General features: G+C 27.2%; 321 protein-coding genes, 2 riboswitches and 1 other annotated feature (1 of these 324 only partly in view). Of the genes, 245 read left to right on the top strand and 76 right to left on the bottom strand.

The window, feature by feature from the left end; translation table 11 throughout:
- On the top strand, window positions 1–2,090 hold a 2,090-nt coding region (locus OIF33_RS08590), incomplete at its 5' end, for a tetratricopeptide repeat protein (RefSeq protein WP_322503821.1).
- 168 nt (window positions 2,091–2,258) lie between these two features.
- Here the strand turns inward: OIF33_RS08590 and OIF33_RS08585 are convergent.
- Entirely contained in the window at window positions 2,259–2,591 is a 333-nt protein-coding gene (locus tag OIF33_RS08585) for an ImmA/IrrE family metallo-endopeptidase (RefSeq protein WP_322503820.1), read from the bottom strand.
- Between the two features lie 127 nt (window positions 2,592–2,718).
- The gene (locus OIF33_RS08580) at window positions 2,719–3,264 is read right to left on the bottom strand and encodes a helix-turn-helix transcriptional regulator (RefSeq protein ID WP_322503819.1); all 546 of its coding nucleotides are present in this window, start codon (window positions 3,262–3,264) and stop codon (window positions 2,719–2,721) included.
- A 576-nt stretch (window positions 3,265–3,840) separates the two neighbouring features.
- Between OIF33_RS08580 and OIF33_RS08575 the strand changes: the two genes are divergently transcribed.
- Entirely contained in the window at window positions 3,841–4,434 is a 594-nt protein-coding gene (locus tag OIF33_RS08575; RefSeq protein ID WP_322503818.1) for a sigma-70 family RNA polymerase sigma factor, read from the top strand.
- A gap of 219 nt (window positions 4,435–4,653) precedes the next feature.
- Here the strand turns inward: OIF33_RS08575 and OIF33_RS08570 are convergent, their stop codons facing one another.
- Window positions 4,654–5,082, bottom strand: a complete 429-nt coding sequence (locus OIF33_RS08570; protein ID WP_322503817.1) for a DUF4829 domain-containing protein — start codon at window positions 5,080–5,082, stop codon at window positions 4,654–4,656.
- A 662-nt stretch (window positions 5,083–5,744) separates the two neighbouring features.
- Here OIF33_RS08570 and OIF33_RS08565 point away from each other — a divergent pair.
- The 5 genes from OIF33_RS08565 (at window position 5,745) to OIF33_RS08545 (ending at window position 8,278) form a co-directional block, all read left to right on the top strand.
- Window positions 5,745–5,954, top strand: coding sequence for a helix-turn-helix transcriptional regulator (locus OIF33_RS08565; protein WP_322503816.1), 210 nt, complete (start codon window positions 5,745–5,747; stop codon window positions 5,952–5,954).
- Complete coding sequence (locus OIF33_RS08560; protein WP_322503815.1) at window positions 5,947–6,453, top strand: DUF3278 domain-containing protein; 507 nt, start codon at window positions 5,947–5,949, stop codon at window positions 6,451–6,453. The genes OIF33_RS08565 and OIF33_RS08560 overlap by 8 nt, the downstream gene beginning before the upstream one ends.
- Before the next feature lie 376 nt (window positions 6,454–6,829).
- On the top strand, window positions 6,830–7,102 hold the full coding sequence (locus tag OIF33_RS08555) for a hypothetical protein (RefSeq protein ID WP_322503814.1): 273 nt from the start codon (window positions 6,830–6,832) through the stop codon (window positions 7,100–7,102).
- A gap of 76 nt (window positions 7,103–7,178) precedes the next feature.
- Window positions 7,179–7,337 carry a DUF4318 domain-containing protein gene (locus OIF33_RS08550; RefSeq protein WP_322503813.1) on the top strand — a complete coding sequence of 53 codons (159 nt, stop codon included), beginning with the start codon at window positions 7,179–7,181 and terminating at the stop codon, window positions 7,335–7,337.
- A gap of 365 nt (window positions 7,338–7,702) precedes the next feature.
- On the top strand, window positions 7,703–8,278 hold the full coding sequence (locus OIF33_RS08545; protein ID WP_322503812.1) for a helix-turn-helix transcriptional regulator: 576 nt from the start codon (window positions 7,703–7,705) through the stop codon (window positions 8,276–8,278).
- Window positions 8,279–8,458: 180 nt separating this feature from the next.
- Here OIF33_RS08545 and OIF33_RS08540 read toward each other — a convergent pair whose 3' ends face one another.
- Window positions 8,459–9,043, bottom strand: a complete 585-nt coding sequence (locus tag OIF33_RS08540) for a sugar O-acetyltransferase (RefSeq protein WP_322503811.1) — start codon at window positions 9,041–9,043, stop codon at window positions 8,459–8,461.
- A 385-nt stretch (window positions 9,044–9,428) separates the two neighbouring features.
- On the opposite strand from OIF33_RS08540, the gene OIF33_RS08535 reads away from it, so the two are divergent.
- The 3 genes from OIF33_RS08535 (at window position 9,429) to OIF33_RS17090 (ending at window position 10,993) form a co-directional block, all read left to right on the top strand.
- Window positions 9,429–10,082 carry a hypothetical protein gene (locus OIF33_RS08535; protein WP_322503810.1) on the top strand — a complete coding sequence of 218 codons (654 nt, stop codon included), beginning with the start codon at window positions 9,429–9,431 and terminating at the stop codon, window positions 10,080–10,082.
- Window positions 10,083–10,241: 159 nt separating this feature from the next.
- Window positions 10,242–10,472 carry a DUF4318 domain-containing protein gene (locus tag OIF33_RS08530; RefSeq protein ID WP_322503809.1) on the top strand — a complete coding sequence of 77 codons (231 nt, stop codon included), beginning with the start codon at window positions 10,242–10,244 and terminating at the stop codon, window positions 10,470–10,472.
- Between the two features lie 413 nt (window positions 10,473–10,885).
- Window positions 10,886–10,993 carry a DUF4318 domain-containing protein gene (locus tag OIF33_RS17090; protein WP_416173354.1) on the top strand — a complete coding sequence of 36 codons (108 nt, stop codon included), beginning with the start codon at window positions 10,886–10,888 and terminating at the stop codon, window positions 10,991–10,993.
- A gap of 291 nt (window positions 10,994–11,284) precedes the next feature.
- Here the strand turns inward: OIF33_RS17090 and OIF33_RS08525 are convergent, their stop codons facing one another.
- The gene (locus OIF33_RS08525; protein ID WP_322503808.1) at window positions 11,285–11,518 is read right to left on the bottom strand and encodes a hypothetical protein; all 234 of its coding nucleotides are present in this window, start codon (window positions 11,516–11,518) and stop codon (window positions 11,285–11,287) included.
- A gap of 310 nt (window positions 11,519–11,828) precedes the next feature.
- Here OIF33_RS08525 and OIF33_RS08520 point away from each other — a divergent pair, with 310 nt between their 5' ends.
- The 4 genes from OIF33_RS08520 to OIF33_RS08505 all read left to right on the top strand — a co-directional run bounded on the left by OIF33_RS08520 (window position 11,829) and on the right by OIF33_RS08505 (window position 15,692).
- Entirely contained in the window at window positions 11,829–12,935 is a 1,107-nt protein-coding gene (locus OIF33_RS08520) for a Gfo/Idh/MocA family oxidoreductase (protein WP_322503807.1), read from the top strand.
- Between the two features lie 107 nt (window positions 12,936–13,042).
- Entirely contained in the window at window positions 13,043–13,567 is a 525-nt protein-coding gene (locus tag OIF33_RS08515) for a hypothetical protein (protein WP_322503806.1), read from the top strand.
- A gap of 25 nt (window positions 13,568–13,592) precedes the next feature.
- Window positions 13,593–14,741 carry a GNAT family N-acetyltransferase gene (locus OIF33_RS08510; RefSeq protein ID WP_322503805.1) on the top strand — a complete coding sequence of 383 codons (1,149 nt, stop codon included), beginning with the start codon at window positions 13,593–13,595 and terminating at the stop codon, window positions 14,739–14,741.
- A gap of 219 nt (window positions 14,742–14,960) precedes the next feature.
- The gene (locus OIF33_RS08505; RefSeq protein ID WP_322503804.1) at window positions 14,961–15,692 is read left to right on the top strand and encodes a class I SAM-dependent methyltransferase; all 732 of its coding nucleotides are present in this window, start codon (window positions 14,961–14,963) and stop codon (window positions 15,690–15,692) included.
- A gap of 50 nt (window positions 15,693–15,742) precedes the next feature.
- Here OIF33_RS08505 and OIF33_RS08500 read toward each other — a convergent pair whose 3' ends face one another.
- Window positions 15,743–16,066, bottom strand: coding sequence for a DUF3784 domain-containing protein (locus OIF33_RS08500; protein WP_322503803.1), 324 nt, complete (start codon window positions 16,064–16,066; stop codon window positions 15,743–15,745).
- Window positions 16,067–16,264: 198 nt separating this feature from the next.
- On the opposite strand from OIF33_RS08500, the gene OIF33_RS08495 reads away from it, so the two are divergent.
- The 3 genes from OIF33_RS08495 to OIF33_RS08485 all read left to right on the top strand — a co-directional run bounded on the left by OIF33_RS08495 (window position 16,265) and on the right by OIF33_RS08485 (window position 18,079).
- On the top strand, window positions 16,265–16,549 hold the full coding sequence (locus OIF33_RS08495) for a bacteriocin immunity protein (protein WP_322503802.1): 285 nt from the start codon (window positions 16,265–16,267) through the stop codon (window positions 16,547–16,549).
- Between the two features lie 379 nt (window positions 16,550–16,928).
- The gene (locus OIF33_RS08490) at window positions 16,929–17,288 is read left to right on the top strand and encodes a helix-turn-helix domain-containing protein (RefSeq protein WP_322503801.1); all 360 of its coding nucleotides are present in this window, start codon (window positions 16,929–16,931) and stop codon (window positions 17,286–17,288) included.
- A 290-nt stretch (window positions 17,289–17,578) separates the two neighbouring features.
- Window positions 17,579–18,079 carry a YbhB/YbcL family Raf kinase inhibitor-like protein gene (locus OIF33_RS08485; protein ID WP_322503800.1) on the top strand — a complete coding sequence of 167 codons (501 nt, stop codon included), beginning with the start codon at window positions 17,579–17,581 and terminating at the stop codon, window positions 18,077–18,079.
- Window positions 18,080–18,141: 62 nt separating this feature from the next.
- Here OIF33_RS08485 and OIF33_RS08480 read toward each other — a convergent pair whose 3' ends face one another.
- Window positions 18,142–18,546, bottom strand: coding sequence for a hypothetical protein (locus OIF33_RS08480; protein WP_322503799.1), 405 nt, complete (start codon window positions 18,544–18,546; stop codon window positions 18,142–18,144).
- A gap of 597 nt (window positions 18,547–19,143) precedes the next feature.
- Between OIF33_RS08480 and OIF33_RS08475 the strand changes: the two genes are divergently transcribed.
- The 3 genes from OIF33_RS08475 (at window position 19,144) to OIF33_RS08465 (ending at window position 21,290) form a co-directional block, all read left to right on the top strand.
- Window positions 19,144–19,839, top strand: coding sequence for a helix-turn-helix domain-containing protein (locus OIF33_RS08475; protein ID WP_322503798.1), 696 nt, complete (start codon window positions 19,144–19,146; stop codon window positions 19,837–19,839).
- A gap of 376 nt (window positions 19,840–20,215) precedes the next feature.
- On the top strand, window positions 20,216–20,368 hold the full coding sequence (locus tag OIF33_RS08470; RefSeq protein WP_257916321.1) for a zinc-ribbon domain-containing protein: 153 nt from the start codon (window positions 20,216–20,218) through the stop codon (window positions 20,366–20,368).
- A gap of 106 nt (window positions 20,369–20,474) precedes the next feature.
- Window positions 20,475–21,290, top strand: a complete 816-nt coding sequence (locus OIF33_RS08465) for a hypothetical protein (protein ID WP_322503797.1) — start codon at window positions 20,475–20,477, stop codon at window positions 21,288–21,290.
- Between the two features lie 326 nt (window positions 21,291–21,616).
- On the opposite strand, the gene OIF33_RS08460 is transcribed toward OIF33_RS08465, so the two are convergent.
- Genes OIF33_RS08460 through OIF33_RS08450 form a run of 3 tightly spaced genes read right to left on the bottom strand, consistent with a single transcriptional unit; the run spans window position 21,617 to window position 24,178 of the window.
- The gene (locus OIF33_RS08460) at window positions 21,617–22,267 is read right to left on the bottom strand and encodes a TetR/AcrR family transcriptional regulator (protein WP_322503796.1); all 651 of its coding nucleotides are present in this window, start codon (window positions 22,265–22,267) and stop codon (window positions 21,617–21,619) included.
- A 37-nt stretch (window positions 22,268–22,304) separates the two neighbouring features.
- Entirely contained in the window at window positions 22,305–23,462 is a 1,158-nt protein-coding gene (locus OIF33_RS08455; protein WP_322503795.1) for an ABC transporter permease, read from the bottom strand.
- Window positions 23,462–24,178 carry an ABC transporter ATP-binding protein gene (locus OIF33_RS08450; RefSeq protein ID WP_322503794.1) on the bottom strand — a complete coding sequence of 239 codons (717 nt, stop codon included), beginning with the start codon at window positions 24,176–24,178 and terminating at the stop codon, window positions 23,462–23,464. The genes OIF33_RS08455 and OIF33_RS08450 overlap by 1 nt, the downstream gene beginning before the upstream one ends.
- A 185-nt stretch (window positions 24,179–24,363) precedes the next feature.
- On the opposite strand from OIF33_RS08450, the gene OIF33_RS08445 reads away from it, so the two are divergent.
- Window positions 24,364–25,104: a flavodoxin family protein gene (locus OIF33_RS08445; RefSeq protein WP_322503793.1), complete on the top strand. Its 741-nt coding sequence runs from the start codon at window positions 24,364–24,366 to the stop codon at window positions 25,102–25,104.
- A 248-nt stretch (window positions 25,105–25,352) separates the two neighbouring features.
- Here the strand turns inward: OIF33_RS08445 and OIF33_RS08440 are convergent, their stop codons facing one another.
- The gene (locus OIF33_RS08440; RefSeq protein ID WP_322503792.1) at window positions 25,353–25,673 is read right to left on the bottom strand and encodes a bacteriocin immunity protein; all 321 of its coding nucleotides are present in this window, start codon (window positions 25,671–25,673) and stop codon (window positions 25,353–25,355) included.
- A gap of 502 nt (window positions 25,674–26,175) precedes the next feature.
- Between OIF33_RS08440 and OIF33_RS08435 the strand changes: the two genes are divergently transcribed.
- From OIF33_RS08435 to OIF33_RS08375, 13 genes are all read left to right on the top strand, one after another.
- On the top strand, window positions 26,176–26,952 hold the full coding sequence (locus tag OIF33_RS08435; RefSeq protein WP_322503791.1) for an ABC transporter ATP-binding protein: 777 nt from the start codon (window positions 26,176–26,178) through the stop codon (window positions 26,950–26,952).
- Window positions 26,942–28,981 (top strand): FtsX-like permease family protein, encoded by a 2,040-nt coding sequence (locus tag OIF33_RS08430; RefSeq protein WP_322503790.1) that lies wholly within the window; start codon window positions 26,942–26,944, stop codon window positions 28,979–28,981. The genes OIF33_RS08435 and OIF33_RS08430 overlap by 11 nt, the downstream gene beginning before the upstream one ends.
- A 454-nt stretch (window positions 28,982–29,435) precedes the next feature.
- On the top strand, window positions 29,436–29,990 hold the full coding sequence (locus OIF33_RS08425; RefSeq protein WP_322503789.1) for a DUF6512 family protein: 555 nt from the start codon (window positions 29,436–29,438) through the stop codon (window positions 29,988–29,990).
- A 180-nt stretch (window positions 29,991–30,170) separates the two neighbouring features.
- Window positions 30,171–30,794 carry a sugar O-acetyltransferase gene (locus tag OIF33_RS08420; RefSeq protein ID WP_322503788.1) on the top strand — a complete coding sequence of 208 codons (624 nt, stop codon included), beginning with the start codon at window positions 30,171–30,173 and terminating at the stop codon, window positions 30,792–30,794.
- Between the two features lie 457 nt (window positions 30,795–31,251).
- A complete protein-coding gene (locus OIF33_RS08415; RefSeq protein WP_322503787.1) occupies window positions 31,252–31,698 on the top strand; it encodes an AAA family ATPase in 447 nt (148 codons plus the stop codon).
- A gap of 298 nt (window positions 31,699–31,996) precedes the next feature.
- A complete protein-coding gene (locus OIF33_RS08410; RefSeq protein WP_322503786.1) occupies window positions 31,997–32,812 on the top strand; it encodes a GNAT family N-acetyltransferase in 816 nt (271 codons plus the stop codon).
- 76 nt (window positions 32,813–32,888) lie between these two features.
- Window positions 32,889–33,419 (top strand): GNAT family N-acetyltransferase, encoded by a 531-nt coding sequence (locus tag OIF33_RS08405; protein WP_322503785.1) that lies wholly within the window; start codon window positions 32,889–32,891, stop codon window positions 33,417–33,419.
- A 34-nt stretch (window positions 33,420–33,453) separates the two neighbouring features.
- Window positions 33,454–34,020: a flavin reductase family protein gene (locus OIF33_RS08400; RefSeq protein WP_322503784.1), complete on the top strand. Its 567-nt coding sequence runs from the start codon at window positions 33,454–33,456 to the stop codon at window positions 34,018–34,020.
- A 258-nt stretch (window positions 34,021–34,278) separates the two neighbouring features.
- Window positions 34,279–35,442, top strand: coding sequence for a hypothetical protein (locus OIF33_RS08395; RefSeq protein ID WP_322503783.1), 1,164 nt, complete (start codon window positions 34,279–34,281; stop codon window positions 35,440–35,442).
- Between the two features lie 37 nt (window positions 35,443–35,479).
- Window positions 35,480–36,310 (top strand): hypothetical protein, encoded by an 831-nt coding sequence (locus tag OIF33_RS08390; RefSeq protein WP_322503782.1) that lies wholly within the window; start codon window positions 35,480–35,482, stop codon window positions 36,308–36,310.
- A gap of 14 nt (window positions 36,311–36,324) precedes the next feature.
- Window positions 36,325–37,011: a response regulator transcription factor gene (locus OIF33_RS08385; RefSeq protein WP_322503781.1), complete on the top strand. Its 687-nt coding sequence runs from the start codon at window positions 36,325–36,327 to the stop codon at window positions 37,009–37,011.
- Complete coding sequence (locus OIF33_RS08380; RefSeq protein WP_322503780.1) at window positions 37,004–38,035, top strand: sensor histidine kinase; 1,032 nt, start codon at window positions 37,004–37,006, stop codon at window positions 38,033–38,035. The genes OIF33_RS08385 and OIF33_RS08380 overlap by 8 nt, the downstream gene beginning before the upstream one ends.
- Before the next feature lie 761 nt (window positions 38,036–38,796).
- Window positions 38,797–39,318, top strand: coding sequence for a hypothetical protein (locus OIF33_RS08375; protein ID WP_322503779.1), 522 nt, complete (start codon window positions 38,797–38,799; stop codon window positions 39,316–39,318).
- Between the two features lie 885 nt (window positions 39,319–40,203).
- Here the strand turns inward: OIF33_RS08375 and OIF33_RS08370 are convergent.
- Both OIF33_RS08370 and OIF33_RS08365 read right to left on the bottom strand, forming a co-directional pair.
- Window positions 40,204–41,448, bottom strand: coding sequence for an MFS transporter (locus tag OIF33_RS08370; protein WP_322503778.1), 1,245 nt, complete (start codon window positions 41,446–41,448; stop codon window positions 40,204–40,206).
- A gap of 145 nt (window positions 41,449–41,593) precedes the next feature.
- On the bottom strand, window positions 41,594–42,067 hold the full coding sequence (locus OIF33_RS08365; protein WP_322503777.1) for a MarR family transcriptional regulator: 474 nt from the start codon (window positions 42,065–42,067) through the stop codon (window positions 41,594–41,596).
- Between the two features lie 297 nt (window positions 42,068–42,364).
- Between OIF33_RS08365 and OIF33_RS08360 the strand changes: the two genes are divergently transcribed.
- The 8 genes from OIF33_RS08360 (at window position 42,365) to OIF33_RS08325 (ending at window position 52,329) form a co-directional block, all read left to right on the top strand.
- Complete coding sequence (locus OIF33_RS08360) at window positions 42,365–42,802, top strand: hypothetical protein (RefSeq protein ID WP_322503776.1); 438 nt, start codon at window positions 42,365–42,367, stop codon at window positions 42,800–42,802.
- 270 nt (window positions 42,803–43,072) lie between these two features.
- Window positions 43,073–43,744 (top strand): response regulator transcription factor, encoded by a 672-nt coding sequence (locus OIF33_RS08355; protein WP_322503775.1) that lies wholly within the window; start codon window positions 43,073–43,075, stop codon window positions 43,742–43,744.
- Window positions 43,741–44,766: a sensor histidine kinase gene (locus tag OIF33_RS08350; RefSeq protein ID WP_322503774.1), complete on the top strand. Its 1,026-nt coding sequence runs from the start codon at window positions 43,741–43,743 to the stop codon at window positions 44,764–44,766. The genes OIF33_RS08355 and OIF33_RS08350 overlap by 4 nt, the downstream gene beginning before the upstream one ends.
- A gap of 119 nt (window positions 44,767–44,885) precedes the next feature.
- Complete coding sequence (locus OIF33_RS08345; RefSeq protein WP_322503773.1) at window positions 44,886–45,638, top strand: ABC transporter ATP-binding protein; 753 nt, start codon at window positions 44,886–44,888, stop codon at window positions 45,636–45,638.
- Complete coding sequence (locus tag OIF33_RS08340) at window positions 45,638–47,533, top strand: ABC transporter permease (RefSeq protein ID WP_322503772.1); 1,896 nt, start codon at window positions 45,638–45,640, stop codon at window positions 47,531–47,533. Before OIF33_RS08345 ends, OIF33_RS08340 begins: the two co-directional genes overlap by 1 nt.
- 497 nt (window positions 47,534–48,030) lie before the next feature.
- The gene (locus OIF33_RS08335; RefSeq protein WP_322503771.1) at window positions 48,031–48,531 is read left to right on the top strand and encodes a pentapeptide repeat-containing protein; all 501 of its coding nucleotides are present in this window, start codon (window positions 48,031–48,033) and stop codon (window positions 48,529–48,531) included.
- 833 nt (window positions 48,532–49,364) lie between these two features.
- Window positions 49,365–51,575 (top strand): catalase/peroxidase HPI, encoded by a 2,211-nt coding sequence (gene katG, locus OIF33_RS08330; protein ID WP_322503770.1) that lies wholly within the window; start codon window positions 49,365–49,367, stop codon window positions 51,573–51,575.
- 484 nt (window positions 51,576–52,059) lie between these two features.
- Window positions 52,060–52,329 carry a hypothetical protein gene (locus OIF33_RS08325; protein WP_322503769.1) on the top strand — a complete coding sequence of 90 codons (270 nt, stop codon included), beginning with the start codon at window positions 52,060–52,062 and terminating at the stop codon, window positions 52,327–52,329.
- Between the two features lie 122 nt (window positions 52,330–52,451).
- On the opposite strand, the gene OIF33_RS08320 is transcribed toward OIF33_RS08325, so the two are convergent.
- A complete protein-coding gene (locus OIF33_RS08320; RefSeq protein ID WP_322503768.1) occupies window positions 52,452–52,847 on the bottom strand; it encodes a (deoxy)nucleoside triphosphate pyrophosphohydrolase in 396 nt (131 codons plus the stop codon).
- A 545-nt stretch (window positions 52,848–53,392) separates the two neighbouring features.
- On the opposite strand from OIF33_RS08320, the gene OIF33_RS08315 reads away from it, so the two are divergent.
- A complete protein-coding gene (locus OIF33_RS08315) occupies window positions 53,393–53,767 on the top strand; it encodes a hypothetical protein (RefSeq protein ID WP_322503767.1) in 375 nt (124 codons plus the stop codon).
- A gap of 254 nt (window positions 53,768–54,021) precedes the next feature.
- Here the strand turns inward: OIF33_RS08315 and OIF33_RS08310 are convergent, their stop codons facing one another.
- Window positions 54,022–54,789 (bottom strand): class I SAM-dependent methyltransferase, encoded by a 768-nt coding sequence (locus tag OIF33_RS08310; RefSeq protein WP_322503766.1) that lies wholly within the window; start codon window positions 54,787–54,789, stop codon window positions 54,022–54,024.
- A 321-nt stretch (window positions 54,790–55,110) separates the two neighbouring features.
- On the opposite strand from OIF33_RS08310, the gene OIF33_RS08305 reads away from it, so the two are divergent.
- The 6 genes from OIF33_RS08305 to OIF33_RS08280 all read left to right on the top strand — a co-directional run bounded on the left by OIF33_RS08305 (window position 55,111) and on the right by OIF33_RS08280 (window position 61,053).
- Window positions 55,111–56,004, top strand: a complete 894-nt coding sequence (locus tag OIF33_RS08305; RefSeq protein ID WP_322503765.1) for a DUF1266 domain-containing protein — start codon at window positions 55,111–55,113, stop codon at window positions 56,002–56,004.
- A gap of 259 nt (window positions 56,005–56,263) precedes the next feature.
- Window positions 56,264–56,566 carry a ribosomal protein L7/L12 gene (locus OIF33_RS08300; protein WP_322503833.1) on the top strand — a complete coding sequence of 101 codons (303 nt, stop codon included), beginning with the start codon at window positions 56,264–56,266 and terminating at the stop codon, window positions 56,564–56,566.
- 157 nt (window positions 56,567–56,723) lie between these two features.
- Window positions 56,724–57,497 carry a potassium channel family protein gene (locus OIF33_RS08295; RefSeq protein WP_322503764.1) on the top strand — a complete coding sequence of 258 codons (774 nt, stop codon included), beginning with the start codon at window positions 56,724–56,726 and terminating at the stop codon, window positions 57,495–57,497.
- Between the two features lie 606 nt (window positions 57,498–58,103).
- Complete coding sequence (locus tag OIF33_RS08290; RefSeq protein ID WP_322503763.1) at window positions 58,104–59,723, top strand: putative ABC transporter permease subunit; 1,620 nt, start codon at window positions 58,104–58,106, stop codon at window positions 59,721–59,723.
- Between the two features lie 21 nt (window positions 59,724–59,744).
- The gene (locus OIF33_RS08285; RefSeq protein ID WP_322503762.1) at window positions 59,745–60,467 is read left to right on the top strand and encodes an ABC transporter ATP-binding protein; all 723 of its coding nucleotides are present in this window, start codon (window positions 59,745–59,747) and stop codon (window positions 60,465–60,467) included.
- A 169-nt stretch (window positions 60,468–60,636) separates the two neighbouring features.
- Window positions 60,637–61,053 carry a DUF3795 domain-containing protein gene (locus OIF33_RS08280; protein ID WP_322503761.1) on the top strand — a complete coding sequence of 139 codons (417 nt, stop codon included), beginning with the start codon at window positions 60,637–60,639 and terminating at the stop codon, window positions 61,051–61,053.
- Between the two features lie 175 nt (window positions 61,054–61,228).
- On the opposite strand, the gene OIF33_RS08275 is transcribed toward OIF33_RS08280, so the two are convergent.
- The 4 genes from OIF33_RS08275 to OIF33_RS08260 form a co-directional block, all read right to left on the bottom strand.
- Window positions 61,229–61,492 carry a hypothetical protein gene (locus tag OIF33_RS08275; RefSeq protein ID WP_322503760.1) on the bottom strand — a complete coding sequence of 88 codons (264 nt, stop codon included), beginning with the start codon at window positions 61,490–61,492 and terminating at the stop codon, window positions 61,229–61,231.
- Between the two features lie 2 nt (window positions 61,493–61,494).
- Window positions 61,495–61,692 carry a helix-turn-helix transcriptional regulator gene (locus tag OIF33_RS08270; RefSeq protein ID WP_322503759.1) on the bottom strand — a complete coding sequence of 66 codons (198 nt, stop codon included), beginning with the start codon at window positions 61,690–61,692 and terminating at the stop codon, window positions 61,495–61,497.
- A gap of 294 nt (window positions 61,693–61,986) precedes the next feature.
- Window positions 61,987–62,466 carry an NUDIX hydrolase gene (locus OIF33_RS08265; protein ID WP_322503758.1) on the bottom strand — a complete coding sequence of 160 codons (480 nt, stop codon included), beginning with the start codon at window positions 62,464–62,466 and terminating at the stop codon, window positions 61,987–61,989.
- Between the two features lie 321 nt (window positions 62,467–62,787).
- Entirely contained in the window at window positions 62,788–63,075 is a 288-nt protein-coding gene (locus OIF33_RS08260; protein WP_322503757.1) for a hypothetical protein, read from the bottom strand.
- Between the two features lie 678 nt (window positions 63,076–63,753).
- Between OIF33_RS08260 and OIF33_RS08255 the strand changes: the two genes are divergently transcribed.
- From OIF33_RS08255 to OIF33_RS08245, 3 genes are all read left to right on the top strand, one after another.
- Complete coding sequence (locus tag OIF33_RS08255; RefSeq protein ID WP_322503756.1) at window positions 63,754–64,242, top strand: helix-turn-helix domain-containing protein; 489 nt, start codon at window positions 63,754–63,756, stop codon at window positions 64,240–64,242.
- Between the two features lie 106 nt (window positions 64,243–64,348).
- Window positions 64,349–64,711, top strand: coding sequence for a DUF4180 domain-containing protein (locus OIF33_RS08250; RefSeq protein WP_322503755.1), 363 nt, complete (start codon window positions 64,349–64,351; stop codon window positions 64,709–64,711).
- Window positions 64,712–64,713: 2 nt separating this feature from the next.
- Window positions 64,714–65,577, top strand: coding sequence for an alpha/beta hydrolase (locus tag OIF33_RS08245; protein WP_322503754.1), 864 nt, complete (start codon window positions 64,714–64,716; stop codon window positions 65,575–65,577).
- Between the two features lie 88 nt (window positions 65,578–65,665).
- On the opposite strand, the gene feoB is transcribed toward OIF33_RS08245, so the two are convergent.
- Window positions 65,666–67,789, bottom strand: coding sequence for a ferrous iron transport protein B (feoB, locus tag OIF33_RS08240; protein WP_322503753.1), 2,124 nt, complete (start codon window positions 67,787–67,789; stop codon window positions 65,666–65,668).
- Between the two features lie 14 nt (window positions 67,790–67,803).
- On the bottom strand, window positions 67,804–68,025 hold the full coding sequence (locus tag OIF33_RS08235) for a FeoA family protein (RefSeq protein WP_322503752.1): 222 nt from the start codon (window positions 68,023–68,025) through the stop codon (window positions 67,804–67,806).
- Between the two features lie 563 nt (window positions 68,026–68,588).
- Here OIF33_RS08235 and OIF33_RS08230 point away from each other — a divergent pair.
- Window positions 68,589–69,374 (top strand): hypothetical protein, encoded by a 786-nt coding sequence (locus OIF33_RS08230; RefSeq protein ID WP_322503751.1) that lies wholly within the window; start codon window positions 68,589–68,591, stop codon window positions 69,372–69,374.
- 44 nt (window positions 69,375–69,418) lie between these two features.
- On the opposite strand, the gene OIF33_RS08225 is transcribed toward OIF33_RS08230, so the two are convergent.
- On the bottom strand, window positions 69,419–69,757 hold the full coding sequence (locus OIF33_RS08225) for a DUF3784 domain-containing protein (protein ID WP_322503750.1): 339 nt from the start codon (window positions 69,755–69,757) through the stop codon (window positions 69,419–69,421).
- A gap of 300 nt (window positions 69,758–70,057) precedes the next feature.
- On the opposite strand from OIF33_RS08225, the gene OIF33_RS08220 reads away from it, so the two are divergent.
- Window positions 70,058–70,408, top strand: a complete 351-nt coding sequence (locus tag OIF33_RS08220; RefSeq protein WP_322503749.1) for a PH domain-containing protein — start codon at window positions 70,058–70,060, stop codon at window positions 70,406–70,408.
- Window positions 70,409–70,634: 226 nt separating this feature from the next.
- On the opposite strand, the gene OIF33_RS08215 is transcribed toward OIF33_RS08220, so the two are convergent.
- Complete coding sequence (locus OIF33_RS08215; RefSeq protein ID WP_322503748.1) at window positions 70,635–71,189, bottom strand: hypothetical protein; 555 nt, start codon at window positions 71,187–71,189, stop codon at window positions 70,635–70,637.
- Window positions 71,190–71,561: 372 nt separating this feature from the next.
- On the opposite strand from OIF33_RS08215, the gene OIF33_RS08210 reads away from it, so the two are divergent.
- The 4 genes from OIF33_RS08210 (at window position 71,562) to OIF33_RS08195 (ending at window position 73,254) form a co-directional block, all read left to right on the top strand.
- Window positions 71,562–72,002 (top strand): hypothetical protein, encoded by a 441-nt coding sequence (locus OIF33_RS08210; protein ID WP_322503747.1) that lies wholly within the window; start codon window positions 71,562–71,564, stop codon window positions 72,000–72,002.
- Window positions 72,003–72,253: 251 nt separating this feature from the next.
- Window positions 72,254–72,427, top strand: coding sequence for a spore coat associated protein CotJA (locus OIF33_RS08205; RefSeq protein WP_322503746.1), 174 nt, complete (start codon window positions 72,254–72,256; stop codon window positions 72,425–72,427).
- The gene (locus OIF33_RS08200; protein ID WP_322503745.1) at window positions 72,424–72,675 is read left to right on the top strand and encodes a spore coat protein CotJB; all 252 of its coding nucleotides are present in this window, start codon (window positions 72,424–72,426) and stop codon (window positions 72,673–72,675) included. The genes OIF33_RS08205 and OIF33_RS08200 overlap by 4 nt, the downstream gene beginning before the upstream one ends.
- A gap of 12 nt (window positions 72,676–72,687) precedes the next feature.
- Window positions 72,688–73,254 carry a manganese catalase family protein gene (locus OIF33_RS08195; RefSeq protein ID WP_322503744.1) on the top strand — a complete coding sequence of 189 codons (567 nt, stop codon included), beginning with the start codon at window positions 72,688–72,690 and terminating at the stop codon, window positions 73,252–73,254.
- 71 nt (window positions 73,255–73,325) lie between these two features.
- Here OIF33_RS08195 and OIF33_RS08190 read toward each other — a convergent pair whose 3' ends face one another.
- Window positions 73,326–73,463 (bottom strand): hypothetical protein, encoded by a 138-nt coding sequence (locus OIF33_RS08190; protein WP_322503743.1) that lies wholly within the window; start codon window positions 73,461–73,463, stop codon window positions 73,326–73,328.
- 140 nt (window positions 73,464–73,603) lie between these two features.
- Between OIF33_RS08190 and OIF33_RS08185 the strand changes: the two genes are divergently transcribed.
- From OIF33_RS08185 to OIF33_RS08155, 7 genes are all read left to right on the top strand, one after another.
- A complete protein-coding gene (locus tag OIF33_RS08185) occupies window positions 73,604–74,224 on the top strand; it encodes a TetR/AcrR family transcriptional regulator (RefSeq protein ID WP_322503742.1) in 621 nt (206 codons plus the stop codon).
- Window positions 74,221–75,111, top strand: a complete 891-nt coding sequence (locus tag OIF33_RS08180; RefSeq protein ID WP_322503741.1) for an ABC transporter ATP-binding protein — start codon at window positions 74,221–74,223, stop codon at window positions 75,109–75,111. The genes OIF33_RS08185 and OIF33_RS08180 overlap by 4 nt, the downstream gene beginning before the upstream one ends.
- On the top strand, window positions 75,104–75,901 hold the full coding sequence (locus OIF33_RS08175; RefSeq protein WP_322503740.1) for an ABC transporter permease subunit: 798 nt from the start codon (window positions 75,104–75,106) through the stop codon (window positions 75,899–75,901). Before OIF33_RS08180 ends, OIF33_RS08175 begins: the two co-directional genes overlap by 8 nt.
- A 546-nt stretch (window positions 75,902–76,447) precedes the next feature.
- On the top strand, window positions 76,448–77,272 hold the full coding sequence (locus tag OIF33_RS08170; protein ID WP_322503739.1) for a VanW family protein: 825 nt from the start codon (window positions 76,448–76,450) through the stop codon (window positions 77,270–77,272).
- A 197-nt stretch (window positions 77,273–77,469) separates the two neighbouring features.
- Window positions 77,470–78,027 carry a hypothetical protein gene (locus OIF33_RS08165; RefSeq protein ID WP_322503738.1) on the top strand — a complete coding sequence of 186 codons (558 nt, stop codon included), beginning with the start codon at window positions 77,470–77,472 and terminating at the stop codon, window positions 78,025–78,027.
- A gap of 327 nt (window positions 78,028–78,354) precedes the next feature.
- The gene (locus OIF33_RS08160) at window positions 78,355–79,341 is read left to right on the top strand and encodes an ROK family transcriptional regulator (protein ID WP_322503737.1); all 987 of its coding nucleotides are present in this window, start codon (window positions 78,355–78,357) and stop codon (window positions 79,339–79,341) included.
- Window positions 79,342–79,356: 15 nt separating this feature from the next.
- Window positions 79,357–80,607 carry an NUDIX hydrolase gene (locus OIF33_RS08155; protein ID WP_322503736.1) on the top strand — a complete coding sequence of 417 codons (1,251 nt, stop codon included), beginning with the start codon at window positions 79,357–79,359 and terminating at the stop codon, window positions 80,605–80,607.
- A 354-nt stretch (window positions 80,608–80,961) separates the two neighbouring features.
- Here OIF33_RS08155 and deoC read toward each other — a convergent pair whose 3' ends face one another.
- Window positions 80,962–81,696, bottom strand: coding sequence for a deoxyribose-phosphate aldolase (gene deoC / locus OIF33_RS08150; protein WP_322503735.1), 735 nt, complete (start codon window positions 81,694–81,696; stop codon window positions 80,962–80,964).
- Between the two features lie 343 nt (window positions 81,697–82,039).
- Here deoC and OIF33_RS08145 point away from each other — a divergent pair, with 343 nt between their 5' ends.
- The 11 genes from OIF33_RS08145 to OIF33_RS08095 all read left to right on the top strand — a co-directional run bounded on the left by OIF33_RS08145 (window position 82,040) and on the right by OIF33_RS08095 (window position 92,053).
- Complete coding sequence (locus OIF33_RS08145; RefSeq protein ID WP_322503734.1) at window positions 82,040–82,918, top strand: MurR/RpiR family transcriptional regulator; 879 nt, start codon at window positions 82,040–82,042, stop codon at window positions 82,916–82,918.
- A 560-nt stretch (window positions 82,919–83,478) separates the two neighbouring features.
- Entirely contained in the window at window positions 83,479–83,745 is a 267-nt protein-coding gene (locus OIF33_RS08140) for a hypothetical protein (RefSeq protein ID WP_322503733.1), read from the top strand.
- 236 nt (window positions 83,746–83,981) lie between these two features.
- Complete coding sequence (locus OIF33_RS08135) at window positions 83,982–84,944, top strand: HD domain-containing protein (RefSeq protein WP_322503732.1); 963 nt, start codon at window positions 83,982–83,984, stop codon at window positions 84,942–84,944.
- A gap of 155 nt (window positions 84,945–85,099) precedes the next feature.
- Window positions 85,100–86,149, top strand: coding sequence for a helix-turn-helix domain-containing protein (locus OIF33_RS08130; RefSeq protein ID WP_322503731.1), 1,050 nt, complete (start codon window positions 85,100–85,102; stop codon window positions 86,147–86,149).
- Between the two features lie 350 nt (window positions 86,150–86,499).
- Complete coding sequence (locus OIF33_RS08125) at window positions 86,500–87,276, top strand: nitroreductase family protein (protein WP_322503730.1); 777 nt, start codon at window positions 86,500–86,502, stop codon at window positions 87,274–87,276.
- A gap of 16 nt (window positions 87,277–87,292) precedes the next feature.
- Window positions 87,293–87,658, top strand: a complete 366-nt coding sequence (locus tag OIF33_RS08120) for a metalloregulator ArsR/SmtB family transcription factor (RefSeq protein WP_322503729.1) — start codon at window positions 87,293–87,295, stop codon at window positions 87,656–87,658.
- Between the two features lie 106 nt (window positions 87,659–87,764).
- Entirely contained in the window at window positions 87,765–88,130 is a 366-nt protein-coding gene (locus tag OIF33_RS08115) for a hypothetical protein (protein ID WP_322503728.1), read from the top strand.
- Window positions 88,131–88,230: 100 nt separating this feature from the next.
- Complete coding sequence (locus OIF33_RS08110; protein WP_322503727.1) at window positions 88,231–88,773, top strand: DUF4342 domain-containing protein; 543 nt, start codon at window positions 88,231–88,233, stop codon at window positions 88,771–88,773.
- 526 nt (window positions 88,774–89,299) lie between these two features.
- Window positions 89,300–89,860 (top strand): ubiquitin, encoded by a 561-nt coding sequence (locus OIF33_RS08105; protein ID WP_322503726.1) that lies wholly within the window; start codon window positions 89,300–89,302, stop codon window positions 89,858–89,860.
- A gap of 263 nt (window positions 89,861–90,123) precedes the next feature.
- On the top strand, window positions 90,124–90,804 hold the full coding sequence (locus OIF33_RS08100; protein ID WP_322503725.1) for a response regulator transcription factor: 681 nt from the start codon (window positions 90,124–90,126) through the stop codon (window positions 90,802–90,804).
- Window positions 90,797–92,053 carry a HAMP domain-containing sensor histidine kinase gene (locus tag OIF33_RS08095; protein ID WP_322503724.1) on the top strand — a complete coding sequence of 419 codons (1,257 nt, stop codon included), beginning with the start codon at window positions 90,797–90,799 and terminating at the stop codon, window positions 92,051–92,053. The genes OIF33_RS08100 and OIF33_RS08095 overlap by 8 nt, the downstream gene beginning before the upstream one ends.
- Window positions 92,054–92,751: 698 nt before the next feature.
- Here OIF33_RS08095 and OIF33_RS08090 read toward each other — a convergent pair.
- Window positions 92,752–93,312: a GNAT family protein gene (locus OIF33_RS08090; RefSeq protein ID WP_322503723.1), complete on the bottom strand. Its 561-nt coding sequence runs from the start codon at window positions 93,310–93,312 to the stop codon at window positions 92,752–92,754.
- A gap of 387 nt (window positions 93,313–93,699) precedes the next feature.
- On the opposite strand from OIF33_RS08090, the gene OIF33_RS08085 reads away from it, so the two are divergent.
- Entirely contained in the window at window positions 93,700–94,308 is a 609-nt protein-coding gene (locus tag OIF33_RS08085; RefSeq protein WP_322503722.1) for a histidine phosphatase family protein, read from the top strand.
- A 293-nt stretch (window positions 94,309–94,601) separates the two neighbouring features.
- Window positions 94,602–94,997, top strand: coding sequence for a GNAT family N-acetyltransferase (locus OIF33_RS08080; RefSeq protein WP_322503832.1), 396 nt, complete (start codon window positions 94,602–94,604; stop codon window positions 94,995–94,997).
- Between the two features lie 129 nt (window positions 94,998–95,126).
- Here the strand turns inward: OIF33_RS08080 and OIF33_RS08075 are convergent, their stop codons facing one another.
- On the bottom strand, window positions 95,127–95,588 hold the full coding sequence (locus OIF33_RS08075; protein ID WP_322503721.1) for an NUDIX hydrolase: 462 nt from the start codon (window positions 95,586–95,588) through the stop codon (window positions 95,127–95,129).
- Window positions 95,589–95,936: 348 nt separating this feature from the next.
- Here OIF33_RS08075 and OIF33_RS08070 point away from each other — a divergent pair, with 348 nt between their 5' ends.
- The 19 genes from OIF33_RS08070 to OIF33_RS07980 all read left to right on the top strand — a co-directional run bounded on the left by OIF33_RS08070 (window position 95,937) and on the right by OIF33_RS07980 (window position 116,592).
- Window positions 95,937–96,917, top strand: a complete 981-nt coding sequence (locus tag OIF33_RS08070; protein ID WP_322503720.1) for a bile acid:sodium symporter — start codon at window positions 95,937–95,939, stop codon at window positions 96,915–96,917.
- A 219-nt stretch (window positions 96,918–97,136) separates the two neighbouring features.
- Complete coding sequence (locus OIF33_RS08065) at window positions 97,137–98,447, top strand: MATE family efflux transporter (protein ID WP_322503719.1); 1,311 nt, start codon at window positions 97,137–97,139, stop codon at window positions 98,445–98,447.
- A gap of 305 nt (window positions 98,448–98,752) precedes the next feature.
- A complete protein-coding gene (locus OIF33_RS08060; protein WP_322503718.1) occupies window positions 98,753–101,746 on the top strand; it encodes an NPCBM/NEW2 domain-containing protein in 2,994 nt (997 codons plus the stop codon).
- Window positions 101,747–102,055: 309 nt separating this feature from the next.
- The gene (locus tag OIF33_RS08055) at window positions 102,056–103,690 is read left to right on the top strand and encodes an EAL domain-containing protein (RefSeq protein ID WP_322503717.1); all 1,635 of its coding nucleotides are present in this window, start codon (window positions 102,056–102,058) and stop codon (window positions 103,688–103,690) included.
- A 463-nt stretch (window positions 103,691–104,153) separates the two neighbouring features.
- Window positions 104,154–105,035, top strand: a complete 882-nt coding sequence (locus OIF33_RS08050) for a pirin family protein (RefSeq protein WP_322503716.1) — start codon at window positions 104,154–104,156, stop codon at window positions 105,033–105,035.
- A gap of 336 nt (window positions 105,036–105,371) precedes the next feature.
- The gene (locus tag OIF33_RS08045; RefSeq protein WP_322503715.1) at window positions 105,372–106,247 is read left to right on the top strand and encodes an ABC transporter ATP-binding protein; all 876 of its coding nucleotides are present in this window, start codon (window positions 105,372–105,374) and stop codon (window positions 106,245–106,247) included.
- 288 nt (window positions 106,248–106,535) lie between these two features.
- On the top strand, window positions 106,536–107,309 hold the full coding sequence (locus OIF33_RS08040; RefSeq protein ID WP_322503714.1) for a hypothetical protein: 774 nt from the start codon (window positions 106,536–106,538) through the stop codon (window positions 107,307–107,309).
- Window positions 107,310–107,349: 40 nt separating this feature from the next.
- The gene (locus OIF33_RS08035) at window positions 107,350–108,315 is read left to right on the top strand and encodes a hypothetical protein (RefSeq protein WP_322503713.1); all 966 of its coding nucleotides are present in this window, start codon (window positions 107,350–107,352) and stop codon (window positions 108,313–108,315) included.
- A gap of 133 nt (window positions 108,316–108,448) precedes the next feature.
- The gene (locus tag OIF33_RS08030) at window positions 108,449–109,624 is read left to right on the top strand and encodes a hypothetical protein (RefSeq protein ID WP_322503712.1); all 1,176 of its coding nucleotides are present in this window, start codon (window positions 108,449–108,451) and stop codon (window positions 109,622–109,624) included.
- Between the two features lie 41 nt (window positions 109,625–109,665).
- Window positions 109,666–110,382, top strand: a complete 717-nt coding sequence (locus OIF33_RS08025; protein ID WP_322503711.1) for a response regulator transcription factor — start codon at window positions 109,666–109,668, stop codon at window positions 110,380–110,382.
- A 2-nt stretch (window positions 110,383–110,384) separates the two neighbouring features.
- Window positions 110,385–111,413 (top strand): HAMP domain-containing sensor histidine kinase, encoded by a 1,029-nt coding sequence (locus OIF33_RS08020; RefSeq protein WP_322503710.1) that lies wholly within the window; start codon window positions 110,385–110,387, stop codon window positions 111,411–111,413.
- 204 nt (window positions 111,414–111,617) lie between these two features.
- Window positions 111,618–111,977, top strand: coding sequence for a hypothetical protein (locus OIF33_RS08015; RefSeq protein WP_322503709.1), 360 nt, complete (start codon window positions 111,618–111,620; stop codon window positions 111,975–111,977).
- Window positions 111,978–112,040: 63 nt separating this feature from the next.
- A complete protein-coding gene (locus tag OIF33_RS08010) occupies window positions 112,041–112,217 on the top strand; it encodes a hypothetical protein (protein ID WP_322503708.1) in 177 nt (58 codons plus the stop codon).
- On the top strand, window positions 112,189–112,683 hold the full coding sequence (locus OIF33_RS08005) for a GNAT family N-acetyltransferase (protein WP_322503707.1): 495 nt from the start codon (window positions 112,189–112,191) through the stop codon (window positions 112,681–112,683). Before OIF33_RS08010 ends, OIF33_RS08005 begins: the two co-directional genes overlap by 29 nt.
- Window positions 112,684–113,018: 335 nt before the next feature.
- A complete protein-coding gene (locus tag OIF33_RS08000; RefSeq protein WP_322503706.1) occupies window positions 113,019–113,216 on the top strand; it encodes a helix-turn-helix transcriptional regulator in 198 nt (65 codons plus the stop codon).
- On the top strand, window positions 113,216–113,674 hold the full coding sequence (locus tag OIF33_RS07995; protein WP_322503705.1) for a DUF6773 family protein: 459 nt from the start codon (window positions 113,216–113,218) through the stop codon (window positions 113,672–113,674). The genes OIF33_RS08000 and OIF33_RS07995 overlap by 1 nt, the downstream gene beginning before the upstream one ends.
- Window positions 113,675–113,982: 308 nt before the next feature.
- A complete protein-coding gene (locus OIF33_RS07990) occupies window positions 113,983–114,645 on the top strand; it encodes a M15 family metallopeptidase (protein ID WP_322503704.1) in 663 nt (220 codons plus the stop codon).
- Window positions 114,646–114,803: 158 nt separating this feature from the next.
- Window positions 114,804–115,496, top strand: a complete 693-nt coding sequence (locus tag OIF33_RS07985; RefSeq protein ID WP_322503703.1) for a response regulator transcription factor — start codon at window positions 114,804–114,806, stop codon at window positions 115,494–115,496.
- Window positions 115,486–116,592, top strand: coding sequence for a HAMP domain-containing sensor histidine kinase (locus tag OIF33_RS07980; protein ID WP_322503702.1), 1,107 nt, complete (start codon window positions 115,486–115,488; stop codon window positions 116,590–116,592). Before OIF33_RS07985 ends, OIF33_RS07980 begins: the two co-directional genes overlap by 11 nt.
- Window positions 116,593–116,840: 248 nt before the next feature.
- On the opposite strand, the gene OIF33_RS07975 is transcribed toward OIF33_RS07980, so the two are convergent.
- Window positions 116,841–118,577: a S41 family peptidase gene (locus tag OIF33_RS07975; protein ID WP_322503701.1), complete on the bottom strand. Its 1,737-nt coding sequence runs from the start codon at window positions 118,575–118,577 to the stop codon at window positions 116,841–116,843.
- Window positions 118,578–119,179: 602 nt separating this feature from the next.
- On the opposite strand from OIF33_RS07975, the gene OIF33_RS07970 reads away from it, so the two are divergent.
- From OIF33_RS07970 to OIF33_RS07945, 6 genes are all read left to right on the top strand, one after another.
- Window positions 119,180–119,590, top strand: a complete 411-nt coding sequence (locus tag OIF33_RS07970) for a hypothetical protein (protein WP_322503700.1) — start codon at window positions 119,180–119,182, stop codon at window positions 119,588–119,590.
- Window positions 119,591–119,595: 5 nt separating this feature from the next.
- On the top strand, window positions 119,596–119,802 hold the full coding sequence (locus OIF33_RS07965) for a helix-turn-helix transcriptional regulator (RefSeq protein WP_322503699.1): 207 nt from the start codon (window positions 119,596–119,598) through the stop codon (window positions 119,800–119,802).
- A gap of 567 nt (window positions 119,803–120,369) precedes the next feature.
- Entirely contained in the window at window positions 120,370–121,824 is a 1,455-nt protein-coding gene (gene nagE, locus OIF33_RS07960) for an N-acetylglucosamine-specific PTS transporter subunit IIBC (RefSeq protein WP_322503698.1), read from the top strand.
- Between the two features lie 352 nt (window positions 121,825–122,176).
- Window positions 122,177–122,566, top strand: a complete 390-nt coding sequence (locus tag OIF33_RS07955; RefSeq protein WP_322503697.1) for a hypothetical protein — start codon at window positions 122,177–122,179, stop codon at window positions 122,564–122,566.
- Between the two features lie 392 nt (window positions 122,567–122,958).
- On the top strand, window positions 122,959–123,318 hold the full coding sequence (locus OIF33_RS07950; RefSeq protein WP_322503696.1) for a DUF3221 domain-containing protein: 360 nt from the start codon (window positions 122,959–122,961) through the stop codon (window positions 123,316–123,318).
- Between the two features lie 32 nt (window positions 123,319–123,350).
- The gene (locus OIF33_RS07945; protein WP_322503695.1) at window positions 123,351–123,500 is read left to right on the top strand and encodes a hypothetical protein; all 150 of its coding nucleotides are present in this window, start codon (window positions 123,351–123,353) and stop codon (window positions 123,498–123,500) included.
- A 30-nt stretch (window positions 123,501–123,530) separates the two neighbouring features.
- On the opposite strand, the gene OIF33_RS07940 is transcribed toward OIF33_RS07945, so the two are convergent.
- The gene (locus tag OIF33_RS07940; protein ID WP_322503694.1) at window positions 123,531–123,830 is read right to left on the bottom strand and encodes a hypothetical protein; all 300 of its coding nucleotides are present in this window, start codon (window positions 123,828–123,830) and stop codon (window positions 123,531–123,533) included.
- Window positions 123,831–123,916: 86 nt separating this feature from the next.
- Window positions 123,917–124,144, bottom strand: coding sequence for a hypothetical protein (locus OIF33_RS07935; RefSeq protein ID WP_322503693.1), 228 nt, complete (start codon window positions 124,142–124,144; stop codon window positions 123,917–123,919).
- Between the two features lie 318 nt (window positions 124,145–124,462).
- On the opposite strand from OIF33_RS07935, the gene OIF33_RS07930 reads away from it, so the two are divergent.
- From OIF33_RS07930 to OIF33_RS07910, 5 genes are all read left to right on the top strand, one after another.
- Window positions 124,463–126,466 carry a hypothetical protein gene (locus OIF33_RS07930; RefSeq protein ID WP_322503692.1) on the top strand — a complete coding sequence of 668 codons (2,004 nt, stop codon included), beginning with the start codon at window positions 124,463–124,465 and terminating at the stop codon, window positions 126,464–126,466.
- A 103-nt stretch (window positions 126,467–126,569) separates the two neighbouring features.
- A complete protein-coding gene (locus OIF33_RS07925; RefSeq protein WP_322503831.1) occupies window positions 126,570–127,145 on the top strand; it encodes a GOLPH3/VPS74 family protein in 576 nt (191 codons plus the stop codon).
- A gap of 3 nt (window positions 127,146–127,148) precedes the next feature.
- A complete protein-coding gene (locus tag OIF33_RS07920; protein ID WP_322503691.1) occupies window positions 127,149–127,409 on the top strand; it encodes a helix-turn-helix domain-containing protein in 261 nt (86 codons plus the stop codon).
- 188 nt (window positions 127,410–127,597) lie between these two features.
- Window positions 127,598–128,464 carry a Cof-type HAD-IIB family hydrolase gene (locus OIF33_RS07915; protein ID WP_322503690.1) on the top strand — a complete coding sequence of 289 codons (867 nt, stop codon included), beginning with the start codon at window positions 127,598–127,600 and terminating at the stop codon, window positions 128,462–128,464.
- Between the two features lie 261 nt (window positions 128,465–128,725).
- Window positions 128,726–131,368 (top strand): calcium-translocating P-type ATPase, PMCA-type, encoded by a 2,643-nt coding sequence (locus OIF33_RS07910; protein WP_322503689.1) that lies wholly within the window; start codon window positions 128,726–128,728, stop codon window positions 131,366–131,368.
- Window positions 131,369–131,528: 160 nt separating this feature from the next.
- On the opposite strand, the gene OIF33_RS07905 is transcribed toward OIF33_RS07910, so the two are convergent.
- Window positions 131,529–131,720 (bottom strand): hypothetical protein, encoded by a 192-nt coding sequence (locus OIF33_RS07905; protein WP_322503688.1) that lies wholly within the window; start codon window positions 131,718–131,720, stop codon window positions 131,529–131,531.
- A 90-nt stretch (window positions 131,721–131,810) separates the two neighbouring features.
- On the opposite strand from OIF33_RS07905, the gene OIF33_RS07900 reads away from it, so the two are divergent.
- From OIF33_RS07900 to rbr, 4 genes are all read left to right on the top strand, one after another.
- The gene (locus OIF33_RS07900) at window positions 131,811–132,281 is read left to right on the top strand and encodes a hypothetical protein (RefSeq protein WP_322503687.1); all 471 of its coding nucleotides are present in this window, start codon (window positions 131,811–131,813) and stop codon (window positions 132,279–132,281) included.
- Window positions 132,282–132,375: 94 nt separating this feature from the next.
- Entirely contained in the window at window positions 132,376–132,783 is a 408-nt protein-coding gene (locus tag OIF33_RS07895; protein WP_322503686.1) for a DUF5412 family protein, read from the top strand.
- 41 nt (window positions 132,784–132,824) lie between these two features.
- Window positions 132,825–133,562, top strand: coding sequence for a WecB/TagA/CpsF family glycosyltransferase (locus tag OIF33_RS07890; RefSeq protein ID WP_322503685.1), 738 nt, complete (start codon window positions 132,825–132,827; stop codon window positions 133,560–133,562).
- A 499-nt stretch (window positions 133,563–134,061) separates the two neighbouring features.
- Window positions 134,062–136,122, top strand: coding sequence for a rubrerythrin (gene rbr, locus OIF33_RS07885; RefSeq protein WP_322503684.1), 2,061 nt, complete (start codon window positions 134,062–134,064; stop codon window positions 136,120–136,122).
- A 206-nt stretch (window positions 136,123–136,328) separates the two neighbouring features.
- On the opposite strand, the gene OIF33_RS07880 is transcribed toward rbr, so the two are convergent.
- Complete coding sequence (locus OIF33_RS07880) at window positions 136,329–137,669, bottom strand: haloacid dehalogenase-like hydrolase (RefSeq protein ID WP_322503683.1); 1,341 nt, start codon at window positions 137,667–137,669, stop codon at window positions 136,329–136,331.
- 458 nt (window positions 137,670–138,127) lie between these two features.
- On the opposite strand from OIF33_RS07880, the gene OIF33_RS07875 reads away from it, so the two are divergent.
- Window positions 138,128–138,892, top strand: coding sequence for an alpha/beta hydrolase (locus OIF33_RS07875; RefSeq protein WP_322503682.1), 765 nt, complete (start codon window positions 138,128–138,130; stop codon window positions 138,890–138,892).
- 225 nt (window positions 138,893–139,117) lie between these two features.
- Here OIF33_RS07875 and OIF33_RS07870 read toward each other — a convergent pair whose 3' ends face one another.
- From OIF33_RS07870 to OIF33_RS07855, 4 genes are all read right to left on the bottom strand, one after another.
- Window positions 139,118–139,420 (bottom strand): hypothetical protein, encoded by a 303-nt coding sequence (locus tag OIF33_RS07870; RefSeq protein WP_322503681.1) that lies wholly within the window; start codon window positions 139,418–139,420, stop codon window positions 139,118–139,120.
- Between the two features lie 39 nt (window positions 139,421–139,459).
- On the bottom strand, window positions 139,460–140,161 hold the full coding sequence (locus OIF33_RS07865) for a 5'-methylthioadenosine/adenosylhomocysteine nucleosidase (RefSeq protein ID WP_322503680.1): 702 nt from the start codon (window positions 140,159–140,161) through the stop codon (window positions 139,460–139,462).
- A 371-nt stretch (window positions 140,162–140,532) separates the two neighbouring features.
- On the bottom strand, window positions 140,533–140,835 hold the full coding sequence (locus tag OIF33_RS07860) for a hypothetical protein (protein ID WP_322503679.1): 303 nt from the start codon (window positions 140,833–140,835) through the stop codon (window positions 140,533–140,535).
- A gap of 25 nt (window positions 140,836–140,860) precedes the next feature.
- Window positions 140,861–141,499 (bottom strand): hypothetical protein, encoded by a 639-nt coding sequence (locus OIF33_RS07855; protein WP_322503678.1) that lies wholly within the window; start codon window positions 141,497–141,499, stop codon window positions 140,861–140,863.
- A gap of 271 nt (window positions 141,500–141,770) precedes the next feature.
- Here OIF33_RS07855 and OIF33_RS07850 point away from each other — a divergent pair, with 271 nt between their 5' ends.
- Window positions 141,771–142,256 (top strand): GNAT family N-acetyltransferase, encoded by a 486-nt coding sequence (locus OIF33_RS07850; protein WP_322503677.1) that lies wholly within the window; start codon window positions 141,771–141,773, stop codon window positions 142,254–142,256.
- Window positions 142,257–142,393: 137 nt separating this feature from the next.
- Window positions 142,394–142,888: a hypothetical protein gene (locus tag OIF33_RS07845; RefSeq protein ID WP_322503676.1), complete on the top strand. Its 495-nt coding sequence runs from the start codon at window positions 142,394–142,396 to the stop codon at window positions 142,886–142,888.
- A 137-nt stretch (window positions 142,889–143,025) separates the two neighbouring features.
- On the opposite strand, the gene OIF33_RS07840 is transcribed toward OIF33_RS07845, so the two are convergent.
- The 3 genes from OIF33_RS07840 to OIF33_RS07830 form a co-directional block, all read right to left on the bottom strand.
- Complete coding sequence (locus OIF33_RS07840) at window positions 143,026–143,313, bottom strand: hypothetical protein (RefSeq protein ID WP_322503675.1); 288 nt, start codon at window positions 143,311–143,313, stop codon at window positions 143,026–143,028.
- Between the two features lie 22 nt (window positions 143,314–143,335).
- Window positions 143,336–143,962: a hypothetical protein gene (locus OIF33_RS07835; protein ID WP_322503674.1), complete on the bottom strand. Its 627-nt coding sequence runs from the start codon at window positions 143,960–143,962 to the stop codon at window positions 143,336–143,338.
- A gap of 469 nt (window positions 143,963–144,431) precedes the next feature.
- Complete coding sequence (locus OIF33_RS07830; RefSeq protein ID WP_322503673.1) at window positions 144,432–144,809, bottom strand: hypothetical protein; 378 nt, start codon at window positions 144,807–144,809, stop codon at window positions 144,432–144,434.
- Window positions 144,810–145,103: 294 nt separating this feature from the next.
- Between OIF33_RS07830 and OIF33_RS07825 the strand changes: the two genes are divergently transcribed.
- The 3 genes from OIF33_RS07825 (at window position 145,104) to OIF33_RS07815 (ending at window position 146,430) form a co-directional block, all read left to right on the top strand.
- Window positions 145,104–145,325 carry a hypothetical protein gene (locus OIF33_RS07825; RefSeq protein WP_322503672.1) on the top strand — a complete coding sequence of 74 codons (222 nt, stop codon included), beginning with the start codon at window positions 145,104–145,106 and terminating at the stop codon, window positions 145,323–145,325.
- 209 nt (window positions 145,326–145,534) lie between these two features.
- On the top strand, window positions 145,535–145,666 hold the full coding sequence (locus OIF33_RS07820; RefSeq protein WP_322503671.1) for a hypothetical protein: 132 nt from the start codon (window positions 145,535–145,537) through the stop codon (window positions 145,664–145,666).
- A gap of 581 nt (window positions 145,667–146,247) precedes the next feature.
- Window positions 146,248–146,430 carry a transcription initiation factor TFIIIB gene (locus tag OIF33_RS07815; protein WP_322503670.1) on the top strand — a complete coding sequence of 61 codons (183 nt, stop codon included), beginning with the start codon at window positions 146,248–146,250 and terminating at the stop codon, window positions 146,428–146,430.
- 189 nt (window positions 146,431–146,619) lie between these two features.
- Here the strand turns inward: OIF33_RS07815 and OIF33_RS07810 are convergent, their stop codons facing one another.
- Complete coding sequence (locus OIF33_RS07810) at window positions 146,620–146,901, bottom strand: hypothetical protein (protein ID WP_322503669.1); 282 nt, start codon at window positions 146,899–146,901, stop codon at window positions 146,620–146,622.
- Between the two features lie 313 nt (window positions 146,902–147,214).
- On the opposite strand from OIF33_RS07810, the gene OIF33_RS07805 reads away from it, so the two are divergent.
- Complete coding sequence (locus OIF33_RS07805) at window positions 147,215–147,436, top strand: hypothetical protein (protein ID WP_322503668.1); 222 nt, start codon at window positions 147,215–147,217, stop codon at window positions 147,434–147,436.
- Window positions 147,437–147,909: 473 nt separating this feature from the next.
- On the opposite strand, the gene OIF33_RS07800 is transcribed toward OIF33_RS07805, so the two are convergent.
- Both OIF33_RS07800 and OIF33_RS07795 read right to left on the bottom strand, forming a co-directional pair.
- Window positions 147,910–148,473 carry a hypothetical protein gene (locus OIF33_RS07800; protein WP_322503667.1) on the bottom strand — a complete coding sequence of 188 codons (564 nt, stop codon included), beginning with the start codon at window positions 148,471–148,473 and terminating at the stop codon, window positions 147,910–147,912.
- Window positions 148,460–148,585, bottom strand: a complete 126-nt coding sequence (locus OIF33_RS07795) for a hypothetical protein (RefSeq protein WP_322503666.1) — start codon at window positions 148,583–148,585, stop codon at window positions 148,460–148,462. The genes OIF33_RS07800 and OIF33_RS07795 overlap by 14 nt, the downstream gene beginning before the upstream one ends.
- Before the next feature lie 750 nt (window positions 148,586–149,335).
- Between OIF33_RS07795 and pulA the strand changes: the two genes are divergently transcribed.
- A complete protein-coding gene (gene pulA, locus OIF33_RS07790; protein ID WP_322503665.1) occupies window positions 149,336–157,510 on the top strand; it encodes a type I pullulanase in 8,175 nt (2,724 codons plus the stop codon).
- A gap of 181 nt (window positions 157,511–157,691) precedes the next feature.
- Here the strand turns inward: pulA and OIF33_RS07785 are convergent, their stop codons facing one another.
- Window positions 157,692–158,498 (bottom strand): sugar nucleotide-binding protein, encoded by an 807-nt coding sequence (locus tag OIF33_RS07785; protein WP_322503664.1) that lies wholly within the window; start codon window positions 158,496–158,498, stop codon window positions 157,692–157,694.
- Window positions 158,499–158,761: 263 nt separating this feature from the next.
- Between OIF33_RS07785 and OIF33_RS07780 the strand changes: the two genes are divergently transcribed.
- Together OIF33_RS07780 and OIF33_RS07775 are read left to right on the top strand one after the other, a co-directional pair.
- Entirely contained in the window at window positions 158,762–159,184 is a 423-nt protein-coding gene (locus OIF33_RS07780) for an NUDIX hydrolase (protein WP_322503663.1), read from the top strand.
- Window positions 159,185–159,581: 397 nt separating this feature from the next.
- A complete protein-coding gene (locus OIF33_RS07775; RefSeq protein WP_322503662.1) occupies window positions 159,582–161,231 on the top strand; it encodes an EAL domain-containing protein in 1,650 nt (549 codons plus the stop codon).
- Window positions 161,232–161,440: 209 nt separating this feature from the next.
- Here the strand turns inward: OIF33_RS07775 and OIF33_RS07770 are convergent, their stop codons facing one another.
- The 4 genes from OIF33_RS07770 to OIF33_RS07755 form a co-directional block, all read right to left on the bottom strand.
- Window positions 161,441–161,893, bottom strand: a complete 453-nt coding sequence (locus OIF33_RS07770) for a GNAT family N-acetyltransferase (RefSeq protein WP_322503661.1) — start codon at window positions 161,891–161,893, stop codon at window positions 161,441–161,443.
- A 66-nt stretch (window positions 161,894–161,959) separates the two neighbouring features.
- Window positions 161,960–162,559, bottom strand: a complete 600-nt coding sequence (locus OIF33_RS07765; RefSeq protein ID WP_416173353.1) for a YdcF family protein — start codon at window positions 162,557–162,559, stop codon at window positions 161,960–161,962.
- Between the two features lie 155 nt (window positions 162,560–162,714).
- Entirely contained in the window at window positions 162,715–162,927 is a 213-nt protein-coding gene (locus tag OIF33_RS07760) for a hypothetical protein (RefSeq protein ID WP_322503660.1), read from the bottom strand.
- A gap of 29 nt (window positions 162,928–162,956) precedes the next feature.
- A complete protein-coding gene (locus OIF33_RS07755) occupies window positions 162,957–163,256 on the bottom strand; it encodes a TIGR04104 family putative zinc finger protein (RefSeq protein ID WP_322503659.1) in 300 nt (99 codons plus the stop codon).
- A 586-nt stretch (window positions 163,257–163,842) separates the two neighbouring features.
- Here OIF33_RS07755 and OIF33_RS07750 point away from each other — a divergent pair.
- From OIF33_RS07750 to OIF33_RS07720, 7 genes are all read left to right on the top strand, one after another.
- Entirely contained in the window at window positions 163,843–164,403 is a 561-nt protein-coding gene (locus OIF33_RS07750; protein ID WP_322503658.1) for a sigma-70 family RNA polymerase sigma factor, read from the top strand.
- Window positions 164,396–165,178, top strand: a complete 783-nt coding sequence (locus OIF33_RS07745; protein ID WP_322503657.1) for a hypothetical protein — start codon at window positions 164,396–164,398, stop codon at window positions 165,176–165,178. The genes OIF33_RS07750 and OIF33_RS07745 overlap by 8 nt, the downstream gene beginning before the upstream one ends.
- Window positions 165,172–166,044 (top strand): ATP-binding cassette domain-containing protein, encoded by an 873-nt coding sequence (locus OIF33_RS07740; protein WP_322503656.1) that lies wholly within the window; start codon window positions 165,172–165,174, stop codon window positions 166,042–166,044. The genes OIF33_RS07745 and OIF33_RS07740 overlap by 7 nt, the downstream gene beginning before the upstream one ends.
- Window positions 166,045–166,047: 3 nt before the next feature.
- The gene (locus OIF33_RS07735) at window positions 166,048–167,304 is read left to right on the top strand and encodes a hypothetical protein (RefSeq protein WP_322503655.1); all 1,257 of its coding nucleotides are present in this window, start codon (window positions 166,048–166,050) and stop codon (window positions 167,302–167,304) included.
- A 203-nt stretch (window positions 167,305–167,507) separates the two neighbouring features.
- The gene (locus OIF33_RS07730; protein WP_322503654.1) at window positions 167,508–168,656 is read left to right on the top strand and encodes a hypothetical protein; all 1,149 of its coding nucleotides are present in this window, start codon (window positions 167,508–167,510) and stop codon (window positions 168,654–168,656) included.
- Window positions 168,657–169,154: 498 nt separating this feature from the next.
- Window positions 169,155–169,544 (top strand): hypothetical protein, encoded by a 390-nt coding sequence (locus OIF33_RS07725; RefSeq protein WP_322503653.1) that lies wholly within the window; start codon window positions 169,155–169,157, stop codon window positions 169,542–169,544.
- 282 nt (window positions 169,545–169,826) lie between these two features.
- On the top strand, window positions 169,827–170,258 hold the full coding sequence (locus OIF33_RS07720) for a GNAT family N-acetyltransferase (RefSeq protein WP_322503652.1): 432 nt from the start codon (window positions 169,827–169,829) through the stop codon (window positions 170,256–170,258).
- A gap of 69 nt (window positions 170,259–170,327) precedes the next feature.
- Here OIF33_RS07720 and OIF33_RS07715 read toward each other — a convergent pair whose 3' ends face one another.
- The 5 genes from OIF33_RS07715 to OIF33_RS07695 all read right to left on the bottom strand — a co-directional run bounded on the left by OIF33_RS07715 (window position 170,328) and on the right by OIF33_RS07695 (window position 174,416).
- Window positions 170,328–171,086 carry a class I SAM-dependent methyltransferase gene (locus OIF33_RS07715; protein ID WP_322503651.1) on the bottom strand — a complete coding sequence of 253 codons (759 nt, stop codon included), beginning with the start codon at window positions 171,084–171,086 and terminating at the stop codon, window positions 170,328–170,330.
- Between the two features lie 303 nt (window positions 171,087–171,389).
- The gene (locus OIF33_RS07710) at window positions 171,390–171,701 is read right to left on the bottom strand and encodes a DUF3784 domain-containing protein (protein WP_322503650.1); all 312 of its coding nucleotides are present in this window, start codon (window positions 171,699–171,701) and stop codon (window positions 171,390–171,392) included.
- 104 nt (window positions 171,702–171,805) lie between these two features.
- A complete protein-coding gene (locus OIF33_RS07705; RefSeq protein WP_322503649.1) occupies window positions 171,806–172,357 on the bottom strand; it encodes a hypothetical protein in 552 nt (183 codons plus the stop codon).
- Window positions 172,358–172,633: 276 nt separating this feature from the next.
- Window positions 172,634–172,921, bottom strand: a complete 288-nt coding sequence (locus tag OIF33_RS07700) for a hypothetical protein (protein WP_322503648.1) — start codon at window positions 172,919–172,921, stop codon at window positions 172,634–172,636.
- A gap of 172 nt (window positions 172,922–173,093) precedes the next feature.
- Window positions 173,094–173,273: riboswitch (cobalamin riboswitch) on the top strand.
- Window positions 173,274–174,110: 837 nt separating this feature from the next.
- On the bottom strand, window positions 174,111–174,416 hold the full coding sequence (locus tag OIF33_RS07695) for a hypothetical protein (protein WP_322503647.1): 306 nt from the start codon (window positions 174,414–174,416) through the stop codon (window positions 174,111–174,113).
- A 1,659-nt stretch (window positions 174,417–176,075) separates the two neighbouring features.
- On the opposite strand from OIF33_RS07695, the gene OIF33_RS07690 reads away from it, so the two are divergent.
- Window positions 176,076–177,086, top strand: coding sequence for a radical SAM protein (locus tag OIF33_RS07690; protein ID WP_322503646.1), 1,011 nt, complete (start codon window positions 176,076–176,078; stop codon window positions 177,084–177,086).
- Between the two features lie 621 nt (window positions 177,087–177,707).
- On the opposite strand, the gene tlp is transcribed toward OIF33_RS07690, so the two are convergent.
- Window positions 177,708–177,935, bottom strand: coding sequence for a small acid-soluble spore protein Tlp (gene tlp / locus OIF33_RS07685; protein ID WP_322503645.1), 228 nt, complete (start codon window positions 177,933–177,935; stop codon window positions 177,708–177,710).
- Between the two features lie 483 nt (window positions 177,936–178,418).
- Between tlp and OIF33_RS07680 the strand changes: the two genes are divergently transcribed.
- On the top strand, window positions 178,419–178,775 hold the full coding sequence (locus OIF33_RS07680; protein WP_322503644.1) for an SdpI family protein: 357 nt from the start codon (window positions 178,419–178,421) through the stop codon (window positions 178,773–178,775).
- 344 nt (window positions 178,776–179,119) lie between these two features.
- The gene (locus OIF33_RS07675) at window positions 179,120–180,583 is read left to right on the top strand and encodes a sulfatase (RefSeq protein WP_322503643.1); all 1,464 of its coding nucleotides are present in this window, start codon (window positions 179,120–179,122) and stop codon (window positions 180,581–180,583) included.
- Between the two features lie 372 nt (window positions 180,584–180,955).
- On the opposite strand, the gene OIF33_RS07670 is transcribed toward OIF33_RS07675, so the two are convergent.
- Complete coding sequence (locus OIF33_RS07670) at window positions 180,956–181,633, bottom strand: ferric reductase-like transmembrane domain-containing protein (RefSeq protein ID WP_322503642.1); 678 nt, start codon at window positions 181,631–181,633, stop codon at window positions 180,956–180,958.
- Window positions 181,634–181,907: 274 nt separating this feature from the next.
- On the opposite strand from OIF33_RS07670, the gene OIF33_RS07665 reads away from it, so the two are divergent.
- The 16 genes from OIF33_RS07665 to OIF33_RS07590 all read left to right on the top strand — a co-directional run bounded on the left by OIF33_RS07665 (window position 181,908) and on the right by OIF33_RS07590 (window position 197,609).
- Entirely contained in the window at window positions 181,908–182,177 is a 270-nt protein-coding gene (locus tag OIF33_RS07665; RefSeq protein WP_322503641.1) for a hypothetical protein, read from the top strand.
- Window positions 182,178–182,397: 220 nt separating this feature from the next.
- Window positions 182,398–184,329: a beta-N-acetylhexosaminidase gene (locus tag OIF33_RS07660; RefSeq protein WP_322503640.1), complete on the top strand. Its 1,932-nt coding sequence runs from the start codon at window positions 182,398–182,400 to the stop codon at window positions 184,327–184,329.
- 128 nt (window positions 184,330–184,457) lie between these two features.
- On the top strand, window positions 184,458–185,657 hold the full coding sequence (locus tag OIF33_RS07655; protein WP_322503639.1) for a hypothetical protein: 1,200 nt from the start codon (window positions 184,458–184,460) through the stop codon (window positions 185,655–185,657).
- A 197-nt stretch (window positions 185,658–185,854) separates the two neighbouring features.
- The gene (locus OIF33_RS07650) at window positions 185,855–186,076 is read left to right on the top strand and encodes a hypothetical protein (protein ID WP_322503638.1); all 222 of its coding nucleotides are present in this window, start codon (window positions 185,855–185,857) and stop codon (window positions 186,074–186,076) included.
- A gap of 656 nt (window positions 186,077–186,732) precedes the next feature.
- Window positions 186,733–187,371 carry a dihydrofolate reductase family protein gene (locus OIF33_RS07645; RefSeq protein WP_322503637.1) on the top strand — a complete coding sequence of 213 codons (639 nt, stop codon included), beginning with the start codon at window positions 186,733–186,735 and terminating at the stop codon, window positions 187,369–187,371.
- A gap of 279 nt (window positions 187,372–187,650) precedes the next feature.
- Complete coding sequence (locus OIF33_RS07640; protein WP_322503636.1) at window positions 187,651–188,115, top strand: hypothetical protein; 465 nt, start codon at window positions 187,651–187,653, stop codon at window positions 188,113–188,115.
- A gap of 239 nt (window positions 188,116–188,354) precedes the next feature.
- Window positions 188,355–188,777 carry a MarR family winged helix-turn-helix transcriptional regulator gene (locus tag OIF33_RS07635; protein ID WP_322503635.1) on the top strand — a complete coding sequence of 141 codons (423 nt, stop codon included), beginning with the start codon at window positions 188,355–188,357 and terminating at the stop codon, window positions 188,775–188,777.
- 214 nt (window positions 188,778–188,991) lie between these two features.
- Window positions 188,992–189,405: an EamA family transporter gene (locus tag OIF33_RS07630; RefSeq protein WP_322503634.1), complete on the top strand. Its 414-nt coding sequence runs from the start codon at window positions 188,992–188,994 to the stop codon at window positions 189,403–189,405.
- A 342-nt stretch (window positions 189,406–189,747) separates the two neighbouring features.
- Entirely contained in the window at window positions 189,748–190,425 is a 678-nt protein-coding gene (locus tag OIF33_RS07625) for a hypothetical protein (protein WP_322503633.1), read from the top strand.
- 179 nt (window positions 190,426–190,604) lie between these two features.
- Window positions 190,605–191,342 carry a hypothetical protein gene (locus OIF33_RS07620; protein WP_322503632.1) on the top strand — a complete coding sequence of 246 codons (738 nt, stop codon included), beginning with the start codon at window positions 190,605–190,607 and terminating at the stop codon, window positions 191,340–191,342.
- Window positions 191,343–191,812: 470 nt separating this feature from the next.
- On the top strand, window positions 191,813–192,364 hold the full coding sequence (locus tag OIF33_RS07615; RefSeq protein WP_322503631.1) for a hypothetical protein: 552 nt from the start codon (window positions 191,813–191,815) through the stop codon (window positions 192,362–192,364).
- Window positions 192,365–192,588: 224 nt separating this feature from the next.
- Window positions 192,589–194,148, top strand: coding sequence for a YceG family protein (locus OIF33_RS07610; RefSeq protein ID WP_322503830.1), 1,560 nt, complete (start codon window positions 192,589–192,591; stop codon window positions 194,146–194,148).
- A 168-nt stretch (window positions 194,149–194,316) separates the two neighbouring features.
- Window positions 194,317–195,438, top strand: a complete 1,122-nt coding sequence (locus OIF33_RS07605) for a toxic anion resistance protein (protein WP_322503630.1) — start codon at window positions 194,317–194,319, stop codon at window positions 195,436–195,438.
- A 182-nt stretch (window positions 195,439–195,620) separates the two neighbouring features.
- A complete protein-coding gene (locus OIF33_RS07600; RefSeq protein ID WP_322503629.1) occupies window positions 195,621–196,262 on the top strand; it encodes a TerD family protein in 642 nt (213 codons plus the stop codon).
- 311 nt (window positions 196,263–196,573) lie between these two features.
- Entirely contained in the window at window positions 196,574–197,161 is a 588-nt protein-coding gene (locus tag OIF33_RS07595; RefSeq protein WP_322503628.1) for a TerD family protein, read from the top strand.
- A gap of 178 nt (window positions 197,162–197,339) precedes the next feature.
- Window positions 197,340–197,609, top strand: coding sequence for a hypothetical protein (locus OIF33_RS07590; RefSeq protein ID WP_322503627.1), 270 nt, complete (start codon window positions 197,340–197,342; stop codon window positions 197,607–197,609).
- An 85-nt stretch (window positions 197,610–197,694) separates the two neighbouring features.
- On the opposite strand, the gene OIF33_RS07585 is transcribed toward OIF33_RS07590, so the two are convergent.
- Window positions 197,695–198,729, bottom strand: a complete 1,035-nt coding sequence (locus OIF33_RS07585) for an acyltransferase family protein (protein ID WP_322503626.1) — start codon at window positions 198,727–198,729, stop codon at window positions 197,695–197,697.
- Between the two features lie 320 nt (window positions 198,730–199,049).
- Between OIF33_RS07585 and OIF33_RS07580 the strand changes: the two genes are divergently transcribed.
- Together OIF33_RS07580 and OIF33_RS07575 are read left to right on the top strand one after the other, a co-directional pair.
- On the top strand, window positions 199,050–199,262 hold the full coding sequence (locus OIF33_RS07580; protein WP_322503625.1) for a hypothetical protein: 213 nt from the start codon (window positions 199,050–199,052) through the stop codon (window positions 199,260–199,262).
- Between the two features lie 242 nt (window positions 199,263–199,504).
- Window positions 199,505–199,963, top strand: a complete 459-nt coding sequence (locus OIF33_RS07575; RefSeq protein ID WP_322503624.1) for a hypothetical protein — start codon at window positions 199,505–199,507, stop codon at window positions 199,961–199,963.
- Window positions 199,964–200,095: 132 nt separating this feature from the next.
- Here the strand turns inward: OIF33_RS07575 and OIF33_RS07570 are convergent, their stop codons facing one another.
- Window positions 200,096–200,263 carry a hypothetical protein gene (locus OIF33_RS07570; protein ID WP_322503623.1) on the bottom strand — a complete coding sequence of 56 codons (168 nt, stop codon included), beginning with the start codon at window positions 200,261–200,263 and terminating at the stop codon, window positions 200,096–200,098.
- Window positions 200,264–200,515: 252 nt separating this feature from the next.
- Here OIF33_RS07570 and OIF33_RS07565 point away from each other — a divergent pair, with 252 nt between their 5' ends.
- The 6 genes from OIF33_RS07565 to hcp all read left to right on the top strand — a co-directional run bounded on the left by OIF33_RS07565 (window position 200,516) and on the right by hcp (window position 206,999).
- Window positions 200,516–200,971: a hypothetical protein gene (locus OIF33_RS07565; RefSeq protein ID WP_322503622.1), complete on the top strand. Its 456-nt coding sequence runs from the start codon at window positions 200,516–200,518 to the stop codon at window positions 200,969–200,971.
- Window positions 200,972–201,701: 730 nt separating this feature from the next.
- A complete protein-coding gene (locus tag OIF33_RS07560) occupies window positions 201,702–202,229 on the top strand; it encodes a hypothetical protein (protein WP_322503621.1) in 528 nt (175 codons plus the stop codon).
- Window positions 202,230–202,562: 333 nt separating this feature from the next.
- Window positions 202,563–203,027: a hypothetical protein gene (locus tag OIF33_RS07555; RefSeq protein WP_322503620.1), complete on the top strand. Its 465-nt coding sequence runs from the start codon at window positions 202,563–202,565 to the stop codon at window positions 203,025–203,027.
- Window positions 203,020–203,757, top strand: coding sequence for a hypothetical protein (locus tag OIF33_RS07550; protein ID WP_322503619.1), 738 nt, complete (start codon window positions 203,020–203,022; stop codon window positions 203,755–203,757). Before OIF33_RS07555 ends, OIF33_RS07550 begins: the two co-directional genes overlap by 8 nt.
- Before the next feature lie 492 nt (window positions 203,758–204,249).
- Window positions 204,250–204,486 (top strand): branched-chain amino acid ABC transporter substrate-binding protein, encoded by a 237-nt coding sequence (locus OIF33_RS07545; protein ID WP_322503618.1) that lies wholly within the window; start codon window positions 204,250–204,252, stop codon window positions 204,484–204,486.
- A gap of 872 nt (window positions 204,487–205,358) precedes the next feature.
- Window positions 205,359–206,999, top strand: a complete 1,641-nt coding sequence (gene hcp / locus OIF33_RS07540) for a hydroxylamine reductase (protein ID WP_322503829.1) — start codon at window positions 205,359–205,361, stop codon at window positions 206,997–206,999.
- Between the two features lie 1,007 nt (window positions 207,000–208,006).
- Here hcp and OIF33_RS07535 read toward each other — a convergent pair.
- Complete coding sequence (locus tag OIF33_RS07535) at window positions 208,007–208,510, bottom strand: GNAT family N-acetyltransferase (RefSeq protein ID WP_322503617.1); 504 nt, start codon at window positions 208,508–208,510, stop codon at window positions 208,007–208,009.
- A 317-nt stretch (window positions 208,511–208,827) separates the two neighbouring features.
- Here OIF33_RS07535 and OIF33_RS07530 point away from each other — a divergent pair, with 317 nt between their 5' ends.
- The 9 genes from OIF33_RS07530 (at window position 208,828) to OIF33_RS07490 (ending at window position 219,842) form a co-directional block, all read left to right on the top strand.
- A complete protein-coding gene (locus OIF33_RS07530) occupies window positions 208,828–209,337 on the top strand; it encodes a PepSY domain-containing protein (RefSeq protein ID WP_322503616.1) in 510 nt (169 codons plus the stop codon).
- Between the two features lie 395 nt (window positions 209,338–209,732).
- Window positions 209,733–210,401: a response regulator transcription factor gene (locus tag OIF33_RS07525; protein WP_322503615.1), complete on the top strand. Its 669-nt coding sequence runs from the start codon at window positions 209,733–209,735 to the stop codon at window positions 210,399–210,401.
- 40 nt (window positions 210,402–210,441) lie between these two features.
- The gene (locus tag OIF33_RS07520; RefSeq protein WP_322503614.1) at window positions 210,442–211,809 is read left to right on the top strand and encodes a HAMP domain-containing sensor histidine kinase; all 1,368 of its coding nucleotides are present in this window, start codon (window positions 210,442–210,444) and stop codon (window positions 211,807–211,809) included.
- A 679-nt stretch (window positions 211,810–212,488) separates the two neighbouring features.
- The gene (locus tag OIF33_RS07515; protein ID WP_322503613.1) at window positions 212,489–213,097 is read left to right on the top strand and encodes a DUF3267 domain-containing protein; all 609 of its coding nucleotides are present in this window, start codon (window positions 212,489–212,491) and stop codon (window positions 213,095–213,097) included.
- 318 nt (window positions 213,098–213,415) lie between these two features.
- Window positions 213,416–213,982 (top strand): hypothetical protein, encoded by a 567-nt coding sequence (locus tag OIF33_RS07510; RefSeq protein ID WP_322503612.1) that lies wholly within the window; start codon window positions 213,416–213,418, stop codon window positions 213,980–213,982.
- A 919-nt stretch (window positions 213,983–214,901) separates the two neighbouring features.
- Window positions 214,902–215,609, top strand: coding sequence for an ABC transporter ATP-binding protein (locus tag OIF33_RS07505; protein WP_322503611.1), 708 nt, complete (start codon window positions 214,902–214,904; stop codon window positions 215,607–215,609).
- Between the two features lie 37 nt (window positions 215,610–215,646).
- On the top strand, window positions 215,647–217,251 hold the full coding sequence (locus OIF33_RS07500) for a putative ABC transporter permease subunit (RefSeq protein ID WP_322503610.1): 1,605 nt from the start codon (window positions 215,647–215,649) through the stop codon (window positions 217,249–217,251).
- A gap of 342 nt (window positions 217,252–217,593) precedes the next feature.
- Window positions 217,594–218,604 (top strand): DUF4003 family protein, encoded by a 1,011-nt coding sequence (locus OIF33_RS07495; RefSeq protein WP_322503609.1) that lies wholly within the window; start codon window positions 217,594–217,596, stop codon window positions 218,602–218,604.
- A 260-nt stretch (window positions 218,605–218,864) separates the two neighbouring features.
- A complete protein-coding gene (locus OIF33_RS07490) occupies window positions 218,865–219,842 on the top strand; it encodes a DUF4003 family protein (RefSeq protein ID WP_322503608.1) in 978 nt (325 codons plus the stop codon).
- A gap of 270 nt (window positions 219,843–220,112) precedes the next feature.
- On the opposite strand, the gene OIF33_RS07485 is transcribed toward OIF33_RS07490, so the two are convergent.
- Window positions 220,113–220,322 carry a hypothetical protein gene (locus OIF33_RS07485; protein ID WP_322503607.1) on the bottom strand — a complete coding sequence of 70 codons (210 nt, stop codon included), beginning with the start codon at window positions 220,320–220,322 and terminating at the stop codon, window positions 220,113–220,115.
- Window positions 220,323–220,583: 261 nt separating this feature from the next.
- On the opposite strand from OIF33_RS07485, the gene OIF33_RS07480 reads away from it, so the two are divergent.
- The 3 genes from OIF33_RS07480 (at window position 220,584) to OIF33_RS07470 (ending at window position 221,901) form a co-directional block, all read left to right on the top strand.
- Window positions 220,584–220,769, top strand: coding sequence for a DUF4177 domain-containing protein (locus OIF33_RS07480; protein ID WP_322503606.1), 186 nt, complete (start codon window positions 220,584–220,586; stop codon window positions 220,767–220,769).
- Window positions 220,770–221,011: 242 nt separating this feature from the next.
- The gene (locus tag OIF33_RS07475; RefSeq protein WP_322503605.1) at window positions 221,012–221,275 is read left to right on the top strand and encodes an autorepressor SdpR family transcription factor; all 264 of its coding nucleotides are present in this window, start codon (window positions 221,012–221,014) and stop codon (window positions 221,273–221,275) included.
- Window positions 221,276–221,307: 32 nt separating this feature from the next.
- Window positions 221,308–221,901, top strand: a complete 594-nt coding sequence (locus OIF33_RS07470) for an SdpI family protein (RefSeq protein WP_322503604.1) — start codon at window positions 221,308–221,310, stop codon at window positions 221,899–221,901.
- Between the two features lie 140 nt (window positions 221,902–222,041).
- On the opposite strand, the gene OIF33_RS07465 is transcribed toward OIF33_RS07470, so the two are convergent.
- Window positions 222,042–222,860 (bottom strand): nitroreductase family protein, encoded by an 819-nt coding sequence (locus tag OIF33_RS07465; RefSeq protein ID WP_322503603.1) that lies wholly within the window; start codon window positions 222,858–222,860, stop codon window positions 222,042–222,044.
- A 362-nt stretch (window positions 222,861–223,222) separates the two neighbouring features.
- On the opposite strand from OIF33_RS07465, the gene OIF33_RS07460 reads away from it, so the two are divergent.
- The 6 genes from OIF33_RS07460 to OIF33_RS07435 all read left to right on the top strand — a co-directional run bounded on the left by OIF33_RS07460 (window position 223,223) and on the right by OIF33_RS07435 (window position 229,439).
- A complete protein-coding gene (locus OIF33_RS07460; protein WP_322503602.1) occupies window positions 223,223–223,549 on the top strand; it encodes a helix-turn-helix domain-containing protein in 327 nt (108 codons plus the stop codon).
- A 246-nt stretch (window positions 223,550–223,795) separates the two neighbouring features.
- The gene (locus OIF33_RS07455; RefSeq protein WP_322503601.1) at window positions 223,796–224,005 is read left to right on the top strand and encodes a zinc ribbon domain-containing protein; all 210 of its coding nucleotides are present in this window, start codon (window positions 223,796–223,798) and stop codon (window positions 224,003–224,005) included.
- A gap of 446 nt (window positions 224,006–224,451) precedes the next feature.
- Window positions 224,452–224,955 (top strand): transglycosylase SLT domain-containing protein, encoded by a 504-nt coding sequence (locus OIF33_RS07450; RefSeq protein ID WP_322503600.1) that lies wholly within the window; start codon window positions 224,452–224,454, stop codon window positions 224,953–224,955.
- Window positions 224,956–225,135: 180 nt separating this feature from the next.
- Window positions 225,136–226,440 (top strand): FtsX-like permease family protein, encoded by a 1,305-nt coding sequence (locus OIF33_RS07445; protein ID WP_322503599.1) that lies wholly within the window; start codon window positions 225,136–225,138, stop codon window positions 226,438–226,440.
- A 37-nt stretch (window positions 226,441–226,477) separates the two neighbouring features.
- The gene (locus tag OIF33_RS07440; RefSeq protein ID WP_322503598.1) at window positions 226,478–227,233 is read left to right on the top strand and encodes an ABC transporter ATP-binding protein; all 756 of its coding nucleotides are present in this window, start codon (window positions 226,478–226,480) and stop codon (window positions 227,231–227,233) included.
- Between the two features lie 283 nt (window positions 227,234–227,516).
- Window positions 227,517–229,439, top strand: coding sequence for an FUSC family protein (locus tag OIF33_RS07435; RefSeq protein WP_322503597.1), 1,923 nt, complete (start codon window positions 227,517–227,519; stop codon window positions 229,437–229,439).
- A gap of 214 nt (window positions 229,440–229,653) precedes the next feature.
- Here the strand turns inward: OIF33_RS07435 and OIF33_RS07430 are convergent, their stop codons facing one another.
- Window positions 229,654–231,198 carry a [FeFe] hydrogenase, group A gene (locus OIF33_RS07430; protein ID WP_322503596.1) on the bottom strand — a complete coding sequence of 515 codons (1,545 nt, stop codon included), beginning with the start codon at window positions 231,196–231,198 and terminating at the stop codon, window positions 229,654–229,656.
- 225 nt (window positions 231,199–231,423) lie between these two features.
- On the opposite strand from OIF33_RS07430, the gene OIF33_RS07425 reads away from it, so the two are divergent.
- The 9 genes from OIF33_RS07425 to OIF33_RS07385 all read left to right on the top strand — a co-directional run bounded on the left by OIF33_RS07425 (window position 231,424) and on the right by OIF33_RS07385 (window position 241,906).
- Window positions 231,424–231,843, top strand: coding sequence for a hypothetical protein (locus OIF33_RS07425; RefSeq protein ID WP_322503595.1), 420 nt, complete (start codon window positions 231,424–231,426; stop codon window positions 231,841–231,843).
- A gap of 363 nt (window positions 231,844–232,206) precedes the next feature.
- Window positions 232,207–233,097, top strand: a complete 891-nt coding sequence (locus OIF33_RS07420) for a hypothetical protein (RefSeq protein WP_322503594.1) — start codon at window positions 232,207–232,209, stop codon at window positions 233,095–233,097.
- A gap of 294 nt (window positions 233,098–233,391) precedes the next feature.
- Window positions 233,392–234,075, top strand: coding sequence for a response regulator transcription factor (locus OIF33_RS07415; RefSeq protein ID WP_322503593.1), 684 nt, complete (start codon window positions 233,392–233,394; stop codon window positions 234,073–234,075).
- A 3-nt stretch (window positions 234,076–234,078) separates the two neighbouring features.
- The gene (locus OIF33_RS07410) at window positions 234,079–235,335 is read left to right on the top strand and encodes a HAMP domain-containing sensor histidine kinase (protein WP_322503592.1); all 1,257 of its coding nucleotides are present in this window, start codon (window positions 234,079–234,081) and stop codon (window positions 235,333–235,335) included.
- A 290-nt stretch (window positions 235,336–235,625) separates the two neighbouring features.
- Complete coding sequence (locus OIF33_RS07405; protein WP_322503591.1) at window positions 235,626–236,312, top strand: polyphosphate polymerase domain-containing protein; 687 nt, start codon at window positions 235,626–235,628, stop codon at window positions 236,310–236,312.
- Between the two features lie 26 nt (window positions 236,313–236,338).
- The gene (locus OIF33_RS07400; RefSeq protein ID WP_322503590.1) at window positions 236,339–237,028 is read left to right on the top strand and encodes a DUF4956 domain-containing protein; all 690 of its coding nucleotides are present in this window, start codon (window positions 236,339–236,341) and stop codon (window positions 237,026–237,028) included.
- 100 nt (window positions 237,029–237,128) lie between these two features.
- On the top strand, window positions 237,129–239,171 hold the full coding sequence (locus OIF33_RS07395; protein ID WP_322503589.1) for a CotH kinase family protein: 2,043 nt from the start codon (window positions 237,129–237,131) through the stop codon (window positions 239,169–239,171).
- 263 nt (window positions 239,172–239,434) lie between these two features.
- Complete coding sequence (locus OIF33_RS07390) at window positions 239,435–240,304, top strand: cation diffusion facilitator family transporter (protein WP_322503588.1); 870 nt, start codon at window positions 239,435–239,437, stop codon at window positions 240,302–240,304.
- Between the two features lie 228 nt (window positions 240,305–240,532).
- Window positions 240,533–241,906 carry an FAD-dependent oxidoreductase gene (locus OIF33_RS07385; RefSeq protein WP_322503587.1) on the top strand — a complete coding sequence of 458 codons (1,374 nt, stop codon included), beginning with the start codon at window positions 240,533–240,535 and terminating at the stop codon, window positions 241,904–241,906.
- Between the two features lie 170 nt (window positions 241,907–242,076).
- Here the strand turns inward: OIF33_RS07385 and OIF33_RS07380 are convergent, their stop codons facing one another.
- Window positions 242,077–243,324: a hypothetical protein gene (locus OIF33_RS07380; RefSeq protein WP_322503586.1), complete on the bottom strand. Its 1,248-nt coding sequence runs from the start codon at window positions 243,322–243,324 to the stop codon at window positions 242,077–242,079.
- 282 nt (window positions 243,325–243,606) lie between these two features.
- Here OIF33_RS07380 and OIF33_RS07375 point away from each other — a divergent pair, with 282 nt between their 5' ends.
- From OIF33_RS07375 to OIF33_RS07335, 9 genes are all read left to right on the top strand, one after another.
- Complete coding sequence (locus tag OIF33_RS07375) at window positions 243,607–244,506, top strand: hypothetical protein (protein ID WP_322503585.1); 900 nt, start codon at window positions 243,607–243,609, stop codon at window positions 244,504–244,506.
- Between the two features lie 205 nt (window positions 244,507–244,711).
- A complete protein-coding gene (locus tag OIF33_RS07370) occupies window positions 244,712–245,683 on the top strand; it encodes a hypothetical protein (RefSeq protein WP_322503584.1) in 972 nt (323 codons plus the stop codon).
- Between the two features lie 258 nt (window positions 245,684–245,941).
- On the top strand, window positions 245,942–246,451 hold the full coding sequence (locus tag OIF33_RS07365; protein WP_322503583.1) for an RNA polymerase sigma factor: 510 nt from the start codon (window positions 245,942–245,944) through the stop codon (window positions 246,449–246,451).
- Window positions 246,452–247,657, top strand: coding sequence for a hypothetical protein (locus OIF33_RS07360; protein ID WP_322503582.1), 1,206 nt, complete (start codon window positions 246,452–246,454; stop codon window positions 247,655–247,657). It begins immediately after the preceding gene.
- Between the two features lie 306 nt (window positions 247,658–247,963).
- Window positions 247,964–251,167 (top strand): DEAD/DEAH box helicase, encoded by a 3,204-nt coding sequence (locus tag OIF33_RS07355; RefSeq protein ID WP_322503581.1) that lies wholly within the window; start codon window positions 247,964–247,966, stop codon window positions 251,165–251,167.
- A 632-nt stretch (window positions 251,168–251,799) separates the two neighbouring features.
- On the top strand, window positions 251,800–252,486 hold the full coding sequence (locus OIF33_RS07350) for a pseudouridine synthase (protein ID WP_322503580.1): 687 nt from the start codon (window positions 251,800–251,802) through the stop codon (window positions 252,484–252,486).
- A 106-nt stretch (window positions 252,487–252,592) separates the two neighbouring features.
- Window positions 252,593–252,750, top strand: a riboswitch (M-box (ykoK) riboswitch).
- 333 nt (window positions 252,751–253,083) lie between these two features.
- Window positions 253,084–255,753: a magnesium-translocating P-type ATPase gene (mgtA, locus tag OIF33_RS07345; RefSeq protein WP_322503579.1), complete on the top strand. Its 2,670-nt coding sequence runs from the start codon at window positions 253,084–253,086 to the stop codon at window positions 255,751–255,753.
- Between the two features lie 115 nt (window positions 255,754–255,868).
- Window positions 255,869–256,534, top strand: coding sequence for a hypothetical protein (locus OIF33_RS07340; protein ID WP_322503578.1), 666 nt, complete (start codon window positions 255,869–255,871; stop codon window positions 256,532–256,534).
- A 275-nt stretch (window positions 256,535–256,809) separates the two neighbouring features.
- The gene (locus OIF33_RS07335) at window positions 256,810–257,571 is read left to right on the top strand and encodes a glucose 1-dehydrogenase (RefSeq protein ID WP_322503577.1); all 762 of its coding nucleotides are present in this window, start codon (window positions 256,810–256,812) and stop codon (window positions 257,569–257,571) included.
- A 167-nt stretch (window positions 257,572–257,738) separates the two neighbouring features.
- On the opposite strand, the gene OIF33_RS07330 is transcribed toward OIF33_RS07335, so the two are convergent.
- Window positions 257,739–259,373, bottom strand: a complete 1,635-nt coding sequence (locus OIF33_RS07330; protein ID WP_322503576.1) for a DUF4838 domain-containing protein — start codon at window positions 259,371–259,373, stop codon at window positions 257,739–257,741.
- Between the two features lie 438 nt (window positions 259,374–259,811).
- Between OIF33_RS07330 and OIF33_RS07325 the strand changes: the two genes are divergently transcribed.
- The 5 genes from OIF33_RS07325 (at window position 259,812) to amrS (ending at window position 265,928) form a co-directional block, all read left to right on the top strand.
- On the top strand, window positions 259,812–261,404 hold the full coding sequence (locus OIF33_RS07325; protein WP_322503575.1) for a family 20 glycosylhydrolase: 1,593 nt from the start codon (window positions 259,812–259,814) through the stop codon (window positions 261,402–261,404).
- 380 nt (window positions 261,405–261,784) lie between these two features.
- Window positions 261,785–262,468: an MgtC/SapB family protein gene (locus OIF33_RS07320; protein WP_322503574.1), complete on the top strand. Its 684-nt coding sequence runs from the start codon at window positions 261,785–261,787 to the stop codon at window positions 262,466–262,468.
- Between the two features lie 25 nt (window positions 262,469–262,493).
- Entirely contained in the window at window positions 262,494–263,495 is a 1,002-nt protein-coding gene (locus OIF33_RS07315; protein WP_322503573.1) for a tyrosine-protein phosphatase, read from the top strand.
- A gap of 129 nt (window positions 263,496–263,624) precedes the next feature.
- The gene (amrA, locus tag OIF33_RS07310) at window positions 263,625–265,010 is read left to right on the top strand and encodes an AmmeMemoRadiSam system protein A (protein WP_322503572.1); all 1,386 of its coding nucleotides are present in this window, start codon (window positions 263,625–263,627) and stop codon (window positions 265,008–265,010) included.
- 15 nt (window positions 265,011–265,025) lie between these two features.
- Window positions 265,026–265,928, top strand: coding sequence for an AmmeMemoRadiSam system radical SAM enzyme (gene amrS / locus OIF33_RS07305; RefSeq protein ID WP_322503571.1), 903 nt, complete (start codon window positions 265,026–265,028; stop codon window positions 265,926–265,928).
- Between the two features lie 85 nt (window positions 265,929–266,013).
- Here the strand turns inward: amrS and OIF33_RS07300 are convergent, their stop codons facing one another.
- Both OIF33_RS07300 and fliB read right to left on the bottom strand, forming a co-directional pair.
- Window positions 266,014–267,141: an SLC13 family permease gene (locus OIF33_RS07300; protein ID WP_322503570.1), complete on the bottom strand. Its 1,128-nt coding sequence runs from the start codon at window positions 267,139–267,141 to the stop codon at window positions 266,014–266,016.
- A 79-nt stretch (window positions 267,142–267,220) separates the two neighbouring features.
- Window positions 267,221–268,378, bottom strand: a complete 1,158-nt coding sequence (gene fliB / locus OIF33_RS07295; RefSeq protein WP_322503569.1) for a flagellin lysine-N-methylase — start codon at window positions 268,376–268,378, stop codon at window positions 267,221–267,223.
- A 316-nt stretch (window positions 268,379–268,694) separates the two neighbouring features.
- On the opposite strand from fliB, the gene OIF33_RS07290 reads away from it, so the two are divergent.
- Together OIF33_RS07290 and OIF33_RS07285 are read left to right on the top strand one after the other, a co-directional pair.
- Window positions 268,695–269,708, top strand: coding sequence for an alpha/beta hydrolase (locus OIF33_RS07290; RefSeq protein WP_322503568.1), 1,014 nt, complete (start codon window positions 268,695–268,697; stop codon window positions 269,706–269,708).
- Window positions 269,709–269,978: 270 nt separating this feature from the next.
- Window positions 269,979–270,644, top strand: coding sequence for a biosynthetic peptidoglycan transglycosylase (locus OIF33_RS07285; protein ID WP_322503567.1), 666 nt, complete (start codon window positions 269,979–269,981; stop codon window positions 270,642–270,644).
- 518 nt (window positions 270,645–271,162) lie between these two features.
- On the opposite strand, the gene OIF33_RS07280 is transcribed toward OIF33_RS07285, so the two are convergent.
- Complete coding sequence (locus OIF33_RS07280; RefSeq protein WP_322503566.1) at window positions 271,163–272,365, bottom strand: HD-GYP domain-containing protein; 1,203 nt, start codon at window positions 272,363–272,365, stop codon at window positions 271,163–271,165.
- A gap of 430 nt (window positions 272,366–272,795) precedes the next feature.
- Window positions 272,796–273,440: a DedA family protein gene (locus tag OIF33_RS07275; protein WP_322503565.1), complete on the bottom strand. Its 645-nt coding sequence runs from the start codon at window positions 273,438–273,440 to the stop codon at window positions 272,796–272,798.
- A 260-nt stretch (window positions 273,441–273,700) separates the two neighbouring features.
- Between OIF33_RS07275 and OIF33_RS07270 the strand changes: the two genes are divergently transcribed.
- The 7 genes from OIF33_RS07270 to OIF33_RS07240 all read left to right on the top strand — a co-directional run bounded on the left by OIF33_RS07270 (window position 273,701) and on the right by OIF33_RS07240 (window position 279,672).
- On the top strand, window positions 273,701–274,420 hold the full coding sequence (locus OIF33_RS07270) for a nitrite reductase (RefSeq protein WP_322503564.1): 720 nt from the start codon (window positions 273,701–273,703) through the stop codon (window positions 274,418–274,420).
- A gap of 99 nt (window positions 274,421–274,519) precedes the next feature.
- The gene (locus OIF33_RS07265; RefSeq protein ID WP_322503563.1) at window positions 274,520–274,855 is read left to right on the top strand and encodes a hypothetical protein; all 336 of its coding nucleotides are present in this window, start codon (window positions 274,520–274,522) and stop codon (window positions 274,853–274,855) included.
- A gap of 21 nt (window positions 274,856–274,876) precedes the next feature.
- Window positions 274,877–275,155 (top strand): hypothetical protein, encoded by a 279-nt coding sequence (locus OIF33_RS07260; protein ID WP_322503562.1) that lies wholly within the window; start codon window positions 274,877–274,879, stop codon window positions 275,153–275,155.
- 172 nt (window positions 275,156–275,327) lie between these two features.
- A complete protein-coding gene (locus OIF33_RS07255; protein WP_322503561.1) occupies window positions 275,328–275,525 on the top strand; it encodes a hypothetical protein in 198 nt (65 codons plus the stop codon).
- Between the two features lie 316 nt (window positions 275,526–275,841).
- Window positions 275,842–277,653, top strand: coding sequence for a hypothetical protein (locus tag OIF33_RS07250; protein WP_322503560.1), 1,812 nt, complete (start codon window positions 275,842–275,844; stop codon window positions 277,651–277,653).
- A 198-nt stretch (window positions 277,654–277,851) separates the two neighbouring features.
- A complete protein-coding gene (locus OIF33_RS07245; protein ID WP_322503559.1) occupies window positions 277,852–279,141 on the top strand; it encodes an MFS transporter in 1,290 nt (429 codons plus the stop codon).
- A gap of 150 nt (window positions 279,142–279,291) precedes the next feature.
- Window positions 279,292–279,672, top strand: a complete 381-nt coding sequence (locus OIF33_RS07240; protein ID WP_322503558.1) for a YxeA family protein — start codon at window positions 279,292–279,294, stop codon at window positions 279,670–279,672.
- A 44-nt stretch (window positions 279,673–279,716) separates the two neighbouring features.
- Here the strand turns inward: OIF33_RS07240 and OIF33_RS07235 are convergent, their stop codons facing one another.
- On the bottom strand, window positions 279,717–280,535 hold the full coding sequence (locus OIF33_RS07235) for a nitroreductase family protein (protein WP_322503557.1): 819 nt from the start codon (window positions 280,533–280,535) through the stop codon (window positions 279,717–279,719).
- Window positions 280,536–280,977: 442 nt separating this feature from the next.
- Between OIF33_RS07235 and OIF33_RS07230 the strand changes: the two genes are divergently transcribed.
- Complete coding sequence (locus tag OIF33_RS07230; RefSeq protein ID WP_322503556.1) at window positions 280,978–281,523, top strand: nitroreductase family protein; 546 nt, start codon at window positions 280,978–280,980, stop codon at window positions 281,521–281,523.
- A gap of 64 nt (window positions 281,524–281,587) precedes the next feature.
- On the opposite strand, the gene OIF33_RS07225 is transcribed toward OIF33_RS07230, so the two are convergent.
- Window positions 281,588–283,609: a diguanylate cyclase gene (locus tag OIF33_RS07225; protein WP_322503555.1), complete on the bottom strand. Its 2,022-nt coding sequence runs from the start codon at window positions 283,607–283,609 to the stop codon at window positions 281,588–281,590.
- A gap of 208 nt (window positions 283,610–283,817) precedes the next feature.
- Between OIF33_RS07225 and OIF33_RS07220 the strand changes: the two genes are divergently transcribed.
- The 3 genes from OIF33_RS07220 to OIF33_RS07210 all read left to right on the top strand — a co-directional run bounded on the left by OIF33_RS07220 (window position 283,818) and on the right by OIF33_RS07210 (window position 286,080).
- The gene (locus OIF33_RS07220; protein WP_322503554.1) at window positions 283,818–284,450 is read left to right on the top strand and encodes a hypothetical protein; all 633 of its coding nucleotides are present in this window, start codon (window positions 283,818–283,820) and stop codon (window positions 284,448–284,450) included.
- A gap of 19 nt (window positions 284,451–284,469) precedes the next feature.
- Window positions 284,470–284,883: a hypothetical protein gene (locus OIF33_RS07215; RefSeq protein WP_322503553.1), complete on the top strand. Its 414-nt coding sequence runs from the start codon at window positions 284,470–284,472 to the stop codon at window positions 284,881–284,883.
- A gap of 375 nt (window positions 284,884–285,258) precedes the next feature.
- On the top strand, window positions 285,259–286,080 hold the full coding sequence (locus tag OIF33_RS07210; RefSeq protein ID WP_322503552.1) for an MBL fold metallo-hydrolase: 822 nt from the start codon (window positions 285,259–285,261) through the stop codon (window positions 286,078–286,080).
- A 40-nt stretch (window positions 286,081–286,120) separates the two neighbouring features.
- Here OIF33_RS07210 and OIF33_RS07205 read toward each other — a convergent pair whose 3' ends face one another.
- The gene (locus OIF33_RS07205) at window positions 286,121–287,149 is read right to left on the bottom strand and encodes a threonine aldolase family protein (protein WP_322503551.1); all 1,029 of its coding nucleotides are present in this window, start codon (window positions 287,147–287,149) and stop codon (window positions 286,121–286,123) included.
- A gap of 399 nt (window positions 287,150–287,548) precedes the next feature.
- Between OIF33_RS07205 and OIF33_RS07200 the strand changes: the two genes are divergently transcribed.
- The 15 genes from OIF33_RS07200 to OIF33_RS07130 all read left to right on the top strand — a co-directional run bounded on the left by OIF33_RS07200 (window position 287,549) and on the right by OIF33_RS07130 (window position 302,119).
- On the top strand, window positions 287,549–287,731 hold the full coding sequence (locus tag OIF33_RS07200; protein ID WP_322503550.1) for a hypothetical protein: 183 nt from the start codon (window positions 287,549–287,551) through the stop codon (window positions 287,729–287,731).
- A gap of 226 nt (window positions 287,732–287,957) precedes the next feature.
- Entirely contained in the window at window positions 287,958–288,662 is a 705-nt protein-coding gene (locus tag OIF33_RS07195) for an MIP/aquaporin family protein (protein ID WP_322503549.1), read from the top strand.
- Window positions 288,663–288,827: 165 nt separating this feature from the next.
- Complete coding sequence (locus tag OIF33_RS07190; protein ID WP_322503548.1) at window positions 288,828–290,060, top strand: PocR ligand-binding domain-containing protein; 1,233 nt, start codon at window positions 288,828–288,830, stop codon at window positions 290,058–290,060.
- A gap of 18 nt (window positions 290,061–290,078) precedes the next feature.
- Complete coding sequence (locus tag OIF33_RS07185; RefSeq protein ID WP_322503547.1) at window positions 290,079–290,831, top strand: response regulator transcription factor; 753 nt, start codon at window positions 290,079–290,081, stop codon at window positions 290,829–290,831.
- Window positions 290,832–291,163: 332 nt separating this feature from the next.
- Window positions 291,164–292,828, top strand: a complete 1,665-nt coding sequence (locus OIF33_RS07180) for a propanediol/glycerol family dehydratase large subunit (protein ID WP_322503546.1) — start codon at window positions 291,164–291,166, stop codon at window positions 292,826–292,828.
- A gap of 13 nt (window positions 292,829–292,841) precedes the next feature.
- Entirely contained in the window at window positions 292,842–293,408 is a 567-nt protein-coding gene (locus OIF33_RS07175) for a propanediol/glycerol family dehydratase medium subunit (RefSeq protein ID WP_322503545.1), read from the top strand.
- A gap of 19 nt (window positions 293,409–293,427) precedes the next feature.
- The gene (locus tag OIF33_RS07170) at window positions 293,428–293,853 is read left to right on the top strand and encodes a diol dehydratase small subunit (protein WP_322503544.1); all 426 of its coding nucleotides are present in this window, start codon (window positions 293,428–293,430) and stop codon (window positions 293,851–293,853) included.
- A gap of 18 nt (window positions 293,854–293,871) precedes the next feature.
- Window positions 293,872–295,722 (top strand): diol dehydratase reactivase subunit alpha, encoded by a 1,851-nt coding sequence (locus tag OIF33_RS07165; protein ID WP_322503543.1) that lies wholly within the window; start codon window positions 293,872–293,874, stop codon window positions 295,720–295,722.
- Entirely contained in the window at window positions 295,715–296,065 is a 351-nt protein-coding gene (locus OIF33_RS07160) for a glycerol dehydratase reactivase beta/small subunit family protein (RefSeq protein ID WP_322503542.1), read from the top strand. Before OIF33_RS07165 ends, OIF33_RS07160 begins: the two co-directional genes overlap by 8 nt.
- Window positions 296,066–296,083: 18 nt before the next feature.
- The gene (locus OIF33_RS07155) at window positions 296,084–296,599 is read left to right on the top strand and encodes a cob(I)yrinic acid a,c-diamide adenosyltransferase (protein ID WP_322503541.1); all 516 of its coding nucleotides are present in this window, start codon (window positions 296,084–296,086) and stop codon (window positions 296,597–296,599) included.
- Between the two features lie 25 nt (window positions 296,600–296,624).
- A complete protein-coding gene (locus OIF33_RS07150; RefSeq protein ID WP_322503540.1) occupies window positions 296,625–297,053 on the top strand; it encodes a heme-binding protein in 429 nt (142 codons plus the stop codon).
- A 92-nt stretch (window positions 297,054–297,145) separates the two neighbouring features.
- Window positions 297,146–298,309, top strand: coding sequence for a 1,3-propanediol dehydrogenase (dhaT, locus tag OIF33_RS07145; RefSeq protein WP_322503828.1), 1,164 nt, complete (start codon window positions 297,146–297,148; stop codon window positions 298,307–298,309).
- Between the two features lie 717 nt (window positions 298,310–299,026).
- Window positions 299,027–300,505, top strand: coding sequence for an amino acid permease (locus tag OIF33_RS07140; protein ID WP_322503539.1), 1,479 nt, complete (start codon window positions 299,027–299,029; stop codon window positions 300,503–300,505).
- A gap of 214 nt (window positions 300,506–300,719) precedes the next feature.
- On the top strand, window positions 300,720–301,394 hold the full coding sequence (locus OIF33_RS07135) for a ferric reductase-like transmembrane domain-containing protein (protein ID WP_322503538.1): 675 nt from the start codon (window positions 300,720–300,722) through the stop codon (window positions 301,392–301,394).
- Window positions 301,395–301,609: 215 nt separating this feature from the next.
- A complete protein-coding gene (locus tag OIF33_RS07130) occupies window positions 301,610–302,119 on the top strand; it encodes a GNAT family N-acetyltransferase (protein WP_322503537.1) in 510 nt (169 codons plus the stop codon).
- An 83-nt stretch (window positions 302,120–302,202) separates the two neighbouring features.
- On the opposite strand, the gene OIF33_RS07125 is transcribed toward OIF33_RS07130, so the two are convergent.
- The 4 genes from OIF33_RS07125 to OIF33_RS07110 form a co-directional block, all read right to left on the bottom strand.
- Window positions 302,203–303,093 (bottom strand): hypothetical protein, encoded by an 891-nt coding sequence (locus tag OIF33_RS07125; protein ID WP_322503536.1) that lies wholly within the window; start codon window positions 303,091–303,093, stop codon window positions 302,203–302,205.
- 112 nt (window positions 303,094–303,205) lie between these two features.
- Window positions 303,206–304,528, bottom strand: coding sequence for a hypothetical protein (locus OIF33_RS07120; RefSeq protein WP_322503535.1), 1,323 nt, complete (start codon window positions 304,526–304,528; stop codon window positions 303,206–303,208).
- A 134-nt stretch (window positions 304,529–304,662) separates the two neighbouring features.
- On the bottom strand, window positions 304,663–304,998 hold the full coding sequence (locus tag OIF33_RS07115; RefSeq protein WP_322503534.1) for a DUF1622 domain-containing protein: 336 nt from the start codon (window positions 304,996–304,998) through the stop codon (window positions 304,663–304,665).
- 31 nt (window positions 304,999–305,029) lie between these two features.
- Window positions 305,030–305,374, bottom strand: coding sequence for a DUF1622 domain-containing protein (locus tag OIF33_RS07110; protein ID WP_322503533.1), 345 nt, complete (start codon window positions 305,372–305,374; stop codon window positions 305,030–305,032).
- Between the two features lie 665 nt (window positions 305,375–306,039).
- Here OIF33_RS07110 and OIF33_RS07105 point away from each other — a divergent pair.
- Window positions 306,040–307,944 (top strand): endonuclease MutS2, encoded by a 1,905-nt coding sequence (locus OIF33_RS07105; protein ID WP_322503532.1) that lies wholly within the window; start codon window positions 306,040–306,042, stop codon window positions 307,942–307,944.
- 45 nt (window positions 307,945–307,989) lie between these two features.
- Here the strand turns inward: OIF33_RS07105 and OIF33_RS07100 are convergent, their stop codons facing one another.
- Window positions 307,990–308,646 carry a pentapeptide repeat-containing protein gene (locus OIF33_RS07100; protein ID WP_322503531.1) on the bottom strand — a complete coding sequence of 219 codons (657 nt, stop codon included), beginning with the start codon at window positions 308,644–308,646 and terminating at the stop codon, window positions 307,990–307,992.
- Window positions 308,647–308,998: 352 nt separating this feature from the next.
- Window positions 308,999–309,880 (bottom strand): hypothetical protein, encoded by an 882-nt coding sequence (locus tag OIF33_RS07095; protein ID WP_322503530.1) that lies wholly within the window; start codon window positions 309,878–309,880, stop codon window positions 308,999–309,001.
- A gap of 429 nt (window positions 309,881–310,309) precedes the next feature.
- On the opposite strand from OIF33_RS07095, the gene OIF33_RS07090 reads away from it, so the two are divergent.
- From OIF33_RS07090 to OIF33_RS07035, 12 genes are all read left to right on the top strand, one after another.
- Complete coding sequence (locus OIF33_RS07090) at window positions 310,310–312,547, top strand: EAL domain-containing protein (protein ID WP_322503529.1); 2,238 nt, start codon at window positions 310,310–310,312, stop codon at window positions 312,545–312,547.
- A gap of 98 nt (window positions 312,548–312,645) precedes the next feature.
- Window positions 312,646–312,884, top strand: a binding site (T-box leader).
- Between the two features lie 187 nt (window positions 312,885–313,071).
- Window positions 313,072–314,379 (top strand): dicarboxylate/amino acid:cation symporter, encoded by a 1,308-nt coding sequence (locus OIF33_RS07085; RefSeq protein WP_322503528.1) that lies wholly within the window; start codon window positions 313,072–313,074, stop codon window positions 314,377–314,379.
- Window positions 314,380–314,585: 206 nt separating this feature from the next.
- Window positions 314,586–317,024 (top strand): hypothetical protein, encoded by a 2,439-nt coding sequence (locus tag OIF33_RS07080; protein WP_322503527.1) that lies wholly within the window; start codon window positions 314,586–314,588, stop codon window positions 317,022–317,024.
- Window positions 317,025–317,410: 386 nt separating this feature from the next.
- Complete coding sequence (locus tag OIF33_RS07075) at window positions 317,411–318,109, top strand: response regulator transcription factor (protein ID WP_322503526.1); 699 nt, start codon at window positions 317,411–317,413, stop codon at window positions 318,107–318,109.
- Window positions 318,110–318,258: 149 nt separating this feature from the next.
- The gene (locus OIF33_RS07070) at window positions 318,259–319,179 is read left to right on the top strand and encodes an ATP-binding cassette domain-containing protein (protein ID WP_322503525.1); all 921 of its coding nucleotides are present in this window, start codon (window positions 318,259–318,261) and stop codon (window positions 319,177–319,179) included.
- Window positions 319,172–319,927, top strand: a complete 756-nt coding sequence (locus tag OIF33_RS07065) for an ABC transporter permease (RefSeq protein WP_322503524.1) — start codon at window positions 319,172–319,174, stop codon at window positions 319,925–319,927. Before OIF33_RS07070 ends, OIF33_RS07065 begins: the two co-directional genes overlap by 8 nt.
- 12 nt (window positions 319,928–319,939) lie before the next feature.
- Window positions 319,940–320,845, top strand: a complete 906-nt coding sequence (locus tag OIF33_RS07060; RefSeq protein ID WP_322503523.1) for a HAMP domain-containing sensor histidine kinase — start codon at window positions 319,940–319,942, stop codon at window positions 320,843–320,845.
- A 416-nt stretch (window positions 320,846–321,261) separates the two neighbouring features.
- Window positions 321,262–322,353, top strand: a complete 1,092-nt coding sequence (locus OIF33_RS07055; RefSeq protein ID WP_322503522.1) for a Gfo/Idh/MocA family oxidoreductase — start codon at window positions 321,262–321,264, stop codon at window positions 322,351–322,353.
- A gap of 73 nt (window positions 322,354–322,426) precedes the next feature.
- Entirely contained in the window at window positions 322,427–323,161 is a 735-nt protein-coding gene (locus OIF33_RS07050) for a sugar phosphate isomerase/epimerase (protein WP_322503521.1), read from the top strand.
- A 60-nt stretch (window positions 323,162–323,221) separates the two neighbouring features.
- Window positions 323,222–324,142, top strand: coding sequence for a sugar phosphate isomerase/epimerase (locus OIF33_RS07045; protein WP_322503520.1), 921 nt, complete (start codon window positions 323,222–323,224; stop codon window positions 324,140–324,142).
- 216 nt (window positions 324,143–324,358) lie between these two features.
- A complete protein-coding gene (locus OIF33_RS07040; protein WP_322503519.1) occupies window positions 324,359–325,387 on the top strand; it encodes a Gfo/Idh/MocA family oxidoreductase in 1,029 nt (342 codons plus the stop codon).
- Window positions 325,388–325,613: 226 nt separating this feature from the next.
- Window positions 325,614–326,465 carry an AraC family transcriptional regulator gene (locus OIF33_RS07035; RefSeq protein WP_322503518.1) on the top strand — a complete coding sequence of 284 codons (852 nt, stop codon included), beginning with the start codon at window positions 325,614–325,616 and terminating at the stop codon, window positions 326,463–326,465.
- Between the two features lie 71 nt (window positions 326,466–326,536).
- Here the strand turns inward: OIF33_RS07035 and OIF33_RS07030 are convergent, their stop codons facing one another.
- Complete coding sequence (locus OIF33_RS07030) at window positions 326,537–326,764, bottom strand: single-stranded DNA-binding protein (RefSeq protein WP_322503517.1); 228 nt, start codon at window positions 326,762–326,764, stop codon at window positions 326,537–326,539.
- 221 nt (window positions 326,765–326,985) lie between these two features.
- Here OIF33_RS07030 and OIF33_RS07025 point away from each other — a divergent pair, with 221 nt between their 5' ends.
- The 7 genes from OIF33_RS07025 to OIF33_RS06995 all read left to right on the top strand — a co-directional run.
- Window positions 326,986–327,171, top strand: coding sequence for a hypothetical protein (locus OIF33_RS07025; protein WP_322503516.1), 186 nt, complete (start codon window positions 326,986–326,988; stop codon window positions 327,169–327,171).
- A gap of 171 nt (window positions 327,172–327,342) precedes the next feature.
- Window positions 327,343–327,885, top strand: a complete 543-nt coding sequence (locus OIF33_RS07020; RefSeq protein WP_322503515.1) for a sigma-70 family RNA polymerase sigma factor — start codon at window positions 327,343–327,345, stop codon at window positions 327,883–327,885.
- A 1-nt stretch (window position 327,886) separates the two neighbouring features.
- Window positions 327,887–329,218 (top strand): DUF4179 domain-containing protein, encoded by a 1,332-nt coding sequence (locus tag OIF33_RS07015; RefSeq protein ID WP_322503514.1) that lies wholly within the window; start codon window positions 327,887–327,889, stop codon window positions 329,216–329,218.
- Window positions 329,219–329,408: 190 nt separating this feature from the next.
- Window positions 329,409–330,620 carry an NAD(P)/FAD-dependent oxidoreductase gene (locus tag OIF33_RS07010; RefSeq protein WP_322503513.1) on the top strand — a complete coding sequence of 404 codons (1,212 nt, stop codon included), beginning with the start codon at window positions 329,409–329,411 and terminating at the stop codon, window positions 330,618–330,620.
- 294 nt (window positions 330,621–330,914) lie between these two features.
- The gene (locus OIF33_RS07005; RefSeq protein ID WP_322503512.1) at window positions 330,915–331,451 is read left to right on the top strand and encodes a glutathione peroxidase; all 537 of its coding nucleotides are present in this window, start codon (window positions 330,915–330,917) and stop codon (window positions 331,449–331,451) included.
- 218 nt (window positions 331,452–331,669) lie between these two features.
- Window positions 331,670–332,341, top strand: a complete 672-nt coding sequence (locus OIF33_RS07000; protein WP_322503511.1) for an ABC transporter ATP-binding protein — start codon at window positions 331,670–331,672, stop codon at window positions 332,339–332,341.
- Window positions 332,342–332,390: 49 nt separating this feature from the next.
- A protein-coding gene (locus OIF33_RS06995; protein ID WP_322503510.1) for a hypothetical protein crosses the window boundary here: on the top strand, window positions 332,391–333,297 show its 5' portion. The gene runs 17 nt beyond the window's last position; only the first 907 of its 924 coding nucleotides appear in the window; it begins with the start codon at window positions 332,391–332,393; the stop codon falls past the right edge of the window.

The raw sequence follows: 333,297 nt of genomic DNA, 5'->3' as shown, positions 1-333,297 counted from the left end.
AATATGAAGAAGCAATAAAAGAATATGAAGAAGCATTAAATCTAAAATGTACAGATGAGTTAAGAGCAACGATTTATAATAATATTGGTAGCTCATTTTATTATAAAGGAGAATACGAAGAGGCAATAAAAAAATATGAAGAAGCATTAAATCTAAAATGTACATATGATTTAAGAATAACAATTTATGAAAATATTGGCAATTCATATTATGAAAAAGGAGAATATGAAGAAGCAATAAAAGAATATAAAGAAGTATTAAAGCTAGAATGTAATGATAAGGTGATGACAGAAATTTACAATAAAATAGGTAACTCATATAATAATAAAGGAGAATACGAAGAGGCAATAAAAGAATATAAAGAAGCATTAAAATTAGAATGTACAGATCAATTAAAAACAATAATTTATAATAATATAGGTAATTCATACTTTAATAATGAAGACTTTAAAGAAGCAATAAGAGAATATAAAGAAGCATTAAAATTAGAACTTACAGATCAATTAAAAGCAACAATTTATAATAGTATAGGTAATTCATACTTTCTTAAAGGCCAATATAAAGAAGCAATAGACGAATACCAAAAAGTATTAAAGTTAGAAAATAAAGAAGAAAAAAGAGTAGAAATTTATAATAATATAGGTAATTCATATTTCAACAATGGAGAGTATAAAGAAGCAATAAACGAATATAAAGAAGCTTTAAAGTTAAAGTGTAATGACGAGTTGAGAGCAGAAGTTTATAATAATATAGGTAATTCATACTTTCTTAAAGGAAAACATAAAGAAGCAATAGAGGTATATGAGAAATCAATAGAAATTTTTAAAAAAATATTAAAATCACAAAGTTTAGATAATAATCAAGTAGTTTATTTTAATTTAAGCCAAATATATAATTTAATATATAATATTAGAACTGATGATAAATATTTAAACGAAGCTAATAAGTATTTAGTTAAGGCTAATGATAATAAGTTTTATGAATATATAGAAAAAATGAATTTTAAAAGTGATATAAAATTAAAGATATATAAACTCTTTAATAAAGTAATAGGTTTGAGAGATAGTATGATTTATAAAGAAGATAAGGATGTTGGTCATTATACTAAAATTGGTACATTAAAACATTTAGTAAAGCCCAATATAGAAAATTCGGATATAAATGAAGCAAAGCTAAGATTAAACAATGTTGCCTATATGAATGATCCTACAGAGGGAGAGGTTTTTATTGAATTACTTTTAACAAAAGTTAGGGAAGATGAAAAGTTAAAATATGCTAAAGAATTTATAAAAAATTTATATATTACTAAAAGTGATACTAATAGAGAGATATTAAATCGTAAGAGTAGTGTCTTTTTAACAAGTTTTTCAGAGGCTATTGATACTTCACTTCCTATGTGGGTCCAGTATAGTGATGATGGACAAGGCTGTTGTATTACTATAAAGTCAAGTTTTTTTGACAAAGAAGAAAAATCTTCACTTAGTGACTCGTTTAAAGTTACTAAGATTAAAAAGTCAGAAAAATTAGTTTATACTATTAGTAAGAGTGATATAGGTGATATCAGTGGTTTAGCTAAATATTACTCTAGTAATAATTTGAAACTTTTAACAGACTTTTCTGATACGCCTTATTATGAAAAGAGTAAAGAAGATGAGTGTTATTGTTTATATAAGATACAATATCTAGAATATAATAACGATGGATATTATATAGCTGAAGATAAAGAGGAAAGGTTTAAAGATTTAGTAGAATCTTTATGTGACTTAAGAGAGGATATAGATTTCAATCCTGACCTAAAACCAATTATTCAAAATATTTTAGATCAAATAAGGTTTTTGTTTAAAGATAAAAATTATGAGCATGAAAAAGAGTTAAGATTAATTAAATTTGAGAATAATGGTAAAGTTCAATATACTGGTGAAAATGAAGGTTTTGTAGTACCACATGTTTATATTGAAATGGATAAAGAATTAGAAGTAGAAGAGGTTATTTTAGGACCTAAAGCTAAAAATCCTACGGAAATATCTACATATTTATATTATACAGATAAAGTTAAACAAGTATCAAAATCAAAAATTAAATATAAATAAAATTATTTAAAAACTCCTTGTCTTAAAATTAGTTAGTATTTTTAGGACAAGGAATTTTTAATTATTAAAGGGAATTTAAGAATCTAACATAACCTCAACCAACTCCAAAGGTGGCTCCAAGAGATTAGCCATTTTCTAAGCAATTTTCTTATTATACTTTTATACTATCTAATCTGATATAAGTAAGTGCGCTGCAAAGATTCTAGCATATTTTTCAAAGTCATCCTTTGGTTCCAATAAAGCATCAGTTACAACATGTATCTCTTCCTTCGGATGAATCAAAAGATAGCCTAGTTCATGGGCGCAGACAAGCCTTTTTGTTTTTAGCGAACAACTCTTATTTAGGTGTATAAACCTTTGTCTTTTATAGGTATGAGAATACCCATATATATCACCTAGATCTTCTTCTAGGAGCACGATTCCCATTGCTAATGTTATTTCTAATGGATCCCTTAATCCATACTTTTCTACTAATTGGTTTGCTAATTTTTTTATATTCATATATAGTGGATTGCACCAACTAAACTCCTGATTAAATTTTATGAGTTTTGATGCAAGCCATTCACCTACCTTTCAATATTTTAATGATGAAAGGATAGTGGTGTAATAGGCTTAATTGATTTTTTTATTAGCTACTTGGTTTAGAAGAAAATTTGTTTTTGGCAATTAGCTTTGCCATTTTCATTGAATGTTCTAAGCTTTCTTTAAAAGCTTTTCTTGTTTCAGCATCTAAAATTACCCCTTCAAAGGCTATGTCCTTTTCAAGATTCTCTAGGTTGTTTAGGGTTTTCTCTAAATCTGTTTTTATGTTTAGAGTTTCCTTTTTTGAAAGAGAACCAGTTGCATAAGGAACATTTGAATCATTATGAATTATATGTTTTTCAACAATTACATTTTCAGAAAGCTCTTCAATTTCTTCAAAGCTTTCTTCTTCTAATTCTTCCTTAAGAGGTTTTAGATAATAATCTTCTTCTAGTAGGGTATCATCAAAAAATGACTTTAAATCAAGCTTTAGAGAGGATGCTAATGCCTCAATAGTATCAAAGCTTGGGTTATACCTGTTATGCTCTATGTCTGAGAGATATGAGCGAGATATACCTGTCATTTCAGCCAATGCCTTTTGAGTCAATTTTCTCTTCTTTCGTAGTTTTTGTAGCCTATAACCAATAAACATAAGCCAATTCCCTCTTTTATATTAAGTTTTTATCTGATTAAGATTATCTTGATTTTGGATAGAGATACAGGACCATAAATAAGGGCTTAAGATATCTTTAAATCAAGATAAGTTAAAACAGAGATTTATTTTAAAGTTTTATTATGGTTTAACTAAATTTTGAACTTAGAATATTTAAAGCTATGAAGACTTTATTCCAAGTTTATATATTCTATTTTGGAATTTTGAAAATATTAAAATTTATGTAGCGTAATAATAGTATTTTAGAATAATTTTATGAGGTATTTTAATATAATTATGGTTTTTGGGCGGAGTTTGGCCATACTTTGGTCGTACTGGACGGACTTTTCCTATTTATATAGTATAGGAAAAAATATAAATTACAATATAGATAAAAATAATTTTTATATGTATACAATTATATAAAATAGGAAAAAGTCGGACCTTTTTAAGAAAAGTCTGCCTAAAGTGAGTTATATCAAGCTTTGAAGAGGTGGACAGATATTAAAAAGTCCGTCCAAATTATTAAAAAATCCGTCCATAATATAAAAATATAAAGTTTAGGGGATAGAGTTTATGAATAAAGAAATGGTTGATCTTTTATTAATATATAGTAAAAAAGGAAATAAAGAAGCGATGGAAAAGCTTTTTGAGATTCACAAAGGATTGATATATAAGTATTCAACTAAGTATTTCATAAAGGGTTATGACAGGAAAGATTTAGAGCAGATAGCATGGATTGAATTCATAAATGGAGTGAAAAAGTATGATGGAAAGTTTGAAATAGATTTTGTGGCATTTATAACTATACTCTTAAGAAATAAATATGGAAGTATGCTAAAGAAAAAAGAGTCCATTTTAAATTTTTCTAGTCTAGATACACCTATCGGAGAAGATATTACAATAAAAGATACCTTAGAAGATGATTTTTCAATGGGAATTCATTTTGAGAATAGAGAAGAGCATGAAGCATTAATTAATGCTATGAGCTCCTTAAGTGAAGAAGAAAGAGCCTTTATCTTATACATTAATGAGGAGAGAGGAAACATGCAAAAGTATTATGAGAAACATAAGGATAAAATGAGCTTTAATGCTGTTAGATATAAGAAGAAAAAGATTATGGACAAGCTCCAAAAGGGATTTAAGGATAGAGGAATAAAAATAATTTAGCATAGATATTTACCGTATTTAGAAAATCAAAACTATATAATAAGAAAGTCCTTGTTTATTAGCAAATGCTTATAGACAAGGACTTTTTATATTTGGCAAATGATGATTTAAAGAAAACTTACAAATAGTATGAAGAGTATGTTTAGAAATTCTTTGAGTATATTTGTAAGTTTTTATTACTTTATATATTTTTATAAGGTAACATTTTATAATAGCTTTCTAATAACCTGAATCATCAATTTTCCAATTACTTGTTTTATCTTTTCTTATTAATACCCATTGAAAATCTGTATATGTTGTATCAGGAACTAAAGTTGGATTATCACCTGAATCATCAACATAGAAGTTTGAAAATAGAACAATAACATTTTCTGCTTTAGCACCATTTACTGAACCACGTCCATATTCTAAGTAATCATTAACCCAACTATTAGATTTTTTCTCATCATACCATATTTTTTCAAGTGTACAAGCTGGAAAATCAAAACCTTTTTTCACACGATTTATAGCAGAATCTATTTCTTCTTTAGAAAATTTAGTGGACTCACTAACTTCAATTGAAAGATCCTTAGATATTTTGCTCATATTACAGGCAACTAAGGAACCAATTAACAAGACACAACAGAAACACATAATAAGTTTTTTCATATATAAATACCCCTTTATTCTATAAGTTCTAAATAATAAAAACTAGTTACTGTTATTATACTGTATGAAGTTATCCCATACTCAATAGGTTAACAATATTATAATTATATTTTAACGAATTATGATAAAATATCATTAAGATACTTAATTTTATAAAAGGATTTATAGAAATATCTTTGTTTTAAAATAGTGTTGATTTTTAGAGAAAACTTATTATTAAGTTAGGTTTTAAGGAACAGTAAAAATTAATCTTACTTAAATAAAATAACTAGGGGGAAAGTAGATTGGTAAAAAATTTTTTTGTGTAGTTACAGTATGTTTTTTTATGGAATTTTTATTTGATTCAATAGATCAAATTATGATAAATAGCGAATTTTTTAGGAATATGAATTTATACTATATTAGTACATTTTTTAATGTTTTTTTAGTTGTAATCCTTATAGGGTATTATTCATATCTTTATAAAAAATATGAAAAGTAATTATAATATTGAAAATCAATGAAATATATTAAAATAAATTTTGGTAGTAGTTTTTAAACAGGTGGGTTCAAATTCATGAATCCACCTTTTTTATATGTGTCATATATATTTGACACATATAAAGATAAATGGTATTATTTTCTTGCAGTCACATATATATGACATGAATTGGGGGGAAGAGATGAATAATATAAAAAAATATAGGCTTTTAGCTGGTATGTCTCAATTAGAACTTTCAAAAAAGGTTGGAGTTGCAAGACAAACTATAAATTTAATTGAAAACCAAAAATATAATCCATCTCTAGATTTATGTATTAAAATTGCCAAAACTTTAGGAACTGATTTAAATACATTATTTTGGGTTAATGAGGAGGAAAAAGAGGATGAGTAAATTAGCAAAAACACTTCAAAAACATTACATAGGATATACAGGTGAAAGAGATGAATATCAACAGAGAGTTATTTCTGAAATCTTAGCAACAGCAAACATATATTTATCATATCTTCTTATAATTGCTTTGGTAGGAAGTTTAATATTTGATGGAATTAATCATAGTTTATCCTTTGGAACAGTAGCCTTAACATTATTGCAGGTTATAAATTCATGTTATATTTCAGAAAAAATTAGAAAGAGTGGCGTTGATGAAACTGAATTTTATGATGATAAAAGCTATAGTATGCAAATAAAAAAATTAAAAGGACAGTGTATTATAGGATCAATTCAGTGGGGAATTTTTGTTTTTTCTGTAAGTTGTTATATTTGGCCTTGGATTTTAGGGGAAGCCATTAATATAGATTTATCTAAGGTTATCATTTGGACTGTTACTTCAATTATTTTTGGAACCGGATTATACAGTATGGGAAAATCAAAGATAAAAAGAGTTTATTAGTTTAGGGATTATTAAGTGAAGAGTTAAAGGTAATTAAATATATAGTAAGAAAAAGTACTTGTTTATTGGCAAAAGCTGATTGCAAGTACTTTTATTATTTTCAGAAAGTATATATTAATTCAGAAAGTTATACTATAAAACTTCCAAGCAGATATCCATCAACCTCTCTTTTAGTCTTGAAAAAAGATAAAATTTATACTATAGAACTTTCAAACACTATAAGAGCATCTTGTTAATTAGTAGAATTTTAATGAAGTTTAAAAGTAGTATCTACTTAAAAGAAAGTTAATAATGGGACAGAGATTTTAATTTGAATATTACCCTACATGATGTAAAATATAATCATATATACAATTTATTGTTATAGGGATTTGTGATGAGCGAAAAAATAAAAGGAGATAGCTCTGCTGCTATATTAAGAAAACTCAAACTATCAATTCTTATAATATTCATTTCAGCATTCTTTGCATTTATTACACCATTTTCTCAAACAAGTACTGCAACTGGATTTTATATGACAGGGACAGTATTAATAGGAAGCAAAGTTGGAGTGTTTATAGTGGGAATATTATTTATGGTTTCATTATATAGAGCATTAAAATTTATACTGACATCAATAGATATATTACTAGAAAAGAAAAATGACTAGTAAGTTTAGTTAATTAAAGATATTTCAAAGTAGAAAATTTTACAAAGTAATTTTATTAAAGGAGAGAGTAGATAGCATGTTTAAAAAAGGCTTTTTAATTGAATTAGACAGTATTCCTAAAACTGATGATGAGATTTGTTTAGAGGTTGCAAAATATTGTGGGAAAAATAATTTACCCTTTGAATTTATTAAAAGGACTTCACCTATAGTTGCTATGATTGAAGAGGACAAGTAAGAAATTACAAAAAAATATCAAACTTCTAGAGTGAATTGTTGGGTTTTAAGCTGTAGAGAAGTTGAGTAGATAAAGGGGATTTATCTAGGCTTAATTAAGGGGAATAGAAGTCAATAGTAGCTTAAATATACCAATATATGATGAAACTTTAGTGCTAATTAAGAGGGTATATAAGCTCTATTTAGAAATTAATCATGGTTTAAAACAGATTTAGGTATAAAAAAACTATTAAGCAAGAAGTAAGCAATATAGCAGTTTATAGCAGTGTAAAAAACTTTTGACATGGCTAAAACAGCCAATATCAAAGGCTTTTGATGGTAGGATTTCATTTCAGGTTATACACTGATTATGCAGGAGGACATTTTATGGAGATTGGAAAACAGATAAAAAAATATAGAACAGAGATGAAGCTTTCACAGGATGAATTAGCTAGAGAAATATTTGTATCTCGGCAGACTATTTCAAACTGGGAGAACAATAAAAACTATCCAGATGTGAAAAGCTTATTATTACTAAGCTCTCTTTTTGATGTATCTCTTGACATACTTATTAAAGGAGATTTTGAAGAAATGAAAGAGAAAATTAAATCAGAAGATATTGATAAGTTTAACCATGATGGTAATATTTTTGTTGTATTATTAATATGTACTATGGTATTAGTTGTTCCACTTACAGTATTCATGGGGTATATTGGATTTGGAATTTGGGGAGTTATTGCTATAGCAGCAAATTATTATGGGTTTAAGGTTGATAAGCAGAAAAAGAATTTTGATATTCAGACTTATAAAGAAATTCTTGCCTTTTCAGAGGGAAGAAGTATGGACGAGATTCAAAAGAATCAAGAGTATGGAAAAAGACCATATCAGAAAGTTTTCATAGTAACAGCTGTAGCAGTGATCACTATAGCAATATCAGCTATTATGATGTATATACTATCATAAAATTAAAGAATAAATTTAGTCGAAATCTGTTCTATATAAAAAAGATCCTTGTATATTAGTAATTTCTAGTACACAAGGACTTTTTAAGTTAATAAATATGGACTTTATAAAATAAGATAATCATAAGGTTATAAGAAAAGCTACTATTTTAAGAACTTTTATAAAACTATGAATTAAAATTTACTCATTCTCTCTAATAAATCTACAAGGATTTCCGTAGGCAATAGTGTTGCTTGGAATATCCTTTGTTACAACGCTTCCTGCGCCAATAACAACATTATCTCCAATGATGACACCTGGCATAATTATTGCTCCGCCACCAATCCATGCATTGTCTCCAATTATTACAGGAGCTGTTTGAGTCTTACAAAACTCAAATGAGCCATCTGCCTTTGGTTTACCAAATCTATCAATAGCATTTGTTGGGTGGAAAGCAGTATATATTTGTACATTAGGAGCAATTAAGGCATTATCTCCAATAACAATTTTATTATCATCTAAAAAAGTACAATTCATATTAACTTCACAGTTATTTCCAAAGTAAATATTGTTTCCATAGTCAGCATGAAAAGGTGCAGTAATCCATAAGTTTTTTCCACGCCCACCAAGTAATTCACTTAAAATGCGTTCCTTTTCCTCTAAGTTTGCAGAATCTGTATTGTTATAATCTCTCACTAAATCTTTTGCTTTATGCCATTGAGTTAATAATTCTTCATCACCACAATCATAAAGCTCGTCTGCTAGCATTTTCTCTCTTTCAGTCATATTTAAAACCCCCATATCCCAATTTATTACTTATATACGCCCACATTATACCATCCCTTTATAACCACTACAACCTAAAGGATAAAAGTTAAAAATTTCTTATTATTAATCAATACCCATAATAAAGGCTTTTTATATTCTTAAGAAAATAATCTCATAGTAAGGTGAACTTATGTAATTAATAGAATCTTTAATTTATATATAAATTTATATTTTATTAACAGTCTTTTTAAGTTGAAATAGATAATATTTACCAAATTTATGATAAAATCTATTATGTTAAAAAAATATATTAAATAAGGGGAGAGAAAGTGAAAAAGAATGGGAAAAAAGGTTATATGATAAATTATAAGGGAAAAAAGTATATATAGAGAGCAGTGAAGATGTGGATATAGATTCTCTTAAGAGATCAATGAATTTTAGCTTTACTATTAAATTAATGGTGATTACTCCAATAGTATTCTTTATATTCAACTTAATTGTACTTAACATAATATATTCTGAAATACTAAAGGAAAGTGTTTTTGGACAGAAAAACATGATATATCATGTAGTATTTGTGTTTATGATTTTATGGGCAATATATTTAGCAATAGATTTTCAAGAAAATCCAAATAGAATATATTTATTTTCAGGTGTATTTTGCTTAATTGAATCAATATTCTTTCTTGCTAATGGTGTTCATATACTTTATTTTTTACTTGGAAAAAGTGGTATAGTATATATTGCTATAGGAATAGGTGTATATTTAGCTAACTTTATATTTAATGCATTTCTTGCATATCTCTTTATAAAGAAGAAGTATTCAGAAGAGGACAAGAAGATTACTAGGGTAAGAGTCTTTAGTATTATATTGATATTTGCTAGTGCAATTATATTTAATATTAGTATAAATTCAGAATTTCATAATATCAATTTATTGTATCCTAATTTAGTGGATCCTACAGTCTTAACATATAGTACTTTAAACTTTGCATTAAGTCATTTAATTGTTATAGGTACCATAAATATATACAAATACATTAGTATAAAAAAATAAAATTTATACAATAGCTGATCTTAAAAATGGTCAGCTATTTTTTGTTAAGAGCAGAGATAAAAATAATATATAAAAATTGGAAAAAAATGTTTTTTAATAATTAAATTTAATATATAATAAAGTTATAGAAATAATTTTATTAAGGGGAGATTAGATATTATGTTCAAAAAAGGCTTTTTAATTGACTTAAATGATATGCCTAAAACAGATGATGATATTTGCTTAGAAGTAGCAAAGTATTGTGGAGAAAATAATTTGCCATTTGATTTTATTAAAAAAACTTCACCTGTAATTGCTAAGATTAAAGACAGCAAATATGAAGTTAAAAAGAAATACCAAAATGGTAGATTCATGAATTACTGGGTTTTAAGCTGTACAGCAGTAAATTAAATAGGATAAATATTTAGGGGGATTTAAGACATGTACATGTTTTAAATTTAAGTAGTAGATCAGAAAATTAAACTTTTATAGAACTAAGTAAACTTTAAAATTTATAGAGAAACTAAATCTACTTTTGTAGCGATGACAGAAATTATAAATAAACTTAATGAAAAGTTTTTGAAAGAGAAATCAATATAAATGTTTTGTATGCCATGATAAAACATTATTATTTATATAAAAGGTGAGCTTCTTTAGAGAGGCTCATTTTTAGTTTAGGCTTTGTTTGAAGTGAATGCTTAAAACAGAGTTTTTAAATTAATAAATCAAGATAGTAAAGATACTTTTACAATATGTTTATGGATAAAAATGGGATTAAGTATATAATAAAATAAAGATAAGTTTATTAAAGGGGAGTAGAGGATATGTTTAAAAAAGGATTTTTAATTGATTTAGATAGTAATCCTAAAACAGATGATGACATTTGCTTAGAAGTAGCAAAATATTGTGGAAAAAATAACTTGCCATTTTAATTTATTAAGAGGACTTCACCTGTAACTGCTATGATTGAAGGAAGTAAGTATGAAATCACAAAGAAATATCAAAGGGTTAGATTGTTTAATTGTTGGGTTTTGCATTGTAAAGAAGTAGACTAAAACTATAAAAACTAATAGACTTATGCGAGGATGCAATAATTATTAGAATAATATTAAAAATAAGGATGTTTTATATAAAAATAATGAGTTTAAAAGTTAAACTTAAATAATAAAATTATAGAAATTTAATACTAAAAGAGCAACAAATTTTTGTTGCTCTTCTAATAGTTAAGACTCTTTATTCTTAAAATTAATGCGTATCAATTTTAAGGCTGCAAATATAAAAATTATAGCACCTATAAAAGATAAAATTTTGCTTAAGAAGATTATTATTTCACCTAAATATGGAATTGGAATCTGGGCTGCAAACCATAAAGTATTATTAAATACATTAGACTGCAATAAAACAAGCATAAGTGATCCTAAAGCTAAATACATTAAATTAGTATTTTTGATTTTCATCTATATACCTCCATAATTATATTTAAATTAATAACCAAACTTCTTTTATAAAGTATTTATTTAATTTATATTGCAATTACTTACATAGAATTACTTTAATAACCTAATCTTTATTAAAGTTTGTATTTAAAGTTATAATCATAACCAAGCCTTTTATATTGAAAATTCATTAAAATATAGAGTTTTCAGTATGTTTTATCTTAAAAGATTAACCTTGCTTTTTAAATTTTAACAAGTTTTATGGTATCATTAAAACATACTAAATTTTAACAAAAATAATATAAGAAATAATAATTTAGGAGGGGCAAAAATGATAAGATTGGGGATTGCGGGAATTGGATGCATTGCTGAAGAGTATATAAAATTGATTGTTAGCAATAAAATTAAGGGGTGCCATATTTGCGCTTTATCAAGTAGAAATTTTGAACGTATGGAAAGTATTTGTTCTCAATATGATTTGAAAGATGTTTCATTGTTTACAAGTTATGAAGATATGCTTGAGTCTGGAAAGATAGATATGGTGATGATTTGCACACCACATTTTAACCATCCGTCAATGGCAATTAAGGCTATTGAATCAGGTATTCACCCATTAATTGAAAAACCAGTTGGTGTATTTTCAGATGAGGTAGAAGAACTTATGAAATGCATAGAAAGACACCCTAATATTTTAAGTGGTGTACTGTATTGTAGAAGAACTAGTCAAGCTTTTAATAAAGTAAAAGATATTATTTCTTCTGGAAAAATAGGAGAGTTAAAGAGAGCTAACTGGATAATTACAAACCTGTATCGTACTCAGGCATATCATAATGCACAATCATGGAAAGGTACATATAAGGGCGAAGGCGGTGGACTATTAATGACACAAGCTTCACACCAATTAGATTTATTAATCTGGCTTTGTGGTATGCCTAAAAATATTAATGCCTTTTGCTATTGTGGTGCTGAGCGTGAGATAGAAGTAGAAAATGATGTAATGCTGCATATGCAATATGAGAATGGTGCAACTGCTCAGTTTATAGCATCTTCAAGAGAGTTTCCAGGAAGTAACCGTTTAGAGATAATAGGAAGTAAAGGACAGATAATTCTATGTGATGATCAAAACTTGATATTCCGTGAATTAGAGCAGGATGAAAAACTTTATGCAAATACAACAAATGAACTCTATGGGAAAATTCCATTCAAGGAACAAGAATTTACATTTAATGATGCAGATAATTCAATACAACAGGCTGCTATTGTAAACAATTTTATAAGTTCTATTGAAGGTAATACAATGGTGTTGTGTCCTGTAAAAGAAGCCATAAATTCTTTATATATAATCAATGGAGCTTATTTATCATCATGGAACAATGAGGTAGTTACTTTCCCAATGGACACTAAGGAATTTAGAGTAAAATTAGAAGAAAGATTTTAAACTGATTTTAGAAAAGACAATAGATTTATAGAAGCTTGTAATGGTAATAAATATATATATTTAAAGATAGGGAAAAGGGTTATAAAAAAGAAAGCGAGTGATTGCTTATGAACAAAAAGTTGTTTGGAATGAGTATAATCCTTATAGTAGTGGTATTTTCTTGTTTTTATAATATAAGCAGAAATTTAAAGAATAATCCTTCAGTAGAGAAGCCAATACATAATCTTTTAAATGGATTTTTTAAAATTGAATATGGAAAGGATTCTTTAAATTATTCAGATTTTGTGAATAATCCAGACCTTGTGGAGATGTTAACTTTAAATAAGAAACGTTTTAAAAGTACTACCAATAAGGACTTTAAGATTAAAATAACCAGCATTCATAAAAAAGAAAATGAGAGTTATATCGTTAAGTTTAAGACTTTACAGGGACAAAAGATGGATACTTTAACTGAATACACCTGTTTAATTGAAAAAGAAAATAATAAATACTATATAAATAGATTTATTAATAATATAGCCTTAAAAGATAAAGATCCAGTTAAATTTATAGAAGATGATAATTTATATGGCAACTATATTAAAGATTTAATTATTTCTTTTAGTAAACAGAATCAAAGCACAAATAATTAAAACAGAAATAATAAGGGAGAACATTATGGGGAAAGAGTATTTAAAAGCAAATGAAAATGATTATGAGGAGTTAATTGATTTTATAAATTATGTGTTTAGTCATTCTGGTGGAAGTACTGATTTTCTAAAATTATTACCTAAATTATATAGGAATAATAATAAAATAAAGTACCATCATATAATAAAGGTGGATAATAAGATAAAAGGGGTAGTAGGTGCATTCCCACTAACTTTAAGTGTATTAGATGAAAAAATAAATGTTGTAGGAATAGGCAGTGTATCAGCTCATCCTTATTCAAAGGGAAAGGGATACATGAAAAAGCTTATGAATGAATCCATTGAAGAGATGAAAAGGGACAAGGTAGATATTAGTGTTCTTAGTGGATATAGACAAAGGTATGAATACTTTGGATATGAGCCTTGTGGTCAACAAATAACCTTTAATATCTTAGATGTAAACATAAATTATAAGTGTAATGAAGTGATTGATGAGAGAATAAGCCTTAAATTATTAGATGAAAATGATAATACTATGGTAGAAAAAGCATATGAACTTCATTCTAAGAAAAGTGTAAAAATAGTAAGAGAAAAAGGTGAGTTCTTAGATATATTAAAATCATGGAATTGCAGCATTTATTCTGTTTTTAAAAGTGAAAAATTTATTGGATATATTGCAGCAAATAATGGATTTATAGATGAAATAGTTTTAGAAAACAACAGTGATTTAAATCTTGCCATAGCTTCATACATAAAAACTTTCAAACAAAATGAAGTAAACTTAAGGCTTCCAGTCTATGAAATAGAGAAAATATCAGAACTTATGAAGATATGTGAAAATTACTCAATTACAAAAAACAATAACTTTAGAATATTTAACTATGAAAAAGTAGTTAGGATAATGCTAAAACTAAAAGCTACTTACTCAAAGTTAGAAGATGGAGAATATAACATAAGCATAATAAATTATGGAGTTTTAAAGATCAAAGTTCATAAAAATAATGTTGAAGTTAAGAAGGTTCAAGAGGAACCTAATATTGAACTAAATGAGCTAGAAGCAATTAAGTTTTTATTTTCTCCAATAAAGCCATACTTTAACTTCAATAATGAAGTTCCAAACTTTTTAAATAGCTGGCTACCATTACCTTTATATATAGAAGGTTTGGACTGTGTATAGCTAATAAATTAATACCTAGAAAACAGTGAAACTGTAAGAAAAATTAGGATTTATCAAAGTGAAAAAGAAATGACTAAGGTTATTATGAATGCTATAATATAAAAAATAAAAAGAGGTGAGAGAAGATGTGTGGTGGTATTATTGCCCAAAAGATTGCATAAACCCATGTAAATAAGAATAGTATTAACTTTTTATATATTTGCATGGGAGGAATTTAAAATGAAAGAAAATAAATATGATAAGGAAGAATTCTTTTTAAAGTATGGAGAAATGGCACGTTCTAAAAATGGTTTGCAAGGAGCTGGTGAGTGGTCTGAATTGCAAAAGATATTACCAGACTTTAATCATAAGAAAGTTTTAGACTTAGGATGTGGATATGGGTGGCATTGTAAATATGCTATAGATAATGGAGCAAGCTATGTACTTGGAACCGATATATCACATAAGATGCTTGAAGTAGCTAAAGAGAAGAATAATCATAAGAATATAGAATATCAATGTGCAGCTATGGAGGATTTGAATTTTCTAGAGGAAACATTTGATATAGTAATTAGTTCCTTAGCTTTTCATTATGTAAGAGATTTTGAGCCTTTAATATCTAAAATATCAAAATGGATAAAAAAAGGGGGAGAATTTGTTTTCTCCGTTGAACACCCTGTTTTTACATCTTATGGATCTCAAGACTGGTACTACGATGAAGATGGGAATATACTTCATTTTCCTGTAGATAATTATTATTATGAAGGCAAACGTGAAGCTGTATTTTTAGGAGAAAAAGTTACAAAATATCATAGGACACTTACAACTTATCTCAACATTTTACTTCAAAATGGATTTGAGTTTCAACATATTATTGAACCAAATCCACCAGAGGAAATGATGGATATAGAGGGCATGAAGGATGAAATGCGTCGTCCTATGATGCTACTTATTTCAGTAAAAAAGAAATAGCATATTAAAATTTTAGTCAGTAAATCATATTGAGCAAAAGCCATTATGATTTACTGCTTTTTGCATTTGAAAAAGAAGTGGTAACATGACAATAATAAGCCAAGAATTGTTATGGCAACTTGAGTAATCATTAGAGCATAATAATACTTTTCATTTAAAAATACACTAATTATTGCAATAAGTATTACCCCTAAACCTGTATAGAATATATCACTTCCAACAAATCTAGACACTGCATTCTTATCATGTTTTTCTTCATCATAGAAGTTAAGAATATCTCCTGCATTAAAAAACTTTACTATTCCTCCAATGAAAGTTAGTATTCCACCTCCTAAAAGGGCAAAGATTAATATTCCTGTTAAATCTGGTTTCATAAAAGACTCCTCCCCATATGATTCTAAAGTATTACTTATTAAATAGATTTTATTTTAAGCTAGTGATTATTTAAGATAATTCTTCAACTCTATTTAATTTCTCAAAGAATTCCTATTATCTAAAATATTATGATAAAATATAATAAAATTCAATATTTTACATATAAATGAAATAAATAATAGAAGGGTCGTAATCAAATGAATAAAAAATATTGTGAATTAATTGATGAGATACAAAAGACATTAGATGATAAAGAGGTTAAAAGCAGTGAAGAATTAACCAAGCTTTTAAGTGGATATAAAAAGGCTTTAGAGAATGGAGAAGAGTATAATTTGGCTTGTACAAAATTAACTAATGATATAACGAGTTATGTAAGATATCACAATTTTAAAGCTCCAGAAGCAGTTTTAAACCTATATAATCACTTAGCAAATGTTGCAAGCAAATATAGAGGTATACCTTCATTTATTACATGGTTTTAATTGATGATGTTGATGCAGCACAAGTTAGAAGAACAAAACGCCTTTATTTATTACAGGGTTCTAAGTATTTGAAAGTAGTATAAAATTAAAGTTGAGATTCTTAATAGAAAAAGTGTAAACAATAAAGTTTTTAATCCTATAACTACAAGTTAAATAAAGCGTTTGCTTTGCAATAGGGAGGGTAAACAATAAAGTTTTCAATCCTATAACTTGATTTTAAAAGCTTACATAGAGTAGAGTGTATTTAACTAATTAAGAAAGAAATTTTACCTAAGTTATTAAAATCCTTAACTTTTAATAGTTTAGGTAATTTAATATACATATATTAAAAATAAAATCTAACTTTAAGAAAGAATTTGATTTTTGTAAGGTGATAGTTATGAAGATAAGAAATGAATTTACATGTCCATTAGAACTTATTACAGATATGATTAAGGGTAAGTGGAAAACTATAATAATATGGAGACTTAGAATAGGTGAAACATCACTATCTAAGCTTAGAAAAGATATAAATGGAATAACAGAGAAGATGCTACTTGAAAACTTAAAAAATCTAATAGATGTTGGGATTGTTGGTAAGAATGAATATAGCGGATATCCTTTAAGAGTTGAATATTATTTAACTAAAAGAGGGAAAGACATACTAAAATCTCTAGAAATACTGCAACAAGTTGGCATTGAGTATATGATTGAACATGGAAGAGAAAGTGAACTTGCTGAAATAGGGTTAATTGATTAATACCTACAAAAAAAGTTAAGGCACGCTAACGCTCTTATCTGTGATATCACTTTGTTAATTGATTAATACTTACAAAAAAGTGGGTAATTGTCTATGTTTTATATTAAAGGTATCATAAAGTCATAAAAGAAATGAGGTAATATTGAGCTTAATTTTATACTTGTTTTGAATTATATTTTAAATTCAGTATTGATTTTAAAAGAGGTCTTTGTTTTTAGTTTGGCATTAATCCTAGCTAAGACTTAGGACTATATAATTTAAAAAAATATACTTTTTAGGAGGATGACTTTATGAGAGTAAGCAGTAAAGGAATAATTGATGGAATAATACATGATAAATATGGTAAAAGAGGAGAAGTGGATAAGCATGGAATACCAACTTGTTCATTACCTTTAAAAATAGAGAATGCACCAGAAGGAACTAAATCATTTGCTGTAGTAATTGAAGACAAGGATGCTATCCCTGTAAGTGGAGGATTTTCATGGATACATTGGGTGGCTGCCAATATAACTAAAGATGAGTTAGAAGAGAATGAAAGCAGAACAAACAATGAAATTATTCAAGGATTAAATAGCTGGATTAGCATTCAAGGAGGAGAAGTAGCAAAAGAATTTTGTATGTATTATGGTGGAATGACTCCTCCAAATGAAGCTCATATTTATGAAATACATGTTTATGCACTAGATTGTTTAATAGACTTAAAAAACGGATTTTATCTAAACGAATTACATAAAAAGATGCATGGACATATATTAGAACAAGTTACTCTAAAAGGAGAATATGATAGCTAATTAGTAAAATCTAATAAGTTAGTAAAATAACTTATTAGATTTTTATTTATAATATCTTTTATTTATCCAGTATATTTATCGCATCCTTTTACATGTTCACTGCCATATACGCATCCTGCTTTACATACAACATCACCTACTTGTAATGTTTTTTCTTGCATATTTTTTGTGTTTTTTTCAGGTAAAGCATTTTTATTATCTTTCATATTATTTTGAGTATCTTTACCTTGCTTTAAATCTTCATTATTTTTAGGCTGGTCTTTTTGTTCATTTTCATTTGGTAATGTATCATCAATGTTTTTCTCTTTTTGATCCTCTGTAGCTACTTCATTTAACTTGTTATCTTCTGTAATTGCTACTGAGTTATTATGAGTACTATCATTTATCCAATTATATGTTATTTCTACTGTTTTTACTCCTATAAATATAATACCTAATAAAATTACTATTTTCTTTGCTTTAATCATTAATCCTCCTTATACCCTAAAACTTTTTTCAATTAATTATTATTAAAATTTATATTTAGTAAAGGGCTAAATATTTATCTACATTGTATATGTAATTAAATACAATTTGAAGATACAAATTAAAAACAAAGTGTGATAAATTTCCAAACTAAATTTATGTCAACACATCGAATACAAAAATTCGAACTTATTTAGCATGATAAAAATGAAGTAACCTCTGTTAATGAAGGAATATTTGTTAATAGCAAAGAATTTGAACCAGGGAAGGTAAGAGTAGTAGTAGCTTCATTAGGAACTGAAATAGAAAAAACTTCAGACTTAGTAAATATTGTTAATATAATACTTAAACTATATACTTAGATAGATAAGGTGATGGTATATTAAAAATAAATTAGTATTGTAATGTTCAGGTATTTAATGCGTAGTTAAGTAGAGATATTATACTAAAGTAGCAGAAACTATTACACAATAACTTTATATTAGAAATTGCAACTTTAAGTTGCTAAAAATTATATAAAAGAAATCAAAGGTTGGTGTAAGGATAGGGCTACTTTCCTTTATAATAAATTTATCAGAATATAAAGGGGAAGATATAACATGAGTTTTGGACAAAATATTCAATTTTTAAGAAAAATGCATAAGGGTATGACTCAAGAAGAGTTGGCAGAGAAGATGGGAGTTTCTCGCCAAACTATTTCCAAGTGGGAACTTGATAATACATATCCTGAGATGGATAAAGTAATAGAACTATGTAAACTTTTTTCGTGCTCTATGGACAAATTAGTTAGGGAAGATATAAATATGATTAATGAAGCTTATTCCAATATTAGAATAGAAAAGGTACCCTCATTTACTTTTGTCAAATATGCAGTAATAAGTGAAGATCCGGAAGATGATGCTATGAAACACATAAAACATTGGGCTAATAGTAATGGGATTAATGAGCCAGAAATAATAGGATGGGATTTTCCAAATGTATCACAGGAACAAATTAATGTGTATAATATGCATGGCTATGAAGCAGCATGTATTTTACCTTTAAATTTTGAAATAGAGAATAATAAACTAGAAGTTATAGTTCAAAAAGAGCAATCTTATGCCATTATTACAATTAAGGAACCTTTTAGTGAACCATTTTCTCTTATTCCAAATGCATATAAGACACTTATGATGTATATGGAAGTAAACTGTTATAAACATAAGAATAGTAAAGACGTTATACATTGTTTTGAAAAGGTATATGAGAAGGATGGTATAAGTTATATGGATGTTTATATAGCTATTGAAGATTAGTTTTATAGTATCTTAAGAGAGTAAAGTGTAAAAATTATTTAGAGTATTTACAGATAACTGTATCATAAGTAAGTGATGTTATTCATATTAAGTATTAATATTACTAGGACTTATAGGGAAGATGTAGAAATATTAAAGATATTAATTCTTCTTTTATGCTGAGAAATATTAAGTTAAATACATTGTAATCAGGAAAAAACTGTATGTTTTTTTAATTATTTAAAAAAATAAATAAAAAAGGTTGCAAGTAGTTAAATACCATGTTATACTAAACTAGTAGCAAAGTAGCTAACAAAAAAGTTTCATTTAGATAAATAGTTCTCGAAATTAGAGATTATATATCCATTTAGAATCTTTAATTTTAGGAGGAATGTTTATGTCAGATAAAACATTAAAATGCAGAGATTGCGGAAGTGAATTCATATTTTCAGTAGGAGAGCAAGAATTCTACAAAGAAAAAGGATTTGAAAATGAGCCAACAAGATGTGTATCTTGTAGAAGAGCTAAAAAAGAACAAAATAGAAGATAATTTTAGATTGTTAAAGGTTGTAGTTTAAACTGCAACCTTTTTTTATTATAATAAAATAGATATTAAAATATAAATACATATAGTCATTAGATGGGGGACGAGAAGTATGCAGAAGTATAATGAAAATAATCCAATGCTTGTTAACTCTATGGTGTGTACTATAGATATGCTTGGTTTTTCTCAGATGATAATAGAGTCATGTAACAATAAATACGGAAATGATTTACTTAAAGAAATCAATTTCCTTATAAATAAGAATAAACAATGTATAATTAAAAATAAGTATAGCCAAGGGAAAATAAAAATATATACTGATAATATGATTGTGGGATATCCTATAAAAGATGATGGGGAAGAAGCCTTAAATGAAATATTAGATAATGTTTCAGAATATCAGTTTAATTTAGCTCTAGAAGGTTTTTTTGTTAGAGGTGGAGTTAGTGTAGGTGATTTTTATATTAATGAAGATATAGTTTTTGGTCCTGCTCTTTTAGATGCACATTATATTGAAAGTAATTTAGCATGTTATCCAAGGATTGTACTAGATGATAAAGCAGTAAGTAGACTTAGAAAATACATAAGTAATTATGATATAGCACCGCAGCGAAATAAAATATTAATAGATAGCGATGGACAATGGTTTTTAAATTATCTAAATACAATATTTAAATATTATACTGAATGTAATAATAAGTATGAATTTGAAAAAATGCAGATAGAGTTACTTTATAAACATAAGGTTAAAGTAGAGGAAATGTTAGAGTTAAACAAAGAAAACATAAGGGTTTGGGATAAATTTGTATGGGTAGCTAATTACCATAATTATTTTTGTAATATAAATTTTGAAAATGAAAAAGATCTAAGAATAGATAAGAATAAATTGCTTTCATGGCCAAGAGGTCTTTCAAGTAGAGATACTTAATATTTTTAGATTACTATATATCTTTGAATTGTTATAGGTTGTGGTTTAAGCTACAACCTTTTTTATGTGAAAAATTATTATAAAAATATCACTTAGCAATGATATAGAGAATTAGATCATAATATAATTTATTTAATAGATTTTGTTTTAAATTAGTGTTGATTTTTAAATAAAATTATAGCGGTAAGACGTTTTTTTTATTTAAGGAATACAATATAACTAGAATTACATTGTATAAGTTCAAAATACAAAATTTTAAATTTTGCTTTTTACTTAAAATTATGAAGAACTATTTAAAAATCAACACTCACCTAAAACATAACTTTTTATTTAGACAAACCCTTAGAAAGTAGTGTAGCTATATAATCTATTTCTTTTTCATCATCCCAAGGTTTATTTGGGAACAATGTGTACTTTGATATGCCATATGAGGCTATATTGGTCATTATAAATCTTATTATTACCTCATTAGGCCAATTTACTAACAATCCTTTTTCCTTAAAGTTATCTAAAACTTTATAAAAATTAACTTTAATTTCAGAAGGAATTAGTGTTATAAGTTTATTTCTGATATCCTCACTATACAGAATTTCATTTATGAATATTTTGCCTATCTTATGATTTTCATTTAAAAAATTAATTCTATCACTTATTATTATTTTAAAAAATGATTTTAAATCTGTATGTTCAATCTCTAAGGCAGTCTTTGAAAATTGCTTTGCAACTTCAGGAAATATATCATCTATTAAAAATGGTATTATTGTTGCTATTAAAAGATTTTCTTTGCTTCCAAAGTGTTTAAATATTGTTCCTTCAGCAGCTCCAGATAACTTAGAAATTTCACTTGTAGAAGTATTGGCAAAGCCTTTTTCTGCAAATAAATTTATACTAGCATCTAAAATTGCCTTTTGTTTAGTTGTCATTTTATCATTATCTAAAATTTTGTTTTTAAATAGAGTAACAATAGAATCTTCCATGTTCTCCTCCTAAATAGTGTATTCTATTTCTATCTTATTATATCTTACGATATCTTTTCAATCCTATAATATTTAAGAATATAAATATCACTGCAAATAATAGTAGAATTAGTAAGTCAAAGCTTATTTGTTCAAAGGACTCTCCCTTTATCATTATTCCTTGAAGGGCATCACCTACATAATACATAGGAATAAATTTCGCAATATTTTGAAGTACAGTAGACATATTGCTTATTGGTATAATTCCTGAGAAGAATATTTGAGGTATTACAACAACTGGTATGAATTGCATCATTTGAAACTCTGAGTTAGCAAAGGTTGAAAGCAATGTTCCAAAGGATAAGGCAACAAAGGCAGTTATTATATTAGTTAAGATTACTAATGGAAGACTTCCTAAAATGTTTATGTTTAAAACATATATGGAGTAAAGGACAATTACAAAGGTTTGAATTATTGCAAAAATTCCATATCCTATTAAGTAACCAAAAACTATTTCACTTCTTCTAATTGGAGAAGATAAAAGCTTGTCTAAAGTTCCGCTACTTCTTTCTTTAAGCAATGATATTCCTGAAATTAAAAACACGAAGAAGAATACAAAAAATCCTATAAGAACAGGAGTAAAGGTATCAAATAAATCTGTATTTTCATTTCCATAAATATAATTAGAAGTTATTTTGAAGCCTTCTTTAGAGGAATTATCCTTAGGTAGATTTTCATTAGCATTTTCCTTATTTATGCTATTTGGAAGTTTAGAGAGCATTTCTTGTTGCTTCAATATTATTTCCTTTTCTTCTTTAGCAACCTCTGTTAGTTTATCAATTTCAACCTTAGAAAGAGTACCTTTAAGTAAGGAGTTAACAGCCATGCTTTTACTTGGATCACTGTTTTCATAAGTTATATCTAAATTATTATCAGATAAGCTAATAAATGCAGCTAAGTTATCATCTGTTATTTTATTTTTTATACTAGAATCATCATTGTAGGTTACAACATCTACATCATTTTCTTTTAAGGTCTTTACTATTTCAGAATCTAAGTTATATGTTCCAATCTTTAATGAGGTATCATTTCCATTTTCAAATAAAAAGTTCATAAGTGTTAAAATAACTAAGGGTGCCACCATCATTAAGGCTAGAGTTCTTTTATCATGGATTATTTGGACTATTATTCTTTTTACTAAGGCTATTATTCTCATTATTTATCCCTCCTAGCTTTTAAGAAAACTTCTTCTATGCTAGAAGCATTGTATTTTTCTTTTAAATTAACAGGGCTTCCTTCTTCTATAATCTTTCCATCTCTTAAAAAAACAACCCTATCACATCTTTCAGCTTCATCCATTACATGAGTAGTAACTATTATGGCTTTATTATTTTTCTTAAGCTTGTGTAGTTCTTCCCATATACTTAATCTTAATTCAGGATCTATACCAACAGTTGGCTCATCTAAAATCAATATTTCAGGGTCTTGTATCAAGGCACTTGCTAAAGAAAGTCTTCTTTTCATACCACCTGAAAAGTTTTTAACTCTCTTTTTCTTATGATCTGTTAAATTAACAAGATCTAGAAGATAATTGATGTTCTTTTCTCTAACTTCTTTAGAAAGAGAGTAGAGAGAAGAGAAAAAAGTTAGGTTATCTAAGGCAGATAAATCTTCATAAAGAGCATCTGACTGAGCCATATAGCCTATTTTTTGTAACACCTTTCTATTAGGCATTTTCTCATCCAAAACTTTAATAGAGCCAGAATTAACTTTTTCCATACCTATTATTGATTTTACTAAAGTTGTTTTACCCGCTCCAGAAGGTCCAACAAGGCATAAAATTTCTCCTTTTTCTATTTTTATAGAAATCTTATTTAGTATATTGATATTTCCAAAGTTTTTTGTAACACCTTCAACTATTATTGCTGACATTAATATACCTCCTTATTTATATAATTCACTTAAAGTGAGTAATCACTCACTAATAATATCATATTTAAAAATGAATGTAAATTTATTAGGTGCAATTATAATTACTTTTAATATTTATAAATACTTTAACTAATAAGGTTTTACAGTTATATTATTTATATATAGTTGAAAAAATAGGGGGAGTTATGAAGAAAATTCTTTTAATTAATTCAAGCAATAGAAAGAAGAACACATATAAATTATTAACTTCAATTGAGGATATATTGAAAAACAATGGGTATGAAACAGAGCTTATAAGTTTATCCGATTATAAAATAGAGTTTTGCAAAGGCTGTGAAGTCTGTATATTAAAAGGGGAGTGTTTTCTTAAAGACGAATCTAAGGTTATAATGGAAAAAATAATTGAATGTGACGGACTTGTAATAGGTACTCCTGTTTACTTAAATAATATGAGTGGAATATTAAAATCTTTTATAGATAGAACATGTAGCTGGTTCCATAGAAGTGAGGTGGCACAAAAACCAACTTTACTTTTAGCTAATACACAGGGATCAGGATTAAAAAACACAATAAACTCCATAGAAGAGGCAATGATTCAGTGGGGAGTATCTTTAGGTGGAGCTATTACAAGAAACGGTAGAAGTTTCAATAAGCCCATAGAAGAAAAGGAAGTGGCAGACTTTATTAAGCTAGTAGAATCATCTGGAAGGTCATATTCACCTAGCTTCAAGGAAGTTTACACTTATAATATCCAAAGAACCCTAGCAACTAATGTTTTTCCAGTAGATAAAGAATACTGGATTAATAAAGGATGGATTAATAGTGCCTATTTTCCAGGAACTAAGATTAATCCAATCAAAAAGCTTTATGGAAATGGATTATATAAGTTACTAACCAAAGTAATAAAGCCAATTGAACAAGAATAATAAATTTTAAAATATAAAAATAAGGGCTTCAGAAGTTACTTTTAAGTTTTAAAGCCCTTATTAATATTTAATATTTAGCATATTTTCCATAGAATTTATTCAATTTAGCTCTAGTGAAATTGAAACAAGAAGCTTAAACTCAAAATATCTTAAGAATATTATCTTTACATAGCTAATTAACTTTACATAGCTAATTAACCTCTAATTGTTTATTAAGACAGCCCTATATTTATATCTAGAAATAAAAACTAACCTAGAATAGTACCAAGTACTGCCAAGCCACGACCTAAATTCTCTTCAAAAAATCCAGTAGTGGAAATATCCATATAAAGTTTACCAACTTCTTTGCTAAGTGTTTCTTTATTATTAAATTTCTTAAGAGATAATTGACGTAAAGATTCTGCTAATCTCATTACTTGCTTTTCAAAATCTTTTCCTTTTTCAACTGCATTCTTAAATTCAATTAATATAGAACGCTCATCATCAGGTGTTTCTACATTTAAAATTAAATCATAAACTCTTCCTAATAAATCATTTTCAGCTTCTAATCTTTTTTCTTTTTTACTCAAATTAATTACCTACTTTCTACCCTAATATTAACCTATGTAGATAGGAAATTTATATCTTTTAAAGATTCTGCTTTAAATAGTGTTGACTTTAAGGTAGGTCTTAAGGAATATCTTAAAATCAACATCTTTTTTATCAATATAAATAATTATCTACATATAATTTAAAAAGTTTATTTCCTGAATTTAGAATATTGATTTATTAGAATATAAAACTTTTAGGTTAATAATTCAAATTACTTTGATTATTATATTGATAATTAAGATTTAGTTTTAAAATATAACTTCAAGTAAGCTTCATAGTTGAGTAATTTTTTATTAAAAGTTAAATATTTGAAATGGAAAATTCATAATAAATCATAGCTTTTTAAAGAGGAAAGTAATTTATGCACATTTTTATATATAAAACCTTTCATCAACTGTAAGTTTTATGTTGCAGGGTTATTTTGTATAATTAACACAGATGAAATTAAAAAACAGTTTTTCATAAAGGGGAAGAATAGAGATGGTAGAAAAAATATTAGAAGTGCAATCATTATGCAAATGTTATGGGAAAAAAGGTAACCTTACAAAGGCTATAGATGGAATTAGTTTTCAAGTTGTAGATGGAGAGTTTGTTGGAATTATGGGAAGTAGTGGTTCTGGAAAGACAACATTACTTAATTGTATTGCAACAACTACTAGTCCAACTGAGGGAAAGATTCTTTTAAAGGGTGAGGATATAGGAAGTTTCAAGGGTAAGAAGTTAGCAAATTATAGAGGAAATCGTATAGGATATTTATTTCAAAACTTTGAGCTTATTGATAATTTAAACGGTAGAGAAAACATAATGCTACCAATTGCAATCCACAATATGCTGGGAAAAGAGGATGAAAAAAGAATTGATGAAATCATAAAGTATCTAGAGATTGAAGAAGTCATTGGCAAGTTTCCTTCTGAGATGTCTGGTGGTCAAAAACAAAGAGTAGCAGCTGCTAGAGCCTTAGTTTTAAATCCAGAAATAATACTTGCAGATGAGCCAACTGGTGCCTTAGATTCAAAAAATGCAAAGCTATTAATGGAGAAGTTTTTAGGGTTAAATGAAGAACAAAAAGCAACAATTTTAATGGTAACACATGATCCAAATGCAGCTAGTTATTGCTCAAGAATTTTGTTTATTCAAGATGGAGTTATTTTTCATGAACTTAGAAAGAGAGTTCCAGAGGAGTCACAACAGGATTTTTATAAGAGAATCATTGCAGTAATGGCTCAGTTAGGTGGAGGAAGTGCAAATGTTCTTTGATTTAGTTAAGAAAAACAGTAAGCAAAACAGAAAAGAGAATGGAATTTTCTTTGTCTCCTTAATTGTGTCAATAATAGCATTTTATATTATATTGTCCTTGAAAAATCAAGATGTAATACTATTTTTAAAAACAATGGAAAGTGATGCTATAAGCAGATTATTATTAATAACTCCAGCTTTATATGGCGCTTCACTATTTATTCTATTCTTCCTGGTGTACTTTGCAGGAAAGTATCAGCTAGAGAGAAGAAGTCATGAACTTGGAATGTATTTAATGCTAGGAATGCGTCGTAGCAAATTATTTTCAATGCTTTTATTAGAAGAACTATGGAATAGCATTATATCACTTATTATTGGGATTCCTATAGCTATTTTCCTATCAGAAATGATCAGTATGATTACTGCAAAAGTGGTTGGACTTGGAGTTATAGGACATAAATTTTCATTTTCAATTGAAGCAATATTATTAACAATAGTTGGGTATTTTCTTATTAGATTAGCAGCATTATTAATATTAAGTGGAAGTATTGCAAGAAAGGATATAACAGAGTTATTATCACCTTCTCAAGAGGAAAAACACAAGGTTTATAGTAGAATTTTTATAATAGTAAAGTTATTACTAGGAGCTTTAATATTAGTTACCGCTTATGGATTAGCAATTGAAGGCTATGCATGGGAATCACTTAAGAACATGGGAATAACCATTGCTTTAGGAATCATAGGAACATTCCTTTTCTTTAATGGAGTTGGAATCTTATTTGAAATTATTCTTAAAAAGAGAAAAAATAAAAATGGTTTAGAATTATTTACATTTAGACAGTTACAAGAAAATGTATTTTTAAAATCAAACTCTCTTGCAATCTCATCTTTACTGGTTTTATTAGCACTTTGTTGTTTTGGTTATGGGGTTTCTGTAAGTTTCAATTCAAGTTCAAAAAATCAGCATGTACTAGATTATACTTTTAAGGGAAATGGAGAAGAAATAAAAAAGGAACTAGGTAAAGAGCCAATAAAAGATTATATTAATAAGATCTGGGATGTTAAATTAGGAATGATAAAGGAAGATGGGGAGTTTTCTGCAAAGAATTTAATAAAAGCAGTAGAAAATCAAAAGGATTCTGAGGGAAAAGATGTATTATTAAACAATCTTCAGTACTTTGAATATCCATATTTAATTTCCTTATCAGGATATAATGAGATCTTAAAGACTGCAGGCAAGGAGCCAATTAAACTTGAAAAAAATCAAGTAGCTTTATTTAATGGATTAGGATTTTCTTATGGAAATACTGCAGAAATTTTAAGAAGTGTTCTTAAGGAAAATTTAAATGTAGAGATAAAAGGAGAAGAATATGAACTTGTAGGAAATCTATATCAGGATAATATAGTTACAGATAAATCTATAAACATAAGTTATGGATTGATTGTTTCAGATGAAGATTTTAATAAGCTTATAGATGGAGATTACAGCTCTTATTGGAATGCAACTTTAAATAATAATATTATAGAAGAAGAGGGCTTAATGCAAGCAATTTTAAAAGTGAATAAATTAATTGATAAAACAGGATTAGAATATGAAAGTTATCTACAAAATATGGGAAGACAGCTATTTTATAAGGTGGCAGCTAGCTATACAACAATTTATCTAGCTTTAATTTTCTTGATTATTGCTAATACAGTTATAGGAATTCAATTCTTAATGCAGCAGCAAAAGACAGGAAGACGTTATCAAACCTTAGTGCGCATTGGAGGAAGTTATAAAGAACTATGTAAATCAGCTAGAAAGCAAATAAAGTGGTATTTTTGTCTTCCAATAATAGTTTCAGCAATTGGAAGTATATTTGGTATAAGAGCATTATTCTCAGGAGTTGCTACAGCAGAGATGAAAAGTCAAATCATCTCACTAATGACAATTGCATTACCTACAATTATTATCCTTTGTATAGTAGAGTTTACTTATATTATTGCAGTAATGAGAATAAGCGACAAACAAATATCAAAGCTTATGGATACTAAAAGAGAAGATAATTAAGGTTGAGGCATCAAAACTTAGATATAAAACTTATAAATATATTCGAAGAATTACTGGATTTCACTAAGAATTTATAGCAATTACTTCGAATATTTTACTAAAGCGAAAAACTTCCTTCGGTTAAGTGAAAGTCAAAATTTTTAATTTTGCTTTTTGAACTTATACCTTTGAGCGAAGGGAAAAGGTGCTTCCTAATAATTTTTAACGTAAAATATTCTTCGTAATAGCTTAAATTCTAAAGTTCATCCAGATATTCTTTTTATATTATTTATAAGTTTTATTAATTAGTTATTTTAAGGTGCGCCCCGTTAAGTAGACACGGTATAAAAGACTGTGTCTACTTAACGGGGCGATTTTTTATTAGAAATAGTTAGGTTTACATTATATTAATTAAAGTATATTTTAAAATTATATGAGTAAATTAAATATATATAAATTAATCAGGAGGCAAAATATGAAATATAGGGATTTATCCGCTCCGGAAAAATGGATATTAAAAGGTATCCCAACCTTATTTGTTATAGGCACAATAATGCATTTTGCATATGACTTATCTAAAAATAATCCTATAGTGGGACTATTTGCTGCTGTAAATGAAAGTATATGGGAGCATTCGAAAATGGTGTTAATACCTGTAATTTTATGGTGGGTGCTTTATTACTATTTTAAAGGTAAGCAGTACTCTATTAACAAAAACAAATGGTTTCAAAGTGCACTGGTAACTCTTATTATTTCATTGATAACAATACCTATGCTTTATTATTTTTATACCCAAGCATTTGGAGTAGAGCTTTTAGTAGTAGATATTATAATTCTATTACTTGCAATTATATTTGGTCAATTACTTGGTTTGCACATTTATAAGCATGGTAAAGGTGTTAATTCAAGCATTATTATAATAGTTTTTATAGTGTTAATTGTTATGTTTATGATATTTACTTTTTATCCTCCTCATATACCATTATTCCAAGATGGTATTTCAGGTGGTTATGGTATAAATAAAATGTAAAACTTATATATATAAATTAGAGTTTGTTGAATTTTTGTTATTTAGATTAACAAGTAAAAATGTAACTTTTTTATAAACAATAATAAAAAAATATAAAGAATAATAAAGAAATGATATTATTTTAGATAAAGTAATATCATTTTTTTATATTTAAAAACATTATTTAGGGGGAGAAAATTTATGAATGAACGCGATAAAATGTTAAATGGTAAAATATATGATCCATTTACAGAAGGATTACCAGAAGAACGTGCAAAAGCACATAAACTTTGTAAGTTATACAATGATACATTTGAAACAGAAACTGAAAAACGTAAGGAAATTATCAATGAATTGATGCCTGAATGCCATGAAAGTGTTTATTTACAGGGACCAATTTACTTTGATTTTGGAAGTAATACAGTTATAGGAAAAAATAGTTATGCTAACTTTAACTTTACAGTGCTTGATATTTGTAAAGTTACAATTGGAGAATGCGTTTTTATTGGACCAAATGTTTCTTTATTGACTCCTAAGCACCCACTTTGTTATCAAGATAGAAACCCATATTATAATGAAAAAACTGGAAAAGTCACAGATATGGAATATGGTGCGCCAATAACAATTGAGGATAATTGCTGGATTGGTGGAGATGTAACTATTTGTGCTGGAGTAACTATAGGAGAAGGCTGTGTTATTGGAGCGGGATCTGTAGTAACAAGAGATATTCCAGCGGGTAGTCTTGCATTTGGAAATCCATGTCGTGTGAGTCGTGCAATTACAGAGGAAGACCGTCTTTCTGCTCATCCAGAGCTTTTTATATAATAACTATGATTTGAAATTAAAATAATAATATAAACTATAGCATAGATAAACAAAGAGAAATAGAGTAATAGATGAAAAGTAATAATCTATTTTATGTTCAAAAAACATATGTTAATTTTTATATTCTATTAAGTAATAATTAAAGTGAAGAAGATATAATATCATAAAAGATTAAAAAATATAACTTTTTAAAATATAGTTAAAATAAGACCTTAAGTTATAGAAGGTGCTAAATATGCTAGTAAACCTTTATAGGAATACATAATTTTAGGATTAAAAAGTTATTTATGAATTGAAAGAGGTTCAGTTAATGAATCTCTTTTTTTATAAGAAATAGTTGGGTTTATATTACATTAATTAAAGTATATGTTAAAATAAATAGAGTTATATTTTTATAGTACTGATTTATAAATAAGAATTTGTAGTGCAGATTTTTTATGGGTGGATAAGATATGATATGAAGATTCTGATTTTTGGAATTGTAGCAAGTGGAAAGACGACATTAGCAAAAAAAATTTCTAAAGAATTAAGTATTCCATATTTTGAAGGTGATTGTATTGCATGGGGTTTTTCAGATGGAAAGAGATACAAACATTCTGATGAGGAACAAAAAAGCATTATTGAAAAAATAGATAAAAATGAATCGTGGATAATAGAAGGAACATATCGTAAAAGTCAACAGCTGATTTATGATTTAGCAGATAAAATAATTTTCTTAGATACGCCTTTATATAAAAGAAAATTTAGAATAATAACTCGATTTATAAAGCAAAAAATTGGAGTTGAAAAAAGTAATTATAAGCCAACTTTTGAAATGCTAAAATACATGTTCAAATGGACCAATGATTTTGAGAAGAATAGACAAACATATGAAAGTAGACTTTTGAATTATGAAGTAAATTAATTTGGGTTAAGTCATCAAAAGAAGTAGACAATATATTATTACAAAAGTGATAATTTGAACGAATAGTAATGTTATACTTTAAAATATTTATATGGTAGATAAATTAAATTATCAGTAGTAACTGGAGGAATCAATGAAGTTTATAAAATTAGAATTAAAGTATATAGATGAGGCAGTTGAATTGGCAATTGAAGAATATAAAAATGAATGTGCTAGCAATAATCAATTGTTAGTGAAAAATTACAGGGAAAAATTAAAGGAATCGTTAATTGGTATTTTTAATAGCAAGTATGGATTGATGGCAATAGAGGATGAAAAGCTTGTTGGATATTTAGTATTTGTGGGTGGATTTGAAGGACAGTTTGGAGATGTAAAAGGTTCATTTTCACCATTGTTTGGAAGTGCATTTGCAAGTGAAAATAGAAAAAGAATAGCGTCGATGTTATTTGAAAATTTATCTAAATTGATGATTAAAGATGGTATATTTAGTTTTGCAATTTGTAAATATGCACATGATAAAGAAATAGCAGAATCATTGATATTCAATGGTTTTGGTATACGTTGTAGTGATGCAATCTTAAATTTGACATATATAGATGAGGTGAAGATAGATAGTGGATTTAGATATGAAGAAATTGGCTATCAAAAAGCCAGTATATTATTAGAGCTGAAAAATAGATTTTCTAATCATATGAGAGAAAGTCCTATATACATGCCGAGAGCACACTTAACAGGTGATGAGTTTGCAGCAATTTGTGAGAAAAGGAAAAGTAGGTTTTTTGTTGCATATGATGGTAACAAAGCTGTGGGATATATTGAAGTCTGTAAAGAAGCTGAAACTTTCATTTCAGAAGACCCAGAAGTACTAAATATCTGTGGAGCTTATGTTCATGAACAATATAGAAATGGATTAGTAGCAAGAGAACTTTTAATATATACTATGAAGATATTGGCAGATGAAGGTTTGAAGTATTTAGGTGTTGATTTTGAAACATTAAATCCTACTGCAATTCAATTTTGGACAAAATACTTTGAATGTTATACTTATAGTTTTGTTAGACGAGTTGATGAAAGAATTGCAGATTATTGCAAAAATGAGAGTTTTCACGAATAGCCGAAAATAAAATAGATAAGATTATAGTTAAAATAAGAGTAGTTTTAAAAAATTAATGAAAGATTGGGATGAAATTATGGAGGTTAAAGTAGTTTTAGCTACTGAAGAAAATGCAAATATTATAAAAAATATTTATCCGTTATATTTGTATGATTTATCAGAGGTTTATGGAAATGTACCTAATGAATATGGCATTTATGAAGAGGAACCTATAAAAACATTATCAGAACAATATGATGTTCAAAATATCTGGTTTCAAAAACCAGATAAATTATTTCCATTCATAATAATGGTAGATGGTAAGCCAGCTGGATTCGATTTAATAGCAACAGGTGAATTTGCTCCTAAAGAAATGGATTATTACGTTTATGAATTCTTTTTATTAAGACCATATAGAGGTAAAAATATTGCAACCATTGCAGCAAAAAAGGTGTTTGATATATTTTCAGGAAAATGGGGATTATACGTGGCACCATATGGTATGAATCCTAGAGCAGAAAAGTTTTGGAGAAAAACTATTAGTGAATATACCAAGGATAACTTCAATGAAAAAAGTGGATCAACATTTGATGGAGATAAAATAATATTCTCATTCGATAATGTATAAAAGTAGTTAAAATAATAAAAAGGCGGTGTCTAATTTGGACAAATTAAAAGTAGGAAATATACCTTTTATATATCCAATTCCAGCAATACTTGCAGGTACAATAGTTGATGGAAAAGTTAATTATACAACTCTTGGTAACTGTGGAATAATGAGCGTCAATCCAGCTGTAATATATATTTCTTCAGAAAAAACTCATTATTTAAATATTGGAATCAAAAATAATGGTTTTTTTAGTGTAAATATACCTTCAACTAATTTGGTGCAAAAAACTGATTTTTGTGGATTGTTATCAGGAAATAAAGGTGATAAATCTGAAGTTTTTGAAACATTTTATGGTGAAGTGAAGGATGTTCCTTTGATAAAAGAATGTCCAGTAAATTTGGTTTGTAAGGTTATTAATAATATAAATATTCATCAAATGGAAGTATTTGTTGGAGAAGTAGTAGAAGTTTTCATAGACAAGGACTGCTTTACAGATGGTGAGCCTGATACAGAAAAAATTGATCCATTAATATATACAATGGATAATAATTATTGGCGCATTGGAAGTAAAGTAGGAAATGCATTTTTTGATGGCAACAATTATAAAAAATTATATTAATTATGTGCAGGATAGAAAAATATTTTTATACTAATAGCACTTTTGAGGTGCAAAATTATAAACTATCATAAGGAATCACTAAAGTTCTAAATCATGTATTTGGTTTAGAACTTTTTATTATGTATATTTTAATGCTATGGGAATTTGTGGAATATAATTTGAGTTTATGTTATTATGACACTAATGGATAGGCAGAAATTTGACACTTACTTAGATAGTCACTATTTATATCATAAGATATATAATGAGGTGAGATGTATGGAAAGAGACTTACAAGAAAATATAGTTGGCTCGTACAGAGGTATAAGAAGATTGTTAGGTAAACGGTTTAAAGATAACTTTGTATTATCTAATAAACTTATAAAATACAATAATTTAGAAGAAGCTCTATTAGACTTCACTAAATATGAGAAATTATTAGATGGAAAAGATAATAATGAGTATATACTTAAAAAAGTTATTGCAACAAAATATTATCTTATGTCGTTACTAAATTATGATATTCCATATGAAGAATATGTGAAAAATACAATTGGAGTTACTGTTAAGACTACATCACAAAATATAATAGATGATATAGTGAAGGAAGTTAAAACCAAGTTAGAACAACTAAAAATAAGATATACCAAAAAAGAAATATATGAAAAATTTTATAGCTTTTCAATGAATAGAGAAGATTTAAAAGAATATTTAACAAATGAATTAAAAAGGCAAAAATCTATAGTAGAGAGCTATTTAGAATTAGAATTTAATGATGAATGTATTATAGAGTTTGTAGATGAAAAAGTTCCTTATGGATATTACTTAAATATTGGTGAAGATAATTATATATTAAAAGTCAATCTAAATATGGACAATAGTAGGTTTAATAAGGCAAATTTAAGATACGCTGTAGCACATGAGATTTTTGGACATGCAATGCAACTTTCATATTGGAATAAATGTATTAGAGAAAAAATAATCAATGAAATTTGCGGTTGTGAAGAAGACTATGGGCCTGAAATAATACAGTTAGAGGGCGTAGGAGAATCTATAGTATATTTTGTTTTTAAAGATGAAATAGATTTAGAAATGGAAGTTGAGCTTTTATTAGATAAATTACATCACCTAGTACAGAATAATTCATATGTTATGTTTAACTCTGGATATCCTTTAGAAGAATGTGTTGATTATTACTGTGATAATTACATTCTTAGTGATAGAGAGTCTGTAAGAAAACGAATATTGTTGTCAAAAGAAGATTCATTTTATAGAGCAAATTTATATTCATATGGAAGTTCATTGCTTACTTTTATAAAAATTAGTGAGGAATTAGACTTAAATAAGAGAAAAGAATTTTTTAGACAAATGTACCTACAGCCAATGACATATGATGAAATATTGAAATACTCTAAAAAGTTAAAACTAGAGATAACTTTTTAGCATGAAATAACTAGTTTTATGTTAGGAGATGGTGTTAATGAATTTTATAGATACATATGATGAGATTTTAGCTTGCTTTTCATCAAATGAATTTAATATAGAGCTTTGGGAAACTTATTCAAATATTATTTCAAGGGAATTAGCTAATAAAGTTAAAATTGATATTAAAGATTATAATTATACAAAAGATATACTTCCTGTAATTGAAAAAACTCTGACAAGTAGGGGAAAATTAAAGCAAGTCCATGAATCATTTATAGCAGTTTCAGGTAATATTAGATATAAATTTAATGAAATATTTCAAGAGGATTTTGATGTAGATATTATTTTATACTTAGGGTTATGTAGTGGAGCAGGTTGGGCAACATCACTTGATAATAGAAATGTTATTCTTCTTGGAATTGAAAAGATTATTGAACTTGATTGGTGTGATGAAGACAGTATGTTTGCTTTAATAGCTCATGAAATAGGTCATGTTTGGCATAGAACTAAGGGTGGATGTTTTGGAAAGCAAAACAATATTAGTGAAAAAGCACTTTTTCAACTTTATAGTGAGGGAGTAGCTATGTTATTTGAGCAATTACTATGTAGAGATGAAAATTACTATCATCAAAATCAAAATGGATGGATAGAGTGGTGTGAAAAAAATTTAGTTGAACTAAAGAGAGAATACTTAATAAGAATTACTAATTCTGAAAGTGTAAAAGACTTCTTTGGAGATTGGAATAGTTACAAAGGGTATTCAGATGTAGGATATTTTCTTGGGTGTAAATTTGTTAGGTTTCTTTTAGAAAAATATTCACTTACAGAAATGCTTAGTATGGAAATGGATTTAATGTTAAAGGAATATATTGATTTTTCAAAGTAAGGAAGGGGATTAAGATGAAGAGAATAGTTGTAGTTGAAGATGAATTATTTATGAGGGAAGAGCTTGTTTATATTTTGCAAAAGGCAGGATATGAGGCTTCCTGTATAAGTGATTTTTCAAATGTAGCAGAGGAAATACTTAAGGAATCTCCTGAACTTGTATTACTTGATCTTAATTTGCCAGGAATAACTGGTTTTGAGATATGCAAAGAAATTAAGATGAATAGTACAATCCCTATATTAATTTTAACTAGCAGAGATCAGTTGAAGGATGAACTTCATGCATTAGGTTTAGGTGCTGATGAGTATCTTACAAAACCATGCAATAAGGATAGATTACTAGCTAGAATTTCTAACTTGCTTCGTAGAAATGAAGATAGGAATTATTTTGTTGAGATAAGAGGAGTAAAACTTGATTTGCAGACATATACAATGTATTTTAATGAAAAATCAATTGTGTTAAGTGAGAATCAAGGAAAGATAATGGAGCTTCTTTTATCTAATCCAAATGATATTGTTACAAAAGATATGCTCTTTGAAAAGATATGGGGAACTAAGGATTATATTGATGAAAATGCATTACAAGTTAATATGACAAGATTAAAAAAGACAATTAAGAATTTAAATATGGACTATGAAATCATGACTATACGTGGGAAAGGTTATAAGCTTGTAGCTATTGAGGAAAAGAAAGATGATTAGAAAATTGATTAATATATTACTAAAATACAGGGTTTGGTTTATTGTTACTATTATTTTAAATGTTATGTTTGGAATATTTATTTGGTTAATTAATCCTGAGAGCTTTATCCATATTTTCCCAACCATGCTTATTGGCTCTATTTTAATATATAGCTTAATTGGTTTTATTCTTTACAATAAAGAGAAAAGACAATTAGAAAGAATCATGGAGTTTATAGAAAATCCAGATTTAAGTGAAGAGGAAGCTTGTCTTGAGTTTTTCTATGGTGAGGAAAAAGAGGTTATTAAGTTAATAGGTTCAAGGCTTAGAGAAAAGGAAGAGAAGATTAAAAATCAGGACTTAAACTTAAAAGAGTATGAAGAATACATAGAAACATGGGCTCATGAGATAAAAACTCCATTATCTTTAATGACCTTTATCCTTGATAATAGGAAGGAAGAACTTTCTTTTCCAATATACCAAAGGCTAGAATATTCAAGAAGTAAAATGCAAGAGGATATTGAGAAAATGCTGTATTATTCAAGGGTTAAGGCAGATCATTTAGACTATATATTCAGTGAAATATCACTTAAGGAAATTTGTAATGATGTTTTAGAGGAATATAAAAACTTAATAGAAGAGGAAAAAATTATTATTAACAATGAAGTAGGAGATAGTAAGGCAGTTTCTGATAAAAAGGGATTATCCTTTGTTTTAAGACAGATATTAAGCAATTCAATAAAATATACTGATAAAGAAAAAGGACAAGCTTTCATAACACTTTCTACCAATGTTAATAAAAATAATGGAACTATAGAACTCATAATTAGAGATAATGGGATTGGAGCTAATTCTTATGATTTACCTTTTTTATTTGATAAAGGATTTACAGGAGACACTGGCCAGGAAAGAAAAAAATCAACTGGAATGGGGCTTTATTTAGCAAATCAAGTTGCTAATAGTTTGAACTTTAAAATGGAAGTTTCAGAAGATTATAAAGAAGGCTTTGAAATATCTTTGATATTTCCCATAGTAGAATATTAGTTCAAACTTACTTGAAAAAGTAGGAAGTCTATTTGTTCTTAAGGCGATTATAAGAGCTAAACAGTTTATAATTGAAAATTAATTAAATTATTACAATAAATATAAAAGGTATAAATATATAAGAGATATAAGAGGTGAAATCAATGAGTGAATTATTAGCTACATTAACAGCTATAGGTGCTACATTATTCTTCATAGGCTTTTTTGATAAAGATAAGAAGAATAAGAAGAAGTAATAGTTTAAAATTATTCACACATAAAAGATTATGCTTAACTAATAAAAACTTACTTAAAAAGCAATATATTAAGTTAAGCATTTCTTTTCATAAAATTTATAATTCTATAAATAATAAAAAGGCTTATTATTTGTACATTATTTTATGAACTCAAAAGTAAATAAATAGGAAGACAATTTGTACAGGCAATCACATGTGAAATTACAAGAAATTCATATGTGATTTTTTTATGTTTTAGGTGAACCTTAATTTTGAGTTATCCTTTTGGAATTAACTTTATCTAAAGTGAAAATCAAAATTTTATATTGTGTACTTATCTATTTGAGTAAATGGAAAATATGTATCCTATAAGTGAAATCATCTGATTCAGACTCAAGAAATTCATTAGAATTAAATAATAAGTAGATTAATATAATAAATAAATGATGCATATTGGCTAAAAGGTATGCTAAATTAGAAATTTAAAAGGGGGGGTAACTTTAGTGGTAGTTTTGCATTTACATGTAACATATCACTAAAGGCACAATGAAAAGAAATAATAAAATAATATTAGGATTTATAGTTATTTGCTTAGCAGTAATATTATCTATTTCCATTAGAATGTATTATAAGAATAATGGAGTAGGGAGAAATTTAGGTACATTTAAAAAGGTAATATTAAATGAAAAATATAAAGATACACAGTTTTTCAGCCTAGAAGCTATGGGCATAATAGAAGAAACTGCAGAAACAGGGATATACACAAATATAAAAGGTGATACCATAAATAAAGTTATGGATATATTAAGTGATATAAAGCTTAAGGAATACGAGGGAGTAAAATACAATCAGCAAAATTTTTTGAATCTTAAATTTATTGGAGCTGATGAGGCTTATTTAGAGGTGGTAATAGTCGATAATAAAGTTATGTTAATTCAAACAAATGCCTCTAGTGATGAAAGATTTTCAGAGGGATATGAGATTGTAAATAATAATAATGATGTTATTAGAAAACTAGAAGAGATATTGAATGATTATATAAAGTTATATAAAAATAGTGATACGTAAATTAAAATTTAATATTCAATAAGAGTAGAGGAACGTAAAATCACGTTCCTTTGTTTTGTTGGATTTATGTTTTTATTATTTTAGTGAATTTGTGTTTTGATTTTATATGTGAAAGTAGTTATGATTTATAATATGAATTTAAGGATTTGCACTTCAAAAGGAAATCTGTTGTCAAAAAGGAGTTACAAAGGAATTATATTTAAGGCTCTGTTTTAAACCAATGGTGATATATGGGTATAATAAAAGTAGATAAGTTAAATTAACTTGTCCAATTTTATTATAGTTCGTAATAGTTTAATACTACGAATTTAATTTTTCTTTAAATCCTACAAAAAGCAAGCCTATCCAACCTAAAATCAAGCAAAAAATTGTTATGATTAGAAATGTAAAAGCAGTAATAATTAAATTAGGGTCCTCAAAAAAATAATATCTTATTAATAAATTTATGATAACGGAAGCAATACATGCTATAGCAATCGGTAGTTTGTTCTTACTGACAATCCTCTTTCCACAATGTTTACAAATAAAATGTCGTGCAAATAGATTTTTAGGTTTATGTTTACAAGAGTTTTCCACTATAATCACCTCATACAATTTTTTTAATTTAGTATAAAATATAAATAATCTGTTATTCGCCATAATATACAATTGTTTATTAATCATACTTTTATTATACATAACTTATGGTTTATAATTTCAGTGATAAATGCTAATTAAACAAATATTGGTTGCCTATTTTTAAAGTCCTTTATTATCGTATAATTATTAGTATAACTATAATACTTTATTTATATGGACATATCCAGTTATCAACACTCATTTAAAACAGAGCCATATTTCTTTAAATTTATATAAATAGCTTATGAACATTTAGTCCAGCAGTTTTTATATAAGTTGAGAACTTTTCTTAGTAGATTTAAATAAAACAGGTATTGCTAATCCTATAAGAATAACACCCATAAAAGCAGGAGCAGAATGTCCAAGTGATACATAGACTTGTCCTCCAATAATAGGGCCGATTATTCTTGCTAAAGATTGAAGAGCTTGGCTACCTCCTTGAATCCTTCCTTGCTCGCTGGAATCTCCAGATTTAGAAAGCATTCCATTAAATGAAGGGCCAAAAATTGAATCTCCAAAACCAAATACAAACATCCCAACTATGAAAAAAGGATAGAAGGTGAAAATAGCTGATGCTGCAATAAGAGCATAGCCTATGATTTCAGAGGCCATTCCTAGAATTGCTATCTTTGTATCACTAAGTTTCATTAAGAGTTTTGGCATTATTAAACCTTGTGAAATAATATCCTGTATTCCCATAATAGAGAACATAAGTCCTATTAATGTAGGAGACCAATTAAAAGTATCCATTGTAAATAGTGAAAAGATTGATTGTAAAGATCCGTTAGGTATCCAAATTAAGAAGGCTGAAATAAGTAACCTTTTTAATGTCTTCATTGAAAGTACACTCATAAGTTGGGTAAATGGATTAAGTCTTACAAGAGTGATTTTCTTTAGTCTATTATTTTCATGAAGACTTTCAGGCATATATAACATTCCATAAACAAAATTCAGTAAGGTGATTATTGCTCCAAAATACATTGGTACAGCATATCCAAACTTTGCTAGTAAACCGCCTAGAGTAGGGCCAATAGCTGCTCCTATACCTGCAATTGCGCTTATCCATCCAAAGTATTTAGTTCTTTGTTCCTTAGGAGTTATATCTGCAAAATATGCAAAGATGGTACTTATATTTCCACCTGTTATCCCATCTATTATGCGTCCAATAAATAGCATCCATAGAGAGCCACCTATACCAAAGATTAAGTATCCAATTGAGGAACCTAAAAGGCATATTAAAAGTAAAGGACGACGGCCATATCTATCACTTAAAGCTCCAAGTCCAGGAGCTACAAAAAATACACAAACTGCATAAATAGAGGTTAGTAGAGTAACAAAGAAGGCTTGTTCACTAGCATTGCTCACATAAGGTTCTACTAAAAATGGAACAACAGGAGCTATTATACTAAATCCCATTCCACAAAGAAAAACAGACATAAGACCAAATGTTAAAGCCTTTTTATCTACTATTTCTCCATTCTTTTCTTCATTATATGATTTAGATTTAAACATTTAAATTCTCCTTTCAAAACGTTTATTGTTTCCTTGTCAACAATAATCATAAATCAATTTTGTTTCCTTGTCAACAAAATAATGAAAATAAAAAATGCAGCCCATTCTAAATAGAACTCTGGACTGCTCATGTTATTATATAAATTTATTCAGGTTTAACATCTAAACCAACCTTCTTTATTTCTTTATCTAAATGACTTCTATATTTTTCTACGAAGCTAATCATATCATTAAATTGTTCCTCAGTTACATCTTCAAAGACAGCTTTATCACGCTCTTGAAACTCATTATGAAGATCATCATGAATTTTATTAATTGCTTTTCCTTGTTCAGTAAGTTTAAAGTAGATTTCCTTTTTGTTATCCTGCTTTTGATAGCTCTCAATAAGGCCTTTTTCTATAAGTTTCTTAGTTAATTTACTTATAGCACCCCTAGTCATGTAAAATGACTCTGCAAGTTTCGTTACGTTACAATCTACATTTTTTGCAATATATTCAATGCAATGCACTTCAGAAGGCTTATAACCTTTAAGATGGTCTTCCATCTTAGACTTATTAAGCCAAGCCATCTTGTTAAATAAGTCTCTAAAACCACTTATGACCTGCTCCTCTTTGTTCATGGTTTATCCTCCCATCTCTTCATTCATTAAGAATATTATATTAAACTTTTGTTTCTCTTTCAACAATCTTATTTATATATAAGTGTTGTGGGATTTTATGTAAAAATAAGACTATTCATGGTAATATAATATTAAACTAAACAATAAAAAATATTATTAAAGGCTAAATCATTTTGTTTATATTAAAGGGGGAGAAGGTTTATGAATTCTTTAAAAATAAAAATATTTAAGTATATAATTTGATGTAAATCAATAAATAGTTTTTATTAGTAAATCGAGTTGAATAGAGGTGATAAAATGAAAAAATTAAAGTATATTTCTGTAGTAATATGTGTGGCTTTTATCTTTTCATTTGGTTATAATATCTATCAATATAGTAGGATAAAAGAGACCAAAAAGGGGTTAGCATTTAATGTTACTAAAAATTTGCAAGAATTCGCAGGTAAATGTGGTAACACAGAAAATGAAATGATTTTTACTGAACAATATGGAAATATTGTTGCAGCTCACGAATCTTATTGTATATTAAGTGAAAATAATGGGATTCTTTCTGAGGAATGGGCTTATAGTTTACCTGGATTACTTCTTGCAATAAAAGATGTTATGATTAATGATAAAGAGAAATTTAAAGAAGTATTTGAAGGAACAGATACTCCAAATCTAATGTTCAAAATATCAAATAATTTTGAGGATAGAGAATCAATAAATAGGCTTTATAACCTATTAAAAAACTAAAAATAGTTAATAGGTTATTAATGAAAAATGTGATAGTGTAATAGGAAATAAGTATAGTTATTGAGTAGAATCATTTAATAGCTATACTTATTTTATTATAGTCAGTGAATTGCTGCCTTTTAACAATAACTTAGATAAACATATTGAAAGAACTTATCTTAGCACACTTGAATAAATTGAAAGATTTACTTAGATATTCCTATATAAAATGTATTAAATGGCAAATTTATGATAATATTTTAATGAGATAATGACTAAGAGGTGAGATGTTTGAAGAAAATATTGTTGGTTGAAGATGACTTAGATGTTGGAAGAGAGTTAGCTTTATCCTTAAGAAAATGGGCTTTTGAAGTGGAATTAATAGAGAACTTTGATAATATAGTAAAGGAATTTGTAGAGAAAAAACCAAGTCTTATATTAATGGATGTGAATTTACCTTTTTATGATGGATTTTATTGGTGCGAAAAAATAAGAGAGATTTCAAAAGTGCCAATAATATTCTTATCATCAAGAGATTCAAATATGGATATTATTATGGGAATGAATAATGGTGGAGATGATTATATTACCAAACCTTTTTCTGTGGAAGTATTAATATCAAAAATTAATGCATTACTTCGTAGAAGCTATGATTATACTAATTCAGATTCTTTAATTTATTATAATGATGCGGTTTTAGATGTTGAAAGATGTATTTTTAGATATAAGGACAATGAAATAGAGCTCACTAAAAATGAAATTAAAATACTATCAGCACTTATAAAAAATAAGGGGAAGGTAGTATCAAGAGAAAAGCTTATGATGAGCTTATGGAATGATGATGAGTTTGTTAGTGACAACACATTAACCGTAAATATTACAAGGCTTAGAGCTAAGATAAAGGAATTAGGATTATATGATGTCATTAAAACTAAAAAAGGAATAGGGTATTTAATACAATGAATTTAAAAAGGTTTATTAAAGAAAATATAAAAACTATTTTATTTAATTGCAGCATATTACTGACCATTAATATTTATTTCTTTGTATCAAACTTATTAAAAGGCAACATGGGAGAAATATATTATTTAGATGTAATATTGATAATCTTTTATGGGGTTAGTTTTTTCATTAAATATAAAAGCTGGAAAGAAAGATTCAGTACTTTATATGAAATTATGGAAGATGACAATGATATTAATATAAATGATGTTCAGGGAGAATCGCTAGAAGAAGAAATAATTACTTATATCATAAATAAAAAAGAAAAAAAGTATTTGGATTTAATAGAAAGCAAAGAACAACAAATTAAAGACATGGAAGAATATATCTCTAAGTGGGTTCATGAAATAAAGCTTCCTATAAGCGCTACATCTATTATTTTAGAGCGTATGGAGGATGAGGAAGCTAGTACTGATATTAAAAATGAAATTGAAAAGATCAACTTTCTAGTTAATTCAGTAATGTATGGAAGTAGAGCAACAGCAGCTGCAGAGGATATATTTATTTCAGAAGAAAAATTGCAAGATATAGTAAGACAAGCAATAAAAAATAATGCCTTTATGTTGATAAAAAATAATATAGAAATAAAATTGCACAATCTTGATTACTACATTTACAGTGATAAAAAGTGGGTTTTATATGTTTTAGATCAGCTCATTAATAATTCAATAAAGTATTCAAAGGGAAATGGAAGAATTGAATTTTATGGGGAAGAAACAGAGAAATATATATGCTTAAACATAAAAGATAATGGAGTTGGAATAGCAGAGGAGGATTTAGAAAGAGTATTTAATAAAGGCTTTACAGGTACTAATGGCAGAAATACTACATGTAAATCAACTGGAATGGGACTTTATTTTAGTAAAAAGATTTTAGATAAATTAGGGAGTCTTATTGAGGTTAATTCTGTAAAGGATGAATATACTCTATTTAAAATAAGGTTTAATAAAATATCTGATTATACTACCATTACAAAAATGTAACATTGAAAGTCTAAATGTAAGGTTAAGTGAAGGATTAATTATTAAAAAACCACTAAAATTAACTTATAAGCTGATTAATAGTTCAGCTAAATAAGAAATTTGATTTTGGAGGAAAAAGAATGAGCGAAATATTAAAATTAAGCAACTTATCAAAGGATTATGGCATAAAGGGCTTTAAGACTAGGGTTTTAAATAATATATCTCTATCTGTTGAAGAAGGAGAGTTTTTATCTATAATGGGGCCATCAGGAGCAGGTAAAACTACACTCTTAAATTTATTATCGACATTGGACAAACCTACTAAAGGAGAAATACTTTTAGATGGAATAGATGTTACAAAGGTAAAAAATAAGGAGTTATCCAATATTAGAAAAGAAAAAATAGGCTTTATATTTCAAGATTACAGTCTTTTAGATAACATGACATTAATGGATAACATAGCACTTCCATTAGCATTAGGAAGAAAGAAAACTAAGGAAATTGAAGAAAAAGTTATTAAAATGGCAGAGGTTTTTGGGCTAAAAGAGCACCTTAAGAAATATCCTTATGAACTGTCAGGAGGGCAAAAACAAAGAGGAGCTGCAGCTAGGGCCTTAATCACAGAGCCAAGGGTTATATTTGCTGATGAACCAACAGGAGCTTTAGATTCTAAATCTTCTATTGATTTATTAGAATGCTTAAAGAAAGTTAATGAAGAAAATAAAGCTACTATAATAATGGTTACACATGATGCCTTTTGTGCAAGTTATTCTAAAAAAGTTTATATGTTAAGTGATGGAGAATTTAAGTGCCAATTAAATAGAGGGCAGGATAGAAAAGAATTTTATGGAAAGATAATTGATTTATTAGCAACTTTAGGAGGTGCTAAATAATGAGTATATTTTCCATTGCCTTTAATAACTTTAAAAATAATATAAAGACATACAGTATGTTTTTTATATCAATGATATTTTCAGTAATTATTTTAAATAATTTTATAATACTTATAGATGGAGAGGCATTAAATATTTTAGGTGAATTTAATGCTTCCTATACAAAAATGATATTAAGAATGATAAGTTTAGTTTTAGGAATTTTTATGTTTTTCTTTATATGGTACACATCAAATGTATTTTTAAGAAATAGAAAAAAGGAAATAGGGCTATTTACTTTTATGGGAGTTGACTTAAGGACCATCGGCAAAATATATTTTACAGAAATGATGCTAATTGGACTATCTTCATGTGCAATTGGAATAGGGGCTGGGGTATTATTTTCTAAGTTTTTTCAAATGATAGTTTTTGCAGTTGCTAACTTTAATGTGGATGTTAAGTTTGAAGTTACAGTCAATTCAATAGTGGTTACATTTTTAATATTCATGTCTATATTTTTGTTAATGAGCATTAAGGGATTCGTTAATATTGCAAGTAGTAAGGTAATTGATCTTTTAAATGATAGCAAAAAGACAGAAAAAATGCCTAAAATAACTGTGTTTACTTATATTATTGCTATTGTATCCATAGGATTGATTACATATGGATATCACTTGATCTTTAGCTCTAAAATGAATGCTTTAAAAACATTGATTTTAGTTTGTATAGGTACTTATGGATTATTTTATGCTGCTATTCCAATAGTTCTTAATTCTTTAATTAACAATAAAAATATATTATATAAAGGGGAAAATATAATAACTATTAATAACTTAGCTTATAGAATAAAGAAGAATTGTACTACTTATGCTACTATAGTTATTTTAACAGCATGTACAATTACTGTCCTAGGTACATCAGTATCCATGAGAAAGCTTTATTCAATGAGCGAAGAAAATGATCAATTGTTTTCAATGTCTTTTTCTTCTTCAAATGCAATGAATAATGAAAAAATATCAGAGGAAGTTACAAAGGTTTTAGGAGAAAAGAAATTTGACTTAAACACTGATGTATTAATGGTTAAAGATAATATTCAAAATGGGGAACAAAAGTATATAGTATTACCTTATGATAAATTCACCAGTATATTAAAGAGTAATGGATATGAAAAAGACTTAGAAAAGGTTAATAAAGAAATGGTGCAAGGAGATAAGGTAATATATATTCAGCGCCCAGGAACATTATTAAGTTTAGTTAAGAAAAATAATGTTACTGTTGGTGATAAAACTTTTGAAGTAAGTGAAAGTGATATAAGATTTAAGGTTTTAGGATCATTAATTAACTATCCTGCAGTGGTTGTTAACAATAGCCAATATGAAAAGCTGAAAAATAGTGGTGAAATGATAAATTTTTATGGCATTAAAGTAAAAGATGACAAAGAATTATTAGATAAAGATATATTAAATAAATTAGGCGCTGGATTAAAGCCTTATTTAACAGATGATGTCAACTTTCAGGTAGGTATATATGAGACTGAAAATGTAGCATGGTTAAAGCTTGTCTATGCAATTGGAGCATTTCTATTTTTAGTATTTATACTTGCAGAGGCTAGTATAATTTACATTAAGATATATAGTGATGCAAATGATGATAAAGAGAAATATAAAATCCTAAAAAATATAGGAGTGTCAAAGAAGGACTTAGGAAGAGCAATCAGAAAGGAAGTTTCATTGTTTTATATACTTCCACTATCAATAGGGCTTCTTCATAGTTTCTTTGCAATACAAGCTTTAGGAAAATTCTTATCAGAAAACTTAAATCTAACATTTATTATAAGCGTATTAGTATCAATATGCATATTCTTTATAAGTGCAATTATATCTAATAAAAGCTTTAAGAGTATTGTTAAGGTATAAATTGAATATAGAAAATAATATGTAGAATATAGAGTTTCTTAACAGTAAGTTTTAATGCAGTTAAGGAACTCTTTTTTATATTTTAACTGTGATAATGTGACATCATATAAACTTGCTGAAAAATGTGGCTTTGAACTATTTGAGAAAAGAACTCCAATTAGTCATAAGCAACCTAATATGGAAGGTGAGAGTTATTTTTACTATCGTAAGTATAGATATAAATTAACTCGTATTTTTTTAGAATTTATAAAGATTATTATATATAGTTAATTATGATAGTTTATTGCTATATATATTCAATATATATTTAATATATAATTAAAAAGTTTATTTGAGAAAAACTGATTAACTAAATTATAATTGCGAATATTAGTAAAATTTATTTAGGATATGATAAAATTTTAATGTTATAGGTTATAAAGGTGTTTTTATAAAAATATTAATTGTTTTGTTAAAAAAATCTATATAATAAATTAATATTTTGAAAGGGTGATTTTATGGGAAGAGGAAAGAAAAAAAGAAAAGCTAAACTTAGAGAAAAAAGAAGTTTAAAAAGAAAAAAAGGATTAAATACTCCACTCAATTTATTTAATAATATATTAAGACCACTTAGAAGCAACTTTTATTATGATGGAACTATTCATAATAAAAGTTCATCAGAAAGTTCTTTTTACAATATACGGTTTAAAAAAGTAAATATTACTTATTGTAAGTTTAAAAAAGTAAAATTTAAGGGCATTGATTTTATTTTTTCTAACCTTAAACATAGCAGCTTTGTAAATTGTTCATTTGAGGATACTGTATTTTTTGCTACAAATATAAAATATGTTAAATTTAAAAACTGTACTTTTAAAAACGTTTATTTTTTTAATATAGATATAGCTAAATTTAGTAGTATAGATTATTTAAACTCAGAAATATCAGTAATAAATGAATATCCTAATTTGACATTAAGTCCATTATTAATTAGTTCATTAAAAAAATTTATCACAGAATGAAAGAATTTTTAAAAATAGAGTGGTTCATGTTACGAGAAATAAGCCTAATTATTGGATTATAAGTATTTTGTTAAAAGACTTTTCTCAATATGAATTGGCTAAGGGATTTAATAAACTTTCACAGAATAATAATCATAACAGCAATAAGGACTTTTTTACATACTCAAGTTTTAAAAATTTTCTTTATAAATACTTGAATAAATGTTAAGAATTTCATATAATTATAATTGTCCTGCCTCGGAATCAGGAAACTGATGAAACACTAATGGAAGTTACGGGGACTAGTAAACATATTAGTTAGTATTCAAGGAGGGATGTCTATGATAGGAAATATTTGTACTGTTTTAGGATGTTTATCATTAATTATTGGTAGTGCCGTTATTCCTTATTTTTTAAATAGTTGTCCTCCTCGATTACTCGAGGTTTAAGTTTGGTAGAGTTAATATAAGAATAATACAATATTTAATGTTTTGCTTTGAAATTATCATTAAAATCAATAAAAATAAGGAACTATATGAAAATAAATATTCATATAGTTCCTTTTAAATTTACTCTGAAAACTATAATAGTTATCCAATAATATTAAAAGATATAGATAATACAAATTACATATTCTGAAAGATTAATTAAAATAAAAGAAAGTTTTTACTGAAAATAGATTTTAATAAATAACGTATAATATGTTATTTTCCAATTTACTCATAGTACTAGTTATATATTTATATAATTTACTGTAAGAGTATTTATATGAGAAAGGTTACATTACTTATATGTATACATAAATTAAGTAGGTGTGCAGGTAGGTAAAGAAGAAGGGTAAGGAGGATAGTGTTATGGTAGAAAGAAAATGTCCAGTCACAGGAAGAACAAGTAAAGCAATGGCAGGTGGTGGAACAACTAATGAATATTGGTGGCCAAATCAGCTTAGGCTTAATGTTCTTCGTCAAAACTCAGAGCTAAGCAATCCTATGTCTAAAGATTTTAACTACGCTGAAGAATTTAAAAAGTTAGATTATTATGAACTAAAGAATGATTTATATAAATTGATGACAGATTCTAAGGAATGGTGGCCTGCTGATTATGGTCACTATGGACCATTTTTTATACGTATGGCTTGGCATAGTGCTGGAACTTATAGAATTGGTGATGGCAGAGGAGGCGGAGGTCAAGGATTGCAACGCTTTCCACCACTTAATAGCTGGCCAGATAATGTGAATTTAGACAAAGCACGTCGTTTACTTTGGCCAATTAAAAAGAAATATGGGAATAAAATATCTTGGGCTGACCTCATAATATTGACAGGTAACTGTGCATTCGAATCTATGGGATTAAAAACAATTGGTTTTGGTGGTGGCAGAGTGGATGTTTGGGAACCACAGGAGGATATTTACTGGGGTAGTGAGAAAGTATGGCTTGGAAATGAGCGTAATAAAGATGACAAAGAGGATAAAGAACTTGAAAATCCTCTTGCTGCTGTACAAATGGGCTTAATTTATGTAAATCCAGAGGGACCAAATGGAAAACCTGATCCTACGGCATCAGTTAATGATGTAAGAGAAACATTCTCTCGTATGGCAATGAATGATGAGGAAACTGTTGTTCTTATAGCAGGTGGACATACTTTTGGTAAATGTCATGGTGCTGCATCACCTTCATATGTTGGACCAGAGCCAGAAGCTGCGCCTATTGAACAGCAAGGATTGGGGTGGCAAAATAGTTATAAAACTGGTAAGGGGCCAGATACAATAGGTAGTGGAATTGAAGGTGCATGGAAAGCAGAGCCTATAAAGTGGACAATGGGTTACTTAAAAACATTATTTAAATATGAGTGGGAATTAGTTAAAAGTCCTGCAGGGGCATACCAATGGCTAGCTATAGATGTAGATGAAGAGGATATGGTAGTTGATGCCCATGATCCATTTAAAAAGCATAGACCTATGATGACTACTGCAGATTTAGCACTTATTAATGATCCTATGTATAAAGCAATAGCAAGGAATTACCTAGATAATCCAAAAAAATTTGCTGAGGATTTTGCCAAGGCTTGGTTTAAGCTAACACATAGAGATATGGGACCAATATCAAGATATCTTGGACCAGAAGTTCCAAAAGAAAGATTTATTTGGCAAGACCCAGTACCACAAGTTAACTATAGATTGATTAATAAAAAGAATATTTCAGAACTTAAGAAAAATATTTTAGATTCAGGATTGGGAATATCAGAACTTGTTACAACAGCTTGGAAATCTGCATCAACATTTCGTGGTTCAGATAAGCGTGGAGGAGCAAATGGGGCAAGAATATGCTTAAAACCACAATGCCAATGGCAAGTTAATGAGCCAGAAAGACTTAAGAAGGTTTTAAATACCTTAGAAAGAATTCAAATGCATTTTAATATGTCACATTCAAAGGGAAAGAAAGTTTCTTTAGCTGATATTATTGTATTAGGCGGATGCGTTGGTATTGAAGAAGCTGCAAAAAATGCAGGGCATAATATTACTGTTCCTTTTACTCCAGGACGAAATGATGCAATACAAGAGGAAACAGACATAAATTCATTTAGTGTTCTTGAACCTAAGGCAGATGGATTTAGAAACTATGTAAAAGATGAATATGCAGCAACATCAGATGAAATGTTAATAGATAAAGCTCAGTTATTAAACTTAACTATTCCAGAAATGACAGTGTTAATTGGTGGTATGCGCGTGCTAAACACTAATTATAAACAATCAAAGGATGGGGTGTTTACAAAGAGGGAAGAATGTCTTACAAATGATTTTTTTGTAAATCTTCTTGATATGGATACAATGTGGAAAGCCATGCCTGAAAGTAAAGAAAGATTTATAGGCTTTGATAGAGAAACAGGTAAGGAAAAATGGACAGCAACAAGAGTAGACCTTATCTTTGGCTCAAATTCACAACTTCGCGCAGTTGCTGAGGTATATGCATCTAATTGTAATGAGAAAAAGTTCATAGAAGACTTCGTAGCTGCATGGAATAAAGTAATGAATGCAGATCGCTTTGATGTTGAAGAAGAACAGTGAATTTAACTTTACTATATATTATAAAAAAATAAAAATAACTCATTTACAGTTGTGTCAGAGAACCGTACTATAAATAAATGAGGGTTATAATAATATTAACCATTGATAGTACTTGCTTAAGGCTATCTTTATAGGTTAAAATACCGTATCATAAGTAATTGAGATTTTTATTAAGCTTGGATAATTGAATATATGTAGAATATAGAGTTACTTAACAGCAAGGTTTAATGAAGTTAAGTAACTCTTCTTTATATTATTTACTGAGAATTACAGTAATATCTATAATAGTATAATTTGTTTGAATAATTTTATAGTTTAAGAAAATTATTAAAGTATTTTGTACTATCATAAAATCTAGAATTTTTTATGATTTTTTTAGTTATACATTATAAATGACAAGTTATGCATTTTGTATTGTAATTAATTTCTTATAATGTAAAATATAATCAAAAGAATATATAACTTATTGTTAGGGGGATTTAGAGTGAGTGAAAAAATAATTGGGAAGAATTCTACTACTATATTAAATAAACTTAAAACATCAATTATTATATTTTTCATTTCAGTATGTTGCATGCTTGGTGGATCATTTTCTCAAACTACATCTGAAATTGGATTCTATATATCTTGGTTAGTATTAATATTAGGAGTTATTGGCTTGTTTATAAGTAGCATATTATTTATGGTTTCTATATATAAAGCTTTAAAATTTATTTTAACTTCACTAGATATATTATTAGAAAATAAAAAATAACTAGGAAGCAAGAGGCTAGTAAAATAGCGGTTTGTAGAAGTGTAACATACTTTTGACATTCCTAAATTAGGCAATAGTTAAAACTATTTTATATTAAAAAAACAGGAGGAGACTCCTGTTTTTTAGTTTTCACTTATTAATTGTTTTACAGCAGGAATATCTGCAGGAGCCCATGAAAGAGTCTCTAAATAATCTACTGGAAGCCACATAAGTTTCGCATGCTCACTAGCCTTTGGTATTCCATTCACAAGTTTACATCTTAATGTAATTAAGTTAACTATAACTTTTTCATATTCATGAGTATTATCATTAAATGTAGATATGTATTCTATGTCACAATCTAATTCTTCTTTGATTTCTCTAACTATAGCTTGGCCTAAAGTTTCTCCTTCTTCAATCTTTCCACCTGGGAATTCCCAAAACTTAGGCATAGACATATCTTTTGATCTTAAGGCACAAAGAATTTCTTTATTTTCATTTTCAATTATAGCGCCAACTACTTTTACTATTTTCTTCATAATCTTCACCTCGAAGTTTATTTTATCATAGTTACAAATTAGATCAAATTTTATATAAATATATTTTACGTATTATTTTTAGTATTTAATACTCTTTAATAGAAGAGGTCCAGTTATACTTAAAAAGTAACCAGTTATACATAGATTATTGAAATAACTTAAATGAAGTTGTTATACTTTTGTTATCTTAGAGACATTAGCATTAGGAGTATTTACCCTAATAGTAAATGTAAAAGAAATAATAAAGAATGAATTTAAAATTGAAAAGTTAAAGAAACATTACAATAATTCTAAGGGGTAGATAAAAATGGATGGAAATCTATATGTTGATATAAATTATATGAGGGTTTTTTCAATAATTTTAAATGTGTTTTTATGGATAATAATAATTTATTTTATTACTAAATTTATTAAATCTAAAAAAGATAAGAAATAACAAGACTATTAATATCTAAGAGAGAAAGTAGTATTTACAAAGAGTTTGTTGGTTATATTTGGATAGGTAATGTAATATTAGATTATCTGAATATAAAGGGGAGAGGTTTATGTTTGCAATATTAGGGGCAAGCTTATTTTTAGTTATAGCTGTACTTTCTGTTTTAGTGGCTTTAGGTTTACCACTAGGTGAGTTTACAATGGGGGGACAACACAGAATACTGCCTAAAAAGTATAGGGTTATGGCAATAATTTCAGTGGTGATTCAGCTTTTTGCTAGTATTATTATTTTACAAGCAGGTGGCTTAATTCCACTATGGTTTTCTATTAAGGTAACGAAGTATATTTGTTTATTTTTTGCTTTTTATTTATCTTTAAACACTATTATGAATTTAATATCTAGAAGCAAAAAAGAAAAATATGTAATGACTCCATTATCCTTTGTCGCAGCAATATGTTTTTTTGTAACTGCATTTAAACTTTAGTTTTTTTAGTATAATTTTTTACTTAAGGCTTAGGATACTAATACATGTCCTAAGCCTTAAATAAATAATATTAGAGTTTGATTTCCTATTAGTAGAAATACTAAGAGTAAAGAGTTTTCTTAATTAAGTATTTTTAAACTACTAAATAAATTAAAAATTTGAATAAATTTAATTGGTTTAAAGTGTTAGATAAAATTAAGAAGGACTAAAGTGTTAGATAAAATCAACAATTATCTGAAACAAAGCCTCAGAACTTATTTTCTAGCCAAATAGAGTTCTATAGTATCATATATCTTTAATGAATTATTGTTTTCTAAAATAGCTTGCCTAATCTCTTTTTCAAATTGTTCTTTTATCTTTGGATTCATGATTCTATGATCTGAGTAGGTATTTAATAGAGATATATAATCATAGGAATTAAAGATTCTAGTTTGGTGATATAGTTTAAGTTTAACATCCTTAAATCCATATTTTTTTAGCCTTTTTAAAAGTTCTTTATAATGATTTTCATCATTTTCTATAGGTTTAGTATTTGAAGGCTTATACTTTTCATATATGTCTTGAATTCTTTGGTGCAATAAATCATCTTTACGTCCTATGAATGGCTTATTCCAAAATAATGCTAAAGTTCCATTAGGCTTTAATAGGTTAAAAGCTTTTGGATAACCTACGCTTTCATCAATCCAATGAAAAGCAGTAGCAGAATATATAAGGTCAAAGGTGTTAGAATTACACTTAAAGTCTTCAAAGGAAATATTTTTGATATTAAAGTTTTTATAGTCTTTAAATTTATTTTTTGAAAACTCTGCAAGATTTTCACCAAGTTCAATAGCTGTTAAATCACATTCAGTACTAAGAAAGGGAAGAGTAGCTTGACCAGTACCAATCCCAATTTCTAAAGTCCTTTTATTCTTATCTAGTTTTGAATAGTCAATAACATCACTAAACAACTCTTTGCAATAGGTAGGTCTCCATTTATCATAATTACTAGCATCCTCATTAAATGTAAAACGCTTATCCATAACACACCTCCTAAATTTTATATTTGTTTTATTTAATTTTATTATATTATTCCTTTATTTGAAATTAATTTAAGACAAATAAATTTCTCTAAGTTAAGTATATAAACTAAAAATACAATAAGAAAATATAGGATTATTACTTTATTAACAGTTTTACTATATAATGTTAATAAGGAGTTAAACATTTATAATAGAGATTAAGTTAGGTTTGAATGGCTATCTAAAAACTAACATTCACATAAAAGATAGCCTAAATTTAATATTTGATATACTTAGAGCATTTATAAAGGTTTAAACATAAATAGAGGAGGACGAGTTATAGTGTCAACTGCAGGTGAAAATTTAAAAAATAAGTTACATAATGATAGCACTATTCCAGATACCGTTGAGAGATTAAAGGTTTTATCAATGGGGAGTGTTTATCCATACGCACCAGAATTAAGCAAACTTATAAGAGAAGAAGAGGACAAGGAAACAGAGTGGTTAATGGTTATAAAGGCTTATTTAAGTTTAGATTCATCCATAAGGTTTACTGAAAGATATAAGAAGAGAAAACTCTTCAAAAGTGCATTAAAAAATTCTTGGGGAATAAATGATAAACATGAATTAATAGATCAGATGAATTATTTGCTTGACGGTACTAATTCTCAGTACGCCAACATCCAATTAAGTATTTATTGTGAATTAATACATAAAAATCTAGAAATTACTTCAAAAAATATAAAGAAAACAGAAACATTTAATAAGATTTATGGGTATGAGGGCAAAAGTGAAGATGGCTACGAACAAATAGTAAATTATTTAATGGGAGCATTAGAGATTATTGATTTAAATAGCCACAATCTTTTAACTAAAAGCTGGGTAAGGGGCTTTGACTTATCTAGAGTGGTTCATCTTGTAAAAATGGGATATGGTACAGGCTTAATATCTGAAAATGAAGCTTGGACAATCATTGATAACCTTTATGAGGAATTTCAAAATTTTGATACTTATTATGAATTCTTTGCAAGCAATGAATTAGGAAACCTACTATTTGAGTATGATAGAGAATTAGATTCTAGAAGGAATCTAGAAAATAGAATTAATGCCTTAGTGCCTATTTTACTAGATATACATACCCCATTTAGATATTTACAGATTTCAGAAGATAATCCAGAAGCACCAGCAATTATATACAGAAAGATTTTTAATATAGAAGAGATAAAAAAAGTTTAATATATAAACAATAATTTATTATAAAAAATTAAGGAGGAATAACCAATGCATAATTTAAAGTGGCTAAATTGGACTGTTTATATGAATATAATTATTTTAATTATGTTGGCTATCTTAGCTATTTCACTTGATAATATAAGCATTGTATTAATCTTGAACTTTATTCTTATAGGAAGTTTAAATTTTGTAATTTTGAAAAAATGTACTTTTATAATAGGGTTGAGTTAGGAATAAAATTAATTATTAAGAATTAGGGGGGATATACATGGATATTAACAGTATATGGATAATTTTTGGAGTGGGTATGCTAATGATTTTAGTTAGTGTTATTACTCAATTAAGAAGTGATCTTATGCGTATAAGGTCAACTTTAGATAGAATTGCTGAAAAGATAGGAGTACCTGATATAGTAACTAAAGAAGAAAAAGAGGAATTAATGAGACTTATTTTAGAAGATAAAAAGGTTGAAGCAATAAAAAAATATAGAATTATTACAGGGCTTGGCTTAAAGGAAGCAAAAGAATATATTGATCAGCTTAGTGATATGGAGAAAATGGAATAATTTAAGTAGACTTAAACTGTAGTAATGGATTAAATGATGAGGTGGCTAAAGAGATAGTTGATTATGTAAAAGGAATTTAAGCTTTTTTATTTAGTATAGTTGAGGAGAGAGGGTTGCGGAGTTAATAAAGGTTAATTGTAAAGAAAGGCTTGGTTAAATGCATAAAAAAGAGAAATTAAATAATTTGTTTATGGGTTTCTTATCCCTTATTGTAGCTTTGCTTTTATTTGTTGAAGCAAAGCCAGGAATATCAAAAAATACTTTAATAGCTATTTCAATTGTTAACAATATTATTTGGGCAATATTTTGTGTTGATTATTTTAAAAGACTAATCCGTAGTAAGAACAAAAAGTATTTTATATTGCATAATAAAATTGATTTAATATCTATAATCCCAATTGAGGGAGCTACTATACTTAGAATAAATAGATTCTTTAGATTACTAGGGATTCCTAAGAGAGTTAAGAAAAATTTCAATAAGTTTATAAAGACAAATAATTTACACTATATGATATATTTAGTTATAATAGTCGTTTTGGGAGGAGCTATTTCTTTATCTGTAGCAGAAAATATAAATATAGGTGACGCTATTTGGTGGAGTATAGAAACTGTAACAACGGTAGGATATGGTGATATTATTCCAAAAACCATATTAGGTAGAACAATAGCATCTATTGTAATGATGGTAGGAATCGGCTTTATAAGTATGTTTACCAGTACCATAGCAACATATTACATAAAGAAAGAGAAAGAGAAAGGTAAGAAAACTTATAAAGATTCAGTTTTAAATGATGTAAAAAACAAACTAGATCATTTTGAAAAATTATCTAAGGATGATATTAAAAATATCTATGTAGTTTTGAATGCTCTAAAGGATGAAGAGAATGGAAGTAAAGATAAAGAAACTAAAGATGAAGGAACCAAAGTGTAAATTTTAATAATGGATTAAATGATGAAATAGCTAAAGAGATAGTTGACTATATAAAAGGAATTTAAGCTTTTTTATTTAGTATAGTTGAGGAGAGAAGGTTGTGGAGCTAATAAAGGTTAATAATAATGAATTATATTTTGGGAACTTTATACGTTTGTAGCAGTTACATATATTAAAATTGTGATAGATTAAGTATAGAATTAAAAGCTAGAGTAGAAAAGTAGTTTATAGAGCTACAAAACTATTCTAGCTTTTTATAATATTTAAGAATATTTATTTTAAAGTATTTTTAGATTTTTACCTTAAAAAAACTTTATTAGTTAATCTTGAATGGGTAAGTTAATTTCTCTATAAAAACTTAGGATAAGTATGATAATTGCTTAATTCATTTACCTGAATCAAATACATAATTCATTTAAAGTAATGTTTCTTATTAAGGAAATATAAATAAATTTAAAAGTATTTTGGAATAAATAACAATAATATCCCAAAATATTGAATTTGAAAATGTATCATGGTATTATATAGTAAATAATACCGCATAATTATGTAAAATATACTGAATTATATGATTAATTTTATTGTGTTTGAGGGCGGAGGGATGTTATGAAAGAAGTTTATTTATTAACTACGTATCTATTTAAATCCTTTTTAAAAGATACTTTTAAGGAGGAGAAGAGTTTTTGGAATACAATTTTAAAAGTAATTACAGGAGCAATAATATTAATCTTATTTTTATTTTTTACAGTGAAATTGTATTTTATATTATCCACAGGGAATATTGAATACTTATTGATACCATTAATTCTAACCTTAGCATCAATTAGTTTTATGATAATAGGTATATATCTAATATTGTCTAACTTTTCTTTTGCTGATGATAATGAATTTTTGCTAAGTCTTCCATTGAGTAAAAGAACACTTTTTATATCAAAATTTTTATTTGTTGAAATTAATTTAGTGCCTATTTCAATTTGGGTGGTAATTTCACTTTTTACATATGGAATATTATCTAAAGCATCAATTATATTCTATATTTATAGTTTAATAGCATCATTACTAATATCAGTCACACCAATAGTTTATGGTATTTTTATAACCTTAATATTGAGTAGGTTATCGATAAAAAGCAAGAGTAAAGAATCAATTCAACGTATATTTACTATAGTAGCAATAATTCTGAGTATTGGAATGGTGTATTTTGCAATAAAATCTTTTATGTCTCCAGAGAGTGTACTAGCTTTAATAAGTAAAAATAATATTGAAACAAGTAATTTTATAAATATTATATTCCCATTGCAGGGATATCTTACTAAAGCTTTGACCTTTAGTAACTTACCAATAGGATTAAATTCAATAGTACTTTCAATTATATTAGGTGCATTTTTCATTACATTAAGTATTTTCATAGGCAAGAAATTGTATTATAAAATATTGCTGAATAGTTCTCATAGTAGTAACTCCAGTGATTCAAAAAAAGATAATTTTTATAAGGAAAATAAATCTATATTAAGCACATTAATAAAAAGAGATTTTTTAGCATTATTAAGAAGTAGCCAATTCTTTTTATATACAATTGGTATATTTCCAATATTTATACTGATTGTTTGTACCTTTATTCCTATACTTGAATCTTTTTTAAGCATCAATGGATTGAAAGAAAATTATATACTTGCATATATTTACCTTATGTACTTATCATCATTTTTTGCCAGTTTTAATGTTACAGCATCTACTAGCTTTTCAAGAGAGGGAAGATATTTACCACTTTTACTACAGATGCCTATTAACATAAAAACAATATTGTTTTCTAAAATAATCATTGCATTATCATTAAGTGGACCAATGATAATAGTAAACCTAGTTATGTTAGCTTTCTTGAATTTGCCTATACTAGTTTATATATTTATGGGTGCTTCAATGTTTGTATTTACACTATTTATTGTGATGATTTCAATATTAAATGATGTTAATAAGCCAAATATAAAGTGGTGTTATGAGAAAGACTTAGTAAAAGATAATATGAGCTTATATAAGTCATGTATATATCCTATTGTTTACGTTCCTTGTGTGCTTGTAATACATTTAGTGCTTAATAAAACAGCATTATCATATACAAATCAGTTTTATTTGTTAGCTACAACAATTATTGTTGGTGGAATAATACTTACTATAAAAGCTTATAAGAAAATATTTTTAAAAATCAATACTTTGTATAATCTTTAAAATGGGGTAGGGAGGATATCTATGATAACTTTTAAGAATGTTTCAAAATCATATCGTAAATTTTCAAAGGCTGTTAATAACCTTAACTTAGAAATTCCAGAGGGAAAAGTCATAGGATTACTTGGACATAATGGTGCAGGGAAAACTACTACAATTAAAATGATTGTTGGAATCTATGAACCTTCTGAAGGGGAGATTCTTATAAATGGGGAAAATATATTAAAGAATCCTATTGGGGTAAAAAAACAAATTGGCTTTGTTCCCGATAATGGATTTTTAAATAAAAACTTTACTGGATATGAACATTTAAATTTTATAGCTAATATATATGGTGTTTCTAAAGAAGATGGAGCAAAAAGAATTGAAGAATTAGGAGAGAGATTTGGCTTACTAGAGTTTTTAAATAATAAGATAAAAACTTATTCAAAGGGAATGCAACAAAAACTTGTTGTTATAGCATCTCTTCTTAATAACCCTAAAGTATGGATTTTAGATGAACCTTTAAATGGCTTAGATTCACAATCTGCTTATTTACTAAAAGATTTTATAAGAGAGTATGCAGCTAAAGGTAATACTGTTGTATTTTCAACACATGTATTAGAGGTAGCTGAGAAGTTATGTGATGAATTAATAATTTTAAAAAAATCAGAATTAATATTTAAAGGCACAATGGAGGAATTAAGAAATCAATACTCATCTGAGTCTGACTTAGAGGAGATTTTCTTAAACTCAATAAATCTTTAAAAATCTATCTATAAGGGTTAATCTAATATTTTACCTATAATAATTACTTAGTAAAGTTATACTTTAAATAGAAGTATATTCTATAAAGCATGTATAATAAAAATGGGAAGTAAGGATTAGTTATGCTAAATAGTAAAGATAATAATTACAAAAAAAGGGTGTTGAAGAAATGAATATAGAAAGTATTACTAAAAGAATTGGTTATTGTGGATTAATCTGTCCATTATGTCATGAAGCTGATAAATGCTCTGGATGTAAGTCAGAAAATAATTGTTGTGGGAGACATTTGAGCAGTGAGGGTTGTTTTCAATTCAATTGTTGTATAAAAGAAGGTATAAATGGTTGTTGGGAATGTGAAGAGGCTCCATGTGATAAAGATATGTTTAGTGAAGAACATGATATTAAAAATAGAACCTTTGTAAAAGTAGCAAAAAATGAAGGAATCGAAAAATTGGCACAATACGTTGCTGAAAATCAAAGTAAGGGAATTATCTATGGTTGGAATAAAGATTATGATAATTTAGGAAGTGAAGAGGCTATTGTTGATTTATTACATAATGGTATTAATATTAAAGTAAAAAAATAAGATTTTGTGTATGATTTTAAGATATGTATTAGTTATTTATATATTTATGAAAAGATAAGAGAGTTACTATTGATTTCAGATGGAGAAAAACTAGGGACAGTGGATAGTTTTGTGTAAAAATAAAACTATCCATTATTTTTTGCATTAATAGCTAGAAATTAATAAAGTAGACGAATTATATTTTTTTATTGTAATAGTATGAATAAATTATAGTAAGTAGAAATTTAAGAATAACAATAGCTGAAATAATTAATAAGCATGTGAAATTTTTAAAAATGCTACCGGTTATAAACAGTAAAGCAACCAGTAACCAATTCATAACTTTTGAAACTGAGTGTGAAACCTTTTCATTAATTGTTATGAATCTTTCGTCATTCAGTAATATTTTCTGTTCTTTTACTGAATTAGAGAATAAAGTTTTAGCATTATTATCTTTCAAAATTATTCCTCCTCATAAATAAAAATTTCTTCGATAGACATATTAAAGTATTTAGCAATTTTAAATGCTAAAATTATAGAGGGATTATATCTACCGTTTTCTAATGACCCAATAGTTTGCCTTGATACATTTAATGCATTTGCCAGCTCTTCTTGTTTTATTCCTTTGTTTTTTCTGATTTTTTCTAAATTATTTTTCAAAATTAACCTCCGTATTACCTAGGGAAAGTTTGCTTTACATTATTGTATAATATTTGAAATTTGATGTCAAGTTTACTTTCCATACTAATTAAAATATTTTCCGATTTTTAATTTTGGGGTAGCAAAGGTTTCTTTAAAAGAAAGAGTTATAATGAGTAATATTTAAAAATGACCTCTTAAAATTTATATGGCAACTGCTGTCTATAAAAATTATAAGAAGTCATTTTTTTTTCAGTTTTATTTTAGGATATACTTTAGATAAATATTGATTTTAGCTTGTTCTTCAGACTTATATTAATATTCATAAGTTACTATATGTTCAATTTCATTTTTAAGGTTGGTTAATTTCTCTCTGAAAAATGTAGGATAAGCAAGATAATTACTCAATTGGTTTATTGGTAACCAATGCATAGTTTCTTTAACTCCACCACTATAACTATTACTATTTAACTTACGTGTTCCTCTAGGTTTCATTAAAAAGTAAAAGCATATTTCATGACACTTTTTACCTTCCAAACTTCCATCACCCATAAAGAAGTTTTCATGTATAAAGGCTAATCTATCAACTTCATATTCTACGCCTGTCTCTTCAAGAACCTCACGCTTTACAGCTTCCTCAGCTGATTCTCCCATATGTACGCCACCACCAATAGAGTAGTAGTAATTCTCCTTTTCATTACCAGCAAAAAGAACAGCTCCATCCTCAATAATAATTGCTGCAGCACGGTAACGAAACCAGTTATTTTCTTTTGTAAAACCACAATCGTATTCCATAGTATTCAAACCCCCTCATAATATATTAATCTCATATTAGGTAACTTTTAAAAATAATTTATATAATTAAATCTTAGCAATTACCCTACATGGAAGCCCTGACATTTCAGCATAGTTCATTGGATATGTATATGCAATAAATTCACTACCATTTTCAAGTACTTTAGAAAGATTACATAAATTTTCAATTATAAAAACACCCTTATCTGCACAATACTGATCCTTTGGTGTATGTTCCTTTCCTCTGCGAACACCTGCAAAATCTATACCAATGATAGATATGTTTTTATCTAATAATGCATCTATTAATTTATCAGATAATTAAGGATGTTCCTTGAAATAGGTTTTTCCACCATAACCATGATTCTCAATAAATCCAGTATAGAATGCAACAGACATATCTTTATCTACTTTATCAATATCAATATCTCGGTCTTTTATATTCTTAACATTGAAGATAATTCCTTTTCTTTCTGTATAGTCTAAGGGAAATTCTTTATTCATTACATCAAAATGAGTTCCCAAATGGCCAACTAATGCCTTTTTTTCATTTCTTTGTGCGTCAGTGATCATTTTAGGTGTAATTTTTAAAGTAATATCAATTAACATATTTATTTTCCTCCTAATTCTTTTATCTGCCTTTCTAAAATATTTAAACCTATCTAAATTCATCTTTATTATACACAATAACTGGAATTATAATCCATAAAATATGTATAATAAGAATATAAACTATGCAACAATTGTAGCATATTGTTCATTATTTATTAAAGGAGAGGAGTGTAATATGACCTTAAAAAAGCGAAATAAAATATGGGTTTTTATATTTAGTTTATTAGGAATATTATTAGTTTTTTATCTTTTTAGTGCTTTTATTTTTATGGGAATGAAAGGTTAATCTTTAATTAAAGAACAATCTTAAAGTATTGTGATTTAAGAGTAAAGTGGACAAATTAATTTGTCCACTTTTGTACGTTCTATTATCAATATTGGTTTAAAACAGAGACTATATTTAAAATAAAAGAACATGAGTGAACTTGGGTAGTTTTTAACTTAGAAAGCTACTTTTAACTAAGATATAGCTTTTAGAGAAAGGCCAGTATATAAATAGATTTCAAAATAATTCCAAGTGCAATAGGGAACAATTTATAGATAATAGGGTGATTTGGTTAAATAAAATACAATTAAGTACAACAAAATACAATAAAGTTCAATAAAATGCGTTGACAATAAGAGTGAGATTCCATATAATGAGTTTATAAATCAAAGAGAAAGGAATTGATTAGGATGGAAGAGAAGTTTTATACAGTTGAGCAAATTGCAGAGATACTAGGTATGCATCATAAAACCATAAGAAAATTTATAAGAGAAGGTAAACTTAAGGCAAATAAGCTTGGAAAGCAATGGAGAATATCAGGACATGATTTAAGCAGTTTTATGGAAAACAATAACTTTAAAACTAGCAAAAAATCAGAAGAAGAAGGCGAAAAAATTGAATTTTCTACTAGTAATGTAGAGGGTAATAACGTAGATAGGAAAATAAGTGTGTCTACTGTTGTAGATATTAATGAGGTTTCTAGTGAGGAATATAAAAGAATATCAAATATGCTTTTAGCAGTAATGAATAGCAAGGATTCTAAAATGAGTAACTCAACTCTTAATATGAAGTATTATGAAAAAGAGGAGAACTTAAAATTAATGCTATGGGGAGATACAGAATTTGTTAAGGAGATGTTAGATTTTATATCTATACTTACACAAAAGAATGATATTTAAATAAAAGGCTCTGTTTTAGAGGAATATTGACTTTACCTAGTAGTATAGTTCTATATAAAATCAACATTAGTTTAAAGCATAGCTAAATAAAGAAGTAGGTGATGAAATGAATTATAAAATAGTTGAAAAGGGAAATATAAAATATATTGAAATAAATGAAGCAATTAATTGTGAAGCTGATGTACTAGATATCATTGGTATTTGTATTTCAAATGATATTAAATTACTAATGCTTGGAGAAGAAGTCTTTACTGAAAATTTTATTAATCTTAGAAGTGGACTTGCAGGTATAGTTCTACAAAAATTTATCAATTATCATATAAAAGCTGTTGCTACAGTGGAGGATAAAGATAAGATTCAAGGTAGATTTAAAGAACTAGTTAATGAGTTAAACAGAGGAAGAGATTTTAAAGTGTTTCATAATAATAAAGATGCTGAAAAGTGGATTTTAAACACTAAGGATGTGTGAATATGAGCAAGAAAAATAAAAATATGAAAGTAGCATTTAAATCAGAAGAGGGAAGACATAAAGTTATAAAATATTATGAATCTTTAGTTGAAGGGTGGAACTTTCTTCATGAAGAGTTTTATGTACATACAAATTACGGAAAAACCTTTATTATAGCCAGTGGAGAAAAAGACTTACCACCCCTTATATTACTTCACGGCAGTGGAATGAACTCGGTTATGTGGATACATGAGATGGAGAAGTATTCAAAGAATTATAGAGTATATGCAGTAGATATGCCTGGAGAACCAGGAAAAAGCAATGAAAATAAAATACCACTTCAGGGTGATGATTTTCCCATTTGGCTTAATGAAGTATTCAACGCTCTATCAATAGAAAAAGCTAATATTGTTGGACTTTCATTAGGTGGATGGTTAGGAACAAAGTTTTCTATGAAATATCCACAAAAGGTAGAAAAGCTAGTTTTACTTTGTCCAGCAGGTATAGGTCCTCAAAAGAAATCATTCATTTTTAAATCCTTATTTTATATGCTATTAGGAGATAAGGGAATAGATAAGTTATATTATAAAATTAACGGTGATAAACTTATACCACAGGTAATGTTAACCTACCAAAAGTTAATCGCCAAGCATTTTAACTTCAGAAAAGAAATTATTCCAATGTTTTCAGATGGTGAATTAAGGTGTTTAGAAATGCCTCTAGCTTTATTTGTAGGTGGGAAAGATATTATGATACATTCTGAAATATCAGCAAAGCGATTAGGATCTTTAGTAAAGCATGCTAATATAAACTTTCTTCCCGAGGAGGGACACACTCTTATTAACCAAGGAGATGAGATAAGAGAATTTTTAAATAAAAGTATATAATATAAAGGACCATATGAAGTTTTTATCATATAGTCCTTTTATTTTAAGCAAAAACATGTTTTAAATCAACATTCACCTAAAATAGAGCCTAAGCAAATAATCTCCATATTTGAGTTGTAACAAAACAGACAACTATACCTGCAATTGTTGGTATTAAAAAGCTTAAGGTAGTCAGTTTAAGACTCTTAGTTTCTTTTTTGATTGTCCAAAGTGTGGTTCCACAAGGGTAGTGCATTAAGCATAGTATCATAACATTAATTGCAGTTAATAGTGTCCACCCATTAGATATTAATAATTCCTTAAGCTCAACTAAGCTATCTAACTCTATCATTGTTGTAGCTCTTAAATAACTCATTATTATTATAGGCATTACGATTTCATTTGCTGGTAATCCTAATATAAATGCCATTAATATATATCCATCTACGCCTATTGCATTGGCAAATGGATTCAAAAAGTTAGCACATATTGACAGTATAGAAGAGTCTCCAATCATTATATTAGAAAATAGCCATATAACAACTCCTGCTGGAGCTGCAATAGCAATGGCTCTACCTAAAACATAAAGAGTTCTATCTAATATTGATCTTACTATGACTTTACCTATTTGAGGTTTTCTATATGGAGGTAGCTCTAGTATAAAGTTTGAAGGAACTCCCTTTAATATGGTTTTTGATAATATCTTAGAAACTAGCAATGTCATGAAAACTCCTAAAATAATAACCATAGTTACTGTAATAGCTGATATAAAACTGCCTTTTAGCCCAACAGCTATTCCGCCTATAAATATAGAGGATATGGAAATAAGCATAGGAAATCTACCATTACAAGGCATAAAGACATTAGTTAATATAGCTATTAGTCGCTCTCTAGGAGAATTGATTATTCTACATCCTATTATTCCTGCAGCATTACAGCCAAGACCCATACACATAGTAAGGGCTTGTTTACCACAGGTACAGCATTTCTTAAAGCATTTATCTAAATTAAAGGCTATTCTTGGCAGATACCCTAAGTCCTCTAAGAGAGTAAACATAGGAAAGAAAATTGCCATAGGAGGTAACATTACTGAAATTACCCAAGCTAAAGTGACATAAATACCATCAATTAATATTCCTGGTATCCAAGAGGGAAGAGACAATCCTGCAAAGAATTCTCTAAGGTAATGCTCTCCATACCCAAACATATTAGCAAGCATTTCTGATGGGTAATTTGCTAAGATTATAGTTATCCATAAAATAAATAGTAGGGTAGATATCATAATAGGTATTCCCGTTGCTTTAGATACTAGTATTTTATCTATTTTTCTTTGGGTATTATTATATTCTCCTTCAGTTGTAACAACCTTATTTCCAACTCTTTCAGCTTCTTTTATTATAGATTTTATTATTATATCTTCTATTGATTTATCTTTAAAATTTTTAATAAGACCTTTTCTTATTTTATATATTTCTTCTATATATTCTTCTTGGATATTATATTTTTTGTATAGGGAGTTCAAAATATTTTCATTTCCCTCTAAGATTCTAATAGCTATCCATCTGCTTTTTCTTTTATCTACTTCAACGGCTTGATTTATTATAACTTCTATTTCTTCTACTGCTTTTTCTATATGAAGACCATAATTTATTGCATTTTCTTTCTTCTTTGGTAGCTTAACTTCTTTAAATATAGCTTCTTTTAATTCTTCTATGCCAATTCCATTTCTAGCAGAGGCTGAAACAATAGTTGAATTTAATTCCTTTGATAGTGATTCTAAATCTATTCTTATGTTTTTTTTCTTCGCTTCATCAATTAAGTTTACACATAATATTACTTTATCTGTTATTTCAGATATTTGTATAAATAAGTTTAAGTTTCTTTCTAATGAAGTAGCATCAGCCACAATAACTACTATATCGGGCTCATTAAAACATATATAATCTCTTGCTATCTCTTCTTCTTCCGAATTTGATAACAATGAATATGTTCCAGGTAGATCTACCACCTTTATTATAGAATCTTTAAATTCATAATATCCTTCTGCATTAGCTACTGTTTTACCTGGCCAATTCCCTGTATGCTGGTTTAATCCAGTAAGAGCATTAAATACAGTACTCTTACCTACATTGGGGTTGCCAGCTAAAGCTACAACATAATCTTCTTTAATGTTTCCCTTTGTTTTATCTGATGATAATAATCTAATCCCAGTAGAATTTTTAGTTAAGCCCATGTAATGCCTCCCTACTAATTTATTACTTCTATACTTTCACTCTCCTCTTTCCTTATTGCGATTACAGCACCTCGTATTAAATATGCCTTTGGGTCCCAAAAAGGCCCATCATATAAAACCTTTATATTTGTTCCTTCTATTATTCCTAAGTCAAAAAATCTTCTTCTTAGTTCTCCTTCTGCTTTTATATCAACCACTTTAACAGTTGATAATAGCTTCGCCTCATGTAATTTCATATTTTATTCCTCCTAAAGTTTAATTCTCAGATTATTTGTCTGAGTTTTATCCAAAAAAAATTTAAAATTTAATCTATTAATGGTGCATTCTATTATAATAAGCTATGATAAAAAACGACTTAATGTGATTAGTAAATTTTAAAATTTATGGCGTAAAAAAAGAAGTAAGTTTAAGAGGATTTTGATAATAATATAAACTTTATTGCAGTAAATGATGTTGTAGATAGCAAAAAAGAAGAGAATGGCTTTACTACTTTTATGAATATAATAAATGAATGGTATGCAAAAGATAATAGTAAAAAGGCTAATAGATTAGGATCAACTGAAATATCAAAAATATTAACTATAACATACTAAAAGAGCAATTTTTTGTGGGGTTAAGGAAATAAATTATTAGAAATATTTTTAAGTTAATGATTTATTAAGCTTAATAAAGTAGAATAATTATAGAAAGTTTTAAAGAGGAGCTTTGTTTTAAATTTTAAGTTTTATGTAAAAATTAATAATAGTTTAAAACGGAGTCTAAACTTAAGAGATAGAAAACATGACTGTGAGGTGAAAAAATGGATGTTAGAATATACAAAATTGATACAGGATTAACGGGAAAGAACTTTAGTAGTGATAAAAGAACTAATTTTCCTATAGGAGGAAAGACTAATTCCTTCTATTCAGTTGGAAATTTAATGAGAGGATTAGAAGATTATTTCTTACAGGGAAATCTTTATTTTATAGATAATGAAGAGGAATTAGAGAAGTTTGAAAATCCTTTAGGGGATAGATGGATTGCTAAAAAGCAATACTACATAAATCACCCTAAGAAATTTAGAGAGAACTGGCTTATAGAATCAAACAAATTCCACGAATACATATTTAGAGAGCAGCTAGAAGAAATGGCAAATTACTTACATTCTGAGTTAAATATAAATTCTTTAAAAATAGAAGTAGAAGAGGGAAATGATTTTTCAGCATATACAAACTTATCTATTGAAGAGATGAAACTTAATGGTGAAGGAAAAGGAGTATTAAAAGATAATAAAACTTTGGAGATTAATTGGAGTGGAAATGTTGCAGAGAATGATCCAACTACTCAAGTAACTGAGAGTAATGTTAACTTAAATACTGAAGTTAAAGGGAATAAGGTTTTTGATGGTAAGTTAAATGAGTACCTTTGGATAGAGGATTTTAAAGAATTAACTCAAAAGGTTAATGAGGAGAAAGCTTCTAATAAGGAAGATTTTTCACACAACTTAAAAGTAGATAATTCTTTTGAAATGAGTGAAAAAATAGCAAAGAAGATAGGAGTTAATCCTACTTGGCTTAAGAAATGTTGCTTTAAATTAACATATTAGTATTTTCAAAACATAATGAATTAGAAAAGACTAGTTAGCTATAGCTAATTAGTCTTTTTATATTTTTCAAATGCCTTTGTTGGGCTAAGGTGAACATCTTTAAAGAAAACAATTAGCCAAATAATAAAGGCTAGGATTGCACAATACACACTTATAAAATAAGAGAAAAGTGCACCTATAAATAGTATCATTGCCCAGATAAAAAAAGAGTTTCTCATATCTATACTCATTTTCTTTTTATTATACTTTTCTCTTTCTTCTTTAGAAAATGAATTGAATCCACTAATAATTATGGCACCTTTTTCCTTTAAAAAAGCAAAGCAAAGAGAAAAGGCTAAAAAAAGTATTGAGAGTACTAAACATGCTGCTACCCCTATATTCATAATATTTACATCTCCCTAAAAGAAAAATTTAATAAGAATATTCTTTTCTTATACTCTTATTATATTCTTAACTTATTAACAGTTTTGCTATATAATGTTAATAAGTTATTAAATTAAAGGGTAACTTAAGAACAAATATCAAAGGTATTAATAGAAAAACAATTTTAACTAGTACTTTTAGTTAGATTTTGTACAAGCAATCAAGAGTGTTTAAATAAGCAAAGTTAATTCTACTATTAGTGATGTTTTAAGCTATGAAATAGTAGAATTTTTAAAATATTTTATAGAGGGTGATTGAAAATGAATAAACTTTATGATGAGGCAATTAAAAAACTTATTGATGATGAAAGACCATTAGGTTACTTACAATGTTCTATTTTAACTTTTGAATACAGAGAGGTGCATAGACCAGGAGTATTAATAGCAACAAATAAGAGAGTATTTTTCTATGGAGTAAATTCAGGATTAGAGTACACTGAAAGTTTCTTATATAAGGATATTTCATCTATTGAAGAGGAAGAGGGAATATTTAAAGAACACCTAGTTATGTGTGTAGATGGAAAGAGTATTAAGATATCTAATATACTTTCTGGTAATGTTGATGAGTTCATAAGCATTGTAAGAAATAATATTAACATAAAAAAGGACTAGAAAAACTTTGAAAGACTCAAACTAAAGGATTCTAATGAGGAGAAGGTTCTTCTAAAATTATATAAAATAGACTTGCTTGTATTTTAATTCAATAAATAGTAAGTCCATTAATAAAATATACTTGTTAGGTGTTAACCACTGAAATAACAAGAAATAAAAGGGACTATATCAAATTGATATAGTCCCTAGTTAGTTTGTTAGAATTTGTTAAACTTATAAGATTATATTACTTTTTTTCAAATCTAAGTGCTGTTAGAGTATTAGGTCCGTCTGAGATTAATCCAGCTGCATTTGATGATGCAAAAACTGTATATCTAACATCAAAAAGATCAGCATTATTAACATCTACATGTGAAAACGGTATTGCACTTATATCAGCAGCGGAAGTGACATCAATTTGAACACGTAAAGTGTAGATAGTAATAGGATTCATATTAGGTGAATCTTTAACAATACGAATGAATAGGTCTCTTACTGCTTCAACAGTATTATCAATTTGAATTACACCACTTAGCCATACTCTATCTCTTCTTTCTACTTCATCAAAGGTTACTGAAAGTAATTCTACACCTGGAACAGTAGTAGGGATAGGAAGAGCTACTGGATCTCTTTCATCAAATTCGAATTCAACCCTAGTTTCTTCTTTACAAGGTTTGTGATCCTTATCATGGCATTTATCACGGTCCTTATCATGACATTTATCACGGTCCTTATCACGGCAAGGATCACATTTAGCATTACAACAATGGTTAGGCTTTCTATTACAACTCATATCTGACATAACAAATACCTCCTAATTTATCATTTGTTACTATTCACTAATATTATATTAAATATATTAAAAAATGTTGCACGATGTTAAGAATATAAATTATTTTATTATGTCGTATAGTAAAGCATATTTTTTTATTATTTCATCCAATTAACATAATTATATGATTTCTAGAACTTATAATAATGAAATGTCAGTATATAGTTTCAAAAGTAATTTTATACAATTATTATCAGTTAATAAAATAATATTTATAAAAAATATTATTTTTTAATGAATTTCTTTGATAATTACATTTGGTGACAGAAATCACATAGTTTTCTTTTGAAAAGGTCTAACATTAAGAACATAAATTAAGTTGAATTAAAGGAGGATTGCTTTATGTGTGATTTAGCAAAAAAATTTCAAGGAGAAAAAAAATTAGAAATTCTAGAAAAACAAACAATTGAATATATTAAGGAAAGATTAGTAAGTTTAATTGGTGTTAGTAAAATTCAAAAAATAGAAGCTAATGAGCTTTTTAAGGATACTTTACATAATAGTGATGCATTTGAAGACAGAGGAGAAATTGAAGAAGTAGATGAGGAATTACCATTAGCTTATAAAAAAGAAAATCTTATTGAGCTTTTAAAAAATTTAAATGATACTACTGATTATAAAGAATCAATAAATTTAGTAAAACCTTTATTTGAAGGTATAGGAAATAATTCTATAGATTATCTTGGAATAAACAAGTTAAAAAGTAGCTTAACTAATGAATTAAAGGATTGTTGTGATAAAGATGCATTAGTGAATGAATGGATAAAATATTTATGTGAATAAATCATAAAAGATTATATAAATTTATATTTAAAGTTAGTGTTTATTAATATTTTTGCATGCTTATTCTTTTAGTTATGGAAAAATATTAGTAAATATAATTAAGTTTTAAAATAAAATGTACTCTATAAAGTAGATGGTATAAGATAAGGCTACTTTATAGAGTTTTTTTGTTTATAGTATGATTAAAATGTAACACCATTTTGGTTATTGACATAGTATATTAATATAAAAAAACAAAGGAAGGATATAATATGTCTCACTGTATGGATAAAACTATTAATTTAGAGTATGCACGTGCATATGTATTGCCTCAAAAGTATGAAAATTTATATTCGGTCTGTAAGGGATTCTGGAAAGGAACAATATTTAAAGATTTATATAGACCTTATAAAGAAAAAAGAAATGATGATGAGGTGAGTTTATGAAAGCACTTGAATTATTAGATGAAATACGAAAGTTTCAATTTTATGCAATAGAATTAAATCTTTATCTTGATAATTTCCCAGAGAATAAGGAAGCTACAGAGGATTTTAGACAAATTTCTTCAAAATTGGGTGAATTATTTGCGCAGTTTGAATCTGAATATGGACCTATAAGAAATTTTGGACAGGCTTATGTAGAAAATCCAGAGTGTTGGGTAAATCAACCTTGGCCTTGGGAAATTAAACGTTAGGAGGATTTAATTATGTGGTATTATGTAAAAACCTTAGAATATCCAATAAACTTAAAGTGTAATGATCTTAAAATGGCAAAGTTTTTAATATCTCAATATGGTGGTCCTGATGGTGAATTAAGTGCAGCACTTAGATATCTAAACCAAAGATATACAATGCCAACAAATAAATCAAAAGCTTTATTAACTGATATAGGAACAGAAGAGATGGCTCATGTAGAAATGATTGGAACTATGATTTATCAGTTAATGGAAAATGCGTCCGTTGAAGAGATAAAGAAAGCAGGACTAGGTGAGCGTTACACAGACCATGGGAAAGCATTATTTTATTCTGATGCTCAAGGAAATCCATGGACAGCAAGCTACATTCAAGCAAAAGGAGATGTTGTAGCCGATTTACATGAAGATATGGCAGCGGAGGAAAAAGCTAGAGCAACTTACCAATGGCTTATAAACTTAACCGATGATCAAGATATAAAGGAAATCTTACGTTTCTTAAGACAAAGAGAAATTGTTCACTTCCAAAGATTCGGTGAAGCATTAATGGATGTTCAAGATAAGTTAAAATGTAAAAAGTAAATAGAAGTAAAAGAATCTTATTTTGGACTGAGTCCAATTAAATATGCGTTATTAAAAAAGGTTCTTAATTTCTAATAAGCCGCACACTTAAATTCGATTGGTGTGCGGTTATTTAGTTTAGTTATTTTAGTATTTTCTAATCCCTCTAAATACATTTCTAAAGCTTTTAATTTTATTTCAATTGGATAATTCACAATTTTCCTATACATAAAAACACTTCCTTTACTACTAGAGCACCAAGATAAATCCTAAATTATCTTCATGAGGAATAAGATTATGGGTCTTCTCTAAAACGGTCAATGATAATACAATTATATTAACCGATTCGGTAAATGGGAGGAGGATAGAATTGAATCAAAAGTTTTTCAATTTAACTAAGGAAAAGCAAAAAGCCATTATTGATGCAGGATACAGAGTTTTTTCAGAGAATAAATATAATAAATCACCTATGTCAGAAATAGCAGCAGAAGCAGGTATATCTAAGTCCTTATTGTTTCATTATTTTACTAACAAAAAGGAGTTTTATTTATACTTATATGATTATGGAACAAACTTAATTTTAGAAGTTGCTAATAAAGAGAGTGTGTTTAATGAAACAGACCTTTTCAAATTATATTTACAAGGGGCAAAATGTAAGTTAGGAGTATTTAAAGAGCATCCTGATCTTTTTAATTTCATGCTACGTGCTTACTATGAAGAGGATATGCAAGTAGCTAAGGATATAGCAGAGAGAAATAGTTCTATGATGCAGTTTAGAGATAATAATTATTTTAAAAACATAGATACAAGTAAATTTAAGGATGATATAGATATTCAGGAGTTATTTAATATGATAACTTGGTGTGCAGAGGGCTACATGAAGAATAAGTGTAAGAATCAACCTCTAGATTTAAATGAACTTGAAGAAGGATATATTAAGATGTTAAATTTCTTTAAAAGAAATAGTTATAAGGAGGAGTATTTAAAGTGAATGTAATTGAGATAAAAAACCTTACAAAAGATTATGGGAATAACAAAGGTATTTTTAATGTTAATCTTTCAGTAAAAAAGGGAGAGGTCTTTGGATTTCTAGGGCCTAATGGAGCAGGGAAAACTACAACAATAAGAAACTTAATGGGATTTATTCATCCTGACAAAGGGGCATGTTCAATAAATGAAATAGATTGTAGCAAGGAAAGTTATAAGATTCAGGACAATCTAGGATATCTTCCAGGAGAGATTGCTTTTATGGATGATATGACAGGAATTGAATTTATTCGCTTTATAGCTGACATGAAAGGTTTAAAGGATTTTAGTAGAGCTAATGAGTTAATTAAGGAATTCGAGTTAGATACAAAGGGGAAGATTAAGAAGATGTCCAAAGGGATGAAGCAAAAAATAGGCATAGTATGTGCCTTTATGAGTAATCCTGACATATTAATTCTTGATGAGCCAACAAGTGGATTAGACCCACTTATGCAAAATAAATTTGTAGATCTTATTTTATCAGAAAAGGAAAAGGGAAAAACAATATTTATGTCCTCACATATTTTTGATGAAGTAGAAAAAACTTGTGATAGAACAGCCATAATTAAGGATGGCCATGTTGTGGCAGTGGAAAATATGAAGACCTTATCCAATTCAAAACATAAGTCTTATGTGATTACCTTCTTAAATGATGAAGGAGCTAAGGAATTTTCTAAGGAAAATTTTAAAATAAAAGAGGTTATAGGAAATGTTGTAACTGTGGAAGTAAAGGGTGATATAAATCCTTTCATAAAAACTTTAAGCAAATACTCAATAAAGAACCTTGATGTGAAAACTCAAAGCTTAGAGGAATTATTTATGCATTTTTATGGAGGTGAAAACAATGCTTAGTTTAACCTTATTTAAGAGAGATATAAAATCAAATTATAAACTTATAATTATATTTTTAGCAATATTAACTTTGTACTCTGTAAGCATTGTTTACATGTATGATCCTAAAACAACTAGTGCCTTTGAGGAAATGGCAAAGAGCATGCCAGAAATTATGAAAGCCTTTGGTATGGCATCAGTGGGAGCTAACCTTACTGAATATATAGCAAATTATTTATATGGATTTATAATTCTTATGTTCCCAATAATTTTTATAATAATCTTAGGAAATAAGCTAATAATATCTTATGTAGATAGAGGTTCTATGGCATATTTATTAGCCACACCAAACAAGAGAGTTAAAATAGCTCTAACTCAAGCACTATTTATGTGGGTAGCAAGTGCTATTTTACTTATATACACAACAGGACTAATAATATTTTTCTCTAATAGTCTTCATGGTGGAGAGTTAGATATTAAAACTTTTATTCTTATAAATGTAGTTTTATATTTCATCCAAATTGCAGTAAGTGGTATATGTTTCTTTGCATCATGTATAAGCAATGACACCAAGCTTTACTTCACAATTGGAGCTGGAGTACCAATACTATTTTACCTACTACAAGCCCTAGCTAATGTGGGAGATAAACTTGAAAACCTAAAGTATTTCACTCTGTTTACCTTATTTAACACAGGAGATATTATTGCTGGAAAAAGCATAGCAATGCCAATAGGAGCCTCATTACTTATAGCTTTAGCTTTCTACGGAGCAGGCATATATATTTTCTCAAAAAGAGATTTATATTTATAAAATAAAGAGTAGAGATTTATATCATTTCAAAATTAAGGGGCTGTATCAAAACTCAGATATAAAACTTATAAATATACTCAGAGAATTACTGAATTTTAAGTGAAAGTCCAAATTTTAATTTGGATTCTTGAACTTATCCAATGGAACTTTAGTTACATTGGAGTCATTATTTATAAAAATTACTCCGAAGATTTTATTAAAGCGAAAAACTCCCTTCGGTCAAACAGTTTCGCTTCTTAACGTAAAATCTTCTACGTAATAGCTTAAATTCTAAAGTTCATCCAGATATTCTCTTCATATTATTTATAAGTTTTATTAATGAGTTATTCTGATACAGCTCCTCTTTTATAATTTGATATGTAGCACTTAAATTAAACACTACTTAAGTAACTTAGATTTTTAAGTAAAATATTGAAATTAGAACAGAATAACTTGCAATATCCTATTATTGAAATGATATCCATAATATTGTAAAATGTAGAGGTCATGAATTGAAATATATTCTACATAATAGTGGTAGAGATAGTATGGTATAGGGAGATTAGAATGCAAAAGAAGTTATTAAGTCAAAGAGGACCAATATTTTATTTTTTAGCCGTCTGGTATAGACGTATACTTAGATACAAGCAGTGGTATTTTAGTTCTATTAAGTTTGCAAAGGAAAGAGATTTTAATAAACTACCATATAGAGTTAAAAAGCATCAATCAGTTTTAATCAGAAAATTAGGAGATAGTGATATACAATTACAGCTTAATAAGGTTGAGAACTTAAAGATAGCTATAAAAAAGATAGATGGAATTATAATCAGACCAGGAGAAGTTTTTTCATTTTGTAAAATAGTAGGACTTCCAACAAAAGCTAAAGGATATCTTCCAGGAATGGAGCTTTGTTTTGGTGAGGCAAGACCAGGTATTGGAGGAGGATTGTGTCAAATTGCAAATCTTTTAAATTGGCTTACAATACATAGTCCTCTCACTGTAATAGAAAGGCACCATCACAGTTTTGACCCATTTCCAGATGACGGAAGGGTACTTCCTTTTGGTAGTGGTGCTACTATATTTTATAACTATGGAGATTTTCAGGTGAAAAATAATACAAGCCATACTTTTCAAATAAATCTTTGGATGAGTGAAAAATGTTTAGAAGGGGAACTTAGGATAGATGAAGAGCTTGACTTTGGATATCATGTGTTTGAAAAGAATCATAAATTTTTAAAAATTGAAGATAATTATTATAGAAAAAATGAAATCTGGAGAAATAAGATAGCTAAGTTTGAAGGTGGTAGGATTTTAGATACTGAACTTATTACTAAAAACTGTGCTTTAGTAAAGTATATTCCAAAGGAATTCGAAGAGGAAGAGTATTCATAATATGGATACTCTTTTATTTTAGGCTCTGTTTTAGGAAAATGTTGATTTTTAGTTTTATTTCAAAATCAAAAAAATCTCAAATGTAATAATGTCTATTAATTTTAATGAGAATAAAATATTTAAAATTACTAAATATATATATATATGAAATTTATTAGAGTAGATTTAGATGTAATTACAAAGGAGTTAGAAAAACTATGGGAAGAAAAACAAAGCGTTTAGTAATTTTTTTTATGCTTATAATGATGGCAACAACTAATGTAGCATATGCACAGACTAACATATCATATGAACAAGAAAAAACAAGCACAGTGCAACCTTATGGACCTAAAGTAGAAGATTTAAAGAGTAAAGATGTTATTGTTAAAAATTTGCAAAACATAAAGAGAATAAGAGGGAACTTAACTTCTGTTAATATAACTGAGAATTCCACACCTGAAAATTTAAAAGATACCTATAAGTATTTAGATTATTATATCCAAGAGTTCAATGAAATTAAAAAAAGCTTAGAGACTAATATAACCACATATAGAGATTCTTTTTCAGATGTATTTTTCTCTGAACAAGTTTTATTTATAGCTGAAAGTTATATTATAAGTTTAAGGCAGCAGCAAAACTTAATAAATTCATTACAAGAGCAAAAAATAGATGCTAAAAAACTATTTTATTCAAGTTATCTAATACCTGTATATTATTATCTTAATTTAGGAGATCAGATGACAGCATATATTGATACTTATTTTGTAGTATCATAAGTGAATTAAGAAAGGCTTATAAAATTTAGTTTGAATTTGTAATAAATATTTAAAACTAGATGAATCACGAGGATACCTAATTTTATTTTATAATGAATTATAGTGAAGAATTTTTATGGAGAAATAAAATTAAAAGAAGTTTGAAAAATATTAAAATAAGCTAATGATATGTGTTGATATCATTAGCTTATTTTAATATTACTAAGGAAATATAAATTAATTAAAAAATAAAGATCTAATATTGACAATTAAAATAGAAACTGTTTAAATTAAATTATTAAAACACTTTTTAAAACTGTTTTAAAAAGTTTGGAGGACTTAAAATAAATGGCAAATTCAGTGACTATAAAAAGTTTAAATATTAAAACCATCTATGAAGTATTAAAAGAAAATGAATCTATGAGCAAAACAGATATAGCTAAATATACAGGATTAAGCTTTCCAACTGTTAGTACAATCATAGAACACTTAATTGAAAAAGAAGAAGTAATTGAGGTTGGATTAAAAAGCTCATTAGGTGGAAGATGTGCAAAAAAATATAGTCTTAATCCAATGTATGCAGTTTCTTTATTATTATATTTAGAAGGTAATAAAATAAATTGGATATTAAATGATTTCTGCAGAAATAAAATAGATTCTGAAACTGTAGTATTAAAAAATAGTATAGTTGAACAAATCGATGGTATAGTATCTTTAACAAAATCTAAGTATTCTCAGTTAGCAAGTATAGTAATTGGTATTGCAAGTAATGTTGTTAATGGGAAAGTAGAATCATACTTAGAATATGAAGAGCTAAAAGAGGTAGATATAATTAAATATTTTAAAGAAAAATACAATATACCTATAGAAATAGAAAATGATATGAATGTTGCAATTAATGGATACTGGGAAAGACATAATAATAAAGACAAAGAAGTAATTGTTAACATATATATGGGTGATAATGGAGTAGGTGCAGGAATGATCTTTGGCGGCAAGGTGTGGAAAGGTGCAACTAGCTTTGCTGGAGAGATACATTATCTTCCTATAGATGATAATAATTTAAGTTATTGTAAAAAGGGCTTTCATGGAATTGATATTGTTGAGTATTATGGCAAAATAATTCAATCATATATAGCCTTGGTGAATCCTAATTTAATAGTAATATACAATAATTTATTTATATCAGATAAATTAGAAGAAATAATAGATTATTGTAAGCTTAGGGTTCCGCAAGAAGTAATGCCAGAGCTTATTTTATCTGATGAATTCATAAGTGACTATGAGTATGGATTAGGCAAAATTGCAATTAACTTAATTGATAGTAAAAATTAAATTGGGGGAGATTATATGAGATATTCACATGTAGTATTTGATATTGATGGCACTTTAATAGATTCAGAGAGTGCTATTCTAAAATCATTGCAAAAAATTGTATTAGAAGAGAAAGGCATAAGAAAGAATTTAGATGATTTAAGATTTTCACTAGGTATTCCAGGCAAATATGCTTTAGAAAAGTTAGAAATTGAAGACTTTGAAGGGGTAGAGGAAAGGTGGAATAACTACTTTAATGATTATTCTGATGAAGTAGACCTTTTTGTTCAGGTAAGACAGATAGTACAAGCCTTGAAGTCAAATGGTATAAAGCTAGGAATTATAACATCTAAGACTAAAAAGGAATATGAAGATGACTTTTTAAGATTTGGGATACATCCATATTTTGATGCAGTAATTTGTGCTGATGATACTATGAAGCATAAACCAGATGGAGAGCCAATGGAAAAGTATTTAGAAATAACTAATGCTAAAAAAAGCGATGTAATTTACATTGGTGATTCAATTTATGATATGCAGTGTGCTAAAAATGCAGGTGTTGACTCTGCATTAGCATTATGGGGAGCAAATGATGCAGAAAAAATAGAAGCAACTTATAGGTTAAAAGAGCCCAAAGAAATTCTAGATATTTTAATTGAAAAATATAAAGCAAATAAAGATTGGCTAGATTGGGCTATAGAGTTACAGTACTTAGCACAAGTTGGACTAACATACTCAAAGGATTCCTTTGACTTAGAAAGATTTCAAAGGATTCGTGAGATATCATGCGAAATTGTTGCTGCAAAGACAGCATTAAACTTTGAAAAAGTAAATGATTTATTTTGCAATGAAACTGGCTTCCAAACACCTAAGTTAGACACAAGAGCAGCAATCTTTAAAGACAATAAAATATTACTAGTAAAAGAATCAAGCACAAACACTTGGTCTTTACCAGGAGGATGGGTTGACGTTAATCAATCTATTTATTCAAATACAATTAAAGAAGTAAAAGAAGAAGCAGGACTTGATGTTATTCCAAGCAAAATAATAGCTGTCCAAGATAGAAACAAACATAATATACCAAGATATGCATATGGAATATGTAAGGTCTTTGTACTTTGTAAGTTAGTAGGTGGAGAATTTAAGCTCAACATTGAAACCTCTGAAAGTAAGTTTTTTGCACTAGATGAATTACCTAATTTAGCCTTAGAGAAAAACAATGAATCTCAAATTCAAATGTGCTTTTTAGCATCCAAAGATCATAATTGGGAAACTGTGTTTGACTAAGGTATAGAAGAGAAATAAGAATGTTTTTACTTAATATAAGATAAAATATATCACAAATAGTAGAGCATTTTACTAAAATTGGACAATTGAATATATAAAATAATATGTATAATATAAAGTTCCTCAACAACAAGCTTTAATGTAGTTAAGGAACTTTTTCTTATAGTATTTGTTAAATAATTATAAAAAGATAAAATTATAATACATAAATTAATATAAGTGAAAATTAATTTATGATAAAGATAATAGTTAAATAGACATTTTTAATATAAAAGGAGTTTTAATCAATATTAAAGTACCTATTAAATCTACGAACTCTAGAAAATGAGACTCGTGGATTTATCTTTATGTTATTTAATAAATTTCATTGTTAGATACTTCTTTATTTGAGATACCTAAAACAATTGAAGTTGATTTATATCCAATTCCCATACGATCAATTCCCATATCAATTAATCTAAAAAAGTGTTCTTGTGTTCTTATTGCACCAGACCCCTTTACTTTACAACGACCTTTTGCAGTATCCATCATTACTTGGATTATTTCTGGTGTCGCTCCATTTGATTCAAAACCAGTTAGGAATCCAGTCGATGTTTTAATAAAGTCAGCACCTGCTGAAATTGCTGCTTCTGTAGCCTTTTTAACCTGCTCAACGTTTAATGCATCTGTTTCAAAAATAACCTTAACAATAACACTATATTTGTGGCATACATCTACAACTGCTTTAATATCTGATGTAACTTTATCCCAAAGTCCACTTCTAATCCATCCATAATTAGCAACTATGTCTAATTCTTCGATTCCATAAGAACAGCAATCTTCAGCTTGTCTCACTTTTGATTTTGTAGTTGATGTACCAAATGGGAAATCGCAAACTACACATATACCTGTTTTTGTTCCTTTGGTTAATTCCTTTGCTATTTCAATTGATGATGGATTTATACAAACTGTTTTACACTTGTAATCTATTCCTTCTTGAATATATTTTCTTATTTCTTCTTGAGTAAACTCAGGTTTTAAAACGGATTGATCAATATAAGCACCTAATTCTTCCATTGTCATTTCAATAGCTTTTTTTGTTGGTTTCATATCTTCTTACAGTGCTTAATTTTATACTTAGTATTCATAAAATTTTTAAATACTATTTAAGCACCCTCCTTTGATTAAAGTTTATTGTAGTTTTACTACTTTGTCAATAATAATTTGTAGTAAAACTATTTAAAAAGTGAAATAGCTACTATACAATAACAGTGACAAGGGACAAAATATTTAAGACGGATTTTTATGTTAGGAAATATTCTTATTGTTTTGCTATAGAAAATAAATTTTGTTAGATTTATATAAAAATAATAATATCAATAATTTTAGTAGTTTTACTACTGCGTTATAAGATATAATTAATAAAACTACTAAAATTGAGGATGTGTATAAATTGGAAAATAATGAATCATATGAGCAAAAAATAAAGAGTTTATATAATACCTTAAGTTCTTCAGAGAAAAAAGTTGCAGATTTTGTTTTGTCAAATGGTTATGCTATATCAACAATGTCATTAAATAAATTATCTACAGAAATAGGTGTAAGTGAACCTACTATTATTAGATTTGTGAAAAAAATAGGATGCACTGGATATAGTGAATTTAAAATGAATTTAATGAAAGATTGGGGTAGAAAATCTGTATCTGAAAAAAGTGAACCTAATTTACTGGTAGACTTACACATTAATAAAGATGAAAAATTAGAAGATATACCACAGAAAATGATAGGAATTACAATAAAAGCCTTAGAAGATACATTGAAATTAATTGATTTTGAAAAATATAGGAAGGCAATTGAGCTAATATGTAATGCTAATATTATAGATGTTTATGGTGTAGGTAACTCTGGGAGCATCGCAAGTGACATCATGAATAAATTAATTCGTATAGGACTAAATTGCAGATCATATCCAGATAATCATGTGCAACAAATTTATGCAAGTCACTTAACTGATAAAGATGTTGCTATTGCCATATCTCATTCTGGTAACACAATAGATACAGTAAATGTATTAAAAATTGCAAAAGAAGCTGGAGCTAAGACAATTGCATTAACAAACTTTAGGGCATCAGCTATTTCTGATTATGCAGATATTGTTTTTTATACTGGTGATGTAGAAACAACATTTTATAGTGAAACAATGGTTTCACGTATATCACAATTAGCAATTGTAGATATGCTTTATATGGGAATATTGTTAGAGAATTTTGAGTCATCTACAAAAAAACTAGAAAAAATAAATATGTTAGTAAAAGAAAAAAATTATCAATAGATTAGATTATATAAAAATTAAAATTAGAAAACTATATTCAACTAATATAAGTTAATATTATTATAAATTAATATATAAGACAGCTGTAACTATTGAAATTAAATAGTTAAGAAAAGTAAATAAAATTATAAATTATGATTTATTAGATTATATAAATAAAGGAGACAGAATATCTGTAAAATATACTAATTTATTATATTTAAAACTAAGAATGAAAATAAGTTGTTTTAACATAGTAATTGTATATAGTATATAGCTAAAAAATAGTTATAAATTTTTAGTAATGAGGAGAATTTATAATATGAAAAGATTTATTGCTTTTGTAGTTTGTGGAACTATAGCATTATCTATTACTTCTTGTGGAAATGGTCTAAAAAAAATCAGAAGAAAAAAGTACAAAAAGAGCTATTAGTGAAAATGTCACAGAAAACTCTAATACTCTTAAAGAGTGTAAAACACTTAAGGATGCAGAAAAAATAGTAGGGTTTAAAGCTACAATACGTAAGATTATTCCTGAGGGATATGTTCAAAATGCCATTTATACTATAGATGATAAGTGTATGGGAATAATTTATTTAAATGAAGAAAGCAAAATATTTTTCCGTCAGGCTGAAGGGAAAGATGATATTAGTGGTGACTATAATAAATATAATGAAATTAATACTATGACGATTAATGGATTAGAGGTTAGTACAAAAGGTAATAACGACAAAGTCAATGTTGCTAAATGGACAAATAAAGATTTCACATTTGCTATTAGTACTAATTCTTCGGAAGATGGTATTGAAAAAGATATAATTACTGATATGATAAATAGCATTAAATAAAGAAGTTTAAGTTTTATTACTAGTATAATGATTTTCTTAATCCAAAAAAACTGGGCAAATAATTTTAAAACTTATATAATTAAAAATATAAACTGTCTTTAATAGAAAATATAACTAAGTTTTTTTAGATTATATATTATTAAAGGCAGTTTTTATTATAGCAAAAATGGAACTGTATTAAAGGTAAATAGATTTTATAATATAATTACTAGCTGGGAATCAAGAGGAGAATAAAAATGAAACATTCAGAATGCATATTTTCATGTGTTAAATATATTGAAGATCATATTACAGAGTCTTTAACATCAGATGAAATAGCAAAAGTAATGGGATATTCCACATATCATTTTTCAAGGATATTTAAAGAGGAAATGGGAGTATCTATTATGGAATACCTTAAAGATAGAAGACTTTTAAAGGCTGTAGAAGATATTATTTTAGGAGAAAGGATACTTGATGTTGCAATAAAATACGGATATGAAACAAATAATGGCTTTACAAAAGCTTTTCGTAAAAAGTATGGATTTTCTCCAGCAGGTATTAAATTATTTGATATAAAAAAAGTTCAAATAGAGAATGGAGGAGAGTATTATATGGATAAAATTTATGAGAATGCAAATATGTTTTTAAAACATACAGAGTATTATAAAGAGCCTGAAGAACTATATAATCAGTTAGTTAAAAGTGTTGAAGAAAATAAATTGTTTAATGATTTTACTAGGTTAGAGAAAGCATACCACTTAGCTTGTCTTGCTCATAAAAATCAAAAAAGAAAATCAGATGAAGACTATGTTACTCACTCTATTAATGTAGCTATTATATTAGCTGAAATGGAAACTGATGAGGAAACAATAATAGCAGGATTATTACATGATATTATGGAGGAAAAAACTCCAGTTACATTAAAAATGGTAGAGGAGACTTTTTCACCATCATTAGCAAAAATCATAGAGAATACAACAAAAGCTTATGATCCATCTTTGGAAATAAAAGAGGAAGATGATTTTTATGATAGTGTTAGTTTAATTAGATTAGCAGATCGCCTTCATAATATGAGAACAATTCAATTTACTGAACCTGAAAAATGGAGAGAGAAAGCCAAAGAAGCAATAGAGATGTTTTCACCAATAGCAGCAAAGCTTAATAAATCAAAATTAAAAGCAGAACTAGATAATTTAGCATTGAAGTATGTTAATTAGGAATAATTGAGTCTACCCCTTAACAACTTAACTTATAGTTAAGTTATTTAATTTTAAATTAACTATTATTCAATTGTAGAGGAGTATCTCCCTTGATAAAATAGTAATATCAAAAGCTTTTGTTATTATTATCCAAACAAGGAGTAGATATTATAATGAGAATAAATCAGGTTATAAAAGAAAAGAGAAATGCTCAAGGGTTAACTCAAGAGCAAGTTGCTATGTATCTTGGAGTATCAACTCCAGCAGTGAATAAATGGGAGAAGGGGACTTGCTATCCTGATATAACCATATTACCAGCTTTAGCAAGACTTCTAAGAGTTGATTTAAATACATTACTTTCATTTAAGGAAGATTTATCGGAACAAGAAATATGTATTTTTGTAAATGAGCTAGTAAAAATAGCAAGTAATGATGGATTTGATATAGCTTTTGAAAAAGCCATAGATAAAATCTATGAGTATCCTACTTGTGATAAATTAATTTTGACAGTTGCTACAGTTTTGCAGGGAAGTATGTACATGTTTGGTACTGAGAATAGAGAAAAATACGAAAAGCAAATAGAAGAGTTTTATGTTAAGGTTACAAAAAGTGATGATATAGAGATTAGAAATCAAGCAGTTTCTATGCTTATAAATATATATTTAGGAAGAAAAGAGTATGAAAAAGCACAAGAGTGCATTGATAAATTGCCTGATATTACTTATGATAAGAAGCAATTACAAGGAAATATTTATAGTAAATCTGGTGAATTTCAAAAGGCTGCTGAGCTTTTTGAACATAAGTTACTTTCAGCTACAACTGATATATTCACTAGTTTAATGGCTATGATGGAAATAGCATTAAAAGAAGGGCGCAATGAGGATGCTAAGCACTTTGCAGAAATTTCAGAAAAGACAACAAAGTTATATGATCTATGGGAATACAATTCACATATTGGTTATTTTGAATTATATAAGTCAGAAAAAGATGTAGATAACTTTTTACCTATATTAAAGAAAACATTAGATTCAATGAGCAAGAAGTGGGATCCATCAAAATCTAAATTATATAAGCACATAAAGACTAAGGAAAATGAGGATGGATTTAATGAACAACTTCTTTCAAACTTTATAAGCATGCTAAAAAATGATAAGAGTGATGAATTAGATTTTTTAAAGGATAATGATGAATTCCATAAATTATTAAATAACGCTTTAAAGTAAAATTTTTAGGATATAGCAAAGATTCAGAGATAAAAAATTATTATATAGGGTATTTACTATAGTTAAAATTTATTAGAAACTATTGATTATATTCACAAGGTATTAGATACCTAAATGTAGGTAATAAAAAATAGTAGCCTTTCGATTACAAGATTGGGCTACTATTTTTTTATTTTTAAAAATTTTTATATAGTGATTAAGTAAAATAACAGGAAAGATTCTATATATAGTTATTGTAAAAATATATTTTCAAAATTTAATGGTAAACAAATTCTTTACCAATAAACATAAAAAAATAACTATCTGCTATAATGGTTTAAATAAATAAACCAAAGGGAGATGGATATATTATGAAAGAAGAACATATAATTGAAGTTAATAAAAATCTTTGTATTGGATGTGGTCTTTGTAAAAAGGATTGTCCAGCAAATAATATAATTATTAAAGAAAAAAAGGCAGTAATAAAAGACCAACTTTGTATAAAATGTGGTCATTGTGAAGCAATATGTCCAAAAGCAGCTATCACATTAACTGGATTTAAGGAAAAACCAATGGAATTTACGGAACAAACTACTTTAAATCCAAATGAATTGTTAATGGCTCTTAAAACAAGAAGAACAATTCGTCACTTTAAAAATAAAGAAGTTCCTTCAGAAATTGTAGAGAAAATTATTGAAGCGGGTAGATTAACACCTAGTGCTAAAAATGCACAGGATATATCATACATTGTTTTAGGTAAAGATAAAGGAAAGTATGAGGAAGTTGCAGTACAATTTTTTAAAAGAATACAACCAATTGCAAGCTTTTTTATGAAAAGTGCAAAAGAGGTTACAATTGATGATAACTTCTTTTTCAAGAAAGCTCCTATAGTAATAATGGTAGTAACAAAGGATAAAATAAGTGGTTCACTTGCAGCAGCAAACATGGCTTTAATGGCTGAGTCTTGTGGCTTGGGTGTATTATATAGTGGATTTTTTACAACTGTAGTAAAATACTCACCAAAGCTACGTAGACTTTTAAATCTAAAACATAAGGATAATGTGGTGACAACTTTAGTGCTTGGATATCCAGATGTGAAATATATACGTACTGCACCAAAAGAGGAAGCTGCGGTTAGATATTTATAAATGTTAGGAGAAGTTTATGGAAAAAGAATGTCAGGAAAGATTAAATGAAATAACATCAAAATTTAAAATATGTCGTAAAGCTATTTCTGCTATAGGCGATGAAACTAGACAATTGATTTTGCTTACACTTTTAGAGAGCGACTTTAATGGGATTAGAGTTGGAGAGATTACAGAGAAAACACATCTTTCTCGACCTGCTGTATCTCATCATCTTAAAATACTGAAAGAAGCAGAAATTGTGAATGTACGTAGAGAAGGAACAAAAAACTATTATTATCTAGATTCAAATGAATCACAGTGGACAACACTAACTGAGCTAATAAACCTTATATACATTGGAATACAACATATTGGTAAAGATGATGAAAGAAAAGAGGAGTAAACTAAGAGGATTAAAGCTTAATTTATGAAAAGTTTATGATATATAAAGAAATTTATAGTATAGTTAACTAATGTAATAAAATAAGTAGTTTCAGGAGGGGAGTCCTATGGAAAAATACACAAGAGAAGAATTGAAGGATGCACTACAAGTTGTATCTTCCACTATTAGTAGATGTGAAAAAATGCAGCCTAAGTTTGCAGAGGGTACATCACAACACACATTACTTAAGAATAGATTAAAGGCTCTATACATTTCAAAAGCATTAATAACAAATGAGGATATTATGGGCAAATATACAAAGGAAGATTTAACAAAAGCACGTCCACCTATATCTTCGATTATTAATAAATGTGAAAAAGCACAATCGAAATTTGAAGAGGGCACTTCTAATTACAATAGATTTAATAAACTAATAAAAGCCATGTATATATCAAAATCATTAATAACAGATGAAATTAATAAATTAAGTTAATTTTTAATCTAATTTTAATCTTTCTTATATTTTAGATTAATTTTCTAAAAGTATTATATAACCAAGATGAATAATGAATAAATTCGTGGAGGTAATATAGATGGAAAGAAATGAAATGATTAATACTTTAGTCAGAAAGGCTAATATAAGTCCAGAAGAGGCACAAGAAGTGCTAGAAAAATGTAATTGGGATCTTTTAGACGCTATTGTTTACTTAGAGAGAAGAGGAAAAGTAGAAAATAATGAAGTTACAGCCATCACTGTAGTGGAAGTAATGGAAGGGAAGCAAGAGGAAAAAGAAGATAAGAAAAAGCAGGATGAGAAATATGGTGGTATTGGAGAAATTGTTGGAAGAATGTTTAAATTTATAGGTAAGGTTATAAGAAAAGGAACTAAAAATTTCCTTGAGATTAGAAAAGAGGATCAAAAGCCAATAAGAATATCTTTAACAATATCAATACTTTTCTTAATATTCTTATCAGTACCAACTATAGTATTATTAATCATAGGTTTATTCTGTGGATATAAATACTCAATTTCAGGCCCTAACTTTAATTATGAGGGAGTAAACAACATTTTTGAAGAAGTATCAAAATCAGCAGATCATATCAAAAAAGATTTCAAAGAAGGATATGAAAAATAGTTTTTAGATAGTACTATTAAAGGAGCTACATCAAAACTTTTATATAAAACTTTATAAATATATTCCGAGAATTACTGAATTTTAAGTGAAAGTCTAAATTTTAATTTAGATTCTTGAACTTATACAATGGAACTTTAGTTACATTGTAGTCATTAATTATAGCCATTACTTCGAATAATTTGCTAAAGCTCAGAACTTAAGTGAAAATCCAAATTTTAATTTGGCAATTTGAACTTATGCAATGGAATATAAGTGACATTGTATTCCTATTAATACGATGCTTCGCTTCTTAACGCAAATTATTCTACGTAATAGCTTAAATTCTAAAGTTCATTCAGATATTCTCTTCATATTATTTATAAAGTTTTATTAACAAGTTATTTTGATATAGCTCCTTTATTTTTGTGGTGTGGAAATATTAAGGGGATGGTATAATTTAATTATTATGAAGAGAATTAAAATGAGGTTTTAAAGTTTGGCTACCAATATAGGAGTAGTGCGCTTCAGTAAATATGGAGGATCATTTATGGAAAAGCTTAAACTTGTAGATAAATTAAGAGATAAAGCTAATATAAGTTATGAAGAGGCAAAAAAGGCTTTAGAAAACAGTAATTGGGATATGCTAGAGGCTATGCTATATTTAGAAAAGCATGGAAAAGTGAAAAAGCCTTCAGTTAGCATATTTTATACCAATGAATCTAAAGAAAGTTACACTGAACATGGAGAAGTAGTTAATCTTAAAGAAGATAAAAAGAAGAATAATTCTGAAAGTAAAAATAATTTTGAAGGGATTTTTGAAGCCATATGTAAAGCAATAGATACCTGCAATAATATCTTCATTGAAATAATAAAAAGTAATAAGGTGCTTTTAAAGATTCCATTTACTGTATTAATTCTACTTTTATTTTTTGCATTCTGGATGATTATACCTCTAATGATTGTTGGACTATTCTTTGATGTAGAATTCTTGGTATCTTCTAAAAAGGTTAATGTAGATAAAATAAACAAAGTATTTAATGAAATATCAAAAGTAGTTAAAGACATAAAAAGAAAATTTACTGACCATACACACCATAAACATTCATAAGAGTTAAAGTATTTAATTTAGAGTTATGAACTTAAAATATTGAATTAATACCTATTTAAAATTAAAAGAGGAAACTCACTATTCACATGCGTTCATAGGAGTGCACGTTGTGTAACTTCAATTAATAAAGTAGTAAATTTAAAATTTTACTTAGTCTATATTTTGAAAGGATGTTAATTTAAAATAGAACTGTAATTAGGTTTGAAGTGCTATTTAAAATCAACACGGACCTAAAAAGAGTTTTCGCTTAAGGGGGTTAATTAATGGTTAAGATTTTAATTGTTGAAGATGAAGAAAAAATAGCAAGATTCATAGAATTAGAGCTAATTCATGAAGGATACAAAGTAATAAAAGCAAACAATGGTAGAACAGGTCTTGAAATTGCAGAAAGAGGAGAAGCTGACTTAGTTATTCTTGATGTTATGCTTCCTGAAATCAATGGACTTGAGGTATTAAGAAGAATCAGAAGAGTTTCTGAGGTTCCTATTATAATGCTTACTGCAAGGGATGCTGTAATGGATAAGGTTTCAGGCCTTGATGCTGGAGCAGATGATTATATAACAAAGCCCTTTGCCATAGAAGAATTACTTGCAAGAATAAGAACAGCTCTTAAAAAGAGAGTAGTTACAGTGAAAAAAGATGAAGATGTAATAAGCTGTGGTTTATTAACCTTAGATAAAATGAGACATAAGGTAATGTATGATGGCACAGAAATAGAATTAACTAATAGAGAGTTTACTTTGCTGCAAATATTAATGGAAAACAAAAATATAGTATTAACTAGAGACGTGCTTATAGAGAAAGTATGTGGTTATAACTATGTTGGAGAAACAAATGTAATAGATGTTTACGTAAGATATTTAAGAACAAAGATTGATGATGTCTTCAAAGTTAAAATAATAACTACAGTACGTGGTGTAGGATACGTAATAAAAGATGAGTAATAAGAATAAACCTAAAAATGTTACCTCTATTGCAATAAAGATTAATGCTATTTCTGTTAGAGATTTATTCTTTAGATTTCTTGCAATTGATATATGTTTAATGATTATTTTAGTTGGTCTTTGGTGTATTCAATCTGAAAAAGATTTCTATGGGAAATTAGTAGAAAATGCACAAAGGTCATTTAACTTTTTCCCTATAGAAACTTCAAACTATACAGTTGTTTGGAATGATGGAAAGACCATGGTTAAAGAAGCTAGCACTTTTTTATATACTCTTAGAAAAATAATAATAATTTTAGGCATAGTAGAAGGAATATTTTTATTAGAAGAAATAATATTTGGCACAGCGAAGATTAGAAAGGTCTTAAAACCACTTAATGAAATAGCAGAAACAGCAAGTAGACTTAGTAATATGGACTTTGATGAGGAAAAATTCCAAAGTCTTGAAGATGCCATATCAAAAATAAGTCCTGTAACATCTGATGAAAGAATACACATGGGTGATAGTGAGCTTCAGGGGTTAGAGGATGCAATAAACAAGCTTTTAGATAGAATGAGGGATTCCTATAGGCAGCAGGCAAGGTTTGTTTCAGATGCATCCCATGAACTTAGAACACCTATTTCTGTAATTCAAGGATATGCAAATATGCTAGATCGTTGGGGAAAAAATGATGAGAGTGTCTTGGAGGAATCTATTGCAGCAATAAAAACTGAATCTGAAAATATGAAAAATCTAGTGGAGCAGTTATTATTCTTAGCTAGAGGTATTAATGGAAAAACTCAGCTTACCATAAAGGAATTTTCACTTAATGATATGATGGATGAAGTTTTTGAAGAGTCTAAGATGATAGATAAAAACCATGTATATAACTACATTAAATCAGAGAATATAACCGTTCAGGGTGATATGACTCTCCTTAAGCAGACTGCAAGAATACTAGTTGAAAATGCAGCTAAATACACAGAAAAGGGAGAAGCAATAACACTTAGGGTAGGAAAAAATTCTAAAGGAGAAGCTTATTTTTCTATTCAGGATAATGGAATAGGTATGGATGAGAGTGATATACCACACATATTTGAACGTTTTTTTAGAGCTGATACAGCAAGAGTTAGAAAAAATGGAGGAACAGGTCTTGGACTTTCTATAGCAAAATGGATAATTGATAACCACAAAGGGTACTTTAGTGTTTTAAGCAGAAAAGGAATAGGCACAAGAATAGTTGTGTACTTACCACAAAATATGAAGTAGAAAATATAGCTATATTTTAGAGAATAATAAAAAATCAGTAGTAAAATAATACTACTGTTTTTTTGCTTTCCTTACAGCCATTAAAAAATATAATCCAAAAATAATAAATATAATAGTAATAGGTATTAGTATATTAGGATAAAGATAAAGAGAAAAAAGTACTTCAATTAAAATTAACAATGAAGCTATTAAAGGCAATTTATAAGCAATTAATACCTTTATAAATAAGCCTTTATCTAAATTTTTAACTAAAAAATTCTTTTTTACTATATCAGTTACTTTTAAAAGATTACCTATAGCTATATTCACAAACATTAATTCTACTAAGAATGGTATTAGAAAAGCTTTAAAGATAATGCAATATAGATTTAAAAGTAATAGAAAAAAAGACATCATTGAAAATATATAAGTTTTTTTCTTTATTAAAACATAGAGATTATCATTATTTCTAAAAAAATGATAATATTGAATTCCTTTTAATATTAGAATAGCAATAATTAAACTGATAATCTCAATTATAAATATTACATTATTTGGAATATAATCACCTTCTTTTCATAAATTCTATTGTATATAATTTTATCATAGAATAATTCTTGAAATTTTAACTGTATATAAACTTTATTGAAAGAAATATATTAAATAAGTTTTATATTGAAGTTTTGACACAGCTCCCTTTTATTATCAAACATTTGATTCTAAAGAGATAAATCCATTAATATTTCATCATAATAAACACCATCAATGTTAAAATAATTCTCATGAACACCTATTTTCTTAAAGCCATATTTCTCATATAGTTTAATGGCATTATTGTTAGATTCTCTAACACCAAGGCTAATAGTCTTAATTGATTTCTTATCTTTAGCAAATCTTATAAGTTCCTCCATAACAGCACTTCCAACTCCAATATTCCAATAGTCTTTTCTAACTGATATTGCTATTTCACTATTATGGCATATTCTTTTTCTATTAGAGGTACTTATTTGAGATATACTTACTATTTCATCATTAATAGTTCCTAGTAACATAAGAGAATTAGAACTTTGATTTATTTCTTCAATATAAGCTTTTTCCTGTTCCACTGTAAAATGAAACTCCCCCTTACCAAAAAGTAGATTATTACTTTCTCCACCTACAGTATTAAGATACTTAATTATGTTTTCAGCATCATCTTCTAATGGTTTTCTCAATATTAAATTTTTACCATCTTTTAAGTTTACAATGTTAAGAATATTATTATTATTTTCAATACCCATAGAAAGTCTCCTTTTTATATATAATTTTAAGTTAAAAGATAAAATCTTCTGTATAAGAATTTATTAATTCTAAAGTTATTAAAATATTTATTCATGTTATTTATAAGTATTGTGTTAGAGCTTAGATAATTCCCTACTAATCCATATACTTATACTAAAATTTTACCATAAAGATACTTTTTGAAATTTCAACTTCATGTAAACTTTATTAAAAGTATTTATTCCAAGTAAGTTTTACCTTGTGTTAATTGTTTCCAATATGCTTTTTTGATATGATTAATTAAAAGGATATAGTATTAGGAAAGTAGTGATTTATACTTAATAAAAGTAGAACTTAGATATAGAGTCTGAATAGGACAACTTTAAATAAATTTGGGAGAGTAGTAAATGAAAAATATAATAACTATCCAACATACACAGTCTATACATCACACTAATGGAATGGTTGGATCTTGGACTGATTGGGATTTATCAGAGCTAGGAATACAACAAGCAAATAATATTGGAAGAAATCTATCAAAAGAGTTAGCAAATAAAAAGTATGTAATATATTCTTCTGATTTATTAAGAGCTAAGAATACAGCAAAAATTATAGGCAAGCATTTAGAGGTTGAACCGATTTTTGTTACTGAGTTAAGAGAAAGAAATCTTGGAAAATGTGTTGGGAAATCAGTACAGTGGTTGAAAGAAAATATTGAAACACAAGAAAAATCTATTGATGATAAAATGTTTTCCGATGCAGAAAGTAGAAGAGATGAGTGGAATAGGTTATTACCTTTTTTTAATAAGTTAATGACAAATGAACATGAGAATATAATTATCGTTTCCCATGGAGATCTACTTAGCGTATTTAATACAATGTGGTTAGGAATGAATATTGAAATGCTTAATAGAAGTGAAATATTTGGGTTAGCTGGTGGAGTTACTTTTATGCAAGAAACAGTTGATGGAAAAAGATTTATTAAGCGAATGAGCGACATGTCATATATAAAGTGATAATAAGTTTAGAAGTTAGATAAATTAAAATAATATAGAATAAACTAAAAAATAAGAATTTACCAGTAATGTTATTTTACTATTTAAAGTGTTCACAAAAACATCTGTTTTAGTGGACATTTAGTTTTAGAATTTAATTTATGATATTATAATATAATTAATAAAGAAGGTAAGTGTTATCTTTTCAAATTTTATTTAATATATAATATTAAGGAGAATACTTACTTAGGAGGAATTGTTAAGTGATAAAAATTGAAGATTTAAACAGTATTAATAATAAGGATATGGAATAAATACTAGATACATGGGAATCATCAGTAAGAGCAACACATGACTTTTTAAGTAAAGAAGATATAATCTCAATAAAACCTCAAGTTATAGAAGGTGCTAAATATGTTAGTAGACTTTTATGTGTAAGAGACAAAAATGGTATTATAAAAGCTTTTATGGGGATATATGATTTTAAAATTGAAATGTTATTTGTAAGTAATGAAAGTAGAGGAAACGGAGTTGGAAAAAGACTTGTAGAATATGCAATAAAAGAGTTAAATGTAAATTATGTAGATGTAAATGAGCAAAATCCACAAGCAGTAGGCTTTTATAAATATATGAGGTTTAAAGTCTTTAAAAAATCTGAGTTAGACGAACAGGGAAATCCATTCTCTATACTGCATATGAAATTAAAATAATAATATTATAGTGTAACTAAATAAATATAAATAGAGTAATAATATTGAAATTTATTACTCTATTTTCATTCATTTGTCCACTTTTATTATATTTATATATCAATATTCATTTAAGAAATAGTCATTAAATTATTTTTCACCTAACAACTCCAAGGCTTCATTGGCCATAGTTAAAATATTCGCTTGTATGTTAGTTGAATTATTTAGCTCTTCTTTATTGTACCATTTAAGTATTTTAGATTCTTCAATTTCAGGGCATGTTTTAAAAGAGTTGGTAGTTGCATAATAAACAAAGTCTATATGTGAATGATTAGTATTTACATCACCAAAAATTGTGTGCATAGGATTTATTAGTAGCTTTTCTCCTGATAAGTCACATGATTTTTTTAGTGCTATATCTATGGGATTATACAAATTTATTTTTAATCCTGCTTCTTCTTTTGATTCACGAATACATGCCTCTTCTGGAAGCTCATTCAACTCTATATGTCCACCTAAAGGAAGTATTTTTTTAGCTTTTTTATGTAAATGTAACAACACCTTATCTTTACATACTATAAATACTGAAACTGTAAAATGTCTATCTATCATTATTTTATCTCCTTAAAAATTATTTTGTAGGAATAATTAGTTGTTGAATTATTACCTAATTATACAACAATTTCAAATTATTATAAAAACTGAATAGAAACAAGACTTCAAAGAGCAGTATATAGGTATAAATATACAGAAGTTATTAGATAAGTTAAAAGCGATTATACTTTTCTTTTATAGATTTATCATGTGAAGAGTTATTGAAAGGACATAGAGTTCATATTAATGCTAAAAATCTATTTATTACAAATGATAATCACTTTATATTGAAATTGTTTATTATTTATAGAATTGTATGATATAATTCTTTAGGTGATATACATTTTCAATTAGAAAGAGGTGAATATGATAGAAGAGGTAAATAAGTTTCAAAGTCTTGTTATTTTTGCCATGGTTTTATTAGGAATTTTACTAGGGCAAATAAATGTGGTACAAACTTATTCAGAATATTTAATAATGCCATCATTAACAATAATGCTATTTTTAGTATTTATACAAATTCCTTTAAAAGAGATAGGGAGTTCCTTTAAGAATATAAAATTTACATCAACTGCAGTTCTTATAAATTTTGTATGGACTCCAATAATAATATTTATTTTAGGTAGATTATTTTTAAGTAATTACCCAGAACTTTTAATAGGATTTATTATGCTTATGGTGACTCCTTGTACAGATTGGTACTTAATCTTTACTGGAATTGCTAAGGGGAATGTTCCTTTAGGATCTTCTATTCTTCCTTTAAACATAATATTACAATTGCTTTTATTACCAGTATACATATTATTAATAGGGGGAACTAGCGTGGAGATAGATGCTCTAAGCTTAGGCAAAGGAGTAATCTTTAGCTTAATGCTTCCATTATTATTCTCAATTGTGGCTAGAAAATTTATTATAAAAAAAGTAGGTAATGATAACTTTGAGAACAAAGTAGTTTCAAAGGCTTGTGATTATCAAGGATACTTTCTAAACATAGCTATTATAGGAATGTTTGCTTCACAAGGAAAAGTATTACTTGAAAACTATCAGATATTATTAATATTATTGGTACCAGTATTATTGTTCTTTATAATTAACTTTTTATTTGGAAGATTAGTAGAAAGAGCTATTAAACTTAACTACCAAGATAGTGTTTCTTTAAGTTTAACTATTCTTGCTAGGAACTCTCCAGTAGCATTATCAATTGCTGTTGCAGCATTTCCAGATAAACCTTTAATATCCTTGGCTCTCATAATAGGTCCATTGATAGAATTACCAGTGTTATTTTTAGTTTCTAAAATATTATTATCAATAAAAGTAAGAGAAGAATCTTCATATCAGTACAATTAATACTTTTAAAAAGATATAGTACATAAATATCTTTGATAAAGAGATATTATAGAGGTTTTATTTTCCATAAATTTGCAATAAACTTTAAGATATGGTATAATCTAATAAATTAATTTAATATGGTTATTATTCGCCACCGGGTGAATGTTAAGGTATCAAAGTATTCCAGTAGGTCTGAGAAGGAATACTCTGATACCTTTTTATTTTTAGGAGGTAATTATGAAGGAATTAAAGTTAAAGTTTATGAAGTATGTAAGCTTAAATGTTATGGGAATGATAGGGCTTTCCTGTTATATTTTAGCTGATACATTTTTCGTTGCAGAAGCTCTTGGAACTGTTGGTATTGCTGCACTGAATTTTTCAATTTCAATATTTTCTATTTTACAGGGTGTAGGACTTATGATAGGAATTGGTGGTGCAACTGATTTTTCAATTAGCAAACAAGAGAAGAGTAATTCAAATAATAAATCTTTTACACATGCTATTGTTATGGGAGCAGTGGCATCACTTATATTTGTTGTAGTGGCTATATTTTTTACTAAACAATTAGGAATATTGCTTGGAGCTGATGAAACAACCTTACCGCTTACTCAGGTCTACTTAACTACACTTTTAAGTTTTTCACCTTTTTTCATTTTGAATAATATTTTGCTTGCTTTTATTCGTAATGATAAAAATCCTAAACTATCAATGATTGCAATGCTTGTAAGCAGTTTTTCTAATATTATTTTAGATTATATATTTATGTTTCCACTTTCTATGGGGATTTTTGGAGCAGCTCTTGCAACAGGACTTTCTCCTATTATAAGTTTATGTATTTTATCTTCACATTTTATTTCTAAAAAGCAAAGTTTTCATCTCGTAAAATGTAAAATTCATTTTTCAAGAGTATTAAGAATAATTTCCTTAGGTTTTTCTTCATTTGTTGGAGAGCTTGCATCTGCAATAGCTTTAATTACATTTAATCTAATCATATTGAAGATAGAAGGAAATGTTGGTGTGGCAGCATATGGAATAGTAGCTAATGTAGCACTTATTGCTACAGCAATTTTTGTGGGAATATCTCAGGGAATGCAACCATTAGCGAGTAAATATTATAGTAAAAAAGATATGCTATCTGTGAATTTGATTCTAAAATATACAGTTATTACTTCCATAATTGCTTCAGTTCTTATTTATATAGTCATATTTTTTAATAAAAATATAATTATATCTATGTTTAACAGTGAAAATAATGATCAACTTGCTATTTTAGCATCAGTAGGAATGCAAATATATTTCATAGGTTATATATTTGCAGGTATAAATATTATTTCAGCAGCTTTTTTTAGTGCCACATCAAATGCAAAAGAAGCAATGATTGTATCTATTTTAAGAAGTTGTTTACTTCTTGTACCAATTGTTTTTATACTTAGTAGCATATTTAAGATGAATGGAGTATGGTTTTCATTTGTAATAACTGAATTTATAGTATGTATTATGACTATAATCTTTTTTTACTCTTTAAAAGGTAAGGACAAGAAAATTTAATATTGAACTTTTTATGTTAGCATATTAATATTTATTTAAAATAAATATTATTAAAAAGAGGGTATTTATGTCAGATTAAAACATAACCCAAATTAAAAAATAAGAGGATTTATATTTTTTCATACTTATAATTAGACAATTTAAAACAAGGAAGTTTTTAGATATAAAGATTTTTTTTGATATAGTTCAATATTTTAGATTTAATTCCAGTTTTGCATGAAAAATGACCAGTTATACAAAATATATTAAATTTTTATAAATAAATGTATATAATAAAGTGAAATTAATGTTAATAGGGGGACAATATGAAAAAGAAAAAAATTATTTGTAGTATTTTAACTATTTGTTTTTTAACTTCTTTATCTTCTCAAGGTGTAGTAGTACTAGCAAGTGAGAATAACAGTGAAATAACTAGTGTGCAAGCACAGGAAAAAAATAATGAGAATTATATATTCTTATCAGATTTAGAGTATATAAAAAATATGTCTAATACTTCATGGGGAAGTATAAAAATGAACCAAAACATTGATGGTGGTAAAATAACATTAAATGTTGATAGTGAAGCTCTTCAATTTGACAAGGGGATAGGAGCACATGCAACTTCAAATCTTGTATATGATATTTCTAAGTATTCTAATGATTATTCTAGATTTACTACATATGTAGGTATTGATAGAGCTCAATGGGATAGAGGAAATGGAATAAAAGTTACAGTTTCTGTTTCTAATGACGGTAAAGAGTGGAAGGATTTAAGTACAACAGAGGTTCTCAAAGGAAATAAAAATGCAGCATTTATTGATGTTAATATTAAAGGATTTAAATATTTAAAACTTTATGCAAATGATAATGGAACTAATGGTAATGATCATGCGGTTTATGGATCACCAAGAATTATGAAAGAAAATTATGATGTTAGTAGTGAATATCTAGCTGGAATTAAAAAGGTTGAACAATATGATGAGATTATTAAAAGTAAATATGAAATCAATTCACCTATTACGGGAGAATATGAAAACGTATTACTTCAAAGAACTTTTGTAAATAGAGTTGGGTTTAATACTCTTCAATCTGTTGCAAAATTAGGCAAAAAATATGAAGATACAATTAGTTGGATTATAAATAATAAAATAGCTATTAAAATGTATGTTACTGGAGGAGAGATTGAAGGGGGAGGAAGTTATACCAATTCAATTAAAGCCTTAGCAGATATTTATGAAAAACATAAGGATGATTTTAATGATTCTACAAATGGAAATTTATATTTAAAGATGGCTATTTCTACATCAATTAGCCATGCAAAAGATATAAGACTTTGGACAGGTAATGCTGAGGTTTCAGATCCATGTACAAGATATGAAATATATAAAGATCTTTATAACAATGGGTTAATGGCTCAAGGTGGAAATGTTGAATTGTTTAAAAATTTACCGGTTGAGCTTATGAGATGGGTAATGGATAACAAAATTGATGATGAAGAAATAAATTGGTTAGTAAACCATGCATTAACTAAAAAGAATCAAGGGAAAAATTATTTAGATGCTTATACATATATAAGATATACATCAGGGTTTAATTATAGTAGAGATAAATATTATGATCAATCTAAATTTGATGAATGGAATAATAAGTATAACATAGATGGATTAACTGGCTATGGAACAAAAGGTATCAATAAATTATGGATGGTATTTGAAGAAGGATCAGTATGTGGAGGTTTAGCTAAGACTTATGCAAATCTTTCTCAAGTTTTTGGAATGCCAGCAGCTGTTTTAGGACAACCTGGTCATGCAGCTACTTTAACTTATAGCCAAAATTCTCAAGGACAAGGAATATGGAGTATAAAGAATGATATTTCAGGATGGGTACAATCTGAGAAAGGTGAAAGATTACCTTTAGGATGGGGTTCAAAAGACTGGGATTCATATTATTCAGTAAGCTATATACTTTTAGCTCAGAAGGCTCTTGATGATTATGATAATTTAATACAAGCTTCATATTATAATTATCTTGCTGATGTATATAAAAATAGTCCGGAGAAACAGATAGAGATTTATAACAAAGCTCTTGAAGTTCAAAATTATAATCTTGATTCTCTTGTGGGGCTTATCAATGCATACAAAGTTTCAGGAAATAAAACAAGTAGTGACTATTTAAAACTTTCTCAAAGAGTGGCAGATGGACTTGCGTTTCATCCGTTACCATTTGTAGATGTTATGAAACTTATAGAAAACAATGTAACTGATGATTCAGATAAAGTTATTTTTGATATGCTTAAGACAAAAACACTTAAGAAAGCTACATTGGCTACAGAAAGTGATACTGTTCAACCTAATGCATGTAAAACCATGGCAAACCATCTTTTAGGACAAAATAAAATAGATCTTGCAACATTTTCATTTGATGGAGAAAATGCAGGTAAAATAAAAATTAATGATGTGTATTCAAATTCAACAATAAGATGGGAATACAGCTTAGATAGCTGGAAAACTAAAAAGGAAACTGATGCAAAGGAAGTAACTTTAGGCGAAGAAGAACTTCAAAAATTAAATAAAGAGCAAGACATTCAAATTTCACTTGTTGGAACTTCAGAAATTTATACAATTGACATAACTCAATATGAAGCACCTAAGAAGTTATATGTTAATGACCTTGAAAATCAATTTAGAGGGTTCAATGGTAATTTAGAATATAGTGAAGATGGTGGTAACACATGGAATAACTATGATATTGAAAATACTAGAATACTTGGAAATAAGAAAGTTCTTGTAAGATATATTGCTTCAGGAACAAAGATGCAAAGTGAGCCAGTAGAGTATAGCTTTACTGAGGATAACCAACCAGACACAAGAAAGTATGTTCAACTTAAAAATGTATCACTTTACAAGTATTCATCTCAACAAAATAATGGAGATGCTGCTGCTTCAAATATTATAGATGGAAACTTAAATACTGGATGGCATAATACATGGGCTGGAGAGAAAGATAAGTATTATTCAGTAGAGTTTGATAAAGCAAGATATATTACTTCTATAGAGTATAAACCAAGTGGCACTAATGGAATATTAAAAAATGTAGATATTTATACAAGTATGGATGGAGTACAATGGAAAAAATCAGGTGAAGTAAGGAACTTAAAAAACGACTATAATCTTAAGGTGTTGGATTTAAACCAACCAACAGAAGCTAAATTTGTTAAACTTCAAGCTGTTAATACCTATGGATATCCAAATGATGTTTTCTTTACAGGAAGAATGCTTAATTTCTTTGAAGATATTACTATGACAAACAGCCAGCAATAGATAGAGATAATAAATAAAAGTTTAAAATATAGATTAAAATTTTAAATAGTAATATATATGAAGAAGATGGAACTATAAAATACTTTCTAGTATAATAGTTCCATTTTTATTATATCTATTTTAAATTAAGAGCTATTGTAGAAAAATCTCCTTAAAATATATTTAGAATTGCTTTAGAGGACTTGTTTTCTAGGAGTAGCATATTTAACCCATTTTTTCTAAATATAGTTTTTTAGGGATGTTTTCAAATAAATTGTAAAATATAAAATGATTTGTTAAAATAGTTGCTAGGCATTGGAGGAAAATTTTATGAAAAAAAGAAAGAGTTTTATATTAGTAGTTATCTTAGTTTTTCTTATGGTGTTTGTTTTTTACAATATGCCAATATCAAAAAAAGAAGATAATAAAAGGATGATAAAAATAGGATTTTATGATTATTATCCATATTTTTATATTAACAAGGATTCAAAGGTATGTGGGGAGTATAATGATTTGGTCAAATCACTTTCTGAAAAATTAGATTTTAACTTTGAATATGTTAATTGTAGTATTTCAGAGTCACTAAAACAGCTAGAAAATAGAGAAATTGATTTAGTTTTTGGAATAAATAAAACACCAGAAAGAGAGAAGCTTTATGAATTTTCAGATGATTGTATAGATGAGGAACGGTACGTTATATATACAAATAAAAACATAAAGTATGGAAATATTAAAGCCTTAAATGGTTTAAAAATGGGTTATATAGAGGGTGAAACAAATAATGAGTGGGTTTTAAAATACTTAAAGAACAAAAACATAAATGTTGAATTAGTTAACATTTCATCTTATAAGGCAGCAGAATCTCTGTTAATTGAAAATAAAGTAGATTTTATCGTAGGAAATTCAGAGAGCGACATAAAAGATATGGGAAAAAATATTAGGAGTATTTTTGGATTTTCAGCTGGACCAACATATATTGTAGCTAAAAAGAATGATAAAGAATTAATAAGTGAAATCAATAAAGTTCTTAAAACAACAGATTACAAATCAAACAGAAATAATAATATATATTATAAATATTTTAGTGACTTTTTTAATAATACTAAAAATATATTAATTAGCATATCTATTTTACTTATACTTATAATTTCCGTTAAAAAAATGGGTCAGAAAATAATAATAATAACTAAACAAAAAAAGATTACGAATGATTTGAAAAAAGATAATTATACTCTTTATTATCAACCTATAGTGGATTTTAAATCTGAAAAGGTCAGGGGATTTGAAGCTTTATTACGGTTAATAAAAAATGGAGAAGTATTAACTCCATATCATTTTCTGAAAGATATTGAAGAAAGCAATATGATGCAAGAGGTAACATTGTGGATACTTAAAAGGGTAATTTCAGATTATGATATTATAAAAAAATACGATTTTGTTGATAAAGAAAACTTTTATATCTCACTAAATGTATCATTTAAAGAAATAGAAGATTTGGACTTTTTAAATGAAATAATAAAAATAGTTAAGGAAAAGAAAGTAAAAGAAAACACTATTTGTTTAGAAATTGTAGAAAAGTTTGGAGTAGAGGAAATAGAGAAAATAGAGAAAATACAAGAAAATATGAAGTTTTTAAAAGAAAATGGTATTCTTATTGCCATTGATGATTTTGGGGTGGAATATTCTAATTTAGATTTATTAAAGAAAATAGATTCCAACATTATTAAATTGGACAAGTTCTTTGTTGATGGCTTGAATGACTCCATAATCAGCATTAAAGTAATTGATTTTATATTAGAGATTTGTAAATTATCAAATAAATCTATTGTAATTGAAGGAGTAGAGGAGAAATATCAGGTTGACATAATAAAGACATTTCTTTATGAAAAAATTTATATTCAGGGATATTATTTTTCAAAACCATTAGATATTACAAGTTTAAGAAACTTAAATATAATAACTTAAAACCGTAATTTCTAAAAGTATTATATTTCAAATCTAAGCTTATAAATAAATAGTAAAATATAAGAGTATTCGCTTAAATATTAGGCGTTTTTTATTTGGTGAAAATAATTAAAAATCCAGATTTGATAATACTTAATGAGCTAATTAATTCTTTAAAAACCAAAAGTGTAGATATGGTAAGAAAGATTTTATTATTATATTAAATACATAGATTTTGAAGTAATAATATTAAATATGCAAGAAGTATATTAAGTAAAAATAACATAGTTAATATATTATTAATAAAATAGAAATAATTTATTCATAAAAATATTTTTTTCAACTTTTCTTTTATTTGGAATTTTATATTTCTTAAAATATTAAATAAAAAAATATAAAATTCAAAATATTGCTAATTTGAGAGCTAAAATAGATAAGCGTATACTTAAATGCAATAAGTTAAAAATAGAAGGGAAGTTTTAGTATGGATAAGTTTAGAACAATAGAAAAAGCTTTTAGAGGTCCTGATTTTCATATGGTTGGAGATGGCTTTAGAGTAACTCAATATTTTCCACAAGGAGAAAATTTACTTATAAGATTTTCACCATTCATATTATTAGATTATAACCCACCTTATTATTTTGAACCTTCAAAAGTTAGGTTAGGAGTAGGAGCTCACCCACATAGAGGCTTTGAAACTGTAACAATAGCATATGCAGGAAAAGTTGAACACCATGACAATAAAGGAAATCATGGAATCATAGGGCCAGGAGATGTTCAATGGATGACTGCAGGTTCAGGTGTATTACATAAAGAATATCATGAAGATGAGTTCTCAAAAACAGGTGGAGTATTACATATGGTTCAACTTTGGGTTAATCTACCAAAAAAAGATAAGATGACTCATGCGAAGTATCAATCAATAATAAAAGATGATATGGGAATATATAAGATTCCTGATGACTTTGGAGAAATAAAAATCATAGCAGGTGAAGTTAAAGGTGTTAAAGGACCAGCTAGTACTTTCTCTCCAATAAATCTATATAATGTTGATTTAAAGAACTTTGGAACAGTAACACTATCAGAACCTAGCAACTTTAATACTGGTATGTTAGTTATTGGTGGCAAAGTAAGGATTAATGATAATAAAACATTTGAAGAAAATGATTTTATTCTTTTTGATAATGTAGATGGAGATATAAAGATAGAATCAATAACTGAAACTTCTTTATGCTTAGTGTTAAGTGGAGAACCTTTAAATGAACCAGTTGTATCTTATGGACCTTTTGTAATGAATACTGAGGAAGAAATAGATAAAGCATATAATGACTTTGAAAGCGGAAAGTTTGGAACATTTGATTTCTAATTTTATTTAATAACGATAGGTTTGATATCTAAAAAGGTATCAAACCTATTTTTTTGTTTGAATTTAAAAACTTCATTAAGGCTCTGCTTTAAGTGAGTGTTGATTTCAGAGAGCCTTTCAGACCTACTTAATTTCGAAGAGAATTTTTATTGAATACTCTAACTAGCTTATTAAGATGGTCTTACAGTTCTATCTAAAATTAACATTGGTTTAAAGCAGAGACTTAATTTTAAGGTTTAGTTAAGGTTGAGGTTATTAATAGATAAGGTTAGCCCCTTAGTATATAAATTGTCAGTTTGATTAAGAAGATTAAATTTAAATAAAAGGAGAATTTAGATGAGCAAGTTAGAGATAATTAAGCTTAGAAAGGTTTATAAAGAAAAAGTTGCAAATGAGGATATAAACTTAGTACTTAATTGTGGGGTATATGGTTTGTTAGGAGCCAATGGTGCTGGAAAGACAACATTGATGAAACAGATAGTTACTCTTACAAAGCCTACAAGTGGCGAAATTTTATATAATGGCAAGAATATAGAGTCATTAGGGGATGAGTATAGAGACTTAATAGGATACTTACCACAAGATTTTGATGCCTATGAAAATTTTAAGATAATTGAGTTCATGGAGTATATAGCAGCCTTAAAGGATGTTAAGGATAGCAAAATAAAGATTAAGGAGCTATTAAATTTAGTCGGGTTATATGAAGTTAAAAATAGAAAGATGTCCAAACTATCAGGTGGTATGAAGAGAAGAGTTGGAATAGCACAGGCTTTGCTTAATGATCCTAAGATATTGGTTTTAGATGAACCAACTGCTGGCTTAGATCCACAGGAGAGAAATAGGTTTAGAAATTTAATATCTAACCTAGGAAAAGAAGCCATAGTAATATTATCAACTCACATAATTTCAGATATAGAGCAGATTTCAAAAGAGATAATAATGATAAAAAATGGGAAGGTACGTTTAAAGGCAACTAGTGAAGAATTGTTAGAAAAGATGAGAGGAAATGTATTTAGTAAGAAATTAAAGGATGAAGAGGAGATAAAAATAATTCAGAAGAAATACAAGGTGGTTAATATACAAAGGGGAGTAAACTATATAAAAGTTAGGTTTATAAGCCATTTCAAACCAGATATAGAGGGTTTAATAGAGGAAGAGCCTACTTTTGAAGATGTGTATATTGAATATTTTGAGTTAGAGGATGCCAAATAGAGTGATTTACTAGTAGATATAAAAGTTATAAGGAGATGATATTTTGAAGAATTCTAAGGTGGCAATTATTTTAGTAGTTTTACTAGCTATGTTAGTATGTGGAACATTAAGTTTATTCATTTCATTTGTATAGTAGATGGATAGTAGAATACATATCACATTAAGCTTAGTTTTAATTAAATATTAAAATTAGGTCTAAAGGTATAGATAGAAATCAATAATCATTTAAAACAGAGCCTAATAAAAAGCACATGAAATTTATGATTGAAAGTTAAAGTGGAGGAAAAAATGGGGAAAATTTTAAGTTTAGAGTTAAAGAAAATAATAACAAAGAAGCGATTATTAATAATGTGGGCAGCAACATTGTTTTTGGTGTACCAAGTTACAGGCGGAGTTACTGTAAGTGATAATTATTCAAGTATATTTCAAAAAATATATTTAATGGCTCCATTAATAGGAATATTAATGTTTATGGTATTTTCAGAAAGCTACATTATGGAATATAGGTTTAATATAGATTCAGTGATCAAAACAACAAAGAGTTATAAAAAAGTAGTATTAGCAAAGAGCATAGCTAACACCATAATTGCAAGTTTAATAAGTATTTCTATATTGCTAACTATGACTATAAAAGCTCTTATTTTAGTAGGTTTTCAAGGGATAAATATGCCTATAAAGGAGATTTGGTACTTTGGAAATAGTGGTTCTAATATAACTGTATTAGGAATGGTAATGATAATGTGTTTAACATTTATACTAGGAAGTTTTTTATTTGCTCAAATTGGTTTGTTTTTATCTAGCATAAGTAAGTCTGCTGTAAAACCTTTTTTATTAGGTGGGTTAATAATGGGTATTCCTTTCTTAGGTAACATATATGGTATATCTCAATTTTTCTCACAAAAAATGATATTATTTACTCCTTTATATGGAATGTTCAGTTGTCAACTTATAAGATATGGGGCACCAATAAGTGCAGATATATTTTTCATCCTTGTTTCATTAGCTTTTGGAATTCTATTTTATAGATTGACCCTTAGAAGTTTTACAAAGAGTAGAAACTAGCTTAAAGAGAAAATATAATTACATATAAGAGAGGAAACATATGTTAAAGTGGGAATTTAAAAAAATTTATAAGGATAGATCATTTTTGGCTATCTTAGCAATATTAATTTTCAATGTTGTAGCAATGACTTTTTTGAATCCTCATGTTAATTATGAGGAAGAGAAAAAAAGTCATTATATGAATGTTAAAAGCCTAAGTGGAATTAGTATTTTAAAAGATAATGATGATTTAGATAAGGATACTAAGGATTTATCTGAAATGGCTTATGATAAATTACAAAAGGACAGTGGAGAGGAATATAAAGATCTTGAGTTTTATAGGATGTTTTATTTTAGAATTTCTAATGCGTTATTAAACATTTCAATGTGTATTATAATTTTCATAATATTTTCAAAGATATATGTTGAGGAGAGAGAGTCAAATGTAGATAGTATATTATTATCCTCTAAAAAAAGATACAATGCACTATATTCAAAATTGGGGTTATCATTAATAATTCCAACCTTTATATACGTTACATATATAGTGGTTATTGGGGTAATAACAGCTATGCAGTATGGATTTTCTAATATGGGATATCTACAAGCTTATAGAATAGCAGATAATCCACTTTTATTAAAAGGTAGTTTCACGATAAATCAATATTTAGCTCTTACTGTGATGACAATATTAGGATTGTATATAATATTAGCTTTATTTACTAGTATGTGTTCTTTTCTTAGTAAGAATTCAGTTAGTTCAATAGCTGGTGCAACAGTAGTCTTAATACTATTTAAAGTATTATCAGAACTTAGGTTTTTACCAGAGGGAATATTAAATATTCTAAAAAATATTAATTTTATAGATTTATTTAGAAGTCCACAAATGTTTATAGGCACCTATAAAGGTAATATAATATTATTAAGTAATAATTTAGACATACTTAATTTATGTTACTTAATTCTATTCTTGTTAATTGTATTAGGGATTATGATAAACATATATATTTTTAAAAAATTGCTTTAAAAGAATATTGATTTTTAGCTAGTTATATGCAAATTTATCTAAAAATTAGTTATGGCTTAGAACATAGCTTCTTTTAGTTTTAGTAGTATAGTTTTAAATATACAAGTATACATAAGAAAAAGGAGAGGATGGTTTGAATATTTTAAAATCAAAAGGAAAAATCATAATTATTTCACTGGTGATTTTACTATTATGTATTGTTTCAGGAAATATTTTAATTAATAAATTCTATAATACAAACTATAATAATTTTAATTCAGTAGATAAGGAAATGTTTAATAAACTATCAGATATATACAAAGAATTTCATAAGAATGGAGATCAATTATGGCCTGATTATGATTTTGAGAAAATGCCATTAATTCTAATAAGAACCTATAAAGATAAGGGGATTCTTAGAAAGTATGCCTATGCTATTAATGTAGAGGGAATGAAAGAGGGGATTTTTTCTAAAGAAGTTACAATGCCAAAAGACTTAGATTTACCTAAGATTTATAGAATAAGTAGCTTAAATCCACAATTATTTAAATCTTTTATGCCAGGTAACTTTGGAGAAATAGATATAAAAGGGCAAAAAGTATTTTATTTTAAATACAATCCAAAAATGATTGAGAATCCTGATTTATACTTTGACTTTTCTTCATTTTTATTACATGAATCATTCCATACTTACAAACAAGAGAATTGGGAGTATGATAAAAATGATGGGGAATACATAGAAAATTATCCTAATAATAAGGGAAATTACGCTTTAATTGGTGTTGAGTTCTCATTGTTAGATAAAGCTTTAGAAACAAATAATAAAGAAGATATAGAAAAATATTTAAAAGATTGGACAATAATACGTACATATAGATATGAAAAATGGCCTCAATTAAAGAATGAAACTAATACTGAAGCTATAGAGGGTACTGCTAGGTATATGGAATATGAGTATAGTAAATTAACTGGTGGAAAATTGACTGTGCTTGCAAATAAAGAAGCACCATATCATGTTTCATTTATTCATGCTTTTAATTATATAGCAAATGGAGAGGCAGAATCACCAGAGTTCTTAAAGAGGCCTATGAGGTATGAGGTAGGCGCAGCTCTTGGTCTTCTAATGGATGAGTTAAATATAAACTGGAAGAGTCAGATAGAAGATAGTAAGGATAATCCAGGAGAAACTCAATACGAAATATTAAAAAAATATTTTAATATAACTGACAAGGATGTAAATGAAAAAACTATTAAGAGCATAGAAGATGAAAATAACTATAATGAGTTATTAAAACAAGGAGAAAAAATAGTTAATTTAACAAAAAACTAAACTTATATTTATATTAAATTTCTAGAAAGAAGGAATTTTTAATGGAGACATTAATAAAGGAGAAGAGAATATTAATAATAGATGATGAGGAAGAAATATTAAATATTTTAAAAACAGTTTTAAAAAAGGAAGGTTTTAAAAATATATACACAGCTCTAGATGGAGAAAGTGGTCTTAGATTATTTAACGATTTAAGACCAGATATAGTAATACTAGATATAATGTTGCCTGATAAGGAAGGATATGAAGTATGTAGGGAAATAAGACAAAAGTCTAATATACCGATTCTTTTCTTATCAGCTAAAACTGAGGAAATAGATAGAGTACTAGGCTTATCCATTGGAGCAGATGATTATATAACAAAGCCCTTCAGTCCAAAAGAGGTTGCTTTAAGAGTTAAAATAAACTTAAAGAAAAACATAATCATGGATAAAGTAAAGAAAGAAGACCCTATATTAGAGTTTGGACCATTTAAGATAGATCAACAAAAGGTTGAGGTCATGAAAAATGGAAAGGTAATTGATCTTAAACCTAAAGAGTATAAAATGTTTTTATATATGGCTAAAAACTTAAACCATATAATAAGCAAAGAACAGTTTTGCGATAAAGTGTGGGGAGAAGATTTTGTAGGTTTTGATAATACCATAATGGTACATATAAGAAAGCTAAGAGAAAAGTTAGAAGACAATCCTTCAAAACCTAAATATATTATAAATGTAAAGGGCTTAGGATATAAATTAAGCGTTAGGGATGAGTAATTATGAAATCTAATATAACCATTCAATATAGCATTATGACCATACTTATAGTTTTAATAGTAACCATAATAAATGTTGTTGGTATTTTCTTAATATTAATGCAATCAAACTTAGACTATGCATTGCTAGAAGTGTTAATAGGTATGCCTATTTTAGAATTTATTGTTGCAATTTCTTTTGGAGTTAGGTTCTCAAAAAAGGTTACAGAGCCAATGAAGGAAGTAATAAAGGGAGTAGAGAATCTTGAAGATGGCAAGTATGAAATTCTATATGAAGAGGATGGACTTTATAAAGATGTTAAAGTAAAACTCAATAACCTAGCTAACAAATTAAAACAGAATGAAGTTGAAAGAAAAAAGATTGAAGTCATGAGAAATGAGTGGATATCAAACATAACTCATGATATAAAAACACCTTTATCTTCTATTAAGGGATATGCAGAACTTTTAGAGAGCTATTCTGATTTTACTGAGGATGAGATAAAGCAATATGGATTTGTAATAAATCAAAAGTCAGAATACATAAAACAGCTTGTAGATGATTTGAATCTAACTGTTTATTTAAAAGATGATAAAAGAATACTAAATATGCAGAAAGCTAATTTAGTAACAGAAATAAAGAAATCGATAATAAGTATATTGAATGACTCCATATATTCAGAGAGAGAAATAACCTTTGAAAGTAATAAAGACGTCATAGATGAAACTTTTGATATAAAACTTTTAAAGAGACTAATAAACAACATTATATACAATGCGCTTATTCATAATGATGAAGATGTTAAGATAGATGTAGAAGTATTAAAGGCAGAGAAAACACACATCATCATAAAAGATAATGGTAAGGGAATAAGTGAAGAGGATTTAGAAAACATATTTAACAAATATTATAGAGGAACCAATACATCTTACTTACATAAAGGCTCAGGCCTAGGAATGGCCATAGTTTACAATGTAGTAAAGGCTCATGGCTGGGATATAACCATAGAAAGCAAGTTAGGTAAGGGAACTAGAATAGAGATAATTATTTAAACCTAAATATAAATTAAAGAGTCTTATATTATTAAAATCTTACCATAGAATAATTTTTAAAACTTCAACTGAATGTAACTTTATTGAAAGTAATATATTTAAGTAAGTTTTATAGAATGTAAATTGTTTCCAAAGGGCGGTTTTGTTATAATTAATTTAAATTTAGGGGTTAGAGATAATATATAAAAAGGGGGAAAAAGATCTGTGAAAAATATATGGAAATTTGGAATTGGTGCTTTAGTATTATTAGTTTTGTCATTAGGAATTATAGGTTTTAAGAAGATAGCAGAACTAGAGAAAGAAGTGAGTTTTTATTGTAAGATAGCCGCTATAAAGGAGAGTAGTCTTATAGTGAAAGGAATTCCAGAGAATGATATTAATCACAGAGGAAGCTTCCACTTTAAGGTAGATAGTAACACTAAAATATTGAATTCAAATAATGAAAAACTAAACTTTGAGGATTTACAATTATGGCAAGAAGTTGAAGTTACTTATGATGGGCAAGTCTTAGAAACTGAACCAGCTCAATTAGAGAAGGTTTATAAGATTAAAATTATTGAATAGGTGGCTCATTTTTGTTTATGAATTAAGTATCAGGTTGTCTTTAAAAATGGGGTGATGTTATTATTGATGGGTAGCGAGAATGACTTTGATTTATGTAAACAGTATATTATGTCATTACACTATACACCTAAAGATTTTAAGGTTAAATATTTTGAAGAAATGAGCATTGTTAATAGAAAGACTTATAAAAGGGATAAGGAGAAAGGGTTTTATGAAAATAAGAAAAGTTTTGCAGAGTGAAATAGAAAGTTTTTATGAGCTTATTGGTGAGGTTGAATATTCTCTTTTCAGCACAGAAAATGAAGAGCATATGAATTGGTTGAAAAAGAAGATAGATAGATTTTATTATAGTGGAGCTGAGTTTTTTGGAGCATTTAATGATAATAATGAGATTTTAGGCATTATTACTATATTAATAGATAAACCCCCACAAGGAATAAATAATGGATATAATAGTTGTGAAGTTATAGAAATGGGTATAAATAAAGAAGTTAGAAATAAAGGATATGGTTCAAAGTTATTAAATTATGCTGAAAATTATGCTAAGGAGCAAAATATTTATTGTATGTATATGCATACATATGCAGGAGATCATGATGTGATTGCCTTCTATGGTAAAAATGGATTTGTTCCAGTAGGGATAATACCAGATATATATGGACCTAAAAATGAAGGTATGTTATATATGAGAAAAGTTATAAGATAATTTTAGGTGATGAAACTATAGCAGTTAAAACTGGATTAGGCATAGAAAAAGTAAAAGTTTTAAGAGAATGAAAATAGATAGGCTAATTGGTCTATCTATTCTTAATTGACGACTTTTTTTATTTAATGAGCTTTTAAAGACTACTAGCTATTATTCTGGAATATATGATAGCAATACTTTGAGAAATTAAGTCAGGTCTGAAGAGCTAGCTAAAAATCAACATTCACCTAAAACAGAGTCAAATTATAAAATATAGAAAAATGCAATATATAAGTAACATTCAGTAATATTTATCATACTATATATCATATATATATAATATAAGGAGGATATATATGAAAAATAAAAGAATGAAAATAGCCCGTATTGAATGTGACATGAAGCAAGAAGATTTAGCAAAAGCAGTTGGTGTAACAAGACAAACCATAGGACTAATAGAGGCAGGAAATTATAATCCATCTTTAAATCTGTGCGTTGCAATATGCAGGGTATTAGGAAAAACATTAAATGATTTATTTTGGGAGGAAATGTAATGAAAAGTTTAGAGAATCTAGATGAAAGGGTTTTAATGCAAAAGAGAAAAGTACAAAGTGATACATTTCAATTATTAATTTATTTTTTATTGATATCCCTGTTAGTGCAAAAATTCTTTTTTAATGCTCCGCTTTCTCAAATTATAGTTGAACTTATAGGTGTTGTAGGTTCAGCATTTTATGTTGAAATTCGCAATTTGTTCTTAGGAAACAATGCTTATTCTTCAAATAATATAACTAAGAAAAAAATCATCAAGGACAGTGTTATTTCAAGCCTTATTTCTACTGTACTTCTTGTTGTATTAGCTGGTATTACTGATATACAAATTCTTTTGATTTTATTTTTAGCTTGTATAATTTTTTTTGGTAGTGCCTCATTTCTTTTATACTATTTAAATATTAAAAAACAGAAGAAAATTGAAGAAGAACTAAATAAGGACGAATATGATATTGAATAAGCTAAATAAATTAAACACTATATCTTTTATTGGAGATGTAGTGTTTTTAGTTTTTAGAAATTATATCTTACTTAATAAGCTAATTTACAGTATATAGGAAAGTTTATGTGATATTAGTAATTGTAGCTTTTATTTTAAGATTGGCTATGTTTTAGGTGAGTTTTGCTTTATGGTTGTTTGAAAAATTATGGGATTAAAATAATAAATTAGGTTGTATTTAAAAACTTAAGATTTTGTAAGCTTTTTTTATAAGTATCGTAAAGTTTGCTTTTTAAAATAAGAATATATTATTTTAAGGAGTAGATGAAATGGGACGAGTAATAAAAGGAATATCAATAATAATGTTAATAATTTGTGGTTTTCTATATTTTATAAAAAATAATGACTTAGATAGTATAGAAAATAAAAAAGTGAAGAGTTATAAAAATAAGGATATAATTTTAGTTAATGAGGATTATGGAATTGGAAACTATAAACCAGAACAACTAACTATACCTGATATAGAATTTACTAAGGATTCTGATCGTGAGGAAAAACAGGTTGCCTATGAAATTGTACAACCTTTAGAAAATATGGTTAATGATGCAAAAGAAGAGGGTATAGAGCTTATAGGAAATTCAGCATATAGATCTTATAAATCACAAAAAGAAGTTTATAATAATAGGATAAGAGCTGTTGGGAGAAAAAAAGCAGAAGAATATGTAGCAAAGCCTGGATTTAGTGAGCATCAAACAGGATTATGTATTGACATAACAAATAGAAGTAAATATTTTGTGAAAGGAACAGATGAAGCTGATTGGCTTGCCAAAAATTGCTATAAATACGGCTTCATAATTAGATATCCGCATGGTAAAGAAGATATAACAGGAATAGCATATGAACCTTGGCATGTTAGATATGTAGGAAAGGAAGTAGCTAAGGAAATATATTATAAAGGAATAACTCTAGAAGAATATTTGGGAGTTAAGTAATAAAAATAAGGCTCTATTTTTGTTGGATGTTGATTTTAATATATTCCCTCTTATTAAGAGGGTCTTATGGTTATATCTAAAAATAAACACTAGTTTAAAATATAGTGTAGAATAAAGAAAAAAACATATAAAAAGATTTTAGAATGGTGGAGAGAAGGATGAAAAATAATATTTTAGTAGTAGACGATGAAAAAGAAATAAGGGACTTGTTAGAAATAAACTTAAAGGTTGAGGGATATAATGTTTTTAAGGCAGAGAATGGTGAGGAAGCATTAAAAATTTTAGAGGATACAAAAATTCACTTAATAGTCTTAGATGTGATGATGCCTAAAATGGATGGGTTAGAGTTTTGTAGAAGAGTAAGAGAAAACTATAATATGCCAATATTAATGTTAAGTGCTAAAGTTGAGGATATGGATAGAATTCAGGGGATAATGACTGGAGCAGATGATTATCTTTGCAAGCCTTTTAATCATTTAGAATTAACTGTTAGAATTAGAGCTTTGATGAGAAGGGCATATTATTTAAACGAAAAAATAGATAACTCTGAAAGTGTCATAACAATTGAATCTTTAGTAATAGATAAAAAGAAGCATAGAGTAACAGTGGAAGACAAGGAAGTTAATTTAACAGCTAGAGAATTTGAAATATTATATTTATTGGCTACAAATAGAGGAAGAGTTTTTAGTGGTGAAGAAATATTTGAGAAAGTTTGGAAGGAAAAATATTATCAATCCAATAACACTGTGATGGTTCATATGAGTAGATTGAGAGATAAATTAGATAAGAGTATGGAAGGAAATAAAATAATTCATACTGTATGGGGAGTTGGATATAAAATTGAGAAATAAAAATATTAATAAATACTGGTTTTTATCTGTATTAGATATAGCTATTTCATCATTGTTGACATATATTACGATTGTAGTAATTAAAAAGACATTAATGCTTTTATACGATTATGCCTCTATAGGAATTGTTAATCTTATTTGGAGACTTTGGAATGTAATCAGATATGAAAGCTTAGGAACAATAAGTTATTTATTTATAATAATACCTTTATTTTTAATGTATTATTGGATTTTAACTCATAGAAAAATGAGCGATCTAGGTATAGTAATAGAAGAAACAAAAATAATGGCTAGTGGTGATTTGGAGCATGTTATAGATATTAAGCCAAATAACTACACAAAGAACTTAGCTGATAATATAAACAGTATTTCTAGTCAACTTAAGGAAAGAACAATTGAAGAGAAGAGAGCTCAACAAACAAAGAATGATTTAATAACTAATGTTTCACATGATTTAAGAACACCTCTTACCTCTATAATTGGATATTTGGAAGTGATGGAATCAGGTAAATATAGAGATGAAGTTGAACTTATGTATTATATAGACATAGTATATGAAAAAGCAAAAAGATTAAACTTACTTATAAATGATTTATTTGAACTTACAAAGATGAAAAATAGTAACATAGATATAAAAAAATCAAAAATAAATTTAGGAGAACTAATAGGACAGGTAACAGCTTATTTAAATTATCAGTTTGAGAAGGCTAATATGGAACCAAGGCTATATTTCTATGATGAAAATATAATAGTAAATGCTGATTCAGAAAAACTGGTTAGGGTATTTGAAAACTTGCTAACAAATGCAATTAAATATGGTAAAGATGGTCACTATGTTGACATAACTTCTAAAATAGAAGGAAACATGGCTGTTATTAAAGTAATAAATTATGGACAGTCAATTTCAGATATGGATTTACCATATATATTTGATAGATTCTATAGAGTAGAGAAGTCTAGAAATAGTAAAGTATCAGGATCAGGATTAGGGCTTGCAATAACAAAGAGTATTATAGAATTACATAATGGTAAGATAAGTGCATATAGTAGTGAGGAAAAAACAGTATTTGAAATAAAATTACCAATTGATGAATAAAAAGAATCTTATTTTAACAGCTGGTTTTGTTTTCAGTTGCGAATGTATTAAATTTCATACAAAGTCACATAGCAAATCATAATATAATTAATAACAAAAAAATGGAGAATCTAAAATTTTTAGATTCTCCATTTCTGTATCTTTGTAATATTTTAAAATTATTCTTATAAAGTCTATTTAATTTATTCTAAAAATTAGAATTTATCTATTTAATCTGTAAGAGCCATATTTAATCATATCAATTTCTTTTAGTTTTTTAACTTTGAGATTTCAATTGCCTTTTCTAAAAGCTCATCCTTTCCATCTCTTATTCCTTGAATAGTTGGTTTTACATATATATCAGGTTTAATCCCAATTCTTTGAGTTTCAAGACCTTCTGGTGTATATACTCCTATTCCTGTTATTGTGGTTATTATTCCGCCAGGTAAAGTTATGTTTGCTACATCTCCATCTGCACCTATGGAGTTTTCTCCAATTACAACAGCCTTAGGAGATTTTCTAAGAGCCATTGCAGTAAATTCAGCCTGACTTTGAGTACACTCATTAATTATTACTACAATTTTTCCTTTATAATAATCTTCATTATTTTTTCCCACTGATATATCTCCAGGAAATATAAATTCACCAGGTATTGATTTGTTAGCTATTGTGAGTTTTGAAAATACAGTTTCTTCTGATAAAAGATAATCAGACATTGTATGTGTTATTATATCTGATGGGTAGTATCTTAAATCAACAATTATTCTATCAGTATCTTTAAATTTATCCATAATACTATCTATTTCATCTTTGGCTAAAGCTCCTGGATTTATATAACCTATATTATCAGATAAAAGCTCATGGGATTCTCCATTTACTTCATCAAGATTAACTTCTCTAGCATTATAACATTTAACTTCTTCAATTAATTCTTTTCCATCTCTTTCTATTTTAAGAGATAAACTATCATCTGAAGTTCTAAATAAATAATATTTTAAACTATTTACTATAGCTTCATCACGAGAAAATGAAATATACTTAGATTTTTCCTTTATTATTTCAAATATATCTTTATTATTAATCTCTAATATCACATCTCCAACTTTTAAATTACAGGCATTTTCATATTTATTAATTATATTTGTAACAACAATTTTATTTTCAACTAAAAGAAATTTAATAGGTGCAAGATTAGTTCCCCAATAGTTATACAAAGTACCAGCAATATCATTAATCGATGCATGAGAATCATGTATTTTTGAAGTCAATTCTGATAAGGTTAGTTTATATGATAAATCATTATCACTATCTATGATTTTTGGAATAAACTCATTTAATACTTCATTCCAATCCTCACCTATAACGGTTCTATATGGATAGTAATACTCAATTATATTCCAATATCTAAATAAGCTAAGAAGCTTATACCCATCATCCTTATAGTCAAAACTGTATTGTCGTTCATTATCAAAATTTGAATAGACTGGATTATCTTTAAAATTTACATAAGCTCTATCTCTATCAGATATATAAGACTTTGACATTTTAACCAATAGGTTGCTAAGATTTTTACTTAAATATTCTTCATCACTTATCCAATTAGTATCTGCCTCTACCATAACTTCAGTATTTTCACTATATGAGTTCTCTTTAAATTTTCCAAGCTTATTAAGCCAATCGTATAAAATATTATTTACTTCATCTTGGTTTTTAGCTTCTAGAATCATTGGCATAACTCTGAATAATTCAAAATCCCAGTTCTTTGAACCATCTACTATTTTAGGATGATAATACTTAGCAAACCCCCAAACTTTACATAGCTTATTTAAGCTTTCAATTTCATTGTTATCTAAATCATCAATAGTAATATTTGAACCAACATTAAACTCAGTATCAAAATAACTCCTATTATAATAAAAGAAAATTCCCGACATGATTATAACGAGGGGGATAGTAATTAAGACTAATTTTTTTAGTGAATCAAATTCTCCCTTTTTACTATTCATTTTGACATTTTCCTCTCATATTAATATAATATACTTCTTATTAATTAAGTATTTTAAAAAGTTACTGCAAATTCTCTTATCTAGTTTGCAATAATTAGAATAAAAAATCTTATGTGAATAATAAAATAATTTTACATTAGAGTTTAACTTATACCAAAAAGATTAGGTTTGATCCCTTCATTTACCTTAGGGATAATCACAATATTTTTCATAACTTTCACCTCTATAAATATAGTGTTTTTAGAAAGATATCTTACTAAATAATCTTTATTCTTATTATACACAAATAATTGATGAAAATGAAATAAATTCCAATTGATTAATATATAACTTTTATAATTTAAAGTTATAGTTTTAAATTATGATTTAATTGAGTAATGATTTTTAGTCATTCTTTTAGATTTAGCTTAATTTTAAATGAAAATCAGAATTTATAATTTTATATTTTGAACTTATAACTTTGAATGAAATGAAAAGATGCTTTCTGATATTTGATCAAAAAAAGTTATAAATATATCATAAAACCATTTACTATTATTTGTAAATGGTATATATTTATAACATGGGAGTTAGAAATATATAACTTTAAAGGAGAGGTTAGTGTGTCAGAAACCAAGTTAAGTATTAAAAATCAACTATATTTAGGAACTGTACCATGGTTATTTGTATTTTTAATAAAAGTATTGCAAGATTCCAACTTTTTTAGTAGAGAAACAAGTAGCTTCTTAGGACTAGTGTCGTGGATTATTATAATTATTACTTTAGGGTATGAAACAAAGGAAAAGGAAAAAAATGATGAATATGCTAACAAAATTTTTGGAAAAGTAGATGGTATATGCATTAAAGCCTTGCTTTGGATTGTGGTAGCAATTATTGTTTTTATAGATTTTCCTACAAATATTTCTAGTGAGTTTATTTTGAAATTATTCAAGAATATATTGTGTTTAATTGTAATTGGAATAATGTTTTTAAGAGCTATCCTATTTAGTTACTATGAGAGAAAGGGGATTTAAATAAATTGCCTATATTAAAAACAAAAATAAAAGAATATAGAGAAAATGCACTAATGAAACAAAATGAGCTTGCAGAGTTAGTTGGTGTAAGACGGGAAACTATTGTTCATTTAGAAAGTGGTAAATACAATCCTTCTTTAAAACTAGCTATGGATATAGCAAAAATTTTTGAGGTTCCAGTTGAAGAGTTATTTAGATTTGAAGATGAATAGATAAGAAATAGGAAGTCAATTTATTAAACAGACTTCCTATTTTTGCTTTCTAGTAAATCAGAATATTATTTAATATATAGAATTTTAAAGGAATGTTTACTTAATGTATATAATATGTAAATAATATACATGTTATAATTAAAATGAAAATAAAGTTAAAATATGTATTTTTATCTTATAAATGTTAGTTGAAATATTAAGTCTAAATAAAAATTTAAACTATATTTTAATAAGTAAATACATATATAATAAACAATTAAATAAAATACATACAACTATTATAAGTGGTTTGGTGTATGAAGTTAGCTGTTTATTAAATCAAAGTTTTATTACATAGTTTTTAGGGAGGTGTATAAAAGAGATTTTTATGAGGGCTATCAAATTAATTATTAATAGTGAATTTGAATAGCGAAAGAAAACGTTTTTAAAAGCAATTATAAGCGAATGTAATTATTAAATTGTCAATCTGTTACTTTACTATGAAAATTAGTTAGCCTTTTAAGAAATAAGGGATTCTTAATTGGTTTGTTTAACAGAACGTGGACTTTATAAGGGGGAAAATTTAATATGATGAAATATTTTCAGAGATTAGGTAAATCTTTAATGCTACCAGTTGCTGCACTTCCAGTAGCAGGTATATTAATGGGAATTGGATACTGGATAGATCCAACAGGTTGGGGAGCAAATAGTGTTATATCAGCCTTCTTATTAAAATCTGGTGGAGCTATTATAGATAACATGGCAATTCTATTTGCTATTGGGGTAGCAGTTGGTATGTCAGATGATAATGATGGAGCTGCAGGCTTAGCAGGTTTAGTATCATGGCTTATGATAACTACATTATTATCTACTTCTGTTGTTGCTATGCTACAAGGTGTAGACGTTGAAGCTGTTAACCCAGCCTTCGGAAAAATACAGAACCAATTCATAGGTATTTTAGCCGGTTTAATAGGTGCTGGTTGTTATAATAGATTTAAAAATACTAAGTTACCAGATTTCTTAGGATTCTTTAGTGGAAGAAGATGTGTAGCTATAGTAACTGCACTTGCTTCAATAGTAGCTGCTTTAGTTTTATTCTTTGTATATCCTATAATCTATAGTGGATTAGTTTCATTTGGTGAATCTATGATATCTATGGGACCAATAGGAGCTGGGATATATGGATTTTTTAATAGATTATTAATACCACTTGGTTTACACCATGCTTTAAACTCAGTATTCTGGTTTGATGTTGCTGGTATAAATGATATAGCAAACTTCTGGTCAGCAACAAATGGTACTTTAGGACAAACTGGTATGTATATGTCAGGTTTCTTCCCAGTAATGATGTTTGGTTTACCTGCAGCTGCTTTTGCTATGTATACTTGTGCTAAAAAGAATAAAAAGAAAGCTGCTGCTGGTATATTATTAGCTGCTGCCTTATCTTCATTCTTCACAGGTGTTACTGAGCCATTAGAATTCGCATTCATGTTCTTAGCACCAGGATTATATGTAGTTCATGCATTATTAACAGGAATATCCATGGCTGTTGTTGCGGCTTTACCGGTAAGAGCAGGATTTAACTTCAGTGCTGGTTTCGTAGACTGGATATTAAGCTTTAAATCACCAATGGCTTTAAATCCATTATACTTAATTGCTATAGGTTTAGTAGCGGCAGTTATATACTATGTAGTATTCGTAGTTATTATAAAGAAATTTAACTTAAAGACTCCAGGTAGAGAAGATGATGATGAAGATGATTCAAATGCAGTTTTAGCAAACAATGATTACACTAATGTTGCAAAAGTTATCTTAGAGGGACTAGGAGGCGCAGGTAATATCACATCCATTGATAACTGTATAACTAGACTAAGATTAGAAGTAAAAGATCCTACATTAGTTAATGAGAAGAAGATAAAGTCTTCAGGTGTATCAGGTGTTATAAGACCTGGAAAAACAAGTGTTCAAGTTATTGTTGGAACACAAGTACAATTCGTAGCTGACGAATTCAAGAAACTTTGTAAGTCTAAAAGCTATGTATAAAATTTAGATTGATTAAAGAGGTAAAAGTCTAATTCATTAAGAGTTTAATGAAAAATATGACTTTAAAACTAAAAAATAAGTCCAGTAGAATAATTAAAGTTTCTACTGGACTTTTATTTTGGGCTTAAGTAAGTATTAATTTAAAAGTCTAAATTTAATTAGTTAATATTTTCTTTAAATTAAAGGCTTTGTTTTAAATTAGTGTTGATTTTTAGTTAGGTCTGAATGGCTAGCTAAAAATCAACACTCACCTAAAACATAACCAAATTAAAAAATAAATTTTTAAAAGTGTTAATTTTTTAGAGGTTTTACTGTATAATTAACAATATATGTATTATATGGGAGGGGTTTTATGTTTAAACTAAATTTAAATGAAGAAGAAATTCTAATGAAAATTACAGTTATGAAATCTGTAAGTAATAAAGATGTGGCTATGAATTTTATTGGAAATCTAATAACTAGAGCAGGAGGAGATGTTGCATATAAGATACATTTAATCTTAACTAGGGATTCGCTTTACTTAGAACACATAGGACATGTATCTTTAGGATATGCTGAAGAGACAAGAAACATTGACCAAATACCTTTTAAAGACTTAAAAGAGTTTTCAGTAACTACTAAGGGTGAGGAAGAAGAAGTAAAAATAATAACTACAAATAAAGAGTTTAATTTTTTTAGAGATAATTCAAAGGGTGATGATTTAGCTTTAACTATGGCTAAAGTAGTAGAGGATCTTAAATAATTATACTTTTAGGTAATCTTAAAAAATCATTAGATACAAACTTTAGTTGAGAAAAATTAATATTTACATTTAGAAATAAAGAAGATTGAAAAATGCAATCTTCTTAAAAAGCCAATAAAGGGAAGTCTTTTGACTTCCCTTTTAATTTATATTTTTAACAATGTTTTAAAATATAACATAATTATCAATAAGTAAATCAAGTGATTATAAAGAAGAAATAAATTTAATATAACATTTATTTTAAGACATAGGAAATAATCCTATAGATTATATTGAAATAGACAAGTTGAAGAGTAGATTAACTAATAATTTGCTTTTTAATTATATTATGTATTTCAATAGGATTCCAAAAGAGGTAAGTATCAAATTTTTTTAATTAAGGAGCAATAAATTTGAGAAAAAATAAAGTGGTATTTGGAGTTATAGGTTTATTATTAATCTTTATTTTTAGCACTGTTGGCTTTAGGTTTATATCAAAGTCAAAAGAGAAAGTGAATTTTTACTGTAATATAGTTGAAGTGAGAGATAATAGTATTATGGTCAAAGGAATTGCAGAAAATGATGTTAATCATAGAGGAAACTTTATACTTCATATAGATTATAATACAAAAATAATAAACTTAGATGGGGAGAGCGTGAGTCTTAAGGAATTAAAGTTAGGGGACTTAATTGAAGTTACTTATGATGGACAAGTTGCTGAATCAGAGCCTGCTCAAATATTTAATGTATATAAAATATCTATATTAAGTTAATTTGTATGTTAAGGTAAGTAGCATGGGCGTTAATGTATGAGGAAATAGATATTGAAAGAATCAATCACAATATGAACTATTATGAGTTTACAAAGGATGTTTTAGATAGATTAGACTGGGGCATTGTGACAGTACAGTTTCTACTTATTATAAATATTAAAATAAGGCTAGAAGGTAATTAATCTAACTAGCCTTTTTATTTTAAAATTAAACTATTTTAAAGGTCTTAATATATACTGTTGAAGAAATACTATGCCTAATATTACTATAAGTAAAGAAGAAACAGTATTAGCTTTAAAATATACTGTAAATAGACATAAAATTAGAATAATGAAATTTAAAAAGGTTGAAAAGAGTATCTTTTTGTATTTTTCTTCATTTAAGTTTTTATATAAAACACCATTAAATCTTATGTGAGTATCTCTAGCTAAAAATGCACAAAGTGGATGAACAATACCAGTCATCAATATAATTAAAAGTATTATTAAAGATATACAATAATATATAACCATAAATTCAATCCTTTCTAAAATTAATATTTTAATTAATAAACAACTAAAATTAAGTTATTCATTTTGAGATATATTTTAATTAAAGTCTAAAAACATTTCCAAACATCTTTATATGTAAATTCTTTTTTGCAAAATAGAGTGTAGATGAAGAAAATGGATGTAGATAGTCCAAAAACAATATCACCAAAATCTTGAGATTTGTCTAAAGGAAAATAAAATGCTAACTGTATTATTATCAAAAATAAAAATATGACCAAAAAGTAATCCGGATCTTCTTTTAGCTTTTCAATGTTAAACCACAAAAATCTTTTCATAATTTTCTCTCCTTTGCTTTAGAATTTTATTCAAGTTAAATTATACTTTTATATAAAAAAATCACAACACATTTTGCATAACTGGTCAGAAAATTTACAAAATTGGTGTGAAAGTAATAAGATATATCAACAAAAGATTTATAAAGCGTGAATTTAAGAAATGAAATGTATAAAAATTTTTAATAAATTAATTTTAATATTAAAATTAATTATTTTAAAAATTATAATATAAATTCTACCAATTTTATATTATAATAAAATAAATTAACAAATTATACATATTATTAAAATGTTATAAACATATTTAGGAGGAAATTTATGAGAAAAAAGTCAATAAGCTTATTAATAATATCAGCAATAGCATTTACGTCTTTTACATCACAGATAAGTTATGCTGATACTGTAGATAAGACACAGACAGGGGATAAGGCAGTAGTTGAGAGTAACTTAGATACTACTACAAATACTAATGTGGAGGCTAGTGAGCCAGAGAAGAAAGTGTTCGATAACTCATATATAAACTTTAAGAATATATGGGGAGGAAATTCATTAAAAATCTTATTTAACCAAAATACTATGAAGATAGAGGCAATAAGTGAGTCGGGTAATTTTGGAAACTCAGACAATAACTTTACCTTCAAATTAATCACTAAGAAAAGTGGACAAGCAGTTTTAGATGCAACTGCAAACAGCAAATATGTTAAGGACTTTGTATCTAAGATTAATGATGCATCATTCAATTATGGAGATGTTGTAGCATTAAATATAAATAAATCTTCAGGATTATCTAATCCTACTTTATACAGCAGTGGAACTTCAACAAGAACAGATTGTATTGAGAAAACTCAATATTTTGAGATAACTAAGGAAGGTCTTGTGAACTATACTCCAAGTATTGATGTTAAACCTTTGAATATTTTAGGCGAGGGAACAATAGTATCAGCTAATGTTTTAGGAACTACAGAGCCAGGTAATAAGGTTTGTGTTTCTGTAGATGACAATAAGTTCTATGGAAATGCTGATTCAAAAGGAAATTTTTCTATAACCATAACTGATGATAAGGGACTAAATGCTAATACTCCAATTTATGTTAGTATTGGTGAGTTTAATGTTTCAATATATCCTCAATTATTAAATAAGGAAAATATGAAGCAGGAGACAGTTACAGGATATAAATATATTTTAAATGCAGATTTAAATGAATTAACTAAACCTTTTGATTCAGAAGTATATTATGCCAGAACATTATTAAGTGAAGATGGACAAAGGGCTTGGGACTTAGCTTATAAAACTTTACTTAATTATGATAATAGTGATGATAAATATCCAAGAGATTCACAGGGAAATACTATAGTTTCTATAGATTATGCTTCTCAAGGAATAAACATAAATACCGATGATTCTCAAAAAATACAAAAGTATTTAGTTAGAAATTGTCCAAGGATGTTCTTATTAAAGGACTGGGGAGCATCACCTATCAACAAGGATGGAAAGGTTGTTGGACAAAAGTTTTATATAGGTAACGGGGCTCAAAATGGAGATGATTACCATAAACAACTTTTAGAAACAGAAAAATCAGTTTCAGAAATTTTAAGCAAAATTCAACCTAACATGAGTGTATATCAGATAATACAATCACTACAGTTTAATTATGAAAGTATGGTGAAGTATGCAAATACAGGGGCTTGTGGAGATATGAGAGGTTCATTTATAGATCACAAAGCTATTTGTGGAGGATATTCAAAGGGATATGAGTATTTACTTCAAAGACTTGGATTAGAAGGAATATGGGTAAATGGATATGCAGGAGGACCTCATGCTTGGAACTTTGTTAACTTATATGGAAACTGGTACTTAAGTGATACAACTTGGGGTGGTGAAAACTGGTACTTAAATGGTTGGGATAGTGATTTCACTAGAAATCATAAGGTTTATGATACATATGATGTTATGCCAGAATTAGCGAAGGATAGTATTCCTTGGAATATAGGAAATATTAATCAAAACATAGCTAACTTAACTGGAGTAGTAAGCTATAAAAATAATAGTGATGGAACAATAATAGTAACATATGATGATAGCCAAAACATAAATAAAAATGTTCAAATAAACACTAACTTAAATAACTGGAAACCAGTTAATATGAAGAATGATGGAAATGGAGTATGGAGTGTAACTCTTTCTAATGCTGGAGAAAATGAAAATATCAACTTCTTCTTTAACATAAATGATCAATATTCAACTACAGGAAATATTAAAGCAAATAACTTAAAAACAGAATTACTTCCTAATGGAATGAATAACGTTGTATTAAGCAAGTAAGAGTTTATAATGACTCCTTTCTTTTAGATGTTAAGAAAGGAGGTTTTTTATATTTAATAGATAAGCTAAAATTATGAAATACTAAGATCTATTCAATTCATCTATATTAATTGAGTTGTTTTTAGACAATAAGATAGCTTTTAATGAGAAGGATCAAATTATTGTTACTGATGCAAGATTAACTGGAATTCAATATGTTGATGAGGTTTTAAAGACTATTCATGAGTCCAAGAACTTAAAGAAACTAGATGGGTGGATAGAGCATTTTTATATACACTCTAAGTTTTGTAGCAAGGTATATAACTCTATTGTAAAAGAGATTATTGATAATGGAATTTTAGAAAAGGAAAATGGAGAAAAGTTAGTGGATTTCTCTAAAGGAACCTTTAAGGATAGCAAGGATATAGGAGAGCATATCATTCAAAAATTAAGAGCTGAATTATTGGAAGAGAGATCTATTGATGAAAATACTATGTATCTTTCACTTCTTTTAGATTCAAATAAAATGCTAATGGCTTATTTTTCAGAGTATGAGTATAAAATAATAAAAGAGAGAATAGAAGAAGTAGCTAAAAGTAATGAAACTAGAATTTTTAAATTAATTAAGAAAGAAATTACTAAGATTGAAAATTATTCAGCACTTAACTTAGTTTCAGATATAATTGCAGGATTGGTGTAGATAATGTCAATACCAAGAAGTATTAAGAGAATACAAAATTCTGATTTTGTTACAATAAGCGAATTAGTTAAGTTAACTGGCATGAGATACAGTACATTAAAATACTATACGGAGGAGGGGCTATTACCATTTGAACAGATTGATAATAGGCTCGTTAGAAGGTTTCCAAGAGAAGAGGTAATTAAGCGTATTGAAGAAATAAAAGAATTAAAAGCTAATGGGTTAACAATAGAAGGAATTAAAAAAATATTATTAGGTATTTAGAAGTTTTAAGTGATTTAGTTATGTGCTAGAAGCTAAATCACTTTTTTACGTATAGTCAAGGTGAAAACCCCTTAGCACAATATATATCCTTATTTAACTACATATAAGCTATAGAATAATTTGTTATGAAATATTTTTCCCTATATAATATTAATTGATTTTATTATTACAGTTTATGAGGTGAAAGTATGAAGAAATACAAAGTAATTGTTATGGATGTTGATGGAACATTAACAAACAATGAAAAGAAAATAAGTGAAAAAACTAAAGAAGCTTTATTAAAAGCTCAAGAAGATGGAATGATTTTAGTTATTGCATCAGGAAGACCAACATCAGGATTAATGTACTTAGCTAAAGAATTAAAAATGGACGAGCATCATGGGCTTTTAGTTTCATTTAATGGTTCAAAGGTAATTGATTGTGAGACTAATGAAGTTTTATTTAATGAAACTATGAGTGTAGAAGATGGACAAGCTGTTCTTGAGCATATGAAAAAATTTGAGGTTAAACCTATGATTTGTAAAGGTGAATACATGTATGTTAAGGATGTGTATGATAATAAGATAAATTATAAAGGAGAGCCTTTCAACATAATTAAATATGAAGCTCGTAATTGTAGATTTAAATTATGTGAAAAGGATGATTTAGTAGCTTTTGCAGATTATCCATTAAATAAGATATTAACTGCTGGTGATCCAGAATATTTACAAGCACATTACAAAGAAATGATGGAGCCATTTAAAGATACTTTAAGTTGTATGTTCACAGCAGATTTCTTCTTTGAATTCACTGCTAAAGGAATTGATAAAGCAAAGGCTTTAGATACTGTGTTCGCTCACTTAGGGATTAGTAAAGATGAGGCTATTGCCTTTGGTGATGGTCATAATGATGCATCAATGGTTAAATACGTTGGCCTAGGTGTCGCTATGGATAATGCAGTACAAGAATTAAAGGATATCTCTGATTTTGTTACTTTATCAAATGATGAAGATGGAATTGCTTATGCACTAAATAAATTCCTTAAGGAAGAAGTAAAGGAAGAAGTATTAGTTTAAAAATTTTTAGATTTTACTTTCACACAAAACAGGATGTTTTAATAGAATATCTTGTGGGGGAGTAGTTTGCACGAGAATGTGTTACAAATGCCAACATACTGACTATTTATAGTCTGGCTTTGTATTAAATAATGAGACTCACGTATAGTTTTTATGCTATGCGTGTGTCTCTTTTTGTTTTAGAGATAAAACTCATGTATGGTTTAAAAACTGTACATGAGTTTTTATTTTATATAGATGAAAATGGAGGTAGAGGATTATATGAATGCTTTTATGAAGGAAAAACAAGAAGTTATTGACTTTTTCAACTCAAATGAAAGGGAAGGGTTAAGTGAACTACAGGTAAAAGAAAATCAGAGGAAATTTGGTGAGAATAAGCTTAAGAAATATGAATCAGAATCCCTTATTAAACAAGTGATTAATGCAGCTACAGAACATATGATTCTAATGTTAATCTCAGCAGGAATAATTGCCTTAGGTGTTAATGTCATAAGAGCTTTAAATGGTGGTAATGCTGATTTTCTTGAATGTTTAGGGATATTTATAGCAATTTCTTTATCAGTTATAATCACAGTTTTTATGGAGCAAAAGAGTGCCAAAGCTTTTGAAGCCTTAAGTAAAATCAATGAAAATACCTTGGTAAAAGTTATTAGAAACAATGAAGTTCAGGTAATACCACAAAAGAATATAGTTAGTGGGGATATTGTTTTAGTTGAAACAGGAGATAAACTTCCTGTAGATGGGAGATTATTAGAGGCTGACTCCCTTATGGTGGATGAATCTGCTTTAACAGGTGAGAGTATGCCTGTAAATAAGGATTCAGAGATAATATTTCATGAGAAAAGCATCCCAGTGGCAGAACGTACGAATATGCTTTATTCAGGAAGCTTCGTTACAGAAGGAAAGGGAAAAATGATTGTAACCAATGTAGGAGAAAGTACTGAGTTTGGTAAGATAGCCAATGAGTTATCATCAACTCAAAAATCAAATACTCCATTACAGGAAAAGCTAGCTAGGTTAGGAAAGCTTATAACTGTGCTTGGAGTCATGGCTGCCTTTATAGTATTTTCAGTACAGATTATAATATTTTTCTTGAGTGGAACTATTTCTCTTGATACAGTATCTGAAGCATTTATAACAAGTATAGTACTAATAGTAGCAGCTGTGCCAGAGGGATTACCAACTATTGTTGCCGTGTCTCTATCCATAAATATTATAAAGATGTCAAAACAAAATGCCCTAGTTAAGAAGATGATTGCTTGTGAAACAATTGGATGTATAAATATGATTTGCTCAGATAAGACAGGTACTCTCACAGAGAATAAGATGAAGGTAATAGATATATATGTAGATTCTCATATAGTAAAACCTAGTGAGTTAAATAATAAGGACATAATAGAAAATTTCTGTATAAATAGTACGGCAGACTTAGAATTAAAAGATAAGGAAATTAAATTCATTGGAAGCCCTACAGAATGTGCTTTATTAGTAGCTGTTAAGGAAGCAAAGAAAGATTATAAAGAAATACGTAATTTTAATAATATGCTCTATGTATTTCCTTTTTCTTCAGATACTAAGAATATGACTACAATAGTAGGAAAAGAAGAGGAGGCATACGCTTACACAAAAGGTAGTCCAGAAAAAATTATATCTATGTGCAAAATAAATGAGGAAAATAAAAAAGAGATAGAGAAGGAAATTGAGAAATATCAAAATAAGGCTTATAGAGTAATAGCTTTTGCTCATAAAAATTTAGGGCGTATTAATAATTATGAATGGATTCGAGAGTTAGTAGAAAGTGAAATGATATTTGATGGGTTTGTTGCAATATCAGATCCACTTAGAGAGGATGTGTTTGTCTCAATCAATAAGTGTCTTAGTTCAGGAATAGATGTGAAGATACTTACAGGAGACAATTTAATAACAGCAAAGGCCATATCAAAGGAGTTAGATTTACTTCATAACAACCATATAGCGGTAGAGGCAAAGGAAATAGAAAACTTAAGTGATGAAGAATTAGAGGAGCTATTACCTAAAATCAGAGTAATAGCACGAAGCACGCCATCAATAAAGATGAGAGTTGTGAAAATCCTTAAGAGATTAGGAAACATTGTAGCAGTTACAGGTGATGGGATAAACGATGCTCCTGCAATAAAAAGTGCTGATGTGGGAATATCCATGGGTATATCAGGAACTGAGGTTTCAAAAGAGGCAAGTGATATAGTCTTATTAAATGATTCTTTTTCTACAATTATAAAAGCAGTTCAATGGGGACGTGGCATATATGAGAACTTTCAAAGATTTATACAGTTTCAGCTTACAGTTAATTTATCATCCGTAATAGTTGTACTTTTCACCATATTATTAGGTTTTAAATCTCCTTTTACAGCCTTACAATTATTATGGATAAATCTAATAATGGATGGTCCACCAGCCTTAACTTTAGGTCTTGAACCTATAAGAGAGGATTTAATGGGAAGAGAACCAACAAAGAGGAATGCTAATATTGTAACTAAAGGAATGTTAAGAAGAATAGTAATAAATGGAGTCTTTATATCCTTAGTATTTATAGGACAGAATATTTTTAATTTTATGGGTGCTACTAAAGAACAAATGCCAACAATATTATTTACAATGTTTGTTGTATTCCAATTATTCAATGCATTTAATAGCAGGGAGTTAACCAATACTAGTATTTTTAAGAATATTTCTAATAATAAGGTGATGCTAGTAGTTTTCCTAGTGACATTTACTCTACAAGTTGTTATAACTCAATTTGGTGGAGTATTCTTCAACACTATAGCTTTACCAATTAGTATGTGGATTAAAATAATCTTAGTTGGATTTTTAGTAATACTAATTTCTGAAATCAGCAAGCTAATTCAAAGAAGACTTTCTAAATAACAGCATTCAAAAGAAAATATTTAATATAAGAGTTAAAAGCTTATATCCTTAATGAATAGGGATATAAGCTTTATTTATATAATAAAAACATTTTAAGTCTTTAATGTTTATATTTTTAAAATTATTCAATATCAATTTTAACTCCACGTATATTAGCTGATTACTTAGTTAATCCTTTTCTTTTAACTAGGTCATTTAATAGTTTAAATGATTCTTCAGCTTGATCTAATAAACCAAGTTCTTTATAAGATTTTGCACGGTAATAGTGATATAAGAATAGATTGTTTTTCACATAGAAACTAGTTATATCTACTAAATCAAGAGACTCTAAGACCACATCAGATTTCTTCATTTATTATCTGTTAAATAAATTTAAAAATATTCTTAAGGTAATATCTTGGCAATATTTAAATGATAAACTTATGGAAGAGGAGGGGATAAAATGAACTTTTTAAATAAGCTTAGAAGTATAAATGAAACATTAAAACTTGTGATTATTTATATTTTTCTATATGCTTCATCTTTGGTAGTAGGCTTTAAGGTTGATAATAAATACACTCCAATGACAGAAAATGCTCATGTCATACTAATCATAAATACTATTTTGTTTATTGGTTTAGTAAAAATATTTAGTGTGAAATTTAAAAAGGTTAGAAACTTTATTATTGGATTAATGGCTTTCTTTATTGTTTTTATAATTGACAAGGACTATTTTTTATCTTGGTTTTATCAATCAACACCAAATGATAGTATCCTTTCATTTATTACCTACCCATTAAACATAATTTTATTACCTTTTGTAGGAATGTTTGAGGTTTTATATAACTTTGGATTATTTGATTTTTCTTTTATAATTGTGCCAATGTACTTCCTTTTTCTTATCTTTGTTATGAAGAAAATCTGTAAAGATTGATATTTATAATATAAGTAAGTTTTAATAATTCTAAGAGTAATTTATAATTAAGATGAGAAGAGAGTTATGAGTTCAAATATTAAGGAGAAAATTTATGGAGGATAAAGGGATTACTAAAAATTCAAAAAATAAGAGATCCAAGATTATATGGGGAGTAGTTATCTTTGTTTGTATAATCTTCTTAGGAGTATCTGTTTTTAAAATATCATCAGCAGTAAACGATATTACTGTATATTTTAAACCAAGTGAGGAACTTTTAGGAGAAACAGTATCTAGTGATGGAAAATACAAAGTTCAGGCTTATCTTGTTAACGGAGGATCAACAACAGATTGGGCAGTAAGATGCTATTTGAAAGAGGGTAATAGCAAAAAGGAAAAACTAATATATAATGATTACCATATAGAAGAGGTAGATATGACTTGGGTTGATGCTGATACTATTTCTATAAATGGACATGATATAGACTTGCCTAATGGAAAATATGACTTTAGAGATGAGTAATTAAAAGCTCATTTAACTTATTACAAAGGAGAAGATAAATTATGAAAGTTAATATATTAGATGTTCCTTTTGATAACATAAGTAGTATAGAAGCATTAGAGAGATTATTGAGTTTTTTAAAATCAGATAAAAATCATTTATTAATAACACCTAATCCAGAGATTGTAATGGAGGCTCAAAGCAATAAATTGCTTTTTAATATTATAAATGAAGCTGATTTGGTTATTCCTGATGGTATTGGAATAGTATTAGCCTCAAAATTATTAAAGGATGAAATAAAGGAAAGAGTAGCAGGATGTGATTTAATATTTGAACTTTTTGATGCTATTAAGGAAACTGATGAAACCATTTATTTATTAGGTGCTAAACCTGGTGTTGCTAAGAAGGCTCAAGTTTTAATGGAAGAGAAATATAAAAATCTAAAAATTGTTGGAGTTCATGATGGATACTTTGACAAAGAAGAGGAGCAGTTAATAATAGAAGAAATTCAGCGTTTAAAGCCAAGTGTATTATTAGTTGAATTAGGTTGTCCAAGACAAGAGGAATGGATTTATAGAAATAAAGATATATTGCCAGTTAAAATAAGTGCAGGAATTGGTGGAAGTATTGATATAATGGCTGGAACTGTAAAGAGAGCACCAATAATTTTTAGAAAGCTTAATTTAGAATGGCTTCACCGCATAATATTAGAACCTAGTCGTATATTTAGGATAAAAAAGATACCAATATTTTTAATAAGAGTTATTAGGTTTAAAGAGAAGAATACAGAACATAAGTAAGATGTCTAGAGATTAATCATAATAAAGACTTTTACAGACTTGTTTGGATACAATAAAAAGCTCTATGTTTATAGCATAGAGCTTTTCTATATTATTTATATACCATTTCACAAGTTTTTTTATTTAAATAATAAGTATTACTATCCTTATCCCAAGCTGTTATAACTTTATTGTCTTTTGTAGTGGAAGTAGCATAAGCTATAAGATTTAATTCTTCAAAAAGTATATTTAAATAAAGAAAAAATATTTATTATGTAATTTAAAACACCGTTTTTAAAATTTTTTATATAATCTTATACAAATTGAAGATTTAATCTCAAAAAGAGTAGATATTAAAGTGAGTGTTAAAAAATATATAAATTATTTAAAAAAAGTTAAATAATAAATAAAAAAACAGTGAATGTATTTAAATACATTAATTGAAAAAATATGTATTAGGGTTTAATATCACATATGTAGTTATAAAATAAAATTTAAAAATTAACAGGAGGAGAACTAAATGAGTAAGCATTTATCTACAGATATTCGTGTAGCCATTGAAAAGGACAACCCATCAATTTGTAGGGATGAAGATAAATGTATAAAGTGTGGTACGTGTAAAAATATATGTACAGATTACATAGGTGTAAATGGTCATTATTCATTAGAAAAAACTCATGATGTTGCTGTTTGTATTAATTGTGGTCAATGTGCAAATGTTTGTCCTACATCTAGTATTACAGAAGTCTTTGACTATGGTAAGGTCCAAGATGCAGTAAAGGATAAAGATAAGATAGTTATAGTTTCTACCTCTCCAGCTATTAGGGTATCTTTAGGTGAAGAATTCAACATGAAAGATGGTAGTTTTGTTGAAGGGAAAATGGTTGCCTTACTTCGTAAATTAGGAGTTGATTATGTACTTGATACTAATTTTGCTGCTGATTTAACAATAGTTGAGGAGGCAAGTGAATTAGTAGAGCGTATAGAAAAGAAAAGTAAACCTTTACCTCAATTTACTAGCTGTTGTCCTGCCTGGGTAAAATATGCAGAAACATTTCATCCAGAAATTTTAGAGCATATTTCAACTTCAAAGAGTCCTATTGGTATGCAGGGACCTACAATAAAAACTTATTTTGCAAAAAAGATGGGAATTGATCCATCTAAAATTGTGAATGTAGCATTAACTCCATGTACAGCTAAAAAGTTTGAAATCAAAAGAGAAGAAATGAATGCATCTGGTAAATACTATGGTATAGGTGACATGAGAGACATGGATTATGTTATAACAACTAGGGAAGTAGCTATTTGGGCTAAAGAAAAAGAAATAGATTTTAATTCTTTAGAAGATAGCAGCTTTGATAAATTAATGGGAGAGGCTTCGGGTGCAGGTGTCATATTTGCAAACACAGGAGGTGTTATGGAGGCTGCTCTTAGAACAGCATATAAATATATAACAAAAGAAAATCCACCAAAATTATTTTATAACTTAGAAACTGTAAGAGGTATGGAGGGAGTTCGTGAAGCAAGCTTTAAAATCAATGGATTAGATATAAATATAGCTGTTATTTATGGAACCAAAACCGCCTCAGAATTTATTTCAAAAATGAAAAATGGAAATAAAAAATATCACTTTATTGAGGTTATGACTTGTCCAGGAGGATGTATTGGCGGAGGTGGTCAGCCAAAAGATGCTGAGTTTAAAGGTGATGAGCTTATGGAAAAACGTATCAATGGACTATATAAAAGAGATTCAAGTATGAAAGTTAGATTAAGTCATGAAAATGAGGAAATCAAAAAGCTATATGAAGACTTTTATGGAAAACCTTTAAGTAATATTGCAGAGGAAATGTTGCATACAATTTATATTGATAGAAGTAAAGATTTAGGAGGAGAAAAAATGAGTACATCAGTAAAATATCGTTGTTCAGTTTGTGGATATATCCAAGAAGGAGAATTACCAGAGGGATTTACATGTCCAGTTTGTAAAAGTCCAGCTTCAGCATTTGTAAAGGTTGAAGAAAAATCAGAATCATCTAGTGAAAGTGCTAACAAATATAAAGGAACAAAAACAGAAAAGAACTTAATGGATGCATTAGCAGGAGAATCAATAGCTAGAAATAAATATACATTCTTTGCAGATGTAGCTAAAAATGAAGGATATGAACAAATCTATCAACTATTCTTAAAAACAGCTGGAAATGAAAGAGAACATTCTAAATTATGGTTTAAAGAATTAGGATACTTAGGAGATAATAAGGAAAACTTATTACATGCAGCTGAAGGAGAACACTACGAATGGTCAGACATGTATGCTAGATTTGCAAAGGATGCAGAAGAAGAAGGATTCTTTGATTTAGCAGAAAAGTTCATAGAAGTTGCTAAAATAGAAAAATCTCATGAAGATAGATATAGAAAACTTTTAAACAATATAGAAATGCAAAAAGTATTTGAAAAATCAGAAGAAACTATGTGGGAATGCTTAAATTGTGGACATCTTGTTATGGGTAAAAAAGCTCCTGAAGTTTGTCCAGTATGTAATTACGCTCAAGGATTCTTTGAAGTAAGAGCTGAAAATTATTAAATAGAATATAGGTATTAATAAGTTTAAAAAGTATAAGTAACTATATTTTATTTAAAAAGTAAAAGGTTCATTAAGTTTTATCTTAATGAACCTTTTTTAGCATAATTTATGTTCTAATAAATCTTATAGTTTAGCAATTTTACTATTTCACTAGTACACTTTTAATAATGCAAGCAATTATAATAACCTTTGTATTATTAAAAGTACTATTTAAGTAGTTGTTCTTCTGTACTTCCTAAGAATACAGTCTTTTGACTTGGTCTGAATTCTCCGGTGTTTTCATCTCTGCCTTGTAAGTAATATCTAGCATCTGGTTTGCCTATAGTATCAGCAGCTTCCTTTGAAAGTTTACCAAGTTCACCACCTTTACATCTGTTAACGATTAAACTAAATTTAGTATCTTTAAAATCAGATAACATAGCAACGTCTCCAGAACTATCTCCACCAACGATTAATGGACCTTGTCCACCATGTTTCTCAACTAAAAATCTTTCTATAGTTTTAGTTTTACCTTTGCTTTGAGTTTGATCGTAGCCTTTTTTAAATTCAGGCTTAATTACACCATTATCATCTCTTTCAAGTTCCATAGCAAATACGTTTTCTTTTGGGAGTTCATACCAATACTTAGGATTAGTAGCAAATGTTTTAACAACATCTATGAATGATGCTGAGCATATATAAACATCTATTCCATTAGCCATTAAAGTTTTATAAAGGTTTTGTTGCTCTTCTATTGTTCTTAAACCAGTGTGGAATTTAACTGAAACAACACCAGCTTTACCTGGTAATTCCTCTGGACTAGTCCAAGTTTCTTCACCAAGTTCATGACTTAACCAATAATCATTTGATTTTTCAGTTAATTCAGCAACTTCATTTTCAGTCATTCCTGCAAATAGGTAAGTTACCCATGGATAACTTACATCAGCGCTAAAAGATTCACCGATTGAATTATAAAGGTATCTAGTTTTAGCTATAAAATCTTTATATTCAGGAGTAGTTTTAATCTCATCTAAAGATTTAGTTCCTTTGAAACCGTTGTAATTTTCGTATAAGAATTTGTAGTCTGAATCAATATCAGCACCAACTAATTCAATGTTAACAGGTTTTCCTTCATTATTATTACAATCCTCTTTAAAGTTGTCCTTTGGAATATTTATTCTAATAGTCTTGCTAAATTCTTCAGGAGTCATTTTAAATTCAAGATTTTCTAATTGATATGCAAGTAATGCTTCTTCAACATCATTAATTATTGATGTGTTGTCCCAGTCAAATACAGCATAAGGTTTTTTATTTTTATCATAATCCTTGCTGTTTTTACCATATGTATCTATAAGATCTGTTAAAGCATTATAATTTTCAGGAGCCCAGTTACCTTCTTCAAGTTTAACTTCCTGTTTATTATCAGTTTGTTCTACATCTATCTGTTCTACACCAGTTTTTTCTACATTAGTTTGTTCTGTTTTAGTAGAATTGCCACATGCAACTAAAGTAAAAGACATAATGCATGCTAATGCTAATCCAAGAATTTTTCTTTTTAAATTACTCATAAATTATTTCTCTCCCCATTTATAATCTGTAAATTTAATTTTTAAGGGAAATAGTATAGATTGCTAAATAAAGATTATTTGTTAAGAAATATTAACTAATGTTAACATATCCTTACAGTTAATTTATAACGAGTACTGAAAAATGTCAATACAAAATTTATTTTATATTTTTAAATTAAATTTAATATGAAATTATAATTAAAGAAATCGATCAGTATCTTTAGAATTTAAATTATATAAAAGAGTGATATAATTGGGTTTTTAAGTTTTTTTATTTAAGGAGTATAAAGGTTATTTTGTTTAGTCAAAAACTTTATACTTAAATTCTAAGTTCAATTTGTAAAAATAATGTATAATTAGTATATAAACTAATAGATAGTTGTAAATTATTGAGAATTAATTTTCTTATTTAACTGGTATAAAAACAGGAATTTATTATGAGAAATGGAGGAGAGGGAATGTCTTATTTTACATATAAAGGTCATTCTTGCTATTATGAGGAGATTGGAAATGGTAAGCAATTATTATTGCTACATGGAAATACGGCTTCCTCAAAAATGTTTTCACTTATCGTTGAAAAGTATTCATCAGATTATAAAGTGATTTTAATTGATTTTTTAGGGCATGGTCAATCAGATAGGCTTCATAAGTTTCCAATAGATTTATGGTACGATGAAGCAGAGCAAGTTATTGAATTTTTAAAGCAGAAAAATTATAAGAATGTATATATTATTGGAAGTAGTGGTGGTGCTTTGGCAGCAATCAATGTGGCTTTAGAAGCTCCAGAATTAGTTGATAAAGTAATTGCAGACAGTTTTGAAGGAGAGGTACCTTTAAAAACATATACCCAAAATATAGCTAAAGATAGAGAAGGTTCTAAGAATGATGAAAATGCAAAAATGTTTTATCAATACATGCATGGCGATGATTGGGAAATCATAGTGGATAATGATACTAATGTAATCATAGAACATGATAAAATAATTGGGAAATTCTTTCACAACCCTTTAAATGATTTAAAAGCAAAAATTCTTATGACAGGAAGTAAGGAAGCTGAATTTATAAGCATCCTTGATAAAGATTATTTTGATTATATATATGGAAATATGATTAAAAAAATAGGTCATGGGAAATATTATCTGTTTGATAAAGGTGGACATCCTGCAATGCTTTCAAATCATGAAAAGTTTATTGAGATAAGTAAGCAATTTTTTAATGAGTAAATTTCTCTAAGTGAAAACTATATCGTGAGTTAAAAGGTAATTAATCTTTTAGCTGTTGTTAAGGGTAGAATGTATAGTTTATGAGTAGTTAGGTAATACTTATATATAATAAGACATAATCCTAATAATACACAAAAGCTCTATGATATTTATAAACATAGAGCTTTTGTGTTTTTTAATTATATTAAATTATAAAAAAATATTCAGCTATATATAATATATTTTTTACTTACAATGTTTAGGGGATAACTCAGTAGTTATATTAATACCAATACCTGCGACTATTCCAGTAAATATGCAATAGGCTAAATCAGACATTGGAATTATATATATACCTAAAAGCCCTACTAAAAGTAAAATCAAAAGTGTATATGCTATAAAAAGAGCAGCTTTATATTCATGGCTTACAGGAATAAATGGTGCTATTTTACTAGATATATTAAATTTCTTATTTATTGGTATAAAAATAATTGTAGTTAAAGCTAAAGCTAATATCATTGGAATTAAGTTGTTTAAAGATTTCATCATATGTACTCCTCCTTTGTTAAATCAGTTTGTCCTAAAATTTTATAAATTAATATCTTGTGAAATAAACTCCAATATTTTTTTCACTATCTCAATAGAGTTAAGAGATGCCATTTCGCAGTTATTCTCAAAAACTTCTATGCCACTTTCATTCTCAGTATCAGTTATTGATCTTATAGCTAGGAATGGAATCTTATTTACATAACATACATGAGCAATGCTTCCAGTTTCCATATCTACGCAAATGGGATTAAAGTTATGAATTATTTCTTCCCTTATATCATTATTTATGAAAGTTTCACCAGTAACAATTTTTCCAAAGTAGATTTTTTGAGCAAAAGTATTTTCATCTAATAATTTCTTGCATATTTCAAGAAGAGACTTGTCTCCTTTAAAGTAAACACTTCTCATCCACGGATGATATTCAGTTAGAATTCCTTCTTCAACATCGTGGTAGGCAACTTCTATTGAAATAACTGTATCTCCTATATTTAATCTTTTATCAATTCCTCCAGCCACACCAGTTACAATAATGTGGGTAACATTGAATTTGTCTATTAAAAGTTGAGCAGCAATTGCAGCATTCACCTTGCAAACTCCACAGTATAAGGATACAACATCAACACCCTTAAAATTTCCACTATAAAAATTTAACATTGCAAAGGTGCTTGTTTTTTTAGCAGAAATATTTTCAATGAATGGCATTATTTCTTCCTCAGAAGGCCCTATAATTCCTATTCTCATAATAGTCACCTCATATTTTATATTTCTTAGTAGAGATCTTATTCCTTTTTATTTTAGTTTTCACAATCAATAAGTTGAACATAGTTATAAAGAAATATCTTTAATTCTTGTAATAATTGTAAAACTATAAAAAAGTATAGTCAAATATTTTCAAAGAATATGTAATTAAAGTAGCGTAAAACTAGCCTTTATGGACAAAAAATTATTAAGGTTCACTAGGTATACTAGAATTAAAAAAGGAAATAAAGAACCAGTTAGTATACATTGCTAACTGGTTCTTTATTTAAAGGGTATATAACTAGAAATAATATTTAAATATATTGTATATGAATTTTTAAATATATATAGAAAATTATCATTTAAATAAAATCTTAATTACTATTGCTACTTTCTAGTTGATCAATAGATTCATTAGTTTTCTTTAATGAATTATTTAAATCATTTAACTGTTTTTCTAAGTCTTCTTTTTGAGCCTTAGCTTTAGAAATTTCTTCATTGGTTTTAGTTAGAGTCTTTTTAGAACTACTAATATCACTGATTAATTCAGAATGAGGAGTCGTTAAGCTTGGATCAATTTTTGGTGCTGCACCAATAAAAGAAGCTATAGAAAACACGCATATTCCTAAAAAGAATTTTAATGAACCTTTTAGCACTTTTTTTAGCTTGTTTTTCATAAGTCATAGTCCTTTCTTCTTTATATTAATAACATTTTGAACAAGGTGTATATCCTCTAGATTGAGCTTCTGATAGTGAAATACAACTTGTGTTAGCGGGATTGGTTTTACCACAATTATTAATACGATGATACTTCTTGCCAGTTGCAGTTATGTACACCATGTCACCAACTGGTTTAGAAGGTTGTTGATTATTAGAAGAGGAACTATGTGATGTGCTTGAATTACTACTACTATTATTATTATTATTAACATTATTATTGCTAGCATAGCTTTCATTAGAATTGCTTTGAGAGCTTTGATTATTATTTTCAGCCTCCTTATTAGCTAATCTATCAGCCTCTTCTTTGGCTTTAGCTTCGGCTTCTTCTTTTTTCTGTTGTTCTATCTTAGCTGTGGTATCTTTTAAAACTTCCTCACGGTTTTGTTTTTCAGTAGTGAGCTTACTAAACTCATCTTGCAAACTACTTACATCTTCATTTAGAGTAGAGAGTTCTTTTTGAGAGTTATCTACTTTTGTTAACATTGTAGCTTTTTCTACTTTTAATTTATCAATTTCTTCTGGTGTTGGATTTTTATAAAAAATAAAACCTGCAATAATACCAATTATAGCTACTATAATAAAGCCTTTCCTTTTCTTTAGAAATGATGTTAATCTGTTCATTTTGTCCTCCTTACTTTTAATATCCGTTAACTAATATAACATAAATTTAGAATATTATGTATATAATATTACTAATTTTTTAACAGTTAAGGATAATTTGTAAATAATATTTAATTTAAATTGGTTAGTAATAGCATTTTTTATAGAAAGTATATGTGAAAGAATATTTCTAATAATGGTCAAATTTTAAAAAAATATTAATCTAAGTAATATTAATATCATAAAGATACTAAGTTTAATTATATTAATGGAGTTTATTGGAGGAAATAGAGTGAGGGAATTTGATGTGAATTTTAGGAAAATGAGTAATAATGAATTTGAAAAATTTATTGAATTAAGTGTTTCAGATTATGCGCAAGATTTAATAAAGTCAGGGATGTGTAATGAAGAAGATGGATTTAAAAGTTCGAAAGAACAATTTGATGAGATTCTTCCACAAGGGAAATACACAGAAAATAATTTCTTTTATATGATTTCAAATATTAAAAATGAAGATATAGGAACTATATGGTACAGCAAATTTAATCAAGAGGTAGCATTTATTAACAACATATTAGTATATGAGAGTTTTCGCATGCAAGGCTATGGAAAACAAACTTTGCTTTTGATTGAAAATGAAGCGAAAGAAAAAGGACTTAATAAAATACTTCTTCATGTATTTAAATTTAATCATATAGCATTTGCACTATATAAAGATTTAGGATATAAAGTAGTTGAAGAGAATTCTGGTAAAATGCATATGGTAAAAAGTATTTGAGTAAAGAGATGTAATATAGTATTTTAGTAATTAAAATGTAATTTATAATAGGTTTAATTGTAATTATTAGAATATTATAGTAAGATACAATAATTATAATAAGATTAATTATTGTATGATTTAAAGAGGGGAATAAAATGAGAAGTAGGAGTCTAGGTGAGGTTTCAAAGAAAGTAGTACTAATGATGATACTTTTGATATGCACAGTATCATTTATTGGATGCGGTAGAAATAGTGAGGATAATTTAAAAATTACTGAGGCAGATAATGGTATAATTAGAGAATACATTGATAATAAGACTGGTAATAAAATTGTAGTTAATGAAGGACATGTTTATAGTGCTTTTAAAGTTTTGGGAACAGATAAAAATGAAATATATCTTTGGGTTTTAAAGGAAAACAGTGTTGGAAGTGGAGGATCTATGCCTGTACTTCTTAAAGCGAGTAGAGTAAATGGTGAATTAAGTATAACAGACTTTAAAATTCCTCGTGATGGAGAAGAATATGTAGAAGATATAAAAGAAATGTTTCCTAGATATGTTAGAAAACAAATATATGCAGATGTTAATACTTATAATGCTATGATTTATGAACTTCAAGAGCAAATAAATGAATTAAAAAAGAAAGGGTAATTTTTTTAGGTTGTCCTTTTTTATTTATTTAAGAGGTATGTTTTAGTTGAGTGGTGCTTTTTAGATATTCCATTTAAAAATATGCTTAAATAGAAAAAGATATGAAGTGTAGAGAAAATACTTCATATCTTTTTTAATTATTGCTTTAATAATTCTATTGATTCATTAGTTTTATTTAAATTCTCTTGAAGCTTAGTTATTTCCTTTTCTAAGTTTTCCTTCTGAGACTTTATATCAAATATATCTGAATTTACTTTACTTAAATTTTTTTTGTGAGTATTAATAGATGTATTTAGAGTTTCTTGACTCTTTAATAGATTTGAGTCCATTTTAATACTTTGACCAAATCCAAAACTAATAAAAAATATAAATATTCCTAGAAAAACTTTTAATACTCTTTTTAATATCTTATTATTGCTATTCATAAACTATGCTCTCCTTATAATGTTAATAACAGTTTTTACAAGCTGTAAGTCCTCTTGATTGAGCATCAGATAATGGTACAGCATTTGTTGTTGCTGGATTAGAATTACCACATTTTTGTTTGCTATGATATTTCTTACCGGTTGCTGTCACATAGACCATGTTGCTAACAGGCTTAGTTACTTCCTTACTACCTGAAGAATTACTAGATGAACCTGAAGTAGAACTATTAGAATTATTATTACTATTATTAGATGAAACTTGTCTAACCTTTTTAGCTTCCTCTTTAGCTAATCTATCAGTTTCCTCTTGTTTCTTTCTTTCGGCTTCTTCCTTTGCAAGTCTTTCAGCTTCTTCCTGATTTTGCTTTTCTATCTTAGCAGTAGTTTCTTTTAAGATTTGTTCCTTTTCTAGATTTTCATTCTTTAGGAATTCAACTTCTGTTTGAAGTTTAGAAATATCTTCGTTTAATAAGGAAAATTCTTCTTTTGAACTTTCTAGATTGCTCAGAACTGTTGTTTCTTCGACTTTTAAGCTGTTGATTACTTCAGGTGCCGGATTTGAGAAAGAACTATAACCTAAAGCAACGCTTAAGGCAGCTATGATGATAAAGCCTTTTTGTTTCTTTAAAAATGATTTGAAATTTTCCATTGTAGCCTCCTATTTCATTAGTGTCCTGAAATAATATATCATCTAAATTGGAAATTTTACATAATGTTTTCTAAAGTTAAAAAATAATGCTGTTTATTTACGAAAGAGTTAAAAAATTCAATTTAAATTCAAATAAATATAGGGGACTATATAACAATATTTATAATATTGGTTAGAGTATTATTGGATTAAAAAAGCCGAAATTATAAAGTTTATTATTAACTTTCCTTGATTAAAACACTTAAATGTATTTATTTCTATGATTATCATATAATCTGAAAATTTATATTTATTACCATATTCTAGTTTGAAAATTCTAACTATATCTGGTGTCATAGACGCTTCTTCAAAGACATAAATAGACAATACATTAAGATATGGAATCTAGACAACTTATATTGTAATAAGTGAAGTTTTACAATAGGGGTATTTATATATGTTCTATAAAAATATATTATTATTTTATTAATTACTTTTTACTCCATTTAATTTCAAAATCACCGGAATGATTTATTCCTATGGCTGTGAAACGATAATAACCATTCTGCGGAATTTCTATATTAGTTGTATCTTTTAAATCAGCAACTATGTTATCATTCTTATCCAATAATAACAAGAGAAGTTCACCTTTATTAGTAGTGCTACTAACAGTACATTCTAGAAAATCACCCTTATTGAACTTTATTTTTTTATAATACTTTCCAGTAAATTTTTCATAACTCCCATTCATTGATGTCTTAGTGGAATTTATATCACCATTCACAAGCAAGCCATTTTGTACCCTACATGAGACAAATAGAGTAAAACTAAAAATTAGAAAAACTAATATAGAAAGCCTTTTCCTCATGGTACACCTCCTAAAAGTATAATTAGGTATTAAAATTCTTTCCATTAATAAATAATAATTTAACCATATTTTTAGATTTTAATGCTTCAAGTATTATAGGTTCTCTCATAACATATCTTAATATGTACTTTTATTTTCTATAATTATCTAAAGTTAGAATTCTTTTTAAAACCATAATTACTGTATAATAAAATTTCTATATTGGAATAGGTCAAAAAAATAAGGGCAAATTAGTAATATTAAATACATTAGATTTTTTGAAGAATATTAAGCTTATAAAGGAGAAGGATAGATATGAAAGTAAAGTTAGTATGCCAAAGAGATTATGAAACGAAAGAAGTAGAGTTACCTATGGATGAAAAAGCATTATTAAAAATTCAAGGGAGGGTCCTTGATAGAGATACCTTAGGATATATAGCAGGAGCAGATGTAAAATATTATGATGAGCAGGGAAATGAAATAGAAAATGTATTTCTTCTAAATAGGAAGCTTCAAAAGGGTATCAAAAGTTACTAACTAACTTATTTTGATACCCTTTTATTATATTGTTAAATAACTAATTTTCACAAAGAGGTTTAAAGAAGATATCCTTAGAACTATTGATTCTAAGGATATCTTTTAGTTTTTATTGAATGTGAAAGTACTAAAAGAGTAATAAGGTATCTTTACATAAATATGCAAAACATGATGGAATTTTCTACTATATCAAAGGCGAAGGTTTTGGCGTGCTGGAGGATAGAGAGGTAGAATTAATAGTAGGCAAAGTTTTTATTGTTCCTTCAGGGAAAATGCATGATTTACGTTCAGATAGCAATTTATATGTTAGCTCTTTTTTTATTCCTGTTGTTGAAGAATAAAAATATATAGGGCTATCAATACTTATATATTATTTGTACAAAATAATAATAAGTTTTAAAATAGAAAGTTAAGTAGGAACTTTTTAAAAATCTTCTTTATTAGCAGTAAAAAGCTATTTGGACTTTTGCATCCTATGTCTTTGATGTCAGAAAAATAATATAATAATGAAAAATATTATGAAAAAATTTTATGAAAATTTACAATAAAAGAAGGGTTTTGTAACAAAAAACTCAAAATTATTATACAACTTTTTACTTTAAAATAATTTTACATATATTTCTAGCCTAAAGAATTTTCATGTGATAATATTTAAGATATAGACAGATACTAGTTGTTATTAGAATTTTATTTTGTTGGGGTATCTAGGGGGAGTAAAATGTTAATTAACATAGCATTTTCCTTTGAATTTTATATTGTGCAAAATAGATATAAAGAGATTTAAAAAGAAATCTATATAAAAATTATGTTTAGGGTTAATAGGGTATTTATTTTAAGAATTTATTTGTAATAAGAATTTTTAGAGCTAAGTTACTGTGTCTTTTCTTAAGGTAAAGTCACTATGGATATTGGGGGGAGCGAAGTGGATATAACTAAGTGTCCATTATGTGGATGTACAGATATAAGAGAAGGAGAACTTGAAAAGTATAAAGAGCTAATTAGTTCAAATATTATATTTCCAAAGTCAGTACCAGTCATAGTGAATGTATGTACAGAATGTGGTTATATACTGAGAATGAGAGTGGTTGAACTAAGTAAAGTTTAAAATGATGATATAACAGAAAGTTCTTAGAGGAATTAGAGAAAGTAAGTCAAACTTTGAAAATTTTATAGAAATGTAGTGAAAAGAGAGGGAAACTATGATAAACATTAAAGTATTTCCTCTCTTTTATTATTAATTATTATAAATTTAGCTTTCTCTAAGTGCTTGATTATATTTTCATAATACTTCATGCTATTTTGATTTAATGGGCTTCCCGTCCATGAATTCCTTATTATATTCTACTTCATTATCTTTATTAAGCCTTATCCATGTACCATGTTTCTTATTGTTCTTAAAATTTCCTATTTGACATAGGTGGGCAGATTTCTTATAAAACTTCCATTCACCTTCCATCTGATCATTTTCGAAAGGGCCTTCAGCTTTTATTTTTCCACTTTTATAATAGTAGGTAAGTATATTTTTAGAATAGGTATAAATATCTTGACCATTTGCGTACTTCTTTTTTTCTAACATATTTATTCTCCTTATTTCACAAAGTTAATATTAAAAATTTTAAAGCATTTTACACTTATATTTCTTTTAATTTTATAGTATTACCTTCTATTACACAATATTTTACAAGTACGTATTAAATTATAATTTCTTTATATGTTAATTATAATATGTTGCATATTCTAGCTATAAAGTTACAACACGAGATATTATAGCTAGAAATATTGACTATCTATTAACTATTACATTTTATATTATATTTTGTAAGTAAATAGTGTAAAATAGACTTAAAGCAAATAGCTAATAAATGTTTCAAAAGAAGAGGAGAATTAATATGAATAAAGGACAAGAAAATTTTTTCAATTTCATAATAGAAAGAGTAGATATAGAAAATCAAGATAAAGCTAAGGAATTATTAGCTGAAAGTTTTGGAAAACAAGCTGATGGTACATTTAATCAAGAGTACATGATGGCTTTCATTCCTAGAATGTTAGAGTTAATAAAGCCAGAGTGTGTTGAAGAAGTTAAAAACATAATGAGTAATCATAGAGCATAAAAGCTTTTAAATAAATTAGTTTAGAAATTTTATTAGAGAATTTAAAGAGTTTATAACCCTTATTTGTAATATATTTAAAGTTACAATAAGGGTTATTTTTATTTACTAACTAAATGAGCATTTCTATTTGAATAACTTTCTTTAAAATATTTACTAAGATGTTTTTTTCAAAGCTGTTAAAACTATTTTGTAAATGCTAGTGATAAATAATAAAATACTACCTGTAATTAAAAAGATATTCCTACCTGTTTTAAGCTCACTCATAAAAAATATTAGTGCAACTAAAAAACTTAATAAAGATAGTGCATAACTTATAATTGAAATATTATCATTTTTATCTATGATTCTCTCCTGGTTATTGTAATAATACCCATTTATTCATATAATTAATAAATATTGTAGAAATAAATTAAATATTAATAGATGAAAATAAAAATAGGGCGCTAAATACTAGTATCCTGTTTTTAGGTGGATTAAAAGCCAGCAATCTCTTCATCATATACAACATTATAATCACTATCTAAGCCTTTTATATAGCTCGCTTCTTTTTTTTCAGTATTTTTATACCAAGCAAAAATAAACATTTTATTTTCATCTAATTCATAACTTGAAATAGTTTCTTTATTCTTATCTTCTAATACTATAGTTTTTATTTTATGATCATTTACATAACCATATACTTTAGTTATAGGTTCAGAGTTTTCTGTAGACCTTGAAGTATAAGCATTAAAAGTTAATTGCTTAGAGTAATCTATTGGATGTCCAGCTGGATAATTAACTGGATACCATTTAATTATTTTTCTTCTAACAGTACTTTCTGAAAACCAATCCTTATATTTACATAGATAAATTTTTTCTCTACCTAAGTCCACAGTTTTAATTACATCAGAAGGTCCATAATATACTGATTTTTCTGATTGTTCATGAGTTTTTAAAGGAGTGAAGCTTCCAGGAAAGAATATTTTAGAGCAAACTAGTATAAGCAGTATTGCTAAAGACCATTCTATAATTGCACTATATTTTTTATAAGTTCTCATTAGCTTCACCTTCTTTACTAAGTGGAATTTTCATTTCACTTTTTCTATCATACCAGTCAATTTTAATAGTTAAATATTTTACATCTTCTCCTATCTTTTTATCAAGTTGCATTAACCCTTCTTCTCCCCAAAAATTTGTAGAGGCACCTCCAGCTACTTTGATATATTCTTCTCCTTTATCATCAAATATTCTAAATATACTTTTTGAGAAAGACTAACCTTGGGTAGTTCTAATTTGTCTATATCTAACATATGATTTATCTTCAGTGTTAATAATTCTTTTTATGATTAAATCATCATTATCTATTTTCATCTTTTGATTTAATTCAATTACTTCTGCTTTGCCTTCATTAACAAGTGATTTTATGCTTTCATTATAATATTTGCCTTTAGGTAAGCAGGCAAATCCTATAACACAAAGTATAAGTAAACAAATTACTATTATTGATCTTCTTAATCCCTTAATCTTATTCCCCTCCCTATAAAAATATCAATTATTATTAGCATTTATAATAAAGATAATATACCATAAAATAAATAATATGGAAATAAAACGGTTTTGAAGAAGCGTAATATTTTGAAAATATATAACTTAAAATGAGTAGGTAAAATAGAAAATAAGAAATTTATCTATGAAAAGAAAAGGGGAGACTTATGATGGTGTTAAAAAAGAAAATGAATTTTTAAAAGGAATTAAGCAAGGGTTTAGTATATTTACAAAAGGAACTATTTCAAATATTAATTTTATTTAGTTATTTTTGTATAATGTTACAAAAATACTAAAAGTATTGAAAACGTTATTATGAAAGTGTTAATATTAAAATGTATCATTAAAAATTAAATACGAAAGGGGTTTGTTATAGTGAGTAGGAGGAAAAAGATTAAGTCTATTTCTATGCTAGTTTTATTCACATTCTTATTTAGTTTTCTGCCTCATATGCCAGTAATGGCTGAAGTGGAGAACAATAATACTAAAGAAGTGGAAAAAACTTTAGTTCAGAATGAGAGTGAAGCTTTTGCTGTAGTTGTGGGAGATTTTTTAGAACAAAATGGTAACGGTTCCGATTGGGATCCCACAAATATGAAAGGAGTGCTGAAAAAGTATAAAGATGGTTTATATGAGGGTACTTTAAAGCTAAAGAGAGGCAATTATAATTACAAAATTGCCATGAATGGAACTTGGAATGAGAGCTACGGTAATAATGGAGAAAACATAGCGTTAAATTTACCAAAGGATTCAGAAGTAACATTTAGATTGGATTATAAAAATAAAAAGGTATATGATTCAATAAACAATCCAGATCAATTTAAAACTAAAGCAATCTTAACAGGTAATATAAAAAATATAATTGAAGGGGCTTCTGATTGGAATCCTGGTAACGATACCGAAAAACTTGATTATATAGGTGGAGGCATGTATAAAAAGACTTTTCCTATAAAAGAGAGTGCTCAAGGAGAAGATTTTAACCTAGAGTATAAGGTTTCCTATAATGGTGATTGGAATAATGGAGAAGTAGCAGACAATGCTAAAGTAGTAATTCCAAAGGGAACAAAAAACATAACTATTTTAAGCAATTACTTAGGGAATTATGTTACAGATTCAATTCAGAATCCAAGTCTTTCTAATACATTTTCTTTAATAGGAACAGTTAGAGAAGGAAATGGAGATTGGGATGTAGCTAATAAAGATTTTGAAATGCACAATATCGATAGAAACAAGGTTTTATATTCAAAGGTCATGAAAAAAGGAGCTTATGAGTATAAAGGACTTATAAATCATTCTTGGGATAATGGAGGAATACCAGCTCAAGGAAATGTTACTTTAAATGTGCCAGAGGACAGAAATGTTATCTTTGTAGCAGATTTAAAAGCAGATAAAATATACGATTCAATAAACAATCCTAAAGAAATAAATGAAGCACTAGGAATAAAAGATGATGGAAATACAGATGGAGATAATAATGGTGGCAATACAGGAGATGGTGAAAATAAGCCAGATGAAGTAAAGAGCCCTGTAATAAATGATGATGGAACAGTAACTTTTAATGCTAAATTTAATGGGGATAGTTTATATCTTATAGGTTCAATGGTATCTTGGGACACAAGCAAACAAGTTGAAATGAAAAAAGGTGAAGATGGTGTATTTAAAGTAACAATGCCTTTATCAGGAGGAGTTTACGAATATAAGTTTAAACCTAATAAAGATAATTGGGATAACTCTTTCACTGACCCAGCAAATAAAGCTATGGCTAATGGAAACTCAGTATTAAATATGCCAGGCTTAGAGATTGGTGGAGAATCAAGTGTAGAAGTGGGTAAGGATATGAATTTACTTGCATACATCTATGACACTGAAGGAAATAAAAAAGAAGCTAATGTTACTTGGTCTTTAGAAGAACCTGTAAGTGGAGTATCAATAGAAGGAAATACTTTAAAGGTTTCTAAGGAAGCAGATTCAAGTAAAAAAATAAAGATTAAAGCAACTGATGGAAAGTATGTAGTTATTAAAGAACTTTCTATTTTATCTCAAATGTATACCTATACAATAAATTACTATAGATTTGATGGTAACTATGATAATTGGAATTTATGGTTATGGGAAACTGGTGGAGAAGGAAAAGGATATGACTTCAATAAAAAAGATGAGGCTGAAAAAGGCTTTACAAGAGCAGTTTATAAATTCCCATCTGATAAATTGAATTTCATGGTTAGAAAAGGAAATTGGGAAGATAAAGATGTTGCACATGATAGAACAATAGAAGTTAAGAATGGAAATAACGTAGAGGTATGGTTAATACAAGGAGATGAAAACGTCTATTATGATAAGAATGATGTGGACACTTCGCCTAAATTAATATCTGCTTTAATGGATAGCAAAACAGATCTTTTAGTTACTTCAGCTGGAAAAATAGAGGATTCAGAATTAGATTCCTTTAAGCTAGTTGATAAAACTGATAATAAAGAGCTTAAAATAAGTGCAGTTAAAGTAGCTGATAATAAGGTTAAATTAACTTTAGAAAAAGGATTTTTCAGAACTCCAGAAATAGATCCAAGCCATTCTTATGAAGTAAGCAGTGATAACTTTAGAGCGACTAAGGTTACTATGAGAAAAATTTTAGATGATCCAGAGTATTTCTATAATGGAGATGACTTAGGATTAACTTATTCAAAGGATTCTTCAGCATTTAAATTATGGGCTCCAACAGCTAAGGATGTTAGCGTGGTATTATATGATAATGCAGGAACTTATGATGAAAATGGTAAGGTAACAGATAATACTGGTGGAAGAGAAATTCCTATGACTAAGGAAGATAAGGGAGTTTGGAGCTTAAAAGTTAATGAAAACTTAGATGGTAAGTACTATATGTATAAAGTAAGCTTTGCTGATGGAAAAACTAATTATGCTATAGATCCATATGCAAAGGCTGTTTCAGCTAATGGACAAAGAGGAGCTATAATTGATTTTTCAGCTACAAACCTAGAAGGATGGGGAAGCGTTAAGAAACCACCTATGTTAAATCCTACAGACTCAATTTTATATGAAATGCATGTTAGAGATTTTTCAATATCTCAAGATTCAGGCATGAAAAATAAAGGAAAGTTTGAAGGAATGGCAGAGGAAGGAACAAAGGTACCAGGAACTGATGTGAAAACAGGAGTAGATCACTTAAAAGAGTTAGGAATAACAACAGTTCACTTATTACCATCCTTTGATTATTCTTCAGTAAATGAAGTAAGTAATAAACCTCAATTTAACTGGGGATATGATCCACAAAATTACAATGCTTTAGAAGGATCATACTCAACAAACCCAGAAAATCCAACATCAAGAGTAAAAGAATTTAAAGACATGGTACAAACTCTTCACAAAAATGACATAAGAGTTGTTATGGATGTAGTCTATAACCATACTTCTGGAACAGGACAAAATTCAGCTTTTGACCCAGTTGTGCCAGGATATTTCTATAGAACTGATGATGAGGGTAAATACACTAATGGTTCAGGTTGTGGTAACGAGGTTGCAACTGAAAGACCTATGGTTAGAAAATATATAAAAGATTCTGTTAAGCATTTAGCTAAAGAATATGATGTAGATGGATTCAGATTTGACTTAATGGGATTAATAGATACAAAAACTATGAGTGAACTAACAACTGAGTTAAGAAATGAAGTTGATCCAAGTTTAATAATATATGGTGAACCATGGCAAGCAGGAGGAAGTGCTCTTCCACAAGACCAACAAACTTTAAAAGGAAGCCAAAAAGGTAAAGGGTTTGCTGTATTTAATGATAATTTTAGAGGAGCTATAAAAGGCGATAGTGATGGAGCTGGACAAGGTTTTGCTACAGGAGCTACAGGTAAAGAAGGAGATATAGTAGCAGGTGTTAAAGGAGCCGTTGACGACTTTACTGATAGTCCAAGTGAAACAATCAACTATGTAACAGCTCATGATAATTTAAATCTTTGGGATAAGATAATAAAGGCAGCAGGCAAAGAAAGTGAAGCTGGTTTCTTAGAAATGAGAGATGGAGCTTTAATAGGAGAAGATGCTAATAATTATTCTTCAGTTCAAGAAGCTGTTGAAAAGAAAGCTAAACCATATAGTGTAATAACAGAGGCTAATCCTTTAGACAATGAATATGTAAGAAGAAGTGTATTAACAACTGCTATTACAATGACTTCACAAGGAATTCCATTCTTCCAAGCAGGAGATGAATTCTTAAGAAGTAAATATGGAGATCATAATAGTTATAAGAGTCCAGATGCTATAAATCAAATAAACTGGCAAAACAAAGAGAAGTTTAGTGGAGTATTTGATTACTATCAAGGATTAATAGCTTTAAGAAAATCACATCCAGCATTTAGAATGGATACAAAGGCTGCAGTTGAAAGCAACTTAGTAGTAAGTAAGGCTAACGATAATGTAGTTGTATTCCAACTTAAAAACTTTGCTAATGGAGATTCATGGAAGAATATAGTAGTAGTTTATAATGGAAATAATGCTGAGAAGGAAGTTGGACTTCCACATCAAGGTGACTGGAATGTAGTAGTAAATGAACACAAGGCTGGAACAGAGGTATTAGAAACTCTTAAGGGAGCAAACTCAGTAAAAGTTGCACCTTTATCAGCTAAGGTTCTTTATGATGAAAGCGTAGATGGAGAAGCACAAACACCAACTTCAATAGATGTTAACCCTTCAAGCTTAAAACTAGATATAGGAGCTTCAAGTTTCTTAAAGGCAGTAGTTAAAGACCAAAATGGAAGAATAATTCCTAACTCAGAAATCAAATGGACCGTTTCAGATGACTCAGTAATAAAGGTTGATTCAAATAATGGAAAAGTAACTGCTTTAAAAGAAGGAAAAGCAATTATAACTCTAAGTTCTGGAAGTTTAACTAAGGAAGTAGATGTGGAAGTAGTTCACCTTGTTCCAACTTCTTTAGAATTAGATGGACCAAATCAAGTTTATACAGGTAAGGATATTCAAATTAACCCTACTGTTAAAGATCAATTTGGTCAAGTGATGACAGGAGCTAATATAGAGTGGACATCATCTGATGAAAGCATAGCTAAGGTATCAACTCTTGGAGTAGTTCAAGGAATAAACCAAGGTAAGGTTAAGATAACAGCTAAGAGTGGAGCTGCAAAGGCGACTAAAGAAATAGAAGTTAAAAAATACACTAAGAAATATATTGAATTCACTTATGTTAGAGATGATAAAGACTATGATGGATGGAACATTTGGACTTGGCAGACAGGAGTAAATGATGGACAACAAAACTTCACTGAGATTAAAGATGGGAAGGCAGTAGCTAAGTTTGAAATAGCGCCAGATGTAACACAGGTTGGATTTACTTTAAGAAAAGGAACTGGTTGGGATGAAAAAGACCCATATGATTCAGACAGATATATAAAAATAGATCCATCAATGAATGTAACAAAGGTGACTATTAAGAGTGGAGTGGGAGAATTCTTCCAAGTTTCAGCAATAAAGAATGCTGAAATAAAAGAAGGAAACATTGACTTTAAATATAGAGATGAAGCTTTATATGAAGAAAATAATCAATCTTCAATAGATAAGGTTCAAGTTAGGGTTACTTCTCCAGGATTATTATTTAAGGATACAAAGACTTATGGTATGACTTATGATTCACAAAATGAGTTCTTTGGTTATTCATTAAAAGATATAAAACCTGGCACTTATGAATATAGCTTTCTAGTTACAAAGGATGGAAAGACAACAGAAACTGAAAAGCAAACAATAGAATATTCTCCATTGAAGATAAATGGAGAGGTTACTTTCGCAAATAATGAGGTTAACTATGATGAAAATGCTCTTGTAAATCTTAAATTAAGCGGAAGTGATGCTAAAAAAGAAAATATAAAAGAAATTTATATGGATCTTACTAATGTAGGTGGACCTAATAAAGTTTTAATGGATTTAGATTTATTAAAGGATGGTTCACTAAGTCAAAGTATTGGAATAAATGATAGTGTACCAACTGGAGAAAAGGAAATACCAGTTATAATAGTTGATAAGAATGGAGAAAGTCATAAAGCTTCAGGAAAGTTAACTGTTAAATCAAAGGTTGGAGTTGGTCCTTTAGACTTTGGATTTGATGAGTCAAGAGTTTACTTCACAGTAACAGATAGATTCTTCAATGGAGATAAGAGTAATGATGATCCTCATGGAAATAATTATGATAAGAACAATCCATATACTTATCATGGAGGAGATTTAAAAGGATTAATAGATAAAGTTCAATACTTAAAAGAACTTGGAATAAATACAATTTGGATAACTCCTATTGTTGAGAACACTGACTTTAATCAAATGTTCTCTCAAGGAAAAACTCAATATTCATATCATGGTTACTGGGCTAAGGATTTTGAAACATTAGATCCACACTTAGGAACTATGGATGACTTAAAAACATTAATAGATACAGCTCATGATAATGGAATAAAAATAATGGTTGACGTTGTTTTAAATCATACTGGTTATGGAATGAAGAATATAGATGCTAATAGTGGAGCTAATAACTATCCAACAGATGGAGATAGAGCTAAGTTTAATGATATGCTTAGAGAAAATCCAGGAAATGACTTCATAACTCAAGAGTCAGCAGGACTTCCAGATTTCAAAACAGAGGATCCAGAGGTAAGAGAAAAGATAATAGATTGGCAAACAGGATGGATTGAAAGATCTAAGACCGAAAAAGGAAATACTATTGATTACTTCAGAGTTGATACAGTTAAGCATGTTGATAACACTACATGGAAGGCATTTAAAAATAAATTAACAGAAATAGATCCAAGCTTTAAAACTATTGGTGAATATTTTGGTGCTGATATAAATAATGATGGAGGACAACTTCAAAGTGGACAAATGGATGCTTTATTAGACTTTGGTTATAAAGGTAAAGCAAGAGATTTTGTAAATGGAAATATTGAAGGTGCTTCAGCTTATTTAGATGATAGAGCAAGCAAAATAAGTAACACTAACTTAATGGGACAATTCTTAAGTAGCCATGATGAAGATGGATTCTTAAAAACTGTAGGAGATGATCTAGGAAAGCAAATGCTTGCAGCATCTCTTCAAATAACAGATAAGGGTATTCCTGTTATATACTATGGAGAAGAACTTGGAATGTCAGGATGGAATGGCTTTGAACAAGGAGATCAAAATAGATATGATATGGACTTTAAAAGATTAAATGATCCTAAGTACAAGAAGGTTCATGACCATTATGAAAAACTTCTTAATATAAGAAAAGAATATTCTAAGGTATTTTCAAAAGGTGATAGAAAAACTATTGCTGGAAGTAATGAAGAGGGATATTCAGTTATTCTAAGAAGCTATAATGGAGGAGAAGTTACTCCTATGCGTTTAAATGCTACTAATGAAGTAACTAATATTCCAAATGGACAAAACCTATTTGTTGTATTAAACACTAAGAATGAAGGTAAAGATGTAAGCTTTAAAACAAACTTCAAAGAAGGAGATAAGGTTAAAGACTTATACAGTGGAAATGAATATTCAGTAGGTGAGGAGGGAAATGTAAACGTAAAGGCACCTTCAAAAGAAGATGGAGGAACTGCTATCTTAGCTCTTAAAGAGGATAGTGTACCACCAGCAGTTATAAATAATGCTCCAGAAATAAATGCTAAAGATGTTACTTTAACAGTTGGAGATAGCTTTGACCCAATGAAGGGAGTAACAGCAGAAGATAAGGAAGATGGAGATTTAACAAAGGATATTAAGGTTGTAGAGAATACGGTTAATACAGAAAAAGCTGGAGATTATAAAGTAGTTTACAAAGTAACTGATAGCCAAGGAGCTTCAAGCACTAAGGAAATCAATGTTAAAGTAAGTGAAAAGGAAGTTCCTCCAGTAGAAGAAAATACAGCTCCAACAATCAATGCTAAAGATGTTACATTAACAGTTGGTGATAACTTTGATCCGATGAAAGACGTAACAGCAGAGGACAAGGAAGATGGAGATTTAACAAAGGATATTAAGGTTGTAGAAAACACAGTTAATACAGAAAAGCCAGGAGACTACAAAATAGTTTACAAAGTAACAGATAGCCAAGGTGCATCAAGCACTAAGGAAATCAATGTTAAGGTAAATGAAAAGGAAGTTTCTCCTTCAGAAGCGGTTAAGGTAACTGGAGTTAAGCTAAACAAAAAGCATTTAAACCTTAAAAAAGGTGAAAGTTATACTCTAAAAGCTAAAATAAGTCCAAAGGATGCAACTAACCAAGAAGTTACTTGGTCATCAAGTAATTCTAAGGTAGTATCCGTTGATGAGAATGGAAATATAGAAGCAAAATCATCAGGGGAAGCTGAAATAACAGTAACAACTAAGGATGGTGGATTCAAAGCTACATGTAAGGTAAAAGTTAAACACTCAGGATTTTTACCTAATACAGGATCAGTAGGTGGAAGGATAGTAATTGTAATAATTGGAGTTGCAGCTATTGGTTTAGGAGTGGCTATGCTTCTATGGAAAATAAAAGGTGTTAAAAAATAATAAAAACTAGAGTTATAACTATATAAAAATAATTAAGCAGTAAAAAGTCACTTGCTTTCAAAGAGTCAAGAGTACTTTTAGAATTTTAATAAAACCTCCTTTAGCTAAATGGAAATTGGTAAAAACTTATTTCCAAAGCTAAAGGAGGTTTTTTATTATATATATCAACAATTATAATTTATTAAATCAAAGAATTTATTATATCTTGGGTAGATACTTGTAAGGCTTTAGGTAGATCTTTATTAGAGCCTAATGTAGCCCTGCAAGAATCATCTCCATATTGAACTTCATTAAATTTAACGTTGCTATAACCTAATTTATTTGTCAAATTCCTTATAAAATCAAAGTGGTTGACTTCATCAATACTACCTAAGTGAAATATTCCCTTTGAATGGCTTTGTAAAATATAATGTATTTGTTTAGCAAGTATTTCATCAGTATTATTATTTAAAAACATATTTGTAATAATCTCAATAGGCTCATTATTGTTTAAATTTTCTTTAAGCTTATTTAATCGTGGAGAATTTTTACCCCAAATCATAGGTAGTCTAAATATAACACATCTACTTTCTATGTTATTTAATAAGAAATTTTCTGCTTGTATCTTAAATTTTCCATAGTCTGTATCAGATGACATTTTATCATTTTCATAATATATTTTCTTAGGATATGCATCAAATACATTCCAAGTAGATACAAAATATACAATGGAATTATATGCTTTTGAATAATTAACTATTTCTTTTATTACATCAAATTGTTTTTCATAATCACCAGTTAAAGAAATTACTATTTTATCAGGTTGATACTTACTAAGTATATCAAGTATTAAATGAAGATTTTCTATTTCAAACTTTATCATTTCTACATGATCAATATAAACTTTATTCTTGTTATATGTACCATAAACTTTGTAGAAATCTTTTAATTCATTACATAAAGCCTTACCAACTAAGCCACTTGCCCCTAATATTAGAATCTTTTCCAAAAAAACTCCCCCTTTATGTGAATAATATAATTTATTTATTACTTTTATTTAAGTATATACAAATAAGATATAACATAAAACAATATTTACCAATTGAGTATAAATAGTACTTATTAAAAGTATAGATAAAAATTAAATTTATCGTTAATATTGTTAATTTCCAGAGGTGAAATTTATTTTTATGGTATTATATGGACATAATATTGGGTATTGTATAGAAATTATTATGGCAATTTAAATATTTAGAAATTGGAGAGGGTATTATGCTAAAAGTGAATTTTTACGAATTAAATAAGGTGGAAGAGAGTAGACCTTTATTTGCTGTTATTGTGGCGCGCTATAAACAAAAATGTTTATTTATAAAGCATAAAGAGAAAAAGACTTGGGAAATACCAGGTGGTCATAGAGAAAAAGATGAGGATATTAATACCACTGCATTAAGAGAGTTGGTTGAAGGAACAGGAGCAAAGGATTTTAAAATTACGCCAGTATGTATATATTCAGTAGATGATAAAGAAGCTAAATCTTTTGGCCAGCTATTTTATGCAGAAATAGATAAACTTGACGAATTACCTGATTCTGAAATTAGGGAGGTTAAATTATTTGATACAATACCTGTAAATTTAACACATCCCTTAATTCAGCCGTATTTATTTAATGAAGTTATTAGGCGTATATACAATTAATAGAAGTAGCAAGAGTACATGATTACATTTATTCTTAGAATATTAAAATTAATAAAGTCAGAATATGTTGAAGAAGTTAAAACATAATTCTTAATCATAAAGCCTAAATTTATTTTATATAGAATATTAAATTTTGATAGAAATTAAGATAAGTACTCTACATTGTAATAATTTAAAAGTTACAATGTAGTTTTTTTATTTATATTTCACTAAAAGGATAAATATATAATCTATCAATAAAAAACAAGCTATTTACTTAATATGTAAGTTATGATAATATTCCACTTGGAATTTTTAAACAAGAATTTAGATGAGTTTAAATTCTTGTTTAAAATTATGTAGATATTATTATAAGTATAATTAAATTTAATAGAAAGGATTATAAAGGGTGTATTGTATGAGAAAGAAAAAAGTCTTTTTTATAAGTATAGTGATTTTTTTCGTTGTTTTTACAAGTCTAATTATATATGGATTTTCTAAGAGTACAGTTAATGAAAATCACCAAAAAATAAAGGTAGGATTTTATGAGAGTTATCCATATTATTATCTTAATAAAAATTTAAAACCTACTGGATATTATAATGATTTAATGAAGTCAATTTCTAAAAGATTAAATATTGATTTTGAGTATGTTGATTGCGATGTTTCTGATGCCTTAGAAAAGCTTAAAGATGGAGAAATAGATTTACTATTTGGTGTTAATAAAACACAAAATAGAAAAAAGATATATGAGTATACAAATCATTATATTAATAATGAAAATTATGGTATATATACTGATAGGAATATTGAAAATGGTGATATAAAAGCATTAAATGGTTTAAAGATGGGATATATAAATGATGAAGTAAATAATAAATGGATTTTAAATTTTCTTAAAAGTAAGGATATTAATGTTGATTTAGTTTATGCTTCATCCTATGATGATGTAGTGCAACTTTTAAAAGAAAAAAAAGTTGATTTTATAGTACTTAACAACGATAATAATGCATTTTCAAAAAGTGATGATGTTAAATGTATATTTGATTTTTCCTCTGGACCAGCATATATAGTATCTAGAAAGGAAGACTCAGAGATTATTGATAAAATAGATAAAGTTTTAGGAGATATGGAGAATTCTAACAATTCTAGCTATAAAAAATTATATCCTAAATATTTTAATAAATATACAAAAAAAATGCAAATTACCAGTTTATTAATTATTATTTTCATGATACCTTTAAGTATAATTATTATAAGAAAAATCAAAGCAAATATAAAATTAAGAAAAAATAAAAGAAGAATTATAGAAAATTTAAATAATAATAATTTTCTTCTTTATTATCAACCAATTGTAAATGCTAGAAATAGTCAAGTGGTAGGATTTGAAGCTCTTTCAAGATTAAAATATAATGATAAGATTTTATCACCATATTATTTTATAAAAGAAGTAGAAGATAATAATATGATGCTTGAATTATCCCTATGGAACCTAAAAAAAGTAATATTAGATTATGAAATTATAAAAGATTATGATGTTGTTAAAAATAATAACTTTTATATTTCATTAAACGTATCTTTTAAAGAGATGGAAAATCAAAAATTTTTAAACTCTGCAATTAAAATAGCAAATGATTATAATATGAGAAGTAAAACCATATGTCTAGAAATTGTTGAAAAATTTGCAGTTAAAGATATAGAAAAGATACAAAGTGCTATAAAAATATTAAAAAGACATGGTTTCTTAATAGCTATTGATGATTTTGGAGTTGAGTATTCTAATTTAGATTTATTAAATAAGATAGATTCGAATATAGTAAAATTAGATAAATATTTTATTGATAATATAAATTCTACTATAAATATGAAAATAATAGATTTTATATCAGAAGTATGCAAAATTTCAGATAGAACAATTGTATTTGAAGGGGTTGAAGAAGCGTATCAAGTTGACATAATTAACTCTTTTTCTTATGAAAAGATGTATATTCAAGGGTATTTTTTCTCAAAACCATTAGATATTCAAGATTTAGAGAATTTAAAGATAAAAAGTATTTATTCTAAATAGGACATGCTATGAACTTTACATATGATTTTAATTGTTTTAGCTACAATATTTAACAGGATATCATGCTTTACAAATAAAAGAGGATTTTCTTTAACAACTGGATGTTATATTTAGTAGCAGGAGTTATAAATCAAAATAAAAAGAGATATCAAGTATTTGATATCTCTTTTTTACTTTAAATCATTAATATATTTTATTAGAGTTAGCAATTATTCTAAAATCCACTCATAGATACACTTTTGCATTTCACCATTTTTATACATGTCATTGTATGGTGGTAAGTCAACTATATCTTTAAGTTTAAGCCCTGTCTTTTCACAGGTCCTCCTTGATGGAAAATTATCTGGATTACAGGTTATTATAAGTTTATTCATTCCATGTGCTATAGCTACATTTTTTATAATTTTACAAGCTTTAGAAGCGTAGCTATTTCCTCTATAAGCTTCTTCAATCATATAGCCAATATTACCACCGTAATAAGTTCCCTCATTATGACCTATTCTAACATCAATAGCTCCTATGATGTTATTTGAGTCATGAAGAGTAATTTTATATTTATATGCAGGTACGTACCCCTTTTCTGGATCAGATGGTATTTTTTCTTCAATCTTTAAATCTATTTCTTCATCTGTTAAGTAATTAAAAGCTTTAAACTTAAACATAAATATTCCCCTTTTTTAAAAGATTTTAATTAGAAAGTTAATAAGTTTAAAAATAAGTTGTTGATTTTATACAGGTTTATTTAAATTTTTTATATATTCTTCAAAATAAGAACCACATTTCTTAAGTTCTCCAAGAACTCTATTTATTCCGTAGTCAGATTTATGCCAGTTATCCTTAGAAATCCCTTGAGTTTCTACTGGAACAACATAAAACTTAGTATTTGGATATGCCAAGGAATAAGTCATTAAAGCTCTTCTAGAATGAAAGGATTGGCAACATAAAATTGCACTTTTAACTTCTAAATCTAAATCATCTGTAACTTTCCTTGAGAAAAAGGCATTTTCATATGTATTAGTTGATTTTTCTTCACGTAAAATAGCCTCTAAGGGAACAGTATTCCTATTTAAAACTTCAGAACAAAACTGCCAATCTGATTCATAATTACCAGCATATTTTTCATTTTTTATCTTTTCATTAGGAAATCTCTCTAGCTTACAAGAAAACTTACCTGATGGTAAAATATATTTAGCGAAACCTTGCTTATACAATAAGCTGGCTTTCTCACTTAGTTCATGTTTAGAGGAACCTGGTATGAATATTAAGTCACACGGTTTTGGTTCATCTTCAACAAAAATAAACTTTGTTATATCATCTAATATTCTCATTTGGCATCTCCTTTAAATAACTTTCTATTGCTTTCATAATTTTATCTAAATCTATATGAAATTTTGACGCAAAGAATAAATTTCATAAGTTTAATTTTAATATAAGGTTTTATTTGAAAATCAATAATGTTTTAAAATAAATCCTTATATATAATTTACTTAGAAGTATTATTATCACATTTTTTCTTATTTGAACTATAAATTGCAAGGTTAGAACAAAGTATAGTGGTCATAGCAGCAAGTAATGTATATGAATTTCTTAGTGGATGACCTTTAATTATTGAATAAATTATACTTAGTAGAATTACAATCATACCAAACAAAGAAACATAGATACCAAATTTGGATATTTTTAAAGAATCTTTCATTTTCATAACCTCCGTAAATTTAGTTGTTTTCATAATTTCATATATTTCTTACTATCATTACTTTCTTTAAATCTTACCATGAATGGAGTCATAGGAATAATGATAATTAGGTATAGAATACAATATGAGAAATTAAAGGATTTAATGTAACCTTCTATAAGAAAAGGGAATACTATCAATAATGAAATGATTACTCTAGATAATGGAATAACCTTATATTCAGTGTTACAATTACTACATTTAATATAGCCATATCCAGAAAATCCCCATAATGCAACTAGTAGGTCTATATATGAAAACTTTTCTTTGCATTTAACACATTTTCGCATAATATTACCTCCTAAAATAGTTTTAAACTATCTATCAAAATCAACACTAATTGTAATTAGTTTAATTAATAAAAAATAATAAATATCATAATGGATTATATATACATTATACACTGTTTTAACCAAATGGATTATATTATCAAGAAACTTAAGATTTTAAGGTTTTTGAGAAAAAAGTAAAGAAATAAGTTCTCTAATAATTCATATAGATAATCTATATAAATAGCCCAAAAGATTTTATAGAAGAAAATATAAATATGTCTTAACTAAATATTTTAAAGAGGAAGAGATAGTTTAAAGATTATCTCTATTTTTATTTGTAGAAAAAAGTTAATATATGACTTGTAGAATTTTTTTTATAAATTTTTCTAAAAAAGTAAAACTATTTTTTTCTCTTTTACGAATAAATAGGTGTAAGAAACTTTTAAGTGAAAATCAAAACTTTTAATTTTGCACTTTGAACTTACACATTTGAGCGAAGTGAAAAGGTGTTTCTTATTAAGATAGTCTTAAAGATCTATTTGAAATTTAACGCTAAATAAGAAAATAGCCTAATATTTAGAATAAAGTTTATTAGAAATGGCAGGTGAGAGGAATTAATGAAAAGAAATTAATAACCCTTGTAAAAAAGAAAAATGATAAAAGGGCAGCTGGAGAACTTGTTAAATCTTATTATAAGGAAATCTTTGCCTATGTTTTTAGGCAAACATCAAATGAGGAGCTATCTAAGGATTTAACTCAGGAAATATTTATTTCTATGCTTAAGTCTATAGAGAGTTTCGATGAAAGAAAGGCCTCTTTTAGGACATGGCTTTATAAAATAGCTAGTAATAAGATAATTGATAATTACAGGTCTACATATTATAAATACGTTACTATTGTGGATGAAATTGATGAAGGATTAATAGGATATGAAAATGAATTAGAGGAGTCATTTCAGCTTAAGGAGGATGTTAATGAGATTTTAGAAGTGCTTAATACCTTAAATACAGATCTTCAACAAATTCTTAGATTAAAGATTTTTGGAGATATGACCTTTGGGGAAATTGCATCTTTGACTGAGATATCAGAGTCCACTGTTAAGACTAGGTATTATGCCACTATTAGAAAAATAAAGAAAGTATTGGAGGTGAAAATTGTTGAGTAGAGAAAAAGAGGATTTTAATATTCCAGACATGGACTTTGAAATAGAAGTTCCAGAATTAGATTTAGGAGAGTTAGATGAAATACTTAAGGAAGGGGTTAAACCTAAGATATCATTTTTTAGTTACTTAAAGAATGCCTTTAAAGAATTAGGTTTTAGAAATATATTTCATGATAAAAGTGAGTTAGGAGTTATATTCCTATCAGGAGCTTTCATATCATTTTTTTCCATGATGAATTTAAGCAATGGTGACATAGAAAATTTATATAAGTTTATTTTCATAGTTTCTCCAATACTTTACCTAAGTGTTGTTTTATTTTCCTTCTACAACTCAAAGGCAAGGGGAGTTTTCCAACTGGAGATGACTTGTAAATATAATCTATATCAAATTTCAGCTTTAAGAATGTTCATATTTAGTGTGGGAAGTATCCTTCTAAATACAGTGGTCATACTTTTCATGAGTATGATAAACAAAGAAGTGAATGCCTCAAGGATGATCATACTATCAATTACAGGTTTATTCTTATTTTCAATTGTGTTTTTATATTCACTAATAAAATTTAAGAGTATGTTTTCAAAAGTATTTATTATATTTGGATGGATTCTTGGAAACTTACTTCTAAGTAGTGGTAATGAGACTTATTATTTAAAGTTTTTAATGGAAGTTCCAATGTATATTCATATAATTATTTCACTTGTATGCATAGTGCTGTATGTGAAGAGTTTAAAGGAATTAATAAATTATAGGTATAAGAAAAGGAGAGAAATTTTATGTTAGTTGTTAATAATGTAAGTAAGAAATATGGAAGTTTTTGTGCTCTTAAGGAGATAAATTTAGAGTTTAGTAATGGGGTGTATGCACTTTTGGCACCTAATGGAGCTGGAAAGACAACCTTAATTAAGCTTTTAACCACATTAATTTTTCCAACTAGTGGAGAGATTCTTTATAAGGGTACAGATATTGTGTCATTAGATAGTGAGTATAGAGATATTATAGGATATTTACCTCAGGATTTTGGCTACTATAGAAACTATACACCAACAAAGTTTTTATTATACTTAGCAGCATTAAAGGGAATAAAGAGGGAAGATGCTGTAGAGAGAGTGAAAGAGCTATTAAAGATTGTATCTTTAGAAGAGGTTTCAAATAAAAAGATGAAGGGTTTTTCAGGAGGAATGATTCAAAGGGTTGGAATAGCTCAAGCCTTATTAAATGATCCAAAGATACTTATATTAGATGAACCAACAGCAGGATTAGATCCTAAGGAGAGAGTTAGATTTAGAAATCTTCTAAGTGATTTATCAAGAGAGAGAATTGTAATAATTTCAACTCACATAGTTTCAGATATTGAGTTTATTTCAAATGAGGTAATTATGATTAAGGATCATAAGGTTTTATACAAAGATTCTATCGAGAGTATATGTAGCACCTTAGATGGAATGGTTTACGAGACTTCAATGACTTTTGAGGAAAGTAAAGAGTTTAGAAAGGAATATATTCTATTATCAGAAAAACAAGATGGTGGGATGATGAAGGCTAGATTTATAAGTGATAGTCATGATGATGAAAAATGGCTTGAGGTTAATCCTAATATAGAGGATGTATTCCTTTATCAATATAGAGATGAAGAAGTGGAAGGGTAAGTTATGGGAATTAAAAGAGGTGAATGGGAAAAGCTTTTTAGAAATCCAATATTCATATTTCTTACAGGGATTTTCTTAATCTATAATATGCTCTTAATTTATAATAATTCTAATATTAAAGAGGATTTAGAGAGAACTAATGAATTAATAAGTGAATTTGGATACAAAGTTGATGAGGATATGCTTAAGGGATTAGAAAATAAGTATGATGAGAAAATGAAGCAATTAAATGAAATGACAGAAAGAAAGCTTCATAAGACTTTTTCAACTATGGATGAATTTTTAATAAGTGAAGATTACGAAAAGGGAATTTTTTCAGAGGATGATAAGGAACTAATAAGTGAATTAGGCATAATTAATCTATATAAAAATGCAACTCCAGTTTTTATTTCAGAAATTGAAAAGTTAAATGCTTCAGATTTGGCTGAGGGAACTATAAGTATGTATGGACTTAAAGGAGATGCTGCAGATTTAGTTAGAAAAAATTATGAAGAGCTTGGGCAAAGACTTCAAGAGTTAAAGAATAATGGTGAACATAAGAACTTATTCTTCTTTGGAAAAAGTTATGAAACTCAGAATTTATTATATAAGAAGGTCATTGGAGCATGTCTTATTGAAATAATGATACTTGTGGTTTTAGGAGTATCTTTCTTAGTAAATTATGAAAGCGAAAATAAAATTCTAGGATTAGTTTCTACCACAAAAAGAGGACGTAAGTTGATTTTGGATAAGCTTTCCGTTGGACTTATGTATTCGCTTTTAGTTGCAGCCATTATTTTAGGAGTTACATTAATTATATATTTCACTGTATTTGATTATAGCAAGCTTTGGAATGTGCCAATTAGTAGTGCCTTAAATTGGGAATCAGGACCGCATATATCTTGGTTGAATCTTACTGTTTTACAAAACTTAATCCTCTCTATAGGAGTAGTATTCATAATAGCTCTTATTTCAGGAGGAATAAGCTTTTGCCTATGCCTCTTCTTAAAGAGTAGCTATAAAGCATTTTTCGCTTTCTTTATACTATTTGGAGCCTTATTTATGATGACAGGATTATTCAGTATGAGTTCACCTTTAGTTATATGGTCAAACTATAACGTATTTGTACTAGCGCTAAATCCACAATTTTGGTTTGCTGAAGCAGGAGCATTTATGACTTCAAAACATTATGTCACTAGTACTTTATTAAGTAATGTAGTTATTGTGGCCATACTTAGCTTTTTCCTAATAAAAAGGTTTAAGAAAACAGATATAGTTTAATAGAAATATAAGTGGTAGTTTTAGAAGGTACATTTATATTCTTAATGAAAGTAGGATTATATAGAACCATAGCAGTTTGGTAGCCTAAATGTCTACTACATATAGGCTAAGGAATATTTATTATAATTGCCATAGTATTTTTAGCTATGGCAATTATAAAGGAGAGTAAGAGAGAAATATTAAATTAAGTGAAGAGGTAAAATATGAGAATAATAATTAATGAGATAAAAAAGCTTTTTAGCATAAAAAGCTTAATAATTTTAGGGTTAATAGTTTTTATAATATGTAATTTATTTGTGAGCTTTTGGATAGAGTATTTTCCAAATGGTTCAGAAACACCAGACTTTAATCTAACTGTAGAAATGCTTAAGGATTATGGAACTACAATGGATGAAAAGGAATTTGAGAATTTTAAAGAGAAGTCAGCCTTAAGAGAAAGAGAGGCAGATGAATATTTAAAGCAGGATGAGGATGCAAAAGAACTTGGAATTACATCATATAGAGAATTTAGAGATAGTTTAGGAAAAGGAAATTATGGTGGAAAAATTGATGAACTTCATTCAAAAGTATATTTTAATGAGAATATATATCTATTTTGGGAATTGCAATCTAGAGAGAGTTTAATAGCAAGTTATGGAAGAACTTTAGATAAAGAGTATGGACCTAATGGGATTTCACCAGATAGGCAGGAAAGATTAGAGGAGCTTGAAAAAAGTGATCAGCCACAATCAGTCTTAAGTCGTGTTACTTTTGATAATTATAATAATTTAATAACGAACTTTTCAATAATTATTGTTGTAACTGTAGCCTTTATAATATCACCAATATTTTTAAGAGATGAAAAAAATAAGGTGAATCTTCTTCAATACTCTTCTAAGACGGGAAGAAAGATAGGGAAGAAAAAAGTGATTTCAGCAATGATAACCTCATTTGGTATTGCAACCTTAGAGCTAATATTCTTATTTGCTATGTATATTCCAAATAATACTTTGCAGTTTTGGAATTGCAGCATAAATTCTAGATTTAATTACATTACATTATGGTTTGACTTAACCTTTGGGCAATATATAATGCTATCAGTTTTTCTTATATACGTAGTGACTTTTGTGGTAACTAGCATATCCTTATTTGTAAGTAGCAAGGTTAAAAATTATGTAGCTTTAATAGGAGTACAAGTACCTATTTTAGGAATGTTAATAGCTTTTCTAAAGAATATAGGATTAAATAATATGACAGTACTTGGATTTCCTAAGTATACATTGCACACTGTCTATGGAGCTCTTATTGTAATTTCTATAGTATTAATAGTAATGCTACTAAAAAAAGAAAAGAATAGAGATGTTTTAAATTAAGTAGGTGTAAAAGAAGATTTAAAATCAATTTTCACCTAAGATATGTTTAAATTAAAGACTATGTTCTAAATCAACATTGACCTAAAACATAGCCAAAGCAAAAACTTAAATATCTGATTAAAAAACATTTGTTGAATAGTATTTATTAGTAAATAACCCTTATTGTAATTTTGAATAAATTTCAATAAGGGTTAATTTTTTGAGAATAATATGTTTAAAGTTTTTAATTATAATATTTCAAGTGATAAAATAAATCTATATTGAATTTAAGCAAATTTTTATATTTAAAAGATTGGACAAGTCTTGCTTACTAAAGATATTTAATAATAAAAATTATAATATACAAGTGATAAAAGTATATTTTTTATAAATTGTTTTAGGATGGACGGAAGTGGAAAATTTATAGGAGCTTTAAGAATGAGTTCATAAAAAATATTAACCTAGTGAATAAATTCTTTAGTGGATTTAATCATGAATTAATTAAGAAAGGGGATAGAGATGAAAAAGTTACTTTCTATTATGGCAGATAGTTTATTTTTTTGTACTATTCTTATAGGATGTACAGGATCTAAAGGGTGTTTTTCACAGTATAAGTGTACAGAAGGTTTAAAGAATAATTCATGGAAGGTATCTTATGAAAAATTTGATGGTTCCAAGTATATAAATATAAAATTGAAAGAAGAGGAAGTGAAGTCTTTCAAGGTTGACGTTGAGTCTGAAAGTGGAGAGTTAGATTTAATTATTAGAGATGGAAAGAACACAGTTGTTTTTGAAGAATTCAACATTTCTACATCAAGCTTTGAGATTCCAATTGAAGAGAGTGGTAAATATACAATAAAATTTAATGGTCATGATCACAAAGGAAGCTTTAATGTTATTTGCAAATAAATTTAATTTGATTTGGCTAAAATAAAAACTCTATTTTAATTAAGTATGGAAAAAAGCAAGCATTAAGTATTCCAGTAGGTAAAGATAATGTATAAGGGGCTTTAGAGATTTTAAATAACAATAAAAATAATATTGAAAAGATAAAGGATAACAAGGATAATATTGAAAAATAATAGCTTAATTATGCTAAGAAAAATATGAGATATATGAGGAAACAAAATATAATAGGGATGGAGGTTTATGGTTTAAGGTAATATAATATTATTTTTAAACTAAAAAATTATGATTAAAATTGAAAGACTACAAAAAGAGGATATTCCACAACTTTTAGAGCTTTACAAAGAGATTGTACCATTTGAAAATAAAGTTGGGGATGCAACAAAATTATATGAAGAAATGCTTCAAGACGACAACTACTATCTTATTGCAGCTAAAAAAGGAGAGGAGCTCTTAGGTTCAATCCTTGGAGTTTGTTGTAAATCTTTAGCTTCTATGGGAGAACCATTTTTAGTTATAGAGGATGTTGTTGTTAAGGAAAACACAAGAGGCATGGGAATCGGAAAAAAACTTATGGGTGAAGCAGATAAGTTTGCCAAAGAGAAAAACTGTAATTATGCCATCATAGTTTCATCAGACTACAGAAAATCTGCTCATAAATTCTATGAGAAGGTTGGCTTTGTAGATGGGGTATTAGGCTTTAGAAAATTATATTAATAAAAATAATTAAAACAGACAAGGAATACTTGTCTGTTTTTTATAATTCTTATAAATTTAAGATTAGGATTATTTTGAGTTTCTACAAGTTAAAATATATCTATGTTGAAAACTCTCTATATAACCCTTAACATTTAATTCTTCATTTAATTTGCATAATTCTTTAAAGCAGTTATCTACAGAGAAGTTTGGAAATTCCCATTCTATTATTTTAGCGTAATATACAATTGCTCCAATATCATTAAATCTTAAATATGGAAAGTATTCATTACTATATACAATCTCAAAGGTGTTTTCAGAGAGTTCTTTTAATACATTTGCTAAAGAGTTTTCTGGAAAATTTGCTTTGAAGTCTTTTATTAGTGATTTTGATAATATTCTATTATTTTTAGAACCAACCTGTTGAGTAATAAATAGTCCATTAGGTTTTAATATTCTTTTTACCTCTTTAATATTAAAGGATGCTTGTCTATTGATAACCATATCAAAAGTGTTATCTTCAAAAGGCAATTCATTATCATCAAATACTTGTTTTACTTCAATTCCAAGTGGTTCTAAACGCTCTTTACATAACTTCACATTAGGTTCCCATTTTTCTGTAACTGCTGTATTATTATATGGGTGATTTAGTGATAACAAAAATTCTCCACCACCAGTACCCATATCAAGCAACTTGTAATCTTTATTTAAATATTTCTTCAATATATCTTTATAATTCCAAGGTAAATCTTCACTTTTCCATCTATTTCCTAGATAAGAAAAATCCCATCCCTTAAAATTTATTTTTTCTTCTTTTTGCCATAATTCTTTTAATTCACTATAATTCATAACTGTTCCTCTTTTCTTTAATTTTTTAATTATAAGAAAATTAGTGCAGTTACCTGATAGTAATATAAATTAATCTTGGTACAATCTACTATCAGTTCTTATAACTGCACCAAGTAATTAATTCGATTTTTTCCCATTTTGAGAATTCACCTGCTTTCATATTTACTTTGTACAAAATTCCATAAATAGTAGGAATATAAATTAGTAATATGTTCATTATAACATTTATGGAAATAAATCCGATAGTGTTACGGGAAATTATCTAAAGTATTTTATAGCTAACGTTTACTTTGGATATAATATTTAAAATATATGTCCAGTAAGTTTTTTATGAGAAACAAGTAGAATAGTAAGACCAATTAATAAACTTAATCCAATAAATACTTGAGTAATAATTAATTCTAAGACTCCTAAATATCCAAATGTAGAAAGAAGCAAAAAGGCAATACCTATAAAAAACACACATCTACCCATACAATTACAGTATTCATCAATATCTTTAACACTTTTTATATGATAATAATGAATAAAATCTATTCTCTTCTTAATCCAAACCAAGTAACTTAGGGTGCAAAATAGCATACCTATAGGAAATTCTATGATGAAATAAAACACATTCAATCCCTCCTACATGCTAAATACATTTAAGATACCCAATAATTTCATAATATATATTAATTATACAATATTTATGAAGAAAATAGGAATATTAATATATATTAAATAGTAAAAACTGTGTTTTCAACCTCAGGATTTCCTATATAAAGTCTCATAGCTACAAGAGGAATATAGAGTATGAATACCTGAGCCATGGAGGTTACCCCTATATATAGTGGAAGATTAAAGGTTGTATTCACGGTACTGAAAGAGTAGATTACTGATGCAGTTAAAATAACTCCCATGGAAGTTATACATAGAAAAGTAAAGTGTCTTAAGGTTTCTTTATTTCTCATAGTTTTATTTGTGTATAGTGTAACCATAAGCACGCTTAGAATTATCACTACATATAAATAAGACCATCTAAAATAAGAATCAAAGTGATAAAGTGCCCAGTTTATAACGGCATCATCAATATAATTGACTTCTTTAGCCATTACTAGTTTAACTAAGAGTACACTTTTTATTAAAATTGTAGTGATTATTCCAGTTAATATTAAGGATACAGAGGAAGCTATAAATAATTTCTGTTTTCTAAGACTTTTTCCTCTACCTAAGGAGATACTTGTTGCAATTATAATTAAAAAAGCTATAAATATAATAATAATAAACACCTCAATTCTTTGTAAATATATACTAATTATAACTTATTTTACAAAATATTACAAATAGTTAAACGATAGATCCAAAGGAGATATGAAAAAATAAACACTCACCTAAAACATAAGCTTTTCTAAAAAGGGTATAAATAAAATAGAGGAATCTTTAAGGTAAAAAGATATTAAATCACACATAGAATTACAATAAATTCATAGAAAAAAGGAGGTGTATCAAACTTTATTAAGTTATTTTGATACACATCCCTTGCTTTGATAAATAGAGTATGAAGATTATTCTGTAGAGCTATTATGTTTTTTTAGCTTTTCTTTTAAAAACAGTAATATAGTAATAAACAAATATATAAGTACAATATTTGAAAAAAGACCACCAATATTGGTTGATGTAGAAAATAGAAGTGTATTGCTATCTTGGGGGAAATCATATGTTGTAAAATATTTAAAGGGAAATCCCCAGGTTTTAAAACCACCAGAATTTAATTCAAAAGGGGTTATAAAGGTTAAGATTATAGTTATCCAAGCAGCTAAATTTAAAATTTTCAAGTTGATTTTTTCTTTCACAAATATTCTCCTTTTATATCAATTTTACTAATAATATACTAAAATATTGAAGGAAAATAGTTTCTAAGAAGTAAATTTTTTAAGAGAATCCTTTAAACTATTAGGATTTTTAAGGAAAAACATTGATAAATAGAGAATTTATTTATATAATATAAATAAGTAGATAAATACAAAATCTATTTTTGAAATAGGTGCAGAAATGTTTAATAGGGAATTTAGTGTGAAACTAAAGCTGCCCCCAGCAACTGTAAATGACTTCGACTTGGTAATATGCCACTGTGAGGATTCATGGGAAGGATCTAAGGAGATATAGTCATGAGCCAGGAGACCTGCCTAATTCAACCGTAATAGTTTATCTTTCTGGGGAAAGAGACAAGTAATTGGATTTTTATCATACTGGAAGGGTATTAACACCAAACTTAAGTAAATAAGTTTACTGAAAAGTAATGGTCTTAACTTGGTAAACATATTTAAAAGTGAGAAGTGAAGCTACAAAGAGGTGGCTTAGAGATAAGTATGATTAAAATATAGATTTATCAATTAACTTGTAGAGATTTTCCTAGATAGGTATTCAAAGAGAGTATCTATCTTTTATTTTTGAGTAACTTAAGCTAGGGTTTCTTAAAAATAATAGCAAAAAACAAATCTAAAACAGGTAAAAACTCAATGGTGAGTATGGCTCAACGGGGAGCCAAGATTCAATGGCGAATCTAAAAAAATAGATCTAAGTTGTTTTTAAAGCTAATATTAATCTAAAGTAGTTACTAACAATGGGGTTAGTGAGTAGAGAATATTCCTATAAATTTTAAACAACTTAGAAAATTTTTAAGAGTTATGTGAAATAAGCACTTAAGAAGCTTTAAAGCCTATTAGAATAAGAGGGCTAATAGCTACTTCCTAAGAGCTTTTCTATTTCATATAACTCTTTTTTAGTTATTAAGTATAGTTTAGTATTTTCATGAGTTTTTTTTAATGTAAATTTTTAAGGCTTTTATAAGCAGAATAAGAGCATAAATTCCTAAAATTAAAAGTGATACAATTAAAATTAGATAAATTATTGAGAAGATACTCATTAGTGCCAAAAAAAATTCCTCCTTACATATTAATGTATAAGTTTTAAATTTTTTATTTCTTTAACCATTTCTTATTAATAGAGACTTATTGCAGTATGGATAAATCCTTTCAAAGTTTATTCCTTATTTAATGATATATAACCAAATTTTAATGCAATTTTTTCTAAGATGTATAAGCAGATTAAATTACATAATGCGCATAATGCTGAATATAAGCCAAGGTGATTAATATTATTTAAAGATAGAATCAAAATTAGGAAAAAAATTAAAAGACTAAAGGCTAATTGCATTTCATAATATTCTGTATTTATAACCTTAAATTTATTTTTCATTGAAGTGTTTTTCTTTTGTTTAAAAGCTTTTATATTCCAAAGAATCTTTATAAATGCCAAGGAAAGAAATAAAATTTCTATTATTCTCATAAAGATTAGCTCCTTTAAAATGATTTTACTTAAATTTCTTAATATTTTCAATACTATATAAAATATGTAAATTGAGATGGGGATTATATTCCTATACTGAGCATATAATTACCATTAAATCAAAAAACTGTTTATCAATAAGAGGTATTTGATTTAAAAGAACTAAAAAATAGTAAAGCATAGTTTTTGCTATTTTAATTTTGGCTATGTTTTAAACTAGTGTTGATTTTTAGTTTGGTCTAAAGAGTGGATTAAAATTTAATTCGTATAATTTCAAGTATATGAACTAATCAAATATTTATGCTTTTACTTGAGTATGCCTAAAGTAAATTCACAAATATCTTTTATTTGTATTTTCTAATTTGAAAAAATCCAGTTAGAGGTGTCATTTACATAGGTTTTTGATATTTTGAGCGAAAAAAATCTAGAGTTACTCACTCTAGAAAAAGGTAAATAAAATTGGAGTAGGAAATATTAAGCTTTATTCTTATACTAAAGCTCAATAAGTCCATTTTTATGTCAAAACTTAAATGCATAGATTATTTATGTGTGTGAGATTTTGTCAAAACTCAAATGTTTACTGATGCCAATGCTTTTTGGAACTTGTAACTATTAAGGCTATACCACCTATAATAATTGCTACCAGGATAGCATAATTAAGATAAATGACAATATTACTTAACATATCTCTCACTCTCCTAAATCTATATTTTATTTTAAGTATTAACGATTTCATTATAAATCTGTTTGTAAACAATATCAAACTGGAAATCCTGTGGATAAAGTACAAAGTTAATTATTTTCATTCTTATTTTAAGCTGATTTTTAAAAAAAGTTAGTTTTTACTATTAATTAATGAGTTTAATGTTATTAGTTTTTAAAATATTATAATATTTAACATATTAAATTGTCCCTTGCTGGTATTAGATTTTTAACCAAATGTAAGTTTTAAAGTTCAGGTTCTATAATATCAACATAATTTCCTTTTATAGAAACTGTTTTTAATAAGTATGGAAAGGCTATTGTTATAGGGAAAATACAAATTATTGTATATAAACTAAGGCTTCCAATTAATTTAAAAAGTAAACTAAAAATTATAATACATATTGATGGTATAAGTCCTAAAATCAATTGGATTTTAAAATATTCTTTAGTTTTTACTATAACTTTATAGGGGGTATTCAGAGTAATAGACTTTCTTTTGTAGCATCTTATGTCATATAAGATATTAATAAATGACAAAATTATAAATATTATTGGCAAATAACTCAAACTAAAACCTCCTTAATTATTGAAAAATCCAGTCTTTAAAGAACTGAAAAGGATATCTTCCTATGCAAATATCTTTAAAGATACAATAGAAAATATTTCTTAAGTAGCTTTAAAAGGATAAAATCATTCAATAAAGCTTATCCCAAAAGGTTTTTTATTATACAAATAATCTTCTTCTTGGGGTTATTAAAAATATTATCTAGAAGATTATACCATATTGGTAAGTTAAGGAGGTAACATTTTTATATTAACTCGAAACTAGAAAAAACTCTGAGTAAATAATTATAAGATTTTATGTAAAAGTAGAGGATTTAAGGAATAAAAGAGAAACACTAAAGGAAAAATAATTTCTATGAGAATAAAAGATTTAAGGAAAGGATTGAGAAAATGAGAGAGTTTAGGCCAGTAAGGGTTTATTATGAACCAGGAATAATAGCATATGCTCAAGGGAGGGAGCTTCTTCAAAGATATAGAGCTTTAGGAGTTCCAATCATAGAGATAGAGTCTCATCATAGAATCAATGAGCTTAGATTTCAGCCTCATAGTGAGTTTAATAAACTTAAGAAGTACTTAGTTTTAGGTACAAGAAAGACTTTAAAGCTTACGGAAAATGACAAAAGTGCAGATTTCATAGTACCCTTTACCTCTAGTGGATGTGCTGCAAGTTGTCTTTATTGCTATTTAGTTTGCAATTTTGGAGTTACTTCTTATTTAAGAGTTTTTGTAAATAGAGATGAAATAATGAATGAAGTAAAGAAAAATATAAGGAAGATAGGGAAGATGGCAACTTATGAGTTAGGATGTAACTCAGATTTGGTTTTGGAAAATACCATAACAGGAAATTTAAGATGGGCAATTGAGGAATTTGGAAAGCTTGAAAATGCAAAAGCTACCTTTGCTACAAAGTTTCACATGATTAATGATCTCTTAGATGCTAAGCATAATGGAAATACTCAAATGAGAATTTCAGTTAATCCTGAGGAGATAATAAGGAAGGTAGAAATAGGAACAAGTTCCTTAGAGGAGAGAATAGCAGCAGCCAATAAGATGTATAAGGCAGGATATAGAATAGGATTAAATATAGCTCCAGTTATTTTAGTAGAGGGATGGGAAAATCTTTATAGAAAGATGTTTAAAACTCTAGGGGAAAAATTAAATGAAGGGTTAAAAGACCAAATTTTTATAGAGGTTATATTCATGACTTATGGTATTTCAAATGACATGATAAATAGAGCTAGTATGTTACATGCAGTCGATATTTTTCATAGAACTAAAATGAAACCAAAAGGAAGAGGAAAATATCAATACAAAAGTGAGGAAAGAGAACCAGCAGAAAAATTAATATTAGAACTGATAAAGGAATATTTCCCTAAGGGAACCTTAAGTTATATGGTTTAATAGGTGGACTATATTTTGATTAAATATTGATTTTTAGCTAGTAATAAGCATAAACCTTACTAGAGGGATTTTATGATTAATTTAAAAAGCAATAATAAGTTAAAATATATGAAAAAAAGTGAAAAATTATTCCAATTTTTTTTGTTTTTATAGCTTAAAAATATTTTATAAAAATACCTACTTTTTTGATAAATTTTAAGTTAAGAGGAGATTAAAATAGGCGATTATAAGGTGGTACGACCAATTTCAGTTATCGAAATCGAAGTAGATAATAGATAGCATAAGTAAAGTGAATATTTTAACGAAATTAAAAGTTAGGTTAGAATAATGTGATAAAATAATTTGTTACTGTAATATATGTAAGTTTTTGTTCATTTTGAGAAGTTGTTAAATACTAAAGTTAGTGATAATATTTAAGACATCAGAAAGTATTAATTTATATTGTATATGTTTATGTGCGTATATGAAAAGCTATTCAGTGGGAGGAATAGCTTTTCTTTTTTACCTTAAGCTTTGTTTTATGTGAATGTTGATTTTAAGCTAGTTCTTCAGAACTAGCTTAAAATATGTCTTACTTTAAATTATAATAAATTTAATTTTTAAAATATTACCTGAAAGTATTTATTTAGAAGAATTTTTGTTGTGGCATGCTTCTTCCTTAATTTCATCAATCATAGAATCTAGTGCTTGTTCTCTTCTTTCGTTCTTTGCTTTTAGTTCAGCTCTAGTATTAGAATTATCTGTTGAGTTAATCATAGTTTCAGCTTCATGAATATTTTTAACTGTGTTATCAATATTGTTTTGAATCTTATCTACATTATCTCTTCTATCATCTGGATTTGGTTTCATAAAGTGGTTTCCTCCTTAGTAAAAATAAATTGCTTATAGATCTAAGGTCTCTTTGAAGAGAGGCATTCTCTTTAATTAAACGAAGTGACAACAATCTTGAGAGAGTTAAAGTTGATTGACTAAATCTATTTATTACACTTTTTAATAATTGTAAGAGATAGGCTATTAAGTCTTAGACCTATAAGCTTTTAAAAAGTAAGTAGTTTTGAAAGAAGGTATTAAAAAAACCCTCTTCATAACTTAGTATTTGCTTAATTAAATTTTATATGCAAAGTTTTCATTAAGTTTTTATATTTTGAAGAGTATTGCTTTAAAGAGAAGGAATTTATAAAAAAATAGCATAGGTAAATGAATTTAAGCTTATTTGGTGAATGAATTTGGTAGAAATTAGTGGTAATATTAAATATGTATGATTTGGAAAAATATGAAATTATAGTTGGATATAAGGTAGCTTTATTCTATTAAGGAAAGGAGTAAATATTTTTGGTTATAATTTTTATGGGAACAGTTATATTTGTTGTAGGCCTTATATGTAAGAAACTACATGATGACTACAAGGAATACCCAAATCTTTTTGTAGGATATAAACGTAAGTATGCAATGAAGGATAGAGAAACTTGGGAAGAGGCAAATAATTATATCTATAAACCTTCTTTAGTATCTTTTATACTTTCTGTGATTTTTACTTTAATACTAGAGAAGTTTAGTTTAGAAATTTCTAATTTAGGATATATTTTAGTAATAGTATTGGTTTTACTTGGCCCTATAATTTGTACAGAAATCCATATAAGAAGGTTTAATAAGAAAAGGGAAAGTACGCAATTAGATTTCAAAATATAATATTTTAATAATAATGTTCATTATCAAGAATACTGCGTAGTTAAAATATAATTTTAATATTGTAGAGTACTTTAGATTACAAAACGGCTAGAAACTTAAAATAAGCACTATATATAGTGCTTATTTTTTTTATTACAATTTTATGTTTTTATTTCATCAATTTTTCCTTAGGCTTTAATATTTAAAAAATTAAGGCTTTATTTTAATTAATTATCTTTATGACATTTTACAAAGTTTATTTAATTCAATATAAATAGAATTTTCACATAGGATTTTAGAGAGTTATGTTGAAGTATATAGATAGAGAGAATTGTTAATTCATTCTATTTAAAGGAGTTGAGAAAATGAGAATATTAATGCTAGATTTAGACACCTTGAGAGCTGACCATTTAGGTTGCTATGGGTATAGTAGAAATACATCTCCAAATATAGATAGCGTATCAAAAGATGGTATAATCTTTGAAAACTATTATTGCTCAGATGCACCTTGTCTTCCTTCAAGAGCAGCACTTATGTCAGGAAGATTTGGAATACATACAGGAGTTGTTAACCATGGAGGAGTTTGTGCTGATTTTAGAATTGATGGTGAGAAGAGAGATTTTAATGATAGCATGGGCTTTAATAGTTTACCGATGTTCTTAAGAAGTGAGGGTTTTTACACAGCATCCATAAGTACCTTTGCTGAGAGACATAGTGCTTGGTGGTTTAATGCAGGGTTTAATGAACTTCATAATGTTGGAGGGTGTGGTGCAGAGTCAGCAGAGGAAGTAACTCCAACTGTTTTAAGGTGGATAGAAGATAATGGGAACAAGGATAACTGGTTTCTTCATGTAAACTATTGGGATGCACATACTCCTTATAGAACTCCAGAAGAGTATGAAAATCCTTTTGAGGGAGATGGTTTTAAGAGATGGATAAGTGAAGAGAGATTCAATGATCATCGCAAAAACAAGATTGGTCCTCATGGAGCAAGAGAAATAGGAATGTACAATAGTGATACATCTCCAAGATTTCCAAAACATATAGGTGAGATTAAAAGTTACCATGAACTTATACAGTTCTTTGATGGATATGATTCAGGTATAAACTATATGGATTCTCATATTGGACAAATACTTAAGGCTTTAAAGGATAAAGGGCTATATGATGACCTTGCCATAATAATAACTTCAGACCATGGAGAGGCAATGGGTGAGTTTGGAATTTATGCAGAGCATGGAACTGCAGATTACGCAACAACTAGGATTCCAATGATAATAAAATGGCCAGGAGCTATGAAGGAATATAGAGATAGTGGATTCCACTACAACTTAGATTTAGCGCCAACATTAGCTGAGCTATTCAGTAAGGAGAAAAAAGCTTATTGGGATGGGCAAAGTTATGCCAAAAGCATTTTAACTGGAGAAGATGCAGGAAGAGATTACTTGGTTTTAGGACAATGTGCTCATGTATGCCAAAGAGCTGTTAGGTTTAAGGATTATATCTATATAAGAACTTATCATGATGGATATCATTTATTCCCAAAAGAAATGCTTTTCAATGTGGTGGATGATCCTCATGAAATAAGAAACTTAGCAGAGGTAAGAAGAGAGTTATGCATGGAAGGAGCATACCTTCTTCAAGAATGGCATGATGAAATGATGATGACTAGTGAAAGTGATGTTGACCCACTTTGGACTGTAATAAGAGAAGGAGGTCCTTATCACGCTAAGGGTCATTTAAAAGCATATTGTGAAAGATTAGAACAAACAGGAAGAGGATGGGCAGTTCCGGAACTTAAGAGAAGATATCCAGAGGAATTTAAATAGGAGTTTATTAAAAAGCAAACAAAGGAACTTATAAATAGTTTTGATGATTAAATGAAATTATAGAGTTTTTGCTTAGTAGTTTGAATTTATATAATTAAAGCTATTAATTTGTATATTATTATTTGAATAGTATGATTTTAGCTAAAAATTTTCATATAATGTTTTAAAAATTGAAATTCATTTAAATGTGCTCTTTAACTATTTATAAGTTCTATTGTTTTAAATTTATATAAATATTTTCTTATATTAAATGTTAGATAAGTATATTATTTAATATTTAATATTAGTCAAATATTAACTTGTCCATTTTTAGTATATTAAAAGTATAAGGTCTATTTATTCCTATATGTTAATAAATTTTATAAGCTAAAATTAAGCTTTAACTTTATCTTTAAAATACTTTCTTATGCGTAGGAAATAATATGCAAAGAATATGATGCTATATAATAGTATTTCAAAAAGCTTATTGGTATACTTTGGGATGTATAAAAGCATTATATGTATATATATTAGACCATAAAATAAATAGGCTGATCTTTGAATTCTTTTCCAAGTTTTATAAGGCAATCTTTTTCTTACACATTGAAATGAAGTAATCATTAAAGGGAGCATTAAACATATCATGATTAAGCTCAATAATGTTGCAAAAAGCTTATAATAGGTTAAAGAGTGTGGGTTAGTAAAGAAAGTAGGGAAATAATATATTCCGTATAAAATATTGTGTCCTAAGGTTAAAATGCAGGCTATTATTGAAAGCTCACCTCTTATAGCCATTAGGTTTTTCTTGTATTTAAAGGAATTACTTAAAGTTCCCGTGTACATTACTATAGTAAATAAGGCTAGTGAAAAAGTACTCTTAGAGAATATGCTTATTGTATATTTACTTATGTATTTCGGTACATAGTTATGTAAATCAGTTTTCATAAATACTATGAAAAATATAGCTATTAGAGTAGCTATTACGTAGAGTATTGAAGAATATTTTTTTATTTGTTTGTAATAGACAATACTCAAGAATGTTGTTATTAATATTGAAATTATAAGTAGCATTAGTCTACCTCCTTTGTTGTTATTGATAATCAATTTCAATTAGATTATATATTCAAGTTAACTTTTAGTCAATAAAAAATTCATTTTTTATAAAAAAGAATTTTTATTTATCATAAAATAAATTTTTAAGTAGGATATTTGAGTTTTATGTGGAAGTATATAAGAAACAGATCTTAAAAATTATTTTAGGAAAAGAGAAAATTAAATAAAAACTTATTAGAGTATATGTAATTGTTTATTTGTATAAGTATATAAGTGAGAATAGGGAGAATTTATGGGATTAGATGTTATGAGATGGGGTAAACAAATAAAGGCTGTATATGGTGTTAGTTTTTGGGTACTTACAATGTTGATAGTTTTAAGTGAGTATATAAAAGACCATATTAGATGGGTTATATTTATCCCATTAGGTGTTTTTGCGGTTGCATCAATATTAAATAGTTATTTAAGGGTTAAAGAGAATAATAGTAAGTCAGATATGACTACATTAATCTTAAATATGTTAGTAATTACATTTATATTCAGTGTTTTTATAATTATATAAAAATACGGATGGAAATTATACTATGGTTTAGATGAAAGCTGATTTTTAGCAGATCTTTTAGAAATAACTTAATTTTGTAAAGCATTTCTAATAGTCAGTTTAGATTAAAAAAGTGTCACATATTTATTAAGATATAAATTTTTGTTTTGAAGTAATTTGTACTTTAAAACATAAGTTTAAATTTATATAATTTCTAGATTAGTATGAGAGGAGAATAAAGATGAGAATTAAATTAGTTGGGTTAAATGAGGAAATGTCTGAGGCTGTTAGGGGATTAGAAGGGCTAATTGATTTTCAGCTTTATAATGAGAAAGAAAATGAGGAAGTAAGTCTAGTAAACTTAGAAAAGATAGATGTTTTAAAGCTTCCTGAGAGTTCAGAAAATGTCATAGAAGTGGTTAGAGGAGTAGTTAATGAAATAAGATATAAGGAGAAGCATCACTTTTTTAGGGCTTTAAGTTTATATCTTCAATTTGCTAAAAATGGAGAAGAGAGTTTTTCAAAAAGTGAAAAAACTTGTATTTACTCAGTCGGAGCAATGATAGATGCTTCAAGAAATGCTGTTTATCGAGTTTCAGAGGTTAAAAAAATCTTAGGGTACATGGCTTTAATGGGTCACAATAGATGTATGCTTTACACTGAGGATACTTATGAGGTTGATGGATATCCATACTTTGGATATATGAGAGGAAGATATACTAAGGATGAATTAAAAGAGATTGATGATTATGGATATTCCCTAGGTATAGAGGTTGTACCATGCATACAAACTCTAGCTCATTTAAAACAAACTTTAAGATGGTCTTATGGTGAAGGTATAAAGGATACTCATGATGTGCTTTTAGTAGGAGAAGAAAAGACTTACAAGTTTATAGAGGCAATGATTTCATCCTTAAGAGAATGCTTTAGAAGTAAGAATATTCATATAGGAATGGATGAAGCTTTTGATTTAGGAAGAGGTCATTATTTAACTAAACATGGACATGTTCCTCATCAGGAACTTATGGTAGAACATTTAAATAATGTTAATGAAATAGCTAAGAAATATAACTTTAAGCCAATGATGTGGGATGATATGTTCTTAAGATGTGGAGCACCAGATGGAGGATACTATGATACTGACATAGTAATAACTCCTGAAATAGCTAATAATATTCCAGAAGAGGTTTCATTAGTTTACTGGGATTACTATAATTCTGATGAAGAAAAATACAAAAAGCTTTTAGATATTAGGGATGCATTTAAAAATAATATTATCTTTGCAGGTGGATGTTGGAGATGGAGTGGCTTTGCACCAAACTATTCAAAGACTTTTACTACAACAAATGCTGCCTTAAATCAATGTAAGGCAAAAGGAATAAAAGAGGTCTTTGCTACTGCTTGGGGAGATGATGGATCAGAAACTCCAATATACTCAATAATTGTAGGGCTTATACTTTTTGGAGAGCATGGTTACTATGAGAATGTAGATGAAGAGTGGATAGATGAAAGATGTAAGGCTTTAACAGGTTTAAGTATGAGAGACTTTACTTCTTTAGAGGAACTAGATCTTGTTCCTTCAGTTAAAACTCCAAATATGGAAGTTTGTAATCCTTCAAAATATATAGCATATCAAGATATACTTTTAGGAGCTTTTGATAAGCATTTAGAGGAATTACCTTTAGAGGATTACTATAGGAATCTTTCTAAAAAATATGAAGAAATAGGGGAGAGAAGTGGTGATTTTAAGTCAATGTTTAAGATGTACTCTAAGTTTGCTGCTTATCTTTCAGTTAAGAGTGAGATTGGATTAGAAATAAGAAAGGCTTATTTAGAAAAGGATATAGACGCCTTAAGACTTATTGCCTATAACTTCATTCCAGAAATACAAGAGAAGTTAAAGAACTTCCACAAGAGCTTTAGAGAGCTATGGTACAAGGAATGCAAGGGTCAAGGCTTTGAGGTCATAGATATAAGACTTGGAGGAGTTATGGCAAGATGTGATTCTGCTATGTACAGAATTAAAGCTTATCTTAAAGGTGATATAGAGAAATTAGAGGAGCTTGAAGAGGAAAGACTTTATTTCTCAGAACACTTTGGAGGAGAGGATTGTAAGCTTATATGTTGCAATGAGTATCAAAAAATAGCAACTCAAAGCACTTTAAGCTGGTAAATATAGAAAAATATAGCTCTAAGACTTTAGATAAATATTCTAGAGACTTAGAGCTATTAATTTATAAGGTCTATGTTTAAAGTGAGTTTTAAAACAGAATAGTTAAATATTTTTATTGGGGTGATAAAATGGATAACAAGAGAGTAAATTTATATTTCTTTGGAGAAATAGGTATTTATGATAAATATAGTCCAGAATATGTGTGTAATAAAGAATTTGCACGAGAAATTTTATATATAATAGCAAAGAATAATCCTTATACAATATCTAGAGATGAAATTATCAATACTTTAGGAATAAAGGAGAAGCTATTTGATGAATTAATAACCTCTTTTAAAGAGGTAAATTTTATTGAAAGTAAAGATAATAGATATAAGATAAATTTCCCAGTATTTTTAGAAGAAGATTTAAAAGAATTAGATAAGTACTTATGTAATATTGGTAATCAAATAGGTGATATAATAATTGAAAATAAGGCTATAATTTATAATAAAATAGAGAATTTATCAAGCTTTTCAAATTTTAGTAAAGAAAGGCTTTTATATCACATAATATGTGATGATATCTTTGATGGAACAGCTATAGATTTCTTCGGAGATAAGGATATTTTCTGTACCTCAAAAAATCAACCTGATAATAGAGATTATTTAGTTATTGGTTATGAAGAAGGAGAAGAAATCGAATCTCATAGTAATAGGTTATTATGCAGTAGTAACAATTTTAGAAGTAAGAGCTTTAATTTTAATAGTTTTGGTGATGCCAATGGAAATAGAAAAGATATGTATAGATTTTTTAGGAAAAGCCAAAAAAAGCTTGAAGATGCTACTGACTTTAAAGAGTTAAACTTAGCATATATAAAGATTATTGAGAATAAAAATAGAGAAATAGCTGAAGAGTGTGGAAATTTAATTTTAAAAATACTAAATTCTAAGGTACAGTACTTAGAGTTAGATAAAAAAGAAAAGGATTTAGTAGATTTTCTTAAAGAAATAAATTATGTTAGTTTAGATAGTAAAAATGGGATTATTAAGTGTGAAGTTCCTATTTTTACAGAAGATGATAGGGTTATAATTAAGGAAATATCATCATTAGTTCTTAATGAAACCTTAGAACTTATTAAAAATTTCTTTATTGATTTTGAAAAAGGCAATAAAAATTTAATGGCATTAAAACATAAAGTGGATATTAAGGAAGTTGCTAATGAACTTTGGCATCAAATTTTTGGTCTTACTAATGAATACCTTGTGGAAACTGGGATCGTGGAAAAACCAATAGATATAAAAGAAGAGGGAAGATATTTAAGGAGTTTAAGTTTTTCTAACCAGTAGCTATATTTTAAACTATTATTGGCTTTAGGGTTAAATAAGGAGGAATTTAAATTGGAAAGCTTTAGCGAATTGTATGGTATATTAGAGCCATTTATAATGACTATTTTATTAGTGATTTTCTTAGTTTTTGTAAATAAATATTTCAAATGGAAAATAGGGAAATAAGTAAGGTGAAAATATAGGGGGAAATTTATTGTATGGACAGTAAAAACACTAAATTGCTTTTAGTAGGTTTAGGATCTTTTATGCTTGTACTACTTCAAGTGAAAGTGTTTCAGGATTCTATAGGGTTCTTAAATTTTGTTGGTATAACTTTAGTAGGGGATATATTCTTTTATTTAAGTGGACTTTTATCCTTTGTAGGAGTAGTTGTTTTCGTAATTACAGCTTTTAAGCTTATAAGATATAATGTTAAATGAAAATAAGGAGGCTATACCCAACGTTTCTCAGAAGGGGGAAATATAAAGGTATAGCCGTCTTCAATTTAAAAAGGCATATAGAAAATTTGAGAAATTAAGACTTTTAGGAGGTGATGAACATCAATCACAAAAATGGAGTCTTAACTTCTATAAGGATACACAGTTAGGTTTCCCTTAAAGGAATCTTTTATACTACATATTTGAAAGCTTACTTATGAATTCAAGAAAAGATTTTACCAAAGAGTATTTATTCAGTTTATATGAAATTTTAATTTAATTAATTTTAGTAGTAAACTTATATATAAGAAAGGGAAAACTTTCTTATATTTTAAGAGAATATTAATTTAGGCTTTGCTTTAAACTAGTGTTGATTTTTAGCTAGATTTTCAGGGATAGATTAATTTAAATATAGTCTAAAAATAAAAATACTTACTTTAGGAGGTGAACGTTGAGGTAATATGTATCTTTAAGTACACTTTAGAAGAGTTATTTTACGTAATTATTAATTGTACTGTTGAGATTAGTAATAAGTTTAAAGGCTTATTATTTATTTGGGAGTTATATGTTTAGTATAAGAGAATTATGATTACTTAAAATAGATTTGTAGATAAAGGATACTAAAAGAAAATATACATATTATTTACAACAAATTAGATATGAGTAAAGATAGAAAAGTAATATTATATATTGCACAAAGTTTGGATGGATATATTGCAAAGGAAAATGGAGATGTTAATTGGCTTGTAGGAGAAGGAAAAGAAGAGAATATAGACCATGGATATGAAGAATTCTTAAGTGGAATAGATACTGTAATCATGGGAAGAAAAACTTATGAGCAAATAGTTAATGAATTAAGTCCAGAAGTTTGGCCATATGAAGGCAAAAAAAGCTATATATTCACAAAAAATAAAATAGATGAGGAAGCTTTACTTGAAGAGAGTTTAAGAGATAAAAGCAATGATATAATCTTTGTTAATGAGGATTTTGGAAAGCTTTATAGTAAAACAAAAACTTACAATGATGATATTAAATTTATAAATGAGGATTCAAATGAGTTTATTGAGAAGATTAAAAGTGAAGAGGGTAAAGATATTTGGATTGTAGGAGGATGTGAGTTCATCGATACTTTAATGAAGAGGAATCTAATTGATAAATACATAATAACTACAATACCAGTTGTCCTAGGAAAAGGAATTCCTCTATTTAAGGAGGGTAACCCTGAAATCAAGTTAAAACTTGATAATGTGAAAACTTTTGATGGAATGATTATGAGTGAATACTCTAGAAGAGGATAGAATTAAATAAGGCTATTAACCATATTAGAAATCTTCTGTGATTAATAGCCTAGAAAAAGAAAAGGAGTACTTTAGTATATAAAAAATATACTTTAAGTGTTCCTTTTTTAGTTTATTAGGATTGCTTAAAGCTATTATAAGTAAGCTAAAAATTTTTATTTGACAATAATAATTATTGAGAGTAAAATAGTTTGCATAAGAACAAAGAGTTCTCATGCGAACCATTTTTGAAGGTTTAGCATTTAATAGATTAAGATGATTTTAGAGGAGATGACACCTATGGAAGGAATTAAAAAATTTACTCCAAGAGTTAGTAAGAAGGTTCTACTTTTTATAGCAGGATTAGTTTGGGGATTTGCAGGATTTAGAGTATTTACTTTAGGATTTGGAGATGTTATATCCCATCACGGTAACTTGATTTTTACAACTATTTTCGCTGCTATTGTATTCTTTGTATTTTTCAAATTTATATTTAGTAAGATGTTTAAAAAACATACAACAAGAATTGTAAATAGTGAACTTGATAAACATTGTGTATTTTCATTTTTTGATTTTAAAAGTTATATCATAATGGGATTTATGATTTTCTTTGGAATTACAGTTAGAAACTTAGGAATATTTAATCCAATTTACTTAGGAACTTTCTATATTGGATTAGGAGCAGCATTATTTATGGCTGGTGTATATTTCTTCGTAGGATTTTTCACATTTAACAATTTAAAAGTTAAATATAAAATAAGCTAATATTTAGTATTAAAAAAGATGATGGTGCATAGAGTTTAATAAACTCCATGTACCATTAATTTTATAAGGTTAAGAATTTAGAATATTTTTTAAACTTATAATTTAGTTTAAAGTGATTTTAATATCTATTTAGAATTTAGGATATACATAAAAATCAAAAGTGGTTTAAAATACGTTTTAAAGATTCAATAAAAATAAATTATGAGACACAAGGTGTTTTTAAGAAAAGAGGGATTTGTATGAATTATGATTCATTTGAAATAGCTATGCTTATAAAGGAAATTTACTCAAGCACTGTGGAGAAGGTTAGTGAGGGGCTTAAGGAAAGTGGACTTACTCACCAACAAATAACAGTTATTAAACTTATCGCTCACAAAGGAAAAGTTACAGTTAAGGAGCTTTGTGATGAAATGTCTCTTTCTAAAGGTACAGTTTCTGGTATTGTTTCAAGACTTGAAAATATGGGATATATTGAAAAATTTAAGGATGAAAAAGATAAGAGAAATACTTATATAATCTTTTCTAAAAAAGGAATAGACTTTGCAAGAACTTTCAAATATGATATAAACAATAGTTTTGATAGCATATTTGAAAATTTTACTCATGAGGAGGTTAAAGAAATAAGAGATGCTCTTTTAAAATTAAGAGATAAAATAAAATAACTAGTATAACTTAATAGATATGAAAAGGTAGGGATTTCATTTTAAGAAGCTCTACCTTTTTTATTATGATTTAAACATTATTTTGCATCTAATCTTTATAATATTATATTCTCTAAAGAATATGTTAATTTTAGGATTATTTTTATTAAAAATAAAATATTTATGATAAAATATGATAGTGATAATCTATTTCAATTAATAAAGGAGAAATAATATGTGGTTTATTTACGCTATGTTATCAGCTATATTTGCAGCATTAACTTCTATTTTAGCCAAGATAGGAATTGAGAATGTAAATTCAAATTTAGCTACAGCTATTAGAACAGTAGTTGTATTAGTATTAGCTTGGGGTATTGTTTTTGTTACAGGCAGTTTTAAGGGAATAAAAAATATTTCTAATACATCAATGTTATTCCTAATACTTTCAGGATTAGCCACTGGTCTTTCTTGGCTTTTCTACTATAAAGCTATTCAGGTTGGTCAAGTAACTAAGGTTATAGCTATAGACAAGCTTAGTATCATAATAACAGTAGTAATGGCATTCTTTATTTTAAATGAGGAAGTAACCATAAAAACAATTGGAGGAGGAATATTAATTTTCATAGGGACATTACTTATGGCATTATAGTTTTATTAAATTTTTTAGATTCTTTAAATGTGCTAATTAAGTCAGTATGTGTTTAATTTTGTTCTAAAACATATACCGACTTAATTTTATAATATTTATATATTACTTATCATAAATAGAGTATTTATTTTAAAAGAGATTAGTAAGAAATAAATATTAAGGTATATATTACTATATAAAAGCAAAATAGAATATTAATTGGAATATTCTGTTTTTTTAGCACCTCTCCCCTTTTTATAGCTTTTTAGAATTATAAAATGGTTAAAATATGGTTTGTAACTATAAGTTTGTTGATATATAATAATTGAAGGTTATTTTTAAATGGAGGAGACGACTTAAGGAATGGAAAATGAATTTGATATTGAGTTTAAAAGGTATTTATATCAGGTTTTAGGAAAGGACAACCTTCAAGAGTTAGAATACAGAGAAGAAGATGAAGATTGTTATTTAGAGGTTGGCAGTAAACTTTCCATAGACCTTTCAGAGGATATGGTTAGCCTTTTGACGGACAAGGATAGTCTCCTAGTTATTCTAAGGTTTCCAAGTGAAGCGAAGAAAAGTTTTAGAGGCGTTAGTAAAGGAAAAGTTGATTTTGGATTTCAGCTTTTTAAGAAGGAAGAATTTAATATGCACTATGATTTTGTAGGTTTTACTTTATCTATTAAGGATGCTGTAGATTATAGTGACATGAGGCTAGATTTTAATTTTACTCCTGAGGATTTTGAATTTTCAGAGAGGATGAACTATGCTTTAAATATAGTAGCTATAGATGAAAAGCATACTGTAAGAGCTATGAGACACATTAGACTTCCAAGGGAACTTTGTAAGATTATTAGAGAGTACTATGTGAAGATCACAAATGAAGAATATGATAGGGAGCTTGCTTTAGATGATATTGAGAATCTTGATTCAATACTTTTTGATGGAATAACTTCAAAGCAAGTGGAGGAGAGTTTTAGTCTTTATAGCTTTACAGATGAGCCAGAAAAGTCTACTTTGGATAAGTATATAGAAGACTAAAAAATAAATAATAATTTATTGGATAAGTAAATATTAAGTTTATGGTTTTACAGAAGACTGTATTAAAATGGGTTTAATTAAGTAACCATTTTGATACAGTCTATTTAATTCTCTGTACCAATAGGACGTTTTGGTATATAATGGTTTAAAATATTATTGTAATAAATGGGGAGGTTTTTATGATGGATGAGAAGCTTAGTGATGTCAAAGATTTCGTCAGAGAACTTATTAAAACGGAAGAATTCGAAGAGGAGTTTTTCTTAAGTAACCTTGATGAGGCTAAGGAAGAGCTTAAAAAGAATTCAGAGTTAGATGAGACTTATGATGATGAGGGGGTTATTGTTGGTATAGGAGATAAGACTTATATGGATATTAAAGGAGATAGTGCAATGATTCTTCAGAGTAAGGATGAATTTAACCTTTTACTTAGATGGGATAATTCAACATTAGAAGATCAGTTTGCTATTAACTTTGGAAAGATAGAACTTGGGTTTCAAATATATCCTAAAGAAGACTTTGAGCTTTTACGAGATTTTGTGGGCTTTACTCTTACTGTAGATGGAGTATTGGAATGTAGTGCATTTCCAGTTGATTTAAATTTTGCTTCTAATGATTTTTATCTTTCAGAGGATTTAGATTATACTTTTGAAGTTCTTTTAATTGAAGGAGAAGAAGGTATAGTAAGAGCTATGAGAGAAATAAAAATGCCAAGGGAACTTTGTAAAGTTATCAGACAGTGCTATCTAAAAATAAAAAGTGATGATTATGAGGATGTAGAAGGCGTAGAGGATAGAGTGAATATTCAATGGCATGTTAGAAAGCTTGGAGGAAAAGCTGTTGAGCACAAGTATGGAGTTTATAAGATGAAAAATGAAATTCAGCTCTCTAAGTTAAATAGTTACATAAAGCTTATATAAATTTGTATAAACTCACAAAAATAAGAAAAATAAATTTTACATATATAAGGGATAATTTAGTGGTATCTAGATTATCCCTTTGGTTTAGTACTTTTAGAGGAAGTGGTATTTTGTTTTAAAATTTTTACCAATTTATTCATTAATATTTTCTTAAGTTAAGAATATTTACTTATTATTCAAAATATGCTACTATTTTACTGAGATGGAAATAGGAGTGAAAAAATTATAGAAATGCATGTTAAATTATAGAGGGTGATTTTATAAGGGGAAAAAAGTATATTATTTTTTTGTGTTACAGAGGAGTAGAATTATAGGGGAAATAAATAAAAATTGCTTTATTTATAAGGTTAAAAGTAAAGAGATATCTGTTAAATAACAGTAGAAACTTCAAAGTTGATTATGATTTTACTTGATTTACTTTGCTAGATTAAATTAAAACAATTTAGGGCAGTGAACAGGAGGTTAATTAAGTGAAAAAAAGTATTAAGTTTTTGATTTCAGGAGTATTTATTATAGCTTTAGCAGGAGGTTTTATGGGATGTAATAGTTCAGATAAAGCAGTAGCTAAAGGGAAAAAACTTATTGATGAAAAACAATATGAAAAGGCAGTTGTTTCTTTAGAATTAGCCTTAGATGATAATCCTAAGAATCAAGAAGTGAAAGAATTAAGAGATATGATAGAGAATTATTTAGAGGCAGAGAAGGCTTTTGAAAATGGAGATATTAGTAAAGCAGAAATTAAAATTGAAGCTATAGGAAATAAAGACGAAGCTTATGCAAGTTTCAAACAAAGCGTAGATAATCTTACTAAAAATATAGAGGGAAAAGATAAATATGATAAAGAAATAGATAGTGATATGAGCAAGTTAAATGAGTTTATAGATAATGGAAGCTATGCAGATGCTTTATTACTTGAAAAAAGCTTAGAGGGAAGACAAATGTCTGAAGCTCAGAGAGAAAGTTTTGATAAATTAAAAATAAAATTAACTTCAAAAGCTTATATAGAAAGCACAAGTAAGTAAATAGAGTTTGTTGATGATTATATTATAAGAGAGTATATCTTAGGATATGCTCTCTTATTTTGTATATTTAATTGGAATTTTATAGGGATAACAGAGAAGGCTAAAAGTTCATGGATTAAATTATTGTTAGTTTATGAAAAATTCCTAATATGTTGATTGTTGGATATAAAATAATATACAATAAAGTTACATAATTACAGAAGTATAAAAGAGGTGAAATTTTGGTGCATACTGATTTAGGACAGATAGTTTTTGGGATGTTTAAGGATAGAGTAAGTAGAGCATCTAAAAATGGAGAATTTAAACCTTGTTTTTATAGATTTATTGGAGTTTTTAATCGAGATAACTATGATAACATCTTAAAAACCCTTCAAGTTAAGTGTGAAGAGAATAAAGATATATCAATTATTTTTGATGGAAAAATTCCTTTAAGTGGAGAAATGGAGCTTATCCAGTATATTCTTAATGAGCTAAATAGAATGGATGTACAAAATCTTAAAAATGAGGAAATAAATATTTTTAATAATAGAGAAGTTAATTCAGTATTCCTAAGAGCTTTAGACTATGTGGTTTCAATTGCTCTTTCAAAGGAAAGCTTTTTTAATGATAATCTAAGAAATAACTTTATTACAAAACTAATTGTGTGGTCATACACTTATTTAAGAGAAATAGACTTCTACGGAGAGGTTAACCCTAAGTGTGTCTACTATGGAAATATTGAAAAGCATGAAATTTACTTTTTAATACTTCTTCATTTAATGAGTTTTGATGTGCTTTATATAAATCCTTTAAAAGAGGAATATTTCAATGAATTAGATAGGGATAAGCTGAGCCAAGAGATTCTTAGTAAAAGTATTTTACCAGTAGAAAGTTTTAAGGAGCGAGCAGCTAGAGGAAAGGTAATAGAGGATAATGAGACTATTACTAAGAAAATTCAAAGAGAGGTTGAAGAGGAACTATTTTCTAATACAGGCATGTTTAAGCCTTGGCAATTTAGAGATGGAAATACAGAAGTTATCTTATTAGACACAATTTTAGAAGATATATATATTTATTGGAATGAACCTTCAAAGCTTAGACATAACTTTGGAGTTAAAGGGAAAACAGTTAGAGTACCTTGTATTTTTATGAAGATAGATGGTGAGTATGAAGATACATATGAATATGTAAAACTTCTTAAACACTGTAAAAATTCACCTAATACCTTGTTCTTTAATACTGGAGAAATATCAGGAGATGGGACTGTTACAGAGGACATGTATCAACTTATGTTTTATCAACTAAGTGATGGAACATTTGATATTGAAAAAATAAAGGAGTTACCAGTTTACAGCTTTGGTAAGTATAGTGAAGAGGTTCAAAACCTACTTTTAAGTAAATTTAATGAAACATTATTAGATAAGGATCTTTTTGTAAAGAATTTTGATAGGGAAAGAAGCTTAAAGCTCTTAGTTTTAATCCTGTCCTTAAGTAAAGACATAATAAGACTGGTAGATAGCTTTGATTTCACATCTAATATCCCAAAGATAGTTATTGCCTTAAATGGAGAAGAGGAGATTTCAGAGGATGTGACAATGCTTCTTGGGTATTTACACAAGGTTGGTTTTGATATAGTTATCTTCAATCCATCAGGGCTTTTCAACATAAATAATGTAATTAAAACAGGAAAGGTTAATGTTATAAGATTAAATAGAATGAATTATAACTTAAACTTTAGGAAGCTTTTATCTTATAAGGGAAAGGAAACTAAGAAAAGCTTATTTTCTAAGCTTTTAGACTTTTAAGAAGATTTATAAAGTCATCTATTTAGGAAGTTTTATTTTAGTTAGATATTGTTAGTTAGGAATTTAGGTGTTCTTGGTGAAAGTTTAAAAGATAAAATCTAGCTTTAAAGGTAGTTAGATTAAGGGAAAAATACAGGGGATAAGCAAGAGTATGAGAGGAGAATTTTTATGATAAATATTAATAATAACATGGATTTGCAAAATAACAATATGGAGGCTTCAGAGGTGAATGCCATGGAACTTTTTGAAGAAACTAATGCCTATAAGGAGGCTTTAAGACAACTTCCAGAGGTTCAAAATTTAACTGGAGAAATAGAGGTTCAAAATCCTAACTCCATAATTAAGTTTGGGCAAAAGGCTAGTGAAGGGATTTCAAGAGTTTCAGATGAACTTTTAAATTCAATGAAGTCAGTTAAGGCTGAAGAAGCCAGTGAGATGCTTGTTCACTTAACTAAAATTATGGACAAGTTTGATATTAAAGAACTCGAAGGAAATGATAAGGATAAATCCTTCTTATCAAAGATATTTAAAGGAGCACAAACTACCATAGCTAAGCTTTTCCAAAAGTACGATACTATGGGATATGAGGTTGAGAAGGTGTATGTACTTTTAAAAAAATATGAAAGTGAAATTAGAGATTCAAACACTAAGCTTAAAAAGCTTTTTGACACAAACATGGAGTTTTATAAACTTCTTGAAAAATACATTGTTGCTGGTGAATTAGCTATAGAGGAAGTAGATTCTTATATAGAACAATTCTCTATGAACACTCAAATGAATATGGATGAAAGAAATATGATGATCCAAAAGTTAGAGCTTAGTAAGGAAATGCTATCACAACGTGTTTATGACTTGAGAGTGGCTGAAAATGTGGCTATTCAAGCAGCACCTATGATTCAAACAATTCAAATGTCAAACTTTAACCTTATGAGAAAGATAAACTCATCTTTCATAATAACTCTTCCAATATTTAAACAATGCTTAGCACAAGCTGTTATTTTAAAGAGACAGGATATTCAGGCTAAGTCAATGAAGCAGTTAGATGATAAGACAAATGAGCTTATTATGAGAAATGCATCAAATACTTCTAGACAGTCAGTTGAAATAGCTAAAATGGCTTCAGGAAGTTCAATTGCTGTGGAAAGCTTAGAGAAATCATATCAAACAATAATGAAAGGTATCGAGGATACTAAGGAAATTCAAAGAAAAAATAAGCAAGAAAGAGATGAGAACACTAAGAAGCTTGAAGCTATTAAGGCTGATGTTAAGAAAAATATATATAGTGTATAGTAAGTAAAAGGTTTTATGCTATGGAAATATTGATTTGTATTATCTTATAGTTTTAAAACAAATATTGAAAAAATTGCTTATTATAGATTTTTGAGGTAAAATAAATCTAATATTAAATGTATTTATAATAACATAATTTAATAGTGTTAAATAAATTAAAGAGAGAAATTGGAGGTTTTAATATGGCAATAAATTTAGGCGGAATGTTTGGTGGAAATAATGACTCATCAAATAACTCAAATCCTTTTAATAATGGAGTAAGTCCATTAAACTTACAAAAAAATGATATATTAGACTTAACTAAGAAAAATCCAGGACTTCAACAAGTTATATTAGGAGCTGGATGGGATGTAGCAGTAAGTGGACAAGACTTCGATTTAGATATAGCTGCATTTTTATTAAATGGAAATGGTAAAGTTGCTAACGTACCAGCTGATGTTATTTTCTTCAATAACCCACAAGGACAAGGTATTGCTTTAAGTAGTGATAATAGAAGTGGTGCTGGAAATGGCGATGATGAGAGAATAAATATAGATTTATCACAAATAAGAAGTGATGTACAAAAAATAGTTTTCTGTGTAACTATTCATAATGCACAAGAAAGAAGACAAACTTTTGGAATGGTTGATAACTCATATGTTAGAATACTGGACGCTAAAAATAATGAAAAAGAAGTTTGTAGATTTAACTTAAAAGAAGATGGTTCAACTGTAACATCAATAATATTTGCTGAATTATATAGAGACGGTTTTGACTGGCAGTTCAAAGCTCTTGGAGAAGGAAAAATAGCTGATTTAAACGGTCTTTTAGCTTTATATATGTAATAATTTAGATTAATGAAATAGTAAGAGAATATTAAGTAGAACATTATGATTTAAAGATAAGTTTGATTTTAGGATGAGGGTGATTTTTCTAGCCCTTTAGACAATTAAAGTTAAGTGGAAATTAAGTTGTAATTTAACTTTAAGATGAATAAAAAAAGTAGGTTGTTCCTTATTAGGGACAACCTATTGCATATAAAGGTAAATAAAAGGTATAAAGAGCTTATATAAGTAATTTATAAAATAATTTTTACATACAAAAGCAAAATATTTATGAAAATTTAAATGAATTTAAGAGGGTAAGGAGAATTGATATGTTAAATTTACAAAAGAATGATATATTAGATTTAACAAAAAAGAATCCAGGTCTTAATAATGTTATGTTAGGTGCTGGATGGGATGTTGCTAAGAAAAAAGGATTATTCGGCTTTGGTGGAGGGAAAGACTTTGATTTAGATCTTGTGGCTTTTCTTTTAGGCAAAGATGGGAAGTTAATAAAGGACAGCACAACCAATATAGTTTATTTTGGATGTAAAAAAGGTAAAGGAATTAATCTTCATGGAGATAACTTAACAGGTGCTGGTTCTGGAGATGATGAAAAAATTTCTGTTACATTAAACAATATCCCAATAGAGTGTGAAAAAATAGTATTTGCCATATGTATATATGATGGAAAAGAAAGAGGACAAACTTTCTCTCAAGTTAAAAATGCATATGTAAGATTACTTGATGTAGATAAAGGATACAGTGAAATCTGTAGATACAACTTAAGTGAAGATGGAACAAATGCAAGATCACTTATATTCTCAGAACTTATAAGAAATAATGGTGATTGGCAATTTAAAGCTGTTGGAGAATTAGTAGACGGTGCAATAGTAGACCTAAGAGCAAGATATAGATAAGTTCATAATTAAGTTTTTAAGTTATTAGATTTTAATAATAACTTAAGGTATATGATAAAAGACAGTGGGGAAGTGGTTTTTATAAACTACTTCCCTACGTTTATTAGTACACTATGAATACCTAAAGAATTATATTATATAAATATAATATCAAAGGGATATTATAGGGAGAGATTTTATGAAAAAAGTTAAGTTTTATAGAAAGTTATTATTTTTCCTAGGAATAAAAGAATTAACAGAAGATATTGATTTAGATTTTAATCCAAAGACAAGAATATCCTTTAGTATGACTTACCTAATAATACTTTATATACTAAATCAATATTTTTTAGAAATATTTATAAAAAATGTAAATATAGTTTTAAGGGTAATTATATTATTAGCTTCGTTAAGTGTATTTGTTGAATCTCTGTATATGATAACTATGAAACAGTATAATAGTAAGTAGATGTGTAAGATATTTTCTTAGATAAAAAAGTTATTAAAAATAATTAAAGCAAAAAATAAAGAGGATAAAATAAATATTTACCCTCTTAATCCTTTATAAATAATAAGTTGTTAATTTTATTTAAGAACTTAGTGAAAATTCTAGCTACTTTATCTCTAGAAAGAATAAAAGTAACTATTAAAGAGCCTAGTATCAAAGCAAAAAGCTTTCCGGAGTTACTAGACATTAAAGTTGTTAATCCTAAAATGCTACCTATAAAGTAAGTATGTAGGAAATATACTGCAAGAGTATTTTTACCTATTTTTGATAAGAATGTTGCCCTTTCAGACATTAAGTTTATGAAAACATAGACGAAAGCAAATCCTATAATATAAACTGAAATATAAAGCAGTACGGCAGTAATTAGATTCATATTAAAACTATGATATGATCTATCCGCCCAGAAAAACTCATCAGGAATATTTGTAAACCTAACAAATACAAAAGCTATTAGAATTCCCACGGCTACAATAAGCAGTGCAGGCACCTTATTTAAAAATCTAAATTTTATAAATCTCTTAAGCTTTTTTAGTCTTTCCTCACTAGAGTAATATCCAGCTAAGAAAAAAGGTGCAAAGGTAATAGTTCTAGAAAGAGCCATATAAGCTCCAAACTCACCAGATAGTTTTACAACTATACCAACAATAATACTAAGAATAAATACATTTTTAAATTTCAAAAGGTCTGGCAAGAAAATCTTCCATAAAAACATAGCGAATATATACCATAATGCCCATCCAGGAGTAAAAAAAGAAAATGCCTGTGCATTAGGAGGTTCAATAAATCTACCATGCAAAAATAATGAACCAATTAACTCAAGTATATTCCATATTATATTAAAGAGTAAAAATGGTATAAGAAAGTTCCTAACAGCATTCTTACGTCCTTTTTCCACATTCTTAGAAAGATAGCCTGAAATAAAAACAAATACAGGCATATGAAACTCATATATAAAAACATATAAAAATCTTGCTAGCTCATAATCCTTTCTAATAAATTCTAAGCTGTGTCCCAAAACAACCAAAAATATTAGAAGTCCTTTACTATTGTCAATTAAGTAATTTCTAGTCCGTGTTTCCAAGTAATCCACTTCCTTAAATAAGAATTTGAATACCTTTACTATAATATTTTAGTATAGTGAGAAGTATAAATTTTATAACAGATTAATTATATCATTAAATACTTTATATGAATTAAAAATATTCTTATAAAAGTATTAAATTTGTAGTGATAATATATCAAAAAATATAAGAGATATATTTTTATAGTATTAAATAGAAAAATACATGCAAATATAGAAATAGCCTTTAGTTAATATTAATGTAGGCTGATATAATTAATTAAAATTCACAAATTAAGCAAGGGATCATGTTAGATCAAACATGATCCCTTGCTTAATTTGTGAATAAAAATGATAATATTTTAAATGTTTTAGAGTTAAGAAAGCTTTTAGCTAATAGAGGAAGGTTTAAAGTATCTAAAAATCTAAATTATAATGGAGATAATGATGGGAATTTAGAAGAGTTAAGAACATACTTTTTAAAGAATTTATTTTATCTTCAATTTAAGGAGGTTCAAGCTTTAAATCAGAAGAGTCAGAAGAATATAGCTTAATAAGACTTGTACCAAAGGGATATGATGTTAAAAAGTCAGCCTTAGTACATATAGATTAAATGGGTGAATTCATTGAAGATAAGTAAGAGTCAGAAAACTGGAAAAATAATATATTTAAGTAGAGAAATTTTAGAGAAAACACCTATTAAACGTATTGCAAAGAATTGTAATATATAAACAAAAATGTTATAAAATATGCTATTATATATTTATAATAAACATTTCATAGAAAGGTATTTAAAATGAAGAAAACTATAGTAGCCATAGTGGTGTTATTAGTAACATTACTTGGATTTTTAGGAACAAAGTTTTCTACAAAGGATGATCTTCACTCTGATGTTTCATTAAAAGAAGCATCTATATATTCAGAGGAATCAGAAGTAATATATTCAGTTGAGGGTGACTATAAAGAGGGAAGAAGTTATGCACTAGAGCTATCTCTTAATATTCCTTTAGGAGATGGTACATATACGAAAAGAGTGTTTAAAAGAGATGAACTTAAAGCTACTAAAGATACAAAAATACTTTCAGATAGAGTATCAATTGAAGAAATAGAAGATGTTCTTTCAAGTAGTGAAATTTATAAGGGTCTTAAGGATTCAATTGGAGATTGGGGAGAGCTAGAATATACCATTGCTGTATACAATAGTGAGAATCGTGTGTTAGGAAGTAAATCAGAAATTAATAAAAAGCTTAACTAATTAAAATAAAACACAAGAATATTTCTTGTGTTTTATTTATGTATGATTTAACCTAGTATTGATTTTTAGATAAATTCTTAAGTTAGGTTTTAATGCTAGTAAAATTAACATTTATATAAAATATAACCTATTTTACAAGTTTCTAACCTTTCTATGACCACAAGCAGGGCATTTGAAAACAAGTTTATTTTCTTCATCATAGTCATAAGCAAACTTATTTTCTTCCATTTCTTCACCACAGATTTCACAAAAATCTTTTTCTATTTTTATATTAGCTTTATTTAAATCTTTTCTATTCATAATAAATTCTCCTTTAGTTTCAAATCAAGTGATTATTTCAATATAAGATTTCTTTAGTGATATAATTAACATCTTCTAAAATTTAATGATCTATTATATATATTAAAACAGTATTTTAATATTATTTCTACTTAAATTGTAAATTTTTTATAGTATCTATTTTAAATAATATATAATAAAATATATATGGTAAAATAAGGGATATATATAATTTTAACTATATATAAATCTTTCTAATAGGGGGATAGGTATTTGATTAAAGAAGAGGTAAATTTAAAACTAAAGAATCAGAGAATTATGTATATATTATTATTGATAATTGCTATATTTGTAATTTTTTATCAGAAAAATGAGATTAATAGTTATAAGAAATCTCTAACTATATCTTTAGAAGAAAATATGGATGTAATTATAAGAGAATCACTTAATTTAAGAGATGACGAGGTCTACAATAAGGTGCAAGGACATATTAAAGCAGCTGTAGTAGCTAGTAAGGGATTAGAAAAGAGTGAGTGGTTATATGGAGATGGATATGAATGGAGTTTAAGGGGCTTATTTTATGAATTTGAACATATGATGAATGATAGCAAAGAAAGAGCCTGTATATTCTTTGAGAAGGAAGAGGTACAAGAACTATTAAGTAAAATATCATGTAACTTGGAAGATAGAACTTCTATTAATAAACTTATTAAGTTAGTAGGGTATTAGTATATTTAAAAATATATTGTTTGAAAGTGTTATTAATCTAGTAAAGAATATAAGTTTATTTACTTAATAAATATGATGGAATAATAGAAAAAACAATAATATTTATTAATATTAGAAACTTTATAATGATATAATATATATATAGAATGAAATCTGTTTTTAGTTCATTTTTATTTAATTGATAGTAGGACTTGTGTAATTACCATTTCATAGGGTCAATTTATAGAGAGAGTAGCCATTTAAATAAAGTAGACTAAACTTAGAATGTTCTTTTGGTTAAGTAAATATTAAGGACTAGCTAAAAGTTAAAATTAGCTTAATTACAATAATATTTAGGAATAAATTTTATTAAAAAATTATTCAATAAATAGAGAACTTTAGTATAAAATAAATATTTAAAAGTTATAAGAACGTAGTGTTATAAAGAACTGGTAGCCTTTTACTATTTATGCTATTATATAAAATGTGATAACAAAATGTTAACAATTATTTATATAGAGAAGTATTTTTGTTATTGCATTTAAGTTTTAGATTAGATTCTTAAGTTTTTTGCTTTTGCAGAGTTCTAAATTCATATTTAAATTCGAAGCTTAACTTAAAAATTAGCCAAATTTTAATACAGTTTTTTAATATTGTGTTTATAAGCTTAAATAAGCTAGTACAAATTAATTTATAACTAAAGTTTTAATAGATTAAAAATAATAATATTTCTAGATGAAGGAGAACAGGAATGGGAGTTACTACATATAAGACAAAGAACGGAAATTTTGTAATTGATTCTAAGAAACTTAATGAGAAGGTTACTGAGGTTTATAAAACTTATGGATTTGATCTTAATTTATATGAGTTTGAAGATGAAGTGGACAAGGTTTTTTATCTTAGATATGCGGTTATGAAGTTGAAAGAAGAGTTAGTAGGAAAAAGAAAGAAATCCGAAAAGGAAAAGTTGGCTGAAAACTGGTATGATGTAATGTGTGAAAAATTTGGAGTTGATTGGGATAAGGAAAATGCTTGGTGTAAGTATATTTCTGAGAAATATATAATAGCAGAGATTACTCCAGAGGGAAAAGAGATTCCGGAAGCTTGTTATGATACAAAGGTTGAGGCAATTATGGAGTTTCTTAAAATGGGAGCTTGTGATAATCTTAAGGTTTTTAGAGGAACTACAGTGTGCAAAGATATTTGTGGAGAAGAGGTTTTAATTGCACTTAAGAGAAAAGATGATTATGTATTTCCACCTTTTCGTGAAGGCTTTTAATATATTTAAATAGTTGAGAAGTAATAAAGCTTATAAATATGTCATAGAAGAATTCTCTTTTTGTAATATTTATAAGTTTTTTATTTTGTTTTGAAAATTTAATTATTAATAGCTTAAAAAATAGAAATTTTATACTTAAAAAATTAAAAGTAGAGAAAGTGCTTTACTTTTTCTAGACGAAAAAATAATTAAGCAATATATGAAATAAAGTAAGGTAATACTTAAATATATAAAGAAAATAATTTCTAAATATAGGATTATTTTTATATTTAAGTAATATTAAGTTATTGAATTTAATATATTTACATGGGAGTAATTTTTAAGGATAGAAAAATGAATTGGATTAAAATTAAGTCTTTAGATGAGTTAAAGGAGCTTGGAACTTTTAAGACGGTTAAAAATAAAATACAAGAAGATGCTGGTCCTTTAGTTAATATGAAATGTAGAGGATGGAATGATCTTTATAATAAAGTTGTTAGTTATAAAGATGTTTTAGAGAAGGCTAAGGAACTTTTACCAAAGCCAGAACCAGAGGTTCATGAAATATCAGAAATTCCTACAACATATTTCTCAAGTTTAAGCAATGAGTATATTTTTTATCTTTTAGAACTTGATGGAGATATAAGATCTAAAAAGCTAGGAATTACTAAGGCTCATTATAGTAATAAGACTAGAGCTAGAAATTGGATGAATAAGATTGCTAAATGTATTCATCCAGATCAATGTAATCATCCAAAGGCAGATAAAGCTATGGCAAAACTAAATGCCATTTATAAGAATATGGTGAAGAATGGCTAATAAAAGCGAAAGTGATTGTAAAGCTCTAGAAATTTTTAAGTATAGTGGTAATGACTTTGATTTTAAAGAGCCTGAAAGAAATGAGGAGCTTTCTTCCAAGGTACACAAGGAAATTGATAATGCCTGGAAGGGCTCTTCTTTTTTAGATAATAAGGGATGGGTTTGGATTAGAGAGGATAGATTACATTCAATCTTAAGGACAACAAAGGGAAATGCAGCATATCTTTTAGATAAGATATATGATAAATATAAAATGAATATTGGAAATACAACCTACGTTAGAGGTTTTGAAATAGTTAAACTTATATATAAAAGAATTGAGGAGAGTGGAGCAGGAAAAACTGAGAAATATCTTGCTCTTTCTCAGAAGTATTATGATGCCATAACAAATAGTGATAAGGCTAGAATATTAAGGCTTGAATATGGAAGAGATATGGTTGAAATTAGAAAAGCCTTAAAGAAAAAAAGAAAGAATAAATATAAAATAGATGCTGATGAATTAACTCTAGAGCCTTTAAAATTTAAAACAGCTGAATTTTCACATATAAGAAGTGTTTCTTTATATCCTGAAAGTGCAGGAAACTTTGAAAATGGACTTTTAGTAAATAAGGAAACTCATAAATTAATAACTGAAAAATCCATAAATGATGAGGACGAACTTTTTGAATTATGTGAAAAAATGAAATGGAGCGTAGCATGGTATGACCCTTATAAAGAGCAATTTAATTAGACTATGATAGAATAACGGTTAAAATTTAATTTTAGGACTTTATTTTAAGTTAAAGTTGATTTTTATATGAGAAAATAGAAAGAATTATTCTTATATAAAAAATTAAAAAGAACTTAAAATATGGTCCTATTTTTTTGACATTATTTAAGTTAATTTACATAAAATTGTTTATAAAAAATTCATAGAAAATGTTTACATAATAAGGCGGTAGTAGTATAATAAAGGTGGCAAGAAAAGAGAGATTACTAGAAAAAACAAGGCTTAAGCCTTTAGTTATATAAACTTAAAAGTGGTTTATTTTTTGTGATTTTTGTAAGTGTTTCTTGATAGCCTAAAAGTTTTAGTTTTGCTTTTCCCATAGTAAACTCTTTTCTTGTTAAAGTATACTATGGTGGTATAGAATTGTGGAAACTTTATTTATTTTAAAGACTTTGTATTTTAACATGATTCACTTTGTAAGGAATTTATGATTATTATAAGGGGTGTTGCATTATGTTATACAAAAGTAATGAAAGAATAAAAATAACTTTAAATGAAGACTTTCTAAGTAGAGTTGATTTTATGAGAGCGGTTGTTAGATATTTGACTAGACATAATAAAGAGTGTAAAATTTTAGATCTTTATTATTTAAGTATTAATAATAGAAAGTATTATTTAAGAGATCAAAACCTAACACCAGAAGGTGCAAAATTTATTCGAAACGCAATTTTAATTCCTGTAGAGGAATAGAAAAGTGATTTTGTAGGTATAGTAGATATATTTGAAAGATTAAGAGTCTTCTTTTCTTAGGAGAGTCTTAATCTTTTTTTGATGTAGAAATTTAGTCGAAGTTTATATAAAAATCAAATGATAGCTTATTTAAAAAGATAATAAAAAGTGAGGAATGAATCCTCACTTTTTAATGGTGACATAATGTAAATTAAAAAGTAAGTTTTGAAATGAGGTTACTAAAATAGTCATATAGGCTAATACATAATTTAACTAAAGGAAAATTAAAGTTTAAGTAAGCTTTTTCTGTATGGAATTAAAAAACAAAGTAGACATTAATAGCTAAAACAAAAAAGTGTTTAGAAAAAACATACAATAGCAAAACAAGGAGGTGTTTATGTATAAGCCTATATAATTATTAATATGATAATTTACAATTTTGGTGAATAGATTAAAGACTTATTATTTTAATAACTTTATATTATGAAAGTGTTTTCTGTGTTAAAAGGCTTTAATTAGAAATTAAAGCCTTTTAGTGGTTTATAGAGAAAATTTAAGTTTTAAAAATTAAAAAATAAGTATAGTGTATTGGTATAAAAGGTTTTATTAAAATTTAATAGAATATTCCTGTAAACTTGAATTAAGTTTGACTTTATTTCGCATAATAATAAATAAATAAATAAATAAAGTTTTCAATTTTTATTTTAAAGATATAAAAATTATAAGTATATAGGAAAGATTTATATTAAGATTTTTTAAAGTTAATTTTTAAAATTTATCTATTTTACTGTTTTTAATAATTTATGGTTTAACTTAGATTGTTAAGGAGATAAGTATTAATTAGATTAAGGCAAATATTATTTTAAGGAGGAATTATTTTGAAAGATTCATTAATGTTTTGTTATCAGTGTGAACAAACAATGGGAGGAAAAGGGTGTACTAAGATGGGGGTCTGCGGCAAAACTCCTGAAATAGCTAATCTTCAAGATTTGATTATTTATCAACTAAAAGGTATATCTTGCTATGCAAAGGCTCTTCTTGATAAGGGAGAAGATATTGATGAAGAGGTAGTTAAATTGGTTGAAAATGGTCTTTTCACAACTCTTACTAACGTAAACTTCGATCCAGAAGCTCATGTTAAACTTCTCTTAGAATCTCAAAGAATAAAAGAAGAACTTAGAGAGAAGGCACCAGAAGGTGATTATCCAGACCATGCTACATATAATTTAAGTGAAACGAAGGAAGAAATGTTAAATGATGCTGTTAAAGCAGGAATAATGTATGATGATAGTTTAGATCAAGATATAAGATCCTTAAGATCAACAATTTTATATGGATTAAAAGGAATATCAGCTTATGGACATCAAGCTAGATTTATAAATTTTCGTGATAAAGAGGTGGATAACTTTTATTTCATAGCTTTAGAAGCCACAACTAATGATAAATTAACTGTAGATGATTTAATAGCATTAACTATGAAAACTGGAAATGCAGCAATTGCAGTTGTGAAGCTATTAGATGATGCAAATACAAGTAAATATAATCATCCAACACCTCATAAGGTAAACATAACTCTTAAAAAAGGACCTTTTATCATAATTTCAGGTCATGATTTGAGAGATTTAGAAATGTTATTAGAACAAAGTGAAGGTATGGGAGTTAATATATATACTCATGGAGAGATGCTGCCAGCTCATGGGTATGAAGGTCTTAAAAAATATAAGCATTTAGCAGGAAACTTTGGTTCAGCTTGGCAAAATCAACAAAAAGAGTTTGATAATATTCCAGGATGTATTTTAATGACAACAAACTGTTTAATGCAACCTAGAGAAAGTTATAAGGATAGAATATATAGTACCAGCGTAGTAGGATGGGAAGGAATAAAATACATAGAAGCTGATGAAGATGGATATAAAGATTTTTCAGAAATAATAAATCAAGCTATTGAACTTGGAGGGTATGATGAGGATGAAGAATGTAAAGAAATTCTAGTTGGCTTTGGCCATAAGGCAACATTAAGTCATGCCGAAGAAATCATTTCAGCTGTTAATGATGGAAAGATAAAGCATTTCTTTGTAATAGGTGGATGTGATGGAGCAAGACCAGGAAGGAATTATTATACAGACTTTGCTAAAGAGGTTCCTAAGGATTGTATAATTCTAACTCTTGCCTGTGGAAAATATAGGTTTAATAAGTTGGAATTTGGAGAAGTAGCAGGACTTCCTAGATTACTTGATATAGGTCAATGTAATGATGTATATTCAGCAGTTAAAATAGCAATAGCTTTGGCTGATGCTTTTGATACTAATGTTAATGCCTTACCTCTTAGTATAATTCTTTCATGGTATGAACAAAAGGCAGTAGCGGATTTATTAGCATTGTTAGCACTTGGAATAAAGGGAATTTATTTAGGACCATCCTTGCCAGCCTTTTTGTCACCAAATGTGCTTCAGTATTTAGTTGATAACTTTGATATTAAACCAATAAGCACTCCAGAAGATGATCTTAAAAACTGTTTGCAACAAAGAGTATAATAATAAAGATATATTTTTTCTAAGGTAAGATATACAAAAGAGAAGAGGTTTAGGCTTCTTCTTATTTTTTTAGACAAAAAATAAGAGAAAGAGGGTACTTTCTCTTATTTTAATCTTAATTTATAAAGCAAGACCTAAGTTAAATATGTAGGTTTATGCTCTATTTCTTCTTTTGATTAAGATTTAGATTAGTTTAAAGGAGATTTTAGGGTTAATCTATAGGAGTCTTTTGTTTATTATGTTTTTACCTTAGTAATTCATTTTAAAAGTAAAATAGGCTTTATTATGTACTGATTAATAAAAGGAGTATTTTACTTATAAAAGATATAATCGTTAGTTTTTTATCTTATTTAATTTGCTTATGCTATCATAAACCTTATGTAATTATGTAAAATGGATAAAATCCATGTTTTTAGCTTTTTAAGGTAGTGTGTAGCCATTTGTATAATGAAAGCATTTAGAGAGGAGAGCATCATTGTTATTTTAGCTACACACTTATTTATATTTGGTATATAAACTATTTAAATCTTGGTTCTATAATATATTTGCATATTATTAATGCAAATAAAAATATAAAACCTGAATTATTAGAGTCTTTGAAAATCATAGTAGAATTTTCAAAGACATTAAAAATACCTAAAAAATTAAGGACATATGAAATTAAGAATCCTAAGTATAAGAATAAACAAATATATTTAGTTATTAAAAACTTATACTCTTTTTGACTCATAATAGATTCCTTTTCATAGATTTCTTTAGAGTCTTTAGTAAATATGTTTTTTTGAAAGGTGATAATTTCTTTTAATTCTCTAAAAAACAGATATATAAAGATGCAAAATAATAATATTAATAGTAAATATAGTATTAGTTCTTTAATCATAACAACAACCTACCTAACTTAAAATAATACTAATATATTCTTTTTTGACACCCTTAGTAAAGATTATAGACACAGTTAAGAATTCTTATACAATTTAAATAAAAAATATATTTATTATTTAGATATTTTAGGTATTTAGTATTGGAGTTAACTCTTTTTTCAATAGACGCCTTCCATCTTCGTAGAAAATCGTACTATCTGAGAAACCATTAATTTTCCAAAAGGCCTCATTTCTCTTGTTCGTAGGAGTAAGTTCAATAGTTTTAGCACCTTCTTTTACCATTATTTCTTGAAGTTTAGTATAGGATAGTCTACCTAAGCCTTTTTTTCTAAACTCTTTATTTATACAATATTCCAAAATAATAGATTTGCCACACTGATCAACGTGAATAATATAAGTTGCAAAACCTAGTATTTTTTCTTCATCTTTAAAAAATACGATTCTTAATGGATTAAAATCTCTTTCAGAAAGCTTTATAAGGGCATCTTTATATTCTTCAGAGAGAAAATATTCAAAAGCCTTTTTGAAGTTTGGAGTTATTTCAAAAATATGATTTATATAATCATGAAACATATTCCAAAATAGATCTAAGTCCTTAAAGCTTTCAATAGGATAAATTTTAATACTCATAATACATATGTGGAGCTTGAAATAATTTTAAGCTCTCACCACATCCCCCTTTCTTATTATCAAACCAAAATTAAATATGTTAAGGAATAAATTTATTAAAAATAGGGTTCTCTTAAAAAGAAGGAGATTTTATAGGTGAGAACCCTTAAAAGAGTATGAGTTTTAATGATTATATTTATATATATGTTTTGAGTTTAGTAGATAGTAGTAAATAAGGAAAATTAAAAAATTTTAATCTATATCTAATTTTATATTCATGATGATAATAAGAATCTATTATATTATTAATTCAAGAGAAATGAGGGAGGAATTTAGAAATGAAAAATGTTTTATTAAAAGTAAATGAGATATTAAGAAAATATAGGAAGAAGATAATAATAGCAGGAACAGTAGTGGCTTTAGGAGGAGTTGGTGTTTCAGCTGCTGGTGGAGCTTTCCTTTATAATAGAATGCAATCAAATATTAAATATACACAAGGACAATGTGAAGAGGTTGCTTTAAAACAAATTCCTGGAGAAATTGTTAAGGTTAAAAAGGATATGGACTTAGAAGATGGAACTTTTGAATATGATTTTCAAATAAAAGACAAGGACAATATGCTTAAAAAAATAACCGTTGACGCAGCTTCAGGTGCTATAGTAGACATTGATCATGAAGATGATGACTTTCGTGACCATCATGATAAAAATGGCCATAGAAAAGAACATTATAATAACATAGATAGAAATAACAATGAAAATAGCATAAATAATAATTCAAATGAAGGAAATGGAGTAGTAGAAAATAATAATGAACCGTCACAAGATACACAATCACAAAGTAATTAAGTGTGAGTTATGTTCTAACTAAAATCTTAATGTTGTTTAGAGCACAGTTGAAAATAAAAATATTTGCTATTAAAACAGTTAAACTTGGTAGCTTTAATGTAAAATGATAAAATTATAGTGAGTTATATACTCACTATTTTTTTACATTAAAGTTTAAAGGTCTGTTTTAGATGAATGTTGATTTTTACATAGAACTGTAGGATTATCCTAATGAGCAATGCTTTGGGAATTAAAGTTGATATGAGGAGCTAGCTAAAAATCAATACTGGTTTAAAACATAGCTAAGTTTAAACTTATATGATAGGAGGTATAAAGTTTAAATAAGGCAATAAGTAGTAATAAAATAATAAGGATTTTACTAAAAAACCTTTTAAGATGAAAAGGAGTTAAAGTATATGAAGAAAATTTTAATGGTTGAAGATGAAGAAAATATATCAGATTTTGTTAAGATGGAACTTGAGTATGAAGGGTATGAGGTGACTGTAGAAAGTGATGGTAGAGAAGGTCTTAATAAAGCTTTAGAAAATAATTATGACTTAGTAATTTTAGATATAATGCTTCCTAATATGAATGGTTTTGAGATCTGTAGAAGATTAAAAAGAGAGAAGGATACACCAATAATAATGCTAAGTGCAAAAGACTCTGTTATGGACAAGGTTAATGGACTTCAAATAGGGGCTGAAGACTATTTGGCTAAACCTTTTGCTATAGAGGAGCTTCTAGCAAGAATAGAAGTAATATTTAGAAGAGAAAAAAGGAAAGAATCCATGATAGTAAGTTTTAAGGACCTTGTTATAAATAAGGAATCTAGAACTGTAACTAAAGAGGGAGAAGATATTCTACTTACTAATAAAGAGTATGAGCTTTTGATGTTACTTATTTCAAATAAGGATAAGGTAGTTTCAAGAGATGAAATACTAAATGAAATATGGGGTTATGATTATGAGCCTGAAACTAATGTAACAGATGTGTATATTAGATATTTAAGAACAAAACTAGACCCTAAGGATAAGGAGAAATACATAAAAACTGTGCGTTCAGTTGGATATATAATGAAGTCTTAAGGGCTTCGTATTAATTATATTAATTAAGAAGGTGGAATTTATGAAAAAAAGATTACCTATTTTTCAAGAACTTACCTTAGGATCATTAGCAATAATAATGGTGATTTTGATTGTTTATACTGGAGTGCAATTAATTAGCTTTGCTTTTTTTAGTAGAGATTATGAAAAAGACTTATTAAAAAATGAGTATAAGAATATAGTAGCTTTAGCTGAAGATGAGGAAATAAATATTTCAGAGGAGAGTTTAACAAATTATTTAGATAAAATATCTTCTCATAAAGATCATAATTCTTTAATAAGAATTTATGATTCAGAGGAAAATAAAAAATATACAAGAGATTCAGTTAAAGGAATTGATTTACATAGAGAGGATAATGAGTTTGAAATAAAAACAGAGTTTAGAGATTTTAAGCTATATGATGTTTTAAGTGGTCCTATAACTATTAAAGGGAAGACATATACAATACAAATAGTTAAGAACATAAATATTTTTAAAGACTTTATTGAAAGCTATTTTTATAGTTTTATTGGTATTGTAATTTTAGCCATAATACTTAGTGTATTAGGTGCTGTCTATGTGTCTAGGATATTCTTGAAAAGATTAAATAGGCTTACAGATACTATGGTGGAAATAAAGAAAAACGGAATTAGAGAAAGAGCTTATGTTTCAGATAAAAATGATGAATTCGATAGGGCTAATAAGGTTTTTAACTCTATGATGGATGAAGTTGAAGAGAACTTTGAGGAACAAAGGAGATTTGTTTCAGATGCTTCTCACGAGTTGAAAACACCTTTAACAGCCTTGCAGGGACATTTAAATATGCTTAAAAGATGGGGAAAAAATGATAAGGAAAGATTAGATAAATCACTAGATGTTTGTTTAAGTGAGGTTAATAGATTAAAGAAAATAGTAAATGATATGCTTGTTTTATCTAGAGTTGAAAAGGAACAAATGGACTTATCAACTTTAAAACCATATAACCCAGAAGTATTAATAAGTGAAACCTTAGAAAACTATAAAATTTTAAATGAGAGGCTTATTTACACTTTAAATATAGAAGAAGGTGCAGAAGTTAAGATTTTAGAAGAACATTTAAAACAACTTTTAATAATATTTATTGATAATGCCATAAAATATAATGATAAGGAAGAGATTAAGGTTCAGGTTACCTTATATAATAAAAATGGTAAAAACTGTATTTTAATAAGAGATAATGGTATGGGAATTCCTAAAGAAGATATAGAAAATGTTATGAATAGATTTTATAAAGTTGATAAATCAAGAGTAAATAATAATTCCTTTGGCTTAGGTTTATCAATAGCCAATAGAATAGTTAAACTTTATGGAGGAAAAATTATTATATCTAGCGAACTAGAAGTATTTACTGATATTAAAGTTAAATTGTAAGTGAAAGTCCAAATTTTAATTTGGATACTTGAACTTATGTAATGAGATTGTATTTCTTTAAAAAGAAGGCTTTGCTTCTTTTTATCATTAGGTAGAATTGTTGAAAAAGTTCTAAAATAGGGCTTTTTTAAGTGTTTTAATATTGAGAAAACTATTTAAATTATGTATTAATTCCGGTAAAATCAATTGGTATGAATTACCACAATAAAAATTCATAGCTTTATGGTATAATAAGGTTAATAGGGAATTAATTACTTTAAAAACCTTATATTATATATAAGGTTTTATTTATATGCCAACAATTTCATCATAAAAAATTATTTACAATACAAAGTAGTGATCGATCTTTAAAGGTATTAGATTGTATTTTAATTTTAATATGGGTGTACTTTGAATTTAAATGAGTATTAAAAGAAAGTTTAATAAAAAAAGTAAAGATATAAATTAAGAGCTTTAATACAATTGAGTAAATAAATTTAGTTTGTATAATTTAGAAGGGAAAATTATACTTTAGCTAGTATAGTTAAAATAAAAGGGGAGGTGAAAGTCACTAATATATTAAGCTTTTAGTTATCTTACATTTAATGTATTTTAAGAAATGCTAGGGTATGTTGTAAGGATAATTTGCTTAATTTATGATTTAATTTTTAAAGTTTTATCAAATTAGTGATTAAGTTTTTTGAAATTAATTTGGAAAGGGAAGTTTAAAGGCTTAGAAAATCTTCCAATAGGTGATTTACCTGAGAATGCTATAAGATTTGAAGAGCCAGAATCAGCTGAGGAATTAGCTAAGGAAACCAGAAGGTTTTTAATACCGGTTGTAATATTTTTACTAATAGTTATTTTTCTTAGAATAAGAGTCAGTGGATTCTTTAGACTAAGAGATGTAATAAATCCTTTTGGTATTATTTTAATACCATTTAGTATATTACCACATGAATTTTTACATGCTATTTTTTTCCCAAAGGATGCACAGGTTGAGATGTGGTATTCAATTAAACAAATGATAGCTTTAGTTACATCAACTGCTGCCATAACGAAGAAAAGATTTATATTTTTAAGTCTTTTCCCAAATATAGTATTTGGGTTTTTCCCCCTTATATTATGGATTTTTATACCAAATAACATGAGCTTTATATCTGGAATTCTGTTTACCTTTGGTTTTATAAGTTTAACTATGGGGGTAGGAGATTTCATGAATGTCTATAATACCATAAAACAGGTTCCAAAGGGTGCTATGACTCAGATTTCAGGATTTAACTCTTATTGGTTTTTTAAAGAAGATTAAAGTTTAAATATATGAAATAAATTTAGGCATATATAAATTAGACAAATTTTAAGGTGAAAAAGGCAAGTAAAATTACTTGCTTTTTTTATGCTTTTTTAGAGAAAAAATAATATGAAAGATGATATAATGTAAATGGAGAAAAATAGAGTAGATAAGCTTAAGCATTTATCTTATAGCAAAAAACTTTAAAACTCTATGGTTTATAAGGAGTTAGTTCTAGAAATAATAGATTACTAGACAACTTAGACAGGAATTTAGAGGGTAACAAAAATTTTACTAAATTAATGGATAAAAATTTAGAATTAGGAGGATTTAAAGATGAATTTTTTCAACAAAAATGAAGAAGAAAAAAGTGCTATAGAAGTTGCTGTAAATGAAGAGGGCAATTTAGAAAACGTTACTTTTGATGAAAGTGATGCTGTAGCCTTTGGAATGAAAGATGATGAGGAAGAAGTAGAAAATGAAGAAAACAAGGAAGTGGATGAGCAAGGAGAGCTTTTAAATCCAATACCAACGCCAATTAAACAAGAAGAAAATATGTTAGATTATGTTGTTACTCTTTCAGATGAGCAAAAAATTAAACTTAATGAACTTATACAAGCTAATGATTTTTCAGGAGTAAGTAGATTGCTTTCAGAACATAAAAGAATAATTTCAACTCCTAAGGAGCTTTTCAATGTAATATTAAATTTTGATGATAATAAAATAATTCCTTTTAAATCTGCCATGGTACTAGGTTTAGATGAGTTAGATGCTTTCAATGTTTTAGCTAGAAAATATCCAATAATTAAAGAAGTTGAAAGAAGCAAGATTTCAATAAAAAGAATCAATAGAGTTCAACAATCACAAATTATTCTTGTAGATGGGGAAATGAAGTTATCTTAATTAAATTAGATAGTTAAATACTTTAAGGTGATTTTTAGTAAGGTTTTAGACAAGCTATTAAAAGAACTCTTTAAATTTTAAGGATGTTTATTCTTACTAAGGTTTATTTAATATTTTTCATACATAAGGAAAAAAAGAGATTTTATGACTAATTCTAAAGTTATAAAATCTCTTTTTTATTGAAATTTATATTATATAAAGTTTGTTGAATCCTCTTATATGTTCAAATATGCTCTTTCTTTTGTATTAAAAAAACAAGTTTAAAAATTGAGGCTATTATAATAAAGCCCAAAAATATACTTAATACGCTTAAGGTATAAATATGGGTAGAAAGTAAAAAATCAAAGAATACACTCATAGATAAACCAAAGATTACGTAGGCTAGGACAAAAATTATACACTTTTTAGATTCAAAGATTTTCATAAAACAACACCTCTTATAATAAATTTAGTTAGCTTTTAATTAACTAGATAAAGCACAAATTAAAATTTATGTTTTGCTATTTATTAATGCGTATAAATATTTATAAGTGTTTAAAGTATTGTTGTATTTATTATTTTGATACTTACTAAAATTTTTTAGTACAAATAATTTGCATAATCTTTTATTATATTTTCTTCTTAAAATAAAAAATTTATTGTTCTTTATATTTTTATTATACAACAATATATACAATAATAGGATATATTTAGGGGATAGAATTAAATATATGAATATTTAAATTTCTTTTCTTTTAAATGAATATAAAAGTATTAAAGGGAGAGAAATTTTAATAGTTTTATAAAATAAAAAGCAATTCATTAAAAATAATAAATCTATTGCTTTTTATGTTATAGTTGGACTATAATTAATATAATAAAATTATGGATACAAAATGGAAAAAGATAATTTTAATAAAGAGGCATGGAGGGGTCAAGAATGCTAAGTGTTAAAAATTTTTCTAAGGCATATAAGGAAGGTAAAAAGGTTGTTGATAATATATCCTTTGTTGTTAATAGAGGTGATATTTTTGGTTTTATTGGTCATAACGGTGCAGGAAAAACGACCACAATAAAATCAATAGTTGGTATATTAGAATTTAGTGAAGGAGAAATAACTTTGGATGGATTATCAATTAAAGAAAATCCTATTGAATATAAAAAAGAAATAGCGTATATACCAGATAATCCTGATCTTTATGAGTCACTAACTGGAATACAATATTTAAGTTTTATTGCAGATATTTATGGAGTTGGAAAAGACGAAAGAGAGAAAATGATTAAAAAGTATGGAGATGCTTTTGACCTTACAAAAAGTTTAGGCGGGTTAATAAGCTCTTATTCTCATGGAATGAAGCAAAAGCTAGCAGTTATTTCTGCATTAATCCATAAACCAAAGCTTTTAATACTTGATGAACCTTTTGTTGGACTAGATCCGAAGGCGTCACATACTTTAAAGGAAATAATGAAGGAGTTATGTAATGAAGGACATGCTATTTTCTTTTCAACTCATGTATTAGAAGTGGCAGAAAAACTTTGTACTAAAATCTCTATTATAAAAGAAGGAAAGATAGTTGCAGAAGGTAAAACAGAAGAGGTAATAGGGAATAGTTCTCTAGAGGATATATTTATGGGACTTATTGAATAATAAAATTGAAAGGAATTTACTTATAAGGGTGATTTCAATGAATAACTTATTTAAACTTTTAAGGATTAATTTTATAAATAATTTTGGACTAAATGCCTTTTTTATAAGAGATGATAAAAATGAGAAAAGGAAGGCATTAAGTAAGTTAGGGATAGTTTTATTAGTTCCTATAGTGTTTTTATATATTTCATCTGTATATTCTATACTCTTAGCAGATATGCTTAAAAGTATAGGAGCTATGGAGCTTTTACTTCTTTTAGGAGTTATAGGAAGTGCTTTAGCTGTACTTTTCACCTCAGTATATAAGGCTCAAGGAACTTTGTTTTCAGCCAATGATTTTGATATGTTAATGGCTTTACCAATAAGCAATAAAGTAATTTTTACAAGTAAGCTTATAGATTTATTATCTTTAAATTGGATATTTACAGCTTGTGTAATTATACCACCTTCAATTATATATTTCATTAATATGGGGGGAAATCCTGTAATTTTCTTTTTAATGATAGTTATTTCTATATTCTTATTACCATTAATTCCTATAATAATAGGAGCAATTGGAGCATTTATAATATCCTACTTTGCATCAAAATTTAAATATAAGAATTTAATTAGCATTTTAGGAAGTACTTTAATATTTTTAGTTGTTTTCCTATTTTCTTTTAAAATGCAAGACTTATTTAAATCATTAGCAGAAAATAGTAACAATATAATGGATAGCTTAGGAGTGGCTTATCCTCCTTCAATATATTTAACTAGAGGACTTGTAAATGGAGATTTACTTGAGTTCTTAAAATTTGTAGGTATATCAGTAATACCTTTTATAATATTTGTGCTTTTATTTAGTAAACAATTTAATAAAATAAATTCAAGACTTGGAGAAAGCTTTAAGAAGGAAGAAAACTTTAAAGTTTCTAAATTAAAGAGTAACAGTCAACTTAAAGCTCTTTATTTAAAAGAACTAAGAGGGTATTTTTCTACTCCTATTTATGTATTAAACACAGCCTTTGGAATGATTCTTCTGATTATAGGAGCAGTTGCTATTTTCTTTGTTGATAAAAATACAATAGCTACACTTATAGGATTCCCAGGAATGAGCAGTAGAATAGGACTTTTAATATTGGGACTTATGATGTTTTTCATTGGTCTTTCTTCAACTACACCATCATCAATATCATTAGAAGGTAAAAATTTATGGATTGCAAAATCTTTGCCAATAGGAGAAAATAGCATATTTCTAAGTAAGATTTTGCTTTGTTTAACTATAACGGTGCCAGCAGTTATATTAGCTAATATATTATTTGCTATAGGACTTAAGTTTTCAATTATTGATATACTTTGGAATCTAGTTATATCAGTATTATATTGTTTCCTTTCAGCAACTATGGGAATAATCATAAATTTATATTTCCCTAAGTTTGAATGGTCATCACCAACTGCTGTTGTTAAACAAAGTGCTAGTGTATTTATAAATATAATATTTACTTTTATAAGTATAGGAATTCCTGTGGTAATATTTATGGTATTATCTGATATTGGAATAAATACATTTTTAGGAATTAATTTAGGGATCATCATTTTAGTAATTATAGGAGAGTTAATACTACTTAAAAGTAAAGGAAATGAGTTGTTCTCTAAGCTTTAAATAATATGTTTTCATAGTAAAATTGAATTGGTAAATAGACATTATGAGTAATTTACTTTTAATGTCTATTATTATATTAAGCTTTTTTAAATTTAAAATAAAAACTAAAAATGTAGTATTTTTGAATAATAAAATATTGTTCACTAATATATATTAAGGTATTATTTAAGTAAAGGGTAACTATTTATAAAAGGAAATTAAAATAGTAATAGAGTTAACTCTATAGTCAATTTAAAATAATAAATATAAAAATGATACTAAGAAAGAGTGAAGTAAACTTCTTTGAGCTTGGCAATAGATTTACTAAATAAGTTCATAGAGAACTTGTAGGAGGAATAAAGTATGGTTGAAATCAGTAATGGCAAGATCAATTTGCTTATTGATAACAGTGAGATTTTAGATAATGTAAGTGGAATTGGTTTCGGAACAAATATTTTTAAAAAATGCAATGCTTTAAATCTTACAATTAAAAATAAAAATGCAGATAGAGAGAGGATTGAAGAAGCCATTAGAATAATAAAGAAAAATACTTCTTTATTTTCAAATTTTAGAGGAAATAATTTAATTACTACTTCTGTAAACGTTTCTCAAGAACCTGATATGGAAGGTGCATTAGAAGATATAATGGTTATTTACAAGGAGTTAAAGGAAGTATTTTTTAGTAATGAATATTTAATATTAGCAGCACAGATAATATATTCTGCTAGGGAAAGAATTAAGATTAGTGAAGCTATTATAAATACTAGGGCTGCCTATGATTATATGAAAAAAAGTCATAGATTTTTAACAGGATATGAAGATATATGTTCAGCTGCTGTAATAGCAACAACTTCAAATAATTTAGAAAAAACTTTTGAGGATGTGGAGGAGTGCTATACTACTTTAAGTAAGTTAGGATTTTCAAAGGGAAATTATCTTCAAGGATTATGCAACATGCTTGCAGTTATAAATCTTCCAGTTAAAGAGAAGTGTGAGAAGGCTTATAAGATGAGAAAAAGTCTTAAAGAAAAAGGGGTTAATTTAAAAGGACATGCATTCCCTATTTTAGGAGTCATACCTTTTGTTTGTGATGACTATGATGATTTTGGAGAAGAAGCAAGTATAGTTTCTGAAAAAATAAGAAATGCCAAAGGCTTTGGAAATTTTAGTCTTGGAAGTCACTTAAGAAATATGATAGCAGTTTCTCTTGTTGCCTCTGAACATTCAGAATATTTAGGAGAGAAATTAAAAGAAAATATTAAAAATTTAACCAACAATGCTTCGCTTAGCATTGTAATAGCAATGCAAGTAGCGGCGGCTTCAGCGGCAGCAGCAAGTGCAGCAGCGGCTTCCTCAGCATCATCGGGAAGCTAAATTTTTAAAAAATATATATTAAAAATAAACCTCTTCAATTATTTATTTTATATTTTGAAGGGGTTTATAATAGGGCAAATATGAACAAACTTTAAATAGGTATTGAACTTTTTGTGGATAAGAGTATAATTTGTATTAATATCAGTTTGAAAGTTAATTTTTGTAATATCATACATAAGTTTATATAAGTTTAGTTATATTACAGTAGTTAATTTTCATTGATTTATAATTATTTTTTATCAAAGAAGGGAATGATTATTATGATCAACGAAAAAGTAGATTTATTAATTAAAAATGGTGAAATTTTAGATGATGTTGAGGGTACTTCAGAAAGAAATATTAATAGAAAGTATAGTGCTTTAGATCTAACATTAAAAAATGAACTTGCTAATTTAGATAAAATAGAAGATGCTATTAAACTTATAAAAGGAGAAACAGCTTTTTATTCAGAATATAGAAGAAAAAATTTATTAAATTTAGCCGTTAATTTATCTTTAGAAGATGACACATATAAGGCTTTGATGGAAATAAAAGATATATATACTAACCTTAGAGGTGAATTTTCAGCAAGTAGATATTTAATGCTAGCAGCTGAATGCATATATCTTGCAAGAAACTTTATTGATGTTGAAAAAGTTATTAAAGATACTAAAGTTGCTTATGAATGTATGAAGAAGAGTCATAGATTTGAAACTAAGAGAGAAGATATATTATCAGCAGCAGTAATTGCAATGACTTCACTAAATGTTGCAGAAACATTTCAAGAGATTAACGAATGTTATGAAGTATTACTTGAATGTGAATTTCCAGGAAGTAATAATATAGAATTATTAAGTAATGTATTAGCACTTATAAACTTACCCGTTGATGAAAAATGTGCAACAGTTAGAGATTTAGCAACAATTTTAAAAGAAAATAAAGTTGAACTTAAAAAATCAGCTCTTCCAATACTAGGAGTAACAGCTTTTGTAACTGATGATTATAATAAATTAAGTAAAGAAATCCTAGATGTTGCAGAAACACTAAAAGAAAATGAAGGCTTTAAATCAGCTACAGTAAGTGAAAAAGCTAGAAATATGATGGCATTAATATTATTAACTAAAGATTATTTACAAGGAATAGAAAAAGAAGTTAAACGTAAACTTACTAAGTATGATTCAGATAGAACTTTAGATACAATCTTTGAAATAGCTTCAGATGGTAGAGTCATCATTGGTGAAATGGAAGTAGAAGTTTAATTATATTTTAAAATAAGTACAAGCCTACTAAGTTTATTTTTTAGTAGGCTTGTACTTATTTAATCAGATTTTTTAACTTATAAAAGAAGTTAATTTTTGATGAATTCTTCTAGTAATTCTAGTTTCTTTGTATTATTTATTTTTTCAAAAATCTTCATATCTATAAATTCACATAAAATTTTATGATCTTTAGTTATTTTTTATTAGATCTTTTGAATGTCTATCTAAGTTTACAAAAATATTTTTAAGCAAGATATTATTTTATATAGGTTATTTTAAGACTTTATTTATAAATAAAAGTCCAAAGAAAAGAGTACATCCTAAACTAATTAAAGTGCTTAAAAAAGCCAAAAAGCTTATACCTATTTTTTTCTTTAAACTTTGAGGTTCTTTCCAAACAACAAAGAGTTCATAGAAAAAAGTAAATATTTCTATTAAAAGAGAGATTCCTAATAGAGTATATGCGATTTTAAGTAACATAAAAGACTCCTTTTACTTAATATAATTTTATGCTTTATATATAACTATATTTTAAAGTAGTTATTGTACTTTATATAGCACTTTAATGTGATTTTAATTTATAATTAAGAAATTGTATTAATTCATAAAGAAGAAGTTTATATAATTTACTTTATTTTAATTATATTTTTACAATAAATGGTATAATTATATTGAAGTTTATAAAAAAGATTTTTCATAATAGAAAGTCTTTTAATTTTTAGGGTTTATAAGGAGGAGAATATGTATAGATATGAGTATGTAGAAGCACAGGCTGAGGGATTAGTTTTTAGTTCAGCTAATCATAGAGAAATTATTGATGAGTATGCAGAGAGAGAGTTTAGATTTGTTACTGCAATACCTACTAGTTTTAGTGGACATGGTAATCCTAAAACCTTTGATTTGGTTTTTGAAATTAAGGTAGATTAATAATATTTAGACAGAGTTATTAAAGATATTTATGTAAATTTATAAGTCCTTCACTTTAAATAAGTGAAGGATTTTTTTACTTAGAATAAAGAAGAATTTTATTATGAATAAATTGGAAATTATTAATTGAAGTGATTGAAAATTTATGGAAAAAGAATATACTAATAATAAGATATTTAACTAATTAGCTAAATATTTAATAATTGTTCTAAAGGAGGGAGGTTGTTTTAACAACGAAAGTCATGAATAAGGTTTTTAAGGCATTAAGTGATGAAACAAGAAGAGAAATACTTAAGTTACTAAATAAAAGAGACATGAGTGCGGGAGAAATAGCAGAGAATTTTCATATGTCTAAGCCATCTATATCTAAGCACCTAGATATTTTAAGAGAGGCAAAGCTAATAACGTCAGAGAAAAAAGGACAATTTGTTATTTATTCTTTAAACACTTCAATTATTCAAGAGGTTTTAAGTGGATTTCTTGATATTTTTCAGAATAAGGATTAGAGGTTTAATTTATTAATCAGGAGGGTTATTTAATGAGAAAGTTTGATTTTATTAGAGTATTCTTTTTGGTAATTTCGCTTTTAATAATATTATTAGGTATTTCTATGAAAGAAGGAAATGGATCTGTATCTATTATTGGAGGATTAATAGTGATTGCCTTAGTTGTTTTAGATAGAAATTTACCTAGAGTAACAAAGCTATCAAAAGAAAATCCAAAGGTTAAGACCATGGAGAAAATAAATAGGGTAAGTATAGGTATTATTGTTTTACTTACAATTTATTTAACTTTGAGTCCTACGGGGTTAGAGAGTAATAGTAAAAATGTTATTTTAATTGGTTTAATATCAATATTTATGATAGGATTTGGAAATATAGCGCCTAAAATTCCTTTTAATAGATATATGGGATTGAGACTTCCTTGGACAATAAGAGATGAGGAAACTTGGAGAATTGCTCATAAGATTGTTGGTTATACAGCATTTCCTATTGCCATATTAATGTTTATATCATCATTCTATTTTGATGCAAACAAAGTAGGGGCTACAGGAGTGTTGTTATGGGTATTAATACCAGGATTATATTCTATGTGTTTTTATTATAAGAAAATGAGTTTTTTTAAAAATTAAAATAATAGAGATAACATAGAGTATCAAAATAGTTTATTAAATAAAAAAGTTGTATTAAAGCTTTATTAAAGTTACTTTTGATACAACTCTTTTTATTAAATGTAACATTCCTATCTAAAAATAAAGAGGCAAATTTAAAACTACATCCAAGTTATTTTAGCTTCTTTTCTTGGAACAGTTCTTTTATATTTAACTCTAGGATATCCAATCACCATACAGTTTACTAAAGATTCATTTTCTTTTAATCCCAAGAATTCATTTATTTTAGGATTAACGTCAGATGCCCTTTTTAAGAATCCACTAAAATAAGTTCCAAGACCTAGAGCATTAGTCATAAGTTCCATGTTTGATGCAGCAAGAGAAGCATTTACAGCAGATTCTGACTTAACAATTATAAGTGCAGGTGCTTTAAAGAATAATTTGTCTTCTCCATTTGGATCTTCTAAGAAATCATTATACATTTTAATCCACATATAACAATATCTTTTTATAGTTGCTGGAGTAGTCTCTTTGCTTATTAAATTTTCTCCTAAAGAATTCAATGTTTCTAAAACCATTTTTCTAAGTTCTTGAAGTTTATCTTTTACAACTACATAAGAAACATTTTGCATATTACTTCCTGTTTGAGTAAATCTTCCAACTTCTATTATTTTTTCAAGCTTTTCATCTTCAACATCTTTATTTTGGAAAAGTCTTGTGCTTCTTCTAAACTTAATAAAATTTAAAAGTCTATCTGAGTCAATATCAAAGTTTTCTTTGTTATATTCTTGAATTTTACTCATATCATAATTTACATCTGAAACTGCTTCCTTAGGGCAAATAGCAATACAGTGTCCACATTCTATGCAACTTTCATTCTTTATATGTGCTTTACCATCTACCATTTCAATATCACTAACTATACAATCTTGCATACAAAGAGTGCAACCTATACATTTACTAGTGTCTACTTTCATCATAATAAATCAACCTACCTATCTAATAAATATCATTTGAAATTTCTGTACGTCTAATTAGAATTATAGTAATCATTAAATCTTAAAACAAGTACGCAAAATTTGTTTAGTTACTTACAAAAAGTTAAGTGTTGAATTTATTTTTTTATCATTAATTTCAAAAATTAAGTAGAAAAAGCTCTATAAAATTTTTATATAGATTAATTTTTTATATTAATTATCTTATTTAAATTAAAGAGTTAAATGAATTATAATTAATGTGTTAAATAGAAATATTAAAGATTAGAAGTAATTTCAGAGATTATGAATTTAAATTATTATATGATATCATTACTTAATAAAGTAAGTTTTAGGATTGGTGCTATATGAAAAAGTATAATAAGAGAAAAATTAATGAAAGATATATAGAGCACGCTTTGAAAGTTTTAAGTGGAAAGTGGAAGTTGAAAGTTTTATGGGAAGTTTCTAGTTATGATAGTATAAGATTTAATCAGCTTCAAAAAAATATTGAGGGAATATCAAGTCTTATGCTAACAAGAGTTTTAAAAGATCTTATAGATAATAAACTTATATTAAGAACTCAGTTTAATGAAATTCCACCACATGTTGAATACTCTATAACTGATCTTGGGAAAAGTTTATGTCCAATAATAAAGCTTTTAGAAGATTTTGGAGAAAGTATCTTGGAGTAGGAATACAGAGTTTAATATTAAATAAAGCTTAAATATATTTAAGAATTAAGAATATTTAAAAGTTTTGTGGTAATATAATTAAAATAGCAATGATATTAATTTAATTCTAAATTACATAGTATATTCCTTACAAATTTGAAATGAAAAAGTAAGAAACGTAAATATTAAAAATTGAATCTATGGCATATACTTAATTTATAAATTAAATAAGAAAATTTCTAAGGGAAAGAAAAGGAGTTTTTATATATGGAAAAGAGAAAATTTATTTGTCCAAAATGTCAATGTGAGGAATTCGTAAGTGATCAAATACAAGCCACTGGTGGAACTATGGCTAAACTTTTTGATGTTCAAAATAAGAAGTTTATAACTATAAGCTGTAAGCAATGTGGATTCACTGAGTTCTATAAAGCTAAAACATCAACAGGAATGAATATATTGGACTTCCTAACTTCATAATTTAAAACTAACTTGTATTAATAAAAAATATTAGATTTTAAGTTTAAAAATAAAAGTTCTAAGGTTCATATATTAATTATGAACTTTAGGACTTTTTGTTTTGCTCTATTTTAAGTGAAAATCAAAATTTTAATTTGTCTACTTGAATTTATGCAATTGAACATAGTGAAATTATGTTCTTTGAAAGAAATAAGACTTAAGAGAGGATTTGAGCATTCTTAATTTAGTTGAATTTATTTGGGAGTATAGAAACTCTACATGACAGCTTAGATAGGAAGGGATTTTATTAAGAAGTATTTAGGTAAGTTAGTGTTTTCTTACAAAATTGAAATGAAAAAGTAAGATACTTAAATACCTAGATTTTAATTTAGAATTTATAATAAAATTGTCAGGTGAGAAGAAATGACTAAGACAAAAATGTATATGTAAATTTAGGAGGAAACAAAATGATAAAAAAAGTAACAAGTGGAGTATTAATAGCATTAGCAGTAACTATAGGAGCTGGATTTGTAGCAAGGGAAACTGTGTTTCCAATGAAAGATAGAGATATAATAGAGAAATATGCTAAGGAATATAATGTTAAACCAGAAAGAGTTGCAGCATTTATAAACTTTGAAACAGGATTTGATAAGGTTGAATATAAGGAACATAAAGCTTCAGGCTTAATGAAATTAACAGACGATACTGGAGCTGAAATAGCAAAAGAAATTGGTGATACAAACTTTAAGTCAGAACAAATAGCAGATGATGATAAAAATATACAGTATGGAACATATTATTTATCAAAGAGTAATGGAAAATCTTTAGAAGATACGGTTGGCGAGTGGTCTATAAGAAATGGTGAAGAAAAGAATGAAAAAATAGATATGAAGGAATATGCTAAGGAATATTATACAGATAAAATCAAGAAAAGAGAGGCCATTTATAAAATGTTATATTTTCAGTTCTAAAATTTAAATCTGTTTTAGATTGATATTGATTTTTAGCTAGTCCTTCAAACCTAGCTAAAAATCAAACACTAGTTAAAAAATTAGCTTAAAATTAAAATCTAAATGTAATGTTTAATTATTCAATTTAGAAGTATAGAATATTAAGTTTAAGCTACGAAATGAAGATGGGAGGAATTAAGTATGGGCTTAGCCATCAGAAATATAAAGAAGAATAAGATGGATTATATTATCTATGGAACAACTTTAATATTAAGTGTTTCAATACTATATACCTTCAGTTCTATAATGTTTTCTAAAGAAGTTGGTTCCATAATAGATACTTATAATAAATTAGATGGAATATTCTATATGGCAATAATAATGGTTATGTTAGTCTTATCAACTTTTGTATGGTATGCAAATAAATTTTTTATAAGAAAAAGAAAAAAAGAATTGGGTATTTTTTCATTGGTGGGTATGGAGAATAATAAAATATCTAATATGATTCTTAAAGAGCTTATGTTAGTTGGCTTAGGAGCAGCAGGAGTAGGAACACTACTAGGAGCTGTTTTATCAAAAATTACTTTTAGTATTTATACAAGTATTTTAGGACAAGCTTTTACAGGAACAATACCATTTATAAATACAAAAGCTATACTAATAACTAATGGATTATTTTTATTCTTTTTTTATTTAGTGGCTTTAAATAGTGCTAGCGTAATAGATAAATTTAAGTTAATAGATTTATTTGGTGGCGATAAAAAAAGAGAAGAGGGATTCAAAAAGCCATTAATTAAAGGAATACCAGCAGTAGTAATAATTATAATAGGATATATTACTTATCCATGGTCTTTTGCAACCTTAGGATTAACTATAATCGTGACAACTGTAATAGTTATAAAAGGTACATATAAACTTTTTTCAACTAGAATAATGAAAAATCTTATTATTAGAAAAGAAAAGTTAAATCTTGAAAATGGTATAGAAAATATAGCTTTAGCAAATGTATTATTCAGATTAAAAAGTAATTCAAGAATGCTTTCATCAATTTCTGTGTTAATTGCTTCTAATATTACTGTTATAGGAGTATGTGCTACTCTATATTTTTCAGATGAATCTATGGATGCTATGATAGGAAATATATTTTTTATTGGTATATGTATAAGTCTAGTTTTTGCTTTCTGTACCTTATCAATATTGTTGTTTAAATTAATAAGAGAAGCTTTTGATGAGAAAGAAAGATTTAAGATATTATATAAAATAGGCTTTGATCATTATGAAATTAAAAAAATAATAACTACTGAATTAAAATTTTATTTTGGAACTCCTATCAAAATAGGAATGGTACATGCATTAGTAGCACTTAGTGTAACTATTTTGGGGTTAGCAGAAAAATTTTTATTAGTTATAGGTGGAGTAATGCTTGTTTATTCAGTAATTTATTTAATTTACTTTTTAATTACTAGAGAATTATACATGAAGATAATTGAAGATGGAATTAAGTAATATGATTAAATTTTAAAATGTTAGGAGTATAAGTTATATGAAAAATGTATTGGAAATAACAAATTTAAAAAAGGTCTATGGTAAAAATGAAAATAAAACAGTAGCTTTAGATAATATAAATTTACATATTAAAGAAGGTGAGTTTATTGGTGTTATGGGACCTTCAGGATCAGGAAAGACAACCCTTTTAAATATAATAGCAACTATTGATGAAGCTAGTGAAGGCCAGGTTATTATTGATGGTAAAAACTTATGTAAGGTTTCTAAAAAGAATCTAGCAAAGTTTAGAAGAGAAAGGTTAGGATTCATATTTCAAGACTTTAATTTATTAGATACTTTAACAGTAAAAGAAAATATAGTACTTCCACTAACATTATCAAAGGAAAAAGGTAAGGATATAGAAAAAAAGGTTGAAGAAATCTCTAAAAGACTAGGAATTTATGATTTATTAAATAAATATCCATGTGAGATTTCTGGAGGGCAAAAACAAAGAACAGCAGCTTGTAGAGCTATTATAGCCAATCCTTCAATAATTTTAGCAGATGAACCAACGGGAGCTTTAGACTCAAAGAGTGCAAAGAATTTATTAGAAACATTACAAGGATTTAATGAGAAAGATAAAGCAACTATAATGATGGTAACTCATGATTCTATTAGTGCTAGTTATTGTTCAAGAGTTATATTTATAAAGGACGGTAAATTATATAGGGAGCTTTTAAAAACTAGTTCGAGGGAAGAATTTTATGATGAAATAGTTGAGGCTGTTTATAATATGGAAAGAGATTCTATATAGGTGATTAGAATTTATAAGTTATGTTTATATGTAAGCAAATGAAAAAGCTTATTTCTACATTGGTGGAAATAAGCTTTTTTTTATAAATTTTATTTTAATTTAATAAATATAATATATCATCAATTTCTGAATTAGATTTTAATCATATTTATAATTAGAATTTTATTTACATTAATTAAATCGATAATTATTTATAGATAAAATATGAACAAATTGTAACTAAATGTGGTACAATCTTTATATTAGAATATTTAAAGATTGAATTTTGAAAGAAGGAAAAAATATGGACTTAAAATCTTTAAAGAGAATTTTAAAAACAGCGTTACCGCCAACGATTTTATCAATGTTGTTACTTATCATAAATTTAAAATTCTTTGGATCTAGTAATATAATTATTGCTACTTATATGACATTAACTTTTATTAGGATGAGAACATATTTAATTATTGAAAAGAATGTGTTTAAACCGTTATTTATACACTTAGCTATTGGTGTATTTGCATCTATAGCAAGTATGGGAGGAGTAGGTGAAGTAATAATTAACTTCTTTGGAATAATTCTATTGGTTTATATTTTAACAGATGATTATAACCCTAATAGTTATTTCCCATATTTAATGGCATTTGTACTTCTTCAAATGTTTCCAGTAACTTTTAAAGAAATTCCTATTAGACTTTGTGGAATTTTTGTATCATATATAATTGTTTATTTAGCTTTGATTATTGTATCACCTAAAGGAGAGGATACAAAGATTCAGGACTTAATAAAGAATGGATTTAATAATCTCTACTTACAATTTAAGGATCTTTATAATGAAAATATAGTTGGAGTTAAAACTGGACAAGTTGAGCTTTTTGATATTTGTAGAGAGCTTAATAGGTTTGTTTATTCAGGAGAAAGAAGAAAATATTATCAAATTATGGTTGCTTTTCAACATATAAATAATTTAATTCATGATTTAGAAAGTTCAGAGGAAATGATTCGTGAGAATAAGAAGGAGTTTAAAAAATTCTATAAACTGTTTAAGTATCTTAGAGATAATTTTAAGAATTATGAATTGTGTCATAGAAAATTAGATGAATTTGAGAGGGAATTTAAGTTTCACAATAAAAATCTTACTTTCTATACGGACCTAGTTTTAAAATATTTATCAGAAGCTATAGAACATTTAAATCTTCATAGATTTAATTTAAAAAAATTCTTAGATTTTAAAGAGAATAAAGAGTATTTTCAAGTTTACAGTAAATATAACTTTAAACTTAATGAATTTAAATTTAGATTTGGCATAAGGATGGCTATAATAGTAACATTATCATTCTTTGTTGTTAGAGTATTCTCTCTTCCAAAGGGATATTGGTTGCCTATGACAGTATTTCTTTTAGCACTTCCTTTTTATGAAGATAGTAAAGCAAGGGTTTATGATAGATTCAGAGGAACTGTTTTAGGGGTTATATTAGCGTTTATATTATTTTCTATTTTCAAAGGTCATGAAATGCATTTTGTTATAATCTTAATCTCAACATTCTTTATGTATGCATTTAAGGATTATGCAACTATGAGCATTTATATAACTTGTTATGCTTTAGCCATAACTACTATTTCTATGAGAGATGGAGAGGCTGTTACATTAAGACTAGCTTATACTGTAATTGCAGCCTTAATAGTATTATTTGCTAATAAATTTATTTTACCTAATAAAAATCGTGTAGAGCTTATAAACATGATAAAAAGACTTTTTACTTTAGATCAAATAATGATTAGTAAGGTTAAAGAAGCATTAAAAGATGATTTTAATGAAATGGAGCTAAGAAGGATTATTTATTCATCTTATCTAATTAGTGGAAGAATACAGATGCATAATGATTCTAATAATAAAAGAGAATGTGAAGAACTTAAGAAGTTTATGTTAGCTAATAGTGAATTCACAACATCCATAATAAATTACGCTGTTGTTTTACATAATTCAAGAAAAGATTCGTTGGATTATGATTACATAAATGAAGGTATAAGAATTATGGAAGAACAATTATCAAGTTTTAATGAGGACTTTCTAGAGAATCATGATATAGTAGGCGAGTCATGCAGTAATATTCAATTAATAAAACATGAGAATAATTATAAGAATTATTGTTTAATAAAATGTGTAGATAGGGTTTATGGAATTGAAAATAGATTAAACACTCTAAAACCTTTAATAAATAATTAAAGGTTTTAAAGTGTTTAATATAATAGTTTTTCATATAATTGGGCAATTAAATATAGGATATTATTTATAAGTCTTATGAATGTAATTTAGAACTTATGGTTATATAAAATGCTAACCATAAGTTCTACTTATTACTTTAAAAAACTTTTACTTATATCCTTTTGTTTTGGTGATTTTAAAGAAAATCTATTAATTAAAATATTTAAAAAGAATACTAGTATTTTATATGAAGTAAATCTTCAGCTTTAGATCCACCTACCTCCCCTAGATAAGATGCATATAGTTCTTTTACATCTTTATTTTCATGAGAGTATCTTACTGGTGAGTTTTTATCAATATTTTCAAGAACCTCTCTGCGTAAATCAATATAGCTCTTTTCTAATTTTGTATTGGTACTTTTATCATAATAATCCATTGAGATGGCATTACTTCTACAAATATTACTGCAAAGAGTACAATGAACACATTTATCTCTAGATACAGAAGCAACATTCTTCGTGTTAAAATCCAAAGCGCCTACAGGACAGTTTTCTATGCAGGTTCCACAGGATATACATAGTTTTTCATTTATATTAACTTCTTTTTTTACTTTAGGAGTACCACCTCCATTTACACATCCTCCTGGACAAGTCATAACCTCAATAAATTCATAATCTTTCCATAGTCCACTATCTAAGAACTTAATAAGGTTTGAGATTCCACTAACAGCAGCAGTTTTTAGTGTTAAATTTTTTGTCTTATAATTGATCACTTTAATTCCAGGGAATTCTTCTAAATCAGTTAATTTAATATTTGACATTTTTTCTATTTCTTCAGGTGTTTCTTTTAAATAATATGATAGAGTTCTTAAGGCACTTCTCAAAAGTCCACCACTACTTCCAAAGATGGCGCCTCCTGATGTAGTTGTATCTAAAAAGTCATCCGGTTCAGTTGATGGAATATTATCTATATTAATTCCTTTTTCTTTTAGAAAGTTTGCATACTCTCTAACAGTAAACACAGCATTTATATCTGAATAATTACTTCTTCCCATGCCACTTCTTGTAGCTTCAAATTTTTTAGCGATACAAGGTTTTATTGATGTAACAAATATATTTTCTGGAGAGAGATTATTTTTTTCAGCAAAATAAGTTTTTATGGTAGTGCCTATCATTTGTTGAGGAGATTTACATGTGGATATGTGTGGTAATAAATCAGGTCTAAATCTTTCAGCCCATTTTATCCAAGCAGGGCAACATGAAGTAAACATAGGAAGAATTCCTTTATTTTTAATTCTTTCTAAGAGTTCATGCGATTCTTCAACTATGGTTAAATCTGCACCAAAGTCAGTTTCAAAAACTTTATTGAATCCAGATAATCTAGCTGAAGTTGCAAGTTTTGATGATACGTCAGTTCCAATTGGTAAATTAAATTCTTCTCCTAGAGTTGCTCTAACTGAAGGAGCAAAAATTGAAATCATATATTTATTTGCCTCTTTTGCAGCAAGAATTTTTTCTTCAGGATTATCTGAATCAATAGCACCAGTTGGACAAAATAGGGTACATTGTCCACAATAAATACAGTTACTCTTATCGAAAGTATCTTGCTTAGGAACTATAACTTTTTTATCAGGACGTGATAATCTTAGTACAGATATTTTAGTTGATTTAGCACAGGTTAAGGCACAAGCTGTACATGCTATACATCGTCTAGGCCTTATATATACAACTTCGTTATTTTGTCTCATATGTCTTTTAATTTTTTTATGTCTTTTACTCAAAACAAGGTTCCTCCTAAAAATATGTTCTTTATAAATATATAGAAAAAAACTTAGTAAAATACTTATTGATGCTAAAGAAAAGGTAATATATTTTATTAAAATAGAGAATATGTTAAAAAAGAGATTAACTTTTTTACTAAATTTAACATATTTAATCTTTTGAAAGCATATATAAATAATAGTTGCTTAAATTTTACATTTTGGCAAGGAAAAGGAGGAGTAGAGGTGAAAGAAATATTAAAGTATGATTGCACAATGACTAGATATGATTTGGATGTTGATATAAAACAAAAGAGCATAAAAAATCAATATATAGATACATTTTGCTTTAACTGTGAAAAAGGATTTAGTGTTAATGATGGGGGTTACTTCATAGTAGATGAACCGTATTGTTCTTTGGAGTGTGTTGTAGAAGCAATAATAAAAGAGATAAATAGTGAGCTAAGAATTAAAAAGTTAGATAGGGAAAGTATTAACTTAAATTATTTATATGAAAGTTCAGCTAAGAAAAGTTTACTTCATTTAAAGAATCATTATAATTTAGACTCTACTCAAAAGGAAAGAATGATAGAATTTGCTAAGGAAAAAGATGCAGAATATTTAATCGACCTTTTAGAAAAAATTTTATACAGTAATGAATCCTAAAAACAAGGAACTTATTTGTCATAACTAAACTAAATATTATTGAGAATAAATAAGATATGAAGACTAAGATTATATTAAACAAAATAAGTTGTTAGCAAAATTAATAGATTTTAATGTAAATTATGATTTAAGCTATAAAAGGAGTATCTTTTAAGGGTACTCCTTTTTCATAATCTAATTCTATATTTGGATAAAATTTTCTATAATAATTATTTAATATAATATACAACTTTTGATTACATTATAGCTATATTTTTTATTTATAATAAATCCAAAAGGGATAAAAATTACTTAGGTGAAAAATATAATTAATATAAATTTTAAGTGAAAAAATTAAGAGGTTAAGGGGATAAGAAATTAGATATGTTTAATATTTTTTCAATTCTAACAAGTATCTTTATGTTGATTAGTAGTACATTAGTGACTATCAATGAGGATGCTTATGAGTCTTTAGAAATGTTTGTAGAAGCATATGAAAGACAATTTGAAGATTTCATATACTTTGCAGATAAGGAGGAAGATGAAAATATATATAATGATTTTATTATTGAAAATAAAGTAGAAAATGAACATGAATTTCCTAAAGAAAATATAAAAAAATTTAAATCACATTATCCAGAAACTGAAGACGAAGGGTATAAAGTATCTTTAGAGGAAGAGGGATTGAAAATAGGTGAAAAGAATACAATAGTAAGAATGTCTTTACCAGATAATATGAATGAAACAATGCATCCTTTATTAGATGTAGAATTTATAACTGATTATGAGGTAGCAAAGGATTTGGAAGATGCTTATTGTTTTTTAATAGGTAAGGATCCTTTAGAAGTGGGAGATATTAATGGAGAATGGCATTTTAATACTATGGTTCTACCAGGTTTTATAGTAAGATATCCAAACTTTTTAAAAATATCAAAGGGAGACTTTAAAGCAGATGTGGCAACTATGTCTTTACTAAGTGACGATGGAGAAAGTCACATAACAATTAGCAGGTATCCATCTGCAAGCAGTATAGAAGAAATATATAATGGATATTCTAAGCAAAGCGATATATCAGAGTTAGGGGAGAATTGGGTTTTTACTTATAGTGAGGATCTATTGAATAATAGATTTAACTATACTGTTTTAGATAGAGGCATGTCAAAGGATTTCTTTGGAGCCTTTCCTAGGGAATATAAAGCTGTCTTTGATGAAGTTATTGAAGAAGGGCGAAATAGTTTAAAGGTTTGCGAAGAATTCCCAAGTTTAGTTAAATAAAATAACATATATCACATATTTTTATTTATTATCTAAGAGAGAAATACAAGAGACACTTAATTTATATTTTTATTATAAATTAAGTGTTTTTATTTTAAGAAATACTATTGTGTTACTAATTTTAAATCGTATATTTGATTAATAAAAAAAATTTTATAAATATCTAATTAAGCTTACGTAAAGAAATGAATGATATAATAAATACGATTCTTAAAGTATTAAATTTATTTGCATAAAAAGCTTTAAAACAATTAAGAATTATTTATTAGAAAAATATAATTAGAGGGAGAAATTATGATAAAAGTATTGCTTGTTGAAGATAATATAAAGATTAGTGAAAATATAGTTGAATATTTTAAAAATGATGTAGAAATAGAATGTGTTTATGATGGTTTAGATGCTATAGAATATTTAAATACATATTATTACGATATAGTTATATTAGATTTGATGCTACCAGGAGCAGGAGGAATGGAGGTATTAAACTTTATTTCAAAGAAGAGATTAAATACCGGTGTTATAGTTTTAACTGCAAGAGAAGAGCTTGGAGATAAACTTAGAGCATTTAATTTAGGAGCAAATGATTATTTAACTAAGCCATTTTATATGGAGGAGTTAAAGGCGAGAGTAAATGTTATATTGAAGAGTTTAGGAAAAATAAAGGATTCTAACATACTTCAGTTTAAAGATATGGAAATAAACATGAAGACAAAGAAAGTTTTTATAAATGACAAAGAATTAGAATTAAATGAGAAGCTATTTAATTTATTAGAATATTTAGTGATAAATAAAGGAGTTGTGCTTTTTAAAGAGCAGCTTTTTGATAATATATGTGGGTATAATAGTGATGCATCTACAGAGATTATAGAAGTTTATATGAGTAGACTCAGAAAACAGTTAAGTCCCTTTGGATATGATAAATATATAGTTACTAAAAGAGGAATGGGATATTTAATAGATGAAAGCGTAGAGGATTAGATAATGAAAAGAAAAGATATATTTTTTAAAACAAAGAGAAGTGTAACATTTATTAGTGCAGGTATAGTTTTTTTCTGCCTTTTAATCTTTGCCATTATAACAATAACTTTATATACATCAAGAGTATTTACTCATGTTGATAATAGTTTGCTTCAAGAAAAAGAAAAGGTGCAAAAAATACTAAATCTTAATCCATATGAGAAACAATTTTTTGAAAGTGGCAAAAATAAGTTGCTTCCTATTCCACCCAATATTATAGTTGTTCAATATAGAGGAGATAGGGTTTATTCAATAAATCCAAATCCTTATTTTGATGAGTATAATCTACCGAATTTGGGAAAAGAATCCTTAAATAAAGTAGAACAAATAACATCAAATGGATATAAATTTAGAGGAGTTACTATAGTAAATAGAGATATTAAAATACAGTTACTTATAAATATTGATTCGGAGGTTCAATCAATAAATCAATTAATTAAAACCATAATAATTGCCTTGATAATATTAATTGGAATTGCTTTAGTTTTATCTCATATTCTCTCCTCAAAGGTTATAAAGCCAATAAAAGAGGCTTATGATAAACAGGTTTTCTTTGTTCAAGATGCATCACATGAGATGAAAACACCTTTGGCTGTTATTAAAGGAAAGTTAGAGCTTTTAGCAAATTCTTGGGATGATACAATAGAAGAGCATTTTGAACACATATCTAAGATGATGAGTGAAGTTAGAGCTCTCGAAAAATTAAATAGTGATTTATTACTTCTATCAAAAGAAGATATAGATAACAGCATAAATGTTACATCCTTTGAATTAGAGGAATTTATAGAAGATTTAAGTGAATTTTATATAGATTTAGCAGAAATTCAAGATAAGGTTTTCCAGGTTAATAGACCTTTAGAGCCTGTAATGGTAAAGTGGGATTATAGTAAGGTAAAAAGAATGATTATTATACTTATTGAAAATGCTTTTAAATACACAGAGAGTGGAGGAAGAGTAACTTTAAGTTTTCAAGAGATAAATAAAAATATTAAAATAACAGTTGAGGACAATGGTATAGGAATAAAAGAAGAGGATAAAGGGCGTATTTTTGATCGATTCTTTAGAAGTGCAGATGTTAGAGGGAAAAATATAAATGGTAGTGGAATTGGATTAAGTTTATTAAAGTCAATTGGTAAAACATTAGGTGTTGATATAAAGTTATATTCCAAGTATGGAGTTGGAACAAAATTTGAGATTATAATACCTAAGATAGTAAATTAGAGCTTAAGTGAAAAGAATGTTTTTAGAGTTTTAATAAGGTTGTATAGTTAAACAGTTTTTGTTTAACCTATATAACCTTATTTTTATTTAATTAAAGTTTAGAAGTAAAGGAATTAATCTTGAACTTATTATTTTAAAAAAATTTGTATTTTAATAAGTTACTAAATATCACTGAAAGGTGGATAGTAGAGGAATTTATAGATAACCTTAATAATTTTCTATTTGCGTTAAGGAACTATTAAGGTTAACTCTATAAAATAGATTTTGATGAGAGATTGGAGGTGATATTAGTGGAAGAAAAAAAGTTTAGACATGAAATTAAGCATTATATAAATCATTCAGATTATATGGCTATTAAAAATAGATTGGTGCATGTTATGAAAATCGATAAAAATGCTAGCGAGAATAATGAGTATAAAATAAGAAGTCTTTATTTTGATAATTTAAAGGATAAGGTTCTTATGGAAAAAATCAATGGAATAAATCGTAGAGAAAAGTTCCGTATAAGATTTTATAATGATGATCATTCTTTTATTAAGCTTGAAAAAAAATCTAAAATAAATGGACTATGTTCAAAGGACAGTGAATTAATAACTAAGGAAGAATGTGAAAAAATTCTTAAAGGAGATATTGAGTTCTTAAGATATAGTAATAAGGCTTTATTTGTTGAATTTTATTCAAAGATTAAAGGTGATTTATTAAAACCTAAAAGTATAGTTGATTATAAAAGAGAGGCTTATATATATAGATTAGGAAATGTGCGTATAACCTTCGATAAAAACATAAGAACAGGAATATGTAGTACGAAGATATTTGATAATAACTTACCTACAATAGAAGCAATAGATAATAACATAGTTGTATTAGAAGTAAAGTTTGATGAATTCTTACCAGAATTAATACAGGATATTATCCAAACTAATGAACGTAGAGCATCAGCTATTTCTAAGTATGCAGCTTCAAGAATATATGGGTAAGCTTTTAAATTAGGAGGAGAAAATAAATGAATAATCAAGCAATTAATTTCAGCGATATATTTAAATCAAGTTTTATGGATAAAATGACATCTATATCATTTTTAGACATGTTTATAGCAATGGCACTTTCTTTTGTAGTAGGGCTATTTATAATGCAGGTTTATAAAAAAACATTTAAGGGAGTTATGTATTCATCAACCTTTGCTATGTCTCTACTTGCCCTTACTTTAATAACTACATTAATTATACTTGGAGTTACATCTAATGTGGTTCTTTCACTTGGTATGGTTGGTGCACTTTCTATAGTACGTTTTAGAAGTGCTATAAAGGAACCTATGGATATTGCATTCTTATTTTGGTCAATAAGTGAAGGGATAGTTTTAGGTGCTGGTCTTATTCCTTTAGCTATTTTAGGTGCTGTTTTTATAGGAATAGTAATGGTTCTATTTGCTAATAAGAAAATAACTGATAATCCATATATATTAGTAGTTAACTGTGAAAATGATCTTAGTGAAAATAGTGTACTTAACATATTATCAAAAAACGTGAATAAATATTGTGTTAAATCAAAAACTGTTTCACTTTCAAATGGAATTGAAATGACAATAGAGGTTAAATTAAAGAACGTTACTACATCATTTGTTAATGAAGTATCTAAGATAAAAGGAGTTTCAAATGCTGTTTTAGTTAGTTATAACGGAGATTATATGGCTTAAAACATAGGCAAAAGATAAATAGAAATAGGAGAGGGTAAGGATATTCTCTCCTATTTTTAAGTAATAATAAAGCTAACTTTGATTAGGAGGGTGAGTTTAATTGATAAATGAAAAGGTAAGCAAATATATTTCTCTAATAAGTATTTCTTTAGTTGTAATATTTATATTTGTATCAGTGTTTACTATAAAATCGATGAATTACACAGAGGCAGCCTCTACTAAGGAGCAATCTTCTAATATTCAGGATGTTTTGGATAAGAATACTGTAACTGACATAAATATAAAAATAAAAGAGAGTGATTGGAAATGGCTTATTGAAAATGCTACAGATGAGGAATATAGAAGTGCAGATATAACTATAAATGGAGAGACTTTTTATAATGTTGGGGTTAGACCTAAGGGTAATTCAAGTTTATCCTCTGTAGCAAATGATAGTACAACAGATAGATATAGCTTGAAAATTGATTTTGGACAATATGTTGATAGACAAACTTATCATGGCATAAGGAAATTAGCATTAAATAATAATATATCTGATGCAACTTATATGAAAGAAGCAATATCTTATGATATATATAATCTTTTAGGAGTACCCACTCCAGAATATTCTTATTCCAATATAAAGATTAATGGAGAGGAGTGGGGATTATATTTAGCATTAGAAGTAATTGATGAAAGATTTGTTGAAAAGAACTATGGTAAATTAGATGGAAATTTATATAAACCTGAAACTATGGGAGTAGGAGCTAAAAAAGGTGATGGTAACGATAAAAATGCCATGCCAGATATGAAAAATAATCAAGGAAAAGAAGGTGGAATGATGAACCCACCAAATATGCCTAATAATGCTGGAAATAATAATGAGGGAAATAATCCGATGAATATTCCTAATGAAAATCAAATGGCAGAGGGCGATAAAAATGAAGAGAAGGTAGGAATGGGACAAATGCCTTCTATGATGGGTGGAAAAAATAATGAAGGTGCTGATTTAAAATATATAGATGATAATGTAAGCAGTTATTCTACTTTAAGAGATAGTGCAGTATTTAAGAGTACAAAGGATAAAGACTTTGAAAATGTGATTGAAATGATGAAAAGTTTAGAGAATGGAACAGATATAGAAAGTCATTTAAATGTTGATGAAGTTCTTAAATATTTTGCTGTTAATACATTTCTAGTTAATTTAGATAGTTATTCTGGAGGAATGTATCATAATTATTACCTTTATGAAAACAATGGAGTTTGTGAAATAATTCCATGGGATTTAAATATGTCTTTTGGAGGGTTTTCTGTAAATAGTGGAAGTAGGGCAATTAATTTTCCTATTGATTCTCCTGTCACAGGTAATTTAGAAGATGCTCCTCTTATAGGAAAACTTTTAGAAAATAATGAATATAAAGAGAAGTATCATGATTATTTAGAAAAAATAGCAAATGAATATTTTAAAAGTGGAATTTTTAATACCACTGTTACAAAGAATGATAAATTAATAGGAGATTACGTAAAGAGTGATCCTACAGCATTTTATAATTACGAGGAATATAAAAATGCTATTAAAGAATTGTTGGTATTTGGAAATGATAGGACAAAGAGTGTAGAAGCTCAATTAAATGGAGAACAGGTTTCAACTGAATATGGAACCATTACTACATCATTAAATTTACAGGCATTAGGAGAGCAAAATATGGGTAGAAAAATGCCTAATGATAAGATGAATGGAGAAAATTTAGGAAATAATAATGAGAAAAATGATAATGGACAAGACATTCCGCAAGGTGGAGCAGCTTTTAATGAAGGCAATAAAGGAGAAGTCCCTGATAATATAGATAATCCTAATGGTGCTCCTAATAATGAAATTCCTAATATGGCAAAAATGCCTTCACAAGAAAATATACAAAAAGCTATGAATATATTGAATAATAGAGAGTACTCAAGTTTAAGTGAAGAGGAAAAAAATCAATTAACTGAACTTGGAATAAGCGAAGAAAACATAAATATGTTTAAGAACATGCCAAGACAGAATGAAAAAGAAGTTTATCAAACACCATTTAATAAAATTTATTTCATACTATTAGGAGTGCTTTCTTTTATATTATTAATTAGTATATTATTTGTAAGTAAGTATAAAAGAAGAAAATACTAATTTATATTGAAAGAATAACTTTTATAGGTTTTACTAATATATAGTAATATATATTTAGAGTTAAACTACACATTTATGTGTAGTTTTTTATTTTATAAAAACAATAACATATTAAAAATAAAATGCATAGTATGTTATTATAGATATTTTTAAGAAATCTTACGGTTTTAAGTTATCAATTGAAAATAACTATTTAAAAAATCAAGATTATTACTATAAAATATATTAATAGTTAATATCAATTGATAATGAAAGGAGATAATATGGAATCAAGATATACTGAAGCTAATAAAGTAACCGTATTAGCTATAATATGGAATATAATCTTAACTATTATTAAAGTAATTGCAGGTATAATAGGTAAATCTAATGCTATGATAGCAGATGGAGCACACTCAGCATCAGATATTATAACCTCTATAGGAGTACTAATAGGCAATAAGGTAGCTAGTATTCCTAAAGACAAGGGGCATAATTATGGACACGAAAAAGCTGAAACTTTAGTGTCATTTTTATTAGCTATTTTGCTGGTAATTGTGTCATTAACAATAGGATATGAGGGGGTACAATCACTTCTTCATTTAAATGAAGTTCAAGTTCCAACCATTTTCCCTTTAGTTGTTTCAGTTATATCTATTATAATAAAAGAATATCAATATAGAATTACTATAAAAGTAGCTAGAAAAATTAATTCTCCCTCACTTAAAGCTGATGCTTGGCATCATAGATCAGATGCCCTATCTTCTGTTGCGGCTTTCATAGGAATAGGTGGAGCTATATTAGGATTTAAGGCATTAGATCCAATAGCTTCAATAATGGTTGCTGTATTTATAGCTAAGGTTGGAATTGAGATTTTAATAGGAGCAACTAATGAGCTTATGGATACTTCTATTGATGAGGAAAAAGAGGCTGAAATAAAATCTATAGTTGATCAAGTTGAGGGTATTAAATCTTTAAGTGGAGTTAGAACAAGAAAATATGGCCCTATGGCTTATGTTGATTTAGAAATATGTGTTGACAAAGATTTATCTGTGTTTGAAGGACATAAAATTGCTAGTAATTTAGAAACTCTTATACTTAAGAAAATGAAATTTGTTAAAGGGGTCACAGTTCATATTGAGCCTTATATGTAAGTCATAAAAATTAAATGATGAATTAAAGTTTAAAAGGGATAGATCTTTTCTATCCTTTTTTTATTTACTTATAAGAGAGGTAACTAAAAAGTAACTAATTGTTTGAAAAAATATGAATTGATATACTTAAATCAAGTTAAGAAATATTTTTAAAAAAGCTAATTAAAAAATAATATTTAAGTGCATAAATAAGATATGAATCAATACTTATAGTTTGGAGGAATTAATATGAATAAATATGAATACATTATAATTGGATTTGGAAAAGGTGGAAAAACACTTGCTGGATATTTAGGTAAAATGGGAAAAAAGGTAGCAGTAATAGAGAAGTCAGATAAGATGCATGGTGGAACATGCATAAATATAGGATGTATTCCAACAAAAACTTTAGTACATAAAGCAAAGGTTGCCTTATATAAAGAGTTAAATACATTTGAAGAAAAAGCAAGAGAATATAGAAAAGCAATAGAAGATAAAAATGTCTTAATAGAAGCTTTAAGAAATAAAAATTACGGTATGTTAAATAACAATGAAAATATAGACATATACACTGGAACAGCTTCTTTCATATCAAACACAGAAATACTTGTTAAGAGTGAAAAAGAAGAGATAGTTTTAGAAGGAGAAAATATTTTCATAAATACAGGAGCTACTACTATAATACCCAATATACCAGGAATAAAAGATAGTTCTAAAATATATAACAGTACTACAATAATGGAATTGAAAGAACTTCCAAAAGATTTAGTTATAGTTGGTGGAGGATACATTGGTTTAGAGTTTGCATCAATTTATGCAAGTTTTGGATCAAAGGTAACAGTAATAGAGGCATTTGATAGAATCGCTGGTAGAGAAGATGAAGATATATCTGACAGTATAAAAGAAATATTAGAGAAAAAAGGAATTGAATTTTTACTAGGTTCAAAGGTTAAATCTTTTGAAGAAATAGATGAAGAGGTTGAAATTTCTTATGAAAACAACTCAGGTGATTTAAATAAAATCAAAGGAGATGCAGTTTTAATTGCTATAGGTAGAAAACCAAATACTGAAGAATTAAATTTACAAGCTGCAGGAGTTAAATTAACAGATAGAGGAGCAGTATCAGTTGATAATAGATTAAAAACAAATGTTTCTAATATTTGGGCTATTGGAGATGTTAATGGGGGACCTCAATTTACTTACATCTCTTTAGATGACTTTAGAATTATAAAGGATAACTTATTTGGAGAAGGAAAAAGAACTACTGATGACAGAGGAGCTATTCCATATTCAGTATTTATTGAACCAAACTTATCTAGAGTTGGATTAAGTGAAAAAGAAGCTTTAGAAAAAGGATTTGAAATAAAAACAGTTAAATTAGAGGCTAATGCTATTCCAAGAGCAAAAGTTATTGGAGAAACTCAAGGAATGATGAAGGCTATAGTAGATATAAATACTGATGAGATATTAGGTTGTACATTATTATGTGCAGAGTCAGCTGAAATAATAAATACAGTTAGTTTAGCTATGAAGGCTGATGAAGATTATACTTTCTTAAGAGATAATATATTTACTCATCCTACTATGAGTGAAGCTTTAAATGATTTATTTTCATTAGTATAGGATTGTAGTCTATTTTGATAAATATATTATATAAGTAGTCAATAAAATAATTTTTATATAGATTGATGCAAATAAAATCAACAAACCCAAAATGTGTTAAAATTTCTTTTATAAAGCATATAAAGAGCCAATATTTAATAAAATATTGGCTCTTTATAATTATTTTTATATTAACTTAAAGATGTTCTACCTACAGAAGTATTGTCAGACTTTCTATCTCTTAAATCTTCAATAGGATTTTCACAAGTTTCAAATCTATAATCTTGATTATTTTTTGATATGAATTCTGTTATAACCTTATGACTTGGAACACTCGCAACATCAGCATTAACTTTACTTTGGAATTCATGGAATGATGAATCAGATTTTAGTGTGCTTACATCCACATAATCATCTTTTATAGTTGTATTGTTAACAGTGTTTTTTAATATATCTCTAACATAATCTATATTTTCACCTAAAGTTAATAATTCTGGAAAATCTCCATTTGGAATAACTTCTTGCCATTCTTTTTTCTCATATTTTTTAAGAAGTTCAGCTGCGTGATGTAATTGAGAAATCTCTTGAACAAAACCTTGTTCCCATAAACCTTTTATATATGGATCAACTTCAGAATTATAACAAGAATAATATAAATATGCTTCAGTATATTTGTGCATAAGTAAGCTTTCAAGCCATGTACAATTAGGGTCTATAAGACTTCCATAGTGAGAAACATGTTGTTCTTCTATTAATCCGATTTCTTGATAGAGGCTTCTTCCAATATCACTAGTATAAAATCCAGCTATATTCATGTAATAATTCATAGTTTGTTGTTCAGCAGCTGTTATTATTGATATGTTTAATTTAGTAAGAATATCAGCTGTTTTAAAATCAACAAAATTTCTTATGTTATCAGTAGGGCATCTATGTTCAGCGATTGTTGGTCTAGCTGGCATTATTTCTGTGTAATGACCTACTAGTTTTTCGGCCTTAACTCCTTCTTCCATGAAGAGTAAATCTGAATATCTGTATAAATGGTCAAAATCTTCAAGTAGTGCAAAATCTAGTGCTTGTTTTACTTGTTTATTAGACTCTCTTTTAGCAAGCTTTGCAGTTAAATCTACTGCAAGTTGTTCATAACTTATAGTAGTTTCTAGAATAGTCTCATGTGCAGGTCTTAATGAGCCTATTAGCATTTGTTGCTGCTTATCTAACCTTCTAGAAAGTGCAATTTCTCTTCTAAGTTCATTATTTGAGCAATGTCTAGAAAATTGATGAGAAAACCAGTTTGACTCAAATTCAGCTCCGTTCATTAAAATTATTCTAGTTTTGGTGTATGGATCAACTTCACTTTTATTATAAGGCTTTGCAGCGATATTTTTCCAATCTGTAAAATGTGATTGAATTTTTGAACTTTTTTCTAAAAATGGATTCATAATAAATAGTCACTACCTTTCAAATTATAAATACCTTTTTAGTATTTGGAAATTAATACTTGATTATTCATTAAGATCTATAAGTTTTAAAGGTTAAAGTTTAAAATTGAAAATAAATATATTAATTATATTTAAAAAAATTTTTTTCTATAAATTACTTTGTTTTATGTTGAACTGTATTAATAGATAAAAATTAATACAATTTAATTACTATAATATGTTACAATAATGTTAATAAAAAGAAAGTTAGAAATTAAATGGTTTATTCAAGGGGGAGACTAGTTGAGAACAATTATAATTTTAACAAGTATAATTACACTATTTAGTAGTTTAGGTAATTTAATGTTTGGTGGAGATGACGTAAGTTTTATAACTTTTGAAAAAAGTTTAGAAGAGAATGGAGCTTATGATTATAAAAGTCTAACTAAGTTTATTTATGATAAGAATAGGGAAGTTATGGAAAACTCAAATAATATTTCTGAAGATAGTGGTAAAATTAAAAATGATTTTAAAAATTGGATGATAAATAAAGATAATAATAGTAATACTGAGTCCAAAGAAGATAAAGAAAAGATAAGTAAAGACTCAGTAGATAAAAATAATGAGAAGATATTAAGAATCATCACAGAAGAAAATCCTAAAAGATGGAATGATAAATTACGTTTAGAAGAATGGGACTATAAAGAGATAAGAGATTATGATAATACGTATGGATATTTGATGGGGAAAAATCCTACAAGTATAGGAAATTTACATGGTGAGTATGAATATGAAACTGTTATGATTTCAAGTGCTTCAGTTCAGTATCCTAATATATTTATTTTAGATAAAAGTTATGGATTAGAAGATAAGTCTGCACTTTCTTTTAGAACTGAGGATGAACTTATTAGATTTGTTTTAAATAGTAAAGAAAATATAAATGGGTGGACAGCTGAGAGCCTTTACAATGAAGAAACAAAAGGTAGAGAAGTAGTTGAGTCTAAAATAGAAGATAATAAATTTGAGTATTATATGAGATTGGGGAAAGATGGATATTATAAAGTTGCTATTCTAGAGGATGGCATGGTCACATATTTTCTATATGAATTTCCAGATGAGTATAAAAAAGCTCTTAATCCAATGATAGAACAAAGTAAAAAAAGCTTTAAAGTATTTAATGGATATCCATCAGAGATAAAATAGAGATTTATTATTAAAAATAATTAAATTATAAAATACATGATGTAATAGATAATTTAAAGATAAATAAGTTGTGAAATATATTAAATTAATAGTGAATTTTTATTATGATTCAGTAAAATTTAAAGATAGATAACATAATGATATGTTACAATAATGTCAATTAAAAGAAAAAAGTTTATTGGCTATAATTTGGAGGAGAATTTTAGTGTGGGTAATTTCAATTATAACAAGTATAGTTACGTTAATTAGTAGTATTGGGACAAGTTTAATAGGCGGAGGCAATAAGGGTATAACATATGAGTCAATTGAAACCGAGTTAAGAGAAAATGGCATAGAAAATTATAGAGACCTTAATGAGTTTATTAGTAAGAGAATAAATGAAATTATGGAAGAAGAGAATATGCCAGAAATAACTTATGACTTTGAAAATGGTATTTATAAAGATATAAATCCAGCAGAAAAAAGCGAAGATAACAATGGAAAGAAAGAAGAAAATACTGAAGAAATACCAAAGGAAAATAAGTTTAAAAATAATGAAGTTATAGAAAATGAAGAATATGGGGCCTATATAAAAGATGAACATATGAATATTGGTCCTAATAATAAGGTTTTAAGAGTAGTAATGGATGAAAAGCAATCTGGCGGAGCAAGTTTAAGTTTAGAGGTGAATGATTATAATAATTTAAAGGATAATGATAATACCTATGGATACTTAATTGGACCACAACCTATTAGTTTAGGAGATATATATGGAAATTATGAGTATGAAACGGCAATGATAAATGGGACTATGGCTCAGTATCCTAATATATTTACTTTAGATCAAAGCTATTGTTTAGAAGATAAAAGCACTCTTTCTTTTAAAAGTAAAGATAAACTTATGGAATTTTCTTTAAGTAATCGTGAAAATAGTGGAGGTTTTGATGTAAAGAGTTTATATAATAAAGAAACGGGAAATGGAGATGTAACTGAATCAGAATGTGGAGATAATTGGTTTTATATATACTTAGAAAGAAGCGGAGTTGGAAATTATAGTTTTACTGTTTTTGATGGAGATAGAATTAAGAGCTTCGCATATTCATTCCCAGTTCAGTACAAAAAAATGTTTGATCCATTTATAGAACAGAGTAGGAAAAGTTTTTATGTATTTGATGGCTTTCCAGAACTAAAATCTTAATTAAATTTTTAAACTAAGTAAAAGTGTTATGTGGGTTCATAAGTTTTAACCTTACATAGCACTTTATTTCGTTATAAGTAAGTTTTAATAAGCTATCTATTAAATTTTAATTATTGGCTAAAAATCAACATTCCTCTAAAACATAGCCTAATTATTAAAAAATAATTTGCAACCTTTTTAGGAGGAAGTTTATCTAATAAGTGAAAGAGGTCTTAAGGAAATAAATTTTAAAAGATTATTAAGGGGGAATAGCTAAAAATGCAAGAGCTTATAGAAAGGGCTTTAGGTGGAGAACAGGAAGCTTTTATAGAGATTATAAACAAATCTACAGAACAGATGTATAGAATAGGTAAATCTATATTAAAAAATGATGAAGATGTTGGGGATGCAATGCAAGAAACCATAATGATAGCTTATGAAAGGTTAAATACTTTAAAGGAGCCGAAGTTTTTTAATACATGGTTAATTAGGATTTTAATAAATCGATGTAACTATATTTTAAATAGGAACAAGAAAATTATTTCTATAGATGATATTAATGCTGTTAGTTATAAAGAAAAGGGAATAAGAAATTTAGAACTTAACGAAGCCATAAATCAGTTAAAAGAGGATTATAGAATTGTCATAACACTTTATTATATTATGGGATTTAGTGTGAAGGAGATTTCAGATATTTTAGATGATAAGGAAGGAACCATAAAGTCAAGGTTATGTAGGGCAAGAAACGACTTAAGAGATTTTTATGGAGTTAATAAGGGGGTAAAGTAGATGGATAACTTAGAAAAGAAATTATTAAATTTAAAAAATGAAAATATAGAAGTTCCAAAAGTTGTTTTAGATAAGGTTAACCTAGCTTTAAATGATATAAGAGAAAAAAATAGTGAAAAAGACCAAAGTAAGTTATCAAGTGAATATATATTTAGTAAAAAAGATAAATTAGAAAAATTAGAGTTAGACATAAAAGATAATAAAGGTTTAAATGAAGAGTGTAATATGAGTTCTGATGAAACTCATAAGAACATAATATATATGAAAAGCAAAGAGAGAAAAGGTAAATCAAATAAAAGAAAATATATAGCTGTAGCAGCAGGATTAACTCTTACTACTTTAATAGGATTATCAAGTCCAGTTAGAGCAACCATTAATAAGTTATTTTTCAATAATCCTGGAATTGAAAGTGCAATAAACAACAATTATATTCAAGAAATATCAAATGAAGGGATAGTTACTGATGATTTTAATATGAAGTTAAATAATGTTTTAGTTGATAGTAGTCATATAATTTTAGAATTTGAGTTAGATGTAAAAAATGCTAAGAATCTTTTAAAACTAGACAGTGAAAAGATTGATGTTTATAATGATATATCCTTATACACTGGAGATGGAGAAATAATTTCTGAAGATGGACAGAAGGGTGCAATTGGAAGTATTGATTATACCTTTGATAATAGTAAAGCAAGTGAAGGAAAGCTTTACTTAAGAACTTTATTTGAGTCAACAGAAGGAAAAATTCCTAAAATGGATGAGCTTAAAATAAAGTTTAATAATATAAACTTTAGAAACTTAACTACAGATAATCTCATTTATAGTTCAGAATTAAATTGGAATTTAACTGTTAATTTAGATGATAAATTTACTCAAGTTAATGAGATACAATATTCATTTGAAAATGAATTACCTAATATAGTTATTCATGAGGCTAAGGCTATACCAACAGGATTATTTTTAAATTTCGATTATTTAGCACCAGGTCATGATGAAAATATATTGTGGGCTATGAAAGTTATAGATGAAAATGGGAAAGAGTATAGGATGAATGGAGCTAATATGGAATCTCTAGAAAATGGAGGAGATAGGTTAAGTGGAACTTTTGATGGAATAAGCTCCTTTGATAATGTGGAGAAATTCACATTGGAGATTAAAAATCCAGATGGAAAGACCATAGATAAGGTTAGGTTTTTCAAAGAAAAATAAATAAATGATTTCAATTGTTTTATAATACTTATAATTAAAAATTAAGTTTAGAAAAGTATGTGTATTTAAAGAGAGAATAAAAGAAACCCAAAGGCAAGTTACTTTTTCACCTTTGGGTTTTTTGGTCTATGATTGAACTCTTTATAAGCTTTATAAAAGAAAGCATAGAAAAAAGCAAATGAATAGGAAAATATTAAAAGTATAATTGCTTTTATAAATAGTTTAAAGCTTAAGAAATAGGTTAAGTGGAGAGGAATCTATAAGTATGATAGAATAATTCTATAAAAGTTGAGGAGGGGAATGCCTTTGAATTTAGAAATTTTAATGAAAAACTTAGTAAGGCGAACTTCCAGTTTTACTAGAGAACAAGGAAAAAAATTAATTAAGGAAGCATACATAAAAGATGTTAAGGGAAAAAGCATAGATGGAGTTTATCATATTTATGGAAGAGTATTAAATGACGATAAAACCTGGGATTATGATACTCACTTAAAAATAAATATGAAAAGCAATGAGATTATTGGAGTTAACTGTAGCTGTGAAACCTTTAAGGAGAATAGTAAACAGGTAAAAAATTATGTGTGTAAACATATATCAGCAACTGGAGATGCTTTTTATTCTTTAGCTAAGAAGAAGATTAAAAGTGAAAATCCAATAGATAAGAAGGAAAACAAATTGACTAAAGAGGAAGATAAAAGTAAGGAACAACAAGAAAAGAGATTTCTTTCTTTAGATATAAGTATTAAGCACATGGTAAAAGAGGGAATTCAATTGTTTAATTGCGAGTTTAGAATAGGAGTAGCAACCTCTAACTTAATATTAGATTTAAAAGATTTCTTATATAAAAATAGCTTAAAAAAGCCTTTGAAATTTAATGAAGGTTTTACCTATGATCCTCTGAAGGATGACTTTTTGGAAAATGATAAAAGGATAATTCAGTTTATTGTGGACAACGGTAACATGATAAATGGAAGATATTTAAGGCTTAGACAAAATAACTTAAAGGACTTTCTTAAGTTAATTGATGAAAAAAAGAAAATAAATTTTAATTTTAATTCAATTAACTATGAGATTAAGGTTAAAAAGGAAAATGTTCCAGTAGCCTTAACTTTAAAAGAGGGAAAGGAAGGATTTATATTAAGTCATCATAAGAAGTTTCCTGTGATTTTAAATAATACAGGAGATGTAATGTTTTTTGATAGGAATTTATATCTTCCGAGAAAAAGACAGTTAGAACACTATATCCCAATATATAAGTTGTTTTTAAAGAATAATACAATTACATATAAGAAAACTTTAGAAAACTTAAAAAATCTTTTAGAAGAATTAAAAAATATAAGTAAGAATATAGTTCTTGATGAAAATGTTAAAAACTTTAAGGAAAAGCTTATGAAAACAACCTTTTACTTTTACAAAGATAAGGAAAAGATTTATTGTAATGTAAAGATCGACTATTGTGGCTATATAATTGATTTGATAAGAGATGAAAAGGATAAGAGTTTCTTAAGAGATTTAAAAAATGAAAAATATATAGAATTTCAACTTGAAAGATTTAAATTTATAAAGAGAGAAGAGGATTTCTATTTTATTGGTGATGAAGAGGGAATATATGAGCTTTTCTCAAAAGGATTTAAGAAATTAGGAGAGCTAGGAGAGGTCATATTATCTAAAGAACTACAGGAGTTTAAAGTGCTAGATTCATCTTTTATATCATCAGAGATTTCAGAGTTTTCAAATTTCTATAAGCTAAAATTTGATTTTGGAGATTTTGATATACAAGAATTTAGAGCAAGTATAGATGCTATGAAAAATGGTGAGAGATTTTATAAGACTAAGAAGACTTACTTAGACTTAGAAGAACCAGGTATAGTACATTTCTTAAATATCTTAGAGGATTTAGGATTAGAAAATATAAGTAATAATGAAATTAATATTGATAAAAGTAAGGTTTTATATATACAAGAAAAACTAAAAGATAGAAATCTATCTTTTATAAAAGGTGGAAATGTTCTTCAAGAAATAGTAGGTAAGCTCTTAAATAAAGAGTTTAAGAGAAAACTTGTTCCAAAAGCTTTAAATGCAGAACTTAGAACTTATCAAAAGGAAGGATTTAAGTGGATTAATGAAATTACTGATTTAGGATTTGGAGGAGTTTTAGCAGATGATATGGGGCTGGGTAAAACACTTCAAATAATAGCATTTTTATTATCTCAAAAGAAAAGTAAAAGCATAGTAGTTGTTCCAACTGCAGTTATATATAATTGGATGGACGAATTTGAAAAGTTTGCACCTAGTTTAAAGATTGGATTAGTTCATGGAAGCAAGGCAAGAAGAGATAAGGTTTTAAATGACTTTAAAAGAAGTCTTGGTATTAAATTAGATAACATGGATTTTTCATCAAAGTCTTATGAAAGATATGATGTTTTATTAACTACATATGGAACTTTAAAAAATGATGAAGAGGCTTATGAGAATTTAAGTTTCGATTACTGTATAATAGATGAGGCTCAGAATATAAAAAATCCAACAGCGCAGGCTACCGTATCTGTGAAGAAGATAAAATCAAGATGTAATATTGCCTTAACAGGAACACCAATAGAAAATAATTTAATGGAGCTTTGGTCAATATTTGATTTTGCTATGCCTGGATATTTATTTACTAAAGAAAGGTTTAGAGAGCGTTTTATCTTAGATGAAAATAATTTAGATGAATTAAAATCATTAATAACTCCATTTATACTAAGAAGACTTAAAGAAGATGTTTTAAGTGAACTTCCAGAAAAATTTGAAAAGAAATACTTAGTAGAAATGAAAGGTAAACAAAAGCAAATATATAATTCATATGTAAAAGCAATAAAAACTCAATTAAATGAAAGTAAAATAAACGGAAAGAGTGCACAAGGGAACATAAATCTATTTGGCTATTTAATAAAGTTAAGAGAAATTTGCTTGGATCCTTCAATAGTTATTCCAGAGTACACTGGAGGAAGTGGAAAACTAACTGTAGTAAAAGAAGTTGTTAAGGATGCCAGTGAGGCTGGTAAGAAAATTTTATTATTTTCTCAGTTTACTTCAGTATTAAAGAAAATAGAGGATGATTTTAAAAGAGAAGGTATCTCTTATTTATATTTAGATGGAGGAACATCGGCTAAAGAAAGGGTTGAAAGAGTAAAGAAATTTAATGAAGATGAGAATATAAAAGTATTTCTAATATCTCTAAAAGCAGGAGGGGTAGGACTAAATCTAACTTCTGCAAGTGTAGTTATACATTTTGACCCATGGTGGAATCCAGCGGTGGAAGATCAAGCTACAGATAGAGCTCATAGATTTGGACAAGAAAATAGAGTAGAAGTAATAAAGTTAGTAGCAAAGGATACTATCGAAGAAAAGATAGTATTAATGCAAGAGGATAAAAAAGAGCTTATTCAAAGTTTAATGGATGGTAAAGCGATGGATGGCAAAGGATTAAAACGTCTTACTGAAGAAGAAATAGCTAAATTATTTGAATAGAGTTTAAAATAAGAAAAAAGCTAAGGTAATTTAAATTACCTTAGCTTTTTTCTCTAATCGTACTGATTATCTGTAGTTGGTGGCAAACCAAGTTAGAGAGTTTAAAGAAATAAGTTTAAAGTATAAAATTTAAGCTTATTTATCCATAAAAATCATCCAAGTTATTTTTAAAGCAAAGAAGGTTGTTTACTCTAAAAATACAATATAAAAACAGGCTAACAGAAAATCCGAAAAATATTTTATAGTATAACCATACGTTCCTAAAGTATGTTATTAAGTTTTAAATATACTATACTTACATTATAAACTAATATTCCTAATATATAAACTATTTTTTAAATTTTGGTTAAAGTAAATATTTTTACTATTGAAAAAAAGGAGAATTTTGATAAAGAAAATATATAAGTTCCTATGATAATGAATTCTTTAGGAGAAGAGTTAGACATAATAGGTTTAAATGTTGAGGTGAATTATCAGAAATAGTTTTTAAGTAAAATTATCTTTAAAAGTTTAATTTTAAAGATATTTAATTGGTTAAAAATATTAATTGCTTCTGCTATAATTAATCAGATGAACTAAAAACATAAAGTACATAATAAATTGAATTTTGGAAAGGATGTTTATAATTAATAATGAGAATAAACAAGCTTTTTAGCAATTTTGGAATATGCTCTAGAAAAGAAACTAATAGAATTATTAAAGAAGGCAGAGTAATTGTAAATGGAAAGCCTTGTATTGAAGGACAATGGGTTGAACTAAGTGATGAAATACTTTTAGATGGGAAACCATTAGTTCCAAGAGAAAAAATTTATCTAGCACTTAATAAGCCTGTAGGCGTTGTATGCACAGCGGCAGAAGAAGTTAAGAATAATATAATAGATTATTTAGGAATAGATGATTATGTCTTTCCAATAGGAAGGCTTGATAAGGACTCACAAGGACTTATTATTTTGACTAATGATGGAGATTTGGCAAATCAAGTCTTAGCAGCGGAGAATAATCATGAAAAAGAGTACATGGTAACATTAGACCAACCTTTTTATGATGATTTTATAGAAAAGATGGAAAATGGCGTTGAAATATTAGGACAAGTAACAAAACCTTGTAAAGTTAAAAGAATAAATGAAAATACCTATTCTATAATATTAACTCAAGGATTAAATAGACAAATAAGAAGAATGAGTAAGGTTTTTGGCTTTAATGTAGTTAAGTTAGAGAGAGTTAGAATTGTTAATATAACTCTTGAGGACATAGAATATGGAAAGTGGAGATATATAAGCAAAGAAGAAATTGAAGAGCTAGAAAAGCTTATAAAGTAGTTAAGGAGACAAATATCATAGCAGATGGTATTAATAATGATTTATAAAAATAAGTTTTAGGAGTTGACATTTTAATTTTTATTGCATAGAATGAAACTAACAACGGAATATAAATCGGTAGGTGAGGTTACCACCGGGATACGGATTGCTGCCGCGGAGTAGTGGAGACACTATGAGAAGGTTAGCAGGCTATGTCGAGAAAATAAGGCATAATCTAATGCAATTTCATTGCCCGGTGAAGCTAAAGCTTGAACGATATCGTGCTTAAGCGCTTTTATTGTGCTTATGACTTTGTTTTTGCGTGAATTTAATCCTTACCTGATTTTAGGTAAGGATTTTTTATGTTTAAAACAAATCTATTTAAATTTATTTAAGAAAGAAGAGGTGGTAGTAATGGACACGGGAAGTAGTGGAGGCATAAAACCTGACGGGCGAAGTATTTTTTATGAAAAATGTTTTAAGAATATTCCTGTGGTTATTCTTACTACCATTTTTCGAGAACTTAATATAATTGAATAGAGTAAAAGGATACTTTTGTCCTGTTTAATGTCTTTACTTCCTAAAAAATTTCTTCAAAAGAATTAGGAGGTAAGAATTATGAAGAAGAGAACAGAACAAAAAGTTATAAATGAAGTTTTAATGAATGAAAGATTAATAAGAGCAAGCAAAATGAGCTCAGAAAATCTATTAAAAGAAATGGGAACCTCTCTAAGTGGTTATAGTGATAAAGAGGTTGAAAGAAGAATTGATAAGTATGGTGAAAATGTAATTTCACATGAAAAAGGTGATTCAGTATTTAAAAGACTTTTTGAATCCTTTGTTAATCCTTTTACAGTTGTACTTTTTATTCTTGCAATAATATCAACATTTACAGATATAATTTTACCAGCACCAAGTGATAGATCTTATAGTACAGTAGTAATAATAGTTACAATGGTTACTATTAGCGGGATGTTGAAATTTGTGCAAGAAAGTAGATCAAATAATTCTGCTGAGAAGTTAAAAGAAATGGTAAAAACAACAGCTACAGTTGAAAGAGTAGGTAGAAAAGAAGTTGAGCTTTCAGAAATTGTACCAGGAGATATAGTATATTTATCAGCCGGAGATATGATTCCTGCTGATGTAAGAATAATTTCATCTAAGGATTTATTTGTTAGCCAAGCTTCATTAACTGGTGAAAGTGAACCAGTTGAGAAATATGGAGAAGGAGTAACTTCTGATTTAACTAATCCCTTAGAAAGTACAAACTTAGGATTTATGGGAAGTAACGTAGTAAGTGGCTCAGCAATTTGTATTGTTTTAGCAACTGGAGATTATACTTACTTTGGATCTATGGCAAAGACAATTACAGAAAAGAAGGTTGTTACTAGTTTTGAAAAAGGAGTAAATTCAGTATCTTGGCTATTAATTAAATTCATGATGTGTATGGTGCCAGTTGTATTCTTTGCAAATGGATTAACTAAGGGAGACTGGGGTGAATCATTCTTATTTGCATTATCAGTTGCGGTAGGATTAACTCCAGAAATGTTACCTATGATTGTGACAACAAACCTTGCAAAAGGTGCTGTTAAGATGGCAAAGAAAAAGACTGTTGTGAAAAGTTTGAATTCAATACAAAACTTTGGAGCCATGGATGTACTTTGTACAGACAAGACAGGAACTTTAACTCAAGATAAAGTTGTATTAGAATACCATCTTGATATTCATGGAAATGAGGATGAAAGAGTTCTTAGACATGCATTTTTAAATAGCTTTTTCCAAACCGGACTAAAAAACCTTATGGATATAGCTATATTAAATTATGCTAATAATGCAGAATTTAGTGATTTAGAGAAAAAGTACACTAAGGTTGATGAAATACCTTTTGACTTTAATAGAAGAAGAATGAGCGTTGTAATAAAGGATAAAGAAGGAAAAACTCAGCTAATTACTAAAGGAGCAGTTGAAGAAATGTTAAAAATATCTTCACATGTAGAATATAAAGGAAAAGTTGAAGTTTTAACAGATGAAATAAGAAAAGAGATACTAGCTACAGTTGATAGATTAAATAATGAAGGAATGCGTGTAATTGCGGTTTCACAAAAAAATAATCCTTCTGTAGAAGGTGTTTTCTCTGTAAAGGATGAATCTAACATGGTTCTTATGGGATATCTTGCCTTCTTAGATCCACCAAAGGAGTCTACATTATCTGCAATTAAAGCTCTTAATGAAAATGGAGTATCAGTAAAAGTTTTAACAGGAGATAATGATGGAGTTACAAAGTGTATTTGTAGACAAGTTGGAATGGAAGTTGAAAATATTCTTCTTGGTTCTCAAATAAGTGAAATGAGTGATGAACAATTAAAGGTTGAAGTAGAAAAAACTAATGTTTTTGCAAAGCTTAGTCCACAACAAAAGGCTAGAATAGTTAGAGTGCTTCGTGAAAATGGACATACTGTTGGCTTTATGGGAGATGGAATTAATGATGCCGCAGCAATGCATGAATCAGATGTAGGGATCTCAGTTGATACAGCAGTTGATATTGCAAAGGAATCTGCAGATATAATTCTTTTAGAAAAAGACCTTATGGTATTAGAAAAAGGAGTTATTGAAGGAAGAAGAACTTTTGGAAATATAATTAAATATATTAAAATGACAGCAAGCTCTAATTTCGGAAATATGTTTTCAGTGGTTATAGCAAGTGTATTCTTACCATTTTTACCAATGCTACCTATTCAAATTTTAGCTTTAAATTTGATCTATGATATATCTTGTATTTCAATTCCATGGGATAACATGGATGAAGAGTATTTAAGAAAACCTAGAAAATGGGATGCCTCTTCAATTGGTAAGTTTATGGTTTGGATAGGACCTACAAGTTCAGTTTTTGATATAGCAACTTTTATTATTATGTTCTTCATAATTTGTCCAAGCATTGCTGGAGGATATTATGGTGAACCAGGAGTAAATAATATATTATTTATTTCAGTATTTAATGCAGGATGGTTTGTCGAAAGCTTATGGTCTCAAACACTTGTTATACACATGATACGTACACCAAAGCTTCCATTTATACAAAGTAGAGCATCACTTCCAGTGTTAGCTATTACAACTTTAGCTATTATCGTTGGAACAGTAATTCCGTATACTTTTTTAGGAACATCATTAGGGATGACTGCGTTACCATATACTTATTTCCCTTGGTTATTAGGAATAGTAATATGTTATATGGTTCTTGCAACAATAATGAAAAATGTCTTTAGAAAACATTATGGTGAATTACTTTAATTTATAATTAAACAATTAGAGCAAAAAAATATTAAAACCATATAAACTTTTTAAGTTTTATATGGTTTTTTATTATGTAAAAAAATATAATTTAAAGAGAAGGGGGTAAAAGTCAATGAGAGTAGAATTTAGACAAGAAAAAGGAAATAAAGGACTTTGGAATATTATATTTATTTGTTTTGTTATATGGTCTTTAAGTTCAGGGATTGGAAGAATATTTTATATAGAGCTTATAGGAAAAAGTAATATAGGAGAAATAGTATCTATTGATCAGAGAACGGCAAGATCAAAAGGGAGAAGTTATGAAGTTTTTACTCCAGTCGTTAGAGTAAATGATGATGGAGAATTATTTGATGTTGTAGCAGTATTCAATAGTACAAGTGGAGATTTACTTGATCCAATTGGGACAAAAGTAAAGGTTAAATATTTAGAAGACGATAAAGCAATTTTTATAATAAATGAACCAGAATATTTAATTAAAGAGGTTTTACCGGTGTTAAATTTTATTTGTTTTGCCAGTTTTGCTTATATGCTTAATTTATTAAGTTTTGATTCTACATGGAAGAAAAGACTTAATTTTAATATAAGTAAGGAGAATAAAATAAAAGTTATATTACTTGGGATACCAATTTTACTAGGAATAGTATTAAATCTATATTATCAATTTGTAGTTAAGAATTTTTCAATAATAAATTTTAATAGTGTATCATTTATTCTAAATATAATATTTTTAGTTTTTTACTTATTTGTTATTTTCAAATTTATAAGATTAAATAAATAAAATAAAAAGAGTTATGAAAGATTTAGTATTTCATAGCTCTTTTTTATTAAAAAATATATAAGTTTTATATATTTTAAGGCATTAAATGAGTAATTTTAAAATAATATATGTAAGATATCTATTAAGTTAAGTAAATAATAAAGAAAAAATATAAAGTTTTATATTATAGTCAGAATAATCTATAGTTCTATTGTATTATTATATAAATAAGATACGATTATTAAAAGCGTATATGGAGTGTATTGAAGTAATATATATTTAAGAGGTGATTCGTTATGGATATGTTATCAAGAAGTATAAATAATAAAGTAGTTATTGTAACTGGAGGAACTAGAGGAATAGGCTTTGCTACTGTTAAAAAATTTCTTGCTCATGGAGCCAAGGTTGCTTTATGTGGTTCTAAAAAGGAAACTGTTGATAAAGCTTTAAAAGAAATAAATGAAATTAATCCTAACTATGAAGTTATGGGCTTTTATCCTAATTTATTAGAAATAAGTGAAATACATGACATGGCAAATATAATTTTAGAAAAATGGGGAAGAATAGATATTCTTATAAATAATGCTGGTGTAAGTGATAATAGACCAATATATGGTCAAAGTGATGAGGATTTTTCTAAAATTATGGATATCAATGTTCAAGCTGTATTCAACTGTACAAACGTTGTAGCAAAAACAATGAAAACTCAAAAAGAAGGAGTTATTTTAAATACAAGTTCAGTAGTGAGTTTATATGGTCAAAGAACAGGAGTTGGATATCCAACTTCAAAATTCGCAGTAAATGGATTAACTAAATCTTTAGCAAGAGAGCTTGGAAAAGATGGTATAAGAGTAAATGCAGTAGCTCCTGGAATAATCGCTACAGATATGGTAGCTGCTTTAGATAAGAAGTTAATAGAAGAAATAGCTAAGAATATTCCATTAGGAAGGGTTGGAGAGTCTGAAGATATAGCAAATGCTTTTTTATTTCTAGCATCTGATATGGCTAGTTATATAAGTGGAGAGATATTATCAGTAGATGGAGCTGTGGTACTTTAATATGTATTTATAAGCTTTCTATATAAAATAAGATTTAATGTTGAATGTTATAAAACAATTAAGAGTGTTAAAGTAAAGAAATAGATACAATATAAAAAATAAAATTAAGGATGCTTGCTTTAGAGCAAGTATCCTTAATTTTTATAATCACTTAACTAAAACAAAATTTAATCTAAAGATACTAATGAATCCATTATAAACTTTTCAGTTGTTATCTTCCATTCTTCTACCATTTCTAAATTAATCTTTTTAGCTATTTTGGCAAATTCTTTAATGTTTAAAAGCTGTTCCTCTAGAGTTCCATATTTTAAAACTATACCAGCATAGTATAATGGTAGTCTTGCTTCTTGAACTCTTAAGAATAAGGTTTCATTATATTTTGTTTTTTCATATGCTTTATCAAAAAGATCATTATATTTTTTATATAAATCAAAGGAAAGATAGGTATCTTTAGCGTTTTTAGGACCATTAAATATATCTAACCTTTCATTAAATTTTTCTTGAGCATCATGAAGGAGTTTTATATATTCTAGGATAGAAGGTGACGCTTCTTTATAATATTTATCACAAAAATCCTTCATATGATAAAACTCGTCACAATTGGGATTCCAAGCAAGTTTAGCTAGCATGTATCCACGAAGTTTTGAGAATTCTCCTCCAATCTCTCTATTACACTGGCTAAATAAAAGTTTAAGATTATTTTTAACGAAGTATCGCATATTAGGTCCTAAAGTTCCTAAATTTGGAAAAGGACTAACTAAATTAGCAAATTGTATATTATAATCCCAAAGAGAGATGTTAGGGCAGATTTTTGACCAAGCTAAAAGCTCTTCTCTAACTTCTTTATTAGAGGGATCACTTTCTATAGGGAGACCTCTATTTGCTTCAATGTTACAAAGCATTATGTGAACATTAGAAGCTGGACGAGTATGCTTTGGAGGTTTTCTAGAATACCAATAGGCTAATGTTGAAATAATCTTATTAGGAAATTCATTAGCAACCTCATTTACAAAGTCTAATATTGATCCCATCTGACTTTCATCATAACCATCTTTTGCAGCACATTCTGGACAACGACAATATAGGTTATCATCATTTTGGCTCACAGACCAATACTTACATTCAGGTCTTTCCTCTATAAATCTTTTTAAATTTTTCTTTATTATTCTTCGTACATTAGGGTTGCTTAAACAGGGCTCTCCCTTAGGGGTTCTTTTACCATCTATTAATGCAAAATATTCTGGGTGTTTATCGAATAAATCATAAGGCAATAGTAACTGAAATGAATGACACCAAAAGCCCCAGCTTTCATGCATTTTACTTGTATTCATCTTCAATTTTTCTGCGAAAGTAGGGTTTTCAAAATCCTTGTAATAAACTTCACGATAGTCTATTGGAGGATTAAATGAATAGGGAGCAAAATTAATATCTAAGGTTTCTATTTTAGGTATAAATTCATAATCACAACTATAAAAACCACAACCTACTATTTGTTCTAAAAAATCATAAACGGAATATACAAAAGCTTGTTCATTTTTAGCTTTAAAATAAAGTGTGCTTTCTTCAATATTATATGAAAAGCCATTTTCATCATTTGAGTTATCTAATATAAATAAAATTTTAGGTTTACTACCACTAAAAATATCCTTTGGAATTTCTTCTAGATCAGAATTTATAGTGTATAAAGGTAATTTAACTTCTGTAATAAGCTCTAGGTAATTATTTAATATTTGTGAGGCTCGGTTACTTTCTCTTATTGAAAAAATTGATGCTAAAGGTTTTGAATTCTTAACAATTATCATAATAATCTTCTCCTAAATAAAGATGTTTTACTAATTTTACTATTAAAATTAGAGAGAGTAAATTGTGATTTCCTATCAATTTTTCATTTAATAATTTTCTAACTTAAATCTAAATTTTAATTTTGTAATATTAACTTGTAGATAGAATATGAGAGAGAACTTTCTAAAGTAATAGAAAAATATATACATCAATATTAATTAGAAGCATAAATGATGAGGAAATTAAAACATTTATAAATATTAAAAAGATATATATGTATTTATCTTTTTAATAATCTTTAAAATAAGTTTACCTCCATAAATTGGTTTATGAAATCCTAATATTATTTTGACATATAAATTCAAATTATTTTTAGATAAGTAATTTGAATCTTACATAGTATTGAGAGTTTAAGGGAATAAAAAATAAATGAAAGAATTTAAAAGGAGACTAGTGTAATGAAAAAATCAAGGTTAAATTTTACTTATGTTATGTTAACTATAGCTGTTTTACTTGCGGGATATTTGTTTTTCCCTGAAACAAAAGAAGCTATAAAGATGATAGAAGTACAAAATGTTGAAAATACTATTATTCCTAAACCTCTAAGTTATGAGAAAAAAGAAGGTGCATTCAAGATAGAGAATGGGCTACCTATTTATGTTAAAGGAAAGAATAGTGATGAGACCGAGGAACTTTATAAGATAGCTGAAGGATTTGCTAATCTTTTAAAAGGAATAAGTGGATTTGATATTAAAGTTTTGGAAGGTGAACCTACTAATGAAAAAGCTATTTTTTTCACTACTGTAGGTAATAACGAAGATTTAGGAGATGAAGGGTATAAAATAAATTCATCTGAGAATAAAGTCGAAATAATTGCTAATAAGCCTCAAGGAGTTTTTTGGGGAGTTCAAACCTTAAAACAAATGTTACCTTCTGAAATTACAAAAAAATCAATGGTAACTGGTGTGGAATGGAATATACCGGCATCTACTATAACAGATAAGCCAGAATACGGTTATAGAGGACTTATGATAGATGTAGCAAGACATTTTTTTACTATTGATGATTTAAAGCGTCAAATAGATTTAGCATCTCAATATAAAATAAACAAACTTCATCTTCATCTAACTGATGATCAAGGATGGAGAATAGAAATAAAGAAGTGGCCTAACTTAACTAAGATAGGAGGATCAACTCAAGTTGGTGGAGGAAAGGGAGGATATTACACTCAGGAAGAATTTAAGGATTTAATAAATTATGCATCAGATAGATACATAGAAATAATTCCTGAGTTTGATATGCCGGGGCATGTAAATGCAGCCTTAGCTTCTTATGGATTTTTAAATCCTGATGGAAAGAAAAAACCACTGTATACAGGAACTTCAGTAGGCTTTAGCACATTTATGACACATGATGAAAAAACTTATGAATTTATTGAAGATGTAATAAGAGAATTAGCTGCTATCTCACCTTCTAAATACCTACATATAGGAGGAGATGAAGCTGATGCTACTAAGAAAGAAGATTATGATTATTTTGTAGGAAGGGTTTCAAAAATAGCTCAAAAATATGATAAAACTCCAATAGGATGGGATCCAATAGATACTTCACCTAATATAGACTCTAATACAGTTCTTCAAAATTGGAAGGATTCTAATGAAGCTGCTAGGAAGAAAAATATGAACATGATTATTTCTATTGCTAAAAAAGCTTATTTAGATATGAAGTATAATAAAGATACTCCTTATGGGTCAGATTGGGCTGGATATATTTCAGTTGAAGATGCATATAATTGGGATCCTACAGAATTTGCTCCTAAGAATTTAATTTTAGGTATAGAAGCACCTTTATGGACAGAGAGAATTTCAACTGCGGAACAAATGGATTATATGATATACCCAAGATTAATAGGATATTCAGAGATAGGATGGACACCAAAAGAATCTAGAAATTGGGATGAATATAAGAAAAGGTTAAAAGCTCAAGAGCCTAGACTTAAGAACCTAGGAGTAAATTATTTTAATGATCCTACTATTTTTGAAAACAAGTAATTAATATGACAATTAATATATAGTTTTGCTGAGAGTTTTCAATTTAAATTAAAAAGATTATTTATAATGAACTATGGAATTTTTACTAATTCCATAGTTTTTTATTATATATACAATTGAATTAGTTAAAAAGTAAAAATAAGTTATTAAAATGAACAAATTGTTAACAGATTTTATTGGAAAAGACAATAATTTTATAATATATATTTAATATTAAAACATATGAAGTTTGATTTATATATCTAATAGTTTTAAACTTATTATAAAATAATATAAGTTTTTACAAAAGAGGAGTTCTTGGTAGAAATCTTAATCTTTATAATACAAATATACTTAAGTTTACTTTGTAATCTAGTATAAAATGAAAGGTTGGATTTAAAATGGATATTTCGCAGATAGGAGTTAGGATACTGCTATCTATAATCATAGGTGGTTTTATTGGTTACAATAGAGAATATGAAAATAGGCCAGCTGGGTTTAGAACTCATGTTTTAGTGTGTTTAGGAGCTACTATTGCAGCACTTATTCAAGTTCAATTAATTTATTTTGCCAGTGATGAACTTGCAAAAAATCCAGCATTATCTGGTATATTAAAAGTAAATGTAGGTAGGGTTATATGCCAGGTTATATCGGGAGTTGGTTTTTTAGGAGCTGGTGCAATAATACAAACCAAATGGGCTGTTAAGGGACTAACTACAGCAGCCTCTATGTGGGCTGTTGCCTGTGTTGGACTTGCTATAGGAATGGGATTTTATAAAATTAGCATTCTAAGTGGAGTTAGTATATTAATAGTTCTTACTTGCTTAAAAAAATTTGAGGATAAATTCATAGATAAAACAAAGATTGTAAATTTTAAGATTAAATGTTTAAATGACAAGGCAATAGAGGAAATAAATAGTTATTTTGAAGATTATCAAATTAAGATTGATGATGTTGAATCTAAGTGTGATGGAGAATATATCTATACTTTAGAAGTTCCACACTTTATAACTTCAAATGAGATTATAAGTGGATTAATAGGTAATAAGAATATAAATAGAATAAGAGAAATTAAAAATAAGTAAAAAAAGTATAAGGAGTGTATTATAGATGAAAAGACTAAATGGATATGTAGAAAGAGTTGACAATAATAAGATATTAATAAAATTAAATAGAGTTTGTAAAAATATTAAGGTATTTTATAGAGATGCTTTAGACAAAAAAGAAAATTTTCTTATGGACTTTAATAATACAGATAGTTTAGAATTTGAAGATCCAAAACCACTTAATAGAACTTTTTATAGAGTTGAAGCCGAGGGGGAGGAAATTATAGTTGCTGAAAGGGTTTTACCTCTTAAAAATTTCTCTAATTTCAGAGATTTAGGAGGGTATGAAACTCAGGATGGAAGAAATGTTAAATGGGGATTATTCTATAGATCAGAAGATTTATCAGATTTAAAAGGAGACGATTTAAAGTATTTTGAATCTCTAGGAATAAAATATGTTCTAGATTATAGATCAAAAGAAGAGATTGCAAATGCGCCAGATGTTCAGGTGAATTCAGTTAAAAACATAAACATATCTGGAATGAATTTAAAAGGAAATGATAATTTAGATATGACAGTATATGTTAAAAAACTATTAAGTGGAGAAAAAATGACTATTAGTCCAGAGGATTTATTAAAAAAAGGCTATGAGATGATGCCATTAGATAATCCTGCATATAAGGAATTATTCACATTGTTTAAAGATCCAAAAAATACGGCAATATTACAACATTGTACAGCAGGAAAAGATAGAACTGGTGTTGGATCAGCATTAGTTTTGCTTGCTCTTAATGTTCCAGAAGAAATAGTTATACAGGATTACTTAGAAAGTAATAATACTAGAAAAGCATTTAATGACAAAGTTATGGGAGCTATTAAAGGTTATATTAAGGATGAAAATTTAAAGTTAAATATAGAAGGAATTCTAGGAGTAAATAAATCTCTTATAAATGCAAGTTTAAATTCTATAAAAAATAAATATGTTACTTATGAAAAATATTTTGAAGAAGAATATGGATTAGATAGCAATAAACTAAAAGAATTAAGAGATGCTTATCTATATTAATATAAAAAAATTCGGCAAGCTAGTGTTTGCTGAATTTTTTATTATATCCCCTTAAATAAGATATTTTTTATTTGGAACAATATATAATATGAAAATTAATATATTTATAAAATTAGAGAGGTGTATGTTATGAAATACTTTTTAATGCCACACCCTCCTATAATTATTCCAGAGATAGGAAAAGGGAGAGAAGAGGAAGTTATAAAAACAGTTAATTCATGTAAAGAGGTAGGAGACATAATAGAGGAGTCAGAGGTAGAAACAATAATAATTATATCTCCTCATGGAACAGTCTTTAGAGATGCAATTTCATTAATTAAGACAGATTATATTTATGGTGATTTAGGCGATTTTGGAGCTCCAGAGGTTAAGTTTAATTATTATATAGATTTGGAGTTAACAGATGAGATAATTAATCTATCAGTAAATGAAGAAATACCAGTGGTATCTTTAGATGAAAAATCAAGTATAAGATACAGAGTACCTTTAGAGTTAGACCATGGAGCTATGGTTCCTCTATATTATGCTGATAAAAATAAAAAACATAAATTGGTACATATAAATTATGGATTACTAACACCAATTGAGCTTTTTAAATTTGGATTGGTAATTAAGCAAGCAGTTAATAATACAGGAAGAAAAGCTGTAATAATAGCTTCAGGAGATTTATCTCATAGATTAATAGAAAATGGACCATATCCATATACTCCTGTAGGTAAAGAGTTTGATGATGAATTAGTAAAAATACTATCATTAGGAGAGGTTGAAAAGATTTTTAAAATTGATAGAGATCTTATAAAATCTGCTGGAGAATGTGGATTACGTTCAATTTATATATTATTAGGGACTATAAATTCCTCAAAGACTAACTCCAAGCTATTTAGTTATGGAGGATCTTTAGGGGTAGGCTATGCTGTTTTTCAGTTTGAAGAGGGCAGTGGAAATCTCTATGAAGATCTTATGAATGAAAAAGAAAAAGAACACAAGAGAAAATTAGAGGAAGAAAATCCATATACAAGATTAGCAAGAAAAAATTTAGATACCTATTTTAATTCTGGTAGATTATTAACTAGAGAAGAAATTGAAGATGAGAAACTCTTAGGAGATAAAAAGGGAGTTTTTGTGTCATTAAAAATGAATGGAGAACTTAGAGGGTGTATAGGAACTATTAAACCAACAACAGATTCTGTTGGAGAAGAAATAATTAGGAATTCTTTAAGTGCTGCCTTAAATGATCCAAGATTTGCTCCTTTAAAGAAAGAAGAATTAATGGAAATAGATATATCTGTTGATTTATTATATCCACCTGAAGAGGCTGTTTTTGAAGATTTAGACCCATATAACTATGGAGTTATAGTGACCTCTGGAAATAAAAAAGGCTTACTTCTTCCAAATTTAGAGGAAGTATATAACAAAGAGGAACAGCTTGAAATAGCTATGAATAAAGGAGGAATAAGTCATTCTGATAAATATACCTTAGAGCGCTTTAAAGTAGAAAGATTTAAGGAAGTTTAATTTGGGTGATTAACTATGAAAAAAGAAGCTTTATATTATAAACATGAGGGAGAACATATAAGATGTTATTTATGTCCACATAACTGCTTAATAGGTGAGGGAAAAAGAGGAATATGCAATGTTAGAGAGGTTAGTAGAGATGAAGAGAGAACTTTAAGGCTTTATTCAATAAACTATGGAGAGATAACATCTATTTCTTTAGATCCAATAGAAAAGAAGCCATTATATCACTTTTTACCTGGAAATAATATATTATCTATTGGCTCTTTTGGATGTAATTTTAAGTGTTCCTTTTGTCAAAATTACAGCATATCTCAGTATGAAGCTAATAGTAGGTTTGTGTCTCCAGAGGATATGGCAGAAACCTCTCTTAGTATGAATCAGAGTATAGGTTTAGCCTTTACTTATAATGAGCCCTCAATATGGTATGAATATGTACTTGATGTTTCTAAAAAAATTAAGGAATTAAATCCTGCACATAAAATAGTTTTAGTTACTAATGGTTATATAAGTGAAGAGCCTTTAAAAGACTTATTACCTTATGTAGATGCCTTGAATATAGATTTAAAAGGCAATGATGAGTATTATAAAAGATTATGTTTTGGTTCTTTAGATGAAGTGGAGCGAATTATTATGATAGCTAATGAGATGGGAAAACATGTTGAGGTTACTACTCTTTTAGTAAGTGGTTCTAATACGGATAATGAAACATTAAAGCATATAGGAAAATTCTTAAATAGCATAGATAAATCAATACCTATTCATATATCAAGATATTTTCCAAGGTACAAAATGAAAGAAGAGGCTACATCTTTAGAAGAAATGAAGAATGCATATAAGTTTTTAAGTAGATATTTAGACAATATTCATTTAGGAAACTTAAGTAAAGATGAACTAGAATATTGTTTAGAAAAATAACAAAAATAAAAGAGGGTATCAAAGAGTAACTTAGTGAGAAGTTATTATTTTAAACTTTGATATCCTCTTTTCTTATAATATAAAACTATACTATTAATATAAATATAAGTGGTATGAATATAACAAGATAAATTATATTATAAACAGTAAAATTTTTTAGGTATTTAAAGTTAAGAGACGGATTCTCTTTAATAAAAAGTTTATAGGATATAACACTAGCTAATGAGGCTATCAAGGTACCTGCACCTCCTATATTAACTCCAAGAAGTAATGAATTGTTAAAAGTTGTGAATGGAGAAAGTAATATAGTTGCTGGTACATTACTTATAAATTGGCTAGCAATTATTGAAGTGAAATAGGTTGTACTATTATCACTTAGAAGAGTATTCATTAAAGTTTTAACTTTATCTAAATTTGAGATATTTCCTATGAATATAAAGAATGCTATAAAAGTTAAAAGTAATGAATAATCTATTTTTTTAAACAAGCTTTTATCAATTATAAATGTTATTAGAACAATACATATAAAAGCTAATTTATAATTTATAACTTTAAAAATTGATAATAATATTATAATAAACAAAATGCTCCAGATAATTATATGACTAGTATTTTCTAATTTAACTTTTGAAAGTTCAACATTTAGTTTCTTTCTTTTTAATATGAATAGCGTTATTATTAAGAAGAAAGCAGACAAAATAGTAAGAGGAAATGTTATTTTAAAAAATTCCATAGATGACATATTAAAATATGAATATATAAATAAATTCTGAGGATTTCCCATAGGGGTTAAAGCACTTCCTACATTGGCTGCCAAAGTTTGAAAAACAATTAAATTTAAAGTATTTAAATTTGCTTTCTTACCTAAAATTAAGCTTAAGGGAATAAAGGTTATTAAAGCCACATCATTTGTCACTAGCATAGAAGAAAAAAAGGTTAAAAATACTAAGGTAAATGAAAGTGATATGGTGGTTTTACATTTAGATAGTAAATATGTAGCAATACTATCTAAAACCTTAAGTTTTTTTAATGCTGCAACTACAATCATTAAATTAAAAAGCAAAATTAATACTTTAAAATCTATGTATTCTATTTTAGGAGAAGAAAATAATGAACTAATTAAAGCTAGGGTAGTAGCTATAACTAGAACAACCTCCTTCTTAAAAAAATCTATAATTTTTTCTCTTTTCGAAACTGGTAGTGATAAAAACAAAATTACTAAAGACTCCTTTCTGTTCTAAATTAATTCAATATGTATAATTAAATTAAAAGTTAATCTTAAAGATCTTAGATTAATTATCAATTTCTAATATGTTTTTAAATACTTTATTATGTTCTATATCCTTACTTAAGGCTTGAATTATATGTATTATTTCATATTTTGAAATTTCTTTTTTTGATGAAGTATATAAAAGTATTAAATAGCCTTTTATTAGTCTATAGGTATTTATAAGAACTTTAATACTTTTCTTTAAATTTTCTCCTTTATTAAATGGTATTATATCTTTAAATATTTGGTTTACTAAGTAATTCTCAAATATATATGAATGGTTTGTGAGAGTAATATCTAACCTTTCTAACTTGTCATCATTAAGAGATTCAGATATTAGATTTTTCTCTCTTTTTAAAGAGGTTAAAAAAGCTTTTAGCCTATCACCAATAACTTTATTTGAAAGATCTTCATTTAAAATAAGGTTAAAAAAGTTTCTATTAAAATTAAATGGAGTATAGTCTATATCTTTAATAATAGAGCTTATATTTGAAGGATCTTCATTAATTTCTTCAAGCAGTTCTTCAATTGCATAAAAGTTATCTTCTTTTTTCAAATATTCAAGCTTTTCATAGAAAGACTTTAGTATAAGCAATCTTTCTTCAATAGAATAATTTCTATTTTGCATAATATTTATGGAGCTAACCCTTATATCCCAGAAATATTGAATTAAGCTATCTGAATCAATAAAAGCATCAGTATCTATAACTCTACGTATTTCTATAGTTTCCTCATCAAGTTCTTCTTCAGCTTCTATAAATTCCATTTTCTCTTTATTTAAAAAAGCTTTATAGCAAACTTCTTCGCAGGAAGGAATACCACTTTTTTCGTATACATCATCTATAATATTAAAAACTCTAGGATATCTTTTGCATGTTATAGAAAGATTTTCTTCACCACATTTTCCGTGGATTTCACAAAGTAGGTCATTTTTTAAAAAAGGACACTTTTTATCTTGGGTTATAACCATAAAACCATAATTAAAGGAATCATCTAAGTTCTCACTTTTTATATATTTTCCTTTTACTATTTCTTTTAATTTACCATTACTATTTTCATATTTTTTTAATGTAACTTCATCTATGTTAATATCCCATCCAGCACAGCAAGTATCAGTACATTCGGGACCTATACATTTAAATATAGACATATATTTTGGCATGAAAAAATTTGCTTTCAAAAAAACACCATCTTTCGTATATAAAAATTTATTTGAGTTTAGACTCGCTTTAATATTTTATCACTTAATTCTATAAATAGTTAGAAATTTTTTTATAATAAATGAAAATAACAATTATGCATATATAGAAAGATAAAGATATTGGATACGCTCTTAAGCATAAAATCTTAATATACAAAAGAGAGTAGAAAGATTAAATATTGATTTAGCTTCATTTTTTCAATTAAATTATAACAATTGTATATCCAAATATTTGATTATCAAAATAAATGGTGCTATAATAGGATTTACCAATTTTTTTATGCAAGGAGAATAGATGAATAAAGTAGATATACAGAAAAGAGAGAAAGTTAAAAAAAAGTGGAGTAAGGTTAAAAAATGGATATGTGGAATTCTAGTTGGAATTATGATTTTAATCATTGGAGCTTTATGCTTTGGTGGAAATTACTTATATAATTTAGCCATAAATCCAGACACTCCTAAAGATATGATTTTTGCATCAACTGAGAAGAGTGAAGATGTAGTTACAGTAAATAGTACAAGTGGACCAGTAAGTATTTCTAGTGAAAACTGGCTTTTAAATCAAAGTGGTTATGAAGATTTATATATGACTTCAAGAGATGGTTTAAAGCTTCATAATTATCTTATAAAAAAGCCAAACTCTAATAAATGGGTTATTACAGTGCATGGATACACTTCTCAAGGAAAGTTAACAGCTTCTTATGCTAAGAACTTTTCTGATATGGGATATAACGTTATTATTCCAGATTTAAGAGGTCATGGCACTAGTGAAGGTGACTATATTGGTATGGGATGGGACGAGCGTTTAGATATAATAGATTTAGTAAACTATATAATAAAGGAAAATCCAAAGGCTGAAATTGTTCTATATGGCATATCAATGGGAGCTGCAACAGTTATGAATGCATCAGGTGAAGAGCTTCCAAATAACGTTAAAGCAGTAATTGCTGATTGTGGATATACGAATGTATGGGACGAGTTTTCTTATCAGTTAAATGAATTGTTTGGACTACCACAATTTCCAATGATGTATATAGCTAATATAATAACTAAAATCAGAGCAGGTTATTGGCTAAATGAAGATTCCCCAATAGATCAAGTAGCTAAATCAAAAACGCCAACTCTATTTATTCAAGGGGATAAAGACACTTTTGTTCCTGCATTTATGGTAGACGAGCTTTATAAGTCCTCTTCAGCAGAAAAGGAAAAGTTAGTAGTTGAAGGTGCAGGGCATGCTAAATCAAGTAAGGTTAACCCAAAACTTTATTGGGAGACTATAGATAATTTTTTAAATAAATATGTTAGTTAAGGATTTTAATTAGAATTATAAGAAAGAAAAAAGACTAGTTGTTAAATTTAACAGCTAGTCTTTTTCTAGTAAGAAGACTTAATAATATTATTGAATACTATGAGTTTCTTACAAAAATGAAATCTAAAAGAAAGGGAATTAAATACTAAATATATATTAGATTATTTATAATTAGCTTATAAAAAGAAAAGATCAAATAAAATATTTTATAAATTTAAATTATTTTATTTTAAAAAAATGAAATTTTATAAATAAACAGGGGGAGTAATAGTGCAAAAAATAATGAAAAATAAATCTAAATTTATAATAATGTTTTTAATAATATTTACACTTCCGATGGTTTTATTAGGATGTACTGATTTTAAAGTTAGAACTGATAGTGAAATATTAAATCAAAAGATAAATGAATTAAAGAAAAAACCTAATTATGTAAAAATAGATAATATAGATCAAAGCTTTTTAGATGCAATAGTTGCTACAGAAGATAGAAGATTTTATAAACATGGCGCTTTAGATTTTAAGGCTGTTGCCAGAGCTACAGTAAACAATATAAAAGCAGGAAAATGCATAGAAGGTGGAAGCACAATAATACAACAGACTGCGAAGAATCTTTGTTTAACTAATGAAAGAAGTTTTGAAAGAAAGTTTAAGGAGATATTTTTTAGTTTAGCTTTAGAAAAAAAGTATTCTAAAAGAGAAATATTAGAAATATATGTGAATTCAATTTATTTTGGAAATGGATATAAAGGAATAAAAGAAGCTACAAGAGGATATTTTGGCAAAAATCCTAAGAATTTGACTTACAATGAAGCAACATTACTTGCTGGAGTACCTCAGGCACCAAGCAATTATGCTCTAAATACAAAGAAAGGTTTAGAGTCAGCAAAAAAAAGACAAAAGACTGTTGAAGCTGCTTTAAAAAAGTTTAAAAATTAGCCAATATTTTAAGTGAAGATTGATTTTTAGCTAGCTCTTAATACCTATCTATAATAAACAATAGTTTAAAAGATAGTCAAAAATTAAAGTAATAAAAGACAGCATAGTTTTGCTGTCTTTTATTTTGTATATTTACTATAAAATATATTAATAAAAAGAAAATTTTGATTAGAGTACATTGACCTGACTGTTCACATTACTAAGTTTTATGGAATAGCAATAATTATAATGGGGATAAACATAGTTGCATCTATGTATTATACATCAATAAATGAACCATTGGTTTCTATAATTATAGCCTCTTCAAGAAGTCTAATAGTATTAGGTCTCTTACTTTACCACTTATATTTGGTGATAATGGATTATGGCTTTCTCTAATATTTGCATAAGTAGTTACTTTATGTATTGTAGTTTATTATTCTAAAAAGAAGCCCTATTAATATTAATTATATTTCTAGTTAAATAATAAAATTAAGGAGAAGATTTTGTAATATATATTCTTCACTATAATTTTATGGTTAAGCAAAAACCTTATCAATATCATCTAAAATCTCATCATCTAATAGGTTAGAAGAAGCCATATGTTTAAGTATTAAAATAGCTTTATTATGACTCATCCCATCTTTATAAGGTCTTTTTTCAGTTAATGCTTGGTATATATCTAAGCAAGCAAATAGTCTTTCGAATTTACCAAGTTCTGAAGCTGTCTTACCAAAGGGATAACCACTACCATCTAGTTTTTCATGGTGACAATAAGCCCAAGAAGCAACATCTTCAAGACCTTCTATATCTTTTAGTATAGTATATGTATAATAAACATGAGTTTGTATATGTTTATATTCTTCACTTGTTAATTTCCCGGGTTTCTCTAACACATCAACATCAACCGCTAATTTACCAATATCATGAACAGCTCCAGCAAAATACATTTTTGCTTTAGTATCAACACTTAGTCCATAGTATTCTCCGACCTTCACAGCTTTATTAGCAAGGCCTAAAGAATGTTTTTGTGTAAATTCAGATTTATAATCAATTATTTTAGCAAAAATTTTTGAAAAATTAATAAGGTCATTACTTGAATAGTTAAAGTTAATTTTAGGTAATGATTTGCTAAGTGAGTTATTTATATGTTCATTTCTTAAGTTAAGCAGTTTATCAAAAGTAAAAGTATTTAGAAACCATTCAATAACTTGAGAATCAAATAGTATATCTTTATTAATACTAAGGTAATATTTTATTTCCTTAAATTTTTCAAAGCTTACAAAAGTTAAGTCGAATTTAGTATCAAGAGTGTCAGCTAAATGTATTAAACGAGCATATAAAGGTACTTCATTTGACTTTTTGCCAAATGGTCCAGAACCGTTAGCATTTTCATGATGGTATAAAATACTTCCTGCTATATTATTATAAAATGGAATACTCATAACGTTCTTTTCACCTAAAATACAATGTTCATTAGGTGAGAAGTTATATTTATTATAAATTCTACTATATTCTTTATATTCAAAATAAATATATTCTGTTAATGCATTATCGTGAAGAATTGCACAAGCAGAGATATCAAATAAATTTTCATTGGTAAGACCAATTTCTTTGCATATTTCAACACAAATATAAGCTACTCTCTTTGAGTGATTTGTTTTTACACCTAATAGGTCTCTTTCAACGCAATCTAAAGCAAAAGAAAGTGCAAATAATATTTTAGTTAGATCAAATTTCATAAGATTTCCTTTCGTTTTGTATAGTATTTGCTTAAAAATATACAAATAATCTTTAATAACTAATGAACTAATAGTAAAGATTATTTATAGAGATATTAACATATATCCCTATAAATAACAATGAATTTATACAAAAAAAGATAAAGATATTGTTTGTTAATAAGGTTAAAGGTTTAATACTAGTTTTCTATAGGATTATAATATATGGTTAGATTTTTAAACTAAAATTTATGTAATAAGTATTTATAAAAAAGGAGCTATTTATATAGGTTATTTTTTGTACCTTAAATATTAGAGAAGAATTATAAATATCAATGGGAATAAAAAAGCTGACTTCGGTGCAATACCGAAATCAGCTTTTAACTTCCGATGTTCTTTTTTTATGTCCTTGAATAGATCGGCAGTTTAATTGCATTGACTTACTTATAGATTATACAGCTACTTTAGATGAGAATCTAGATTTAAGTAAACCTATTATGGCTGGTAAAATAGAAACTACTATTATTCCCATAATAACTATAGAGAAGTTGTCAGCAACAATTTTTATATTACCAAAGAAATAACCTAGGGATGATACAAGTAAAACCCATACAAATCCACCAATAGCATTATAAGTTAAAAAATTCTTATACTTCATTGTTCCTATTCCAGCAACAAAAGGAGCAAAAGTACGAATTATAGGCATAAATCTAGCTATTATTAAAGTTTTACCGCCATATTTATCATAATATGCATTAGTTTTTTCTATATATTCCTTCTTTATTATTTTAGAATTTTTTAGCAGTTTCCCTCCTAAAAATTTACCAATACTATAATTTAAAGTATCTCCAGCTATTGCTGCCACTAAAAGTAATGGTACTAATATATAAATATTAAGTAATCCTAAAGCACAAAATGTAGCTGATGCAAAAATTACTGAGTCACCTGGTAAAAATGGAGTTACCACTAATCCAGTTTCAGCAAGAATTATTAGAAATAAGACTAAGTAGGTTAAAGTACCATAATTGGTGATGAAGGCACCTAAATACTTGTCTAAGTGTAATATTAAATTTAAAAAATTACTTATTAAGTTCATATAAAATCTCCTAACTAAAAGTATTAAGTAATGTTGTTTTTTATTATAATACTAATTTTAAGATTATTCATTAAAAAAATTTAATAAACTAATAATTTTATTAATAATCATATAATTATTTTTATTAAAAATTCATATTGCATATAAGAAAATAGCTATGATTAATCTAAATAAAAACTATATTTCTTATTACTATTAAAATACTATAATAAAGATAATGGTAGTTGTTTTTAATTATATATGGTTTAAGGAGAGTAAGAATGAATAAGTTAACAGTAGAAGAAAAGCAATGTTTAAAAGAACAGGGAATATTAAATCAAAAACAAGAAGAGTTTTATGCCATAAGATATTTAAGTAAAGTTGGATATTTTAAAGCAGAAGAAATGAGAGACTTAGCAGATATTGCTAAAGATTATGGAAATGGAGAATTAAGTTTAACTAGCAGATTAACTATAGAAATACCTTATATAAAAGAAGAGGATATAAAAAAAGTAATAGAAGCTTCAAAAGAAAAAGGTCTTAGAATTTGGGGAGCAGGAAAAACTGTTAGAGCTGTAGTCACATGTAAGGGAACTGTTTGTAAGCATGGTCTTATTGATACAAGAAGAATAGGAGAAGTTTTTGAGGAAAAGTTTCTAGGAGAGAATGTTCCAGCTAAATTTAAAATAGGTGTTTTTGGATGTATAAATAGTTATGGAAAGGCTCAGAGCAATGATTTTGCAGTTATACCAACTGTAAACATAAATAGTAAGGAGACAGAATTCTTAGTTTTTATAGGAGGAAGAGCTGGAAGAAAATCTAGAAAAGCAGAGCCTATGAAGAGAAAGTTTAAAGAAAATGAATTAACAAAACTTTTAAAATGTACTATAGACTATTACAATGAAGCTGCTAATGGGAAAGAAAGATTAGCAGAAGTTATTGAAAGAATTGGAACTATAAATTTTGAGAGAAATTTAATATATAGATTTAATAGAATATAATTTATTGATATTAAGGTGGTTTTAAAGTTCTATCTAAAAACAAACACTGGTTTAAAATGGAGGCTATTTTATAAATATTTTGAAAAGAGATGAGTAAATATGGTAGAAAAGAAAATAATCATTGATGACAATGTTTATTTAAAAAAATTTTTTGAACACAATAAAAAGTATGAAGAAGATATAAGAAGTAGAATATATAACAAGACTTTAGATTTAATAAATAATAATCCTCATAAGATTAAAACTGTAAGAGGTTATAAGTATAATAATAAGACTATATATGAATATAAAATTCCTTTGGAGCCAGAGTTAGATTGTAGAGTAGCATATATTTTTCATGGAGAAGAGATAATAGTATTCTTTATATCAAATATAATAAGAAAAAATGAATTTACAAGGCTAGTATCAAAGCTAAAGGATGTAAAAAAAGTATAGTATAAAGAGGAGATGTGTAAAATGGTAAGCATAACAGATTTTTTGAATGTTGCTTTACACACATTAAAGAGAATAGAAATTAGGGATAAAGTTAATTTTAAAACCTTTAAAAAAGATAGACAAGTTGAAATAGAAAAATTAGAGCAAGGACTTTTTAATGTGAAAGAAGATGGATTTGAAAGAAAAATCTTTAGAAATCTTGATGAAAAAGAATTAAAAAGAGTTTTAAAATATCTTCAAAAGAAGGAGTTTCCCAAAAGTAATAAGCTTTGGTATAAAATAATAAGAACCAAAAAATAAAAATATAATTAGTTTTAAATTAGAAAATTATGTATTATAAATTAAGGCTATTTTGGGAAAAAGCAACTGATTAGCCTTAGTATCTAGAGTATTTTAATATGAAAAAAGTAAAAAATATTAATGTAAGAATTAAAATGTTCTTATAAATAGAAAGAATAAAGAGGTGTCTAATATGGTATCTCATCTAATTTTAGCTTTTGTAAAGAGTGTTGGAACGACATCAATAAGTGCTATTGAAAGAAATATAATGCCACATGGCTTTACAAAAGAAGAGGTACATTCAGGAATAAGGTGCTTATATTTGTTAGATTTAATAGATATAGTAGAAATTGCAAACTTGGATGGAAGACCTCAATATATTTTTTCTTAAAAAGTTTCTTTAATAGTTATAAGAATTAAGAGAATAGTTACTATAATCAATATTATAAAATTTTTGGCTTAATTCAGTTTTAAGACTATATGCTGAATTAAGTCTATTTTTATTTTTACCAAAAGATTAAAGAATATTCCAGTTTAAAATTAGTATTACTTAAAAATATTCTATTTAAAAATTATTAAATAGAATTTATAAAGATATATATAAATAATATAATAAGAATATATCAATTTAAAGAGTAAATAGATTAAACTTTTTACCTTTTTTAAAATACAATATATTGTAATTAATAATAGAAGGAAGAGTATGTATGCCTAACTCAAATAATAAAATAATTTTAGATGTTAAAGTTGGCAATATTATAAATGAATATAGTAAAGATAAAGTTGTCTTAGTTGGAACATATGATCAAAAAGGAGGAGATTTTACTAAAAATATACAAATAGTTATAATTCCAGAAGGAGGAGGAAGAGAGATAACTACCAATGTTGATTATACTGGATATGGTTTAGAGTTATTTCTAGGAGATTTTAATAATGACAGATTAGATGAAATAATGTTAAGAGGAGACTATGGAGGATCAGGCGGATATGAGATAGCTAGTATTTATCAATATAAAGATGAGAATCTAAAAGAAATTTTTAGTTCAGAAATGTTCTCTAAGAAATATAACTTCTTAGGGAAATATTTACCAGGAAATATAGTGAAAGTAAGTTCACCATCTTTAAAAGAAAATTTTATATTTTATATAGGTAGTAAGCCAAAAGTTTATTTAGATATGATATATGATAAGGATGGGAATGTAAAAGAGAATATAACTCCAACTATATCAGATATAAATAATGCCTTTCCAATAAAGAGTGTGTATATTGACACTCCATATCTTTTTATAAGACAAAGAGTAATAGGAGAATCTAATGCAGATACAATTGGGTACATTGATAGTTTTGTTAATTTAGCTGATAATAATATAATGATTTTCAATATTGGTGCATTTAGTTTTGGAGAAAAAGAAAATAAAGAAATTGAGAAGAAAATTTTGGGAAAAAGAATAAATAATTATAGGGATGAGGAAGAGGAAGAGTATAGAGACATAAGCTATTATGCTTTTAAGGAAGAAACGAAGGCATTTAATGAAGAATTAAAAGAAGATAATCTAACTAATATAAGGTGCATAAAGACTATGGATTCTATATTTATAGATTTTTATAGTCCTTATGTAAATAAGAGTTACCTAGATGACACTGAAGAATTTAAATTAAGAGTGGATTCTAATAAGGAAGAAAATATTAAAGAAGACAGCATGGAAAAAACTGATGAGTATAACAAAGAAATGGTAGATTATTATGAAAAACTTATAGAAAATAATGTGAATTCAGGGGTTAACTCATATTTTTTAGCTTTAGCCTATGAAAGAGTAGGAGAATATAAAAAGGCACTTGATGTGATTGATAAAGCTTTAGAACAAGAATCTCCATATCCATCAGTGGAAAGATTAAAGCAAATAAGAGAAAGATTACAAAAAGAAATTGTAGATTATTATGAAAAACTTATAGAAAACAATGTAAATCCAGGGATTAACTCATATCTTTTAGCTTTAGCCTATGAAAGAGTAAGAGAATATAAAAAGGCACTTGATGTAATTGATAAAGCTCTGGAACAGAAATCTCCATACCCATCAGTGGAAAGGTTAAAGGAAATAAGAGAAAGATTACAAAAAGAAATGGTAGATTACTATGAAAAACTTATAGAAAATAATGTAAATCCAGGGGTTAACTCATATCTTTTAGCTTTAGCTTATGAAAGAGTAGGAGAATATAAAAAGGCACTTGATGTGATTGATAAAGCTTTAGAACAAGAATCTCCATATCCATCAGTGGAAAGGTTAAAGGAAATAAGAGAAAGATTACAAAAAGAAATGGTAGATTATTATGAAAAACTTATAGAAAATAATGTAAATCCAGGGATTAACTCATATCTTTTAGCTTTAGCTTATGAAAGAGTAGGAGAATATAAAAAGGCACTTGATGTAATTAATAAAGCTCTGGAACAGAAATCTCCATATCCATCAGTAGAAAGATTAAATGAATTAAGAGAAAAATTACAAAAGCTAGTTAAGTAATTTATAGTAAATAAGTATTTAAGTGTATTAACTTTTTATAAGTTAATACACTTTTTATTTTATCTAAAAATAAATCTAGACTATTTAAATTTTATATAAAATTAGCAAATACATAAATTTAAAAAATATTGCTTATTATAATTTTGTATATTTTAAATGATTAATTAAATAAAAACTTTACAAAGGAGGAAATTATAAATGGATAAGTTTAAATCCATAAAAAATTATGCTTCATTTTCTAGAAATGTTCAAATAATAGTTATAAGTGAATTGATTTTAGCTGGAGCCTTTGGAATATATGGTTTTTTACAAATTTTATATCTAAATGAAATAAAAATACCTCCAGATAAAATAGGAATACTTTTCTCTATAGGAGCATTATCATCTATGGTTGGATTTTTTGTAGGACCATTTATTAATATCTTAGGAAGAAAAACTGTATTGGCAGCTGGATGTCTTTTAAGTGCATTAGGAATGGGGTTTTATGTTGTTTTTATAAGTTACTTTATGTTATTAATAGCTCAAATTTTAGTTAATATTGGCTTATGCTTTATTCAGGTTACAGAGTTACAGTTATTATATTCATATACAACACCAGATAAAGAATGTTGCGCTTATAGTTATAAATCATCAGTGAATTTTATTGCATCAACCTTGGGAGGGCTGTTAGCAGGAAATATAAATAAAATTCCGATATTTATTAATGTTGGCTATAAAACTCTTTTTTTATTAGCTACCATGATGACAATAGGAGCTTTTATAATACGATTATTCTTACTTCCAAAAGACAAGAGAATTAAGAGTGATAGTAAAGTAGTAAATAAAGCTTTAAAAAATGCATTAACATTATTTAAAACTCATAAGAGGATAAGAGTTTTTGCTATGTTTTTATTTATATTATCTATAGGAGGGAGTGCAATTTGGCCATATAATAATTTAATACTTAAGAATCAGTTTAATTTAAGCAATACAATTATTTCTATAATTAACTTTATAATAACTTCTCTAAATATGATAAGCATAACGCTAATGCCAATGGTTATAGAGAAGCTTGGTATACGTAAATTTGAACTTTTAGCTATGCTTGGAATAGTACTAAGTACATTTTGTCTTTCTTTAGGTCTTCCTACAGTTGTTTTTATTGTAGCTTTAATATGTAGAGCAGCAAGTGCATGCCTAGTAGGTTCTTCTTTAGATAGTTCTATGATGAGTCATATAGAGTTAGAGAATAGAGATATCTTTGCAGGAGTTAAATTATTAGTTAACGGATTGTCCAGTTCGATAGGGAATTTTATGGGAGGTCTTATAATAGATAAATTGAATTATAGGGGAATATATGTATATGGATTTGTTTTAATGGTTATTACAACATTAGTATTTTATTTAAAGGTAACTAAGTATTTTGATGAGGAGATACATATAAAGATGTTGAAAGAGAGACATTGTAAGTGTCACATGAGATATATTTATGTACAAAGAAAAATTTAAAATAGCTTTTAGTAAATAAAAAGTTCAGATTAACTATTATATCTTACAAAAATGTAATATTAACGAAAGATAAATCAATATAACAAATTAAAATAAAAAATTATAATTAAAACATAAAATTTTATATTTTATTTAAATGGAGGGTTTATATTGAAAATATTATCAAAAATTATTTTAGTAGCTACATTATGTTTTGTTGCAGTAGGTATTACTGGATGTGGAAGTTTAAAAGACATTGGTTCAGATAAATATTATCTACAAGTGTCAGTTGACGGAAAGAAAAAGTTTGCATTTAAAGATGGTGAGGAAGATGTTTACAGATATGAATATAGAGATATTAAAGCTTATGATGAATCTGGAAATGAAATAAAAGTAGTATTTACAGCAGATAAGAATCTAAGAAAAGGTGCCTTCTTAGAAGTACGTGTTAGAGATCCAAAAAGTAATGAATTAAATGCTATTCTTTCTTACAAAGAAGTTCAAGCAGATGAATTACCGAGTTTAGCTAAAGAAAAATTAAATGTGAAATAATAAAATATAGAAGAGCTCTACTAATTTAATTAGTAGAGCTTTTTTTAAATCCAATTTACTTCAACTTTTTTTCTAGGAGCTGTTCTTTTATATGTAATTGCTGGATAGCCTATAACCATACATGAAGCTATTTTTTTATTTTCAACTCCAAGTAGAGTTAGAATTTTTTCATTTCCTTCAGCAGCAAGTTGTAGGAAGCCACTAAAGAAGGTTCCAAGTCCTAATGCATTAGTCATAAGTTCCATATTTGAAGAGGCTAATTCGCCATCTAAGTCATGATGAGAAAAGGCAACTATAATTACTGGAGCATTAAAAAATAATCTATCATTTTTTATTGGATCAGCTTTATATGCTTTATACATTTTAGTCCATATTAAGGCGTATCTTCTTAAATGCTTATTTTCATCATTTAAATTATTAAGTATATACTCACCTTTTTCTTTTAAACTTTCATAAGCTAAATCTCTTAGTTCAGCTATTTTTTCAGTGATGACAACATAAGAAACATCTTGGCTATTAACTGCTGTTTGAGTGAATCTACCAGCTTCAAGAATTTTTTCTAGCTTTTCTTTTTCTACATCTTTATCCTTAAATCTTCTAACGCTTCTTCTAAATTTTATGAAATTTAATAAGTTTTCAGATTCTATATCAAAGGTTTCCTTATCATATTCTTTAACTTCTTCCATATTATAATCATCTGTTGAAACAGCTTTAGTTGGACAAACTGCAATACAATGGCCACATTTTATACAGTTTCTATTTTTAATATTAGCTTTTTCATCTACAAGTGATATATCATTTACAGGACAATCCTTTATACATTGAGTACATGCAATGCACTTCTCTTTATTAACTTTAAACATAAAATCTCTCCTTAATAATAAAAACATCTTAAAATAAGATGGTTTATTCTTTAGTATTTATAAAATATTTCACCAAAAACTTTAAGTGAATTTATTTGCTTATTATATCACCTATAAAGTAAGAATGTCTAATCATTAAGTATATATTTTAAAAAGTAAAAATACTAGCATTAATATTTTAAAAGCTTCTTTAAAAAATGAACTTTCTTTATATGAAATTCCAAGAATAATTGTAGTTGAAGAACTACCCATAAATAACAGTGGTAAGATAGATATTAAGAGATTAATAAATTTATTTTAGAGTGTATTATAAATTATAACATAGAAAATATTGGTAGAGAGTATGAAGGAATTAAGAGCGGAATAGGAATTAAATATACACATAATCTTTTAATAAATGATAAAATAAGTTTGTTGAATATAATTTTAGAGGAGAATATGTATGAATTTTTTTGAATTATTAAATAAAAGAGAGAGTGTAAGAGGATATTTAGATAAAGAGGTTGAAAGAGAAAAAATATTGAAAATAATTGAAGCGGCTAGGTTAGCACCATCAGCTTGTAATGCTCAACCTTGGAAATTTGTTGTGGTTGATGATAGAGAAATGGCAAAAGAAATTGCAGATAACCTATATGATCCATTAATAGGAATTAATAAATTTGTCTTAACTTCTCTAGTATTTATTGTAGTCGTTGGTGAAAAACGTAATTTTACATCTAAGATGGGAGAACTTATAAAGAAAAAGGATTATACATCAATAGATATTGGGATTGCATCAGAACATTTATGCTTAGCTGCTACAGAATTAGGACTTGGCACTTGTATGATGGGATGGTTCAAAGAAAAAAATATAAAAAATCTTCTTAAAATACCAAGTAGTAAAGAAATTCATTTAGTAATATCTTTAGGATATTATGATAATAAGAATACAAGAAAGAAAGTTAGGAAAAATATAGAGGAGATATATTCATTTAATGAGTATAAGTAAAAAAAATATATGATTACTTTAGAAAGTTTTAGTGAAAAAATAAAAACAAACTAGATTTAATAATCTAGTTTGTTTTTATCTTTGAGAAAACTTCAATTCTATTTTTACCATTGTTTTTAGCTAAATATAATGCCTCATCTGATTTTTGAATCATATCATAAATATTTTCTTTTACTCCCTTTGCCTTTGTATATATTCCTACACTTATAGTTACATATTGATCGGCTAAAGAGAATTTGTGTTCAATTGACTTTAGTCTTAAATCTGCTTGAATCTTAAATGAAATTTTTTTTGCTTCTAATTCAGATCTTTTTGGAAGTATAATTAATAATTCTTCACCACCATATCGTATAGCAAAATCCTCCTTATCAATATTAGTTAAAATAGATTGAGAAACAGACTTTATAACTTCATCTCCTTTTATATGACCATAATTATCATTGTAATTTTTAAAATAATCAATATCTATAAGTAGTATTGAAATTTCATTAAGCTCAAGAAATTTCTTGTTTTTACTAGCATATGAAGCTAAAAACTTTCTATTTAAAAGATTTGTCATTCCATCAGTACAATTAGATTTTTTTAATAACTTTATTAATCTCATCCTTGTGAAAATAATTATTAGTAAAAAACTAACAATAGTTATTAATATAATCATATAGAGTTGTTCTCTATTCTTTTGTTCTTTAAGTAATTCATTTTCATAAGCTTTTATAGCATAATCGATATAATCGTTATCTATTTCATTTTGAAATTTATCTTTTTCTTCAATTAGTTTTTTACTAAAATTTAAAGCTTTCTCAGTATCACCAAGGGCTTCATAAGTTTTCACTAATCCCTCATAGATAGGTATATTTAATATTGCACCTCTTTTATTGGATTCTTTCAAATCTTCATTATATTCAGTTAAAGCATTATAATAATCTCCTTTTTCCAACAAAAGATTTGCATATGTTAATTTAAAGGTAATATCTTTGTTAGAATATATAGAAATATTATCATTTTTTAAAAGTTCAAATCCTTTATTTATATAATCTTCGGCTTCTTTAAAGTTTTTTCTTTTTATAGCTAATAGAGCTAAACTATTTAGGTATAATATCTCAGCATCATCCTTATAAGAGGAAGATAATTTGGTAAGTAAAGGTGGTACTTTCTTGGCAGCGTCTTCAGCACTTGAAAAATAATTTAAATTAGTATATGAATCAATTATATTTATGTAAGCCTCAACTTTTGATTTAGCATCAATTTTATCATTTTTAACAGGCGTTTTAACAGCTAATTGGTAGAAATCAATAGCTGTACTAAAGTTTTTTAATTGAAGATTTATATTTCCTAAAGAAGTATATGCTTTTATTTTATAGATTTCTCCACCATTTATATTTTTTTCAGTATTTATACTATTTATAATATCTAGATAAATATAAGTGGCATTAGCATAATTAAAGTTTAATAAATAAAAATTAGCAAGATAATAATTTAAAGCTATTTTAGATTCTTCTGTAAGTCCACCTGTCTTGTCAATATAGTTATTTAGTATATTTATTGCAGCATTTCTAGTATAAGATACACTAGTAAGAGTTTTTAAGACATCATTAATTATGTAAGTATCATTCTTTAAAGAGCTATCTCCTTTTATATATTTTATTGCATCCTGTGCATTTTCAACTAATCCTGAATATCTTCCAAAACTATTATTTTCTTCGATTAAACATCTATTTAAAAAAATATAAGTATATATTCTTACAAAATCAGAAGAAGCATCATTAATAGCATTTTTGGCATTAATAAAATTTTTAATAGCACTACTATAATCCTTTGATACATAATCAAAATAACCTAGAGAAAAATAAATGTCACAATTTTTAGGTTTTGAATTTAAATATTTTCTAGCTTTATTTATGTATGAAGGAGTAATTTTAGCTTCTTTATAAGTATTTTCTATATTGTCCAATATTATTTTTTCGGTTAAATAGTTTTTATTGGGATTGTCTGAAGGCTTTCCATATACACTATATTCTTTAAATATACTAGAAAATAAGAATATAAGCATAAGAAAAACTAAGATAATGCTATATTTCTTTTTCAAAATATTCTCTCCTTATTTCTACGTCTATTAATGAGAATATCATAGTTACATAAATTTTACAATAATACTAATAGTAATGAATATTATCGACATTATAGCGCTTTTATATTTATGTAAATGTGTACAAAAAGTTAAGGGGGTGATATAATTAAATTGTAATTATTTGGCTTTGATTTTACTTTTATTCTTGATAATTAGGGGTGAGGATATGGTTTTTACAATTAATGCTTATAAAATACCTTTAGATTCAGTTTATAGACTTAAAAATAACTATGATTGGGAACCTCAAGAAAATTTTTTAAAGATTGATTTTAAAAATGATATGATATTTAATACTCATGAAGAGGCTGAAAAGTGGCTTGTTAATAATAATATTCTTCTTATAAACGGAGAAAAGGTCAATGTTGGAGGCTTTCAAATAAGTTGTTTTGGGGTTGATAATTTTAATATTGAGATAGTAGTACATAGAAAAACAAAGCCTAATATTTTTACGATTGATGATATAAGAAGAGTTCTAAAAGAAGGAGATGATAGATATAATAACTCTCTAATAATAGATTTTGAGGGAAATTTAAAGTTAATACAGAGCAATCCAGAAGATATAATATATCATTCTAATTATGCTGTTAGTAATGAGGTATATAATAGTGGGAATGGATTTGTTGGAAGAGAGTTTAATGATTTATATATAAAGTATATTTATCTAAATATGCTAGATAATTGGTTTTTACATTTAGAGTCGGGAAGAAGTATTTATGTAGCCTGTTATGAAGATAATATCGATGAGAAAAATACAATTTATAAAATCAATAAATTGTTAATGAACATGAAGTTATTATAACAAAGGAGATGTAAATAAGATGGAAAAATCAAATATATTTTCAAACAATGAAACATTAAAATGTGTTGTATGTGGTAAAGATTTAATGGATAATATAAAAATGTCTATGGTTCAAATAATAACTGATGAAAATGATCAAATAGTAAGGGTTCTTCCATGCTGTAAGGGAGAATGCGATCATAGACTACAAGACGAGATTAAAGATTATGAAGGTGATGGATTTAGAGATTTGAGTACTTTTATAAATCCATATTTGTATATAAAAAATCTTATGCAAATAATGGATAGGATGTTTGAAGGAAAAGGTTTTGCAAATCAGGAAGCTTTTGATACTTATTCAGATTTAATTTTAAATTGCTATGAATATGTTTCAAGAAATTTAAATGAAGAAGAGAAGGAAGCTGCTAAGAAAATAACCTTATTACCATTATAATTTTTTGAAGGCTTTATTATTTATGAAAAATATAATAAAGCTTTTTATATCAATATTAATAAATTGTTTTATAAGTAATCTTATAAAACAAGGTAATATTTTACATAAATAATATAAATATAGCATATCTTATTTAAGAAATAAGTGTGTTAATTATTAGGTGCTTTAAGTTTGGATTTACCTAAAAGTATTGTTTGTTTAGTGGTGATTTAGGCACTGATGTTGAAAAAGTGTTTTGTTTTTTATTAGGTATAATAATTTTATTAATATTAATAAGTACAATTTTTAAAATTAAGAATATTTAAATAAGGGTATTTTATGTATAAATTTCCAAACTATATTTAATATAAAAGAGAACTGAGAGGAGCGAGTAATTTGGTAATAACAACCTTAGTAGAAAATACAAAGTTAGCAAGTGAATATAACAACAAGCATGGGTTATCATTTCATATAAAAACAGAAAACCAAAGTATACTTTTTGATTTAGGGCCAAAGGATGTTTTTATAGAAAATGCAAAAAAATTAAATATCGATTTAGCTGATGTTGATACTGTTATAATATCTCATGGACATAGTGACCATGGTGGAGGGTTAGAATACTTCTTAAAAATAAACAATAAAGCTAAGATATATATACACAAGGATGCTTTTAATGAACACTATAGTGTGGTTGGATTGTTTAAAAAATATATAGGTTTAAACAAAGACTTAAAATTAAATCCAAGAATAATATTAACTGATGGTGATATGAAAATTGATAGCGAACTGTACTTATTTTCAACAGTTGAAAATAATCATAAGAGTTCAGGGTTTAATGGAGCATTATATAAGAGAGTGAATGGAATCTATTTAGAAGATGATTTTACTCATGAACAAAACCTTATAATAAAAGAGGGAGAAAAGTATATTTTATTTGGTGGCTGTGCTCATAATGATATAAGAAACATTCTTGATAAGGCAGAAGTAATTGTAGGAAAAGACTTAGACTATGTTATAAGTGGTTTCCATATATTTAATCCAGCAACAGGAAGAAGTGAAAGTGATACTTTTATAAATACATTAGGAGATAATCTGATTGAAAGAGACACTAATTTTTACACTTGCCACTGTACCGGTATGAAAGCTTTTAAAATGTTAGAACAGAGACTTGGAGATAAGATTAATTATATAGCTACAGGTCAAGTTTTAAGCATATAAAAATATAGGTCGTATTTATTATACGACCTATATTTTTTATTTATTTTGTAAGTTCTTTAACTTTTAATATAAAATCTTTAATTGCCTCTTCTTTGGTTGCCCAAGAGGTTATAAGTCTTATAGAAGATTTATTTTCATCGACTTTAGTCCATCTATAGAATCTATAATCTTTTTCAAGCTCTTCAATTATATTATTAGGAAGGATTGGGAAAATTTGATTAGTAGGAGATTCTATTAGAAGCTCATAACCACATTCCTTTAAACCTTCGCTTAAAAGTTTACCCATTTTATTTGAGTGAGATGCTAATTCAAAGTATAAGCCATCTCTAAATAATTCTTCAAACTGTATCCCTAAAAGTCTTCCTTTAGCTAATAGAGCACCTTTTTGCTTAATATTATGTCTGAAATTAGGTTTTAAAAGTTCATTACTTATAACTAAAGCTTCTCCTAGGAGAGCACCATTTTTTGTTCCTCCAATCGAAAATGCATCAGTATATTTACACATATCAGCTAGAGAAAGACTAGCTTCTTCAAGAGATAAGGCTGAACCAAGTCTTGCTCCATCTACATATAAAAGAAGGTTATTATTCTTACAACAATCATAAAGTGCTTTCATTTCATTTTTATCATAAACTGTACCAAGTTCTGTTGGATTAGATATGTAAACTAATTTTGGTATTAAAACATGTTCAGAATCATATTCAATTAATAAGTTTTCGATTAAATCTGGATTTAGTTTTCCTTCATTACAATCAATAGTTATGACTTTGTGACCAGTATATTCAATAGCACCACATTCATTAACAGCGATATGCCCTGTATTAGGTGATATACATGCTTCATATGGTCTTAAAAAACCATCTATTGCTATAAGGTTAGTTTGAGTTCCTCCAGAAATAAAATGGACATCTATATTTTCATTTTGAGAAAGTTCTCTTATTTTTGAAATTGCATTTTGAGTATGACTATCATAGCCATAACCTTCTTCTTGAGAAAAGTTTGATTCCATTAAAGCTTCTAATATTCTAGGATGAGCTCCTTCACTATAATCATTTTTTAAGCTATACATATTAGTATCCTCCCCAGTAAAAAATATTATATTTGCTTAAGTTTTTATCTGTAAAATATAAATTATGAATAAATATAAAATTAAAAATAAATTAAAATCCAATTAAAAATAACTATATATCAAATATAATATGGATGTCAAATGTCTTCTTAATATGCATAAATACAAGAGTTCGTCGTATAAAAACATATTGGATTAAAATATGATGGGATAATGTTTACATTTTTTTATGGCTATAAAAATATCAAAAAATCATGAAAATTTTAAATAAATTTTTCATAAAAATTAAGAAAATATACAAAAAGAATATTTGTAAATAAGTATAGAGAATTTACAAAAAAATTTGAAAGAACTGAAGCTATAAATTACAATATTAATATATTGAAAGGGGAAGATAAAATGGAATTAGATTTTTTAAGGATAATTTTTACTTTATTCAACATAGGATTAATAGTTTTAATTGTGTATTTAGTTATTAAAGCAATAAAAATGATAGTAAGTTTAATGAATAGATTAAATAGAATAGAAGACAAGTTAAATGAAATTTCAGAGGGTTTGAAAGAAAATAATAAAGAATCCTAAAATGTTGAAATTTTAACTAATTTAAAAGATTTACATGGATAAATTTGCTCTAAATGGAATGTTTTTTTAGTCAAATTAATAAATATATTAAAAATAAAAAGAAATTTTAATTATAAGCTTGACTATTTTTTAACATGTGTATTATATTATAAGTGTTGTTAAAGAAATATTAAAGTTTTATTAAAGAATATTGTATTTGTGCCATAAGTATAGAGGAGTATATTTTATGGCAACATTATTAGCGGAATTAATAGGAACGATGCTACTTATAATATTAGGTGATGGCGTTGTTGCTAACGTAGTTTTAAGGAAGACAAAGGGAAATAGCTCAGGGTGGATAGTTATAACTACTGGATGGGCATTAGCTGTAGTTATACCAGCAGCACTTTTTACTAGTGTAAGTGGAGCATTATTTAATCCAGCATTAACAATAGCTTTAGCTATTGTTGGACAATTTTCATGGGCTCAAGTTATTCCTTATATAATTGCACAACTTTTAGGAGCTTTCTTAGGAGCTGTTGTAGTTTACATAACTTACTATAATCATTTTGAAGAGACAGAAGATCAAAATTCAAAATTAGGTGTATTTTGTACTATTCCAGAAATAGAAGATCATAAGATAAACTTTTTAACAGAGTTTGTTGGAACTTTTGTTTTAGCTTTTGCTGTATTAGGAATTGGTGCTCAAAACATAGATTATGGTGTAAAAGTAATTATAATAGGATGTCTAATATGGGCTATTGGATTAAGTTTAGGTGGTCCTACAGGATATGCAATAAATCCAGCTAGAGATTTTGGTCCAAGATTAGCACATTTCTTACTGCCTATTCCAAGAAAAGGTGGTTCTAAATGGGAGTATGCTTGGATTCCAGTTGTTGCACCTATACTAGGGGCAATATGTGGAGCCTTAGTTTATGTAAATATATTTTAATAAGCTAAGTTAAAGGGATTAAAAATTATTATCTATACCTAAATATAGATAATAATTTTTTTTTGCAAATATAAAATATCAAGAATTAGTATTGTTTTTTAGAAATATTATTTTTACTATAGCACAGTATAACGTATATATTATAAAGTTCTTAAAGGAGGACATATGGCAGGCTTATTAGATATTAGGGAGATTTTAGACGTTAATTCTTTTCAAAAAATACAGGATGACATATCTAGAGCAACGGAGTTTGCAATAATTACAGTGGATTACAAAGGAATACCTGTTACAAAGCATAGTAGATGTAGTGAATTTTGTAGACTTATAAGAGAGAAAAAAGAGTTTGCTAAATTATGTGAAAAATGTGATTCAAGAGGTGGATTAGAAGCTGCTAGAGAAGGAAGTTTTTACATATATAAATGCCATAGAGGTCTTGTTGATGTTGCAGTTCCTATAATAATCGATGGTCAATACTTAGGTGCTGTTATGGTTGGACAGGTTCTTTTAGAGAATGCAGAGGATTATAACCTTGAGGAGGTTCTTACGAAAGAATTAGAATATGATTCTATGGAAAAAGAAAAAATACTTGAAGCATATGAGAAAATTCCAGTGTTAAGCTTTGATAAAATACAAGCTGTTTCTGAAATGATGTCTCATGTAAGCAATTACATTGTTGAAGAGGCGCTTTTAAAGAGAACTCAAAATGAGATTTACAAAAAAAACATAGAAATTGCAAGAGCGGAAAGAAGTAAGTTAGAACTTGAAGAAGAATATAAAGCTTGTCAGTTAAAGGCCCTTCAATCTCAAATAAATCCTCATTTTTTATTCAATGTATTAAATAGTATAGCCTCTTTAGCTATTATAGAAGATGCTCCTAAAACCCAAGAGGTAATCTATAATTTATCATATATTTTAAGATATACATTGAAAAAAGCTAATAAAATTGTAAGACTTGATGAAGAGATAAATCATGTTAAAGCTTACTTAGAGATTCAAAAGGTACGCTTTGGAGAAAGAATAAAATATAATATAGATTTTAATGAAGATGATTCTAATGTTCAAATTCCATTTATGGCTCTTCAAGTTTTTGTAGAGAATGCAGTGTTACATGGAATTGAGGAAAAAGAGCAAGGTGGAACAATTAATTTATCAATTACTAATAAAGAAGAAAGTATGCTTATTACAATAATTGATGATGGAGTTGGAATACCAGTTGAAAAACTTTGTGAAATTAGAAATGAAATAAAAAGTAGAGATAAAGTTGGATTTGATAAAGTCGGAATAAATAATGTTAATAAAAGAATGTATCATTATTATGGTGATGAGTACATTATAAATATAGAGAGTAAAGTTAAAAAAGGTACTAAAGTTGAAATTACAATACCTAAAAAACTTTAATAGAGGGAGTGCGTTTTAGTGGTTAGCATAATGGTTGCTGATGATGAGCAATTAGAAAGAAGTGTTTTAATTGCCATATTAAAGAAGAATTTAAGAGTGAAAGAAATTATTGAGGCTAAAAATGGAAAGGAAGCTTTGGAGTTAAATAGAGAGTATAACCCAGATGTAATAATCATGGATATAAAAATGCCAGGAATTAATGGTATTAAAGCTCTGGAGCTTATAAAAAAAGAAAATCCTAATAAGGAAATAATAATGCTAACTGCATATGATGATTTTGAATTTATACATAAGGTTTTAGTGCTAGGTGGATCAGATTATATACTAAAGCCAATAAAGCCAGATAAGATAACAGAAATTGTTGATGGGATTATAGATAAGGTAGAAAACAATAATGTTTTAGTAGAAAATACAAATCATAATTTTGAAAAAAAATCAGAAGGTTGTTTTGATGAAAAGGAAAATCTTGTAGGTAAGGTTTCTAAGTATATAGATGATAATATGGATAAAATGCTTAAGCTTGAAGAATTAGCATCTATTTGTAACTTAAGTCCAGGATACTTTAGTAGAATCTTTAAAAAAGAAACTGGCAAGACAGTAATTACTTATATAAATGAAAAAAAAGTAGATAAGGCAAAAAAATTACTAAAAGAGAGTAAAGAACCTATAATCAATATATCATTAGATTTAGGCTTTGATGATTGTGGTTATTTTATAAGGGTATTTAAAAAGATAACAGGATTGACGCCTAAGGCTTTTAGAGAAGAATAAATTAATTATTAAATTAACAATCCTTTTATTTTCGTGAGGATTGTTACATATGAAATTACGGCAATAAGATGAGAAATTGTTATAAAAAAATCAAGATTGATAGGAAAATATCACCTTATAGAGGTAAAAGTATTAAAAAAATGATATTTAGATAGGATTATTTTAATTTTCATATATGTGAAGTTAAAATAATCCTATTTTTTTATATAAAATACGACAAAAATTTAACATAATAGATGAGGATTTTTCGATGGAATTTAATTAAAATTATATTAAAATCTAGACATGGATAAAAAATTAACAAATGAATTTGAAAGCGAGGAGACGTTAAAGTGAAATCTAAAAGATTCCAAGTATTATCAGAACGTCCTGTAAATCAAGATGGACTTATAGGAGAGTGGGCTGATGAAGGCTTAATAGCTTTAGATAGTCCAAATGATCCAAAATCATCAATAAAAATAGAAAATGGAAAAATTACTGAATTAGATGGTAAAACAAGAGATGAATTCGATATGATAGATAAATTTATAGCTGATTATGCTATAAATATAGAAAATGCAGAAGAATCAATGGCTCTTTCATCTAAAGAGATAGCAAGAAGATTAGTTGATATAAATGTAAGTAGAGATGAAATAGTTAAAATAACAACATCAATAACTCCTATGAAATCAGTAGAAGTTATTCAAGAGATGAACGTTGTTGAAATGATGATGGCTCTTCAAAAAATGAGAGCAAGAAGAACACCAGCGAACCAATGTCATGTTACTAACGTAAAAGACAACCCGGTTCAAATAGCTGCAGATGCTGCAGAGGCTGCTTTAAGAGGATTTGCAGAGCAAGAGACTACAGTAGGTATAGTAAGATATGCACCTTTCAATGCATTAGCTATCTTAGTAGGTTCACAGGTAGGAAGAGGAGGAGTTTTAACTCAATGTGCAGTTGAGGAAGCTACTGAACTTGACCTAGGAATGAGAGGACTTACAAGTTATGCAGAAACAGTTTCAGTTTATGGAACAGAGGCAGTATTTACAGATGGAGATGATACTCCATGGTCAAAAGCGTTCTTAGCATCAGCTTATGCTTCAAGAGGACTTAAGATGAGATTTACATCAGGTTCGGGTTCAGAAGCATTAATGGGATACTCAGAAGGAAAATCAATGCTTTACTTAGAGTCAAGATGTATATACATAACTAAGGGAGCAGGGGTTCAAGGATTACAAAATGGTGCAGTTAGTTGTATAGGTATGACAGGAGCTGTTCCATCAGGAATCAGAGCTGTACTTGGAGAAAACCTAATAGCTGCAATGCTTGATATAGAGGTTGCATCAGCAAATGACCAAACATTCTCTCATTCAGATATAAGAAGAACAGCTAGAATGTTAATGCAAATGCTTCCAGGAACAGACTTTATATTCTCAGGATATAGTGCAGTTCCAAACTATGATAACATGTTTGCTGGTTCAAACTTCGATGCAGAGGACTTTGATGATTACAACATACTTCAAAGAGACTTAAAGGTTGATGGTGGAGTAAGACCAGTTACAGAAGAAGAAACTATAAAGGTTAGAAATAAAGCTGCTAAATGCATACAAATAATCTTTAGAGAATTAGGATTCCCAGAAGTAACTGATGAAGAAGTTGAAGCAGCTACTTACTGTCATGGAAGTAAAGAAATGCCAGATAGAAATATAGTTGAAGACTTAAAAGCTGCAGAGGAAATGTTAGAAAGAAGAATAACAGGACTAGATATAATAAAAGCTTTAAGTAAAAATGGCATGGAAGATATAGCAAACAATTTATTAAATATGCTTAAGCAAAGAGTTACTGGAGATTATCTTCAAACTTCAGCAATATTAGATAAAAACTTCAATGTTATAAGTGCTGTTAATGATGTAAATGACTATATGGGACCTGGAACAGGATATAGACTAGATGGCGAAAGATGGGAAGAAATTAAAAATGTTCCTACAGTAATGAAGCCAGAGGATATAAAGTAGGGGGAGAATGACAATGGAAGAAAGAACTTTTATACCAGAAATAGCAGTTGAAGAGGTTGGAGAAGCCAAAGTTGGTTTAAGATCAGATGAAGTTGTTATAGGATTAGCACCTGCCTTCTTAAAATATCAAAACAAAACAATAGTTGATGTTCCTCATAGTGAGGCATTAATAGAAATCATAGCTGGAATCGAAGAAGAAGGATTAAATGCAAGAGTAGTTAGAGTGTTAAGAACATCTGATGTATCTTTTATATCTCATGATGCAGCTTGTTTAAGTGGATCAGGAATAGGTATAGGAATACAATCAAAAGGAACAACAGTAATACATCAAAAAGATTTATTACCATTAAATAACTTAGAGTTATTTTCACAGGCTCCACTTTTAACTCCAGAAACATACAGATTAATCGGAAAAAATGCAGCTAAATATGCTAAAGGTGAGTCACCAACACCAGTACCAGTAAAAAATGATCAAATGGTTAGACCTAAATTTATGGCTAAGGCAGCTTTATTACATATAAAAGAAACTAAACATGTTGAACCAGGTAAAAAACCAGTTCAATTAGAAGTTAAGTTTTAATTTAGAAAGGATTGAAATCATGGAAAACAAGAGAATGACTGCGGCAGATTATCCTTTAACTTCTAAGAGAAAAGGAGAAATAAAAACTCCAACAGGAAAAGGCTTAGAAGATATAACTTTAGAAAAAGTTTTAAGTGGAGAAATCAATGCAGATGATATAAGAATTTCACCAGAAACTTTAGAAATGCAAGCTCAAATAGCTGAAAGTATGAATAGAGATGCTATAGCTAGAAACTTTAGAAGAGCTGCAGAGCTTATAAGAGTTCCAGACGATAGAATATTAGAGATGTATAACGCTTTAAGACCATATCGTTCAACAAAAGAGGATTTATTTAAAATAGCTGATGAACTTGAAACAAAATATGATGCTAAGGTTAATGCTGATTTTGTTAGAGAAGCGGCTGAAGTATATGAAACTAGAAATAAATTAAGAACAGAAGAGTAAAATTCAAGAGGTGAAGGCATGAAAATCATAGCAGGAATTGATATAGGAAACTCTTCTACAGAAACTGCTTTAGGGAAGGTTTATGAAAATAATGTTGAATTTCTGTCAAGTGGGATAATTCCCACTACAGGAATCAAAGGTACGGAAGAAAATATAAGTGGAGTAATAGCTTCTTTAAATCAAGCATTAAAAAAAGCTAATTTAACTCTAGATGATTTAGATTTAGTTAGAATAAACGAAGCAGCACCAGTTATAGGGGATGTTGCTATGGAGACAATTACAGAAACCATAATAACTGAATCAACAATGATAGGACATAACCCTTCAACTCCAGGAGGACTAGGATTAGGAATTGGTAAGACTATAAGTTTAGAAGCTTTAGAAACTTTAGATATTACTAATATTAAAGATGAAGAAAATGCATTTATTCCATTAATCTTAGGAAATATAAGCTTTTTAGAGGCTGTATTTAGAATAAATCAAGCAACTAGAAAAGGTATTAATATAACTGCTGCCATAGTTCAAAAGGATGATGGAGTATTAATTAACAATAGATTAGATAAAAAAATACCTATAGTTGATGAGGTTTCTTTACTAGAAAAGGTTCCTGTAGATATGAAGGCAGCTGTTGAAGTAGCACCCCAAGGATCTGTGATAAGACAATTATCAAATCCATATGGAATAGCTACCGTTTTCGATTTGAGTCCAGAGGAAACAAAAATGATTGTTCCTGTATCAAGAGCTTTAATAGGAAATAGATCAGCTGTTGTAATAAAAACTCCTCAAGGAGATGTTAAAGAGAAAAAAATACCAGCTGGAAAAATAAATATAACTGGTATAAGAAGAAAAGAATCTGTAGATGTTGAAGATGGTGCTGAAAAAATAATGGAAGCTGTTAGTCTTTGTTCTCCAATAGAGGATTTAAGAGGAGATGCAGGTTCTAATGTGGGAGGAATGCTTGAAAAAGTTAGACAGGTTATGGCTGACTTAACTAATCAAAGTATTTCGGATATAAAAATTCAGGACTTATTAGCAGTTGATACTTTTATACCTCAAAAGGTTAAAGGAGGACTTGCAAAAGAGTTTTCAATGGAGAATGCTGTTGGAATTGCAGCTATGGTTAAAGCTCATAAGCTTCAAATGCAAATAATAGCTAATAAACTTGAAGAAAAATTGGGTGTACCTGTGGAAGTTGGTGGAGTAGAAGCAGATATGGCTATAAGAGGAGCATTAACAACTCCAGGTACAAACACTCCATTAGCTATTCTTGATATGGGAGCTGGATCTACAGATGCTTCTATTATAAATAAAGAAGGAAATATAACATCAATACATTTAGCTGGTGCTGGTAACATGGTAACTATGCTTATTAAATCAGAATTGGGTATAGAGGACTTTGGTCTTGCAGAAGATATAAAGAAATATCCATTGGCTAAAGTTGAAAGTTTATTCCATATAAGACATGAAGACGGAACAGTAGAGTTTTTTGAGAAGCCTTTAGATTCTTCAGTTTTTGCTAAGATTGTAATTATTAAAGAAGGAATGCTTATTCCTATAGATGGACAAAATTCTTTAGAAAAGATTAAAAATGTTAGAAAAACTGCTAAAGAAAGAGTTTTTGTAACTAACTGTTTAAGAGCATTAAGAAGTGTTTCTCCTACAGGAAATATAAGAGATATAGAGTTCGTTGTTTTAGTTGGAGGTTCATCATTAGATTTTGAGGTGCCAGAATTAGTAACAGATGCATTATCTCATTATGGAGTAGTTGCAGGAAGAGGAAACATAAGAGGATGCGAAGGTCCAAGAAATGCAGTTGCAACTGGTCTAGTATTAGCCTTTGACAGAAAGGGTGTCAAAGAAAATGATTAAGGATTATAATCATCCAAGTATATTTGTATATTGTTCTTTAGGAATAAATGAAATGGACATAGAAGAAATTCTATGGGGAATAGAAGAAGAAGGAATTCCCTTTATATTAAAAAATAAAGATTTAAATGATGCTAAAGAACTTGCTAATTTAGCAGCTAATGATTCTAAACTTTCAGTTGGAATAGGAATTAATAATCAAGGTGACATAAGTTTAACTATTGATAAATTAAAAGAAGAAGATCCTTTATTCTTTATAAATTTAGAACAAGGATGCAAAAGTTTAAGAAGCTTAGGTGCAAATGGTGCAAGGTTAGTTAAGGGAATGCCTTTAAAAAATATTTAAATTGAAGAGGTGTTTAACATGAATATTTACACTAAAACTGGTGATAAAGGAACAACTTCTCTTTTCGGAGGAAGTAGAGTAGATAAATGTGATTTAAGAGTAGATGCTTATGGAACAATAGATGAATTAATATCTTTCATAGGACTTGCTTATGCTGAACTATCTAATGAGGAAGAGAAGAATATACTTAATAAAATACAAAAAGAATTGTTCATGTTAGGAGCCGAGCTTGCTAGTGATGAAAAAGGACTTGAGCTTTTAAAGGATAAAATTGAATTAAAACATATAGAGTATTTAGAAAAATTAATAGATAAATATATGGAAATAGCTGGTTCATTAACAGCCTTTGTTATACCAGGTAAAAATAGATCTTCAGCAACTCTTCATGTAGCTAGAACTGTAGCTAGAAGAGGAGAGAGAATAATGACTGCTTTAAATGAAGTACAGCCATTAAGAGAAGAGATTAAAAAATACATAAACAGATTATCAGATGCTTTATTTGCATTAGCAAGATATGAAGAAATAGATAAATAAAATAGCTTAAGAGGAGGGGAAAAATATGAAAAAATTAAATGATGTAAAAGAATTAAGCTTAGAGATAGTTAAGGAAATGGCTAAAGCTTCAGAAGCTAAAGCTAAAGAAATGAATGTTCCAGTTATATTTGCAGCAGTTGATGCTGGTGCTAATTTAATACTTATGCATAGAATGGAAGATGCATTTTTAACAAGTATAGACATAGCTATAAACAAAGCTTATACAGCAGCTTGTTTGAAACAAGGAAGTCATGAAATCGCAGAGTGTGTTCAACCAGGAGAAAGTCTTTATGGTCTTCAATTAACAAATAATTGTAGAATAGTACCATTTGGTGGTGGATTCCCAATTATAGTTGATGGAAAAGTTGTAGGAGCTGTTGGTGTAAGTGGTGGAACTGTTGAAGAAGACATGGCTATAGCACAAGCTGCAGTAGATTGTTTTAACAATAAATAGTAAAAAGCTAATATTATTTAATCATTATAGATTAAATATTTAAAAATATATTTAGATTTCATAATATAAATTTTTCAAGGAAAATGGAGGAAATAGAAATGAGAATGTACGATTATTTAGTACCAAGTGTAAACTTTATGGGAGCTAACTCAATATCAGTAGTTGGTGAAAGATGTAAAATATTAGGTGGAAAAAAAGCTTTAATAGTTACAGATAAATTTTTAAGAAGCTTAAAAGGTGGAGCAGTTGAATTAACTGAAAAATACCTGAAAGAAGCAGGAATAGAAGTTGCTTACTATGATGGAGTAGAACCAAATCCAAAAGATACAAACGTTAGAGATGGATTAAAAATATTCCAAGATGAAAACTGTGATATGATAGTTACAGTTGGTGGAGGAAGTTCACATGACTGTGGTAAAGGTATAGGTATAGCTGCAACTCACGAAGGAGATCTTTATGACTATGCTGGAATAGAAACATTAACAAATGCACTTCCTCCAATAGTAGCAGTAAACACTACAGCTGGAACTGCAAGTGAAGTAACAAGACACTGTGTTATAACAAACACTAAAACTAAAGTTAAATTCGTTATAGTAAGCTGGAGAAACCTACCTTTAGTTTCAATCAATGACCCACTATTAATGGTTGGAAAACCAGCAGGATTAACAGCTGCAACAGGAATGGATGCTTTAACTCACGCTGTAGAAGCATACGTATCAAAAGATGCTAACCCTGTAACAGATGCTGCTGCAATACAAGCTATAAAATTAATATCAAATAACTTAAGACAAGCTGTTGCTTTAGGAGAAAACTTAGTAGCAAGAGAAAATATGGCTTATGGTTCATTATTAGCTGGTATGGCATTCAACAATGCTAACTTAGGATATGTACATGCTATGGCTCACCAATTAGGTGGATTATATGACATGCCTCATGGAGTAGCTAATGCTATGTTATTACCACACGTATGTAAATATAACTTAATAGCTAACCCACAAAAATTCGCTGATATAGCTGAATTCATGGGAGAAAACATAGAAGGATTATCAGTAATGGATGCTGCTCAAAAAGCTATAGATGCAATGTTCAGATTATCAACTGATATAGGAATACCAGCAAGATTAAGAGATAAAGGTATAAAAGAAGAAGATTTCGAATACATGGCAGAAATGGCTCTTAAAGATGGTAATGCATTCAGTAACCCAAGAAAAGGTAATGAAAGAGACATCGTTGAAATATTTAAAGCTGCATTCTAATAAATTTTATAATTAATTTAAAAGATATAATCATAAGACTAGCTCTATTGCTAGAGCTAGTCAAAATAAAAAAATAAAAGGCATGAATACAATAGACTTTTATATAGACTTTAATAAACAAACAACACTAAAAATTAATATATGTAAAACGGATAAATGATCATACAATGAATTCAAGTTATAAATACCCAATAACTTGAATAAAATTTGTTTTGAATAGTTTCATAAGATACCCAGTGAGATTATTTTAAAATAAAAGTTATAATAGAATTTTTCATAATATATTTAAAAGACTCTTTTAATGATGGAAGAGTCTTTTATCTATTTAATTAATATGATTTACTATTTACCTAAAACAAAATATATAATAAGATCTAAAGAAAAATAATAAATTTAAAAAAATTATAAAAAGGTTATAAACATAATTAATAACTATTAATTATGTTTATAACCTTTTTTGTTGAAAAGAAATTATGCAATATATTGAATAAAATTTGCATATATAAAACATGTAAAAACTTTAAATTAGTATAATAATAGAGGTTAAGTCTTTTAAAATATCGATTACATAGATAAAAATACAAAAAATGAGAATAAATATTCATAAGAACGTGTTGTATATTTATTATTGAGGTGGTATAATTTTTACAGATAAATGAACAAATGATTAACAAAATATTAAATGTATTTAAAAGTACAAAAGAAGGGGAGTTTATAATGGGAAAGGATAAAAAGATAAAGCTTTGGGCTTTAGTAATGCTTATTTTTGTACCAACATTTGGGTTTACTAATATAGCAAGTAATGCGGTTTATTTAGGACCATCAGCGATTCCATCATGGGTAATAGTATCTATTTTCTATTTCTTACCTTTATGTGGAATAATAGCAGAAATGGCTTCTGCAAATCAGGATAAAGAAGGTGGAATATATTCATGGATAAATAAAGCTCTGGGAGAAAAATGGGCTTTTATAGGAACTTGGACATATTTTATAGGAATATTATTTTATCTACAAATGGTGTTTTCAAGAATACCAGTAGCGGCATCATGGGCAATACTTGGTAGAAATGTATTTACTGATTCTAATGCATATTTATTACCTATTTTATCAATAGTAATATGTATAGCTATGACATATATAGCAACTATAGGAGTAAGTAAGTTCTCAAAACTTGCTGATTTTGGTGGACAATTTACTTTAGCTGCAACAGTAATTTTTATATTAATGGCAGTGGTTGGATACTTTATAGGAACTCCATCTGCCACTGAATTTACAACTCAAAATGTAATACCTGATTTTAATGTAAGTTATTTTTCTACTTTTTCATGGTTATTATTTGCAGTGTCAGGCTCAGAGGTGGCGGGTACTTACATAATGCAAACAGAAAATCCTAAAAAAACATTTCCAAAGGCAATGATAATAGCAACAGCTTTAATAGCATTTTCATATATTTTAGGTTCAGTGGCTATACAACTTATAGCTTCACCAGAAGTTTTAGAAAAAGCTGGAATTCAAGATGCTGGTTATGTTGTATATTACATTTTAGCTAATAACTTTGGAATAAATGGTAAGGTGGTAGTTCAAATATATGCTGCAATTAATTTAATAACATCAATAGCAGCTTATATAATTTGGATGGAGTCACCTATAAGAGCCATGTTTGGAGAAGTTCCGAAGGGAACATTCCCAAGCTTTTTAACTAAAAAGAGAAAGGATGGTACTTTAGTTAATGCTCTTTGGACACAATGTGCAATTTTAGTAGTGTTAATATCAATACCTTTATTAGGAATAGGATCAATAGATGACTTCTTTAAGTTATTAACAGATCTATCATCATTAGCAGTTGTGGTACCTTATGTAGTATTAATATGTGCATTTATATCCTTTAGAAAGAATAATAAAGAATTAGAATTTAAATTCTTTAAATCAGATGCATTAGCATATACAGTAGCTGGTATAGCTCTAGTGCTTTCTTGTGCAGGCTTTTTCGGAGCAGGGCTTCAAGATATTGTTGGAAGTTCAGGTAAAGAAGCAGTTCTTCTAATAATAAAAACTTATGGAGGTCCATTAATACTTATGGCTTTAGGTTTAGTTTTAAGATCTATATCTGAAAAATCTTATAAAAATAAGATTGAACTTAATGAAGAGAATACTGTTGGATTTGATGAAGAGACTATATGTGATTATAGTGAGTAATAAGTTGATTAAGAAAAATTTATAGGAATCTTTGGAGCAATAGAAGGTAAGAGGATAAAAATTCTCTTACCTTCTTTATTTATTAAATGAATAATAAGTATATTATAAGGATAAAATGTTTCAAATATTACTAGATTTTTAATTGACTTTTAACAAGTTGTATAGTATTATCTAAATGAAAATGATTGTCAATAATAATTGAAGGGAGAAATCAATGGACTATTTAATTTATTCACTAATAGCAGTAATAATTTTATCATTAGGATTAAATAACATTTTAAAGAAGCAAACAAAGTATTTTTATCTTTTAGCTTCTTTAATAACAATCATAGTTACTACATATGAGTTTTTTAAAATATGGACAGGCTTAAAATTAGATGGAATTGTCTATATTTTAGAAAGAAGTTTTATGAAGGGGTATGTATCAACAGCATTATTTATATTAATAATGTTTGTAGGAGCATTAAGTAAAAAATGGGGAGTTACTAAAAAGCTTTTAAGAGTTAGAGCTGAAATGGCTATTTTAGCATCTATATTAATATTGCCTCATTTTATAGTATATACATATAAATTCTTAATAAATTTGTTTAATGGAAAGACTTTAAGTGTATCCTATTTAGTATTTGTAATAGTAGGAATTTTAGCATTTGTAATAATGATTCCTTTATTTATAACTTCCTTTAAAAAAGTGAGAATTAACATGTCACCAAGCAAATGGAAAAAGCTTCAAAGATGGGCGTATCCTTTTTACTTCTTAATATATGCTCATATAATGATTATTTTATTAAACAAAAAGCAAATTAATTGGAATACAGTAGGAACTTATACAGTAATATTTTTAGGATATTTTGTTTTAAAAGTGGTTAATAGTAAAAAAGTTGCTAAATAATATTTTATAAGCTAACAGATTTTTCTGTTAGCTTTTTAGTTTTGTTCTTTTATATCGAAAAATTAGAGGAAAATAATAGAGAATAGTTATAGGATGATATTTAAATCTATAATGTAATAATATATATCCTGATTAATATTAATTATTTTTATATAGACAAATTAAATGTTTTAATATAAAATATCATTCAAACTTAGTAGATAGGGGGAAGGAATTTGGAATTTAGAAGAGCAAAAATTTCTGATTTAGAACAAATAGTAGATATAATAGAAGAGGCTAAGAAATATCTTAAAGAAGCTAAAGTTGATCAATGGCAAAATGGCTATCCAGAAAAGAATGATTTAAGAAAAGATATAGAGGGTGGAAATAGTTATGTGCTAGTTAACGGAAATGATGTTTTGGCAACAACCGTAATATCATTAAAGGGGGAAAGTACTTATAATTCTATATTTCATGGACAATGGGTTACTGAAGAAGAGTATATGGTTATGCATAGAGTTGCAGTACATAGCAATTATAAGGGAAAAGGGCTTTTTAAAGAGTTAATCAAAGAAGTAGCAAAGATAGCTTTAAGCAATAATATCTTTAGTATAAAGATAGATACCCATAAAGATAATGTTTCAATGCAAAAGGCATTATGTAAGAATAATTTTAAAAAATGTGGATTAATATATTTAGAGGATGGAAGTGAGAGAATAGCTTTTGAGCTAGTGTTAAGTATATAATTAAAGCCAATATGAATAATTAAAACCAAAAATAAAGATTGACTAAATAGTCAATCTTTATTTTAAATAGTTAAGCCAATAAATTAATAGTGTTTCTTTTCATCACACATTTCTAATTTTTTCACTTGAAGTTGGAATATATCTATATTTAGTTTTATTGCTAATTTTTCAACAATAGTATCAAATAGATTTTCATCAGTACATTCATTCTTAGTTTTATTTATAACAGCTTCAGATATATCATATTTTTCTAATTCACAAGTAAATGGCTCTTGTAATCTAACTGATTGAGAATGTAATCTTTCGCAATCGGATTCACTAATTGTTCCTTTATCACAAGGTTTCATGCAGTCTTTTAGTATAGCAAATTCATCGTCGTCTACTTCTCCTACTAATTCAGCATTTTCAAGTCTTATAGGAACTGAGAAATTAAAGTTTATCTTAGCAGTGATGTCTTTATAATCATTTCTCATTACTAGACAGTCGTCTTCAGCTTCATCTTGACCACAACTTGGAGTAGCATATTGTATATTTTTTAGAATAAAGCCTTCTACAAATAAATGAGCATTACATTTATCTTTGTCATAGTAATCGTAATATTTAACCTTCATTTCATCAGGAACAACATAGCATTGAGTTAAGACAACTCTTCTAGCTATTTTTTTTATGCTGAAGAAACCTTCAGGTATGAATATTGTATCAGTTAAAGGTTGAGTTACTTCTACCTCAGCTACTTTAGCAAGAACTTTTGCTTTTATACAATCTTTCTCTTTATATTTATCACATTCAGGTTTTTTATCCTTCATACAATCATCTTTATCAAAATTTTTTGATTTCATACAGTCTTTATCTTTATCATAGTCATGTTTTTTCTTCTTATTACAGTCTTCTTTAGTAGTTGCAGTGAAATTTTTAACAGTTACATCGATATCATCAGCACATACTGGAAAGTTTTTTTCGCACTTTGAATTCATTTGTTTCACCTCATAATATAAATCTTTAATAATATCTTATGTTATATATTATTCCTTTTTAAAAAAAATGTTCTAAATTTCTACATTTTTTTTTAAAAATGATTGATTTTTATTATAGGAAATCATAGAGTTCTATTATATAGTTAGCAATTATTGATAGCCTAACAGTTTTATATAAGTAAATATAATTTTCTAAAATTTTTTCATCATTAAATTTTATGTCGGTAGTAAATTTACTTTCTTTTAAGGATATGTTTAGGTCATTGAAATAGAGAGTATCTCCTATAATAGGTGATTTAAATTTTACATGAATAGAACTATCAAAAGGCACCCTAATAATATAGCTATGGAATTTAGAGACAAGAGGCGTTATTTCATTTTCTGGCAAAGAATATAATACATCTATTTCTAAATGACCGCTTAGAAACAAAAAGCCTGAAGTTCTACTTTGAGCATCTAGCATAAGTGAGCTTGAACAAAACTTGAGAGTGTTTTGTATTGAGTCTATGAAAGTAATATGTTTGGGAAAGTTTATATCACCTGTAAAAGTTTCAACTATAGAAAATTCATTTAGATAAATAGGTAATTTTGAAAATTTATAATTATCTTTTAGTAATTGAATATTATAGTTGGGAGTAACAAAGTTGTTATCAATATCCTTAAAATGGGTTGAATCTTTTAGGTGGATAATTGAATTAGTTATTTTTAATGAGGAAAAGAAATTTTTATTATGATTAAAAGTTTCTTTTCCTAAATTATCAGTTATAGACCTTGAGCTTGATATGTTGTTATTGACAATTGGCTCATGTAGTATAGTTTCAATAAGTATAGGCTTTGACTTTTTCATATTCTTACTAAGATTTGGCTGGTATGGTATAGCTTTTTTAAGTATAGATTTTGGCCTTTTTATATTTTTATTAAGGGTTGGCTTATATGGTACAGCTTCATTAGATGTAGGCTTCGGCTCTTCTATATTCTTAGTAAGAGTTGGCTGATGTAGTACAGCTTTATTAAATATATGCTTTGGCCTTTTTATATATTTATTAAGGATTGGCTTATATGGTACAGTTTCATTAGAGTTAGGCTTTGGCTCTTTTATATTTTTAGTAAGAGTTAACTGATGCAGTACAGCTTTATTAAATATAGGTTTTGGTCTTTTTATATATTTATTAAGGGTTGGCTTATATGGTACAGCCTCATTAGATGTAGGCTTCGGCATTTTTATGTTCTCAGTAAGAATTGGTTGATATGGTACATATTTATTAAGTATAGACTTTGTCTTTTTTATATTAAAATTTTTATTAGATTGTGGTGGTGAAGTAATTAAAATAATAATTTGACAAAATAAAAAACAAAATAATACTTTTCTAAATTTAGTCGAAAGTAAATCCTTACAATATAAAACAAATAAAGAAAAAACATATTTCAAATTCATTTAATTTTACCTCAAAAGCTTATTTACTTAATAGATATTAATAATTATTTAAAAATATTATATTTGTACGTAATTTATATGTATTTTAACCATATATAAAAAGAAAACTCATTGAGAGTTTTCTTTTTAGAATTTTATTTAGTTTTATTTAGCTTAAGTTCTTTCTTTAAGAAATAAGAAATTACAGTTCTAAGAGCAACTGTAGATCCTAAAAGTAGTATATCATATAAGGTTGGTTTTAAAATTGATAATATAATACCTGAACAGACTAATATTTCTAAACATAATAATATATATTTGCCTAAAGAGTTTTTAGCTATAGTTAATTTTTTGGCTTTTGATATTTTATCCTCTCTTGAAAACTCTGTTTTAAAGAATTTAAAGGTAGTTAAGATAACACCATAAACAACAATCATAACAGCTATTCCTTGTAAAACAAGAATTACTCCCTCTAAAATTCTATTCACCAAAGCAATCACTTCCTTTATAGTAATTTAGAATTTAATTTGCAAGATGTTCTTTGTTAGATTCAATTTCTTTATTAAGGAAGTAAGAAATTACAGTTCTTATGACTACGATAGAGGCTAGAACTATGATATCGTGAAATGTAGGATTTAATATAGATTCAATGATATCTGCACAGATTAGAAGCTCTAGTCCAAGTAATATATAAGTTCCTAAGCAATTTTTCACAATAGTTAATTTTTTTACTGCATCAATTCTGTCTTTAGATTTTATTTCAGATATAAGAAAATCCTTTGCAGTTAAAACAACTCCCCACAAAAGAACTATTATTGATATTGTATTTATAATCCAAATTGCTCCTTCTAAAATATGTTTAAACATATAGTATTCACTCCTTATCTTTAAATTTAAAAAAGCATAGTTTTTATTTAATTTTATATAAATAGTATATCATAAAATTTTATACAGTTTATTATTGTATACTTTAGATAATTTGAAATTATTAATTTATAAATACTTTCTTTAATTTTTTTAAATTAAAGAAATTTTGAAGGTAAGTAGTATAGTAGAGTAAATAATATTAATATAAAATAAATAATTGACAATTTATTTCTTATATATTAATATGTTAATATATAACATATTAATATATAAGAGGTGTTTTATGAGTGAGGTAGTATCTAAATAGATAATTTAATATTTAAATAAGTCTTTTAAATCAAGGTATTAATTACCTTTATTTGTTGTGGATTTATTTAGATTATTCTATGAAGATACAATCTAGCTATATACCTTTTAAGTAATAAGTTAAAAATTATTACTATTCATTAATTTAAGTATAAATACTTAAATTTTACAGGTGTAATTTAAAGCTGTGGAGTATCCATGGCTTTTTTTATTTGTAAAATTAAGGACTAATTGACAAAAGTATATTTTAAAGAATTTTCTTTGAAATATTTAAAGGTAAAATATATAGATTATGTATCTTCATGGAAGAAAATAAGATTTTGCTAATTTATTAAAGTTTCTGAAATGAGGAGAATATTATGAATAAGAATACATTTGAAAAATTACAATACAATGAGCTTAAGGATATTATAAAGTCATATTGTGTTAGTGGCTTAGGAAAAGAATTAATTGATAAATTAGAGCCAAGTTCTAATTTAAAGGTAGTAAAGAAAAGATTAGATGAAACAAGTGAAGGAAGAAATATATTAAGTATTTCTAGTTACATCCCTTTAGATGGGATATCAAATATAAAGAGTTTGATTAATAATCTTGAAAAAGGACTTATACTAGAGCCTCAAGAGCTTGTGGCTGTAGGGGATTTTTTAAGAGGGTGTAGAAAAATAAAAAGTTTTATGGAAAAGAAGAGTGATTATGCAAAAACACTTAGTGAATATAGTAATTTAATAACGATTTTACCTAATATTGAAGAAGAAATAGAAAATAGCATAAAGGGATCTTTAGTAGAGTCAAATGCAAGTAAAGAGTTAAAAAGAATAAGAAGACATATGGAAAATTGTGAGGAGAAAATAAATCAAAAATTAGAGAAATTTTTAAAAAGTAGTGCTAATAAAAAGTATATACAAGAGTTTTTTATTAGTAAGAGAAATGATAGATTTACTATTCCAATAAAAGCTTCTTATAAAAATCAAGTTGAAGGAACTGTTGTTGAAGTTTCATCAAAAGGATCAACTGTATTTATAGAGCCAGCTAGTATTTCAAAACACACTTTAGAATTAGCTGTGTTAAAGTCAGAGGAATCTATTGAAGAATATAGAATACTTTCAGAGCTTACTAACTTAGTTTTTGAAAAGGTAAAAGAAATAAAAATAAACATAGATGTTATTGCAGAGTATGATATGATTTTTGCAAAGGCCAAATATAGCAAATCTATAGAGGGGATAAAGCCTAAACTTAATAATCATGGATATATAAAGATAAATAATGGAAAGCACCCATTGTTAAAAGGAAATGTAGTACCTTTAGATTTTGAGATAGGAAAAAATTATAGATCTTTAATAATAACAGGTCCTAATGCAGGAGGAAAAACAGTAGTTTTAAAGAACGTAGGATTAATTTCTTTAGCTGTTCAAAGTGGATTTCATATAAATGCTAAAGAAGGAAGTGAAATTTCAATTTTTGAAAAAATATTTGTTGATATAGGTGACAATCAAAGTATTGAAAATTCTCTTAGTACATTTTCATCTCATATGAAAAACTTATCTGAAATAATTAATAGTTGTAATAAATCAACTCTTATATTATGTGATGAAATTGGAAGTGGAACAGAACCTAATGAAGGAGCAGGTCTTGCAATAGCGATTTTAGAAGAATTTTATAAAAGAGGTTGCATAACAGTAGCAACAACTCATTATGGAGAGATAAAGAACTTTTCGGAAAATCATGAAGACTTTGAAAACTCGGCTATGCAATTTGAAAGTGATACACTAGAACCCTTATACAAATTACTTATAGGGAAAACAGGAGAAAGTAATGCTCTTTGGATATCTAGAAAGATGGGGATAAATGAAAAAATACTAGAAAGAGCTAGGGGATATATTGAAAATAGGAATTATAATTTTGAGAAATTAAATGAGAATAAGGTTAGAAAGAGTCAACTTGAATGTGAAGAGATAAAAATAGAAACAATTGATTTTAATATTGGGGATAGAGTTAGACTGTTAGATTTTAATGAAGTTGGAATAGTGTATAAGCCTAAAGACAAATATAATATATTAACTATTCTTTATAAAAATGAATTTATAGAGGTTTCAGCAAGGAGAGTTCTTTTAGAGATTAAGGCGGAAGAGTTATATCCTAAGGACTATGATATGGATTCATTATTTATAGATTTTAAGGAAAGAAAACTTGAGAAAGATATTAAAAGAGGCTCAAAAAAAGCCTTGAAAAATATTCAAAAGGAAATAAGAAAAAATAAAGCTTAATTTATTAAAAGACAGTATCAAAATAATTTTGATACTGTCTTTATTTTATAATAATCCTTCAGTTTTAAATTTTTCAATTGCTTTATTTATGTAACTTAGTGTACAGAAATCTCTATCTATTCTTTCAGCAGAAAGCTTAAGTCCTTTTATAAGAGTACTTTCTTTATGGTCTTCAAGAAGTCTCATTAAACTTATTGGGTTTATATCACCTTCTTTTGTATCTAGAACTCTAGATTTTTTTATGTATTTATTCTTCATAGCTTCTAAAACAGATGATTTAAGTTCTTCACTTATATCAAGGGAAGGCATAGATTCGAAAATTTTAACTTCATCTTCAGTAAATTTCATTCCAACTGTTTTACTTATATCTGTATCTAGAAATATAACATTTTCAAAAGTAGCACCTGAAAAATCAGCTCCATCTAGATTTACTCCTTCAAATATTACATTTTCAAATTTTGCCTTCTTAAACTTACTTTTTTTAAGATTACTTCCTATGAATTCTGATGAATCAAATTTGCATTCAAAGAAATCACAAGATTTAAAATGTGCACCTCTAAAGCTTGCATAGCTAAAATTAGAATTTGAAAAATCACAGTTGTAGCAGTTTGCTCTTCTAAAGTCCATGTACATAAAGTTTTTGTTTCTTTTTTCTGCCTTATTGTATTTAAAAATTTGAGTGTTTTTTGTAGTTGTTGTCATAATGTGACCGTTACTAATTTGCTTTATAACAAATATATGATTATTATCAGGTAGTAACGGATTTCACCACCTTTCTTAATTTTAATATCCAACTAATGAATAGAAATTATTACTTTAGAGAGTAATAATTTTTTAAGATTAAAATACTTATACATTATATAATAATTAACTTAACTTTTCTTTTCACATCTTTACATTGTATCACAGAATATTGGTATTAGAGAATATCTTTTAGAGTATATTGCAAATAGTTAAAAAGAAGAAGATATTAAAAGATAGAAAAAATAAATAAGTAAGATGTATTAAATAAAATAAAAAGGCAGCTTGAAATAAAATTCAAGTGCCTTTTTATTTAAAGTTTAAGATCTTCTTCTATCTTTCTTCTTACTTCCTCATCATAGTCATATATTCTAAGATATGATTCACTTATAGAGCTCATAAAATCTTTATATTCATCTATGCTCATAAAAGAATATTTAGAAAGTTTAAATGGTATTACTTTACTTTCAGCGATATATTCCTTTACATTTACAATCAATATTATAACTGTAAGAACATCGCTAGTACTTGCATAATCTAATAGTCTTAAAGGAATATCTTCAAAATATAATGCTTCAGAGGCGATTAATCCTAATAGATTTCTAACTTCATCTTTAAATTCTAGAGGTTTTAAATCTAGTTTTTCAAGATAGTTTTTTATATCATCTGATTTCTCATAAATTTTATCTAGGAAATTTTCAACGATTGCTTTAGTGAATGTTTCTGAAGATGGAGTTTTTTTCTTTATGCAACAATTATAAGAGGAAAGAAAAAGTAGAGATGATATAAAATTAAGTAAGTTTAAATTATATTTTAAAGTAAGCTGATAATAAGAAGATTTAAAATCTTTATAATAATCTTTACTTAAAGTTGAATTTTTAAATATAGAGCAATGTTTAAAATAGGCATAAGGATTGTTATTAAACCAATTTCTGAATTCATCTGCATTCTCAAGTATAAATTCTAAAATTAATTCACCTTCATTTAATAATCTTTTAAAAAGAGTTAATTGTTGAAGTTGAAAGGAACAGCCACTTAAGGTTGTAGATGCTACTCCAGAATAATCAGAATTCAAGGCTCCCGTTAGCATGTTACGTTCACCAATTTTTTCATAAAAAAAATCTGAAAAAGTACTGTTTGATAATCTATATAGAATATCATCTAAAGCCTCATTGTTAAACAGATTCTTTTCCATATAATTTTCAATAAGAGCATATAATCATAGGAGAATATCCACCTATTGATTAAACCTCCCTTCTTAAAGTAATAAAAATATTTATATATTATATGCATATATTTTCTAATTTGTTTATAGGATAAATTGTAGAAATTGTGAATAAATAGAAATGTATCGAATATATTTAGTAGCTCTTATTTTTATAAATGAATTTTAATCTACATAAAGAAGTAGAGCTTGGCATCCGGCGAAGGACAAACCAAGCTCTACAAATAATTAGCACTATACGTACCAACTGCTTAATAATAATATCATTTTATTTATAAAGTTGTCAATAGATAAAAACAAAAAAAGATAAATATGATGACAATTAATTGCATTAATATCTAAATATTGACATAAAATTCTAGCTTTGAGATAATATTTATATCCAAATTGGGTGAGGAGATGATTAAAATTAAAAGAAAAGTTAAATATTTTTTAATCATATCATTAGTTTTAATCACATTTTTCATATTATATTATTTTAACTGTAGAAGAATTCCTAATGTGATAAGTAGAATAGAGTATTCATATTTAGAAGGAAAATATACAAATGATTATGTTATAAGTGAGGCTGAAAAAAAAGTTTCTAATGACAAGGAAAAGAATTCAGATGATTATTTTATTTTAGGATATTATAACTTGAAAATTAGTGGAGATAAGGAATTAGCTAAAGGGTACTTTGAAAAGACAATTGAGAACAAGAACAAAAAAACATCAAAATTTGCTATTTTATATTCCTCTAGCTATTTGTGTGAAAATTCTTTAGATAATAGAGATGTTAATAAAGCTATCCAATATGATAAAGAAGGTTTTGAAAGTTTAAGTCCAGATGATTATAATAAATACCAAAAAATAATATGGGATACCTCAAGAAGGCTTCTAGATACAGAGGATGGAATACATGAAGTTTTAGGTATATATAATACAATGAATGACTATAGTTATAAGCTTAATAATAAAAATAAGTTATATGTTTATGAAAGATTAGCAATAATAAATACTATTTTAAATAAGTATGCATCTGCAATTGAAGATAATTTAAATGTTATAGATTATGCAATTAAAACTAAAAATAACGAAAGTAGATATAAAGCCATAATAGGTCTAGGGATTATAGCTAAGAAAATGGGTCAATATGATGAGGCACTTAAGACATTAAATGATATAAAGAATATAGATATAAACAACAAGGCAGTTAAGTCTGAATTAAATATATATAAATTAATAAATATGAGTGAAATAGAGGCCATGTTGGGAAATTATGATAAGTCATTATCATATATAGATGAAATTGATAAATATAATGATGATATCAATGAAAACAAATATAATTATGTTAAAATTTTAGAGAATATAATAAAAGCTGAATGTCTAAGTGGTGAAGGAAAACTTTCAGAGGCTTCAAGTCTTTTGGATACAGCAAAGGAAAATATAGCTAAGGATAAAGTTACATTTCTTTCTGATAAAGATATTATGTATTATGATGTATTGGCCAATTTATATTTTAAAGAAAAAAATTATAATGAATCCATAAAAGCATATGAAAAATTAATGGATTTATCAAAAGAAAGCTATAATTTAGAATATCTAGAAAGAGCTTTAGAAGGATTAATTAAATCTTCTAGTAGTATTGGAAATTATGAGCAAAAGGATAAATATATTGATGACTTATTATATTTAGAAAACTTTAAAAATAAAAATTTTGCAGAGAATTACTATAAAAATTCAATAAATGAATATGAAAATAATATAACTAAAAAAGAGAATAATTTAATAAAAAATATTAATTTAATTTTTAAGTTTTTAATAATTATATTGTTTTTAGTAGTTTTAAAATTAAATATTTATCCAGTTTTAAATAAGTTAATAATTAAGAAGAAAATCAAAAGATATATAAGGGAAGATAGCTATTTACTGAATTATCAACCTATAGTAGATCCTAAAAAAGAGAAGATTGTTGGTTTCGAAGCACTTTTAAGGCTAAAATTAAAAGATAAGATAATTATGCCTAACATAATAATAAATGATATAGAAAAGGCTGATATGATGAGTGCAGTATCAATATGGATACTGAATAGAATAATAATTGATTATGAAGAATTAAGCAAAATAAAGAGCTTATCAGATAAGTTTTATGTCTCTATGAATATATCATTAAAAGAAATTGAAAATACAGATTTTGTAGAAAATTTAATAATTATACTACATAATTCAGGATTGAGTGATCAAAGAGTTGGTATAGAAATCACTGAAAACAATAAATGTAAAAATCAAGAAAATGCTAAGAATAATATTGAATATCTTAGAGAAAATGGATTTTTTATTGCTTTAGATGACTTTGGAGTAGAATATTCTAATCTTTCAATGTTAGAAAAGTTCAATTTTGATGTTATAAAATTGGATAAGTGTTTTATAGACAATATTGAAGAGTCAGATGTGAATAAATCTATTATAGAAACTTCAGATTATTTATCTTGTACAAGAAATAAGACAATAATTGTTGAAGGGGTAGAATCGAAAAATCAAGTTGATTTTATAAAAGATACAAAATCAAATAAAATTTATATTCAAGGATATTTTTACAGCAAACCTTTGTGTTTAGCTGATTTGAAGAAACTCAATTTGTTTAATAGAAAGTAATCTATATAAAATTATTTATTAAAATTTTAATTATTTTAAAAAAAATGTTGACTTTAAAAAACAAATAATATATTATTTAAAACAAGAAAAATATTCTTTCAAATGCGTTGAAGAGGGAAAGTAAATATTATAAGTTACTACAGAGAAAGGTTAGTTTGCTGAGATAACCTGTAATAAGTATTATTGAAGTGCCCCTTGGAGCTGAAATGCCGAATTAAGTAGGTGTTTATGGGAACTCCCATTATAGAGTTAGGGTATGTATGTACCTAAATAGAGATGGATATATTTTATATCTAATCAGAGTGGAACCGTGGAAGTATAGCCTTCTGCCTCTGTAATTTACAGGGGTAGAGGGCTTTTTTTATTATATATTTTGCTGGCCAGCATATAGAGATAAAATTATACTTTTTACTTATATGATTAAAACTTAATTTTAAAGATTTAATCTAAAACTTTGTTTTAAAGTAAAAACATATTGAAACAGAGTTAAATAAAAAAATAATTTTACAAAGGGAGAATTTAATATGATTAATATTCAATTAGTATTAGCAATTGTATTTTCAATATTAGCAACTTATGCTATATACAAAATAAGAAAAATAACAAATAAATTTTCATTTGCTACGCTGACAGCATTAACTTTAGGAGTAGTACTTGGAATTATATTTAAGGAAAATATACTATTTTTAGATACAGTAGGAAAGGCATATATGTCTTTAATTAAGATGATAGTAGTGCCTTTAGTAGTGACATCTTTAATAACTAGTATTGTTAGATTAGAAAATTTAAATACATTAAAATCAATAGGAATAAAGACATTTACTGTTTTATTAGGAACTACAGGGGCTGCAGCTATTATAGGTATAATAGTAGCAAGTGCTTTAAGACTTGGACAAGGATTAAGTCTTGTAGGAGCTGAAAACTTTAAACCAAGGGAAATACCAGAGTTTTCAAAGGTATTTATAGATATGTTACCATCAAATCCTTTAGCAGCAATTGTAGATAATAAGATAATACCAATCGTTATTTTCTCAATGTTTGTAGCTATTGCCTTAGTTATTGAGGATAATACAAACAAGGAGAAGGCAAAACCTTTTAAAGATTTTGTTTTATCTGCTTATGATGTGGTTTTAAGAATTACTAAAATGGTATTAAGAATAATACCTTATGGAGTTTTTGCCTTAATTGCTACGGCTGCAGCAAAAAATGGAGTTGATACTTTAATGTCATTAATATGGGTTATTGCCGCTGTTTATATAGCTGCTTTACTTCAATTTTTATTTGTATATACTCCATTAGTAAGCTTTGTTGGTAAAATGAATCCACTAAAATTCTTTAAAGGAATTTTCCCTGCACAGGTTGTAGCATTTACAAGTCAAAGTAGTTATGGAACTTTACCTGTTACAATAAAATCCCTAGTAGAGGGTGTTGGGGTATCAGAAAATATAGCAAGTTTTGTTGCACCCCTTGGATCAACAATTGGATTAAATGGATGTGGTGGATTTTACCCAGCAATAGTTGCTATATTTGCAGCAAATATGTTTAATATGGAGCTTACTATGTACTCATATATACTTATTGTACTTACAGCAGTAATATCTTCTATTGGTATAGCTGGGGTACCAGGTTCAGCTACTATGTCAACAACTGTAATGTTAGCAGCTTTGGGTTTACCAATAGAAGCTTTAGCAATGGTAATAGCTGTTGACTCAATAATTGATATGATAAGAACTGCTACTAATGTTACTGGAGCTTCAGTAGCGGCATTGGTAGTTGATCAAACAGAGAAAAGAAAAGAATATGAGGTTAACAGTATAGCGCAAGAAGCATAAAATTTTAAAAATTTTTAGAATGATTAATAAAAAAAACTACTTTATTTGAATTTATATGTATTAACATATAGTCAAATTTCATATAAAGTAGTTTTTTTTTAGGTTATTTTATTAAAATATTCAAAAAAATATTAATTATGTTATAATGTAGACGTTATCAAATGTAAATACAAATAGAAAATATTTATGAAAATGGGGGCAGAGCCATGGGAGAGTTTAAATTAAAGAAAAAGTGGGAAGTTTTATTAATTCATCATTCTCACACAGACATCGGATATACACAAAGTCAGGAAACTATCGAACATTATCATGTTAATTTTATTAAGCAAGCTATTGAAATCGCAGAGGAGCTTAGAAAAGATGAGAGAGAAAGTGAATTCATTTGGACTTGTGAATCTTTTTGGGGTGTTGAATGTTTTCTAAAAGCAGCATCAGAAGATTGGAAAAAACGTTTTGAAACTTGTGTATTAAATGGAAGTATTGAAATTACAGGCAATTATTTAAACTTAAATGAAACAATTGATTATTATGTATTAAAAAATCATATTTCAGAGGCTGTTAATTATTGTGATAACTTAGGGAAAAAAGTAAATTCTTCAATGACAGCAGATATTAATGGATATGCATGGGGATATGCAGATGCCTTATATGAAAGTGGAATAGAAAATTTATATTCATGTGTCCATTCTCATCATGGTATGTATCCTTTATTTAAAAAACAAACTCCTTTTTATTGGGAATCTCAAAAAGGAAATAAGATCCTTGTTTGGAATGGGGAGCACTATCATTTTGGAAATGAATTTGGAATAGTAAAAACTGCAACAGGTTCATATATAAATAGAGATGAATTAACCTCCTCATTTACAGAGGATAAAAGATTTGAATATGGAAAAATAAGAATGTTTAGATATTTAAAAGGATTAGAAAATCAAGATTATGAGTATGATTTTGTTCCGATAACAGTACATGGTCTTCCAACAGATAATGGTTCACCTAATATTGAAGTTGTTGAATTTATAAATTGGTGGAACAATAATTTTGGAGAAGAAGTAGAAATGAAGATGATTTCTTTAGATTCATTCTTTAAAAAAATTAAAGACTCAAAGGTTGAAATTCCGACTTATAAGGGAGATTGGCCAGATTGGTGGTCTTTTGGAGTAGGATCAACACCTCAAGTTTTAAAAATATACAAAGAGGCTCAAAGACTTTTAAATACAACTAAGCTTATAGATGAGGATTTTAGTCTTAGTAATAAAGAGTGGATTAAAGAGTGTGAGAATCAGTTAATGCTTTATTCAGAGCATACATGGGGACATTCATCTTCACTTACTAATCCTTGGAATAGTTTTGTGAATCTATTAGATTATAAAAAATCAGGTTATGCCATAAGAGCTCATGAAATGGCAATAAGAAATTATAATAAGGTTTTAGAAGAAAAAGGAATGACTACATTAAAGCCAAATAGAAAGCTTAAGTTTAAAATTGTTAATCCACACAATAAGAGGATTACAGAATGTATTAAGCTTTCTCTAGATTATTGGGAAATTTCAAACTTAAGAGAGACTATAGTAGATAACTTAGGAAATGAATTTAAGACTCAAAGCGAACCACATCCACGTGGAGTTTATATAAACTTTGTAATAACTTTAGAGCCTAAAGAAGAGAGAAATATTTGGGTTAAGAGACATGAAGATGATATTAATTTCATAAAAATTGCTAATGAAAGCCACTGCTGTCAAGGGATTGATGATATATTCCTATATGAAGACAATAGAGAAATAATAAAGTATGAAAATGCTTTTGAAAATAATAATGTTAGAATTAAGTGGAACAAAGAAAAGGGAATAATAAGTTGGTTTGATAAGATTAATCAGGTTGAATTATATGATGAAAATTCTAAAGTTGGTGCATTTATGCCTGTTTATGAATTGACTGAAGTAGTTGAACAAACTTCTGATGCTCAATATAAAGTTCGTCAGGTTTTAGGACGTAATATGAGGGGAATTAATGCTAAAGTTTTTTATCCAGAAATAAAGAGTATAAGGGTAAGCGAACTAGGAGAAGTCTTTGGAAAGATAAATTTAGAGTTAGACTTAAAAGGTACAGGCTTAATAAATGTGGTAGTAAAAATATACAATGAAATAAATAAATCTGAAATAAATGTTGTTATGAATAAGGAAAGTGTTTGGGATCCAGAGAGTATGTATATAGCATTACCATTTGCTTATAACAATAATAAAATGGATTTATTCTGTGAAAAGACTGGTTGTGTAGTTCAGGTCAAAAAAGAACAACTTCCAGGAACAAATTGTGACTTTAATTTAGTTCAAGAGGGAGTTGTACTTAAAGAGGGGGACTATGGTATAAGTATAGCTATGCCAGATTCATCTTTAATCTATACATCTCAGCTTAAGTATGAAAATTCGAAGAAATTATTCCATGAAAAATATATAGATTCAAAAGATTACGAGCTATATTCTTGGGTAATGAACAATATTTGGGAAACTAATTTTAAAGCTTCACTAGGTGGATTCATAGAATTTAACTACTCAATAACTTGGGGAAATAACGGTGAAAATCAGTTTGAACTAGCAGAGCGTAATAAAGAGATGAATTTAGGATTCTTAAACTATAGAATAGATTAAGAAATATTTTTTATAAAAGAACGAGAAGTTTTTATGAAGGATGTGAAGTCTTTCAACTAGAAGATATAAAAGAAATATATGATGAAAAAACCTATGCTTAATAATGATTAAAAGCATAGAAATCTAATAAAGAGAGAGTATATTAAATTATTATTTTTTATAAATATATAATTTAATTACTCTCTTTTAAGTTATTTAAAATATAATTAGAGGCTAATCTAATAAATAGAAATAAAAATTAAGTAAAATTTAAACAAAATATCATGTAATAATATGGTATTATTTTTGTGAAAGAAATATTATGTTTAGTTATAAAGGAGTTAGTACTGTTAAAGTTATTGTTATTATAATATAAACTTTAAGAGTGTTTAAATAGGTGGATAATTATGAGTGAAAATAAATTAGGAAATATTTTGATTGTAGAGGATGATATAGATATAAACGGCTTGTTAAGTAAAATTCTTACTAAGGAAGGTTATAATGTTAGACAAGCGTTTTCTGGCTCAGAGGGGAAAATGTGTTTGGAATTTTTTGAGTTTGATATTGTATTACTTGATCTCATGTTGCCAGGAATAACTGGTGAAGAATTTATTGAGGAGATTAGAAAGATTAAGAATACTCCTATAATGGTTATATCAGCTAAAACAACAGTAGAGGATAAAATAAATGTTTTAAGGTTAGGCGCAGATGATTTTGTAACAAAGCCTTTTGATGTTCAGGAGGTTTTAGCTAGAGTTGAGGCTCACTTAAGAAGAAATAAAATAATAAGCAATAAAAAAGAGGAAAACACAACATTGAAATACAAAAAGTTAATTCTAGAACCTAAAAGTAGAGAAGTAAGAGTTAATGGAGAAGGACTTCAACTTACTTCAAAGGAATTTAAAATATTGGAATTACTAGTAAGCAATCCTAAAAGAGTTTTTACAAAAGGAAATTTATTTGAAACTGTATGGGAAGAAGAGTTTTTTGGTGATGACAACACTATAAATGTTCACATAAGTAATCTTAGAAATAAAATAGGAGCTTTAGATAGTGAAAATGATTATATAAAAACTATATGGGGTGTTGGCTTTAAAATGGAGTAATTTACACTTAAAATAGAGCCATTTAAAAAAGAGTTAATAAAAAACTTAAGACTTTCTTAAGGGTTTCTTTAAGGTATTTTGAGACTTAGGGTTTATTATATAAACATAGAGAGAAATACAGAGAAAAACTTATTAGGAGGTAAGGAACTTTGGAAAATATAATTTCTGTAAGGAATTTAAACAAAAGATATGGCAAGAAGATTGTTCTTGATAACTTAAACATGAATTTAAAAAAAGGTGATATATATGGATTGGTCGGAAAGAATGGTGCAGGTAAGACAACCTTAATAAGGATGATTTTATCTCTAGCAAATATTGATTCTGGGGAAATAGAGCTTTTTGGAAAAATAGATGAGAAGGAAAAACTTTTAGAGCATAAAAAAATAGGAAATATAATAGAAACTCCAGCATTTTATTCATTTTTTACGGCTAAGCAAAATCTTGAATATTATAGAATTCAAAGAGGAATAGTAGGAGAAAAATCTATTGATGAAGTATTAGAAATGGTTGGACTTGGTGATGTAGGAAATAAGAAATTTAAAAAGTTTTCTTTAGGTATGAAACAAAGGCTTGGATTAGCTCTTGCACTTTTAGGAGAACCTGAACTTCTTATCTTAGATGAGCCAACTAATGGAATGGATCCTATGGGAATTAGAGAAGTACGTGAAGTACTTTTAAAATTAAATAAATTAAATGGAGTTACAATTTTAGTATCAAGTCACATATTGGGAGAATTATCACAACTTGCAAATTGCTACGGATTTTTAAAAGATGGAAAAATAGTAGAGGAAATTTCAGAGGAAGAACTTAATGAAAAATGTAGACACCATTTACTTATTAAGGTTGATGACTGTAAGAGAGCCTCTATAATATTAGAACAAGCATTAAAGAATAATTCATACGAGATTTTACCAGATGGATTTATAAAAGTTTATAGAGAGTTAGATAATCCACAGAGAATAAATAGAGCTTTAGTAGAAGGTGGAGTAGATGTTTATTCTCTAGAAAGAGTTGGAGTTAATTTAGAAGATTATTTTATAAATCTTATTGGAGGTGAAAATAATGCTTAATCTAATAAAAGCAGAACTTTATAAGACATCAAGAAGGCCATTTTTATATATTACAATTTCTTTAGGTTTTAATTTACTTATAGTGGTAGCTGGAGTGGCTATTAGTAATATGATGAGAGCAACCTCTACTGTGATGGATTTCTCACCATTAGCTTTTACAGCAATTAATTTTATAGGTGCAATTTCTTTTATGATGCTTGCATTTATGGATGTACCTATGGAAGAATATAAGGAAAATACTCTTAAAAACTTAGTTTCTTCAACTTTATCAAGAGAAAAAATATATTTAGGTAAATATATAGCACAAGTAATAATATTTTTAATTATGGAAATAGCAGCAGTAATAACTATGATAGTAACATCATATATTTTTGGATTAGTTGGACCAAATGGTTTTTCTGACTTTTTAGATGTAATATATAGATTATTAGTAGCATTTCCAATATATTTAAGTGCATTAGCCTTATATGATTTAATAACTATAATCATTAAAAAAGAAACATTAGCTGTGGTGATAATTTTAGGAATAGTTTCAGGAGTACCAATAGTATTTTCTATATTAGATAGCCTTTATGGAGGAGTTTTCACTTTGATTTATCCTTACTTATTATTTAATCCTTTAAAAGAATTAGTTAGTATTGGATTAACTGATAGTATTATAGGAACAAATATAATAGTAGGAATAGTGAATACAATAGTATTTTTAATTTTAGGACTTTTAGTTATGAAAAAACAAGAAGTTAAATAAGGAGGAAGTATATTGGACCTTTTTATAATAGGATTGCTTTCCGCAATCCTTATTATTGTTGTTATAAATTTGATTTTTAAAAAAAGAGAAATAAATAAAATAACTTTAGATTTAAAAAGACTAAATAGAGAGGGAAAGACTGAGAAGTTAAGATTAGGAGTTCCAAATAAAAATATTGAAAATTTAATAATAGAAATAAATAAACTAATTGATGATAAAAAAGAAAAAGAAGCGATTTATAAAGAAAAGGATATGGAGCTAAGAGATGCCATAGCCAATATGTCACATGATTTAAGAACCCCTTTAACATCAATAATGGGATATGTTTACTTATTAAATGATGAGAATCTAAAGGAAGATGAAAAAAGAGAGTATTTAAAAATAATAGAAAAAAGAGCTTCAGTTTTAAATGGATTAATAACTAACTTTTATGGCTTATCTAGAATTCAAGCAGATCAATATGAAATTACCCTTGAACCTATTAAACTAGAAATAGTTTTAGGAGAAATTATTGCAGCTTTTTATGAAACTTTATATGAGAAGTTTGGAGAACCGGAAATTGAAATTGAAGAAGGATTAAATATAGTATTAGGTGATAAAGAATCCCTAAACAGGATATTTACAAACTTAACTGAAAATATAATAAAGCATGGAGAAGGGGAGGTTAAAATATCCTTAAGAAAAGAAAAAAATAATATAATAATAGAGTTTTCTAATAAAGCTGAAGCACTGGAAGCTAAAGATATAAATAGAATTTTTGAAAAGTTTTTTACTAGAGATAGAATGAGAACTGGACAAAATACTGGCTTAGGCTTGGCAATAGTTAAATTATTAGTAGAGAAACAAGGACAAAAGATAGAAGCTAAAAAAGTTGGAAATAGACTTGTTATAAATATAATATGGAGTTTATCCAAGTAAAAAGAGCACTAACTTATTAAAGTACAGAGTTACTTTATTGAAAGTTAGTGTTTTTTTATTTTGTTTTTAAGAATATGGTCTTAGGGTACTATCTAAAAAGCAATACTAATTTAAACCATGAACTTATTTTGAAAAGTTTGTATTATTTATAATTTTATTTTTGGTCATTATTTTTTTTAGTATCCATTAGGAAATTTAGAGATTTATACAATATAAAAAATAAGCAATATATGAGAAGAAGTAAGCAATTAATGACAAGTATTTTGGGAATGGATGGTATAGAATGGAGTTGTAAATAAGAGGGAGAAATCCTTGGAAAGAGTCAATTCGTTAATTTAAATTTAAGATAAAAAATATGAGGGGAGTGAGAAAGCTTATTTATTTTAAAGCAATATTCAAATAAATAAGTGAATTTTATGAGTAGAATAGTTAAAGTTGGAATAATAGGTTGTGGTGGGATTGCTAATGGTAAGCATCTACCAGGATTATCAAAGATTAAGGAAGTTGAATTAATAGGATTTTGCGACTTAGAAATAGAGAAGGCAGAAAAAGCTGCCAAAGAATATGGTATAGAGAATGCAAAGGTTTATTCTGATTATAAAGAACTTTTAAAAGATGAAGAAATTGAAGTTATACATGTTTGTACACCAAATAGATCTCATAGCTTTATAACTATAGATGCTTTAGAAGCTGGTAAGCATGTAATGTGTGAAAAACCAATGGCTAAGACATCAGAAGAAGCAAGAAAAATGCTTGAAGCAGCAAAGATAACAGGTAAAAAACTAACAATAGGATATCAAAATCGTTTTAGATTGGATTCAGATTATCTTCATAAGGTTTGTGAGGCTGGAGAATTAGGAGAGATATACTTTGCAAAAGCTCATGCAATAAGAAGAAGAGCAGTTCCAACTTGGGGAGTTTTCTTAAATGAGTTTGAACAAGGCGGAGGTCCTTTAATAGATATAGGAACTCATGCATTAGATTTAACTTTATGGATGATGAATAATCATAAGCCAAAATACGTTGTAGGAAATGTTTATCATAAATTAGGTAATAAGGAAAATGCAGCTAATGCATGGGGACCATGGGATCCGGAAAAGTTTACTGTTGAGGATTCAGCTTTTGGATTTATAACAATGGAAAATGGAGCAACAATAGTTTTAGAGTCAAGTTGGGCCTTAAATTCACTTGAAGTTGATGAAGCAAAGACAACTCTTTGTGGAACTGAAGGTGGAGCTGATATGAAAAATGGATTAACTTTAAATGGAGAAAAGTACAGTAGACTTTATGAGAAGAAAATAGATTTACAAGCTGGAGGAGTCGACTTCTATGAAGGAGAGTCAGAAGAACCAGGAGATTTAGAAGCTAAGTCTTGGATAAATTGTGTAATAAACGATTTAGAGCCAGTGGTAAAACCTGAGGAAGCCTTAGTAGTAACAGAAATACTTGAAGCAATATATGAGTCTTCAAAAACAGGACAACCAGTATATTTAAATGGTTCTGTCTAGAGGAGCATTGATTTTTAGCTAGTCATTTAATAAATAGGTTTTATTTAAGGTTATATAAAGGTGGTGAGGTAGGATGAAAATAGGACTTCAGCTTTGGAGTGTAAAGGAAGAGTGTGAGAAAGACTTTATTGGAACTTTAAAAAAAATAGCTAACATGGGGTATGATGGTGTCGAATTTGCTGGCTATGGAAATCTAAGTAGTGCAGAATTAAAAAGAGTTTTAGGGGAGCTAAATTTAAGTTCTTGTGGTAGTCATGTACCTTTAAATGATTTAAGAGATAATTTAGATGAAGTTATAAAATTAAATTTAGATATAGGAAATAAGTATATTATTTGTCCGTATGCTTCTTTTAATAATGAAAATGATGTAAAGGAAGTTTCAGATATATTAAATAAGGCCTCATATATATGCAGTAAAAATGGATTGGTTTTAGGATATCACAATCATAATCATGAGTTTAATAAGTTTAATGAAAAGTCAGTATTAAATTTATTATTTGAAAGATTTAATAAAGAAATAATAAGTGAATTAGATACTTATTGGATTGAATATGCAGGAATAAATGCTGTTTCTTATATGGAGGAACATAGGGATAGAATAAAACTTATTCATATTAAAGATATGATTGTGGCTAATAAAGAAAAGAATTCAACGGAAATAGGAAATGGAATATTAGATATAGAGTCTATTGTAAAAAAGGCTAAAGAAAATAATTTAGAATGGATTATAGTTGAGCAAGAGTTTTTTACAAAGTCTCCAATTGAAAGTGTACAAGAAGGATTAGAATACCTTAAAACAATAGTATAAAATGAAAAGTTTAAGTTAAATCAAGAATTTAAAGATTTTAAATGTATGGGAGGATTTATTATGTATTTAGGATATTTAACAGGATGTCTTGGCAATATGCCATTGAAGGAAAAGGCAAAGTTAGCTAAGGAGTATGGATTTGAGGCTTTAGAAATTTCATGTTGGCCAAGAACAAATGATAGAGATTATTCTGGAAGTGATATAGATGTTGCTAATCTTACTGAGGAAGAGGCAGAGGGAATAAAGGAATACTTTGAAGATTTAGGATTGAAGATATCCTCTTTAGCTTACTATGATAACAACTTAGATAAAGATTTAGAAAGAAGAGCTTTTATCAACAATCATTTTAAGAAATGTGTAGATGCCGCAGTAATGCTTGGAGTACCAGCAGTGGGGACATTTGTAGGAAGAAATGCAGATAAAACTTTTGAAGAAAATTTTGATGAATTTGAAGTAGTTTTTAAAGAGCTAGTTCAATATGCAGAGGATAGAGGAATTAAGGTTATAATTGAAAACTGTGATATGAATGGATGGCAAACTCAAGGGTATCCAGGAACAATTTCTTTTACTCCAGAGCTTTGGAGAGAAATGTTTAAAAGAGTTCCAAACAAGAATTTTGGACTAAACTATGATCCATCACACTTAAAGCACTTATTAATAGATTATATTGAACCAATAGAGGAATTTAAGGATAGAATTTTCCACACACATGCTAAGGATACTGAAATATTTGAAGATAAGTTAAGCAAATATGGAAAGTGGAATAAGATTCTTTCAACAACTGAAGATTTTGGATATTGGAGGTATAGAATGCCAGGCCTTGGAGACATTGATTGGAAAGCATTTATAGATAAATTAAAAGAAGTAGGATATGACGGAGTTTTAAGCATAGAGCATGAGGATCCTGTATATGAAGGTTCTGAGGAAAAAGTAAAAGAAGGATTAAAACTTGGAGTAGAATATTTAGGTAAGTTAATATAGAGCGTTTTAATTAGGTTTTAAATGAAAGTTGATTTTTAGCTAGTCCTTAAGACTTAATTATCAATTAAGGAAGTCTTGTATTTCTAGCTAAAAATCAACACTAGTTTAAATCCTAGCTAAGTTTATTTTGAATAAGTATTAATTTTAAGAAGTGTTAAAATTTTAGATGTAATATTTATCTACTATATAAAAGGTGAGTTTATGGAGGAGGTTATTATGAAAAAACTTAGAGTTGGAATAGTTGGTTGTGGAAATATTTTTCCTATGCATGCTCAATCAATAAAAGGAATTGAAAATACAGAGATAGTAGCTGTTTGCGATATAAAAGAAGAAAGAGCTAAAAATAAAGGAAATGAGTATAATTGTAATTATTATTTAGATTATAAAGAGATGTTTGAAAAAGAAAATTTAGATGTGGTACATATATGTCTTCCACATTATCTTCATCCAGAGGTTTCTATATATGCTTCTAATTTAGGGATAAATGTTTTAACAGAAAAACCTATGTCTATAAGTTTAGAAGATGGAGAAAAAATGGTTAAGGCAGCTAAGGATAATAAGACAGTTTTAGGAGTTATTTTTCAAAATAGATATAACCCAGGTTCTAAACTAATAAAAGAAACCTTAGAATCAGGTGATTTAGGCAAGATTAAAGCTGGTAAGTTAGAGGTTACTTGGGATCGTTCAGATGAATATTACACTAATAGTGATTGGAAAGGAACTTGGGATAAAGAAGGTGGAGGTGTAATAATAGACCAAGCTATCCATACAATGGATTTAATGAGATGGTTTATTAATGATGATATTGATTATATAGATGCTAACATAAGTAACAGAGCACATGAAATAATAGAAGTTGAAGATAGTGCAGAGGGTGTTATAAAGTATAAAAATGGAGTCCTTACGGCTTTTCATGCAGTAAATTATTATTCCTATGATGCACCAGTTGAGATTGAATTACATTGTGAAAATGGAATAGTAAAAATGATAGCAGATAGAGCCCATATAAAATTTAATGATGGGAGAGAATTGATTGCTGATAATGATCCGAATGAAACTTTTGACTATGGAAATGGAGTTAAAGGATATTGGGGAACAAGTCATAAAAAGCAGATAAAGAATTTCTATGAGGCATTAAAAAATGGAATTGAACCAGAGATAACAGGAGAAGAGGCACTAAAAACTCAAAAGATGATATGTAATATTTACAAATCAGGTAAAGAAGGCGTAAGAATAAAGTTTTAGAGTTTATAATATGTAAGCCTATATTTATTTTAATTAAGATAAATTAAAGAATAAGAGTTGTGTAAATTAGCAAATATTTTATACAACTCTTATTTCATTAAGTAGAATATAAACAATAAAACAATATATTTACAAATTATTTCTTTACATAATATATAATAAAATTAAGTATAAGGGAGGAAGTATAATATGCCTAATTTTAATGTTTTAAAAGGGAAATGGATATATGAAGGGATATTTTGAAAAAACAGTATTAGAAGCTGATTTTCCCATGAGATTTTTCTTTAATGATGGAAATATAAGCACACCACATCATTGGCATGAAGATATTGAAATAATATATATAGTGAATGGGAAATTAAAGGCTGGAGTAAACAAAGAATGTTACAACCTAAATAAAGGAGATATTCTTATAATTGGACCAGGAGAAGTTCATTATTTTCTAAAGGAAAATAATTTAAGCATTAGAGCTGTTATCCAGTTTAGAATGTCAATATATGATAGCTTTAATTCTGGAACTAAGGATAGATTAACATTAAAGCCTATGTTTTCTAATTGTAAGTTGCTTAGTAAAGAAGATGAAATTCACGAAGTGTTAGAAAAACAAATTAAGGATATTATAAGAGAACATGAAGAGGCAAAGGAAGGATATAAACTTTTTTTAAAAGCTAGACTTTATGATTTAGCAGGGATACTTTTGAGATCTCTTCCTAAAGATACTGGCAAAAGTGAAAATATTGAAAAACAAAAAGAGCGATTAGAAAAGTTAGATAGTGTAATGCAGTATGTGGAAAAGAATTATGATAAGAGTATAACTTTAGATGAAATATCAAAGGTAGCGGGTTTTAGTAAATTTTATTTCACAAGATTTTTTAAAGAAAATACAGGAATGACTTTTATAGATTATTTAAATAATTTCAGAATAGCAAAATCTGAATGGCTATTATTAAATGAGGAAAATAGTATAACAGATGTTGCTTTTAAAGCAGGCTTTAATAGTGTTAAAACTTTTAATAGAGTTTTTAAAAATTTAAAGGGATGTAGTCCTATGGAATACAAGAAAAATTTAAATCTATAGAATAGAAATTAGAAATAAGCAATTTAATTTTAAATTGCTTATTTTTTATTTATTATCAAATGAATTTTATTCTAAAGTTTTTTATAAACTTGATGACCTTCTCTGATTTCATTTAGTGCTTTGATTCTTAAATCATTTTTTTTATTTATATATTTAAGAAATGCAGATTCTAAGGTTCTCTTTTCTGTCAGTGATAGCTTATCCCAAATTATTTTAGGGAAAAGATCTTTTACTATGAAAGTTTCACCAGAATGTATAAAACTTAAGAGATTAACTGCTTGTGGCAATAGTGAATTCATAAGAAAACCTCCTTTATAAAGTTTGAAATACTACTGGCTATAATATATGTTTCAATATTGATTTTAAGAACTTAAATAATAAATTTATGTGAAAAATTTATCATTATGCCAAATTTCTACAAAAAAAGTTTCTTTCTTATAGTATTATGTTTTGGTGACATACAAATTGCTTGAAGAATTATTTGTATTAAGGGTTAAGTAAAATACAGGAGAGGAAATAAATGGATAGTTTTCAATCACAGTATTTCTTTTTAATAATATACTTTTTCTTAGGATTTTTATTTATTAAAGCAGAAAAGATTAAAAATAAGTCTATTGCACTTTTAATTTATATTGCACCAGGATTAATTATTACAATAATTATGTTTTTACTTTTTGAAGCTATGATTGAAATATTTAAAATATAATATGATTTATAGAGTAATTATTATTAAGACTTTAATATAAAGGTTTGATTTACATTGTGAATCAAACCTTTTTTATAAAATTTTTTAAATATTGAAATAGTTCTAAAGTTTATTACGAATATATTATTGAAACTATGAAAGTACTTTCAGTTTTAGTAGGAGGAAATTTAAATGATAAATAAGGGGAACTTCCTTAGGCAATTAAAAAAGAGGGATATAACGGCTTTAGATTACGTTATAGATAATTATTCTAATGTTATTTTTAAAGTTGCTTATGGAGTTTTAAATAATAGACAACTAAGTGAGGAATGTGTAAATGATGTTCTCTTAAAAATATGGGATAATATACATCATTTTAATAAGGAGGAGGAAAAGTTTTATCCTTGGGTTTTAGCTATTTCAAGATATACAGCAATAGATATATTAAGAAAAGAAGTAAGACATTCAAAAACTTTAGATATTTCAGATGTTAATGTATCAGAAGAGGTTTGCTTAGCTAGTCAATGTCATAGTAAAAATCAATTGGACATGGTAACTAAAGAGATAAATTCTATGAAGGATATTGATAGGGAAATATTTTTAAGAAAATTTTATTTAGAGGAAACTAGTGAAGAGATAAGCAAGAAAATGGGATTAACTAATAAGTTTATAAATCTTAGAATTTTTAGAGCAAGAAATAAGTTGAAGGCTAAGTTTAAGGGGAGGAATGTATAAGATGAATCCAAAGGATATTTTAGATAAAATAGATGAGATTAATATTGATGAAATAGAAATAGCAAAGGTAGATTTAGGCGAAATAGGAAAAGAGAGAGTAAGAAAAAAAATTAAAAATACTATAAAAGATAGAAAAAATAAAAAGTTTAAGAAATCAGCTATTGCAGCTACTCTAGCTTTAGGAATACTCACAGCAGGAGTTATAAGTAAGCCAGTAATAGCTGCTAATATTCCAATTATAGGTGATATATACAGAGAACTTGGCTTCTTTAAAGGGTTTGAAGATTACACAAATTATATAGGGGAAACAAAAGAAGTTGATGGATACAAGTTTACAATAGATAATATAGTAGGAACTCCAACTGACTTGCTTGTAGGAGTTAAGGTTGAAAGTCCTGTAGCTTTAAAAGGATTAGTACAAGAAGATAACTTTAGAGTTGATATTAATATGAATAAGTTTGGAGTACATTCTTGGGGTTCTGGAACTGATGTAACTTATTTAGATGATTATACAGCAATATTAACTGCTGAGATAAATACAACAGATAAAAAGTTGAGAGAAATTGGAGAGTTAAATTTAGTTGCAACAAAGGTTCAAGAAAATGATACTTATATAAGTGCTGATTTTAATGTTAAAGTAGATTTTAGTTCAAGTTTTAGGGATATAGAAAAAGTACGAGTTAATGAAAGAGTAGATAAAAATATAAAAATAAATTCCATTGAAGGAAATATTGTTGAATCTAAACTTTGGTTTGATGGACTTGGAGCATTTGAAGATAATTCAATATTTTATTTAATGGTTGATGGAAAAGCATATGGATGGTGGGATGGTACAGTAATGGAAGATACATCATTAATTATTCCTAGAACTGTATCAGTACTTAATTTTCCGAATATTAAATATGAAGATATAAAAAATGCTGAAGATATAAAAGTTATTTATGCAAGGATAGATGAAGAGTATAAAGAAGAATTAGATATTAAGTTAGAAGAGAAGGATGGAATAAAATATCCTGTGGAGATGAACTATGGAGAAGATTTAAAGGGAGGATTTTATGAGGTTAAAAGGGAAGATGGTAAAATAAAATTCTACTTTAAGAGTAACTATAATCCTTTAACTCTATTTAGGGATATTATGTTAAGAGAAGTAAAAGATGAGGATGAGTATGGACAAAGAATTTTAGGAGGATTTTATGAAAATCCAGAAAGAGAAGGAGAGTATATTTTAGAGTTTGAAGATATAGATATAGATAATCATTTAGAGCTTGTTTATTGGCATAGAACAAGTAATCTAAGTGATATAAAAGATTATAAAGTAATTGATGTCAAATAAAAAATAAATTTTAACTTTAAGGTGAGTGAAATTATTATATAGTTTTACTCCCCTTTTTTAGTGTATAATACATATATAATTTTCATATATTAAGTTTTTTGAAAGTAGAAAAAAGTTTTAATAGATAAAATATATTGAATAAAAATTAAAAGTATATAATATTTAGAAGTTAAAAATTTGGAGGAAACAAATGAGCAAGAAAAAGGTAATAGTAGTTGGGGGAGGCCCTGCTGGTATAATGGCAGCCTTAACAGCATCAGCTAATGATGAAGTTATACTAATAGAGAGAAATAATGAAATTGGTAAGAAGTTAAGGCTTACTGGTGGAGGAAGATGTAACATAACAAACAATAGAGATATAGAGGAATTCTTTGATAAGATAGTTACAAATAATAAATTCATGTATAGTGCATTGTACACTTTTTCAAACTATCAACTTTTAGATTACTTAAGCAAGAAAGGCTTAGAATATAAGGTTGAATTAGATCAGAAAGTATACACTAAAAGTGATACTGCAGAAGAGGTAATAAGCATATTTAAAAATGAATTAAATGAGTGCAATATAAAGGTTTTATATAATACTAAGGTTTGTGATTTAGTAATAGAAGACAGTGAAATAAAGGGAGTAATTACTGACAATGGCAAAATGATTTTAGGCGATAAAATCATAATAACCACTGGAGGAAAGAGTTTCCCTAACACAGGTTCAGATGGAGAAATGTACAGTATATTAGAAAAGTATGGCCATACAATAACTCCAATTCATGCAGCATTAATTCCTATTGTTACTAAGGAAGATTTTGTGAAAAATCTTCAAGGAGTAGCTATGAAGGATGTAGTTGTTTCAGCTAAGGTCAAAAAGAAGAAATATGAGAAATTTGGAGATATGATATTTACTCACTTTGGAGTATCTGGCCCAGCAGTTTTAAAGTTATCTTCTTATATAACTAAAGCTTTAGATCAAGGAGAAGTTGAACTAACTTTAGATTTTTTAAGAGATAAATCTAAAGAGGAATTATCTCAAATAATAAGAAGTAATCCTAATAAGACTGTATTAAATAACTTAAAGGGAATATTACCTCAAAACTTTTTAAAGCAAATATTTGAAATGCTAGGATTAACAGAGATTAAAGCTAGTGATTTAAAGAAGGAAGATGAAAATAAAATCATAGCTTATATGAAAGAAATGAAGCTTACTGCAAGAGAAACCTTAACAATAAAGGCTGCTCAGGTAACATCAGGAGGAGTTAAGGTTAAGGAGATAAATGCTTCTACTATGGAATCAAAACTTATAAGAAATCTTTATTTTGCAGGAGAAGTTATAGATATAGATGCTGAAACAGGGGGATATAATCTTCAAATGGCATTTTCAACAGGCTATTTAGCAGGAAGTAATTTTTAATAAATCTTAAGTAATCAAATAGAAATAAAAATCTACTAATAAATATTATTTGTTAGTAGATTTTTTTGTTGACATTGAAACTTTATAATCATATAATTAATAATAAATATTTAATAAAATTAATTTTTAATTAATTAAAAATGACATAACGGTAAAGAAAATAATTTCATAGATTAAATACAAGTTTTAATGGAATAGAAAAAACATATTTTTAAAATTTATAATTAGATTAAAATTTTTCAAATAGGATAAATTAAATTTGGGAAACAAGATGATTTAAAAGGAGAGATTAACATGTTATATGATTTTAAAGTTAAAGATGTTGAAGGAAATGAAGTTTCTCTAGGTGATTATAAGGGAAAAGTACTTTTAATAGTTAATACTGCAACTGGTTGTGGATTTACTCCTCAATATGAAGGATTACAAAAGCTTTATGACAAGTATAAAGATAAAGGATTTGAGATATTAGATTTTCCATGTAATCAGTTCTTTGATCAAGCACCAGGGAGTAATGAAGAGATTTCAGGCTTCTGCAAACTAAATTATGGTACAACATTTAAAACTTTTGCCAAAATAGACGTAAATGGAGAGAATGCCAATGAGTTATATAAGTTTTTAAAGAAAGAAGCTCCAATGGCAAAAGAAGATGAATCATCCTTAGGTTTTTATGATAAATTAAAGGGGTTAGGATTTACTACAGAAGGTGATGAGATAAAATGGAATTTCACTAAGTTCTTAATTGACAAAGAGGGTGAGGTTATAGCTAGATTTGCACCTACAGTTGAACCTGAAAAATTAGAAGAACTTATAGAAGAGTTAATAGAAGAATAAATATTTTAAAATCAGAAAAGTATAGAAAGCTTATAATTAGTTTTAAACTAATTATAAGCTTTTTACATTTTATTTTATTTTTATTTACTTAATATTCATGGTACAGTAATTAATTTGTTATTAAGTTTAAATTCAATAAAGATATACTTAATTGTGAGAATTTGTAAAAATATATTGTTTAAAGGGAAAGTCTGTAATCTTTTGAAAAGGGGGAAATCATGGTAATTCAATGTAAAGATATAAAGAAAACCTTTAAAGTTGGAAATACCTCCGTTGAAATATTAAAAGGTATAAGTTTAACCATAAATAAAGGCGAATTTACTGCTATTATAGGTGAATCTGGATCAGGTAAATCAACTTTTTTGAATATCTTAGGGGGAATAATGCCTTGTGATGAGGGAGAAATAGTTATAAATGATTATCATATTGAAGGATTAAATGAGAATGAACTTGCTTTATTTAGAAGAGGAAATATGGGGTTTATATTTCAAAGTTACAATCTAATGCCTCAACTAACAGCTTTGGAAAATGTAGAAATGCCATTAATTTTTTCTGGAGTTCCTAAAAAAGAAAGAATAGAAAGAGCAAAATCAATGCTTGAAAGAGTTGGATTAGCTGATAGGATGGATCATAAACCCTCTGAATTATCAGGAGGACAACAACAAAGAGTATCTATAGCTAGAGCTTTAGTAAATAATCCAAGTGTAATTTTAGCTGATGAACCAACTGGAAATTTAGATAGTAAAACTACTATAGAAATATTAGATTTATTAAAAGATTTAAATAAAAAATTTAATACAACCTTTATTGTAGTAACTCATTCTCAAGTAGTTTATGAATATGCAGATAAAGTAATAAAGATGGAAGATGGTCTTCTTTGTAAAAGTTAATAAACAAAAATTAGTGTTTATATAAATTGGGAAATTTAGGGGGTAAAATATGAAAAAAAGAAATTTAAGTTTAGTTTTAGCTTTAGCTACTATACTGACAACAGTATCAGTTCCACAAAAGACTTTTGCTTTTACAGATAAGGTTTCTAATGCCTTATCTGAAATGGGAAATGAAAATGGTAATGGAGAAAATAATGGTAATAATTTAAATGGGGGAGAGCAAGTATCACCTCAAGCTAGTAACATTCAGTCAAAAGATTTAATAATAAGTTCAGTAACAACAGATGAGGATGTAGTGGAACCAGGAATGCCATTTACATTAACCTTTAAGGTTGAAAATATAAGTGGAAATAGTCTTTATGGAGTATCACTTAAAATCGTAAATGTAGAGGGAAAAGGCACTTTAGATGGCTTTATGCCTGTGGGAACAACAAATGAAATATATGTTGGGAGTATAGCACGAAATGATGTTAAGTATATAAGCATAACCTTAGCAAGTGATCCTAATATAAAGGCTGGGGTACACAATTTCGTTACTAGTGTTATGTTCAATGAAAAAGGTAAAGAACAAGAAGAAATAACTAAAATAGTTGGAATAATGGTTCAAAATACTCCAAGCTTAAGTATAAGTGGAGTTACACCTAGTGAAGGTGCCATTAGTGCCGCTTTAAGAAATGATAGTAAAACTAAAGTTAAGAATGTAAAGGCCAAGGTTACTATAGATACAGAAGTTATAGAACAAAATATAGGGGGAATAGATGTTGAAGGTGAAGAGTATATGGATATAGCAATAACACCATCTGAACAAGAAAGAGATGCCTCTATTGAAATAACCTATGAAGATACAACTGGAAAACAATACACAGAGACAACTTCATGTAAAGTTCCAGCCATGATGGTTGTAAATGAAGAACCACAAAAAAGAGGTAAATTAGGCTTAGTATCCTTTATAAAAA

It is taken from the genome of Clostridium sp. LIBA-8841, assembly GCF_034439435.1.
Lineage (GTDB): Bacteria > Bacillota > Clostridia > Clostridiales > Clostridiaceae > Sarcina.
The sequence above is the reverse complement of the archived record's forward strand: the minus strand, read 5'-3'. Positions and strand labels throughout refer to the sequence as shown.

What these genes read in the sequence shown, in the direction of transcription:
- OIF33_RS08375 (WP_322503779.1), top strand. Translation starts at nt 38,797, where the DNA reads ATGAAAAGAAATAATAAAATAATATTAGGATTTATAGTTATTTGCTTA.
- OIF33_RS08245 (WP_322503754.1), top strand. Translation starts at nt 64,714, where the DNA reads ATGAGCAAGAAAAATAAAAATATGAAAGTAGCATTTAAATCAGAAGAG.
- OIF33_RS08540 (WP_322503811.1), bottom strand. Translation starts at nt 9,043, where the DNA reads ATGACTGAAAGAGAGAAAATGCTAGCAGACGAGCTTTATGATTGTGGT.
- OIF33_RS07260 (WP_322503562.1), top strand. Translation starts at nt 274,877, where the DNA reads ATGGTAAGCATAACAGATTTTTTGAATGTTGCTTTACACACATTAAAG.
- OIF33_RS08230 (WP_322503751.1), top strand. Translation starts at nt 68,589, where the DNA reads ATGGATGTTAGAATATACAAAATTGATACAGGATTAACGGGAAAGAAC.
- OIF33_RS08465 (WP_322503797.1), top strand. Translation starts at nt 20,475, where the DNA reads ATGCAGAAGTATAATGAAAATAATCCAATGCTTGTTAACTCTATGGTG.
- OIF33_RS07520 (WP_322503614.1), top strand. Translation starts at nt 210,442, where the DNA reads ATGAAAAAAAGATTACCTATTTTTCAAGAACTTACCTTAGGATCATTA.
- OIF33_RS07905 (WP_322503688.1), bottom strand. Translation starts at nt 131,720, where the DNA reads ATGAAGAAATCTGATGTGGTCTTAGAGTCTCTTGATTTAGTAGATATA.
- OIF33_RS08500 (WP_322503803.1), bottom strand. Translation starts at nt 16,066, where the DNA reads ATGAAACCAGATTTAACAGGAATATTAATCTTTGCCCTTTTAGGAGGT.
- OIF33_RS07235 (WP_322503557.1), bottom strand. Translation starts at nt 280,535, where the DNA reads ATGTTTAAAGTTAATAAAGAGAAGTGCATTGCATGTACTCAATGTATA.
- OIF33_RS07490 (WP_322503608.1), top strand. Translation starts at nt 218,865, where the DNA reads ATGATCAACGAAAAAGTAGATTTATTAATTAAAAATGGTGAAATTTTA.
- OIF33_RS07275 (WP_322503565.1), bottom strand. Translation starts at nt 273,440, where the DNA reads ATGAACTTAATAAGTAATTTTTTAAATTTAATATTACACTTAGACAAG.
- OIF33_RS08085 (WP_322503722.1), top strand. Translation starts at nt 93,700, where the DNA reads ATGAAAAATATAATAACTATCCAACATACACAGTCTATACATCACACT.
- OIF33_RS07400 (WP_322503590.1), top strand. Translation starts at nt 236,339, where the DNA reads ATGAATAATCAAGCAATTAATTTCAGCGATATATTTAAATCAAGTTTT.
- OIF33_RS07920 (WP_322503691.1), top strand. Translation starts at nt 127,149, where the DNA reads ATGTCAATACCAAGAAGTATTAAGAGAATACAAAATTCTGATTTTGTT.
- OIF33_RS07570 (WP_322503623.1), bottom strand. Translation starts at nt 200,263, where the DNA reads ATGAATAGAAAAGATTTAAATAAAGCTAATATAAAAATAGAAAAAGAT.
- OIF33_RS08290 (WP_322503763.1), top strand. Translation starts at nt 58,104, where the DNA reads ATGAAAGAAGTTTATTTATTAACTACGTATCTATTTAAATCCTTTTTA.
- OIF33_RS08315 (WP_322503767.1), top strand. Translation starts at nt 53,393, where the DNA reads ATGTTTGCAATATTAGGGGCAAGCTTATTTTTAGTTATAGCTGTACTT.
- feoB (WP_322503753.1), bottom strand. Translation starts at nt 67,789, where the DNA reads ATGGGCTTAACTAAAAATTCTACTGGGATTAGATTATTATCATCAGAT.
- OIF33_RS07205 (WP_322503551.1), bottom strand. Translation starts at nt 287,149, where the DNA reads ATGTATAGCTTAAAAAATGATTATAGTGAAGGAGCTCATCCTAGAATA.
- OIF33_RS07620 (WP_322503632.1), top strand. Translation starts at nt 190,605, where the DNA reads ATGATGGATGAGAAGCTTAGTGATGTCAAAGATTTCGTCAGAGAACTT.
- OIF33_RS08575 (WP_322503818.1), top strand. Translation starts at nt 3,841, where the DNA reads ATGAATAAAGAAATGGTTGATCTTTTATTAATATATAGTAAAAAAGGA.
- OIF33_RS07840 (WP_322503675.1), bottom strand. Translation starts at nt 143,313, where the DNA reads ATGAATAGCAATAATAAGATATTAAAAAGAGTATTAAAAGTTTTTCTA.
- OIF33_RS07525 (WP_322503615.1), top strand. Translation starts at nt 209,733, where the DNA reads ATGAAGAAAATTTTAATGGTTGAAGATGAAGAAAATATATCAGATTTT.
- OIF33_RS07735 (WP_322503655.1), top strand. Translation starts at nt 166,048, where the DNA reads ATGGGAATTAAAAGAGGTGAATGGGAAAAGCTTTTTAGAAATCCAATA.
- OIF33_RS07545 (WP_322503618.1), top strand. Translation starts at nt 204,250, where the DNA reads ATGTTATACAAAAGTAATGAAAGAATAAAAATAACTTTAAATGAAGAC.
- OIF33_RS07460 (WP_322503602.1), top strand. Translation starts at nt 223,223, where the DNA reads ATGAAAAAGTATAATAAGAGAAAAATTAATGAAAGATATATAGAGCAC.
- OIF33_RS07475 (WP_322503605.1), top strand. Translation starts at nt 221,012, where the DNA reads ATGAATAAGGTTTTTAAGGCATTAAGTGATGAAACAAGAAGAGAAATA.
- OIF33_RS08515 (WP_322503806.1), top strand. Translation starts at nt 13,043, where the DNA reads ATGAACAAAAAGTTGTTTGGAATGAGTATAATCCTTATAGTAGTGGTA.
- OIF33_RS07955 (WP_322503697.1), top strand. Translation starts at nt 122,177, where the DNA reads ATGTTTAAACTAAATTTAAATGAAGAAGAAATTCTAATGAAAATTACA.
- OIF33_RS08365 (WP_322503777.1), bottom strand. Translation starts at nt 42,067, where the DNA reads ATGAACAAAGAGGAGCAGGTCATAAGTGGTTTTAGAGACTTATTTAAC.
- OIF33_RS07865 (WP_322503680.1), bottom strand. Translation starts at nt 140,161, where the DNA reads ATGAGAATAGGAATTATAGGGCCTTCTGAGGAAGAAATAATGCCATTC.
- OIF33_RS07080 (WP_322503527.1), top strand. Translation starts at nt 314,586, where the DNA reads ATGGGAGAGTTTAAATTAAAGAAAAAGTGGGAAGTTTTATTAATTCAT.
- OIF33_RS07265 (WP_322503563.1), top strand. Translation starts at nt 274,520, where the DNA reads ATGGTAGAAAAGAAAATAATCATTGATGACAATGTTTATTTAAAAAAA.
- OIF33_RS07560 (WP_322503621.1), top strand. Translation starts at nt 201,702, where the DNA reads ATGGGAGTTACTACATATAAGACAAAGAACGGAAATTTTGTAATTGAT.
- OIF33_RS07055 (WP_322503522.1), top strand. Translation starts at nt 321,262, where the DNA reads ATGAGTAGAATAGTTAAAGTTGGAATAATAGGTTGTGGTGGGATTGCT.
- OIF33_RS07900 (WP_322503687.1), top strand. Translation starts at nt 131,811, where the DNA reads ATGAACTTTTTAAATAAGCTTAGAAGTATAAATGAAACATTAAAACTT.
- OIF33_RS07465 (WP_322503603.1), bottom strand. Translation starts at nt 222,860, where the DNA reads ATGATGAAAGTAGACACTAGTAAATGTATAGGTTGCACTCTTTGTATG.
- OIF33_RS07455 (WP_322503601.1), top strand. Translation starts at nt 223,796, where the DNA reads ATGGAAAAGAGAAAATTTATTTGTCCAAAATGTCAATGTGAGGAATTC.
- OIF33_RS08570 (WP_322503817.1), bottom strand. Translation starts at nt 5,082, where the DNA reads ATGAAAAAACTTATTATGTGTTTCTGTTGTGTCTTGTTAATTGGTTCC.
- OIF33_RS08220 (WP_322503749.1), top strand. Translation starts at nt 70,058, where the DNA reads ATGAATAAACTTTATGATGAGGCAATTAAAAAACTTATTGATGATGAA.
- OIF33_RS08170 (WP_322503739.1), top strand. Translation starts at nt 76,448, where the DNA reads ATGCAAAAGAAGTTATTAAGTCAAAGAGGACCAATATTTTATTTTTTA.
- OIF33_RS08090 (WP_322503723.1), bottom strand. Translation starts at nt 93,312, where the DNA reads ATGGGTATTGAAAATAATAATAATATTCTTAACATTGTAAACTTAAAA.
- OIF33_RS07985 (WP_322503703.1), top strand. Translation starts at nt 114,804, where the DNA reads ATGAAAAATAATATTTTAGTAGTAGACGATGAAAAAGAAATAAGGGAC.
- OIF33_RS07075 (WP_322503526.1), top strand. Translation starts at nt 317,411, where the DNA reads ATGAGTGAAAATAAATTAGGAAATATTTTGATTGTAGAGGATGATATA.
- OIF33_RS07335 (WP_322503577.1), top strand. Translation starts at nt 256,810, where the DNA reads ATGGATATGTTATCAAGAAGTATAAATAATAAAGTAGTTATTGTAACT.
- OIF33_RS08115 (WP_322503728.1), top strand. Translation starts at nt 87,765, where the DNA reads ATGGAAAAATACACAAGAGAAGAATTGAAGGATGCACTACAAGTTGTA.
- OIF33_RS07800 (WP_322503667.1), bottom strand. Translation starts at nt 148,473, where the DNA reads ATGAGAACTTATAAAAAATATAGTGCAATTATAGAATGGTCTTTAGCA.
- OIF33_RS07140 (WP_322503539.1), top strand. Translation starts at nt 299,027, where the DNA reads ATGGGAAAGGATAAAAAGATAAAGCTTTGGGCTTTAGTAATGCTTATT.
- OIF33_RS07770 (WP_322503661.1), bottom strand. Translation starts at nt 161,893, where the DNA reads ATGTTTAAGTTTAAAGCTTTTAATTACTTAACAGATGAAGAAATAGAT.
- OIF33_RS07200 (WP_322503550.1), top strand. Translation starts at nt 287,549, where the DNA reads ATGGAATTAGATTTTTTAAGGATAATTTTTACTTTATTCAACATAGGA.
- OIF33_RS08200 (WP_322503745.1), top strand. Translation starts at nt 72,424, where the DNA reads ATGAAAGCACTTGAATTATTAGATGAAATACGAAAGTTTCAATTTTAT.
- OIF33_RS08025 (WP_322503711.1), top strand. Translation starts at nt 109,666, where the DNA reads ATGGAGACATTAATAAAGGAGAAGAGAATATTAATAATAGATGATGAG.
- OIF33_RS07535 (WP_322503617.1), bottom strand. Translation starts at nt 208,510, where the DNA reads ATGAGTATTAAAATTTATCCTATTGAAAGCTTTAAGGACTTAGATCTA.
- OIF33_RS07485 (WP_322503607.1), bottom strand. Translation starts at nt 220,322, where the DNA reads ATGTTACTTAAAATCGCATATACTCTATTAGGAATCTCTCTTTTAATA.
- katG (WP_322503770.1), top strand. Translation starts at nt 49,365, where the DNA reads ATGGTAGAAAGAAAATGTCCAGTCACAGGAAGAACAAGTAAAGCAATG.
- OIF33_RS07825 (WP_322503672.1), top strand. Translation starts at nt 145,104, where the DNA reads ATGAAAGTAAAGTTAGTATGCCAAAGAGATTATGAAACGAAAGAAGTA.
- OIF33_RS08195 (WP_322503744.1), top strand. Translation starts at nt 72,688, where the DNA reads ATGTGGTATTATGTAAAAACCTTAGAATATCCAATAAACTTAAAGTGT.
- OIF33_RS07065 (WP_322503524.1), top strand. Translation starts at nt 319,172, where the DNA reads ATGCTTAATCTAATAAAAGCAGAACTTTATAAGACATCAAGAAGGCCA.
- OIF33_RS08125 (WP_322503730.1), top strand. Translation starts at nt 86,500, where the DNA reads ATGAAAGAAGAACATATAATTGAAGTTAATAAAAATCTTTGTATTGGA.
- OIF33_RS07675 (WP_322503643.1), top strand. Translation starts at nt 179,120, where the DNA reads ATGAGAATATTAATGCTAGATTTAGACACCTTGAGAGCTGACCATTTA.
- OIF33_RS07045 (WP_322503520.1), top strand. Translation starts at nt 323,222, where the DNA reads ATGTATTTAGGATATTTAACAGGATGTCTTGGCAATATGCCATTGAAG.
- OIF33_RS07740 (WP_322503656.1), top strand. Translation starts at nt 165,172, where the DNA reads ATGTTAGTTGTTAATAATGTAAGTAAGAAATATGGAAGTTTTTGTGCT.
- OIF33_RS07795 (WP_322503666.1), bottom strand. Translation starts at nt 148,585, where the DNA reads ATGCAACTTGATAAAAAGATAGGAGAAGATGTAAAATATTTAACTATT.
- OIF33_RS07160 (WP_322503542.1), top strand. Translation starts at nt 295,715, where the DNA reads ATGATTAAGGATTATAATCATCCAAGTATATTTGTATATTGTTCTTTA.
- OIF33_RS08060 (WP_322503718.1), top strand. Translation starts at nt 98,753, where the DNA reads ATGAAAAAGAAAAAAATTATTTGTAGTATTTTAACTATTTGTTTTTTA.
- OIF33_RS07005 (WP_322503512.1), top strand. Translation starts at nt 330,915, where the DNA reads ATGTTATATGATTTTAAAGTTAAAGATGTTGAAGGAAATGAAGTTTCT.
- OIF33_RS08460 (WP_322503796.1), bottom strand. Translation starts at nt 22,267, where the DNA reads ATGGAAGATTCTATTGTTACTCTATTTAAAAACAAAATTTTAGATAAT.
- OIF33_RS07035 (WP_322503518.1), top strand. Translation starts at nt 325,614, where the DNA reads ATGAAGGGATATTTTGAAAAAACAGTATTAGAAGCTGATTTTCCCATG.
- OIF33_RS07230 (WP_322503556.1), top strand. Translation starts at nt 280,978, where the DNA reads ATGAATTTTTTTGAATTATTAAATAAAAGAGAGAGTGTAAGAGGATAT.
- OIF33_RS07435 (WP_322503597.1), top strand. Translation starts at nt 227,517, where the DNA reads ATGGACTTAAAATCTTTAAAGAGAATTTTAAAAACAGCGTTACCGCCA.
- OIF33_RS07450 (WP_322503600.1), top strand. Translation starts at nt 224,452, where the DNA reads ATGATAAAAAAAGTAACAAGTGGAGTATTAATAGCATTAGCAGTAACT.
- OIF33_RS08070 (WP_322503720.1), top strand. Translation starts at nt 95,937, where the DNA reads ATGATAGAAGAGGTAAATAAGTTTCAAAGTCTTGTTATTTTTGCCATG.
- OIF33_RS07870 (WP_322503681.1), bottom strand. Translation starts at nt 139,420, where the DNA reads ATGATGAAATCTTTAAACAACTTAATTCCAATGATATTAGCTTTAGCT.
- OIF33_RS08555 (WP_322503814.1), top strand. Translation starts at nt 6,830, where the DNA reads ATGAGCGAAAAAATAAAAGGAGATAGCTCTGCTGCTATATTAAGAAAA.
- OIF33_RS07630 (WP_322503634.1), top strand. Translation starts at nt 188,992, where the DNA reads ATGTGGTTTATTTACGCTATGTTATCAGCTATATTTGCAGCATTAACT.
- OIF33_RS08345 (WP_322503773.1), top strand. Translation starts at nt 44,886, where the DNA reads ATGAGCGAAATATTAAAATTAAGCAACTTATCAAAGGATTATGGCATA.
- OIF33_RS08255 (WP_322503756.1), top strand. Translation starts at nt 63,754, where the DNA reads ATGGAAGAGAAGTTTTATACAGTTGAGCAAATTGCAGAGATACTAGGT.
- OIF33_RS07755 (WP_322503659.1), bottom strand. Translation starts at nt 163,256, where the DNA reads ATGCGAAAATGTGTTAAATGCAAAGAAAAGTTTTCATATATAGACCTA.
- OIF33_RS07220 (WP_322503554.1), top strand. Translation starts at nt 283,818, where the DNA reads ATGGTTTTTACAATTAATGCTTATAAAATACCTTTAGATTCAGTTTAT.
- OIF33_RS07095 (WP_322503530.1), bottom strand. Translation starts at nt 309,880, where the DNA reads ATGGAAAAGAATCTGTTTAACAATGAGGCTTTAGATGATATTCTATAT.
- OIF33_RS08560 (WP_322503815.1), top strand. Translation starts at nt 5,947, where the DNA reads ATGAGTAAATTAGCAAAAACACTTCAAAAACATTACATAGGATATACA.
- OIF33_RS07245 (WP_322503559.1), top strand. Translation starts at nt 277,852, where the DNA reads ATGGATAAGTTTAAATCCATAAAAAATTATGCTTCATTTTCTAGAAAT.
- OIF33_RS07995 (WP_322503705.1), top strand. Translation starts at nt 113,216, where the DNA reads ATGAAAAGTTTAGAGAATCTAGATGAAAGGGTTTTAATGCAAAAGAGA.
- OIF33_RS07500 (WP_322503610.1), top strand. Translation starts at nt 215,647, where the DNA reads ATGAATAACTTATTTAAACTTTTAAGGATTAATTTTATAAATAATTTT.
- OIF33_RS08425 (WP_322503789.1), top strand. Translation starts at nt 29,436, where the DNA reads ATGAAATATAGGGATTTATCCGCTCCGGAAAAATGGATATTAAAAGGT.
- OIF33_RS07000 (WP_322503511.1), top strand. Translation starts at nt 331,670, where the DNA reads ATGGTAATTCAATGTAAAGATATAAAGAAAACCTTTAAAGTTGGAAAT.
- OIF33_RS07330 (WP_322503576.1), bottom strand. Translation starts at nt 259,373, where the DNA reads ATGATAATTGTTAAGAATTCAAAACCTTTAGCATCAATTTTTTCAATA.
- OIF33_RS07855 (WP_322503678.1), bottom strand. Translation starts at nt 141,499, where the DNA reads ATGAACAGATTAACATCATTTCTAAAGAAAAGGAAAGGCTTTATTATA.
- OIF33_RS07410 (WP_322503592.1), top strand. Translation starts at nt 234,079, where the DNA reads ATGAAAAGAAAAGATATATTTTTTAAAACAAAGAGAAGTGTAACATTT.
- amrA (WP_322503572.1), top strand. Translation starts at nt 263,625, where the DNA reads ATGAAATACTTTTTAATGCCACACCCTCCTATAATTATTCCAGAGATA.
- OIF33_RS07605 (WP_322503630.1), top strand. Translation starts at nt 194,317, where the DNA reads ATGATAAATATTAATAATAACATGGATTTGCAAAATAACAATATGGAG.
- OIF33_RS07910 (WP_322503689.1), top strand. Translation starts at nt 128,726, where the DNA reads ATGAATGCTTTTATGAAGGAAAAACAAGAAGTTATTGACTTTTTCAAC.
- OIF33_RS07875 (WP_322503682.1), top strand. Translation starts at nt 138,128, where the DNA reads ATGTCTTATTTTACATATAAAGGTCATTCTTGCTATTATGAGGAGATT.
- OIF33_RS07125 (WP_322503536.1), bottom strand. Translation starts at nt 303,093, where the DNA reads ATGAATTCAAAGTGCGAAAAAAACTTTCCAGTATGTGCTGATGATATC.
- OIF33_RS07555 (WP_322503620.1), top strand. Translation starts at nt 202,563, where the DNA reads ATGAATTGGATTAAAATTAAGTCTTTAGATGAGTTAAAGGAGCTTGGA.
- OIF33_RS08040 (WP_322503714.1), top strand. Translation starts at nt 106,536, where the DNA reads ATGGGGAAAATTTTAAGTTTAGAGTTAAAGAAAATAATAACAAAGAAG.
- OIF33_RS08385 (WP_322503781.1), top strand. Translation starts at nt 36,325, where the DNA reads ATGAAGAGAATAGTTGTAGTTGAAGATGAATTATTTATGAGGGAAGAG.
- OIF33_RS08135 (WP_322503732.1), top strand. Translation starts at nt 83,982, where the DNA reads ATGAAACATTCAGAATGCATATTTTCATGTGTTAAATATATTGAAGAT.
- OIF33_RS07015 (WP_322503514.1), top strand. Translation starts at nt 327,887, where the DNA reads ATGAATCCAAAGGATATTTTAGATAAAATAGATGAGATTAATATTGAT.
- OIF33_RS08430 (WP_322503790.1), top strand. Translation starts at nt 26,942, where the DNA reads ATGTTCTTTGATTTAGTTAAGAAAAACAGTAAGCAAAACAGAAAAGAG.
- OIF33_RS08265 (WP_322503758.1), bottom strand. Translation starts at nt 62,466, where the DNA reads ATGGAATACGATTGTGGTTTTACAAAAGAAAATAACTGGTTTCGTTAC.
- OIF33_RS08075 (WP_322503721.1), bottom strand. Translation starts at nt 95,588, where the DNA reads ATGATAGATAGACATTTTACAGTTTCAGTATTTATAGTATGTAAAGAT.
- OIF33_RS07280 (WP_322503566.1), bottom strand. Translation starts at nt 272,365, where the DNA reads ATGAAATTTGATCTAACTAAAATATTATTTGCACTTTCTTTTGCTTTA.
- OIF33_RS08485 (WP_322503800.1), top strand. Translation starts at nt 17,579, where the DNA reads ATGAGAGTAAGCAGTAAAGGAATAATTGATGGAATAATACATGATAAA.
- OIF33_RS08360 (WP_322503776.1), top strand. Translation starts at nt 42,365, where the DNA reads ATGAAAAAATTAAAGTATATTTCTGTAGTAATATGTGTGGCTTTTATC.
- OIF33_RS08175 (WP_322503740.1), top strand. Translation starts at nt 75,104, where the DNA reads ATGCTTAGTTTAACCTTATTTAAGAGAGATATAAAATCAAATTATAAA.
- OIF33_RS07505 (WP_322503611.1), top strand. Translation starts at nt 214,902, where the DNA reads ATGCTAAGTGTTAAAAATTTTTCTAAGGCATATAAGGAAGGTAAAAAG.
- OIF33_RS07645 (WP_322503637.1), top strand. Translation starts at nt 186,733, where the DNA reads ATGAGTAAAGATAGAAAAGTAATATTATATATTGCACAAAGTTTGGAT.
- OIF33_RS08495 (WP_322503802.1), top strand. Translation starts at nt 16,265, where the DNA reads ATGAATAAAAAATATTGTGAATTAATTGATGAGATACAAAAGACATTA.
- mgtA (WP_322503579.1), top strand. Translation starts at nt 253,084, where the DNA reads ATGAAGAAGAGAACAGAACAAAAAGTTATAAATGAAGTTTTAATGAAT.
- OIF33_RS07420 (WP_322503594.1), top strand. Translation starts at nt 232,207, where the DNA reads ATGTTTAATATTTTTTCAATTCTAACAAGTATCTTTATGTTGATTAGT.
- OIF33_RS08415 (WP_322503787.1), top strand. Translation starts at nt 31,252, where the DNA reads ATGAAGATTCTGATTTTTGGAATTGTAGCAAGTGGAAAGACGACATTA.
- nagE (WP_322503698.1), top strand. Translation starts at nt 120,370, where the DNA reads ATGATGAAATATTTTCAGAGATTAGGTAAATCTTTAATGCTACCAGTT.
- OIF33_RS08520 (WP_322503807.1), top strand. Translation starts at nt 11,829, where the DNA reads ATGATAAGATTGGGGATTGCGGGAATTGGATGCATTGCTGAAGAGTAT.
- OIF33_RS08350 (WP_322503774.1), top strand. Translation starts at nt 43,741, where the DNA reads ATGAATTTAAAAAGGTTTATTAAAGAAAATATAAAAACTATTTTATTT.
- OIF33_RS08100 (WP_322503725.1), top strand. Translation starts at nt 90,124, where the DNA reads ATGGTTAAGATTTTAATTGTTGAAGATGAAGAAAAAATAGCAAGATTC.
- OIF33_RS07315 (WP_322503573.1), top strand. Translation starts at nt 262,494, where the DNA reads ATGAAAAGACTAAATGGATATGTAGAAAGAGTTGACAATAATAAGATA.
- OIF33_RS08545 (WP_322503812.1), top strand. Translation starts at nt 7,703, where the DNA reads ATGGAGATTGGAAAACAGATAAAAAAATATAGAACAGAGATGAAGCTT.
- OIF33_RS07595 (WP_322503628.1), top strand. Translation starts at nt 196,574, where the DNA reads ATGTTAAATTTACAAAAGAATGATATATTAGATTTAACAAAAAAGAAT.
- OIF33_RS07110 (WP_322503533.1), bottom strand. Translation starts at nt 305,374, where the DNA reads ATGTTTAAACATATTTTAGAAGGAGCAATTTGGATTATAAATACAATA.
- OIF33_RS07775 (WP_322503662.1), top strand. Translation starts at nt 159,582, where the DNA reads ATGAGAAAGAAAAAAGTCTTTTTTATAAGTATAGTGATTTTTTTCGTT.
- tlp (WP_322503645.1), bottom strand. Translation starts at nt 177,935, where the DNA reads ATGAAACCAAATCCAGATGATAGAAGAGATAATGTAGATAAGATTCAA.
- OIF33_RS07810 (WP_322503669.1), bottom strand. Translation starts at nt 146,901, where the DNA reads ATGTTAGAAAAAAAGAAGTACGCAAATGGTCAAGATATTTATACCTAT.
- OIF33_RS07625 (WP_322503633.1), top strand. Translation starts at nt 189,748, where the DNA reads ATGGAAAATGAATTTGATATTGAGTTTAAAAGGTATTTATATCAGGTT.
- amrS (WP_322503571.1), top strand. Translation starts at nt 265,026, where the DNA reads ATGAAAAAAGAAGCTTTATATTATAAACATGAGGGAGAACATATAAGA.
- OIF33_RS08045 (WP_322503715.1), top strand. Translation starts at nt 105,372, where the DNA reads ATGAGCAAGTTAGAGATAATTAAGCTTAGAAAGGTTTATAAAGAAAAA.
- OIF33_RS07720 (WP_322503652.1), top strand. Translation starts at nt 169,827, where the DNA reads ATGATTAAAATTGAAAGACTACAAAAAGAGGATATTCCACAACTTTTA.
- OIF33_RS07890 (WP_322503685.1), top strand. Translation starts at nt 132,825, where the DNA reads ATGAAAGTTAATATATTAGATGTTCCTTTTGATAACATAAGTAGTATA.
- OIF33_RS07715 (WP_322503651.1), bottom strand. Translation starts at nt 171,086, where the DNA reads ATGAATTATAGTGAATTAAAAGAATTATGGCAAAAAGAAGAAAAAATA.
- OIF33_RS08155 (WP_322503736.1), top strand. Translation starts at nt 79,357, where the DNA reads ATGAGATATTCACATGTAGTATTTGATATTGATGGCACTTTAATAGAT.
- OIF33_RS07090 (WP_322503529.1), top strand. Translation starts at nt 310,310, where the DNA reads ATGATTAAAATTAAAAGAAAAGTTAAATATTTTTTAATCATATCATTA.
- OIF33_RS08310 (WP_322503766.1), bottom strand. Translation starts at nt 54,789, where the DNA reads ATGGATAAGCGTTTTACATTTAATGAGGATGCTAGTAATTATGATAAA.
- OIF33_RS07195 (WP_322503549.1), top strand. Translation starts at nt 287,958, where the DNA reads ATGGCAACATTATTAGCGGAATTAATAGGAACGATGCTACTTATAATA.
- OIF33_RS08370 (WP_322503778.1), bottom strand. Translation starts at nt 41,448, where the DNA reads ATGTTTAAATCTAAATCATATAATGAAGAAAAGAATGGAGAAATAGTA.
- OIF33_RS08585 (WP_322503820.1), bottom strand. Translation starts at nt 2,591, where the DNA reads ATGAATATAAAAAAATTAGCAAACCAATTAGTAGAAAAGTATGGATTA.
- OIF33_RS07175 (WP_322503545.1), top strand. Translation starts at nt 292,842, where the DNA reads ATGGAAGAAAGAACTTTTATACCAGAAATAGCAGTTGAAGAGGTTGGA.
- OIF33_RS07320 (WP_322503574.1), top strand. Translation starts at nt 261,785, where the DNA reads ATGGATATTTCGCAGATAGGAGTTAGGATACTGCTATCTATAATCATA.
- OIF33_RS08120 (WP_322503729.1), top strand. Translation starts at nt 87,293, where the DNA reads ATGGAAAAAGAATGTCAGGAAAGATTAAATGAAATAACATCAAAATTT.
- OIF33_RS08260 (WP_322503757.1), bottom strand. Translation starts at nt 63,075, where the DNA reads ATGTTAATTGATATTACTTTAAAAATTACACCTAAAATGATCACTGAC.
- OIF33_RS07670 (WP_322503642.1), bottom strand. Translation starts at nt 181,633, where the DNA reads ATGCTACTTATAATTTCAATATTAATAACAACATTCTTGAGTATTGTC.
- OIF33_RS07940 (WP_322503694.1), bottom strand. Translation starts at nt 123,830, where the DNA reads ATGGTTATATATTATTGTATATCTTTAATAATACTTTTAATTATATTG.
- OIF33_RS08005 (WP_322503707.1), top strand. Translation starts at nt 112,189, where the DNA reads ATGAAAATAAGAAAAGTTTTGCAGAGTGAAATAGAAAGTTTTTATGAG.
- OIF33_RS07085 (WP_322503528.1), top strand. Translation starts at nt 313,072, where the DNA reads ATGATTAATATTCAATTAGTATTAGCAATTGTATTTTCAATATTAGCA.
- OIF33_RS07030 (WP_322503517.1), bottom strand. Translation starts at nt 326,764, where the DNA reads ATGAATTCACTATTGCCACAAGCAGTTAATCTCTTAAGTTTTATACAT.
- OIF33_RS07135 (WP_322503538.1), top strand. Translation starts at nt 300,720, where the DNA reads ATGGACTATTTAATTTATTCACTAATAGCAGTAATAATTTTATCATTA.
- OIF33_RS08565 (WP_322503816.1), top strand. Translation starts at nt 5,745, where the DNA reads ATGAATAATATAAAAAAATATAGGCTTTTAGCTGGTATGTCTCAATTA.
- OIF33_RS07730 (WP_322503654.1), top strand. Translation starts at nt 167,508, where the DNA reads ATGAGAATAATAATTAATGAGATAAAAAAGCTTTTTAGCATAAAAAGC.
- OIF33_RS07390 (WP_322503588.1), top strand. Translation starts at nt 239,435, where the DNA reads ATGGAATCAAGATATACTGAAGCTAATAAAGTAACCGTATTAGCTATA.
- OIF33_RS07100 (WP_322503531.1), bottom strand. Translation starts at nt 308,646, where the DNA reads ATGACAACAACTACAAAAAACACTCAAATTTTTAAATACAATAAGGCA.
- OIF33_RS08285 (WP_322503762.1), top strand. Translation starts at nt 59,745, where the DNA reads ATGATAACTTTTAAGAATGTTTCAAAATCATATCGTAAATTTTCAAAG.
- OIF33_RS08490 (WP_322503801.1), top strand. Translation starts at nt 16,929, where the DNA reads ATGAAGATAAGAAATGAATTTACATGTCCATTAGAACTTATTACAGAT.
- OIF33_RS07050 (WP_322503521.1), top strand. Translation starts at nt 322,427, where the DNA reads ATGAAAATAGGACTTCAGCTTTGGAGTGTAAAGGAAGAGTGTGAGAAA.
- OIF33_RS07120 (WP_322503535.1), bottom strand. Translation starts at nt 304,528, where the DNA reads ATGAATTTGAAATATGTTTTTTCTTTATTTGTTTTATATTGTAAGGAT.
- OIF33_RS07690 (WP_322503646.1), top strand. Translation starts at nt 176,076, where the DNA reads ATGAGAGAGTTTAGGCCAGTAAGGGTTTATTATGAACCAGGAATAATA.
- OIF33_RS07635 (WP_322503635.1), top strand. Translation starts at nt 188,355, where the DNA reads ATGAATTATGATTCATTTGAAATAGCTATGCTTATAAAGGAAATTTAC.
- OIF33_RS07655 (WP_322503639.1), top strand. Translation starts at nt 184,458, where the DNA reads ATGGATAACAAGAGAGTAAATTTATATTTCTTTGGAGAAATAGGTATT.
- OIF33_RS07650 (WP_322503638.1), top strand. Translation starts at nt 185,855, where the DNA reads ATGGACAGTAAAAACACTAAATTGCTTTTAGTAGGTTTAGGATCTTTT.
- OIF33_RS07975 (WP_322503701.1), bottom strand. Translation starts at nt 118,577, where the DNA reads ATGAATAGTAAAAAGGGAGAATTTGATTCACTAAAAAAATTAGTCTTA.
- OIF33_RS07930 (WP_322503692.1), top strand. Translation starts at nt 124,463, where the DNA reads ATGAGAAAAAAGTCAATAAGCTTATTAATAATATCAGCAATAGCATTT.
- OIF33_RS08055 (WP_322503717.1), top strand. Translation starts at nt 102,056, where the DNA reads ATGAAAAAAAGAAAGAGTTTTATATTAGTAGTTATCTTAGTTTTTCTT.
- OIF33_RS07660 (WP_322503640.1), top strand. Translation starts at nt 182,398, where the DNA reads ATGAGAATTAAATTAGTTGGGTTAAATGAGGAAATGTCTGAGGCTGTT.
- OIF33_RS07445 (WP_322503599.1), top strand. Translation starts at nt 225,136, where the DNA reads ATGGGCTTAGCCATCAGAAATATAAAGAAGAATAAGATGGATTATATT.
- OIF33_RS08295 (WP_322503764.1), top strand. Translation starts at nt 56,724, where the DNA reads ATGCATAAAAAAGAGAAATTAAATAATTTGTTTATGGGTTTCTTATCC.
- deoC (WP_322503735.1), bottom strand. Translation starts at nt 81,696, where the DNA reads ATGAAACCAACAAAAAAAGCTATTGAAATGACAATGGAAGAATTAGGT.
- OIF33_RS07765 (WP_416173353.1), bottom strand. Translation starts at nt 162,559, where the DNA reads ATGAGAATATTAGATGATATAACAAAGTTTATTTTTGTTGAAGATGAA.
- OIF33_RS08225 (WP_322503750.1), bottom strand. Translation starts at nt 69,757, where the DNA reads ATGAATATAGGGGTAGCAGCATGTTTAGTACTCTCAATACTTTTTTTA.
- OIF33_RS07830 (WP_322503673.1), bottom strand. Translation starts at nt 144,809, where the DNA reads ATGAGGAAAAGGCTTTCTATATTAGTTTTTCTAATTTTTAGTTTTACT.
- OIF33_RS07880 (WP_322503683.1), bottom strand. Translation starts at nt 137,669, where the DNA reads ATGAGTAATTTAAAAAGAAAAATTCTTGGATTAGCATTAGCATGCATT.
- OIF33_RS07025 (WP_322503516.1), top strand. Translation starts at nt 326,986, where the DNA reads ATGGATAGTTTTCAATCACAGTATTTCTTTTTAATAATATACTTTTTC.
- OIF33_RS08445 (WP_322503793.1), top strand. Translation starts at nt 24,364, where the DNA reads ATGAAGAAAATTCTTTTAATTAATTCAAGCAATAGAAAGAAGAACACA.
- OIF33_RS08235 (WP_322503752.1), bottom strand. Translation starts at nt 68,025, where the DNA reads ATGAAATTACATGAGGCGAAGCTATTATCAACTGTTAAAGTGGTTGAT.
- OIF33_RS07895 (WP_322503686.1), top strand. Translation starts at nt 132,376, where the DNA reads ATGGAGGATAAAGGGATTACTAAAAATTCAAAAAATAAGAGATCCAAG.
- OIF33_RS08410 (WP_322503786.1), top strand. Translation starts at nt 31,997, where the DNA reads ATGGCAATAGAGGATGAAAAGCTTGTTGGATATTTAGTATTTGTGGGT.
- OIF33_RS08335 (WP_322503771.1), top strand. Translation starts at nt 48,031, where the DNA reads ATGGGAAGAGGAAAGAAAAAAAGAAAAGCTAAACTTAGAGAAAAAAGA.
- OIF33_RS07350 (WP_322503580.1), top strand. Translation starts at nt 251,800, where the DNA reads ATGAGAATAAACAAGCTTTTTAGCAATTTTGGAATATGCTCTAGAAAA.
- OIF33_RS08390 (WP_322503782.1), top strand. Translation starts at nt 35,480, where the DNA reads ATGAATTTTATAGATACATATGATGAGATTTTAGCTTGCTTTTCATCA.
- OIF33_RS07695 (WP_322503647.1), bottom strand. Translation starts at nt 174,416, where the DNA reads ATGAGAATAATAGAAATTTTATTTCTTTCCTTGGCATTTATAAAGATT.
- OIF33_RS07780 (WP_322503663.1), top strand. Translation starts at nt 158,762, where the DNA reads ATGCTAAAAGTGAATTTTTACGAATTAAATAAGGTGGAAGAGAGTAGA.
- OIF33_RS08475 (WP_322503798.1), top strand. Translation starts at nt 19,144, where the DNA reads ATGAGTTTTGGACAAAATATTCAATTTTTAAGAAAAATGCATAAGGGT.
- OIF33_RS08280 (WP_322503761.1), top strand. Translation starts at nt 60,637, where the DNA reads ATGAATATAGAAAGTATTACTAAAAGAATTGGTTATTGTGGATTAATC.
- OIF33_RS07360 (WP_322503582.1), top strand. Translation starts at nt 246,452, where the DNA reads ATGGATAACTTAGAAAAGAAATTATTAAATTTAAAAAATGAAAATATA.
- OIF33_RS07150 (WP_322503540.1), top strand. Translation starts at nt 296,625, where the DNA reads ATGAAAAAATTAAATGATGTAAAAGAATTAAGCTTAGAGATAGTTAAG.
- OIF33_RS08340 (WP_322503772.1), top strand. Translation starts at nt 45,638, where the DNA reads ATGAGTATATTTTCCATTGCCTTTAATAACTTTAAAAATAATATAAAG.
- OIF33_RS08000 (WP_322503706.1), top strand. Translation starts at nt 113,019, where the DNA reads ATGAAAAATAAAAGAATGAAAATAGCCCGTATTGAATGTGACATGAAG.
- OIF33_RS07510 (WP_322503612.1), top strand. Translation starts at nt 213,416, where the DNA reads ATGAATTTTTTCAACAAAAATGAAGAAGAAAAAAGTGCTATAGAAGTT.
- OIF33_RS08395 (WP_322503783.1), top strand. Translation starts at nt 34,279, where the DNA reads ATGGAAAGAGACTTACAAGAAAATATAGTTGGCTCGTACAGAGGTATA.
- OIF33_RS07530 (WP_322503616.1), top strand. Translation starts at nt 208,828, where the DNA reads ATGAAAAATGTTTTATTAAAAGTAAATGAGATATTAAGAAAATATAGG.
- OIF33_RS07945 (WP_322503695.1), top strand. Translation starts at nt 123,351, where the DNA reads ATGTATGAGGAAATAGATATTGAAAGAATCAATCACAATATGAACTAT.
- OIF33_RS07440 (WP_322503598.1), top strand. Translation starts at nt 226,478, where the DNA reads ATGAAAAATGTATTGGAAATAACAAATTTAAAAAAGGTCTATGGTAAA.
- OIF33_RS08065 (WP_322503719.1), top strand. Translation starts at nt 97,137, where the DNA reads ATGAAGGAATTAAAGTTAAAGTTTATGAAGTATGTAAGCTTAAATGTT.
- OIF33_RS08380 (WP_322503780.1), top strand. Translation starts at nt 37,004, where the DNA reads ATGATTAGAAAATTGATTAATATATTACTAAAATACAGGGTTTGGTTT.
- OIF33_RS08130 (WP_322503731.1), top strand. Translation starts at nt 85,100, where the DNA reads ATGAGAATAAATCAGGTTATAAAAGAAAAGAGAAATGCTCAAGGGTTA.
- OIF33_RS08580 (WP_322503819.1), bottom strand. Translation starts at nt 3,264, where the DNA reads ATGTTTATTGGTTATAGGCTACAAAAACTACGAAAGAAGAGAAAATTG.
- OIF33_RS08420 (WP_322503788.1), top strand. Translation starts at nt 30,171, where the DNA reads ATGAATGAACGCGATAAAATGTTAAATGGTAAAATATATGATCCATTT.
- OIF33_RS07325 (WP_322503575.1), top strand. Translation starts at nt 259,812, where the DNA reads ATGAAAAAATCAAGGTTAAATTTTACTTATGTTATGTTAACTATAGCT.
- OIF33_RS08320 (WP_322503768.1), bottom strand. Translation starts at nt 52,847, where the DNA reads ATGAAGAAAATAGTAAAAGTAGTTGGCGCTATAATTGAAAATGAAAAT.
- OIF33_RS07590 (WP_322503627.1), top strand. Translation starts at nt 197,340, where the DNA reads ATGAAAAAAGTTAAGTTTTATAGAAAGTTATTATTTTTCCTAGGAATA.
- OIF33_RS07040 (WP_322503519.1), top strand. Translation starts at nt 324,359, where the DNA reads ATGAAAAAACTTAGAGTTGGAATAGTTGGTTGTGGAAATATTTTTCCT.
- OIF33_RS07385 (WP_322503587.1), top strand. Translation starts at nt 240,533, where the DNA reads ATGAATAAATATGAATACATTATAATTGGATTTGGAAAAGGTGGAAAA.
- OIF33_RS07860 (WP_322503679.1), bottom strand. Translation starts at nt 140,835, where the DNA reads ATGAAAAACAAGCTAAAAAAAGTGCTAAAAGGTTCATTAAAATTCTTT.
- OIF33_RS07170 (WP_322503544.1), top strand. Translation starts at nt 293,428, where the DNA reads ATGGAAAACAAGAGAATGACTGCGGCAGATTATCCTTTAACTTCTAAG.
- OIF33_RS07190 (WP_322503548.1), top strand. Translation starts at nt 288,828, where the DNA reads ATGGCAGGCTTATTAGATATTAGGGAGATTTTAGACGTTAATTCTTTT.
- OIF33_RS08480 (WP_322503799.1), bottom strand. Translation starts at nt 18,546, where the DNA reads ATGATTAAAGCAAAGAAAATAGTAATTTTATTAGGTATTATATTTATA.
- OIF33_RS07575 (WP_322503624.1), top strand. Translation starts at nt 199,505, where the DNA reads ATGAAGAAAACTATAGTAGCCATAGTGGTGTTATTAGTAACATTACTT.
- OIF33_RS08505 (WP_322503804.1), top strand. Translation starts at nt 14,961, where the DNA reads ATGAAAGAAAATAAATATGATAAGGAAGAATTCTTTTTAAAGTATGGA.
- OIF33_RS07480 (WP_322503606.1), top strand. Translation starts at nt 220,584, where the DNA reads ATGTATAGATATGAGTATGTAGAAGCACAGGCTGAGGGATTAGTTTTT.
- OIF33_RS07640 (WP_322503636.1), top strand. Translation starts at nt 187,651, where the DNA reads ATGGAAGGAATTAAAAAATTTACTCCAAGAGTTAGTAAGAAGGTTCTA.
- OIF33_RS08250 (WP_322503755.1), top strand. Translation starts at nt 64,349, where the DNA reads ATGAATTATAAAATAGTTGAAAAGGGAAATATAAAATATATTGAAATA.
- OIF33_RS07415 (WP_322503593.1), top strand. Translation starts at nt 233,392, where the DNA reads ATGATAAAAGTATTGCTTGTTGAAGATAATATAAAGATTAGTGAAAAT.
- hcp (WP_322503829.1), top strand. Translation starts at nt 205,359, where the DNA reads ATGTTTTGTTATCAGTGTGAACAAACAATGGGAGGAAAAGGGTGTACT.
- OIF33_RS07935 (WP_322503693.1), bottom strand. Translation starts at nt 124,144, where the DNA reads ATGAAAAGATTTTTGTGGTTTAACATTGAAAAGCTAAAAGAAGATCCG.
- OIF33_RS07165 (WP_322503543.1), top strand. Translation starts at nt 293,872, where the DNA reads ATGAAAATCATAGCAGGAATTGATATAGGAAACTCTTCTACAGAAACT.
- OIF33_RS08405 (WP_322503785.1), top strand. Translation starts at nt 32,889, where the DNA reads ATGGAGGTTAAAGTAGTTTTAGCTACTGAAGAAAATGCAAATATTATA.
- OIF33_RS08095 (WP_322503724.1), top strand. Translation starts at nt 90,797, where the DNA reads ATGAGTAATAAGAATAAACCTAAAAATGTTACCTCTATTGCAATAAAG.
- OIF33_RS07470 (WP_322503604.1), top strand. Translation starts at nt 221,308, where the DNA reads ATGAGAAAGTTTGATTTTATTAGAGTATTCTTTTTGGTAATTTCGCTT.
- OIF33_RS08140 (WP_322503733.1), top strand. Translation starts at nt 83,479, where the DNA reads ATGGGAATAATTTATTTAAATGAAGAAAGCAAAATATTTTTCCGTCAG.
- OIF33_RS08530 (WP_322503809.1), top strand. Translation starts at nt 10,242, where the DNA reads ATGTTCAAAAAAGGCTTTTTAATTGACTTAAATGATATGCCTAAAACA.
- OIF33_RS07105 (WP_322503532.1), top strand. Translation starts at nt 306,040, where the DNA reads ATGAATAAGAATACATTTGAAAAATTACAATACAATGAGCTTAAGGAT.
- OIF33_RS08550 (WP_322503813.1), top strand. Translation starts at nt 7,179, where the DNA reads ATGTTTAAAAAAGGCTTTTTAATTGAATTAGACAGTATTCCTAAAACT.
- OIF33_RS07550 (WP_322503619.1), top strand. Translation starts at nt 203,020, where the DNA reads ATGGCTAATAAAAGCGAAAGTGATTGTAAAGCTCTAGAAATTTTTAAG.
- OIF33_RS07250 (WP_322503560.1), top strand. Translation starts at nt 275,842, where the DNA reads ATGCCTAACTCAAATAATAAAATAATTTTAGATGTTAAAGTTGGCAAT.
- OIF33_RS07665 (WP_322503641.1), top strand. Translation starts at nt 181,908, where the DNA reads ATGGGATTAGATGTTATGAGATGGGGTAAACAAATAAAGGCTGTATAT.
- OIF33_RS08105 (WP_322503726.1), top strand. Translation starts at nt 89,300, where the DNA reads ATGGAAAAGCTTAAACTTGTAGATAAATTAAGAGATAAAGCTAATATA.
- OIF33_RS08205 (WP_322503746.1), top strand. Translation starts at nt 72,254, where the DNA reads ATGTCTCACTGTATGGATAAAACTATTAATTTAGAGTATGCACGTGCA.
- OIF33_RS07380 (WP_322503586.1), bottom strand. Translation starts at nt 243,324, where the DNA reads ATGAATCCATTTTTAGAAAAAAGTTCAAAAATTCAATCACATTTTACA.
- OIF33_RS08020 (WP_322503710.1), top strand. Translation starts at nt 110,385, where the DNA reads ATGAAATCTAATATAACCATTCAATATAGCATTATGACCATACTTATA.
- OIF33_RS08050 (WP_322503716.1), top strand. Translation starts at nt 104,154, where the DNA reads ATGGATAAGTTTAGAACAATAGAAAAAGCTTTTAGAGGTCCTGATTTT.
- OIF33_RS07155 (WP_322503541.1), top strand. Translation starts at nt 296,084, where the DNA reads ATGAATATTTACACTAAAACTGGTGATAAAGGAACAACTTCTCTTTTC.
- OIF33_RS08510 (WP_322503805.1), top strand. Translation starts at nt 13,593, where the DNA reads ATGGGGAAAGAGTATTTAAAAGCAAATGAAAATGATTATGAGGAGTTA.
- OIF33_RS08450 (WP_322503794.1), bottom strand. Translation starts at nt 24,178, where the DNA reads ATGTCAGCAATAATAGTTGAAGGTGTTACAAAAAACTTTGGAAATATC.
- OIF33_RS08210 (WP_322503747.1), top strand. Translation starts at nt 71,562, where the DNA reads ATGTGTGATTTAGCAAAAAAATTTCAAGGAGAAAAAAAATTAGAAATT.
- OIF33_RS07760 (WP_322503660.1), bottom strand. Translation starts at nt 162,927, where the DNA reads ATGAAAGATTCTTTAAAAATATCCAAATTTGGTATCTATGTTTCTTTG.
- OIF33_RS07990 (WP_322503704.1), top strand. Translation starts at nt 113,983, where the DNA reads ATGGGACGAGTAATAAAAGGAATATCAATAATAATGTTAATAATTTGT.
- OIF33_RS08165 (WP_322503738.1), top strand. Translation starts at nt 77,470, where the DNA reads ATGGGAAGAAAAACAAAGCGTTTAGTAATTTTTTTTATGCTTATAATG.
- OIF33_RS08455 (WP_322503795.1), bottom strand. Translation starts at nt 23,462, where the DNA reads ATGAGAATAATAGCCTTAGTAAAAAGAATAATAGTCCAAATAATCCAT.
- rbr (WP_322503684.1), top strand. Translation starts at nt 134,062, where the DNA reads ATGAGTAAGCATTTATCTACAGATATTCGTGTAGCCATTGAAAAGGAC.
- OIF33_RS08160 (WP_322503737.1), top strand. Translation starts at nt 78,355, where the DNA reads ATGGCAAATTCAGTGACTATAAAAAGTTTAAATATTAAAACCATCTAT.
- OIF33_RS07495 (WP_322503609.1), top strand. Translation starts at nt 217,594, where the DNA reads ATGGTTGAAATCAGTAATGGCAAGATCAATTTGCTTATTGATAACAGT.
- OIF33_RS07725 (WP_322503653.1), top strand. Translation starts at nt 169,155, where the DNA reads ATGAAAAAGTTACTTTCTATTATGGCAGATAGTTTATTTTTTTGTACT.
- OIF33_RS08215 (WP_322503748.1), bottom strand. Translation starts at nt 71,189, where the DNA reads ATGTCAGATATGAGTTGTAATAGAAAGCCTAACCATTGTTGTAATGCT.
- OIF33_RS08110 (WP_322503727.1), top strand. Translation starts at nt 88,231, where the DNA reads ATGGAAAGAAATGAAATGATTAATACTTTAGTCAGAAAGGCTAATATA.
- OIF33_RS07340 (WP_322503578.1), top strand. Translation starts at nt 255,869, where the DNA reads ATGAGAGTAGAATTTAGACAAGAAAAAGGAAATAAAGGACTTTGGAAT.
- OIF33_RS17090 (WP_416173354.1), top strand. Translation starts at nt 10,886, where the DNA reads ATGTTTAAAAAAGGATTTTTAATTGATTTAGATAGTAATCCTAAAACA.
- OIF33_RS07600 (WP_322503629.1), top strand. Translation starts at nt 195,621, where the DNA reads ATGGCAATAAATTTAGGCGGAATGTTTGGTGGAAATAATGACTCATCA.
- OIF33_RS08525 (WP_322503808.1), bottom strand. Translation starts at nt 11,518, where the DNA reads ATGAAAATCAAAAATACTAATTTAATGTATTTAGCTTTAGGATCACTT.
- OIF33_RS07020 (WP_322503515.1), top strand. Translation starts at nt 327,343, where the DNA reads ATGATAAATAAGGGGAACTTCCTTAGGCAATTAAAAAAGAGGGATATA.
- OIF33_RS07290 (WP_322503568.1), top strand. Translation starts at nt 268,695, where the DNA reads ATGAATAAAGTAGATATACAGAAAAGAGAGAAAGTTAAAAAAAAGTGG.
- OIF33_RS07010 (WP_322503513.1), top strand. Translation starts at nt 329,409, where the DNA reads ATGAGCAAGAAAAAGGTAATAGTAGTTGGGGGAGGCCCTGCTGGTATA.
- OIF33_RS08035 (WP_322503713.1), top strand. Translation starts at nt 107,350, where the DNA reads ATGTTAAAGTGGGAATTTAAAAAAATTTATAAGGATAGATCATTTTTG.
- OIF33_RS07915 (WP_322503690.1), top strand. Translation starts at nt 127,598, where the DNA reads ATGAAGAAATACAAAGTAATTGTTATGGATGTTGATGGAACATTAACA.
- OIF33_RS07365 (WP_322503583.1), top strand. Translation starts at nt 245,942, where the DNA reads ATGCAAGAGCTTATAGAAAGGGCTTTAGGTGGAGAACAGGAAGCTTTT.
- OIF33_RS07215 (WP_322503553.1), top strand. Translation starts at nt 284,470, where the DNA reads ATGGAAAAATCAAATATATTTTCAAACAATGAAACATTAAAATGTGTT.
- OIF33_RS08190 (WP_322503743.1), bottom strand. Translation starts at nt 73,463, where the DNA reads ATGTATAGGAAAATTGTGAATTATCCAATTGAAATAAAATTAAAAGCT.
- OIF33_RS07255 (WP_322503561.1), top strand. Translation starts at nt 275,328, where the DNA reads ATGGTATCTCATCTAATTTTAGCTTTTGTAAAGAGTGTTGGAACGACA.
- OIF33_RS08470 (WP_257916321.1), top strand. Translation starts at nt 20,216, where the DNA reads ATGTCAGATAAAACATTAAAATGCAGAGATTGCGGAAGTGAATTCATA.
- OIF33_RS07805 (WP_322503668.1), top strand. Translation starts at nt 147,215, where the DNA reads ATGAATAAAGGACAAGAAAATTTTTTCAATTTCATAATAGAAAGAGTA.
- OIF33_RS07845 (WP_322503676.1), top strand. Translation starts at nt 142,394, where the DNA reads ATGAGAAGTAGGAGTCTAGGTGAGGTTTCAAAGAAAGTAGTACTAATG.
- OIF33_RS07835 (WP_322503674.1), bottom strand. Translation starts at nt 143,962, where the DNA reads ATGGAAAATTTCAAATCATTTTTAAAGAAACAAAAAGGCTTTATCATC.
- OIF33_RS07270 (WP_322503564.1), top strand. Translation starts at nt 273,701, where the DNA reads ATGAATAAGTTAACAGTAGAAGAAAAGCAATGTTTAAAAGAACAGGGA.
- OIF33_RS08435 (WP_322503791.1), top strand. Translation starts at nt 26,176, where the DNA reads ATGGTAGAAAAAATATTAGAAGTGCAATCATTATGCAAATGTTATGGG.